General features: G+C 39.0%; 378 protein-coding genes, 13 tRNA genes, 1 other RNA gene, 2 pseudogenes and 1 CRISPR repeat array (2 of these 395 running past the window's edge). Of the genes and pseudogenes, 222 read left to right on the top strand and 172 right to left on the bottom strand.

Features of this window, described 5'->3' with window-relative positions:
* The 4 genes from cas9 to cas2 form a co-directional block, all read left to right on the top strand.
* Nucleotides 1–107 carry the 3' end of a type II CRISPR RNA-guided endonuclease Cas9 gene (gene cas9, locus ACFSKV_RS12010; RefSeq protein WP_380802941.1) on the top strand. It extends 4,021 nt beyond the left edge of the window, so only the last 107 of its 4,128 coding nucleotides appear in the window; the start codon falls outside the window, past its left edge; it ends in the stop codon at nucleotides 105–107.
* 197 nt (nucleotides 108–304) lie between these two features.
* Complete coding sequence (locus ACFSKV_RS12005; RefSeq protein WP_380802938.1) at nucleotides 305–889, top strand: transposase; 585 nt, start codon at nucleotides 305–307, stop codon at nucleotides 887–889.
* Between the two features lie 58 nt (nucleotides 890–947).
* A complete protein-coding gene (gene cas1, locus ACFSKV_RS12000; RefSeq protein WP_380802935.1) occupies nucleotides 948–1,844 on the top strand; it encodes a type II CRISPR-associated endonuclease Cas1 in 897 nt (298 codons plus the stop codon).
* Nucleotides 1,837–2,184, top strand: coding sequence for a CRISPR-associated endonuclease Cas2 (gene cas2 / locus ACFSKV_RS11995; protein ID WP_380802933.1), 348 nt, complete (start codon nucleotides 1,837–1,839; stop codon nucleotides 2,182–2,184). The genes cas1 and cas2 overlap by 8 nt, the downstream gene beginning before the upstream one ends.
* Nucleotides 2,185–2,313: 129 nt before the next feature.
* Nucleotides 2,314–4,255: direct repeats of the CRISPR family, unit length 46 nt; unit sequence GCTGTGATTCCCATAGGAAGATACCATTTTGAAAGCAATTCACAAC.
* Nucleotides 4,256–4,324: 69 nt separating this feature from the next.
* Here the strand turns inward: cas2 and ACFSKV_RS11985 are convergent.
* From ACFSKV_RS11985 to ACFSKV_RS11970, 4 genes and pseudogenes are all read right to left on the bottom strand, one after another.
* A pseudogene (locus tag ACFSKV_RS11985) lies at nucleotides 4,325–4,804 on the bottom strand (sugar O-acetyltransferase); the annotation flags it as partial.
* 117 nt (nucleotides 4,805–4,921) lie between these two features.
* Complete coding sequence (gene frr, locus ACFSKV_RS11980) at nucleotides 4,922–5,482, bottom strand: ribosome recycling factor (protein WP_380802925.1); 561 nt, start codon at nucleotides 5,480–5,482, stop codon at nucleotides 4,922–4,924.
* A 12-nt stretch (nucleotides 5,483–5,494) separates the two neighbouring features.
* Nucleotides 5,495–6,205 carry a UMP kinase gene (gene pyrH, locus ACFSKV_RS11975; protein ID WP_380802923.1) on the bottom strand — a complete coding sequence of 237 codons (711 nt, stop codon included), beginning with the start codon at nucleotides 6,203–6,205 and terminating at the stop codon, nucleotides 5,495–5,497.
* A gap of 100 nt (nucleotides 6,206–6,305) precedes the next feature.
* A complete protein-coding gene (locus ACFSKV_RS11970; RefSeq protein WP_380802921.1) occupies nucleotides 6,306–6,800 on the bottom strand; it encodes an acyl-CoA carboxylase biotin carboxyl carrier protein subunit in 495 nt (164 codons plus the stop codon).
* A gap of 50 nt (nucleotides 6,801–6,850) precedes the next feature.
* Between ACFSKV_RS11970 and ACFSKV_RS11965 the strand changes: the two genes are divergently transcribed.
* The 51 genes from ACFSKV_RS11965 to ACFSKV_RS11715 all read left to right on the top strand — a co-directional run bounded on the left by ACFSKV_RS11965 (nucleotide 6,851) and on the right by ACFSKV_RS11715 (nucleotide 47,000).
* Nucleotides 6,851–9,451, top strand: coding sequence for a M1 family aminopeptidase (locus ACFSKV_RS11965; protein ID WP_380802919.1), 2,601 nt, complete (start codon nucleotides 6,851–6,853; stop codon nucleotides 9,449–9,451).
* Between the two features lie 154 nt (nucleotides 9,452–9,605).
* A tRNA-Tyr gene (locus tag ACFSKV_RS11960) sits at nucleotides 9,606–9,688 on the top strand.
* Nucleotides 9,689–9,741: 53 nt separating this feature from the next.
* Nucleotides 9,742–9,814 (top strand) — tRNA-Gly (locus ACFSKV_RS11955).
* Between the two features lie 31 nt (nucleotides 9,815–9,845).
* Nucleotides 9,846–9,917, top strand: a tRNA-Thr gene (locus tag ACFSKV_RS11950).
* A 60-nt stretch (nucleotides 9,918–9,977) separates the two neighbouring features.
* Entirely contained in the window at nucleotides 9,978–11,165 is a 1,188-nt protein-coding gene (tuf, locus tag ACFSKV_RS11945) for an elongation factor Tu (RefSeq protein ID WP_380802916.1), read from the top strand.
* Nucleotides 11,166–11,276: 111 nt separating this feature from the next.
* A tRNA-Trp gene (locus ACFSKV_RS11940) sits at nucleotides 11,277–11,347 on the top strand.
* Between the two features lie 18 nt (nucleotides 11,348–11,365).
* Entirely contained in the window at nucleotides 11,366–11,554 is a 189-nt protein-coding gene (secE, locus tag ACFSKV_RS11935) for a preprotein translocase subunit SecE (RefSeq protein ID WP_380802914.1), read from the top strand.
* A gap of 17 nt (nucleotides 11,555–11,571) precedes the next feature.
* Nucleotides 11,572–12,129 carry a transcription termination/antitermination protein NusG gene (gene nusG / locus ACFSKV_RS11930; RefSeq protein WP_380802913.1) on the top strand — a complete coding sequence of 186 codons (558 nt, stop codon included), beginning with the start codon at nucleotides 11,572–11,574 and terminating at the stop codon, nucleotides 12,127–12,129.
* Nucleotides 12,130–12,132: 3 nt separating this feature from the next.
* Nucleotides 12,133–12,576, top strand: a complete 444-nt coding sequence (gene rplK / locus ACFSKV_RS11925) for a 50S ribosomal protein L11 (protein ID WP_130273879.1) — start codon at nucleotides 12,133–12,135, stop codon at nucleotides 12,574–12,576.
* Between the two features lie 10 nt (nucleotides 12,577–12,586).
* Nucleotides 12,587–13,285 carry a 50S ribosomal protein L1 gene (gene rplA, locus ACFSKV_RS11920; protein ID WP_380802910.1) on the top strand — a complete coding sequence of 233 codons (699 nt, stop codon included), beginning with the start codon at nucleotides 12,587–12,589 and terminating at the stop codon, nucleotides 13,283–13,285.
* A 2-nt stretch (nucleotides 13,286–13,287) separates the two neighbouring features.
* Nucleotides 13,288–13,824 (top strand): 50S ribosomal protein L10, encoded by a 537-nt coding sequence (rplJ, locus tag ACFSKV_RS11915; protein WP_380802908.1) that lies wholly within the window; start codon nucleotides 13,288–13,290, stop codon nucleotides 13,822–13,824.
* 48 nt (nucleotides 13,825–13,872) lie between these two features.
* Nucleotides 13,873–14,259, top strand: a complete 387-nt coding sequence (gene rplL / locus ACFSKV_RS11910) for a 50S ribosomal protein L7/L12 (protein WP_380802906.1) — start codon at nucleotides 13,873–13,875, stop codon at nucleotides 14,257–14,259.
* 158 nt (nucleotides 14,260–14,417) lie between these two features.
* Nucleotides 14,418–18,293, top strand: coding sequence for a DNA-directed RNA polymerase subunit beta (gene rpoB, locus ACFSKV_RS11905; protein ID WP_380802904.1), 3,876 nt, complete (start codon nucleotides 14,418–14,420; stop codon nucleotides 18,291–18,293).
* A gap of 48 nt (nucleotides 18,294–18,341) precedes the next feature.
* Entirely contained in the window at nucleotides 18,342–22,655 is a 4,314-nt protein-coding gene (rpoC, locus tag ACFSKV_RS11900) for a DNA-directed RNA polymerase subunit beta' (protein ID WP_380802901.1), read from the top strand.
* Between the two features lie 71 nt (nucleotides 22,656–22,726).
* Complete coding sequence (locus ACFSKV_RS11895) at nucleotides 22,727–23,056, top strand: DUF3467 domain-containing protein (RefSeq protein ID WP_380802900.1); 330 nt, start codon at nucleotides 22,727–22,729, stop codon at nucleotides 23,054–23,056.
* A gap of 103 nt (nucleotides 23,057–23,159) precedes the next feature.
* Nucleotides 23,160–23,564 carry a 30S ribosomal protein S12 gene (gene rpsL, locus ACFSKV_RS11890; RefSeq protein ID WP_123949897.1) on the top strand — a complete coding sequence of 135 codons (405 nt, stop codon included), beginning with the start codon at nucleotides 23,160–23,162 and terminating at the stop codon, nucleotides 23,562–23,564.
* Between the two features lie 19 nt (nucleotides 23,565–23,583).
* On the top strand, nucleotides 23,584–24,051 hold the full coding sequence (gene rpsG / locus ACFSKV_RS11885) for a 30S ribosomal protein S7 (protein ID WP_380802898.1): 468 nt from the start codon (nucleotides 23,584–23,586) through the stop codon (nucleotides 24,049–24,051).
* Between the two features lie 6 nt (nucleotides 24,052–24,057).
* Nucleotides 24,058–26,175: an elongation factor G gene (gene fusA / locus ACFSKV_RS11880; RefSeq protein ID WP_380802895.1), complete on the top strand. Its 2,118-nt coding sequence runs from the start codon at nucleotides 24,058–24,060 to the stop codon at nucleotides 26,173–26,175.
* 12 nt (nucleotides 26,176–26,187) lie between these two features.
* On the top strand, nucleotides 26,188–26,493 hold the full coding sequence (rpsJ, locus tag ACFSKV_RS11875) for a 30S ribosomal protein S10 (protein ID WP_009183381.1): 306 nt from the start codon (nucleotides 26,188–26,190) through the stop codon (nucleotides 26,491–26,493).
* 254 nt (nucleotides 26,494–26,747) lie between these two features.
* Complete coding sequence (gene rplC / locus ACFSKV_RS11870; RefSeq protein ID WP_380802892.1) at nucleotides 26,748–27,380, top strand: 50S ribosomal protein L3; 633 nt, start codon at nucleotides 26,748–26,750, stop codon at nucleotides 27,378–27,380.
* 4 nt (nucleotides 27,381–27,384) lie between these two features.
* On the top strand, nucleotides 27,385–28,014 hold the full coding sequence (gene rplD / locus ACFSKV_RS11865; RefSeq protein WP_380802890.1) for a 50S ribosomal protein L4: 630 nt from the start codon (nucleotides 27,385–27,387) through the stop codon (nucleotides 28,012–28,014).
* A 4-nt stretch (nucleotides 28,015–28,018) separates the two neighbouring features.
* Nucleotides 28,019–28,306 carry a 50S ribosomal protein L23 gene (rplW, locus tag ACFSKV_RS11860; protein WP_380802889.1) on the top strand — a complete coding sequence of 96 codons (288 nt, stop codon included), beginning with the start codon at nucleotides 28,019–28,021 and terminating at the stop codon, nucleotides 28,304–28,306.
* Between the two features lie 13 nt (nucleotides 28,307–28,319).
* On the top strand, nucleotides 28,320–29,144 hold the full coding sequence (gene rplB / locus ACFSKV_RS11855; protein WP_380802888.1) for a 50S ribosomal protein L2: 825 nt from the start codon (nucleotides 28,320–28,322) through the stop codon (nucleotides 29,142–29,144).
* Nucleotides 29,145–29,146: 2 nt separating this feature from the next.
* On the top strand, nucleotides 29,147–29,425 hold the full coding sequence (rpsS, locus tag ACFSKV_RS11850) for a 30S ribosomal protein S19 (protein ID WP_106566639.1): 279 nt from the start codon (nucleotides 29,147–29,149) through the stop codon (nucleotides 29,423–29,425).
* A 2-nt stretch (nucleotides 29,426–29,427) separates the two neighbouring features.
* Nucleotides 29,428–29,817, top strand: a complete 390-nt coding sequence (gene rplV / locus ACFSKV_RS11845) for a 50S ribosomal protein L22 (RefSeq protein ID WP_123949903.1) — start codon at nucleotides 29,428–29,430, stop codon at nucleotides 29,815–29,817.
* Nucleotides 29,818–29,826: 9 nt separating this feature from the next.
* Nucleotides 29,827–30,567: a 30S ribosomal protein S3 gene (rpsC, locus tag ACFSKV_RS11840; RefSeq protein ID WP_380802885.1), complete on the top strand. Its 741-nt coding sequence runs from the start codon at nucleotides 29,827–29,829 to the stop codon at nucleotides 30,565–30,567.
* Between the two features lie 23 nt (nucleotides 30,568–30,590).
* Complete coding sequence (rplP, locus tag ACFSKV_RS11835; RefSeq protein ID WP_123949905.1) at nucleotides 30,591–31,010, top strand: 50S ribosomal protein L16; 420 nt, start codon at nucleotides 30,591–30,593, stop codon at nucleotides 31,008–31,010.
* Nucleotides 31,011–31,018: 8 nt separating this feature from the next.
* Nucleotides 31,019–31,213 (top strand): 50S ribosomal protein L29, encoded by a 195-nt coding sequence (gene rpmC / locus ACFSKV_RS11830; RefSeq protein ID WP_380802883.1) that lies wholly within the window; start codon nucleotides 31,019–31,021, stop codon nucleotides 31,211–31,213.
* 8 nt (nucleotides 31,214–31,221) lie between these two features.
* Nucleotides 31,222–31,485 carry a 30S ribosomal protein S17 gene (gene rpsQ, locus ACFSKV_RS11825; RefSeq protein WP_123949907.1) on the top strand — a complete coding sequence of 88 codons (264 nt, stop codon included), beginning with the start codon at nucleotides 31,222–31,224 and terminating at the stop codon, nucleotides 31,483–31,485.
* Nucleotides 31,486–31,487: 2 nt separating this feature from the next.
* Nucleotides 31,488–31,856 (top strand): 50S ribosomal protein L14, encoded by a 369-nt coding sequence (gene rplN / locus ACFSKV_RS11820; RefSeq protein ID WP_009183371.1) that lies wholly within the window; start codon nucleotides 31,488–31,490, stop codon nucleotides 31,854–31,856.
* Between the two features lie 2 nt (nucleotides 31,857–31,858).
* Nucleotides 31,859–32,203 carry a 50S ribosomal protein L24 gene (rplX, locus tag ACFSKV_RS11815; protein ID WP_380802879.1) on the top strand — a complete coding sequence of 115 codons (345 nt, stop codon included), beginning with the start codon at nucleotides 31,859–31,861 and terminating at the stop codon, nucleotides 32,201–32,203.
* Nucleotides 32,196–32,750 (top strand): 50S ribosomal protein L5, encoded by a 555-nt coding sequence (gene rplE / locus ACFSKV_RS11810; RefSeq protein ID WP_380802876.1) that lies wholly within the window; start codon nucleotides 32,196–32,198, stop codon nucleotides 32,748–32,750. Before rplX ends, rplE begins: the two co-directional genes overlap by 8 nt.
* Nucleotides 32,751–32,758: 8 nt before the next feature.
* A complete protein-coding gene (gene rpsN, locus ACFSKV_RS11805) occupies nucleotides 32,759–33,028 on the top strand; it encodes a 30S ribosomal protein S14 (protein WP_380802874.1) in 270 nt (89 codons plus the stop codon).
* 85 nt (nucleotides 33,029–33,113) lie between these two features.
* Complete coding sequence (gene rpsH / locus ACFSKV_RS11800) at nucleotides 33,114–33,509, top strand: 30S ribosomal protein S8 (RefSeq protein ID WP_380802872.1); 396 nt, start codon at nucleotides 33,114–33,116, stop codon at nucleotides 33,507–33,509.
* A 9-nt stretch (nucleotides 33,510–33,518) separates the two neighbouring features.
* Nucleotides 33,519–34,076 carry a 50S ribosomal protein L6 gene (rplF, locus tag ACFSKV_RS11795; RefSeq protein ID WP_380802869.1) on the top strand — a complete coding sequence of 186 codons (558 nt, stop codon included), beginning with the start codon at nucleotides 33,519–33,521 and terminating at the stop codon, nucleotides 34,074–34,076.
* Between the two features lie 5 nt (nucleotides 34,077–34,081).
* On the top strand, nucleotides 34,082–34,432 hold the full coding sequence (gene rplR / locus ACFSKV_RS11790) for a 50S ribosomal protein L18 (protein WP_380802866.1): 351 nt from the start codon (nucleotides 34,082–34,084) through the stop codon (nucleotides 34,430–34,432).
* An 8-nt stretch (nucleotides 34,433–34,440) separates the two neighbouring features.
* The gene (rpsE, locus tag ACFSKV_RS11785; protein WP_380802864.1) at nucleotides 34,441–34,959 is read left to right on the top strand and encodes a 30S ribosomal protein S5; all 519 of its coding nucleotides are present in this window, start codon (nucleotides 34,441–34,443) and stop codon (nucleotides 34,957–34,959) included.
* A 4-nt stretch (nucleotides 34,960–34,963) separates the two neighbouring features.
* Entirely contained in the window at nucleotides 34,964–35,143 is a 180-nt protein-coding gene (gene rpmD / locus ACFSKV_RS11780; protein ID WP_009183363.1) for a 50S ribosomal protein L30, read from the top strand.
* Between the two features lie 2 nt (nucleotides 35,144–35,145).
* On the top strand, nucleotides 35,146–35,592 hold the full coding sequence (rplO, locus tag ACFSKV_RS11775) for a 50S ribosomal protein L15 (RefSeq protein WP_380802861.1): 447 nt from the start codon (nucleotides 35,146–35,148) through the stop codon (nucleotides 35,590–35,592).
* Between the two features lie 4 nt (nucleotides 35,593–35,596).
* On the top strand, nucleotides 35,597–36,919 hold the full coding sequence (secY, locus tag ACFSKV_RS11770) for a preprotein translocase subunit SecY (RefSeq protein ID WP_380802859.1): 1,323 nt from the start codon (nucleotides 35,597–35,599) through the stop codon (nucleotides 36,917–36,919).
* Nucleotides 36,916–37,689, top strand: a complete 774-nt coding sequence (map, locus tag ACFSKV_RS11765) for a type I methionyl aminopeptidase (protein ID WP_380802856.1) — start codon at nucleotides 36,916–36,918, stop codon at nucleotides 37,687–37,689. Before secY ends, map begins: the two co-directional genes overlap by 4 nt.
* A gap of 1 nt (nucleotide 37,690) precedes the next feature.
* The gene (infA, locus tag ACFSKV_RS11760) at nucleotides 37,691–37,909 is read left to right on the top strand and encodes a translation initiation factor IF-1 (protein ID WP_040480068.1); all 219 of its coding nucleotides are present in this window, start codon (nucleotides 37,691–37,693) and stop codon (nucleotides 37,907–37,909) included.
* 90 nt (nucleotides 37,910–37,999) lie between these two features.
* Nucleotides 38,000–38,116 (top strand): 50S ribosomal protein L36, encoded by a 117-nt coding sequence (gene rpmJ / locus ACFSKV_RS11755; protein ID WP_009034194.1) that lies wholly within the window; start codon nucleotides 38,000–38,002, stop codon nucleotides 38,114–38,116.
* Between the two features lie 5 nt (nucleotides 38,117–38,121).
* Nucleotides 38,122–38,499: a 30S ribosomal protein S13 gene (gene rpsM, locus ACFSKV_RS11750; protein WP_380802852.1), complete on the top strand. Its 378-nt coding sequence runs from the start codon at nucleotides 38,122–38,124 to the stop codon at nucleotides 38,497–38,499.
* 15 nt (nucleotides 38,500–38,514) lie between these two features.
* Nucleotides 38,515–38,913 carry a 30S ribosomal protein S11 gene (gene rpsK, locus ACFSKV_RS11745; protein ID WP_380802849.1) on the top strand — a complete coding sequence of 133 codons (399 nt, stop codon included), beginning with the start codon at nucleotides 38,515–38,517 and terminating at the stop codon, nucleotides 38,911–38,913.
* A 20-nt stretch (nucleotides 38,914–38,933) separates the two neighbouring features.
* Nucleotides 38,934–39,536, top strand: a complete 603-nt coding sequence (gene rpsD / locus ACFSKV_RS11740) for a 30S ribosomal protein S4 (RefSeq protein WP_380802847.1) — start codon at nucleotides 38,934–38,936, stop codon at nucleotides 39,534–39,536.
* Nucleotides 39,537–39,567: 31 nt separating this feature from the next.
* Nucleotides 39,568–40,557 (top strand): DNA-directed RNA polymerase subunit alpha, encoded by a 990-nt coding sequence (locus tag ACFSKV_RS11735; protein WP_380802845.1) that lies wholly within the window; start codon nucleotides 39,568–39,570, stop codon nucleotides 40,555–40,557.
* Between the two features lie 5 nt (nucleotides 40,558–40,562).
* On the top strand, nucleotides 40,563–41,081 hold the full coding sequence (gene rplQ / locus ACFSKV_RS11730) for a 50S ribosomal protein L17 (RefSeq protein WP_380802842.1): 519 nt from the start codon (nucleotides 40,563–40,565) through the stop codon (nucleotides 41,079–41,081).
* A 127-nt stretch (nucleotides 41,082–41,208) separates the two neighbouring features.
* The gene (gene carA, locus ACFSKV_RS11725) at nucleotides 41,209–42,306 is read left to right on the top strand and encodes a glutamine-hydrolyzing carbamoyl-phosphate synthase small subunit (protein WP_380802840.1); all 1,098 of its coding nucleotides are present in this window, start codon (nucleotides 41,209–41,211) and stop codon (nucleotides 42,304–42,306) included.
* 22 nt (nucleotides 42,307–42,328) lie between these two features.
* Nucleotides 42,329–43,606, top strand: a complete 1,278-nt coding sequence (gene eno, locus ACFSKV_RS11720; protein ID WP_380802838.1) for a phosphopyruvate hydratase — start codon at nucleotides 42,329–42,331, stop codon at nucleotides 43,604–43,606.
* Nucleotides 43,607–43,781: 175 nt separating this feature from the next.
* Entirely contained in the window at nucleotides 43,782–47,000 is a 3,219-nt protein-coding gene (locus ACFSKV_RS11715) for a S41 family peptidase (RefSeq protein WP_380802836.1), read from the top strand.
* A gap of 249 nt (nucleotides 47,001–47,249) precedes the next feature.
* Here the strand turns inward: ACFSKV_RS11715 and ACFSKV_RS11710 are convergent, their stop codons facing one another.
* The 4 genes from ACFSKV_RS11710 to ACFSKV_RS11695 all read right to left on the bottom strand — a co-directional run bounded on the left by ACFSKV_RS11710 (nucleotide 47,250) and on the right by ACFSKV_RS11695 (nucleotide 51,813).
* Complete coding sequence (locus ACFSKV_RS11710) at nucleotides 47,250–48,314, bottom strand: DUF6340 family protein (protein WP_380802834.1); 1,065 nt, start codon at nucleotides 48,312–48,314, stop codon at nucleotides 47,250–47,252.
* 162 nt (nucleotides 48,315–48,476) lie between these two features.
* Nucleotides 48,477–49,184, bottom strand: coding sequence for a gluconate 2-dehydrogenase subunit 3 family protein (locus ACFSKV_RS11705; RefSeq protein WP_380802832.1), 708 nt, complete (start codon nucleotides 49,182–49,184; stop codon nucleotides 48,477–48,479).
* An 11-nt stretch (nucleotides 49,185–49,195) separates the two neighbouring features.
* Nucleotides 49,196–50,938: a GMC oxidoreductase gene (locus ACFSKV_RS11700; RefSeq protein WP_380802829.1), complete on the bottom strand. Its 1,743-nt coding sequence runs from the start codon at nucleotides 50,936–50,938 to the stop codon at nucleotides 49,196–49,198.
* 206 nt (nucleotides 50,939–51,144) lie between these two features.
* Nucleotides 51,145–51,813 (bottom strand): arylesterase, encoded by a 669-nt coding sequence (locus ACFSKV_RS11695; protein ID WP_380802826.1) that lies wholly within the window; start codon nucleotides 51,811–51,813, stop codon nucleotides 51,145–51,147.
* A gap of 221 nt (nucleotides 51,814–52,034) precedes the next feature.
* On the opposite strand from ACFSKV_RS11695, the gene ACFSKV_RS11690 reads away from it, so the two are divergent.
* The 9 genes from ACFSKV_RS11690 (at nucleotide 52,035) to ACFSKV_RS11650 (ending at nucleotide 64,184) form a co-directional block, all read left to right on the top strand.
* On the top strand, nucleotides 52,035–52,712 hold the full coding sequence (locus ACFSKV_RS11690; protein ID WP_380802824.1) for an ABC transporter ATP-binding protein: 678 nt from the start codon (nucleotides 52,035–52,037) through the stop codon (nucleotides 52,710–52,712).
* Nucleotides 52,705–55,227 (top strand): ABC transporter permease, encoded by a 2,523-nt coding sequence (locus ACFSKV_RS11685; protein ID WP_380802822.1) that lies wholly within the window; start codon nucleotides 52,705–52,707, stop codon nucleotides 55,225–55,227. The genes ACFSKV_RS11690 and ACFSKV_RS11685 overlap by 8 nt, the downstream gene beginning before the upstream one ends.
* 368 nt (nucleotides 55,228–55,595) lie before the next feature.
* The gene (locus ACFSKV_RS11680; protein ID WP_380802819.1) at nucleotides 55,596–58,403 is read left to right on the top strand and encodes an alpha/beta hydrolase family protein; all 2,808 of its coding nucleotides are present in this window, start codon (nucleotides 55,596–55,598) and stop codon (nucleotides 58,401–58,403) included.
* 120 nt (nucleotides 58,404–58,523) lie between these two features.
* Nucleotides 58,524–60,119 carry an amidohydrolase family protein gene (locus ACFSKV_RS11675; protein ID WP_380802817.1) on the top strand — a complete coding sequence of 532 codons (1,596 nt, stop codon included), beginning with the start codon at nucleotides 58,524–58,526 and terminating at the stop codon, nucleotides 60,117–60,119.
* A gap of 433 nt (nucleotides 60,120–60,552) precedes the next feature.
* The gene (locus ACFSKV_RS11670) at nucleotides 60,553–61,353 is read left to right on the top strand and encodes an alpha/beta fold hydrolase (RefSeq protein ID WP_380802815.1); all 801 of its coding nucleotides are present in this window, start codon (nucleotides 60,553–60,555) and stop codon (nucleotides 61,351–61,353) included.
* 103 nt (nucleotides 61,354–61,456) lie between these two features.
* Nucleotides 61,457–61,906, top strand: coding sequence for a MarR family winged helix-turn-helix transcriptional regulator (locus ACFSKV_RS11665; protein WP_380802813.1), 450 nt, complete (start codon nucleotides 61,457–61,459; stop codon nucleotides 61,904–61,906).
* A gap of 87 nt (nucleotides 61,907–61,993) precedes the next feature.
* Nucleotides 61,994–62,521 (top strand): YceI family protein, encoded by a 528-nt coding sequence (locus tag ACFSKV_RS11660; protein ID WP_380803322.1) that lies wholly within the window; start codon nucleotides 61,994–61,996, stop codon nucleotides 62,519–62,521.
* Nucleotides 62,522–62,629: 108 nt separating this feature from the next.
* A complete protein-coding gene (locus ACFSKV_RS11655) occupies nucleotides 62,630–63,580 on the top strand; it encodes a ring-cleaving dioxygenase (protein WP_380802811.1) in 951 nt (316 codons plus the stop codon).
* Nucleotides 63,573–64,184, top strand: a complete 612-nt coding sequence (locus tag ACFSKV_RS11650; protein ID WP_380802810.1) for an alpha/beta hydrolase — start codon at nucleotides 63,573–63,575, stop codon at nucleotides 64,182–64,184. Before ACFSKV_RS11655 ends, ACFSKV_RS11650 begins: the two co-directional genes overlap by 8 nt.
* Before the next feature lie 129 nt (nucleotides 64,185–64,313).
* On the opposite strand, the gene ACFSKV_RS11645 is transcribed toward ACFSKV_RS11650, so the two are convergent.
* The 3 genes from ACFSKV_RS11645 to ACFSKV_RS11635 all read right to left on the bottom strand — a co-directional run bounded on the left by ACFSKV_RS11645 (nucleotide 64,314) and on the right by ACFSKV_RS11635 (nucleotide 70,645).
* Complete coding sequence (locus ACFSKV_RS11645; protein ID WP_380802808.1) at nucleotides 64,314–65,888, bottom strand: calcineurin-like phosphoesterase C-terminal domain-containing protein; 1,575 nt, start codon at nucleotides 65,886–65,888, stop codon at nucleotides 64,314–64,316.
* Between the two features lie 449 nt (nucleotides 65,889–66,337).
* Nucleotides 66,338–69,370, bottom strand: a complete 3,033-nt coding sequence (locus ACFSKV_RS11640) for an AAA family ATPase (protein WP_380802807.1) — start codon at nucleotides 69,368–69,370, stop codon at nucleotides 66,338–66,340.
* 57 nt (nucleotides 69,371–69,427) lie between these two features.
* Complete coding sequence (locus ACFSKV_RS11635) at nucleotides 69,428–70,645, bottom strand: metallophosphoesterase family protein (RefSeq protein WP_380802806.1); 1,218 nt, start codon at nucleotides 70,643–70,645, stop codon at nucleotides 69,428–69,430.
* 391 nt (nucleotides 70,646–71,036) lie between these two features.
* Here ACFSKV_RS11635 and ACFSKV_RS11630 point away from each other — a divergent pair, with 391 nt between their 5' ends.
* Complete coding sequence (locus ACFSKV_RS11630; RefSeq protein WP_380802805.1) at nucleotides 71,037–71,585, top strand: septal ring lytic transglycosylase RlpA family protein; 549 nt, start codon at nucleotides 71,037–71,039, stop codon at nucleotides 71,583–71,585.
* Between the two features lie 87 nt (nucleotides 71,586–71,672).
* On the opposite strand, the gene ACFSKV_RS11625 is transcribed toward ACFSKV_RS11630, so the two are convergent.
* Both ACFSKV_RS11625 and ACFSKV_RS11620 read right to left on the bottom strand, forming a co-directional pair.
* Nucleotides 71,673–72,122, bottom strand: a complete 450-nt coding sequence (locus ACFSKV_RS11625; RefSeq protein ID WP_380802803.1) for an outer membrane insertion C- signal — start codon at nucleotides 72,120–72,122, stop codon at nucleotides 71,673–71,675.
* Between the two features lie 233 nt (nucleotides 72,123–72,355).
* Nucleotides 72,356–73,057 (bottom strand): hypothetical protein, encoded by a 702-nt coding sequence (locus tag ACFSKV_RS11620; RefSeq protein WP_380802801.1) that lies wholly within the window; start codon nucleotides 73,055–73,057, stop codon nucleotides 72,356–72,358.
* Nucleotides 73,058–73,363: 306 nt separating this feature from the next.
* On the opposite strand from ACFSKV_RS11620, the gene rpsA reads away from it, so the two are divergent.
* Both rpsA and ACFSKV_RS11610 read left to right on the top strand, forming a co-directional pair.
* A complete protein-coding gene (gene rpsA / locus ACFSKV_RS11615; RefSeq protein WP_380802799.1) occupies nucleotides 73,364–75,136 on the top strand; it encodes a 30S ribosomal protein S1 in 1,773 nt (590 codons plus the stop codon).
* A 275-nt stretch (nucleotides 75,137–75,411) separates the two neighbouring features.
* Entirely contained in the window at nucleotides 75,412–76,020 is a 609-nt protein-coding gene (locus ACFSKV_RS11610; RefSeq protein WP_380802797.1) for an outer membrane beta-barrel protein, read from the top strand.
* A gap of 4 nt (nucleotides 76,021–76,024) precedes the next feature.
* On the opposite strand, the gene ACFSKV_RS11605 is transcribed toward ACFSKV_RS11610, so the two are convergent.
* From ACFSKV_RS11605 to ACFSKV_RS11595, 3 genes are all read right to left on the bottom strand, one after another.
* Nucleotides 76,025–78,253: a xanthine dehydrogenase family protein molybdopterin-binding subunit gene (locus ACFSKV_RS11605; protein ID WP_380802795.1), complete on the bottom strand. Its 2,229-nt coding sequence runs from the start codon at nucleotides 78,251–78,253 to the stop codon at nucleotides 76,025–76,027.
* A gap of 3 nt (nucleotides 78,254–78,256) precedes the next feature.
* Nucleotides 78,257–78,739, bottom strand: coding sequence for a (2Fe-2S)-binding protein (locus ACFSKV_RS11600; protein WP_380802793.1), 483 nt, complete (start codon nucleotides 78,737–78,739; stop codon nucleotides 78,257–78,259).
* Nucleotides 78,740–78,929: 190 nt separating this feature from the next.
* Nucleotides 78,930–79,000 (bottom strand) — tRNA-Cys (locus ACFSKV_RS11595).
* 372 nt (nucleotides 79,001–79,372) lie between these two features.
* Here ACFSKV_RS11595 and ACFSKV_RS11590 point away from each other — a divergent pair.
* The 18 genes from ACFSKV_RS11590 (at nucleotide 79,373) to ACFSKV_RS11505 (ending at nucleotide 103,161) form a co-directional block, all read left to right on the top strand.
* The gene (locus tag ACFSKV_RS11590; protein ID WP_380802791.1) at nucleotides 79,373–80,632 is read left to right on the top strand and encodes a c-type cytochrome; all 1,260 of its coding nucleotides are present in this window, start codon (nucleotides 79,373–79,375) and stop codon (nucleotides 80,630–80,632) included.
* Nucleotides 80,633–80,670: 38 nt separating this feature from the next.
* Complete coding sequence (locus ACFSKV_RS11585) at nucleotides 80,671–83,742, top strand: TAT-variant-translocated molybdopterin oxidoreductase (protein WP_380802789.1); 3,072 nt, start codon at nucleotides 80,671–80,673, stop codon at nucleotides 83,740–83,742.
* 18 nt (nucleotides 83,743–83,760) lie between these two features.
* Nucleotides 83,761–85,125: an NrfD/PsrC family molybdoenzyme membrane anchor subunit gene (nrfD, locus tag ACFSKV_RS11580; RefSeq protein ID WP_380802786.1), complete on the top strand. Its 1,365-nt coding sequence runs from the start codon at nucleotides 83,761–83,763 to the stop codon at nucleotides 85,123–85,125.
* A 4-nt stretch (nucleotides 85,126–85,129) separates the two neighbouring features.
* Nucleotides 85,130–85,660: a DUF3341 domain-containing protein gene (locus ACFSKV_RS11575; RefSeq protein ID WP_380802785.1), complete on the top strand. Its 531-nt coding sequence runs from the start codon at nucleotides 85,130–85,132 to the stop codon at nucleotides 85,658–85,660.
* Nucleotides 85,661–85,673: 13 nt separating this feature from the next.
* Entirely contained in the window at nucleotides 85,674–86,300 is a 627-nt protein-coding gene (locus tag ACFSKV_RS11570; protein ID WP_380802782.1) for a c-type cytochrome, read from the top strand.
* Nucleotides 86,301–86,302: 2 nt separating this feature from the next.
* Complete coding sequence (locus ACFSKV_RS11565) at nucleotides 86,303–87,595, top strand: quinol:cytochrome C oxidoreductase (RefSeq protein ID WP_380802781.1); 1,293 nt, start codon at nucleotides 86,303–86,305, stop codon at nucleotides 87,593–87,595.
* Between the two features lie 24 nt (nucleotides 87,596–87,619).
* A complete protein-coding gene (locus ACFSKV_RS11560) occupies nucleotides 87,620–88,654 on the top strand; it encodes a cytochrome c oxidase subunit II (RefSeq protein WP_380802779.1) in 1,035 nt (344 codons plus the stop codon).
* A gap of 16 nt (nucleotides 88,655–88,670) precedes the next feature.
* A complete protein-coding gene (locus tag ACFSKV_RS11555; protein ID WP_380802776.1) occupies nucleotides 88,671–90,560 on the top strand; it encodes a cytochrome c oxidase subunit I in 1,890 nt (629 codons plus the stop codon).
* Nucleotides 90,541–91,623: a COX15/CtaA family protein gene (locus tag ACFSKV_RS11550; RefSeq protein ID WP_380802774.1), complete on the top strand. Its 1,083-nt coding sequence runs from the start codon at nucleotides 90,541–90,543 to the stop codon at nucleotides 91,621–91,623. Before ACFSKV_RS11555 ends, ACFSKV_RS11550 begins: the two co-directional genes overlap by 20 nt.
* Nucleotides 91,620–92,522, top strand: coding sequence for a heme o synthase (cyoE, locus tag ACFSKV_RS11545; protein ID WP_380802771.1), 903 nt, complete (start codon nucleotides 91,620–91,622; stop codon nucleotides 92,520–92,522). The genes ACFSKV_RS11550 and cyoE overlap by 4 nt, the downstream gene beginning before the upstream one ends.
* Nucleotides 92,523–92,526: 4 nt before the next feature.
* Nucleotides 92,527–93,108, top strand: coding sequence for a cytochrome c oxidase subunit 3 (locus ACFSKV_RS11540; protein ID WP_380802768.1), 582 nt, complete (start codon nucleotides 92,527–92,529; stop codon nucleotides 93,106–93,108).
* A 23-nt stretch (nucleotides 93,109–93,131) separates the two neighbouring features.
* Nucleotides 93,132–93,908, top strand: coding sequence for a cytochrome c oxidase subunit 3 (locus ACFSKV_RS11535; protein ID WP_380802766.1), 777 nt, complete (start codon nucleotides 93,132–93,134; stop codon nucleotides 93,906–93,908).
* A gap of 19 nt (nucleotides 93,909–93,927) precedes the next feature.
* Entirely contained in the window at nucleotides 93,928–94,257 is a 330-nt protein-coding gene (locus ACFSKV_RS11530) for a cytochrome C oxidase subunit IV family protein (RefSeq protein WP_380802764.1), read from the top strand.
* Between the two features lie 77 nt (nucleotides 94,258–94,334).
* Entirely contained in the window at nucleotides 94,335–95,003 is a 669-nt protein-coding gene (locus ACFSKV_RS11525) for an SCO family protein (protein WP_380802762.1), read from the top strand.
* A complete protein-coding gene (locus tag ACFSKV_RS11520) occupies nucleotides 94,990–95,544 on the top strand; it encodes a DUF420 domain-containing protein (RefSeq protein ID WP_380802760.1) in 555 nt (184 codons plus the stop codon). The genes ACFSKV_RS11525 and ACFSKV_RS11520 overlap by 14 nt, the downstream gene beginning before the upstream one ends.
* A gap of 31 nt (nucleotides 95,545–95,575) precedes the next feature.
* Complete coding sequence (locus ACFSKV_RS11515) at nucleotides 95,576–95,839, top strand: hypothetical protein (RefSeq protein WP_380802757.1); 264 nt, start codon at nucleotides 95,576–95,578, stop codon at nucleotides 95,837–95,839.
* 54 nt (nucleotides 95,840–95,893) lie between these two features.
* Nucleotides 95,894–99,595 carry an ATP-binding protein gene (locus tag ACFSKV_RS11510; RefSeq protein WP_380802755.1) on the top strand — a complete coding sequence of 1,234 codons (3,702 nt, stop codon included), beginning with the start codon at nucleotides 95,894–95,896 and terminating at the stop codon, nucleotides 99,593–99,595.
* An 89-nt stretch (nucleotides 99,596–99,684) separates the two neighbouring features.
* Nucleotides 99,685–103,161, top strand: a complete 3,477-nt coding sequence (locus tag ACFSKV_RS11505) for a hypothetical protein (RefSeq protein WP_380802754.1) — start codon at nucleotides 99,685–99,687, stop codon at nucleotides 103,159–103,161.
* 199 nt (nucleotides 103,162–103,360) lie between these two features.
* Here ACFSKV_RS11505 and ACFSKV_RS11500 read toward each other — a convergent pair whose 3' ends face one another.
* Complete coding sequence (locus ACFSKV_RS11500) at nucleotides 103,361–104,029, bottom strand: 3-keto-disaccharide hydrolase (RefSeq protein ID WP_380802752.1); 669 nt, start codon at nucleotides 104,027–104,029, stop codon at nucleotides 103,361–103,363.
* A gap of 92 nt (nucleotides 104,030–104,121) precedes the next feature.
* Between ACFSKV_RS11500 and ACFSKV_RS11495 the strand changes: the two genes are divergently transcribed.
* On the top strand, nucleotides 104,122–105,405 hold the full coding sequence (locus tag ACFSKV_RS11495) for a M20/M25/M40 family metallo-hydrolase (RefSeq protein WP_380802750.1): 1,284 nt from the start codon (nucleotides 104,122–104,124) through the stop codon (nucleotides 105,403–105,405).
* A 331-nt stretch (nucleotides 105,406–105,736) separates the two neighbouring features.
* Here the strand turns inward: ACFSKV_RS11495 and ACFSKV_RS11490 are convergent, their stop codons facing one another.
* Complete coding sequence (locus ACFSKV_RS11490) at nucleotides 105,737–107,377, bottom strand: ABC-F family ATP-binding cassette domain-containing protein (RefSeq protein WP_380802748.1); 1,641 nt, start codon at nucleotides 107,375–107,377, stop codon at nucleotides 105,737–105,739.
* A gap of 542 nt (nucleotides 107,378–107,919) precedes the next feature.
* Between ACFSKV_RS11490 and ACFSKV_RS11485 the strand changes: the two genes are divergently transcribed.
* The gene (locus ACFSKV_RS11485) at nucleotides 107,920–108,339 is read left to right on the top strand and encodes a hypothetical protein (RefSeq protein ID WP_380802745.1); all 420 of its coding nucleotides are present in this window, start codon (nucleotides 107,920–107,922) and stop codon (nucleotides 108,337–108,339) included.
* Nucleotides 108,340–108,411: 72 nt separating this feature from the next.
* On the opposite strand, the gene sucD is transcribed toward ACFSKV_RS11485, so the two are convergent.
* Nucleotides 108,412–109,293: a succinate--CoA ligase subunit alpha gene (sucD, locus tag ACFSKV_RS11480; RefSeq protein ID WP_380802744.1), complete on the bottom strand. Its 882-nt coding sequence runs from the start codon at nucleotides 109,291–109,293 to the stop codon at nucleotides 108,412–108,414.
* Nucleotides 109,294–109,422: 129 nt separating this feature from the next.
* Between sucD and ACFSKV_RS11475 the strand changes: the two genes are divergently transcribed.
* The 5 genes from ACFSKV_RS11475 to ACFSKV_RS11455 are packed head-to-tail and all read left to right on the top strand — an operon-like array spanning nucleotide 109,423 to nucleotide 116,414.
* On the top strand, nucleotides 109,423–112,854 hold the full coding sequence (locus ACFSKV_RS11475; RefSeq protein WP_380802741.1) for a sensor histidine kinase: 3,432 nt from the start codon (nucleotides 109,423–109,425) through the stop codon (nucleotides 112,852–112,854).
* A gap of 51 nt (nucleotides 112,855–112,905) precedes the next feature.
* Complete coding sequence (locus ACFSKV_RS11470; RefSeq protein WP_380803319.1) at nucleotides 112,906–114,084, top strand: hybrid sensor histidine kinase/response regulator; 1,179 nt, start codon at nucleotides 112,906–112,908, stop codon at nucleotides 114,082–114,084.
* Nucleotides 114,085–114,086: 2 nt separating this feature from the next.
* Nucleotides 114,087–114,719 carry an ABC transporter ATP-binding protein gene (locus ACFSKV_RS11465; protein WP_380803316.1) on the top strand — a complete coding sequence of 211 codons (633 nt, stop codon included), beginning with the start codon at nucleotides 114,087–114,089 and terminating at the stop codon, nucleotides 114,717–114,719.
* Nucleotides 114,716–115,939: an ABC transporter permease gene (locus tag ACFSKV_RS11460; protein ID WP_380802739.1), complete on the top strand. Its 1,224-nt coding sequence runs from the start codon at nucleotides 114,716–114,718 to the stop codon at nucleotides 115,937–115,939. The genes ACFSKV_RS11465 and ACFSKV_RS11460 overlap by 4 nt, the downstream gene beginning before the upstream one ends.
* Nucleotides 115,940–115,973: 34 nt before the next feature.
* Nucleotides 115,974–116,414, top strand: a complete 441-nt coding sequence (locus ACFSKV_RS11455) for a hypothetical protein (protein WP_380802737.1) — start codon at nucleotides 115,974–115,976, stop codon at nucleotides 116,412–116,414.
* A 33-nt stretch (nucleotides 116,415–116,447) separates the two neighbouring features.
* On the opposite strand, the gene ACFSKV_RS11450 is transcribed toward ACFSKV_RS11455, so the two are convergent.
* A complete protein-coding gene (locus ACFSKV_RS11450; protein ID WP_380802735.1) occupies nucleotides 116,448–117,269 on the bottom strand; it encodes an aminotransferase class IV in 822 nt (273 codons plus the stop codon).
* 383 nt (nucleotides 117,270–117,652) lie between these two features.
* On the opposite strand from ACFSKV_RS11450, the gene ACFSKV_RS11445 reads away from it, so the two are divergent.
* Complete coding sequence (locus ACFSKV_RS11445) at nucleotides 117,653–118,081, top strand: hypothetical protein (RefSeq protein WP_380802732.1); 429 nt, start codon at nucleotides 117,653–117,655, stop codon at nucleotides 118,079–118,081.
* On the opposite strand, the gene ACFSKV_RS11440 is transcribed toward ACFSKV_RS11445, so the two are convergent.
* From ACFSKV_RS11440 to ACFSKV_RS11430, 3 genes are read right to left on the bottom strand one after another with little or no spacing between them, the layout of a single operon-like run.
* Nucleotides 118,078–118,524 carry a c-type cytochrome gene (locus ACFSKV_RS11440; protein ID WP_380802729.1) on the bottom strand — a complete coding sequence of 149 codons (447 nt, stop codon included), beginning with the start codon at nucleotides 118,522–118,524 and terminating at the stop codon, nucleotides 118,078–118,080. The two genes, ACFSKV_RS11445 and ACFSKV_RS11440, sit on opposite strands and share 4 nt — an antisense overlap.
* A 4-nt stretch (nucleotides 118,525–118,528) precedes the next feature.
* Nucleotides 118,529–119,185 (bottom strand): SCO family protein, encoded by a 657-nt coding sequence (locus ACFSKV_RS11435; protein ID WP_380802727.1) that lies wholly within the window; start codon nucleotides 119,183–119,185, stop codon nucleotides 118,529–118,531.
* Nucleotides 119,186–119,197: 12 nt separating this feature from the next.
* Nucleotides 119,198–119,743, bottom strand: coding sequence for a CopD family protein (locus ACFSKV_RS11430; RefSeq protein WP_380802725.1), 546 nt, complete (start codon nucleotides 119,741–119,743; stop codon nucleotides 119,198–119,200).
* 52 nt (nucleotides 119,744–119,795) lie between these two features.
* On the opposite strand from ACFSKV_RS11430, the gene ACFSKV_RS11425 reads away from it, so the two are divergent.
* Entirely contained in the window at nucleotides 119,796–120,203 is a 408-nt protein-coding gene (locus tag ACFSKV_RS11425; protein ID WP_380802723.1) for a hypothetical protein, read from the top strand.
* A 35-nt stretch (nucleotides 120,204–120,238) separates the two neighbouring features.
* Complete coding sequence (gene meaB / locus ACFSKV_RS11420; protein ID WP_380802722.1) at nucleotides 120,239–121,240, top strand: methylmalonyl Co-A mutase-associated GTPase MeaB; 1,002 nt, start codon at nucleotides 120,239–120,241, stop codon at nucleotides 121,238–121,240.
* A gap of 186 nt (nucleotides 121,241–121,426) precedes the next feature.
* On the opposite strand, the gene dnaA is transcribed toward meaB, so the two are convergent.
* Nucleotides 121,427–122,854, bottom strand: coding sequence for a chromosomal replication initiator protein DnaA (gene dnaA, locus ACFSKV_RS11415; protein ID WP_380802719.1), 1,428 nt, complete (start codon nucleotides 122,852–122,854; stop codon nucleotides 121,427–121,429).
* Between the two features lie 372 nt (nucleotides 122,855–123,226).
* Here dnaA and ACFSKV_RS11410 point away from each other — a divergent pair, with 372 nt between their 5' ends.
* Genes ACFSKV_RS11410 through ACFSKV_RS11400 form a run of 3 tightly spaced genes read left to right on the top strand, consistent with a single transcriptional unit; the run spans nucleotide 123,227 to nucleotide 128,689 of the window.
* Nucleotides 123,227–124,648 carry a methylmalonyl-CoA mutase family protein gene (locus ACFSKV_RS11410; protein WP_380802716.1) on the top strand — a complete coding sequence of 474 codons (1,422 nt, stop codon included), beginning with the start codon at nucleotides 123,227–123,229 and terminating at the stop codon, nucleotides 124,646–124,648.
* A complete protein-coding gene (gene scpA, locus ACFSKV_RS11405; RefSeq protein ID WP_380802714.1) occupies nucleotides 124,645–126,765 on the top strand; it encodes a methylmalonyl-CoA mutase in 2,121 nt (706 codons plus the stop codon). The genes ACFSKV_RS11410 and scpA overlap by 4 nt, the downstream gene beginning before the upstream one ends.
* Nucleotides 126,766–126,796: 31 nt before the next feature.
* A complete protein-coding gene (locus ACFSKV_RS11400; protein WP_380802710.1) occupies nucleotides 126,797–128,689 on the top strand; it encodes a DUF389 domain-containing protein in 1,893 nt (630 codons plus the stop codon).
* 184 nt (nucleotides 128,690–128,873) lie between these two features.
* On the opposite strand, the gene ACFSKV_RS11395 is transcribed toward ACFSKV_RS11400, so the two are convergent.
* From ACFSKV_RS11395 to ACFSKV_RS11380, 4 genes are all read right to left on the bottom strand, one after another.
* The gene (locus ACFSKV_RS11395; protein ID WP_380802708.1) at nucleotides 128,874–129,194 is read right to left on the bottom strand and encodes a 2Fe-2S iron-sulfur cluster-binding protein; all 321 of its coding nucleotides are present in this window, start codon (nucleotides 129,192–129,194) and stop codon (nucleotides 128,874–128,876) included.
* A gap of 15 nt (nucleotides 129,195–129,209) precedes the next feature.
* Nucleotides 129,210–130,214 carry an NAD(P)/FAD-dependent oxidoreductase gene (locus tag ACFSKV_RS11390; protein ID WP_380802706.1) on the bottom strand — a complete coding sequence of 335 codons (1,005 nt, stop codon included), beginning with the start codon at nucleotides 130,212–130,214 and terminating at the stop codon, nucleotides 129,210–129,212.
* Nucleotides 130,215–130,311: 97 nt separating this feature from the next.
* Nucleotides 130,312–130,743 (bottom strand): MarR family winged helix-turn-helix transcriptional regulator, encoded by a 432-nt coding sequence (locus tag ACFSKV_RS11385; protein WP_380802705.1) that lies wholly within the window; start codon nucleotides 130,741–130,743, stop codon nucleotides 130,312–130,314.
* Between the two features lie 79 nt (nucleotides 130,744–130,822).
* Nucleotides 130,823–131,683: a toxin-antitoxin system YwqK family antitoxin gene (locus tag ACFSKV_RS11380; RefSeq protein WP_380802703.1), complete on the bottom strand. Its 861-nt coding sequence runs from the start codon at nucleotides 131,681–131,683 to the stop codon at nucleotides 130,823–130,825.
* 132 nt (nucleotides 131,684–131,815) lie between these two features.
* On the opposite strand from ACFSKV_RS11380, the gene ACFSKV_RS11375 reads away from it, so the two are divergent.
* The 3 genes from ACFSKV_RS11375 to amaB all read left to right on the top strand — a co-directional run bounded on the left by ACFSKV_RS11375 (nucleotide 131,816) and on the right by amaB (nucleotide 136,316).
* On the top strand, nucleotides 131,816–133,018 hold the full coding sequence (locus tag ACFSKV_RS11375) for a pyridoxal phosphate-dependent aminotransferase (RefSeq protein ID WP_380802701.1): 1,203 nt from the start codon (nucleotides 131,816–131,818) through the stop codon (nucleotides 133,016–133,018).
* Between the two features lie 610 nt (nucleotides 133,019–133,628).
* Nucleotides 133,629–134,720, top strand: a complete 1,092-nt coding sequence (locus ACFSKV_RS11370; RefSeq protein ID WP_380802699.1) for a DUF4421 domain-containing protein — start codon at nucleotides 133,629–133,631, stop codon at nucleotides 134,718–134,720.
* A gap of 51 nt (nucleotides 134,721–134,771) precedes the next feature.
* Nucleotides 134,772–136,316 carry an L-piperidine-6-carboxylate dehydrogenase gene (gene amaB, locus ACFSKV_RS11365; RefSeq protein WP_380802697.1) on the top strand — a complete coding sequence of 515 codons (1,545 nt, stop codon included), beginning with the start codon at nucleotides 134,772–134,774 and terminating at the stop codon, nucleotides 136,314–136,316.
* Nucleotides 136,317–136,592: 276 nt separating this feature from the next.
* Here amaB and ACFSKV_RS11360 read toward each other — a convergent pair whose 3' ends face one another.
* The 7 genes from ACFSKV_RS11360 to ACFSKV_RS11330 form a co-directional block, all read right to left on the bottom strand.
* The gene (locus ACFSKV_RS11360) at nucleotides 136,593–137,960 is read right to left on the bottom strand and encodes a vanadium-dependent haloperoxidase (protein ID WP_380802694.1); all 1,368 of its coding nucleotides are present in this window, start codon (nucleotides 137,958–137,960) and stop codon (nucleotides 136,593–136,595) included.
* A gap of 168 nt (nucleotides 137,961–138,128) precedes the next feature.
* Nucleotides 138,129–138,956 (bottom strand): AraC family transcriptional regulator, encoded by an 828-nt coding sequence (locus tag ACFSKV_RS11355; RefSeq protein ID WP_380802693.1) that lies wholly within the window; start codon nucleotides 138,954–138,956, stop codon nucleotides 138,129–138,131.
* 177 nt (nucleotides 138,957–139,133) lie between these two features.
* Nucleotides 139,134–139,208: transfer RNA gene (locus ACFSKV_RS11350), tRNA-Val, on the bottom strand.
* Between the two features lie 27 nt (nucleotides 139,209–139,235).
* A tRNA-Val gene (locus tag ACFSKV_RS11345) sits at nucleotides 139,236–139,310 on the bottom strand.
* Between the two features lie 117 nt (nucleotides 139,311–139,427).
* Nucleotides 139,428–141,278 (bottom strand): TonB-dependent receptor plug domain-containing protein, encoded by a 1,851-nt coding sequence (locus ACFSKV_RS11340; RefSeq protein ID WP_380802690.1) that lies wholly within the window; start codon nucleotides 141,276–141,278, stop codon nucleotides 139,428–139,430.
* 655 nt (nucleotides 141,279–141,933) lie between these two features.
* Nucleotides 141,934–142,380 carry a VOC family protein gene (locus ACFSKV_RS11335; protein ID WP_380802688.1) on the bottom strand — a complete coding sequence of 149 codons (447 nt, stop codon included), beginning with the start codon at nucleotides 142,378–142,380 and terminating at the stop codon, nucleotides 141,934–141,936.
* A 128-nt stretch (nucleotides 142,381–142,508) separates the two neighbouring features.
* Entirely contained in the window at nucleotides 142,509–144,146 is a 1,638-nt protein-coding gene (locus ACFSKV_RS11330) for a S41 family peptidase (RefSeq protein ID WP_380802683.1), read from the bottom strand.
* Between the two features lie 158 nt (nucleotides 144,147–144,304).
* Here ACFSKV_RS11330 and ACFSKV_RS11325 point away from each other — a divergent pair, with 158 nt between their 5' ends.
* The 7 genes from ACFSKV_RS11325 (at nucleotide 144,305) to ACFSKV_RS11295 (ending at nucleotide 151,457) form a co-directional block, all read left to right on the top strand.
* Complete coding sequence (locus ACFSKV_RS11325) at nucleotides 144,305–145,066, top strand: hemerythrin HHE cation-binding protein (RefSeq protein WP_380802679.1); 762 nt, start codon at nucleotides 144,305–144,307, stop codon at nucleotides 145,064–145,066.
* A complete protein-coding gene (gene ruvX, locus ACFSKV_RS11320; RefSeq protein ID WP_380802676.1) occupies nucleotides 145,066–145,479 on the top strand; it encodes a Holliday junction resolvase RuvX in 414 nt (137 codons plus the stop codon). Before ACFSKV_RS11325 ends, ruvX begins: the two co-directional genes overlap by 1 nt.
* Entirely contained in the window at nucleotides 145,476–146,030 is a 555-nt protein-coding gene (gene def / locus ACFSKV_RS11315; RefSeq protein WP_380802673.1) for a peptide deformylase, read from the top strand. Before ruvX ends, def begins: the two co-directional genes overlap by 4 nt.
* 54 nt (nucleotides 146,031–146,084) lie before the next feature.
* Nucleotides 146,085–146,885: an amidohydrolase gene (locus ACFSKV_RS11310; protein ID WP_380802670.1), complete on the top strand. Its 801-nt coding sequence runs from the start codon at nucleotides 146,085–146,087 to the stop codon at nucleotides 146,883–146,885.
* Between the two features lie 202 nt (nucleotides 146,886–147,087).
* The gene (locus ACFSKV_RS11305) at nucleotides 147,088–149,316 is read left to right on the top strand and encodes an NADP-dependent isocitrate dehydrogenase (RefSeq protein WP_380802666.1); all 2,229 of its coding nucleotides are present in this window, start codon (nucleotides 147,088–147,090) and stop codon (nucleotides 149,314–149,316) included.
* Nucleotides 149,317–149,664: 348 nt separating this feature from the next.
* Complete coding sequence (gap, locus tag ACFSKV_RS11300; RefSeq protein ID WP_380802662.1) at nucleotides 149,665–150,672, top strand: type I glyceraldehyde-3-phosphate dehydrogenase; 1,008 nt, start codon at nucleotides 149,665–149,667, stop codon at nucleotides 150,670–150,672.
* A gap of 125 nt (nucleotides 150,673–150,797) precedes the next feature.
* On the top strand, nucleotides 150,798–151,457 hold the full coding sequence (locus ACFSKV_RS11295; RefSeq protein WP_380802659.1) for a hypothetical protein: 660 nt from the start codon (nucleotides 150,798–150,800) through the stop codon (nucleotides 151,455–151,457).
* Nucleotides 151,458–151,745: 288 nt separating this feature from the next.
* Here the strand turns inward: ACFSKV_RS11295 and ACFSKV_RS11290 are convergent, their stop codons facing one another.
* Complete coding sequence (locus ACFSKV_RS11290) at nucleotides 151,746–152,363, bottom strand: hypothetical protein (RefSeq protein WP_380802656.1); 618 nt, start codon at nucleotides 152,361–152,363, stop codon at nucleotides 151,746–151,748.
* A gap of 271 nt (nucleotides 152,364–152,634) precedes the next feature.
* Here ACFSKV_RS11290 and ACFSKV_RS11285 point away from each other — a divergent pair.
* From ACFSKV_RS11285 to ACFSKV_RS11270, 4 genes are all read left to right on the top strand, one after another.
* A tRNA-Lys gene (locus ACFSKV_RS11285) sits at nucleotides 152,635–152,707 on the top strand.
* A 41-nt stretch (nucleotides 152,708–152,748) separates the two neighbouring features.
* A tRNA-Pro gene (locus ACFSKV_RS11280) sits at nucleotides 152,749–152,822 on the top strand.
* Between the two features lie 12 nt (nucleotides 152,823–152,834).
* Nucleotides 152,835–152,908 (top strand) — tRNA-Arg (locus ACFSKV_RS11275).
* A 141-nt stretch (nucleotides 152,909–153,049) separates the two neighbouring features.
* A tRNA-Lys gene (locus tag ACFSKV_RS11270) sits at nucleotides 153,050–153,122 on the top strand.
* A gap of 30 nt (nucleotides 153,123–153,152) precedes the next feature.
* Here the strand turns inward: ACFSKV_RS11270 and ACFSKV_RS11265 are convergent.
* From ACFSKV_RS11265 to ACFSKV_RS11255, 3 genes are read right to left on the bottom strand one after another with little or no spacing between them, the layout of a single operon-like run.
* On the bottom strand, nucleotides 153,153–154,640 hold the full coding sequence (locus tag ACFSKV_RS11265; RefSeq protein ID WP_380802654.1) for a c-type cytochrome domain-containing protein: 1,488 nt from the start codon (nucleotides 154,638–154,640) through the stop codon (nucleotides 153,153–153,155).
* A gap of 18 nt (nucleotides 154,641–154,658) precedes the next feature.
* Complete coding sequence (locus ACFSKV_RS11260) at nucleotides 154,659–156,008, bottom strand: DUF1552 domain-containing protein (protein WP_380802652.1); 1,350 nt, start codon at nucleotides 156,006–156,008, stop codon at nucleotides 154,659–154,661.
* Nucleotides 156,009–156,043: 35 nt separating this feature from the next.
* Entirely contained in the window at nucleotides 156,044–158,020 is a 1,977-nt protein-coding gene (locus ACFSKV_RS11255; protein WP_380802650.1) for a DUF1592 domain-containing protein, read from the bottom strand.
* Nucleotides 158,021–158,303: 283 nt separating this feature from the next.
* On the opposite strand from ACFSKV_RS11255, the gene ACFSKV_RS11250 reads away from it, so the two are divergent.
* Complete coding sequence (locus ACFSKV_RS11250) at nucleotides 158,304–158,957, top strand: MCP four helix bundle domain-containing protein (protein WP_380802647.1); 654 nt, start codon at nucleotides 158,304–158,306, stop codon at nucleotides 158,955–158,957.
* A gap of 69 nt (nucleotides 158,958–159,026) precedes the next feature.
* Here ACFSKV_RS11250 and ACFSKV_RS11245 read toward each other — a convergent pair whose 3' ends face one another.
* From ACFSKV_RS11245 to ACFSKV_RS11230, 4 genes are all read right to left on the bottom strand, one after another.
* Nucleotides 159,027–159,929, bottom strand: a complete 903-nt coding sequence (locus ACFSKV_RS11245; protein WP_380802645.1) for a sugar phosphate isomerase/epimerase family protein — start codon at nucleotides 159,927–159,929, stop codon at nucleotides 159,027–159,029.
* Between the two features lie 55 nt (nucleotides 159,930–159,984).
* The gene (locus tag ACFSKV_RS11240) at nucleotides 159,985–160,554 is read right to left on the bottom strand and encodes a gluconate 2-dehydrogenase subunit 3 family protein (RefSeq protein ID WP_380802643.1); all 570 of its coding nucleotides are present in this window, start codon (nucleotides 160,552–160,554) and stop codon (nucleotides 159,985–159,987) included.
* Between the two features lie 19 nt (nucleotides 160,555–160,573).
* A complete protein-coding gene (locus tag ACFSKV_RS11235; protein ID WP_380802641.1) occupies nucleotides 160,574–162,253 on the bottom strand; it encodes a GMC oxidoreductase in 1,680 nt (559 codons plus the stop codon).
* A gap of 233 nt (nucleotides 162,254–162,486) precedes the next feature.
* Nucleotides 162,487–163,731: a nucleoside permease gene (locus tag ACFSKV_RS11230; RefSeq protein ID WP_380802639.1), complete on the bottom strand. Its 1,245-nt coding sequence runs from the start codon at nucleotides 163,729–163,731 to the stop codon at nucleotides 162,487–162,489.
* Nucleotides 163,732–164,003: 272 nt separating this feature from the next.
* Here ACFSKV_RS11230 and ACFSKV_RS11225 point away from each other — a divergent pair, with 272 nt between their 5' ends.
* From ACFSKV_RS11225 to ACFSKV_RS11200, 6 genes are all read left to right on the top strand, one after another.
* Nucleotides 164,004–165,173, top strand: coding sequence for a Gfo/Idh/MocA family protein (locus tag ACFSKV_RS11225; RefSeq protein ID WP_380802637.1), 1,170 nt, complete (start codon nucleotides 164,004–164,006; stop codon nucleotides 165,171–165,173).
* Nucleotides 165,174–165,242: 69 nt separating this feature from the next.
* Nucleotides 165,243–166,295 (top strand): sugar phosphate isomerase/epimerase family protein, encoded by a 1,053-nt coding sequence (locus tag ACFSKV_RS11220; protein WP_380802634.1) that lies wholly within the window; start codon nucleotides 165,243–165,245, stop codon nucleotides 166,293–166,295.
* Nucleotides 166,296–166,321: 26 nt separating this feature from the next.
* On the top strand, nucleotides 166,322–166,750 hold the full coding sequence (locus ACFSKV_RS11215; protein ID WP_380802630.1) for a c-type cytochrome: 429 nt from the start codon (nucleotides 166,322–166,324) through the stop codon (nucleotides 166,748–166,750).
* Nucleotide 166,751: 1 nt separating this feature from the next.
* Nucleotides 166,752–167,489, top strand: coding sequence for a 3-keto-disaccharide hydrolase (locus tag ACFSKV_RS11210; protein WP_380802626.1), 738 nt, complete (start codon nucleotides 166,752–166,754; stop codon nucleotides 167,487–167,489).
* Between the two features lie 176 nt (nucleotides 167,490–167,665).
* Nucleotides 167,666–168,223 (top strand): gluconate 2-dehydrogenase subunit 3 family protein, encoded by a 558-nt coding sequence (locus ACFSKV_RS11205; protein ID WP_380802624.1) that lies wholly within the window; start codon nucleotides 167,666–167,668, stop codon nucleotides 168,221–168,223.
* 11 nt (nucleotides 168,224–168,234) lie between these two features.
* Nucleotides 168,235–169,929 (top strand): GMC oxidoreductase, encoded by a 1,695-nt coding sequence (locus ACFSKV_RS11200; RefSeq protein ID WP_380802622.1) that lies wholly within the window; start codon nucleotides 168,235–168,237, stop codon nucleotides 169,927–169,929.
* 123 nt (nucleotides 169,930–170,052) lie between these two features.
* On the opposite strand, the gene ACFSKV_RS11195 is transcribed toward ACFSKV_RS11200, so the two are convergent.
* Nucleotides 170,053–170,481, bottom strand: coding sequence for a rhodanese-like domain-containing protein (locus ACFSKV_RS11195; protein WP_380802620.1), 429 nt, complete (start codon nucleotides 170,479–170,481; stop codon nucleotides 170,053–170,055).
* A 265-nt stretch (nucleotides 170,482–170,746) separates the two neighbouring features.
* On the opposite strand from ACFSKV_RS11195, the gene ACFSKV_RS11190 reads away from it, so the two are divergent.
* The gene (locus ACFSKV_RS11190; protein WP_380802618.1) at nucleotides 170,747–172,108 is read left to right on the top strand and encodes a transglutaminase-like domain-containing protein; all 1,362 of its coding nucleotides are present in this window, start codon (nucleotides 170,747–170,749) and stop codon (nucleotides 172,106–172,108) included.
* Between the two features lie 87 nt (nucleotides 172,109–172,195).
* Here ACFSKV_RS11190 and ACFSKV_RS11185 read toward each other — a convergent pair whose 3' ends face one another.
* The 6 genes from ACFSKV_RS11185 to ACFSKV_RS11160 all read right to left on the bottom strand — a co-directional run bounded on the left by ACFSKV_RS11185 (nucleotide 172,196) and on the right by ACFSKV_RS11160 (nucleotide 178,775).
* Nucleotides 172,196–172,417 carry a hypothetical protein gene (locus tag ACFSKV_RS11185; RefSeq protein ID WP_380802615.1) on the bottom strand — a complete coding sequence of 74 codons (222 nt, stop codon included), beginning with the start codon at nucleotides 172,415–172,417 and terminating at the stop codon, nucleotides 172,196–172,198.
* Between the two features lie 151 nt (nucleotides 172,418–172,568).
* On the bottom strand, nucleotides 172,569–173,297 hold the full coding sequence (locus tag ACFSKV_RS11180; protein WP_380802613.1) for a lysophospholipid acyltransferase family protein: 729 nt from the start codon (nucleotides 173,295–173,297) through the stop codon (nucleotides 172,569–172,571).
* 101 nt (nucleotides 173,298–173,398) lie between these two features.
* Nucleotides 173,399–175,399, bottom strand: coding sequence for an alpha-ketoacid dehydrogenase subunit alpha/beta (locus tag ACFSKV_RS11175; protein ID WP_380802611.1), 2,001 nt, complete (start codon nucleotides 175,397–175,399; stop codon nucleotides 173,399–173,401).
* Nucleotides 175,400–175,475: 76 nt separating this feature from the next.
* Nucleotides 175,476–176,339: a phytanoyl-CoA dioxygenase family protein gene (locus ACFSKV_RS11170; RefSeq protein ID WP_380802608.1), complete on the bottom strand. Its 864-nt coding sequence runs from the start codon at nucleotides 176,337–176,339 to the stop codon at nucleotides 175,476–175,478.
* 137 nt (nucleotides 176,340–176,476) lie between these two features.
* Complete coding sequence (locus ACFSKV_RS11165) at nucleotides 176,477–177,718, bottom strand: M48 family metallopeptidase (RefSeq protein ID WP_380802606.1); 1,242 nt, start codon at nucleotides 177,716–177,718, stop codon at nucleotides 176,477–176,479.
* 10 nt (nucleotides 177,719–177,728) lie between these two features.
* Entirely contained in the window at nucleotides 177,729–178,775 is a 1,047-nt protein-coding gene (locus ACFSKV_RS11160) for a PorP/SprF family type IX secretion system membrane protein (protein WP_380802604.1), read from the bottom strand.
* 82 nt (nucleotides 178,776–178,857) lie between these two features.
* On the opposite strand from ACFSKV_RS11160, the gene ACFSKV_RS11155 reads away from it, so the two are divergent.
* From ACFSKV_RS11155 to ACFSKV_RS11135, 5 genes are all read left to right on the top strand, one after another.
* Entirely contained in the window at nucleotides 178,858–184,389 is a 5,532-nt protein-coding gene (locus tag ACFSKV_RS11155) for a T9SS type B sorting domain-containing protein (protein ID WP_380802601.1), read from the top strand.
* A 3-nt stretch (nucleotides 184,390–184,392) separates the two neighbouring features.
* Nucleotides 184,393–185,142, top strand: coding sequence for a peroxide stress protein YaaA (gene yaaA, locus ACFSKV_RS11150; protein WP_380802598.1), 750 nt, complete (start codon nucleotides 184,393–184,395; stop codon nucleotides 185,140–185,142).
* 144 nt (nucleotides 185,143–185,286) lie between these two features.
* On the top strand, nucleotides 185,287–188,787 hold the full coding sequence (locus tag ACFSKV_RS11145) for a hypothetical protein (protein WP_380802596.1): 3,501 nt from the start codon (nucleotides 185,287–185,289) through the stop codon (nucleotides 188,785–188,787).
* A 172-nt stretch (nucleotides 188,788–188,959) separates the two neighbouring features.
* On the top strand, nucleotides 188,960–190,165 hold the full coding sequence (locus ACFSKV_RS11140; RefSeq protein ID WP_380802593.1) for an MFS transporter: 1,206 nt from the start codon (nucleotides 188,960–188,962) through the stop codon (nucleotides 190,163–190,165).
* 42 nt (nucleotides 190,166–190,207) lie between these two features.
* Nucleotides 190,208–191,566 (top strand): glycoside hydrolase family 140 protein, encoded by a 1,359-nt coding sequence (locus ACFSKV_RS11135; RefSeq protein ID WP_380802591.1) that lies wholly within the window; start codon nucleotides 190,208–190,210, stop codon nucleotides 191,564–191,566.
* Between the two features lie 47 nt (nucleotides 191,567–191,613).
* Here the strand turns inward: ACFSKV_RS11135 and ACFSKV_RS11130 are convergent, their stop codons facing one another.
* From ACFSKV_RS11130 to cysS, 5 genes are read right to left on the bottom strand one after another with little or no spacing between them, the layout of a single operon-like run.
* Nucleotides 191,614–192,768 (bottom strand): galactokinase, encoded by a 1,155-nt coding sequence (locus ACFSKV_RS11130; RefSeq protein ID WP_380802588.1) that lies wholly within the window; start codon nucleotides 192,766–192,768, stop codon nucleotides 191,614–191,616.
* Nucleotides 192,765–193,832, bottom strand: a complete 1,068-nt coding sequence (locus tag ACFSKV_RS11125) for an aldose epimerase family protein (protein ID WP_380802585.1) — start codon at nucleotides 193,830–193,832, stop codon at nucleotides 192,765–192,767. The genes ACFSKV_RS11130 and ACFSKV_RS11125 overlap by 4 nt, the downstream gene beginning before the upstream one ends.
* Nucleotides 193,833–193,849: 17 nt before the next feature.
* The gene (locus ACFSKV_RS11120) at nucleotides 193,850–194,887 is read right to left on the bottom strand and encodes a LacI family DNA-binding transcriptional regulator (RefSeq protein ID WP_380802578.1); all 1,038 of its coding nucleotides are present in this window, start codon (nucleotides 194,885–194,887) and stop codon (nucleotides 193,850–193,852) included.
* A gap of 29 nt (nucleotides 194,888–194,916) precedes the next feature.
* Nucleotides 194,917–195,897: a M28 family peptidase gene (locus tag ACFSKV_RS11115; RefSeq protein WP_380802572.1), complete on the bottom strand. Its 981-nt coding sequence runs from the start codon at nucleotides 195,895–195,897 to the stop codon at nucleotides 194,917–194,919.
* Nucleotides 195,887–197,380, bottom strand: a complete 1,494-nt coding sequence (cysS, locus tag ACFSKV_RS11110; RefSeq protein WP_380802570.1) for a cysteine--tRNA ligase — start codon at nucleotides 197,378–197,380, stop codon at nucleotides 195,887–195,889. The genes ACFSKV_RS11115 and cysS overlap by 11 nt, the downstream gene beginning before the upstream one ends.
* A gap of 495 nt (nucleotides 197,381–197,875) precedes the next feature.
* Between cysS and ACFSKV_RS11105 the strand changes: the two genes are divergently transcribed.
* Complete coding sequence (locus tag ACFSKV_RS11105) at nucleotides 197,876–198,088, top strand: hypothetical protein (RefSeq protein ID WP_380802567.1); 213 nt, start codon at nucleotides 197,876–197,878, stop codon at nucleotides 198,086–198,088.
* A gap of 107 nt (nucleotides 198,089–198,195) precedes the next feature.
* On the opposite strand, the gene purH is transcribed toward ACFSKV_RS11105, so the two are convergent.
* Both purH and purN read right to left on the bottom strand, forming a co-directional pair.
* Nucleotides 198,196–199,722 carry a bifunctional phosphoribosylaminoimidazolecarboxamide formyltransferase/IMP cyclohydrolase gene (gene purH, locus ACFSKV_RS11100; protein ID WP_380802566.1) on the bottom strand — a complete coding sequence of 509 codons (1,527 nt, stop codon included), beginning with the start codon at nucleotides 199,720–199,722 and terminating at the stop codon, nucleotides 198,196–198,198.
* A 109-nt stretch (nucleotides 199,723–199,831) separates the two neighbouring features.
* On the bottom strand, nucleotides 199,832–200,389 hold the full coding sequence (gene purN, locus ACFSKV_RS11095) for a phosphoribosylglycinamide formyltransferase (RefSeq protein WP_380802564.1): 558 nt from the start codon (nucleotides 200,387–200,389) through the stop codon (nucleotides 199,832–199,834).
* Between the two features lie 180 nt (nucleotides 200,390–200,569).
* Between purN and ACFSKV_RS11090 the strand changes: the two genes are divergently transcribed.
* The gene (locus tag ACFSKV_RS11090; protein ID WP_380802562.1) at nucleotides 200,570–202,171 is read left to right on the top strand and encodes an N-acyl-D-amino-acid deacylase family protein; all 1,602 of its coding nucleotides are present in this window, start codon (nucleotides 200,570–200,572) and stop codon (nucleotides 202,169–202,171) included.
* 60 nt (nucleotides 202,172–202,231) lie between these two features.
* Here ACFSKV_RS11090 and ACFSKV_RS11085 read toward each other — a convergent pair whose 3' ends face one another.
* The 8 genes from ACFSKV_RS11085 to ACFSKV_RS11050 form a co-directional block, all read right to left on the bottom strand.
* The gene (locus ACFSKV_RS11085; protein ID WP_380802559.1) at nucleotides 202,232–203,047 is read right to left on the bottom strand and encodes an enoyl-ACP reductase FabI; all 816 of its coding nucleotides are present in this window, start codon (nucleotides 203,045–203,047) and stop codon (nucleotides 202,232–202,234) included.
* 179 nt (nucleotides 203,048–203,226) lie between these two features.
* Nucleotides 203,227–204,879, bottom strand: coding sequence for a DNA repair protein RecN (gene recN / locus ACFSKV_RS11080; RefSeq protein WP_380802557.1), 1,653 nt, complete (start codon nucleotides 204,877–204,879; stop codon nucleotides 203,227–203,229).
* Nucleotides 204,880–204,922: 43 nt separating this feature from the next.
* Nucleotides 204,923–205,825, bottom strand: coding sequence for a type IX secretion system protein PorD (porD, locus tag ACFSKV_RS11075; protein WP_380802555.1), 903 nt, complete (start codon nucleotides 205,823–205,825; stop codon nucleotides 204,923–204,925).
* A 39-nt stretch (nucleotides 205,826–205,864) separates the two neighbouring features.
* A complete protein-coding gene (gene coaBC / locus ACFSKV_RS11070) occupies nucleotides 205,865–207,073 on the bottom strand; it encodes a bifunctional phosphopantothenoylcysteine decarboxylase/phosphopantothenate--cysteine ligase CoaBC (protein WP_380802553.1) in 1,209 nt (402 codons plus the stop codon).
* A 2-nt stretch (nucleotides 207,074–207,075) separates the two neighbouring features.
* Nucleotides 207,076–207,387, bottom strand: a complete 312-nt coding sequence (locus ACFSKV_RS11065; protein ID WP_380802550.1) for a DNA-directed RNA polymerase subunit omega — start codon at nucleotides 207,385–207,387, stop codon at nucleotides 207,076–207,078.
* 3 nt (nucleotides 207,388–207,390) lie between these two features.
* A complete protein-coding gene (locus ACFSKV_RS11060) occupies nucleotides 207,391–208,329 on the bottom strand; it encodes an outer membrane protein assembly factor BamD (protein WP_380802547.1) in 939 nt (312 codons plus the stop codon).
* 68 nt (nucleotides 208,330–208,397) lie between these two features.
* The gene (locus ACFSKV_RS11055) at nucleotides 208,398–209,105 is read right to left on the bottom strand and encodes a T9SS type A sorting domain-containing protein (RefSeq protein ID WP_380802545.1); all 708 of its coding nucleotides are present in this window, start codon (nucleotides 209,103–209,105) and stop codon (nucleotides 208,398–208,400) included.
* Between the two features lie 163 nt (nucleotides 209,106–209,268).
* Entirely contained in the window at nucleotides 209,269–210,912 is a 1,644-nt protein-coding gene (locus tag ACFSKV_RS11050; protein ID WP_380802542.1) for an OstA-like protein, read from the bottom strand.
* 49 nt (nucleotides 210,913–210,961) lie between these two features.
* On the opposite strand from ACFSKV_RS11050, the gene tilS reads away from it, so the two are divergent.
* From tilS to ACFSKV_RS11025, 5 genes are all read left to right on the top strand, one after another.
* On the top strand, nucleotides 210,962–212,284 hold the full coding sequence (tilS, locus tag ACFSKV_RS11045; RefSeq protein ID WP_380802539.1) for a tRNA lysidine(34) synthetase TilS: 1,323 nt from the start codon (nucleotides 210,962–210,964) through the stop codon (nucleotides 212,282–212,284).
* Complete coding sequence (locus ACFSKV_RS11040; RefSeq protein WP_380802533.1) at nucleotides 212,281–212,817, top strand: Crp/Fnr family transcriptional regulator; 537 nt, start codon at nucleotides 212,281–212,283, stop codon at nucleotides 212,815–212,817. The genes tilS and ACFSKV_RS11040 overlap by 4 nt, the downstream gene beginning before the upstream one ends.
* A 148-nt stretch (nucleotides 212,818–212,965) precedes the next feature.
* Complete coding sequence (gene mdh / locus ACFSKV_RS11035) at nucleotides 212,966–213,904, top strand: malate dehydrogenase (protein WP_380802531.1); 939 nt, start codon at nucleotides 212,966–212,968, stop codon at nucleotides 213,902–213,904.
* Nucleotides 213,905–214,159: 255 nt separating this feature from the next.
* A complete protein-coding gene (locus tag ACFSKV_RS11030) occupies nucleotides 214,160–216,727 on the top strand; it encodes a hypothetical protein (protein ID WP_380802529.1) in 2,568 nt (855 codons plus the stop codon).
* 88 nt (nucleotides 216,728–216,815) lie between these two features.
* The gene (locus tag ACFSKV_RS11025) at nucleotides 216,816–218,483 is read left to right on the top strand and encodes a mechanosensitive ion channel family protein (RefSeq protein WP_380802526.1); all 1,668 of its coding nucleotides are present in this window, start codon (nucleotides 216,816–216,818) and stop codon (nucleotides 218,481–218,483) included.
* 59 nt (nucleotides 218,484–218,542) lie between these two features.
* Here the strand turns inward: ACFSKV_RS11025 and ACFSKV_RS11020 are convergent, their stop codons facing one another.
* From ACFSKV_RS11020 to ACFSKV_RS11005, 4 genes are read right to left on the bottom strand one after another with little or no spacing between them, the layout of a single operon-like run.
* A complete protein-coding gene (locus ACFSKV_RS11020) occupies nucleotides 218,543–220,150 on the bottom strand; it encodes a hypothetical protein (protein ID WP_380802524.1) in 1,608 nt (535 codons plus the stop codon).
* 2 nt (nucleotides 220,151–220,152) lie between these two features.
* Nucleotides 220,153–221,304 carry a DUF4249 domain-containing protein gene (locus ACFSKV_RS11015; protein ID WP_380802519.1) on the bottom strand — a complete coding sequence of 384 codons (1,152 nt, stop codon included), beginning with the start codon at nucleotides 221,302–221,304 and terminating at the stop codon, nucleotides 220,153–220,155.
* Nucleotides 221,304–224,054 (bottom strand): TonB-dependent receptor, encoded by a 2,751-nt coding sequence (locus ACFSKV_RS11010; RefSeq protein WP_380802517.1) that lies wholly within the window; start codon nucleotides 224,052–224,054, stop codon nucleotides 221,304–221,306. Before ACFSKV_RS11010 ends, ACFSKV_RS11015 begins: the two co-directional genes overlap by 1 nt.
* Nucleotides 224,051–224,755: a hypothetical protein gene (locus ACFSKV_RS11005; protein WP_380802515.1), complete on the bottom strand. Its 705-nt coding sequence runs from the start codon at nucleotides 224,753–224,755 to the stop codon at nucleotides 224,051–224,053. The genes ACFSKV_RS11010 and ACFSKV_RS11005 overlap by 4 nt, the downstream gene beginning before the upstream one ends.
* A 166-nt stretch (nucleotides 224,756–224,921) precedes the next feature.
* On the opposite strand from ACFSKV_RS11005, the gene ACFSKV_RS11000 reads away from it, so the two are divergent.
* Nucleotides 224,922–225,842 carry a sugar phosphate isomerase/epimerase family protein gene (locus ACFSKV_RS11000; protein WP_380802512.1) on the top strand — a complete coding sequence of 307 codons (921 nt, stop codon included), beginning with the start codon at nucleotides 224,922–224,924 and terminating at the stop codon, nucleotides 225,840–225,842.
* Nucleotides 225,843–225,895: 53 nt separating this feature from the next.
* Here ACFSKV_RS11000 and ACFSKV_RS10995 read toward each other — a convergent pair whose 3' ends face one another.
* Nucleotides 225,896–227,317, bottom strand: coding sequence for an SLC13 family permease (locus ACFSKV_RS10995; protein WP_380802509.1), 1,422 nt, complete (start codon nucleotides 227,315–227,317; stop codon nucleotides 225,896–225,898).
* Between the two features lie 209 nt (nucleotides 227,318–227,526).
* Between ACFSKV_RS10995 and ACFSKV_RS10990 the strand changes: the two genes are divergently transcribed.
* Nucleotides 227,527–228,432 (top strand): alpha/beta hydrolase fold domain-containing protein, encoded by a 906-nt coding sequence (locus ACFSKV_RS10990; RefSeq protein WP_380802507.1) that lies wholly within the window; start codon nucleotides 227,527–227,529, stop codon nucleotides 228,430–228,432.
* Nucleotides 228,433–228,463: 31 nt separating this feature from the next.
* On the opposite strand, the gene ACFSKV_RS10985 is transcribed toward ACFSKV_RS10990, so the two are convergent.
* Complete coding sequence (locus ACFSKV_RS10985) at nucleotides 228,464–229,078, bottom strand: HdeD family acid-resistance protein (RefSeq protein WP_380802504.1); 615 nt, start codon at nucleotides 229,076–229,078, stop codon at nucleotides 228,464–228,466.
* 279 nt (nucleotides 229,079–229,357) lie between these two features.
* Here ACFSKV_RS10985 and ACFSKV_RS10980 point away from each other — a divergent pair, with 279 nt between their 5' ends.
* Nucleotides 229,358–229,702: a hypothetical protein gene (locus ACFSKV_RS10980; RefSeq protein ID WP_380802502.1), complete on the top strand. Its 345-nt coding sequence runs from the start codon at nucleotides 229,358–229,360 to the stop codon at nucleotides 229,700–229,702.
* Nucleotides 229,703–229,778: 76 nt separating this feature from the next.
* On the opposite strand, the gene ACFSKV_RS10975 is transcribed toward ACFSKV_RS10980, so the two are convergent.
* From ACFSKV_RS10975 to ACFSKV_RS10965, 3 genes are all read right to left on the bottom strand, one after another.
* Nucleotides 229,779–229,862: transfer RNA gene (locus tag ACFSKV_RS10975), tRNA-Leu, on the bottom strand.
* A 113-nt stretch (nucleotides 229,863–229,975) separates the two neighbouring features.
* A complete protein-coding gene (locus ACFSKV_RS10970) occupies nucleotides 229,976–230,272 on the bottom strand; it encodes a putative quinol monooxygenase (RefSeq protein WP_380802500.1) in 297 nt (98 codons plus the stop codon).
* The gene (locus tag ACFSKV_RS10965; protein ID WP_380803314.1) at nucleotides 230,272–231,048 is read right to left on the bottom strand and encodes an SAM hydrolase/SAM-dependent halogenase family protein; all 777 of its coding nucleotides are present in this window, start codon (nucleotides 231,046–231,048) and stop codon (nucleotides 230,272–230,274) included. The genes ACFSKV_RS10970 and ACFSKV_RS10965 overlap by 1 nt, the downstream gene beginning before the upstream one ends.
* Nucleotides 231,049–231,152: 104 nt before the next feature.
* Between ACFSKV_RS10965 and ACFSKV_RS10960 the strand changes: the two genes are divergently transcribed.
* From ACFSKV_RS10960 to ACFSKV_RS10895, 14 genes are all read left to right on the top strand, one after another.
* A complete protein-coding gene (locus tag ACFSKV_RS10960) occupies nucleotides 231,153–232,154 on the top strand; it encodes a PhoH family protein (protein ID WP_380802498.1) in 1,002 nt (333 codons plus the stop codon).
* A complete protein-coding gene (locus ACFSKV_RS10955) occupies nucleotides 232,114–232,548 on the top strand; it encodes a GNAT family N-acetyltransferase (RefSeq protein WP_380802495.1) in 435 nt (144 codons plus the stop codon). Before ACFSKV_RS10960 ends, ACFSKV_RS10955 begins: the two co-directional genes overlap by 41 nt.
* 34 nt (nucleotides 232,549–232,582) lie before the next feature.
* The gene (locus tag ACFSKV_RS10950; protein ID WP_380802492.1) at nucleotides 232,583–233,128 is read left to right on the top strand and encodes a DUF3575 domain-containing protein; all 546 of its coding nucleotides are present in this window, start codon (nucleotides 232,583–232,585) and stop codon (nucleotides 233,126–233,128) included.
* 87 nt (nucleotides 233,129–233,215) lie between these two features.
* Complete coding sequence (locus ACFSKV_RS10945) at nucleotides 233,216–235,177, top strand: ComEC/Rec2 family competence protein (protein WP_380802490.1); 1,962 nt, start codon at nucleotides 233,216–233,218, stop codon at nucleotides 235,175–235,177.
* A gap of 80 nt (nucleotides 235,178–235,257) precedes the next feature.
* Nucleotides 235,258–236,034 (top strand): enoyl-CoA hydratase/isomerase family protein, encoded by a 777-nt coding sequence (locus ACFSKV_RS10940; protein ID WP_380803312.1) that lies wholly within the window; start codon nucleotides 235,258–235,260, stop codon nucleotides 236,032–236,034.
* Nucleotide 236,035: 1 nt separating this feature from the next.
* A complete protein-coding gene (locus tag ACFSKV_RS10935) occupies nucleotides 236,036–237,946 on the top strand; it encodes a RecQ family ATP-dependent DNA helicase (RefSeq protein WP_380802487.1) in 1,911 nt (636 codons plus the stop codon).
* A complete protein-coding gene (locus ACFSKV_RS10930) occupies nucleotides 237,946–238,539 on the top strand; it encodes a hypothetical protein (protein WP_380802485.1) in 594 nt (197 codons plus the stop codon). Before ACFSKV_RS10935 ends, ACFSKV_RS10930 begins: the two co-directional genes overlap by 1 nt.
* 1 nt (nucleotide 238,540) lies before the next feature.
* The gene (locus tag ACFSKV_RS10925) at nucleotides 238,541–239,092 is read left to right on the top strand and encodes an NUDIX hydrolase (RefSeq protein WP_380802483.1); all 552 of its coding nucleotides are present in this window, start codon (nucleotides 238,541–238,543) and stop codon (nucleotides 239,090–239,092) included.
* A 16-nt stretch (nucleotides 239,093–239,108) separates the two neighbouring features.
* Nucleotides 239,109–239,549 (top strand): acyl-CoA thioesterase, encoded by a 441-nt coding sequence (locus ACFSKV_RS10920; protein WP_380802481.1) that lies wholly within the window; start codon nucleotides 239,109–239,111, stop codon nucleotides 239,547–239,549.
* Between the two features lie 35 nt (nucleotides 239,550–239,584).
* Entirely contained in the window at nucleotides 239,585–240,295 is a 711-nt protein-coding gene (locus ACFSKV_RS10915; protein ID WP_380802479.1) for a tetratricopeptide repeat protein, read from the top strand.
* Nucleotides 240,295–241,260 carry an L-threonylcarbamoyladenylate synthase gene (locus tag ACFSKV_RS10910; RefSeq protein WP_380803310.1) on the top strand — a complete coding sequence of 322 codons (966 nt, stop codon included), beginning with the start codon at nucleotides 240,295–240,297 and terminating at the stop codon, nucleotides 241,258–241,260. The genes ACFSKV_RS10915 and ACFSKV_RS10910 overlap by 1 nt, the downstream gene beginning before the upstream one ends.
* 127 nt (nucleotides 241,261–241,387) lie before the next feature.
* Entirely contained in the window at nucleotides 241,388–242,587 is a 1,200-nt protein-coding gene (locus ACFSKV_RS10905; RefSeq protein WP_380802475.1) for a phosphoglycerate kinase, read from the top strand.
* 202 nt (nucleotides 242,588–242,789) lie between these two features.
* Nucleotides 242,790–243,920, top strand: a complete 1,131-nt coding sequence (locus ACFSKV_RS10900) for an AAA family ATPase (protein WP_380802473.1) — start codon at nucleotides 242,790–242,792, stop codon at nucleotides 243,918–243,920.
* A 105-nt stretch (nucleotides 243,921–244,025) separates the two neighbouring features.
* The gene (locus ACFSKV_RS10895) at nucleotides 244,026–244,358 is read left to right on the top strand and encodes a hypothetical protein (RefSeq protein WP_380802470.1); all 333 of its coding nucleotides are present in this window, start codon (nucleotides 244,026–244,028) and stop codon (nucleotides 244,356–244,358) included.
* A 27-nt stretch (nucleotides 244,359–244,385) separates the two neighbouring features.
* Here the strand turns inward: ACFSKV_RS10895 and ACFSKV_RS10890 are convergent, their stop codons facing one another.
* On the bottom strand, nucleotides 244,386–246,722 hold the full coding sequence (locus ACFSKV_RS10890; RefSeq protein WP_380802468.1) for a glycoside hydrolase family 3 protein: 2,337 nt from the start codon (nucleotides 246,720–246,722) through the stop codon (nucleotides 244,386–244,388).
* A 194-nt stretch (nucleotides 246,723–246,916) separates the two neighbouring features.
* Between ACFSKV_RS10890 and ACFSKV_RS10885 the strand changes: the two genes are divergently transcribed.
* The gene (locus tag ACFSKV_RS10885) at nucleotides 246,917–250,360 is read left to right on the top strand and encodes a ThuA domain-containing protein (RefSeq protein ID WP_380802465.1); all 3,444 of its coding nucleotides are present in this window, start codon (nucleotides 246,917–246,919) and stop codon (nucleotides 250,358–250,360) included.
* Nucleotides 250,361–250,422: 62 nt separating this feature from the next.
* On the opposite strand, the gene ACFSKV_RS10880 is transcribed toward ACFSKV_RS10885, so the two are convergent.
* From ACFSKV_RS10880 to ACFSKV_RS10865, 4 genes are all read right to left on the bottom strand, one after another.
* Nucleotides 250,423–251,349 (bottom strand): aspartate carbamoyltransferase catalytic subunit, encoded by a 927-nt coding sequence (locus tag ACFSKV_RS10880; protein ID WP_380802460.1) that lies wholly within the window; start codon nucleotides 251,347–251,349, stop codon nucleotides 250,423–250,425.
* A gap of 8 nt (nucleotides 251,350–251,357) precedes the next feature.
* Nucleotides 251,358–251,900, bottom strand: a complete 543-nt coding sequence (pyrR, locus tag ACFSKV_RS10875) for a bifunctional pyr operon transcriptional regulator/uracil phosphoribosyltransferase PyrR (RefSeq protein WP_380802457.1) — start codon at nucleotides 251,898–251,900, stop codon at nucleotides 251,358–251,360.
* A 98-nt stretch (nucleotides 251,901–251,998) separates the two neighbouring features.
* Complete coding sequence (locus tag ACFSKV_RS10870) at nucleotides 251,999–253,636, bottom strand: transcriptional regulator (RefSeq protein ID WP_380802455.1); 1,638 nt, start codon at nucleotides 253,634–253,636, stop codon at nucleotides 251,999–252,001.
* Nucleotides 253,633–254,040, bottom strand: coding sequence for an EVE domain-containing protein (locus ACFSKV_RS10865; RefSeq protein WP_380802453.1), 408 nt, complete (start codon nucleotides 254,038–254,040; stop codon nucleotides 253,633–253,635). Before ACFSKV_RS10865 ends, ACFSKV_RS10870 begins: the two co-directional genes overlap by 4 nt.
* Before the next feature lie 66 nt (nucleotides 254,041–254,106).
* Between ACFSKV_RS10865 and polX the strand changes: the two genes are divergently transcribed.
* From polX to ACFSKV_RS10850, 3 genes are all read left to right on the top strand, one after another.
* Nucleotides 254,107–255,855 carry a DNA polymerase/3'-5' exonuclease PolX gene (polX, locus tag ACFSKV_RS10860; protein WP_380802451.1) on the top strand — a complete coding sequence of 583 codons (1,749 nt, stop codon included), beginning with the start codon at nucleotides 254,107–254,109 and terminating at the stop codon, nucleotides 255,853–255,855.
* Nucleotides 255,855–256,139, top strand: coding sequence for a hypothetical protein (locus ACFSKV_RS10855; RefSeq protein ID WP_380802448.1), 285 nt, complete (start codon nucleotides 255,855–255,857; stop codon nucleotides 256,137–256,139). The genes polX and ACFSKV_RS10855 overlap by 1 nt, the downstream gene beginning before the upstream one ends.
* 324 nt (nucleotides 256,140–256,463) lie before the next feature.
* A complete protein-coding gene (locus tag ACFSKV_RS10850; protein ID WP_380802447.1) occupies nucleotides 256,464–257,129 on the top strand; it encodes a hypothetical protein in 666 nt (221 codons plus the stop codon).
* Nucleotides 257,130–257,264: 135 nt separating this feature from the next.
* On the opposite strand, the gene ACFSKV_RS10845 is transcribed toward ACFSKV_RS10850, so the two are convergent.
* Nucleotides 257,265–258,155, bottom strand: coding sequence for a mechanosensitive ion channel family protein (locus tag ACFSKV_RS10845; protein ID WP_380802445.1), 891 nt, complete (start codon nucleotides 258,153–258,155; stop codon nucleotides 257,265–257,267).
* Between the two features lie 539 nt (nucleotides 258,156–258,694).
* Here ACFSKV_RS10845 and ACFSKV_RS10840 point away from each other — a divergent pair.
* Complete coding sequence (locus ACFSKV_RS10840) at nucleotides 258,695–261,643, top strand: DNA polymerase III subunit alpha (protein WP_380802443.1); 2,949 nt, start codon at nucleotides 258,695–258,697, stop codon at nucleotides 261,641–261,643.
* A 64-nt stretch (nucleotides 261,644–261,707) separates the two neighbouring features.
* Here the strand turns inward: ACFSKV_RS10840 and ACFSKV_RS10835 are convergent, their stop codons facing one another.
* The 3 genes from ACFSKV_RS10835 to ACFSKV_RS10825 all read right to left on the bottom strand — a co-directional run bounded on the left by ACFSKV_RS10835 (nucleotide 261,708) and on the right by ACFSKV_RS10825 (nucleotide 264,245).
* Nucleotides 261,708–261,908: a hypothetical protein gene (locus ACFSKV_RS10835; protein WP_380802442.1), complete on the bottom strand. Its 201-nt coding sequence runs from the start codon at nucleotides 261,906–261,908 to the stop codon at nucleotides 261,708–261,710.
* On the bottom strand, nucleotides 261,905–263,239 hold the full coding sequence (locus tag ACFSKV_RS10830; RefSeq protein ID WP_380802439.1) for a metal-dependent hydrolase family protein: 1,335 nt from the start codon (nucleotides 263,237–263,239) through the stop codon (nucleotides 261,905–261,907). Before ACFSKV_RS10830 ends, ACFSKV_RS10835 begins: the two co-directional genes overlap by 4 nt.
* A gap of 100 nt (nucleotides 263,240–263,339) precedes the next feature.
* Nucleotides 263,340–264,245, bottom strand: coding sequence for an alpha/beta hydrolase (locus ACFSKV_RS10825; protein WP_380802437.1), 906 nt, complete (start codon nucleotides 264,243–264,245; stop codon nucleotides 263,340–263,342).
* A gap of 67 nt (nucleotides 264,246–264,312) precedes the next feature.
* On the opposite strand from ACFSKV_RS10825, the gene ACFSKV_RS10820 reads away from it, so the two are divergent.
* The 4 genes from ACFSKV_RS10820 to ACFSKV_RS10805 all read left to right on the top strand — a co-directional run bounded on the left by ACFSKV_RS10820 (nucleotide 264,313) and on the right by ACFSKV_RS10805 (nucleotide 267,681).
* Nucleotides 264,313–265,068 carry a TspO/MBR family protein gene (locus ACFSKV_RS10820; protein WP_380802436.1) on the top strand — a complete coding sequence of 252 codons (756 nt, stop codon included), beginning with the start codon at nucleotides 264,313–264,315 and terminating at the stop codon, nucleotides 265,066–265,068.
* A 130-nt stretch (nucleotides 265,069–265,198) separates the two neighbouring features.
* Nucleotides 265,199–265,810, top strand: coding sequence for an NAD(P)-binding domain-containing protein (locus ACFSKV_RS10815; protein ID WP_380802433.1), 612 nt, complete (start codon nucleotides 265,199–265,201; stop codon nucleotides 265,808–265,810).
* Nucleotides 265,811–265,896: 86 nt separating this feature from the next.
* Nucleotides 265,897–267,009, top strand: a complete 1,113-nt coding sequence (locus tag ACFSKV_RS10810) for a DegT/DnrJ/EryC1/StrS family aminotransferase (RefSeq protein ID WP_380802431.1) — start codon at nucleotides 265,897–265,899, stop codon at nucleotides 267,007–267,009.
* An 81-nt stretch (nucleotides 267,010–267,090) separates the two neighbouring features.
* On the top strand, nucleotides 267,091–267,681 hold the full coding sequence (locus ACFSKV_RS10805; protein WP_380802430.1) for a sugar transferase: 591 nt from the start codon (nucleotides 267,091–267,093) through the stop codon (nucleotides 267,679–267,681).
* Here the strand turns inward: ACFSKV_RS10805 and ACFSKV_RS10800 are convergent.
* The 4 genes from ACFSKV_RS10800 to ACFSKV_RS10785 all read right to left on the bottom strand — a co-directional run bounded on the left by ACFSKV_RS10800 (nucleotide 267,678) and on the right by ACFSKV_RS10785 (nucleotide 271,395).
* Nucleotides 267,678–268,088: a group III truncated hemoglobin gene (locus ACFSKV_RS10800; RefSeq protein WP_380802426.1), complete on the bottom strand. Its 411-nt coding sequence runs from the start codon at nucleotides 268,086–268,088 to the stop codon at nucleotides 267,678–267,680. The genes ACFSKV_RS10805 and ACFSKV_RS10800 overlap by 4 nt on opposite strands.
* Nucleotides 268,088–269,344, bottom strand: a complete 1,257-nt coding sequence (locus ACFSKV_RS10795; RefSeq protein ID WP_380802424.1) for an alkaline phosphatase family protein — start codon at nucleotides 269,342–269,344, stop codon at nucleotides 268,088–268,090. The genes ACFSKV_RS10800 and ACFSKV_RS10795 overlap by 1 nt, the downstream gene beginning before the upstream one ends.
* Before the next feature lie 97 nt (nucleotides 269,345–269,441).
* Nucleotides 269,442–270,530 carry an agmatine deiminase family protein gene (locus ACFSKV_RS10790; protein WP_380802423.1) on the bottom strand — a complete coding sequence of 363 codons (1,089 nt, stop codon included), beginning with the start codon at nucleotides 270,528–270,530 and terminating at the stop codon, nucleotides 269,442–269,444.
* Nucleotides 270,520–271,395 carry a carbon-nitrogen hydrolase gene (locus tag ACFSKV_RS10785; RefSeq protein ID WP_380802420.1) on the bottom strand — a complete coding sequence of 292 codons (876 nt, stop codon included), beginning with the start codon at nucleotides 271,393–271,395 and terminating at the stop codon, nucleotides 270,520–270,522. The genes ACFSKV_RS10790 and ACFSKV_RS10785 overlap by 11 nt, the downstream gene beginning before the upstream one ends.
* 219 nt (nucleotides 271,396–271,614) lie before the next feature.
* Here ACFSKV_RS10785 and ACFSKV_RS10780 point away from each other — a divergent pair, with 219 nt between their 5' ends.
* Nucleotides 271,615–273,750: a M3 family metallopeptidase gene (locus ACFSKV_RS10780; RefSeq protein ID WP_380802418.1), complete on the top strand. Its 2,136-nt coding sequence runs from the start codon at nucleotides 271,615–271,617 to the stop codon at nucleotides 273,748–273,750.
* A 423-nt stretch (nucleotides 273,751–274,173) separates the two neighbouring features.
* Here the strand turns inward: ACFSKV_RS10780 and ACFSKV_RS10775 are convergent, their stop codons facing one another.
* The 10 genes from ACFSKV_RS10775 to ACFSKV_RS10730 all read right to left on the bottom strand — a co-directional run bounded on the left by ACFSKV_RS10775 (nucleotide 274,174) and on the right by ACFSKV_RS10730 (nucleotide 286,473).
* Nucleotides 274,174–274,479: a hypothetical protein gene (locus ACFSKV_RS10775; protein WP_380802417.1), complete on the bottom strand. Its 306-nt coding sequence runs from the start codon at nucleotides 274,477–274,479 to the stop codon at nucleotides 274,174–274,176.
* Between the two features lie 183 nt (nucleotides 274,480–274,662).
* Nucleotides 274,663–276,384: an SUMF1/EgtB/PvdO family nonheme iron enzyme gene (locus tag ACFSKV_RS10770; RefSeq protein ID WP_380802415.1), complete on the bottom strand. Its 1,722-nt coding sequence runs from the start codon at nucleotides 276,382–276,384 to the stop codon at nucleotides 274,663–274,665.
* A 115-nt stretch (nucleotides 276,385–276,499) separates the two neighbouring features.
* The gene (locus ACFSKV_RS10765; protein ID WP_380802412.1) at nucleotides 276,500–278,206 is read right to left on the bottom strand and encodes a formylglycine-generating enzyme family protein; all 1,707 of its coding nucleotides are present in this window, start codon (nucleotides 278,204–278,206) and stop codon (nucleotides 276,500–276,502) included.
* 69 nt (nucleotides 278,207–278,275) lie between these two features.
* Nucleotides 278,276–279,973: a formylglycine-generating enzyme family protein gene (locus tag ACFSKV_RS10760; RefSeq protein WP_380802410.1), complete on the bottom strand. Its 1,698-nt coding sequence runs from the start codon at nucleotides 279,971–279,973 to the stop codon at nucleotides 278,276–278,278.
* Between the two features lie 110 nt (nucleotides 279,974–280,083).
* Nucleotides 280,084–280,542: a hypothetical protein gene (locus ACFSKV_RS10755; RefSeq protein WP_380802408.1), complete on the bottom strand. Its 459-nt coding sequence runs from the start codon at nucleotides 280,540–280,542 to the stop codon at nucleotides 280,084–280,086.
* Nucleotides 280,543–280,545: 3 nt separating this feature from the next.
* Complete coding sequence (locus ACFSKV_RS10750; RefSeq protein ID WP_380802407.1) at nucleotides 280,546–281,655, bottom strand: formylglycine-generating enzyme family protein; 1,110 nt, start codon at nucleotides 281,653–281,655, stop codon at nucleotides 280,546–280,548.
* Between the two features lie 4 nt (nucleotides 281,656–281,659).
* Nucleotides 281,660–283,183, bottom strand: a complete 1,524-nt coding sequence (locus ACFSKV_RS10745; protein WP_380802405.1) for an Hsp70 family protein — start codon at nucleotides 283,181–283,183, stop codon at nucleotides 281,660–281,662.
* Between the two features lie 3 nt (nucleotides 283,184–283,186).
* Entirely contained in the window at nucleotides 283,187–284,860 is a 1,674-nt protein-coding gene (locus ACFSKV_RS10740; protein WP_380802403.1) for a hypothetical protein, read from the bottom strand.
* Nucleotides 284,861–285,078: 218 nt separating this feature from the next.
* On the bottom strand, nucleotides 285,079–286,140 hold the full coding sequence (locus tag ACFSKV_RS10735; RefSeq protein ID WP_380802401.1) for a coiled-coil domain-containing protein: 1,062 nt from the start codon (nucleotides 286,138–286,140) through the stop codon (nucleotides 285,079–285,081).
* 6 nt (nucleotides 286,141–286,146) lie between these two features.
* Nucleotides 286,147–286,473, bottom strand: a complete 327-nt coding sequence (locus ACFSKV_RS10730) for a hypothetical protein (protein WP_380802399.1) — start codon at nucleotides 286,471–286,473, stop codon at nucleotides 286,147–286,149.
* A 344-nt stretch (nucleotides 286,474–286,817) separates the two neighbouring features.
* Between ACFSKV_RS10730 and ACFSKV_RS10725 the strand changes: the two are divergent.
* Nucleotides 286,818–286,994 (top strand): annotated as a pseudogene (locus ACFSKV_RS10725) (M3 family metallopeptidase); the annotation flags it as partial.
* Nucleotides 286,995–287,196: 202 nt separating this feature from the next.
* Nucleotides 287,197–287,583, top strand: coding sequence for a hypothetical protein (locus ACFSKV_RS10720; RefSeq protein ID WP_380802396.1), 387 nt, complete (start codon nucleotides 287,197–287,199; stop codon nucleotides 287,581–287,583).
* Nucleotides 287,584–287,643: 60 nt separating this feature from the next.
* Here the strand turns inward: ACFSKV_RS10720 and ACFSKV_RS10715 are convergent, their stop codons facing one another.
* The 10 genes from ACFSKV_RS10715 to trxA all read right to left on the bottom strand — a co-directional run bounded on the left by ACFSKV_RS10715 (nucleotide 287,644) and on the right by trxA (nucleotide 297,299).
* Nucleotides 287,644–287,979, bottom strand: a complete 336-nt coding sequence (locus ACFSKV_RS10715) for a thioredoxin family protein (protein WP_380802394.1) — start codon at nucleotides 287,977–287,979, stop codon at nucleotides 287,644–287,646.
* Entirely contained in the window at nucleotides 287,970–289,346 is a 1,377-nt protein-coding gene (locus ACFSKV_RS10710; RefSeq protein WP_380802391.1) for a hypothetical protein, read from the bottom strand. Before ACFSKV_RS10710 ends, ACFSKV_RS10715 begins: the two co-directional genes overlap by 10 nt.
* A complete protein-coding gene (locus ACFSKV_RS10705; RefSeq protein ID WP_380802389.1) occupies nucleotides 289,343–290,413 on the bottom strand; it encodes a c-type cytochrome in 1,071 nt (356 codons plus the stop codon). Before ACFSKV_RS10705 ends, ACFSKV_RS10710 begins: the two co-directional genes overlap by 4 nt.
* Before the next feature lie 162 nt (nucleotides 290,414–290,575).
* Nucleotides 290,576–291,304 (bottom strand): acyl-[acyl-carrier-protein] thioesterase, encoded by a 729-nt coding sequence (locus ACFSKV_RS10700; protein WP_380802387.1) that lies wholly within the window; start codon nucleotides 291,302–291,304, stop codon nucleotides 290,576–290,578.
* On the bottom strand, nucleotides 291,301–292,455 hold the full coding sequence (locus ACFSKV_RS10695) for an MFS transporter (protein WP_380802385.1): 1,155 nt from the start codon (nucleotides 292,453–292,455) through the stop codon (nucleotides 291,301–291,303). Before ACFSKV_RS10695 ends, ACFSKV_RS10700 begins: the two co-directional genes overlap by 4 nt.
* A 348-nt stretch (nucleotides 292,456–292,803) precedes the next feature.
* Complete coding sequence (locus tag ACFSKV_RS10690) at nucleotides 292,804–293,214, bottom strand: DUF6691 family protein (protein ID WP_380803307.1); 411 nt, start codon at nucleotides 293,212–293,214, stop codon at nucleotides 292,804–292,806.
* Nucleotides 293,215–293,304: 90 nt separating this feature from the next.
* Nucleotides 293,305–293,886: a YeeE/YedE family protein gene (locus ACFSKV_RS10685; protein ID WP_380802383.1), complete on the bottom strand. Its 582-nt coding sequence runs from the start codon at nucleotides 293,884–293,886 to the stop codon at nucleotides 293,305–293,307.
* Nucleotides 293,887–293,951: 65 nt separating this feature from the next.
* Nucleotides 293,952–295,340, bottom strand: coding sequence for an OprD family outer membrane porin (locus ACFSKV_RS10680; protein WP_380802381.1), 1,389 nt, complete (start codon nucleotides 295,338–295,340; stop codon nucleotides 293,952–293,954).
* A 130-nt stretch (nucleotides 295,341–295,470) separates the two neighbouring features.
* The gene (locus tag ACFSKV_RS10675) at nucleotides 295,471–296,892 is read right to left on the bottom strand and encodes an MBL fold metallo-hydrolase (protein WP_380802378.1); all 1,422 of its coding nucleotides are present in this window, start codon (nucleotides 296,890–296,892) and stop codon (nucleotides 295,471–295,473) included.
* A gap of 86 nt (nucleotides 296,893–296,978) precedes the next feature.
* On the bottom strand, nucleotides 296,979–297,299 hold the full coding sequence (gene trxA, locus ACFSKV_RS10670; RefSeq protein ID WP_380802375.1) for a thioredoxin: 321 nt from the start codon (nucleotides 297,297–297,299) through the stop codon (nucleotides 296,979–296,981).
* Between the two features lie 146 nt (nucleotides 297,300–297,445).
* Here trxA and ACFSKV_RS10665 point away from each other — a divergent pair, with 146 nt between their 5' ends.
* The gene (locus tag ACFSKV_RS10665) at nucleotides 297,446–300,430 is read left to right on the top strand and encodes a glycosyltransferase family 117 protein (protein ID WP_380802374.1); all 2,985 of its coding nucleotides are present in this window, start codon (nucleotides 297,446–297,448) and stop codon (nucleotides 300,428–300,430) included.
* A gap of 259 nt (nucleotides 300,431–300,689) precedes the next feature.
* Here the strand turns inward: ACFSKV_RS10665 and ACFSKV_RS10660 are convergent, their stop codons facing one another.
* The gene (locus tag ACFSKV_RS10660) at nucleotides 300,690–301,466 is read right to left on the bottom strand and encodes a class I SAM-dependent methyltransferase (RefSeq protein WP_380802371.1); all 777 of its coding nucleotides are present in this window, start codon (nucleotides 301,464–301,466) and stop codon (nucleotides 300,690–300,692) included.
* A 49-nt stretch (nucleotides 301,467–301,515) separates the two neighbouring features.
* Between ACFSKV_RS10660 and ACFSKV_RS10655 the strand changes: the two genes are divergently transcribed.
* On the top strand, nucleotides 301,516–302,766 hold the full coding sequence (locus ACFSKV_RS10655; protein WP_380802368.1) for a GWxTD domain-containing protein: 1,251 nt from the start codon (nucleotides 301,516–301,518) through the stop codon (nucleotides 302,764–302,766).
* A complete protein-coding gene (gene rlmB / locus ACFSKV_RS10650; RefSeq protein ID WP_380802366.1) occupies nucleotides 302,739–303,512 on the top strand; it encodes a 23S rRNA (guanosine(2251)-2'-O)-methyltransferase RlmB in 774 nt (257 codons plus the stop codon). The genes ACFSKV_RS10655 and rlmB overlap by 28 nt, the downstream gene beginning before the upstream one ends.
* 71 nt (nucleotides 303,513–303,583) lie before the next feature.
* Here rlmB and ACFSKV_RS10645 read toward each other — a convergent pair whose 3' ends face one another.
* The gene (locus tag ACFSKV_RS10645; RefSeq protein ID WP_380802364.1) at nucleotides 303,584–305,941 is read right to left on the bottom strand and encodes a mechanosensitive ion channel family protein; all 2,358 of its coding nucleotides are present in this window, start codon (nucleotides 305,939–305,941) and stop codon (nucleotides 303,584–303,586) included.
* Nucleotides 305,942–306,272: 331 nt separating this feature from the next.
* Between ACFSKV_RS10645 and ACFSKV_RS10640 the strand changes: the two genes are divergently transcribed.
* Both ACFSKV_RS10640 and ACFSKV_RS10635 read left to right on the top strand, forming a co-directional pair.
* Nucleotides 306,273–306,701 carry an Hsp20/alpha crystallin family protein gene (locus tag ACFSKV_RS10640; protein WP_380802362.1) on the top strand — a complete coding sequence of 143 codons (429 nt, stop codon included), beginning with the start codon at nucleotides 306,273–306,275 and terminating at the stop codon, nucleotides 306,699–306,701.
* 180 nt (nucleotides 306,702–306,881) lie between these two features.
* Nucleotides 306,882–308,378 (top strand): trypsin-like peptidase domain-containing protein, encoded by a 1,497-nt coding sequence (locus ACFSKV_RS10635; RefSeq protein WP_380802359.1) that lies wholly within the window; start codon nucleotides 306,882–306,884, stop codon nucleotides 308,376–308,378.
* A 243-nt stretch (nucleotides 308,379–308,621) separates the two neighbouring features.
* Here the strand turns inward: ACFSKV_RS10635 and ACFSKV_RS10630 are convergent, their stop codons facing one another.
* Complete coding sequence (locus ACFSKV_RS10630) at nucleotides 308,622–310,403, bottom strand: glycoside hydrolase family 9 protein (RefSeq protein ID WP_380802357.1); 1,782 nt, start codon at nucleotides 310,401–310,403, stop codon at nucleotides 308,622–308,624.
* A 191-nt stretch (nucleotides 310,404–310,594) separates the two neighbouring features.
* Between ACFSKV_RS10630 and ACFSKV_RS10625 the strand changes: the two genes are divergently transcribed.
* From ACFSKV_RS10625 to ACFSKV_RS10615, 3 genes are read left to right on the top strand one after another with little or no spacing between them, the layout of a single operon-like run.
* Complete coding sequence (locus tag ACFSKV_RS10625) at nucleotides 310,595–311,542, top strand: nitrilase family protein (protein WP_380802355.1); 948 nt, start codon at nucleotides 310,595–310,597, stop codon at nucleotides 311,540–311,542.
* A gap of 53 nt (nucleotides 311,543–311,595) precedes the next feature.
* Entirely contained in the window at nucleotides 311,596–312,882 is a 1,287-nt protein-coding gene (locus ACFSKV_RS10620; RefSeq protein WP_380802353.1) for a serine hydrolase domain-containing protein, read from the top strand.
* Between the two features lie 43 nt (nucleotides 312,883–312,925).
* Nucleotides 312,926–313,309, top strand: a complete 384-nt coding sequence (locus ACFSKV_RS10615) for a 5-fold beta-flower protein (protein ID WP_380802350.1) — start codon at nucleotides 312,926–312,928, stop codon at nucleotides 313,307–313,309.
* A 164-nt stretch (nucleotides 313,310–313,473) separates the two neighbouring features.
* On the opposite strand, the gene ACFSKV_RS10610 is transcribed toward ACFSKV_RS10615, so the two are convergent.
* The 6 genes from ACFSKV_RS10610 to ACFSKV_RS10585 all read right to left on the bottom strand — a co-directional run bounded on the left by ACFSKV_RS10610 (nucleotide 313,474) and on the right by ACFSKV_RS10585 (nucleotide 321,714).
* Nucleotides 313,474–315,822, bottom strand: coding sequence for a TonB-dependent receptor (locus ACFSKV_RS10610; RefSeq protein ID WP_380803305.1), 2,349 nt, complete (start codon nucleotides 315,820–315,822; stop codon nucleotides 313,474–313,476).
* 194 nt (nucleotides 315,823–316,016) lie between these two features.
* Nucleotides 316,017–317,390 (bottom strand): FAD-binding protein, encoded by a 1,374-nt coding sequence (locus ACFSKV_RS10605; RefSeq protein WP_417774590.1) that lies wholly within the window; start codon nucleotides 317,388–317,390, stop codon nucleotides 316,017–316,019.
* Nucleotides 317,391–317,434: 44 nt separating this feature from the next.
* Nucleotides 317,435–318,979 (bottom strand): sulfatase, encoded by a 1,545-nt coding sequence (locus ACFSKV_RS10600; protein WP_380802345.1) that lies wholly within the window; start codon nucleotides 318,977–318,979, stop codon nucleotides 317,435–317,437.
* A gap of 134 nt (nucleotides 318,980–319,113) precedes the next feature.
* Entirely contained in the window at nucleotides 319,114–319,872 is a 759-nt protein-coding gene (gene madM / locus ACFSKV_RS10595) for a malonate transporter subunit MadM (protein ID WP_380802343.1), read from the bottom strand.
* Entirely contained in the window at nucleotides 319,856–320,233 is a 378-nt protein-coding gene (gene madL / locus ACFSKV_RS10590; RefSeq protein ID WP_380802340.1) for a malonate transporter subunit MadL, read from the bottom strand. Before madL ends, madM begins: the two co-directional genes overlap by 17 nt.
* 5 nt (nucleotides 320,234–320,238) lie before the next feature.
* Complete coding sequence (locus ACFSKV_RS10585; RefSeq protein ID WP_380802337.1) at nucleotides 320,239–321,714, bottom strand: acyl-CoA synthetase; 1,476 nt, start codon at nucleotides 321,712–321,714, stop codon at nucleotides 320,239–320,241.
* A gap of 203 nt (nucleotides 321,715–321,917) precedes the next feature.
* Between ACFSKV_RS10585 and ACFSKV_RS10580 the strand changes: the two genes are divergently transcribed.
* A complete protein-coding gene (locus tag ACFSKV_RS10580; protein WP_380802335.1) occupies nucleotides 321,918–322,895 on the top strand; it encodes a sugar phosphate isomerase/epimerase family protein in 978 nt (325 codons plus the stop codon).
* Between the two features lie 225 nt (nucleotides 322,896–323,120).
* Here ACFSKV_RS10580 and ACFSKV_RS10575 read toward each other — a convergent pair whose 3' ends face one another.
* Both ACFSKV_RS10575 and ACFSKV_RS10570 read right to left on the bottom strand, forming a co-directional pair.
* Nucleotides 323,121–325,067, bottom strand: a complete 1,947-nt coding sequence (locus ACFSKV_RS10575) for an amylosucrase (protein ID WP_380802333.1) — start codon at nucleotides 325,065–325,067, stop codon at nucleotides 323,121–323,123.
* A gap of 66 nt (nucleotides 325,068–325,133) precedes the next feature.
* Nucleotides 325,134–326,615, bottom strand: coding sequence for an MFS transporter (locus ACFSKV_RS10570; protein WP_380802330.1), 1,482 nt, complete (start codon nucleotides 326,613–326,615; stop codon nucleotides 325,134–325,136).
* A gap of 554 nt (nucleotides 326,616–327,169) precedes the next feature.
* On the opposite strand from ACFSKV_RS10570, the gene ACFSKV_RS10565 reads away from it, so the two are divergent.
* From ACFSKV_RS10565 to ACFSKV_RS10530, 8 genes are all read left to right on the top strand, one after another.
* The gene (locus ACFSKV_RS10565) at nucleotides 327,170–328,807 is read left to right on the top strand and encodes a hypothetical protein (protein WP_380802327.1); all 1,638 of its coding nucleotides are present in this window, start codon (nucleotides 327,170–327,172) and stop codon (nucleotides 328,805–328,807) included.
* 7 nt (nucleotides 328,808–328,814) lie between these two features.
* Nucleotides 328,815–330,023, top strand: coding sequence for a radical SAM protein (locus ACFSKV_RS10560; RefSeq protein WP_380802325.1), 1,209 nt, complete (start codon nucleotides 328,815–328,817; stop codon nucleotides 330,021–330,023).
* Complete coding sequence (locus tag ACFSKV_RS10555; RefSeq protein ID WP_380802322.1) at nucleotides 330,024–331,739, top strand: adenosylcobalamin-dependent ribonucleoside-diphosphate reductase; 1,716 nt, start codon at nucleotides 330,024–330,026, stop codon at nucleotides 331,737–331,739.
* Nucleotides 331,740–331,854: 115 nt separating this feature from the next.
* The gene (locus ACFSKV_RS10550) at nucleotides 331,855–333,150 is read left to right on the top strand and encodes a CitMHS family transporter (protein ID WP_380802319.1); all 1,296 of its coding nucleotides are present in this window, start codon (nucleotides 331,855–331,857) and stop codon (nucleotides 333,148–333,150) included.
* Nucleotides 333,151–333,160: 10 nt separating this feature from the next.
* Nucleotides 333,161–334,480 carry an acyclic terpene utilization AtuA family protein gene (locus ACFSKV_RS10545; protein WP_380802317.1) on the top strand — a complete coding sequence of 440 codons (1,320 nt, stop codon included), beginning with the start codon at nucleotides 333,161–333,163 and terminating at the stop codon, nucleotides 334,478–334,480.
* Nucleotides 334,480–334,791: an AtuA-related protein gene (locus tag ACFSKV_RS10540; RefSeq protein ID WP_380802315.1), complete on the top strand. Its 312-nt coding sequence runs from the start codon at nucleotides 334,480–334,482 to the stop codon at nucleotides 334,789–334,791. The genes ACFSKV_RS10545 and ACFSKV_RS10540 overlap by 1 nt, the downstream gene beginning before the upstream one ends.
* Before the next feature lie 322 nt (nucleotides 334,792–335,113).
* Nucleotides 335,114–336,706 carry a hypothetical protein gene (locus tag ACFSKV_RS10535; RefSeq protein WP_380802312.1) on the top strand — a complete coding sequence of 531 codons (1,593 nt, stop codon included), beginning with the start codon at nucleotides 335,114–335,116 and terminating at the stop codon, nucleotides 336,704–336,706.
* A 500-nt stretch (nucleotides 336,707–337,206) separates the two neighbouring features.
* Nucleotides 337,207–339,636 (top strand): TonB-dependent receptor domain-containing protein, encoded by a 2,430-nt coding sequence (locus ACFSKV_RS10530; protein WP_380802310.1) that lies wholly within the window; start codon nucleotides 337,207–337,209, stop codon nucleotides 339,634–339,636.
* A 122-nt stretch (nucleotides 339,637–339,758) separates the two neighbouring features.
* On the opposite strand, the gene ACFSKV_RS10525 is transcribed toward ACFSKV_RS10530, so the two are convergent.
* Entirely contained in the window at nucleotides 339,759–341,378 is a 1,620-nt protein-coding gene (locus ACFSKV_RS10525; protein ID WP_380802307.1) for a Gfo/Idh/MocA family protein, read from the bottom strand.
* A gap of 12 nt (nucleotides 341,379–341,390) precedes the next feature.
* A complete protein-coding gene (locus ACFSKV_RS10520; RefSeq protein WP_380802305.1) occupies nucleotides 341,391–341,879 on the bottom strand; it encodes a DoxX family membrane protein in 489 nt (162 codons plus the stop codon).
* A 303-nt stretch (nucleotides 341,880–342,182) separates the two neighbouring features.
* Between ACFSKV_RS10520 and ACFSKV_RS10515 the strand changes: the two genes are divergently transcribed.
* Together ACFSKV_RS10515 and ACFSKV_RS10510 are read left to right on the top strand one after the other, a co-directional pair.
* Nucleotides 342,183–345,218 carry a PVC-type heme-binding CxxCH protein gene (locus ACFSKV_RS10515; protein WP_380802302.1) on the top strand — a complete coding sequence of 1,012 codons (3,036 nt, stop codon included), beginning with the start codon at nucleotides 342,183–342,185 and terminating at the stop codon, nucleotides 345,216–345,218.
* A 181-nt stretch (nucleotides 345,219–345,399) separates the two neighbouring features.
* Complete coding sequence (locus ACFSKV_RS10510) at nucleotides 345,400–346,641, top strand: polysaccharide deacetylase family protein (protein ID WP_380802299.1); 1,242 nt, start codon at nucleotides 345,400–345,402, stop codon at nucleotides 346,639–346,641.
* 7 nt (nucleotides 346,642–346,648) lie between these two features.
* On the opposite strand, the gene ACFSKV_RS10505 is transcribed toward ACFSKV_RS10510, so the two are convergent.
* Nucleotides 346,649–347,830, bottom strand: a complete 1,182-nt coding sequence (locus ACFSKV_RS10505) for a sialidase family protein (RefSeq protein WP_380802298.1) — start codon at nucleotides 347,828–347,830, stop codon at nucleotides 346,649–346,651.
* Between the two features lie 151 nt (nucleotides 347,831–347,981).
* Between ACFSKV_RS10505 and ACFSKV_RS10500 the strand changes: the two genes are divergently transcribed.
* Nucleotides 347,982–348,671, top strand: coding sequence for a 6-phosphogluconolactonase (locus ACFSKV_RS10500; protein WP_380802297.1), 690 nt, complete (start codon nucleotides 347,982–347,984; stop codon nucleotides 348,669–348,671).
* Between the two features lie 99 nt (nucleotides 348,672–348,770).
* Here the strand turns inward: ACFSKV_RS10500 and ACFSKV_RS10495 are convergent, their stop codons facing one another.
* Nucleotides 348,771–349,652 (bottom strand): AraC family transcriptional regulator, encoded by an 882-nt coding sequence (locus ACFSKV_RS10495; protein ID WP_380802294.1) that lies wholly within the window; start codon nucleotides 349,650–349,652, stop codon nucleotides 348,771–348,773.
* Between the two features lie 124 nt (nucleotides 349,653–349,776).
* Here ACFSKV_RS10495 and ACFSKV_RS10490 point away from each other — a divergent pair, with 124 nt between their 5' ends.
* Nucleotides 349,777–350,580 carry a phytanoyl-CoA dioxygenase family protein gene (locus tag ACFSKV_RS10490; protein ID WP_380802291.1) on the top strand — a complete coding sequence of 268 codons (804 nt, stop codon included), beginning with the start codon at nucleotides 349,777–349,779 and terminating at the stop codon, nucleotides 350,578–350,580.
* A 492-nt stretch (nucleotides 350,581–351,072) separates the two neighbouring features.
* Here the strand turns inward: ACFSKV_RS10490 and ACFSKV_RS10485 are convergent, their stop codons facing one another.
* The 11 genes from ACFSKV_RS10485 to ACFSKV_RS10435 all read right to left on the bottom strand — a co-directional run bounded on the left by ACFSKV_RS10485 (nucleotide 351,073) and on the right by ACFSKV_RS10435 (nucleotide 362,851).
* A complete protein-coding gene (locus tag ACFSKV_RS10485; RefSeq protein ID WP_380802290.1) occupies nucleotides 351,073–351,720 on the bottom strand; it encodes a peroxiredoxin in 648 nt (215 codons plus the stop codon).
* Between the two features lie 192 nt (nucleotides 351,721–351,912).
* Nucleotides 351,913–353,241, bottom strand: a complete 1,329-nt coding sequence (locus tag ACFSKV_RS10480) for a hypothetical protein (protein WP_380802288.1) — start codon at nucleotides 353,239–353,241, stop codon at nucleotides 351,913–351,915.
* Nucleotides 353,242–353,254: 13 nt separating this feature from the next.
* Nucleotides 353,255–353,902: a hypothetical protein gene (locus ACFSKV_RS10475; protein WP_380802286.1), complete on the bottom strand. Its 648-nt coding sequence runs from the start codon at nucleotides 353,900–353,902 to the stop codon at nucleotides 353,255–353,257.
* A gap of 120 nt (nucleotides 353,903–354,022) precedes the next feature.
* Nucleotides 354,023–354,823: a 5'-methylthioadenosine/adenosylhomocysteine nucleosidase gene (locus ACFSKV_RS10470; RefSeq protein WP_380802283.1), complete on the bottom strand. Its 801-nt coding sequence runs from the start codon at nucleotides 354,821–354,823 to the stop codon at nucleotides 354,023–354,025.
* A gap of 62 nt (nucleotides 354,824–354,885) precedes the next feature.
* A complete protein-coding gene (locus tag ACFSKV_RS10465) occupies nucleotides 354,886–356,196 on the bottom strand; it encodes an NCS2 family permease (protein ID WP_380802281.1) in 1,311 nt (436 codons plus the stop codon).
* A gap of 373 nt (nucleotides 356,197–356,569) precedes the next feature.
* Nucleotides 356,570–357,340 (bottom strand): 3-ketoacyl-ACP reductase, encoded by a 771-nt coding sequence (locus tag ACFSKV_RS10460; RefSeq protein WP_380802278.1) that lies wholly within the window; start codon nucleotides 357,338–357,340, stop codon nucleotides 356,570–356,572.
* Entirely contained in the window at nucleotides 357,337–358,782 is a 1,446-nt protein-coding gene (locus tag ACFSKV_RS10455) for an oxidoreductase (protein ID WP_380802276.1), read from the bottom strand. Before ACFSKV_RS10455 ends, ACFSKV_RS10460 begins: the two co-directional genes overlap by 4 nt.
* Complete coding sequence (locus ACFSKV_RS10450) at nucleotides 358,779–360,158, bottom strand: glycosyl hydrolase (RefSeq protein WP_380802273.1); 1,380 nt, start codon at nucleotides 360,156–360,158, stop codon at nucleotides 358,779–358,781. The genes ACFSKV_RS10455 and ACFSKV_RS10450 overlap by 4 nt, the downstream gene beginning before the upstream one ends.
* Nucleotides 360,148–361,557: a sodium:solute symporter family protein gene (locus ACFSKV_RS10445; RefSeq protein ID WP_380802266.1), complete on the bottom strand. Its 1,410-nt coding sequence runs from the start codon at nucleotides 361,555–361,557 to the stop codon at nucleotides 360,148–360,150. Before ACFSKV_RS10445 ends, ACFSKV_RS10450 begins: the two co-directional genes overlap by 11 nt.
* A complete protein-coding gene (locus tag ACFSKV_RS10440) occupies nucleotides 361,554–361,766 on the bottom strand; it encodes a hypothetical protein (protein ID WP_380802264.1) in 213 nt (70 codons plus the stop codon). Before ACFSKV_RS10440 ends, ACFSKV_RS10445 begins: the two co-directional genes overlap by 4 nt.
* A 140-nt stretch (nucleotides 361,767–361,906) precedes the next feature.
* The gene (locus ACFSKV_RS10435) at nucleotides 361,907–362,851 is read right to left on the bottom strand and encodes a DMT family transporter (protein ID WP_380802261.1); all 945 of its coding nucleotides are present in this window, start codon (nucleotides 362,849–362,851) and stop codon (nucleotides 361,907–361,909) included.
* A 139-nt stretch (nucleotides 362,852–362,990) separates the two neighbouring features.
* Here ACFSKV_RS10435 and ACFSKV_RS10430 point away from each other — a divergent pair, with 139 nt between their 5' ends.
* Nucleotides 362,991–364,685, top strand: a complete 1,695-nt coding sequence (locus ACFSKV_RS10430) for a sulfatase family protein (protein ID WP_380802259.1) — start codon at nucleotides 362,991–362,993, stop codon at nucleotides 364,683–364,685.
* A 259-nt stretch (nucleotides 364,686–364,944) separates the two neighbouring features.
* On the opposite strand, the gene ACFSKV_RS10425 is transcribed toward ACFSKV_RS10430, so the two are convergent.
* From ACFSKV_RS10425 to ACFSKV_RS10375, 11 genes are all read right to left on the bottom strand, one after another.
* Entirely contained in the window at nucleotides 364,945–365,823 is an 879-nt protein-coding gene (locus ACFSKV_RS10425; RefSeq protein ID WP_380802256.1) for an alpha/beta hydrolase, read from the bottom strand.
* Nucleotides 365,824–365,902: 79 nt separating this feature from the next.
* On the bottom strand, nucleotides 365,903–368,710 hold the full coding sequence (locus ACFSKV_RS10420) for a PQQ-dependent sugar dehydrogenase (protein ID WP_380802253.1): 2,808 nt from the start codon (nucleotides 368,708–368,710) through the stop codon (nucleotides 365,903–365,905).
* A 28-nt stretch (nucleotides 368,711–368,738) separates the two neighbouring features.
* The gene (locus ACFSKV_RS10415) at nucleotides 368,739–369,767 is read right to left on the bottom strand and encodes a sugar phosphate isomerase/epimerase family protein (protein WP_380803302.1); all 1,029 of its coding nucleotides are present in this window, start codon (nucleotides 369,765–369,767) and stop codon (nucleotides 368,739–368,741) included.
* A 329-nt stretch (nucleotides 369,768–370,096) separates the two neighbouring features.
* Nucleotides 370,097–371,278 carry an MFS transporter gene (locus ACFSKV_RS10410; RefSeq protein WP_380802251.1) on the bottom strand — a complete coding sequence of 394 codons (1,182 nt, stop codon included), beginning with the start codon at nucleotides 371,276–371,278 and terminating at the stop codon, nucleotides 370,097–370,099.
* Nucleotides 371,279–371,493: 215 nt separating this feature from the next.
* Nucleotides 371,494–374,856, bottom strand: coding sequence for a tetratricopeptide repeat protein (locus tag ACFSKV_RS10405; RefSeq protein WP_380802248.1), 3,363 nt, complete (start codon nucleotides 374,854–374,856; stop codon nucleotides 371,494–371,496).
* A 48-nt stretch (nucleotides 374,857–374,904) separates the two neighbouring features.
* Nucleotides 374,905–375,993 (bottom strand): hypothetical protein, encoded by a 1,089-nt coding sequence (locus ACFSKV_RS10400; protein WP_380802245.1) that lies wholly within the window; start codon nucleotides 375,991–375,993, stop codon nucleotides 374,905–374,907.
* Between the two features lie 136 nt (nucleotides 375,994–376,129).
* On the bottom strand, nucleotides 376,130–377,296 hold the full coding sequence (locus ACFSKV_RS10395) for an alpha-amylase family protein (RefSeq protein WP_380802242.1): 1,167 nt from the start codon (nucleotides 377,294–377,296) through the stop codon (nucleotides 376,130–376,132).
* A gap of 60 nt (nucleotides 377,297–377,356) precedes the next feature.
* On the bottom strand, nucleotides 377,357–379,675 hold the full coding sequence (locus ACFSKV_RS10390) for a tetratricopeptide repeat protein (protein WP_380802238.1): 2,319 nt from the start codon (nucleotides 379,673–379,675) through the stop codon (nucleotides 377,357–377,359).
* 53 nt (nucleotides 379,676–379,728) lie between these two features.
* Nucleotides 379,729–380,472, bottom strand: coding sequence for a fibrobacter succinogenes major paralogous domain-containing protein (locus ACFSKV_RS10385; RefSeq protein WP_380802236.1), 744 nt, complete (start codon nucleotides 380,470–380,472; stop codon nucleotides 379,729–379,731).
* An 8-nt stretch (nucleotides 380,473–380,480) separates the two neighbouring features.
* Nucleotides 380,481–382,553 (bottom strand): tetratricopeptide repeat protein, encoded by a 2,073-nt coding sequence (locus tag ACFSKV_RS10380; RefSeq protein ID WP_380802233.1) that lies wholly within the window; start codon nucleotides 382,551–382,553, stop codon nucleotides 380,481–380,483.
* A gap of 682 nt (nucleotides 382,554–383,235) precedes the next feature.
* Nucleotides 383,236–384,312, bottom strand: coding sequence for a hypothetical protein (locus ACFSKV_RS10375; protein ID WP_380802231.1), 1,077 nt, complete (start codon nucleotides 384,310–384,312; stop codon nucleotides 383,236–383,238).
* Between the two features lie 218 nt (nucleotides 384,313–384,530).
* Here ACFSKV_RS10375 and ACFSKV_RS10370 point away from each other — a divergent pair, with 218 nt between their 5' ends.
* Nucleotides 384,531–385,109, top strand: coding sequence for a hypothetical protein (locus ACFSKV_RS10370; RefSeq protein ID WP_380802229.1), 579 nt, complete (start codon nucleotides 384,531–384,533; stop codon nucleotides 385,107–385,109).
* A 120-nt stretch (nucleotides 385,110–385,229) separates the two neighbouring features.
* Here ACFSKV_RS10370 and ACFSKV_RS10365 read toward each other — a convergent pair whose 3' ends face one another.
* On the bottom strand, nucleotides 385,230–386,681 hold the full coding sequence (locus tag ACFSKV_RS10365) for a hypothetical protein (RefSeq protein ID WP_380802226.1): 1,452 nt from the start codon (nucleotides 386,679–386,681) through the stop codon (nucleotides 385,230–385,232).
* A 165-nt stretch (nucleotides 386,682–386,846) separates the two neighbouring features.
* Here ACFSKV_RS10365 and ACFSKV_RS10360 point away from each other — a divergent pair, with 165 nt between their 5' ends.
* Both ACFSKV_RS10360 and ACFSKV_RS10355 read left to right on the top strand, forming a co-directional pair.
* Nucleotides 386,847–388,811 carry a tetratricopeptide repeat-containing sensor histidine kinase gene (locus tag ACFSKV_RS10360; RefSeq protein WP_380802224.1) on the top strand — a complete coding sequence of 655 codons (1,965 nt, stop codon included), beginning with the start codon at nucleotides 386,847–386,849 and terminating at the stop codon, nucleotides 388,809–388,811.
* A complete protein-coding gene (locus ACFSKV_RS10355) occupies nucleotides 388,808–389,425 on the top strand; it encodes a response regulator (protein WP_380802221.1) in 618 nt (205 codons plus the stop codon). Before ACFSKV_RS10360 ends, ACFSKV_RS10355 begins: the two co-directional genes overlap by 4 nt.
* A gap of 76 nt (nucleotides 389,426–389,501) precedes the next feature.
* Here ACFSKV_RS10355 and ACFSKV_RS10350 read toward each other — a convergent pair whose 3' ends face one another.
* Nucleotides 389,502–391,619 carry a beta-L-arabinofuranosidase domain-containing protein gene (locus ACFSKV_RS10350; RefSeq protein ID WP_380802218.1) on the bottom strand — a complete coding sequence of 706 codons (2,118 nt, stop codon included), beginning with the start codon at nucleotides 391,617–391,619 and terminating at the stop codon, nucleotides 389,502–389,504.
* 315 nt (nucleotides 391,620–391,934) lie between these two features.
* Entirely contained in the window at nucleotides 391,935–393,257 is a 1,323-nt protein-coding gene (locus ACFSKV_RS10345) for an aminotransferase class I/II-fold pyridoxal phosphate-dependent enzyme (protein WP_380802215.1), read from the bottom strand.
* A 169-nt stretch (nucleotides 393,258–393,426) separates the two neighbouring features.
* On the opposite strand from ACFSKV_RS10345, the gene ACFSKV_RS10340 reads away from it, so the two are divergent.
* From ACFSKV_RS10340 to ACFSKV_RS10325, 4 genes are all read left to right on the top strand, one after another.
* Complete coding sequence (locus ACFSKV_RS10340) at nucleotides 393,427–394,236, top strand: SprB repeat-containing protein (RefSeq protein ID WP_380802213.1); 810 nt, start codon at nucleotides 393,427–393,429, stop codon at nucleotides 394,234–394,236.
* A gap of 214 nt (nucleotides 394,237–394,450) precedes the next feature.
* The gene (locus ACFSKV_RS10335) at nucleotides 394,451–395,773 is read left to right on the top strand and encodes a prolyl oligopeptidase family serine peptidase (protein WP_380802211.1); all 1,323 of its coding nucleotides are present in this window, start codon (nucleotides 394,451–394,453) and stop codon (nucleotides 395,771–395,773) included.
* A gap of 419 nt (nucleotides 395,774–396,192) precedes the next feature.
* A complete protein-coding gene (gene katG / locus ACFSKV_RS10330; RefSeq protein WP_380802210.1) occupies nucleotides 396,193–398,463 on the top strand; it encodes a catalase/peroxidase HPI in 2,271 nt (756 codons plus the stop codon).
* Between the two features lie 134 nt (nucleotides 398,464–398,597).
* Nucleotides 398,598–399,476: an EamA family transporter gene (locus ACFSKV_RS10325; RefSeq protein WP_380802208.1), complete on the top strand. Its 879-nt coding sequence runs from the start codon at nucleotides 398,598–398,600 to the stop codon at nucleotides 399,474–399,476.
* 71 nt (nucleotides 399,477–399,547) lie between these two features.
* Here ACFSKV_RS10325 and ACFSKV_RS10320 read toward each other — a convergent pair whose 3' ends face one another.
* The gene (locus ACFSKV_RS10320) at nucleotides 399,548–402,547 is read right to left on the bottom strand and encodes a PVC-type heme-binding CxxCH protein (protein ID WP_380802205.1); all 3,000 of its coding nucleotides are present in this window, start codon (nucleotides 402,545–402,547) and stop codon (nucleotides 399,548–399,550) included.
* Nucleotides 402,548–402,728: 181 nt separating this feature from the next.
* Between ACFSKV_RS10320 and ACFSKV_RS10315 the strand changes: the two genes are divergently transcribed.
* The gene (locus tag ACFSKV_RS10315) at nucleotides 402,729–402,980 is read left to right on the top strand and encodes a hypothetical protein (protein WP_380802202.1); all 252 of its coding nucleotides are present in this window, start codon (nucleotides 402,729–402,731) and stop codon (nucleotides 402,978–402,980) included.
* Nucleotides 402,981–403,056: 76 nt separating this feature from the next.
* Here ACFSKV_RS10315 and ACFSKV_RS10310 read toward each other — a convergent pair whose 3' ends face one another.
* The 6 genes from ACFSKV_RS10310 to ACFSKV_RS10285 all read right to left on the bottom strand — a co-directional run bounded on the left by ACFSKV_RS10310 (nucleotide 403,057) and on the right by ACFSKV_RS10285 (nucleotide 410,041).
* Nucleotides 403,057–404,160: a serine hydrolase domain-containing protein gene (locus tag ACFSKV_RS10310; protein ID WP_380802199.1), complete on the bottom strand. Its 1,104-nt coding sequence runs from the start codon at nucleotides 404,158–404,160 to the stop codon at nucleotides 403,057–403,059.
* A 78-nt stretch (nucleotides 404,161–404,238) separates the two neighbouring features.
* Nucleotides 404,239–405,300, bottom strand: a complete 1,062-nt coding sequence (locus tag ACFSKV_RS10305; protein ID WP_380802196.1) for an alpha/beta fold hydrolase — start codon at nucleotides 405,298–405,300, stop codon at nucleotides 404,239–404,241.
* A 158-nt stretch (nucleotides 405,301–405,458) separates the two neighbouring features.
* Entirely contained in the window at nucleotides 405,459–406,574 is a 1,116-nt protein-coding gene (locus tag ACFSKV_RS10300) for a helix-turn-helix domain-containing protein (protein ID WP_380802193.1), read from the bottom strand.
* A gap of 141 nt (nucleotides 406,575–406,715) precedes the next feature.
* Nucleotides 406,716–407,504 (bottom strand): Fic family protein, encoded by a 789-nt coding sequence (locus ACFSKV_RS10295; RefSeq protein ID WP_380802190.1) that lies wholly within the window; start codon nucleotides 407,502–407,504, stop codon nucleotides 406,716–406,718.
* A 29-nt stretch (nucleotides 407,505–407,533) separates the two neighbouring features.
* On the bottom strand, nucleotides 407,534–408,574 hold the full coding sequence (locus ACFSKV_RS10290; RefSeq protein WP_380802187.1) for a Fic family protein: 1,041 nt from the start codon (nucleotides 408,572–408,574) through the stop codon (nucleotides 407,534–407,536).
* Nucleotides 408,575–409,216: 642 nt separating this feature from the next.
* Nucleotides 409,217–410,041, bottom strand: coding sequence for a helix-turn-helix domain-containing protein (locus ACFSKV_RS10285; RefSeq protein WP_380802184.1), 825 nt, complete (start codon nucleotides 410,039–410,041; stop codon nucleotides 409,217–409,219).
* A gap of 189 nt (nucleotides 410,042–410,230) precedes the next feature.
* Between ACFSKV_RS10285 and ACFSKV_RS10280 the strand changes: the two genes are divergently transcribed.
* From ACFSKV_RS10280 to ACFSKV_RS10240, 9 genes are all read left to right on the top strand, one after another.
* Nucleotides 410,231–410,716 carry a sugar O-acetyltransferase gene (locus tag ACFSKV_RS10280; RefSeq protein ID WP_380802181.1) on the top strand — a complete coding sequence of 162 codons (486 nt, stop codon included), beginning with the start codon at nucleotides 410,231–410,233 and terminating at the stop codon, nucleotides 410,714–410,716.
* A 12-nt stretch (nucleotides 410,717–410,728) separates the two neighbouring features.
* On the top strand, nucleotides 410,729–411,184 hold the full coding sequence (locus ACFSKV_RS10275; protein WP_380802179.1) for a nuclear transport factor 2 family protein: 456 nt from the start codon (nucleotides 410,729–410,731) through the stop codon (nucleotides 411,182–411,184).
* Between the two features lie 208 nt (nucleotides 411,185–411,392).
* Nucleotides 411,393–413,000, top strand: a complete 1,608-nt coding sequence (locus ACFSKV_RS10270; RefSeq protein WP_380802176.1) for a carboxylesterase/lipase family protein — start codon at nucleotides 411,393–411,395, stop codon at nucleotides 412,998–413,000.
* Between the two features lie 156 nt (nucleotides 413,001–413,156).
* Nucleotides 413,157–413,573, top strand: a complete 417-nt coding sequence (locus ACFSKV_RS10265) for a cupin domain-containing protein (RefSeq protein WP_380802174.1) — start codon at nucleotides 413,157–413,159, stop codon at nucleotides 413,571–413,573.
* Nucleotides 413,573–414,628: an alpha/beta hydrolase gene (locus ACFSKV_RS10260; protein WP_380802172.1), complete on the top strand. Its 1,056-nt coding sequence runs from the start codon at nucleotides 413,573–413,575 to the stop codon at nucleotides 414,626–414,628. The genes ACFSKV_RS10265 and ACFSKV_RS10260 overlap by 1 nt, the downstream gene beginning before the upstream one ends.
* A gap of 71 nt (nucleotides 414,629–414,699) precedes the next feature.
* Nucleotides 414,700–415,452, top strand: coding sequence for a hypothetical protein (locus ACFSKV_RS10255; RefSeq protein WP_380802169.1), 753 nt, complete (start codon nucleotides 414,700–414,702; stop codon nucleotides 415,450–415,452).
* Between the two features lie 605 nt (nucleotides 415,453–416,057).
* Complete coding sequence (locus ACFSKV_RS10250; protein ID WP_380802166.1) at nucleotides 416,058–416,513, top strand: helix-turn-helix domain-containing protein; 456 nt, start codon at nucleotides 416,058–416,060, stop codon at nucleotides 416,511–416,513.
* A complete protein-coding gene (locus ACFSKV_RS10245) occupies nucleotides 416,503–417,066 on the top strand; it encodes a PIN domain-containing protein (protein WP_380802163.1) in 564 nt (187 codons plus the stop codon). Before ACFSKV_RS10250 ends, ACFSKV_RS10245 begins: the two co-directional genes overlap by 11 nt.
* Before the next feature lie 153 nt (nucleotides 417,067–417,219).
* On the top strand, nucleotides 417,220–417,411 hold the full coding sequence (locus tag ACFSKV_RS10240) for a hypothetical protein (RefSeq protein ID WP_380802160.1): 192 nt from the start codon (nucleotides 417,220–417,222) through the stop codon (nucleotides 417,409–417,411).
* A 118-nt stretch (nucleotides 417,412–417,529) separates the two neighbouring features.
* On the opposite strand, the gene ACFSKV_RS10235 is transcribed toward ACFSKV_RS10240, so the two are convergent.
* Nucleotides 417,530–417,603 (bottom strand) — tRNA-Asn (locus ACFSKV_RS10235).
* 279 nt (nucleotides 417,604–417,882) lie between these two features.
* A complete protein-coding gene (locus ACFSKV_RS10230; protein WP_380802157.1) occupies nucleotides 417,883–418,746 on the bottom strand; it encodes a hypothetical protein in 864 nt (287 codons plus the stop codon).
* Between the two features lie 220 nt (nucleotides 418,747–418,966).
* Here ACFSKV_RS10230 and ACFSKV_RS10225 point away from each other — a divergent pair, with 220 nt between their 5' ends.
* Together ACFSKV_RS10225 and ACFSKV_RS10220 are read left to right on the top strand one after the other, a co-directional pair.
* The gene (locus tag ACFSKV_RS10225; RefSeq protein ID WP_380802154.1) at nucleotides 418,967–419,425 is read left to right on the top strand and encodes a (2Fe-2S)-binding protein; all 459 of its coding nucleotides are present in this window, start codon (nucleotides 418,967–418,969) and stop codon (nucleotides 419,423–419,425) included.
* Between the two features lie 25 nt (nucleotides 419,426–419,450).
* A complete protein-coding gene (locus ACFSKV_RS10220) occupies nucleotides 419,451–421,730 on the top strand; it encodes a xanthine dehydrogenase family protein molybdopterin-binding subunit (protein WP_380802151.1) in 2,280 nt (759 codons plus the stop codon).
* 220 nt (nucleotides 421,731–421,950) lie between these two features.
* Here ACFSKV_RS10220 and ACFSKV_RS10215 read toward each other — a convergent pair whose 3' ends face one another.
* Nucleotides 421,951–422,898, bottom strand: coding sequence for a ThuA domain-containing protein (locus tag ACFSKV_RS10215; RefSeq protein WP_380802149.1), 948 nt, complete (start codon nucleotides 422,896–422,898; stop codon nucleotides 421,951–421,953).
* 58 nt (nucleotides 422,899–422,956) lie between these two features.
* Between ACFSKV_RS10215 and ACFSKV_RS10210 the strand changes: the two genes are divergently transcribed.
* From ACFSKV_RS10210 to ACFSKV_RS10200, 3 genes are read left to right on the top strand one after another with little or no spacing between them, the layout of a single operon-like run.
* Complete coding sequence (locus tag ACFSKV_RS10210) at nucleotides 422,957–423,928, top strand: DUF6807 domain-containing protein (RefSeq protein ID WP_380802146.1); 972 nt, start codon at nucleotides 422,957–422,959, stop codon at nucleotides 423,926–423,928.
* A 22-nt stretch (nucleotides 423,929–423,950) separates the two neighbouring features.
* Nucleotides 423,951–425,321 (top strand): Gfo/Idh/MocA family protein, encoded by a 1,371-nt coding sequence (locus ACFSKV_RS10205; RefSeq protein WP_380802143.1) that lies wholly within the window; start codon nucleotides 423,951–423,953, stop codon nucleotides 425,319–425,321.
* Nucleotide 425,322: 1 nt separating this feature from the next.
* Entirely contained in the window at nucleotides 425,323–426,708 is a 1,386-nt protein-coding gene (locus tag ACFSKV_RS10200; RefSeq protein WP_380802141.1) for a putative oxidoreductase C-terminal domain-containing protein, read from the top strand.
* Nucleotides 426,709–427,087: 379 nt separating this feature from the next.
* Here the strand turns inward: ACFSKV_RS10200 and dinB are convergent, their stop codons facing one another.
* Entirely contained in the window at nucleotides 427,088–428,278 is a 1,191-nt protein-coding gene (gene dinB / locus ACFSKV_RS10195; RefSeq protein ID WP_380802138.1) for a DNA polymerase IV, read from the bottom strand.
* Between the two features lie 101 nt (nucleotides 428,279–428,379).
* On the opposite strand from dinB, the gene ACFSKV_RS10190 reads away from it, so the two are divergent.
* From ACFSKV_RS10190 to ACFSKV_RS10160, 7 genes are all read left to right on the top strand, one after another.
* Nucleotides 428,380–429,075, top strand: coding sequence for an XRE family transcriptional regulator (locus ACFSKV_RS10190; protein ID WP_380802137.1), 696 nt, complete (start codon nucleotides 428,380–428,382; stop codon nucleotides 429,073–429,075).
* Nucleotides 429,076–429,412: 337 nt separating this feature from the next.
* Nucleotides 429,413–429,898 carry a methylated-DNA--[protein]-cysteine S-methyltransferase gene (locus ACFSKV_RS10185; RefSeq protein WP_380802134.1) on the top strand — a complete coding sequence of 162 codons (486 nt, stop codon included), beginning with the start codon at nucleotides 429,413–429,415 and terminating at the stop codon, nucleotides 429,896–429,898.
* Between the two features lie 119 nt (nucleotides 429,899–430,017).
* On the top strand, nucleotides 430,018–431,418 hold the full coding sequence (lpdA, locus tag ACFSKV_RS10180) for a dihydrolipoyl dehydrogenase (protein WP_380802132.1): 1,401 nt from the start codon (nucleotides 430,018–430,020) through the stop codon (nucleotides 431,416–431,418).
* A 105-nt stretch (nucleotides 431,419–431,523) separates the two neighbouring features.
* The gene (locus ACFSKV_RS10175; protein ID WP_380802129.1) at nucleotides 431,524–431,976 is read left to right on the top strand and encodes a DUF2721 domain-containing protein; all 453 of its coding nucleotides are present in this window, start codon (nucleotides 431,524–431,526) and stop codon (nucleotides 431,974–431,976) included.
* Complete coding sequence (locus ACFSKV_RS10170) at nucleotides 431,969–432,910, top strand: glycerophosphodiester phosphodiesterase family protein (protein WP_380802126.1); 942 nt, start codon at nucleotides 431,969–431,971, stop codon at nucleotides 432,908–432,910. Before ACFSKV_RS10175 ends, ACFSKV_RS10170 begins: the two co-directional genes overlap by 8 nt.
* Nucleotides 432,911–433,227: 317 nt before the next feature.
* Entirely contained in the window at nucleotides 433,228–434,244 is a 1,017-nt protein-coding gene (locus tag ACFSKV_RS10165; RefSeq protein ID WP_380802123.1) for a threonine aldolase family protein, read from the top strand.
* Nucleotides 434,245–434,493: 249 nt separating this feature from the next.
* A complete protein-coding gene (locus ACFSKV_RS10160) occupies nucleotides 434,494–435,759 on the top strand; it encodes a replication-associated recombination protein A (RefSeq protein ID WP_380802121.1) in 1,266 nt (421 codons plus the stop codon).
* Nucleotides 435,760–435,814: 55 nt separating this feature from the next.
* Here ACFSKV_RS10160 and ACFSKV_RS10155 read toward each other — a convergent pair whose 3' ends face one another.
* Nucleotides 435,815–436,165, bottom strand: a complete 351-nt coding sequence (locus ACFSKV_RS10155; protein ID WP_380802119.1) for a four helix bundle protein — start codon at nucleotides 436,163–436,165, stop codon at nucleotides 435,815–435,817.
* A 149-nt stretch (nucleotides 436,166–436,314) separates the two neighbouring features.
* Nucleotides 436,315–437,046, bottom strand: coding sequence for a nitroreductase family protein (locus ACFSKV_RS10150; protein ID WP_380802116.1), 732 nt, complete (start codon nucleotides 437,044–437,046; stop codon nucleotides 436,315–436,317).
* A gap of 100 nt (nucleotides 437,047–437,146) precedes the next feature.
* Here ACFSKV_RS10150 and ACFSKV_RS10145 point away from each other — a divergent pair, with 100 nt between their 5' ends.
* The 3 genes from ACFSKV_RS10145 to ACFSKV_RS10135 all read left to right on the top strand — a co-directional run bounded on the left by ACFSKV_RS10145 (nucleotide 437,147) and on the right by ACFSKV_RS10135 (nucleotide 439,799).
* Entirely contained in the window at nucleotides 437,147–438,634 is a 1,488-nt protein-coding gene (locus ACFSKV_RS10145) for a DUF5687 family protein (protein WP_380802113.1), read from the top strand.
* Nucleotides 438,631–439,326 carry an ABC transporter ATP-binding protein gene (locus ACFSKV_RS10140; protein ID WP_380802110.1) on the top strand — a complete coding sequence of 232 codons (696 nt, stop codon included), beginning with the start codon at nucleotides 438,631–438,633 and terminating at the stop codon, nucleotides 439,324–439,326. Before ACFSKV_RS10145 ends, ACFSKV_RS10140 begins: the two co-directional genes overlap by 4 nt.
* Nucleotides 439,327–439,586: 260 nt before the next feature.
* Nucleotides 439,587–439,799, top strand: a complete 213-nt coding sequence (locus ACFSKV_RS10135; RefSeq protein WP_380802107.1) for a hypothetical protein — start codon at nucleotides 439,587–439,589, stop codon at nucleotides 439,797–439,799.
* Between the two features lie 26 nt (nucleotides 439,800–439,825).
* On the opposite strand, the gene ACFSKV_RS10130 is transcribed toward ACFSKV_RS10135, so the two are convergent.
* Together ACFSKV_RS10130 and ssrA are read right to left on the bottom strand one after the other, a co-directional pair.
* Nucleotides 439,826–442,492, bottom strand: a complete 2,667-nt coding sequence (locus ACFSKV_RS10130) for a hypothetical protein (RefSeq protein WP_380802104.1) — start codon at nucleotides 442,490–442,492, stop codon at nucleotides 439,826–439,828.
* 310 nt (nucleotides 442,493–442,802) lie between these two features.
* Nucleotides 442,803–443,205, bottom strand: a transfer-messenger RNA (tmRNA) gene (ssrA, locus tag ACFSKV_RS10125).
* 316 nt (nucleotides 443,206–443,521) lie between these two features.
* Between ssrA and ACFSKV_RS10120 the strand changes: the two genes are divergently transcribed.
* Together ACFSKV_RS10120 and ACFSKV_RS10115 are read left to right on the top strand one after the other, a co-directional pair.
* Nucleotides 443,522–444,667, top strand: a complete 1,146-nt coding sequence (locus ACFSKV_RS10120) for a DNA polymerase III subunit gamma/tau (RefSeq protein WP_380802101.1) — start codon at nucleotides 443,522–443,524, stop codon at nucleotides 444,665–444,667.
* Between the two features lie 164 nt (nucleotides 444,668–444,831).
* Nucleotides 444,832–445,260: a DNA polymerase III subunit gamma/tau gene (locus ACFSKV_RS10115; protein WP_380802098.1), complete on the top strand. Its 429-nt coding sequence runs from the start codon at nucleotides 444,832–444,834 to the stop codon at nucleotides 445,258–445,260.
* Here the strand turns inward: ACFSKV_RS10115 and ACFSKV_RS10110 are convergent.
* The 4 genes from ACFSKV_RS10110 to ACFSKV_RS10095 are packed head-to-tail and all read right to left on the bottom strand — an operon-like array spanning nucleotide 445,257 to nucleotide 449,767.
* Nucleotides 445,257–446,246: a DUF3078 domain-containing protein gene (locus tag ACFSKV_RS10110; RefSeq protein ID WP_380802095.1), complete on the bottom strand. Its 990-nt coding sequence runs from the start codon at nucleotides 446,244–446,246 to the stop codon at nucleotides 445,257–445,259. The genes ACFSKV_RS10115 and ACFSKV_RS10110 overlap by 4 nt on opposite strands.
* 23 nt (nucleotides 446,247–446,269) lie before the next feature.
* Nucleotides 446,270–447,892 carry a LysM peptidoglycan-binding domain-containing protein gene (locus ACFSKV_RS10105; protein ID WP_380802093.1) on the bottom strand — a complete coding sequence of 541 codons (1,623 nt, stop codon included), beginning with the start codon at nucleotides 447,890–447,892 and terminating at the stop codon, nucleotides 446,270–446,272.
* Nucleotides 447,889–448,533, bottom strand: a complete 645-nt coding sequence (locus ACFSKV_RS10100; protein ID WP_380802090.1) for an O-methyltransferase — start codon at nucleotides 448,531–448,533, stop codon at nucleotides 447,889–447,891. Before ACFSKV_RS10100 ends, ACFSKV_RS10105 begins: the two co-directional genes overlap by 4 nt.
* 4 nt (nucleotides 448,534–448,537) lie before the next feature.
* A complete protein-coding gene (locus ACFSKV_RS10095) occupies nucleotides 448,538–449,767 on the bottom strand; it encodes a M16 family metallopeptidase (protein ID WP_380802088.1) in 1,230 nt (409 codons plus the stop codon).
* Nucleotides 449,768–449,891: 124 nt separating this feature from the next.
* On the opposite strand from ACFSKV_RS10095, the gene ACFSKV_RS10090 reads away from it, so the two are divergent.
* A complete protein-coding gene (locus tag ACFSKV_RS10090) occupies nucleotides 449,892–451,184 on the top strand; it encodes an aminopeptidase P family protein (RefSeq protein WP_380802085.1) in 1,293 nt (430 codons plus the stop codon).
* A 76-nt stretch (nucleotides 451,185–451,260) separates the two neighbouring features.
* Here the strand turns inward: ACFSKV_RS10090 and ACFSKV_RS10085 are convergent, their stop codons facing one another.
* On the bottom strand, nucleotides 451,261–452,388 hold the full coding sequence (locus ACFSKV_RS10085; protein ID WP_380802083.1) for a PQQ-dependent sugar dehydrogenase: 1,128 nt from the start codon (nucleotides 452,386–452,388) through the stop codon (nucleotides 451,261–451,263).
* 127 nt (nucleotides 452,389–452,515) lie between these two features.
* Between ACFSKV_RS10085 and ACFSKV_RS10080 the strand changes: the two genes are divergently transcribed.
* Both ACFSKV_RS10080 and ACFSKV_RS10075 read left to right on the top strand, forming a co-directional pair.
* Entirely contained in the window at nucleotides 452,516–454,441 is a 1,926-nt protein-coding gene (locus tag ACFSKV_RS10080) for an ABC-F family ATP-binding cassette domain-containing protein (protein WP_380802081.1), read from the top strand.
* A gap of 42 nt (nucleotides 454,442–454,483) precedes the next feature.
* Entirely contained in the window at nucleotides 454,484–455,761 is a 1,278-nt protein-coding gene (locus ACFSKV_RS10075; RefSeq protein ID WP_465270313.1) for a type IX secretion system plug protein, read from the top strand.
* Between the two features lie 58 nt (nucleotides 455,762–455,819).
* On the opposite strand, the gene cas6 is transcribed toward ACFSKV_RS10075, so the two are convergent.
* The 5 genes from cas6 to ACFSKV_RS10050 form a co-directional block, all read right to left on the bottom strand.
* The gene (cas6, locus tag ACFSKV_RS10070; protein ID WP_380802075.1) at nucleotides 455,820–456,692 is read right to left on the bottom strand and encodes a CRISPR-associated endoribonuclease Cas6; all 873 of its coding nucleotides are present in this window, start codon (nucleotides 456,690–456,692) and stop codon (nucleotides 455,820–455,822) included.
* Nucleotides 456,693–456,792: 100 nt separating this feature from the next.
* Nucleotides 456,793–457,890: a redox-regulated ATPase YchF gene (ychF, locus tag ACFSKV_RS10065; protein WP_380802072.1), complete on the bottom strand. Its 1,098-nt coding sequence runs from the start codon at nucleotides 457,888–457,890 to the stop codon at nucleotides 456,793–456,795.
* Between the two features lie 17 nt (nucleotides 457,891–457,907).
* Entirely contained in the window at nucleotides 457,908–458,990 is a 1,083-nt protein-coding gene (locus ACFSKV_RS10060; RefSeq protein WP_380802070.1) for an AI-2E family transporter, read from the bottom strand.
* Nucleotides 458,991–459,114: 124 nt separating this feature from the next.
* A complete protein-coding gene (locus tag ACFSKV_RS10055; RefSeq protein ID WP_380802068.1) occupies nucleotides 459,115–459,444 on the bottom strand; it encodes a DUF3276 family protein in 330 nt (109 codons plus the stop codon).
* Between the two features lie 189 nt (nucleotides 459,445–459,633).
* On the bottom strand, nucleotides 459,634–459,981 hold the full coding sequence (locus ACFSKV_RS10050; RefSeq protein WP_380802066.1) for a 4Fe-4S binding protein: 348 nt from the start codon (nucleotides 459,979–459,981) through the stop codon (nucleotides 459,634–459,636).
* Nucleotides 459,982–460,128: 147 nt separating this feature from the next.
* Between ACFSKV_RS10050 and ACFSKV_RS10045 the strand changes: the two genes are divergently transcribed.
* Nucleotides 460,129–461,145, top strand: coding sequence for an aldehyde dehydrogenase family protein (locus ACFSKV_RS10045; RefSeq protein WP_380802064.1), 1,017 nt, complete (start codon nucleotides 460,129–460,131; stop codon nucleotides 461,143–461,145).
* A gap of 171 nt (nucleotides 461,146–461,316) precedes the next feature.
* Nucleotides 461,317–461,373: the start of a TIGR00366 family protein gene (locus ACFSKV_RS10040; protein ID WP_380802062.1), read on the top strand. Its footprint extends 1,242 nt past the window's final position; the window shows 57 of its 1,299 coding nt (coding positions 1–57); its start codon is at nucleotides 461,317–461,319; its stop codon lies off the right edge, out of view.

Raw genomic sequence — 461,373 nt, 5'->3', positions numbered from 1 at the left:
ATTTTATTGCTCCGAGATTACTACTGACTCCTTCAAATTATAATTTTGCAATAGAAGGGAAGGACTTTGTTTTTGGATTAGATGGCGAGATTAAATTAAAGTTTTAAATGCAATTAGGACAATCTTATGATATCTACAACCACGCCAACGGAACTGAGAATATTTTCAGGGCGGAGTAAAACTATAGATTCTTCCTTTAACAATATCAAAAGTACCTCGGTGAAGTGGTAGATACCTGTTATTACCTATTCCAAAGTTAAAAACTTTGGAAAAGGTTTTTACTAGATTAAACTAAAATAAAAGAATGGAACCAGGCCAATCCTACCATATCTACAACCACGCCAATGGAACTGAGAATATTTTCAGGGAGGAGGAAAACTATAGGTTCTTTCTTCAACAATATCAAAAGTACCTAGGAGAAGTGGTGGATACCTATGCCTTTTGCCTTATGCCGAATCATTTTCATTTGTTGGTAGGGGTTCGATCAGACCTGTCAGGTTTTGAAAACCTGACAGGTCTGATCAAGCATCCTTCAAATAATCCTGCAATTAAAGGATTTACGGACTTTTTCAATTCATACACCAAAGCCATTAATAAAAGGTATGAAAGAAAAGGGAATCTGTTTATCAGGGCCTTCAAAAGAACCCCTATCCTAGAAGAGCGCCAATGGCAGGAAACCTTCCTTTATATTCACCTCAATCCAGTCAAGCATGGTTTTGTCAAAAATTATCAATATTGGAAATGGTCGAGTTGGTATGCTTACCAAAATCCCAATAAACCTTCAAATCTTAATAGAACTTATTTAACTAATTTCTTTGACGGCTGGGAACATGTGCAACAAATGATGGAAATGAAAAAGGAATGGTTGATGAATAAAGATTTGGAGTAGGGCCTAGCTTAGACCTGACAGGTTTCAAAAACCTGTCAGGTCTTTAAACTTAAAAAACATGATCAAAAGAACCCTCTTCTTCGGTAATCCCGCCTACCTCAGCACCAAAAACGAGCAGTTGTATATCAGTTTCCCAGAGACAGATAAAGAAGACAGGACCGTTCCCATTGAAGATTTGGGGATGATCGTGTTGGAAAACCAGCAGATAACTATCACCAACGGACTTTTAGCAAAACTAACCGATAGGAAAGTAGCAATCGTTTCCTGCAATGCACAGCATCTACCTGAGGGCTTACTGCTACCCATGCAAGGCCATTCAGAACAAACTGAAAGGGTAAGGTATCAGCTAGAGGCTTCCCAGCCACTTAAAAAGAACCTTTGGCAGCAAACAGTTACTGCTAAGATCAAAAACCAATACACACTTTTACAGGAAAAGGGGAAGGTATCAAAAAGAATGGAATACCTCTATAAAAATGTTAATTCCGGAGATTCTGGTAATCATGAAGCCCAGGCAGCAGCTATTTACTGGCAGGAATTATTTGATATACCTGATTTTAATAGGACACAGGCAGGAATGCCTCCTAATAATTTACTCAATTACGGGTATGCGATATTAAGAGCTGTTATAGCAAGGGCGTTAGTTTCTTCAGGTATGCTTCCTGGTGTAGGGATTTGGCATAGGAATAAATACAATGCCTATTGTTTGGCAGATGATATTATGGAACCCTATCGCCCATATGTGGATTTGGTAGTTTCTCATATTGTTGAAACCCAAGATGATTATTCAGAGCTGACAACAGAACTGAAGAAAGAACTCTTGAGTATTCCTGCCTTGGATGTCAAAATTGATGGACAAAAGAGCCCTTTGATGGTAGCTGCTTCCCGGACAACAGCATCTTTGTTTGAATGCTTTGCCGGGATCAGTAGGAAAATTATTTACCCGGAATATGGATGAAAAATATTTTTCAAGACTTAACCAGTATAGGAGTTTGTGGGTCTTAGTTTTTTTTGACCTCCCCACCGAAACCCGCAAGGATAGAAAAATCGCCACTTCTTTCCGAAAAAAACTGTTGGACGATGGTTTTGCTATGTTTCAGTTTTCGATTTATATGCGTTTTTGTGCCAGTAGGGAAAATGCTGATGTTCATATCAAAAGAACTAAGAAAAATTTACCTCCCAAAGGAAAAGTTGGAATCATGGCAATAACTGATAAGCAGTTTGGGATGATGGAAATTTTTTATGGGACCAAGCCTCAGGAAACGGAGCCACCTACTCAGCAGTTGGAGTTGTTTTGAAATTTGTTCAGACCTGTCAGGTTTTCAAAACCTGACAGGTCTGAAATCTTACCACACAAATTTCCCCGATTTAAAATTTTCTATTTTATAACATAAAAAACAGCATACCAGCCACTTAGCGTGGGGTATGCTGTGATTCCCATAGGAAGATACCATTTTGAAAGCAATTCACAACCGGCATAGCTAAGAGCATCATGTTCGGCCTGCTGTGATTCCCATAGGAAGATACCATTTTGAAAGCAATTCACAACGGCGTGGCAATTAATAATCCGGCAATAACGGCTGTGATTCCCATAGGAAGATACCATTTTGAAAGCAATTCACAACATGTTTGCCAATCTTTGTGAATTCACACTTGCTGTGATTCCCATAGGAAGATACCATTTTGAAAGCAATTCACAACATTAAAACCCTTAGGAAAAATGAAACAAAAGCTGTGATTCCCATAGGAAGATACCATTTTGAAAGCAATTCACAACCTATCCTCTCTGATTACCATTGCTTAAATGGCTGTGATTCCCATAGGAAGATACCATTTTGAAAGCAATTCACAACTTGTGATTCCTCGAATATCTCACAATCTAGGCTGTGATTCCCATAGGAAGATACCATTTTGAAAGCAATTCACAACTTCAGCCCTCCATTTGCCGAATTATATGTTGCTGTGATTCCCATAGGAAGATACCATTTTGAAAGCAATTCACAACCAGGAGCAAAAGATTCTTGTAACTTCATCGCTGTGATTCCCATAGGAAGATACCATTTTGAAAGCAATTCACAACCATTAAATTGATTATTTTTTGGCTTTTTAAGCTGTGATTCCCATAGGAAGATACCATTTTGAAAGCAATTCACAACTGTTATTCCTATCAATAGGATGTTACGGTCGCTGTGATTCCCATAGGAAGATACCATTTTGAAAGCAATTCACAACTATTACACCATTCATTGCTATATTCATCAGCTGTGATTCCCATAGGAAGATACCATTTTGAAAGCAATTCACAACAATTCAATGTTTATCGTAAAAACAATAAATGCTGTGATTCCCATAGGAAGATACCATTTTGAAAGCAATTCACAACGCTCGTAAGACTCGCTTTTTACCTGACTGTGCTGTGATTCCCATAGGAAGATACCATTTTGAAAGCAATTCACAACGCACACCTTCCTTCAGCTACTGGTCAGCGGGCTGTGATTCCCATAGGAAGATACCATTTTGAAAGCAATTCACAACTACCATATCGTTTTTCAGGATTTCTTCCAGGCTGTGATTCCCATAGGAAGATACCATTTTGAAAGCAATTCACAACCAATTCAAAGAACTGGTGGCACTGTAATTAGCTGTGATTCCCATAGGAAGATACCATTTTGAAAGCAATTCACAACCCAAAAGTATTTTAATGGCTTTTACCATATGCTGTGATTCCCATAGGAAGATACCATTTTGAAAGCAATTCACAACTAACCAGAATTTAAAGTTTTATAAATGACAGCTGTGATTCCCATAGGAAGATACCATTTTGAAAGCAATTCACAACTTAGCCGTTCCTCCATAACCTTCAGGATTGGCTGTGATTCCCATAGGAAGATACCATTTTGAAAGCAATTCACAACATGCTTTTCCTCAGAAAGCAGATAATAAAAGCTGTGATTCCCATAGGAAGATACCATTTTGAAAGCAATTCACAACCCGCTACGGTGCAAAAAAAAACTTTCTGATGCTGTGATTCCCATAGGAAGATACCATTTTGAAAGCAATTCACAACTTGATCATTCTTAAGCAGTGGTCTATATAGCTGTGATTCCCATAGGAAGATACCATTTTGAAAGCAATTCACAACCACTTCTTAAAATTAATCCATTGACCATGGCTGTGATTCCCATAGGAAGATACCATTTTGAAAGCAATTCACAACTCCGTTGCATTGCCCAACTTATACCTCTTGGCTGTGATTCCCATAGGAAGATACCATTTTGAAAGCAATTCACAACTGAAGGTTGAAGTTGAAAAATAGATTGATAGCTGTGATTCCCATAGGAAGATACCATTTTGAAAGCAATTTCACTAAATCTCCCTCACCACCCTACAAGGATTCCCTATAGCCAGACTATTATCCGGAATGTCCTTGGTGACGATGGAACCCGCCCCTATGGTGACATTGCTCCCGATATTTACCCCTGGCATGATTAAGGTGTTGCCTCCTATCCAAACATTATCACCAATACTCACAGGTTTAGAAAGGGTCAGGTACCTCTCCTCCGGATCTGCAATGATTCTATCTTTGGCAGATAACGGATGTCCGGCAGTATAAATCTGCACATTTGGGCCAATTAGCGCATTTTTTCCTATGCTGATCAAATTGTCATCCAGCAAAAGACAATTAAAATTCAAAAAGGAGTTCTTCCCAATACGGATATTCTCCCCATAATCACAATAAAATGGTGCCTCGATCCAGACCCCTTCTCCCACCTCTCCCAAAAGGGATCCTAATATGGCTGATTTCCTTTCCAAATTCCTGGAATCCATATGATTGAACTCTAGAAGCAATTTTCTGGCAACATGATATCTCTCCAAAAGTTCCGGATCCCGGCTATTGTAAGGCTCTCCTGCCAACATTTTCTGTTTTTCTGACAATTGCATATTCAGCCTATTTTGTTGAATTGGAAGAGTTAAAAAAAATCCTTTCAAGATAAATTTCCTGAAAGGATCAATGGTTGAACTTTTTGTAGAGACTTAAACTGTCATGATCTCGGCTTCCTTCTTCACCAAAAGATCATCGACTTTTGAGGAATATTGATCGGTCAATTTTTGAACGGTATCCTCAGCCCTTTTGATTTCATCCTCAGAAGCACCTTCTTTTTGAAGTTTCCTGAGGGAGTCATTGGTGTCTTTTCTGATGGTCCTGATAGAAACTTTACCTGATTCACACTCCTGTTTGGCCTGTTTTACCAGATTTTTCCTTCTTTCTTCAGTCAAAGGTGGAATAGTCAATATGATCACCTCACCGTTGTTTTGTGGAGCAAGACCCAAATCTGAATTGATGATGGATCTTTCAATTTCAGAAATCAAATTTCTCTCCCAGGGTTTAATGGTCAGCGTCCTGGCATCAGGAGTAGTCACTGAAGCCACTTGCTGTAAGGGAGTGGGAGCTCCGTAATAGGCAACCATAATGCCATCCAATAAATTGGGCATGGCCTTTCCAGCCCTGATTTTGACCAGTTCTGAAGCAGTATGATTGACTGCTTTTTGCATCATCTCTTTCGCTTCGTCCAGGTATAATTGAATTTCCTCCATGATCTTTCTGGATTATTTTGAAGTAATTAAGGTTCCTATATCTTCTCCTGCTACGATTTTTTGCAGGTTGCCAGGTCTGTTCATGTCAAATACCACAATTGGTAAATTGTTTTCCTGGCAAAGTGTAAATGCCGTCATATCCATAATATTGAGGTTTTTTTCATAGGCCTCTTGGAATGACAACAAGCTGTATTTTGTGGCTGTTTTATCTTTTTCAGGATCTGCTGTGTACACTCCATCGACTCTCGTCCCCTTCAAAACCACATCTGCCTCGATTTCTATCGCTCTCAAACTTGCGGTAGAGTCAGTGGTAAAATAAGGATTCCCGATTCCTGCTCCGAATATTACTATTCTACCTTTTTCAAGGTGACGGATGGCCCTTCTTCGTATAAAGGGTTCGCATACACTTTCCACTTTTATACCGGACATCAGACGGGTATACATGCCATGTTGTTCTAGTGAGCTTTGCAGTGCCATAGCGTTGATAAGGGTGGCCAGCATACCCATGTAATCACCCTGAACCCTGTCAATTCCTGTTTTCTCGGCCTGTACACCCCTAAAAATATTACCTCCACCTATTACAATTGCGATCTCCACACCAAGGTCTTTCACTTTTTTGATTTCCTGCGCATATTGTTCCAGTCTGTTGGAATCAATTCCGTAATTCTTCTCACCCATCAATGCCTCTCCGCTCAGTTTAAGTAATATTCTGTTGTATTTCATTATAGGTACCGCTATTAGAAAAAGGGTTTGTTTTTGATTTTCTTGATTTTTAAATCCGACAAATATAAACCCTTCCCTATAAAAACTGAAAACCTTCAGTTTAAAATTGAATTAAAACTTGATTTTTTTCCACACTGTCCCCTTTTTTTATTTTGATGGTTTTGACCAGGCCATCCCCAGGGGATTTAAGGATGTTTTCCATTTTCATAGCTTCCAAAATCAGCACAGGATCTCCTTTTTTTACCTCATCTCCAACTTTTACTTTGATATCGAAAATCAAACCCGGCATTGGTGCTTTGATTTCTTTTGCTGCATGTTGCTGAGAGATATTCATGCCCAGCTTTTCAAGCAAAAGATCAAATTTGTCCTTCAGCTGGATGTCGCAGGGTTTATTGTTTAATTTCAGTTTGACTGTCTTGGCTTCGGCATCCACACTGACAACTTCCAGGTTCAAAGACTGTCCTTTATAAAGCACATGAAAATGTCGCTCGCTGATTTTAGAAAGGTTCCAATCCATTATTTCTCCATCGACCAGAGTCTTTTCTTTGGACTTTTCAACCTGAAAAACAGAATTTTTAATGTTTACTGAATACATTTCTTTTATTTTGCGCTAAGATATAGGATAAAAATTTAAAAACCATTTTCATGAGATTGGATAAACCCAAAGCCCTTTTGACATTTTTAGCCATCCTGTTATGGTCCTGTCAAAGCTCCAAAACTGTAATATCCGAAGTGGAAAGGGAAGACAGTGAGTTGCCTGAACAAACTCAGGAGGAAGTCAGTGAAAGACCGGAACTGATCCCTTTTTTGGAAGCGCAAATTTCAGGCTACCAAGAAACCAGGAGAAGAGATTTTGATCTGCTGCATACTGATCTTGAACTTTCTTTTGATTTCCAAAAGGAGCAGGTTGAGGGTCTTGCAAATCTTACCCTTAAGCCGTACTTCTTCCCCCAAAAAGAATTGATTCTAGATGCCAGGGATTTTGATATCCATGGTTTCTCTATAATTACAGGAGAGTCGGATACTCCCCTTAATTTCCGGTATGACGGAAAGAAGGTTACAGCATATTTGCCTAGGACTTATTTGTCAACTGATACTCTTCAGGTAAGGATAAAATATACTGCCAAGCCAAATGAAAATGTAAAACCCGGAAGCAAAGCAATTACGGATACAAAGGGATTATATTTTATCAACGCGAGTGGGGAAGAAAAATACAAACCTACCCAGATTTGGACACAAGGTGAGACCGAACACAACTCCAAGTGGTTTCCAACTATTGATTCCCCCAATGAAAGAGCAACACAGGAGATTAAATTAACCGTAGATGCCAAATATAGAACCATCAGTAACGGCTTGCTCAAATCCAGTAAGGAGAATGAAGATGGCTCAAGGACTGACCACTGGGTAATGGATTTGCCCCACGCCCCCTACCTGGCTGCAGTGGTAGTGGGGGAATATGTGGAGATTGAAGATGAATGGGATGGGATGCAGGTCAATTATTATGTAGAAAAGGAGTATGAGCAAGGGGCCAGGAAAGTTTTTCAAAACACACCTGAAATGATCAGCTTTTTCTCGGACCTCTTGGGCGTCAGGTATCCCTGGCAGAAATATGACCAAGTAGTAGTACGTGATTTTGTCTCAGGGGCAATGGAGAATACGACCATTTCAGTATTTATGGAAGAGTTGAACCTAAATGAAAGGGAGGCTATAGATTCTGAGTGGGATGGAATAATTGCCCATGAACTTTTTCATCAATGGTTTGGGAATCTGGTTACCAATGAATCTTGGTCAAACCTGACCTTGAACGAGGCATTTGCCAATTACTCAGAATATCTTTGGTATGAATACAAAGAAGGAAAAGACGAGGCGGACCTTCACCATGTGTCAGAAATGGAACAATACCTAGAGGAGGCCAAAGAAAAGCAAGTGGACCTGATCCGATTTTATTATGAGGAAGGGGAGGACATGTTTGATAGTCACTCTTACGCCAAGGGCGGTAGGATATTACATATGCTTAGAAGGCACATTGGTGATGAAGCATTTTTTGCATCGCTCAATCATTACCTGAAAAAGCATGCATTTCAAAGTGTGGAGGTCCATGATTTAAGGATAGCATTTGAGGAGGTGACGGGGTTGGACCTGAACTGGTATTTCAATCAATGGTTTTTGGCTTCGGGCCATCCTATTCTAGAATATGAAGTGGATTACAGCCAGCCGGATAATCTGTTGTTGACCGTTGCCCAAAGGCAGGATTTCACCACCACACCGTTATATAAGATTCCTTTTAAGGTCAGTTGGTATAGTGAAGGAAAGCGTTATGAGAAGGAGTTGGTCCTTGAAAAAGCATGGCAGCAATTTGCCATAGAAAATCAGCAGGTGGTATCTGAATTATATATGGATGAAGCTGTAGAACTTTTGGCTGTAAAAAGGTCTTTCAGGGGCAAAAATCATTTCATCAATCAATTCAGAACATCGGAGCTTGGAGTGGCAAGGTATGAGGCACTTGACAGTCTGGCAGCGATGTTTGCGGAGGATATTGATGTGGCTGCTTTGGTAGGTAAAGGGCTGGAGGATGAATTTTGGGCAATCAGGGAGTTGGCCTTAATGAATATAGCCAAAAATCCGGCTTGGTTATTGGCCATTGATGGTTTGGAAAGCACGTTATTTGAAATGGCGGAAAATGATCCCAAAAACTCTGTCCGATTGGGTGCTATCGAACTTTTGGCGCTAATTGATTCCGAAAAATATTCCCCTGCATTTTTGCGGTGGATGAACGATCCATCTTATTATGTTGCGGGTACGGCTTTAGCAGCTTATCTAGAGAATGATGAAAACCTCAATAAAGCGGAAATAGCCCAGCGATTTGAGTCTGAAAAAAACATAAGAATGGTGGTTGCATTGGCTGATTATTATATCAGGGATGAAATCGGAGGAAAGGGAGATTGGTTCAATGAGAAATTGGATATAATGTCAGGTCAATCTCTTTATTATTTTTTGGGATATTATGGGGACTATTTTGTTAAGATGCCGTCTGGGGGTGATGATGAAGCCATTGACAAACTGTACCGGATTGCCAGGGATCATAAGGCTAATTATGTGCGAATTGCCGCATTTATGGGATTGTTTGGTTTTATAGAAAAGGAAGGAGTATTGGAAAAAGCCAAGGAAATATGGAATCAAGAACAGGACGAAATGGCTAAGAGGTACCTGGAATTTTTCCTTTCTACCTATCTTGAAGAAAATTAAACACTTGATTTTTATGGAATTAATATGATGTCGTAAAAAATACTTTGAAAATTTTTGCCTTTATTTTGAATGTTTAGGAAAAGGGTATAATTTTGCCATCCGTTAAGGAATCAAAAAGGGGAAATTCTTCGAAAATCTTAACAAAAACTCAGTTGGGGGAATACCAAAGCGGCCAACTGGGACGGACTGTAAATCCGTTGACTTATGTCTTCACAGGTTCGAATCCTGTTTCCCCCACTAAAAATATATAGACGCAGGTTGATAATTATAATTTGCGTAAAGATTAAAAAGCGGGAGTAGCTCAGTTGGTAGAGCGGCAGCCTTCCAAGCTGCAGGTCGCGGGTTCGAGCCTCGTCTCCCGCTCTATGCTTTTTATGGCATAATAATGTTATCAGCCGACGTAGCTCAGGGGTAGAGTACTTCCTTGGTAAGGAAGGGGTCACGGGTTCAAATCCCGTCGTTGGCTCTGAAACATTGAAAAATTTAACTAATTCATATCTTTAACTAAAACAGAGGATTTTCACGCATGGCAAAAGCAACCTTTGACCGTTCCAAACCGCACGTAAACATCGGTACGATTGGTCACGTAGACCATGGAAAGACAACTTTGACTGCTGCCATTACTACAGTATTGGCCAAAAAAGGTCTTTCTGAATTAAGAGATTTCTCTTCTATCGACAACGCTCCAGAAGAAAAAGAAAGAGGTATCACTATCAACACTTCTCACGTAGAGTATCAGACTGAAAAGAGACACTACGCGCACGTAGACTGTCCAGGTCACGCTGACTATGTGAAGAACATGGTTACTGGTGCTGCTCAGATGGATGGCGCTATCCTAGTGGTGGCTGCTACTGACGGCCCAATGCCTCAAACCAGAGAGCACATCCTTCTTGCCCGTCAGGTTGGTGTACCTGCTCTGGTAGTATTTTTGAATAAAGTTGACATGGTCGACGATCCTGAGCTTCTTGAGCTTGTTGAAATGGAAGTAAGAGAATTGCTTTCTTTCTATGATTTCGACGGTGACAACATTCCAGTAATCGCTGGTTCCGCTCTTGGTGCACTTAACGGTGAAGCTAAGTGGGAAGCTACCGTAATGGAATTGATGAACGCTGTTGATGAGCATATTCCACTACCTGAGCGTCTGATCGACAAAGATTTCTTGATGCCAGTTGAAGACGTATTCTCTATCACAGGTCGTGGTACTGTTGCAACAGGTAGAATCGAAAGAGGTGTTATCAATTCAGGTGATCCTGTTGATATCATTGGTATGGGAGCTCAAGGCTTGAAATCAACAGTTACAGGTGTTGAGATGTTCCGTAAAATCCTTGACAGAGGTGAAGCAGGTGATAACGTTGGTTTGTTGTTGAGAGGTATTGAAAAATCTCAGATCAGAAGAGGTATGATTATCTGTAAGCCTGGATCTGTGAAGCCTCATGCTCACTTCAAAGCTGAAGTTTACGTTCTTTCAAAAGAAGAAGGTGGACGTCATACGCCATTCTTTAATAAGTATCGTCCTCAGTTCTATTTGAGAACTACTGACGTAACCGGTGAAATCAAACTTCCTGAGAATGTGGAAATGGTTATGCCAGGTGATAACGTTACTATCGAGGTGAACTTGTTGAATGCAGTTGCCCTTGAAAAAGGTCTACGTTTCGCTATCCGTGAAGGTGGTAGAACAGTAGGTGCCGGTCAGGTAACTGAAATTCTTGACTAATCATTGAGATTAATATAAACCAAGATGCGATCCTGAATAATTTTCAGGATCGCATTTGTTTCTTAATCCATTTCTAACTACTTTTGCGTTCCTTTTGGGATCCAAAATTCTACGGGCATAGTTCAATGGCAGAATAGCGGTCTCCAAAACCGTTGATGGGAGTTCGAATCTCTCTGCCCGTGCAAACATTGAAGTGAACCATGAATATTAAAAGTTTTGTCATCGAATCCATAGACGAAATGAAGAACAAGGTCACCTGGCCTTCATATTCGTTTTTACAAAACAGTGCTGTTTTGGTAATTGTGGCCTCTATTCTATTTGCTCTGTTAATCGGGGTAATTGATCTTGGATTCGAGAATTTAATGAAGTGGTTTTACGATCTATTCTAATTGAATTATAATTACTCATGGCTGAACATAAGTGGTACGTACTTAGGGTGGTAGCTGGACAAGAGAAGAAGGCCAAGTCTTACTTGGACAACGAAATTGTCAGAGCGAAACTTGAGGAATACATTCCTGAGGTTTTGATACCTTCCGAAAAAGTTTACGAAATGCGTAACGGCAAGAAAAGAGTGAGGGAAAGAAATTTCTTCCCTGGTTATGTTCTTGTTAATGCGGATTTGACCCACGGTGAAGCCAATCACGTAATTACAAGTATCCCGGGTGTTATCGGTTTCTTGGGTTCAAACCAGGGGGGAGCTTCCAAAACCCCTGAACCATTACGGCAATCAGAAGTCAACAGGATCTTAGGTCGTGTTGAGGAGATTGATGAGTTTGCAGAGAAACTTGATACGCCATTTATAGTTGGAGAGACCGTAAAAGTAATGGACGGTCCATTCAGTGGCTTCTCGGGGACTATAGAAGAGGTGTTTGAAGACAAGAAGAAATTGAATGTTATGGTCAAGATCTTCGGTCGGAATACGCCTGTTGAATTAAACTTTATACAAGTAGAAAAACAAGATTAAGAAATGGCTAAGGAAATCACTGGTTATGTGAAATTACAGGTGAAAGGTGGCCAGGCAAATCCATCACCTCCGGTTGGTCCGGCTCTTGGTTCCAAGGGTTTGAACATCATGGAGTTCTGTAAGCAGTTCAATGCCCGTACCCAAGATAAAATGGGCCAGGTATTGCCTGTCTTGATTACTGTTTTCTCTGATAAGTCTTTCGAGTTCGTAGTTAAAACACCTCCTGCTGCAAACATGTTGCTAGAGGCTGCGAAAGTAAAAGGCGGTTCAGCAGAACCTAACAGGAAAAAGGTCGGTTCTGTTACCTGGGATCAGGTAAGAGAAATTGCTCAGGTTAAAATGCCTGACTTAAACGCTTTCAAAGTGGAATCTGCCATGAAAATGATTGCAGGTACCGCTAGAAGTATGGGTATAACTGTTTCTGGTAAAGCTCCTTGGGAGGAATAATAAAAATACTATGGCTAAGTTAACAAAAAAGCAAAAAGAAGCTCTTTCTAAGTACGACCCAAGCCAGCAGTACTCCCTAGAGGAAGCTTCTTCTATCGTAAAAGAAATCACAAATACTAAATTTGATGCTTCTGTTGATATCGATGTCCGTTTGGGTGTTGATCCAAGAAAAGCTGATCAAATGGTAAGAGGTGTAGTAGCACTACCTCACGGTACCGGTAAGGACGTGAAAGTATTGGTACTTTGTACACCTGATAAAGTAGAGGAAGCTAAAGAAGCTGGTGCGGATTATGTAGGTCTAGACGATTATATTGCCAAAATTGAAGGTGGGTGGACTGACGTTGACGTCATCATCACTATGCCTAACGTTATGGCCAAAGTCGGTAGATTAGGTAGGGTTTTGGGACCAAGAGGCTTGATGCCAAACCCAAAATCAGGAACTGTAACTTTAGAAGTAGGAAAGGCAGTTAGAGAAGTGAAAGCCGGTAAAATCGATTTCAAAGTTGATAAATTCGGTATCATCCACGCAAGTGTTGGTAAAGTATCTTTTGAACCTGCAAAAATTCAGGATAACGTAAAAGAGTTGATCAATACTATCTCCAAATTGAAGCCCGCTTCTTCAAAAGGAACCTATTTCAAGAGCATTCACTTGTCAAGTACAATGTCTCCTGGAGTGAAAGTAGATAAAGGAAGTTTTCAAGGTATTTAATTATGACTAGAGAAGAAAAATTAGAAATAATCGAAGGTCTTACCGAGAAGTTTAAAGAAAATCCTTACTTCTACATCGCAGATGCTTCAGGATTTTCAGTAGCTCAGGTAAATGCTTTCAGACGTACATGTTTTGAAAAAGGAGTTGAGTATAAAGTGTATAAAAACACTTTGATCAAAAAGGCGCTTGAAAATCTTGACGCTGACCACTCTGCCCTTAATGTGGCCCTTAAAGGGTTTTCAGGAATTATCTTTTCAAAAGAAACAGGTAATCTTCCTGCAAACGTCATCCTCGATTTCAGAAAGAAATTAGGCAAAAAAGAAACAAGACCGGTATTCAAAGGTGCATCCATCGATTCAGATGTTTTCGTGGGTGAAAATAACCTTGAGATGCTGTCAACATTGAAATCTAAACAGGAACTGTTGGGCGAAGTGATTGGATTGCTCCAATCTCCAATGTCCAATTTGGTCTCTGCACTTCAAAGTGGCCAGAATACTATCGGTGGGCTTGTTAAAGCTCTTTCTGAAAGAGAACAATAATCATTATTTATTCAATAAGTTAAAAATCACAATTTAAATATTAAAAAAATGGCAGATCTTAAAACACTTGCTGATCAGTTGGTAAACTTAACTGTTAAAGAAGTAAAAGAATTGGCTGATATATTGAAAGACGAATACGGTATCGAACCTGCTGCTGCGGCTGTAGCTGTTGCTGCTCCTGGAGCTGGTGGTGCTGGTGCTGGTGCTGCTGAAGTTGAAGAAAAAACTTCTTTCGATGTAATCCTTAAAGCTGCTGGTGGTCAGAAGCTGGCTGTTGTGAAGCTTGTAAAAGAATTGACCGGTCTTGGCTTGAAAGAAGCAAAAGAACTTGTTGACGGAGCTCCTAAAGCAGTAAAAGAAGGTATCGCAAAAGACGAAGCTGATGCTTTGAAAAAGTCTTTGGAAGAAGCTGGTGCTGAAGTAGAAATTAAGTAATTTGAATAACCTTTCCTATTTATTAGGATAAGGTTATAGGTTTAGACCTGACTTTAAAGTCAGGTCTTTTCCTGTTTGTGCACAGGTATAAAATTGCACTATTCCAAGCGAAAATTGTCGCATTTCGTTATTTATTTTCACTAAAAACATATACTGCCTTGGCTATCCAGAATCAAACCGTAAGGAAAAGTTTCTCATCAATTAAGGTAGTCAAAGACTATCCAGATTTCTTAGATATCCAATTACAATCTTTCAAAGATTTCTTTCAATTGGATACCCCTGCTGAAAGAAGAAGACAGGATGGTCTGTTCAAGGTGTTCTCAGAAAATTTCCCTATTTCTGATTCCAGGGAAAATTTCACCCTTGAATTTATTGACTACACCGTAGATCCCCCAAAATACAGCGTTGAAGAATGTATTGACAGAGGTCTTACCTATTCAGTACCATTAAAGGCAAAACTTCGATTGCTTTGCCATGATGAGGATAATGAGGATTTCGAAACCATTGAACAGGAGGTATTTCTTGGAAATCTTCCCTACATGACAGAAAAGGGCTCCTTTGTGATCAATGGAGCGGAAAGGGTTATCGTATCACAATTACATAGGTCTCCAGGCGTATTCTTTGCCCAAAGTAAGCATACTAATGGTACTAAACTTTATTCAGCAAGAATTATCCCTTTCAAAGGAAGCTGGATCGAGTTTGCCACTGACATAAATAATGTCATGTATGCATATATCGACCGTAAGAAGAAGTTCCCTGTTACAACACTTCTTAGGGCTATTGGATTTGGTTCTGATAAAGAGATCCTGGATCTTTTCGGTCTTTCCGAAGAAATTGAGGCAACCAAAAATAACCTGAAAAAAATTACCGGTAGAAAATTGGCTGCCCGTGTATTGAGAACATGGGTTGAAGATTTCGTGGATGAGGATACAGGTGAAGTAGTTTCCATTGATAGAAATGAAGTGCTGTTGGAAAGAGATTCTATTCTGACAGATGAAGATATTGCATTGATTTTGGAATCCGGTACCAAAAACATTATCCTTCATAGAGAAGACGTGAATGTTGCCGATTATTCCATTATTTATAACACCCTACAAAAAGACAACTCCAACTCCGAGAAAGAAGCAGTTGAGGTTATTTACCGTCAGTTGAGAAATACTGAGGCACCAGATGAGGCCACTGCCCGTGAGGTTATCCATGGACTATTCTTCTCCGATAAGAGATATGATCTTGGTGAAGTAGGTAGATATAGGATCAATAAAAAACTTGGTCTTGACATCGATCCTGAAAAAATTGTATTGACTACTGAAGATATCATCAGTATCGTAAAATATTTGATCGGTTTGATCAATTCAAAAGCGGTAGTTGATGATATTGACCACTTAAGCAACAGAAGGGTAAGAACAGTTGGGGAGCAATTGTACAGCCAATTTGGGGTAGGTCTAGCCCGTATGGCAAGGACCATCAGAGAAAGAATGAATGTAAGGGACAATGAAGACTTTAAACCGGTTGATCTGATCAATGCGCGTACGCTTTCTTCTGTGATCAATTCCTTCTTTGGCACCAATCAGCTTTCTCAGTTTATGGATCAGACCAATCCATTGGCTGAACTTACCCATAAGAGAAGATTGTCTGCTTTAGGTCCAGGAGGTCTATCAAGAGAACGTGCAGGATTTGAAGTACGTGACGTTCACTACACACATTACGGCCGTCTTTGTACCATTGAAACTCCTGAAGGTCCAAATATCGGTCTGATATCTTCACTTTGCGTACATGCCAAAGTCAATTCCATGGGATTCCTGGAGACTCCTTACAGAAAGGTGAAGGAAGGTAAAGTGAGTATGGATGCAAAAGATATTGTTTTCCTGACTGCAGAAGAAGAGGATGACAATAACATTGCTCAGGCCAATGCCCCATTGGATGATAATGGTAACTTCATCAATGAGAAAGTAAAGGCAAGATTTGAAGGAGATTTCCCTGTACTTGATCCTAATGAAATCAGTTATATGGATGTTGCGCCTAACCAAATTGTGTCTGTAGCTGCTTCCTTGATTCCATTCTTGGAGCATGATGATGCTAACCGTGCGCTGATGGGTTCTAACATGCAGCGTCAGGCGGTTCCATTGTTGAAGCCTGAAGCACCAATAGTTGGTACCGGATTGGAAGCTAAAGCAGCGACTGATTCCCGTGCTTTGTTATTGGCTGAGGCTAATGGGGTAGTGGAATATGTGGATGCGAAGAAAATCACTATTAAATATGACCTTTCAGATGATGAACTTTTGGTCAATTTTAGTGATGAATATAAAACATACGACCTGATCAAGTTCAGAAGAACCAACCAGGACACCACCATCAACCTTACTCCTTTGGTTTTGAAAGGTCAAAAGGTCACAAAAGGTGAGGTATTGGTGGAAGGATATTCTACTAACAAAGGTGAATTGGCATTAGGTAAAAACCTAAGGGTTGCTTACATGCCTTGGCAGGGATACAACTTTGAGGATGCGATTGTAATTTCTGAAAGGGTTGTTAGAGAAGACATCTTTACATCTATCCATATAGAGGAATTCCAGCTTGAAGTAAGGGATACCAAAAGAGGTGAAGAAGAACTGACTTCTGAAATACCAAATGTTTCTGAAGAAGCAGTTAAAAATCTTGATGAAAACGGTATCATCAGAATCGGTGCGGAAGTAAAAGAAGGTGACATCATCATTGGTAAGATTACTCCGAAAGGAGAAACTGACCCGACTCCTGAAGAAAAACTCTTGAGAGCTATCTTTGGTGACAAGGCAGGTGATGTGAAAGATGCCTCTTTGAAAGCATCTCCTTCCCTAAACGGTGTGGTTATTGAAACCAAGTTGTTCTCCAGACCTAAGAAGGACAAAGATCTTAGGGCAAAATCAAAGGCCGAAGTGGAGAAACTTAAAGGTCAATATGCCAAAGATCTTCTTGGAATTCGTGCCAAAATGATCAACAAATTGGTTACTCTTTTGGACGGAAAGACCTCTCAGGGAGTAAAGCACAAGTTTGGTGATGAAATTATCAGCAAAGGAGTGAAATTCAATTTGAAGAATATCGAACAGAATCTGTTCCCTTCAAAGAACCCTTACAGAGACGAGTCCAATTATAATGTTCCCGAAGAGGCAAACCTTATTTCAGATATCATTCTAGATGACTGGACCGAAGATGCGCATACCAATAGCTTGGTTCAGCAGCTGGTTAAAAATTATGTCAATGCCAGAAACGAGATATCAGGAAGATTTAAAAGGGATAAATTTACTTTAGAAGTAGGCGATGAACTTCCTGCAGGAATTGTACAGCTAGCGAAAGTTTATATTGCGAAGAAGCGTAAACTGAAAGTAGGTGATAAGATGGCAGGCCGTCATGGTAACAAGGGTATTGTTGCCAGAATCGTAAGAGATGAAGATATGCCATTCCTAGAGGATGGAACACCTATGGATATCGTATTGAACCCACTAGGTGTACCTTCAAGGATGAATATCGGTCAGATTTATGAAACTGTTCTGGCTTGGGCAGGATATAAGTTAGGTAAAAAATATGCCACTCCTATTTTCGATGGTGCTACCATGGAGGAAGTTTCCACAGAACTGGAAGCTGCAGGATTGCCGGCATATGGTAGAACTTATTTATATGACGGTCTAAGCGGCAAGCGATTTGATCAGCCGGTTACTGTCGGGATTACTTACATGCTGAAACTGGGTCACTTGGTGGATGATAAAATGCACGCAAGATCCATTGGTCCTTACTCCTTGATTACCCAACAGCCTTTGGGTGGTAAAGCACAGTTTGGTGGTCAGCGCTTCGGTGAAATGGAAGTATGGGCATTGGAAGCCTTTGGTGCATCCCATGTTCTTCAGGAAATCCTTACCGTAAAGTCTGATGATGTGGTAGGCAGGGCCAAAGCTTATGAGGCAATTGTTAAAGGTGAAAATCTTCCGAAACCAAATATTCCGGAATCCTTCAACGTGTTGGTTCATGAATTAAGAGGTCTTGCTCTTGAAATTACCCTTGACTAATTTAAATCAAAACGGGCCGCAAGGCCCTTTACATACCCTTCGACAATTATGGCGTTCAGAAAAAACAAAAAACTAAACATCGACTTTTCCAGAGTCACTATTAGTTTGGCCTCTCCAGAATCCATTCTGGACAGTTCACATGGTGAAGTAACGCAGCCCGAAACAATCAACTATAGAACCTACAAACCAGAAATGGGAGGTTTGTTCTGTGAGAGAATTTTCGGTCCTGTGAAAGATTGGGAATGTCATTGTGGAAAATATAAACGCATAAGATATAAAGGCATCATCTGTGACCGATGTGGTGTTGAGGTTACTGAGAAGAAAGTAAGAAGAGAGCGCATGGGCCATATTGAATTGGTGGTTCCTGTAGCCCATATCTGGTACTTCAAGTCACTTCCTAATAAAATCGGTTATCTTTTGGGATTACCTACCAAGAAACTGGACCAGATTGTATATTATGAGAGATATGCGGTAATCCAGCCAGGGATTAAAGCTGAAGATGGTGTTCAATACCTTGACTTTTTAACCGAAGACGAGTATTTGGATATCATGGACAAGCTTCCCAAAGAGAACCATATGCTCGATGATGATGACCCGAACAAGTTCATCGCCAAGATGGGTGCTGAAGCAATTGAAATGCTTTTGGCCCGTTTAGATCTTGATGATCTTTCTTACAGTTTGAGACATCAGGCTGCTACAGATACTTCCCAACAGCGAAAGGCAGAAGCTTTGAAGCGTTTGAAAGTAGTGGAAGCTTTCAGAGATGCCAGAACAAGAATTGAAAACCGTCCGGAATGGATGGTTGTCAGAATGGTTCCTGTTATTCCACCGGAATTGAGACCATTGGTTCCTTTGGATGGGGGAAGATTTGCTACTTCAGATCTGAACGATCTATACAGAAGAGTCATTATCAGAAACAACCGTCTAAAGAGACTGATCGATATCAAAGCACCTGAGGTGATTTTGAGAAACGAAAAGAGGATGTTGCAAGAGGCTGTTGACTCTTTATTTGATAACTCAAGAAAAGTAAATGCAGTAAGATCGGATGGCAATAGGGCATTGAAATCACTTTCTGATATGTTGAAAGGAAAGCAAGGCCGATTCCGTCAAAACCTTTTGGGTAAGAGGGTGGATTACTCCGGTCGTTCTGTGATCGTGGTAGGTCCCGAACTTAAACTCCATGAGTGCGGTCTTCCTAAAAATATGGCGGCGGAACTTTTCAAACCATTCATCATCAGGAAACTGATTGAAAGAGGAATTGTGAAGACAGTGAAGTCTGCCAAGAAAATCGTTGACAGAAAAGATCCGGTAGTATGGGATATCCTGGAAAATGTATTGAAAGGACACCCTGTATTGCTCAACCGAGCCCCAACTTTGCACAGATTGGGTATACAGGCATTCCAGCCAAAACTGATTGAAGGTAAGGCGATTCAGTTGCATCCATTGGTATGTACCGCATTTAACGCTGACTTTGACGGTGACCAAATGGCGGTTCACGTTCCACTTGGACATGAGGCTATTTTGGAGGCATCCACCTTGATGTTGTCTTCCCATAATATCCTTAACCCTGCCAATGGTGCTCCTATCACTGTACCTTCTCAGGACATGGTACTTGGTTTGTATTATGTAACCAAAGGTAAAAAGTCTACTCCTGAAGAACCTGTTTTGGGTGAAGGAATGACTTTCTATGGTGAAGAAGAAGTGATCATTGCTTTGAATGAAGGATCCATTTCCCAACATGCCCATATCAAATGTAAAGTAAAGGTAAGGGAGGAAAATGGTGAATTGACAGAAAAGATCATTGACACCGTTGCAGGTAGATTGATCTTCAATCACTATGTGCCTGAAGAGGTAGGATATGTTAACGAATTGCTTACCAAGAAAAAACTTCAGCAGATCATTTCTGAGGTAGTGAAAATTTGCGGTGTAGCAAGAACAGCCCAGTTCCTGGATGATATCAAACAACTTGGATTCCAAATGGCTTATGCCGGTGGACTTTCTATGGGTTTGAATGATGTTATCATCCCTGAAGAAAAAGATCCATTGATCAGCAAAGCAAAAGATGAAGTGGATCAGGTATGGAACAACTACCTGATGGGGCTGATAACTGATAACGAGAGATATAACCAGGTAATTGATATCTGGACAAGAACAAACTCCCATTTGACCAATATCCTGATGAAGCAAATGGAAGAGGATAAGCAAGGTTTCAATGCCATCTACATGATGATGCACTCCGGAGCTAGAGGTTCAAGAGAGCAGATCCGTCAGTTAGGTGGTATGAGGGGTCTGATGGCAAAGCCGCAGAAAAACCTTCAAGGTTCTGTCGGTGAAATCATCGAAAACCCTATCCTTTCCAACTTTAAAGAAGGGCTTGACGTATTGGAGTACTTTATATCTACCCACGGTGCAAGAAAAGGTCTTGCGGACACAGCATTGAAAACTGCTGATGCCGGTTACCTGACGAGAAGACTGGTAGACGTAGCTCAGGATATGATTATTTCCGAAGAAGATTGTGGTACCTTGAGAGGTCTGGTAGTTCAGGCTTTGAAGGATAATGATGAAATCGTTGAACCACTTTCTGAAAGAATCCTTGGAAGGGTATCAGTCCATGATGTGTATGATCCTGTGACTGAACAACTGGTAATTCCTGCAGGAATTGAGATCACTGAAGAAATCGCCAAGTTCGTGGATGAGTCTGCCATTGAAGAGGTTGAAATCAGATCTGTATTGACCTGTGAAACAAGAAGAGGTGTGTGTGCCAAGTGTTATGGCCGTAACCTGGCAACAGGCAGAATGGTTCAGGCCGGTGAATCAGTCGGTGTTATTGCCGCACAGTCAATCGGTGAACCAGGTACTCAGTTGACATTGAGAACTTTCCACGTGGGTGGTACTGCTTCCAATATTTCTGTAGAAGCCAGCATCAATGCGAAGTTTGAAGGTATTGTTGAATTTGAAGAAGAATTGAGATGGATTGAAACTACCAATAAAGAGGGAGAATCAGTCTCCATCGTTATGGGAAGATCAGGTGAAATCAAAATCAATGATGCTAAATCAGGTAAGACATTGGTTTCTAACCACGTACCTTATGGTGCTATCCTGAACGTAAATGATGGACAAAAAATAGGTAAAGGCGAATCACTATGTACTTGGGATCCATATAATGCTGTCATCCTTTCCGAATTCGATGGCGAGGTTGAGTTCGAATCCATCATCGAAGGTATTACCTATAAAGAAGTGGCAGATGATCAGACAGGATATAGGGAAAAGGTAATTATCGATACAAAAGATAAGACCAAGAACCCTGCTGTTTTGGTGAACTATGGTGATGAGAGCAAGGCTTACAATATTCCAGTTGGAGCTCACCTTTCTGTTGAAGAAGGTGAAAAAGTGAAAGCTGGACAGATTTTGGTAAAAATCCCTAGATCTGTGGGTAAAACAAGAGATATTACAGGTGGTCTACCAAGAGTTACCGAACTGTTTGAAGCAAGAAACCCATCCAATCCGGCTGTTGTTTCTGAAATCGATGGTGTTGTAACTTATGGAGGCATTAAAAGAGGTAACCGTGAAATCTTCATTGAATCCAAAGATGGTGTGAAAAAGAGATACATGGTTTCTCTTTCCAAGCACATTCTTGTTCAGGAAAATGATTTTATCCGAGCTGGTGAAGCTCTTTCTGACGGTGCAATTACACCAAGTGATATCCTTTCCATCAAAGGACCAACTGCAGTACAGGAGTATCTTGTGAATGAAATCCAAGAAGTTTACCGACTTCAAGGTGTTAAAATCAATGATAAGCACATTGAGGTGATAGTAAGCCAAATGATGCAGAAAGTTGAAATCCTTGATGCAGGGGACACAGGATTCCTACAGGGACAAGTAGTTGATAAGTGGGCTTTCAGAGAAGAAAATGATAACATTTTGGACAAGAAAGTTGTCATGGATGCAGGTGATTCCTCTACCTTGAAGCCTGGTATGATTATTACTGCCAGAAGGTTGAGAGATGAAAATTCCAGTCTGAAGCGTAAGGATCTAAAACTTGTCCAAGTAAGGGATGCTGAAACAGCGGTTTCACAGCCTACGCTGCAAGGTATTACCGCCGCTTCTTTGGGAACTGAAAGCTTTATCTCAGCAGCTTCCTTCCAGGAAACAACCAAAGTCTTGAGTGAGGCTGCTATTAGAGGAAAGCGGGATGAGTTGTTAGGACTGAAAGAAAACGTGATTGTTGGTCACCTGATTCCTTCAGGAACTGGACAAAGGAAATTCAAAAGCATCATCGTTGGTTCTCAAGAGGATTATGACAGAATGAGCTCTGAGAAGGAGAGATCTGTGAAAAAATCCAAGGAAGAATTAGCGAGATAACATGAAGTATAAATCATAATTATAAAGGCCTGTAATTGATACAGGCCTTTTTTAATCAAAATCATCAGATTATGGAAGACGAAAAATTCCCAAAACAAAATCCGGATCAACAGATCAATGTTGAATTGTCCGAGGAAGTAGCTGAAGGAGTATATAGTAACCTGGCTATGATTGCACATTCCAATTCAGAGTTTGTAATTGATTTCATCAGGTTGATGCCAGGTGTTCCAAAAGCAAAAGTAAAATCAAGGATCATCATGACCCCTGACCATGCAAAAAGGTTACTTGCTGCTTTAAAGGATAATATAAGTAAATATGAACAGGCTTTCGGCAAGATTGAAACTGGTTCTGAGGGCCCAAATTTCCCTTTAAATTTCGGAGGAACCTTTGGTGAGGCCTAGCAAAAATATAACAGCTTAATTTTGTTTGTTTTACCTATTTACTTACCTTTGCAGTCCAAAATTTACATCAAGTTAAAAGGAAGTTAAATAAATCTATCAATTAATGCCTACTATACAACAGTTAGTAAGAAAAGGTAGAACCACTCTTGAGACTAAATCCAAGTCAAGGGCTTTGGATGCATGTCCTCAAAGAAGAGGTGTATGTACAAGAGTGTACACTACCACCCCAAAGAAGCCAAACTCAGCGATGAGGAAAGTGGCCAGGGTAAGATTGACAAATGGTAAAGAGGTGAATGCCTACATTCCAGGTGAAGGTCACAATTTGCAGGAGCACTCTATCGTATTGATCAGAGGAGGTCGTGTGAAGGACTTGCCAGGTGTGCGTTACCACATTATCAGAGGTGCATTGGACACTGCCGGAGTGAAAGACCGTAAGCAAGGTCGCTCCAAGTACGGTGCTAAAAGACCAAAAGCAGGTGCTGCTGCAGCTCCGGCTAAAAAGAAATAATTAAAAACATTACAAAAAAATGAGAAAAGCGAAACCAAAGAAGAGATATATTCTTCCTGACCCAAAATTTAACGATACTTTGGTTACCAAGTTCGTTAACTGTCTAATGGTAGATGGTAAGAAGAGTATTGCTTACAAAATCTTCTACGATGCAATCGAGAAGGTTGAAAGTAAAGTAGGTGAGAACGGTCTTGAGGTTTGGAAAAAAGCGCTTAACAATATAACTCCATCTGTAGAGGTGAAGAGTCGTAGAGTTGGTGGTGCTACATTCCAGGTTCCGATGGAAGTTAGGCCTGAAAGAAAACAGTCCCTTGGTATTAAGTGGATGATTACTTATGCTAGGAAAAGAGGTGAGAAGACCATGATGGACAGACTGGCAGGTGAAATCATCTCCGCATCCAAAGGAGAAGGTGCTGCTGTTAAGAAAAAGGATGATACCCACAGAATGGCTGAGGCAAACAAAGCATTCTCACACTTTAGATTTTAATTCATAATGGCAAGAGATTTAAGATTCACAAGGAACATTGGAATTGCCGCACATATTGATGCGGGAAAAACGACTACTACAGAACGTATTCTTTATTATGCCGGTAAATCTCACAAAATCGGTGAGGTTCACGAAGGTGGCGCAACCATGGACTGGATGGAGCAGGAACAGGAAAGAGGTATTACCATTACTTCCGCTGCTACTACAGTTTTTTGGAATTACAGAAACAACAAATACCAGATCAATATCATTGATACTCCTGGGCACGTGGATTTTACTGTTGAGGTAAACCGTTCCCTAAGGGTATTGGATGGATTGGTATTCCTTTTCAGTGCTGTGGACGGTGTAGAGCCTCAGTCTGAAACTAACTGGCGTTTGGCAGATAATTATAAAGTTGCCCGTATCGGTTTCGTTAACAAAATGGACCGTGCTGGCGCTAACTTCCTTGATGTTTGTAAGCAAGTAAAAGAAATGTTGGGAAGCTATGCGGTTCCATTGCAGCTCCCAATAGGTGCCGAAGATAAATTCAAAGGTGTTGTTGACCTGATCAACAACAGAGCTATCGTGTGGAATGAGCATGACCTGGGGATGACTTACGAAGTTGTGGCAATTCCTGAAGATATGGAAGAGGAAGTAGCCCAATGGAGAGAGCATCTTCTTGAAGCAGTCGCTGATTATGATGAATCTTTGATGGAAAAATTCTTCGATGATCCCGATTCCATCACTGAGGCAGAGATTCTTAAAGCTCTCCGTGCTGCAACAATAGACATGAAGATTGTGCCTATGGTTTGCGGATCTTCTTTTAAAAATAAAGGTGTTCAGACCATGTTGGACTTGGTGATGGAACTGTTGCCATCTCCTTTGGACAAAGACGATCTGTATGCTACCAAACTAGATTCTGAAGAGGAAGTTTTGATAAAGCCTGACTTTAAGGATCCATTCGTTGGTTTGGCTTTCAAAATCGCCACTGACCCATTTGTTGGACGTCTATGTTTTGTTAGGGCTTATTCAGGGGTATTAGAATCAGGTTCTTACATTTTCAATAGCCGTTCCGGTAACAAAGAGCGTATTTCGAGGGTTTTCCAGATGCATGCCAACAAGCAAAACCAAATCGAAAGGTTGGAAGCAGGTGATATCGGTGCTGTTGTAGGATTTAAGGATATCAAAACAGGTGATACCCTATGCGATGAAAAACGTAAAGTTGTTATGGAGTCCATGGTATTCCCTGAGCCTGTTATCGGTTATGCTATTGAGCCTAAAACTCAGGCCGACGTTGATAAACTAGGTATGGCGATTTCCAAACTGGTAGAGGAAGATCCAACCCTTCAGGTAAATACAGACCATGAAACCGGTCAGACAATCTTGAGAGGTATGGGTGAACTTCACCTTGAGATCATCATTGATCGTCTGAAACGTGAATTTAAGGTTGAAATCAACCAAGGTGCACCTCAAGTAGCCTATAAAGAAGCTTTGTTTGGAACAGTTGAACACAAAGAGGTTTATAAAAAACAAACAGGTGGTAAAGGTAAATTTGCAGATATTGTATTCGAACTTGGACCAAGAGATCCAGATCCAGAGACTGGAGAAATCAAGCAGGGTCTTGAATTCGTAAATGCGATCGTAGGTGGTGTGATTCCTAAAGAATTCATCCCTCCTGTGCAGAAAGGTTTCCAGGAAGCTATGAAAAACGGTCCATTGGCCGGTTATCCTGTTGAATCAATGAAAGTGAAGTTGTTCCACGGTTCATTCCACGATGTCGATTCTGATGCATTATCTTTCGAATTGGCTGCAAGAATCGGTTTCAAAGAAGCTGCTAAAAAATGTAAGCCTCAGTTGTTGGAGCCAATAATGTCCGTAGACGTAGTGACTCCAGATGAGTACACTGGCCCGATTACGGGTGATTTGAACAGAAGGAGAGGTTTGATGAAAGGTATGGATACCAAAGGAACCTCATCGGTAATCAAAGCAGCTGTGCCTTTGTCTGAGTTGTTTGGCTATATTACTGATCTTAGAACCATCTCATCCGGAAGAGCGACAGCATCATTGACTTTCTCTCACTATGAGCCTGTTCCTAACAATATAGCAGAAGCGGTTATCGCAAAAGTTAAAGGTGAAAAAGCCTAAATCCTAATCGAAATGAATCAAAAAATCAGAATAAAATTGAAATCATACGATCATAGCCTGGTGGATAAGTCATCAGAGAAGATCGTTAAAGCGGTGAAAGCTACCGGAGCCATTGTTGTTGGGCCAATTCCTTTGCCAACCAAAAAGGAAAAGTTCACTGTTTTGAAATCTCCACACGTAAACAAAAAGGCTAGAGACCAATATCAGCTTTGTACTTACAAAAGATTAGTGGATATCTATAGCAATAGTTCCAAAACTGTTGATGCTTTGATGAAGATTGAACTTCCAAGTGGAGTTGATGTTGAAATCAAAGTCTGACAGTAAAAAAAACTGATAATTGAAAAACCTGTTCGCCATGGCGAATAGGTTTTTTCTTTTGTTGGACCTGAAGTACAAGGGAAATCAATTGGTTTGGACAGGTTAATCCCATGTCTATCCAATTTATTTTTGTAAATAATTGAAAATATTAAAGTTGGGGTTTGTAAGGTGAAATTAAATTTCTAACTTTGCAGTCCTTAAAAAGGGCCCATGTGCTTAAGCACTTGGGTTTCAAGTTTATTATACAACAGAAGATGTCTGGAATAATAGGTAAAAAAGTAGGAATGACTAGCATTTTCAGTGCCGATGGGCGTAATGTCGCATGCACGCTAATAGAAGCTGGTCCTTGCGTAGTGACGCAAGTAAAAAATGTAGAAACAGACGGGTACAACGCTGTTCAGTTGGCATTTGGTGAGCGAAAAGAGAAGAATACTCCTAAGCCACTTATCGGTCATTTCAAAAAAGCCGGTACAACGCCAAAGCAGAAAGTTGTGGAATTCAGAGACTTCAGGGTCGAATTCGAAGGTCAGGTTGATCTTGGTAAATCAGTAAAAGCTGAGGAAGTGTTCGTTGAAGGTGACTTCGTTGATGCTATCGGAACTTCTAAAGGAAAGGGTTTCCAAGGTGTGGTAAAACGTCATGGTTTTGGTGGTGTGGGTGGACAAACCCATGGTCAGCACAACAGACAGAGACATCCAGGTTCTATTGGTGCTTGTTCCTGGCCATCCAGGGTATTCAAAGGAATGCGTATGGCAGGTAGAACTGGTGGTGACAGGGTTAAGGTGATCAATTTGAGGGTCCTCAAAATCTATCCTGAGAAGAACTTGTTATTGGTAAGTGGCTCTGTCCCTGGTCCAAAAAATTCTTTCGTTATTCTAGAGAAGTAAGAAAATGGAATTAGCAGTATTAAAACATAACGGTGAAGACACAGGTAGAAAGGTTAATCTTTCTGATGACATTTTCGCGATAGAGCCTAATGATCACGCTATATACCTGGATGTAAAGCAATATATGGCTAACCAAAGACAGGGAACCCATAAATCCAAAGAGAGAAATGAGGTTGCCGGTTCTACCAAAAAAATCAAGAAACAAAAAGGTACCGGGGGTGCCAGAGCTGGTTCTTTAAAATCACCTGTATTTAGAGGTGGAGGTAGAGTATTTGGTCCTAAGCCAAGAGATTACTCTTTCAAATTGAATAAAAAATTGAAGCAATTGGCAAGAAAGTCAGCTTTGACATATAAGGCTAAGGAAAACAGTTTAATGGTATTGGAAAATATTTCTTTTGAAACTCCTAAGACCAAAAACTACCTTGCTTTGTTGAACGGTCTTTCTTTATCAGATAAGAAAACGCTTTTGGTTCTTCCGGAAAATAACAAGAATGTCTATTTGTCCAGCAGAAATTTACCTAAGGCAAAGGTGATTACAGTTGACAGTGTGAATACTTACGAACTGTTGAATGCCGACAACTTGGTATTGTGTGAAGGTTCTGTAAGTAAGTTAGAAACCCTTTTATTGAAGTAAAAAGATGCAGATACTTAAGAAACCTTTGATTACGGAAAAGATTTCTGCGATGAATGAACAAGGAGTTTACGGATTCGTAGTTGAAAAAACTGCTTCTAAGCCAGAAATCAAAAGAGCCGTAGAAAAAATGTATGGTGTAAAAGTGGAGGATGTGCGTACTATGAGATATGCAGGTAAGCCAAAAACCAGATACACCAAAACAAAAATCGTATCAGGTTACAGCAATGCCTACAAGAAGGCAATTGTAAAAGTAGCCGAAGGTGAAATAATTGATTTTTACGGAGAAATTTAATTGAATCAAAATCATGGCAGTTAAGAAATTAAAGCCTGTTACCCCAGGGACCAGATTCAGAGTTGCTCCGGCATTTGATGAGATTACTTCATCAAAGCCTGAAAAATCTCTATTGGCCCCTAAGAAAAAGACAGGCGGTAGAAATAATGTAGGTAAAATGACCTCCAGATATATTGGAGGTGGCCACAAACAAAGACTTAGAATCATTGATTTTAAGAGAGAAAAGTTTGGCGTTCCGGCTGTAGTTAAGTCTATTGAGTACGATCCAAACAGGACTGCACGTATCGCATTGTTATACTATGTAGATGGTGCTAAGACCTACATTATCGCTCCGGAAGGTTTGCAAGTCGGACAAACAGTGATTTCCGGAGAAAGTGTTGCACCTGAAGTTGGCAACGCAATGAATCTGGTAAATATCCCTTTGGGTACAATAGTTCACAACATTGAACTGAAGCCTGGAAAAGGTGGAGCTATTGCCAGAAGTGCCGGTGGTTATGCTCAGGTAGTAGCCAGAGAAGGTAAATACGTGACAGTAAAATTGCCTTCAGGTGAAATGAGAATGGTGTTAGGTACCTGTATGGCTACCGTAGGTACGGTATCCAATGCCGATCACATGAATGTAGTATTAGGTAAAGCTGGTAGAAATCGTTGGTTGGGAAGAAGACCAAGAACCAGAGGTGTGGCTATGAACCCAGTTGATCACCCAATGGGTGGTGGTGAAGGCCGTTCTTCAGGAGGTCATCCAAGATCAAGAAAAGGTTTGCTTGCCAAAGGTAAGAAGACCAGATCACCTAAAAAGTATTCTAACAAATTCATTATCGGTAAAAGAACCAAATAATTATGGCACGTTCATTAAAAAAAGGTCCTTATATAGAACATCACTTGGCAAAAAAGGTGGATGCAATGAACGAATCCGGGAAAAAATCTGTGATCAAGACTTGGTCAAGAAGATCTATGATCTCTCCGGATTTCGTTGGCCATACCTTTGCTGTGCATAACGGGAACAAATTTATTCCGGTGTTTGTAACAGACAACATGGTAGGTCATAAGCTTGGAGAATTTGCACCTACAAGAAACTTTAGAGGTCATATTGCCAAAAAAGATAAAGGAAAGAGATAATCATGGAAGCAATAGCAAGATTAAAAAACGTTCCTACTTCTCCTCGCAAAATGCGATTGGTAGCTGACCTTGTAAGAGGTAAAAGAGTAGGGCAGGCATTGAGCATATTGAAGTTTACTCCCAATCATGGAGCTATTAAATTAGAAAAACTTCTTCTTTCTGCTGTGGCCAACTGGCAGGCAAAAAACCCTGACGAGAAATTGGAAGATGCTGATTTATACGTGAAAACCATCTTCGTTGATGGGGGACGTATGTTGAAGAGGTTGAGACCTGCTCCTCAAGGTAGAGCACATAGAATTCGTAAAAGATCAAATCATGTAACCCTCATTGTAGATTCATTCAATGCAGGAGTTACCGCTGATGAAGTAGAAACAACAGAAAAATCTAATTAAAATCAGACTATGGGACAAAAGATAAACCCAATTGGTTTTAGACTTGGAGTGATCAAAGGTTGGGATTCCAACTGGTATGGAGGCAAAGATTTTGCTGATAAGCTGTATGAAGACCAGCAGATCAGAAAATATGTCAACGCCAGAATTCCTAAGGGAGGTATCTCCAAAGTTATCATCGAAAGGACTTTGAAGAGAATCACCCTTACAATCCATACCGCACGTCCAGGGGTAGTCATTGGTAAAGGTGGTGCTGAAGTAGATAAGTTGAAAGAAGAATTGAAAAAATTGACCAACAAAGATGTTCAGATCAACATTTTTGAAATCAAGCGTCCTGAACTGGATGCTAAATTGGTCGGCGAATCAATTGCCCAACAACTTCAAGCCCGTATCTCTTTCAGAAGAGCCATGAAGCAATCTATTGCTGCGGCAATTAGAGTTGGAGCTGAAGGTATCAAAGTGAAACTTTCAGGAAGACTTGGCGGTGCTGAAATGGCAAGATCAGAAATGTACAAAGAAGGAAGAATTCCTTTGCATACATTGAGAGCCGACATCGACTATGCAGTTTCTGAAGCCAATACAGTGTATGGTATCATTGGTATCAAAGTTTGGATCTTCAAAGGTGAAGTTTATGGAAAGAGAGATCTTTCTCCAAATGTAGGAGCCGCAAGTGAGCCAAAAGCAGCTGCTGCTGGAGCCAGAGGCAAAAGAAGAGAAGGTGCAGGCCCAAAAAGAAGAAAGAGAAATAACTAATTTTCACCGTTAAGTGAGAAATCATGTTACAGCCGAAAAGAACGAAATTTAGAAAAATGCACAAGGGTAGAGTCAAAGGACTTGCTCAAAGAGGACATACGCTCTCTTTTGGCAACTTTGGAATAAAATCCCTTGAACCAGGATGGATAACCTCCCGTCAAATTGAGGCAGCCCGTATTGCCATGACGAGAGCAATGAAAAGAGAAGGCCAAGTTTGGATTAGGATTTTCCCTGATAAACCCATCACCAAAAAACCTGCAGAGGTTCGTATGGGTAAAGGAAAAGGTGCTCCTGAATATTGGGTAGCCGTAATCAAGCCAGGAACAATCCTCTTCGAAGCAACCGGCGTAAGCCTTGAAGTTGCACAGGAAGCATTGAGATTGGCACAACAGAAACTTCCAGTAAGTACAAGATTCGTAGTACGTAGAGATTACGTTGGATAATTAACACTATGAAAAACTCAGAAATCAGATCACTTTCAGAAAGTGAAATCGCAGAGCGATTAGCCGCTGAGCAGGAAAACTTGACCAAGTTAAGATTTGCCCATGCTATCTCTCCAATTGAGAATCCGAATAAAATTAAGGAATCAAGACGTGCAATCGCGAGATTGAAAACGATCTTGAAAGCAAAACAATTAGCTAAATAAGAAAAACAATGGCTACTACTGAGAGAAATCTTCGTAAAGAAAGAATAGGAAAAGTAGTCAGCAACAAAATGGATAAGTCCATTACAGTTGCCGTGGAAAGAAAGGTAAAACACTCTATCTACGGTAAATTTGTTGCGAAGACTACCAAATTTATGGTTCATGACGAGAAAAATGATGCGCATGAAGGCGATATCGTCAAGATAAGCGAAACTCGTCCGCTGAGTAAAAACAAGCGTTGGAGATTAGTAGAAATTATAGAAAGGGCTAAGTAATCATGATACAACAAGAATCCAGATTAGGCGTAGCGGATAATTCAGGCGCTAAAGAAGTCCTTGTGATCCGTGTATTGGGTGGAACCAAGAAGAGATATGCTTCCATCGGTGATAAAGTTGTGGTGACTGTTAAGTCTGCTCTCTCTTCCAGCAACATGAAAAAAGGTACCGTTTCAAAAGCGGTTATCGTAAGAACGAAGAAAGAAATCAGAAGAAAAGACGGTTCATATATCCGATTTGAGGATAATGCTGCAGTTCTTTTGAACAACAATGACGAGCCAAGAGGTACCCGTATATTCGGACCTGTTGCAAGAGAATTGAGAGAGAAGCAGTTTATGAAAATTGTGTCTTTAGCCCCAGAAGTATTGTAATCATGGAAAGAAAATTCAATAAGCAACCAAAATTGCATATAAAGACAGGTGATACTGTGAAAGTATTGTCTGGAGATGATAAAGGCAAGACAGGTAAAGTCCTTTCCGTAAATCTTCAAAAAAGAAGAGCTATTGTAGAAGGTTTGAACTTGGTTACCAAACATGTGAAACCAACTGCAGCCAACCCACAAGGTGGTATAGAGAAGAGAGAAGCTTCTATTCATGTAAGTAACCTGATGTTGGTAGATCCTAAAACAGGAGAAGCTACCAGGATTGGAAGAAAGCTTGGAGATAACGGTAAATTAGTTAGGTATTCTAAGAAAACAGGGGAGGTGATCAATGGCTAAGCCTAGAGTAAAAGAAAGATATAATGCTGAAATCGTTCCGGCTTTGAAGGAAAAATTCCAGTATAAATCAGTGATGGAGGTTCCTAAACTTTCCAAAATTGTGATCAACAAAGGTATAGGTGCTGCCGTGGCAGATAAGAAATTGGTTGACCATGGCGTTGAAGAACTTACCCTGATCGCAGGTCAAAAGGCTGTTGCAACCATAGCCAAAAATTCGGTTTCCAATTTCAAATTGAGAGAAGGAATGCCTATCGGCGCTAAAGTTACCCTAAGAGGTGACAAAATGTACGAATTTCTTGACAGGTTGATGACCGTGGCTCTTCCCCGTGTAAGAGATTTCAAAGGTATCAGTGACAAAGGCTTTGATGGAAGAGGGAATTATACCTTGGGTGTGACCGAACAGATCATTTTCCCGGAGATCAGTATTGAGAAAGTGAACAAAATTTCCGGCATGGACATCACTTTCGTTACTACAGCTAATACAGATGAAGAAAGCTATGCGCTTTTGAAAGCTTTCGGGATGCCTTTTGTTAACAAAAATAACTAAGAAAAATTATGGCAAGAGAGTCACTAAAAGCTCGCGAGAGAAAAAGAGAAAGACTTGTAGCAAAGTATGCTAAGAAAAGAGCAGAATTAAAAGCTGCAGGTGATTTCGAAGCTTTGGACAAATTACCTAAAAACTCTTCTCCTGTGAGATTGCACAATAGATGTAAACTCACTGGTCGTCCTAAAGGATACATGAGAAAGTTTGGTATCAATAGGGTTACCTTCAGGGAGATGGCTTCCGCCGGTAAAATCCCAGGTTTAACCAAGTCTAGCTGGTAAAAATCAAACAAGAGTTTTTATTCTAAAAATCATTGTGTAACTTTGCACGCCCGTAACGGGACAGTGCCGTTAGACTAATATAATTATGACTGATCCAATAGCTGATTATCTAACAAGATTGAGAAATGCCATTAAGGCTTCTCATAGAATCGTTGAGATACCTGCTTCTAATATTAAGAAGGAAATTACGAAGGTGCTTCATGATAAAGGATATATCCAAAACTATAAATTTGAGGAGAATGGTCCTCAGGGTACTATTAAAATAGCTTTGAAATATAATCCTGCCACCAAGCAGAATGCCATCGTTAGCCTGTCAAGAATTAGTAAGCCAGGTTTGAGAAAATATGTAAAACATGAAGATCTACCTAGAGTTATCAATGGCCTAGGTGTTGCCATCCTTTCCACTTCAAAAGGTGTTATGACCGATAAAGAAGCAAGAACAGAAGGAATTGGTGGAGAAGTACTTTGCTACGTATATTAAAAAACCGTCATGTCTAGAATAGGTAAAAAACCAATAAATTTACCTGCGGGTGTTACTGTAGACGTGTCAGCATATAATGTTGTCACTGTTAAAGGTCCCAAAGGTACGCTAGTGAGGGATGTGAATCCCGACATCGCTGTGAAGGTTGAAGGCAATTCAATTGTCCTGGAAAGACCCACAGACTCTAAAAGACATAAGTCTCTACACGGATTGTACCGTTCATTGGTCAACAACATGGTTGTTGGTGTATCTGATGGATTTAAAAAAGAACTTGAATTGGTCGGTGTAGGTTATAAGGCGTCTAACCAAGGTCAGGTTTTAGAACTAGCCTTAGGTTATTCTCACAACATTTTCTTTGCATTGCCTGAGTCCATTTCACTTAAGACAGATACCCCTAAAGGTAAAAATCCATTGGTGACTTTGGAAGGAATTGACAAAGAATTGATTGGCCAAGTTGCTGCAAAAATCAAATCGTTGCGTAAAGTTGAGCCTTATAAAGGCAAAGGTATACGTTTCGTTGGTGAAAATGTTAGACGTAAGGCTGGTAAAACTGCTGGTAAAAAATAATAAAAATGGCTTTTAATAAGAATCTAAGAAGACTAAGAATCAAAAAAAGTATCCGTAGAAAAATTTCCGGTACAGATTCTAGACCTCGTTTGTCAGTATTTAAAAGCAATACTGGTATATACGCTCAGTTAGTAGATGACCTTAAAGGTCATACCCTTGCGCATGCTTCTTCTAAAGAACTTGGTTCAGTATCCAATACCAATATATCTGTATCCAAAGAAGTGGGTAAGAAACTTGCTGAAAGAGCAGTAGCTAATGGAGTCACTGAAGTTGTTTTCGACAGAAGTGGATACATTTATCATGGTAATGTAAAAGCTCTTGCCGATGGTGCAAGGGAAGGAGGCCTTAAATTTTAATAGATATTATGTCTCAAGTAAGAAGAAAACCCATTAGGGCAACAGATACAGAATTAAAAGAGAAAGTAGTAGCTATCAACCGTGTTGCTAAAGTAGTAAAAGGTGGTAGAAGATTTTCTTTCTCTGCAATTGTGGTTGTAGGCGACGGAAACGGCGTTGTTGGTTATGGTCTTGGAAAAGCCAATGAGGTAACTGATGCAATCACTAAAGGAATCGAAGATGCTAAGAAAAATCTTGTAAGAGTTCCTGTTTTGAAAGGTACTATTCCTCATGAGCAGCTTGGTAAATTTGGTGGAGGCTTTGTGTTGATCAAGCCAGCAGCTGCAGGTACGGGTGTAATTGCCGGTGGTGCTATGCGTGCTGTTTTGGAAAGTGCCGGTGTTACGGACGTTTTGGCTAAATCCAAAGGTTCTTCTAACCCACACAATGTGGTAAAAGCAACTATTGATGCCCTGGTTCAGTTGAGAGACGCAATCGCTGTTTCCCAACAAAGAAGTGTTAAAATGTCAAAAGTTTTTAACGGGTAAGAAGATGGCTAAGATCAAAATAACTCAGGTTAAAAGTACAATTAAAAGACCAAAAGATCAGAAAGCAACTATAATTGCTTTAGGTCTTGGTAAAATCAACAGGACTGTAGAGGTTGAAAACAACCCTGCAATCGCTGGTATGGTAAGAAAAGTAAGTCACCTTGTAAAAGTGGAGGAAGCTTAATTATGAAATTACATACATTAAAACCTGCTGAAGGTTCAGTAAAATCCAGAAAAAGGATAGGTCGTGGAACCGGATCCGGTAGGGGTGGAACCTCTACAAGAGGTCATAAGGGTGCAAAATCCAGATCAGGTTACAAGTCTAAGCTCGGATTTGAAGGTGGTCAGATGCCTCTTCAGAGAAGAGTTCCTAAATTTGGATTCAATAGCCTAAATAAAGTAGTTTATAAACCTATCAATTTAAATGTGTTGCAAGAACTTGCTACACAGTACAATCTGGACACTATTTCCTTTGATTCATTAGTGGAGCATGGGTTGGTTTCCAAAAAAGATCTTGTAAAAGTGTTAGGTAGAGGCGAACTTACAGCCAAATTAAATGTAAGTGCTCACTCTTTCTCTGCTTCTGCTGTTGAAGCTATCGAAAAAGTAGGCGGAACAGTAAACAAGCTTTAATTAGATGAAAAAATTTATCTCAACAGTTAAGAATATCTTTTCTATTGAAGATTTAAGGATCCGTATTTTGAATACTATTGGATTTCTGGTAGTATTCAGACTGGGTTCTTTTATCGTATTGCCTGGTGTTGATCCATCCAAATTAGGTGATGCTCCTGAAGGTATCTTTGGACTGATTGATACCTTCCTTGGTGGTGCATTCAGTAATGCTTCCATCTTTGGATTGGGAATCATGCCATACATTTCTGCATCTATCGTGTTGCAGTTGTTAACTGTTGGAGTTCCATACTTTCAAAAGCTTCAGAAAGAAGGAGAATCCGGTAGAAAAAGAATCAATCAGATCACTAGGGTGCTGACCATCGCAATTACAGTTGCACAGGGTATTGGCTATATTACTGCTACTATTCTTCCAACAGGAGCTGTTATGGTAAGTACTTCTCTCTTTATGTTCAGTTCATTGGTATTGCTTTCTGCTGGAACAATGTTCTGTATGTGGTTGGGAGAGAAAATTACTGAAAAAGGTATTGGGAATGGTATTTCAATGCTGATTATGATCGGAATCATTTCCAGGTTCCCTGGCGCAATAATTGCTGAAGTCTTATCAAAAGGAACTTCAGGAATGTTGTTGCTGTTGATTGAAGCTGCTGTTCTATTCTTTGTGGTGTTGGGTGTTGTAGCCTTGACGGAAGCCACAAGAAGGATACCGGTGCAATATGCCAAGCAAGTAGTAGGAGGAAAAGTTTATGGTGGTCAAAGGCAATATATTCCTATCAAGGTAAATGCTTCTGGTGTAATGCCAATTATCTTTGCCCAGTCATTGATGTTCCTGCCTGCATTAATTGCACAGATTTGGTCAGCAGAAAGTGATATTGCAAATTATATTGGAAGTACCTTCAGTGATTTTACATCTTGGCAGTATAACCTTGTATTTGCGCTGATGATCATCCTCTTTACATTCTTTTACACTGCAATAACAGTTAATCCTGAGCAAATTGCAGAAGATTTGAAGCGTAATGGTGGTTTTGTTCCCGGTATAAAACCAGGTGCTCCTACAGCTGATTTCATTGATAATATCATTTCAAGAATTACTTTACCCGGCTCCATATTGTTATCTGTGGTGGCTGTTTTACCTGCCTTTGCGATAATTGCCGGTATAGGTGGAGAATTTGCCCAATTCTATGGGGGTACTTCTTTACTGATCATGGTAGGGGTAATCATGGATACCCTTAGACAAATTGAAAGTTACTTATTAATGAGACATTACGAAGGAATGATGAAAAGTGGAAACATGAAAAACAATCCTTCTAATTATGCAGCCGCAGTATGATTCATTATAAAACTTCCGAGGAAGTTCAGATAATCAAAGAAGGCGCTCAGATATTAGGTAAAGCTCACGGAGAAGTAGCAAAATATATTAAAGAAGGGGTAAAGACCTCTTTCCTGGATAAGATAGCAGAAGAGTACATCAGAGATAATCATGGTGTACCTTCATTTAAAGGTTACAATGGATTTCCTGCTTCCTTATGTATCTCTGTCAATGAGGTGGTGGTGCACGGTTTTCCTAGTAATTATGTTTTGAAAGATGGCGATATAATCTCAGTGGATTGTGGAGTCTTTCACCAAGGTTTTCATAGCGATTCCGCTTATACTTACCCTGTCGGTGAAGTTTCCCCCCAAGTATTGTCATTGCTAAAAGCAACTAAAGAGTCTCTCTATCTTGGTATTGAAAAGGCCGTTTTTGGTAATAGGATTGGAGATATAGGCCAGACTGTTCAAAAGTTCGTAGAAGCTAAAGGTTTTACTGTAGTGAGAGAACTGGTAGGGCATGGATTAGGTAGAAATCTCCATGAAGCTCCCGAAGTTCCAAATTATGGAAAAAAAGGGAGTGGACCGATACTTAAGGATGGTTTGGTCATTGCCATAGAACCTATGGTCAATCTGGGAACCAGGAATATTGTTCAGGAAAGAGATGGATGGACTATCAGGACTGCTGATAGGAAACCATCTGCACATTTTGAACATACAGTAGCAATCTTTGAGGACAGAACTGAAATATTGACTACACACCAGTATATAGAAGAAAATTTTAAATTCTAATATGGCAAAACAGACATCTATAGAACAAGATGGTACGATCATAGAAGCATTGTCAAACGCAATGTTTAAGGTGGAATTGGAAAATGGTCATCAATTGATTGCCCATATTTCCGGTAAAATGAGAATGAACTATATAAAGATCCTTCCAGGTGACAAAGTAAAATTGGAGTTGTCCCCTTATGATCTTTCAAAAGGCAGAATCGTTTATAGATACAAATAAAATGTCATGAAATGAGCCTATAGCATTTAATGGGTTGTTAAGTGTTTATAAGCGAATTCCATGTGGCAATTGAAAATAAATTTAATACACATGAAAGTTAAGGCATCAATTAAGAAGAGAAGTGTTGACTGTAAAGTAATCCGTAGAAAAGGAAAGCTTTATGTCATCAACAAAAAAAATCCTAAGTTTAAACAAAGACAAGGTTAATCATTATGGCAAGAATTGCAGGTGTTGACATACCAGACAACAAACGTGGTGAAATCGGCTTGACCTACATATTCGGTATCGGTAGGAGTTCAGCCAGAGCTATCCTGGAAAAAGCAGGAATTTCTTTTGACAAGAAAGCCGGTGAGTGGAATGATGAAGAATCAACCGCTATCAGAACTATAATCAATGAAGAATACAGAACTGAAGGTGCTCTTAAGTCTGAGATTCAATTGAACATCAAGAGATTGATGGATATCGGGTGTTACAGAGGTCTAAGACACAGAAAAGGACTTCCTGTCCGAGGTCAAAAAACCAAAAATAACGCAAGAACTAGAAAAGGTAAGAGAAAAACTGTTGCCAATAAGAAGAAGGCAACTAAATAAATCTTGAATTAGATCATGGCTCAGAAAAGAAACGATAAAGCTAAAGGTAAAAAAAGAGTAGTTAAAGTAGAAGCTGTTGGCCAAGCGCATATCAAAGCTTCCTTTAACAATATCATCATCTCTATTACCAATAATTCTGGTCAAGTGATTTCATGGGCTTCTGCCGGTAAAATGGGTTTCAGAGGTTCTAAGAAAAACACTCCATATGCAGCACAAATGGCAGCACAAAATTGTGGTCAGGCGGCATATGACTTAGGATTAAGAAAGATTGAGGTTTTTGTAAAAGGTCCGGGTGCAGGTCGTGAGTCTGCCATCAGAACTTTACAGAATGTTGGTTTAGATGTTACTACGATTATTGATGTGACTCCACTTCCTCACAATGGTTGTCGTCCTCCAAAACGTAGAAGAGTTTAATTTCTTAAAGAAAATATAGAATGGCAAGATATACAGGTCCAAAGGCAAAAATCGCCAGAAGATTCGGTGAGCCTATCGAAGGATACAGCAAAGCTCTCCAGAAGAAAAACTATCCTCCAGGACAACATGGAAGAGGTAGAAGAAAAAAGCAATCTGAATATGCAATCCAGCTTGCTGAAAAACAAAAGGCAAAATACATCTATGGCGTATTGGAAAGACAGTTCGCTAAAATGTTCGATATTGCTTCAAGAAAACAAGGTATCACAGGTGAAAACCTACTTCAATTATTGGAATCCCGATTAGATAATACTGTCTATAGGTTGGGTATTTCCCCAACTAGAAGAGGTGCAAGACAGCTTGTTTCACATAAGCATATTCTTGTTAATGGGGAAGTGGTGAATATACCTTCCTATACCCTTAGGCCAGGTGATGTGGTAAGTGTTAGAGAGCGTTCAAAATCTCTTGAGGCAATTACAAACAGCCTAGCCGGAAAAAGTAACCGTTATCCTTGGTTAGAGTGGGATAACACCTCCTTAGCAGGCAAGTTCGTGTCAATTCCTTCAAGAGATGATATTCCTGAGAATATCAAAGAACAATTGATCGTCGAACTTTACTCTAAATAATAAACTTTCAGACTTAAATAGAACTATTGATATGTCCATATTAGCATTTCAAATGCCCGAGAAAGTGGTGATGGAAAAAGCCGATGACTTCCACGGTTTGTTTACCTTCAAGCCACTAGAAAAGGGCTATGGGGTCACCATCGGTAATGCCTTGAGAAGGATTTTGTTATCTTCTCTGGAAGGTTATGCCATTACCTCCGTGAAGCTTCCAGGAGTGGTTCACGAATTTTCCACAATTGAGGGTGTTGTAGAAGATGTGACTGATATCATCCTTAACCTGAAGCAGGTAAGATTCAAAAAAGTCCATGATTCCATAGACGGAAAAATCACTGTAGAAGTTAAGAATCAGTCTGTTTTCACCGCTGGAGATATCGCCAAGTTCACCTCTTCTTTTGAGGTATTAAATTCTGATCTGGTCATTTGTCACCTGGATGAATCAAAAAGTTTTGAAATCGAATTGACAGTTGAAAAAGGTAGAGGTTACCTTCCTGCAGAAGAATCAAAACCTAAGGAACAGGTATTCGGTGTAATACCAATTGACGCCATCTTTACGCCCATCAAAAACGTAAAGTACAGTGTTGAAAATACCAGGGTTGAGCAAAAAACCGACTTTGAAAAGTTAATCCTTGAAGTGACAACAGATGGGTCTATACATCCAGAAAAGGCACTTCAGGAATCTGCCAAAATCCTGATCCAACATTTCATGTTGTTCTCTGACCAGACAATGGTATTGGATTCAACCGGGAAGTCTGAGCCAGAACCAATTGACGAAGAGTTCTTGCACATGAGAAAGCTTCTTAAAACGCCTCTTGGGGATTTGGATCTTTCTGTACGTGCTTTCAACTGTTTGAAAGCTGCTGATGTTAAGACTCTTGGGGACCTTGCGAAATTAGAGATTTCTGACATGATGAAATTTAGAAATTTCGGTAAGAAATCTTTGGCAGAGCTTGAGCAACTTATCCAGGAAAAAGGTCTGACCTTCGGTATGGATTTATCTAAGTATAAACTTGATGAAGAATAATTAAAATGAGACACGGTAAGAAATTCAACCACCTTGGCAGGACAGCAAGTCATAGGAAAGCCATGCTTTCCAATATGGCAAACTCCCTGATTCTTCACAAGCGTATTTCTACAACGCTTGCCAAGGCTAAGGAGCTAAAAAAATATGTAGAGCCTCTGATTACAAGAGCTAAAGAAGATACAACCCATAATAGAAGGGTAGCATTTTCCTACCTGCAAAGCAAAGAAGGCATCAAAGCTTTATTTGGTGAAGTAGTCGAAAAAATCGGCAATAGAGCAGGTGGATATACGAGAATTATCAAAACAGGATTCCGTCTTGGAGATAATGCTGAAATGTGTATCATTGAGTTGGTAGATTTCAATGAATTGATGTTGAAAGAAGCTAAACCTGCCAAGAAAACTACCAGAAGAAGTAGAAGAGGTTCAGGTAAGGCTGAATCTGCTGCTCCAGCTGCTAAAGCTGAAGCTACAAAGGCAGAAGAGCCAAAAGCTGAAGAAAACAATGAAGAAAAATCCGCTGAATAATTCATGTTGGATTTTCAAATATATAAGGGGATTGAACTTTGGTTCAATCCCTTTTTTTATTTCCATGTTATTTTCACAAGGCTAATACCCTAAAAATACTTAACTTTGGCAACCTTTAATTTATAAGATGAACAAACAAAAAGCTTCACTTCTTTTGGCGGATGGCACCCTCTTTAGTGGTACTTTAATTGGAAGTCCTGGTACTAATGGTGGTGAAATCTGTTTCAATACCGGAATGACCGGATATCAGGAAATATATACAGATCCTTCTTACACAGGTCAGATTATTGTGACCACGACATCCCATATTGGAAATTATGGGGTAATCGATTCAGAAGTGGAATCAGATCATCCCACAATTGCAGGGATTGTGGTAAACAGCTTTTCTGAAGTCTATAGTAGATTGGATGCCAGTGGTTCATTGCAGGATTATCTTGTTAAATATGGCATTACTGGAATTGCCGATATTGATACCCGAAAACTGGTAAGGCATATACGATCTAAGGGAGCAATGAATGCCATCATCAGTTCTGAGTTCGAAGATGATTTAGCAGGGCTAAAGGCCCAATTAAATCTAGTTCCGGATATGAACGGCTTGGAATTGTCTTCTAAAGTATGTACAAAGGAACCATTTTACTTTGGGGATAGAAACTCCCAGATCAGAGTAGCCTGTTTGGATTTTGGGATCAAATTAAATATCCTTAGAAACCTGGCGGACAGAGGGGTTTATTGTAAAGTGTTCCCTGCAAAAACAACACTTTCTGAAATGGAAAGCTGGAATCCAGACGGATATTTTCTTTCCAATGGACCCGGAGATCCTGCGGTGATGGATTATGCTGTCAAGACCACCAAAGAAATACTGGCAACCAACAAGCCTGTATTTGGAATTTGTTTAGGCCATCAGATCCTTGCAGAAGCTTGTGGCATTTCCACCTACAAAATGCACCATGGTCATAGAGGACTAAACCATCCAATCAAGAATCTTTTGACCGGTAAAAGTGAAATCACTTCACAAAACCATGGTTTTGTGGTCAAAAGGGAAGATGTGATAAAAAGCGATGAAGTGGAAATCACCCATGTACATTTGAATGACAATACAGTGGCTGGCATCAGGCTTATCAATAAACCTGCTTTTTCAGTTCAATACCATCCTGAATCCTCTCCAGGGCCTCATGATTCAAGGTATTTATTTGATGATTTTATATCTTTAATGCATAAAAATTAACAACTCTTAAACCTTTTACATTATGACATTGATTCAATCGATTCATGCTAGACAAATTTTAGACTCCAGAGGGAATCCAACTGTAGAAGTTGATGTGGTGACCGAAAATGGTGCTTTTGGAAGAGCAGCGGTTCCAAGTGGTGCTTCAACAGGTGTTAATGAAGCCGTTGAACTTAGAGACGGAGATAAATCAAAATATCTTGGAAAAGGAGTTCTCAAGGCAGTTTCAAATGTAAACGATGTAATAGCGCCTGAATTGGTAGGCTTAGATATATTTGAGCAAAACCTTATCGATAGGATCATGATTGATCTGGATGGAACTCCTAATAAGAGCAAACTTGGCGCAAATGCTATCCTTGGTGTTTCATTGGCTGTTGCCAAAGCAGCTGCTATGGAATCTGGCCAGCCTCTTTATCGCTATATAGGTGGTGTAAACGCCAATACACTCCCAGTTCCAATGATGAATATCATTAATGGTGGTTCCCACTCTGATGCTCCAATTGCTTTCCAGGAATTTATGGTAAGGCCTGTTGGTGCTTCCAGTTTTTCTGAAGCTATCAGAATGGGCTGTGAAATTTTCCATCACCTGAAAAAAATCCTTCATGATAAAGGCTTAAGTACAGCAGTGGGCGATGAAGGAGGTTTTGCGCCTAATTTCTCTGGCGGAACAGAAGAAGCCTTGGGATGTATTTTGGACGCTATCTCAAAAGCAGGATACAAAGCAGGTGATGATGTTACTATCGCTTTGGATTGTGCGGCATCTGAATTTTTCAAGGATGGAAAATATGATTACTCTAAGTTTGAAGGTCCTTCAGGAAAAATAAGAAGTAGGGAAGAGCAAGTCGCTTATCTTGCTGAACTTGCTGAGAAATATCCAATAGACTCTATAGAAGATGGTTGTGCTGAAGAAGATTGGGATGGTTGGGCTATGCTGACTGCAAAAATAGGAGACAAAATCCAACTTGTTGGAGATGATTTATTTGTGACTAATGTTAAATTCCTCAAAAGAGGTATTGAAGAAAAGTCAGCCAACTCAATTCTTGTTAAAGTAAATCAAATTGGAACATTAACCGAAACATTGGATGCCATTGCTCTTGCCCACAAAGCTGGTTTTACAGCAGTGATGTCGCATAGATCTGGAGAAACTGAAGATTCTACCATTGCTGATCTTGCAGTCGCGACCAATTGCGGTCAAATTAAAACAGGTTCGGCTTCAAGGTCTGATAGGATGGCTAAATATAACCAGCTGCTAAGAATAGAAGAGCAATTAGGTGAATCGGCCTATTTTCCCGGAAAATGAGCCAATAATTTTATAAGTGTTTGATATTTTATTTAAAAGACAGCCCCTGGGCTGTTTTTTTTATTTTAATGTTTAATAAGCCAGAAACTCAATCAAAATTTCCGATGAAAGTGAATTTTTAGGGTAATGGCCGTTTTTTTATTAGATTCAGACCGAAACTAAATCAATAACCAATATGAGAATAATTTATGCTGCCCTTGTATATTTGGGATTGACATTTACGTCATTTGCCCAAAGTAACCCTCTATGGTTGAGGTATCCGGCCATTTCCCCAGATGGAAAAGAAATTGTATTCGGTTACAAAGGAGACCTGTTTAAAGTTAAAACTGAAGGTGGAACTGCATTCCCCCTAACCCTTCATGAAGCTCATGATTTTATGCCAGTTTGGAGTCCCGATGGAAAGCAGATTGCTTTTTCGAGTGATCGTTATGGTAATTTTGATGTTTATGTGATTCCATCAAATGGGGGAGAGGCTAAAAGATTGACTTATCATTCTGGAAATGACTTTCCTTGGGATTTTAGCCCGGACGGAATGCATATCATTTTCAGTTCTCCGAGGAATGACTTGCAATCCTCAGTCCGTTTCCCAAACAAAGGCCTATTTGGAAAATTGTACAAAGTACCTGTAGCGGGGGGAAGAAATACTTTGATTTCAACTGCAGGGTTTCAATTTGCAAACTATGATGCCAATGGAGGTAAAATCATATTCCAAGATAGAAAAGGATATGAAGATGAATGGAGAAAACACCATACTTCATCTGTGACCAGAGATATTTGGGTTTATGATTTGGCAACCAAGAAATATACCCAGGTCAGTGATTTTGAAGGGGAGGACAGAGAACCTCTTTTTTCAGCAGATGGTAAATTTGCTTATTACTTGAGTGAGAAGAACGGATCACAGAATATATTTAAAAGAGAAATTGCCAATGGTCAAGAAATGCAATTGACCTATTTCGAAGACCATCCCGTCAGACATCTCAGCAGGTCAAATAATGATTTATTGACTTTTTCATGGAATGGTGAAATTTATACCCTTAAAGAGGGTGAACAGCCCAAAAAAGTGAACATTTCAATCTTTGCAGACTTTAGAGGGAACGAAGAAAAAATTGTTTCTGTCAACGGTGGGGCCACCGAAATGGCGCTATCCCCAAATGGAAAAGAAATTGCATTTGTATTCCGAGGAGAGATTTTTGTCACTGCTGCTGATAACAACCTGACCAAAAGGATCACCAATACCTCAGCACAGGAAAGAATGCTTAGTTGGTCTGAGGATGGAAGAACTCTTTATTATTCTACTGAAAGAGGAGATAGTTGGGATATTTTTAAAGCAAGTATTGTTAGAAGTGAAGAACCGTACTTTTTTGCAGCTACCCTGATCAAAGAAGAGCCAGTCATAGCTTCCGAAAAAGATGAGTTCCAACCAGTAGTATCTCCCGATGGCAAGGAGATAGCCTATCTGGAAGAACGAAATATATTAAAGGTATTTAATCTTGCGAATAAAACTGCCAGGACCATTATTCCTGAAGGACAGAATTTTTCTTACAGTGATGGAGACCAGGATTTCACCTGGAGTCCCGATAGTAAATGGATCATTGCAAAAAATGCTTTGGGTTATTTCGGTGCAAGCCACATGGTATTGTATGATGCTTCCAGAACCCAAGAAGGCATTAATTTGACCAATAGTGGATTCTCAGATGGAGGGGGGAAATTTGCTATGAAAGGAAAGGCCTTTATTTGGGTCAATGATAAAGACGGGAAAAAACCTTTGGCATACCAAGGCGCTAGAGAATTGGATATTTATGCTATGTTTTTTGATAAAGAAGCCTACGATAGATTCCGATTGAGTAAGGATGAATTTGATTTGGTCAAGGAAAAAGAAGATAAGGAAAAGGATAAGAATAAAGAAAACGGGAATAAAAAAGAGGATGGGCCTTTGGTCTTAGATGTAAAAGATATTGAAAACAGAAAGCTAAGATTAACTACCGGATCAGTCAATTTATCCTCTTTTGAGATGGCCCCGGATGGTGACAAGCTTTTCTTTATGGCCAGTTTCGAGGATAAATATGATGTCTGGTCTTTGGATACAAGAACAAAGGAATTGAAGTCTTTGGCAAAAACCAATTCAGGTCCAGGGACAATTAAATTGGATAAGGAAGGAAAAAACCTTTTTGTCTTGGCCAATGGCAAAATCTCTAAGGTCGAAACAGCAAGTGGTAAAATTTCCAATGTAGGAATCAGTGCCGAAATGGTTCTGAATACTGCAGGGGAAAGGGAGTACATTTTCCATCATGCTTGGAGGCAAGTAAAGAAGAAATTCTATGATCCTAAATTGCACGGCATTGATTGGAACATGTATAGGGAAAATTATGCAAGGTTTTTACCTCATATCAACAACAATTATGATTTCCAGGAATTACTAAGTGAAATTCTGGGAGAACTCAACGGATCTCATACAGGAGGAAGATATTCCCATAGACCTGAAAATGGTGACGAGACGGCATCTTTGGGGCTTTTTTACGATGAAATGGCTTCTGGAAACGGATTGAAAATTGAAGAAATCATTACAGGGGGACCTTTAGATAAAGCCCAAAGTAAAGTAAAGGCTGGGCATGTGATTGAAAAAATAGATGGGGTGGAAATCAATGATGCTATGGACTGGAATATTTTGCTCAATAGAAAAGCAGATAAAAATGTACTCTTAAGCATGTATGATCCGGTATCAAATAGCAGGTATGAAGAGACGGTGAAACCTATAGCCAATGGAGCAGAGAATGCTCTCCTTTACAAAAGATGGGTTGATTCTATGAGAAAAATGGTAGATAAGCTCAGTAACGGGAAAATCGGTTATGTGCATGTTCAAGGGATGAACGATGGTAGTTATAGGGTCGTGTTTGATGAGGTATTGGGTAGAAATGCAGACAAGGAAGCTTTGATTGTGGATACAAGATTCAATGGAGGAGGCTGGTTGCATGAAGACCTTTCCACTTTTCTGGATGGTAAACCTTATGCTACCTTTAGACCCTATGGATTTGTTTCCAAGGGAGGGGAACCAAGGGACAAATGGTCCAAACCAAGTGTAGTATTGATGAGTGAAAGTAACTACTCTGATGCCCATGCTTTTCCATATGCCTATAGGGCCAAAGGAATTGGTAAATTGATCGGTATGCCTGTTCCTGGAACCAGTACGGCCGTTTGGTGGGAAACACAAATTGATCCTACTATAGTATTCGGAATTCCAATGATCGCTTTCTACGGAATTGCGGAAGACCGTCCTTTGGAAAATCTTCAATTGGAGCCGGATATTAAAGTAGCAACCCCATTTGAAGAGATTCTTCATGGAAAAGATGCTCAGATTGAGGCAGCAGTGAAAGAGCTGTTAAAAGAAATCCAATAGTTCCTGTTTTGCCGCGAAAAAAGAGCTATCCAATATTAGGATAGCTCTTTTTTTATTTTTCTGCATCCAGCCTGATTAATTTCATTTTTTACAGGGAATTTTTGAAGAAAACCAAAATGATACTAGGGAATACCAACTTTCAAAAAAAGTTTTGAAGGTAGATAAAATACTAAATATCTCTTAGTTTTTTTCCATCCATTGTTTAATACGTCCCACTTAAAAACCTGAGTCAAAAAGAGTAGGGTAAAGTCAGTCTGAATATTCTTTGGCCAATTGTTCTCTTACAATCTCCTCTTGAAGAATTCTTTGGGATATTTCCTGAGAGTATGTTCTTCCTTTTTTGAATCCAAAATCGGTAAATGCTTTCCCAGCCCAAAATCTTGATGATTCCAAGTCACCCATTACTTCATGGCCCAAAGCAATATTATAACATAACCTCCCCGCCGTTTTATTATCAATATTTTGATTTAAGCCTTCTTTCCAAGTGTCTATAGCTTCTTCCCATTGACCTACCTGGGCCAATCGTGAACCCTTGGACAATTCAGGAAACGATTTGGGTTTTTCATAAAATGTACGGTTTATGGATACATTCATAGGCGCAATTCTATGAGCATAACTTGCCCCCGCCATCCTTCCAACATATTGGGTAGCCCGGACTTTATCAATGAGCATGGCTGTAGCCTGGGTTTTGGTTTCTGCCTCGGCAGACCAAAGGTTGGTTTTGTCATAATTCACCTGATCGAAAATATTCATGGTTTCTGGGTCATATAACCTGAATCCAGCGCTGACTGAAGCTACACCTTCCATGTAAACCCCTTCCACCTCGATTTCCCGTGCATCCCTACCTGTGCCTATAGTTTTTTTGACCATTTTCTTTTTGTCAGTGACTACAAAATCAGAAGAGAACTTTTCTAAAACCAATATGGCATCTGTTCCATATCTGCTGCAAAGCTCATCCACCTGTGCCCAGGTTAATGGACTTGGGAAGGTTTGACTGAATAATCCTCCCCTCAACCTTTCCCTTGCCCTGATGACTTCATATCTTGGTGAGGTGTTCAATTCTTGCTGGACAGCGGTCAAGGTTGCTTCAGCTGCATTTTTCACCTCAAATGGTACCTCTCCAGAAAAAATTCCTTCTATGATCGCTATTCCTTCATTTTGAGGGGCTGTTCTGTCGACCAGCAACAAACGTTGTACATAGGTCGAAACACTTATTTCTGCAGGAACCATACGGTTCAAAGTAACTGTTTTACTACAAGAAGTAAACAGAGTATTGGCTAATAGGAATATAATCAGGAATATTATTTGTCTCATAAAAATGAAAATTCAACAATGGAATGGATGAGGAAAATTTGATAAAGGTTGCAAAAACCAGAGAATAAATGAAAAATAATATGTATTTGTCTACCAAATTGTTTTTTATTTGATAGTAAACGAAAAAAGGTTTCTGCAATTGCAGAAACCTTAATATTAAAACTACCCTATTAGATTTCCATCATCATCCCATTGAGCGATCTGACCTCTTTCCTCAGGTTTGAGGTAAATCGACAGGTACTTCTCGGGATATTCAAAACCATGTTTTTTCAGGACTTCACCAGGTACACCGTCCCATGCATTGGGGGTATTCCCTTTATATCCTAAATATTTAAATCCTATTTCAGAGGTAAAATATCCCGTTGAAGTAAGGTTTCTAAGCATGTTGAAGAACATCACCCCTCCTTTCATGTCAGAGGTGGCTTTATCTGGCCAGGCAATCAAATCAATAACTTCCATGCGCTCTACTGATGAAAGATCCAGGAATTTTTTGCCATAAGTATCATCGCTGTAATTATCCAACCACATTAAGCCACCTCTCATGGGAGTTTGATAAGCCGGGTAATCCTTCATCATAAACTCTATGAAATCTGGTACACCGGCTTCTGTGGCACTTCCTGAATCTTCCCCAGCTGGCATAATGATGTCCACCAATACATCCAGTTTTTTTCTTTCTTCATCCGTAAAGAAAGTTTCTGAAAGTAGCTTTTGATCCCTTGAGATTTCTTCTGCAGTTCTACCTCCGGGAGTACCTCCGGTGATTTTTGGGGAATAATCCAATTCTTTATCTTTTGGACTGCAATGGGTCAGCAAAAACCCGGATGCCAAAGATCCGGTGAAAAGGAGTTTTAGGTTTTCTCTTCTATTCATGGCTCCGGTGTTTAAATGTTTTTCTTTTTCAACTGATCAACGATGTAATCGGAAGTTCTCCAAGCAAGCGCCAGAATGGTCCAGGTTGGATTTTTGTCAGCTTGGGAAACAAATGGTCCTGCATCCACCACAAAAAGGTTTTTACAATCATGGGCCTGACAATTGCTGTTCAATACAGAGGAAGAGGCATTGTTGCCCATTCTTGTAGTTCCCACCTCATGGATAATTCTTCCAGGAGCCGCCAATCCGTACATGGTATCCGGACCAGGTTTTTTACCCAGCAATACAGCACCTGCTTCCGTCAGTATTTCTTCGAAGGTGTCCTGCATGTGTTTTGCCTGCTTTATTTCCTGATCTGTCCATTTGTAATGGAATTTCAATACCGGAATACCGTACTTGTCTACCACATTATTGTCTATCTCACAATAGTTACTGTACTGTGGAATACTTTCACCACGGCCTGACATGCCTAAAGTACTTCCATATAATCTGCGGATATCTTTTTTCAAGCCTTCGCCATAGCCTCCATTAGGTGATGGGTTACCAAATTCATCTTTGAGGTATTTCCTCATGGTGTCCATGGAAAAGCCTATACCATAGGATGGCATTCCCATTCCTCCCCAGTATTCTATATGATAACCACGGGCAAAATCCAGTTTTTTATTATCCAGCCACCAAGGGGTGTATACATGCATTCCACCGACACCGTCTTCATTGTATCTTTCTCTATCTATCAAATCCGGCATAATCCCCATTCTGTCTGCCCCTGTGGAATCGTGGAGATATCTACCTACCATTCCACTGCTGTTACCTACTCCATTGGGATGGGTTTTGGATTTAGAGTTCATCATGATCCTTGCAGATTCACAGGCAGAAGCACCCAGAACGACCACTCTTGACCGGAGTTTATATTCTTTCATGTCCACTTTACTGATATAAGATACACCTGTGGCATTTCCGGAATCATCTGTGGTAACCGTTCTGACCATAGCCATGGTATATAAATCTACCTTACCTTTGGCCATTGCAGGTTTAATCAGACAAGTTCCAGAGGAGAAATCTGCATAAGCTTGACAGGCCCGGTTACATTGATTGCAAAAAAAGCATACCCCTCTTTCATTATTAATGGGTCGTGTCAGCATTGACAACCTTCCCGGTATAATAGGGATATTTACTTTTTGGGCTCCGCGCATGATATACATTTCATGAAGTCTGGGTTTTGGCGGAGGAAGGAAAAATCCGTCAGGCTCATTGTAAATGCCTTCTTTGGATCCAAAAACCCCAATGAGTTTATCTACTTTATCATAATAAGGCTTTAGATCATCATAACCAATCGGCCAGTCATCTCCCATTCCATCAATACTTCTTCTTTTGAAATCATTTGGCCCAAATCTAAGGGAAATTCTCCCCCAGTGATTTGTCCTTCCTCCCACCATTCTTGATCTGAACCAGTCAAAAGAGGTTCCTTCTCCTCTTGTGTAGGGCTCACCCTCAATATCCCATCCTCCAATAGCCTGGTCAAAATCTCCAAAAGGTCTGATTCTAGTTCCTCCTCCACGTCTTGGAGATTCCCATGGTGGTCTTAATTGGGTCCTGTCTTCGTCTTTGGCAGGGTCAAAATCTCCACCTGCTTCTAATACCGCAACAGACAAACCCGCTTCGGAAAGTATTTTAGAAGCCATTCCCCCACCAGCGCCAGAACCTACAATTATCACATCATAGGTCTCGCTGGATGTTTTGATTTCAAAACTCATGTTTTATAAAATTTTTGTATTTGTCTTACAAGTTTGCAAAAAAAATTAATAATTCAAATCAAAGTTTTTGAATTGATATCTAGTAAGTCTAATATTTCAAAATTTAATTTATGTAATTCAGAGGACTAGTTATAGATGAGCTTTTTTGGTTTGGGGACAGATTAAATAATTTTTATTTATTTTTTCGGGAAATTTTTAAAATGAAGTTACAATAAATCCTCCAAATATTTCCAGACGGTATCAAATACAATCAAATGGCCTTCCTCTGTTGGATGAATTCCATCAGGAAGATTGAGGTCTGGATTTCCAGCTACCCCTTCCAATAAAAATGGGATCAGTTCCACATTTTCTTCCAGTGCAACAGCAGGATAAATTTCTTGAAATTCCTTGATGTACTCCTGTCCCATATTGGGGGGGATCTGCATCCCTGCTAACAAAATGGTGGTTTCAGGATACTGTGTCCTAACGGTTTGGATAATGGCTTTGAGGTTTTTCTTTGTTTCTGACAAAGTAATCCCTCTTAAACCGTCATTGGCGCCCAATTCCAAAACAAAAATATCAGGCTCTTCCTCCAAGAACCATTCCAAACGGCTTAAGCCGCTTGCCGTAGTCTCACCACTAAGCCCGGCATTGATTACTCTGTAATCCATATCCAGGCTGTCAATCCTTTGGGCGACCAAGCCTACAAAAGAGTGTTCCAGTTCAATACCATATCCCGCGGTAAGGCTGTTGCCAAAAAACAAGATGACTTTTTTTTGGCTTTCCATTTCCTTTTCCTTATTTGGTTGATCCTTAGAAGCCTTTTCTTCTTTGGGAGAGGTACAGGAAAATATTACTATTGGGATAAATAGAATTGCAAATAATTTATTCAACATAGGGAGTAAGGGTTATTTGATTTTTTGATCATTCATTTGGATGAAATCACAAACTGGCATTTATTTGAAGGATTTTTTAAATTAAGGATATTTTCAAAATTACAATTTTGTTTGGATTTTCATTGAAGCTCACACTTTCCTAGTATCTTTATTTCCAACGGAGTAAACCTTTTCTACGTTACATATTGTTTATTCCCTAGTTAATTTATATAAAAAACTTCATGACCATATTAAAAGTTAAAAACGTTTCCAAAACATACCAAAGCGGCAGTAAAAAACTTACCGTATTAGATGAGATCAACTTTGATATTCAATCAGGTGAAAGTATAGCTATAGTTGGCCCTTCTGGAAGTGGGAAGACTACCTTATTGGGACTTTGCGCAGGTTTGGATTCTGCTACTACAGGTTCGGTAGTGCTTAATGGGAATGCTTTTGAAAAATTGAATGAAGATCAGAGAGCCGCAGTCAGGAACCAATATGTGGGGTTTATTTTTCAAAATTTCCAATTGCTTCCAACCTTAACGGCTCTGGAGAACGTAATGGTGCCTTTGGAATTGAAAAAAAGGAAAGATGCCAAGGAAAAGGCCACTATCCTGTTGGAAAAAGTGGGATTGGGAGATAGATTGACCCATTATCCTACTCAATTATCCGGTGGAGAGCAGCAAAGGGTATCCATCGCAAGGGCATTTGCAAATGAACCGAAGATCCTTTTTGCAGATGAGCCCACTGGAAATTTGGATACAGAAACCGGTGATATGATAGAAGATTTGATTTTTGATATGAATAAGGACCAGGGAACTACATTGATTTTGGTAACCCACGATCCTGAATTGGCCAAACGTACCAATAGGATCATTAACATTAAAGGGGGTAAAATTCAGGAGGCATCTTATGGCTGATTTTTCCTGGATCCTTAAAATGGCATTTCGGGATTTTAGGAAGAATTTTTCCCGTCTGCTTTTGTTTGTTTCCTCCATGGTGGTGGGTATTGCTGCTTTGGTGGCAATTAGTTCTTTTGGAGAAAACTTAAGAAATGATATAGACAGGCAATCAAAGGAATTGGTTGGTGCTGACCTTGTATTGGATAAGAGTAGCCCGATTGGGGTTCAGCCTACGGATTCGATAGCATTACAAGTTGCCAATGAAGTAAATTTTGCCAGCATGGTGGCCTTTCCGGCAACTGGTGAAAGTAGGTTAACCCAGGTTAGGGCACTAGAAGGGCAATTCCCCTTTTATGGAATATTAAAAACAATACCTGAGGAGGCAGAATTTACTTTTAGACAAGGAGGTAGAAAGGCTTTGGTTGAAAAAATTCTGATGGCCCAATTTAATGCGGTAGTGGGTGATAGTATTAAAGTTGGAGAACTGACTTTTGTCATTGAGGGTCAATTGGAAAAAGCTCCTGGTCAGACAGGAATTACAGCCACGGTAGCACCGGCAGTATACATACCCATGGAATATGTGGAAGCCACAGGCTTGATACAGTATGGTAGCCGATTAAAATACCAAAGGTATTATAAGTTTCAGGAAGAGGTAAATCCAGATGAACTCATCAAAGAATTTGAAGCTGCCTGGGAAGATGAAAAAATTGACGCCGATACAGTTGATGAAAGTAGAAGAAGAACAGGCCGTTCATTCGATAATCTTTCCAATTTTTTGAGTCTGGTTGCTTTTATTGCCTTATTATTAGGCTGCGTTGGGGTTGCTAGTGCAGTGAATGTATTTGTAAAAGAAAAATTGCCTTCTGTGGCCGTGCTCCGCTGTTTGGGAGTTTCAGCTTGGACTGCCATGAAGATATATTTGGTTCAAATTCTAATCATGGGCCTGGCAGGTTCTTTGGTCGGTGCTTTCTTCGGGTCAATACTTCAATTCGTGCTACCTGCTGTTTTTGAAGATTTTTTACCAGTTAAGGTAAATGTGGATGTTTCCTGGAGCAGTGTTGGATTTGGAGTTTTGACCGGATTATTGGTTTCTGTGCTGTTTGCCTTATTGCCCCTTTTAAAAATTAGGAAAGTGTCTCCGATGGCCACCCTTAGACCTGAAGAAGGTGAAATTAAATTAACAAAAGATGTAATAAGATGGATGGTTATTGGAGGGATTCTTCTTTTTGTATTTGGTTTTAGTTTTGCCCTTTTAAGAGGTTGGAAAGAAGCTCTCGGATTCACTGGTTTTGTGGTCTTTGCTTTTTTAATACTTTGGGCAGTTGCTTTGGGCATTATGTTGTTGATCAGGAAGTTTCTGCCGATTTCCCTGAGGTATACTATACGACAGTCATTGGCCAATCTATACAGGCCGAATAATCAGACAATTGCTTTAATCGCTACCATAGGATTGGGTACAGCCATGATCAGTACCCTCTTTTTCGTGCAAAATCAGTTATTGGATGAGGCAAAGTTTGCGGATAAGGAAGATCAACCCAATATGTTGCTTTTTGATATCCAAACCCATCAGGTAACTTCGGTAGTAGAAAAAGTCAAATCGAAGGGTTTGCCTGTATTGCAGGAGGTGCCAATTGTCACTATGGGACTTGAATCTATCAATGGCCTGACCAAAAAAGCCAATGAGGAATTACCGGAGGAAGAAAGAAGATCAAGATGGCTTTATAACAGAGAATTCAGGGTAACCTATAGGGACTCGCTGATTAGTTCTGAGCGATTGGTTAAAGGGGAACTCAGAAAGGTGGTCAACCCCGGTGATTCAGTTTTTATTTCAATGGATCAGGGATACGCTATGCGTTCGGGTATTGAAATCGGTGATGAAATCATTTTCAATGTGCAGGGGAGACCTATTAAAACCTTTGTGGGAAGTTTTAGGGATGTAAAGTTCAATCAGGTCTCCACCAATTTTCTAGTACTTTTTCCTGACAATGTCCTGAATAATGCACCAAAATTTCATGTGGTCATCACAAAAACAAAAAATGACAGACAAGCAGCGGATGTCCAATCGGAAATTGTCCGTGAATTCCCCAATGTTTCTGTTCTCAATTTAGGGGTTATCGTAGAAACACTTGAGGAAATTCTTGGTAAAATCAGTTTTGTTATTCAGTTTATGGCCCTGTTCAGCATAATTACCGGTATTTTGGTGTTGATCAGTTCCCTGATCATCAGTAAATACCAAAGGATGCGCGAAAGTATTCTCTTGAGGACGCTTGGTGCTGATAGTGGTACAGTCAGTATAATCAATACCTTGGAATATTTCTTTTTGGGTTCCTTGGCCTCTCTGAGCGGGATATTATTGTCTCTACTGGCAACTTTCCTTTTAAGTGAATTTGTTTTTGAATTGCCTTTCAGAGGAGCCTATAAAGAAGCACTCATTGTATATATAGCCATTACGATGCTAACAGTAGTTTTGGGTTGGTTGAATGGAAGAAAAATCATAAAGATGGCTCCAATGGAGATATTAAGGGGGAATTAAATTTTTACCAAAGTAAGATTTTAGTGATCAATCCATTTGTTTAGTTAATTAACTAAATTAATTCGATGAATGGTTTTACTAAGATTTTCTTTTTTCATTTTTGTATGCTTTTTTTTCTTCATCGGCAAAGTCCAGGCACAAAGCATGGGTAGTCCTATTCATGTAGGGATCTATCACTCAGGTATCACAGGGCAGATTGGAATCGGGACTGATATGAATAATTGGAATAATTTTAGGAAAAATTAAGAACTACATTAGGATTTCAACATTTTATTTGACCATAAAAACCGCCTAACTTCCGAAAAGGGATTGGCGTTTTTTTAATTTTTTTGAATGATCTATTTTCAGGTCGGAAAATTATGAATAGAATGAAAAATATAATCACAGCCTTAATTTTGGTGATCTTGGTTCTCCCAAGTTATGCCCAAAGAAGAGGAACTCCCCCACAAAAAATCAAAAGGCCTTTGACCCATGTAGCCTATGATGAGTGGAAAAGCATTACTTTCAGACAATTGACACCAGATGGGAAGCATGTGGCCTTTACCTTGAATCCGGAAGATTCAGATGGAAAAGTGATTTTTTACGATTTGGTAAAAAACACACAGTCTGCTGTAGATAGGGCTGCCAATATCCAGTTGACAGCGGACAGTAGACATGCAGTTTTTTTGATCAAAGCCCAGAAAGACAGCCTTACATATTTAAGGAGATTAAAAAAGAAAAAAGAAGAGATGCCAAAGGATTCTTTGGGGATATTTGATTTTTCCAGCAAAATTGCCAACAAAGTTCCCAATGTTAAATCCTATAAAATTCCAAAAAAATCCGGAGGCTGGTTGGCTTACCAAACCGAAAGACAAACCGAAGGAAATGGCAACGGGAAATCAAAGAAATTTTCTGATGACAATGGTTATCTCTTGGTTTTAAAAAACCTTACTAATGGGGCTGAAGAAAGATTTGAATATGTGAAGGATTATATTTTTTCCGAAAATGGTACAGGGCTTTTATTTCATAGTACTGGTAATGAGCAGGATATGATTGCTGGGATTTATTGGTATGATTTAATGTCAGGTTCAACTTCCCAAATTTTCAAAGGGCACAACAAACATAAATATAAGTACCTGAGCATTGATGAAGCCGGGGAGCAAATCGCTTTCATTGCTGACCTTGATACTACCAAGGCCCTGGTCCGTGAACCTAAGTTGATGTATTGGAAAAGGGGAAGTGGTTTGGCTTCTGTGCTTGCTGATGAAGAAACACCTGGAATTCCTGAATCTTGGCTGATTTCTGAAAATTATTATCCGAATTTTTCAAAAGATGGGAAAAGGCTTTTTATAGGAACCAATCCAGTACCTGTCCTTCAGGATACCACATTGCTTCCTGAAGAAATGGTTCAGGTAGAAGTCTGGCATTGGCAGGATGATTATATCTATCCGGAGCAAAACAGGAGACTTGATAGGGAAAAAAAGAAAAGTTATCTGGCAGTCATAGACCTTCAGACCAAGAATTTGGTACAGTTAGGGAGTCCTGAAATCCCAGAAATCAGAATTGACGAGGAAGGAAAAGCAGCGGTGGTTTTGGGACTTGATGACAGGGCCTACCGGGTCATGAGAACTTGGGATATCAGTGCATTTACTGATCTCTACCGCATAGATTTAAATTCAGGAAAGAGTCAATTGATCGCAAAAGAGATAAAAGGAAATGCAAGATTATCTCCCGATGCTAATTTTGTGTATTGGTACAGCAGTCCTGATACAGCCTGGTTTACCCATCATCTTGCAACAGGAAAAACCGTTAAACTTAACCATGGTCTATCGGTTTCCTTCGGGGAAGAGGACGTGGATGTTCCTGACTATCCCTCACCTTATGGCCTTGCGGGGTGGACCTTGAATGAGGAGTTTATACTGATCTATGACAGATTCGATATTTGGAAGTTTGACCCAAAAGGAGTTAGAAACCCCGAGAGGTTGACTAAGAATGGAAGGGAAAGCAACATAGTATATAGGTATCAAAAACTGGACCCTGAGGAAAGATTTGTCGATTTGGGTAAAAACCTACTGTTATCTGTTTTTGATGAAAATAGTAAGGAGGCGGGTTTTGCCAGATGGCAGTCAAATTTCGCCAACCCATCAATTCTTGTAAAAACTGCTCATAGGTACAACCTGATTGAAAAAGCCAAAGAGGAGGATTTGTTGCTTTTCACAAGAGAAAACTTTCAGGAATTTCCTGATTTGAGGGTAGCGGATCTTAGTTTTGGTAATTCTAGAAAAGTAAGTCAGGCCAATCCACAGCAATCAGATTATTTATGGGGAACTGCGGAAATAGTCAAGTGGAATTCTTTAGACAATATACCTTTAGAAGGGATTTTGTATAAGCCTGAAAATTTTGACCCCAAAAAGAAGTATCCCATGGTCGTGGTATATTATGAGAAATTTTCAAATACACTTCATCAGCACCACAAACCTGAACCGATCCGCTCTTTGGTACACAGGACCATGTATGTCAGTAATGATTACCTGATTTTTGTTCCGGATGTAGTTTATCAGACAGGATATCCAGGTGAGAGTGCTTTTAATTGTATCATTCCTGGGGTTAACTATCTGATAGAACAGGGTTTTGTTAACAAAGACAGGGTTGGTATTCAGGGTCATAGTTGGAGTGGCTATCAAACAGCCTATATCTTGACCAGAACAAGAATGTTCAGAGCAGCTGAGGCAGGAGCCATTGTGGCCAATATGACAAGTGCTTATGGAGGAATCCGCTGGGAATCAGGACTGGCCCGTATGTTCCAATATGAAAAAGCCCAATCCAGACTTGGGGTAAGTCTTTGGGAAAATCCATTGCCGTTTATTGAAAATTCTCCTTTGTTTTTTGCCAATAAAATAGAAACTCCTTTGCTTTTGATGCATAATGATGCCGATGGGGCAGTGCCTTGGTATCAGGGAATTGAAATGTATTTGGCGATGAGAAGACTCAATAAGCCAACCTGGATGTTGAATTACAATGGTGAACCCCATTGGCCGGTGAAGCGAGAAAACAGGATAGACTTCCAGACCCGTATGATGCAATTCTTTGACCATTACCTCAAGGATGCTCCAATGCCAATGTGGATGGAAAGAGGGGTTCCTGCTATAGAGAAAGGCATTCAACAAGGACTGGAACTTGTTCCGGCCCCTTACTGATTTAAGGTGTCCAAGTCTTGTTAAAAAAAACAATTTAAAACCGATTGTCACTAGAATTGACAATCGGTTTTTTTAATTGTGGGAAAAGGGCTATTTTGAGGCTAATAAGCACCTTGACAAATGAAAAATAATCTATTCCGGCTATTGTTGTTTGGCCTTTTGGTTTTTCCTTATAGTGCATTCTCCCAAGTAATGCCTTCTCCTGATAGGAAAGAAGGAGAAGGACCCTATGATAAACTGATTATCAGGGGTGTTACCCTGATTGATGGTACAGGAGCACCACCTATTGGACCAGTGGATATAGTAGTGGAAAAAAATAAAATAATTGAAGTTAATGTGGTGGGTTATCCAGGTGTTCCAATTAAAGATGAAAGAAGACCTAAAGCAGGCCCCAATGACAAAGTTATGGAGCTGGATGGGCATTATCTTCTACCCGGATTCATAGATATGCACGGACATATCGGAGGTTCAGGTCAGGGGACTCCTGCAGAATATGTTTTCAAACTTTGGATGTCCCATGGGATCACCACAGTAAGGGATCCTTCTGCAGGTAATGGATTGGATTGGGTCCTGGACCACAAACGTAAGTCTGCTGCCAATACTATAACGGCTCCTAGATTGCTGGCATATACTGTTTTTGGTCAAGGAGCAACCAGACCCATAACCAACGCAGAAGAAGCAAAAGCATGGGTCAATGAAAATGCAAGGAGAGGAGGGGATGGAGTCAAGTTTTTTGGAGCCAAACCTGAAGTCATGCAGGCCGCTTTGGAAGAAAATAAAAGAATTGGTCTCAGGTCAGCCATGCACCATGCCCAAATGGATGTGGCCAGATGGAATGTGCTACATTCAGCAAGAGCCGGTTTGACCACCATGGAACACTGGTATGGCCTTCCCGAGGCATTATTTGAAGATAGAACCATTCAGGATTATCGTTTGGATTACAACTATCAAAATGAACAGCATAGATTTGCAGAGGCAGGGAAATTGTGGAAGCAGGCGGCACCGCCTTATTCAGATCATTGGAATAAAGTGATGCAGGAATTATTGGACCTGGACTTTACCATTAACCCTACTTTCAATATTTATGAAGCCAATAGGGATCTGATGCGTGCCAGAAGGGCGGAGTGGCACGAAGAATATACTTTGCCCTCCTTATGGAGATTTTATAAACCAAGTAGGGAATCCCATGGTTCCTATTGGTTTGATTGGACCACAGAGGAGGAGTTACAATGGAAAGAAAATTACAGGATATGGATGACTTTTGTTAATGAATACAAAAACAGGGGGGGGAGAGTGACAACTGGTTCTGATTCAGGATTTATATATCAATTATATGGATTTGCTTACATCCGTGAAATGGAACTGTTGAGAGAGGCAGGATTCCATCCTTTGGAAGTAATTAGGGCTTCTACCATGCACGCAGCTGAGGCATTAGGTATGGACAAAGAAATCGGTACTGTTGAAGTGGGGAAATTGGCTGATTTTGTCATACTGGAAGAGAATCCTCTTCAAAACCTTAAAGTGCTCTATGGAACAGGAGCTATAAGGATTGGGGAGGATAATGAGCCTGTAAGGGTAGGAGGTGTAAAATATACAGTGAAAGATGGGATTGTATATGATGCCAAACAACTCCTGCAAGATGTTCGTACCATAGTAGAACAACACAAAGCTAGGGAAGAGTCCAGAAAATTGAAACAGCCTGGATTGGATTGGTGATTAAAGTTAGGTGGTTTTAGAAACAAGAAACAAGAGAAACTTGGATTTCGAAAGGCGGAGGTTGGACTTGAATCCATTCTTAACCTTGAGATGAGGAGCGAGCTTGTCTACCTTTAAGTGAGAGATTAAACCATAAAGAGGAGCTAAATCCTGGTGGGATTGAATTCACAAAGTGGTATTTCACCAATGTGAAACTTTGTGGTGAGGGAGAAAATCGTTGGATGGGATTTTAACCCAGAAGGTCCTTCATGGAGACAGGCTGGGTTGAAGTTAGAAGATTATAACGTTTTTATGTCAAGAAAAATCAGGGCGTGACAAGAAAATGGTGGCAAAACCTGAGAAGGGTGAATTGATTATAAACTTGTTAATCTCTAATTGGTTGAAGTGTAAAAATAAACAGAATCAATAAATAGGTGTATCGAAAAAAACAACTATGCCAAATATTCAACTTAACCATACCAAAATCTTTTATATAAAGGAAGGGGAAGGTCCGGAAACACTGGTTTTTGCACATGGACTATTGTGGAGCCATAAGATGTTTATGGACCAAATCCAATTTTTAAAGAAAAAGTATACAATTATCGCATATGACCATAGAGGTCAGGGACAATCTGAGATTCCTGATGGACCTATTGATATGGATTTGCTTGCTCAAGATGCGTTAGAAATAATTGAAAAAGTAGCTTGCAAACCGGTGCATTTTGTGGGCCTATCAATGGGAGGATTTGTTGGTATGCGGCTTGCCGCGAGGTATCCTGAAAAAATCAAAAGTCTGATATTGCTTGAGACCTCGGCCAATCCAGAGCCTGTTGAAAACCTTCCAAAATATAAATTTTTAAATGGTGTGGTAAAATGGCTGGGAATAATACCAACTGTGTCAAAACAGGTGATGAAAATAATGTTTGCACAAAGCTGGCTCGAGAATCCAAAAAATAAGGAGGCTTACCAAAAATGGGAAAAGGAATTAAGATCAAATAAAAAAACCATAACCAAATCTGTAGAAGCAGTAATTTATAGAAAAGGAGTAGAGGAGGAGATCAGAAATATTCAATGCCCTACCATGGTGGTTGTAGGAGATGAGGATGTGGCTACAAAGCCTGAAAAAGCAAAATTTATTCAAATGTCTATTCCTAATGCTAAGTTACACATGGTTCCCGGTGCAGGGCATAGCAGTTGCATTGAAAAGCCGGATGAAATCAATAAGCTTATCGGAGATTGGATGAAGCAATTTTAGACTATTTTAAGGTTTGTTAAAAAAAAAATTAAAAAAAAGCAATCATTTGAAACTTTTTAGTACTTTTGCATGTATATACATTAAATACTTAAACAAAAGATACATGCGGATTGAAGAGGCCATAAAGCAGAAGGAGTTTAAAGATCCTTACAATAAAGCGATCGTTAACTTACTTTACACGCAAAGCTTTATAGTTTCTAAACAAAGTAGCCTTTTCAAACCTTTTGGTCTTTCCCCAGAACAATACAACGTGTTAAGAATTCTAAGAGGGCAAAATGGCAATCCAATTACCGTTTCATCCATTCAGGAAAGGATGTTAAATAAAATGTCAAATGCATCCAGGTTGGTGGAAAAATTGAAACAAAAGGGTATGGTAGTCAGAGAGGAGTGTCCGACTGACCGTAGACAAGTTGATATTGTCATTACGGATAAAGGAATGAAAGTTTTAAGTCAGCTTGAGGAAGAGATTTATAACCTCAACAGACAGTTGGTACAACTTTCCGAAAATGAAGTAGATCATTTTAATATGCTTCTGGATAAACTTAGAGGGTAAAAAATTTTAAACAATTTGATGTATAGACAATTAATGTATATATATAATTTAATAAAAACTAAATCAATTAATAAAGCAAACAAAATTATGAACACTGCAACAGCAACAACAACAAAATGGGGTATTGACCCAACACACTCTGAAGTTTCTTTCAAAGTTAAACACTTGGTAATTTCCACAGTAACAGGTTATTTCAAGTCTTTTGAAGCGTCAGCTGAAACAGAATCTGATGATTTCAACGGTGCGAAAGTATCTTTCTCAGCTGTTATCAACAGTATTGATACCAATCAAAAAGATAGAGACAACCACTTGAAATCTGCCGATTTCTTTGATGCCGAAAAATTCCCTAAAATGACCTTTTCAGGAGTTTTGAATGGTGATAAATTGGTTGGTGACCTGACTATTAAAGATAACACAAAAACTATTGAATTGGATGTTGATTTCGGAGGCGTTGTCGAGGATCCATATGGAAACACCAAAGCGGGTTTTGAAATCGAAGGAAAAATCAGTAGAAAAGAATTTGGTTTGATGTGGAATGCTGTAACTGAAGCTGGAAGTGTAGTTGTAAGTGACCAAGTAAGGATTATCCTTGGAATTCAGCTTGTAAAGCAATAAAAATAGTTAATAGTTGAAAGTTATTGGTTGTTAGAAGTGTAAATTGTCTGATAACCAATAACTTAATCCAGTAATTATTTTATAATTTTAACTTAAATCAAAAAAATAATGAAACCCCTTATCACTGGTATTCATCATATTACAGCCATAGCCGGTAATCCGCAGAAGAACTTGGATTTTTACACGGGCATACTTGGGTTGAGAATGGTCAAAAAGACCATCAATTTTGATGCACCTGATGTCTATCATTTTTATTTTGGAGATGAATTAGGTACACCTGGAACGGTGTTTACTACTTTCCCATTTGATGGTGCAAGAAAAGGAACCAAAGGAACAGGGGAACTTACTTATACTGCCTTCTCAATACCAACTGCTTCTTTAAGTTTTTGGATGGATAGATTGAAAAAATTTAACATTCCCACTTCAACTCCCCTTACTAGGTTTGGTGAAAAATTGATCCGATTTGAAGATCATGATGGCATGGGGATAGAATTGATTGCCAACGACAACGACAGCAGAAAAGGTTGGACTTATGGAAATATTCCTTCTGAATTTGCCATAAGAGGTTTTTACGGTGCTACCCTAAATCTAAAAGCTAAAGAACTGACAGAAAAATTGCTTACCCAGTTTATGGACTACAAATTCATCGCTGAGGAGGATGGAAGATTTAGGTTTGGTACAAAAGGAGAGCCAGGCGATATCATTGATATTGTTTTGGATAAACAAGGACGGCAGGGAATTCAAAGTGCCGGAACTGTACACCATATTGCCTTTAGAACGGATAATGAATCCACACAATTGGAAATCCAACGGATTTTAATCGAGAATGGTTACCATGTTACGGAAGTGAAAGATAGAAATTACTTCAAGTCCATCTATTTCCGTGAACCAGGAGGTGTTCTGTTCGAAATAGCTACAGATGAACCAGGGTTTGCAATTGATGAAGATGAAGCACATTTAGGAGAATTGTTAAAATTACCAAATTGGGCAGAACCCAATAGGGAAAAAATTGAGTCTAATTTAGCAAAGGTTCAACTGAATTTGGAAGCTTATGCCTAACATGATATATGAAGGAAAAGCCCTGGATCAAGCCCAAAAAGTAGCCATTATGATTCATGGTAGAGGAGCAACAGCTTCAGGTATTTTGGGTTTAGCTGATCACCTGAATTTGTTGGATTTTGCCTTGATAGCGCCACAAGCACCTGGAAATACTTGGTATCCCTATAGCTTTATGGCTCCTGATGATAGCAATCAACCTTCATTTTCAATGTCCATGCAAACAGTTGATGGCATTGTCAAAGACCTGATCAAAAAGGGATTTTCGTCCGAACAGATTTATTTCATTGGCTTTTCACAAGGAGCCTGTTTGTCTTTGGAATATACAACCCAATATGCGCAAAGATATGGAGGAATAATTGCATTTACCGGTGGATTGATAGGAGAAAAGTTGAATCCCTCAAAATACCAGGGAGATTTTCGGGGTACACCGGTATTTATCGGCTCAAGTCATAGGGATATGCATGTGCCTTTATCCAGAATAGAAGAGTCTGTCAAGCAAATTGAAAAGATGGGTGCCGATGTAAAAACTATGATATTCCAGGACACCCAGCATACAATCAGACAGGAGGAGGTGGATTGGGTGAATAAAAATATGCTGGGGTGATAACTTTAGTTTTGGGTGAGAAAAAACCAGATCCATTAAATTTGAAGGATAAAATAAGATGAGAATAATCAAGCCCGAAACTAAATCAGTTTCGGGCTTTTCTTATTAAAATGATCAATTACTGAAATTTTATGGTTTAGGGATTACCTTGAAAGGGTGTTTGCCTGTGAATTTTGAACCAAAAATATCAGTTGCCTCTATCTCAATGACATATTCTCCCGCAGAAAGATTTCCAGGCATCGCAGCACGCCAAAGGTGATCTGTAAGCGCGGGATTAGATGGTCTTCTTCCTGGAATATATTCCTCAGTGGTATCCCATTCCAAAACTTTAATCAAATAGCTGGGATCATTGCCTTCAAAGGCATCCATTTTTTTCCATTCTCCATTATTGATTCGATATCTTACTTCATCTTTGGAGGAACCGGTAAAGAAATTGGCTATAATGGCTGAGGTTGTTCTTACACCTTCCACCAAAATCTTCGGGGCATGTATCTGAATCTGATAGTCTGAGGATTTCCCTGCTGCTTTATATCTTGTCCTGTACTCATTGCCATTGATTTCTAAAAACACATAACCTTTTGGAGAACCGTCCCTCATGGTGGATTCAGGGGTGCCATCTGCCTGGATTTTTCCGCTGTACCAGTCACCCGAAGGTGTGCCGATATTGTAGTGGTGGTGGGGTTTTGGCTGGTTATATCCGTCTTCTTTCCTAAAAAATGTCTGCTTCATATAGTGGGTATGGGCTGACATTGACAAGGTGTTAGGAAAAGGTGATAACAATTCAAGTATTTTTTCCCTGTCGGCATCCCTGAAACTATCTCCATTTTCTTCAAACAAGGGAATATGCATCAACAAAACTATCAATTTGTCCTTGGGAACCAGTTTGAGGTTGTTTTCCAAAAACTGCAATTGATCAGGCCTAAGCCCCCCCCAATATCCCTGTCCATCCCTTGGGTCAGGATAGAGGATGTCTTCCAGGACCACAAAATGAGCATCTCCATAATTAAAGGCATAAGTAGCAGGGCCAAAGTTGGCAGTGAAAGATTCATCACTATATTCATCTTTTTCTGCATCAAAGTTCATGTCATGGTTACCCATCACCTGAAACCATGGTACACCAATTTTGCCTACTGCCTCTGCATAGAGCGGGAAAAAATCAGGCCTGTCTCCGACCAAGTCTCCCAATGCTGCCCCAAAAGCAACGTTCTGTATATTTTCAACTTCCGAAACAATCCCTTTTTTGAAATACCCTATCTCATCCAAAGTATAGGGCTGAGGATCCCCAAAAATCAAAGCGGTGAACTTTTGGTTTCCATTGCCTTGTAATAGACCAAAATCCACTGACTTGGGTAGTTTTCCTGTGGGTGTAACCCCGGGATACTTTAGATTTGCAGGAGAACCATTGGGCTTATAGACATAGTAAAATTGGGGGATGTTGTTGGCATCGGTCGGCAGTTCATGGGATGCCGGCTTGATGAGGAAGATGGTTTGATCCTCAGCAAGGGGAAGCTCATACTTTCCGTTTTTATCGGTTTGGACTACTTGAATGCCATTGGATACTGAGACATTGGGCAGTCCTTTTTCCCTTCTTTCTTTTTTACCGTTGGTATTAAGGTCTTCATAAACGATTCCGCTTACTTTTTGCTGGGCAAATACCGAGCTAGCAAAAATCAGGGCAATAAGTAGTAGCTTAATTTTTTTCATGCGATTTAGTGAGTTTCGGATAAAATTAAGGGATTTTCTGGAATGCTGTGTTTAGAAAAGGTTATGCTAAGGTTAAGGATGAAGAGTGGTTTTGGGAATGGTTGGTTGGTAGGATGGTCCAAGACTTAGTCTTGGACCATATTGTATGGCAGTCTGAAGATTGCAAAGTGCTGGTCCAAGCCTGCGGTAGGTAGGTCTGAAGACTTGAACCAAAGAAAACTTGAATAATTGCCGTATTAATATCCATTAATTTCTAAATATGAATCTGTATCCACTTGTTCTAACACCAATGTTTGATTTTTTTATACCACTAATCCGCTTTATTTTATTTCACAAACCACTGATATTAAATTAAATATCTAAAAATTTTAATTTAAACAATGTATTTATCCAAACTTTGAAACCTCTTCAAATTAATTTCTCACTACTCCCCGTCTCCCATCTCCCTCTCAAAAAGAATACCCCACCAGACTTCCTTTTTCCGGGTCCAGCTCTACTTTTGCATAGACCCCTATTTCCTGTTGCAGTTCTTCCACATGGGAAATAATTCCTACAATCCGGTTTTCATGCTGCAGGGATTTGAGTGTTTCGAATACTACGCGAAGGGCATTTTTATCCAAGGCTCCAAAACCCTCGTCCAAAAAGAAGAAGGATTGGTCTGCCTGGTTCAGTGATTTCACTTTCTCGGCTAAAGCCAAAGCCAAGCAAAGAGAAGCCTGGAAGGTCTGCCCACCGGAAAGGGTTTTGAGCAGGCGTTTTTTGCCTCCGTTCAGGTAGTCAATCACCCAAAAAGTATTGTTGTCGTCTATGTCCAAGCTGAGGCTATTTTTGGTCAGCTTCATAAAGCGTTTATTAGCAGTATGGCAGAGTTCCTTGAGGTAAATTGCACTAACATACTTTACGAAGCCGCTGCCCTTAAACAGCCTTTCCAATTCCTTGAGATGGGACTCCCTGTTTTCCACTTTTGCAAATAGTGCCTTTAAGCCTTTTTTTTCCTTCAATTTAGATTGAATGGTCTTGATTTCCTGTTCCAAAAGTGCCTGGGATTTCTGGATTTGGTCAAAGTGTTCCCGGCTTTCCTTCAAGGTTTCCTTACTCTTGACAAAAGCCTCCTCACTGAATGTCGTCAGGCCTTCTACGCTTTCAAGTTCTTGCAGTTTGCTTTTCACAAGAAGTCTCCTGTCTTCAAATTGACGGATCTCGGCGTCTACCTTGTCCGCATCTAGGGAATGGTTGAAAAGAGAGATCAAAGCCTCATGGTCCGAAAATTCATGTTTCAGTTTGAGATTTTCAAAATCGGCCTCCAATTCTTTGATTTTACTTAGGTTCTCTTTTAGGTTTTTCTCGAAATTCTCAAGGTTAGCCTGGTTGGTGGCTTGTTTGTTCTTGGTTTCCTGGATCACCTTAAGTTTACCTTCCAGTTTGAAAGCAGTTTCCTTGATATCCCATTCAACCTTTTCTATGGCTTGCAGGATGCTTTCCTTGGTCTTTGGATAAAAGTCCTTACTGAATTCAGGATCCTTGATTTCCTCTTTTTTGGATAGGATTTTGCTACGAACTCCGACCACTTCAATTTCGGCAGCTCTCAGGCGGTTTTCCTCTTCTTCCATAAGTCCCCTCTCTTTTTCCCATTGGGATCTTAAGCCCTTGAGTTTTTCCAAACTTTCCTCCTTATATCGGATAGCGGTTTCGGTCTCAGAGATTTTTTGGGCCAGCTCCTCTTGGGAGGGGATACCTTGCAGGGTCAGCTGTTGTTTGAGCTGCTGAAGTTGGTTTTCCAAGTATTCCAACTCCTCGGCCAATTTGTCTTTTTGGCCCCTGAAGTTACTGAGATGAAGGCTGTATTCCCTGTGCTGCTGGGATTGGGTTTGCAGCTGTTCCAGCTGCTCCTTAAGGTTTTGGATTTGTTCCTGGAGTAGGGAAAGGGCCTGACTTTCTTTTTCCGCCTCCATTGGATAGGGGTGCGAATAGGAACCGCACAAAGGACAGGCTTTGCCTTCTTCCAAAAGATGCACATGGGTGGCAAGGCCTGCTTTTTTACCCAACAAATCTTTTTCCTTTTCCAGTTGCAGGAGTTGGTTTTTGGCAAAAACGATCGCCTTGTCAAAGCTGCCCTGTCCTTGTGGTAGATATTGCAGGAGCGTATGTTTTTTTTCTTCTAGAAGGCTGATTTCCTTTATTAGTGCATCCTGATCTTCCTTTTTTTTGTCTATATTAATGCCTACCTGAAGCCATTCTTTGGCTGCACTTTTCCAATCGGCAAGCTTGGCACTATCGGTTATACCGTTGCTTTCCAGTGCTTTTTCAAGGTATTGTATGTCCGAACTGATCTTTTGTAGGACCATTTTTCTAGCAACAAGGGCTGGCTGTAGATTGTCCATGGCCTGCTCCAATTGGGAAAGGTTTATTTCAAGGTCCTTTACCTCAATGACTTTTTGCAGGTCACGGATTTTGGCTTCGCGGGCCGATTTTTGCTCGGCTTTCTCCTTTAGTTCTTTCAGTTCTTTTTCATGTTCCTGAATTTCTTTGGCGTAGGAGTCCCTGAAGCGGCTACAATTGATGATGCTCACCCTATTTTTTTCTTGATCTACATATTGGCCTTGAAGCTGCTCCCAAACTGGCTTCAGGTAGGTTTTAGCCTTGAGGAAGTCTTTCCACTGGTTTTTCTTGGACTCGATTTCCGGTCTTTTTGCCTCAAGACTTTCCCATTCGCTTTGGAAGTTTTTCCAAATTTGGTTTTTTTCCTGCAGCAATTCCTGCTTTTTGAAAAATGCTTCTGCGGTGTCAAGGGCATTTTTTTGCTGAAGGATTTTCTCTTGATTGGCCTTCAGCAAGGTTTCTTTTTCTTTAAGAAGCTCATCGTGGATATCCTCCAAACCAAGCAACTGGGTTTCCAGTCTGATTTTTTCTTCTCTGGTAATCTTCAATAGCGAGCCCGTCTTTGCCGCGAGATCGAATCGCTCCAAACCAAACAATTCCTTCATCATCTCCGCCCTTGGACCTGGGGTCAGGTCTATAAATTCCCTGAATTTGCCCTGAGGAATGATTACTGTTTGCTTGAAATGTTCTTTTTTCATGCCCAAAATTTCCTCTGCCCGTTGAGAAATAGGTTCTAATTGGCTATTGTATTTTTTATAAAAAGTATGCTCAGCAGGTTTAACATCCTCAAAGTTTTTGGGATTCCTCTTTGCAGAATAACGGGCTAAATAAGTTTGGGAATTATTTAAACCTGAAAGGAATTCAAAACTGATCAACAGGGCCTCGCTTTGAAGGTTGACCATGCTATTTTTTTCCCCCCGGTCAGAAAGTCTTTCGGTACTACCATAAAGTGCCAATAATATAGCTTCCAAAATAGAAGATTTGCCACTGCCTACAGCTCCAAAAATACCGAAAAGTCCAGCAGCAGTAAGCTGGCCAAAGTCGATGACTTGTTTTTCCTTGTACGAATATAAACCTTCAATTTCGAGTTTAATAGGGATCATTTTATTGATTTTTGTTAAGTAAACCTTCCAAAGCATTCGAACTCTTGGTAGGTTTTTTTATTCCTGACTGATGATTTCTTTGAAGAGATCGACCAGTTCGGTATTGGGTTCCAGCCCTTTTTCACTTTGGTAATACATCTTGAAAAGGCTGAGCATGTCTTTTTCCAGGTCTTCGACTTTGAAGCTAAGGTTTTCCTGTCCAAGGGAATTTTTTATCTGGGGGATCAGGTTGACAATGCCGTCATGTGCCTTAAAAAGGGCCTTTCTGGTGGAGGCATCGATGGCATGTTCGGTGACATAGGTCAGCTCCACAAAGCAATAGGGATTATTCTCCAGCCATTCCAAAGCGCTTTCAAGATTTTGGAATGTTTTTCGGTAAAGTGGCCTGCCTTTTTTGAGCGCTATGGGACTATAATTGACGGCTTTACCTGGCACTGCCTCAATGAGTATTACTTGCTTTTCTTGGTCTGCTTCGCTAAAGGAGTAGGCAAGAGGAGAGGAGGAATAGACGATAGGACAGGGTTCTTTAGCTACGGCATGGTAGCGGTGGAGGTGGCCCAATGCCGCATATTGAATTTGAAAGGGGATGTTTTGGGTGTATAGGGCCTGGGTGCCCCCCACATGGAGGATGGGTCTTTCTGACTCCGGTTCAGCCTCGAGTGATTCACCCTCTTTGGCAAAAAAGAAATGCCCGACAAACAGGTTTACGCCCTTGTTATTGCAATATTTGTTGGCGAGCAATTCCCATCTTATAGCCATATGTTGCCGAAATTCCTGTTCCCGGTCCCCCTCTCCTAAATAGGTTTTGAGCAGGAGTTCATTGGCATAGGGTGCCAAAATAATTCTTACAGGGAACTCATGTTTTGGAATTTTTAGTTCCACAAATCCCGCCTCGCTTTGCAGGATTTGTATGCCATTGTCGAGTGATCCGGTTGGGATCAGGCTGTCGTATTTGCTATAAAAGAAAATTCCCATTTCTCTTGCCAAAGGATCCGGAGCCTCTATAAATTGGGTGGAATCATGATTTCCTGAAATGGCAATGATAGGCCTTTTGCCGTTATTGGAAAGCCTTTTGAGAGTTTTGTACAATAGCTCGACTGCTTCGTGATTAGGGTTGAAGCTGTCAAAAATATCCCCAGCCAGTAATATCAGATCTACCTGTTCCTTGTCTGCAATATCAATGATTTCCTGCAGTACTTTGTGTTGTTCTTCCAATCTGGAGTATTCCTGTAATCTTTTACCCAAGTGCCAGTCAGCTGTATGGAGTATTTTCATCTTTTAAAAATAGAATTCTTTTGAACAAGAAGCCACTTAGAATGGCAGGAACTTATAAAAAACACTTTTAATTCTTGTTTTACCCCTTCGGAAACTAATCTACCTAATAATTGATGTAAAGAAATTAAGGATAGAATAATGTGATTTTATTAAATTAAATCCTCTGTAGGTTCCCATTTCAAGAAGAGTAGTTAAATATTTAAATCAAAGCCCAATCCTTAAAATCCTAAACTTACTTAAGGTATGAACTGGTTATTTTTATCCTAACTATTTTTAAATCAACAATTTATTTTTATATTAGAAAATATTTTTCGATCAAATAGCCCGTTAAAGTTTGTTAATCCTTCCTTTTTTGAAGGGATTTGGTACATAAATTGTTAAGATGTGGCTTATGAAAAGTATATCACTTATCATCTTTCTCCTTTTTCAAATACCTGCCTGGGCCGGTAACAATGAACCTTCTGCCTCTTCTGAAGAGAGACTAAAGATTCAGGAAGGTATTGCAAGCTTTTATGGAAAGAGATTTCATTTGCGAAAAACAGCAAATGGAGAAATTTTCAATATGCAGGAGATGACAGCAGCCCATAAATATCTTCCTTTCGGGACCATGTTAAAAGTAACCAATCAAAAAAATGGAAAAGAAGTATGGGTAAGAATTAATGATAGGTTGCCTCAAACCTCAAAACGGATCATTGACCTTTCAAGAGGAGCTGCTCAGGAACTGGACATGATAAGAGATGGGATAGTGCCTGTCAAATTGGAAGTTTCCGATGAAGAGATCGTTTTTTCACTGATTGATCATTTTAAAGAAAATAAGCCTGAGGATCTGAGGTTAAGATATTACGAATCAGCTATTGAAATGGAAAAGCCTTCCATAATTGGACTTCCAGCTGAAATTTGTGTCATTGGAAATATGTTGGCTTCAACATTGAATAATTGAGTAAACTTATTGCTAAACAAATAAATTAATAAAAAATCCCGGACCAATATCGGTCCGGGATTTTTTTATCCTCACAGTTGGCAAAGCTTAATTTCTACCAAATACATACCTGATGTTGAAACCAAAAGGACCAGGTACAAAGTCTGTGGTTTCAACAATATTTACCCTCGGCCTCCAATCAAGAGATAGTGAAAGGGGTACTTCCCTAAAGGTATATTCCAGACCAATCTCACCACTCACCCCTAAAATAAATGGATCTCCTAATAATAAGGAAGGACCCACACCGGCATACCAATGAAATGCTTCCTGACCCAATGGACGGTATACGAAATTCCAAAGTGCTTCTATTCCTACACCCCTATCACCAAAAGACACGTCACCATGCACCCTACTGAATTCACCCAAGGAAAAAACCCCGTCAATGGCAACATTATTACCCAAAACATCACCGAACCTCAAACCTAATTCCTGAGCATTTGTCCGGTTCCAAAGCATCATTGTAGAAAAAACAAAGAATAGTAATATTACTTTTTTCATAACCTTTATTGTTTATTTTAACTTAAAATTGGATTGCAAAACTAGGAATATTAAGCGAAACTCTAGGGATCAAAACTAATAAATGGAAATAGTTAAATTTTTGAAAAAGCCGAAGGGATTACCCTCGGCTTAAAATATTTCGATAGTTGGTTTAGTTTTGAATAATTGGTTTCACAATTTCCATGCCACCAAAGGCATTTTTTTTTAAAATGATGGTAATTTTCATGGAATGCTTAGTAATCTGACGGATTCATGTAAAGGATTACACCAATACCTGGCTGAATCATTTTGATCTGGGAACTTATAGGGCTGTAAACAAATTCCCCATCCCCTTGGTCCGGTAGATATTGTGTATCATTTTTTCTCAAAAATTCAACCTTGCCACTTTCATGGTATAGGATCTTGAACTCAAAATAACCTGATTCAGCTTTTTTAAAGGGTATTTTAAGCCCTCCTCCAAATCTAAGTGCTGCAACCCAGTCTGAAAAATCTCTACCTTCTTCAATAGGATCATCAAATCTGCTTTCCCTGATTTTATATCTGGTATAAAAATAATTTGCCCCCGCCTGAATTTCAATAAATGGAAGTATAGCTGTCCTTTTAACCTCAGGGAAATACCGAAACATTCCCATAACCGTCAATAAGTTGTTATTTCGCCTCAATCTTAACTCATCATTATAACCAGGATAAAGATCTCTCCTTTTTTCAAGGGAGGTATTATACACTCCATAACCTACACTAAGTCCCACTTCAATAGGAATTGTGGTGAATTTGTAAATACCGAGTGTGTTAAATTCAGGAAATACCAAGCCACCAACTTCATCTCTTAGATCCAAAACAGGAATTCCAAGATTCGTTTGGAAGCCTAAGCCAAAAAATTGTGACTTTCCTGCAAGAGGAAGTAAAAAAAGGAGTATGGCAATTTTAATTCTCATAAGATAAATACTGTCCTTTGCCATTTATCTTTCTTGGGAAAGGTTATTTAAAAATACTGGTTTTTTATAATTATTCTAAATTTTACAAGGATCCGCTTCACTTTTAGAAGGAATTTGAATTTACATCATCTCAATTGAATAGGAATTTTAAAGGATTGGGTTTAATATTTTGCAAAAAATATCTACCTTTGCAGTCCGTTCGGGTGAACGGGGTTTCTGATGCTGATTTTCAGGGACTTTATCGAAAACTAAAAACCTCAACCCGATGACCCTAGGGTTGTTGAAAATCAGGGTTAATTAATTAATATGTCTAAGCAAAAAGAGTTTAACTGGGACGATTTCGATACCAAAGGATTTGGAGAAGGTTATTCCAAGGACAAAAGAGCTGAAATGGAGGCCCTATATGAAGGAACTCTAAATGAAATCACTGAGAAAGAAGTGATTAAGGGCACTGTAGTTGGTATCAACGATAAGGATGTGATTATCAATATCGGCTTTAAGTCTGATGGATTGGTGCCTGCTTCTGAATTCCGCGATCTTCCTGGACTTAAAATCGGTGATCAGGTAGATGTTTTTATCGAAGAGCAGGAAAATTCATTAGGTCAATTGGTGCTTTCCAGAAAGAAGGCGAGAATGGTACGTGCATGGAGTGATATCGAAGATGCCCTGGCAAATGATAGCGTAATTGAAGGCTTGGTGAAGAGAAGGACCAAAGGCGGTCTTATAGTAGATATTTATGGTGTAGAAGCTTTCTTGCCAGGTTCCCAGATTGATGTAAAACCTATCAGAGATTTTGATATCTATGTGGGTAAAAAGATGGAAGTGAAAGTGGTTAAAATCAACCATACTAACGATAACGTAGTAGTTTCTCACAAAGTATTGATCGAAAAAGATCTTGAGAAACAAAAAGCTGAAATCTTGAACAACCTTGAGAAAGGTCAGGTATTGGAAGGCGTAATCAAAAACATGACCAATTTCGGTGTGTTTATCGATTTAGGAGGTGTAGACGGATTACTTCACATTACTGATATCTCTTGGGGAAGAATCAACCATCCTGAAGAGGTGCTTCATCTGGATGATAAAGTTCAAGTAGTTGTTCTTGATTTTGATGATGATAAGAAGAGGATTTCTTTGGGTATGAAGCAATTGACTGCTCATCCTTGGGATGCGCTTTCAGCTGAACTTGAGGTTGGTTCCAGAGTTAAAGGCAAAATCGTTAACGTTGCTGACTACGGTGCATTCCTTGAATTGGCTCCTGGAGTTGAAGGCTTGATCCACGTTTCTGAAATGAGCTGGTCTCAGCACTTGAGAAACCCTGCTGATTTTGTGAAAGTAGGCGACGAAATCGAAGCAGTTGTCCTGACTTTGGACAAAGACGAAAGAAAAATGTCCTTAGGTATCAAACAACTGACCGAAGATCCTTGGACTAAAGGTGACATGGCAACTAAATATGCTGTTGGAACCAAGCATAAAGGTGTAGTAAGGAACTTGACAAATTTTGGTTTATTCCTTGAATTGGAAGAAGGCATAGATGGATTGGTTCACGTATCTGATCTTTCCTGGACCAAAAAAATCAAACATCCATCTGAATTTGTAAAAGTTGGAGACGAGTTAGAAGTTGCTGTTTTGGAACTTGATGTTGAAAACAGAAGACTTGCTTTGGGTCATAAACAATTGGAAGAGAACCCTTGGGATACATTTGAAACCGTATTCCCTGTAGGTTCAGAACACAAATGTACTGTAGTATCAAAAAATGATAAAGGTGCAGTACTTGAGCTTCCATATGGTCTGGAGGGTTTTGCAACTTCTAAAAATCTGGAAAAGGCCGATGGTTCTTCCGTAGAGGTTGGTGAGTCTCTTGAATTTAGAGTGACTGAGTTCTCTAAGGATGATAAAAGAATCGTCTTGTCTCATACCGCTACTTTCAAAGAAGAAGCTAAACCAGCCCCTGCCGCAAAGAAAGCAGCTAAGAAGGCTACTTCTGCTCCAGCGGAGACTCCTGCTGCAGAGAAATCAACTCTTGGTGATATCGATGCTTTGGCAGAGTTGAAAGAGAAAATGGAAGGCGGGAAGAAATAAGACGCAAGATATAAGACTCAAGATGAGTCTCATGTAAATAAATCAAAAAAGTGGCTGTCGTGAGGCAGTCACTTTTTTTTATCCTTTGAGGTTTTTTAAACTTCGAAGGATTTTTTAATTAGACAAATAGTCCTGTCGCATTTTTTGTATATAGTTACGTCTTAACTTTAAAATAATGATTGGATATGATTTATCAATAGTTGTCTCTATACTTAATTATCTAGTTAAGCTGATTGTTGGATTTAATTTAAGCCAAGAATAAAAATATTTTCATAATGAAAAACTCCTACCAACACAAGATTCTCTTTTTATTAGTTTCAATAGTATCAATTCTATCTTCAAGAACGTTTGCTCAAAATACATTTTATGGGAAAGTGTATTACGGAATTTCTGATGCAGCTTTTCTTGAAAAGGAGGAAATGATTGGAGTAATCAGTAAGGATGTAGATGGATTCAGAGAATTCGGTTTTTTGGTGGGAAAAAAAATCAGTAAGAAATGGGCAATTGAAACCGGATTGAATTCCGCTGTTGCAGATATCATTTTTAAACCTAACCCCAGTATGTTTCCTGTACAGGAATTGACCATTCTACCTTCTTCGGAAAGTTTCAAAATGTTCAGTTTTCCTGTGTTAATGCGTTATTCTATTTTCCCTTTTTTGTTTGTGAATGCAGGGCCCTTGCTCGACATACAGCGATCAGAAAACCCTTCCTATAAACAATCTGGATTTGGATACCTATTGGGAATCGGTGCCGAGCATTATTTCAAAAAGGTCGGGTTCTTTGTCCATCCTCATTTCAAAAGGCATTCAACAATTCCCTTTGTGTCTACCAACTACAATTTGACAGAATTTGGATTACAGTTTGGCTTGAGCTATAACTTCTAGCTTTTCACTTTTTCCCAATCCACTTTTCTGCCTTGATGGGTAATTCTCTTATTCTTGTCCCAGTCCCATCAAAAACAGCATTGGCGATTGCAGCGGCTACAGGCCCTTGGGCAGCTTCTCCAGCCCCCAAAGGCGGGAGTTCAGGCCGGTTGAGAATATATACATCGACTTCGGGTATATCTTTGGCCCTCAGGATAGGATAACTGTTCCAATCCTTACTTAATACTCCATTTTCATTAAACCTGACCGACTCCAACAATGTCCAACTAGCAGACTGTATCATTCCACCTTCTGTCTGGTTGATCAGTCCATCAGGATTGATGCATTGCCCGGCATCAATAACCCCGACTAATTTGTTCAATTTGAAATTCTTGGTTCCTATAACATTCTCCACTTCGGCCATCACTGCAAAGTAGGCAGCTGTGTTTTTGTATTTGGCAAAGGCAATTCCATACCCTTTGTTTCCTGTTCGCTCCAAGGTATTCCAATTGGTCTTTGATTGCAATTCCCTCAAAACAGCAATAGCCCTTTCATCTTTGAGGTTTTTGATCCGGAATGTGAATGGGTCAAAGCCAGAAGCATCAGCCAGTTCATCTATAAAGGATTCCAATGCAAAAATATTGGCGTAAGCCCCCAGACCCCTGAGTGCAGAGGATCTTAAGGGACCATCATAATTGAAAAGCTGAAGCCTGACATCCTTTATGTCATATAAAGGTGTGGCATTTCTGTATGCCCCACCTGAAAATCCTCCTTTTCTAAATGGGATAGCGTTTTCCAAATGCCGGGCAGATATGAAATGCCCTGCTTCACCCCTGGGTCGGGTACTGTGTGAATCAGACCAGATTTTGCTGTCCCATGCCTGAATAATCCCTTCTTTTGATACCCCGGCTTCCAGTTCCATAATCATCGCGGAACCATAAGGTTCCCATTGGTGCTCATCTTCCCTCATCCATTGTACTCGGACTGGCTTACCTGGATAATGCTTGGCTATAAGTGTTGCCTCAGCAGATACATCATCGGCTCCATTATGTCCATAACACCCAGATCCTGGTATTCCGATACATCTGATTTTTGAAGTAGCCAGTTGAAAAAGATCTGATAAAGTTGCCTGTAAGGGATAAACCCCTTGAGTAGGTGACCATACGGTTAGTTGGTCATTTTCCCATTTTGCTATAGCACAAGATGGACCTGCAGAGGCATGCATCTGATAGGGTCTATAATAACTTGCCTTAAGTTTAACCGATGATGAATTGATTTTTTCCATGATTCCGGGATTATCCTCAATTATTTCGGGTTTTTGCCCATTAATTTTCATGTCCTGAAATAGTTTTTCAGGAAGGGGATTGATCATGATTTCGTCCCATAAGCTCAACTCTTTCATTTTTCTTAAAGCTTTCACTGCCTGGTATTCTCTTTTGGTAATCACAGCTACAAAGCTGCCATCTACTATGGTCTTGATTACTCCATCCAAGGAGCTGATCGCATCTTGATCCAACTTTAGGAGCTTCGCATTATAAGAAGGTGGGTGAAGAATTCTGGCGTGCACCATCTCTGGGATTCGAAGATCATGTACAAAATGGGCTTTCCCCAAGACAAGATTTTTTATATCCTCTCTTGGTATTGGATTTCCGACATATTTGTGTTTTCTGAAGTCCAAAATGGGGGCCTCACCTGTGATTGTTTTTTCATAATATTTTCCATTTACCAATTCCCAATAACTGATGGATCTATTATCAGGTCCCTGAATTTGACCATCAATTATGGAAAGGCTAGACTTGTCTGTTTGCCATTTTTCAGCCGCCAATTCAATTAAAAATAATTTTGCCTCTGCTGCGGCTCTTCGTATTGCCATGCCACTTCCTTCAATTGAGTTACTTCCGGAAGTATACCCTTCATTAGCTGTCTGGCCAGTGTCACCATTAATAATATGGCATCTTTTGAATTCTACCTCCAATTCATCCGCCGCAATTTGCAGTAGAGCAGTTCTGATTCCCTGCCCCAGTTCTTTTTTGCCTGTAAGCACAGTGACATGTCCTGATGCGTCCATTCTTATCCAGGAATCTATCAAATCCCTCCCCATATGAGGTCTTTCCGGTATTCCTTGATATTCAGTAAAATTTTCTTTAGAGTCAAAGGTAGAAGAACACCGGATAAAGGGAAATAAAGTGAATCCGATCAACAAATGCCCAGAGGTTTTTAGAAATGCTCTTCTATCCGTTTTGGAAGGTATCATTGATTAAAATTTTGAATTGGACTGCGCGGCATTTTTCACAGCTTGGATAAACCGGGTGTGGGTGCCGCATCTGCATATGATTTTATGAAGACTGTTTCTTATTTCCAGTTCAGATGGGTTGGGATTGGCTCTTAATAATTCAAGAGCTGCCATCATCATTCCATTCAGACAATAGCCACATTGGGCTGCCTGTTGTTCATAAAAAGCTTTTTGTAAAGGATGAAGTTTATCCTCACTTTTATGTAAGCCTTCAATTGTTTCAATTTTTTTACCTTCAAAAGCAGAACAAGGCTGAATGCAGGTGTAACTTGCTTTTCCGTCCACCAAGACCATACAAGCACCGCATTGATGTAAACCGCATCCGAATTTTGGTCCGTTAAGTCCAAAATCTTCTCTTAAGACATATAAGAGAGGCTCTTCTTCATCAACCTCAATTTGTTGTTTTTTACCATTTACTTCTAGTTCTAGTTGGGTTTTTACAGCCATACCTTGTGAATTTCTGTGAAATATTAAAATAATCAATATTTGACTAAGTTCAAATTTATAGGGTCCCGGAAGGGAAAAGGTTAGCCTTAATTTGTGGTTTTCTTGTTAAAAAAGCAGGACTTACAAATACAATTTGTACCTGAATTTGCTTTAAATGAAAAAAGCATCTCTGATGGAGATGCTTTTGTTGAGGTCGCGAGCGGATTCGAACCGCTGTACAAGGTTTTGCAGACCTCTGCCTAGCCACTCGGCCACGCGACCCTTTTGAATCGGAATGCAAATGTATGGATTAATGGCTTTTTTGCAAAAACAAGTGTAAAATTTATCTGGATTTCATAAAGCTTATTTATGAAATCCATCAATATTTTTTTTACAAATCTTAGCACAAAATTCCTGCCTATCTTCCACTTTCGTAGAAAGACCAAATATTGTTTTATTTATAACGATTCTAAATTATAGATCAGGTCAATAAAATTTAAATAAATAATTGATAAACAAGTATTTACATTATGTATTTCTTAATTGAAACATTTTTTCAAGGTATTTGGATCAAGTTTGAAAAATAGAATTGGGGTAGTACATTTGCAGTGTTTATCAAAAAACGTGCACTAAACTGTTTAATAAGTAATAAATATGTCGATCAAGCGCTCATTAACAAGTGTTCCTTTGAGGTTAAGCACCCTTGCGATGCTGTTTTTCCTTATGATGGGAACACAGGTCTTTGCGGTTAATCCCGAAGTGTCTGACAGCGAAGAAGCAATTTCGGCCGGTAAGTCGATTTTCAATGCCAATTGCCGGACATGTCACAGACTTGACCAGAAAAATGTTGGACCAGCACTGAGGGGAGTGACTGACCGTCATTCTATTGACTGGACCAAAAGATTCATCCGTAATTCGCAGGTACTGATTGCATCCGGAGATGCTGAAGCAGTAGCGATTTTCACCGAGTTCAACCAATTGGTGATGCCAAACCATGAGTTTTTATCAGATGACGACCTGATGAACTTATTGGCATATATCGAATATGGGGACAAAGTAGACCCTGCAGCACAAGCGGCTGCGGGTGAAGGAGGTCAAGTTGCAGGTGGAGGAGCTGGAATTCCTTCGGAATATTTAACAATCATACTTGGCGTATTGGTTGTAGTTTTATTGCTTATCTTGATTGTCCTTGGTTTGATTATTTCAATTCTTACCAAATATCTAAGCAATCAAAAGCTGGATGAGGAAGATAAGGAGTTTCTTGAGCAAAAATTTGATTTCAAAAAAATCCTCCGTTCAGATGCTTTTGTCATTATCATCACAGCCTTAGTGATGGCTTTGGTGGTTAAAACTGCATTGGATGAGTTGTATACCATAGGAGTGCAACAAGGATATGCTCCAGCCCAGCCCATAGCATTTTCCCATCAACTCCATGCCGGACAGTATGAAGTACCGTGTCAATATTGCCATACCGGAGTAGAGATTGGAAAATCAGCAAATATTCCATCTGCCAACATTTGTATGAATTGTCATACCCATATTCAAAATGTGGGCGGTAAAGAGGGCATATCTCCTGAAATTGCCAAAATCTATGATGCCTATGACAACAATAAACCTATAGAGTGGGTGAGAGTCCACAATCTTCCTGATCTTTCCTATTTCAATCATGCCCAGCACGTGGCTGTTGGAGGTGTTGAATGTCAAACTTGCCATGGCCCGATTGAAGAGATGGAAGTGGTATATCAACATAGTGCCTTGACTATGGGATGGTGTATAGACTGTCACAGACAGACCAATATCCGTGCAAATGGAAATGAATATTACGATAAATTAGTGCAATTGCACAGCAATTCAAAAGATGCTCTTAAAGTGAAAGACATCGGTGGTTTGGAATGTGCTAAATGCCACTATTAATTTAAATCAATTCAGAACTTACTTTTCTTGAATATACAATGAAAGAAAATAAAAAGACCTATTGGAAAGGGTTAGAAGAACTGACAAACGATGAAACGTTTGTTAAGAATGCTGAAAGAGAGTTTCCTGAAGGCCCATCGAACCTCGATGGTTCATCCAGAAGAGACTTCCTTAAATTAATGGGCTTTAGCTTAGCTGCAGCTTCTTTGGCCGCCTGTGAGGCTCCTGTTAGAAAAGCAATCCCTTATGTCAACAAACCTGTTGACATAAATCCGTCAATACCCAATTACTATGCATCTACTTATTCCTCTGGTGGGGATTATGCATCAATTGTGGTAAAAACAAGGGAGGGACGACCTATAAAAATCGATGGCAATGAGCTTTCTCCAATTTCCAAAGGGGGAACAAGTGCTATCGTAGAGGCTTCAGTGCTTTCCCTTTATGACAAACAAAGATTAACAGGACCACATATTAACGGAGAAAAATCTGATTGGGCAACCATCGATGCTGAGGTTAAATCTAAACTGGCTTCAGCTGGATCTGTCAGAATTGTTACCAATACTGTACTTTCTCCTTCAACCCAAATGTCCCTAAATCAGTTAGCGGAATCCTTTGGGGCTGAAATTGTAACTTATGATCCTGTCTCAAATTATGGGATCTCAAGTGCCGCAAAAACAAGTTATGGGATAGAAGGTCTTCCTACCTATCATTTTGATAAAGCAAATGTAATTGTGAGTTTTGGTGCTGATTTCCTTGGGACTTGGATTTCTCCCATTGAGTTTGCAAAACAATATGCAAAAGGAAGAAAAATTACCAAGGAAAAGCCTCAAATGTCCCGTCATTTCCAGTTTGAGTCAAATCTTTCATTGACTGGAGCGAATGCTGATTACCGAACCCCAATCAAACCTTCTCAAGGCGGATTGGCTGTTTTGGCTTTATATAATGCAATAGCGAAACAAGCAGGTGCAGCTACTGTATCAGGTGCTAATGTTGATATAGCCCATTTAGACAAAGCTGCAAAAGAACTTTGGGCAAACAGAGGAAAATCCATAGTAGTTTCCGGTTCTAATGATCCAAATGTTCAGATTGTCATCAATGCCATCAATGATTTGCTTGAAAACAATGGTGTCACTGTTGATTTTTCAAAACCATCTTATTTCAGAAAAGGTGATGATGCCAAAATGAACCAGTTTGTGGCTGACCTTACTGCCGGAAGAGTTGGGGGTGTTGTATTCTACAATTGTAATCCGGTTTATGATTTCGCGAGAGGAGTAGAAATAGCAGAAGGTATTTCAAAAGCAAAAGTTTCGGTAGCAACAAATGGCACCATGGATGAGACAGCATCATTGGTTCAATACGTAGCTCCAGACCATCACTATTTGGAGTCTTGGAATGATTTCAACCCAAGGAATGGAGAATATAGTCTTTCACAACCAACTATTTCCCCACTTTTTGATACAAGACAGGCCCAGGAATCATTCCTGATTTGGGCAGGAAACAACACCAATTATTATGATTTCTTACAGGCCAATTGGAATACCTCTCTTTTTGGTACCCAAACTGAGATCAGCAATTTCCAGGAATTCTGGGATAGAAGTCTGTTCAATGGTGTTTATTCCCTAAATTCTGAATCCGCACCAGTCCAGAATGTTGCAGACATAAATGCTGCAGCTTCATCAGTTTCAAGTTCCTATAAGGCAGATAACACAGGGGTGGAATTGTCTGTTTATTCCAAAGTAGGCATAGGTAGTGGTGCTTCTGCGAACAACCCATGGCTACAGGAAATGTCTGATCCTATTTCCAAAGCCACTTGGGATAATTATTTGACAGTTTCTCAAAAATGGGCCAATGAAAATGGTCTGAAAATGACAGAGGGAGCTACAAGAAAAGCCAATATTACTGTAGGTGGTAAAACCTTGGTTGTGCCTGTTTTAGTTCAGCCAGGACAAGCTGATGGTACTGTGGGCTTAGCTTTAGGTTATGGCCGTACCAAAGCTGGAAGAGTTGCTAACGGTGTTGGTGTCAATGCCTATGAATTGTTGGATGCTTCAAAAGGCTTTGTAAATTATGATATTACGGATGGCGTAAGTATCGAACTTACCTCTGAAACATACAGAATTGCGCAAACCCAAACCCATCAGACTTATATGGGAAGAGAGTTTGTCATCCAGGAAGCTACTCTTGGAGAGTATAAGGAAAATGCTTCCGCAGGAAGGTATTTTCCAAAGATTTATAAGGAAGGTGAGTTTGTAAAACCTTCAAAAATTACTTTATGGAAAGGCCATCAATATAGCCAGCATCACTGGGGCTTGGCTATTGACATGAATTCCTGTATTGGATGTGGTGCATGTACCGTTGCCTGCCAGGTTGAAAATAACGTCTCTGTGGTCGGTAAGCAAGAAGTATTGAACAGGAGAGAGATGGCCTGGATCAGAATTGACCGTTACTACAGTTCACCAGAAGGAGCAAGTACCAACGAAGAGCTTGAATTAGCTGCAGACAACCCTGAAGTTACATTCCAGCCAATGATGTGTCAGCACTGTAATAATGCACCTTGTGAGACAGTTTGTCCAGTTGCAGCTACGACCCACTCATCTGAAGGTCTTAACCAAATGACTTACAACAGATGTATTGGTACCAGATATTGTGCCAATAACTGTCCTTATAAAGTAAGGAGATTCAACTGGTTTAAGTATCATGACAATAAGGATTTTGCTGCTGTAAATGTTGCCCAAAATGATGATTTGGGTAAAATGGTATTGAATCCGGACGTTACGGTCAGGGCAAGGGGGGTAATTGAAAAATGCTCCATGTGTGTGCAAAGGATTCAATCTGGTAAACTGACAGCAAAGAGAGAAGGAAGAAAAGTACAGGATGGAGACATCAATACCGCTTGTGCTACCGCATGTCCTACCAATGCCATTGTTTTCGGTGATATGAATGATCCAGAAAGCAAGATTACCAAAATGCTCAAAATCCAAGAAGATACTACTTCAGCAGTGAAGGAAGTGAATGAGGAAAGAGCATACCATGTATTGGAGGAAATCAACGTGAGTCCAAACGTTTGGTATTTCACCAAAATCAGAAATAAGGATAAATCAGAAGCGTAATTAATAATTTTATAAGATATGCAGGTTACTTCATCCGTACGCGAGCCGCTTATTACTGGCGGTAAAACCTTAAAAGACGTCACCCATGATATCTCCAGACAGGTAGAAGGTAAGCCAAGTATTGGTTGGCTTTTGGGTCTGTTGGTTGCGGTCGGTGCATTGGGCTTAGGTTTCATTGCACTCTGGTTAACTCTTTGGGAAGGTATCGGTATGTGGGGGCTCAACAAAACTGTTGGTTGGGCATGGGACATTACCAACTTCGTGTGGTGGGTCGGTATCGGTCACGCCGGTACTTTGATCTCTGCCGTACTTTTACTATTCAGACAGAAATGGAGAATGGCTATCAACAGGGCTGCGGAAGCGATGACTATTTTCGCCGTTATCTGTGCAGCGATGTTCCCAATTATTCACATGGGGCGCCCTTGGTTAGGTGCATATTGGGCACTGCCACTGCCAAACACCTTTGGTTCCTTGTGGGTTAACTTCAATTCTCCGCTTTTATGGGATGTTTTTGCGATCTCGACCTATTTCTCAGTTTCCTTGGTATTCTGGTATATAGGATTGATTCCTGATTTTGCCACCATCAGAGACAGGGCCACAGGCATCAGAAAGTCAGTGTACGGAGCTTTGGCATTTGGATGGGATGGAGCTGCAAAAACCTGGAGCAGGTATGAGTCAGTTGCTTTAATTTTGGCCGGTTTAGCTACCCCATTGGTACTTTCAGTTCACACAATTGTATCCTTTGACTTTGCGACTTCAGTTATTCCAGGATGGCATACTACAATCTTCCCTCCATACTTTGTAGCTGGAGCGATTTTCTCAGGGTTTGCCATGGTATTGACTTTGATGATTGTAACCAGAAAAGTTTTCAAGTTAGAAGATTACATTACTATAGGCCATATTGAATTGATGAACATAGTGATCATTATTACTGGTTCTATAGTCGGTATTGCATACATTACTGAATTCTTTATTGCCTGGTACTCAGGGGTTGCTGCAGAACAGTACGCCTTCATGAACAGGATGTTTGGACCTTATTGGTGGGCATACTGGTCCATGATGACCTGTAACGTGATTTCACCTCAGTTGTTTTGGTTCAAAAAAATCAGAACCTCTATTGTTCTGACATTCATTTTGTCCTTAGTGGTGAATATAGGAATGTGGTTTGAGCGGTTTGTTATTATTGTTACTTCTCTTCACAGGGACTTTCTTCCTTCTTCTTGGGCAATGTTTTATCCAACATTATATGATGTGGGAGTCTATTTGTTCACATTCGGTCTTTTCTTCACCTGTTTCTTGTTGTTTGCTAAATTCTTCCCGGTAATCAACATGGCTGAAGTAAAATCAATTATTAAATCTTCATCTGAAAAAGTAAATAAATAAGAGCATGGAAAGAGATAAAAATTTTATCCTCGGTGTTTATGACGATGAGGATGTATTGTTGGAAGCCATCACAAAAGTTAGAAAAAGTGGGGTCAAAATCCATGAAGTTTATTCCCCCTTCCCTGTTCATGGGATAGATGATGTTCTTGGCTATAAAAGAAGCAGATTACCAATAGCCGCTTTCCTTTTCGGAATGCTTGGAACAATTTTGGCCTTGACCATCCAGTTTTATATGATGAAATTCGATTGGCCGATGATCATTGGAGGAAAAGACCATGCGGCATTTCCTGCCTTCATTCCAGTAACATTTGAACTTACCGTTCTTCTGGCAGCTTTTGGGATGGTAGGTGTATTCATGGTATCCAGTAATCTAAAGCCTTGGGGTCAACCTAGGATTTTCGATGTTCGGATTACGGATGACAAACATGTCATGGCAATTGATCTAGCAACTAATGCTTCACTTGGCGAAAAAAATATTGCGGATGTGCTGAAAGATTCCGGCGCTGCAGAAGTCAATAAAAAAAGTTTTGAATAGGTAAATAGAGGTCATGAAAATAACACATTCTATATACACAATATTATTAGCAGGAGTAGCATTTGGCTTTGCTTCCTGTGGCGCTTCAGGAGATGATCCTGGATATGAATATGCTCCTCAAATGTATAACTCTGTCGCCTATGAACCTCTTACTCAGATTGTAAATGAAGATGAGGGATCTTGGCTTTCTTCAAGAGAAGATGGAAAAGGTGAGTTTTTTAACAGTAATGTAAACAATCCCTACAGAATGAATATGAGGGAACCTGTTGCAAACACTGTTCCAAGAACTAAAGATGGTTCATTACCTTACAGATTGAAGGCCTTTGAACTGGAAGAGGCTGCAAAAATCCAAAATCCAATCGAATTGAATGATCAGGTTTTGGCAGAAGGTAAAGCCTTATACCTTCAATATTGTGTGGCATGTCATGGTACTGGAGGGGAAGGCGATGGAAAAGCCGGAGAAGTAATCGGTGGTGTTGCCAACTTAAAAGGAGGTGCTTACATCAATCTTCCTGAAGGACATATTTTCCATGTCATCATGAAAGGTAAAGGAAGAATGGGAGCACATGGATCTCAAATTCCGCAAGACAGAATTTGGAAAATTGTTCACTATGTTAAACAAGAAATTCAGAAACAATAATCATGGCGCACAGTACTACAAACTATAATCTGGACCAAAAATTTGATTTTACAGCAGGACTGAAAAAATCAATTATGACTGTATTGGTAATCGGTGCAGTTGTCCTGGCCATCGGTATTATTACCAACATGATGGGCGGTGGTCATGATCATGCTGAAGAAGCAGGTGGACATGCTTTCCATTGGTATCAAAGATTATTTGCGAACCTTTGGATCAATAATGTTTATTTCACAGGAATTGCTATTATCGGTGTGTTCTTCTTTGCTTTACAATATGCTGCTCAGGCGGGATGGTCTACAGGTATTTTAAGAGTTCCTTTGTCTTTCGGTAATTGGCTTCCCATTGCTGCAGCGTTGATGATTGTGACATTTTTTATCGCAAATCATGATATTTTCCATTGGACTCACAGCTATCTTTTTGATAAAGACAGCCCACAATATGATAAGCTGATTGATGGTAAAGGAGGATTCTTTTATTGGCCCATGGCAAAAGGATCATTTCCTGTATTCTTTGTGGCAAGAATGGTCCTATTCTTTGGATTCTGGGTGTTCTTTTTTAATAAACTGAAAAGTCTAGCTTTCGAAGAGGATTTGAACGGAGGAACGCAATATTGGAGAAGATTAAGAACTTGGTCGGCTCTATTTATTATTTTCTTCGCCGTTTCTTCTTCAATTTCTGCTTGGGACTGGGTGATGTCAATTGATACACATTGGTTCTCAACTATGTTCGGTTGGTATGTATTTGCTTCATGGTTCGTAGCAGGTCTTTCTGCAATAACCCTTGTAGTAGTATTTCTGAGAGAAAAAGGTTATTTGGAAATGGTGAATGAAAACCATGTTCATGATCTTGGAAAATTTGTATTTGCTTTCTCAATTTTCTGGACTTATATCTGGTTTTCACAGTTCCTTTTGATCTATTATGCCAACATTCCAGAGGAGTCTGTCTACTTTGTAGAAAGGATGCAAAGTGATGTGTATAGCCCGTTCATTTTTGTAAATCTAGTTCTAAACTTCTTCCTTCCTTTCTTGGTTTTAATGACAAGGGATGCAAAAAGACATGCGATCTTCCTGAAAGTTGTTTGTTCTTTGATTATATTAGGTCATTGGTTTGATTTCTTCCTGATGGTTCAACCAGGTACATTGGGTCACAATGGAGGTTTTGGCTTGATGGAATTTGGAATGCTTTTGGTTTATGGAGCCTCTTTTGCCTTGGTTGTTCTTGGGGCTTTGGCAAAAAAACCATTGATTGCCAAGAATCACCCTATGTTGGAAGAAAGTTATCATCATCATATTTAATAATTATCCGAAAAAGTTATCGTTATGTACGGATTTCTAATAGCGGTTGGTATTCTGTTGTTATTGTCCATCATTTGGATGGTTTACAGAATACAAACATTAGTTTCAGTTGTAAAAGGCAGTGATAAAAAAATCGCCACCGGAAGCAACAAAGTAAATGCATTCATGTTTGTGCTTTTCCTCGTATTGGGTGGCTTCATCATGTTTTGGTATTCCATTAAAGAATTTGATAATTACAACTTACCTGTTGCCTCCGAACATGGTGTTGTAACGGATCAGTTATTCTGGGTTACTATGGCTGTAACAGGTATTGTCTTTATTATTACTCATATTTTATTATTCTGGTTTCCTTATAAATATCAATATAAAGAAGACAGAAAAGCTTCCTTTTACCCGGATAACAATAAACTTGAGGTAATCTGGACTACAGTGCCTGCTGTGGTTTTGGCGCTTTTGGTGATTGGTGGATGGAAGGCTTGGTCAGATATTACTGCCCCCGCTCCTGAAAAGTCCCATGTTGTAGAAATCATGGGTTATCAGTTTGCATGGGAAGTTAGGTACCCTGGATTGGATAATGTTTTAGGGGAACATGATTACCGTTTGATATCTGCCTCAAACGTATCTGGTGTTGACTTTACAGATAAAAATTCATTTGATGATTTTACATCTCCTGTTGTTGTAATCCCCAAAGGTGAACCAGTACTGTTCAAAATAAGGGCTAGAGATGTTTTGCATTCAGTTTTTGCGCCTCACATGCGTTTGAAAATGGATGCCGTACCAGGTATGCCTACAAGATTTTGGTTTACCGCTACCAAAACTACAGAGGAAATGAGAACAGAGCTTAATGACCCTGAGTTCGTTTACGAAATTGCCTGTACCGAAATTTGTGGTAGAGGTCATTTCTCTATGAAAAAAGAAATAAGGGTAGTAGAGCCTGAAGAATATAGAAAATGGTTATCAGATCAGAAGCCTTATATAGTAAATAATCCTTCTTTGGTTGCTGATTTACCTTTAGATCTTAAAGAATTAGCTGATATTACGATCAGTGAGTATAAGTAATTAAATTATCTTTAATATGGCAACAGCTAACGTAGCTACACACAGTGCTGAAGCGCATGACCATCACGATCATGAGCATCACGATAATTTTATAACCAAGTATATTTTCACTCAAGATCATAAAATGATCGGTAAACAATTTTTGATTACCGGGATTTTCTGGGCGATAATCGGTGGACTTTTATCTTTGGTTTTCAGACTTCAATTAGGTTTCCCTGATATGGAGTTGGAGTGGCTTAGACCTATACTTGGAGGTTGGATAACTCCTGAAGGTAAATTGGATCCGGAATTTTACCTTGCTCTTGTCACCATGCACGGAACAATCATGGTCTTCTTTGTGTTAACTGCTGGTCTAAGTGGTACATTTTCCAATTTCCTGATACCTCTTCAAATTGGAGCTAGAGACATGGCTTCTGGTTTTATGAATATGCTTTCTTACTGGTTTTTCTTTTTGTCCAGTGTAATCATGTTCATTTCCCTGTTTATTGAAACTGGACCTGCGTCCGGAGGTTGGGTAGTGTATCCTCCTCTTTCTGCTCTTGAGCAGGCCATGCCAGGATCAGGATTGGGGATGACGCTTTGGTTGGTAGCTATGACCTTCTTTATCGCTTCTTCACTTCTTGGTGGCATCAACTACATCACTACTGTAATTAACTTAAGAACCAAAGGAATGTCTTTCTCTAGGCTTCCACTTACTATTTGGGCCTTCTTCTTAACAGCTGTTATTGGTTTGTTATCTTTCCCTGTGTTGTTTTCAGCAGCATTGTTATTGGTATTTGACCGTAGTTTTGGCACCTCTTTCTACCTATCTGACATTTATATTGGCGGAGAAGCATTACCTAACACAGGCGGTAGTCCGGTTCTTTATCAACATTTGTTCTGGTTCTTAGGACATCCTGAAGTTTACATTGTATTGTTGCCAGCATTAGGTATAACTTCAGAGATCATTGCCACCAACTCTAGGAAGCCGATTTTTGGATACAAAGCCATGATTATTTCCATGTTGGGTATTACTATCCTTTCTTTCGTGGTTTGGGCCCACCATATGTTCGTTTCAGGAATGAATCCTTTCCTAGGATCAATATTCATGTTCCTGACTTTGATTATAGCCATCCCGTCAGCAGTGAAGGTATTCAATTACTTAACCACACTTTGGAGAGGTAACTTGATCTTTACACCTGGAATGCTATTCTCAATTGGACTTGTTTCTTTCTTTATTTCCGGGGGACTTACTGGTATTTTCTTAGGTAACTCAGCTATTGATATCCAACTACATGATACATATTTTGTGGTTGCCCACTTCCATTTGGTTATGGGTTCCGCCTCTTTCTTTGGTCTGATGGCAGGTGTGTACCACTGGTTCCCTAAGATGTTTGGTAGAATGATGGATGCAAGATTAGGATATATACATTTCTGGGCTACATTTATTGGAGTTTACTTGGTGTTCTTCCCGATGCATTACATTGGAATTGCAGGTTTCCCAAGAAGGTATTATTCTTGGACAGGTTTCGAATTCTCCAATATGTACACTGACCTGAACATGTTCGTTTCAGTTGCAGCAATCCTGACATTTGGAGCCCAACTTATATTCTTGTTCAATTTCTTTTACTCCATGTACAGGGGTAGGGTAGCTTCTTTGAATCCTTGGAGATCCAATACTTTAGAGTGGACCACTCCTTTGCATCCAGGTCATGGAAACTGGCCAGGAGAGATTCCTGCTGTTTACAGATGGCCTTATGATTATTCAAAGCCAGGAGCGCCAGAGGATTTCATTCCCCAGACAGTTCCATTATCTGCCACTCCTGAATCAAATCTTCCTCATGAGCAGGAATTGGTTAAATTGGAGAAACAAATCATTTCAGATGAAGAAGCTGATTTGGTAGCTCATGAATCAAAAGAATCTTAATCAGATAATCAGCTTTCGCAGGATCAGTTTGATTACTGTGATAGCTGTTTATTTTCTAATATTGGTCGGAGGGATTGTTAGAAGTACTGGTGCAGGTATGGGATGTCCCGACTGGCCGAAATGTTTTGGGAGCTGGGTTCCACCTACAAATGTGGATCAGCTCCCAAATAATTATCAGGAAATTTACTTAACCAAAAGGGTTGAGAAAAATGAGAGATTTGTAACTCAACTTGAAAGCTTTGGCTTTTCCAAAAAAGCAGATGAAATAAGAAATGATAAAAGTATTCTTATTGAAGAGGAATTCAATCCTGTAAAAACATGGATTGAATATGTCAACAGGTTGATTGGTGCTGTAATTGGTATTCTCGTATTGATCACGGTTATCCGTTCCCTTCGTTTGTGGACTTTGGATAAGGTTATACCAATATTGGCTATATTTAATCTAATTTTGGTTCTTTTCCAGGCTTGGATTGGTTCTTTGGTAGTTTCAACTAATTTACTTCCATGGATGATAACAGTTCATATGGTGTTGGCTTTGCTCATTGTTTGTTTATTGTTATATATTCATTACAGATCTTACAGATTAGTTTATCCTATTCAATTTAAAACCGAAGAACCTAAAAGCTTATTTAGGATAATGGTATTAGCCTGTGTGTTAATGCTGATACAAATAGTATTAGGAACTCAGGTAAGGGAAGAAATTGACGTTATTGCATTTCAGTTTGGGAATATGCTAAGGGGTGAATGGATAAGTCGTTTGGGTTTACCCTTTCTTATTCATAGGTCTTATTCTTTATTGCTTCTTGCAATTCACTTATTGTTTATTTACAAAATTTATAAATATTCACTAAGAAAAGTAAGTCTATTCCGTTGGTCTCAGGTGTTGTTGATTGTTATAATCCTAGAAATCGCTTCAGGTGTTGGTATGGCCTACTTTGCAATTCCTGCCTTCCTTCAGCCGTTTCACCTACTACTTGGTTCTTTGATCATTGGAATTCAGTTCATCATTTTATTGTTGCTGAATGACCAGAAAAAAGTAAAAATTGAAATACCCAGTTCATGAGAACTTTAAATATTACAGAAGATTCAGTCATAGATTTCTTGGCTTTAAGGGCCAAGGCATATTTTGAGTTGATAAAGTTTAGGCTTTCAGCCTTGGTTACTTTTTCGGCTGCTTTCGGATTCATCTTAGGTGATTCCGGTTATTTATTCTCCTGGGGCCAATTTTTGGCATTAATTCTTGGAGGATTTATGATTACAGGGGCATCTGGTGCAGCCAATGAAATATGGGAAAAGGATTATGATAAGTTGATGAAAAGGACTCAAAATCGTCCTTTACCCTTAAAGCAGATTTCTCTTTCTGAAGCTTATTGGTTTACTTCACTTCTTGCCTTTTTAGGGATTTCGATCCTTTGGGTTTTTACAAATCCGATTACTACGCTTCTTGGAATTTTGAGTATGGTATTGTACATATTTGTCTATACTCCGCTCAAAAGAGTAGGTCCAATAGCTGTTTTTGTGGGAGCGATTCCAGGTGCTATGCCTCCATTATTAGGTTGGACGGCAGCTACAGGTGTAATCAGTCATGAAGCCTTGATCTTATTTGGAATACAATTTATCTGGCAGTTCCCTCATTTCTGGGCAATAGCTTGGGTCAGTGATGAAGATTATAAAAAGGCCGGATTCAAATTACTTCCAAGTGGAGGGAAAAAGGATTTGAATACGGCAATACAAATCATGATTTATACCTTGTTTCTCCTCCCTTTGGGACTCCTTCCTACTTATTTTGGATTAACCGGTATTAATTCAGGTATTGTAGCTACGGTTTGTGGTGTGTTGTTTCTGGCCCAGACATTTTCACTTATGAAGGATTGTTCCAGAAAATCAGCGTTGAAAATCATGTTCGGTTCATTTCTTTATTTACCAATAGTTCAAATCGCTTATCTTTTAGATAAGGTATAAAATTATGGAAGAAAAAATTGCTTATGTAGAAGGAGCAGAACAGCCCATTTCCATGCATCCAAAGAAGTTTGCTCTTTGGCTCTTTATAGTGACCGTGGTAATGATTTTTGCTTCCTTGACCAGTGCATATATTGTCCGGCAGTCTGAAGGAAATTGGTTGGAATTTGATTTACCTACCATTTTCTATTATACTTCCGGAATTATTATTTTGAGTAGTTTCTCTCTTCATTATGCATACCTTTCAGCCAAAAAAGATGAATTAAATAGGTTAAGGATAGGAATGATTATAACCAGTATTCTTGGCGTCATTTTCCTTATAGGGCAATGGTATAGTTGGGTTGCTTTAGTAGATAGGGATGTCTATTTTGTAGGTAACCCGGCTGGTTCTTTTCTGTATGTTTTTACAGGATTACATGCAATCCACTTGATAAGCGGTGTGATATTTCTAATTATTGTATTAATTTCGTCCTTTAGATATAAAGTCCATTCCAAGAATATGGATGTGATGGAAATGTGTGTTACTTATTGGCATTTCTTAGGTGGACTTTGGCTATATCTCTTTATGTTCCTATTACTGAATCATTAAAAGTTTAAAATAAGTTAATCAATATGTCTACGACTGCAACTGCTGTGGGCGTCAGCCCTAAAAGAGGAATCTGGGGAGGTGGTAATGAACCACTCAAAGCCAGTTACGGAAAACTAATGATGTGGTTTTTCTTACTCTCCGATATCTTTACCTTTGCTGCCTTTTTGATTTCATATGCCGCGATCAGAGTCAGCTATCCAGGTTATGCTGGACCTGCTGAGTCATTTGTAGGTTCAAATGAATATTGGCCGATACCTGAATTGGTATTTGATGCTATGCCGTTTTTGCATGGCTACCATATTCCTTTGGCCTTTGTGGGTTTGATGACTTTTATTTTGATCATGAGTTCGGTGACGATGGTTTTGGCTGTGGAAGCAGGTCATAGGAATGACAAAAATGATGTAGTTAAATGGTTGCTTTGGACACTCCTTGGAGGGATTACATTCCTCAGCTGTCAAGCTTGGGAATGGACCCACTTTATCCATGGTACTGATGGAGGTTCGGTATTGACCTATGTCAATAAATTAGGTCAAGTTGTTACTGAAACTGTATATGGCGCTAACCTTACCGTAAATGAATATGGTCCTGCTGCATTTGCCCAATTATTTTTCTTTATTACAGGTTTTCACGGCTTCCACGTAACTATTGGTGTATTCCTTTTATTCCTTGCATTTTACCAATCAGCAGTGGGCATTTACGAAGGCAGAGGTCATTATGAAATGGTTGAAAAAATCGGATTATACTGGCACTTTGTAGACCTTGTATGGGTATTCGTGTTTACATTCTTCTATTTGATCTAAAGCTTTAAATAATAAAACAATGGCATTACAGGAAAATAAAACCACTTTGGAAGTAATTCCCAGAAATGAAGAAAAAATCAAAAAAATCTGGAAGACAGCTTTGATTCTTTTGATTTTGACCTCCATCGAATTCGTATTTGCGTTTACCCTTCCCAGAGGCATTCTCCTTTATGTGATATTTATTGGCTTGACCATTTGGAAAGCAAAGTATATCATGATGGAATTCATGCACCTTGGTGATGAAGTAAAACCCCTTTTCTATTCTATTATCGTACCTCTAATTTTCCTTGTATGGCTTGTTATCGCTTTGGTAAGAGAAGGTTCTGATATATTTATGTTGAGGTGGTAAAATAAATTAAACTAAAAAAAGGTAGGATGAGGTAGGAACTTCATCCTACTTTTTTTGTTTATATGTAAACGTTAAAGATGAGAAGTTTAAGGCTATTGCAAGGCTTAGTACTGCTTTGTATTCTGTTGGTTCCTGTGGCTATAATTGTGTTTCTGAAAACGTTTGGGAATAATAGATATGATATCCCCATTCTATTTGAAGATGGAGTAGAGAATCCTTTTATGGAATGTGATGTAGTGGAATCAGGACAACATTATATTCCTGAATTCACCCTTACCTCCCAAAATAATGAGCAAAAGGGCAGTAAGGATATGAGCGGGAAAATTACCATTGTTGACTTCTTCTTTACTTCCTGCCCAAGTATTTGCCCTGTGATGTCATCAGAAATGGAAAGAGTGGATGATGCTTTCAGAAATCAGGAAGATGTCCAGATTTTTTCTATTTCTATAGACCCAGAATATGATACACCGGAGGTTTTAAATGAATATGCCCAAAGGCATAATGCAACTCCAGGTAAATGGTTTTTTCTTACAGGGGACAAATCTCAGATTTACAATTTGGCAAGGTGTGGATTTATCCTTCCTACTTTGGATGGGGGGGGTGTACCCGATGATTTTGTACATAGTGATAAATTCATACTGGTGGACGAATTGGGGAGAATAAGGGGCTATTACAGTGGCACCAATAGGGATGAAGTGGATCGATTAATATTGGAAACAAAAATTCTTTTACATGGAAAAAACTAATACCATTCAGAACATCGATAATCAAGGAATCATTAAATGGATATCCTTTATTGCTATTATAGTACCCTTAGTTGTTGCCGTTCTTTTGTTTATGCCATCAAAAATTGAGATGGCAAGTAATTGGGTTTATTTTCTCCCCCATCTGAATGCTGTGATCAACTCTGCCGCTACTATTGCCCTTATTGCAGGTCTTATATTCATCAAAAAAAATAATATCCCATTACATAGGGCATCCATGACAACTGCTTTTGGATTGGGTGCAATATTCTTGGTTTCTTATGTCATTTATCATGCAACAGCAGAAAGTACTAGCTTTGGAGGGGAAGGTTTTATCAGATATGTTTATTATTTCATATTGATAACACATATCATTCTCGCAGCGATAGCTCTATTTCCAATCTTATTGGCATATTACTATGGATATACAGATCAGCGGGTAAAACACAGAAAAGTTGTTAAATTTGCATACCCGATTTGGTTATATGTAACCATAACCGGAGTTTTGGTTTACTTAATGATTAGTCCTTATTATAGCTCTTAAACTTCCTGCCTTCTATTCACGTTCTAATACTATGAAAATGCTTAAAAAGATATTTCTTTCCCTCTTTCTTTTTTTGTCTTTTAATTCATTTATTTTAGCCCAATGCGCTATGTGCAGGGCAAGTATTGAAAATAATGTGAGTAATGGTGAAACTACCATTGGAGCTGGATTGAATACCGGAATTTTATATTTGTTTTCCATGCCCTATCTTATTGCAGCAGTAATCGGATTTTTATGGTACAGGCATGCCAAAAAAAGGAAAAACAAGTTTGTATTCCAAGGAGATAAATTCTGATATAGAAAAGCAAAGTTTGATTATCAACTTTGCTTTTTTACTTTTATCTATATTATGCTTAATAGAAAAAGATTCATCCTTTTATTTGCAGTTCTAGGTGTTGGCTTACTTTTAGCCCTGAATTTTTTTATCAGTGGGAGAGAGAGTTCTGAAAAATTCCTTAAACCAATTTCGCATAAAATGCAGCAGACTTTGCAGGAATTTGATCATGATTTTATTGAGCTTTTGATGCAAAATAGACCAGATGATCCCTTATCATTTTCAAAATTAAGTTCCAATTCTGCCCATCCCTATTTTATTTTTGAAGAAGCCGGAAATCTTATTTATTGGTCAGATTTTACTTATATTCCTGATTTTGAAATTTTGAGGATGCAAACCAACCAATATCTTTTAGAAGATAATCGAGGGATTTATTTTTCAAAACAAAGGAGGTTTACCAGAAATGAAAAAGGATATTGGCTGGTTCAGGTATACCCTTTGTATTTCAAGCGTGAAATCCAAAATGAATTCCTTCAATCCGGTTTTAATAATGCAGTTTTTGGAAACGATTTTGTTTCAATTGCAGCTAGCCCACAGGAAGGCTTTTTGGATGTTACAAGTGATAATGGAGATTATTATTTTTCACTAAGGTTTGAGGAAGGATATCAGCCGATTGAACAAACCAATAATCTCACCCTACTGGTTTTCTTTTTTTCTCTTTTACTCCTTGTGCTAATTACAGGATTTGGTTTCATTAAATCCATATGGGGAAAAGGTAAAGGCTTACAGGCTGTCCTATATACTTTTTTAATTCTCTTTTCCATCAGGGGATTCATGTTATTCTTTGGTTTTCCCCATAATTATTTTGATTATGATTTATTCGATTCAAGTAAATATGCTTCCTCTTTGCTTAATCCAAGTTTGGGGGATTTATTATTGAACGTTATATGTTTAGCAGTCATTTTTTCGATGCTTTTGGGACTAATGAGGGGCGATAAATTCATAAGAAAATTTAATGCTCTCAAAAGAAGATTCAGTAAGTGGATGTTTTATGTCATGGTTTATACTGTTTCTCTCTTACTTTTAGTGATTTTTTACGGTCTGTATATCAATATTCTAAGTAATTCCCAATGGGAGCTTAACATCCTAAGTCTTCCATCTTTAGACTATTTTAAAGTTATCAGTTTGTTTATAATTTTTATCGGAGCATCTGGTTATATCCTTTTTTCAATTTTGGGATTGAGTTTACTTTTAGAAGAGAATCCCGAAGAAAAAGCCTATGCCTTAAAGATTTTGGTTATATTTTCAACCCCTATTGTAGCATTTTTGGCATTCTTTAATTGGATTCATTTATTAGCTTTTTTGGCACACCTGATTTTTTTGATTTCAATAGCTAGTTTTAATCTGCACCGAAATATTTTTAAGTTAGGTCTAAATACATTTCTTACTTTTTTCTTTGCCTGCTTGGTAGCAGCAATCATTACAGGGATCGCGGCCCATGATGTTTTTCTGAAAAATCAGATGCAGTCAAAATTAAGATTTGGAAGGCAACAATTGATTGAAAATGATGTAATGGCTGAATTTTTTCTTTCTGATATCATGAACCGTATCAGTGAGGATTTATTTATCAAAAACTCATTGGTTGACCCTTTCCAATCCAAAGAACCCATTGAAAGAAAGATCAGAAGGATCCATATGACGAATTATTTTGACCAATATGCACTGAGGATTAAAGTCTTTAATGCATCGGGTGATAATGTATTGGTCAGAACTGATGAAGAAACACTTGAGTCTTTACGCTTCAGTTATGTGAAAAGTGACTTTGCCACTTCTGTGCGTGACCTTTACTTTATCAAAGGAAACGAAGAAAATGTGAGCAATCAATATTTTGCCTTTGTACCACTTTATAGGGATGATGTTTTTATTGGGACTGTGTTTTTGGAGTTAAAGCAGCTTAGGGTTTTACCTGGAGCTGTTTTCCCGAAATTATTAATGGACAGAAATTACATATCAACCTTCAATGACAATGAATATAATTATGCAGTTTATCAGGATGGTGATCTGCTGTACACTGTAGGGGTATTCAATTACCGGGCATCTGGTTTTAAAGATTTTTTGAATAATTCTGCACTATATTCCACAGGAATTTATCGGAAAAAATACCATCACTTTGGCGTAAGAAACGAAAATAGGGAAATAGTTATATCATCTCCAATTTACCCTGTCTATTATATATTGGCAGATATTTCCCTTTTCTTTCTGGCTTTTATTCTTTTGACACTAATCAGCGTAGTGATCTATGCTTTATTAAGAGGCTTAAAGACATTTGATTTTAATTATGCTACTAAATTGCAGATGTACCTTAATTTTGCTTTCTTTTTTCCAATCTTGATTATTTCTGCTATTATTTTAGGTCTTTTGGCAAATTCATACCAAGAAGAACTTCACCGACAATATTTCCAAAAAGCAACTTTGATAAAAGACAACCTTTCTACTATCACGGAAAAACAACAGGCAGGGGTGGTTGAAAGGGAGGAGTTTAATGAAGAAATAAACCGTCTTTCCGGAACCACCAATTTGGAAATTAATGTATATGATGACAAAGGATATTTGCTCATCAGTTCTCAACCCAACATCTTCGATAAAAAAATTCTGACCAAATACATCAACCCCACTGCAATTGTTGAGGTCGTAGAAGGTCAGAATAACTTGGTCCTTCTTCAGGAAAAGGTAGGTAGGCTTAATTATAAGGCCGTTTATTCAGCCATTCGCTCTTCTGATGGACAGAATATTCAGGCCATCATAGCCATTCCTTTTTTTGAGTCTGAATCGGAATTGGATATACTTATAGCAGATGTGCTGAGCAATATCCTGAATATATTTGTTCTAGTGTTTATCTTGTTTTTGTTTGTTTCTTATTTCGTTTCAAAAAATCTAACCTTCCCGTTTAAACTTCTGACCCAAAAACTTAAGACAACAGAGCTGGAAAACAATGAACCCATGTATTGGCCTGTAAAAGATGAAATTGGTCTTTTGGTCAATGAGTACAATAATATGTTGTTCAAGCTGGAAGCGAGTAAAAATATTTTGGCCAGTACGGAAAAGGAATCTGCATGGAGGGAAATGGCAAAGCAAGTTGCACATGAAATAAAAAACCCCCTGACACCTATGAAACTTACCCTTCAGCATTTACTGAGACTCCAGGCTGAAGGGAAGTTAGAGGATCCTCAAATGCTCAAAAAACCTTTGAAAACCTTAATTCTTCAAGTGGATACACTCAGCGATATCGCAACCTCATTCTCAACATTCGCCAAAATGCCCCTTCCTAAAAATGAAATCATGGATTTCAGAAAGGTAGTGCAAGATACCCTGGAATTATTTAAAAACAGGGAAAAAGGAGTAATCAGTTTTGAAGATAGGAGTAAATCAGAATTATTGTCAGTTATGGGAGATGACCAACTTTTTGGAAGAGTTATTTCTAACTTGATTATCAATGGAATACAGTCGGTAGAAGAAGGTATAGGTCCTGCTATCAAAGTCAAGCTTTCAGAAAATAATGGTATTGTTATTCTTGAAATTAAGGATAATGGCAAAGGAATACCGGATGAACTAAAGGATAAAATTTTTCTTCCAAATTTCAGCACCAAATCTGAAGGTTCAGGTTTAGGTTTGGCTATAGCAAAAAGGGGGGTTGAAACAGCGGGGGGAAACATATGGTTTGAAACTGAAATGGGTAAAGGAAGCTCCTTCTTTTTAAGTTTTAATCTTGTGAAATAATAGGTAAAAGTTTCATTTTCTTTTAAACGATTAGCTTTTTTTATTCTGAAGACTTAAAATATTACCTTAGTAAGGACTTTGTGTGTAATATGCTTAAGGTTGTATATTTTCTTTTTATTCTCTTTTTGGTAATAGGTTATCATTTAGATGCGAAGGCACAGGTGGAAACCTGTAAGAGAATCCCTAGCTCAATGGCCGAAGAACCCTTTATTTTGGATTCGCTTAGCGTTCTGGAGGAAAGTATCCGGGTTACTGATGGGAAAGATATTTCCTATGCATTTTCATATCATCTTAATTCCGGGAAATTAAAGATCGATCCTGGAGAGAGGGGATTCCCAGATACTTTGTTGGTTTGTTACCAAACATTTCCCTATTCGTTTCACCAAAGAATTTCAAAACGGACATTATTGACGGATTATGATTCTATGGCCACATTCAAAGACAATAGGGTACAGGCTTTACCAGCCTTTGATTTTAAAGAAGAACTTTTTCCTTCCACCAATCTTAATAAATCAGGAAATTTAACCCGTGGTATTTCTTTTGGAAATACGCAAAATTTATTTGTCAATTCTTCTCTAAATCTTCAGATGAACGGGCAATTATCGGATAATCTGAATATCCGGGCAAGTATTACAGATCAGAATGTACCCTTTCAGCCCGAAGGTAATACCCAACAAATACAGGATTTTGATAATGTTCTTGTTGAATTATACAACGACCGTTTTAACCTGGCCGCTGGAGATGTGGTATTGCAGCAGAGGCAATCTGAGTTTTTAAGATACTATAAAAACGTACAAGGAGCGCAGTTGACAACTAATTATAAAATTGGGGATAAGTGGAGGGCATCCACTCAAGGGGCAGCTTCGGTTGCAAAAGGTAAATTTGCATCCATTTTCCTGGAAGTTTCAGAAGGAACATTGGGTCCCTACAGAATTCCTGGTCCAAATAATGAAAGGTTTTTGATTATTCTGGCAAATTCGGAAAGGGTGTTTTTAGACGGTAAGCAGCTTCAAAGAGGTTTTAATTATGACTATATTATTGATTATAACCAGGGAGAAATTACTTTTACACCTAATGTATTGATCACCCAATATACCCGGATAAGAATAGACTTTGAATTTGCTGAAAGGAATTTTACAAGATCTATTATAACTGCAAACCATATTCAGGAAAACGATAAAGTTTCCTTTTATATGAATTTTTACAGGGAACAGGACAATAGAAACAGACCTTTGTTTTTTGAATTTACCGATGAGGATAAAATGCTTTTGGCTTCCGTTGGAAATGATCTGGAATCTGCCACTGTTCCGAGGGTGGACAGTGTTGCATTTGATCCTAATAGGATTCTTTATAAGAAAATTGTAGACGTGAATGATCTTGGCCAACCAATAGAGTATTATGAATATTCTACTGATCCGGAATTGGCTCATTTTGCAGTTTCTTTTAGTCAAGTGGGTCAGGGAAACGGAGATTATATTAGAGACATACAACTTACCAATGGCCCTGTTTTTAAATATGTCCCAACAGTAAATGGAATTTCCCAAGGGGATTATTCCATTCTTTCCCAATTGCCTGCGCCTAATAAGAAGCAGATGTTTACAGCAGGTACTAAAGTTAAATTAAGCAGGTATGAAAAAGTATATACCGAAGTGGCACTTTCTAACGCAGACCAAAACCTTTTTTCACAAATAGACAACGAATTAAATAGGGGGATGGGGATTAAATCAGGAATTCTTTCAGAAAACAGAGTGTTTGAGGGGTTTAAAAATTATAGATTCAATGCCTTTACAGAATTTGAATACAACTCAACCTACTTCACTTTTATTGACCGGTTGAGGTATATTGAATTTGATCGGGATTGGAGCTTATCTGCTGAGGACATGCAGGAAGCTGGTCATGAGAGGATTTTCAATACCCAATTTGAATTTAACAAGGATGTGCATAATCTATTCAGTTACAGGTTTAATTTTAGGAATAAGGGCGGAATTTTATCCGGTACCCAACATTTGGCTAAATTAAATCATCAATTTGGAAAGAGGATTTACCTGAAAAATGATTTTTTCATGCTTAATTCAGATGTTAGAAATTTGAATTCCAAATGGTTGCGGTATACAGGGGATCTGCAATACCGTTCAAAAGTGCTTGTACCTGGGTATCGTTTGATGTTGGACAGGAACACCGTAAACAATGCGGAGAGGGATTCTGTAGTCAGTACGGCAATGAATTTTTTGGAACATTTGGTGTATCTAAATTCTAATGATTCGCTGAAGTACTCGTTTTTCCTAAATGCGTCTGTCAGAGAAGACCAATTTCCTGTAGAGGGGGTTATGCTTCCGGACACAGAGGCTTTCCAAACCATGTTTGGATTGAAAAGAAGATTTAAAGATCATGATCTGAGTGCTAATTTCACGTACAGAGAACTGGAATTTCTTAGACTAAATGAAGAAAGAGAAACTACCGTACTGGGTAAAGTGGATTATTTGGGAACACTTGCGAAGGGTATTGTGAGAAATGAATTAAGTTATGCTTTAGGAAACGGGCGTGAATTTAGAAGGGAATATGTTTTTTTACAGGTTCCTACCGGTGAAGGTACCCATGCTTGGAGGGATGATAATGGAGATGGAATCCAACAGCTGAATGAATTTTATATCGCGATAAATCCAGAAGAAAAGAATTTTATCAAAGTTTTTGTTCCAACTACTGATTTTGTTCAGGCGTATACCACTATTTTTAATTACAGGTTAAATGCAAGATTCCCGGATTCTTGGAGAACTGAAAGCGGGATCAAAAAATTTCTTCAGAAGTTTTCAAATACCACTAGTCTAAGTATTGAAAAGAAAATTACATCCAGTGATTTTTGGGATAGAATCAATCCCTTTATTGGAGGGTTTGCTGATGAAGACTTGATTTCGGTCAGACAGGTAATCAGAACTTCCTTTTTCTTTAACCGATCTTCTGCCAAATATGGATTTGACCTTTCTTTATTCGATAGTCAGAACAAACAGCTTTTGGCGGGAGGATTTGATGATTTGGTCCAAAAGGATTGGAGGCTGAATACCCGGTACAATTTTAGTCCAATGGTTAACCTTAGGATATTAGGTCAAACTGGAACTAGGATTGCAAATTCAGATTTTTTAGATAACAGGGTTTATTCTATTGAGCAATATGGCATCGGGCCTGAATTGGCTTACCAACCAAGCAGTATCTTCAGGACTACGGTCATGTATCAGTACACTGATAAAGTGAACCTTGCCAATGTGGAATTCAATGAAAGGGCAACATTACACCAAGGTGGTCTTGACCTCCGATATGCAAAAGCTATCAAAACCACGATCAATGCAAATTTTAAATACACCTTTATAGATTACAACGGGCAAGTTAATTCTCCTACAGGGTATGAAATGCTTCAGGCCCTTACCCCTGGCAGCAACTTTACCTGGACTTTCAACTGGCTCCAAAAAATTGGAGAAGGTTTACAAATGAATATGGTGTATGAAGGAAGAAATTCTGAAGGATTGGGAAGGCTGGTGCACATCGGAAGGATGCAGGTAACAGCATTATTCTGAGAAAAGTTATTTCATTTTACTAAGTGTCCGCTGTGGTAATAGTTGCCTTCGACGTGAGAACTTAATTTTTTCATGGTATTATTCTGAATCACAAAACTGAAAAAAGACAAAAAAGGAAGGTGTGAAGATTTTTTGAAGGCTCCAAAGGCTCAAAGATATCAAAGTGCTTTCTTTCAAAATCAGGTGCTTTCGTGTCATTTCAAAGTTTTGTCAGGTCCAACTTTCTGAACTCAACCTCAGCTCCTTCTGCTTGAATGGCGATTTTGCCATGGGATGCTGTGGCACCATAACCGTGATTGACCATGTCACCATTTACCCAAACTTTGACCTCATTTCCTTTGCATTCTATGACCATATGGTTCCATTCTCTCAAAGGCTTTTCTGAGCCATCTGTTAAGTTTAGGATGCGCCTGCCTTTGCCTTCTGTTACTCCCCAATTATCTTTTGGCCCTCTTCTGGCTTCCATATCCAGGACTTGAATATCTTCACCTATTACCCAAAAATCACCTGCATTTTCATGCATCATCTGTACTTCAATGGATTTGGGGAACATGTCATACAGAAACCTATGGGAAGATGCATGTACCAAAACGCCACAATTTCCAGGTTCCCCTGGGAATCGGTATTCTACTTCCAAAAGGTAATTTTCAAATTCTTTTTCAGTAATTAAGTGGCCAAGTGGTGTTCCAAGACTTACCAGCATACCCTCCCGCACGAGGAAGGGTTTTCTTAAAGTTGAATCTTTGTCCAACTCAGGCACATCCATGTACCAACCGCTGAGGTCTTTGCCATTAAAGAGATTTTGAGCCTGGCTTTCGATTGTCAAAAAGAAAATCAAAAGTAGTAGGAATAGGGGGGTGTTTTTCATAAAGGTAATATACCGAAAGGTGGAATTATTGACAAACGGTATTGTTTGAAATATAAATTTTGGACTATTTCAGATCCTCAAATGAGACTCCTATGAAAATCAAATTTCTTGCTTTAAGTGCTTTTATTTTCCTGCTTTCTATTTCTGTTCAAGCTCAGGTGATTCAGCAATCATACAAAGACCATGTGGAAACTTTGGTTCAAGATCCTACCCTAAAAAAGGCTTTTGACTATATCCTGAGTATTGATGAACAGACAGTTCAGGATATGATCACTCTGACAGAAATTCCTTCTCCTTCTCATCATGAAGAAGAAAAAGGGAAAGTATTTGCTCAAATGCTGAAAAATGCCGGAGCGGATTCAGTATGGAAAGATGAAGTGGGTAATGTGATTGCATTAAGAAAGGGCACAAAATCCAGGAAAACCTTTTTGGTGGAGGGCCATTTGGATACTGTTTTTCCTTATGGTACCGATGTGACCGTCAAGCAAAGAGGAGATACTTTGTTTGCGCCAGGGATTACAGATGCCAATAGATCTTTGGCTGTTGTGGTGGCTTTGCTGAAAACTATGAACCATGAAAATATCCGTACGGAGGATGATATCTGGTTTGCAGGAACTGTAGGTGAGGAAGGTTTGGGAGACCTAAAGGGCATGAAGCACCTGTTTAGGGAAGGTGCACATCCATTGGCTGCCCATATTGCCATTGACGGAGGGGGTCTCGAGGATATCGTTAATGGAGGTATTGGTTCGTTAAGATATAAAGTCACTTTCAAGGGCTCTGGAGGGCATTCTTATGGAGCTTTTGGTATTGGTAATCCCCACAATGCTTTGGCACAGGCGGTGGTGGCTTTTGTGCCTAAGGCAGATGCTTTTACCAAAGATGGTCCCAAAACCACCTATAGTATTTCAGTTCTAGGAGGGGGTACCTCGGTGAATTCCATTCCTTATGAATCCTGGATGTTGGTAGATATGCGTTCAGAAAGTCAGGAAAAGTTGAAGGTCATTAATGAGTTGTTTCTGTCCTCTGTTAAGGAAGGACTGGAAAAGGAAAATGCCATTATCAGAAGTGGTAATTCCTTGACAGTAGATATTGAAAAAGTAGGTGACAGGCCCAGTGGTGTAGCAAATCCGGATTCTCCTTTGATTCAAAGTACCATGGCCATAGCAAAATACCTTTCAGGAAATGACCCAGTCCTGAGTTCCGGTTCTACAAATAGCAATATTGCCTTTTCCTTAGGTATTCCGGCTGTGACTATTGGCCGTGGAGGAGAAGGTGGGGGTGCCCACAGCCTGGATGAATGGTGGGTCAATAAGAATGGGCATTTGGCTATTCAACAGGCACTTTTGTTGATTTTGATGCAGGGGGACTGGCCGTAAAGGAAAAGTCCCTTAGGACATTTTTAGGCCAGGGCCGGGTAGTAGGGAAGGAAGCTTCTATCAATAATTTTGGAAAATGGAAGTCGGATTTCGGATTGAACCATAAAGGATTTAAGGGGTTAAGGGATTCATTAAGAAAAGGGAAGTTGGAAGGCGTATGTTGGAGAGTTTGGATACAAGAAGCAAGAGTCTGGAAATAAGAATGATTCCAGATTTTGGAATGGTTAAGGTTATCCATCAATATCGCAACGCAAATATCCCTCAATATCCACTATAATATCTCAACAACATTTCACGAAGTATATTTCAATTTTATTTCGCGAAGCAAATATCATTTTGAACTCCTTTCCACTTCCCTCAGATTCTCTAATTTCTTATTCCTCAGGAAACCGTTGATGTCTTCAAAGTGCTCTTTCACACGTTTGTTGCCAAATTCAAATACTTTGGTGGCCAGGCCATCCAGGAAGTCCCTGTCGTGGGAAACCAAGATCAAGGTGCCGTCAAAATCCTTTAAAGCATCCTTGATGATGTCCTTGGTGCGCATATCGAGGTGGTTGGTGGGTTCGTCAAGGATCAACAGGTTTACTGGTTCCAACAAAAGTTTGATCATGGCCAGTCTGGTCTTTTCTCCTCCGGAAAGCACCTTTACTTTTTTATTGATATCATCTCCAGAAAACATAAATGCGCCTAACAAATCTTTGATTTTAGAGCGTATTTCACCAACGGCAATCTGATCTATGGTTTCAAAGATGGTCAAGCTTTCATCTAAAAGGGAAGCTTGGTTTTGGGCGAAATAACCGATCTGGGCATTGTGACCCAATTCACATCTCCCTTCAAAGTCAATTTCTCCCATGATGGCTTTGATCATGGTGGATTTACCTTCTCCGTTTTTACCTACGAAGGCCACTTTTTGACCTCTTTCTATGGTCATGGAGGCATTTTTGAATACCACATGATCTCCATAGGATTTGGACAGGTCTTCTACAATCACCGGATACTTTCCTGATCTAGGGGAAGGAGGAAAACGCAAGCGTAAGGCTGATGTATCCACCTCATCCACTTCCACCACTTCCAATTTCTCCAGCATTTTTACCCTGGATTGTACCTGAAGGGTTTTGGAATAGGTGCCTTTGAAGCGCTCGATGAATTCCTTGGTCTCTGCGATCATCTTCTGCTGCTCTTCGTACTGTTTCTGTTGCTGTTCCCTGCGCTCTTTTCTCAATTCAAGGTAATGGCTGTACTTGGCTTTGTAATCGTAAATACGGCCCATAGTCACCTCAATGGTACGGTTGGTGATATTGTCTACAAATGCCCGGTCATGGGAGATGACTACCACGGCTTTGGCTTTTTCTGTCAGAAATTCCTCCAGCCACTGAATGGATTCTATGTCCAGGTGGTTGGTAGGCTCATCCAGCAGGATCAGATCAGGTTTCTGTAAAAGTATCTTGGCCAGTTCAATCCGCATCCTCCAGCCACCGGAAAACTCTGAGGTAGGTCTTTGGAAGTCTGCTCTTTCAAATCCAAGGCCCAGTAATACTTTTTCCACTTCTTCCTCGTAATTAACCTCTTCAATGGAATAGAACTTTTCTGATACCTCAGAAACCCGCTCTATGATTTTATAATATTCTTCTGAATCATAATCCGTCCTTACGGTCAATTCCTCATTCAATCGGTCAATTTCGGCTTTCAGTCCCAAGTAAGAAGCAAATGCCTTGGCAGTTTCCTCGAAAACAGAGCAGTCATCCGCCGTGAGCAAATGCTGAGGTAAATAGGCTATCACCGCATCTTTAGGAGCAGAAACGCCTCCCTTTGATGGTTTGGTTACCCCTGCTATGATTTTAAGCATAGTAGATTTTCCCGCCCCATTTTTCCCCATGAGTGCGATTTTATCATTGGGGTTGATGGAGAAAGATACGTCACTGAATAAGGCATGTCCGCCGTGGATAACGGCTATATTGTCAACTGAGATCATGGTATTTGGAATTCAAGGGGCAAAGGTAGTTTATTCTTGAAAAATACTCTGCCAAAACAGACAGGTTCGTGAAATAAATTGAAATAAAGGGAAAGACATTGATGTTTATTTTTAGATATAAATTGATTTTGGGTTAGAAATAGGTAGAAAAGTAATTAGTGGATATTGAGATAGGGTTGAAATAAAGGGGAAATATATTTCTTTACTATGTATCAAGTACCAAGTAAAATGTACCAAGAGTAAATTCAAATCAATTCTGACCAGGGAGACCTGTCTAACAGAAGGCTGGGTTTAGCTCCTTCAAAGTGACTGCTTTAATGTTTGATATATTGAATAAATTATATTGAATTTTCTTCCAATCGATCATGATCTTTATTGGAGGATTAATTAAAATGGTTATAAGTCATTCAGGCCTCATTTGCGAATTCTGCAGAAAAAAAATTTTGTTTTAGTAAAAATTGCGTTTTTTAATAACCTAAAAGATTGTATTTCAAATTGTTAGTGAATAATTTCATTTTTCTTGAACTTTATCCTTCCTTACTATGAAAAAGTATCTTTTTGTAATGCTCTGTTTTTTTTGTTTGTCATGTGTGTCTTATAAGAATGTTGCAGAAATTCAAGGTTTGCAGGAACCTGTTGATTTTCGAAAAATTGATAAAAAAGATACTTTCTTGGAGGATAAATTTTATCGGATAAGCCTTAAAGATGAAAGAAAGTTTATCTTCAAATACATGGACAATGACGAGGAAGGTATTTTAGGTTACAGAAAAGATAATATGACCAAAAAAAATCTTGGAGAGCAATATTACATGAGAATACCTTATGAAAATATAGAGAAAGCTGAACTTAGAAAATTCAGTGCAGCGAAAACTATTGTGTTGGTGGCAAGCCCTTTCGCTATTTATGGTCTACTTTATATTATCGCAATTGGATTAAATCCCGATTTCATGGATTTTTCATAATAGTTTAAAAAAACCGCCCAGATTTCTCTGAGCGGCTTGACTATATTTTATTTACTTAATAGCTTTTCTTCACTAAGCTTCCACACCAAGCACTCTGGCCATCACCGCACCAATTTCAGCTGGTGATTCTACTACATGGATACCGTTTTCGGCCATGATTCGCATTTTGGCAGCTGCTGTATCATCAGCTCCACCGATGATGGCACCGGCATGGCCCATTCTACGTCCCGGAGGTGCAGTTTGTCCAGCGATAAAACCAACTACTGGCTTTTTGTTGCCATTTTCTCTGATCCACTTGGCAGCTTCTGCTTCATAGTTACCACCAATTTCACCAATCATCACGATGGCATCTGTTTCAGGATCTTCCATCAACATCTGTACAGCTTCTTTGGTTGAAGTGCCTATTATCGGATCACCTCCGATACCGATGGCAGTGGACACACCCAAGCTTGCTTTTGCAACCTGGTCAGCTGCTTCGTAAGTCAAAGTACCGGATTTGGATACGATACCGATTCTTCCTGATTTGAATACAAAACCAGGCATAATTCCAACTTTTGCTTCACCGGGAGTGATTACGCCCGGACAGTTAGGCCCAATTAAAACAGCCCCTCTTTCTTTGATATATGGTTTGGCTTTCATCATATCAGCCACAGGAATTCCTTCAGTGATGGCAATAATTACCTTGATACCTGCATCGGCAGCTTCCATAATGGCATCAGCTGCAAAAGCCGGTGGAACAAAGATTATGGATGTGTTAGCTCCTGTCGCTAAAACTGCTTCTTCTACAGAATTGTAAACAGGTTTTTCCAAATGTTTGGTGCCGCCTTTACCAGGAGTTACTCCCCCGACAACATTTGTCCCGTATTCTATCATTTGTTGTGCATGAAATGACCCTTCCGAACCTGTAAAGCCTTGCACAATCACTTTTGAATCTTTATTGACTAAAACACTCATATTGCGATTTTTAAAGTTTGGACAAAAATAAGACATTAAGCCTGTTGACAAAAAGAAATGGGAAACATTATCTGATTAATTTATACTCTAATTATCTTTTTATAATTTTGGTGGCGGGATAACATGGATATGAAAAATATTTTAGCTCTATTTCTTTCTTTTTTTTGGTCCCAAGTAATTTATGCGCAAACCTTTCCTATCAATCGACAGATCAAGGGCATTGAACTACCCTCAGATATTGTTTATAACGTGGTGCAGGACCCCGAAGGAAAGATTTGGTTTAATACCGCCTTAGGAATATTCTATTCTGATAGTTTTTTCACCTATCCAATTCCTGATTCCATCCAAAATAACCTTTCAAAAAAAGTTCGTCTTTTTACGGACAAGAATGGAGTCCTTTGGTTATACAACAGAGTTGGGGATCCAAAAGTGTACAATTACTTTAATGGACATTGGTCAGAGTTGACCTTGCCAAAAGAATTAGAAGGAAAATCCCAGATTTATTTTGAATTTGATGTTGTAAACAAAAAAGAAGGAGATTTTAATTTTTTGGTTTTAGAAAATGAGATGTTTTTTTCAAATAAGGATGGGGTTTGGCAGCGTTTAGACATCAAACATAAGGATTTTGGACCCTATCAGTCATTTTTTGATACTGGGGAAAAGGTCATACTTTTATTTGATAAAAAAAGTCTTGAATTCAATGGGACAGATTTTTATCCATTCGAAATGTCAGGGATAGAAACCCCAAACCAAGTAGTCCAAATTTCTTTTGATCCAAATTCGGAAAGGTATTTTTTTCTTGGAAACGATTTTTTTGCTTCAGGAATTAATGTTGATGAAATAGAAAAAATCCATTTTAGAGATTTTATTAAAAGTTCCTATATCCTTGAGACCTATAACGGTTTGCATATTTTTCAGGGAAAGGTATTTTTTTATTATGATTCTCAATTGTACCAATATAGTGTTGAAGAGGATAAAGTTATTGAAATCAGCTCTTATGATGAATTAAGATCCCACAATATCTATTGTACATTGATTGACAATGAAGGTATCCTTTGGATAGGGACTCATAGAGGATTGGTCAATATTAATTCATTGAAATTTCTCAAATATGGTTCCCCAATGCTTTTGGATGATGAGGTCACTGCAATCATAAGGATTGCTTCTGAAGAATATCTCCTAGGCTTCAATAATGGACTGCAGTTATGGTCAAAAGGTAAGGTTCGGACTTTGTATTCAGATGAGTCTTTGAAAGGTTTACCTGAATACAGGATTACAAATTTTGTTCAGGATAAAAATGGAGTTGTTTGGTTTTCTGCAAATACTTTGGGAATAGGTAGGTACGAACCTAAAAATAATTCACTGGTGCTTACCAAAAACCCCAATGAGAAGTTTGTAAATTCAGTCCATATAAGTGGAGATAGCCTTTTTATAGTAAGTAGTGTTAAACTTTATCTTTCCTCTATAAAGAATACCGGATTAGACCATTTTAAAAATGAAATTTCTTCTGAAATTTTCGGCAAAGTAGGTCAAAGGTCAGTTTTTATAAGAAAAATAGGGAAGCTATCGGATAATAGAATGGTTTTTATGCAGGGAGGGAATCCGGTGGCGGATAAAGATAAAGTATTGGAAACCGAAGATTTTATTTTGGTAATTGGGTATGATTTTTTGGAAACTGAGGATCATTTGCTTTTTGCAACTGAAACGGGTTTGAAATCCTATAATAGCGGGCGAATGGATTTCTTTCATATTGGTGGAGAAATAATCCAAAGACCCGTTTTTGGTTTACTAAAAGATTCCTCGGGAATTATTTGGGCAGGCACTGATAAAGGTGTTTATAAAATTGACCAGGGAAATAACAGACAGTATGATGTAAGCAGTGGACTTTCCGGTTCAGAGACAAACAGGGCAGCACTATTGGAGGCCGAAAATGGAAATATTTTTATTGGAACCTCAAAAGGTTTATCTGTTTTCAACCCTAGGGAAGAATATAATTTGACCAGACTGCCAAAAACTGATATAGGCAGAATTCGTCTTGTCGATTTTCCTAATAGAAAAATAGATATAAGGAAAATACCTTTTAGCAATAATAGTGTTGAAATAGACTATAAGGCCATTACATTTTTGCAGGATGCCAAATTGAAGGTTTACTATAAACTGCAGGGCCTACATAATGATTGGCAGGTGATTGACAACCCTAGATCAAATTCATTGACATTTAATAACCTTAGACCTGGAAAATATAAACTTTTACTGAAAGCCACTATTGATGGGGTTACTGAAACCGAGGAAATAAGTTCTGATGAATTCAAAGTATTGAAGCCTATTTACCTGCAATTTTGGTTTTTGACTTTGTTTTCCCTTTCCTTGTTTGGTATAGGGTTTTTGATCAAGAGTTTGACTGCCCAAACCAAAAGAGCCGGATTTTTGAGAATCCAGATAGATGAAAAAACAAAAGAAGCACAAAGTTCAGAAGATCAGTTCCGAAATGTTTGGGAAAGTTCAAGTGAAGGATTGATGCTTGCAACTGATGAAGGAAAGATTATAACCGTGAATGAGGCATTTTCCAAATTAGTTGGGATTCCTGTTCAAGAACTTGAATCAAATAATGTAACCTACCTGTTTTCTGATCCTGATTTTTTTCAATATGAAAAGGAACGACTAGAAGAATTATATAAGGATGGGAAAGTTCAAAATATAAATCTTGAGATCCGAATGCCCTTTAAGTCAGGATTAAAGGAAATTGATTATTATGCCAGTGAACTAAAGTCCAAGATTGAGGGTAAAACTGTTTATCTTTCTGTTTTTAGAGATAATTCGGAAAAGAAGAAATATGAGGCTGGCCTAAAGGCTGCAAAGGAAAAGGCTGAGGAAGCAAACAGGATGAAAACGAGTTTTTTGTCAAATATGAGTCATGAAATCCGTACACCTTTAAACGGTATTTTGGGTACTACTGAAAATATTATGCAACAAAGACCAAATGATAAGGAGCTTATTTCGCAATTGGAAATTATTCAGGAATCAGGAGAAAGGCTGTTGCATACCATAAACAGTATTCTGGATATTTCAAAAATTGAGGCCAATAAGATGGAGGTGAAATTATCGGAAGTAAATATCAATGATTTTATGGCGAAGATTATTTTACCTCTGAAATCTTTGGCGATTAAAAAGGGGGTTTTAATTTCAGTAAAATACCATACCCATCCATTTATCGGCTATCTTGATGAAAGGTATTTCGAAATGATTGTAAACAATATTGTGGGGAATGCTATAAAGTATACCAATAAGGGATTAGTAACCATAAAAATCGGTAAAAATAATCAAAAACTTGAATTGGAGGTAATAGACCAGGGAATAGGGATGAGTCAGGAGTTTCTGGAAAAAATATTTAACCCCTTCGAACAGGAAAGTCATGGTTATGGTAGAAATTATGAAGGAACGGGGTTAGGTTTAGCCATTACCAAAAATCTTGTCACTATCATGAAAGGTGAGATAATGGTGGAAAGTGAAAAGGATAAAGGTACCAGGGTTGTTATAAATTTACCTTTGGGTAAAAATTGATTTTTCAAATTCAATTAAACTTGTAATTTGCACATTACTGTGAATACGCCTATGTTTCCATTAAGGATTTTAATTACAGAAGATGACCATGTGTCAGCGCTTCTGCTGAAAAAAGCGCTCGAAAAAAACAACCATAGAATAATTGGGATATCTGATTCAGGTGAAAGGGCTCTTGAAATTTTAGAAACAAATCACGCAGACATTGTGATGATGGATATCAATCTTGCCGGAGAGCTAGATGGTATCCGTACTACCGAAATTATTAATGAAAAATATGACATCCCGGTAGTTTACCTTAGTGCAAGTTCTGACGCCGAAACTTTAACAAAAGTAGTGGGAACCAACCCTTCTGCCTATGTGATTAAGCCATTCAATATCAGGGAATTGAACATGGTAATTGAATTGGCGATTTTTAAGGATAGAAAAGAAAAAGAACTTCAAAAACTTAACAATGAGCTTGAGGAAAAGGTACGTCAACGTACCAAAGATCTTGCTGAGGCGAATAAGGAACTGACCAGAGCGCTAGAAAAAGAAAGGGAAATTGGTGAGCTTAAATCACGTATTGTGCTAAACGTGTCACATGGATTTAAAACGCCATTGACTTCAATTTTAAGTTCTGCCCAATTGCTTCAAAAATATGCTGAAAAGGAACATCCTTTTAAAGCTAAAATCATGAAGCATGCTGAAAAAATTGAGAACTCAGTAAGAAATCTAAACAGTTTGCTTACCTCAGTTTTGTTTTTTGGGAAAGCAGATGCCAATAAAATTGATTACAAGCCTAAAAAGCTATTTCTTAATGCATTAATCACTGAGGTGGTGGATGTTGTTAAAGCAGGAAGTGAAAATGATGTCAAAATCAATGTCAAATTGGGGAAAATACCGAAGACAATAACTTCGGACTCGGACTTGCTTTACCAGATTTTTGAAAATTTACTTTCCAATGCGGTAAAATATTCAAAGGATGGTCAGTCTGTTGAATTCGAAATCACCGAAGAGGATGATAATTTATTGGTTAAAGTAAGTGACCATGGAATCGGTATTCCCAAAAAAGAACATGATCAGATGTTCGATCGCTTTTTTAGAGCCAAAAATGTGGGAATCATTGAAGGTTCTGGTTTGGGTCTTTCTATTGTCAAAAAATGTGTGGATGTCCTGGAGGGAGAAATTACTTTTGAAAGTGAACAAAACGTTGGGACCACATTTTTTGTTAAAATACCAATAAACAAATAATGATGCTGGAAGCAAAAAACATTGAATTCCATTATAGCCCTCAACAGAAATTCAATATCCCTGATATTCTTCTTTCGCAAGGTGAACAACTCTTGATACTGGGGAAATCAGGCAGTGGTAAAACTACTATCTTAAATATGTTGGGTGGCTTACTCAAGCCATTAAAAGGAGAGATTAAAATTGATGGAACCTCTTTGTACAGTTTGAAAGGTGCTTCTTTGGACAAATTCAGAGGTAAGAATATTGGGATCATATTTCAAAAGCCCCATATTTTAGATCCTTTGACAGTTTTGGAGAACCTCAAACTTGCCAATTATTTTTCAGGAGCAAAAGGAGATAAAAACGAAACTCTTTTGAAAGAATTGGGGATTTTTGAAAAACGGGATGCGAAAGTCTATACTCTTTCAGAAGGTGAAGCACAAAGACTTTCCATTGCCAGAGCCCTGGCAAATTCCCCCAAGGTCATATTGGCAGATGAGCCAACTGCCAGTTTGGATGATGTAAATGCAGCTACGGTGGTTAAATTACTCAAAGAGCAAGCAGAAAAATTTAATGCGGTTTTGATTATAGTCACCCATGACCAAAGGGTAAAGGATCATATTTCCAATCAGATAACGATAGGAGGGGAATCATGAATATGTTAAAATTGAGTTGGAAATATCTTATTTCCAAACCTTTAAGTACTGGATTGAACATCCTTCTTTTGGCCCTTGGTCTAGCCATTATCACAGTTTTGATTCTGATTCAGGATCAATTTGAAAATAAAATGACCAAGGATGCTGAGGGAATAGATTTGGTGGTGGGAGCAAAGGGAAGTCCACTGCAATTGATTCTGTCTAGTATCTATCATATTGATTTTCCAACTGGGAATATTGAAATGAACGATGCAATGGCTCTTTCCAAAAACAGATTAATTAAAAATATTATTCCTTTGGGGTTGGGCGATAATTACCAAGGGTATAGAATTGTGGGCACCAATCATGATTATTTGGAACTTTACAGTGCCAAAATGGGAACTGGAAGTCCATGGGATAAGCCTTTTGATGTTGTTTTGGGAAGTGAAGTGGCCAATAAACTCAATTTAAAAGTTGGAGATCAATTTGTAGGTTCTCATGGGATAGGAAGCAGTAGCCATGAACATGATGAACATCCTTATACAATAACAGGAATTTTGGCGCCGATGGGAAATGTGTTGGACAAATTGATATTGACCAGTATTGAGTCAGTATGGTATACCCATGATGAAGACCATGATCATGAAAAATTTGAGGCTTCTGTTGCAAAGACGGGTTTTCCAGAAACAGATGAAGACAGGGAAGTGACTTCCTTATTAATCCAGTATAGGAACCCCATGGCGGCAGTTCAATTGCCAAGGTTTATCAATAGCAAGAGTGCCTTACAGGCAGCATCTCCTTCTTTTGAAATTTCGCGATTATTTGAATTATTAGGAGTAGGGGTGAAGTTGGTCCAAGGGCTGGCTATTGTCATTATCGTTATTGCAGGATTAGGGATTTTTATAGCATTATATAATTCGCTAAAAGAAAGAAAATATGATTTGGCTGTTATGCGGACTTTAGGTGCGTCTAGTGGACAATTATTCATTCATATTTTGCTTGAAGGAATTATTTTAACGCTCTTAGGGGCAATTGTTGGCATAGCAATTGGGCATCTTTTTTTATCAGTCCTCGTTATGCAAAATGAACAAGGTGCTATTAGCGGTTTGTCTGCGGCAGTTTTCCTAAAGGAAGAGATTTGGATAATAGTTTATGCCATAATTGTGGGTATTGTAGCCTCTCTTATCCCGGCATGGAATGCCTATCAAACAGATATTGCCAAACAGTTGACTAAAGCCTAAATTTGTAATCAATAATTTAAAGCAAAACTATTCCATGATCATTAAAAGAATTACCATATTACTGTTATTCATTTTAACTACTTCACTAGTGTATGCGCAATCCGCACCTAGTGTATGGAAAGACCTTTCCGATGTAACTTATAAAATTGGTCAAGATGAGTTCGGTGAATTATACATTCCTGTTTTCAGTGATAATATTAAGAAATTGGAAGGAAAAGTAGTGGAGGCTGATGGTTACATCATTCCGTTTGAGGGAATGTTTAAACCTGAGCATATCATTTTATCTTCCCTACCTTTGGCTGAATGTTTCTTTTGCGGTTCAGGAGGCCCCGAAACGGTAATGGAGGTCATGCTTAAAAATCCAATAAAATATACTTCAAAAAGGGTCAAAGTAAGGGGGAAATTGACATTGAATGATAAAGACCCCGAAAAGTTAATGTATATACTCAAAGAAGCAGAATTGCTGACCAATTGATTCCCATCAAATTCTTGAAAACAAAAAATCTCCTTAAACGGAGATTTTTTGTTCCAATTCAGTAAATTCTTCTAATAATTTTTTTGTGATGGGGCCAGGATGTCCGTTTCCGATTTTCAATTCATCGATTTGAGTGACAGGCAACACTTTTTTAGTGGTGCTTGTCATGAAAACCTCATCAGCGTTAAGTGCTTCCTTTAAAGTAATGTTTCGGATCTGAGTTTGCGGTGCTAATTCAAGTAGACGTTTTCTGGTGATGCCGTGTAAAATATGATTGGCAGGTGTTGAGATTTTTCCGTCTTTTACAATAAATATATTTGATCTTGAACTTTCTGAAACCTGTCCGTTCATGTGGTAAATCACATCCTCAGCTCCTTCTTTTTTCCAAATTTTACTATGCCAAACAGGAAATGCATAATTGGTGGTTTTAATATCTGCTATTGACCGGATATGTTCTAAAGCAAGTAACTTAACACCCTTCTCATACTTGTCTTTAGAAGGAAAATCCAGGTCTTCACAAAATATAAAAAATGAACCTTTGGTAGGGGAAAAATGATTTTCAGAAACACCTCCACTTAAAAACATCCGGATTCCTCCATTTTTCAAATCATTTTTTTCAATCAGTTCATGAATTACCTGAGATAATTCTTCCTTTCCAAAGTCTAAAGCCAAAAAGGTTTTTTCTGCGGATCTTATAAACCTGTCCAGGTAGTCGTTTAAAAAAACAGGGCTGTAATTGGAAGTTCGGAAAAAGTCAAAAATCCCATAACCCCGGATCAAACCGATATCCATAGGGTGAATTTTTGCTTTTTCTGATTCTATGATTTGGGAATTCGCAAAACAAAAGGTTTTCATATGCGTTTTGAAGATTTTCTATTCTCAAAAATACGTAATGGAATCAAATGAAGATTAAAAATTTTAATATATAAAAATGAGAACCTTCATTTTTTCTGAGAGGATCCATTTTGTCATGATTTAGTTAAAATTTCGAGTTTGAAAAAAATGGATGCCCATCTATCATATTTCCAATATCCCTTTTTACCAAGAGAAAAAACCTAAAATATCCTCTAGTGAAATTTAAAGAAACCTAAGGAGAGAGTTACATTTTAAACTCTAGCAGTTAAATAATTATTTTAATCTAAAAATGAATATTTTTAAGTTCAATTGATTTTTATTAGATTGTATCTATTTAAATTAATCAATTTATTATTAAATTTGATATCTAAATCAGCCACGACATGAAATGTATATTAATGTCCACCCGGATATTTTTTTTATTAGTACTTTTTTCCTGTAACTCAGAACGTCCTGATGAGATAAGTAATTTAAAGGATGAGGTTATTGGAATACATGATGAAGTTATGCCCTTCATGGGCGAACTAAAATCGCTTAAAAAAGAAGTCGAAATCAAATCTAAAAGCCTTCACGAAGAGGATTCTATTCAATACCAGGGGAAAATTGAAGAGTTGGATTCATTGGCTAACCAATTGGATTCAGCCTTTGAAGGAATGTTTATATGGATGAGACAATACAAATCACCTGAGGAGGATGCCGATAAAAATGAGGCAAAAAAATACTTGCTGGAGCAAAAAGAAAAAGTTGAGGTTGTAAATCAGGATATTAAAAACGCCTTGGCTTTGGCCAGAAAAGAATTAGGCAAAGATTAATTTTGGGATTTTAGATAGGATTCTACGGTATTTGCATCAATAACGCCTTCATTATTGCCCCAAATGTTATAAATGTAGGTCATTATTCTTGCAATATCCATATTGGTAAGTTGCGTGTTGCCAGGCATTTTTTCATTGTATATTTGCCCGTTAACAATAATTTCCCCACTTTGACCAAATTTGATGATCTTTGCAGTCCTTCCAATATCTTCAATCATATAGTCAGACTTATATAGAGGAGGGATCAATTTTCCTAAGCCTGTACCATCTTTTTGATGGCAATTGGCGCAATAATTTTCATATAACACCTTCCCCTCAATTGCATATTGCAATACCTTGGTATCTTTGATGGAGGCCAAATTATTTTCATTTTTTGATTCTTTGGACTGGCATGCTGGTAATAACAAAATGAGCATCCCTAAAAGCAAAAAAGAATTTTTCATTGAATTATTTAAGAAGTTTAGGGATATCCTTCATCAGTTTATTTACTTGATCCTCTTTGGTCCCATCATATACCCCTCTGATCCTTCCTTCTTTATCTACCAGCACGAAAGCTCCTGAATGAAGAATACCTCCTGGTTCATTTTTATCTGACATAGCAGTAGTCAGATAACTGGTCTGTCCAATTTCAAAAATCTTCTCTTGATCACCGGTTAAAAATTGCCAGGTTTTATCATCTTCTACCCCAATTTTTGCTGCGTATTCTTTCAGTAATTCTGCAGTATCATGCTCGGGGTCCAAAGTATGGCTCAGAATCAAAAAATCCGGCTCATCTTTGAATTGCTCATAAACACGCAGCATCTGTGTTTTCATGATGGGGCAAATGGTAGGACAAGTTGTAAAAAAGAAATCAGCAACATATACTTTTCCATTTGTGGTGGCATTACTTATTTCTTTCCCTTCTTGATTGATGAATGTGAAACCGGAGATCTTATGATATATGGTGTCCTTAACAATCTTTCCCTCCATTTCAAATTCATTTATATGCCAATTTCCTAAGATGGGTAAAGATTGATTTTTTTCCTGTGTACTTTTTTCTGAACATGACCAATTGAAGAAAATGGAGGCAATTACCAATACTGTATAAGTGAATAATTTTTTCATCTTTTGAATAACTTATTTAATAGTTTCTTTTTCCCTGACCTTTTTGTACCATTTTATTCCCAACATCATCAATAGACTCAGTCCAATTAATCCCACAATCCCCCAAACTACGCTGATCAGACTTTTTAGGACAATTAGAAATATGATTGCAAATAATAGTACAGTTGCAACTTCATTCCACATCCTTAACTGCGAAGATGTCCATTTTGCTTTTCCGTTTTGCAAATCTTTAAAGATTTTATGACAGATAAAGTGATAAATGTATAATAGGAGCACAAATCCCAATTTCGCTTGCATGAAACCCAATTGCATATATCCCCATCGGAAATAAAGGACCCAAAAGCCAAAAATTAAAGTCAGAATAGCAGAAGGCCAGGTAATGATATACCATAATCTTCTGGCCATCAAATTGAGATAGGGTGATAAAATAATTCTTTCTGATTCAGGTTTTTCCAGAGCCTCAACCTGATAAATGAATAATCTGACTATATAAAATAAGCCTGCAAACCAGGTGACTATAAAAATGATATGCAGTGCTTTAAGATATTCGAAAGCCATCTTGGAATTTTTCCCCTAAATTAAGGCTTTAAATCTAAACTATCTCATCAATATGTCTTCCCGTTTTGTATTTTATGCGCTCATCTTAGTCGTGGTGGTAATTTTGATCTGGATAATTTCAGACACTTTTACCCAACCGGGTGTTTCAGATCTTGAGGGGGATTTTGAAGAATTGGTTTTTTTCAGAAATGAAAACAATACAGGTCCAATAATCAGATTATATGTGGTTTATTCCCCGGATACCATTTGGGAAAGTATGAAAGCCTATGGGGGATTTATGCCTCATACTAAATATGGTAATACAAAGGTGTTCTTTTTCAATTCAAGAGAGAATGCACCTACAAAGATTAATCCGGTTGGGCCCTATTTTGATGAAAAATATTCACCTTACTGTACTGGTTTTTATGAAAAATCAAGCATGGGGCAGGAGAAGTTTTTGAAATTTCCCTTTGAAAAATAACGTAAATTGGTCAATTAATACATACAAAGGAAAAATTGAAAAAGAATAGGCTTTCGGAGGAGGAATATGTAAATGGAATCCTCCATGGCGATAGGGTGACCTTAAGCCGTGCTATTACTTTGGTTGAAAGTTCGCTTCCATCTGATCAGCAGTTAGCAGAAAAAGTTATGGAAAGGGTTTTGCCTTTTTCAGGAAAATCTATCAGAATTGGAGTTACAGGAGTCCCCGGCGTTGGAAAAAGTACCTTTATTGAAAGTTTTGGAAAACTACTTGTTGAAAAGGGCTTTAAATTGGCCGTTCTGGCCATAGATCCCAGTAGCCAAAAATCTCAAGGAAGTATTCTAGGTGATAAGACCAGAATGGAAAATCTTGCATCGGATAAAAGAGCCTATATCAGGCCCAGTCCTGCAGGGGCCGCCTTAGGAGGTGTCAGTGCTAAAACTAGAGAAGCCATGTTGCTATGTGAAGCAGCTGGGTTTAATGTTATTTTGATCGAAACTGTTGGAGTTGGACAGTCAGAAATTGCAGTTAAAGGGATGGTGGATTTTTTTCTGTTATTGATGTTGGCAGGAGCTGGAGATGAACTCCAGGGGATAAAGAAAGGGATAATAGAAATGTGCGATGCTTTGGTGATCAATAAAGCTGATCAAGAGAATGTTGAGGCTGCAAAAAGAGCAAAAAAGGAATACTCCAATGCACTCCATCTCTTTCAAGCCAAAGAAAACGGGTGGTTCCCAAAAGTGATGATCTGTTCAGGTCTTATGAATATAGGTTTGGAGGAAATATGGGAAATGATAGAGCAGTATGTGTTAAAAATGAAAGACAATGGTTTTTTTGAGAGAAACAGACAAGAACAAAGGATCAATTGGATGCATGAACATATTCGTTTTCTATTGGAAAGTAAGATCTATCAGAGCGAAACAATAAAAAAGAAAATCCAAGATATTTTACCTGAAATAAAAAACGGTAACTATTCTGCCATAGCGAAAGCAAGAGAATTGGTTGATTTGTTTTTGCAAAAACAAAAAGGAGAGTGAATTATCAAGAAGTATCAGTAGATATTTTTAATTGATATGTTTTTTTATGAATTGTTCTCCTAAAGGAGAGGAAAAGTCCGAAAATTTGGATTTCCAGCAAGAGGAATTCAAAAAGGAAGTTTGTGTTGGTGGTCTTTGCTCAACTGTTCATGTCAGTTTATTGATTTCAAAGATTAAAATAACACTTTAATAAGAGCGCATTTTAAATTTCTTTTTCAGATCATTTACCGAATTCCTAAAAGCAGTATCTGTTTCCATAAGGTCATTTACCGTTTGAATAGCATGTATGACCGTACTATGGTCCCTACCTCCGAAATGATATCCTATTGACTTTAAAGAGTGATTGGTAAACTCTTTTGAAAAATACATGGCCACCTGCCTTGCAGTTACAATCTCCTTTTTTCTGGTTTTTGCCTTTAAATCGTCTATTTTAATTTCAAAATAATCAGAAACTGTCTTCTGAATGAAATCAATTCCCACCTCAGTTTCAATATCCTTGACTATGTTTTTCATAATAGTCTTGGCCAAGGATAGATCAATATCAACCCTGTTAAGGGAGGCATGAGCAATCAAGGATATCATGACCCCTTCCAGTTCTCTAACATTTGTATCCACAGTATAGGCCAAATACTCAATCACATCATCAGGGATAAATATTCCTTCTGATTGCATTTTCCTTTTGATAATAGCCACCCTTGTTTCAAAATCCGGCATTTGAAGATCTGCTGTCAAACCCCATTTAAATCTGGATAAGAGCCTTTCCTCCAAACCTTTGAGGTCTTTTGGCGGGCAATCAGAGGTCATTATTATTTGTTTTTTGTTCTGATGGAGGTGGTTAAATATATGAAAAAACATTTCCTGCGTTCTATCCTTTCCTGCCAAAAACTGGATATCGTCAATAATCAGGACGTCCACCTGCATGTAAAAATTGGTAAAGCTTTTTACGTTTCCATCTTTAATGGAGTCCATAAATTGGTTTACAAATTTTTCTGAGGACACATAAAGCACAAACTTGTCATCCGGACCATTCTTTATCTCATTTCCTATCGCTTGTACTAAATGGGTTTTTCCAAGTCCAACACCACCATAAACCATGAGTGGGTTAAATGAGGTTATTCCTGGCTTGGTGGCGACCGCAAAACCGGCCGACCTTGCTAATCTGTTGCAATCACCTTCAATATAGGTGTTGAAAGTATAATTTGGGTTGAGATTGGACTGTAACAGCATTTCACTGTTTAAAGTCTGCATGTCAAAGGGGCTTTTACTTTCAGTTTCTGTTGCAGTATGTTTCTTTGGATTTGCTGTCCCTGAGTTTCCTTGCGGAAAGCTTACCACATACGGCTGATTCTGGGAATTTCCTCTGTCTACTACTACTGCATATTCCAGTCTTCCATTTGGTCCCAAAGTGGATTTGATGGCTAGTTTTAAGACTTGGACGTAATTGTCTTCAAGCCATTCGTAAAAGAATTGACTTGGAACTTGAATAGTTAGGCTTGTTCCTTCAAGCCTTACAGGATTAATAGGTTTGAACCAAGTTGAAAAACTCTGCTCATTGACGTGTTGTTCAATTACACGTAAGCATTCACTCCAAACTGCATTAGCCTCTGAACTCATTTAGTACTCAAGTATATATCCAAGCGAAAAGATTTTTAGACACCAACCCTGCCTTTTCGGGGGGCAACAAATTTGCGGAAAATAAATTTAAATAAAAAATCAAATAGCACTTGACTTTTCTATTTAATTGCCAAAAATATTTAACACCCATGATTTATTTTGTAGTTTCTATAAAAGTCAAAATAGACCTTCGAAAAACAAAAGAATCCTAAATTAATTGGGCAAAGAATGTTGATTTTAATATTGTTATCATGCTAGGTTTAATGGTATAACCTCTTATTTTTGGTCAATAAAGCACTATATTTAATTGTTAGACACAACTAAGAAGGACCATGGTCCAGACACCTTTCAAAACTGAAATATAGACCCAAAATGGAATTTAATCTTTTTGAAGACTTTCCAACTGTTTCCAAAAAAGATTGGATACAACTGGCAACCAAAGATTTAAAAGGCAAGGATTTTGAACAAACCCTTGTTTCAGAAACCTTGGACGGTATCAAAATATTTCCTTTTTACACAAAGGAAGATTTGAACTTTACTGCAGGATTATTACCATATCAACATCAAATAAACCCCAATCCAGGCATTCCTGGAATTTCCAGAAGATACTGGTCAAATATTATCTCAGCTAATGGTAAAGAAGAAAAATTGATCAATAAGGAATTGATAATGGCCCTGCAACAGGGAGCAGATGCAATTTATCTTCAAATGGAGGGCAATGAAAATCTGGATCTATTGCTCAAAGATATAGTTCTTCCCTACATCAAAATCTACATAGGACCAAAAAGTAATAAGCCATATGAAATTATAAGGAAATTTATCGAGTGGGTAAAGATCCAAAATATTGCGACAGAAGAATTGCATGGAGGAATCATTTGGGATGGCATAGGAGCATGTCTGATTGAAAAAAATGATCTCTTAAATATTGCGGTTGAAGTAAAAGGTTTAATGGACTTACTAAGTCCTTTTCCAAATTTTTGTGCCATTTCAATAGGTTCAAGTCAATACCATGATGCAGGGGCAACAATGGTCCAGGAATTGGCTTATTCTTTGGCAGGGTATATTGAATTATTGGAAAGACTTTACGACATGGGCATTGAATGGGAGAGCATATTCAAAAAAACCTTGCTTCATGCTTCAGCAGGCTCGCAGTTTTTTGAGGAGCTATGTAAATTAAGGGCTTTTAAGATTCTCTTTCATCAATTGGCCCAGCTTTATAATGTTAAGCTTGATCCTGAAAAAATCCCTCTTTTTACTGAAACAAGCAGATGGACAAAATCAAGGTGGGATATCCATACTAATATGTTGAGGAATACTTCAGAAGCCATGTCTGCTTTATTGGGAGGGAGTCATGCTTTATGGGTAAGGCCACATATTGAACCGCTAGGTATAGGGAATGATTTTTCCAAAAGAATGGCATTGAATATCTCAAATATTCTCAAAGAAGAAAGTTATTTGGATAAAGTGCTCGACCCGGTCGCAGGAAGTTTCTTTTTAGAGAATCTGACTTTGTCGATTTTTGAAAAAGTAAAATCAGAACTTGAGCAAATAGAGTTACAGGGAGGCTGGTGGAAACTTTATGTTTCAAATATCATTCAGGAAAAGGTTAAGGATTCACGGTTAATCAGACAGAATAAGGTTTTAAGGGGAGAAACAACAAAGATAGGTGTAAATAAATTTCCGGGTGATACAGAAGAAATAAGGTCCCCAGAAAAGGTAATTGAAGAATCTTGGCAACTGCTTCCTAGTTGGGAAACATTTTTATTTGAAAAAGAAAATTCAAAAAAATCATGAGGCCAGATATAAAAAACATGAAATTGGATGCTGATTTTTCTTCAAAAAGAGAACTTTTAGAACATTGGCAGACAGGGGAAGGGATTCCTGTTCCTTCTATTGTCTCGGAGAATATGACCAGAAATCTTTCACATGGTGGCTTTGTAGCAGGAATCCCCCCGTATTTAAGGGGACCTTACAGTACAATGTATATCATGAAGCCTTGGACAATCAGGCAATACGCCGGTTTTTCCACTGCAGAGGAGTCCAATGGGTTTTACAGAAGGAATCTAGCGGCTGGCCAAAAAGGACTTTCTGTTGCTTTTGACCTGGCCACCCATAGAGGATATGATTCAGATCATCCAAGAGTTGTGGGTGACGTTGGGAAAGCAGGAGTGGCGATAGATTCCGTATTGGATATGAAAATTCTATTCGATGGCATTCCGCTGGAAAAGATGTCTGTCTCTATGACTATGAATGGGGCAGTAATTCCCATTTTAGCATTTTTTATTGTGGCAGCAGAAGAGCAAGGGGTTGACAAAGAACTGTTAAGCGGGACTATTCAAAATGATATTCTTAAAGAGTTTATGGTCAGGAATACCTATATATATCCTCCTGGTCCTTCCATGAGAATCATTGCAGATATTTTTGATTATACCTCCAAATACATGCCCAGGTTTAACTCCATTTCCATTTCCGGTTACCATATGCAAGAAGCTGGTGCTACCGCTGAGTTGGAATTGGCCTATACTTTGTCAGATGGTCTGGAGTATTTGAGGACAGGAGTAGCAGCAGGATTGGAAATTGATGATTTTGCACCGAGGATCTCATTTTTCTGGGCGATAGGGATGAACCATTTTATGGAAGTTGCAAAGATGAGGGCCGGTCGTCTCTTATGGTCAAAAATTGTGAAGCAATTTGGTCCAAAAGATCCGAAATCTTTGGCATTAAGAACCCATTGTCAGACTTCTGGCTGGTCTTTGACAGCCCAGGATCCATTCAACAATGTTACTAGAACTGCAATAGAGGCAATGGCGGCAGCTTTTGGGCATACCCAATCTCTACATACGAATTCTTTTGATGAAGCCATTGCTTTGCCTACAGATTTTTCTGCTAGGATTGCTAGGAATACGCAGTTGTATTTACAGGAAGAAACTGGAATCACAAAAGTAGTGGATCCATGGGGAGGGTCTTATTATGTAGAATACCTGACCGATCAATTGGCCGAGAAGTCATGGGAATTAATTCAAGAGGTGGAGGAAGTCGGGGGAATGGCGAAAGCCATTGAAGCCGGAATTCCCAAAATGCGGATTGAAGAAGCAGCTGCGAGAAAACAGGCAAGGATTGACAGTGGTAAGGATATTATTGTCGGGGTGAATAGGTATCAAACAGAGGAAGAAGTTCAGTTTGACACCTTAGAAGTGGATAACAATGCGGTAAGAATAGCTCAAATTGACCGTTTAAGAAAACTTAAGGCTGAGAGGAATCAAGCAGAAGTTGATTCTGCCCTAGATTTAATTACAGAAGCAGCAAGAAGTGGAAAAGGTAATTTGTTGGCATTGGCAGTGGAGGCTGCCCGAAAAAGAGCTACTTTAGGGGAAATTTCTTATGCCATGGAGAAAGAATTTGGCAGGCATAAGGCCACTATTAAATCTGTGTCGGGAGTTTATTCAAAAGAGGCAATGGATGATACCAATTTTAAAGAAGCAAAAGCCTTGGCGGATAAGTTTGCAACCTTGGAAGGCAGAAGACCAAGGATTATGGTGGCAAAAATGGGACAGGACGGTCATGACCGGGGAGCCAAGGTCATTGCCACCGGATTTGCTGACTTAGGATTTGATGTAGACATTGGACCTTTATTTCAGACACCCGAAGAAGTAGCGATGCAGGCTGTAGAGAATGATGTTCATATTGTGGGAGCTTCATCTTTGGCAGCAGGACATAAGACACTCATTCCTGCTTTAATTTCGGAGTTGAAAAAACTTGGCAGGGAGGATATTATGGTCATTGCAGGAGGAGTGATTCCTCCTAAGGACTATGATTTTCTTTATAAATCCGGGGTTTCAGCGGTTTTTGGGCCAGGAACTGTATTATCCAAAGCGGCAATTGAAATACTCAACAAATTAATGGAGATGTAATTTGCCTCCATTATTTTTTTAAATTAAAGAAATGAAATCTATTACTTTAATTTTTGATGATGAATTGACTGAAGAAGTCAATAAAAAGATTATTCCCCTTTTCGAGAATAACCTGAAACTTGCAATTCCGTTTTCTAAGTGTAAAGATTTTGCCTACGGAGAAAAGGAATTTTTGGTATTTTATATATCTGATTATCAATTTAGAGATCTTATTGAAAAAGCTATACAAAAACATTTTAAAATGGGTTTTCTTCCACACCCAAAGTTTGAGGAAGTAGCGCAGGGTTTTGGGGTTTCTTCCAATATTGAGTTAGCAGTTGAGCATATTTTGAGGACGGATGAAACCGTAGAAATGGATGTTTTGTATGCAAATGGGCAGCCGGTGTTCAATTCTATGGCCATTGGTAGTACCTTCAGTTTACTACATGTGGGTGATTTAGGAAAAAAGGGATTTTTAAAATATTTCTTCCATTTAAAAATTCTGATTTCTTCATTAAAAAAATTAAGGCTTAATGATCTAAAATTGAATTGGTCTACCGAGTCTTCAGAGAAAAGGGAGCGGGACCTTGAGACGGCTATTTTAGGAATGGTGGTAGTGCAACACGGGAAAAGTTCCATACTGTCAAGAAGGGTGCTGGAAGATTCAGATCCTAATGACGGAATGATGAATTGCCTTATTTTGGCACCCCAAAGTATTTGGGAAGTCCTGAAATTTGGGCTTTATAATATTTTTAAGCCTGCCAAAAGTCAAAAATTGCCCAATTATGTGGCTCATTTAAAAACAGATAAGGTCTATATTTCCAGCAAGCAGAATATTGATTTTGCAATTGATAATATTTTGATCAGTTCAAAGGAAATAGTACTAGAGGTTATGCCCAAGCAAATCAATATTGTTCCAGGGAAATTTTTACAAACCAAAAAAGAAGTTGACACCAAAAGAATTGTCAAAATCCAGAACCTTCCACAAGGAGAATTGAGATTTGAACTTTTACAAAGAAGTCTTCCGTTCACCAATCATGCCACTTCAGAAGAGTTTAAATGGTTATTCACTATACTCAGGGAGAATTCACGGCTAAAATCCAGTTATTTGGTGCTCATGGCCTTGTCTACCATAATTGCAACTTTTGGTCTTTTTGGCAATTCCACACCTGTTATTATTGGAGCGATGATATTGGCACCCTTAATGGCCCCTATTATTTCTTTGGCTATGGGAGTCCTAAGACAAGATCAAAATCTTCTCAAATATAGTTTTATGACTATAGGAGTAGGCATGGCATTGGGTTTTGGATTTGCTATCTTAATTACTTGGTTAACCCCGTTAAACTCCTTGAACAGTGAAATTTTGGCCAGGATTAGGCCTAATCTGTTGGATTTAGGAATTGCAGCGGCATCTGGAATGGCCGGGGCCTATGCGCATGCTAAAAAAGAAATTACCAAAACGCTGGCCGGTGTAGCAATAGCAGTTGCCTTGGTGCCTCCTTTGGCAGTTTCAGGAATAGGCTTTGGTTGGGGAGATTGGTCTGTTTTTTGGGGTGCGCTTCTTTTATTAGGGACCAATTTGGCAGGGATGGTGATGGCAGCAGCTTTGACATTTTTATTCTTAGGATTCAGCCCTTTTAGGCTTGCGCAAAAAGGTCTTTTAGTTTCCTTGTTTTTTGTTATCCTGATCAGCGCCCCATTAGCATTGGGGTTTAATGAAATGGTAAAGGAAAATAAGTTAATTCAACAGTTGTCAGTTCAGGGAATCAAAAAAGGGAAATTGCGGGATATTCAGGTACTTCAAATGAATCCAATGAGGCTTTCCATGACGGTAGTTTCGGAATCACCCTTGGATATCCAAGAGTTGGAAGAAATAAAAAAGGAGATCGAATCAATTGTTGGGGAAGAAACAGAAATAGAGTTATCCGTCGCTATCAAATTCTAAAATATAATAATTTGGAAACATCGATTATACTTTATGAAAAACAAACCTTTTACTTTTGATTTTTCCCCAAATTCTTCAATTCGATAAATTCAGGGGTTGAAATAAGTTTTTAAGTTTTTCGGGAAAGCACAAAAAAGTCCACTTGAAAGGCAAATGGACTTATTGATTTTTTTACTTAAGCAGATTAATTGTCTTCTCCTCTTAATTTTATTACTGCTCCCTCTAAAAGCGGGCTTATTCTAATCTGGCAGGCTAACCTGCTGGTCGGAAAATATTCAGGGAGGTTCTCTAATTGGTCCAGTTCCACATCTGTAGCATTACCTAATTCTTTATCCCCTTCCAATACCTCTACATGGCATGTAGCGCAAAGTGCCATTCCACCACATGTTGCCAAAATAGGATATTCGTAAGCTTTTAATGTTTCCATTAAACTTAAGCCCATATCGTCAGGAGCTTCAATATTTTGACGGTTGCCGTCATGATCTTCTACTGTAAACGTTACCATTTTGCAAAAATAGAATTAAAAGGAATTCACACCATTAACAGTAGTGTATTTAAAACTTAATTTTTGATCAGGATAGACATATTTAAATGCAGAATGCATCATAATTGCCGCCTCATGAAAACCACAAAGAATAAGTTTTAACTTACCTGGATAGGTATTGATATCCCCTATGGCAAAAATTCTCTCCACACCGGTTGAATAATCTCTTGTGTCCACTTCAATGGCACTTTTGTCTATATTCAGCCCCCAGTCTGCAATTGGACCAAGCTTTGGACTTAAGCCAAATAAAGGGATCAAATAATCGGCATCAATGACTATCTCTTCTTTATTCTTTCCTTCCAATTTCACATTATGAAGCTTTCCATTACCTCCCAGCTCAATTAGGTTTGCAGAAAGTATCAGATCAATTTTTCCATTGTTTGCCAAGTCGAAAACTTTTGCAGCTGAATCAGGAGCACCTCGGAAGGTTTCATTTCTATGGACAAGAGTAACTCGATCTGCCAGATTGGCAAGATAAATTGTCCAGTCTAATGCCGAGTCACCACCACCTGCGAGCACAACTTTTTTATCCCTGAAAGTTTCAGGATTTTTTACCATATATGTTACCCCTTTTCCCTCAAATTTCTCAAGGTTCTCCAAAACAGGCTTTCTAGGTTCGAAAACACCAAGGCCACCAGCGATGACAATTACCTGCGCATGTACTTTAGTGTTGTCATTTGTTGTGACGATATAGGAACCATCATCCTGCTTGGCCAAATGGTCTACTCTTTCCCCTAAAGTAAAAGTAGGCTTGAAAGGTTTAATCTGCTTCATCAAATTATCTACTAACTCTTGGGCCTTGATTTCAGGATATCCAGGGATATCATAAATAGGTTTCTGAGGGTAGATTTCAGAAAGCTGACCTCCCACTTGGGGAAGATAATCAATAAGATGACACCGCATTTTCAGCAATCCTGCTTCAAACACCGCAAATAAACCTACCGGTCCAGCTCCAATGATACAAATGTCAGTAGTAATCATGATATGTTTTATTTATTGGTAAAACCAATCTTTTAAATAATTGTTCGTGCAAATATAATTAGTATGACAAGTATTTTAAAATTTATGCTAATTCTATCTATTCAAGATTAAAATAAATGGTATTGAGTATTCTTTTAAATTCTTCGAAATCTTTTTCATTTAAATTCTCCCAGGCTTTTTCACGTATGGAAGCCACCTTGGGCTTTAATTCATTTACCTTTATTGTTCCGGATTCAGTAAGATGTAATTGAAAACTTCTACGATCCATTGGATGGGGAACTCTTTCTACATAACCTTTTTTTGTCAAGAGATCAATGATCCTTGTAAGCGTCGGCTGATCTTTAAATACTAGCTGAGCAAGCTCTGATTGGCTTAAAAGTTCATTTTCAGAAAGATTCTTTAACACCAGCCATTGATCTACAGTCAAATCGAAATCACCCAATTTAAATTTCCTTTGGGCGTATTGTTTGACACGCCTCGCTGTGCGGTCCAATAGAAAAGAATACTTATAAAACTGTTCCTGTGTCATACAAATAATTAGCATGACAAATATAAAAAGAAATATGAAATAAAACCGATTCCCTATAAAAATTATAGATTATATAGAATTAATTTCTTGCCCTTTCCTCATTTCGGTAGAGAAGGTTTCCTTCTTTGTCCCATTCCGCTCTGATAAATGGGCGAAAATCTTTTGTAAAGGGTTGTTCCTGATATTGGATTTCTCTTTTTCTGACTACTTTGCTTTTGTTGTTCCAATATTCAGTCCATAAACCTACTTTTTCTCCAAAGTGGTATTCGCCTGTAACGGCTATCTGTCCATCTTCATAAAAATGGAAGAAATTGCCTTCTTGTAATTCATATTCAATGGGTGTAAGCTTTTCTATCTGATTGGTTGCTTTGTTATAATAAGAAACCCTGGAATCTTTTGGCCAACCTTCAGAAAAATGGAGTTTATCCAAAAGGACGCTTTTATTGTCGTAAGTCAGCCAAATGCCATGCCTTGTTCCAAAGAAGAAACTTCCTTCTTCCACGACCGTGGTGTCAAAGGATTTTGTGTAGGGTCCGTGGAGGAGATATCCTCTTGAAGGATCAAAATCTTTGGTACGGATAACATTGTCTTTTTTGTCATACCAATAAATATCTCTTATATAGGGGTCCACCACCTTTTTATCAAGGGTATAAAAGAAATTTTGGAATTGGGTCTGGCTTCTAAAAGTTTGTCTGATTCTTCCCCTTTTAGTTTTTTGGCCGTAATAGATGTTTTTGTTTTTGCTTTTCTTATCCTTTTTCTTTTTTTCTTTTCTTTCTTTATCATCAAAGAGTAAAAGAGGCAGGGCAGTGGGCATCAATTTGTCGCTGACCACTCCTGAAGAATCAGGATCTACTTCCTTTTCTTTTTTTCTTTTTTGGGCAAAAGCAAAGGTGCTAATTTGGGTAAGAATCAAAATGAGGACAATTTTCCTAATCATGTTAGATAAACGTGGATCAATATGGGATTATTTTGGAATAAAAGTACAAATACAAAATCAATTCTACTCTTTAGCTTCGAATTAAAGATTCTTATCTGTAATTTTGGCGGAATTTATTAAACCTACCATAAAATGACATCTATTCTATCCGACCGCATTAATCAAATGGAAGAATCGGCCACACTGGCCATGGCAAAAAAAGCAAGAGAGCTTAAAATGCAGGGAATTGACATTATAAGTCTAAGTTTAGGAGAGCCTGATTTTAAAACACCAAAACATATTCAGGAAGCCGCAAAAGCAGCGATTGATGAGGGGAAATACTTTTCTTATCCTCCAGTAGCCGGCTATCAGGATTTAAGGGAAGCCATTGCTAAAAAACTCAGAGAAGAAAACAAAATAACTGATGCAAAAGCTGAAAATATTGTTGTTTCCACAGGAGCCAAACACAGTATTGCAAATGTTTTTATGTGCTTGATCAATGAAGGGGATGAAGTTGTGATTTTTTCTCCCTATTGGGTATCTTATGCGGAAATCATCAAATTGGCAGGAGGTGTTCCGGTATTGATTGAAGGTAGTCTGGAAAACAACTTTAAGGCTACAGCAGCCCAACTGGAGTCTGCCCTTACTGATAAAACAAAGGCAATTATTTATTCTTCTCCCTGTAACCCAACCGGTTCAGTTTTCAGCAAAGAAGAATTGGAAGCCGTTGCAGAGGTGGTAAAAAAGAGGGAAAATCTTTTTGTCATTGCTGATGAGATCTACGAACTGATTAATTTTACTGGCAAACATGCAAGTATTGCCTCCTTCCCTGGAATGTTTGAAAGAACTATAACTGTCAATGGATTTTCAAAAGGGTATGCCATGACCGGATGGAGAGTAGGTTATATTTGTGCACCTGTATTTATTGCCAAAGCCTGTGAAAAAATGCAGGGCCAATTTACATCCGGTGGGACTGGAATCGCGCAGAGAGCGGCACTGGCTGCAATTTCAGGAGACCAAGGGCCTTCGAAGGAGATGGAAAAAGCCTATCTGAAAAGAAGGGATTTGGTCTTGGGTCTGATAAAAGATGTACCGGGATTAAAAACACATATACCTGAAGGCGCCTTTTATTTCTTCCCTGATGTTACTTATTTCTTTGGAAAGTCAGCTGATGGCTTTAAAGTGAACAATGCTGATGATTTCTGTTTGTATCTTTTGGAAAAGGCCAATGTATCGCTGGTAACCGGTGAAGCATTTGGAGCTCCAAACTGTGTAAGAATTTCATATGCTGCTTCTGAAGAGGAACTGAAAGAAGCGATGAAAAGAATTAAATTGGCCTGTTCTAAATTAGTTTAGACTTTTCATCAAAACCTTGTTTTTAAAAAGCTTTCTCTTTGCCGAGGGAGCTTTTTTTTGCTTTGGAATTTAATTAGAACAGAATTGTAGAAAATTGTATTATTTCAATAAAAATTTTATTATGATGGTTTTGGTAAATTGATTGAGCGAATTCTGAATCCCAAACCAATTTATTTCAACTGAAGAAACTGAAAAAGTCAAATTAGTTTCGAAAGGAAAATAATAATATTTAAAAAGCAAAAATAAATATTTAAAAATAATTTATAGGAAACTTTAGTAAATTCCTTTAATGAGGTTTGAAAACTAAAAAATGCTCTTTTTTCTATTTCAGTTCGTTTATTTGTATATATAAAAAGTTCTTAAAAATTTTTTTATGAATTTATTGCTAAAAAAATAAAAAATTCCAAGTCATTTTATTTGCTTTTAATTTATAAAGTTATTTATATTTGTCTCGGGTGATTAAGCAACTTTTTCTGCTCATGGTTTTTGACTGATTATGGGTGGAGGTTATTTGGATTATCATTTTTTCTGACCTTCATTTAAAAAAATAAGATCCGCAGCAATGCGGATTTTTTTTGTTAGTTTGAGGTAATAAAATATTACTTAATTTATGAAGTTTAAGTACGCGGGAATTGCAATTCGTGAGGTGAATGAGATCGCTGTGTCTCTAACACTTATAGTGTTGTTGACGGTGTTTATTCCAAGTAAGGTTTTCTCCCAAGAAGATACCACTTATTTTGTTTCCTATGAGAAAATGCTGACTACGCGCCTTTACACTTCAAGGAAGTATACTTCATTTTTGGTAAAAGATAATTTGTTTGATAATAAATTCAGGTTTGAGCCAAATTCAAATCTTAATCTTGGTATCGGTGCCACCTACAATAACTTAACACTCAATATTGGTATAGGATTTGATTTTATGAATCCGGAAAGGGGAAGAGGAGAGACAAAATTTTTGGATTTGCAATCCCATATATATGGGAAAAAAATGGTGATTGACCTTTTTGGCCAGTTTTATAATGGATATTTCCTTCAAAAGATAAATGGGGCTTATTTGGACCGTTCCGAAATTGTAGTTTATCCTGATATGCGTATTAGAAAATTTGGAGGTAGTGCGCAATACTTATTTAATGGTGAAAAAATTTCTTTAAAGGCAGCATTTCACCAATCAGCTTGGCAGAAAAAATCAGCCGGTTCATTTTTTACCGGAATGGAAGTTTATGGTGGCTGGGTCATGAACGAGGGTAATTTTATTCCTGAATCATTTCAAGGTTCTAACAATAGAGGATTTCAAAGATTGGGCTTTTTTCAAATTGGGCCTAATGCCGGCTATGTACATACTTTTGTTTTCTGGAAACATTTTTTTATTACAGGTATGTTTTCAGGAAATATAGGGATTGGAAATACGAATATGAATTTGATGGAGGGTGAATCAAGAAAATGGGGAGTAAACTTCAATACGTTTCTAAGAGGATTTATAGGTTATAATGGACCTGTTTGGTCTATTAATGCCAATTATATAAACAATAATGTAAGGCTGGCTAATAACAGTGATTTTGCAACCAGTGTAATGACCGGTAATTATAGAATTAATTTTGTTTACCGATTTAAAGTTGGACCGAAGCTCCGGCCTTTTATGGATTTCTTTGATTTGAAACGTTTATTTCCAGCTAAGTCAAGATTAACTGAAGTAGAAGAATAAATTTAGGAATTTTATAGTTTTGTAGAAGTTACACAATAAAACCAAAATATAATGTCAGATCAATTTGGGATAAGGGCAGCCTTAAATAACCTCGGAGTATTAAGTGAAAATTTAGGTACTTCTACTGGAAATGAATGGATAAACAGCGGACAAGATTATATTGAATCTGTGTCTCCTGTGGATGGGGTCTTAATAGGTAAAATCCAGACCACCGATAAAAAATCCTATGAACAAATAATTTTAAAGGCTCAGGAGGCTTTTAAATTCTGGAGAAAAGTTCCTGCACCGCAAAGGGGGGAAATAATCCGTCAAATTGGTGATGCCCTTAGGGTTGCAAAAATGGATTTAGGAAAGCTGGTATCCTATGAAATGGGGAAATCCTATCAAGAAGGTTTGGGCGAAGTCCAGGAAATGATTGATATCTGTGATTTTGCAGTTGGTCTTTCCAGACAATTGTATGGATTGACCATGCATTCAGAAAGGCCGGGACACAGAATGTATGAACAATGGCATCCTTTGGGAATTGTTGGGATTATTTCAGCTTTCAATTTTCCTGTAGCGGTTTGGTCTTGGAACAGCATGATAGCATGGGTTTGTGGGGATGTTTGTATTTGGAAACCATCTGAAAAAGCGCCGTTATCAGGGGTAGCATGTCAGCATATTGTAGCTAAAATTTTTAAAGAAAATGGATTGCCGGATGGAATTTCCTCCTTAATTGTGGGAGATTACAAAGTAGGGGAATTCATGACCCATGACAAAAGAGTTCCTTTGATTTCTGCCACTGGCTCTACAAGGATGGGCAAAGTGGTTGGTATGGCTGTAGCTTCGAGGTTAGGTAGGTCGTTACTTGAGCTTGGTGGTAATAACGGGATCATTATTACCGAGAATGCAGATATGGATATTGCAATCAGAGGGGCATTGTTTGGAGCTGTTGGTACGGCGGGCCAAAGATGTACTACTACTAGGAGACTAATAATTCATGAATCGGTTTATGAAAAAGTAAAGGAAAGATTGATTTCGGCTTACAGCAAATTGGTTATTGGTAATCCTTTGGATGAAAAAAATCATGTGGGACCTCTAATCGATAAAGATGCAGTCCGGAAATATTTGGAAGCCCTGAAAAAAGTTAAGGAAGAAGGCGGTATAGAGGTGGTTGCTGGAGGTGTTATCGAGGGTAAAGGATTTGAGTCCGGATGTTATGTTAAACCTTGTGTAATAGAAGCCCAAAACCATTTTGAAATGGTTCAGGAAGAGACTTTTGCCCCAATTCTATATATTATGAAATATAAAACGATAGAAGAGGCAATTGCTATGCATAATGGGGTTCCACAAGGCTTGTCTTCGGCAATAATGACACTCAATATGAGAGAAGCAGAAGCTTTTCTTTCAACATCAGGTTCTGACTGCGGTATCGCCAATGTCAATATCGGAACATCAGGAGCAGAAATTGGTGGAGCATTTGGTGGAGAAAAAGAGACAGGTGGAGGTAGAGAATCAGGTTCGGATTCATGGAAAGCCTATATGCGAAGACAGACCAATACCATCAATTACAGTACTGCTTTGCCATTGGCCCAAGGGATAAAATTTGATATCTAATTGCTCAGGTCAAACACACAAAGTTATCGGAATTCAAAAAGGGGACTTTCAAGTCCCCTTTTTTGTAGTGAAAAAAATTAATCAAAAATAAAAGTTTGACTAATCAAATAATATCTGAATTTATAGGTAGTTGAGTGAAATATACTTGTCTAAATCAATTAAGCTCTGATTTTTTCCAAGAGCTTACCTGCTTAAACCCATTGCTGGGTAGTCATGTAATTTGAATTAATTTGGCCAAATATTATACTTAATGCCTGGCCAGGCTACTTCTCTATTCTATTTTTTTCTAGGCAGGCCATTTTCAAAAACATAATCCGCAATATCATAGCCTTTCTCTTCACCCACATCCACAGCTTTTCGGAAATGATACCCTATATAAATTCTTGATAGGGAATTTTCGCTTACTGCATCCATAATGTTGTTGAATGATCTGGGGTTTGGCATGTAACCACTGTCTGTGGTGAAAGGAATATTGGCCGTTCCAAAAAAGCGGATTAATACTCCCCCTGCGGCAGAACCAGAAATAGCATGTGCAGAAGGATATTCCCCTACAGGTGGAGTTGGGATAGTTGAATTCCAATTTATGTCCCCAACAGTATCATCATTTCCATCAGAATCACCATTTCGGATGGCAGTGATGGGCCTCCAATAGTTGAAGTGGATTTTTGAATCAAATACCGCAATGTAGGAATCAGCAATTGCCATGTGGACCAATGCAAAAAGCCTTGCAGTTTCCCATATATTGTAATATTTGTTGCGCTGTAATAAGACTTCCCTGGCGATTCGATTCCAACCCCTTGAGGAATTCTCTGCCCAAAACAGTCCCAAATATCGCTGATCATCCGTAACTTCTGTACTATTTATTTTTCCTAGATCTTTAACCTCATTATAATCAGCAGTGTATTGTGGGCTATTAATTGCATAGGGGGCTTCCGGACGAAATTGATCGGCACTGGCTATAATCCAGGTTTTTTGGAGGTGAAAGCCTGCCAAGGCATAGTTTAAGGGAGGTATATACTGAAATACTCCCGGTTCGGTTCCTGAAGCCGGTGTGGGATTAAATCCCATCAATGCTAGGTATGGGGCATCCGCAGCACGTTTGTCTAATATTGATTGAGCAACTGATTTTCCTAAAGCAATTCCTCTTTCTTTTTTATCTCCATCTTTTATATCACCCATGGTGGCAGTATAAAGGCTGTCAATAGAAGATTTGTGCGGATCAGTAGTAGGGCCAATACTTCCCAAAACCTCATAGACTGCCTGAATTAGAGTAGCATTTGGATCGGCTTTTTTATCTTCGACCTGAGAGGCGTATGTCTGGTATTTGGGATCCACTGAATTTAAGGCGTCATGCATAGCTACATGATATATTGCAAAAAGCCTCGAAACAAGAGGAGGAGATATCCCCACACCAATAGGGTAAGTGTAAGCTTTTTCAATTTGATGGCTCCACTTGAGCATGACTGTTGGTGAATCCTTCAGGTTCTTCCCTTGATCCCATGTCATATTGGTTCTTACAGGTTCAGTTTGGAATTCAGGATAGCAACCCGGTACACAAAAAATAAGCGTAAGACTCAAAACAAGTCCCCCAATTCTCATCCAACCCTTTGTAAGGTTGAATAAGTGACCAATTCCCTTTTTCATAGTTTTGTTGTTTAAAGTGACACATTATTTATTCTACCAGTGATAAAAATTGGCCATGTGTCCTCAAAAATTCATTGGACAGATGGGGTTAACCAGTGGAATTAAATAAAGGTAACTCCGCCTAAAAAAAATTAAGTGGTAAAAAAACGACAAAAATCAACTATATCCTCATCTCAATCCGAGAACCCTGTCAGGGGCATTTTTGTCTGCTGCCCAAAGCTGAGTGGGTGTCACTCCTGCAAAATCCCGATAATCTTTGGCCATATGTTGGTAATCCTCATACCCGCAATCTATTGCGACATCAAACCAGGTCAATTCGGGATGTCTGGATTTATGAATAAAGCTCCAGGTAAAGCGATTAATCCTAATCATTGTCTTGGGGCCAACTCCAAAATACCTTTTGGAAAGCCTTTCCAATTGCCTGGTAGAAAGGCATGCTTGACTAGCCAAAAAGTCAACATTTGTGCTTCCTTCAGTTGAAGAAAATAAAGGTAATGCCCTTTCAAAGTAATGGATCTCCTGTTGCACGTTTTTTCTAAAAAGCTCCACCAAAAAACGGTCAACGATTTCAATCATTTCGGGATAACATTGAGCTTCTGACAGCCGTTGCTCTACCTCTCTGGTTTCTTGGGGAAAAACAAGTTCAAAATCCAAACTTTTGTCTTTCAATTCATAGAACGGAATCTTGGTTAGCCTGTATAAAGCTCCGGGATAAAAAGGTACTTGAATCAATAAAAATTGAGGGGACACCATACGGTGGATCATTTGAGTGGACTGCCCTATAAGTATGGTTTTATTTCTGAATACAGTTTGTCTGTCTCTTTGAAGGTATACCTGTTCGGAACCTTTTACATAGAAAACCAAATATTGCTCATCCCTAGGTGGAAATGGTTTATAAGGAATCTTTGCATGTGCGGGAAATTCAAAATGACGGAGATGGTAAGTTTTCACCAATCCGTTCAATTCTGGGGAAGGAGAAAAATTCTTAAATATCATAGGATGTAAGGGGTTATAGGTAAACTAAAAACTCTAAAAATCAGGCAGTTGAATTTAATATTTTTCTTTAAAAATTCCAAAATCGAATTCTTGAATTTCTTACTGAATTCTTGAAAAAGTTCAATGTTTAAAAAATGCAGTCCATAAAAGAAAAAAGCCTCAAATGAGGCTTGACTGTGGGAGTTGAGGGATTCGAACCCCCGACCCTCTGCTTGTAAGGCAGATGCTCTGAACCAGCTGAGCTAAACTCCCAATTTGGGGAAATAAGATAATTTAAAGTGGGAGTTGAGGGATTCGAACCCCCGACCCTCTGCTTGTAAGGCAGATGCTCTGAACCAACTGAGCTAAACTCCCATATCCATTCACTTTCAGAATGGAGTGCAAATGTAAAATTAATTTAATATGTAGACAAAAATTGAGTTTTATTTTTCTGAATTCAGTACTAATCCATTGATATTGAATCGATAAAATTTAATTGGTCCTTTCAATATTCACCATGATCCCTGCTTTAAACCACCTTCCCGGCATCTGAACAAATCCGGCCTCTACATATTCTGTATTTGTCATGTTAGAAATTTCAATGAATAAGCCGATTTTTTTCAATCTATTGTAATCTATTCTTGCATCTAATAAAAAGTATGGCGACAAGTCCATTCTTTCCAAATATCTCGCTTTAACATTGACTTCTGCTTTCCTGAAAAACTCAGACCGAATTCCTCCAATTACTTGATTTCTAAGAGAATTTAAAGCATACCTTGACTCAACACCTTCTGCCTGTATCAGATCGGCATGAATGAAATTATAACTTAATGATAATTCTGAGATTTTTGCGTTTTCATTCCCCCAATTGACCAAGTATTGAATTGATGTTTCAATTCCACTAAATGTAACTTGACTGATGTTATCAGGTGTCCATGGATTTGGATTTGGCTGGGAATTACTTGGCCCACGGGTATAATCAATTAAATTTTCAGTTTTTCTGTAAAAATAAACCAATTCCCCCCTTAAATATTTTTTATTGATTTTCCAGCCAAATTCATAATTCCAGGCTTCCTCCGGCAAAAGATTTGGATTGCTGGAATTGCTTGGGTCTTGATAATATAATTCAGTGTAGGATGGAATTCTGTAGCTTGCCCCAAAATTAGTATATAATCTCGAACTTGAATTGAGCTGATATCCTAATTCCGCACCTGGAAAATGTTTCCAATTGTACTCATTATAATAGTTGGAATAAATTCCAGCTCTTAAATCAAACTTTTCAAGAAATTCAATACGGTGCTCTGCAAATACTCCCAAAAAACTCCTGTCCCTGTTTCCCAAATTAGAGCTTTCTATCATTTCCTTTCTACCTTCAAATCCAAGTCCTGTTGTCCCAATTTTGGAGGTATAGGTTCCATTTATTTCCAATGCCAAAACATCCGAAATATGATTGTTGGTAAAAAACTCAGGCTCATTTCGCCTTAACCTGAATTCATCGATATTTCTTCTCCAATATCCTCTGGTCTGAATAAAAAGGTCTTTGTTGCTGTAACTATGGCTAAGGGAGCCCAAATATGTCTGAATGCTTTCCCATTGGTCCGGAAAACGATCAGTGTAAAAACCATTGGCACCAAAATTTCGATCAGCAAGACCTAGCATCAAATTCAATTTATTCTTTTCATTTATTTCATATCCGGACTCATAAAAAAGATTATTCACTTTGAAATCTGAATTATACCAATGACCCTCCGAAGCATCATGTGAAAGAGAAATTGTCTGCTTATATTTCCCAATGGGTAAAGATGAAATAATATGCCCTCCTCTCATTCCGAAATCTCCTCCAAAGGCTTGGATATTTAGGCTTTTGGTTTCAGGCAATTCTGTTATGATATTAATTGCGCCGGCATAGGCGTTTTGGCCGTAAATTCTGGATCCTGGCCCCTTTAGAATATCTATTCTTTGAATGGCCTGAAAAGGTACCGGAATATTCATTAAGTGGTGACCGGTTTGTGGGTCCGTAAGCTTGATTCCATTAAGTAAAATCAAAGTTTGCTCAAAACTGCCTCCCCTTATGCCCACATTTGCCTGAACTCCGCTTACTCCTCTTTGCCTTACATCCACACCAGGTGTAAAAGCCAATATTTCCTGAATGCTTCTGGCCGGTGTTGTTTCAATATCCTTTCTGTTTATGACACTGATATTTCTTGAAACTTTGCTAAAAGGAATTTCCATCCGGTTTTCCGTGATGATGATCTCTCCCAGATCCAGGGTGGTACTATCCTGATTCCCAATTGCCATTCCAATAGTTAAGGACAATAGGGCTACAGATAAAATCAATTTCATGTTAATTGTGGTTTGAAGGGGCAAATAACTGATCAATTTAGGCTATTTACAAATTGCGTAGACCATTATAATGTTTTACCTTAAAGGATAATATTGATATAAAATGGATTTTTTCTTCTTATATCTTTTTCAATTAAAGCCTCATGATTTAAATAATTAGAATATTTGAATAGAACATTTGCTATAAATTTTTTTATTCTGCTCCTATTTTCGACAATATCCAACAATGCATTTAGGTAAATACAAATTTCAGAAAATAAGGTTGGTGAACTTATTGAATTTGGAAGGACGGGTCTTATATAAATTCAAATATTGATTTGGCAATCAAGAGGTTTTATCCTAATAGAAATAACTATCTCTTGAGCTATTTTAACCACGATGAAAGTTCAATTTATTTAAAATTCACCTTTGAAGTTGGACAAAAAGAGCGGAGGGGACTACGGGTAGAAATATGGTCCAAAAGGTATCAATGGAACTATCTTTTGAAAGTTAGCAAAAAAGTGATTGCTGTTGAAATTGACCCTGACAAAGTAATTACGGATATTAATTCCGGAAATAAAAAATGGTCAACTCCTTTCTAAAAAAGATTAGATAATTCAATTACTTTAAAAAATAAGCGCTTAGACCATCAAGCGCTTATTTTTTCATTAAAAATTTAATATTCATCGTTGATTTCTATCCAATACCCATCAGGGTCCTGGATATATATTTGTTGGACACCGTCAGGTCTTATATTTATTTTTCCTTTATTTCCAGGCCAATCACTATACTCAATTTTCAATTTATCCAGGTTAGCAATAAAGGTATCCATGTCCGGAACACTGAAACAGATGTGGTTATTTTTGTTGATAGAGACAGGTTCCCATGGAGCTTGGATAATGTGCATGGATAGGTTATTTCCTATGTCAAGCCAAACATGCAGGCCATCCTTAAATGGCTCTTCTATTTCTTTGAAATCGAAAACCTTGGTATAAAACTCGCTGCTTCTTTTGATTTCTTTAACATATACCGCTAAATGGGTTATTTTGGCTTGTGCAATTACTGTTTGATTCATGATGCCTAAGCTGATGATTGTCAAAATGGAAAATATCGTTTTCTTCATAGGATTTTGGGTTTGCTAATTAAATTTAGCTCATTTATTTGGTAGAATCCCCGATTTACCCAATTTTAAAATGAGTTGACAAAAAAATAAGCCCATTTTGGGCTTATTTCTAATAAGTATTTGTCGTTTTATTTTTCAAGTTTTTCACTTAAGGCTAATTTTTCAGCCTCATCAAATAAGTTTATAGCGTGCAAATAGATTTCGTTGATATCATTGATTACTTTGTAAAAAGCGTTATCATCATAAATATTACGCCCCATATGAGCTTTCAATAGTATTTTTAGGTATTCTTTAGATTTTTTATAATCTTTTTCGTCAAACTTCACTTTATTTTTTTCACCTACCTTAATCAATCCCTGCAGCATTTCTTCTGAGATTTGATATTTATTATAATAATCTTCAAAACTCATTCCTTCAAATTTCTTCTTGTTTTTATCAAGATAATCCAAAATAAATTCTCTTGAGGAATCAGAATTGAAGAGTCTGTTGACATACATGCTGCTCATAGTTGTGTCTAGGGGTACAAAGAAGTCAGGCATAATTCCTCCTCCTCCATATACAGACCTGCCAGACTTGGTCTCATACCTCAAACTGTCATTAAACTTAATGCTATCTGCAGTAAAGAATTCTCCGTGCTCGAATCTATTGCTCCAATCATTGGAATAGTCCTCATCATCTCCATATGGTTTTTGAATAGATCTTCCGGAAGGGGTATAATATCTTGCAATAGTCAATCTCAACTCCGCTCCATCGGAAAGATCAATTGGCATCTGAACAAGACCTTTTCCAAAAGATCTTCTTCCTACAATCAACCCTCGGTCATTGTCCTGAATGGCTCCTGCTACAATTTCGGAGGCAGAAGCACTGCCTTCATTGATAAGAATAATGACTGTTCCGTCCTCAAATAATCCTGGTTTTATGGCATATGCTTTTTGGTTATACCTGTTCAATTTGCCTTGTTGCGAGACAATCAGGGCATTTTCATTCAAAATTTCATCCGCAATATTTATGGCGGCACCCATATACCCACCTGGATTGCTCTGAAGGTCGAGGACAAGTTTTTTCATTCCCTGTTGTTTCAATTCAGAAACCGCTTTTTTAAACTCTTCATGAGTGGTTGCGGCAAATCTGGTTACTTTGATATACCCGATTTCTTCATTGATCATATAGGTGGCATTGATAGAATACTGTGGGATTTTATCCCTGGTAATTTCATAAGGAATTAGTTCTTTTTGATTCTTTCTTTTGATATCAACTTTCACTATTGAACCCCTAGGTCCCCTCAGTAAATCAAATACATCTCTATTGGTAATTCCGGTACCCGCGACAGTTTTTCCATCCACATTAATAATCTGGTCACCGGATTGGATGCCTAATTTTTCCGAAGGTCCGCCACTTAAAGGTGCGACCACATAAATTGTATCTCTTATTATCCCAAATTCGACCCCAATTCCGTCAAATTCACCATCCAGTTGGGATTTGGCAAGAGATGCATCTTTGGCGGGAATATAAGAAGAATGGGGATCTAACTTTTCCAACATACTCTGGATACCGAATTCTACCAATTCATTGGTATTGACACTATCAACATAATCTCTGTTGATATAAGTAATGATCTCCTGCAATTTATAAATGGCAGCTTTCAGGTCGTTTCTTTCGGTTTTGGGCTCAGCAAAAGTTGCTCCAATCCATATTCCTGCAGAAATGGAAAGGGCAAGTATCAAAGGTAATCTGATTTGCTGTTTCGTGTTTTTAATTTCGCTCACGTTGTCCTTCGTTATTTGAATTAATGTAATTGGTCTTTATCCGTGACCAATATAGTATTAAACTGAAATTTCATCTAATTCGTTTTTATAAACGAAATAAATTCGATTTTGATAGGGCTTTTGCCTGAATTTAGCTAAAATCGGTTAATTTTGTCAATATGATTGATTTCGAAAATATACAAAAAAGTCCAATTAAAGACATTGTATCGGAGAATTACGTCTTTGCAGCGATTTTACATTATTTTGGAATCAGTTTTTTTCAATATGAGCAAAATTCCCTGAAGGAGGTTTGTAAAAAATTTAAGTTAAATCCTCAGCAATTAATCGATGAATTAGAGGATTGGGCTAAAAGGAAAGAGCCAAATCCTGAAGATTTGTTTCTTCATCCCATTGAGGTGTTGGTTTCCTACCTGAAAAGGAAGCATTATTTTTTTGTCAGACAGGAACTTCCTTTTCTTTCTAATATGATTTCCGGAATCCAATCAGAAATTCCTGAATATCGAAACGTTCTTAATGATCTCAGGATGATGTTTCCCCTTTTTGTGGAAGATTTTATCCATCATATACATGAAGAAGAAAGCAGACTCTTTACCAGAATACAACTTCTTCATGAAATCGAAAATGATGAATTTGAACTCCCGCTTGCTCTTCATATTTTGGAGAAAGACCCTGTGGCTCTTTTGGCAGAATCCCATGAAGTCCATGATGATGAGATGCAGGGAATCCGTCATCTGACCAAAAATTATTTTCTGCCCAATCATGCACCCATAAGCATCAAAGTGCTGTATCATGAATTGGAAAATTTTGAAAAAGAACTGACCATCCATGCCCAAATTGAAGACCAGTTATTGTTTCCCAAAGCTGTTGAACTAGAAAAGGAAGTTCTCAGAAAGATCAGAAAAAAAATCATTAATAATTGATGGCCAGAATAATTGCGATTGATTTGGGAACCAAAAGGACAGGTATTGCCGTTACTGATACATTGAAAATAGTTGCGAACCCACTCCAGACAATAGAAACAAACAATCTGATAGAATTTCTCCAATCTTACTTCCAAAAAGAAGAAGTTGAAACAATTGTTTTGGGGTTTCCGAAACAATTAGATGGAAAACCAAATGAAATGACGCCAAGAGTAATTAGCCTAAAGGACAGGCTGACAAAATTATTCCCTGACAAAAAGTTGGTTTTGGTAGACGAAAGGTTCACTTCCAAAATGGCTATGCAAAGCATGATCACTATGGGGAGTAAAAAAAAGGACAGGAAAGAGAAAACAGGAAATTTGGATAAGGTAAGTGCTGCTATAATCTTACAATCTTACTTGGAACAAATATGATTTACCCGATAGTAGCTTATGGAAATCCCATTTTGAAAAAGGAAGCTGAAGAGATCAGAGAAGGAGAAAACCTTCAGGAAATCATTCAGGATATGTTTTCAACTATGGATAATGCCAATGGGGTAGGTCTGGCAGCCCCACAGATAAACAAAGGTATTCGATTGTTTGTCATTGACAGTTCTTTAATGCTGGATGAGCAGGATGATGAAATTGGGGTAAGGAGAGCTTTTATAAATCCTATCATTTTAGATGAATATGGAGACAATTATGGATTTGAAGAAGGATGTTTAAGTATTCCTGAAATCAGGGCTGAAATTATAAGGCCAGAAAAGCTTACCATTGAGTATTATGATGAAAATTGGAATCTTAAAGAGGAAGAATTTTCTGGAATGACCGCTAGGGTAATTCAGCATGAATATGACCATTTAGAAGGGATTTTATTTATTGATTACCTTAAAGGACTTAAAAAGAGATTGGTACAGGGAAAATTGGTAGATATCAGTAAAGGAAAAATTCCAACAGATTATAGAATGATTTATCCATTGAAATAACTACAAAACCAACTGGGATCTCTTGTTGGTTTTTTTATTCCCAATTTATTTATCATGCAGGAAATTGCCCCCATTATAAAAATTGCATTGGTTCAAACCAATTTGTTCTGGAAAGATAAGACAGCCAATTTGGCTATGCTTGAGGAAAAGTTAATGAACTTTGAGGGGGAAACAGACCTGATCATTCTTCCTGAAATGTTTCCTACAGGATTTACAATGGAGGTGGAGGAAGTATCCGAGCCAATGAATTTTACCACAACAAGGTGGATGAAGCAAATAGCAAAACAAAAGAAATCAGTTGTAACAGGAAGTGTTGTCATTAGAGAACATAATAAATATTTTAATAGGCTTTTGTGGGTAGATAAGTTTGGAAATGTAGATTGGTATGATAAAAGGCATTTATTTAGAATGGCTGAGGAAGATGCCTATTATGCAATGGGAACTGAAAGAAAAGTATTCGATATTAAAGGTTGGAAAATACTGCCTCAGGTATGTTACGATTTACGTTTTCCTGTTTGGAGCAGAAATAGGGTAGAGGGTGATAAAATGGAATACGATATTGCCCTGTATGTTGCAAGTTGGCCAAGTCCAAGGATTTCTGCCTGGGATATTTTGTTACAAGCCAGGGCAGTAGAAAATCTCTGTTATGCTATAGGGGTGAATAGAATTGGTCAGGATGGGAATTCAATACCCTATTCAGGTCATTCGGGAGCATATAATTTTAAAGGTGAAAAATTGGCATTTTCTTCGGATGAAGAGGTTATTCTCCCAATTTCTTTAGATTATGCTTCTTTAGTGGAATTTAGAGAAAAATTTCCTGCCTGGAAGGATGCAGATGAATTTCAATTGAAATAAGCAGTTTAATATTATTTTTTAGTTTCTGAATAAACCCGTTCTTCTTGATGTAAACTCCCTTTGAAACTAGTATAATTTGTTTAATTTTGGCGCAATTTTGAAATAGTCCCTTCAAGGTGGATCAGTTTTTCCTTGCCTGATTTAATTTATTGTTTGTGGGCTTTTTCCATAAATTAGTTTAAACATTCTGAATAGATTAATAATGACCACGAAAACCGCAAAGATTCTATATACGCTGACTGATGAGGCTCCAGCGCTTGCTACCTATTCATTGCTTCCCATTGTCAAGGCCTTTACAGAATCTGCCGGAATTACAGTAGAGACGAGGGATATTTCCCTGTCCGGAAGAATCATTTCCCAATTTCCGGAACGATTGAAGCCGGAACAAAGAATAAATGATGATTTATCTGAATTGGGGGAAATAGCCAATACACCTGAAGCTAACATTGTCAAACTGCCTAATATTTCAGCATCTATTCCTCAGCTGAAGGCTGCAATTAGGGAACTTCAGGCGAAGGGATATGCTTTGCCCGATTATCCCGATGATCCTAAAAATGAGGAAGAAAAGTCCATTAAGGCAAAATATGATAGAGTTAAGGGGAGTGCGGTAAACCCTGTTTTGCGTGAAGGAAATTCAGATAGACGAGCCCCACTTGCTGTAAAACAATATGCAAAAAATAATCCCCATAGTATGGGCAAGTGGTCATCGGATTCCAAATCCCACGTTGCAAGTATGAGCAAGGGGGATTTCTATGGAAGCGAAAAATCAATTACCCTAGATCATGAGGATAAAGTACGGATAGAATTAGTGGGAGACGATGGATCAGTGATTGTATTAAAGGATAGTTTGGCTTTGAAAGTAGGAGAAGTGGTTGATGCATCAGTAATGAGCGTCAATGAATTGAAAAAATTCCTGAAAGAACAAATCGAAGATGCGAAAAAAACAGGCGTCCTGTATTCTTTGCATATGAAGGCCACCATGATGAAAGTTTCAGACCCTATCATTTTTGGACATGCAGTCAGGGTTTTCTTTGCTCCTGTATTTGATAAATATGGGGATTTGTTTAAAGAATTGGGAGTGGATGTCAATAATGGTTTTGGGGATCTACTGGCAAAAATTGCTGAGCTTCCAGAATCAAAAAGAAAGGAAATTGAATCGGATATAGCGAAATGCATGGCAGACGCACCCGATTTGGCAATGGTAAATTCTGACAAAGGTATTACCAATTTACATGTGCCAAGTGATGTTATCATTGATGCTTCCATGCCTGCAATGATCAGGACATCAGGTCAGATGTGGAATAAGGAAGGGAAACCTCAGGACACCAAAGCAGTCATACCAGATAGGTCTTATGCAGGTGTTTATCAAGAAACCATCGATTTTTGCAAAAAAAATGGCGCATTTGACCCTTCTACCATGGGTTCAGTACCAAATGTGGGTCTGATGGCCCAAAAGGCAGAAGAATACGGTTCCCATGATAAGACTTTTGAAATCCATTCAGATGGAGTTGTGAATGTTGTTTCCTCCTCAGGAGAGGTATTGATCCAACATGAAGTCAAAAAAGGGGATATTTGGAGAATGTGTCAGACAAAAGATGCTCCTATTCAAGATTGGGTGAAACTCGCTGTAAAAAGGGCAAAGGCAACAGAGGTTCCCGCTGTATTCTGGTTGGATAAAAAGAGGGCCCATGATGCTGAATTGATAAAAAAAGTTAATAAATACCTTCAGGATCATAATACTATCGGTCTTGAAATCCATATCATGTCTCCGGAGGAAGCCACACGATTTACGCTAGAGAGATTAAAAGCAGGCAAAGACACTATTTCTGTGACAGGAAATGTGCTAAGAGATTACCTTACAGATTTATTCCCGATCCTGGAACTCGGAACTAGTGCTAAAATGCTTTCAATAGTTCCATTAATGAATGGAGGAGGTTTGTTTGAAACAGGGGCCGGTGGTTCTGCACCTAAACATGTTGAACAGTTTTTGGAAGAAAACCATCTTCGATGGGATTCATTGGGAGAATTCCTTGCGTTGGCAGTTTCTTTAGAACATTTAGGGGAGACCTTTTCCAATGCCAGGGCAAAAGTTTTGGCAGAAACCCTTGATCAGGCAACAGGGAAATTTCTTCAGGAAGATAAATCCCCATCCAGAAAAGTAAAAGAACTGGATAATAGGGGAAGTCATTTTTACCTTGCCTTGTACTGGGCTGAAGCTTTAGCCAATCAGGATAAAGATAAAGGGTTGAAAACAGTTTTTACTCCAATAGCCCAAGAATTAAAGGAAAATGAAGGAAGAATTGTAGGAGAACTTAATAATTGTCAGGGAGATAAAGTTGATATAGGAGGGTATTATAAACCTGATATTGTAAAAGCAACAAGAGCGATGAGACCGAGTGAAACCTTTAATAATATCCTTTCCAAAATTTAATTTGAAAAAAGCGGTTTTTGCCGCTTTTTTTCTTTTTGGTTATCCAAGCCAACTTGAATCATTTGTACCAAGAAGTTGATTAAAAATTATTTAATAAATTTGGGCTAGTGGATAAAAAAAATATTCTCCTGATTATCAATATCTTGTTTAATTTAAAAGTATTCCGCAATCGATTGTATTTTATTCCTTAATTAAACACTTCATTTTCAATCTCTTAAATATTTTGGGGAGCAAGATTTATTTGGTAAATTTAAACCATAAAAGAGATAAGAATTATCAAAATTAAGATTTAATACAGTACCAAATTATTTTTAAAGTTTTCGCAACACTACAATAAATAAAATAACTATGAGCAAAATCAAAGTAGGAATCAATGGATTCGGAAGAATCGGAAGACTGGTTTTTAGAGCAGCACAATCCAGATCTGATGTTCAGGTGGTTGGTATCAATGACCTGATAGATGTGGATTATATTGCCTATATGCTAAAATATGATTCCACCCATGGAAGATTTGATGGAACAGTTGAAGTTAAGGATGGTAAATTAATTGTTAATGGTAACCAAATCAGAGTAACTTCTGAGAAAAGTCCTGCCAATCTAAAATGGGGAGAGATCGGAGCTGATTATGTGGTTGAATCTACTGGGATTTTCCTGACCAAAGAGACTGCTCAGGGACATATTGATGCCGGAGCAAAAAAAGTAATCATGTCTGCACCTTCAAAAGATGATACTCCAATGTTTGTGATGGGAGTAAATGAAAACAAATATACTTCTGACATGAATTTTGTTTCCAACGCCTCCTGTACCACAAATTGTCTTGCACCCATTGCTAAGGTTCTGAATGATAATTGGGGAATTGAAGAAGGGTTGATGACAACTGTTCATGCTACTACAGCTACCCAAAAGACAGTTGATGGTCCTTCGGCTAAAGACTGGAGAGGTGGACGAGGAGCTGCTCAGAACATTATCCCTTCATCAACAGGAGCGGCCAAGGCAGTTGGAAAAGTAATTCCGGAATTGAACGGCAAATTGACAGGAATGGCTTTCAGGGTACCAACACCAAATGTTTCAGTGGTTGATTTGACTGTCAGACTTAAAAAACCGGCCACTTATAAAGAGATTTGTGCCAAAATGAAAGAAGCATCAGAGACCCACCTCAAGGGAATATTGGGATATACTGAGGATGCTGTGGTTTCTACAGATTTCAATGGGGATCCAAGAACTTCCATTTTTGATGCAGATGCAGGGATACAACTTAGCGAGACTTTTGTGAAGGTTGTATCCTGGTATGATAATGAATGGGGTTATTCCAATAAGGTGGTAGATCTATTGGCCTACATTGCCGGAAAATCTTAATATTTAACTGATATTATATCCAACAAAAGGGGGGCAATTTTGTCTCCCCTTTTTGTTTGCATGGATAATTTTGGAAGAGTGTTCTTTTTTTGCTATTATGTAGGATATTAAAATATTACAGTTTCATGCGCTTATTATTAATTTGGATTTTTCTTATGGGAAATCCAGGAATGTTGTTGACAGTAACCAATTTCATTGCTTCCCTCCCCGAAAATGATAATCACCAAGTATTAATTACCTACCAGAATAAAACAATCCCAGAAGAGATTTTTGATCCAGTAAAAAAGGCTTTGGAATTTTTTCCGGAATTGAAAGGTGTTCATATCACATTTGAATTAAAGGATAAAATTTCCGGATCTGTAATGCAGGCACAGCCCAAAGTTTTTTCCCTCTTTGTTGATGGAAAAGAAAACAGAAAGTACCGAATAAAAATAACAAGAAAACTTGATTTTGGAGACCAAATAGTTCCTATTGAAAACATACCTAAAGACGCCCTTATCGGGTGGATTGGGCATGAATTGGGGCATATCATGGATTATTTGAATAGATCATCAGTCAATATGATGCATTTTGGAGCAAAATACTTTTTATCAAAACAAAAAGTGATTGAAGCTGAACTAACTGCTGATGGCTTTGCCATTGGGTGTGGAATGGGGCGTCATATCCTTGCAAATAAAAACTATATCTTAAATAATGACGGCTTTACGGAGGAATACAAATACAAAATCAGGAATTTGTATATGTCTCCTGAACAAATTTTAACTATGCTGGAGGAAATTGATTAATTGTTCCAATTGCTTCGTCAGAATTGGTAATTCCAGACACTTATTTCCATTTGCTTAACCAATATTTATTGACTTAAACAAAAAGGACTTTAAAATCTAACTTGTTGTTGCAAAGTAAAAGGTTACAGGTGATCTCCCTTAAATTGTTTGACTTTCTATAAGAATTTCTTACTCGTCATATTTTTGTACTCCATGACATACAGCTGATCAATGATATTAAATACAAAGAAAGAAAAGAATCAAAATTAACGGGTATTATAAAAACCTTAAGCCCTTAAATTTCTGAGTCTATAATTTTGTAATGTTTTCTTTTTTAATAAAAACTTTTTTTCCTCCCCAATTTACTTCATACCAGATATCTTTTGATGATTTGATCACCACTCTATGACCCGGATCAACTACCGAAAGTAATTTACCTCCTGCCGTGGGTTTTTCCATAACCAAAGTAGGACTTCCTGTTACTATTCCTGTCGTGGCCTGAAATAGAAAGTTGTTGGATATGAAAGTAAGGATTAAAAAAAAGATAGTAGGAAAATAGTATTTTGGTTGATCTACCCTTTTCCTATAGGCGACCAATAAGATTAAGGATAGAATAAGCAAAATAGAAAAAATAGAAGTGAGTTCTTCCTGAAGGTCTGTTAAGAATTTTAAAAACCTATCAGAATCATCCAATTCATACCCAATTAAATTGCTTTGTTCGGTCAATGCCTTAATTTTTGTAATAACCCTTGGATTTGGATTTTGATCATAATATTTAGCCAGATAAAAGCTAGCTTTGGAATAATCGCCGGTTCCCTCAGCTACAAAGGCCATTTTTAAAAGCATTGCAGGGGAAAAAATCTCATCATTGATCAGTAAGTCTTCATAAATTGAAAATGCTTCCTGATAGTTTTGGGCTGCAAACAAAGAATCTGCTAAAGAAAGCTTTGTTGTATTAGCTTGACAATTAAAGCTTTGTAAAAAAGCGATAAAAAATATTATAAATTTTGTCAGAAAGATTCGGTCTAGGTTTTGCATTTTAAATCCAGTAGCTTAAATTTGCAGTCCAATTACGGTAATGATTTACGAAAAAACAAGTCAAAACCACAAGGATTAGCCATCTCGAAAGTAATCGGTAAGGTGGAGAACAAAAATGATTCTGTTTCCCGATAGTTATCGGGATGGTAGAGCATAACTTGATTCCGTAGCTCAGCTGGTAGAGCATAACACTTTTAATGTTAGGGTCCTGGGTTCGAGCCCCAGCGGGATCACAATAAAAACCAACGGGTTTTTAGGGTATATTGAGTAAGTTCGGGGTGTAGCGTAGCCCGGTATCGCGCCACATTTGGGATGTGGAGGTCGTAGGTTCGAATCCTGCCACCCCGACTATTTTATCAAGGTCCTGTAGCTCAACTGGATAGAGCAACTGCCTTCTAAGCAGTAGGTTTCAGGTTCGAGTCCTGACAGGATCACTTAGGTGAGCATCCATCAAAGGATGCTCTATTTATTATATAGGTTTCAGGATTTAGTACTCTCTAATTACCAATCAAGATTGTAAAGTATAAAACTTGATTCCGTATCCCGATATTTATCAGGATGGAAGAACAAAACTCGATTCCGTAGCTCAGCTGGTAGAGCATAACACTTTTAATGTTAGGGTCCTGGGTTCGAGCCCCAGCGGGATCACAAACCTCCAAAAATTGGAGGTTTTTGTTTTTAAAATAATTTACCTCTTTCCAAATGTATTTTTAGGTTTGTACGATTGACTTGAATCGCTTCGATGATTTCCTTTGATATATTTGTTTCATTGAGATAAACTTCTTTCAATGAAGGAATGCGTATAATATGCAAAATATTGCCGTCAGTAATGTTGGTTTTTGAAAGATCCAGAATTTCTAAATTCTCCAAACTGGATAAATAGGCGAGCCCCTCTCCATTCATTTGGGTTTGCTGAAGATATAGCTCTTTCAATGAGCTCATTTGACCAATATAGTAAAAACCATCGTCAGTAATATCACTTCCAATGAATGAAGCTTTTGTTATCATTTCGAACAAAGGCTGAAGCTCAATCAAATCATTGTCCCTAAATTTTGATGGAGGAAATGTCATGGATAGGAAAATGGATTTCTCTTCGTATGGATCTATGCTAAGTTCATAATTATTTGAGTGCCCTAAAGATTGTATAAGACTTTCAGTGCTGATTTTTTGGTTAAATCTTCTTTGCTGTTCTTTTTCAAGTTCTGATAGGTAAACCGATATGATGGGTTCGATGTCGGGATTTGAAGAGGCTTCAGTTAATCTGATTTTTGGGTCTGCACCATTATCTATCCACCATTTCAACAGTAAAACCTCGTTGGTGTTCAGTGGTGTTTTCCCATCAGGTGGCATATAGTCATTGTCATTAGTCGGTAGGGTTACTCTTCGGTAAAGATCGCTCTCGGCTGATGAATTAAGGACCAATGTAGCATGTTCTCCTTTTCCTCCCTTTAACAAGTCCTCGTATGTTGTCAAAATAAGCCCCCCTTTTGATTTGTTTTCATTGTGGCAGCTCATGCACTTATTTTCCATGAAGGCAACTATTACATCATCATACACCAACATTTCTTCTATGGGCTTTGGCTCCCAATTGGGTTGAGGCTGATTTTTACCCGGAAGAAACTGGGTCAGATATTCTTCTCCATGCGTAAGAGAACCACCTTGATGGCTGGTGTAAAACAAAACTAGGTTTGCCACAAAAAGTGTGATAAAATAAGCCCAATAATATGGTTCTCGCTTGAATTTAGCATAGGTCAAAAATAAGAATAAGCCGAGAGCCGTCAAAGCTGTCAAGCACACTCCACCCCATAGATGCCGATTCATTATCTCCCCTGTGTATTCCCCCGTATAAAAAAGTAAAAAACCAAAAATCAAAGAACCCAAACAGCCTAAAATCCCAATTCCCAGTATAAAACCAATGAGTGTCGCCTGGACTTTTATAATGTTGACTTTTTTTAATATCTCAAAAATCAAGGCCAGAAATATTAAAACTATCGGAAAATGAACGACCAATGGGTGAAACCTACCAAGGAAAATAGTTATATCCGAAGGGGCTTCTCCGGGATTTATTAGGGGAATGAATAGAATTCCCACACTAAGTAATAGAAATAAATGCCTGAACTTTATAAAGATGTTCTTTTTGTTGGTCAAAAGAGGGTGAGAATTCATCCAATAAAAAGTCTAAAACTATACATGAATTTCACATAATTCCCCTGTGCTGTCTGCAAAGCATTCAAGTGGCATGTCCAAAACATGTGCCATGGAGAGATATAAGTTTGCCAATGGGGTATCCTTTTCAAATTCCAAATTTTGACCTGGTTTCAATCCACCACCACCTTTTCCACCGACCAAAACGGGGAGGTTGTATGGGGAATGGGCATTGCCGTCTCTTAATCCCGAACAAAACATAATCATTGAATTGTCCAATAGATTCCCATCCCCATCTGGAAGTGATTTTAATTTTTCAAGGAAGTAGGCATATTGGGCCACATGCCATTCATTTATAATCCGGTATTGTTCAAGTTGATCTTCAAGGTTTTGGTGATGGGATAATTGGTGGTGGCTTCCCTGCACTCCGGGAAGAAAAGAAAAATTCCTGTTACTAACTGAATTCCCAAACATAAAAGTACCGACCCGTGTAGCATCAGTCCAAAATGCCAAAGCCATGATATCTAACATTTGCCGTGTCTTTTCTGTAATATCCACGCCGACAAAAGTTTCATTGAATTCATCAATACGCAAGTTGAGACCCACCAACTCTTTCTGAATTTCCGGTGTTATTTGATTTTCAAATGTTTTGATTTTTTCTTCATTATCAATCCGCTTTTCTATGGATCGGATCGATTCTAAATATTCTTCCAATTTATCTTGATCTGCCCTTCCAAGTTTCCTTTGAAGAGCATCGGCATCTTCTTTTACAAGGTCAAGAACACTTTTTTTCCATCTGTCATTTTCCGGTTTGGAATCAGGTAAGCTACCCCTAAACAATCTGTCAAATGCCATTCTTGGCTCAATTTCCCTTGAACATGGTTGGGTTGGAGTCTTCCAAGAAATGACAGATCCATAAAGTCTGGTGAATCCAACAGCTCCGTCAATTCCTGAGTTTATTCTTTCCATTCCATATTGGACAGAGTCAAGTAAAGTGTCCTGACCATAGTGCTTGGCTATTAGTTGGTCAAATGAAATGCCCCCGCTGTGTAAATTATCACCTACTGTTTGGTAAATGGGCAAACCGGTTAATAGATTGGCCGTTTTGGCATAATGTCCGTCTGCTCCAGGGAAAATTGACCCTTTATTCATTAAATTATTCAAGATAAGAATGTCATTTTTAACCTTGGCAAGAGGTCTTAATGTAGATGTAAGTTCAAAATCCCTCCCAAATTTTTCAGGAGTCCAATGGAATTTGTTTACCCCGTTTGGCATAAAGAGGCAGGCAAAGCGAATTGGCTTTTTTTCCATATTGTAAATACTCATCCCGGGTGGGACCATAGCCTGTAAGAAGGGGAGTGCGATAGTGGCCCCTAATCCTTTTAACATGCGTCGACGCGAGATATGCCAATTACCCATGATTTTTAATTTTTTGCCAACATTTTAAATTTTTCAGCTCCATCATTTACCTTATACCTGAATGGATAACTATTAACAAGAGCAATTATGAATTCTTCTGTATTAAAGTTGTTGTCCATTAAGTTCTTAACAAGTGCCTGAATATAGAGCTCGTCCTTAAATTCCACATTTCTACCAATTGCATAGGTGAATGTTTTTTCAGCAATAGTTCTGGCAAACAAATCCTTTTTATTGGCAAGAATCTTCTTTAATTCACTCGGTCCATTAAATATTTCACCACTTGGTAAGGTATCCCAGGCAACAATTTTGTCCTGTCCATAACTTTCTCTCCAACGCCCAATTGCATCATAGTTTTCTAAACCAAATCCGATGGGATCCATCTTTTGGTGGCAGGAAATACAAGCAGGTTTCGACCGGTGAATAGTCAAAAGGTCACGGATACTTGCATTAGGGTCTGTTGCTGCTTCCTCGGGAAGATCGCCCACATCCGGCGGTGGTGGGGGAGCAGGCGTCCCAAGTATTTCTTCAAGGACCCATTTCCCTCTTAAAACCGGACTGGTCCGTATGGGAAGAGAAGTGGAAGTTAAGATACTGGCCATGCCAAGTATTCCTCCCCTTGGGCTGTTGTAAAGGTTAACTTTTTGAAAATCTGATCCTTGGACACCTTCAATGCCATAGTGATTGGCCAGTTCTTCATTCAGGAAAGTATAATCACTATCTATCAAGTCCAGGAAATTTTTACTGCCAGTAAGCACGTAATGAAAAAATTCTACCAATTCCTGGTACATCGCTGCCCTTAAAGATGATGTCATCTCGGGATATCTTTCCGGATCAGATGTGTTTTCTTCCCTGAACCTACTTATTCCAAACCACTGTGTCGCAAAACTTTCCGAGAAATGTTTGGCTTTTTCGTCCTTCAGCATTCTTTGAACCTGTTTTTTTAAAACTTTTGGGTCATGAAGGTCTTCCCTATATGCTACCTCAAAAAGTTCTTTGTCAGGGAAAGTAGACCATAGAAAGAACGAAATTCTGCTGGCCAATTCAAAATTGCTAAGAGGATAAGCATGATCAACTGGCTGTTCCTCCTCATAACGGTATAAAAAATTAGGAGAAACCAGAACAGCTTTTAGGGTTTCTTTGATCGCCAAGTTAAATTTTTCTTTCCCTTTTGTTCCTTCATATACTTCGTCAAAAAGAGATAAATAAGTTTGTTTTTCTTCTGGGGTTAGGAACCTTCTGAAAGCATTACTTGTAAAGGGAACGATTACTTCCTCTGCAGCAATCAAATGTTTTCTTACATAACTTTTAGGAGCAAAAATACGGACAATCCAATTGTAAATGCGTTTGAATAAATTTTCTCTGTAGGGTTTGGGGACAATTTTTTTCCAAATTTCAGGATTGGTATATGCCAAGTCCAAAATTTCTTCAGCAGCCTCGTAATATCTCTCCATTTTTAATGGGGTGATAAAAAGGGTACTTGGAAAATTATCAAATCCTGCTCCACCGGATCCATCGCTTGGGAACCTTGATCTGGCATCAAACTTCACACCTACTAAATTATAGATTGAATACTCGTATTCAGTATGGCTCAATCTTCTGATAACAACCCTGCCCGGATCGTTTGAAGATAAAGACTTTAGCAAAATAGCATTAACAGAATTGATAAAAGACTCCCTCTCGGCATGAGTCATATGAGGTTCGCCGGCTGGAGGCATTTCTCCAGATTTGACAGTTTGTATAATATTTGTCCAAACTTTTCCACCTCTTACAATTCTACTTTCAAAGTCATTGATGCCCATGAAATAGCTTTTGATGCTAAGACCTCCTGATCTTTTGGTGTCATGATGGCAAGAAAAGCAATGCTTCTCTGCCAAAGGCATTAAAGTTTCAATATGGTCAACATCAGATTCTTTCACTTCCTCAGCAATGACTGTATTGAAAACCATAAAAAATAATATGATCTGAATAAAGGAGGATTTCATAGCATTTGAATATACAAAAAAAATAATATTTCAAATAGTGCTACTTATTCTCTTATTTGTATGGTATTCCTACAGTGTGAGTGTCTTAAAAATAAGGGATGAATGAAATTTCAGATCCTTATTTTGGGAAGTATCATTAATGGGTGAAAATTGTAATTTTTATTATTTTCTGCTTTTCTTAGGTTATTTCCAAACAAAAATCTTAATTGGTTGAATAATCCGAAAAAGAAAAGTTAATGTTGAAACTGTCTTGAGTTAGGAGGTAAAAATCTGAATTTAATCTATGACAAGAAGTAAAAACCAAAATCGAAAGATCAAAGTTGCCATGGTTCTGACCATCCTTATTGCGATGATATTTGGAAAGAATCTTTTAGAAAGGAAAAACTTCAATCAATTGGGGGATAGCTTCATCTCTTTTTATGAGGACCGATTGGTGGTAGAGAGTTATATTTTTTCAATTTCTGAAAAACTTTTTAGGATCAAATTGTTGGTCAATCATTGTGAGTTTGAAAGTGATTACAGCCATGTCATTGATGAAATCATTCAATATGAGGAAGGTATTTTAACCTTGGTACATGAATTTGAAAACACCAAACTTACCATTACTGAAGAAGGATTTTTGACCGATTTCAAAAAAATCATTCAGGAGAATTTAAGAATTGCAGATTATGCTTCACTGTATTCTGATTCTTCCGGAATCAATTCGGTAAAAGTTAAGGAGTATAATTCTTATATTGAACGTGCCATAACAGATTTGGAAAAGCTTTCTCAAATCCAGCTGGAAGAAGGGAAAATTTTAGCCATGAATTCTGATAAAGTCGTAAACAGGTCCAAAATTTGGGCTCAATTTGAAGTAGCAGCATTGGTAATTCTTTTGGTCATTATTTACCTGCTCATCTATACCTCCCGATCAATTAGAAATGGAATTGTGGACTAGACTAAACAAATCTTTGAATAAAAAGCCCCAAGATAAACTTTAGTGCCTTGGGGCTTTTTCATCTGGATTTCAGAAAACCAAACTTTTCATAAATCCTGCATTTAATTCAGCAGCTTCCATGGGGTTGGTTCCGTCAAACCTTTCTTGCTCCACGATAAAATATTTCATACCGTTGTCCATTCCAGCTCTTAAAATTTGAGGGAAATCCATGATTCCTTTCCCGATTAAGGTAGACCCATTAGGTTCCTCAAAATTCAACTCACCAGATTTGTCCTTAACATGTCCCAAGGTAAATCTTCCAGGATAGCGTTTAATATAATCAATTGGGTCTTTTCCTGCAGTATACACCCAATAGGTATCCATCTCATAGTCTACCAAAGCTGGATCTGTATTTTCCATTAAATAATCCTGGGGAATTTGGCCTTCCAATTCTACGAAAGTATAACCATGATTATGGTATGCGAATCTTAAACCATGTTTTTGGCAGATTTCTCCCTGCTTATTAAAATCTTCGGCTAGTCTTTTGAAATCATCCATGGATTTTTGAGGCCCTACCCAAGGACAGATTAAATATTTCATTCCAATAGCACTAGCTTGTTCTGCCTGGAGTTCGAGATTTTCAAAGGTATTGGCATGAGAGGCTATGAAATCCAAACCAAGGTCATCCATGAGTGTCTTGAATTCGGTATTTTTCATTCCCCAAAATATTCCTTTCCCTCCATCAAAACCCTCAATTTGGGTATACCCATAAGATGCCAAAGCCCTTATGGTGGCAACGGCATCCTCTGCCATATTTTCTTTTACAGAATAAAGCTGAATTCCAAAGTCATCTAAAATCCCTTTTGCAGCGCCTAAAATTAGTTCATTGGAAGTACTTTCTTCTTTTTTTGGAGGTGTACAAAACTGTAGAGGCAAAAAGGCACCTGCTCCAAGAACAGTACTCATTTGAATAAATTTTCTTCTATTTTTCATACTGGGTTAGAAATAAAAGAGACTGTTTCAACAACAGCCTCTAGGTGAATATTTATTAAATTGCATATGCACGTTCTCCTGGAGTATAATCAATGCAGGGATCATACCTTCCTGGTACCTCAAAATATCTCAATTGCTGGGTGGCACCGATTTCTGAAGTAAAATATCCCAAAACTGTCAGGTCTTTCAACATGCCCAAAATCTGTCCTACTAACGCAGGATCTGATTCAATTGTAGCTTTACCATTTGCCTGCAACTCATTTAAATAGTTTGTCCTTTCCTCAACACTTACCTCCATGAAATCTTTGCCTTTTGCTTTTTTAAAATCCTTTTGGATTAAATTCAGCCCTTCTACAAATTTGGTTTGTTGTTCGGCATTATAGGTGTCTTTGACCATCATTTGCATAAATTCGCCTATTTTTGTGGCCTTTGCTCCAGGAGTATCTGTAGAAGGTATAATAGCTTCCCCGATTTCATCCAAAAAAGCAATATCTTTTGGTGAAAATTCCAGACCTACAATTTGATCTTCAGGCGCACAACCAGTCAGGATGGCATTTGCTCCTACCATTGCCCCACCCATCATTAGGGCGACACTTTTTATAGCATCTCTTCTATTCATTGCCATGGTTCGATTTTTTTAAAGTTTAAAGATTCCCTTTTTTGAGTTCATTTACCGCAAAATCAGCAGCCCTAGCTGTCAAAGCCATATAGGTAAGTGATGGGTTTTGAGCTGCGGCGGAAGTCATACAAGCTCCATCTGTCACAAATACATTTTTAGCATCCCATACCTGATTATTTCCGTTAAGTACGGAGGTCTTTGGATCTCTTCCCATTCTGGCAGTGCCCATTTCGTGGATTCCCTGACCAAAGGTATACCCTGCATCAAAAGTGTTTACATTCTTTAGACCTGCGGCTTCTAACATTTCTGCAGCATCATTCATCATGTCCACTCTCATTTTTTTCTCATTTTCTTTGATCTCAGCATCCATTTCCAATACAGGAATTCCCCATTTATCGACTACGTCCTTGCTCAGTTTGATTTGGTTTTCATGGTAAGGAAGAATTTCTCCGAAAGCGGTCATTCCCATACTCCATGGGCCCGGTTCGCTCAATGCTTCCTTCAATGGTGCGCCAAAGTTTATTTCAGCCACATTTCTGCTCCATCCTGAACGGCTGGCCCCACCCTGGTAACCGAATCCTCTTATATAATCCCTCTTATCACCATTGACATTCCTAAATCTCGGAATATATATTCCGTTTGGTCTTCTTCCAAAGTAATATTTGTCCTCGTATCCTTCTGCAATCCCATTTGCCCCCAACCTGAAATGGTGATCCATTAAATTGTGTCCCAATTCTCCTGAACTGCTCCCCAATCCTTCCGGCCATATATCTGTTGCAGAACGCATCAAAATAGCTGTTGAATTTAAGGCAGAGGCGCATAGAAAGATAATCTTAGCATTATAAACATAAGTCTGATTATTCTCCCCATCAATTATTTCTACCCCAGTTGCTTTTTTTGTATCCTTATCATAAATAAGTTTAGTTACAATTGACCAAGGTCTTAGGGTTAGGTTCCCAGTTTTTTCAGCAGCTGGTAAAGTGGAAGCCTGAGTACTGAAATATCCACCAAAGGGACAGCCTAGGGAACATTTATTTCTAAACTGGCATTGGGTTCTGCCTTCCAATGGCTGGGTCAGGTTTGCAACTCGGCCAATAGTGATCAATCTCGTGCCATTAAAGGCTTTTTTAACCCTTTCAGCTACATCTTTCTCTACACAATTAAGAGGCATCGGTGGCTGAAATTCTCCATCAGGAAGTTGAGGAAGGCCATCCTTGTTTCCCGAGATTCCGGCAAATTTTTCCACATAACTATACCATGGTGCCAAATCCTTGTACCGTATCGGCCAGTCAATGGCAATTCCCTCTTTTAGGTTTGCTTCAAAATCAATATCTCCAAGCCTATAACTTTGTCTTCCCCAAAGTAGGGATCTACCCCCTACCTGATATCCCCTAAACCAGGTAAATGGTTTTTTTTCTATATAAGGAGAATCGGATTCATGGGCCCACCAATCAAGGTTCAATTCATTCAAAACATAATCTCTCCTTAGATTAGGATGGTTTTCTAACATCTGTATGGTTCTTCTTCCGCGATGAGGTACTTCCCAAGGAGCTTTTGTTGCCGATTTGTAATCTGTCCGGTGTTTTACCATTGGACCTCTCTCAAGCATGAGCACTTTAAGGCCTTTTTCGGTTAATTCTTTCGCTGCCCAACCACCACTTATACCTGATCCGACAACAATTGCGTCAAACGTTTGTTCTGCCATAATTTTACTTTTTCAAAATACTTCTTATCGTTCAAAGGGTTTATTCCCCGATTTTTTTCTTATTTAGCTACTGTTAAAGGTTCAATTCAATCCAGGCCTTACAATTATTTTTTCAATATTACAGGGTTAACTTTTATTGAAAAGGATTTTCAACTCTAACTACACCATGTAATAATTTCCAAGATATCCTTGTTAAAAGGTATTTTGAAAATTTCAAGCATGTAATATCAATTCTACATTGTTTCGGCTATGCTTTTAATTTTTTTTGATTCATCTCTGAAAAGGATCAGAAAGAAAAGGACCACTAATATAGCAATACCTGACGGAATCATCCAGATTGATTGCCAATCATGTGTACCATCAGAATTTAAATATAAATCAGTGACATAACCTGCAATACCAAATCCTATGAGCATACCTAAACCATAGGTAGCCAAAGTGATTAATCCCTGAGCGGAAGACTGGAACTTTGGGCCTGCTTTAGAGTCAGTATAAATCTGACCTGATACGAAAAAGAAATCATAACAGATCCCATGAAGGGCTATTCCTATAATTAAGAGCCAAAGACCCCCTCCTGCATCCCCAATTGCAAATAATGCATACCGGATTACCCAGGCCACCATACCTACAAGAAGGGTTGCCTTAAAGCCATATCTTTTAAAAAAGAAGGGAAGTAAAAGAAGAAAAAAAGCTTCTGAAATTTGTCCTATTGTCATTTTGCCTGTAGGATCAGACACACCGATTTCAGCTAAAAAAGGATTGGCATTTTGATAGTAAAAGGCAAGAGGTATGCAGATCAGTACAGAAGCCAAAAAAAAGATCGCATAATTTCGGTCTTTAAGCAGCTTTATCGCATCAAATCCCAATAGGTCCGAAATCTTAACTTTGTCATTTTTATCTGCTCTGGGAGGTGTTTTTGGTAGGGTAAAACTAAAAATGCCCAATATCAATGAAGAAATGGAAGCCATTAAGAAAGTGTTTTTTAATAAGCCATTGGCCATGCTGTCAACAGAGTCCCAATAGAATAGATAACTGATCGCCAAACCTGAGGCAATCCAGCCTATAGTACCCCAAACTCTTATCGGCGCAAATTCTTTAGCAGTATCTTTCATCTGTCTAAAAGAAACTGAATTGACCAAAGCCAATGTGGGCATGTACAGAACCATGTACATGAATATAAAAGGATAAAACGATGCAAATGAAGAGGAACTATAACATAAGTACAAAAGTACTGCTCCGATCAGATGTAGAATTCCTAAAATTTTTTCTGCATTAAAATACCTGTCTGCGATAAGGCCAATGATAAAGGGGGCGATAATAGCGCCAAAAGACTGGGTGGAAAAAGCAGCTCCTATCTGTGTTCCTGTGGCTCCTAGGTTTGCACCTAAGAAAGTTCCCATTGTCACATACCATGATCCCCAAACAAAAAATTCGAGAAACATCATAAAAGATAATCTTGATCTTAATGCAAAGGTCATTTCAGGCAAATATTTGGTGGAACGTAATATTTTTAAAACGTAAACTATAAATTTTCTATTTAATATTCAGGTTTTTTGATTTAAATTTAATTCCAGCCATTTGTAAATCTTATGAAGTAGATACCTTGTCGAAATCTTTACCACTCATAACATCTTACTGCAATTTGTCACTTATTTTATTTCAAATTTAAGTGGGAAAAAATGAAAAACTAAATTACAGGAAATTTTATCTGCAAAAGTAAAAGACAATTAAACTTTAAACCTGAATAAAAATGACAGCTCAGAAGAAACTGAAAATGGGAATGGTCGGCGGTGGTCCAGGTGCATTTATTGGAGCAATCCATCGTAATGCTGCTTTAATGGACGGATTGATTGAGTTAACTGCCGGATCTTTTAGTAGCAATCCACAAAAATCCCGTCAGGCCGGCGAGGATCTTATGCTAGATCCATCAAGAGTTTATTCTTCATATGATGAAATGATTGAAAAGGAATTGGCCTTACCAGAATCAGAACGAATTGACATTATCAGTATAGTAACCCCTAACAATGTACATTTTGATCCCACCAAAAAGGCACTTGAAAATGGTTTTCATGTGGTTTTGGATAAGCCTATGACTTTGACCTATGATGAGGCTAAAGAGTTGTACAAGATCATTAAAAAGAGTGATAAGCTTTTTTGTTTGACCCACACCTATACCGGGTACCCTATGATTAAGCAAATGAAACAAATGATATCCAACGGGTTGATTGGAGAAATCAGAAAAGTTTATGTGGAATATCCTCAAGGGTGGCTTTACAAATTATTGGAACACGAAAATAATAAACAAGCGGAATGGAGAACAGATCCTGCCCGAAATGGTAAAGCCGGGTGCTTCGGGGATATTGGTACGCATGCTTTTAATTTGGCAGAATACGTGACGGGAATCAAAGTGGCCAAGATCTGTGCTGATCTTGATATCAAGGTGGAAGGACGTCCTATTGATGATGATGGAGCTGTTTTGATGAGATTTGAAAATAATGCCTCTGGCATTCTAACTGCTTCCCAAATTGATGCAGGCTGTGAAAATAACCTTAAAATCAGGGTTTATGGTGAAAAAGGCGGGCTTGAATGGCAACAGGAGGACAATAATACACTTCTTGCTAAATGGCCAGGTAAACCTGCTGAAATATATAGAGCCGGAACAGGATACCTTGGTTCCTTAGCCAATGAAAACACTAGGACCCCAGCAGGGCATCCAGAGGGCTATATAGAAGCATTTGCGAATATTTATAGAAATTTCGCCAGGTGTATTTACGCCTTAAGGAAAGGAGAGGAACCTAAACCAGAATGGTGGGATTTCCCAGGTGCAGAAGATGGTATCAGGGGTATGGCTTTTATTGAGAATGTGTTAAAAAGTTCTGCTTCAGAGCAGAAATGGACACCATTTACTGTTGAGTATTAGTTTTTACCGATTTCAGTCTTTACGTTATTATCTTTAAATTTAAATTAGTTTCAATTAAAAATAAAACCTATGAAAACCATAAAAGGACCAGCAATATTTCTTGCACAATTCGCCGATGATGTAGCCCCTTTCAACAACTTGAAAAATATTTGTGAATGGATGGCAAGTGCAGGATATAAGGGAGTCCAGATACCCTCTTGGGACGGGAGGATGATTGACCTCCAAAAAGCAGCGGAAAGTAAAACCTATGCGGATGAAATAAAAGGTGTGGTGAATGATGCTGGATTGGAAATAACCGAACTTTCCACCCATCTTCAAGGTCAATTGGTAGCAGTTCATCCAGCATATAATGAATTGTTCGATGCTTTTGCTCCAGCTAACCTTGCAGGTAATCTTAAAGGGAAATCGGAGTGGGCAACCCAACAATTAAAGTATGCAGCTAAAGCTTCTCATAATTTGGGTTTAAAAGCACATGCTACCTTTTCTGGGGCTTTGATGTGGCATACAGTTTATCCATGGCCTCAAAGGCCAGCTGGATTGGTCAATACGGGATTTACAGAGCTGGCAAAAAGATGGCTTCCAATTTTGGATACTTTTGAGGAATATGGTGTCGATGTTTGTTATGAATTACATCCAGGAGAAGACCTTCATGATGGGATTACGTTTGAAATGTTCCTGGAAAAAGTAAATAATCACAAAAGGGCCAATATCCTTTATGATCCGAGTCACTTTGTTCTTCAATGTTTGGATTATCTTCAATTTATAGATTTTTATCATGAAAGGATTAAAATGTTCCATGTTAAAGATGCGGAATTCAATCCAACAGGAAAGCAAGGGGTATATGGAGGTTTTCAAGGCTGGGTGGATAGAGCAGGAAGATTCCGTTCTTTAGGGGATGGACAAGTGGATTTTGGTGGTATATTTAGCAAACTTTCCCAATATAATTATTCAGGTTGGGCGGTTTTGGAATGGGAATGTGCCATAAAGCATCCAGAACAAGGGGCGATTGAAGGAGCGCCATTTATTGCAGATCATATCATCAGAGTAACAGAAAAGGCTTTTGATGATTTTGCAGCTGCAGGAGCTGATGAAGCTTTCAACAAGAAAATCTTAGGAATTTAAACGACTATCAACCTATATTTTAAATTATGAAAATTATAAAATCTTTATCAATTGGTATTATTACCCTATCTTCATTTGCATATTCATGTGGGGGTGGAGGAACTCAATCAACCGATTCGGGAACAACAACACCCCCTGCCCCTGCCGCTACACAGGCAAAAGTCAGTTTGGAAGATAAATACAAAGACGACCCCATATTTATTACAGGGTCTGCCAAAGCAAAAGAAATTGGCTGTACTGCCTGCCATATGGTAGAAAGAAAAATTGTTGGCCCTTCCTATGCTGATGTAGCTGCCAAATATGAAAACACTCCTGAAAATGTTGAATTGTTAACCACTCATGTTATCAATGGAAATGTGGGAAATTGGGGCGAAGTTCCTATGCCTGCTCATCCTCACCTTGCAAAAGAGGATGTTGAAGCAGTTGTAAAATATGTCCTGTTATTAAAGAAATAAGATGAAGCATTCAATTTTTGCCTTGTTAATAGGTTCCATTTTTGTCTTTTCTTGTGGCGGTGGAAAAGAAGATCAGGTTGAAGAAGAAATAAAAATTATTGAGGCAATCGAAAGTGATTGGATAGACCTATTTGATGGTCAAACATTCAATGGTTGGTCTAAATATGGAGGTGGAGATGTAGGAGCCGCTTGGAAAATTCAGGACGGAGCTATTTATTTAGATGCCACTAATAAAGACAATTGGAAACCAGGGGATGCCGGGGACATCGCTACAATTGATGAATTTGATAATTTTCATTTTCAGGTTGAATGGAAAATTGCAAAAAACGGTAATTCAGGCATTATCTTTTTTGTCCATGAAGCTCCTGAATATTCCTATCCATGGATGACAGGGCCTGAAATGCAGGTTTTGGATAATGATGGGCATCCAGATGCTAAAATCCGTACCCACCAGGCAGGAGACCTGTATGACCTGATTGAATCAAGTGAGGAAACAGTAAAACCTTTAGGGGAATGGAATCTTGCTGAAATAATTTCTAAGGATGGAAATCTTGAACTTCACCTGAATGGAGTAATGGTGGTTTCTACTACCATGTGGACGCCAGAATGGGATGAAATGGTTGCCAATTCCAAATTCAAAGACATGCCAGGTTTTGGGAAATTTAAGAAAGGTAAAATAGCCCTTCAGGATCATGGAGATGAAGTCTGGTTTAGAAATATCCGCATCAAGAAATTGTAAAGATCAAATAATCAAAATAAAATCCGGGCTTTGGCCCGGATTTTTTATTTATGGATGTATTCAATTGTTCCATTCAGCACCATAATTTTCCATTGGAAGAAATACCAATTTTGAAGGATATTTTTTACAAGTAATCTTTTAATTTAAGTGATCGGTTTCACCCTTATAATAATAAGATGGACAGAAGAAAATCACTTAAAATCATTGGTGGTTCTGCATTAGGAATTGCAGGTTTAGTGCTTGCTGACTGGAAATGGCAACTTGTGGACCAATTGACCCATAAAGGTTTTTTTACTTTTAAAGAAGAAAATCTCATTTCATCTATAGTGGATACATTTATTCCTGAGGGATTGCCTCCTAAAGTTCCCAGTCTGGATGCTAAACCTATTGGTGGTTTGAGTACTGGAACTGATAAGTTTCTTTTCCGTCTTTTTGAACATTGTTATGAAAAAGAAACCCAGGATTTAATAAAACAACAATTGGTAAACCTGGATAAAAAGGCAAAAGAAGAGTTGGGTAAATCATTTATCCTTCTACCTCAGGAAGACAGAGAAAAACTGATTCTTTCTTTGGAAAATTCTGAGAAAGAAAATGAAAATGAATTCTTCAAACTCATGAAATCACAAACTATCACGGGGTTTACTACTGTCCGGGAAGTGATGGAAGACTATAGGGGGTACCAGGTCGCTCCCGGGTATTTCAAGGGGTGTGTTGACATGCCTTCTCAGGTCTAAATAATAAGATTATGTTACAAGATTCAAAAGAAAAGCGCACCTATGATGCCATTGTTATCGGTTCAGGGGCCAGTGGGGGCTGGGCAGCAAAGGAACTATGTGATCATGGATTGAAGACATTAGTTCTGGATAGAGGTAAAATGGTCCGACATGTGGAAGACTATCCATCAGCCTCCAAAGCTCCTTGGGAATTTGAATTCAGGGGAGTTGTACCCTTAGAAAAAAGATCAGGCTTGGCGGCTTCTAGATGGGTCAGGGAAGAAACCTTACATTGGGCAATGGCAGAAGACGAACAACCCATTATTGAGGAAAAACCTTTCAGATGGTTCAGAGGCTATCATGTAGGAGGAAAGTCTTTATTGTGGGCACGGGCAACCCAAAGGTGGTCTGATTATGATTTTGAAGGGCCTGCAAGAGACGGATTTGCTGTAGATTGGCCGATAAGGTATAAGGATTTGGAACCATGGTTCAATCATGTAGAATCTTTTGCCGGTATTGCAGGAAGCAGGGATGGATTGGCAGAACTTCCTGATTCCATTGTAATGCCAGGTTTTGAATTAAGTTGTATTGAAAATTATTACAAGGAACAGTTAAGCAAGAACTACAATAATCGATATCTAATTCAGGGAAGGTGTGCCCATTTGACAGACCCTCAGGAAATCCATTTAAAGCAAGGAAGGTATAAATGTCAAAATCAGAACATGTGCAACAGGGGCTGTGTTTACGGTGGGTACTTTAGCGCTAATTCCTCGACCTTACCTTGGGCTGAAAAGACAGGAAACCTTACTGTGAGACCAGATGCAGTAGTTGAATCCATCATTTATGATGAGGAAAAGGGACGTGCTACAGGTGTCAGGATCATTGATCGAAATACTAAAGAATCCATGGAGTTTTATTCCAAAATCATTTTTGTGAATGCTTCGACCATTGCCAGTAATGCTATTTTGTTAAATTCTAAATCATCTAGGTTCCCAAATGGCATTGGAAATGACAATGGATTAATGGGTAAATTTTTGGCCTGCCATAACTACAGGGGTAAAGGCAGCGCTACCTTTGAGGGATTTTTAGATAAAATCACGGAAGGAAAGCACGCTGGGCATGCCTATGTGCCAAGGTTTCGAAATGTCTTTAGGCAGGAAACTGATTTTCTTAGAGGCTATTCCATTGGAATGGCAGGGAATAGAGGTTTGGGTTCGGATACCAATGTCATTGGGCATCAATTGAGGGATAATCTTTTGAATCAAAAGTATGGCAACTGGCATATGTCAGCTTGGATGCAAGGTGAAACTATCCCAATTGAAAGTAACCATATTCGTTTGAGTACAGAACAGAAAGACAAATATGGTACTCCTCAAATTATACTTTCAGTTGAATGGACCGAAAATGATGATAAAATGACTGCAGATTTCTTGCAACAGCAGACTGAAATGTTTGAAAAGGCAGGTTTTACCAATATAAAGGTTGAAGATACCAAGGCCCCTCCAGGATCAGATATCCATGAAATGGGTGGGGTTAGGATGGGTAGAGATCCCAAAACTTCTTTATTGAATGAATGGAACCAGCTTCATGCCTGTAAAAATGTTTTTGTTACTGATGGTGCCTGCATGACCAGTACCAGTACCCAAAACCCTACCTTGATGTTTATGACATTGACCGCAAGGGCGGCAAACTATGCTGTCGATGAATTGAACAGGAGAAACTTGTAAATAATTAATCGATAATAGGAGTATAAAGAAATTGGAAATCAAAGGTTTATTTACCTCGAATTTGAACCATGCAATAAAGCCCACCTCAATGTGTGGGTTTTATTTTTATTTTGGATTAAATTCTTATTTTTCAATTGGATAGCCATTTCGTGTCCAATCAATGATGCCACCCTTCAAGTTATAGACTTTTTTGAATCCATTATCCAAAAGAATCTTTGCTGCCTGAGAACTTCTCGCACCAACTGTACAATACACATATACTTCCTTGTCTCTTGGGAGTTGTTGGATTTTTTCCATAAAGTCCCTTTGATAAATATCAGCAACATGAGCATTCGGAATATGTCCTTGGGCCACTTCCCCAATCGTTCTTACATCCAGCACAATTCCCTGACCTGAATCAACAAGGTTTTTAAAAGTTGCTGCATCCACATTTTTAATAAATGATTCTGAATTTGATGGATCTTTTGTCTTATGGTTTTCAATTTTGTTTTGGCTGCAGCCAAAAAATAAGAAAGGGACCCAAAAAAAGATAAATGCGTGTTTAAAGCTCATAGTTTAAATTAAATGTTTATTTCTTGGTAAATTAATAATAAGTATTTGAATTGATATGTGTATAAAATCACCTAGAAAGTTTTTTAAATTTCTCCTCTCTTAAAAGAGTAAGGCAAAAAATAATGCAAATTAAACCTTCTGAATTATTTTGGTCGAAATTAGATTTAATCTGGCATTTTGTGAAAATTTGATTTTTATTAATTAAGATTGTTCTATAATGATCCTAATATATTTCCTAAAAGAAATTTGATTGAAAATCAAACACATGTTCAGATTGAAACAGAATATCCCCATAATTTTATTATTATTAGCCAGTTTGGTCCAGGCCTGCAATTCCACCTCAGATAAAGAGAAAAATGAAGGGGAACAAGATCTTTTAACCTCAACAAAGAAAGTTTCAATAGCAGAGATTGAAGAGGGTATAAAAACCTATATAGACTCAGAAACTCAGTTAAATGATGGGTACTTTTTAGTCCGAGAGGAAAAAAAGGAGCTAAAACTTAAATTAGTAAGGGTCCATACAGAATATCTCTCAAATTTAGGCCCTTCAAAACATTTTGCCTGCGTGGATTTGGCAGATGAAAAAGGGGATGTATATGATGTGGATTTTTTTCTTGAAGGTGAGCCTGGAAATATGAAAGTAACAGAAACCTCCCTTCATAAGCTTAACGGAAAACCTTATTACACTTGGAAGCAATTGGTAGATAAAACCTGGAGGCGTGTTCCTGTTGAAACTGCTTCAAATGATCTTTTGGGTGTAGTGGAGGGTAAAGACAGTTTTAAATTCCATTATAAGGCCACTTTCCCGAAAATTGAAAAAGAAGCAAAAGTATGGATTCCTATACCAAAGTCTGACAATTACCAAAAGATAAAAATTATAACCTTGAACGCGCCCGGGAAGCAGAAAGAAATTGAAGATAGGGATTTTAATAATAAGGTATTGTTTTTAGAATTAGGCCCTGAACATAGTGGGGATAATTTGGAAATAGTTTATGAAGTTGAAAGATTGGAAAAAGGTCCTTACGAGGATTCTGGTCCAATATCAGAAGAATATTTAAAACCAAATCTATTGATGCCAATTGGGGGGCAATTTGAAGAGATTGCCCTTCAGGCTATAAAAGGTAAGGAAAATGACAGTAAATTGGTACAGGCAAGGGCTTTATATGATTATATCATTGATAATATGCGATACATGAAATTTGGAAAGTATGGGAGGGGAGATTCTGTATACGCATGTGATTCCAAAACAGGGAATTGTACCGAATTTCATTCTTTTTTCATTTCCTTGGCGAGGTCTATAGGAATTCCTGCCCGTTTTTCAATTGGTGCATCCATCCCTTCGGAAAGAAATGAAGGAGGAATAGACGGGTATCACTGTTGGGCGGAATTCTACGCAGAGGGGAAATGGTGGCCGGTAGATATTAGCGAAGGAAATAAATATACTGCATTGGCCACCTATTATTTTGGAAGGCATCCTGCCAATAGGATTGAATTTAGTCAGGGCCGTGATCTCATTGTAAGCCCATTACCTAAATCAGGTCCAATAAATTTTCTCGCATATCCCCTAATGGAGATAGGCGGAGAAACAGCATATCCATTAACAGAATTTACCTTTATCCGTAATTAGTTTTTTTGGAATTGGGAAATTTATAAAAAAGCAAAAAGGGGATGTGAATCCCCTTTTTGCTTTTGATTTAAATCAATTTTTTAGTCATTAATTAGATGGGTGTTCGCCTCCCCCGCTAGGATGTTCGGTGCTGTCGGAAGGATGTTCAGCATTGTCAGAAGGATGTTCAGCTTCGTCACTTGGATGTTCAGATTGTTCGGTTTGTTCTTCTGTTTTCTTATTCCCACAAGAACTTACAGTCGTGGCAAAAAGGAATCCGAATAAAATCAGAAGGACTGAGAAAGATTTAAATTTTTTTAAAATTAACATAATTATGAGAGGTTTAGGTGATTTTTAATTTAGAGCAATTTAATTCATAAAAAATCAAAATAAAAAATAGCATGAATGATTTAATACTATCACAACCAATTTAATCCAAAATTTTTTTTGTGAAAAAATTGTTGTCAGATAATTGATTGAACTATTCATGTGTCAATACCATTGCCTCCAATCTGTTATAACATTTGTCGCAAAGATCCAGGAATCCATCTTCATATTGGTAAGGTTTCGGATCAATAGGAGAGGAAAAATATACCCTTATTATTCCGGGTTTAAGCAAAATTGAGCCCCTTTTCATTATCTTATCTGCGCCTATAACTGCCATTGGCAGTATAGGTATCCCTGTTTCCACGGCAATCCTAAATGCACCTTTTTGAAAAGGCAAGAGGGTTTGGGTAGTATTATTTCTTGTTCCCTCAGGAGCAACAACAATAGAAATTCCTTTTTTTAGTATTGTCAAAAGTCTTTCAACCGATGCTTTTCTGGATTCAGTATCTTTCCTATCTACCCATACCGCAACCCGTGAAGTAATAAATCCGAATACAAGGATCTTGGAAAGTTCTTTTTTTCCTATAGCCCGTACCTCTTGTTGGATTGCCATGGGAATAACAGGGGCATCAATAAAAGACCTGTGGTTAAAAATATAAATATAGGGTTGGTTGATATCTACAAATTCCCTTCCATTTATTTCATACCTGATACCTGAAAGAAAAGACCAAATTGACGCCCAAAGACGGATGAAAATAAAAGAAATCTTACCACCTTTTTGACTGACCAAAAGAGGAATGACTATGAATATTCCAAAAACCAGCATAAGGGCAATAAAAAGTAGCCCAGAATACAGGGTATAAATCCATAGGATAATTTTCATATACCAACGACTTTGGTTAATTTTGGGTAATTAATAACAATTTACTAACTCTTTGCTTGCAAACAACCCCTGAAAGTCTATTTCAGGGGTTTCGTTTTTTATCAAAACTCCAGCAATTGCTTCAATTTAATTTTGAATCTTTCCACAGGTAAGAAGTTTTTTTCAAGACTGGCAGCGAATGGGACTGGTGTATCTAAACTGCCTTCTCTCATTATAGGAGCATCCAAGAATTCAAAGCAGTTCTCTGCAATCCAGGCAACTATTTCTGCCCCTATTCCTCCTGTCAGGCAATCTTCCTGGAGAAAAATTACTTTCCCCGTTTTTTTAACTGTCTTTTTCACTGCTTCTTTATCCCAAGGCAATAAAGTCCTTAAGTCCAAAATATCTGCAGAAATGGCCATTTCCTGAATAATGGTTTTGGCCCAATGGACTCCCATGCCATAAGTAATGACGCTTATATTTTCACCTTCTTCCACTAATTTGGCTTTTCCTATTTCCAGGGTATAATAGTCCTCAGGGATTTCTTCAGCAATTGAACGATACATTGCCTTATGTTCAAAATAAAGATAGGGATTAGGGTCTTCAATAGCTGCATTCAATAAGCCTTTCGCATCAAATGGATTTGAAGGATACACTATCTTTAATCCTGGCGTATGGAAAAACCATGCTTCATTGGACTGCGAGTGAAATGGTCCTGCGGATACTCCTGCACCTGTTGGCATTCTAATTACCACATCGGCTTCCTGTCCCCACCGATAATGGATTTTAGCCAAATTGTTCACGATTTGGTTGAATCCGCAGGTAACAAAGTCTGCAAACTGCATTTCTACCATTGCTTTATAGCCCTTAATGGAAAGGCCAAGCGCAGTACCTACAATGGCACTTTCACAAAGAGGGGTATTCCTAACACGTTCAGATCCAAACCGGTCTTTAAAACCCTCTGTGATTTTAAAAACTCCCCCATAAGTTCCAATATCCTGTCCCATCAAAACAAGATTGGGATATTTTTCCATGGATTGTTTCAAACCATCTGATATGGCATCTATAAATCTTTTTTCACTCTTTTGATTGGAGACAGGGTGAATAATTTCTTGATTGTAGGGGTAATAAATGTCAGTTAACTCTTCATTACTATTTGGAATGACTTTTTCCTCGCCAAAGGCAATATCCAGTCCTTTATTAATGGCAGTTTTAATTTTTTTGTTAATACTCTCTTTTACCTCACTTGAGAGGATGCCCATTTCTTCCAGGAATCTTTCATAATTTTGAACCGGGTCTTTAAGTGCCCATTTTTCCATGAGTTCTTTGGGCACATATTTGGTGCCTGAAGCCTCTTCATGGCCCCTCATTCGAAATGTGATTGCTTCAACCAAAACGGGTCTCGGATTTTTTCTAATATCCTCAGCTATATTTTTAATCGTATCATAAACTTCCAATACATTATTTCCATTAATCCGAATGGCTTCCATACCATAGCCAGGTCCTTTTTCTGTAAAATACCTAAAAGCAAATTGTTCTTCACTGGGCGTAGAAAGCCCATAGCCATTATGTTCCACAACAAAAATTACAGGAAGTTTCCAGACAGCTGCCACATTTAATCCTTCATGAAAATCTCCTTCTGAACTGGCTCCATCACCCGTAAATACCAAGGTGACTTTTTGTTCTTTAGAAAGTTTATGTGCAAGCCCTATTCCGTCAGCAATAGCCATCTGAGGTCCTAAATGCGAAATCATACCGACAAGATGATGTTCTTTGGAACCAAAATGAAATGACCTGTCCCGTCCCTTTGTAAAACCTGATTTTTTTCCTTGAAATTGAGCAAAAAGTCTTTCCAAAGGGAGTTTTCTTCCTGTAAATATTCCCAGGTTTCTATGCATGGGAAGGATATATTCATCTGGTGCCATTGCATTAACCGCCCCTATGGAAATTGCTTCCTGTCCCCAACCACTGAACCATTTGGAAATTTTCCCCTGACGAAGAAGAATCAGCATTTTTTCCTCTATTCTGCGGGGCATTAAAATGGATTCATAAAGGTCCAAAAGGACCCGATCACTATAATTTTTTCTATCAAAAATAATGGCGGTTGTTTCTTCCTGTAGCATAGAAATTTGGGTTCATTTTTCTGCCAAATTAGGTGAAAAATACAAGGGAAAAAATTCTAAATTTAATTTTACTTAATCAATTCAATAGAGGGAAAAATTGACCCTCCATCTTTTTTCCTTTATTTATAATCGGAACCCCATGCAATAATTCCTCATCTGTATTTGAAATTGTACCGTCGGCAAAAACATTCAGCACAAATGCTCTTCTACTTCGTTCTGATCTGTTTTCATAACTTCCGTGGACCAACAGAGGATGGTGAAAAGTGGCATAACCTGCTTTAAGTTCAATTGGAATCGGTTTAAATTCTGCTTTCTGCTCTTCAGTAATATATGCCATCAAACCATTCATATCACCCGCCAAGGCTGGTTTATCCAATAAACCCCATTTGTGACTTTTTGGAACGTAATAGATACATCCATTTTCAGTGGTGGCATCATCGAGGCCACACCAACAGGTTAAATGTTGCATTTCTACTGTTCGGGTCCAATAGGAATAATCCTGATGCCAGGCAACTACACCTCCATGATGCGCAGGTTTGCAAAAAAGCTGGTCATGCCAAAACCTTACTTTTTTATTTCCCAATAGTTGGCTTGCCGCCATTACAAAAGCCGGGTTCCAAATGACATCATGAAAAGCTTTTGATATTCGCCAATGCCCTAAAGAATGAAATAAAACAGTATTAGGATCAGAAGATTCATTGCTGTGAAACTCATGGAATAAATGATGCAATGGATGTTTTGGATCTGCCACCTCATCCAATTCTTTTTTAAGCACTTCAATTTGATGCGGTTCCAATAGTTTTATTCCACTCAAGTAACCCTGCTCTTTAAAGAACTCAACTTGTTCATTTTTTAGCCTGTATGGTTCCCATTCTTTTTCTGTTTTTGGCCAAGGAAAAAGGTCAGTTATGGGATGATGGTATTGGGAAAGATCCTGCATAGGTTTTTGGGTTTTATTGCTTTTCAATTTACAGTGCATCCACCTAATTTGAAATAGAATATAGTAAAATCTACCTTGACCAGTGGGAAACAGTAATTAAAATAGGTAATTAAATTTTCATTTAAACATGGAGGCTCTTAATAAATTTTAGACTCCAATTTTTCCAATCTTTCTAATAAAGGAGGATGGGAATAATTGACAAAAACGTACCATTGGTGGGGATTGATATTACTTAGTGAATTGACGGATAAGGTTTTTAGGGCTTCTGCTAAGGGTTGACCTGAATAAGTTTCTTTTGCAAAAGCATCTGCTTCGAATTCATTCTTCCTGCTCATCATGTTCATCCCTATTCCTAAAACCATTGAAATTGGAGAAAATAGCATTGTGAAACCAATAATATTTAAATGTATTGCCATGGATGTTCCTCCTAAAGCCAAACTCATTTTTTCACTGAAAATAAACTGTGATAGTATAAAAAGTAGAATCCCAACCTGAAGGATTGATAATATCATACTCCAAATGATATGTTTTTTCTTGTAATGACCTATTTCGTGGGCCAAAACTGCTACCAATTCATCTGGGGTATGTTGTTCTATCAAAGTATCATATAAGACCACTTTTTTTCTTTTTCCGAATCCTGAAAAAAATGCATTGGCTTTAGAGGACCTTTTGCTTCCATCTATGACAAAAATATTTTCCAAAGGAAATTTCACTGAATAGGCATATTGAACTATTCTATCTTTAAGTTCACCATTTTCCAAAGGCGTTAACTTATTAAATAAAGGAAGAATTAAGGCAGTGTAGAAAAGGTTGACAAATACCATAAAAACGGCAGAAACAACCCAGAATTGCCACCAAAAACCTCTGCCCATTTGGTGGATTAACCAAAGTAAAATGGCTAAAAGACCACCCCCGATGACTATAGATAGGAAATATCCTTTGATTTTATCTACAAAATATGTCTTAACTGTACTCTTGTTAAACCCAAATTTCTCTTCAATCACAAAAGTTTGAAAATAATCAAAAGGTAATGATAGTAAATCAGAACCTATAAAAATGATACCAAAAAAGACCAAAGAAAGAATGATGGGTTCTTCTATCCATGTTTTTAACCAAGAATCTACCAAGCCAAAAAAACCGAAGTAAATAAATCCAAAGGTTAAGCAAAAAGACACCAGGCCAGTAACTAATGCAAACCGAAAATTTGTTTTTTGATAATCCTTAGATCTGATCAGTTTTTCTTTGTTTACATATTCCTTAAGAGTTTCTGGTACTTCAGGAACTTCTCGGATTATGTTTAAATAACTAAGTAATTTTTCAAAAATAAAACCTATCGTCAATACGCTTAATAAGAGGTATTTAACCCATTCCGCATCCATTCAATTAATTTTAAAATTTAGGGCATGGTAAAATAGTATCCCTTCCTCTAACGGTATTTCTGTTTTTGTCCCCCAATAGAAACGATAGACTAATCTCGTGGGCTCCCCCTGACTGCATTCCCAGTTTTGAGACAGTATAATCAAAACTATATCCAATACTCACACCACTAACTAGGTTGACTCCTGCCATGAAAACTAAGGCATCTCGGTTACTTTGCTGTTCAACAGGTCGATAGGGTAATCCTCTGTACCAAAGGCCTAAAATCAAAGGTTCTAAATATAAATAAGCACCAAGGTCCAATTGCTCAAAAGGCCCTTGTCTTTTATAATTTAAAGTGGGGACAATATAACGTTGTTTGTACTGATGTGTAAAATCATTTCTGTAACCACCAGTCCCCAAAGAAATTCTATAACCGGTGTGTATGGATAATTTATAAGGCAGAGGACTCACTCCCTCCAAAAATGATTGATTGGGTTGATTTAGATGATCTGCCGCAACTCCAAACCAAAATTTGTCAGTGAAAAAAAGTCCCCCAGCAGATAATGAAAGCATATTAACTGGTTCTCCAAGTCCAGGAATATCACTCCCAGGGGCAACAGGACCAAAAGGATTGGTGGGATCAATTTGATTGGCAAAAATCAGATTTTCATAAAAGCCAATGTCTCTTCTGATATAACTTGCTCTGAAACCAGGTCTGAAATAGGATTTGTCTCCTAACCTTAGTTCGTAGGAATAAAGTGCTGCAATAGTCAAAGACCGTAAATTAGCAGCACCTTCCGTATCATTCATAACTAATAGGCCAATTCCACTGTTATAATCTGGTAAGTAAGTATCAATATACGCAGAGAAAGTTGTGAACTGTGCCTCTAAACCTGGCCATTGATTCCTATAATTGAAACCAACCCTGGGAACTAACTCAGATCCGGCAAATGCGGGATTGAGATATAAGGGGGCCGCATAATATTGACTATATTGCGGATCTTGCCCAAATGATTTGGTAAAAATAAAAATACCAACGAACAAGAAAAAAAGACGATATAGATTAGACCTTTGCAAGTTTTTATTCGTTAATTGGAAAACTCAATTCATCAAATCAAACGCTGGATTGTGTCCTTTGTTTTATTACAAGGTGTAAAATATGAAAAGCCGAATTAATAACATAAATATAAAATTAATTTTTACTGTAATTGCCCTAATATTCGGTATTTGGCCAATTAAAAGTGGCTATTCCCAAGGATTTAATAATAACGAATGGATTTTTGGTTATTGTGGAGCTACTGAGGAAAATAGTTATTTATCCTTTGGAAAAGGCCAGGACCCTATTGTTAGGACCTTGCCCGGCTCGGTAATTGTTGGCGAAAATAACAATGCAATTGCAATAGATCCGATTACAGGAAATATAATTTTTTACACCAATGGGGAATTGGTTTACAACGGAAATAATGATCCCTTGGAAGGTATGGCTCCAGGAATTAACGGGAATTATTCCGGAAGGCAACAGGTGTCCATAGGTACTTTAGAATTTGACCCGGAAGGAGAAAAACTATACTACATTTTTTACCTTAGCCCTACCGGACAACTCCAGTACTCTGTGGTGGATATGAATGCCCCGGGCCAGGCCGTCGGAAACCAACCTCCTTTGGGTGAAGTTACAGATAAGGATATTTTAATAACAAATGGAGCAACCGGAGCCATTACTGTTATAAAAACTTCAAGTTCCCCTTCTTATCTGGTCAGTTTTGAAGGAGGCAACTTAATCTCACGAAGAGTTGAGAATACCCAAGGTGATTTTACCATAACTGACTCCAGTCCGATTGGAATTACACCTAAAGCGATGTTGTTTGATGAGGAAAGAGGTCAGATAATAATTTTGCCTGAAAATGACGGAGAGGATATTGTAATTATTGATTATGATACCTCTAATGGAACCTTTGGAAATACTGTATCGGTAGATCTATCAGGAGGTACCGAATCCATTGATGGAGCAGCTTTTTCACCAGATGGCCAATATTTGTATTTTTCGCGGGGAGATGAATTACTCAGAGTTCCTGTTAATGATTTAAACGCTGATCCCGAGTTAATCCCTTTTGAAAATGATGTATTCAATGTTTATGACATTAAGGTGGGACCTGACGGAAGGCTTTATTACATCTATGAAGAGGTTGATGGGGGGCCGCAATTGATAGGTAGGATAAATAATCCAAATGAGACCCTATTAGCAGATTTGGATTTGGAAGAAGATCCTTTTAATGGAACAGATTTTTGTGGTACTATATTTCCTCAGTTTGCCCCAAATCAGGATTTTAGTCCAACTTTAGATTTTATTTGGGAGCCTGACACGCCATGTAGTAATAATCCAGTCCAATTAACAAGTATCATTACCCCTGAGAATTATAGTCCGGTCAGCTTTGAATGGGCTTTTAATCCGCCTTTGACTGATGAAGAAGGAAATCCCGTGGATATTGATTTTACACAAGAACATTTATTGATTCCGGAAGAAGCGACAGCAAATCAAAGTGTGGATGTAACTCTTACTGTTACTTTTGCTGACGGGACCACACAAACGGTTAGGAAAACAATTGATCTAGTTGAAAATGACCTACAAGCCAACTTCAGTGCTCAGGATACCACAGTATGTGAGGGGGCCTGCGTGGATATTGGTTCTCTTCTCGAAGTACAGCAAGGAGGAGGACAAGGTGGTGAAACACCTGGCGTTGGTGGAGGACAGGGAGTGAATTATGAATATTTTTGGTCAAATTATCGGGATGAAGGTTGGAGTACTAGAACGGACAATTGTGTGGAACAGCCTGGCTTATATTGGGTATTGGTAAGGGAACCAGGGTCTGAGTGTTATGCTTATGCAGAAGTGAGGGTAAGGATTTGGGATTTACCTGACCAAAGCAATAATATATGGTATTTTGGTGATGGGGCCGGGTTGGATTTCAATCCTGATCCGGACAATCCTGATGGGCCACTTCCAAGACCGGTTGGTCATAATAGGGATATCCCTGCAGGAACTACAACCATTTCTGATGAAACAGGCCAGGTATTGTTTTTCACTGACGGCCAATCGGTATGGGACCTCAATGGTGATCTGATGGAAAATGGGGATGATATTGGAGGGGATAATACTGCCTCTGAAAGTGTAATTGCTGTGCCGATTCCCCAAAACCAAACGGTATTTTATGTGTTTACCACCCAATCCTCAGCGAATGGAAGCAACCAGGTAAAGTATTCAGTAGTTGATATCAAAACCGAAAATCCAACTGGAGTAGGAAGTGTGGTTACAAAGGATAACTTTCTATTCAGTCCAAGTACAGAACATAGTGCTGCTTTGGCCTCGGGGGATACAACTTGGGTAATGTTCCATGAGTTGGGGAATAATACTTTTAGGGCATATCCTGTATCTCAGTTTGGAATTGGGCAACCTGTTTTTTCATCTGTAGGCTCTAACCATAACTTCAACACTGGTGTGGGAAGTATGAAGTTCAGTCCTGACGGAAGTCAGCTTGCCATTACCATCCAAGAAGGGAATTGTTCAAGGTTGGAAATATTTGATTTCAATCAACAAACTGGGCGTATGACAGAATATGCTTTATTGGACTTGGGTTGTGGAGATGAAATTTATGGGCTTGAGTTTTCTCAGGATGCTTCCCGAATATTTGTCAGCTATTCCAATGGAAGTGGTAGGATTGAAGAATTTTTGATCAAAACACCACTAGAACAAAGAGAGGAAGATGGACCTGATCCTGATTTATCTTGTGGATCTTGTTTTGAAAATGCTTCAACCAGAGCGGCAAGGGAAAACTGTATTTTAAGTTCCTCAATCAGAAATAACCTCACCACAGCAGGTCCGTTTGGATCTTTACAAATAGGACCTGATGGGCAGATATATGTGTCACGGCCAGGTCAGGGTACCATAACCAGGATTCAACCAGGAGCAAACTGTGATGACAGCTTTTATGACGAGCAGGGGGTGAATTTGGAAGGGGGTACTATGAATTTGGGATTGCCGGCCTTTGTCCAACAATCAGGGAGTAGTATACCTGAACCAGCCCTTGCCGTACCCGAAAGGCTTTGTTTGGATCCTGAACTTGGTGCATTGGGATTATTGGAAGGAGGGGGGGAGCCTGATATAGATAGTTATTTTTGGACTATTGTTCATGAGGATGGGGAAGAAATAATTTCTGAATTTGGTGGACCTGGCGAAGAATTCCAATCTTTGGAACAATCATTCCCAAGACCAGGAATTTATACGGTTACATTAAGAGTTGATAGATGCGGGGATCCAAATTATTATGAAGAAAGCCTTCCGATTGAAATAGTAGCTGCCCCTGAACTTACTTTGCCGGATGAATTTACACTTTGTGCCGGCTCACCTGTGGAATTGACAGCCATTGATGGATACGATCCAGCAGATGGGTTATATGATTTTGAATGGAGGAATGCTGCCGGTCAATTGATTGGTGATGAAAACAGCAATACTATAGAAGTTACAGAGGAAAGTATTTATACTGTTACTGTTAGATTTAGATTACCGGATGGTGTAAGTCCTGAGGAATTTGATGTCTGTCCTGCCACCAAGTCTGTATTTGTTGGTCCAGCATTTGATTTTGACCTCACCCAAAGTGCTGAGGAGGTTTGTTATGATGAATCTTTGGTGGTTTTTGCCCCTACCACTCCAATTCTAGGCGAATGGTTCTATCAACAGGTTGGATCACCTGATAGGGTATCTTTAGGTGAGTTTTTTGAATTGGAGTTGGCTCCATTTACTTTGCCTTCCCCGGGTGAATATGAGATTTTCTTTTTGGCTGAAGATCCTCTTGTTGAAGACTGTTTCATTGAAAAAAGAGCTTCATTGATTGTTTATCCATTACCTCAAGTAGAAATTGTCATATTGACAGATGCAGATGATTGTACCGTGCCAAATGGGAGTTTTGAAATTACGGCACTTACAGATATTGAGACTTTGGAAATTTCAGAGCTTGGTCTGTCATTCGGTCCTTTAGTTGCTGGAGAAGTTCTTCCTGTTTTTGCAGATTTGGAACCAGGTATTTACACTATCCGTATGACTACAGATTTTGGATGTCAGTTTGTTCAAACGGCAGTTATACAGAATCTTAACCCACCTCAAGGTATTGAAGGATATCAAGTTGATAGCATTCCTGAAATTTGCGCATCCTTAGGTATTGAATTCGGGCAGATCATAATTCGCTTTTTAGATGGGCCGGTTAATGGATCCTACCAGATTATCAGGGAAGGTGATGGCAGTGAATTTACCGGTACAATCGTTGGTGAGGAAACAATTTCAGTTAGTGTTCCGGCAGGATTTTATTCCATAATAATCACAGATAACAATGATTGTGCGATTCCTTTTGATGGGCTTATAGAGGTTTTGGAAGTTCTACAGGTGGATTTTGATATGGCAACCGATGTAGTCGCATGTGGCCAATACACTTTTACCCCTCAATCTTCCGAAGAATTAATTTTTACAGTTATTGATGCCAATGGAGATATTATTTTGCCTGAAACTGATGGAAGTTTTACTATCCTTAATCAAGGAGTTTACACTGTAAGAGCGGAAGACCCTGATGGGATAGACTGTCCAAGAGAAAGGACCTTAAATGTGGTTTTCACAGATCCTCCTGCTTTTTCACTAGAAGGACCAAGGGTAGATTGTGATCTTGGGGTATTTTATGAAGTGATTCTCGGACCGAATGTAGCCCCGGAAGATGTTTTTATATTCTGGCTTGACCAATCAGGGCAGATTATTAGCCGAAACCCTCAATTTTTCCCAACAGCAATTGGAACCTACTTTGTGGAAGTACAACCAAGGAATGGGACGTTATGCGAAATCGATCCTTTACAATTTGTGGTTGATAATTTATCTGAAGAAATTGAGGTTTCTCTGGAGGTTTTGCCATTCTGTGCAGATGATCCATTTACAATTATAACAGTGATAGCGGACTTGTCTGATATTACTGTAATTGAATGGTATTCTATTCAAAATGGCGTTAGGACACCCATTGATAGTTTTTTTGGTATGGATAGGGTGGTAATTCAACAAAACGGGTTGTATGAGGTTGTCTTAACTAATAGTTCGGATTGCGAAGTAGGTTCGGCCCAAGCTGAGATCATTCAATCAACAATAGGCCCTCCGGTTATTGAAGCACTTTATGTTATTTGCGCAGAGGAAGGTGAAACACCGGTTATTGATCCGGGAGAATATGATAATTATTCATGGCAGATAAATGGGGAGGAAGTTGCGAATACACCTACGTTTTCTCCTGTAGAAGGAGGTGAATACACCTTGATTGTGGGAGATGATTTGGGGTGTTTTTATGAAGCCAGATTTGATGTTCAGGTGGATTGCGAATTAAAAGTTATCTTCCCTAATGCAATGATTTTAAACGATCCTTCCAAAAACTTTGTTGTATACACAAGTGACTTCGTGGATGAACTTGAAGTATATATTTACAATAGATGGGGACAATTAATATTTTATTGTGAAAGCATGGGGAATAATGCTGATACTCCTCTCTGTTCTTGGGATGGTACTGTCGGAGGAAAATTCGTTCCTGTAGGCACTTATCCAGTTGTAGTAAAATACGGAAGTTCAGCACAGAGCGTTAGAAAATCAATCACAAAACCAATTTTAGTTTTAGAGTAAAAAATGATTACAGTTATTTCTCCAGCAAAAACATTAGACTTAAGCACCACAGATTTTAATTTAGCCAGTCAACCCGAGTTTAAAGCTAATACTATGGAATTGGTTTCCATTATGAAGAAGAAGAGTACATCTGATTTGATGCACTTGATGGATATCAGTGAAAATCTCGCTCAATTAAATAGGGAGCGCTACAAGAATTTCAAAAAAACATTTGAACTTGGAAATTCCAAACAAGCATTATTGGCCTTTAAGGGAGATGTTTACACCAAAATGGATGTTGATAACTATAGTTTGGAAGAATTTGAATTTGCACAAAAACATTTGAGGATATTATCCGGGCTTTATGGTCTATTGAAACCGTTAGATCTTATTCAGCCTTACAGATTGGAAATGGGTATCAGATTGGAAAACAAAAGAGGCAAAAATTTATATGAGTTTTGGGGTTCGAGAATAGCAAAGGCAATCAATGAAGCCGCTAAAGGTGACCCTGTAATCAACCTTGCATCTCAGGAATATTTCAAATCTGTTGAGGTAGATAAATTAAAATCCAAAGTGATCACACCTGTTTTTAAAGAGTTTAAAAATGGGAAATACCAAGTGATTGGCCTATTTGCTAAGCAAGCCAGAGGAATGATGACAGATTTTATTATCAAAAACAGAATTGATGATCCTGAAGAATTAAAGGTATTTAATTCAGGAAAGTATGAGTTTAAGGAGGATATGGGAAATGGAGAATGGTTATTTGTAAGGTAGTTTTTGCAGATGTTTTTTGTTTTAAATACAATAAAAAATTTTTCACATATAAATAATTGTTTTTTATAATGTGATTTATTTTTTAATTCAAACTATTTTATTTAAGTTTGACTTTCGATATATTGAAATCAAATAGCCGATTTTGTGAGAAAATTATTTTCATATTTTCTAATTGTTCTGTTTTCGATGACTTCGGTAATTTTTACTGCCGGACTAAATTTTGAAAATTGGAATAACTACCTAATTGAGGACTCTTTAGAATATCAAAATGAAGGGGAGTTTGTACTTGAGGGCCCGGATGTGCTTTGCCTTTATTATGGGGGTATAATCGGTGATTTTTTTGGAGGGGGACTGCCTACCGATGTATTTTCTTGGAGAATTTTAGCCGAAGATGGTAGCATTGTTGTTGAAAGAGAGGGTTCTTTTCAGACTTTTAGTCATACTTTTTCAGCAGTAGGGGTCTATACCGTTGAGCTTAATATTAGAAGAGGTACTAACCAGGTATTTTCATCATCTAAAAGTGTTACTATAAACCCAGGTGTTGATTTGGTGATTCAAAACTCCTATTTGATTTGTAATGGAGAGAGCACCGAATTAACTTTAATTGACCCAAATAGTCCGGATGTTGCTGATTTTGTTATAGAGTGGAGGGACGCCAATGGACAAATTATAGGTAATGGCAATACTATTTCTGTAAATCAACCTGGATCATATACTGCAGATTTTTTCACTACCAATGATCAGGGGGAAGTTATTTGTCCTTATTCTGTAAGTACAAACGTAAGGATTCCTTCAGACTTTACAGCTCAGATAACCAATAGGCCAACGGGAGAAGTCTGTGAGGGCTTTAACAGTATTAATTTGACAGCTGGACCTGGAATACTAGGCGAATGGTTTTTCACTAAGGATGGTGGGGAAAGAGTGTTTTTAGGGGAGGGAAGTAATTTTTCAATTAACTCAAATCAGTTACAAGGGGAAGGGGAATACAATTTTATTTTTGTTGTCAATGATTTTGACAATAGGTATTGTATAGATGAAGATAGTGTTCCTTTGACAGTTACCCCTCAAGGTAATTACGTAATAGAAACAGTGGTTGATTCTGATGGATGTGGGATCGACAATGGGTCCATTACCATAAGGGCGCTTACTGATTTGGATAGGTTAAGGTTATTAAAAGCAGGAGGAAATCCGGAAGAAAGATTAAATATCAGTGCTGGAGACTTGATTACTTTTGACAACCTTGGTTCAGGTATTTATACGTTTACCTCATTTTTAGGAGCATGTTCAAGATGGACAACCCGGGTCATAAATTCATTAAATGATCCAGAAGAGTTTTTTTTCGATATCGAAACAATAGATGAGTCCTGCAGTGAAACAGGAATTATTGAAGGGAAAATAATTGTTAAAATGCTGAATCAGCCCTTTACCGGAGAATATCAACTTTTTAATAATCTAGGTTTAATAATTGACGATAAAAGAGGGTTAGTTGATAATGAGCTTGAGTTTGAAATTCCTGTTGCAAGAGGGAATTATATGATCGAATTATACGATGAAAATGGTTGTACTTACACTTACAAGTTTGAAGAAGGAGTAAGTGACGGGATAATCAGAGTGAGGTCTGTAGACCAGGTTTCATATACAATTCCAAACCTTTTAAACATCTGCCAATCCTTTGAATTTATTCCTGAAACAAGCCAAAATTTAAAATTCAGGTTAACATATCCTGATGGTTCGGTCGAGGAAAGAAACTTTGATCAAACATTTTTATTAGACCAACAGGGTGAGTATACCATTTTAGGGTCATTGATTGATGAATCGGAAGGACTTTGTCCAAGAGAAAGAACCTTCTTTGTGAATATAACTGATCCTGTTCCCTATGATCCTGTTCTGGTTTTTGAGGATTGTTTGGGCAATAAGGAATTTGTGGCAGAATTATTTGGAGCAAACCCAAGCACTGTTACTATCAGGTGGTATAATGAAAATGATGAAGTTGTAGCAACTGGTGTAAGGTTTTTTCCAACTTCTTTTGGAGTATTTAAGCTAGATGTTCAACCCATTAACAGTGAAGCTTGCCCCATTCCTCCAAAAGAATTTGAAGTTCGCAGACCGGACTTGCAATTGGAGATCGATTTTGACGCTACCATTTTCTGTCCATTTGACCCAGTTTCCACAATTACAATATCTACTGATTTCAATGAAGTCGATTCAATCGCATGGATTTTTTATGATGGGAATACCATCATTGGACTTCCACAATTCAATGGGTTGAGCGAAATTGAAGTGACTCAAACAGGTCCATACGAAGTAATTCTTTTTAGTGAGCTTGGTTGTGAAATAGGAAGAAAGTTAATAGAAATTGAGGAAAGCGAAAATCTAGCAGATTTTGAAATTCCGGACCAACTTAGTATTTGTCAGTTTTATGATTTGGTTCCTGAGACTGAACTGGATTTGATTTTTACTGTTACAGCACCAAATGGAGAAGAATCACAATTGATAAAAGGAGAGTCTTTTACTTTTGACCAAGATGGGGAATATATTTTTGAAGCACGCGGTGTAGATGAAGAGGCTGGTTTATGTAGAATTATTAAAACAATACAAATTGACCTAAACCAGCCTATTTCTTTTGAACCTGAACTTTTCAGTGAAGATTGTGATGGAAACCTTATTTATATAGCAAATATTTACGAGGAAGATCCTGCTCAATTTGAATTTTATTGGATTGACCCAAGTGGAGAATTAGTTGGTGAAGATCAGTTTTTCCAGCCCACAAGTTATGGTGAATTCCAATTAGAAGTGAGACCTAAAGGAAGTTTGCCTTGTCCTGATCCTGTTAAATCATTTACTATCGTTCAGCCAATTACAGTTGTTGAAGCTACTTTGGAAGCTACTCCACTGTGTCCTGATTCTGAATTTGGAGTGATTTCACTATTTGCTGAATTGGAGAATGTTGAAAAAATCCAATGGTATTTTATTGATATCAATGGCCAAAAGGAAATTTTACCGGATTTTGAAAACGAAACGGATATTGCAGTATCCCAAGAAGGAACTTATGAAGTAGAACTTATCAACCATATAGGTTGTGTTCTTGGTTCGGATCTTGTTTTATTAATTAGGAGCACTGATGAAATTAGACCGGTTACAGAAGAAGAATATGTCATTTGTCCATTTATTGGAGCAGGAGAAGAAATTAACCCTGGGGAATTTGAAGAGTATGCTTGGTATCTTAATAATGATTTGATTTCAACAGAACCAACCCTACTTCCAACTGCTGTTGGTAACTATACTGTTGAGGTTACCAGCAGAGAAGGTTGCTCATATTCAACATCTTTTACAGTCAAAGAAAATTGTGAATTCCAACTTGTTTATCCGAACGCTGTCCAACCTTCGAATCCTGAAAAGGGCTTTATGATTTATTCAAATTACCTGGTTGATGAATTGAGTGTGTGGATATTTAATAAATGGGGCCAATTGATGTTTTACTGTAATGATCCTGAAATAAGTGAAAACAAGCCTTCTTGTGTATGGGACGGGTCTTTCGAAGGAGATTTTCTGCCACCTGGTTCTTACGTATTGAAAATCCAGTATAAAAATAAAAATGAGGAAGGCTTCAAAAATATAATTGATAGTATTATGGTAATAGATTGATATTTTAGTCTTATCTGCCAGTTAATATCTTTTATTTTTTATGGTCAAAGAAGCCTTTTTTAAAATTTTTACAAATGGCAAAAATGTAATTCAATATTTTTTTTATATTTTCCGAATGATTTAATTAATCATCCAAACTAATAGTCAACTTCAACCTTTAAACCCAATTAATATGAACGAAAACATTAACAAATCGGCACTCTTTAATGCCAGTTGTTTTGCCCTCATTACTACTGCTTTTACATTTGCCATAAGGGCTGGAATATTGCCCGAATTGGGTGAAAATTTTGGCCTTTCAGCGGAGCAACTTGGATTTATTAACTCCATGTGGTTTTTGGGATTTCCTATTTCCATGATTTTGGGCGGACTTTTCTACCATAAGATCGGTCCCAAACTCATCATGCAAATCGCTTTTGTAGCTCATACTTTGGGTATAGTTTTGACAATTTATGCTGGTGGTTATACAGGCTTATTGATTTCTACCTTGTTTATTGGCTTTGGCAATGGTTGTACGGAAGCCGCTTGTAATCCTATGATTGCTGATATGTACTCCGGAGATACTATGAATAAAATGCTCAACAGATTCCATATGTGGTTTCCAGGAGGCATTGTAATTGGTAGTTTGATTTCCAAATTCATGACTGATTTCGGAATGGGTTGGCAAATGCAGATGTGGGTATTGATGGTTCCTACTGTTATTTATGCAGGACTTTTCTTTGGAAAAGCATTTCCAAAGCCAACTGTGGAAGGAGTTACCTCCATTTCTAGCAATATCAAGGCATTGTTCTCTCCAGTATTTATCTTCCTTTTCTTCTGTATGGCATTGACCGCTATTACTGAATTTGGTCCTCAACAATGGGTGAATGTGGTAATGAGCGAAAGTGGGGCAAGTGGAATGCTTATTTTGGCTTTGACTACAGGTATTATGGCAGTGGGGAGGTTTTTTGCAGGACCAGTTGTTAAATCCTTAGGCCAAACCGGAGTACTTTTAGGTGGCGCTATTTTTGCAACTCTTGGTATTTATATGTTCAGTACAGTTACAGGTCCAATGGCTTATTTAGCTGCTGTTGTCTTTGCAATAGGTGTATGTTATTTCTGGCCGGTGATGGTAGGTGCAGTAGCACAAAGAGTGCCGTTAAGCGGTGCATTGGGCATGTCAATAATTGGAGGTGTTGGGATGTTCTCAACTGCAATTTTCCAACCAATCATAGGGAAATGGATTGATGATGCCAGATTAATGTATGATACAGATTTGCTGGCAGGACAGGCTACCTTAGCCAAAATGGCCGCCTTCCCAGGAATATTGATTGTTTTGTTCATTATTTTCTTTTTTTGGCAGAAGAATGCCAAATCTCCAGAAGTTATAGCCGCGCATTAATTTAAATCAAAAGCAGCCCTTTTGGGCTGCTTTTTTCTTTTTATGAGAAATTTTCTTTTTATCATTCTCATCCTATTTTCAGTTGATCGAGCAATAGGTCAAATCAATGGTCCGATAAAAATTTCTGAAAATAGGAGGTTCTTATCCCAACATGACGGTAGTCCTTTTTTTTGGATGGCAGATACAGCATGGGAATTGTTTCATAGAACCACAAGAGAAGAAGCAAATTTCTATTTGACAACTAGGGCAGCTCAAGGTTTTAATGTAGTACAAGCCGTAGCTCTTGCAGAAATTGATGGAATTAATTCACCTAATTCTTATGGCGAAGTACCTTTCCATACAATTGACCCATTGGTGATGAATGAAAGCTATTGGGAACATGTCGATTATATAATTCAATTGGCTGAGACAAAGGAAATTCACATAGCATTACTGCCTACCTGGGGCGATAAAGTGTTTAAGAATTCTTGGGGAGAAGGGCCGGAAATCTTCAACGAGGAAAATGCTTATGAATATGGACAATGGATTGGGGCACGTTACGCAGACAGAAAAAACCTAATTTGGGTTTTAGGAGGTGATCGTAACCCTAGAAATGATTCAAAGGATATGGAAATTTGGAAGAAGATGGCAGAGGGAATTGAGGCTTCTGCCTTACCAGGTAACCCAATTCTTAAAACATTTCATCCCCAACCCAATAAACCAGGGGGCTCATCAACATGGTTTCATGAATCAGACTGGTTGGATTTCAACATGCATCAAACAGGTCATTGCCCCAATCAAGCTACCTACAGAATAATTTCCCATGATTACAATTTATCACCTGTAAAACCCACTTTGGATGGAGAGCCCCTATACGAAGAGCATCCTAATTGCTTTAACGCAAAAGAACTTGGGTATAGCAACCCGGATGATATTAGAAGAATCATGTTTTGGAATGTTTTTGCAGGAGGGGCCGGGCAAACATATGGTTGCCATTCCGTATGGCAGATGTATACTTTGGACCGACAGCCCATCAATGGACCGTTGAAGCCATGGAAAATATCTTTAGAACTCCCTATGGCCAACCAAATGAAGCATTTGAAGCAACTTATGCTGTCCAAACCTTATTTTTCAAGAATTCCAGATTTTGAAATGGTGGTGTCAAATCAAGTTGATGATGAAAATTTCGTTATTGCTACTAGAGATATTGAGGGAAGTTTTGCAATGATCTATTTTCCAACAGGTAAAACCGTGGAGGTTGATTTTTCGGCTTTAAACAATGCGGAATTTAAAGCCAATTGGTATGATCCAAGGACAGGGGTGATTTTTCCTTATTTAGGATTAGTTTTATCGAAAGGGAAAAATATCATACAAGCGCCTTCAAGTGGGAAAGGTCAGGATTGGGTATTGATAGTGGATTAGGTAGTATTATTAACAATATGATGAATTTTCATTCAGTTTTTAAATGTTTAGGTTTTGACCAATCCAGTCCCATCCTCCAAACTTATTTCATAAAATTTGGGAGATTTTCCAAAATGGGAATTGAATGAGGATTCAATACTTTCTTTAAAATTTTTGATTTTCTCTTTTTCAATAATATTGATCGTGCAACCGCCAAATCCTCCTCCCATCATTCTACTTCCTAATACATAGTCTAAAGGCTTAGTCTGATCCACTAAAAAATCGAGCTCGGGACAGCTTACATTATATTTATTACTCAATCCTTCATGGGAGGCATACATTAGGGTACCAAGTTTTTCCAGATTTCCATCTTTTAATGCTTTTGAGGCTTCTAAGACCCTTTCATTTTCTTCAATGATATATTCCCCTCTACCCAGAACTTCTTTGTCAATGTATGGTTTGATTTCATCAAGATCCTTAAGCCTCAAATCCCTTAAAGATGTTACTCCAACTTGGTTTTGTTGAGCCATCAAAACTACTTCTGTACATTCATGTCTTCTACGGTTGTACGCTGTATTTGCCAAAGAATGCTTTACTTGGGTATCCACTAATAGGATTTGATAATCCCCTAAATCAAGTGGAAAATATTCATAGGATAAATCCCTACAGTCTAGACGTATCACATGACCCTTTTTTCCCAATACCGAAGCAAATTGATCCATAATGCCACATTGAACTCCAGCAAAAACATGTTCTGCTTTTTGTGCATATTGAATTAAGGACCGTTTTGGAATTTTGAAATCAAAGATTTCACTAATGGCATAGCCGACTGCACATTCCAATGCCGCCGAAGAAGATAAACCTGCACCCACAGGTATATCCCCCCCAAAAACTATATCAAAACCCTTCACCTGATAACCTGCCTGTTGCAACTGAGAGGTAACTCCCATGATATAGTTACTCCAATGTCCTTTTTTAGGCCCAAAAGCCTGAAGATCAAAAGCGAATTCTTCCTGAAAATCCAAAGAATAAATCCTTGCCTGCGAAAATCCATTTGCAGCTATTCCGACAAACATTTTTTTATCAATTGCTGCAGGCATGACAAAGCCTTCATTGTAATCCGTATGCTCTCCAATCAGGTTTATCCTCCCTGGCGAATAAACTAATAGTGGATCTACGTCAAATAACTCAATGAATTTTTTTTGAATTTCTTCTATTATCATCCTACTGAAAATTCAAAGATGGTTCTGGAATTAAAAACTTCAGCAGGAAGTAAAATTATAGTAGGGAAATTTTTATGGGTACATGAGTCTGGGAAATGTTGCGTCTCTAAACAGATTGCCGCTCTTTTTCCATAGGCAATTCCCCCTTTTCCTTTGAATGATTTGTTAAGGTAGTTGCTGGTATAAACCTGGATGCCTGGTTCTGTTGTTGTCAAAGTTAACTTTCTTCCTGAAACTGGATCATAAAGAACAGCGCAGTTTTCTTCTTGATTAATAACAAAACAATGATCAATCCCACCGGCCAATTTAATTTGTGGATTATCCTCCTGGATTTTTTCCTTTATCAAGGTAGATTTTCTAAAATCAAATGGAGTACCTGCAACATGAATGATCTCACCAGTTGGAAGACTATTTTCATTCATTGGGAGGAAATGATCTGCATCAACCATAAACATGTGACCTTCTATATCTTTGGAAAAATCCCCATTTAAGTTAAAATAAGAATGATTTGTAGGGTTGATTATGGTTTTTTTGTCTGAAATAGCTTTATAATTTATTTCTAATTTCCCTGTCTCATCCAAGGTATAAGTCACCCAGATTTCTATTGTGCCCGGATAATTTTCTTCTCCATCCTGACTTTGATAATAAAAAGTTACTCCCACAGAGTTTTCAGTCTCAAACGGTTCAGAAACCCATATTTTTTTATCCCATCCTTCTTTTCCGCCATGAAGATGAACTTTACCCTGATTTGCTGGTAATTGAATGGTTTTATTATCAAGAATAAATTGATTATCTGTACATCTACCTGCTACTCTCCCTATTGTTGATCCCAGATAACAATAATTGTCCAAGTAATCTTTTTGTAAATAGCCCTCCAATGTATCGAATCCCAATACTACATCTTCCATATTTCCATCCCTGTCAGGAATGAATAAATGGGTTAAAGTTGCCCCATAATTCATGACTGATATTTCAATTTTCCTATCTAAACACAGTGTAAATAAATCAATTTCTTCTCCACTGGGTAAAACCCCGAATTTTTTGGATGTTATTTTTAGAGCCATAGGTCAGTTTGGGAAGGTTAGTCTGAGATCATTTTAGTTTTTTTGGATGAATCACGAACAACCAAGGTGGTAAGCAGTACAAAGGATTGTGGGTCGTCTGAAACGATTTCATCCAACTGATCCAATAAATGATTTGTTGCAATTTGCCCCATTTCATAACCTGGTTGTGACACTGTTGTCAGAGAAGGTTCAACTACAGCTGCTGTTGGATTATTGGTAAAACCGACTAGTGCAATATCTTCAGGTATTTTAATGCCCTTTTCCTTTAAGACCATCATCACATCAACAGCTAGAGGATCAATCATAGCAAAAATTGCGTCAGGAAGTTCCTTTTCCTCAAGCATTTTTAAAGTGATTTGTCTATTCATTTCAGGTGTAAGATCTGTAATATAAATCTGACTGTCTTTTTCAGAAAGGCCAAACTCTCTTAATGCATCCAAATATCCCTCTTTTCTTTTCTTGCTGATGTACAAATCTTCCGGACCAGAGAAATAAGCGATTTTTCTACAACCTTGTTCCAATAAATGATGGACAGCTAAAAATGCCCCATGGGCGTCATCCACTGTGACCTTAGAAACAGGGATTTCCTCAGTTACCCTGTCAAACATGATGAAGGGAATTTCCCTGTCATAAAGCTCCTGAAGATGCCCATAATTTTTGGTTTCCCTACTTAGAGAAATCAACAAACCATCAACTTGTGAGGATACCAAAGTCCTGATATTTGCTTTCTCCTGTTCAAAAGATTCGTTGGATTGGCAAATCATAATATTATACCCTCTTTTGTAAGCAGTGTCCTGAATTCCGCTGATATTACTTGAGAAAAAATGTGAAGTCAATTCAGGTACAATAACTCCCAATACTTTACTTCGGCTTATCCTTAGACTTTGTGCAAGCAAGTTGTATTGGTAATTCATACTCTTAGCCATTTCCACGATACGCTTTTTGGTATCTGGATGGAGTTCCGGAGAGTCTTTCAATGCCCTGGAAACAGTAGAAACAGAGACACCAAGTTTTTTGGCAATCTCTTTCATAGTAACCTGATGGCCTTTTTTCATTGTTGTGAGTTGAGGTTTAAATAGGAATATTATTCCTGATATATTGTAAATAGCACTGTTTGGCCTACGGCTTTTAATGTTCTTTTGTCTATCAAATCCATATTGTCAGCATGGGTATGATGGTAATGTCCAAACCCATAATCAGGTGAGAACTCCACGATATTTATCATTGGAATCCCTGCATCCTTATTTACAAATACATGATCATCGATAATTTCGGGAGAATCTCTATTGATAAAGAAGTCTGAATATCCTAATTCCGAAGCAAAATTCCATACTTTATGAACAATGTTTTTACCATATCTCATGGAATAACCCTCTCTGTAAAATCTTGCTCCTTTTGCGCCGACCAAATCCACAAGTATTCCATAAAATGCGGAATAGCCAGGAAGATGCGGGTTTTTGGACCAATGTTGAGAACCCAAACACCACCAAATTTGAGAATTGTTTCTAAGGTTGGTATGTTCTGGCTCCCCGTCATCTTCTCCATCAAAAAAGATGAAATCTATGCCTATTTCAGGTTTGATTTCTGAAATTGAAATTATTCTTGCAACTTCCAATAACACACCAACTCCAGAGCCCCCATCATTAGCCCCATCAATAGGTTCATTTATTCTTTCGGTATCTTTGTCTGCCATCCTTCTGGTATCCCAATGGGCTGCCAAAAGCACTCTTTTCTTTACTGATGGATTATAAGAGGCTATAATATTACTCAAATTCCAGGTTTGGTTATCATAGGTTTTTGCTGGGAAATCCTGGGTTTGAACTTCCAATCCAAAACCATTTAATTTTTCTATCAACCATGCCTTCGTTTTTTTATGTCCTTCTGTATTGGGAACCCTCGGACCAAAATCCACTTGCTTTTGAATATAAAAATAAGCTGAATCGGCCAGGAACTCCGGAACATCCCTATATACGACTGGTTCTTGCAGCGTGTCAGAAGTTTTATCTCCACTACAGGACCAAATCAAGCATAATAAGGTCAAAAGAATGAATAACCTATTCTTCATATGCCCAGTCAATTTTATCCTTCATATCTTTAACCACAATTCCAATTTCCTTTAAAGCCAATCGAATTTCATCCACCTTAAAATAATCCCGAGCAGTTTTTGCTTCTTCGTACAGTTTAAGCAAAATCTCAAGCAAGGCTTGCTGATTATCAGATTTTTCTTCTTTTAGTCCTAAGATCTTTTCCACAAATACAACATAGGTTTGTATCATTCTTTTGAAAATTTCTTCTCCCAGTTGTGCACAATTGAGCTGACCGGTATAAATTGAATTGATTTTTTTCAGCAAGTTGAATAGGTGTCCAATAGCCTGTGCGGTATTGAAATCATCATCCATTGCGCGGTAGGTATTGGTAATTATCTGTTCAACTTGTTTGATTTGTAGCTCATCCAAAAAAACATTCTCATCGTTTGAAAATGTTAATTTTTTAGCTGTTTTAAGACCATTTATTATTTTCTTATACCCCTTTTGAGCTGCTTTCAGAGCCTCATTGGAAAAATCCAAGGTGGAACGATAATGAGCAGTCAAAATAAAATATCTGATAGTCATTGGACTATAAGCCTGATCCAAGAGTTGATGTTTTCCTGTGAAAAGCTCCTGAAGGGTAATAAAATTCCCAAGGGATTTCCCCATCTTTTGACCATTGATGGTAATCATGTTATTGTGCATCCAATATTTGGCAGGATCCTTATGGTTGCAGGCATTTCCCTGTGCTATTTCACATTCATGGTGAGGAAACATAAGATCCATCCCGCCACCATGAATGTCAAATTGCTTGCCTAAATACTTGGAAGACATTGCTGTACATTCTAGGTGCCATCCTGGAAAACCTACGCCCCAAGGAGAGTCCCATTTCATTAAGTGCTCAGGTGCAGCATTTTTCCAAAGCGCAAAATCAACAGGATTTTTTTTCTCACCTTGTCCATCCAAATCCCTACTTCCACTCATCAATTCTTCCAATACCCTACCTGATAGTTTCCCGTACCGTTCTATTTCATTGTATTTGAGTACATCAAAATAGACTGAACCATTGACAATATAGGCCAAACCTTCATCCAATATAGCTTGGACCAAAGCAATTTGTTCAGGAATATGGCCAGTTGCTCTTGGCTCGATACTTGGTTTGATTGTGTTGAGGGCTTCCATATCCCGATGATAAGTGTCAGTATATTGTTGGGCTACTTCCATGGGCTCTAACTGCTCCAATTTGGCTTTTTTAGCTATTTTATCCTCCCCCTCATCAGAATCTCCCTGTAAATGTCCCACATCTGTAATATTACGGACATATCTTACTTTATACCCTAAATGGGTGAGATACCTATTGACAGTATCAAAAGTAATGGCAGGTCTGGCATGTCCTAAATGGGCATCACCATAAACCGTTGGCCCACAAACATACATTCCGATAAAAGGTGGGTTGATAGGTTCAAAATTTTCTTTCTTTCTCGAAAGAGTATTGTAGATTTTGAGTTGGTGTTGTTTCATTATAGTTGAGTACAGAGTACATAGGGAAAACCAGGTAACTTTTGAACTAAAAGCTCAAAAATCAGGTCCTAGGTATTTCCATAATCCAAACTGCAAAATAGCAGATTGAATTCGGTAAATAAAAAAATTGTGAGGGTATTAGATTATTGAATTTCTGATTCATTCTTTTTAAACCCATTTGGGTCCTTTATATCTTATTTTATTTCCAATATACTTACGTTAATTCTTTTTCGTTCTTTTAATGTTATTCAACTTGCGGCCATTACTGTGGCATTTGGCTTGATGGTTTTTTTAAAACAAATATCCTATGACAGGGTTTATTCAATCTCATTTTAAGAATATTATTAAACTTGTTTTGACTGTTACTTTTTTAATTTTCTTATCTCACATAATGAAGCTTTGGGAAATGGTGGAAATCCTGCCCAAGCAGGGACACCTGGTGGGGGCAGTGGTGGTGCCATATATAATGACGGCAATACTATGACATAGACCTTATTGGGAACCAAAGTGGAGGAAAACAAAGTCAATGCTTATGGTTCCGGAATTTTCTTTGTGAGCAATAATAAAACAGGGAATATCCGGATAGACCGTTCCTCGGTAAGCAATAATATTGGCGGAGGTTGGTATACCAAGTTCCGGGGGATTTCAGCACACTTCGAAACCCCCATTGAAGTCACCAATTCCCAAATGGAACCCGTTGGCAATTGAGGAAGATGTTCCGTAATGAAAAAAAAGCCTCTCATTTTTTGTCAAATGAGGGGCTTTTTATCATCTACCTTTTTTGGGTAACTTGAATATATTCCGGTTTGAAACTCTTAGTGCTTGAAGTGTCTTACACCGGTCATTACCATGCTCATGCCATGGGCGTCACAGAAATCGATAGAGTCTTGATCTTTAATTGAACCTCCAGGTTGTACAACCGCTGTGATGCCTGCTTCATGAGCGATTTCCACACAATCCGGGAATGGGAAAAAGGCATCAGATGCCATCACTGCACCCTTTAGATCAAATCCAAATGATCTGGCTTTTTCGATTGCTTGTCTCAGAGCATCAACCCTGGAAGTCTGCCCTACACCTGAGGCAAACAACTGATTACTGTTGCTCAATACAATAGTATTGGATTTAGTGTGTTTGCAAACTTTTGCTGCAAATACCAAGGCCTCTTTTTCCGCTTCAGTAGGCACTACTTTGGTTACAATTTTGAAATCAACCTTGGTTTCTGTTTTGAGATCCTTGTCCTGCTCGATGATGCCATTGAGCAAGGTTTTGATCTTTTTGGTGCCAGGAACATCGATTTTTTGAAGTAATAAAATCCTGTTTTTCTTGCTTTTCAATAGTTCCAAAGCATCTTCATCATAGGAAGGAGCAATGAGCACTTCAAAAAACAGGCTGTTCATTTCTTCTGCAGCAGCCAAATCTAAATTCTGGTTGGTGACCAAAACTCCTCCAAAAGCAGAGGTAGTGTCGGCTTCAAAAGCTTTTTTGTAGGCTTCTTTTACTGTAGAAGCTGTTGCACAGCCACAGGCATTGGTATGTTTAAGAATAGCAAAAGCTGTTTCGCCATTAAATTCAGCAATCAGAGCTACCGCAGCATCAATATCCACAAGATTATTGTAAGAAAGCTCTTTACCGTTTAGCTGATCAAACATTTCGCTCAAATCCCCATAAAAATGTGAAGATTGATGAGGATTTTCTCCATAACGAAGTGATTTGGATCTGTTTTCGGAAATTTTTAGGGCAGGAATACCTTCAGTTTGGTTGAAATAATTGAAAATATGGGTATCATAATTGGAAGATACCTGGAAAGCCTGTGCTGCAAAATATCTTCTGTCCTCAAGAGTAGTTGTACCATCTTGATTTCCCAATCTTTGCTCTAATTCTCCATATTGGGCTTTAGATGCAATGATGACGACATCTTTGAAGTTTTTGGCAGCAGCCCTGATCAGGGAAATACCTCCAATATCGATTTTCTCTATGATATCTGCCTCAGATGCGCCGGAGGCTACGGTTTCTTCAAATGGATAAAGATCCACGATCACCAGATCAATGGCAGGAATGTCATACTCCGCAGCTTGAGACACATCGTCTTTGTTGTCTCTTCTGTGAAGAATGCCTCCAAAAATTTTGGGATGAAGGGTTTTTACCCTACCTCCAAAGATAGAAGGATATCCGGTTAGTTTTTCGACAGGAATTACTTCTGCACCCTGTGATTCAATAAAACTCTGAGTTCCTCCGGTTGAATAGATTTTAACACCATGTTCCTTCAAGAGGGAAATGATAGGTTCAAGGTTGTCTTTGTAATAGACTGAAATTAAAGCAGATTGGATCTTTTTGGTAGCCATGATTTTTGATGACCACAAAGGCGCTAAGACACAAAGGAATTGGACGGGACTTTGTGGCTATATTTTGGTGAATAATTTTTCAAGTTGCAAAGGTAGGAAAATCAGGTAATTAAAGCAGACTTTCTATCACATTTGGAAAGTATTTGTATTCCAGTTGATGGACTTTTTGAGCGATATCCTCAGGGCTGTCTGAAGGTTCGATTTGGACTGCAGCCTGAAAGATAATTTTTCCCTCATCATATTGTTCATTGACCAAGTGAATGGTAATACCTGATTCCTTATCTCCTGAAGTCTTAACTGCCTCATGGACTTTCATTCCATACATTCCTTTTCCTCCGTATTTGGGCAATAGAGCCGGGTGAATATTAATTATTCTATTACTAAAAGCATGAATCAAATCATCAGGGATCTTAAGAAGAAAACCGGCCAATACAACAAAATCTACTCCCTCCTCTAAGAGTTTCCGGCTAAGATTTCCAGCTTCCATCTCAGTTTTATTGAAGGTGAAACTGGGAACATTAAATTTTTTTGCTCTTTCCAAAACATACGCATCTTTCTTATTGGAGCCGATAAGTATGACTTTTCCCTTTTTGGAATGTTGGAAGTATTTTATGATTTCTTCGGCGTTGCTACCACTACCTGAAGCTAAAATTGCTATTTTTTTCAAAATAAGCTTGTTTGTTTGATAGTCCAAAAATAGGTATATAGCCTGAACAGTCCAAAGCATTTAAAGAGGCAATGGCACTGATTGATTCTAAATTATTTCCATTCAACACAATCTAGTCCTTCATTTTCTAAATAAGAATTAATTTCCTTTTCCAAAACATATTGAAGAGAAATGATCCGCATGCCAATCTCAATCGCTTCTTATGGAAATTTCATTAACTATCTTTTCTGGTTTAAAATATCAGTAGTAATTGTCTTTTTTGTGTCCTGTAAGGACAAATCTCCAGAAATAGATTATTTGATCACCAATGCTATGGTTTATAGTGGTGAACTTGTAGATCCTTCTTTGTTGGATATCGGTATTTCGGGAGAGTATATAGTTTTTTTTGGTGATTCAAAATCCACTGGAATTAATGCCAAAAATATCATTGATGCTTCCGGATTGTTTTTATGTCCAGGTTTTATTGATCCACATACCCATTTGGACCGGGATCTTTCCGGTCCTGATTATAAATCCAATCTTTCTTCCTTAAGGCAAGGAGTAACTACCGTTTTTGCAGGAAATGACGGAAATAGCCCTCTTCCAATAGCACGGAAACTTGAAGAATGGGAAAGAAACGGCATTGGAACTAATGCAGGGCTATTTGTTGGACACGGCGCAATTAGAAGAATGGTGTTAGGCTTAGGAGCAAAACAACCCAATGTAGAGGAATTGGAAGAAATGATGAATTTGGTAGCAAAATCTATGGAAGAAGGTGCTTTTGGTTTATCTACAGGATTATTTTATGCACCAGGTAGCTATGCAAAAGAGGAGGAAGTTGAGGTGCTTGCCAAAGTTGCAGCAAGCTATGGAGGTATTTATGATTCTCATATCCGTGATGAAAGTTCCTATTCCATCGGTTTGATTTCTTCTATTCAAGAAGCCATCAATATCGGTAGAAAAACAGGTATTCCAGTCCATATTTCCCATATTAAAGCTTTAGGAACTGATGTTTGGGGAAAAAGCAAAGAAGTAATTGAACTTATTGAATCGGCCCAAAAAGAAGGAATTGACGTCACAGCAAACCAATACCCATATTTAGCTTCCAAAACCAGTTTTCGAGCCACTGTAATTCCAAGATGGGCTGAAGATGGCGGGAATGATGCGATGTTGGAGCGATTTAAAAATAATGAAGTGAAATCACGTCTGCTCAATGAAATTAAAGAGAATATAAGGAAAAGGGGAGGGGCAGAGGCATTGGTATTTTCGGAAGCAGAAAATAAACTATACGATGGAATTAGTCTAAAGAAATTTGCGGAATTAAGAAAACTTCCTGAGGCAGAAGCAGCCATTTCAATTTTAGCAGAAGAGCCCAATCTTGGCGTGATTTCCTATAATATGATTGAGGAAGACCTGAAAAATTTTATGCTTAAAGATTGGGTGGTAACAGGTTCTGACGGAGGATCAGGCCATCCCAGAAAATACGGATCATTTGCCAGGAAAATTGGAAATTATGCGTTAAAAGAAAAATTGATTAGCCTTCCTTTTGCCGTACACCAATCAACAGCAAAAACAGCAGATTTATTGGGATTGGAAAAAAGGGGTCTGATAAAAGAAGGATATTATGCTGATATTGTTATTTTTGATCCTAAAAAGTACATTGACAAAGCAACTTTTGAATCACCTTATGAAGAAGCAGAAGGTGTTGAATATGTATTTGTGAATGGTGCTATGGCTATTGATAAGGGGCATTATAAAGGGATATTGGCAGGGAAGGCCCTTCGCATAAATGATTTTGAATGATTAAAAAAAACAGAGGGTTCCGGCCCTCTGTTTTCCTATCAATACTATTAAATGTATTTACTAAATATCCTTAAACTGATCCATCAACTCTTCCGAAATACCGGTAGTAGAATAACCTCCATCATGGAAGAGGTTTTGCATGGTCACATACCGGGTAAGATCTGAGAACATGGTGACGATATAATCCGCACAGGCTTCAGCAGGGGCATTTCCAAGAGGAGACATTTTATCTGCAAAATTGTAAAATGCATCAAAACCACCGATTCCTGTACCAGCCGTGGTTTTAGTTGGTGATTGGGATATGGTATTTACCCGTATTTTTTTCATTTTCCCAAGCCTGTAACCATAACCTCTTGCTATGCTTTCCAACAATGCTTTGGCATCTGCCATATCTGTATAAAAAGGATAAACCCTTTGAGCTGCAATATAAGAAAGCGCCATTATTGATCCCCATTCATTCATAATGTCCATTTTCTCCGCCACATGCATCATCTTATGGAAAGAAATGGCTGATACATCATAGGATTTATTCATCCAATCATAATTCAGATCCCCATAAGAGCGACCTTTTCTGATGTTGGGTGACATGCCTATAGAATGTAGTAAAAAATCGAAGTTACCGCCAAGATATTCCTTGGCTTCTGCATATAGCTTTTCAATATCTTCGAGGGAAGTTGCATCAGCAGGGATGATTATAGTATTGCATTGTTCGGCCAGTTCCTTGATAGCTCCCATTCTCATAGCAATTGGAGCATTTGTCAAAACAAATTTTGCACCATGTTCATGGGCTTTTAACGCAGTTTTCCACGCAATGGAATTTTCATCCAGTGCTCCTGTGATAATGCCTAACTTTCCTTTCAATAAATTCTCTGCCATTTTATTAGATTTAGGTTGGTTCATACTTGAATCGGTAAAATTAAGGAAATTTTTAGGATATGGGATTCAGATTGAAGGATTTCGAAAGGCTGCTATTCGGAAAAATCTTAACTATTATCAGGTTATAAATTGGATCAAGCACAGTTAAATTAAAGAGTCAGTATTTTTTCATTTAAAAATTAATTTTTCAAAAGTGCTTTGGCACTTTCAAAAGCAGACATTGGAGGATTTGCCCCTGCAATCATTTTGGCAATTTCCATCACCCTTTCCTCAGGATCTAATAATTTTATTTTACTGATTGTTTTGTCTGAACTATTATCTTTATACACAAAGTAATGCAAATCTCCTTTTGCAGCTACTTGCGGCAAATGGGAGATGCAGATAATCTGATGATTTTTTGATATTTCCTGCATCATCCGGACCATCTGCAAGGCTACCTCTCCCGATACCCCGGTATCAATCTCATCAAAAATTAAGGTTGGTAATGCCATTTTATCCGCCATAATGTATTTGATGGCAAAGATAAGTCTTGAAAATTCACCCCCTGAAGCAACCTGTTTCAAAGGCTGCGGACTGATTCCTTTATTGGAAGAGAAAAGTAAGTCTATCTGGTCCTGCCCCTCATAATTAGGAGTAATGGTCTGATGGGAAAAAGTGATTTTTGCATTCTCCATGCCGAGCTGCTGAAGTAGTTTTTCCAATTGACTGGCAAATGGTTCAAATGATGATTTTCTTTTTTCGGTCAAAACCTTCGCTTTGGCCAGCATTTCTTTTTCTGCCAAGCTAAGCTCATGTTTTAGGTTTTCTATTTCCTCATCCAAATTATCAACCAAAAAGACTTTTTCTGCCAATTCCTGTTCCAAAGTGATCAAACTTTCCACAGAATCCAAACCATGTTTTTTCTGTAGATGATAGATCTTGCTCAACCTTTCCCTCACCGTTTCCAGTTTTTCAAAATCCACCTCAATAATTGAATCTTCATCCTCCAATCCTGCAGCAATGTCCTTTAATTCAATCAGCATACTTTTGAACCTTTCGCTGTAAGATTCAAATTTATGGGCATATCTGGTCAACTGTTGAATACCCTGATTTGCCAAGGAAAGCATACGGAAAGCTCCAACTTGTTCATCTTGAAGCTGCGCAAGGATTTCCTGAATCTTGCTTTTTATTTCCTCTGCATTTTCCAATAGCTCTTGTTGACTCTCCAGTTCACTTTGCTCCCCTTCCTGCAATTTTAATTGAGAAAGCTCTTCCAGCTGGAATTTATTGAAGTCAGCTTCTTTTTTCAATTCCTGGGCTTCAATAGTTCTTTTCTCCAAGTTTTTCTTGGCTGTTGAAAAATGTTTAAATGCTTTTTTAAATTCGGATTTTTCGTTTTTCGACTTTGAAAAAGCATCTACTAATGCCATTTGATAGAGTCCATCACCTAACATTATGGATTCATGTTGGGAATGGATATCCATTAAAAATTTTCCAAGTTCTTTTAGTGTTTCCAGCCGAACGGGGGTGTCATTAATAAAAGCCCTTGATTTTCCGTTGGGGCTGATTTCCCTTCTGATGATGCATTCAGATTCAAAATCAAGGTTTTCTTCTTCAAAAAAAATTTCTAAACTATAATCCTGGATATCGAAGGTACCTTCAACCACACATTTTTTGTCAACATCAAAAAGGGTTTTGGTATCGGCTCTATTCCCTAAAAGTAAGCCTACAGCCCCCAACATGATGGATTTTCCCGCACCTGTCTCCCCAGTAATCATGCTTAGGGAATGGCTTGGACTCATGGTAAGTTCCTGTATTAAAGCATAGTTTAAAATGCTGAGTGATTTGAGCATTATTGTTCAAAAATTAGCCAGTAACAAAACTAATAAAAACTGATCAACCTTTTAGAATATCATTATACCTTCTGGCGTTATTTGGATCAATTTTCATCAAATAACCCACTGCCTCGGTTCTAAATTCCATGGGTGCTCTTTTTAATATTTTGCTGACCTCATCTCCTTTAGCATCTATAAAAGCTATGGTAAAAATCCCATTAGGTTGTTGGGTGTTAACTTCTGCTACTATTTTTAGGGCTTCAACAATATTCTTGTAGGCTTCTTCCGGATTGGAGGTCAGAAGGTCCAATCCCTGTCTGTGGTATAAATAGATGGCATCTCGAATTGGAGCAAATACAGAAGATGTATAGATGTCATTGATAAGCCAATACCTGTTTCTTCTGTCATTAGGATTAGGCTGCCATCCAGGTCTGGGGGACTGTTGCGCATTGTTTACAATATTATTGGCAATTTCAAAAAAATTATCCCCTCCTCTCAAAGAAAAACTATCGTAATCAAAGCCGAGAGCAATGTATGCATAATATGCTAAGAGTGAACTTATATTGTTAAGGAAGGAGAAACGGTTGAATTCCAAAGGCTGGGATTGCAAAAACTCAAATGACCAGTTCCTATCAATAAAATTGAGCACCATACTTTCATAATTTGTGCCATAGACTGGTCTGACAGTCTGTATTTGGACAGTGGCATTGTAAAATCCGACCTGGGGCATGTCGCTGATAGTGATTAACATATTGCCTTTAATCCTCTCCAAAGCCTGGAATTGATCAGTAGTCCATGAGCGGCCATTTAAAAACTGCTCGAAATTGATTTTCATATCTTCAAAAATGGCCGTTTCCTGTGTCCTTGCCCTATCACTATTGATAATAACAGTGATATTGAGCTCCTGCGCTGAAATATGTCCGGAGAAAAACAAGAAAATGAGAAGTAATAACCAATTCCTCATATATGAAAGTCCATTTTAAGGATAACGATTCTTTCTCAGTTAGATTTTAACGGGTAATTTTTTTATTCCTTGTAAAATCAATTTTGCTATTTCCTCCTTGGGTAATACCTCGGATTGAATGGAAGATCCATCTTCAAAAAACAAGCTTACTTTATTGGTATCAAGCTGAAAGCCAGCGCCTTTTTCTCTCATGGAATTGAGCACAATGAGATCGAAATTTTTCTTTTCCAATTTTTGCTTCGCATGGAAGACTTCATTTTCAGTTTCCAAAGCAAAGCCTACATGTATTTGGTGAAACTGCTTCTCCTTTCCCAAGGTATAGGCAATATCAATACTTTTGGCCAATTCAATGGTCATTCCTTCGCCTCCTTTCTTGATTTTTTCAGGTGCTACCTCTTTTGGTGCGTAATCAGCAACTGCAGCAGCAAAGACACAAATATCCATACTTTTATGAAGTTTTGCTGAGGCTTGGTACATTTCATTGGCACTTTTCACCGGATAAATTTTTATTCCATGATGTTTTGGTTTTTTGGCTCCCTGGCCCAAAACTACATGTACTTCAGCACCGCTAAATGCAAAAGCATCTGCAATTGCAGCACCCATTTTACCACTTGAATGGTTACTTATAAATCGCACTGGATCTATAGCTTCTTGGGTAGGTCCAGAGGTGATTAGGACTTTTTTTCCCGCAAAACTTTGATCGGAATTGAAATGCTTGATTACAAAATCCAGAATATTTTCCGGCTCCATTAATCTTCCCTGACCGGAAAGTCCACTTGCAAGTTCTCCGCTTTCTGCATCTAAAATAATATTGCCAAATGATGCAACTTTTGAGAGGTTATTTCTCACGGATGGGTGTTGATACATATCCAAATCCATAGCAGGAGCGATCATGACAGGGCATCTTGCGGAAAGGTAAGTGGCTAGCAGGAGGTTATCACAAATTCCATTGGCCAATTTGCCTAAGGTATTTGCACTGATAGGGGCGATTAGAAATAAATCAGCCCATAATCCTAAATCTACATGATTTGTCCAAGTCCCGGTTTTCGGTTCAAAAAAGTCGTGGTGAACAGGATTTTTTGACAAAGTTGCCAAAGTAAGAGGTGTAATAAAATCAAGAGCAGAAGTACTCATGATGATTTGTACTTCTGCTCCTTCTTTTATAAATAATCTTGTTAGGTGGGCGGCTTTATAAGCGGCTATACTGCCTGTGACCCCTAATAAAATTTTTTTACCTTTTAAATTCATTTTTATTCGGTAGTTTCATCTGGATACCGGTGGTATAATTTACCCTCCATAAACTCTTCCATTGCTAATGTACTAGGTTTTGGCATCCTTTCATAAAACTTTGAAATTTCAATTTGCTCTTTATTTTCAAAAACTTCCTCAAGGTTATCTACTGTTGAGGCAAATTCTGAAAGCTTATTGTTAAGTTCTTCTTTCATGGTCGAAGAAATTTGTTTCGCTCTTTGACCAATGATATGGATCGATTCATAGAGATTTCCAGTCTGTTCTGAAATCTTGTCCAAGTCTCTTGTGATAATTGAAGGATTGATTGCCATATTTTAATTGTTATTAATGTCAGGTATATTTTCGTTAGGCTTTGGCTCTACTTTGGCGTGGTTTTCATTTTCCTCTTCTTCCCTAGCTTTTGCCAAAGACTCTTCATATTCTTTCTTGAGTTTTTGATGAGCTATGAGTTCAGTTTCTGCCTTTTTGAGGATAGGATCTACTGAACTGAAATATTTGCTCTCTGGATATTTTCTTTTGAATTGCTCCCCAAATTTGAAAACATCATTGAGTCTTTCTTCTTTTTTATCAAAGACACTTCTTTCTCCATATGCTAAAGATACTTCTACTAATCTGAAACCAAGCTCTTCGTTATATTTGCTGTCAGGATAATCCTTTGCGAAATTCTGAAAATTAATGATGCATGCTCTATAAAAATCTCCAGGGTATAAGCCATTTGTCAACCTTAAATAAAGCATGGATTCCTGATAAGCTTTTTCCTCAAATCTTTTCTGTAAATCCTCAATCATAGTAGTAGCCCTTTCATATGAATCGGATTGTGGAAACCTACTTATAAATAGTTGAATTGCATTTACAGCATCTCTACTGCTTTTCTGATCAAGATTGTAATCCGGAGAGTCAAGATATAATGAGTAAGCATTCATAAACAAAGCTTCTTCTGCTAATGGACTTCGGTTGTAAGTCTGGTAGAAAGTGTTGAAATATCCTGCAGCTTCAATATATCTTTTCATCCTAAAATGGCTGTATGCATAATTGAAGTCCGCTAATTCTGCCTTTTCACTCCCCCTAATTACAGGAAGAACTTTATCATATAAAATTATGGCTTTACTGTATTCCCCTTGATTGTAATAGTTATTGGCTGCTTCATACAACTCTTCCCAGTTTGTGCTTTTTTCTAGTTTGTAGAATTGCCCACATGATGTGAACAAGGCTAAAAGAAGAAGAGAAATGATATTTGAGATTTTAATTTTCATCTTTTGGAGGCGCAAATATAAGGGATTAATCATTGTTTTCAAATTAATCCTTTGAGGCTAGATTGAAGTTATTTTTTAACAACGAGTTTTTTGGTGACAATATTTTTATTATCAACAAATAAGGTGTAAAAATATACCCCGGGATGTAGATCAGCTACATTGATTACAAGGGTATTTTGACTTGGATCCAATTCAAACTCTGCGACAGGATTCCCGATGAAACTATTGATGGATATTTTTGCACTTGCATTGGGATTCTTAAATTCATAATCAATCTGTGCTATTCTATTGCTAGGGTTTGGATATACGCTTCCCAAAGAAATGTCTTTATGATTGGTTTCTTCCTCTGAAGGATTGAAAACCTCATAGATGGCTTCGACCATAAAAACGTCTCTCACATTGTTGGGGTTTGCAAAGTGGAGATCAAAGCTACCTTTCAACTCACTGATGCCTAAATCAAACTCTAAATATAAATCAGTAAATATTTCATTGGGCTTTAGTGTGATCTTTACCTTTGAAAGGTCTTTTTTGGGGTCATAGCATCTTTCTCCAATGCAAATCTTAACACTTTGGGAGGAACCGATGTTCCCCCTAAGGTATTTTAAAGAGTATTCTTTGGTTTGATTGCTTTCATTTTGAATGATGAGGGATTTTCTTTGTGCGGTGCCAATTTTACCGCTAAATTCAATATTCTCGGAAAGGACCTGCACCTGAGCCTCCAATGTTAGAGGTAACATCAACGCAATGCATGTAAAAAATAAAAGAATACTTTTCATGTAGAATTTCACCTATAAGCCCTCATTCTTAATTAATTGACAAATTCTTATACGTATAAATTTACCAAATTGGTTTGAACTTTTTATCACTTTTGGGTTAAATTTTGTTAACCTTCATGAAATTTTTTTTAAAAAAATTCGTTTCGAAATTTTTTTAATCTTTTCAATTCTCTTCGTTTTTTCTTTTCTCTTTGGATTTTACTTTTTCATCCAATAATTTTTGTATTTCCTCATCTGAAGGAAATGGAATAACTACGTTTGGCCTATCAAAAAGATTTTCTTCATTTTCTTCTCTTTTTTTCGGAGTTCGCCAGGAATTAAATAGTATCATGCTCGGTTTTTCTTCTTCACGCCAAACAAAACCTTCCAATTTCATATCCTCCTCTTTAATGATATGGGGAGGATTAAAAGACCCTTCTGGTTTTACTAGCCAATTGACTTTCTTAATTTTGCCATCTTCAAAATACATCATAATATTGGCACATAACATTTTATTCATACCCCGTAAAACCGAATCACCTATAATATCAAAATAGATAGACTCTCCGTTACCTTCCACATGGAATCTGCTTATTTTGCTTTCTTTGAAATAACCTGTCATTTTTCGGCCTTTAATCTGATTGAAGTTGCCTAAGGTGTCTTTTGTAATGTTGAATGCTCTCCTATTCAATAAAGCCCTTTCAATTTCTTCATTGGCTATCTTTAATGTAATGCTGTCTGCCGTAATCTGACTTTTCTCATTCCAAAGGACAGGGTCTTTGAAAAAATATAAAGTGGAATCTGCGGTAAGGTAAACCAATGAATCAGCAATACCCGAAATATCTGATTTGATCATTTTAGCATTATGAAATGCCAAAAGATATCTTTCCTCCGGAATTTCGCTGTCTTGTGAAACCAAGGTGTCAGCTATCATAAAAAGTGTGTCTTTCTCGTTATACTTTCTGACTAAAGCATTTCCCACAATAATGCTGTATTTTCTTTCCTCCCAATATTTCCCTTCCTCCCCAAAAATCTCAATTTCCCGCTCTTTATTGAAAAGACTGACATTGGTTAAGCCTTCATAGTATTTTTTAAATTCATCATAAAATAATACCTCAGCATAAACTTTACTGGTTTCAGTTTCCACATCACCATCATAAAACCTGAACTGCTTTCTTTCGGTATCATAGAAGCTGCCTTTACGCGCATTAAGTTTATCACCTTCTGAGGATATAATATTAGTCAGTCCAAGGGTCTGTACAGTTTTTGGCACTGTAAGATATATCAGATGATTTGTCTTCAATGTATAATCAGGATTGACCAGAATTACTTCATCGGTAAATGTTATCCTTTCTATTTGGATTTCATATGTGGCATTGATACTGGTAAGTACATTCGTTGAGTCCACCACTTTTCCATTATTGAAATAATTAGCAACTCCATTGGCTCTGTTATAATCCAAAAAATCAGTGAAAAGCGTTGTCCCCTCATTTTTCAAAACAACATTATTCCTTAGCTTGGCGATTTTGGTAAAACCATCATATTCAGCATATCTACTGGTGGTCTGCACTGGATCCTTGGTGTCTACAATCCTTACATTCCCGTAAAGTTTAGCTTTGTTTTCTGCACGGAAAAAATGGGCAGAATCACAATAAATGATAGAATTCTGGTGTTTCATTCTGACATTGTTGATCAATCTTTCAAAACCACTGGCACCCTGCAACAAATCAGCCTGTTGGATTTCCAACATATTACTTTCTTGGGCAAAGGTTTTTGTTGCCAAAAAGAATGTGAAGGAGAGTACAATGAAAAACTGCTTTTTAATCATTTGAGAGATGGTCAGCGACAAAATTAGCTAAAAATGATATTTTTGGGTTATGGTAAATGATTTTATCAAACATATACGTGAAAAAAATATTTTGGATGAAAGTTCTAAATATTTGTTGGCTCTAAGTGGTGGCCTGGATAGTGTGACTTTAGGTCATCTACTCATTGAATCCGGTATCGATTTTGAAATAGCACATGTCAACTATGGGCTAAGGGCAGAAGAAAGTGACGGTGACGAGGACTTTGTAAGAAATCAGGCAATTGTCTGGGGAAAGCAAATTCATATCAAAAGAGTACCCAAATCTGCCTTTCAACAAGAACCTGGTTCGATACAGATGATTGCCAGGAAAATAAGGTATGATTGGTTCGAAGAATTGTTGTTACAGGAAAACCTTAAGGGGGTTATTGTGGCACATAATTTTGAAGATCAGGTAGAGACCATTTTGCTAAATTTACTTAGAGGTACAGGAATTGAAGGCGTATATGGTATGTCTGAAAAAAGAGGGTACATAATCCGGCCTCTCTTGCCCTTTCACCGTCGTCAGATCAAATCATATCTTGAATCAAAGGGAATTAATTGGCGGGAAGACAGCAGTAATGAGAAAATTGATTATAAGAGGAATTTTTTGAGAAATGAAATCCTCCCTCTATTGGAAGAGAAGTTTCCTGGAGGGGTTACAGTGATGGACCAAAGTTTCAAAAGAATCAAAGACTCAGGGAAATTACTATTCAGTTTCTTCACAGATTGGAAAAAAAAACACTTAAAAATTGAACAAGATTACCAATCTTTAAAAATCCAGGATTTCATCAATCTTCCAGGTAAACACTCACTTATCTATTATTGGCTAAGGGATTTTGGATTTAAGTTTTCTGATGTAGGAGATATCATTAATTCTTTGGAAAGCATAAATTCCGGGAAAGTTTTTTTATCCGGTAAATATATACTCAACATTGACCGGGAAGATCTTATTTTGGGCAAAATCGAGTTGGATTGGAGCCCTGTAACCATTAATAAAGGTGATATTCAAATAAGCTTTCCACACGGCAAATTTGATATCCTACATGTCAAAGATGAATTTTCATTGGATAGGAATCCCGAAAATGCCATGCTGGATATGGATAAACTTAGCTTCCCCCTATTGCTCAGGAAATGGGAAGAAGGGGATAGAATAATTCCATTGGGAATGAAGAATGAGAAAAAAATTTCAGATTTATTGATAGATTTGAAAATACCCCTGATACAAAAGAAAAAAACGGCTTTACTTATCTCTGGTGATCAGGTGGTATGGGTATTGGGGCATAGGATTAGTGAAAAGTTTAAGTGTGATTCTAATACCCGGAATGTTTATTATCTTAAAAAAAATATGTCATGATCAATCCATTTTCGAGAACTTTCAGTGTTGCTGAATTGGAGATTTTTCAGTTTTTATCCCAGGTTATGCTTTTCAGTAAACTTAAAAATATTGAAATGGCAAGGTTTTTACCGGCATTGCATTACCGGAAATACAGGAGGGGTGAAGTGGTTTTTTTCAGTGGTGATCCAAGTCAAGCTTTATATGTATTGAAAAGCGGTAGAATACATCTTACAATTGACATTAAAGGCAATTTTGAAATAATCCAAGAGGTAAACAAAGCGGAAGCCTTTGGTGAAAATTCCTTATTGGAAAACGTCAATAGGATATATACCGCGGTGGTTGCCTCTGAAGAATCCGAACTGATTGTATTCCCGCATTTTTCAATTCAGGAAGTGTTTGATAGTCATCCCAAAATAAAGGCAAAAATGATGACCTCCCTTGCAGAATTTTATAATCAGAATAATAAAAGACTTTTCAAATCCTACAAAAATTCCTTCGGCTTTTTTAATCTTCAGGAAATGTTTGACAGAAACAATGAAGAAACCAGGTAATCATTTCTCTTGATTTCTATATTATTTAGCAACTCTTTCAATTCAATTGATAAGTTATCAAAAGGATTGTTTTATTAAATGTTCTTTGTTTAATAACTTAGCGACACTTTTGAAAAAATTGTTAAAAACTTAAAATAAATCCATTATCATGACAAAAGTAACTGTAGTAGGTGCCGGTAATGTTGGGGCCACCTGTGCTGATGTATTGGCTTACCGAGAAATTGCTGAGCAAATAGTATTGGTAGATATCAAAGAAGGAGTTGCTGAAGGTAAAGCCTTGGATATTTGGCAAAAAGCACCCATTAACCAATATGATAGTAGAACTGTAGGCAGTACCAATGACTATAGTAAAACGGCCAACTCTGATGTGGTTGTAATCACTTCAGGATTACCAAGAAAACCAGGGATGACCAGGGATGATTTGATCGAGACCAATGCAGGAATCGTTAAATCTGTGACAGAAAATGTGATCAAATACTCTCCCAATGCGATTATAATAGTGGTATCCAATCCTTTGGATGTCATGACCTATCAGGCTCATATCACCTCCAAGCTACCAAGAAACAAAGTTATTGGAATGGCAGGTATTTTGGATACTGCCAGATATAGAGCTTTTATCGCTGACGAACTGAATATTTCTTCAAAGGAAATCCAGGCAATATTGATGGGGGGCCACGGAGATACTATGGTGCCACTTCCTAGATATACAACTGTAGCTGGTATACCTGTTACTGAAATGATAGCAAAAGATAAATTGGACGCCATCATTGAAAGAACAAAATTTGGTGGAGGAGAATTAGTCAAACTGATGGGTACTTCCGCATGGTATGCACCAGGTTCAGCTGCAGCCCAGATGGTAGAGTCCATTTTGAAAAACCAAAGAAGGGTATTTCCTGTATGTATCAAACTTGATGGAGAGTATGGTATCGATGATTGCTACCTAGGTGTTCCTGTAATCCTTGGCAAAAATGGTGTCGAAAAAGTAATTGAACTTGACTTAAACGAGGGAGAAAAAGCTTTGCTGGAAGTGTCCAGAGGTCATGTGAAAGAAGTTATGAACGTTTTGGATAAATTATCCTCCAAATAATTGAATTTTCTTAAAATAAGGGAATCCCGACTTTGAAGTCGGGATTTTTTTATTTATTTACGTGTTAATTGAACAGTTTCAAAAAGGAGAAAAATAGTGGGCATAAAAAAGTTAATTTTAGTTCTACTCATTATTGGTGTCGTTTCAGGTAGTTTATTTTATCTTTTTAAAAGTGGGTTTTTCCGTTCCTCAAAAAATGGGTTAGACCTTGTTTCTTCTGAGGCTATCCTTGTATTTGAAACCACCGAGCCTGTGATGGCTTGGAATCAATTGGTAAGCCAACCAATATGGGAAAGGCTGGTAAATCTTCCTTCTTTAAATCAGGCCCAAAACCAGATTATGGCATTGGACAGCATTTTGGGAAGAAGTGGAAAATTGGAAAAAGCATTAAAAGGAAACCAATTTGTGGTTTCAGTTCACCCAATTGGTAGAGAAGAATTTGATTTTTTGTTTACAATTTCTTTGGAATCTTTATCCGATATAGGCTTTTTGTCAGATCTGGAAAAAAACCTTCCACCACTTTCCCAGATTAATAAGAGAAGCTATAGCAACGTTACTATTAAGGAATTTCAAAGCCTTGATCTGGAGAGAAATCTAAACTATACTATTGTCAATAATGTGTTTGTGGCAAGTTACACTTCCTTTTTGGTAGAAGAGGCAATCCGTCATTCACAAAATGACAATCTTCCGAATTTTAGATCAGTTTACAATCACTTAGTTGATGAATTGCCCTCTTCCAAGGGTTTGGGGATATTCAGATTTTCAAGCGAAGGTTTTGGGAAATTGATTACAGGTATTTCAAGGCAAGCGGATCTTACCCTGGTCAACAGTTTTGCAAGAACTGGGATTTCAGCAAACTTGGAATTGAAATTTGCGGATGAAAAAATCCTTTTGGATGGGATGGTCTATTTTAAAGATGGAAAAGAAATTGATTTTAAAGTCAACCCACAAGGCGATATTAAAACCTTTGAGAACTTTATAAGCAACAGAACCTCAGTATTGTATCAATATAATTTAGCCCATTTAGACCAACTTACAAAAGTTGAAGACCCCGGTTTTCAATCAAATAGTACTTTAAGTGGAGATATTGAAAAAGTTCTTATTCAAAAGGGTTTTCTGAATAATCTAAAAGGAAACATAGCCTATTTACTTTTTGAAGTTATCAATAACGAACCCCAGGATCAAGTCCTATTGTTACAGACTGATCAGATTGCTGAGCAGATAAATATTCTGAAAGAATTTGATATGGGTCCGGATGAAACAGTTTCTCAAGTCCTTCCTGTAGATTTTTATTCCCAGAATGAAATTTTCATGATTTCATCAGAGGAATTTCCAGGGCATATTTTTGGAGGAAGATTCCTTGGTTTTCCCGACACTTATATAACCTCAATAGGAGGATTTCTAGTGTTTGCAAATAGTAGTAAAGCAATGAAACTTTTTATAGATGATATAAATAATGACAACACCTGGGGGAAATCATTGCAGCAAAAAAAACTCCTGGAGGGAATTTCGCCTGATGCGGGCTATAATTTCCTGATCAATATTCCAAGATTCTGGAACTCTATTAACCAGATCAGTTCTCCGAATTGGCAGGGATTTTTTCAAAAATATGCCCCACAGTTAAAATCAATTGATCAGATTTCTTTACAGGTCAAGGAATCTGAAAACAAACATCTGGTTTCTGTTGAACTTGCCTACAATCTTAGCCCAATTATAAACGTACAGGATGTACTTCTGAATGAAAATAAATATGTTCAATTTGAGAACAGGTTGATATATGGACCGGTAAGTGTCCAAAATTTTGTTGACAGGAGTTTTGAATTTGTGGTTCAGGATGAAAATAATTTTGTTCATTTATTTACCTCTGAAGGGGAACTCGTGTTTGCTTATCAAGTGGACAGTCCTTTAGTCAGTAATATTTTTCAGGTTGATTATTATAAAAACGGAAAACTCCAGCTGCTTTTTGCGACGGAGAATCAGATCTATATTATAGATCGATTGGGAAATTTGATTCCTGGTTATCCGGTGAGCTTCCCTGGGGAAATTATCACACATTTGAACTTGGTAGATTATAGCAATTCCAAGGATTATAGGTTTTTTGTTGGAACAGAAAATGGGAATCTGATTTTGTTGGATAAAAACGGAAAAGCACTGGAAGGTTGGGACCCCAAAAAGATTAATGGGCCTTTGGCCATAAAGCCGGCCCACCATAGAATTGCCGGGGTGGGAGACAGGATGGTTGCTTTGTCAGCCAAGGGTGAGCTATATTTTTTCAACAGGAGGGGTGAACCTGAATTGGGATCGCCTATCCGGCTTGGTGAAGGTCTGAATTCAGATTATATCCTATTAGAAAGGGGAAGCGCAAAAGCAAGCAGGTTGGTTACTGTTACCAAAGAGGGAGAGGTAGTGCAGGTAAACCTACAAGGTGAATTGACCTATAGAAACCAACTATTGAGACCAGATAGAGAAAGTAAATTTTATCTTATCAAAGATCAAAAAGAGGACCGATACCTATTTGTTGTTCATGAATACAACAAAATTACAGTGATGGATACCGAGTATAAAACCTTGTTTGCTATAGATATTTTTTCTGAATCACTTGATTTTCAGTTTTTCTCCTATGGATCAGATAAAAATATTTTCGTGATTGTAGATAAGGACCAAGAATTTATTTACCTGTATAATCTTGAAGGAAATTTATTGAATACGAGACCTGTTAACGGTAGTCAAAAGATTGACATTAAATATTCTGGAAGTCAAAATGAATATACTGTAAATGTCATATCAGGAAATCGTTTTTCGGAATATAAACTTCCTTTATAAGGAATAGCTTTCATTCAAAAGGAAGTGCAATTTTTTGTTGCAGCTTTTGGTGAGATGTTTACTTTTGTCCCAAAAGAAATTGTTGGATATGGCCAAGTTTAGGATAATGTTTATGATTTTGCTTTTGTTATTGCTGCAAGGTGAAACAAATGCCCAGGTTATTTTGGATGAAAATTTAATTCCTTTGAACGAGAAAGATTTTCATAATTTTAAAACTCCTCATAATACCACTCTTTCCTTTTTTTATCACCTTAGAGAAGATAATTATGATTTAAAAGCTGCTTCTGAGGCTTTGACATTGAATGAAACCAACAGAAAGGATGCTGAAAAACTAAGTGCAAAGTTGAAGCAGGTTTTTGATGGGAATGGCGTTGTTGTTAGGTTTTCGGAAATCCCAAATGTTGCGGATTACATTGACACATTGTACAGTAACCAAGCAAAGTTTTTTTTCGATACTAAGAAGCTTCCATTGGTATATTTGGAAAAAGTGGGAGGGGAGTGGAAGTTCAGTGCTTTTACGGTATCCCAAATCGATGAAATGCATAAGGAAACTTATCCTTATGGGACAGATAGATTGTTGAATATACTCCCAAAAATGGGCAATCAGGTTTATTTGGGATTACATTTTTGGCAGCTAGCCGGTCTGCTTTTATTGATTCTTTCCCTCTTTGTTGCTCACAAATTAATCACCTTTTTATTAGACAAGGTCTTTCTTTATGTTTTGTCAAAATTGGGATATGGTTATGTCGGTGAAAAATACCTTTTGCCAGTAGCAAGGATCACCAGCATCTATCTTATAGTTGTATTATCATCCCTATTTATTAAGCTGCTTCAACTTCCTGTAGAAGTAGTAGCTTCATTGATTAAGGTTCTCAATGCGCTTAAGCCATTGATCATAACTATTGTATTTTATAAAATAGTCGATATTGTTTCCCTTTATTTTGCCAAACTGGCAGAAAAGACCCAATCAACTTTGGATGATCAGCTGGTCCCTTTGATCAGGAAAACGCTTAAGGCTTTTGTGGTCATCTTAGGTACTTTATTCGTACTTAAAGAAGGGCTGGAAGTTGATATAGTGCCATTCCTTACTGGCCTTTCTATCGGTGGTTTGGCATTTGCGCTCGCAGCCCAAGATACCATTAAGAATTTTTTTGGATCAATTATGATTTTTATTGATAAACCTTTTCAGGTAGGGGATTGGATCACCTCGGGGGATGTAGATGGTACAGTGGAAGAAGTGGGTTTTAGGTCCACACGGGTACGTACTTTCAGAAATTCTGTCATGTATATTCCCAATGGGAAAATAGCGGATGCCACAATTGATAACCATGGCCTTAGACAATACCGAAGGTTCTATACTACACTGACTATCACCTACGATACGCCGCCTGAATTGGTTGAAGCTTTTGTTCTTGGCTTAAGAAAAATTGTTGAAAATCACCCTTCTACCAGAAAGGACGTTTTTAATGTCTATTTCAATAACCTTTCGGCTTATAGCCAGGATATTATGTTTTATATATTCTTTCAGGTAGCCACTTGGCAGGAAGAATTAAAATGCAGGCATGAAATCCTAGTACAAATTGTTAAACTGGCAAATACTTTAGGAGTAAGATTTGCTTTTCCTACCCAGACTTTGCATATGGAGTCATTTCCTGACAAAAAATCTTTGGTTCCTGCTTATGAAAAGGAAGCGGCGGTTTATTCCAAAAAATTGCAAGAGTTTATGAATAAGGAGTTACTGAAGAAAGATGACTGATAATCAATAGAAATTAACAATGTTTAATTGACCAATTCCAATTGTAAATTTAAGTAAGTTCAATTTTCAACTTTGAACACTGCCCTATTGAATGAGGTTTCACCACCTTCTGTAGTGTAAGATATAAGGAGTTCGTATTTGCCTTTTATTTCAGAACTGATTATTTTCATTTTGTCACCTGTAACTGAAGTGTCCCAAAATAAGTTGGTTCTAAAATCAGGATAATTTGTTTTGCCTATATTGGGGTTAATATTGGCTGAAATTAATTTTTTTGGAGAGATAATTGTCCAGTAATCAAGATAAAGAGCATTGGTCGGGAGTTCAAATTTTCCAAAATCGTTTTCGAAGGATGTGAAACTTATCACTCCGGCAAACTTATCCTGGTTAAAGGAAAATTCTCTGGTCAATACTTCTAGTTTCATGATGCCTTTTGGGTCAAATCTTGCCAAGGCATCGGTGTCAAATACCGGCATGGCATCAATCAATATCAAAGGATTTTCCTGAAAAATAGCGTTAAGTGGAGAATTTAGGACTTTATATAGGGTTTTTTTGGATTGTTTTCGGACCATTACCTCAGGAACATATTCCCGTAAGGTAGTTTCCATGTCTTCAAAACGGGTATAATCATCCAGTAGGTAGGTCCTATCGGCAACAAAACCAGTGATTATAGGAATGCTTACCAAATCCTCTTGACCATAGAAATAGGTGTTTACCTGAGCAGATATGATTAGGTCTTCAATAAATTCCCTGTCATTTTCATTTAAAATCAATTCCGGAAACACAAAATCCTCTTTGAACTCTAGTGGGAGGAATGGGGATTGGGGAGAGAAATTAAGCTGCTTTTCAGATTCCAATGACTGGGCAATCAAGAATTTATACTCCTTTAAAGGTCCAAGTTCGAAATACATATCTCCTTGTAGGTTAGGCTTGGAGGAGTTTAAAACGGATTGTTTGCCATGGGCAGATAGAAAGAAAGTTTCAGTGGTGTCAATTTCAGGATTTAGATTTTTCGCATGCACAATGTGTCCGTACAATTCAGGAATGACCAAAGAATTTTCACTTAGTTTTTGGTAAATCTCCTGCCCGGCAAAGCCATAAAAACTTTCCGGTAAAAATGGATTGATAATGGAAACTGAAACAGTCGCTTTTTCCTTTATCAAGGGGATTTCTATTTCTGAATTTGTTGTTAGCCCTTTTTCGGAAGATAACATAGGATAGTCTCCGGGTTTTTTGAAGGCATATTTTGAGACCTTTTGGGTCAAACTGTTTTGTATAGGTGGTTTTTTGGGGTTGATGATGGTGATAAATTTACTGAACACCCCCTGACCATTCTTGTTGATTAAGGGACTTATTCGGGTATAAAATCTTAGAATGTAGTGATCAGATTCCAAGTGGTTTGGAATATCCATATGGCCCTCAGCCTTACCCTCCTGCAACGGAATGATGATTTGATGGACTGCCTGATTATTCCTGTCAACTAATTCACAATATGCAAATTTTGAAAGAGGAACGAGTTCATCCTGAATAAGATAAATCTGAAACCAGACAGTTTCATTGACCAGTGTAATATTTTTGGACACATGAACGAAAACATTTTCTTCCTGCATTTTCTGCCCAAATGAGGTCAGGCTGATTAAAAGAAAAATTGTATTCAGTACCTTTCCCATATTCAATCCTCCCAAAAATCAGGTTTAACATTTGTTCCCCTCAAGGTACAATCTGTACATCGGGATTCAGCTGCAAGATAGCCGATAAGGCCCCCCATTTGGTTATATAATGCTCTTGCCGGCGTCCTATCTCCTAAGCTAAAGGCACTGGTTATTAAATCTGAAGAAGGAGGAATGGTATCTTGTAATACCTGGCAAAATTCATATTCCGGAATAAATACTGGCCATGGTATGACCTCCTCTATTGAAATAAAAAGTCTTTTACTCGCGGATTTCCCCATACTGATAAAACCGATAACCGGTTCATTATTATCGTTGATATTTTTGATATTACTTCTGATCAATGAGGGAAGCGGACTGAATATTCCACCTATATCATCTGAATTTTTTCTCAAAATTTCCCAAAAATCAAAAGACTCTTGGTTAATAGCTCTTTGTGTAACCAGTATGCTGTACTTTTGGGTTAGTTTTTCAGATAGATTTGGGATTCTGACCAATTCTCTTTGCAGAATTGTATTGTCTTCAAATCTGGAGGAATTTTGGAGAACAATTTTAGGAAATAAATTTTTTCCCCAACATCTATCAATCCTCTCTTCTTCTTTTCTGCTTCTTACAAGGCCCGAATCGTAAATCAGGTAAGTAATCACACCTGGTCTGAAAATCCAATGTTCCTCATAACTCCATAAAAAATATTGGGCTTCATCATTTCCCTTGGTGCTAACAAATATTTCAACTCCTTCCTCATCTCTCAAATATCCTAATTCTTCTATTTCTGGCGTAATAATCGGTTTTAAAGCCTCAGACATATACTGCTGTCCATTTGAAAGCCAAATCCCAAGCTGGTAATCTTGACTGGGATCAAAATTCCCCGTCAAGGTATATGTTCCTGCTTCCCTTTCCTGAAATTCCCAGGTTTCTTTCTCTTCATTTGTTAGGAAAACTCTTGCCCCGATTTCAATCTCGAGTTCATCAGTACTTCTTACTTGAGTGGATCTACTGAGTTTTATTTTGGATTCTCCCTCAACCTCAATAAAGCCTTCAACAATCAGAAAATTTAGATTGGTTTCCCTTAATTCCGGTTCAAAAGGGTCACGACAGGATTGAATAAAGACTGTCAACAACACCAATACAATATATACAATCCTAATTTTCATCAGATTTTGAAATTATAAGTGATAAAAGGAATTGGCTGAGCAAAAATCGATAGTTGATACCCTTCCAATATTCCGTTGACGGGGGTAAAATAAACTGAATAGGGGTTTCTCCTTCCCAATAGATTGTAAACACCTATTGACCAGGAGGAATGTGCTAATTTTCTTACTTTATGATTTCCTTCAATATTTACAGAAAGATCAATTCTAAAATAGTCAGGTATTCTATAGGCATTTCTGTCAGAAAAATAGACCCGCTCTGAACCCCCATAATTGAATTTGGCGACAGGATAAGTTATTGGCCTTCCAGTGTTATAGTTAGCGTTGATAGAGGTGCTGAACCTTTTGCTTAGGGCATAATTGCCTACGAGGACAACATTGTGAGGTTGGTCAAAATTATTGGGGTACCAGTCTCCATTGTTGATTTTTTCAGCAGTTTCTTCAGAAGATGTTCTCAACAGGGATCTGGAATAAGTATAACTCACCCACCCATTGAGTTTGCCGGTGTTTTTCCGCAATAAGATTTCTGCGCCATATGCCTTGCCGTCACTTCTCAGGACAGCTTGCTCAACTCTATTATTCAAAATCAATGTTGCCCCTGACCTAAAATCAATCAGATTCTTCATATTCCTATGGTAAGCCTCAATGGAGAATTCAAATTTGTCGACTTTGAGGTTTCTGTAATATCCCAAGGATATTTGGTCACCCCATTGTGGCCGGATATTGGGGTCGCTCAGTTTCCAGATATCAGTTGGCGCAATGGCCGCATTGTTTGTAATTAAATGGATGAACTGTCTTCCAGTGTTATAGCCTGCTTTTAAGGAAGAAACATTATTCAGGATATACCTTCCTGACAATCTAAATTCAGGGCCGTGGTAAGTTTGAATGGTTTCCCCCTGGCCGAATGACTCTTCTCTGATGAGATTTGGGGGTGTAACAGGTAACCCTTCCCGGTAGAATCTTGCTGTATTAGGTCCTAAGAATTGGTATAAAACATATCTAGCCCCATAATTTACTGATAAGCGTTCATTTATATCAAAATTATCTCCGAGGTAAAATGCAGTTTCCAAGGCCTGTTCTTGGTTGACTTCTTCAGGTACAACAATGGATTCAAGGCCTGAAGGTTTTATCGATCCCGGTCTTAATTCATACCTAATAGTGCTTGCTCCAAAATTTAACTTATGCCTGAAATCAAATTCATAATTGAAATTTATTTTGATAAAATCCTGCTTGATTTGGTATCCGAAATCATAAGAATTGCTCGGGTTGTCCCTTCCTTCAATGCCGAATTCATAATTATCTCTACCCACGATCAGCTCCCCTTCCATTTTTTCATTGAAGTAATGGGTCCATCCTAAATTGAAGTTAAGATTATTGTACCTGAAAGTTGTGTCCCGGTCAAACTGGAAGTTATCCTTACTGGTATAAGAATTGAATTTGATGATATTCTTGTCATTGATCTGATGGGAAAAATTGAAGTTGAGGTCGTAGAATGCTGCCTTGCTTCCTTCCAACTCAGTATTTTCCTCTAATAGATTCAAAAGCCAGTCAGAATAAGTCGAGCGGCCCCCAATAATAAAACTTGTTTTTTCACCAATTGGGCCCTCAACAGTCAATCTTCCTGTCAAAAGACCAATACCTCCGGTAACCCTAATCTTTTCCTTATCCCCATATTTGGCTTTTACATCCAGGACTGAAGAAAGCCTTCCGCCATATTGTACAGGAATTCCTGCCTTATACAATTCCACGGATTCCACCATATCAGGATTGAAAGCTGAAAAAAGCCCAAAAAGATGGGATGGATTGTATATAGTGGAATGATTGAAAAGAATCAGGTTTTGATCAGCTGCCCCTCCCCGTACATTGAACCCTACTGAAGCTTCTCCCACAGTTTGAACTCCAGGTAAGGTCAGAATACTTCTGATAATATCCACTTCACCCAATACAGCCGGTATTCTTTTCATTTCCTGCATATTGAGTTTTTGAACGCCCATTTCCGGCCTTGAAATATTCGACATCCTTTCCGAATTAACTGTTACCTCAGAAAGGGATATAATATTTTCCTCAATGGCTATGTCCAAAATCCCATCTCCTTGAATACTGACCTGCCTTTGCTCTACAAACCCTCCAAGATTTTGGATAAATAAGGTATGTCTTCCTACTGGAAGTTTAATTTCATATACGCCTTCTTCATTGGAAATGCCCCTGGTATAATTTATACGTTCAAAAATGACGGCACCAAATACTGGTTGGCCTGTCTCCAATCCGGTTATCTTACCACTTAAGACTGCTTCATTTTGATTACTTGCAGTACCAATCACATATAACTTATTTCTAGAATAGGCCCTTTCAATATCCATCTGTCTTTGTAGGCTGTCCTGAATATTTGAAGAAAAGGATTTGGTAAAAAAATCCGTCGGAAGTTCCAGGTTAAGTTTGTTTTGTTTGGTTATAAACACCCTTTTTTGATCATCTATACTAAATTTCAGCTCTGTTGCTTCAAATATAGAGCTCAGTATTTGGCTTAATGTATTGTCTTTGGCGCTGATGTTGACCTGAACATCCTTAATATCTTCTTGGGAAAAATAAAAGCGGTAAGCAGTACCTGATTCAATGAGTTGGGAAAATCTTGAAAAAGTGATTCCGGGATAAAGTCCTGTTATTTTTTCTTCTCCTGTTTTTAAATCCTGCGCAAATCCTGCGTTACTGAAAATCAGGACAAGCCATAATAAAAAAGTGAATTTTAACTTCATAGACTTTCCTGGTTAAATACTGTAGTTAAATAGGATAAGAATGATCTCTTATCTCTTCTGAAGTCAAGGCCTCTTTGCCTAATCGGATTTCTTAATTTCTTTTTATCCAATTGCAGAAATTCAAAAGCCTGTTTTTTAGAGGTGATTTGGATTATTTTTTTTTCTTTCTCAATAAAAAAATCAGCTTGTTCATAAAATTCATCACTGAATTTGCTGATTTCTCTTTTTGATTTGGTCTGTTTTCTGTGTTTGATCAGCAAGTTTGCCTTTCCTTTTATTACCAATTCATAAATACCATTTCCATGATTAGAATATCCGGGATTTTCAGTTAAGCGGATAAAATTTGTAGGCGTGTTAAAAAAGATAGTAAAACCATCAATTTTATCCGCCCTGATCAAAATTTTCTGCTTATGGATGGGTTGAAAAGTAAGAACTTCATCTTTCCAGATATTGTAGAGTAAAGGCACTTCACTATAAGTCAATCCATTAATTGTGATTTGACCTGATTCAAAGTTTTTGGTTTCAAAATAAGGGTGACCTTCAAATTCTTTAGGAGGGTCTACAAAATAGCCCCCGCTCACAATTTCCTGATCAAAAGGAATATTGCTCCTATATTTTTTTTCCAGTGTGTTATCGGATTGACCTTGGGAAGACAATGATAAACAAAAAGAAAAAAGACATAAAAAAATTAAAAATCGCATAGGTTTGATTTGGCTATTTTACCAAGTGACAATTTAATAATTTAAACTATCCAAATTGATGTAGGTATAATTAATTATATAGATGGTTGATGGGACATGTTATTAAAAAGTTATTTTTAGCTTCAAGAAGCCTTATCTCAATTAAACCTAAAATTTTTGAACATTTATGACTTCCAGAAGAAATGCGATTAAAGCACTTGGTTTAGGTGCAGGTCTTATTGCTGCCCCATCCACATTACATGCTCAATTCAATAAGGAGGAAATACAATTCAGCTTTTGCCTTAATACTAGTACAATTATGGGGCAAAAACCAGGATTGAAAGGATATTTGGATATTGCGGCAAGGGCGGGTTATGACGGAGTGGAACTTTGGGTTAGGGATTTGCAGGAATATATCGGATTGGGGAACTCAGTATCCAGTTTGAAAAAGCTGATAACCGATCATGGATTGAAATTTGAAAATGCCATTGGGTTTGCACCTTGGTTGGTGGATGATGAAGCGAAAAGAAAGACGGGTTTTGAACAGATGGAGAAAGAAATGAATCTTCTTGCAGATCTGGGTTGCATAAGGGTGGCTGCTCCGGCTGCAGGCGTAGATGCTCCTTTGGACCTGTTCAAAGCAGGGGAAAGGTACGGGGATTTGCTGGATTTGGGAAGGAAAACAGGTGTGATGCCCCAATTGGAATTTTGGGGAGCCTTTCCTTTTTTCCATCATCTGGGACAGGTGCTAATGGTTGCAGCTGTAGCCAATGATAAAGATGCGAGGATTTTGCCTGATGTTTACCATCTTTTCCGAGGAGGATCGGGCTATGAAGGTTTGAAAATGTTAAGTGGGGACCTGATTGAAGTGTTCCATATGAATGATTTTGTAGACAATATTCCAAGGGAAAAGCAAGAAGATAAAGACCGTGTTTATCCAGGTGATGGAGCTGCACCCATGGGCCAAATTATTTCCGAACTAAAGCGGATGGGAGGAAAAAAGGTGCTTTCCCTTGAACTTTTCAATCAGGAATATTGGAAACAGGACGCATTTAAAGTAGCGAAAACAGGCCTTGAAAAAATGAAGGCTTTGGTGGATAAGGCATGATATAAAATCGGATTATCTTTTCCGAATTTACAGACAGAAAGGATGTTACACCCTTAATGGAAGAGAAGGGAGTATAGGAGAACAGTTATAAACGCCAATACGGGTCCCAATACAATCATTAGCAATCCTCCTGGCCTGAAACTTTTTTGCTCGACCATGCCAGTTGAAAAAGAGATTGCATTTGATGGTGTGGAAACAGGTAATAGCAAAGCTGAAGAGCAGCTTAAAGCCACAATCAATGGTACAGCAATTCCCCAAATACCAGGAAGGGAAAGTCCAAGGGGAACCAGTATAGAAGCTGCTGCTGTATTGCTCATAATATTTGAGATAAGTACCGCAATGATGGCAAAGACAATAGCTACCCCAACCATGGGAATGGGTAATTTCGAAATTTTTTCCATGATAATATCTGTCAGTCCCACATCCACCATCGCAATTCCCAATGCAAGCCCACCGGCCACTAACATCAGGGTATCCCAGGGTAGACGGCGGACATCTTCGGCTTTGATAACCTGAAATAAGGTCAATAGGACAATAGGAATAGCAGAAGTGGCGGCTATAGGAATTCCATGAAATGGTTCTGATAGCCACATGCTTACCGTTACAAATAGGGTGAAAAGGACTGCATTTCTCTCGAATACATTTATGTTGGTAGGTTTGAATCCGAATTCTGACAGGTCTAGTCGGATTTGTCCCAATCCTAGTTTTTTGGTAAGGAATTTCCAAAAAAGGAAAATTGAAATCAATGCCGTAGGCAAACCAAAGACCATCCAATCAACAAAGGTGATATAGATGCCTTTTTCCTGAAGTGCTCCTACGGCTATTGCATTAGGGGTGCTCCCAATAATGGTACCCATTCCGCCCAAAGTGGCAGCTGCAGGTATCCCTACTAACAGGGCTTTGGTATATTCAGAATCCTTTCCCATAAGCCTTGCCAATGGTAGGATGGAGGAAATCATCATGGCGGTGGTAGCTGTATTGGACATTACCATACTTCCCACAGCTGTTGTAAGCATTAATCCCAATAATAATTTATTTGGATCCGGTCCGAATTTGTCAAGTGTAAATTTAAAAAGCGATCGGTCGAGGGAGGCAATACTCATACCTTCTGCAAGGAAAAATCCGCCCAATAAAAGCCAAATGACATTACTGGTCCAGGTTCCTAAGTACATTTCAACGGGAGTCTTATGGTCCTGAAGAATAAAATCAGTTCCAAATCCCAGAAGGAGACCGGCAATGATAAAAATCCCAACAGCAAAAGGAGGAATAGCTTCTGTTACCCAGAGCCCAATGGCAAGAACAGCCAGGAAAAAAACAAAATTGGCATCATCTTCATACCCGAGATTGTTGAATAAAGAAGCTATGAAGAGGGCTAATATGAAGTTGCCAAGGAAAGTAGAGGTAGCCCAGATCCAACCATACTTTAATTTTTTATACAATCGAATAGCTGCACGTCGGGAATCGTTGTAAGCCATAAAAATTGATTTCTGATGAAAACCTTAGGTAAAGTTAAGGAAAACTGATGTGGTTTGACAGGTCATCAGCAATTTTAACTGAAATTAATTTAGACAATATGTGTCAAAAATTTTAATTCAAAAATTAATTAGATTAGTTTTATACAGTATTCAAAAGGATCATTAATAAAATTTCGCCTTACTTTGACAGACCTTTGTAAATTGATGCTATGAAATATAAGCACACTTTAACTCCCAGCTTTTTGTCCAAACTTTTGCAGTTCATCATGCTCATTACAGGTAGAAGATCCAAATTGGAGAAAGCCATCAGGATACAAAGATTTAACGAACATGCAGCACCTGTTCCTAATCATATCAAGAGAAATTGTATTGTAGAAAAGAGGGAAATAGCTGGCAGGGTGGTTTGGTTTTTGGAACCAAAGCAAAAATTAAGTGGGAAAGTACTGCTTTATCTTCATGGCGGGGCTTATGTCAACAATATGGTGAGTTTTCATTGGGATTTGATTGGAACAATAGGAAAAGAAATAGGTGCTTTAATCGTAGTAGCAGATTATCCCTTAGCGCCTAAAGCCAATTATTTGGATACCTATGCTTTTATGGATGTGCTTTATTCGGACTTGCTCCGGAAGTATAATGCAGAAGAATTGGTTTTGATGGGCGATTCTGCGGGAGGAGGTTTGGCATTGGGTTATGCACAAAAACTGGTTCAGGAAAAAAAGGCTTTGCCCTCACAATTGGTCTTGCTTTCACCTTGGTTGGATGTGACTATGAGTAATCCTGAAATTCAGGAAGTGCAGCCTAAAGATAAGATGTTGGAAATAGATGGTCTTATTCTGTGCGGGAAAGCTTATGCGGGGGATGCGGATACAAGTTATCTTTGGATCAGCCCCATCTATGGATCAATGGACGGTTTGCCCAGGATTTCCATGTTTATGGGAACGCATGATTTGCTCTGGCCGGATGGAAAAAAATTATGTCATCTATTGGAAAAGAAAGGAGTGGAGTTTGACTATTTTGAATATCCCGAAATGTTCCACGTTTGGATGGTTATAACGAAATTGCCCGAATCCAAAGCAGTTGTCCACCAGATTGGAAAAATGCTCCGCAAAGATTAGCCATGGAATATCTCATTAACTTTCGGAAAGGCTATTCTCCTGAAACACTCTTTTTTATATCTCCGATTATTTCTTTTAAATCTCCGGCTCTTTCTTTCAGTTTTTTCAGAGAAAATGCCAAAATAATATTGAAAAAGCCCAAAGAGAAAAAGGCAAATGCAGTAAAGACCACAATGGTCAAACCTCCCAAAGTGGGATTGAAAATGATCATAATGGCAAAAACAGTAGATAGGATACCGCTAAAAACCAGCCAGCCCCAACCTTTGTCTCCATACTTCCTCATATCTGCTGCAAAACCGAAGGTGGCAAAGCCTTTGAAAAGAAAGTAAAATGCTACCATAAAAGGTAATACTGCCATGGTAACTGCAGGATGAAAAAATAATATGGCCCCGACAACAAAATCAAAGACAGATCCTGCCAAATGCCATCCCCAGTCATCGATTTCTTTTCTGTTGGTAATGGAAAAAACTAAAGAGAAAATCCCGGAAACAAACATGAAACTAGCAAAAATAATAGCCAGGCTCACATAGCTGCTCTGGGGAGTATTAATGGTCCAGGCACCGGCCAGAATAAACAAAGTACCGACTACCAAAAGCAGCCACCAGTTTTTGATCATGAATTTGCTTTTTTGGATTGCTGCTTTCATAGTTGTTGTGTTTGATTTTGAAAAAAACTATAGTCCTATACAATGTAAGAATTATTTAGGTTGAAAGTTTTTTTATTAGAAAGAATTTTTTAATTTTTATCACTTGATTGAAAAGTGATAAATACCTAGTTTTTTAATAATATCTGTTTTAGTTTATTTCTTGTCCAATTTTTAAATAAAATCTCTATGGAAAATTACATTAGACACCTTTTGGAGGATATCAGATTTTCCCAAAGGAAAAGAAATTCTGGTTTTCAAAGTGGTGATGACTTTGAAAGTATGTTTGAAGAAGTAGAATGTTTTACCAAAAAAAATCAAAATCAGGTTGAGTTTGGAAAATTTTGTGGGTTAGATAAAGAGAGCTTTCCTCCAAGTGACCAAATTCCTGAGAAGGAATTAAAGAAGCTTGTGTCCGCCATGGTCAAAATGTATGAAAGCTGGAATATTTTAGTACATCTACCTGATGATCTACCGCCAAAAATGGGATATGAATTATCAATTGGGTTGTTAAGTAGGAATATGCCAGTGATGAGCCATGGTTTTTTTGGGATGGATTTTTGCACAGGAAACCCTGAAGGATGCGATTTTAAGGAGTATTGTCCTTGTTTACAATATTATCGATAAACTTCACCAAAGTTCACCATTCTAGAAAAATATCTTCTTTAATAAAAAAAGGCTCACAATTCTGTGAGCCTTTAAGTACCCAGGGCCGGAGTCGAACCGGCACGAGTGTAACCTCATTGGTGTTTGAGACCAACGCGTCTACCAATTCCGCCACCTGGGCAGGTCTACCATCCCGATAGCTTTCGGACAAGCCATTTGGGAAATTCAATTTTCCACGTCCCTTGCTGAACGGGATGCAAATATGATTACTATTTTTTTTCCTTGCAAGAAGACTCATGGCAGTTCCTCAATTTTTTTTGCGGAAAATGCCATGGGTTTATCAGCAAAAAGACTCTTGGTATAAGACCAGACAGATTTAAACAGCTCGGAATCACGGTATTGTTCCAAGGCTTCCTCGGAATCCCAATAACTATAGGTCATAAATATATTTTCGAAGTTTTTGTCCTGCCAAAGTTCCAAATGACTACATCCTGGGAAATTTCTAATCATTTCTTTGTGGGAATTGAAATTTTCAAGGAAATCATTCACTGAATCCTTCTTAAAAGTCATCTTAACTACCCGTACCAACATCAGTTTTCAGTTTCAAAATTTATAAAAACTGGGCTGTCCAGTTTCAGACCCAATAAATCTGATCCATGTCCGTAATTGATTCCAATTTCCAATAATCCCAAACTATTAAAAAAGGCAAAGCAATCCCCTGACTCTACTTGGTCATAATTGGTATACAATTTTGTCAATGATTCCCTTCCGAACTCAATATTGTATTTCCCGGGATTAAGGGTGTCGAAAACTTCCTTAGTAATATTCGTAATAAGATTTCCATAATTATCCACCCGGATAACATGTCCCAAAATCTGTTTTTTGGTGGCCTTGAAGTTCCTTGGGATCATTTTCTTCATTTGTGTCACCGGCTCACCCAGCTGTTTCAACTCATTACCTAAGGCCAATTTTGCCGCAATTGGAGCCAAAATATCTTTTACGGGGAAGCTGCTTTGGATATTCTTAGTGTAATTAAACTTTACAATTTGGTCAGGGTCATATTCTGACAAGAGGCTTAATACACCATTGTTTGGTCCAAGGAAAATATGTTCCTTCAAATAAATTCCTATATAGCCATCTGTTGCACTGCTGGTACTGTTCATGGCCAATAGGTGCACGGTTCCTTTTGGAAATTCAGGATAAACAGACTTTAACGTGAACGCAGCATGGGCGACATCGTAATTTTCCACTTTATGGGTGATGTCTATTATCTTAAGATCTTGGTTGATAGATAACATCTTTGCTTTCACTGCAGGTACATAATAGTCACTGTCTCCAAAATCCGAGGTGAATGTTATCAATGCCATATAAGCAAGTCCGTTAATTTTTTCTATTTTTGTACAGGAAGTGAACAAAAATAGAAATTTATTCATTACACTTTAGTAACAAATATTAATTCAACTATATCGGCTTGGTAGAGAAAGTAATTACTTTAGAAAATATTCCACTACTCGACTTTTTGGGAACGGGAAATGAAAACATCAGGCAAATAGCAGCGGCCTTTCCTCAAAGTAAAATTGTTTCCCGGGGCAATGAAATTCGGATCCAGGGGAGAGCTCCTGAAATCCTCCGTATCAATGATGTGCTGAATATGTTATTACAGCATTTTCACAGGTTTGGGCATATTACACCTGAAAATATAAGGGAATATATAGCACTTGAAGGCGCCCCTTTTGAGGAGAATCAAAAAAATGATGTCATCATTTATGGCAATAAGGGTTTGGTTGTAAAACCCAAGTCACCCAATCAGAGAAAGTTGGTCGAGTCAGCTTTCAAAAATGATCTGGTTTTCGCTTTGGGACCTGCAGGAACAGGAAAGACCTATATCGCAGTGGCTCTGGCGGTAAGAGCACTGAAAAACAGAGAGGTCAAAAGAATTATTATCACAAGACCTGCTGTGGAAGCAGGGGAAAATTTGGGTTTTCTTCCAGGAGATCTTCAGGAAAAGTTGGATCCCTATTTAAGACCTATATATGACGCATTAAGTGATATGGTCCCCTCCGAAAAATTAAAATTTTATCAGGAAACAAGAGTGATTGAAATTGCACCTTTGGCTTACATGAGGGGAAGAACGCTTCATGATGCCTTTGTGCTTTTAGATGAAGCCCAAAATACCACAAGTGAACAGATAAAAATGTTTTTGACCAGAATGGGGCCAAACTCCAAAGTGATTATCACCGGGGATCAGACACAGGTGGATTTACCAAAAAGACAGAAATCAGGGTTAAATGAGGCTTTAAGAATACTTAAGGATGTTAAAGGAATTGGTTTTGTACACCTTAGCGGAAAAGATGTAATCCGCCATAAATTGGTCAAATCCATCATAGAGGCTTACGATAAAAATGAATCACAAAAAGACATAAGAAAGGAAGATGATCAGCGTGGAAAAGGTGCTGTCGAAGGAACAGCTTGATACCGTTTTTAAAATCAGAGAGGAAGTTTTTGTTGTCGAACAGGAAGTAGATCCGTCAGAGGAATATGACGAATTTGAGGATATTTCCACTCATTTTTTGGCTAAGGTAAATGGTCATCCTGCTGGGACTGCCAGATGGAGGTTTACGGAAAAAGGGATCAAAATGGAAAGATTTGCAGTTTTGAAACCTATGAGAGGGATAGGAGTTGGTCAGTCGTTAGTAAAAACAGTTCTGGAAGACATTGCTGCCAATCCCCAAGCAAAAGGAAAAAAATTATATATGCATGCCCAATTGGATGCCATGCCCTTATATGCCAAGTTTGGTTTTAAAAAAGTTGGGGATATGTTTGAAGAATGTAATATCCAACATTTTAAAATGGAACTATATTTGTGATATTTTATATTCAATTGTTTTTAAAGACTAAAAAATGAAAAAATTAATTGTTATCGTTTTTCTTCTTGTAGGAAGTGTTGCTCATTCTCAAACCCAAACAAAAGGTAGATTGGAAGATCCTACCGGAGAGGTAAGGCTTAATTTTCTTAATACTATCCTATTAGGATCTATTGAATTGGGTTATGAACATTTTATTAAAAATGACCAGTCAATAGCCGTGGAATTTCATTTTAATGATAGGTTCAGTTACCAATCTTCAAAAAACGGGGTTGACTTTAATGCCACCGCAGTTTTACTTTCTTATAACTTCTATTTTGCCGAAAATGAGACTGGAAGTATGTATATCTCTCCATTCTTTAAATACCGCTTTGGTGATGTAACAGAAGATATCGATAATGTGGTGACTACAACAAATCTAAACAGTGGATATCTTGGTTTGATTGCAGGATATAGATGGAATTATAACAATTTTGCATTTGGTCCATTTGGTTCTATAGCAAGAGGATTTTCAGATGTGGTAGCTGAAAAATATTCTCCGGTTGAATTTAAGGCCGGTTTCAATGTAGGTTATAGATTTTAGTAAATTATCCGTTTAATTTCACCTAAAGGGGCTTATTTAAGCCCCTTTTTTTTGGTTTTTTTGTAAATTGAGTCAAATTTTTTCAATATGCGTTTCGCTGAATTTCCATTTTTAAGGTATTCCGTATTCTTTATTTCTGGAATTCTGGCTTACCCCAAGGTAAGCCAATTCCCTTTATTTTACTTCTTTTTACCACTTTTGGTCTTTTTTATCCTGTATTTATTAATCCTTCTTGTCAATTCCTATAAGGATCAATTCCGTTTTAAATCCTTTATACCCATTTTGGCCTATTTTCAACTTTTTATATTGGGCCTTCTTGCCTGTTTTCAAAAGGATATTAGTCAAAATTCCAAACAATTGATCAATTGCGAAGAACAAATAGAATCCTATTTGGCTTTGGTCCTGGAATATGATGAGCCCAAACCAAATTCATCCGCAAATAGGGTGAGTATAAAGAAAACTTTCAATGGTTTGGGTTGGCAACAAACTGAAGGAGAGGTTTTGCTTTACCACCGTTATGGTAAAAAATTAACCCCTGGAGATTTGGTTTGGATTGGGGATTCCCCTCAGAGAATTCATCCTGTGACAAATCCATTTGAATTTGATTATGCAGCTTTCCTTCTGAACCAACAGATTTCTCACCAACACTTTGTTAAGGATCATATTGAACGGATAGGAAGTTTAAATGAATTCCCCATTGAAAGTTTCTTTATGGATCTGAGGGCTCGAATTATGGCTGAGATTGATAAAACCTTTGATGATCCTAAATCCAATCAAATCGCCAAAGCTTTACTCTTGGGCCAGAAAAAGAATATGGATAAAGAAATCAGTGAAGCTTACGCCACAGCTGGAGCTATGCATGTTCTGGCAGTTTCAGGTTTGCATGTCGGTATTATTTATGGCTTTTTCTTTTTGTTTTTAAAGCCACAAAGACTTTCCCGTCCCAAGCGGGTTTTTTACCTGTCCTTATTGATTGTTTTGATTTGGTCCTATGCCTTGTTTACAGGGATGTCTCCTTCGGTCATGCGTGCTGCCACCATGTTTTCCTTGATGGCTTTGGCCCAAATGAGTTCACGGAATCCATCCATTTTTAATGCTATAGCCCTATCGGCTATCATAATTTTATTATTTAATCCTTTCTTAGTGTATTCCGTTGGATTCCAATTGTCCTACTCAGCGCTTATAGGGATTGTCTTAATTCAGCCTTTATTGGTTAATTTGTGGCTTCCTAAGTTAAGGGTGCTGGAATATGTTTGGCAGATCACAACTGTTGGACTTGCAGCCCAAATAGCAACATTTCCTATTTCGGCATATTACTTCCACAGCTTTCCAGTCTATTTCCTTATTTCCAACCTGGTAGCTATTCCAGGGGCATTTCTAATCATGTCCTTTGGAATTCCTTTCATGTTATTTCACTCAGTTCACTTTTTAGGCCAAGGTTTAGCCTGGATTACCGAAAAATTTATTTCTTACATCAATTATTTTATCTTCCTGATAAATGAATTGCCATTTTCCAAAATTTCCGAAATTTACCTTTCACCTTTGCATATAGCCCTATATTTTGTCTCTGTAATACTTCTCTTTATTTTATGGCATTCTCCCGGCAGGAAACTACTTTATTCAGTGATTATTGTCCTTTTGGCAATTGGATTGTTGCGAATACATTCAAAATTTGAAGGAATGTCCAAGAAGGAAATAGTTTGGTATGGTTTGGAGAATGGGATTGCCTTAGACATTTTTTTTGATGGAGATATTTATTCATTTCAGGATTTGTCGGATAAAGACCTGAGCTTTAAAGTCCAACCGAACAGGGATTATGCCAATCCAAATTCCCAAAGGGAATTGGTAGCTTTTCAATCCGGAAAAAAAATCCACGTTTTTCTACCAGGAAACCTTGGATCTTTGATTTTGGAACCCGGGCAACTTGATATTTCCAATCTGACAGAAGGATACAAGTTGTTCCTCTGGGAGAAAGGGAAATGGGAGGTTGAGCCCAAAGAAAAATTAGTTAAAATGAAGAACTGTGCTCAAAAAATAGTATTAAACTGAAGCTATTTTTGGAAGACCAAGACATCTGGTCTATCTTTCATTCTCTTATTGTTACCATACCTTAATCTGATTATTACGTGATGAACCAACCAGTGAATTTGTATAAAACAGAGCGTGTTGGATACATAGAACTCAACCGCCCGGAAAAAAGAAATGCCCTGAATGCAGAAATGGTAGAAGCCATCAAAGAAGCATTGGATAAAATGGAAATAGATAAAGATGTCAAAATAGTTGTTATCAAAGCGGCAGGAAAAGTATTCTGTTCAGGAGCTGATCTGGCTTATTTACAATCCATGCAAAAAAATTCCTTTGAGGAAAATCTGGCCGATAGCCAAAATCTTAAGGATTTGTTTCAAAGAATCTATTCATTCCCAAAAGTAGTAATTGCCCAAATTCAAGGTCATGCACTTGCCGGTGGTTGTGGATTGGCAACTATCTGTGATTTTTCTTTTGCAGTCCCTGAGGCAAAATTTGCATATACGGAAGTAAAACTGGGCTTTATTCCAGCCCTGGTGATGGTGTTTTTAATTAAAAAAATCGGTGCAGGAAAAGCAAAACACCTTTTGTTGGATGGTGATCTCATATCTGCTGGGGAAGCCAGGGAAATAGGCTTGATCAACTGGGTTGTAGAAGAAGAAGTTTTGGAAGAAATTGTCTTCAAGTATGCCCAGAAATTGGCAATTGGAAATTCGGGGCAATCCATGGGTAAAATAAAGGAAATGATTGCTGAACTGGAAGGCAAAAGTCTGGAAGAAGGTTTGGAATATGCTTCCCTTATGAATGCTTATGCGCGGAATTCCAAAGATTGTCAAAAAGGGATTGCTTCATTTTTGAACAAGCAAAATATTACCTGGTAAATTGAAAGAAAAGGCCTATCATATTCTTAAGACTGTTTTTGGTTACAGCGAATTCAGGCCAATTCAACTGGATATTGTCCTCTCTGTGCTTGAGGGTAAAGATGCTTTGGCACTGCTCCCTACAGGAGGAGGAAAATCTATTTGTTTCCAGGTTCCTGCTTTAGCGATGGAAGGCATTTGTATAGTAATCAGCCCTTTGATTGCGCTCATGAAAGATCAGGTGGATAATCTGAGAAAAAAAGGGGTTCTGGCTGCAGCCATTTATTCAGGAATGGGCAATAGGGAAATTGATACGGTTCTGGATAATTGTATTTACGGCAATTATAAATTTTTGTATGTCTCTCCGGAAAGATTGAAGACTGAGATTTTTATTGAGCGATTCAAAAAGATGAGGGTTAATCTTTTAGCAGTTGATGAGGCTCATTGTATTTCTCAATGGGGTTATGACTTTCGCCCACCTTATCTGGAAATTGCTGCCATCAGGCAATATCACCCGGATATTCCTTGCCTAGCTCTTACAGCCTCTGCGACCATACAAGTCAGGGAAGATATTGTTGAGAAACTAAAGCTAAAAAAGTCGAAGATTTTTGTGAAATCCTTTTCTAGGAAAAACCTGAGTTATAGTGTAAGGTTGGTGGAGAATAAATTGGAAAAAGCGATTGAAATATTAAATAAAATTTCCGGATCGGCAATAGTTTATTTACGCAATAGAAAAGGCACAAAAGAAGTGGCTTCCGTATTTAACAAATTAGGTATTCCTTCTACATTTTACCATGCGGGTCTGGATAATTTAACCAGAGAAAAAAGGCAATTGGAGTGGAAATCCAACCGGATAAGGGTCATGGTCGCTACCAATGCCTTTGGAATGGGTATAGATAAGCCGGATGTGCGTTTAGTTGTCCACTTGGATTTACCTGAAAATCTTGAGAATTATTACCAGGAAGCAGGTAGGGCAGGAAGGGATGAAAAAAGGGCCTATGCGGTTTTACTTTCCAATGAACAGGATATGTTAGCTTTGGAGGAAAGGGCCAGTCATGCATATCCATCAATTGATTTTTTAAAAAAAGTTTATCAGAGTCTGGCCAATTATTATAGAATGGCAGTAGGAAGCGGCTATTTGTCCAGTTTTGATTTTGAAATTTCCATTTTTGCCAATACCTATAATTTGGAGGTCCTCCTAACATACAATGCTATCAAAGTTCTACAAGAAGAAGGTCTAATTGAGCTTAACGAAAGCTTTTTTAACCCTTCTTCCATAAGATTTTTGGTCAATCAATCCAAATTGTATGAATTTCAGATTGCCAATGCTAAACTTGATCCTTTGATCAAACTGTTGTTAAGGTCATTTGGAGGGGAATTGTTTGTGGAGTTTTTAAAGATTCAGGAAGCCAAATTGGCCAAATCGCTGAATATTCCCGAAAAATATTTGGTACAAATGTTAGAGCAACTCGATAATTTGGGAATACTTTCCTATAATAAAAGAAAAGATAAGCCCCAAATTACTTTTCTTACTGAGCGATTTGATGCAGGAAAATTACCTTTGGATCAAAAAAGAATAGAATTGAGAAGGCAAAACACCATGCATAAAGCTTCGGCTATGATAGCTTATTTGAAAAATACAGGTTTGTGTAGGGCTAACCAGATTTCATCTTATTTTGGAGAAAGATCGGATGATTTATGCGGTATTTGTGATGTTTGTCTTGAAAGAATGAAGATCAAAAGCCTTCATCCTAATCAGGTAAGAGAAAAAATTATTCAAACTTTACGAGTGGGGAAAGTGTTTTCCTTATTAAATATCCATGAAATTACCGGATTGGAAAATGACCAAGATACTATCGCTATTGTACGGGAGCTAGAAGAAGAGGGGCTGATTGTGCTTGATTCAAACGGTGTTTATAAACTTAAAAATTAATGGCTTCATTTATTGACGATGTCTTAGGTAAACTATTCCCCAAAAAGACGAATCCTATTCAGGTAAAGGAAAATTTTAAACAAACAGAAATAGAACAGGAAGCAGTTGATTCTTGGATGGTTTCAAAAGATGGTTTGTCTTTATTAGCCTTGGTGGCCAAGAATTATCACTTCAAAAAATCAGGAATAAACAGTCATCCTGAGGTACACATCCTCAATTCCCCCTATGCAAATGGTTTTGCTGTTTCCTACGATATACCCTTCGATGAAAAAACTTTTTCCCATATTTTCTTTGCTTTTGGCCGACGAATGTTAGATTTGGGTTATCGTCGGGTCAGTTTGGACAGAAAAATTGAAGAGATCAATGAAGATGTCAAAACTACTGAAAAGCAATATTTCAAGCCTCCTTTGAGCAATGCGGGCTTTTCTCAAAAAATTGACCAGCTTTTTGGGAATGTAAGTATTGAAAAAGTGAGTATCAACGATAAGCCCAGTTTTATCAAGGTCCTGGTAACTGTTTATTCAGATCATATGTATCAAAAGGCCTTGAATTTCGACCAGTTTATCGAAGAGTTATTTGAAAAAAAGCATTAGTATGAATAGACAATTACTAAGGACAAGTCTTCAAAATTATAGGACCCCATTTGAGGAAGAATCTACTTTTATCAAAGATTTCGTTGACCTTACTTATGATGATCTGGCTTTTGTTAGAGAAAGATTAGAGGGTCATTTTACAGGTTCTGCATGGATCGTAAACAAAAGGCGTACCCACACCTTGTTGACTTTGCACCGGAAATTAAATAGATGGCTTCAACTGGGGGGACATGCTGATGGGAATGAAAATCTATTAGAAGTGGCCATGATGGAAGCAAAAGAAGAAAGTGGATTGACCTCTTTGAGATTTGTAGATGCAGGGATATTTGATCTTGATAGACATTTGATTCCTGAAAAAGCGGATGTTCCTGAACATTTTCATTATGATGTTAGGTTCCTGATAGAAGCCGAGATGAATGAGCCCTTGGTTTTATCAGAGGAAAGTAAAGATTTGGCATGGATTCCTTATGACTCTGTGGCAGACCTTGTGGGACACAATCAGTCAATTCTCAGAATGTTAGAAAAGACCAGTAAATCAGAGATATTGCTTTGATAGAAATAAAAAACAAATGATGAAGTTAATTCCGGAGGATGTCATGTCCTCCTTTTCTTTTTCCGTTCAGGTACAGATCAGATTCTCAGATATAGATGGCTATATGCACGTGAACAATGGTGTTTATTTCAGCTACCTTGAACATGCCAGGGCCCATTACCTGTACAAAGTCTGTGATTGGGATATTATGGAGACAGGAACCGTTGTGGCCAATATTTCAATTGATTACCGTACCCCTATCCATGTGAAGGATAAAATTGAGGTTTTTGTGAGGTGTAATCATGTTGGAAACACTTCATTTGTTCTGGAACAGGTAATTATGGGTGAAAAAGAATCAGGTGAAGTCAAGATTTTTGCACAAGCTTCCACAACAATGGTTTCAGTGGATATGGTAAATATGAGACCTGTACCTGTTCCTGAAGTGTATGCTTCAAAAATGAGAGGATTCAGCTCTTAATAAATTGTTTATCTTTGCCTGAAAATTTACCAAAAGTGAAAAAGAATTTGTTTTGGATAGCCATTTTGGCTTTTGTTTGGTCATGTAGTCCATCTGAACAGGAATTATTTGATGAAGGTCTAAGGTTAATGGAGGCTGAAGAATATCAAAAGGCAATTGAATATTTTGATAGGGTTCTGGAAAAAAATCCGGAAAATACTTCGGCATATAATGCTAAAGGGGTTGCGCTGTTTCAGCAAACCAAATATGACGCAGCAATAAGTTCCTTTACAAAATCCATTGAAAAAGACTCATCTTCTTATAAACCTTTTTTTAACCGGGGGAATGCTTATTTGGAGAAAAAGGCATTTCGGGAAGCTGTCCTTGATTATAATACAGCTAATGGCCTGGATCAAAGTCAAATAGATATCTATTACAACAGAGGTTTGGCTTTGCTGGGATTGGAGCAATATGAAGATGCAATCTTTGATTTCGATGTGGTCCTTCAGGGCAATCCCGACAACTCCCTGGCCCAATTCAATAAGGCAAAAGCCCAATTGGGCAATAATGATCCTGTAGGAGCCGTAGAATCCCTTTTCAACACAGTAATTTTGGATAAGAGAAACGGTGCAGCTTACTACTTGCTTGGAGTTACTCAAATGAGTGCCTTTGGTCAAAAGGAAGATGGTTGCGCCAATCTTAAAATGGCATTGAATCTTGGTTTTAGAGAGGCCAAAAGCTGGGTTGATGATTTTTGTCAGGAATAATGGCGGATATTGGAAAAGACATTTATAAGGCAAAATCCTTTTTAGAGCAGGGGGATTTGGTGGGGATCCCCACAGAAACTGTTTATGGATTGGCTGGAAATGCCCTAAACCCGGATGCAGTTGCAAGGATTTTTGCGGTAAAAAACCGACCTAGTTTTGACCCATTAATCCTTCATACCTATGATCTTGAAAGGGTTGAAAACTTTACTTTGGATATACCTGAACAACTTTTGCCATTAGCTGAAAAATACTGGCCTGGGCCTTTGACGCTTTTGCTGCCAAAAAAGGAAATTGTTCCCGATTTGGTGACCAGTGGATTGGATAAGGTAGCGGTGAGGATTCCCAATCATCCCTTGACAAGAGAACTTTTGGCTATCTTAGATTTCCCCTTGGCTGCGCCAAGTGCCAATCCTTTTGGATATATCAGTCCAACAAATGCGAATCATGTAAACGATCAACTGGGAGATAAAATCCCCTACATTCTAGATGGGGGTATCTGCAACGTTGGATTGGAAAGCACAATTGTTGGAATTGAAGATGGAAAAGTAACGGTTTACAGATTAGGGGGATTGGAATTAGATAAAATAGAGGCAGTGGTGGGAAATGTTCAACTTATGGCCCATTCAAGCAGCAACCCCAAATCTCCAGGAATGCTAAAAAGCCATTATTCACCAAAAAAGCCTTTCATTGTAGGTGATTTGTCCGAACTGGTTAAATTCTATACCTCAAAGGGAGTGGATTTTGCCGTTTTATCTTTTGACAAGGAGATTGAGGAAATACCAAAATTCCGTCAGATCCAATTAAGCAGGAATAAAGACTTATCCGAAGCAGCAAAAAATCTTTTTGCTTCCATGAGAGCTTTGGATAGCTTGGATGTTTCCGTAATTTTATCAGAACTTTTGCCAGAGGAAGGATTGGGAAGAGCCATAAACGATAGGTTGAGGAGAGCCTCGGTGGGTGAGTAGTATGAAACATTTAAATTTTACTTAATTTCAATGTTTGGTGAATTTAAGAGCAGTAACTTTGGATGGGTAAGACGTTCCAATATTGACATGTGATTTTGATAATCAAATCTTTTAAACAAATTAAACCATGAGCAACAGAATCAAAAGTGTAGACAACCTCGATTTTAAGGGTAAAAAGGCCTTGATAAGAGTGGATTTTAATGTCCCTTTAGATGAGCATCAAAATGTTTCTGATGATACAAGAATCAAAGCTGCAATACCTACCATCGAAAAAATCCTTAAAGATGGTGGATCTGTGATTTTGATGTCCCATTTGGGAAGACCAAAAGATGGGCCCACTGAGAAATATTCTCTAAGGCATGTGGTAGGAAGCCTACAGAAATTATTGGGTAAACCTGTCAAATTTGCACCGGACTGTATTGGTGATGAAGCAAAAAACCTAGCTCTAGGGCTTCAGCCAGATGAGGTTTTACTTTTGGAAAACCTTCGTTTTTACAAAGAAGAGGAAAAAGGAGATGAAGCTTTTGCAGAGAAACTGTCCAAATTAGGAGATATTTATGTAAATGATGCCTTTGGCACAGCCCACAGGGCACATGCCTCTACTGCTGTAATTGCTAAGTTTTTTAATACAAAAGCAACGGGTTATTTAATGCTTTCTGAACTTGAGAATGCAGATAAAGTTCTGGAAAAACCGGAAAGGCCATATACTGCCATCATGGGTGGGGCTAAGATATCAGATAAAATTCTGATAATTGAAAGATTGTTGGACAAAGTAGACAATTTGATAATCGGAGGGGGCATGTCATATACTTTTTCTAAAGCCCAAGGCGGTAAAATCGGAAATTCCCTTTGCGAAGAAGATAAACTTGATTATGTATTGGAATTGATGAAAAAGGCTGATGAAAAAGGCGTAAAACTTTTTCTTCCGGTAGACACAGTGACTTCCAAAGAATTTTCAAATGAGGCGGAACAGGGTTTGGCCAAAGCAGGAGAAATTCCAGATGGCTGGATGGGATTGGATATTGGTCCTGAGACCAGGAAATTATTTGCAGATGTTATTAAGAGTTCTAAAACTATTCTATGGAATGGTCCAATGGGAGTTTTTGAAATGAGTAGTTTTTTGAATGGAACAGTAGCTGTGGCAGAAGCAATTGCTGAAGCAACCGAAAACGGGGCCTTCTCCCTTATTGGAGGAGGGGATTCAGCTGCTGCTGTAAATAAGTTTGGTTTTGGAGATAAAGTATCCTATGTTTCTACAGGTGGAGGTGCATTATTGGAACACATGGAAGGGAAAGTCCTTCCAGGAGTGGCTGCATTGATGCCCTAATTCATGGGAGTATAGATCATAAAAAAGGCCAAGGAATTGGCCTTTTTTTATGATAATCACCCAGGTTTGGAAAACATTTCTATCGCTTTGACCCATTCCTATCTTAGGAATTTTTTTCTAAGGGATTAATTTTATATAAACATTAGTAACAAAATATTACTAACATTTTGTTACTAATGTTTTGTTACTTAATTTTAGCAAAATGAAATCCGAAACTCCATTTCCAACAACGGGATATACAGGACCTGACAATTTTTGTGATAGGAAAAGAGAAACCCTGAAAATCCGTCAATTTCTACAAGGTGGGCAATCAGTTACCTTGGTATCAATAAGACGGATGGGAAAAACTGCATTAATTAGGCATATAGAGTTTGAATTGGGAAAAACTTGGTTAACGATTTATTTGGATATTTTTAAAACTTCCAATTTTAACGAACTATTAAATGAATTGGCTACTGCCATACTCCAAGCGGTTGAACAAAACAGTTCTTTAGGGAAAAAGGTCTGGGGCTTTATGAAGACTATTCGGCCAACTATTCAATTCAATGAACTTTCAGGTTTGTCAGCTGTCAGTTTTGATGTGCAGCCAGAAATTGCGAAAAATAACATAAGGGTTATTTTTGAGATGTTGGAATCCCAAAAAGTTCCTGTATTAATTTCAATTGACGAATTCCAGCAGATTACCCAATATCCCGAAAAGCATGTGGATGCTTGGATAAGGTCTGTGATCCAGGAATTAAAAAATGTGGTTTTTATCTTTTCAGGAAGTCAGCATCATGTGATGACAGAACTTTTCACCCATCCCAATCTACCTTTTTTCAGTAGTACAAGCTTTATGAAATTGGACAAAATCCCAAAAGAAGAATATGCAGATTTTATCAAACAAAAGTTTGAACATGCAAAATGGAAGGTGGACATGGAAGGTATTGAGGAATTATTGGATTGGACCGATTTACATACTTATTATGTCCAATTGATCTGTAATAGGATGTACCACGCAGGTTACAAGAAAAATATTCCTTTGGCCTGGAAGGTAGAAGCACTGAAAGCAATGGAAGAGATGCAGCATACTTTTTTCAATATTAGAAATCTTTTGACCAAAGGCCAATGGCGGCTTTTGGCTGCCATAGCTAAAGAAGAAAAAGTATTTTTTCCTACTGCGGGGGATTTTATAAAAAAATATGATTTAACGAGTTCTGCTGCTGTAATCAGGGCCTTGGAAGCTTTAGTGGAAAAGGAAATCATTTATTATGATTATAATCAAAATGGAGAAAAATTTTATAAACTTGTTGATTTGTTGATGATGCGATGGTTTCAGAATTTCGCGTATTAACAAAACAATGATATCTTTGGGTATAATTTTGATCAATAATTTCGTTAAATTTTATCAAGACTGCAGAATAAAGGTTTTGATAGGGACCCTTTGCAACTTTTATATATGATGAGAAAAGAATTATTATTGTTCCTTTTTTTTGCCGGGATAACTTCATCCTGTATGGACATTGAGGAAATCAGCAGTACCTGCGAAGTTTATGTTGTTATGGAGGATGGATCGGTCCGCTTTTATGAAATGTTTGAGGATATCCGAAGAAATAAAGCTACTGGGGTTTTTACCTATCGTGATGAAAATGGAAGGCTATGGTCTATCAACCAAGGAGAAGATGGACAATGGTATTCCAAAAGCCAGGATGGGACTCCCAAAGTAGTGGAAAAGGTGGTTTGTGGATCGGATGTGTTTTTTGAAGAAGAGAAAGAAGAAACCGGTCCATAACTAAGCCGATCTCTTTCATTGCCTATTTCATTTTTTATACTTTTTAGTTCTTTCATCTTCAATGACTCCGCTCCAGTTTAATCCATAAGCAAAATCATAAGAATTGCCCTGTTCATCTTTATGACATTCCATATCATGGGGAACATCTTCAAACTGCTCTTCCACAATTTTCATATTTGCCGGCATTTGAATGGGCAATAATGCCGAAGGTTCTGATTTGCCAATAAGTATATCGAGGATGGCTTGGTCCTGAACACCAAAGTGTAAAAGTATTCCATTTACCTCTCTTTCAAATTCATGGAAAATCATAGGATTAGAAGCATTGATAACCGATATAACCGGCTTCCCTTTCATTGATTTTGTGGTTTCCTGAATAAGTTGTAATTCTTTGAAATTGGCTGCCGTTATTGATTTGTTCTTATAAGATCTGTTTGTCACATCCGGGGCTATGATAGGATCACCTGCTGCGATGCTTTGCTCTCTGGAAAATTCTGCTTTATAGGGGCCATACTGTAAACTAATAGGTACATATCCATTCCCTCCTTTTTCCCTGTCTTCGGGGTCATAACCAGTACCTGATTCAGGATTGCTGACAAATACCAAGGCATAATCTGCCTCTTCAGGTGTTTCAGCCAGATCAAAGTATTTTTTAGCAATTTCAAGATTAATGGCATCCACCCATTTTTCTTCTGATTTTACACCCCACCAATTGGTAGTAGAAGGGATGAATTTTTTAGGTATATAAACTTTACTTTTTTGTGCCAATGGAAGTATGTTTTCCTTATTTTTCAATAAGACGATGGACTTTAATTGGGCCTGGTAGCCCTCGTCCATGAAAACTGGGTTTCCAACTGTCTCCTTGGTAAGTTTTGGATCTAAATAAGGATTTTCAAACAGGCCGGTTTGGAAAATATTTCGTAAGAGCCTTACAGCAGATTGTTCAAATCTAGCCCTCATCCATTCCTCACCATGTTCTATTGCACCCATTTGATAGGCTTCCAATACAGGCCTGATATCATTATTTCCTCCAAATTGATCGGCTCCGGCCATCAACACCCTGTAATGTCTTTCTGCAATGGTTTTGTCTTCCATACCCCAGGGTTTTCCCATAAATATTTCAGGCTTTGGACCTTCATTGCCGGTGACACCCCAATCCGTACATACCACTCCTTCATACCCGTATTTCTCCCTTAACAAATCATGGATCAGGTACTTATTGTAGGCATTGGCAACATTATCTTTATCCTTGACGTCCTGTTCGTATGAAATAGTGTAATAAGGCATAACTGCAGAAGCGTATTTAGTTCGTCCTTTAAGTTTGAAAGCCCCTTCTGTAAAAGGAATCAAATGATCTTTGAAATTATCTCCAGGGTAAACCGCAAACTTCCCATAAGCAAAATGGGCGTCTCTCCCTCCTTCCTCTGGTCCTCCCCCCGGCCAATGTTTCACCATGGCATTCACACTTTGAAATCCCCATCCATTCGCTAATTCATTGGATATATCCGAACTTTGAAAGCCATCGACATATGCCCTTGCCATGTCAGCTGATAGGTTTGGGTCTTCTCCAAAAGTTCCTTTCAACCTATTCCAACGTGGTTCTGTACCAAGGTCAATTTGCGGAGAAAGCGCTGTAGTCAGGCCCAATGCTCTATATTCTATGGATCCGACTTCTCCAAAACGTTGGACCAAGGAAGGATCAAAGGTTGCTGCCAATCCAAGAGATTCCGGCCACATGGATATATTTCCACCAGAACCTGCATTATATTCTGTACTAGCCACAGGTCCATGTCTAGGGTCCGAACTGTTGTTGGCAGGAATTCCTAGCCCCAAGCCCTCCACAAATTCTTGGGCATTGTTGTTCCAGATAGCTGCTATTTCAGGGCTCTCAACTCTTGTAATCAGAACATGTCTTAGGTTGTCCTCAGAAAGGAATTTCTTTTGCTGATCAGATAAGACGGAAGCAGGTAGGCCGCTTTCAGGAAATGGCTTCCCTTCATAAGTTCCTGCACCAAAACCTCCAGCTGCAGCTGGGATTGATTGGTGCGAGCTGTAAAGCATCATTCCGGCAATTTGCTCAACAGACATTTTCGAGGCTAGGTCTTTTGCTCTTTCATCAGTTGAAAGTCTCCAGTCCTCGTATTTGTCTAATTTGCCATTTTTATTCAGATCTTTAAACTTGAGTCCTTTTTCATCCAAAATAGATACCTCTGATCCCAATGAATAACCAAGGACCGGGCCATTGGATTGGGAAATGATTTTTATTGACTCGCCGATCGATGATTCTTTTACTTCGTTTTCATTACATGAAAAGAAAAATACTGCAGTAACGACAAACAGGAAAATTTGATGATTTTTGTTTTTCATAGTATTTGATTTGAACAAATATACTTCATAATGTAAAAATCACATAATGAATAGCGCTGATATTGATAAATTTATGTTATTTTTCGCTCTTAAATCAATATGGCCTACCAATCTTAAAGGATAGGTACCATTTGTATGAATACCTTCGAGGCCTTCAAAAAATCATGCTATATTTCCAAGCAAATCAATAACCTATGTTAACCAAAAAAGTACTAAAACAAAGCGTAATTCTTGCTGTAATGGCTTTGGTGTTTTTTAGCTCCTGCAATAAAAGGAGTGGGAGTCCTAAAGTCTTGGTATTCAGTAAAACTGCAGGTTTTTATCATGAATCAATTCCGGATGGTATAGCAGCACTTCAAAAACTCGGTGCTGAAAATGGATTTGATGTGGATACGACCACCAATGCAGAACTCATCAATGAGGAAAATCTAAACCAATATTCGGCTGTAATCTGGTTGAGTACCACTGGAGATGTACTTAATCATTATCAGGAAGCTGATTTCGAAAGATACATTCAAGCAGGTGGAGGTTATGTTGGAATTCATGCTGCCACAGACACTGAAAACCATTGGGGATGGTATAACCGTCTAGCAGGTGCTTATTTTTCGTATCACCCAGGTATCGGAGACTCTTTTTCGAATGTTCAGGATGGCAAATTAAATGTGACAGACAGGAAGCATCCGAGTACCCGGTTTTTGCCAGAAATATGGAATAGAAGAGATGAATGGTATCATTTTGAAAAAATGAACCCTGATGTGAATGTCTTAATGGATATTGATGAAGAAAGTTACCAGCAAACACGACCTATGGGTTACCATCCCATGGCCTGGTATCATGAGTACGATGGAGGAAGGGCCTGGTACACTGCAGGGGGGCATACCAGTGAGTCTTTTACAGAGGAACTCTTCATAAAGCATGTTTTGGAAGGGATAAAATATGCAATTGGTGACAATAAAAAATTGGATTATTCTAAAGCAAAAACCCAGAGAGTGCCCGAAGAAAACAGGTTTGAGAAAAAAATGTTGGTGCTTGGGGAATTCACTGAACCAACAGAAATGACCATTCTTCCAAACCTGGATATTCTTATTGCCCAAAGAAGAGGAGAGATTCTTTTATATAAAAATGGGGATTCCACGGTAAGGGAAGTGGCTAAATTGGATGTCTACTGGAAAACAGATGTACCTGGTGTGAATGCAGAAGAAGGGGTTATGGGTATTCAAAAAGACCCAAATTTCGCTAAGAATGGTTATGTTTTTGTCTTTTACAGTCCAACAGGAGATAACGAAATTAACAGGCTTTCAAGGTTTAAGTTTAAAAATGACCAATGGGATATGGCTTCTGAAAAAGTTATTCTGGAATTGTATTCCCAGAGAAATATTTGTTGCCATACGGGAGGGTCCATTGCTTTTGACAAAAACGGTTTATTGTATCTTTCCACGGGAGATAATTCAACCCCATTTAACCAGCAAAACAGCAAGTATGTCAATCGTGGATTTGCTCCGTTAGATGATAGGCCAGGTTTCGAGCAGTTTGATGCCAGAAGGAGTTCAGGAAATTCTAATGACCTACGCGGAAAAATTCTAAGAATCAAGGTCAATGAAGATGGAAGCTATGATATTCCTGAAGGAAATCTGTATCCAAAAGGAACAGAAGGGACCCGTCCTGAAATCTATGTACAGGGTAACAGAAATCCTTACAGAATATCCATTGATCAGAAAACAGGATTCCTGTATTGGGGTGAGGTCGGTCCTGATGCGAATGCTGATAGTTTAGATACCAGAGGGCCAAGAGGTTATGATGAAGTCAATCAGGCAAGAAAAGCAGGAAATTTCGGTTGGCCTTATTTTGTAGGAAATAATTATGCCTATGTGGAATATGACTATGCGACCGGAAAATCAGGAATTACCTTTGATCAATCCAAGCCTTTAAACAATTCAAGAAACAATACAGGGATAAGGGAATTACCTCCGGTGGCACCGGCATTTATTTGGTATCCTTATGCTGTTTCTACGGATTTTCCTCAATTGGGTACGGGTGGAAGGAATGCGATGGCCGGGCCGGTTTATTATTCAGATATGTTTCCAAAAGAAACCCGTTATCCTTCATATTATGATGGTAAGCTGTTTATTTATGACTGGGTAAGAGGATGGGTTAAAGCGGTAACCATGCGTCCAAATGGTGATTTTGATAAGATGGAGCCATTTATGGCAGGAACAAAATTCAATGCGTTGATGGATATGGAAGTAGGGCCCGATGGGAAGCTATATATTCTTGAATATGGAAATGGCTGGTTTACAAAGAATCCCGATGCAGGTTTGTCAAGAATTGATTTCAACGCAGGAAACAGAACCCCAGTGGTAGAATCCATCACTGTAGATAAAACTTCCGGATCAATTCCTTTCACAACAACTTTTACAGTTAGTGCAAAAGATCCTGAAAATGATCCATTGACGTATAATTGGGATTTGGGTAACGGGGAAATTATAACAACCAATGAACCTAAGCTTACCTACACATTCAAGGAAATCGGAGATTATGATGTTCAAGTGGAAGTAAGTGATCCTGGCAAATTAAAATCGAAAAGCACAATAACCTCAGTATATGCAGGAAATATCGCTCCTGAGGTACAAATTGAGCTAAAAGGAAACCAAACTTTCTATTTCCCAGGTATTCAAGTGCAATATGAAGTGAAAGTTTCAGACCCTGATGATGCAGAGGCTGGTAAAGACCTTTCTACGCTTTTTGTATCTGCGGACTATATTTCAGGTCTTGACCAAGCAGAAGCTTCTAAGGGACATTTGATCATGACTGAGGCCATGGTCGGAAAAAGTTTGATCAGTTCACTGACCTGTAAAACCTGTCATAAGGAGGATGAGGAATCCATTGGACCTGCCTATGTGGAAGTGGCAAGGAAATATAGAAGAAACCCAAATGCTGTTTCTTATTTGATCAATAAAATCCAAAAAGGTGGAGGAGGTGTCTGGGGAGAAACAGCCATGCCTGCCAATCCAGATCTCAAATATGATGATGCCAGCAAAGTTGTCGCTTACATATTGTCCTTGGGAAGAAGGGCAGAGGAAAAACCATCACTTCCAGCTGTTGGATCAGTAGATCCAACTACGGGAAAGACATTGACTGAAAATGGTGTATTTGTTCTTTCGGCAAGTTTCACCGATAGAGGAGGAGAAAATATCAAACCATTGATAGGAAATTCTTCAGTTGTTTTGAGGAATCCGGTGATCAGTACATCAGAAGCCAAAGATTTGGTGGGATTCACTACCATGAGTTTTGGAGGCCGGACATTTTTGATCATGCCATCAGATGAAGCTTCTTTTGCAATCCGTGGTGTAGACTTGACTGATATAGGAAGTATTGTCCTTTCAGGTGGGGGCCAAAGGGCCTCTGTCAAGGGATATAGCGTAGAGTTAAGATTGGGCAGTACTACAGGAACAAAAATTGGCGAAGGAACTTTCAAAGTTGGAGGTCAGGGGCCAGGGGGAATGATGTTTGGCGTAAGCCCTATAAATATCCAGGCTGTCACAGATGGTCAAAAACATGATCTTTATGTCGTGACCAAACCTCTTGAAGGAGATGAAGAATCTGCCGCACTAATCAATGTAGAATTCAAGAAAAAATAAGAATAACTCTAATAAAAAAGGCTATTCCGGAGAGGAATAGCCTTTTTTATTTTTAAACTTTTTTATGCGCGGGCTCCGGCAAGCAAGTATAATACTGCCATTCTGATGGCCACACCATTTTCGACCTGTTGCAAAATAATAGAATGCTCACTGTCTGCAACATCTGAATTCAGTTCAACTCCCCGGTTGATTGGGCCTGGATGCATGATGACAATTTCTTTTTCTAATCTGTCCAGCATCTTTCTATTGACGCCAAAATACAATGAATATTCACGAAGGGACGGAAAATACTTAATCTGTTGTCTTTCCAGCTGTATTCTTAATACATTGGCAACATCGCACCATGCAAGGGCTTTCTGGACATCATGTTCCACTTTAACGCCCAGCGTCGAAATGTATTTTGGAATTAAAGTAACGGGGCCACATACCATTACTTCAGCTCCCAGCTTTTGCAGACAGAATATATTAGACAATGCAACCCGTGAATGAAGAATATCCCCAATTATGGCAACTTTCTTACCATAAACATCTCCTAATTTTTCCCGGATTGAAAAAGCATCGAGAAGAGCTTGGGTCGGGTGTTCGTGGGTGCCATCTCCTGCATTGACAATATTCGCGGAAATATTTCTGGAAAGAAAGTGCGGTGCTCCAGGACTACTGTGCCTCATTACCACCATATCCACCTTCATCGAAAGGATATTATTGACCGTATCAATCAAGGTTTCGCCTTTTTTTACAGAACTGTTACTCGAGGAGAAATTGATTACATCGGCTGATAACCTTTTTTCTGCTAATTCGAAAGAAAGACGGGTTCTCGTAGAATTTTCAAAAAAAATGTTAGCAATGGTAATGTCTCTCAGCGAAGGAACTTTTTTAATGGGCCTGTTGAGCACCTCTTTGAAATTGTCAGCAGTTTCGAAAATAAGTTGTATATCTTCTGAGGTGATTTCTTTAATTCCTAAAAGGTGTCTGGTGCTGAGTTGTGACATGTTATGCGTTAAGCTTTTTCTGTAATCCAAATAGCGTCTTTTTCAAATCCTTTTTCGATCCATTCCACCGAAACATATTGACTTTCCAGGGTATTTACTTTTACGCCGCAATAATCTGGCATAATCGGATAATCCCTGGTATATTTTCTATCTACCAAAACCATCAATTCTACTTTTTTGGGCCTTCCAAAAGCAATCATGGCATCCAATGCCGCTCTGACAGACCGGCCTTTATAAAGAACGTCGTCAATGAGCACTACTTCCTTTCCTTCTATCAGAAAGTCTATTTTAGTCTCATTTGCCTTAAGAGGGAAATCCCTTCGCCTGAAATCGTCCCGGTGGAAAGTAGCATCCAAATAACCTTTCTGTACTTTTTGGCCAGAAATATCTTCCAGCGTTTTTGCAATCTTATCCAAAACAATAGGACCCCTTGGCTGTAATCCCAATAGGACCGTATTTTCAAAAGTGTCGTGATTTTCTATCAATTGATGGCAAAAGCGTTTAAGAATTATGGCGATTTGCTGTTGGTCAAGGACAAGTCTTTTTTGCATGGCTTTTACTTTGCGTGCAAATATAAAAATAAAAGATAAAGATGTAAGAAGAGATGATGGGCAGTTTTTTAAATGTTACTATAAACTGACCCAAAGACTCACTGGATTGAATCCTCAGGAGCCCAAAGATCCCCATCTACCTTTATTTTTGTGATAAAAAACACCTGCTTGGTTTCTTCTTTTCCCGATTCTCCCAGAAATCTAATCATTTGTTTTCCACTTAGAATATAATAGTTGTCATACCACCACGAGAAGTTTAGACTATATTCCTGTGTTTCCCGGATTCTTTCATTTTCATTGATCAATTCAATGGGAAAAGATTGATTTTCAAAAATCACTTCACCTTCCTTGATATAACTCATGTAAATATTTATACCATCTAGGTATAAATAATGGAGCTTATTTCCATCAAAACTTAATTCTCCAAATTTACCAGGAATTCCGGTGATTTTGTTAGATAGGTTGAAGGTGTTGTCCCAAATCACCTGCCCTTCTTTATCAATATATATAAAATAGGCAGAAATGAATTTGTATTCTCCTTCCACTTGCCAATTATAGGGACTGTTTCGAATGGTATTGAATAATTGCGAACCATAGGCAGGACCATAATTTGTTCCATCAAAGTACATCCTGTTGGGATTAAACCTGTAGGCATCATTGGCATAAACACCATCCCTAGGAATATATCTCGGGTTTGTAGCGTTAAAATTGTCACTATAAATCAGGAAACCACGGTCTGTGGTTATCACTTCTCTTGTAGAAAAAACCGGTTTGATGGAAGGATTTACCCCTTTTTTAAATGATTTTTCCAAGTCATTCCATTTTTTTTCCCTTTGTTTTTCATTCAGATAATTGAAAAAATTCGGGAAATCTTCCAAGGTATAATATTTTAATTTGTATTCCCCAAACTCATTGATGTCTGCAATATAAATTCCCTGATAGGCCTCTCTTCTTCTTTGGCCAAAAGATCCGATCAATGATTGTTGGTATTCCTGTATGGGGGTAAGTAAACCTTCTACAATTTCAAGATTGTTGTCATTTAGCCCGTCAATAGTGACTTCCCTGATCTTGGTTCCAATTTCATCAAAGGAAAGAATTGAAACCTGTTTTGTTTTGAATTTATCACGACGGCTTACTAACACATCTATGATTCCCAATTCACTGTCTTTTCTAAGTTGAAGTATCAATGTTTCTTTCGAATATATTCCCTGCACAGTATAGACATTATTGGCTTCAATATCATAAATCTGCACAATAGGTCTTGTATCTGCTGTTCCTAGAAAAACAGCATTTCTATTGAGTACAAAAAATTCCTTTAATTCCATTGGGTAGACATTATCCAAAGAAATTTCTGTTGCCTCCTCTGTTTCCAGATTGATTTCAATCAGATATTTTTCAGAAACAGCAGTGGTTCCTTTTTGCATCAGGGCATAGAAAAAGTTTCCTTCAAGGTCGTAGGCTTCCAGGTCAAAATTATCCTTGATTCTGATTTCTTTGAATACGTCTGACTTCAAATTATGGTCGGCCAAAAAATATTGAAATCTGTTTCTTAAGTTAAATCCCTTTTCCGGTTGTGACCTAAATGCCATAATGCCTCCAGGTCTTTTAATGATCATGAAATCATTCTCCTGAAATTTGGATTCCAATTCAAATCTTTCCACGAAGGAAAGCTGACCATAAGTTGTATGGCTTAAAATAGTCCATGCGAATAAAAATAAGTAAAATATGGGTCTCATGAAGTTAATTTTACAATATGATCGAATTGCGGTTTTTCAACGGGCATTACTGAAAGCCGGGATTGTTTTAGAAGGAGTAAATTACTCAATTGTCCGTCGTTTTTTATCTTTTCAAGTGTAAGAGGATTTTTTATGGATATTTTAGGTTTGATCCGTATGGAAACCCAACCTTTTTGTTCACTATCTGCCTGGTCAGGAAAAGCTTCTTCAGTCACCTCTGCTATTCCTATGATTTCTTTTGTCTTACCACTATGGTAAAAAAGCACCAAATCCCCGGTTTTCATTTCCCTGAGATAATTTCTGGCTTGAAAATTCCTGATGCCATCCCAAATTTCTTCACCGTTTTTTAGGAGATCTTCCCAGCTATATTCGCTTGGTTCTGACTTGACTAACCAATAGTTCATATTAATGTTGGTTTAATTGTTGGCTTTAATATAGTTTTTTAACATTTTAATTTAAAACAATTATTGATGACATTTGTCCTATACAGTAACGAAATTGAAAAGGTTTTGGATCCAAAAAACATTCTTCGCCAACTTAAGCTGATCATTAAGCTGATGGAGCTTCATGATGAAAATTCCTTTAAAATCAGAAGCTATCAATCAGCTGTGAATACAATTGACAGGGGAGAAGTGTCAATTGAAGGAAAATCCATGCAAGAATTGCAGTCACTCAATGGCATAGGAAAAAGTATTGCCGAGGTAATTTACTCCCTTTCTTCTTCCGGAACGCATCCTTATTTGGAAAAATTGCTGAAAAAAACACCATCCGGTATTTTAGAGATTCTGGAAATTAAAGGTCTTGGCCCCAAAAAGGTGAAGGCCTTATGGGAGGAACTGAATATTACTTCAACCCATGAACTTTTAGAAGCATGCCAGTCTGGAATTGTGGCTAAAACCAAGGGATTTGGAGAAAAAACACAGGAAAGTATCATTCAAGCATTGGAATTTCGTGCTGCAAACAGAGGTAAATGGCTTTATGCAGATATCCTGCACCCAATGGAATCGCTCAAGGAAGAAATCAAAAAAATTGATAAGGTGGAGGATTTTATTGAAGTAGGAGAGTATGCGAGGAAGATTGAAATTATTGAAATAGTAGAATGGTTGGTCAGTACAACAAGCCCAAAATCTGTAATGGAAAAGCTTTCATCGCTCAACATATTGGAGCATGACAAAAAAATGTCAAGCCCATTTAAATGGAGAGGTAAACTGAAAGAACCTGAAGTCAATTTGTTGATCCATTTTTCTTCACCTGAAAAATTCATTACAGAAAAAATTTTAAGAACTGGCAGTAAAGCACATTTACTTTATCCTTTGGAACATAATAAAACATTGGTTGAGGTTCTGAGAGCAGAGGAAAGTTATGGGTCTGAAAAGGCATTTTATGAAAAGGCGGGATTGCCTTGGATTCCCGAAGAATTGAGAGAGGGGTTTATAGAATTTGATTTGACAAAGGAGGGAAAGATGGAGAAGCTACTGAAATGTGAAAATTTAAAGGGGATTCTCCATAATCATTCTACTTACAGTGATGGGAAACACAGCCTTCGCCAAATGGCTGAGTACTGCAAATCATTGGGATACGAATACTTTGGAATTTCTGACCACAGTAGGTCTGCATTTTATGCAGGGGGATTGGAAATTGAAATGGTCCAAAAACAGCATGTTGAGATAGAAGAACTCAACAAAGAGCTGGCTCCATTTAAAATTTTTAAGGGTATTGAAAGTGATATTCTTGTGGATGGAAGTTTGGATTACCCCGATGATGTATTGTACAGTTTTGATTTCATAGTGTCTTCTATTCATTCAAGCTTAAATATGGATAGAAAAAAGGCAACCATGAGATTGTTAAAGGCAATTGAAAATCCCTATACGACTATTTTGGGCCATCCCACCGGTAGACTACTATTGAGGAGGGAAGGATATCCGATTGACCATAAAGCAATTATTGATGCATGTGCCAAAAATAACGTGGTTATTGAAATCAATGCAAATCCTTGGAGATTGGATCTGGATTGGCGATGGGTAAATTATGCCATGGAAAAAGGCGTTAAATTATCGATCAATCCCGATGCACATGAAATGGAAGGATTTGATGATATGAGGTTTGGAGTGTTGGTAGGAAGAAAAGGTGGGTTGACCCAAAGCATGACTTTCAACGCCATGTCCTGTCAAGAAATCCAGGATTATTTTGAAAAAAGGAAAAATAAAATTAAGAAATAATGAGTTGGGAGCAAAAAAATGAGGATATACTGTTAAAACGTTCTTTCCTTTTTGGAATTACAGGGATAGTGATATGTCTCATACCTTTGTTCAATAACTATTTTAACTGGTTGGAAATTCCCATGACCCCAGTCAATGGTATTGGGATTGTACTTCAATTTTTTGCGCTAAGTATCGCAATCATGGTTTTGAGAAAGAGAAAAATTACCGAAGAAACCAAGGATAAGGCAAAAAAGATGATTTTAGTTTTAGGAGTGTCATTGATTTTTTTCTTCTTATTATAAAACTAAATTAAGATTGAATAAATCTCAATAAACGGTAATTTTTGATAATGAAATCCCAAATCACCCAAATGGGTGATGTTATTTTCAATTTTCCGATTCAATTTTACAAAAGGATCCTATGATTTAGCCATCGACTAAATTTTAGATTCCAAAAAGAGGCCTTCTGAAATTATTATGCCCGTTGAGAAATAAGAGATGGGTTTAAGACAATGTTTATCGAATGAGTTAAGTCCTAGGATTATTTTATTTCGATAAGGTTCCCCATATAGTTTGGAGGAAAATTCAGATTTATTGACAAAATTTTAACCTATTAATGAAGTACAAATGAAGAAAATAAATAATGTAAGCAGGATTGCTTTCAATTTGCTGTTCATGCTTTCAATTACGGTATTCAGTTCCTGTATGAATGAGAGTAATGACATGTTTGATCCAGTTCAGGATATTACGATTGAAGATGAATTGGCATTATCCCAATTTGATCTAATTGATGATGAAGTCGGAGCATATTTAAGGATGAATCCATCAGTTCAAAATCAATTGCTGGCCAGTATCAGAAGTGCAACAGCCAAGTACCATAGGCTTGAGGTAGCGGAGTCAGATGAATACGTTCTGGATCCACATTGTGTGGCAGTACCAGGAGTAGGAGGGATGGGGCATCATGCTGTAAATGGAGAAAAAATTGGCCCATTTGTCATTCCAACAGAACCAGGAGTTTTGGTGTATGAACCAGGAAATAACGGAAATTACCATCTGGTAGCTGTTGAATATTTAGTTCCGGCTGAGCCTTGGGATTTGGTTAATGACGGACCTCCAATGTTAGGAAATGTTTCTTTTGATGACCATCGAGAAATGATAGAAATCGAACCCGGTGTTTTTGTAAATGCCAAGGGAGGACCTCCATTTCCGCATTACCAACTCCATGTCTGGATATGGAAAAACAATCCGGATGGAATATATAAAGCTTTTAATCCAAACGTAAGCTGTAATTAGGAATATTGGTGGTAAAGAATTGAACCAATTTTGAGCGTATCATTCAATTTAAAGGTCGGGATCAATTTCTCGACGGGCCCCTTGGAGCTGAACTCCGGGGGCTTTTTTAATATCCGCTTGGATCTGAAATTCGGATTATGAGCCATTTTCCAAAAATACAGTTGTAATGGGGTAAACAATTCTGATCTCTTTTTCTGTCCTTAACCTATCCAATATTGCTTCTGTAATCTGATGTTCGTATACCCGTCTTTTTCTGGGATGGCATAAATAACGTAAAGAAAGCTGAATCCCCCGTTCCTGGATTTTTGCGTAGACAGTTGGGGTAAATTGTCCAAAATGGATGAAATGCTCCTTATGGGCTTTCATAATCGCTCTCTCAATATTTTTAAAGCTATCCTGCATCAGTTCTGTCATGATTTCTTTTAGGATATGCTGGGCTTTTTTGTAGTCTGAATCCAAACTCAGGTAAACCTGTTGTTCATTCCAGATGTACTCAAATCCCTGACTGTAGTTTGCCTGAGGGTCGGAAAATACCTTTCCATTGGGGACATGGACTATCCTGCCTGTACTTTGTTCTGCATCTACCCAATTTCCCACTTCCAATAGTGAAAACTGGAAAAGCCTGAGATCTACCACATCTCCTTTATATTCCCCAATTTGAATCCTGTCTCCCACATCAAAGGGCTTTCTCCAATAAATGAATATCCATCCTGCGATATTGACAAAAATATCCTTTAAGGCAATGGCAATACCTGCCGACAATAAACCTAAAAATGTGGTGATGGATTGGAAATTACTGATCCAGATATTTCCGATCAAAAGTAAACCAATAAAAGCAAGGGTATATTGCACGGTCTTTCTCCAGTGATACACCCGCTTCATTGCGTCATCTGTTCTTACCCCGATGATTTTGTATGCTGCTTTTTTGATCAGCCAAAGGGCTAATAGAATAATGATAGTCTTGTAGATATTCCACCTGACCTCATATTCTATGATATCGTTGAGATAGTCTATCCAGTTTTCCATAGCCAAAAAGTAAAGCTAAGCTTAGTTTTGGTTTTTCACAAGAAACCGAAAAATTCCATGTAATTCTTTGGCTATGACCTAAGAAATACATGAAAATCTTCAATTTGGATTTTGGGACTAACTTGAAGAAATGAAATCTTCCAATTTTCTATCTCAATTCCTGACAACTTTCGCTCGAAAACTTGACTTTTAGAGAGCTTAATGTTTAAATTATAAACATGTAAATGTTAATAAAATTAACATTTTGATATAAATTAGATATTTATCCCACAAAGTGGGATGATATAAACTGGATATAACATGCAACATCTAGCGGTTTATTTATGAGGGTTGAGTCACTTAATTGTATATCAGATCCAGATAGCTCCATGTATCTCTTCCATCATGTCGGGTATCTAGTTATATCACAGCCCAAAGGGCTGTATATATCCATGTATATCGCTTAGCTTATATCACGAAGTATATATCAACTTATATCGCGAAGCTTATATCTACTATATCGCCAACCGCAGGGAGGCTTATATCACAAGTATATTTTCATGTATATCAACTGCCATTCCTACTATAGTTTCAAATACGGCACCCTGTCCATCGAGTCACTGGTTGCCGAAGCCAAGAGCAAAAAGCTCGATGCGCTTGCCCTGACGGACATCAACTCCGTGGCAGGTGTATTCCCTTTTATCCGGGAGGCGCAGCAAAAGGGCATCCATCCCGTGATCGGCATTGATTTCCGCAACGGTATCAAACAGCAATACATAGGACTGGCCAAAAATCAGGAAGGCTTCTACGAACTCAACCGCCATCTTTCCCATCGCCGGATCAAAGGATTGGCTTTTGAGGACAAAGCCCCGGCTTTTCAACATAGTTTTATCGTGTATCCTTTCCGGGAGAAGACCTTTCCCCTGCGGGAAAATGAATTTGTCGGCATCCATCCTTACCAACTCAACCGCTTAGTGAAGTCACCTTGGTACCGCTACAAGGACAAGCTGGTACTGCTGCAGTCTGTCAGCTTTTCGTCCAAACTGGAATTCAATGCCCACCGACTCCTGAGGGCAGTGGATAAAAATACCCTGCTCAGCAAACTCGAACCCGAGGAACAGGGAGATATCAGCGATCAGTTTTATTCCTATGCCGATATGGTGGCCCGCTGCGAGGGACATAGTTACCTGTTGTACAACTCCCAGCGCTTGCTCGAAGCTTGTCAGTTTTCCTTCTACTTCCAGGCAGTCAAAAACAAACGGGATATTCTGGGCTCGGATTGGGAGGATTTCGATTACCTACGACAGGAGACCTTCAAAGGTGCCATCCGACGTTATCCTGATCTAACTCCTGAAATCAGCAAGCGCCTCGAAAAGGAACTGGAACTGATCCAGCAGAAGGGCTTTGTGTCTTACTTCCTGATCAATTACGACATTGTCAATTTTGCCCAGAAGAGAAACTTCTACCACGTGGGACGGGGCAGTGGTGCCAATAGCATTGTAGCTTACTGTCTAGGGATTACCGACGTCGATCCCATTGAGCTGGATTTGTACTTTGAGCGCTTTATCAATCTGTACCGGGAAAATCCCCCTGATTTTGACATTGACTTCAGTTGGACCGATAGAGATGAGGTGACAAAATATATTTTCGGGAAATACAACAAAGGGGAACAGGAGCATGTGGCCTTATTGGGTTCTTACAGTACCTTTCAGGCCAATTCCATGCTTAGGGAACTCGGAAAGGTCTTTGGCCTGCCCAAAACTGAGATCGAGTCCCTGATCTACCATGCCGAAAAGCCTGACCATATTCCCGATCAGTATGGAAAGCTGATTCTCAAGTACAGTCAGGTACTGCACGGCATGCCCTCACACCTGACCATTCATGCCTGCGGGATATTGATTTCCCACAAGCCCATCCATTATTATACAGCGACTGAAATGCCTCCCAAAGGATTTCCTTTGGCACATATCGACATGCATACCGCAGAAGATATTGGGCTGCACAAGTTTGACATCCTCTCCCAGCGGGGCCTGGGCCATATCAAAAGCAGTCTGGAACTCATCTACCAAAACCAAGGTGTCCAAGTGGATATCCGTGAAGTGGAGAAATTCAAGAAAGACCCCAAAATCAAAGAACTGCTGCGGACAGGACATACCATTGGGGCATTTTATGTGGAATCGCCTGCCATGCGCATGTTGCTGGCTAAGATGAAGGCGGACGAGTACCTCGAACTCGTGGCAGCGAGCTCTATTATCCGTCCTGGCGTAGCCCGCTCGGGCATGATGCGGGAATATATACTGCGGCATGTGGATCCCGAAAGGCGCAAGCAGGCCCATCCCGTGATGATGGACATCATGCCAGAAACCTACGGCATCATGGTCTATCAGGAAGATGTGATCAAGGTGGCGCATTATTTTGCAGAACTTTCGCTGGCCGAAGCGGATGTGCTCCGGCGCGGCATGAGCGGGAAGTCCCGCTCCAAGGATGAATTCCAAAGGGTGAAGGATCAGTTTTTCCGCAATTGTGAAAAATTGGGACGAGATCCCAAGATCACTACCGAAGTCTGGCATCAGATCGAGAGTTTTGCGGGCTATTCTTTTGCCAAGGGACATTCGGCTTCCTTTGCGGTGGAGAGTTATCAGAGTTTGTACCTGAAGGCTTACTTTCCTCTGGAATTTATGGTGGGGGTGATCAATAACTTCGGGGGCTTTTACCATACCGAATTCTACATCCACGAACTCCGCATGAACGGGGCCGATATCCAAGCCCCCCATATCAATGAAAGCGACCACCTGACCAATATCAAAGGAAAAACTGTGTATCTAGGCTTGATCCATCTCAAGTATCTGGAGAAAGCCACTGTAGAAAAAATTCTCGGTGAGCGAAGGGCCAATGGACTTTTTGCAGGTTTGTCTGACTTTATCGCCCGGGTGGATATCAGCCTGGAGCAGGCTTTGATCCTCATCCGTATCGGTTGCTTTCGCTATACGGGCAAGAGCAAGCAGGAATTGCTATGGGAGGCACATTTTATTCTCAACAAACGCAAAGCGGTGGCTACCGGCAATGAGCTATTTCGGCAGGCGGGATTTCGGGAATTACAGGTTCCTACACTTGAGGAGGCTGACCTGCGGCAGGAGATTGTGGACCAGATTGATATTTTGGAGTTTCCCCTTGACTCTCCTTTTCACCTGGTCAAGGATCAGACTGTTCCGAGTATCAAAGCAAGGGATTTGAAGCAGTACTTGGGCAAGCAGGTGCAGATTATTGGTTACCTCGTTACCATTAAATATACGCGGACGGTAAAGGGTGATGTCATGAACTTCGGCACCTTTATAGATAGGGAAGGTGACTGGATCGATACCGTCCACTTCCCTCCTGTGGTTAAAAAACACCCATTTAAAGGCCGTGGCATCTACCTGATCAAAGGCAAGGTGACACAGGAATTTGAGTTTTACAGCATAGAGGTGGAAAGTTGCGAAAGGATGGCGTATTGGAATGCGGCTGATTGATGGCGGCTGGTTCAAGACTTAGTCTTGAACCAAAATCGCTGTAAAAGGTCATCCTCTTATCTCCCTACTTTTCAATCAAACCAAGGTTGACACCATTTTTCAGGTCCCGGCTTGCCGTTGCTGGGGATAAATCCGGGAAAAAATTCAAATAATCTTTGCAAGTGAATTCTCCTTTGAAATTCAGTAAAAATGCTTTCAACCTTTCCGTTTTCTTGAGTTTTTGGGTTGGTGTGGCCAAAAGTTCTTCCAATGAAAGTAGAATCACTCCACCATATTCTTATATACCTTTCCGTTCTTCATGATCACCACAAACTTCTCTGCGGGATTGGCAATCAGTGAAAGGTCAGCCAAAGGGTCGCCATCCACCAAAATCAAATCTGCCAAAGCACCTTCTTCTACCACGCCCAATTTTCCGGGATAGGGACTTCTTAGGCCTGAAAGCTGCAGCAATTCGGCATTGTCATGGGTGACCATTTTCAGGATTTCGGCATTGGTAAACCATTGCTGTAATCGGAGTATATAGGCATTCTGCTGTTCGTTCAATTCCGGTTCGAAAAGGAAATCCGTTCCCCAGGCAATCTTCAGTTTCATCTTTTTGGCCATTGGCCATAGCTTGGCCTGCCCTTCGATTACCGGTTTACGCTTTTCTACCCTTTGCGGATCCATATCGGGAGTGCTCTCTACCAGGTTTTGGGTACTTAGCCAGATATCTTTTCTTTTCATCAATCGTAGGGTCTTTTCATCCAGCATCTGTCCGTGTTCCACGCATTTGACACCAGCTTTGATGGCCCTTTGCACTGCTCTTGGGGTATAGGCATGAACCATTACATAAGTTCCCCAATCTTCGGCAGCTTCCACCGCAGCCCGCATTTCATCGAAAGTATATTGGGTGACATCCACGGGGTCATAGGCAGAAGAGGTTCCGCCTCCTGCCATCAACTTGATCTGGCTTGCGCCAAAACGCAGGTTTTCCCTCACCGCAGTCAATACTTCATCCCTGCCATCGGCAATAAAAGTGGCATTGAATCTTTCTGCCCTTGAGGGTTCTCCAAAAAATCTTCTGGATTTTTCATCAGGAGTGCGGAAATCGCCATGTCCTGCTGTCTGTGAAATGGTGGCTCCAGATGGCCAAATTCTTGGACCATTTACTTTTCCAGCATCAATGCCCATTTTTAATGGAAATATGGGGCCTCCAGCATCTCTTACCGAAGTGAATCCCCGCATCAACATCTTTTCAGCGCCGACTCCGACTTTTTCCATGATCAATCCTTCAGAAAGCATGGGCGACATCATTTCCCGCATGGTCAATGCTCCGAATGCCATATGCACATGGACATCAATCAGGCCTGGCATCAGGGTTTTCCCATTTCCCTGAATTTTGGTCATCCCATCTTTTGATGGCATTGGAGTAGTACTAATACTCCTGATTTTATTTCCTTCTATCAAGACATTTACCGTTCCTGATAGATTATTGGATTTTCCATCAAATACCCGGACGTTTTCGAAGAGGATGTTTCCCCATTCCTGGGCTTGAGCAAAGAGGGGCAGAAAAATGTAAATAAAAATTAAGGTAGTAATGGGTCTAAGTAAAAACATAAAAGAAGAAATTTTTCCATACCCAAAGTAAGGAAATGAACTTAATTATCCTCTTTATAGCCTAAATTCTTCTAATCTAATTGGATCAAGATCACAAAATCTATTGGGACATAAATTCCAAAATCCAATCGTATACCTTATTGCGGGTATTGATAAATTGGACAATCATGGGTTTGTGTTTTTTACCTTTTTGAACATGGAAATCTGGCTCTGGAACGATTTCCCTGTACTTCTCTAAAAATCGCTCTGTGGTTAACTTAATCCCCGGAAGTGTTTTCTCTCCCATTAAAATCAAAATAGGGGGATCATTTTCGTCTAAAAAGTAAATAGGGGACGTGTCTTTCCATACCTCAGGACTATCTGTAAATGTCACTAAATATTCTGTACCTGGTTCATAATTCATCTGCTCCAGAAACCATTTCATATCTAAGCCTGCCGCATCAATCAATACAGCACCTTTGATAGGATTATTGTATTGGAGGGTATCAAAGTATTCATCCCTGACGGAGATCAAACTGGCCAGATGCCCTCCCGCAGAATGCCCTGAAAGGAATATTTTGCCCGGATTACCCCCATATTTAGAAATGTTCTGGTCGGTCCATTTTACCGCTTGAGCCGAAGCCAATGCCATATCATGTACCTGATATTCTGGGCTTAGCGGGTAGTCGATGATGACAGTAACTACTCCCTTCCTTGCAAATCTTTTTCCCAAAAAATTATAAGTTTCCTTTTTCCCCGAATTCCAACTTCCACCATGGATAAAAATCAATACATCATTATCCCCATTAGATTTTTTTGGGGCGAAAATATTGAGTTTTTTTTCGGGAAGCTTTTCCAAAAGTTGGTCCTCTATAAAAGTAATATTTTTGTATCGGTTCACTCCCTTAAATGAACATGAGGTAAATGCCAAAAAGATCAAAACAAGAAATAATGTATTTTTCACAGGTCTTAAATGGTACTGATGGTTGATTTTAATAAATCTCAAGAGGACAAATAAAGTTTTCAAAAGATCGGTTTTTTTATTAGATTTTGGAATAAGCACCTGCTTGATTCCTAATGTAAAATTGACCGACATGAAAAATTTCCTTCTTTTGATTTTTAATACCCTTACTTTTTTTGGGACTCTTTTTCTGAATTATTTGTATGGATCCGGGGCAGGTGGCAGAAAGTCGGTAGGGGAAATCAGCAACCAATACAACACCTTGATTACTCCTTCAGGTTATGCCTTTTCAATTTGGGGTTTGATTTATTTATTGTTAATAGGTTTTATCCTTTTTCAATGGATCAGTTTTTTCAAAAAAGAATTTGAAAAATCCATTAACCCAACTGGTATTTGGCTAGGTTTGTCGAATCTTCTCAATGCACTTTGGATCATTGTCTGGACCAAAGAACATCTGACTGTATCAGTTATTGTAATTTTTGCGCTTTTGGCCTCATTGGTGAAATTGATATTTTCCCTCCGTATCGGGGAAAGGAATATTAAACCTTATGCATTTATTGGGCTACCCATTGGAATCTATACAGGCTGGATCATTGTTGCCTCAGTAGTCAATCTTTCAGTTTGGATTTTTTCAAAAGGCTGGCTCCAAGCCCATGATGTTTTTTGGACTAATTTGGTGCTTCTGGTTGCAACAGGAATTTATATATTGATTCAGTTAAAAAGAGATCTTTTCAGCCCAACTTTTGTTGGTGTTTGGGCATTTATTGCTATAGCCGTCAAACAATGGAACGCAGAGCCTTTTGTCTCCTATTTTTCATTGGCCATGGTTTTGGTTTTATTATTATCCGTTTTTTTTAATATAAAGAACAAAAAATGGCATTTGAATTAAATTATTTTATTTTATTTTATTTTTTGCTTTAATATATGTACTTTCAGATGTTTATTTTGATGTTTTAAAATAAGCCAGGTCTTTATAAAACCAGATTTAATTATTAGCAAATATCTTCGCAGGAATAGTTATGGTAGGAATATTAGGAGGTACCAGATTAGCGCTCACTTTAGGGAAATCTCTTTCGGCAAGGTCGGTAGAAATTGCCTATGGAGTAAGGAAAGGTTTTGTACCCAATGATATTGAGTGGAAAATCTTAAATATGTCCTCTAATCCTTTGAAAACTTTCAAAGAAGTTATTGATTGTTCAGAAGTGATCTTAATTTGTTGTGAAAACAGTTATCTAGAACAAGTTTTTGATGAACTATCCAATTCTGACTTATCGGATAAAATTGTTATCGATTGCACCAATAGTGATGATCCCAAAGTTTTTGCCTGTAATACTGATTTTATAAAAAGTATATTGGGAACCCCCAAGATTTTCAAGGCATTCAATAATTTGGGATTAGATTATCCAAATTCAGACCCTATGGGTTTAGTAAAAGAAACCTACTATTGTGGGCCTGACATTCCTGAGAAATTAATCGTAAAGCAATTGATTGCAAAAATCGGATTTAAAGCCATAGATGCAGGACAATTGGAAAATGCCCCTTTGTTAGAAGCAATGTTTCATCTTCGTAAGGCTATCAGCAATACGAAAAATGCATGTAATGATTACCATTTCAAATTGATTTCAGTGTAAAATCTCCCCTTTTTATTTTTTAAGGTCTAACTTTATACTTGGGGTTTTGGCTTCTTATTTTTACGGTTTTCAACTATATTACTTCCATGATTAAGTTTTCAGATCTCCAAAAAATCAACGGACAGTATAAGGAGGATCTCCAACGTGTCTCGGCAGAAGTAATTGATTCCGGTTGGTATCTGTTTGGAGAGAGATTAGCTGTTTTCGAAAAATCACTTCAAAGCTACATAGGAACTGGCCATGTTATCGGCGTAGGCAATGGCTATGATGCTTTATTTTTAATCTTGAAGGGATATATTGAAATGGGTTTCCTTAAACCCGGGGATGAAGTCATTGCTCCTGCAAATACGTATATAGCTACTCTCCTGAGCATTTCAGCAGCAGATTTAGTGCCCGTACTGGTCGAACCTGAAATTTCAACCTATAATTTGGATATTTCCAAAATAGAAGAACTTATCAGTCCAAAAACCAAGGCTATAGTTGTAGTGCACTTGTACGGTAGAGCTTGTTGGTCTCCGGATTTGGATTTTTTGGCAAAAAAGTATGGTTTAAAAATTATCGAGGACAATGCCCAAGCTATAGGTGCCTTATGGAACGGAACTAAAACCGGTGCTTTGGGAGATGCAGCAGCTTTCAGCTTTTACCCTACAAAAAACCTTGGAGCATTGGGAGATGCGGGAGCTGTTACCACAGAAGATGAAGAATTGGCCAAAATGATTAGAACCCTTTCAAATTATGGAAGCAATGAGAAGTACAGGAATGATTATAGGGGAGTGAATAGTAGAATGGACGAGATTCAGGCGGCATTCCTTAAGGTCAAACTCAACTATCTAGATAATGAAAACAAAATCAAAAGAGGTCTGGCCAATTATTATATTCAAAATATAAATAATCCCGATATTCAATTGCCACTCATTGATCAGCCTTTGAAAAATGCATCCCATGTCTGGCATCTTTTTGTAATCAGAATACCATATAGAGAAATCCTGAAAAAGTATTTGGAAGAAAATGGTGTCCAGACTCTGGTACATTATCCGGTTCCTCCACATCAACAAAATGCATATAGGGAGTTAAAACACTTGTCATTTCCGATAACCGAAAAAATTCACCAAGAGGCCTTAAGTTTACCATTGACACCTGTTCATACTTTTAAAGAGTTGCAATTTATTTGTGACTTGCTCAACAATTTTTCCCTATAGATTTCAAAAATTGAAGTGAAATTTTGTTTATTGAAAAAAATATTTCTCCAAGCTATTGAATGGATCAACCCTTGTTAAAACATGATTAAAAGAATTTTTGATTTCCTGGTTTCTTTTTTAGCCCTTTTGGTACTTTCTCCGGTTTTATTGATCCTATCTGTTTTAGTTGCGTTAAATTTCGGATGGCCAGTTTTTTTTACCCAAATCCGTCCAGGATATAAAGGAAGGCCCTTTAAAATTGTCAAATTCAGGACTATGACCAATGAGAAGGACGAACATGGAGAATTGCTTTCAGAGGAATCAAGAATTACAGCTTTTGGTTCCTGGCTTCGATCTACAAGTTTGGATGAATTGCCGGAGTTGGTGAATGTGTTGAAAGGGGAAATGTCTTTGGTGGGTCCCAGGCCTTTATTGATGGAATACCTACCCCTTTATAATGAATTTCAAAAACGCCGAATGGATCTTAAACCAGGAATTACAGGTTGGGCACAGGTAAACGGCAGAAATGCCATAGCCTGGCCAGAAAAATTCAAAATGGATATTTGGTATATTGATAACCAGTCATTCTTGCTGGATTTAAAAATAATTTTCCTTACCCTAAGGAAAGTAATCAGTAGAGAAGGTATCAGCCATGAAAACGAGGTGTCAATGCCAAAATTCAAGGGCAATTAATTACCTACTTGATTCTTTGTCCGCCCTTCCCTGATTTTGAAAAGTAAAATATAGGCCATCTTCTGGGCATGTGATTTTGCATAATCTGCTACTTCACCCTTGAAATGTTGATCAAGTGTTTCAAACCAAAGCTCCAGCCAATTATTAAAGTGAAACTCTGAGATTTGATTTTGAGATTGATTGTCCACTTCTCTATGCACAGGTATGGGGTTGAATTTACCAGCTCCAGGTCCGCTTTGAAGCAACACCATCTCCCAAAAATCAGTTAGATGTTCTAAATGGACTTCCCAATCGTTCACCACAGTATTAAACACAGGACCTAGGACTTCATGTAACCTAACTTTTGAATAGAAAGTCCTCACCAATGTTGAAATGTCCTTCCGCTTTTCAATTTCCTTTCTTTCCATTATTTATCATCTCTTAATACCGGTTTTAGAACATGTACATCTCCGTCAATATCATCAGGAATAGGCAAGCCCAATATTTCACAGATCAAAGGATAAACATGAATGTTCTGAAAAGAGCTGATTATTTGACCTTCTTTTATTTTTGGCCCATTGGCATAGAATATCCCATGCATATCCTTGAATGCAGGAGAATATCCATGCTCGCCAAAGATCTCTGTCTTGAACATGGCAGCTCTATTTTGATATCCTACCATTCCTACAGTTGTTGCCAAATAAAAACCTAAATCGGGGATAATAAGGATATCTCCTAATCTGTTTGGGTGAATTTGTATATTCTTGTAAAACTCCCTATCCTTGACCTTCACTGCTTTATAAGGCCCCTCCTGAGAATTTAATTTTAAATAAACATCTTCAAGCTCCAAAGGATTGTTCAAATACACATGTGCCAGAGCTCCGTTATTGATTACTTTGGCATCTATTCCCTCTGTGATGTGATCAAGATTGAGAAGGTTCTCTTTGGGGACATTGGTCATCCCATGGTCGGATACTATAAATATATTGATGTCCAGGTCAAAGCTTTTCAAACCTTCAAATAATGCTCCGAGCTCTCTGTCAAGTTTCTCAAGTTTTCCTCCTATTTCCTTCTCATTATCAGGTCCAAACCGGTGCCCAATATCATCCATGTCTGAAAAATAAAGGGTGATCAAGCGTGGTCTTTCATCCTCAGGAAGTTCAAGCCATTCAAAAACTTTGGAAATTCTGGTGAGATTGGACACCTTGGCATCATAATTATAATAATAATTGGGTTGTATTCCCTTTACCGGGGCTTCTGTGCCAACAAAGAAGTAACTTGCAGCTTTTAGACCATGTTGCTGTGCTAAAACCCACAGAGGAGTGCCTCCATACCAATAACCATCTTGTACAATCTCTCTGTTATTGATCACATAAACCTGGTCTTTTTCCGGTTCAAAAAAAGCATTATCTATCAATCCATGTTTTTCTGGTTTCATTCCAGTGGCTATAGTATAATGATTGGGAAAAGTTTTAGAAGGGAAAGATGGGATTAAAGATTTCGCTGCTGTCCCCTTTTCAATAAATCGATTCAGATTTTCAGGTTGAAATCTTTCAGTATAATCATACCGATAACCATCCAGTGAAATCAGAATGACATATTGGTCTTTTTCCTGTGAACTGGAGGTGCTGAATTTCAAACAAAAAATAAAAAATAATACAAATAGACGGATTGATACTTTCATTTGATCTGGTTTTTTTCCCAGCCACAAATGTAAGCCAAGCCAATTGGAGTGACAAGATTTAAATACTGTTCCTATCCCAAAGTGCCCATCCTTAGTTTTAAAGCGGTTCTTGTTGACTGAGGCAATGGAAACTTCCCAATCCCCAAATCAGGTCCCAGGAATCAATTCCTATAACCTTTCTATCAGGAAAGCTGGAAGAAAGAATATCAATTGCCCGATCATCATTTTTATCTCTAAATGTTGGCACAATCACTGCATGATTGGATATATAAAAGTTGGCATAAGAAGCCGGTAGACGCATGTCCTCAAAAATCAATTTTCCGGGCATAGGAAGTTCAATGATGTTCATCTGCTTTCCATTTTCCAACCTTAAATTTTGGAGCAGATTTAAGTTTTCTTTCAATGGTGCGTAATTTTCATCCTTTTTATCATGCTCTACCATGGTCACTACAGTATCCTCATTTACAAATCTGGTCAGGTCATCGATATGGCCATCTGTATCATCTCCCAGGATGCCATCTTTTAGCCAAAGGATGTTATTGACACCATAATATCCCTGTAGGTATTCTTCAATCTGATCCTTTGAAAGATGGGGGTTCCTGTTAGGGTTCAACAAACATGCCTCAGAGGTGAGTAATGTCCCTTTACCATTAAATTCCACTGAGCCTCCTTCCATCACAATCCCAGGCCTGAAACAGGGTATTCCTCTATATTCTGCGATGCTGACAGGAATTTGATTATCCAGATCATAAGGAGGATACTTATCTCCCCAGGCATTATAATTCCACTTAACTAATACTTTTTTTACTGATGCTTCTTTGTTAACCAGGAAGGCCGGACCATGATCTCTGCACCAGGCATCATTGGTTGGGAAAAAGTGAAAGAAAATATTTTCAAGTTTTGCCCCAGCATCTGTTAAATGACCAATGGCAAATTGTTTCATCTTTTCATCAGCCACATTGATATGAACTTCCTCCCCAAAAGCAACTTGCTTGATAAATTCGGCATAAGCAGGAAAAATAGTATGGATTTTACCTGGCCATGATGCCTCTTTATGCGGCCAGCTTAACCATGTGGCTAAATGGGCTTCAAATTCTGCAGGAAAAGTATACCCCAATTCTGCGGGGGACAAATTCCCCAATTTGGCAATTTCAAAAATATCTTTCACCTGAATATCAGTCTTCATCTATAAAACGCTTGAGGATAGGAGAATAAGTTTCGATTCTTCTGTCCCTTAAAAAAGGCCAATGAGTCCTATAACGGTCGGAATTTTCCATGTCCAATTCATGGACATAAATCTCCTCCTTACTATGGTCTGCCTGATATAAAACCCGGCCAAATGCGTTGGTGAGAAATGATCCGCCCCAAAACTTCATGTCCCCTTCCATACCCACTCTATTGACTGAAACTACTGGAACTCCATTGGCAACTGCATGGGATCTCTGAATGGTCTGCCAAGCCTGATATTGTTCCGAATTGGTGTCCAAATCCTGATCCTTATGCCAGCCGATTGCAGTTGGATAAAATAAAATCTCAGCCCCCATAAGAGAGGTTATCCGTGCTGCCTCAGGATACCATTGATCCCAACAGATCAACACCCCTACAGTGGCAAATTTTGTCTTAAAAACTTTGTAACCCAAATCGCCTGGCGTGAAATAAAACTTTTCATAATAACCTGGATCATCAGGGATATGCATTTTGCGGTATTTGCCCAAATAGCTGCCGTCGGCATCCAATACCGCTGTGGTGTTGTGGTATAATCCTTCTGCCCTTTTTTCAAATAAAGAAGCAATAATGACTACCCCCAGTTCTTTTGCAAGTTTCGAAAAAAAATCAGTAGAAGGTCCGGGTATGCTTTCGGCCAACTTAAAGTTGTCATGATCCTCTACATCACAAAAATATAAGGATTTGAAAAGTTCCTGTAAACAAATAATCTGAGCTCCTTTAGCTGCAGCTTCCCGGATACCTTTTTCGGCTTTTGATAAGTTGGAAGCCAGATCTTTGGAACAGGAATTCTGTACCAAACCCACTTTTACGGTTCTTTTTGACACTGTTATTTGTTTTTTTTATTTAATCATTAAAATATTAGCGTCAAAAATACACCATTTCTGACAATTCTTAATTTGATTTTTGAAAATCCTGACCTGAGAGACCTTATTTTCCAAAATAAGAGTTAAAAAATATTTTGAAACCCCAATTTTGGGCTTTATTTATGATTTATCAAAGAAGCAAAACTTTTTATATTTGCACCCAAAACCCAAATAAATAGTATGAGAAATACCTTGTTGACTTTGACGATTTCTGGAATCGTTCTCATTTCCTGCAGTCAGAATAATGAAAAAAATGACACCATGAATCCATTCTTTGAACCCTATAATACGCCTTTTGAGGTTCCTCCATTTGACAAAATCAGGAATGAACATTTTGCACCTGCTTTAAGGGAAGGGATCAGGCAGCAACAGGAAGAAATTGATGCGATAATTAACAATCCGGATGCCCCTACTTTTGAAAATACCATCGAAGCTATGGAATATTCAGGCGATTTGTTGAGCAGAACCAATACTGTTTTTTCCAATTTAAACAGTGCCAATACCAATGATGAAATTCAGGCCATTGCAAAAGAAATGGCACCTGAACTCTCGAACCATTACGATAATATCAACCTTAACGAAAAGCTTTTTGAAAGGGTGAAGGCTATTTGGGATAAAAAAGATGAGCTGGGTTTAAATCAGGAACAGCATAAGCTATTGGAAAAAAGATACAAGTCCTTTGTAAGAAATGGAGCAAATCTGAGTGAGGCTGACAAAGCAAAAATGAGAGAAATCAATAGCAAGCTCTCCACCTTAAGTCTGCAGTTTGGCCAGAATTTACTTGCGGAAACAAATGCATATAAGCTTTTTATTGATTCAGAAAAAGATTTAGCAGGTTTACCTCAGGAATTGAGGGATGCTGCTTATCAGGAAGCTGAAGCTGCAGGAGAAGAAGATAAATGGCTATTTACTTTACAAAACCCAAGTGTTATGCCCTTTTTGCAATATGCAGAAAACAGGGATTTGAGAAGACAAATCTGGGAAGCCTATCAGAGCCGTTCCAATCAGGGCAATGATAAAGACAATAAGGGAATTCTATTGGAAATCTCCAATTTGAGAGGGGAGAAAGCCAAATTGCTCGGTTACAAAAACCATGCTGATTACGCCCTGGAAGAAACGATGGCTAAAAATTCAGAAAATGTATATACCCTATTAAACCAATTATGGACTCCTGCCTTGGCCAAGGCCAAGGTTGAAGCTTCCGAAATGCAGGGCATGATAAAGTCAGAAGGAGGAGATTTTGAACTTGCTCCTTGGGATTGGAGATATTATGAAGAAAAGCTCCGTAAACAGAAATTTGATCTAGATGAACAGGAAATCAAGCCTTATTTTCCATTGGATAAAGTTCAGGAAGGGGTATTTATGGTGGTCAACAAATTATGGGGCTTGACCTTTCATGAAATCAAAGAAATTCCCGTCTATCATCCGGATGCAAAAGCATTTGAAGTGAAAGAGGCCAATGGTTCGCATGTCGGTGTGTTATATATGGACTTTTTCCCCAGAGCATCTAAAAGGGGAGGGGCATGGATGACTTCCTATAGGCCACAAAAAATGGAAAATGGAGTCAGGAAGGCACCTGTGATTTCAATAGTCTGTAATTTCTCCAAACCTGTTGGAGATGCTCCTGCATTACTGACTTTTGATGAAGTGACCACATTCTTCCATGAATTTGGTCATGCCTTACATGGATTGTTATCCAATGTACAGTACAAGAGTCTGGCAGGTACGTCTGTTCCCAGGGATTTTGTAGAACTTCCTTCACAGATTATGGAGAATTGGGCAACAGACCCTACGGTCTTGAAGCAATATGCCATTCATTACAAAACAGGGGAAGCCATTCCTGATGATTTGATTGAAAAACTTCAGAGGAGCGGCACCTTCGGTCAAGGGTTTGCGACAACGGAATATCTGGCGGCATCTTTATTGGATTTGGATTACCATACCCAAGCAAGCCCGATTACAGCCAATGCCAACGATTTTGAAAAAGCTTCTATGTCCAAAATAGGATTGATCGGGGAAATCATTCCGAGGTATAGAAGCACTTATTTTCAGCATATTTTCTCGGGAGGATATTCTGCAGGTTATTATAGTTACATCTGGTCAGGAGTTTTAGATACTGATGCCTTCCAGGCATTTAAAGAAACCGAGCTTTTCAACCAAGAAAAAGCACAGGCTTTTAGAAAGGAAATTTTGGAAAGAGGCGGTACAGATGAGCCGATGACCATGTATGTCAATTTCCGTGGAGCTGAGCCCAAGATCGATGCCTTGTTGAAAAAGAGGGGATTGGATCAGGTGAAAGTGGATAGGACGAAGTGATTAAAATATTAATTAATCCTACTTTGTCATATTTCATCAAAGGTTTCGTGTCTCGAATATTAACTTGACAAAGCAGGATTAATGAAAAAAACGGAGCTGAAAGGCTCCGTTTTTTTATTAGCTGAATTTATTTCAGATGAACAAAAATGACATGAATATTGATTTAGTGTATTTTTATTCATGCAATTTTCTTAATAAATCTGCCCAATTCTCAGGTATTATTCTACTCTGATATCATAAGCATGGCAGCATCCTTCGCTGCAATCTCCTTAGATCAAACTGAAGGAGGTAATATTTTCAGGCATTTTTTCAAATATCAACACCAGATTCATTGCCTGTTCCTATATTATTGACCAATCTTTCAAATTTGACGTACTTGACATTAGGGGAAACATGGAAAATATGGTAGCTATGGGTTTCAGTTTAGCCGCAACCATCACAAGTATTGATCCAGTAATAAGTGGCATTATTTCTATTTTCCTGGTAATGGTCCACGAACTGGTACTCACTGCCCCTTGTAGATCGGTAAGTAACATACTTTTCGCTGTCTTCATCCCAGGTATATTGGGTGAGGCCTTCTCCATTGATTTCGCAAATTAAAGAAGATCGACTGTTTTCGCCCAAGTAAAACCAAGCTCCTTCAAAATTTGATTGTGCAAAAGCATAAGGCAGGTTGATTGCCAAAATTAGAGCAGTCACAATGAACTGTAATTGAGGTTTATTTTTCATTGGTGATTAATTTATAAACCCCAAATTATAATTTACAGTAATTAAATTTGCAATAGGTAAGTTTTTAAAATCCCTGTTATTCAGAAATATATTTCGTCAATGACTTTATGTTGGATTTAAGTGATCTGGATGTGATCATCAAAACCAAACCAAATCTAAATATTCCTCGAAGTGATACTTTGATTAAAGTGCAAGTCGGAAACCCACAGTACCAACACGATTTCCCGGATTAACATCAAACCGATCCGAAACTCTATTATAGTATCCTACATCATCCCAACTACCGCCTCGACGGACACGCGTGGAGCCATTTGATGGTCCTTTAGGATTTTGTTCAGGGCTGTTTGCATAATATTTCTTCTCATACCAATCATTACACCATTCATGAACATTTCCACTCATGTCATAAAGGCCAAGTTCATTTGGATTTTTCTGGCCTACCTGATGTGTTTTGTTCCCACTGTTACCGGAATTCCAAGCTACATCGTTTAATTTGTTGCCTCCACTGTAAATATTTCCTTGGCTTTGATTGCCACCCCGCGCGGCATATTCCCATTCGGCTTCAGATGGAAGTCGGTAATTCTTCCCGGTTATTTTGTTGAGATTACTGATGAATTCCTGAATGTCATGCCAACTTATATTCTCTACGGGGCAATTGTCACATCCTTTGAACTTGCTGGGATTACTTCTCATAACAGATACCCATTGAGATTGGGTTACTTCATATTTTCCTAATCTAAAACTGTCCATGGTTAATCTATGAGTAGGTTTTTCATCTTCATCGCAATCTGTACTTTGTTCAGGTGTACAGCCCATTGTAAATATACCACCCTGGATAAAAACCATATTTCTTTCTAACTCCTGAAGAACATTTGGAAGGGGAATATTATTTGGTGTTTTGGCAGTAGTTTCCTGCGGTACTTTTAATGTATTTACAGAAGCTTTATTTCTTAAATCGGTTTCCAACTCCTTAATTTTTTGTTCAGCCAAGGCAGTAAAAGTCCCCGATGGATATTTCTTAATAAAATTTAGATATCCAGTAGTGCTATTTGTTTTCTGCGTTGCTGCCCAATCTTTGGCCTCGGTTTCTTTTTGAGTCGAAGATGCCACTAAGGCAAGTCGTTTTTCCATGCTTTTGATGCTGTCACTGACTTGTGTATCAGCTAACAAAGCATAAGCCTCCTGGTATTTTTCCAAAGCCTGATTCCAGTCTTGCTGTTCGGCTAAAAGGTCTGCCTGACTTTTGGCCTTGATAAATTCATCTCTTAGCTCCTGAGAGATTTCATCTTGTTCTTCTCCTTTTGGCGTGAAGAACCAAATTCCAGCAATAATGATAATAAGCACAGGGATGGACCAAATAAGAGGAGATGCCTTTTTATTTGGAGAAGATTGTTTGACAGTTTCTACTTTGGGTGGAGGTGAGGAAACCAAAGTTTCCAATAAGCTAAAAGCATTTTCGAGATCATCCAAAGATTTTTGAAAGGCAGTCTTTATTTGATTATTAGGAGCTACTTTTAGTCCCTTTTCAAAATCCTCTTTTTTACCTTTATAAGCATCTAATAGTCTCCCTTTTGAAAAAGGCTTGCTAAGTCCGAGTATCTCCAAAGCTGCTGATTCACTGACGCGCTGTGGCTTGGAAGCTTGGACTTTTCCTTCTGGAAGATGCTCCACCGGTCCCATGCTGGGCAGTTCGCTGAGGTCTTCTTCGCTTTCCCCTCCGAAAAAGATATAGGCATCTTCCACGGCGGCAAGGCGCTTGCGGTAGAGTTCCTTTTGGTGCTCGGTAGGGGCATTGGTCAGGCGTATCTGCAGTTCGTTGTAGATTACCTGATAGGCCCTGCGGATCTCGGAGGCAGTGGCACCGGGTTCAAGGTCGAGGAGTTCTAAGGCTTTTTGTTCGGTCATAGAGTTCTAAATTTAGGATTAAAATCCTTGGTAATGCGTTTCGGAATTGGAGATTTCTAAGAGCAGGGTTTTAACAGGTTTATTAGGGAAGCTCTAGTGAGATATTCTGCGAATTTCACAGGTCCTGGACTACCCGAAAACCGTTAGTGGTGTTAAAGTTGCTGTCAGGGGAGCGTGATGTGCGATAAGCCACTGTGCAGTTATCGAAATCGTAGTTCCAACAGCCACCGCGTAAAATGCGCTTAGAGCCTTCAATCGTTGATGTCCATTCCAATACACTCCCACTCATGTCGTATAAGCCATAACCATTCGGTTTTTTTCCTTTAACCGCTTGCGTGGTATTACCGCTGTTGCCATGATGCCATGCCACCTCATTGCTGTCATTGCTACCTGAATACTCGTAGTTTTCACCTCCTTTGGCTGCATATTCCCATTCTTGCTCTGTGGGTAAGCGCACACCAGCCCAATTGCAATACGCCACTGCATCGTGCCAGCTCAAATGTATCACCGGATGGTTTGGTGGTTGACTACCGCCGCCGCTGACATTGTTGCGCCAGGTAACCCCATTTAGCTCTTTCCAATTACTCTCCGTCAACACATAACTCGAACCTACTATTTCAGACGTGGTATTATAGCCCGTGGCATTCACAAAGGCTTCAAACTGTTCTCGTGTCACCTCCGTTTCCCCCATATAATAATTAGTGCCTGGTATCTTGATTAATTTCATGCCTCGGACAGTACGCGTATCGCTAGAGGTACTTGCAGATGGATTACTTATAGGCGTATCTGTTGTTTTACTTGCCTGTGTATCGCGATTCGGAGGGGAGCTTGCCGGGCTTTGGTTTTTCAGTTCTGCCCCCAATTCCTGAATCTTCTGCCTGGCCTGCGCGGTATAGGTGCCCGAAGGGTACTTCTTAATAAAATCCAGGTACCCTGCTGTACTATTGGCCTTTTGTGCAGCTGCCCAATCTTTGGCCTCGGATTCCGCCTGTTCATGGGCCTTGGCATCTAATGCTATAGCTTCCAAGCGCTGCCCTATGCTCGCTATGCTGTCACTGACTTCGGTATCTGCCATCAAAGCATAAGCCTCCTTATATTTCTCTAATGCATGAGACCAATCTTGCTTTTCAACTAAGAGGTCTGCCTGACTTTTGACTTTGATAAATTCATCTGTTAGCACCTGAGAAATTTCATCTGTTTTTTCTCCTTGTGGCAGGAAGAGCCAGAGACCTGCTGCCAAAAGCAAAACGGCAGGAATCGCCCAAAGTAAAGGGGATGTTTTTTTCTTTTCAGGCTGAGGCTTTGGTGCTTCGGGCCTGGGAGGGACTGGAGCCGGACTTTCGGCTAAGGGTTCCAGAATAGAAAATGACTGCTCAAGTTGATCTAGGGAATGTTGGAACGCTTGTTTCAGGACATCATTAGGAGCACTTTTCAACCCCTTTTCAAAATCCTCTTTCTTCCCTTTGTAGGCATCTACTAATTTTCCTCTGTAAAATGGTTTACTCAATCCTAAAAGCTCCAAAGCAGCTGCCTGAGACATGGGCTGTGGCTTGGAAGCTTGGATTTTCTCTTCCGAAGTAGTTTCTACCGGGCCCAGGCTTGGGAGTTCGCTGAGGTCTTCTTCGCTTTCCCCACCCAGAAAGAGGTAGGCCTCTTCCACGGCGGTAAGGCGCTTGCGGTTGAGTTCCTTTTGGTGCTCGGTTGGGGCATTGGTCAGGCGTATCTGCAGTTCGTTATAGATTTCCTGATAGGCCCTGCGGATCTCAGAGGAAGAGGCTCCGGGTTCAAGGTCTAGAAGTTCTAAGGCTTTTTGTTCGGTCATTATCTTTTAATTTTAGGATTAGAAATCCAGGTGTCGCGCTTCTGGATTCCAGATTCCGAATAGCAGGATCTATACTGGTAAAACTAATCGAAAGCCACACAAATAATAGTTACGATTTTTGGGGTCCAATGAGTCTCTATATGAGTTACGACTATTTTTAGGAGTGTCAGGATAACGCCCTCCTCGATTTATTCTCCATTCAGAAGTGCCGATAGCTTGAGGATTTGTTTTTGATTGCTCAGTGTATTTTTCATATGTATCATTGCACCATTCACACATGTTACCTGTCATGTCATGGATGCCCAATTCATTAGCTTGTTTAAGTCCGACCGGATGAGGCTTATAGTTACTATTCCCCTCATACCAAGCTACAAGATTGATATCATTACTTCCACTGTATTTGTAACCTTTACTTTTATTACCTCCTCTTGCAGCAAATTCCCATTCTGCTTCAGTTGGTAATCGAAAACGCTTTCCGGTCAATTGGTTTAATCTCTTAATAAATTCAGGTATTTCAGGCCAGCTTACACCATCAACTGGACATTTATCACATTTCCAATTTTTGTAATAATCTGAATAATACCCCATTATTGCATACCATTGTTCATGGGTTATTTCATATTTGCCAATATAATAATTGCTTAAGGTGATTGAATGTGAAGGGAACTCAAAGTCATAGCAATCATCGCCCTGTTCTGGGGTACACCCCATAATGAAAGTGCCTCCTTCGACAAAAACCATATTTTTAACTAAATCTTGGATAACTTTTTCATTTTTTTGCTTTTGCTGAGAATCGAGTTTCTCCAAATCCCTGATCTTCTGCTCAGCTTGCGCTTTATAGGTGCCTGAAGGGTACTTTTTGATGAAATCCAGGTACCCAGCTGCGCTGTTGGACCTTTGGGCAGCTGCCCAGTCTTTGGCTTCGGCTTCCGCTTGTTCTTTGTCCTGGGTATCTTTTGCTAAAGCCGCAAGTCGCTGCTCCATGCTTTTGATGCTGTCATTTACTTCTTTATCGGGTATTAAAGCATAAACCTCCTGATATTTTTCCAAAGCCTGATACCAGTCTTGCTGTTCGGCCAAGAGGTCTGCCTGGCCTTTGATACGGATAAATTCTACTTTAAGCTCCTGAGAGATTTCATCTTGTTTTTCTCCTTTTGGCAAAAAGAACCAGATACCTGCTGCCAAAAGCAAAATGACAGGAATGGCCCAAAGCAAAGAGGATGTTTTTTTCTTTTCAGGCTGAGGCTTTGGTGTTTCGGTTTTGGGAGGGACAGGAGCCGGACTTTCGGCTATGGGCTCTAATAACAGAAAAGCTTCCTCTAGCTCTTTTAATGAATGAATAAATCCTTGTTTTACCAGTTCATTAGGAGCACTTTTCAACCCCTTTTCAAAATCCTCTTTCTTCCCTTTGTACGCATCTACTAATCTCCCCCTGTAAAATGGCTTACTCAATCCTAAAAGCTCCAAAGCAGCGGCCTCAGTGATGGGCTGAGGCTTTGTAGCTTGGACTTTTTCTTCCGAAGTATTTTCCACCGGCCCCATGCTGGGCAGTTCGCTGAGGTCTTCTTCCCTTTCCCCGCCGAGAAAAAGATAGGCCTCTTCCACTGCAGCAAGCCGCTTGCGGTAGAGTTCCTTTTGGTGCTCGGTAGGGGCATTGGTCAGACGGATCTGCAGTTCGTTATAGATTTCCTGATAGGCCCTACGGATCTCGGAGGAAGAGGCGCTGGGTTCAAGGTCGAGGAGTTCCAAGGCTTTTTGTTCGTTCATAGTCTTCTAATTATGGATTAGAAACCCTTAATGTCGCGCTTCGGGATTACAGATTCCTAAGCGGATGGGAATGATATTTTTAATTTTCTTTAGTTGCTTGCTTAATTGGTTCAAATAATCGGAATCTTCTTTTTCAAGAGGGCTATCTGTTTGAGCAGGGCCTCTCGGTTTTTGGCGGATTGCATCCATTTGGGAAGTTTTTCGAGCATGGTAAAAAACTGCCTGTCTTTGTTTTCCCTTAGATCGGCAGCAATGTATTTTTCCAGATATTCGAGATGGGCAGCATTGCAGGCAAAAAGATGCTGGCCTTTAAAATCAGCTGACAGCCATGGGCTCGCATTAAAGTAACTATTTGCTGCTACCTGCAAACTTGCCTTTTGATCCATCATGGTACTTTTTTGTTGGCTATGGCCACAATGCCTGCAAACCAGTCTGGCTGATTTTTTTTCGAAGTCCACCGTAGCGATGGCCATCTGGGAGCATTTGGGACATACCACCCATACTTCCTGATAAAAATCGGATAGCTTCATTTGCTTATCCTGGAATCTTTTTTGGTTTTTGTCACCCATGGATTATCTGCTGAATGTAATGGCCAATCTGAATCCTACTTCTTCTGAGTGTTGGTTTTTGTCCAAACAGTTTCTGCTGGAAACCCGCATGCTGTTTTCTTTCGATTTAAAACTGCCACCCCTGATTACTTTACAGCTGGCAGCGGATTGCCCCTGAGGGTTGGCTTTTGGACTGTTTTTGTAATAGTTGGCGTCAAAACCATCCTGGCACCATTCCCAGACATTACCGCTCATATTGAAAAGCTGCTTTTCATTTGCGGCTAGGCTTCCCACAGGATAGGGCGCATTGGCCAACCTTGCTACCTGATTGAATTGATTGGATCCTGCAAATATGGTGTTTCGGGATTCATTTCCACCTCTGGAAGCATATTCCCATTCCGCTTCGGTTGGTAACCTAAAACTCTGACCGGTCATTTTATTAAGTTTTTGCAAAAAAAGATGAACCTCCTCCCAGCTTACCTGAACAATGGGGCAATTAGTCTGATTACAGGGACTGCCGGCTTTGGGATAATATTTCATCACTGCATACCACTGCGCTCTGGTCACTTCAAATTTTCCTATCTGAAAACTTGATAGAGTTACCGCATGGCCGGGGAGTTCATTGTCGGCACATTTTCCCCTTTGTTCCCGGGTACAGCCCATCTCAAAAGTGCCGCCTGAGATATATTCCATCTGAGCCATCAATTCCTTGACAGGTGCGGGAATGGCAAAAATAATTTTCCATGCAATAAAAATCCCCAATCCTATCAATGCCGCTGCAGCGATGGGCTTCCAAGGCATCTCACTCAAACCTTTCTTTTTCTCAGGTTTAGGTTCTGATTGAAAGAATTGACCTGATTTTCCTGTCATTTTCATTTCAGGAGTTGATTTTTTTGACATTTCTTCTCCTGAAAACTTAGAAACATATTCTGGCTTTCCTATGTCCACCAAGGAAGCATAGGCCTGCCAGTATTGGCTCATTCTTTTCCTATAAAGCTGTTTTTGGTTTTCAAGGGGTGCATGTTCCAAACGCTGTTTGGTTGCTTCGTACAAGCTTTCAAATGATCTTTTGATTTCCTCTGCGGAGGCATGTTCAGGGACTTGAAGTAGGACAAAAGCTTCTTTTTTATCCATGGCTTTACATGATCATGTTGATGTAAGTTGACTGAACGATGGCTTTTTGCCTTGGGAGTTTGGAAATTCCCTCTATTTCATCCCCAAAAAGTTTTTCGATTTCTATTCCTGTTTTGGGATCAAAGGCAGAAAACCACACGGTGCCATCTGTTCTGCTTTCTATTTTCACTTCAATGGGATAGTTTGCTTCAAAGGAGGGTAGGGGGCCTATGACCAATGAACCCAGACTTGCTTCTTTTTCCCCCTTATCCAAGAACTGGATAATTTCAAGTTTCATTTTTTTCTGTTCAGGATTAGAAGTATAATATGTCTTGCTGTTGTTAAAAGGAAGCGGCATGTTTTTTTTGACCAGGTTATCGATGACGATTCTCCCTGTTTTGGGATTAATAGCCCTTACCCCTAAGTTGTAGCCCGTGACTCCTTTAAGTTCTGGTGGTAGCTCAAAATCCATTTTCTGTCCGGATAGCTGTATGGCATGCAGTGCTGCCCCGTAGGCAACGGCCCGCATGGGTTCGTGGGTCAGGATCTCCTGGCTTTCTTTGGTGAAAATTTTCTGAAGGCGCTTTTTGATATAAGGAACCATGGATGAGCCCCCTACCAGCAATAAGGTGTCCACATCCTCAAAATCCAAACTCGCACTTTTCAGACACCGGTTGAGGATTTCTTCACAGGTAATCAGATAGGGTTCTATGGCCTGCTCAAATTCTTTTCTGGACACATGAACTTCCAAAGACTGATTGCCTAATATACATACCTGATCGACAAACTGAGTCCCTGGCATACAAAGTTCTACCTTCAGCATTTCGGAAAATCTCCTTAGATGAAGCGAGTTTCTGGCATCCAACACCGGCTCCATTCCATAAGCTTCCTTGAATTGCTGTAGAATGATTTCGCCTATTTTTTCATCAAATTCCTTTCCTCCGATTTCTGTATGCCCATCTTTGGCGATGACATAGATGCCTTTTTCATCCATGGTCATGATGGTGACGTCAAAAGTGCCTCCACCCAAATCATAGACCATGATGGTTTTATTATATTTTTTGTTGATCAGTCCGTAATGAATAGCGGCTGCGATGGGCTCTTCCAATAGGTTCAGCACGGGCAAATCAATCAGCGCTGCAGCATTCAGTACGGCTTTTCTTTGATTGTCATTGAAGTGTGCCGGCACAGTAATTACTGCTCCTTCTATTTTTTCGGCTGTATAAGCTTCTGCATCTATTTTGAGCTTTTTCAGTAAAAGTGCAGCCAAACTTTCCGGATACCAAGGGGTGTCATCTTTATCAATGTATAAAGGCTTTTTGTCACCGAAATGCCGCTTAAAAAACTTGATCAGATCAAGCCCCGGATTTCTTTCTAATTTCGTCTCCAAAAACTCTCCTAAATACGCGGTATCCCCATCAATATGGATGATGGAAGGAGTGGTGAAAACACTGTTTTTATGATTGTCCGGGATCAAAACCGGTATCCCGTTTTTTCCTACCCTGGATATCAGGGAATAAGTAGTACCTAAGTCAATTCCTACCAACATTTCTTACTGCGTCAATTTATGGAATTCGAGTTTTGTTTCTGCCATCAGGTTATTGAGCTTATTATCAAAATTCTGCTTTTCCCTAAGACCATTCTGAAATTGTTTTTCCTGATTATTGATGTTGAGCATTTTTCTTTGGGTGAGCAGGTTTTTATCATTGATCTCCTGGGAGGTTCTCTGACTGTAATTTTTAAGTTCGGTTTCGCAATTGTCGATAATATCGCGGATTTGTTTCTTCAGGAAATCATTGTAAGGTTGTTTCCATTCTCTTTCCACTGTAGACAGGATTCTTTTCACTTCTGTAGATAGGTGCTGTTTGGCTTTTTTTGTCTCCTCTGTCATTTTCCTTCTTTTTTCAGTGGAAATATTGCGAAAGGCCTGGTAGATGCCAAAACCCAGCAAAGCAATAATCAAAATGGGAAAGTTAGCTTTAATGAACTGTACCTGCTGGTTAAAACCGGCAAAGCCTGCAATCATTAAAATCGACATGACCATGAAAACAGGTTGCCTGATGGCGCTGAACAGGCTATTAAAGTTTTTGCTCACTCCTTTGGCTTCAAAATCCTTTTCCATACGGATACTATGGTCTAACAGGGGCTGGATTTTACTTTTGTCATAATACTCAGTCTGGATATTTGCAGCCTGCACACCGGTTTTTTCAAAAAGTTCTTTGACCTCTTCAATGGAAGCTGACAAGAAATCATTCATAGAAATGACATCATTGCTTAGGTGGTCTTTTAGCTGTTGTTCCATCCATCCGAAAAGTTTATTGACTGATTTTGGGAGTCTAAGCATAATTTCACCATCCACTTCTACTTCTTCCAATTCTTTGAGTAAGGCTATTTCCTGTTCTACCGTATAAAATAAAGAGCCATCCTGTATTTTGGTGATTTTTCCGAAACGCTCCCCGATTCCCTTTTCAAATTCTGAGGCACTTTTGCTGAGGTTATTTTTAATTTGTTGAAACACCTCCTGACCTGATTTGGAATTGGCAGATTTTTTATTGGTTTCCAGTTCCTTACTTACAGCAATTTTTTTGGCATCTAGATCCTTCTGCTCATTTTGCATTTGTATTTCCAGGAATTCAGATAATTTTTTCAGACCAAAAACACCACTGATGAATGCCGAAACTTTCTTGTAAGGCTCTGGAAGGGTTTTGGTAAAGGAGGATATATTTTTGAATTCTTCCGGTGATAGGCGTTGGATCTTCCAGATTTTTTCCAAACTGAATTCCTGAGGGTTTATTTTTCCAATTTTGGTACCCAAAACGAAATATAGAAAAGCGGTATTTTTTGAAAACCTATCTACGAAATAGGTTAATTCTTCCTTTTCAATGTCAGGATCATTCAAATAAATTACTTTGATGACTGGCTGTAGCTCATCTATCTTAACCATCGGAAATTTGGAAGGGCCAAAAATACGGATAGAAAATGGGCCTTCTGACAATTCCACCATTTGCTTTTCTTGCCAAGGGCTTCGGAATTCCGGAGGAAGTATTATTTCCAAATCTTCTTCCTGACCAAGAAAAAGGAGATCCATCTTGATGATTTCCGACGAAATATCTCTTTCAATTTTTTTCAGTGATTCAGACAAGTGGACCAAAGCTCCAGGCTCAAGGGAAAATTCAGCTATTCTTTCAAGATCCTTGAGTGCATTTTTAATTTTGGAAACATGCATATGGTATAGACTCTAGCTAATATTTTACCATTTTAATTATTCGCGTAAGATGATCCATTTTTAGTTCAGTTTGGGCGATTAAAGGAATGATGCAAAATATTAAAATACCCCTTTCGGCACCAAATCCGAATAAGGGTATTTTTTAATGATAATTTATAAAAGGAAGCATTATCCAAAATAAGTCGTTGTGAAGGCATTCATTTTGGATAAGCTCTCAATTACCAGGAACTGAGTCCACCTCCGGAAGAGTTTGCCCTTGAAGCGGCAGCTTCTGCATCACTGGCTGCACTTTCTGCTCTGCTTGCTGCACTTTCTGCCTGACTGGCCGCACTATCAGCTGTACTTTCTGCACGCTCTGCATTACTCATGGCACTTTCTGCTTTAGAAGCATGTTCTTCCGTCTGCCTTAAAGCATCGGCGGCACTACTTTCATGTTCTTTGGTGGTGTTGAGTGCTTCGCTGGCATTGTTTTCATGCTCTTTGGTCGTATTCAAAGATTCCAAAGCACTGTTTTCGTGTTCTTTGGTTGTATTCAGCGATTCCAATGCGACATTTTCATGTTCTTTTGTTGTATTCAAAGACTCTAATGCGCCGATTTCATGCTCTTTCGTCGTATTAAGTGATGTCAGTGCATTGTTTTCATGTTCCCTTGTTGTATTCAATGATTCCAAAGCACTGTTTTCATGTTCCTTAGTTGTGTTGAGAGATTCCAGGGCAGCATTTTCATGCTCTCTCGTCGTGTTCAAGGACTCCATGGCATTGTTTTCATGCTCCTTGGTAATATTTAAAGACTCTAAAGCATTGGCCTCATGTTCTTTGGTAATATTGAGGGTTTCCAGGGTATTTGCTTCATGTTCCTTGGCCAAGTTAAGAGATTCCAATGCATTGTTTTCATGTTCTTTGGTCATATTCAGAGATTCCAAGGTGTTGGCTTCATGTTCTCTAGTTAAGCCTAAGGATTCGAGTGCGTTATTCTGATGTTCGGTTGTCATTTCCAGCTGTTCCTGAGCCTGCTCCCTGAACCCTTCGATTTCTGCTCTCATCGATTCACTTTCATTATGGAAAGTTTCAGTCTGGTTTCGGAATTCAGCAATTTCATTTTTCAAAGAGACCACTTCGTCTCTGTAGCCATTCAATTCTTCGGTTAAAGCAAGAATTTGTTGTTTGTTAGTTTCAATTTCTTGATACAAGGATTGAATTTCAAACACTTTTGAGTTAAGTGTGGTCAAAGCACTATCGAGCTCTGCTGCGATAGCTAAAAGTTCCTGAGGTGATTCCATAATTGATTATAAATTTTGTATAGTTGTGTTAAGAATGCTTGCTTTTTGTAAGACTGAGGTCATATAGGATCCTAAATCAATGTTTTGATTTTTGGATTCCACTATTGTAAACGGTGTGCCTGTTGTGATTTCTACTTGATTATCAGTGTTTTGAGGTAATATTTCTTCTTCTAATATGCTGCCTTCAGTTCCGTCGCCTGACATATCATTGCCAAAAAGTTTGTTGGATACAGCAGTGGCTGCACCACCTACTATTGCGGCTCCTGCAGCTGTTGCTAGGTTCTCTTTTTTTAAAGCTCCTTTGGTCTTTTTCTCATTTATTTTGTTGTCCATTGCAAGAAGGATTTGGTGATTATTTGAAAAGAACTTTTCAATTTTCGTTTATTTTAGGTAATCCATGATTATTATCTGATAAATAGCGAGTAAAATATAAATTTTATTGATTATGTACCAAATTAAATTTTATGTATTGGCTGTTTCAGCTTCGGTATGTTATAATCATATGAAAGTCCAGCGATAAGGTTTTAGCCTAATTGATGTGAATATTTGATATGTATTTTGTTTGGATTAATGCAATTAAAAAAATAATTATTTAAATATAATCCATTTAAAGTGAAATTTAATTTCGTTCAATGCCAATTTTTATATACTAAATTTTTGTTTTATAATGGTGTTAAGAAACCGAGCTTTTCAACCAAGAAAAAGCACAGGCTTTTAGAAAGGAAATTTTGGAAAGAGGCGGTACAGATGAACCGATGACCATGTATGTCAATTTCCGTGGAGCTGAGCCCAAGATCGATGCCTTGTTGAAAAAGAGGGGATTGGATCAGGTTGCGGTTGACAGGTCAAAATAAGTAAAATTAAGGTTTGAAATTTATCTCCCCATCTCTCTAAAAATCAGATAGATGGGGATTTTTTTTGCAAAAATTTTTCTAAATTTCAATAAATGAAACAGGAACTTGCATTATGAAAACGTTGATAATTGCCTTGATGTTTTGTTGTTGGATATGTCAGGAGGTTTTTTCACAACAAACCGAGACAAAACCAGTATCCCAAATGAAAAAAAATGATTTTTTGGACATGGCCAATGAATCAGATTCATTGAAAGCTTTGGTAAATATGTTTTTCAGAAAAAGGAAAAATGCTCGAACAGGGTTTATTGTGACAGGTGGCTTGACTGTGGTTACCTTAGCAATTGCCGGGGCGGTTGCTACAAATGAAGCTGTTTTTAAACCAATTTCTGGACAAGCACCCAGCGAAAGTAATATATCAGCAGCAGGAACTGCAGTTTTTGTAACATTTTTTGGAGGGACTATACTTTCGTCGATTAACCTAATCAAATATCCTAAGGCCAAACTAAATGAAATATTAGAGCGATATCCGGATACCCGACAAATACCTGAAAAGTATAGGGTAAAAATTGAACAAAGGGATTTTTATTGAAATCTAATAATTAATATTAACTGTTGATGAGCACTGAATTTAGAGCTTCAATAACCGGTTTCACCTGTACATCAAAGAATAATACCTTCCTATTTTATTTTTAAGTTCCCCTAAACTCAAAAGGCCGTTAGCTCTGAAATATTCTTTTCCTTCAAAATATACCAATATTCCAGGTACAGCCAACATCCTTAGCTGAGCTGCCAGTTCACGGTTTTGCTCAGCTTCCAAAACCAATAATTCCATTTCGGGGAATTCATTTTCCACAAGATCTTTCACTTTAGGAAAAAGTGTTTTGCAGACTCCACATTTGTCCTGATATAAATAAACAAGGATGGAAGAATGCTCCTCAAGTAATTTTTTGAATTGGGAAATACTTATAGTTTGATTTAATTCCATTGGATGGTATAATTGACAATAAAGTTTACATGGATCATATTCACTTTGTTATAAATCCACTGGGGTTTGATTTCTCCTGATTTGATATTGACTTTGCTCATGAAAATGGCATGAAAATCCAGCCCTTTTCCCCAATTTTTCGGGGAATACTTTCCTCCAAGATTGGCTTGTGCATAAGAAGGGAAAGCATATTTGTTCAGTTCAGGTTTGGATGGATCCGGCAAAAAGTGGAGCCCTGCAAATCCATAAAACTGTAAACCCTTTTCAGGGATATTTCTTTGATAATAGGTAGTAAATGCATCTACTTGATTATATCCTTCATTCCTCTCCCGTGGAATAAAGGTGAAGAAGGGATCCCTTCCCCACTCTCTGGGATTCAGGAAGCGTCCTTTTCCATCAATTCGGGTATAGTTCAACCACCAGATAGACCTTGGATTCTTCAATCCAATTCTTCCGCCAACGACTATGTTTAAGTCCTCAGGATTTTTAAAACGCTTCTCTGGATCCGTATTTCCGCCTTCTCCTATCCCATTTTGAAGGGAAAACTGAAGCCCTGTAATGAATTTATTTTTGCTTTTGGAAAGATTCCAATCTTTAATGGCCTGAGTAAAGACCGTGCTTGAAATATTGTCCACATAAGTATGGTTCACCTGCAGTTGAATTCCGGAATTCATGGAGTGCTGCCAATCCAAAACGGTGAAGAAATTACTATTTGTATTATTCTGATATTTAGAAGGCTGTCCGAATTCACTTTGTCCTACCGGATAAATTCCAATTGTCTCACCAATATCAAACCATCCGGAAGTTGACCTTGGACTCATTCTACCTATCACATCCACTGAAAATTTGTTTTTATTATCAGGATTATAGTTCAATCTTAATCCTTCCACATAGGTTGGTGACAAGCGGCCATCTTGGGGATTGATGAATGGTGTATTGATATCCATCCTTCCCATGATTGCACTGAATTTTTCAGTTCGGTAGCGTAACTGGAATTCCTCAAGTTTACCGAAAAATTTATCTTCAGGATTGATTACATCAAAAAGCCCCACTTCATACCTATTGAAATTTTTGGTAACTGGATCTCTTTCCAATAAATCTGAGCTCCAAACATTACCAAAAACGGTATAGCGTCCAACCACGGAAAAGCCTTTAAATTCTTTGGTCCGGAGTTGTAAATACGCACTTTGTCCTAAAGCAAAATCATTCTTGAAATCTTCCCAATAATTAGTAGACATCCAAAAAGTTCTCAAGCCAATTTTACCTTTTACCAAAGAATCTGCAGCCCTTTGTTTTTTTTCATCATTTTGGGCAAAACTATTCAGAGCGACTCCTAGAAAAAGTGCAACTATAAATACAAATCTCATTTTGCGGCTTGTTGTCTGGCCTCCTTGATGGGTTTGAATGGTCCAAACTTATGCTGCTCCTCAGGGAATTCATCGGAAAAAGGCCCAAAGGGATGGTCAATAGGTTTTTTGGAAATGTCCGGCCAATCTTTGGTAATGTCTTTTTTAGGCCTTGGCAGTGAATTGATATAAGCAGCTACGTCCCAGGCCTGTTCATCTGTTAGCAAAGGTCTTTCAAACGTAGCACCCAAAGGCATATTTGTTTTTACATATCCTGCAAACCTTGACATTCTAAAGAGGCCGGCACCATCATTATAACTATGGTCTCCCCAAAGTGGAGGATAAACATACCCTGTTTTATCAGGCTTCATCATTCCCTGCCCATCTTCCATATGACAGCTTTGACACTGTTGTGCATAAACTGATTTTCCTTTTATAGGGTCAGCAGCTCTTTCCATAAAGGGAAGCTCATAAATGCCCACACCTTTTGGTGTTTCCCCTTTGGGAACATCCTTGCCCAACCACTCCATATATGCCACCATGGCAACCATTTCTTTGCTATTTACCTCCAGGGCTTTGCCATTCAAACTCCTTTCAAAGCAATCATTGATCCTTTTTGGAATGTCTTCGGATTGGCCAGATCTGGCCCTGACCTTAGGATATGTAGAAGCGACAGCACCGTAGTTATTTCCCAGAGGAGCCGTACCCGCATTTAAATGGCAGTTTTGGCAGTTCATTCCATTGGATAATTTCTTAACCTTACCATTAGGCCCAAGGTATTCAGAGGTATTCGCGATGAGTTCTCTTCCATATTTAATTGCATCTGCATTCGGTTCCTGATCCACCGTATTCCAGGCAGGTGCAATCCACATACCTTCCTTCGGGACTACCCCCCTGTAGGTGTCAACAACCGCTGTTGATGTACTGAGAGTAGTAGCAACAGGCTTTTCTCCTAATGGAGGGAGGGATCCCCCACTGGAAACCACAATGACTATCCCAATAACCAAAGCGGTGAGCAAAGTTATAGAAACCAACAAACCCACCATGAGGGTCAATAATTTAACAAAAGGCTGGAATATATCTTTCATTTTCTCTGAAGATTCAATAAGGTACAAATATCCTTAGTTTTAAAGATATATAGCTGTGATTAACATCACAAATCAAGAGCCCCTTACCTTCAGGAGAAAAATTTAAGTCCCGATGTTATTGTGATCTTGATTTAGGAGACTAATTTGGTGAATTCACTATATTTACTTTTGTTTAATCTTTGCTAAAAATATCTGTCCATGATTGCATTGTCCAGACAATATGGTTTCTTTTTCACCTTGATTGAAATAAATTTCAATTTCCTCTCCAATTAGTGCTTCAGCAATATAATTAATCAACATTTCGTCTAAATAAATACCTTTTTCAAAACAAAAATCTTCAATCCATCTGATATAGCTAACATTATTGACATGGTTGTTCATGTCCAAATCGGAATAATTAACTGAAAATGATTTGCCAATAGTAGTTTCAACATCAAGATTAATCTTGTTAGGAAGCAGATTTTCATCAGGATTGTCATCAAAAAGTTCCGAAGGTAAAACCTGTCTGGGTCTTTGGGGCCTTTTGCTTTTGATATCCAATAGCAACCAGGCTGACATGGCTTTAGCTATAACCTGACCACTTTCGCTGATTACTTCAAATTCCCGTAGCGCAAAAAGCTTATTGATGCCCCTGCCTGCTGTCTTAATTTTTATTTGCTGTCCCCAGGTTGGCATTTCAAAAACTTTGATATGAAATCTGGAAAGAACCCACATAAAGCCTTTATCGAAGAGCTGTTTACCAAAGTCTCTGCTATCAGCATGCTTCCAGGCCACCTCTTGTAACAAATCTGCCAATGAAGACCATCTTAAGCTTCCATGAGGGTCAATTTGGAAGGATAGGATTTCAAACTCCTTTTCAAATTGAAAATTTCCTGTAATGTTTACATTCATTGTATTTTTTCATTTGTAAAAACCCTCAGTCGGACTGAAGACAATATAGCAATTCCCAAACCGGTAATGGCAATAAGGGTAAAGGAAACTTTCAAGTCAAAAAGTTCAGCTATATATCCAATCAGTGGTGGTCCTAAAAGAAAACCAAAGAAGGAAATGGTAGAAACCATAGCAAGCGCAACCCCAGGGGAGTATAGTTTGGACCTTCCGGCAGTACTGTATGCGATAGGGATGATTGAGGCTACCCCAAATCCTACCATCAAGAAACCAATTGTAGCCGCAACCGGAAGAGGAAAAATAACCGAAAGAGTTAGGCCTAGGAAAATCAAGGTTCCACTGAAACGAAGCATTTTAATCTTCCCTATTTTATTGATAATACGGTCAGTGACAAACCTTCCACTGGCCATAGCCCCCATGAAAGTTACATAGCCTAATGCAACAAGACCAGGTTCTATTTCTACAACTTTTTTGAAATAGACGCCACTCCAATCAAACATACAGCCTTCTGCCAACATGCCCAAAAAGGCAATCATTCCTATCCGCAAAAGTAGGTCATCTGGTTTCCTCAGAACTAATCCACCTCCGCCTCCTGTTCTTGATTCATTGATCAAGAATGTTTTGGAAGTAAGGATGGTTAAAGCTACGATCAATGCAATGAACAGATAATGAAACTTGGGTAAAATGTCAAAGTAAATCATGCCTGCGCCTATTCCAGCGCCTGTAAATCCTGCCAAACTCCATAAACCATGAAAAGAAGCCAGGATACTTCTACCATAACTATCTTCAAGAGCGAGAGCCTGGGTATTTAGTGAAATATTCATCATGTTACCTATCATGCCGAAAACCATAATGACAGGTACCAGCATGAGGATAGAAGTACTAAAACCAATAAGAGGTAAAAAAGTCATATACCCTATGCTACTGACCAGGATGACTGTCCTGCTTCCGAACTTGTGGACAGCCCATCCTGCCAAAGGAAGTGCAACTAGTGAACCAACAGGTAATCCTAACAATAAAGTCCCCAACTGGGCTTCCGATAAGTTGAATTTGACCTGAATATCAGGAATTCTCGATGCCCAAGATGCAAAACAAAGCCCTGCTATGAAAAAGAGGCTGCCAAGAGCAATCCTCCTTTTTTGAAGTAGTGTCATCAAATAGAATAGGTTTAGGTTCGAATTGCAAAGCTAACTCCAATTCAACAAATTAGGAAAACAAAGTGAATAGCAACTTGCTTTCAAGTCAAATGAACATATTTTGAAATTTGGTGTTCTTAAAAATAAAAAACCATGGAATTTATTATAGCAGGATCTGTTGTTCTAGTGGCCATTCTTATGATCAGGGCAGTGATCAAAAGAGTTTTCGGAAATTAATTAAAGGTGTTCATGGTTTAAGTGAAGGCCGAAAAAGTTGACTATATGATTTTTTTAGCAGCCTTACCAAATAAAAAGAGGCTGTCCCTATTAGCGGGACTGCCTCTTCAAATTTAGCTTACATTTATTTTAGTTTGGAAGTTTGTCAGAAAATTTTCCATAAACCCATGTTCCTGCTATTGCAGAGAGCAGGGTAACTAAGATAACTGTAAAACCACTTCCGATCTGAGCGAACAATGGTCCAGGACAAGCGCCTGTTAAAGCCCAGCCCAATCCGAATATAAATCCACCAATGATCTGGCCTTTCCGAAACTCCTTATTGTTAATAATGATTTTTTCTCCTTTAAATGTTTTAATATTAAACCATTTTATTATTTGAATCGAAAGGGCACCAACCACAATTGCCGAACCGATTACTCCGTACATAAAGAATGATTGTAGCCTGAACATTTCCTGGATTCTAAACCAGGACACAATCTCAGCTTTTACGAAAATCACTCCAAAACCTACACCTATGATCAGATACAATAATAATTCCATTGGTGTATCGCGTTTTGGGGCATTGGCAATTGCACCGCTTGAATTGGTTTGTTCAACTTTTTTTATTGCTGTTTTCATTTTTCTCAATATTTAAAAACCGACTAATTTCATCAATGGACCTAAGAACACATGTGTCATCAAAAATCCTCCAAGCATAAAGAAAATTGTAGCTATTACAGATGGCCATTGTAAAGAACTGATTCCCATAATCGCATGGCCTGAAGTACAGCCTCCAGCGTATCTTGTACCAAATCCCACCAAGAATCCTCCAAAAACAAAGAATAATAAACCCTTAGCTGTAAATAAATTCTCCCAATTAAAGATTTCATGTGGCATTATACTTCTGTAGTCAGTGATACCAAGTGCAGCCAAATCTCTCTGAGTTGACTCCGCAACTTCAATTAACTCTGGATTTGCTAAGATAAAGTGGCCGACAAAACCACCAATGCCTACTCCGATTACAAATGCAATGTTCCACAATTCTTTTTTCCAATCGTAGGTAAAGAAAGGTATTTTTGCTGGCACACACATGGCACAAACATGTCTCAAGGAAGATGATATTCCAAAAGACCTATTTCCTACCACCAATAGTGTAGGTACAATGAGGCCTATCATAGGTCCTGCTACCCACCAAGGCCAAGGTTGTTTAATCAATTCGATGAATTGTTCCATATTAAATTGTTTTATTTTGTTTTAATTTTAAATCAATGATGGTTTTAATTTTCAATATTTTTTAATCAGAACCTATAATCCATGACAAGGTTCAAATTCCACATATCAACTCTGTTAATTTTAAGTTGATCAGGCAAATCGTTATTCTTTGCTTTTTTATTGATAACCAATAACTGAAGATTTAAGCCCTCCAGAAAATCCTTGAATTTGAAATCCAACATTCCTGAAAATTGATAATAGGATGGAATCCCATATTTATTGGTTTTAAAGGTATTCATATCTGAATGGTGGACTGATCCTGCTCCAAATTGCGCAAAAAGTCCATCTAAAGGAGTTATCAGATCGTATTTAAGAACCCAGGCCTGCATATCACCACTTCCCTCATATCTTTCCCTTGAGAGACTGGCATAAAATGTTTCCCTGCCCCATTCTCTAGGAAAAAGTAATCTTCCTTTGTCACTGATTCCCAGAAAATTGAGATAAACATAATGCCGGCCTGAGAATATTCCAACTTTAGATCCCCCACCAAATCCTTTTTCTTCTGGTAAAATATATGTTTTTGTCCGATCAGGATTTCCTCCATCATTTATCGCGAACTGATAAAATCCCTGTACACCAAAATGAAGGTTTGTGCTTCCCCCAATATTAAAGGAATAGTCTGACTGAGCAAAACTCATATTAAACACATTGTCTGCATGGTAATTCCATGCTTGTGCTGTCAGCCCACTTTTATGATATTGGAATCCAAACATTCCTATGCCCTTGGAACTTATATTATCCTTATAGCCTGAAGGTTCACCAAAAGGATTTCTCCCAAAAGGATAGACACCATAGGAATCTTCAATGCTATACCAATCCACTGTCCCTCTTATGGTTACAGAATTGATCCACATCGCAGTGACTTTATAATTGAAACCGGAATAAATGGCAGAAAGCCCTCCAAATACATTTGGTCTCATTCTATTATCCTGTTCATTCAGAAGAGGAGTTATAATTTTTTGTCTTCCCAAAGTAAATTTTAACCTATTTTTCCGATAGGCAATATATAACTCTTCCAGTCTGTCCAATCTGTTGGTATTACTGAGATCGTTCATGTCATATAACAAGATCTCGTACCTGTTACCTGCGCCCGTTGTTGGATCTGCTATCCGGATGTTATTTTCAAAAACCTGAAATGTGAAGAATCCACTAAATCTAGCTTCAAATCCTTTCCATTCTGGACTGGTATATCCTATTCCTGCACCAGCAGCCAAAGTAGCGTAATCCAGAAGCTCACCCTTGTTGATAGTTGACATGAAGAATGATCTGATATGAAAATCCACTTTTCCACTTTTAAGTTCTTCTCCCAGGCTTTTCTTTTGAAGTAGAAGAGAATCATTTTCAATTAAGTAAATCTCACCAGCAAAAGCAGTGAAGCTAGAACCAAATAAAATGACAATAATCAATAAGCGCATTTCCGTCAAAATTGGCCAATCATTATGAACTTTAAAGTGATATTTATCACCTTGGCATTTTCTAAATTAAAAATGGCAAGATTCCTAGTCTTGCCATTTATTGAATTTAACAATTATTTTTTGTTACCTGTTATAACAATGTAGTAGGACATACGTAATCACTGACTTTGAATAGACCTGAATCTTTTATAGCATCAAATCCACCTTTTATATCAATCAGGTTGTCATAACCCCTTGCCTTCAAAATTGAGTTGAAAACCATTGATCTATATCCGCCTGCACAATGCACATAATATGTCTTATCCTTGTTGACCTTGGTCATACTGTCGTTAATATAATCCAAAGGCGCATTTTCAGCATCAATTACATGCTCACTCAAATATTCAGAATTTTTTCTAATATCCAGGATGTTGACTTGACCTTCTTTTTCAATGATATTGGCTAACTCCTCTGTAGTGACTGAGGTAATGGTGTCAATTTCTCTTCCATCTTGTTTCCAGGATTCAAAACCACCTTTTAGGTAACCAATACAGTAATCATATCCTACCCTTGCCAATCTTGTAATCACTTCCTCTTCTCTTCCTTCATCCGCAACAATGAGAATTTCCTGCTTCAAATCCGGAACCAAGGCACCAACCCAAACAGCAAAGCTTCCATCTATTCCGATATTAATTGAGTTTGGAATAAAACCTTTGGCAAAGGTTTGGGCATCTCTGGTGTCTATGACCACTGCACCTGTTTCATTGGCAGCCGCTTCGAATGCAGCAGGACTCAACGGATTGAAACCTCTGTTCAATACCTCATCAATAGAATCATATCCCTGGATATTCATCATGACGTTTTGAGGGAAATAGGCAGGAGGAGGTGTTAAACCTGTAGTTACTTCTTTTATAAACTCTTCTTTGGTCATTTCCTGAAGAGCATAGTTCGTTTTTTTCTGATTGCCTAAGGTATCCGTTGTTTCCTTGCTCATATTTTTACCGCAGGCACTTCCGGCACCATGAGCAGGGTAAACGATGATATCATCTGCCAAAGGCATGATTTTATTTCTCAATGAATCATACAAATGACCTGCCAGTTTATCTTGAGTCAAATCGGCAATTACTTTTTGTGCTAGGTCAGGACGACCAACATCACCAATAAACAAAGTATCACCAGTAAATAATGCCTCTTCTTTCCCTTCTTCGTTTATCAAAAGAAAGCAAGAGCTTTCCATAGTATGACCTGGGGTATGAATTACTTTAATTTTAGCTTTTCCTAATTCGAATATTTGTCCATCCTGTGCGACAATGGCATCAAATCCCATTTTCAAACCGGTAGGCCCGAACACAATTGGAGCACCGGTTTTGGCAGAAAGATCTTTATGACCGGATACGAAATCTGCATGGAAGTGGGTCTCAAATACGTACTTGATTTTTGATCCTCTTTTCTCGGCTTTTTCAATATAAGGCTGTACTTCTCTTAATGGGTCAATGATAGCTGCTTCTCCATCTGACTCAATGTAATAAGCTCCTTGAGCCAAACACCCGGTGTATATTTGTTCGATTAACATATGATTATTTTGTTTTTTCGGTTAATGTATTTGTAAATTTATTCGCTACCACAATTATTTAAAATGACTTTTGTCACATTTTCAAATTATACTTTTTCCTGAATATTTTCGGAAATAATTTTTACCAATTGGTGTGCAGGTACCACGCCGGACTGTCTCCAAATGGCTTTGCCTTTATGAAAAAGAATTAAGGTAGGTACACCTCTAACTTGAAATTTACTCGCAGCTAGAGGGTTTCTATCTACATCCACTTTGATTATCTTGACCAAATCCCCTAATTGACGTGCAGTATCTTCTAATATCGGTTGCATCATTTTACAAGGACCACACCATGTAGCAAAAAAATCTACCAAGATGGGAGTGTCTCCTTCTATAAGCTCACTGAAAGTTTTAGGCTGTGTATTCATGGTTTATCATTTTAATTATTAACACAAAAGTAATGGTGTCTGAATCGTTATACAGTAATTTTTATCACAATTCCTTAAATGCTGTTAAAAAGCAGTAGCTTTTAGATTTATTGATTATTTTCGCCCTTCACAACTATTTCTAAACAATGATTGATTACAAAAAGGTCAATAACCTGATTGGTTGGTTAGTATTTATAGTGTCCACTTTGGCGTATGTACTTACCGTGGAACAGACTGCCAGCTTTTGGGATCCCGGAGAGTTTATTGCAGTTTCCTATAAACTTCAGGTTCCTCATCCTCCCGGCGCTCCGTTTTTTCTGCTGATTTACCGAATGTTTGCCTTTTTTGCATTTGGGGATGTATTATCAGTGGCTTATTGGATGAATGTGGGCAGCGCAGTATTTTCAGGATTGACAATTTTATTCCTTTTCTGGTCAATTACTCTGTTCGGCAGGAAGCTATTTAGCATAAAAAATGGAGAAGAGAGTAAAGGACAGACCATTACTTTAATGGGAGCAGGAATTGTAGGTTCTTTGGCATATGCTTTTACAGACAGCTTTTGGTTTTCAGCTGTGGAGGCGGAAGTTTATGCCATGTCCAGTTTTTTCACGGCCATTGTTATTTGGGCATTTTTAAAGTGGGATGTTATAGAAGATTCCAAAGATGAAAATAGGTGGATGATCTTTATTGCCTATTTGGTAGGCTTATCCATTGGTGTTCACTTGTTGAACCTGGTTACCCTACCGGCGCTTGCACTGGTTTACTATTTTAAAAAATACCCCAATCCCAACCTTAAAGGAGGAATCATTGCATTGGCTTTGGGAGGAGTGGCATTGATTATCATCAATAACATCATTATTCCTGGATTACCCAGTCTTGCGGGATCTATGGAGATTTTCTTTGTCAATAGTATTGGATTACCCTTTGGGTCGGGTATAATCGTTTTTTCAGCTTTATTTCTTGGATCTCTTATTTATGGAATTCTTTATTCCATTAAAAAGCAAAAAGTCGTTCTCAATACTATTTTACTTTCGCTGACATTTGTGCTTATGGGATATGGGTCTTATGCCCTTATTGTTATCAGGGCCAATCAGGATCCCGTAATCAACGAGAATGCGCCGAAAGACATCATCAGTTATGTTTCCTACCTCAAAAGAGAACAGTACGGATACAGACCTTTATTGCACGGTCAATATTTTGATGCTGAGCTCATTGACCAAAAAGAAGGGGCTCCTATTTACTTGAAAGGGAAAGATAAATATGAAATAGTAGATTATTCCACAGTGAATGAATATGATCCAGAGCGATCTACAATTCTTCCTCGAATATACTCTACCCAAGAACGTCACAAGCAGATTTACAGGTCAAAACTAGGGTTGAGGGAAGGTGAAAAACCCACATTCAGTGATAACATCTATTTCATGTTTTCACACCAGTTGAACCATATGTACTGGAGATATTTCATGTGGAATTTTTCCGGTAGAGAAAGTGATTTCTCAGATGCGCCTTGGTTGGGTATTTCTGATTTCTTTTCGGAAAAATTTCCGGATTACATTAAGGAAAACAAAGCTCATAATAACTATTTAATGTTGCCTTTGATTTTGGGATTGATAGGTTTCTTGTTTCAGGCAAAGGTTGACCCAAAGTCCTTTTATATCACCGTCATGTTGTTTCTGATGATGGGGGTTGTATTGGTGCTTTATCTGAATTCCCCTCCCATTGAACCCAGAGAAAGAGATTATATATACGTAGGTTCGTTTTATGCATTTGCCATTTGGATAGGAATCGGGGTCATGGCTTTGGCACATCTGATTGGCAAATTAAGTAAGAACTTGGCAATAGCTGGTATTGTGGCGACCTTGCTTGCATTTCCGGTCCCTATTATATTGGCCTCCCAAAACTGGGATGACCACAATAGACAGGGCAGGTATTTCTCAGTCGATTCTGCCCGGAATTTTTTAGCTTCCTGCGCCCCAAATGCCATTTTATTCACAGGTGGGGATAATGACACCTTCCCGCTTTGGTATGTTCAGGAAGTGGAGGGTTTCAGAACAGATGTCAGGGTGGTGGTTTTGAGTTACTTTGACACTGATTGGTACGTGGAGCAAATGGCCAGACCGGTCAATGAGTCTGAGCCACTTCCTTTTTCTTTGGAATACCGAAATTACAGGAAAGGTACCAATGACGTACTCTATGTAATGGATAGACAGAATTTGGAAGCGATTTCTGCTTCAGAATACCTTAAGTTATTGAAAAATGAAAGTGACTTGCTCAAATTGACAACTGGGGGTAAGTCTACTTACAATATGGTGCCTTCCAGAAATCTGATTTTGGATGTTGATCTGGAAAAAGTTTATAATCAAGGTCTTATTCCCGAAGGAATGGAAGACTTAATGGTAGAGCAGATGAATTTAAAGGTCAAAGGAAATTATCTGACCAAAGGCAATCTGATGTTGATCGATCTCATTGTAAGTAACAATTGGGAAAGGCCGATATATTTTAATAATACCTCTATGGCCACTATTAGTTTGGATATTGAAAAATATGTGGTGATGGAGGGATTGACATACAGATTATTGCCGGTTCAAAAGCCACAAAATATGCGCTCTGAATTGGTGCATACGGATGTTGCCTATAAAAACATCATGGAAGATTTTGCCTTCAGAGGAATGGATAACCCTAATAATTATTTTGATGATGAATTCCGAAGATTCACGTCCAACCACCGTTCGGCAATCAATGCGGTCGCTATTGCCTTATTGGATGAATATGATATGGAAAGGGCGGCCAATATCCTAAAATATAGTCTTGAGGTGATGCCTGACAAAGCCGTGCCCTATGATCTGGCAAGTGGTCAAATGGTACCCTTACTTTTTGAAATCGGCGAAGATGACCTTGCCTTGGATATCGTGGATAAAATTTCCAATAAATCCGTCCAAATGTTGGAATTCTATACCCAAGAAGATAGGGATTTTGACAGGGAAGCAATGATATCTATTGAAATGTTAAAGTTCTTTGTACCATTGTTGGAAGAAAGAGGTTACACAGAGCTATCTGAAAAACTTAAAAATGGACTGAGAAATATTTTAGGTCCAGGTTATCAAGGTGGAAGTCTATTGGATAGAATGTGATTGGAATAATGGGAGAATAGAGATTAGAGGCGAGAAACAAGAAACAAGAAGCAAGTACCAAGAAGAAACAGGAATCAAGAGACAAGAGATAATGAAGAATTAAGAGTGAAGAATGGGGTTTCGGATTTCGAAAGGCGGATGTGAGGATTGGAAAAATTATAACCTAAAAAAAGTGCTGCCTCCGGAGAAGCAGAACTTTTTTGTTTTTAGGATTCAAACAATCCATTGAAGTGATTTGGTCAATCTGATGGAAAATAGATTATTTTTTCTCCAAAATGAAAAACAAATCCAGCCCCTTTTCCGGACTGTTTTCGAGGATGTAATCCTCATGGGAAATATCCGTGACGGCTTTCCCTTTTTGATGGTGAAGTTTGTCGCGGTTCATCCGGTTCAGGATTTCATAGGGCCATCGCAGCAATATGGAGGGGAGTTTATACTGAAGGTTGAAAATGTCCCATCGCATGATTTTATTGACGGATTGTCTGTTTGCCTCGTGATAATCCCAGATTTTGGCATTGCCTCCAATTCCCATAGTTTCCACTCTGTGAAATATGGATTTGCAAAGATCTTCCAATTGCTGGGCAGTATATTCCCGGATATGCCAAGGATTCCGTGAAAGTGTATGTCGGATATTTGGCGTTGAAATTATGGCCTTACCTCCCGGTTTCAATACCCTATGAATTTCTTCCAGGAAAAGGCGGTCGTCTTTGATATGCTCAATAACCTGAAAACTGACCACTGAATCAAAAAAATCATCTTCGATGCCCGAGAAAGGGGGTATAATTGCCTGACGGAATTTTGCTTCCGGGTATTTTTTTTTCAGGATATCGATTACTTCCTGAATTTTATCCAAACCCAAATATTCCTCAACAAGAGGCATTAAAATTTCCACTCCCCTTCCTTCACCGCAGCCTACTTCTAACAATTTCCCTTTTACAAATGGCTTGGCGGCAATATAGGCCTTCAACAACCTTTGGTGAATGGGATTGTCACTGACCAACTTATCTGAAGCAATTTCCGTTGTATAGGTAGCCATTTAAAATTTCATTAATTTGTGCAAAATTAAGCTTAATTTTTAAAAGCCGATGACCAGATATAAAATCTACCTTAAAACATTTAGTTTCTTATCATTCATTATTGCATGGTTGACATATCCATTGAATTCATTTTCCCAAGAATCCCTGGAAACATTGAATCAAGCTTTAAGGTATTCCCGATATTCCAGGTTGGCCTTAAAGATTATTCCAATTCAGGAAAGAGAAAGGGCTTTTCTTTTACAGATGCCGATTGAAAAAATTGAGGCAAATATTGATTTTGACAATTACCAGTTTTCATACGCTGTGCTTTCCGGTTTTCAAGAACCCATTACCTCAGAAAATTTGTTTGCCCTAACAAAACAAGATTTGATCAGGGAAACAGATTATCACTATTATTTTGAAAAGCGTGTAGTTATACCAGAATCACAGGAAACAGCCATTGCATTATTAAAAGTAGTAGATACAAGGCAAGGAGATGAATATTATTATCATATGGACCTGATCAGCCCATTTATCTTCGGACACCCTAACTTTTGGGCCTATTATGGTGATAATATTCCGTTTGACCAGAATTTTATTCTCAAAGATCAGCCGGTGGAATTTAGGGGAAGAGGGTCTGCAACACTTTTTTCCTTTAATTATCCATCCAAATTTGATTCTCCTTTACCACCTATGGAAATACGGCCTGCCCCTGTTCCCAGGGAAGTCCAGGTGGATTTCGAAGGGGATTTTTTGTTGAATACCCTAAAATCATTCACCAAAGATGGTTACTATTTTATTCAATCCGATACAAATTCTACCCAAGGAATGTTGGTCAAAGCTGTTCATGAAGCATTTCCAAAAGTAATAGATTATAATGAAATGGTGGAAATGGTAGCCTATATTTCTACCCGGAATGAACACGAAACTCTTAAATCTGCCGAGGATAAAAAAATAGCTTTGGACCAATATTGGTATGGGATGTTGAAGGATGAGGAAGCTGCCAGAAAAGTAATCAGGGAGTATTTCAAACAAATCGAATTTGCCAATATTCTCTTTACTGATTTCAAGGAAGGATGGAAAACCGATAGAGGGATGGTGTATACCGTCATGGGGCCTCCCAATGAAGTCTTCTTCAGAGCCAATGGGGAAGTTTGGTCTTACCTGACAGCCAATTCAAATTCAAAAATAACCTTTACCTTTGCACGGGTCAAAAATATTTTGACTCCTAATTATTATATACTTAACCGTTCCAGGGCCTTACAGCCTGATTGGTTCAAAAGCATAACAGCATGGAGAAACGGACAGATGGTTTTCTGATCAATAAAGGCGAACATGACAAGGATTTTATTTTTGGTACAAGGGCGGTAATGGAAGCCATACATGCCCATAAGGAAATTGACAAGATTTTGGTTGACAAAGAAGTCAACAATGAACTGATTAAAGAACTATTGACGCTGGCTAAACAGGAAAGAATTAATGTCATTAGGGTACCGGATGCAAAATTAAACAGGATTACCAGAAAGAATCATCAGGGCGTGATTGCCTATATGTCAGCCATTCAATATGCCTCACTGGACCATGTTATTGAAGAATGTTATTCCAAGGGAGTTGCTCCTCTTATTTTGGTTTTGGATAGGATTACCGATGTGAGAAATTTTGGGGCAATGGCAAGAACTGCTGAATGTGCGGGAGTACATGCTATTGTCATTCCTGAAAAAGGAAGTGCCCAAATTAATTCTGATGCAGTCAAAACGTCCGCCGGAGCTTTAAACCACCTTCCGGTATGCAGGGTCAAGAACCTGTATTACACAGTAAAAGATCTCAAGAAGATGGGACTAAATGTGGTCGCAGTAACTGAAAAAACAGATCGGCTTTTATACACTGCAGACTTCACTTTGCCCACAGCTTTGATTATGGGTTCTGAGGAAGACGGAATATCCCAGGAATTGATCGGAATTTCCGATGAATTCATTAAGATCCCCATGGCAGGAAATATTGAAAGTTTAAATGTGTCTGTTTCAGCTGGAGTGGTTATTTATGAGGCCATAAGACAAAGAAACTAGGAGGTAAAGTCAAAGAAAAGAGACATTGGGCAATATATCAGCATGAAAATTGCCCAATTTATTCAAGCGGATTATTTTAATTCTTCACCCGGTTTAAATAATTTTTCAGCAACCAAGCCGGGAAAACTTTTAATATGGAGATCCCGCTGTGGAAAGGGTATTTCAACCTGGTTTTCCTTAAAAGCTTTAAAAATACCGCGCATCACCTGATCACGTATAGAAACCCAAACATCTATATCTTCCACCCAGAACAATACCCTGAAATTAACGGAATTATCTGCAAAACCCTGAAGAAAAACCCTGGAAGGTGGGGCATTGAGGATACCTTCTGCTTTAAGTTCATCCTGTATCAATTTTGTTACCAGATCCATGTCAGCATTATAACTAACTCCAATTATCAATTCTACTCTCCTTTGCTTGTCAGAAAGCGTCCAGTTGGTGAGGTGTTGGGCCAACAAGTCACCATTGGGAATAATGACTTCAGCCCCATCCCAGTTTTTGATTTTACTGGCCCTTATGCCAATATCTTTCACAATACCTTCAATAGTTCCTACCTGAACAGTATCACCGATTTGTACTGGCTTTTCAAAGGCAAGGATTATTCCTGAAACAAGGTTATTGACTATGGTTTGTAAACCAAAACCAATTCCCACTGATAATGCTCCAAGTACTATGGCTATTTTGTCTAAAGGTATTCCTGATGCCGCTATGGCTATTAAGAAGCCAACAATAAGGATAGATAATCGGATTAAAAGGATAGATGATCCAAGTTTCTTATTTCTGATTGCCGTGGTGTTTTGCTCATCTTTTATGGAAGCAATATAGGAAATGGTGTTGGCCAAAAAGGTTGCTATATAAATGATCAGAACGAATACTGCAATTTGGGCAAATGTGAATGTGGCATTTAAAATATTCCGCTGTGCTGTTAAGAACGCACCGATTTCACTTAAAACACTCTCCAATATCCCCAAACTTTCCAAAAAATAATATCCCCATATAGCAATAGCCAAGTAGGAAAATAAAGAGGTGATGCGCTTTTGTATATCGTAGAAGTCAATAACTGAGGTGAATTCGGCTTCATTTTTTCTACTGACCTCAATTAGGACATAAATGATTTCTTTAATAATGATGATAAAAACAATTAAAGATATGGCATGCATCAAACTTAAGGTTCCCGTAACACCGATCATTTTGGCTAAAGAAAACCTACCGAGAATGTTTGCAAATAAGGATAAGGAACAAGAAAAGATGTAAATCCTTGCAAGAATTTTAATGTAAGGTGGCAAATCCTCTTCTTCAATTTGTCTAAGCTTTAAAATCTTCCATCCTACGTAAATTCCAAATAAATTTAAAAACAACAAATGCCAACGTTCCTGGTATGCCACCTCCCAATAAAGGTTACTGGCAAGGCTGATCAAAAAGATAAAGTACAATAAAAGCCAGATTTTAAAGGAATTTTTTCCAATTCTGGTTTTAATAAATATGCCGGTAATGCTGACCAAAATGATTAATATCAGTGCGAAAAATGAAATTGGGGGGTTGGTATAAAAAAATGGAGCAATCGCCAATACAACCAAAAGAGAAGCCAATAAAGGATAATTATGGATATATCTCAACCTTCCTAAAATCAAACTAGCAAACTCTTTTTGACTTCGGATTTTTTTTAGATTGCTGGCAATCCAATAATATAAACCTAAAACAACCACCAAAAGGAAAATTGTCAGCCCAATATGGCGGTTGATGTAATTCCTAATGATACTGACATTAAATTTAAATGAATCACTGAATATAAAAATCAACCGCTCAGTTTTCGGAAAATCTCTCGGTTCCCAAATAAAATTGGTCTCCTTTTGAAATAAAGCTTTCTCCAAAGCTCTTTTTTGAACGTGCATTCTTTCTTCAATTTCATTTATTTTAACCAAAATATTAAAGGTTCTCGATTGGTAATTGGCTGCTTCTAACCTTTGGTGGTTCAGCACACTGTCGGTTTTGTTGACATTATTTTTTAAGCTACTGATAGTTCTCTGATATTCTGGAAGCAAGGTTGTGTCCCTTAAATTGACTCTCATGAGACTGTGCTGCATGATCGAATCGAGCTTCATCCTAACAGCAAATAGTTGGTCTACCCTATTTGAAATTTGTTTTTCCCCATTCGTTGTATTGAGCTTGATTGACTCCAACCAATTTTCGAGGGCATTGATGTATCTTAGATTCATTTTCACTTCCTGGTTTTCCAATCGGTCCCCTACAATTGTAATAAACCTTTCCGCGTTTGGTAAAATCCGCTCAAGTTCTGTGGTATCCAAGGCATCATTGACAACCTGATTGATACCATTTAGTTGGGAAGTAAAATCCTGGGCTTTTTTAATATTGTCTTCCAGGGTTACCCTTTCTGTTAATGGTGCTGCTTGCTCTTCGGAAAATTCCAATAGACTATCAATCTGCGAAATCGATAAAATAGGGGATACTTGTGAAAAAGAGTTGAATTGAAAACTAATCAATCCAATTAATAGAAAAGGGGATGTATATAAAAAGCGCACGGAATTTTTATTATAAATGTAATCAGAATTTGATTTCCTTTCCAATGACCTTAAAATCCAATCAATATTTTTTATGAATATCAAACAAATTACGCTTTTTCAAGCCATAATGACTGTTTTTTTGTAATTATTTGAATTATAAATGACAAATTGACGCCTTTTTCCTCATGGCATATTTTTTATTCATTTTAGGTATAGATGAAAATTAAACAATACAACCATGAAACTAGCAAGATACAACCAATTTGAACCAAGCTATCCGACTTCTTTTAGCAGTGTTTTGGATAAGTTCTTCAATGATTCTTTTGCGCAGTCAGCAAAGCAATTCACACCCGCTGTTGACATTGCAGAAGATGAAAACCAATATGAAATTCATGTTTCAGTACCTGGTATGAAGAAAACCGATTTCAATTTGGATTTGACAGATGGACGTTTGACTATCTCCGGAGAAAGAAAAATGGAGGAGAAAAAAGAAGGGAAAAATTTCCATACTGTTGAAACCCACTATGGTTCCTTCAGTAGGTCATTTTATGTTCCAGAAACCGTAGATGCTGAAAAAATAGAAGCCAGCTATCAGGATGGGCTGCTTAAAGTCCTGCTTCCAAAGACGGAGAAGAAAACAAATAAATCAAAGATTGAAGTAAAATAATGGAGAGTGGGTAAACCCACTCCCATATTTTTTGTTTATCTTTTACAAGGGTTATGTTTTTTAAGCATAACCTGTTAAACCTTGTTAAATACCCATCTCAGTAACGAAAACTTGCTTGGTTTTTGCAAACGTTGCATCATAAATTACGTCTATAAAGTCATCACTCAAAAGCATTAAAAAATGAATAAAAGGCAATTTTTCTTCGGTATTATCTTAGCTTCATTGATTGGTGGAGTAGTTGCTTTGGCAGGGGCAAATTACCTGTCAAAACAAAATTCAGCAACCAATTTCACAGATAAGCAAGATACCAGTTTAGTCAATTGGCTTTCCAATGAAAAATTCAATATCCCGGATGGGATTAACTTTGTAGCAGCAGCTGGATTGGTTACTCCAGCCGTTGTCCATGTCAAAAGTACTGTCACCATTAGTCAAGGACAGGGAAGACCTGATCCTTTTGAGGAGTTTTTTGGTTTTAGATCTCCAGATCGAGGTGGAGTGCCAAGAGAGGGTAGAAGTTCCGGTTCCGGGGTAATCATCTCCGAGGATGGTTATATAGTGACCAATAACCACGTAATTGAGAACGCCTCTAGAATTGATATTTCCCTTGAAGACAATACCCGTTACTCAGCTAGGGTGATTGGAACTGACCCTACCACAGATCTAGCACTACTGAAAATTGAAGCAAATGGACTTCCTTATGTAAGATTCGGCGATTCTGATAAAGTTCAAGTAGGTGAATGGGTCTTGGCTGTAGGTAATCCATTTGATTTAACCTCTACAGTAACTGCAGGGATTATCAGTGCCAAAGCGAGGAATATCGGGATTTTAAGGGATTTAGAAAATAATCTTCAGATTGAATCCTTCCTGCAGACCGATGCGGTGGTAAATCCTGGAAACTCAGGTGGTGCCCTGGTCAATCTTGCCGGTGAATTGATTGGAATCAATACTGCCATTGCATCAAGAACAGGAACATTCAACGGTTATGCATTTGCAGTTCCAACTTCTATTGTTAAAAAAGTAATGGATGATTTGTTAGAGTTTGGGGCTGTTCAAAGAGGTCTCCTGGGTGTTCAGATCAGGGATGTAAGTCCTGAATTGGAGGAGTATATAGGAGAAACCCTTGGTGTCAACCGTGGGGTGTACATTATGGAGGTAAATGAAGGAAGCGGGGGAGAAGCAGCAGGTTTGAAGAAGGGAGATATCATCGTCGGGGTTGATGGAGTGGAAACCTTTAATGTAGCCAAGCTTCAGGAAATGGTGGCCAGAAAGCGTCCCGGTGATAAAGTGGATGTGAAATTCCTCAGAAACGGCAAAGAAATGAATGCAACTGCCACTTTGAAAAATATTTCAGGTGATACCAAAATTGTGAGAAAGGAAATGCCGAAAAGAACCACCATTCAGGGTGTTACTTTCGAAGATGTCAGCCAGGATATCAAGAACAGATTGAAATTGCAGGGCGGAGCATCAATAATTGCTATCGAAAATGAAACCTGGAAGAATGCAGGTGCCAAGGTGGGTTTTATTGTCACTTCTGTAATTGGAGCTGACGGCAGATACAGAATAACCAATGCTGAGGATATGAACAATATTCTTCAGGGTAATGTTGGTGAAGAAATAGTGGTTTTGGGTGTTTACCCAAGTGGTCAGGAATATTATTTTGAATTGAAGGTTGAGTAAAAAATAAGTTGTTTTGTGTTTGATAAAGAAAAGGCCGGTCTATTTTAGATCGGCCTTTTTAATTACTAATTTTCAATTACAAATATCCAATTTACAAGGGTCAGACCTTAACCTTATCTCCAATATCATGGTGTTATGTGTATAGAGATTCTATGAATAATTAATGAAATTGTTACTTGCTAATTTATGAATTTCAAGGGTTTGGGCTGGAATTTGTAATTTGGACTTTGTAATTTATAATTTTTACCTACTAAAATGCGTCATCATTAATATAGATCCAGCTGTACCATCCATAGTAGGTTCATTGGTGCTGTAATCACCCACATCATCATGATAGACCACATGCTCATTTTGAAAGGCAGCAAATTTATCCGGTTTGAGCAAGGTCAACCCCAACAGGTTATTGTAGATAGAGGTAAAGACAGGACCATCCACCAAGCCGCCGGGTACCTCCATATCAAGCAAAACAAAGGGTGCAGTATGGACTTCCACCGGATACTCCCCACCTTCTGGTATGCCCGTAACCATGGAAGTTCCCCATGGATTTCTACCGAATAACCAATCCCTTTGAGCAGCCATAAAGGGTTCAAATTGCTTATCGCCGGTCATTTTTTCATAAAGGATTACCTGGGTGACCAAACTGGTGAGGAGGTTGTTGCTGCACCAAATAAAAGGGATACCAATATGAAAAGGATTTTTATTTGCCCTGTTTAAGGTGTATTGAATACCTTCCAAATAGTAGCCCTCCAAGGTTTTTTTGAAATCAGCATCCGCTACTTCGTGCAGTGAATAATGTCCCATATTGATAAATGGATACAATTGGTAATGGGCAGCAGAATCCCTCACCGTCCAACTATCCGCTGTATTGGTTTTCAAAGCATAGGTTTTGGCCTGTTCCAGGTAGCTGTTTTCTTTGGTCAGTTTGTACAGTTCGGCAGCAGCCCATTCCATATCATCTGCCCATGTTTCTTCATTGTAGCGGTATGGGGCTCCGAAGGAATTACCTTGCTGATAACCTTCTTTCTCCCTACCCAATTGATAGAGTGAAATCGCAGCTCTTTTACACTTTTCGGCAAATGCAGGGTCTTTGAGATCCTTTTCCCAAATCCTGGCGGCCAAGGCCATGGCTGCAGCACTTCTTCCTGCAAGGTTAGCAACCCCTGTAGCTTCACTTTGGTATTTCATCAGACCTTGGGGTTTTCCAGTAGCAAAATAGGCTGCCCGGTATTGGTTTGCCCCCCATCCATAATCGGCGTTGTCTTTATTAGGGATTTTGAATCCTCTATGATCCCTGTCATCTGCCACCTGATGGAAAAGCTGATCCGGTGCAGGATGCATTTTATGTATCCAATCCAGTCCCCATTTGGCTTCATCCAACACATCGGGAATCCCATTGGGCCAAGGTTGCCCCAGGGCATTGACCTTATCCTCAAAACGGTCAGGATATATCTCATAGGCCATTAGCATATGGGCAGTGGCATAACTGGAAGTAATGAGGTATTTCAATTGATCTCCGGCATCATGCCATCCCCCACTTAAATCAACATAGGTACTATCAGGCATTGGTCCGTAGAAAGTTCTCCCGTCTTTCTCATGGCAGACCATATCCAAAGTGGGATTGTATCCACAGCGCTGCTGCCGCATGAATTCCAACAAAGTTTCCTGATGATTTCCAAAGGCATCACTTCCTATTCTGAAAACACTGGATTCTGCCCCTGATTTTTTTCCCCTGATGAAGAAATGTCCCGTTTCTTTTACCTGGCTAAAATCTACCTCACTATATTTAAAACCTCCCCATTCATTTTTTTTCAAGGGAGTGGCTTTAATTTCCTGGCTGACTTTTCCGGTTTCCTTATTGACCAACTGAAAGTTTTCCCGAATGGGTGTTTTGCTGAATACAATCGCCACCTTCGAATCTTCTGTGAGGTATCCGAGTTGATTGATGCGTATTTGGATGTCTGTTTCTTCTTGATTTTGGAAGGATCCTGATATAAATAAAATCAGAATGCACAATTTGGTAAACATAGGCTGGATGAATTGAGGGTTACTTTTAGAATTTCCTGAATTTAATCAAAAATAAGGTTTATCTATTCCAAAAAATGACAGAATAGCATCCTTTATTAAGATTGGTCAATGTTGGATTTTCACCATTGCCTTCATTTCCACTTTTCTTCCTCCCTCTCTTTCCATATCTTGGAAATAATAAACTTTCACCTATGCAACCCATCAAAGTTTCTACTGCACAGTTCGAAAATAAAAGCGGAGACAAAGGTTACAACCTATCGGTCATTGAGAAGTTAGCTGCCCAAGCTGCCGCAGAAGGATCTCAGGTAATCGCCTTTCATGAGTGTTCCATTACGGGCTATACTTTTGCCAGGAAACTGTCCCGAGAAGAATTACTGGCCATTTCTGAACCCATTCCTGATGGGGAAAGCATCCAAAGATTGATCGCCATATCCAGGAAATATGACATAGTCATTCTTGCAGGTTTGTTTGAAAAAGATGAGGCAGACCAAATTTTTAAAGCCTATGTCTGTGTAGGTAAAGACGGTCTGATAGCCAAATACAGAAAACTCCATCCTTTTATCAATCCCAATATTCTACCCGGCAATGCCTATTGTTTATTTGAGCTTTTTGGATGGAAATGTGGGATTTTAATATGCTACGATAACAATATCATTGAAAATGTCCGTGCCACCAAACTCCTTGGAGCCGACATCATTTTTATGCCCCATGTGACCATGTGCACACCTTCAAGTAGACCTGGGGCGGGTTTTGTGGATCCCAAACTTTGGGAAAACAGAGATCAGGATCCAACCTCCCTTCGTCTGGAGTTTGATGGCATGAAAGGAAGGGATTGGTTGATAAAATGGCTGCCAGCCAGGGCTTATGACAATGCCATTTATGCTATATTTTCAAATCCAATCGGCATGGATGATGACCAGCTCAAAAACGGCTGTTCCATGATCATTGATCCTTTTGGAGATATTCTGGCGGAGTGCAGAAGTTTTGATGATTCTTTTGTGACAAGCACTCTTTATCCTTCCAAGCTTGCCGATGCCGGAGGAAGCCGTTATATCAAAGCAAGACGGCCGGATTTGTATAAGGACATTATTGGAGAGCCGCATCAATCGGAACAAAAAGTTGCTTGGCTGAAAGGATGAAATAATTTATTAAATCTTATGAAAATTAAATAAATTCAAACAAAAAGGCCCTTATGAAAAAAATCCTCATTATTTTCTTCATTTTTACGGCAAATTTAGGATTTGCCCAAACACCCTCCCTCAAGAAATCCCCTCCTCTTTCAGAAGGGCAACCACAAAGTGTGGGAATATCACCGGATAGGTTGAAAAAGCTGGATGCCATGTTGGAAGAGTCCATAAAAAATGGGGAAAACCCAGGTTTGGTGGCCTTGGTGGCCAGAAACGGGAAAATCGTTTACCATACTGCCAAAGGTTCTGCTGATGCATCCTCGGGAAAAGCCATGGATAAAGATGCCATTTTCCGGATTGCTTCACAAACCAAAGCCATAACTTCCACTGCTGTTATGATGCTATGGGAAGAAGGGAAATTCAGATTGGATGATCCCATTTCGAAGTATATTCCTGAATTCAAAAATCCACAGGTACTTCAGAATTTCAGGTATGCTGACACATCTTATACTACCATTTCTGCAAACAAAGAAATTACCATCAGGCATTTGTTGACCCATACTTCGGGATTGGGCTATGGTGTTATTGACGGGGATGAAAAGATGAAGATGATCTACCAAAAGGCAGGCATTATTGATCTCTATACTACGGAAAATATCAGCATAGGAGACAATATTAAAAAACTGGCCAAATTACCTTTGCATCACCATCCAGGAGAAAAATATACCTATTCTGAAGGATTGGATGTGTTGGGGTATTTGATAGAAATCGTGTCGGGGATGCCTTTTGACCAATTTCTAAGGACTAGATTTTTTGATCCCTTAGGTATGAATGATACCTGGTTTTACCTTCCTGATGACAAATCCAGTAGATTGGTAAAAGTCCAGCGAAAAGTGGATGGAAAATGGGAAAATTTCCCGGTCACTTTCTATGACCCTCAATATCCCATTACAGGAGCCAAAAGATTCTTTTCCGGAGGGGCAGGTCTATCCAGTACAGCAAAAGATTATGCCACTTTCCTGCAGATGTACCTGAATGGCGGAGAACTGAACGGGGTACGGATACTGAGTCGCAGCACGATTGAAACCATGATGAAAAACCAGGTCGGGGATCTTTGGAATGGAGCCAAACATTATGGATTGGCCTTTGGGGTAGTGACCGAAAATGGTGTTGCCGAAGGAGGAATTGGCAGCGAAGGAACCTTTGATTGGGGAGGCTATTTCAATACGCAGTATTTCGCGGATCCAAAAGAAAAGATTATTGGCATCCTGATGAAACAAACCAGTCAAACCTCAGGTGATCAAACAGGTTGGAAATTCAGACAGATGGTATTTACCCTATTGGACGATTAAAGGAATAACTTTAATCGTCCCCTAAGTAAAAGTACCCATGAAAATGTATTTATTAATTTTTCTAATTCTTTTTTCCATATCTGCATATCCCCAAAGGTTAATGGATGGATCGAGGAGAACAATAGGCTATATCGAAAAAGGAAGGGTTCTTAATGGGTCTAGAGCAACGATTGGTTTTATTGACAACAATAGAATCATGGATGGCTCAAGAAGGACGATAGGATTTTTGGAGGATAGAAGGGTCATGGATGCTTCTAGGAGAACAATCGGGTTTATCGAAGATGGCCGTATAATGGATGGATCCAGAAAAACCATCGGTTTTGTGGAGGATGGAAGGATTATGGACGGAACAAGAAGAACTATTGGATATGCTGAGGGCATGAAAATCTCTGATGCTGCACTGTTCTTCTTTTTCTTTTTTAAATGATTATTTGCAACTCTTCCAATCCAGCTCGATATTGAAAAATTGAATTTTTCTAATCCGTGATTTGGAAAGAAAAATATCGATATATATCCATTATCCATAAATATCCGCATAGTTTAACAAATAGGCTTAATTTCAATCATATCAGCAATCTGGAAAAAAATAGATTACTGCTTAATCCTATAGTTCAAACTCAAATTGATCTGTCGTCTTACATTCTGAAAATCCCCATAGGTGATAAATCCTTCCCCTTCCAGAATATACCTGTCCCATCTGGAGTTGAAGATATCGGTGATGTTCAATACTAGAGTTCCTCTCTTTTTTAAAATATCCTTACTGGCTGAGAGATCCATAAAAAATATTCCCTTTCGGACACCTTGGGCGATTTGTTGCCTGGCCTGATAATTGGCCCTGACTTGGGCAATTATTCCATTTCCAAAAGAAAAACGGGAGTTCTGTCTCGCATTCCAGGAATAGGTGGTAGCAGTGAAATCGGTTTGAATATTACTTCCATCAATATTGGCATAAAAAAAGTTGAGGTTGACGTCAATTTTCCACCAAGGGAAAAGGACATAATCTGTGGTAAACTCAAGCCCAAAGGATTGTTCCCCATTCAGGTTTTCCGGTAGGGTCGTGGCATTTCCTTCATTGTCCACCGTTCTGATCCTTTCGATTTTGTCCACTGTATTTCTGTAGAATACTGTAGAAAACAGGGTGCCTTTTTCAAAATATTTTATATGACCCAATTCGAATGCGTCAGTGAATTCGGGTTCAAGATCCGGGTTGCCGCTGAAAAAATTTCTTGCATCTGAGAAAGTTACAAATGGACTTAAATCATTGTAAAAAGGCCTTCTTACCCTTTTGCTATAACTGAGCTGCAGACCATTTTCCTCTGTGAAATTATAAGTTACATGAGCACTTGGGAATAGGTTGACATAATTTCTTGGGTTTTCTTCGTTGGTTTTCACCAAAGTGGTTTTGATATCTGTCCATTCTGTTCTCAATCCACCCTGATAGCTCAGTTTCTTGGTTTTGTTTCCCAAAATGCCATAGAGCGCATGGATGTTTTCCCTGTATAGGAAAATGTTGTCCAATCCTGGAATGGGTTCAAAATCGCCCTGTTCGTTTTGTTCTTCCACAATGAAATCATTTTCCATATCCCGGAAGCTGCTTCGGATCCCCGTTTCCAATTTTCCTTCGTTCCCAATGGGTTTGGTATAGTCTATCTGGAACAGGTATTGCTTTTCAAATTCATCATTGATGGAGGTTTGCACCAATGACCGTGAGGGAATCAATACCCCTTCCGGTGAATAAGTAGATTCAGTAAATAACTGATCAGAGTTTTCCCAGTAATCCAAATAGGTCAAAACCGTGGTAAGTTCATGTCCTTTTTGATCAAAGGTCCGTTTATAGGTAAGTAGGATTTCTGAATTGGGTTCTTTTTCAGTTTCATCCTGCCTTCGCAAAGAATAACTCTGCATGTTGTCCATGTTAAAAATAAAATCATCGTACCTGATGTCGGTAATCCTATGGGCATCACTTCTTCTCAGGGAATAAGAGCCGGTCAGAATGCTGTTTTCATTGAAAAAATAATCCAAACCTGCCCTGACATTATTATCAATTGAATTGACAACCCCTTCTGTGGATTGGTCAGAAATAAAAAGGGTGTCACCTCCAAATGCCTCTTGGTATAAAGTGCCAATCCTAGGAACCTTTCTTTTGGCAATGCCATAGTTAATGAACCAGTTTATTTTTTTATGTCTATAGTTCAGATTGGCCGCCAACCCAAGGTTGGTAGGTGTTCCGGCAATAACTTCAAAGGAACCGTTAAATCCGCTATTGTTTTCCTTTTTTAGGATGATATTGATCACACCGGCCATACCTTCCGCCTCATACCTTGCAGATGGATTGGTGATGATCTCTACCCGCTCTACCATGCTTGCAGGCAATTGCTGTAAACCTCTGCTACCTTTAAAGCTAACAAGGCCCGAAGGTTTCCCATCCACTAAAATCCTGACATTATCAGATCCCCTTAGCCGGACATTCCCTTGGGTATCCACAGTTACTGAGGGGAGGTTCATCAAAAGGTCAGAAGTAGTCCGGCCGGCATTGGCCAGGTCTTCACCTACATTAAATACCCTTTTATCCAGGGCAAGTTCCATCAAGGGTTTTTCTCCCTGTACAATTACTTCCTCCAAATTGTCAAAACTTGGGCTCAGCAATATGTTTTCAAATATATGTCTAGGATTTTCTCTTGAAATTGAAAAAATTGGACTCTTATAAGGTTCGAAACCCATAAATTCAACCAAAAGGTAATAATCTCCAAACGGCACACTCAGGTTGAAAGCCCCATTTTCATCCGTGATGCTTCCTTCAACCAAGTTGTTTTGATTATCATAAACGGCCACTGTGGCGAAATTCAGGGCGGATGAGGAACTTTGCTCCACTACCTTTCCAACAATACTTCCCTTTCCTACTTGTTGGGCTACAAGTTGGCCATTGCTAAAAACCATCATGGCAAATAAACCCAAGACCAGAAGTGGTCTTCGGTAATTTCTGGAGATTGAAAAAAGAAGCAATTTTACTGGGTTTAAATAGGTTGAATCAATTGTATGAACAATTTGTCCAACAATCCTTCCTGAAAGATAGGTTTTAAAAATATAAGACTGTAATGGATTTTGATGGATGGAACGAATCTTCTTTTACCTACTTATACAGATTTTAACCCATAAATATTTTTGTTGATGAAATCATTTCGGAATTTTCCATTTGGATCATGTACCTCCAATAATCCTTTAAAATCATCCATCCTTGAGTACCTTTCATTCAAAGTTTCATATGGAATTGTAAATAGCTTCCCCCAATGAGGTTTGGGGTTGAAAGGGGCTAATTTCTGTTCCATTTTAGGTAATAATGCCATCACTTCCGGGATTTCCTGTTTCCAGGTAGTATGGATGGCTACTGAGTCTTGTTGGTAACATGTACTCATCCATAAATTATCCCCTTTTATGGCTCTTATTTCTGAAATAAACAAATGGGGACTAATCTGATCAGCAATCTCATTCACAGCCATCAGGGCTTCATAAGCTTTTGCGAATGGGATAAAGTATTCGGATTGCAGCTCTTTGCCGGCACTGGGCTGAAATTCCATTTTGAAATGGGGCAACCTATCATACCATGGCCCAGGAATTCCCAGTTGTTCGGTACAACTTTCCGCCGATATGGATTCTACCGGATGTACATTTTCAGAGGCCATAGGGGCACCAAAAAGTTCTTTTGGGAAGTCAGGGGTTTCTCCTTTCTGCAATTTTTTCTTGACCCAGACCTCATTGATGAGATTGGTCTTCCAATCCAAAAACAGACTGACACTGTACCCCATAGACATGATGGCGTTGAAATTATCCTTCAATGCTTCCATTGGTAAGTTCCTGTAAACTACTTGGGCCACCTCAAAAGTAGGTACAAGATCCAAGGTAACTTTTGTGACAAGACCTAAGGCCCCCAGTCCAACTACAGCGCCATTGAATACATCCCCATCTTCTCTGGACAATTGGATCAGTTCCCCTTTCGCATTGATAAATTCAATTCCCGAAACGCTGCTTGCCAAATTTCCATTTTCCACACCGGATCCATGGGTTGCCGTGGAAATAGAGCCCGCTATGGAAATATGGGGCAAAGAAGCGAGATTATGTAAAGCAAAGCCGTTTTCATGAAGGTATTCACAAAGTTCTCCGTATTTCATACCTCCTTCCACGGTTACTGTTGATTGCTCCTTATCCAAGGCTACAATTTTATTCAGTTTTTGGGTGGAGATTAGATTTTGATCATTGTCAGCAATGGAATTGAAAGAATGTCTTGATCCCAATGCTTTCATTTTGGAAAGTTTTTTGATCAGTTGCTGTACTTCTTCTACAGTTTCCGGATAATGTACATTGGTAGTATTGTATTGCAGGTTTTCGGCCCAGTTTTTAAGGAATATCGGATCCATTGAATCAGGTTTTTTTGGTGAACAGGAAGTCCAAGAGTTAAGTAGAGTTCCTCCAATCAGTAATGAAGAGTTTTTTAGAAATGTTCTTTTATCCATGATGTAAGATTCAAGTGACGGAATTGTATTAATTTATTAATTATTCAATTGAAACCTTCATCCGGCCAAGGGCAAGGTTCTCCTGTGAGCAAAAATTTAGGCCGGTCTGCATTCACACTTCTTAAATATTGGCCCAAAGCAGTTGCCATTTCTTTAACTTTTTGGGGATGAGCTGAGGCAAGGTTGTGGCTTTCACCAATATCATCTGCTAAATTGAATAATTCCAACTCCCCGGTTTTGTACCAGTAAACCAATTTCCAATCCCCCATTCTGATAGTGCTCGTTGCCCCGATGCCGGGACCTTCAGGCCCCCACTTATTGGGATAGTGCCACACCAAAGCCCTTTCATCTGAAGAATTCAGCTTTTTCCCCTTTAATATCGGTACAAAACTAACGCCGTCTACTTCCTGAATTGTTTGGAAGTTTTGCACATTGGCCATTTCCAAAATGGATGGAAAGAAATCATCAATGATTACATACTCGCTTGAAATACGGGGTCCTTCGACTACTCCGGGCCATTTTACAATCATGGGGACTCTAATCCCACCTTCATAAGCTGAACCTTTACCACTATTTAAGGGACTATTATGGGTATGGGGTCTACCTCCTCGGGCTTCGGCACTTAACCCTCCATTGTCCGACATAAACAAAATAATGGTGTTTTTATCGAGGTCGTTGTTTTTTAGATAATTCATGATATTTCCCAAACTTTTGTCCATTCCTTCAACCATAGATGCATACCTGGCCTCGGGCTCTTCCATACCCATTTCCTTATATTTTTTGAAAAAACGGTGGTCAGGTTCCAAAGGAATATGGACTGTATAGTGGGATAGATAAAGATAAAATGGTTTTTCTACTTCTTTTGCCCTTTCAAGGGCCAATATGGCTTCCTTGGTAAGAACGTCAGTGAGATTTACTGTGTCCCCATGGTATTTTTCCAAACCTGGAACACCCCAGGGTTTGGTGTGTGTTCCAGGTTCCTTGTTGCCGAAATTTTTCTCTCCCAGGAAGCTTCCAAGTCCTCCTGCAGCATGCCCGGCAATATTTATATCAAAACCCAAATTCAATGGGTCTTCTCCCGGAGTTCCCATTGCCCCCCAATGGGCCTTTCCGACATGAATGGTATGGTAACCATTTTCTTGAAGGAGCTTTGGCAAACTGGTTGCGCTAACGGAATGATTGATGCTATCCACAGGTTGAAGTCCGTTAATATTCCAATCTGGGAATTCGAGGATTTCATCTGAATGATCCTGGGAAACATCTTTTAGCAAGGTCCAATTGGTCACTTTATGCCTGGCTGGATTCATGCCGGTCATCAAACTGGTTCTTGAAGGAGAACATACCGCATGGGCATATGCTTGTGTAAATTTGACACCCTCTGCTGCAAGCCTTTCCATATTTGGGGTATAGTATAACTTATTCTTCTCGGTAGTGTTGGACCAGAAAGGCACGGAGCTGTCCTGCCAACCCATATCATCAACTATGAAGACAATAATATTTGGCTTGACCAAAGCATCCTCTTTCGGGAAACAGGAGAATGTCAATAGGAGGATATTCAATATTAGAAGGCAATAATAATTTTTCTCCATACTGAGAGTATATTCAAAGTCAAGATAAGCCACTAATCCTTTTGGATTTCAGGTACAAAATACAAAACAGAACTACAAAGCAAAAGGAACTGAGCAAGTCATGCCTTAGGAAGTTTCCGCTATGGTAAATAGCTTTAGAAAATCATGGATAAAATGATGTAAAATACTGAAGGACAAAGCAGGCACCCCAATCCGGTATAAAAAGTTGCAGTCACTGCACCATAAGGGACGAGTTTGGGATCGGTGGCAGCTAATCCTGCAGCCACTCCACTGGAAGTACCCATCAGTCCCCCATAGGCCATGGCCGCTTCCGGGCTGTTCAAATGTATTTTTTTGGCAACAATGGGGGTAAATATGGTCACTACAATTGTTTTCACAACACCGGTAGCAATGCTTAGGGCTATCACCTCCGAAGAAGCGCCTATTGCTGCACCTGTAACCGGACCCACAATATACGTGCAGGCCCCAGCCCCTATGGTACATATGCTGGCAACATCAGTATAGCCCCAAGCAAGAGCAAGGAGAACACCTATAAAAAAAAATAAAACTATCCCTGATAATAAGGAAACCATACCTAGAAATCCTGCTCTTTTGACCAGAAAAAAACTTGCCCCCATTGCAGTGGCCACAATAGTGAAGTCCCGGAACATGGCCCCACCAAAGAATCCTACACCTTTGAAAATCGAAATATCCGAAATACCTTTTTCTCCTCCAGTGAATGCCCCTCCCAAATAGCCCAATACCAAACCCAGAAAAATAGCAATGGCAGACCCGGGAATTCTCCCTTTAAATATTCTTTTGGAAAGGATATCTGAAAAAAGAACCAGAAGTCCTATGACCAAAAAGCCAAAGACCAAACCGTTTTTTTCAATCAGGTCAAGAAGGATTTCCATTGGATTTTGGGCTGAAATTTTTGACTAGGATGGGAAAAACAAGAAAACAAACTAAAACAGGAATAGAACCTGCTGCAAGGGCCAAGGTTCCTGCAGAAACAGCAGACTTTACGTTCAGACTGGCTGCCATGGCGATGACAACAGGTATATAGAGTTTACTCCAAAAGTCCATTCCTGACTCCATTTCGTGGGTCAGACGATTGTTTTTGATAAACCATTCTTTCAGCAGCATCAGGATCATCATGGCGAAACCCACTCCGCCCACATTGGCATTAATTCCAATAAAATAGCCCAGTGCCTCACCTAGCCATTGGCCGAGCAAGTAGGAAAGAGCCAGTAAAGCAACTCCATAAATGTTCATATATGTTAAAAGAGTTTTTTCAATTCATTTTTAGTCACTTTTCCCATGGCATTTCTGGGAAGGTCATGGACCGATAAATATTTTCTGGGTGTTTTATAGGCAGGCAATCTTTCTCTCATCCAATGATTTAGTTTTTCCAGATCAAGATGCTCATAGGGGATTACCGCTGCAGCAACAATTTCACCCCATTCCTCATTGGGAATTCCAATTACCCCACAGTCTTTTACACTTGGATGTGTTCTCAATATTTCCTCAATTTCCAAAGCTGAAATTTTATAACCTCCGGATTTGATAATATCGACTGAATCACGTCCTAAAATTTTGAAATAACCATTCTCCATTACCGCAATATCTCCAGTTTTGAACCAACCGTCTTTGGTGAATGCTTTTTGGGTGGCCTCCTGTTTTCCCCAGTATTCTTTAAAAACGTTAGAACCCTTAACCTGAATTTCACCAGCTTGGTCAAAAGGGATGACTTCATCAGATTCATTGCAAATCCTGATGTCCACACCAGGTAAAGGCTGACCGATATGGCCTGCCCTTCTCTCTCCTTCATAAGGATTGCTGATGGCCATTCCAATTTCTGTCATTCCATATCGCTCCAATAAGTAATGACCGGATATTTGGTGCCATTTTTCCATGACCGATACAGGTAATGCCGCAGAGCCTGAAACCATCAACCTGAATTTTTCAAGAATTTGGGTAATCTCCTTTTGTTCAATCAGAGATAATGTTTCGAAATACGCAATCAGCTTGAAATAAACAGTTGGAACTGCCATAAAAACATTGACATTTCCCTTTTTGAAAATTTCAAAAACTCCGGTTGCGTCAAACTGGGGTAAAAATTCCACTGTAGCGCCTGACCAAAGTGCGCAGGAATTTACATTGATGATGCCATGAACGTGATGTAGCGGTAAGATGGATAAGGTATAATCCTGTTGACTCCATTGCCATGCCTCTACCAAAGTGCTGACCTGTGCTTCAATATTTGCATGGGTGGTCAGTACTCCTTTAGGTAAGCTCGTGGTCCCACTGGTATACAGGATCATCGCGCCTCTGTCTTTGCTTACTTTAGGAAGTTCAAATGATCCATATTCCGGAAAGTTTCCGATTTTTATAAATCGGATTCCACTTGTCGAAAAATAGGGTGAAAGGATTTCTTCATATTCAGGACTTGCAATGATGATTGTAGCCCCTGTGTCCTCAATGACATATTTCAGGGAGGGAAAAGGATAGGTAATGCATAAAGGCGCTGCAATTCCACCGGCCAACCAAATGCCCCATTGCACAGTGATATAATCAAAACCTGGTGAAACCATAAAAGCAACCCTATTTTGGTTTAAATCAGTTTCTCCATCCAAAAGAAAAGATGCCACAGCCTTGCTCTTTGTCAACAGGGTTTGATATGAATAGGATTTATCTTTATCAACAATGGCTATTTTATCGGGTAGGTTCTCTGCTGTTTCAAAAATTTTAAGCATAAGGGAGAAAGGTATTTTGGGTTGAAATTGGTTTTAATATTATGAATTAAAACCAAATATTCAGCATCTTATTTTTTCTTAGGAATAAAAAATTATTTAAAAAAGTGTCGGTTTTGAGGCCCGGATTTTGTTTTTTCTTGGTAATGCCAAATACTATAGCAAAATTTAAAGTCCATATCATGTATTCACCTAATCCTTCAAACATGAATTCAAATCAAACCAGAAGAGTTTTTGTCAAAAACCTTGGTGTTCTAGGTTTTGGAGCTTCAATCAGTCCAATTATATTGCAAAGTTGTGGTGGAACAAACACCCAAACAGTAGTGGAAGAAGCCACAAAAGAAATGTTTTTTAAAATTTCCCTGGCCCAATGGTCATTGCATAAAGCCCTATTTGCCAAAGAATTGGATAATTTGGATTTCGCCGCTTTCGCAAAAAACGAATTTGGAATCGATGCAGTGGAATACGTCAATGCTTTTTTCATGGATAAGGCAAAGGATATGGATTACTTGGGCCAAATGAAACAAAGATGTGAGGATAATGGCGTAAAAAGTGTTTTAATCATGGTAGACGGTGAAGGATATTTAGGAGACGTGGACGCTAAGTCAAGAATGGAATCTGTTGAAAAACATAAAAAATGGGTGGAAGCCGCCAAGTTTTTGGGTTGCCATTCCATCCGTGTCAATGCCTTTGGCAGGGGAACTGCCGAAGAGGTTGGTACAGCGGCCATTGACGGTTTGAGGAACTTATGTGAATTTGCCAAACCATTCGACATCAATGTGATTGTGGAAAATCATGGCAGCTATTCTTCCAATGGTAAATGGCTGGCCAATGTCATCCAAAGTACTGGAATGGACAATTGTGGAACTTTACCGGATTTCGCCAACTTCTGTATCAAAAGGTCTGATGGATCTGAGTGGGGTGGAGAATGTATTGAGGAGTATGACAGGTATATCGGTACTGCTGAAATGATGCCTTTTGCCAAAGGGGTTAGCGCCAAGACCTATGACTTTGATGAGAATGGCAATTGTATTGAAACTGACTATGAAAAAATCCTGAAAATTGTCAAAGATGCCGGATATAGGGGATATATAGGGATTGAATATGAAGGAAGTAACCTTTCTGAGGTGGAAGGCATTAGAGCTACCAAAGCCTTGTTGGAGAGGGTAGGACCTATCGTGTAACCTGAACTGGGGAAATTAAAAAAAATAAAGTGTATAGAATACAGATTTTGCGCCTCTTTAAGATTTTAAAAAAATAACGAACCACAATAGTAAACAAAGTTCACAATAGAAATCCCTTACTTGAGCTTACCATTTGGGAATTAAACAAGGTTTTAATCTCTTCCTTTTGTGTTTCTTTTGTTTCTATTGTGGTTCAAAAAGCTTCCTTCATTTTTCATTAATTGTTTATTCCAAGACTTCCAACAAATAGAATTGGTACGGTTGAAATTCAAGGAATTCATTGTCTGGGCCTACTTCAAATTCCTGACCTGACCAATGATCCAACAACCTTTTGGGAGCTAGGGTATGTTCTTTGAATGCAAACCAGGTCAAATGGGTTTGGAATTTACTGTAATTGAATGCCCCAAAAAAACGCTCATCTCCCTTGTCCCTCATAAATACCGCCACATGCTTATTTTGTGGGGAGGACCAGGTGAGATTCTTCAAATCAGCAATGACCGGCAATTTCTTCCTGATTTGAATTAATTTTTGGGTTTGTGTGAAAATCCTGTTTTCTATGGTTCCTGTTTTATCGGACAGCTTAATTTTTTTCCAATCGATAATCGGTCTATGCATCCACCGGTTATCATAACTCTTGCCGGGATCTTCTTCATAACTGTAATCATTGGTGTATCCCACTTCGTCACCATAATACAAAATGGGGAGTCCGCCAATGAATAAGGAATTGGCCTGCATCAGAATAATTTTGTGGATAGATTCTTCGATATGGTCAGGATTATTTACTTTGATAGCTTTTTCAAGACCGCATAATGAAGCTAAGGTGCCACTGATACGGGCATCACCGGTCTTTGGGTTGGAGGAAAATAACTTACCCATAGCAGGACTTTCCGGATATTTCCCTGAATAATAGTCCATTAAATATTTCCTGTGTTTATAAGGCTCTTTTCCGGCAGCTTTGATGGTATGGTTTTCGTAGCCAAGCCCAATATCATCATGGCATCGGGTATAGGTAATCCAGGATGTACCAAACGGTTTTTTCAAAATTTCATGCTGGGCAGCCATCATCACATCCGTTTCTCCTGTTGCTAACATGTCCCATTGGAGCGCCATTTGTACCGCGTTATAGGCAAAATCACATTCCTGAGCAGTAAATTCTCCTGTGCCGAAGTACTTAATGATTTCTTTGGGAGCCACAATGGCTTCTCCCAATAAGGCCATGCCAGGACTTGCCACCATTACACATTGCTTGATCAGCCGCAACAAGGTATGGACTTGGGGAAGGTTTTGACAAGTTGTTCCGGTTTGTTTCCAAATAAAAGCAGGTGCATCTACCCGTAACACATCTACTCCTAAATTGGCATAAAATAAGATGTTATCCATCATTTCCCTAAGTACCATGGGATTCATGTAGTTGAGGTCCCATTGGTATTCATGGAACACGGTCATCACCCATTTTTGGCAAGCTTCTGACCATGTGAAATTCCCTGGGGAAGATTCAGGAAATATTTCCGGCATATGTTCCTCATATTGGTTGGGAATCCAACGGTTTTCATACATATAATAAAAATCCTGATAATAAGCATCTCCGGCTTTTGCTTTTTCGGCCCATTCATGACGGTGAGAGGTATGATTGAGGACAATGTCCAACATAAGGTATATGTCCTTCTTTTGCATGTTTTCAATCAGTCCCTTCAAGTCTTCTATTGTGCCGAATCGTTCATCAATTTTTCTGAAATCAGAAACTGCATATCCTCCATCACTTTCACCTTCAGGACTTTGAAACAGTGGCATGAGGTGTAGAAAATTCACCCCAAGCTTGGACAGGTAGTTTAATTTTGAAGGCATCTTTTTAAGACCTCCTGAAAATCTGTCCACATAAAGACTCATACCCACTATTTCATTGCTTAAGAACCAATGTCCTTTCTTCGCCTTTTGCTCATCCCTTTTTTTCAGGCCATTGCTTCTTTCATTATTGGCGCGGAATAGTGTGACCACCAATTTTTCAAACATTTCATCTTTATGGGGATGGGTGCTATAAATCTGATAATATAACTGACTGATAGTTGACAGTTTTTCTCTAAGCCTTTCCAAAAAGGCAGGATCATAGGATCGAATTTGATGTTTTTCAATGATATGAAAGATAAAATCTGAAAGGGAATGGTCCTTTACCATATTGTTATTAGCGTGTAGGTTTTAGGTTTTCAATAGGATTGGGAGAAATTTTATTTGCAATGGTGGTTAATGCCCTCCTCCCGTTGGAATGTTTTGGGTACTTACATCGTGTGTTTCCTTGATTCTAAGTACAGCAGCTGCGGCGATAAGTAGTAAAACACCAGCAAATAGAATGGCTATACCAGGGTCATTGTTTAGAAAATATTTGGAAATGAATCCAAAGCTGATCGTTTGTAAAATCATGGGTACTACAATCATCATATTGATAATCCCCATATAGACCCCATATCTTTCTTTTGGTATCTCATTTACCACCAGCAAATAGGGTATTCCCATCATGCTGGCCCAGGCTATCCCAAAACCAGTCATTGGGGCAAAAAGAAGGTATTTGTTTTCAATAAATGGGAAAATCAGCAAGCCTGTTCCGGCAAGTAAAAGACATACAAAATGGACTTTTCTTGGGCCGTATTTCTTGGCAACACCCACCAGACCAAAGGCGGTTAAGAAGGTTACTACATTGTACCAGCCATTAACCAGACCTGTCCAGCCTACTGCTTCTTCAAATAGCTTCATATCTGCGGTTGGGGAAGTTTTCCATACAGATTGGGCGATACTCTTCGCGGCATTTTGCCAATAGACAAATAAAGCGTACCACTGGAAAAGATAAACCAAAGCCAATTTCCACATCACCAGGGGCATATCAAATACTGCATTGATTATCTCCACATTCTGCCCGAAAATCATACTCAGCTTCTGGTTTTCTTCAATGGCTCTAATATTCCTTCTGATCAGTCCCTTTCTGAAAATCGCTGGAATCAACAGCAATACAAAGTAAATGTATATGACCAAGGCGGATATAAGGGAGAGGAAAAACTGAATGACCAAAGGTGGCTTCCCTTCATTTTCTGACCTAATTTTGAGCAACTCTTCATCGGTGGGAGGAATTTCCGGGGTTTTATAGATACTCCAGCCCACTGAAGTGATCGAACATATGGTTCCCAAAAAGAAAGAAGCATAAACCCAAACAGGTAATGAACCTGCAGTTCCTGGAATGTAGAGTTGGAAAACGAAGAGCGAGAGATTGGCTAAAGTAATCCCTAAGCCAGTAAAAAAGCTTTGAGTAAGAAAACCCTTGGCATATTGTTCAGAAGGAAGTTTATCTGCAATCAGGGCCCGGTAAGGTTCCATTGCCGTATTATTAGCAGCATCCAATATCCAAAGCAATCCTGCAGCCATCCATAAACTGCTGCTAAAGGGATATAAAAACAAAGAGATACTACAGAAAAGCGCACCGATGAAAAAATAAGGTCTTCTTCTCCCAAATTTGGGATGCCAGGTCCTGTCACTCAATGCCCCTATGATAGGTTGGATCAAAAGTCCTGTCATAGGCCCGGCAAGGTTTAGAATAGGAATTTCATGAGGCTGTGCACCGAGCATATCGTATATAGGGTTGACAGCACTTTGTTGCAAGCCGAAACTATACTGAATACCAAAGAAACCAACGTTCATGTTGATGATCTGGCTAAAGGAAAGACGGGGTTTATTCATCCTTTGGGATTATAATGGGTTAATAAGTGCCTAAATTCTTTTTGAATTAAAAAAGACTGCATTAGGCAAACTAAAATAGAAAAATATTCTTTCTTTATTTTTAGTAAACAAAAAATTTGTAATGGAAATATTTGGTTTTTTTGACCCAATTCAGATTTTTATTCGATAAAAACCCGCTTTTTGATATATTTAAAACGATTGCGGTTCAAAGCAAAAAAATCAGTTATTTTTTTTTAAAAAACCATAATCCCTTTTCGAAATAAGGAGGGATGCTTTTTAAATCAGTTTTGGTCTTTTTCCAAAATATACTGATCAATATCATTTAAATCACTGATTTATAGTCATTAAACTCTGGGTTTAATTCGTTAAATTAACTACATATCTAGCGTAGGAATCTTAAAAATTTCTTAAAAAAAATTACCGGAAAATGAAGGTTTTTTCCCAACTCAAAAAGCCCGGAGGATTTTCCAATTATAGTATGAGCCGGTATTTGGAAGTTATCGAGTAGCCTTTATTTCAAAGCAAATGAACAGTTTAATAAAATTTTCAAAATCATGAAAGAGAACCTGATCAAAACATTTACTTCCCTGCTATTGCTGGTAATATTTATTAATTCCTGTAATTTTTATAAACCGGTGACAAAGCCTTTGACAGGGACAACTTCTGATAAAGTATCCATGATAGATTCCCTATCTAACCGGACCATTATTCTTCACTCTAATCAAGGGGTTTTTCTGATAAAGAATTTCATTGTGAATGAAGAAAGCGAATCAATTTTAGGTTTTTTAGCTGAAGTACCTGAAGACAATCAGAGATATTTACAGGCTAAGGGCAAGAAATATAATTATAAAAACTCCGAGCCTGAGGTTCTTCGGGAAGCGCATATATATACGGGTGTTGATTTAAATAATCTACCTGTAAATATTGGTGACCAGGTCAATATTCCCCTAAACAGCATCAATAAATTGGAAGTCATTGAAAGGGATAAAAAAAGAAGTTCAGAAAATACTGTTTTTACAGTTTTAGGTGTTACTGCCGGTGCTTTGGTAGTTGCTGGAACAATTACAGTTTTGACATCCTGTCCTTTCATCAGCGCTTATGATGGGCAGGAATTTGTTCTGCAAGGCGAATCCTTTGGCGGTGCAGTTTACCCTTCACTTGCCAGGGAAGATTTTATTCCATTACCTGCTTTGGACGTAGGCAGGGAAATGAAAGTTATGATACACAATGAATTAAAAGAACGGCAATACAACGATTTTGCGGACTTGATAATGGTTAGTCATTTGCCCGGTGAACAGGTGGTTGTTGATCCAAATGGAAACTTAAAAATTGTAAAGCAGAAAATAGGTCCTTCTATCGCAAGTCTAAACCAAGATAAAGATGTTTTGCCAAGGCTTACGGAATCAGACAATTTTCTTACTAATTTTAATGAACTGGAAGATGAATCTGCTATCAATCAAATTCTTGTAGGGTTTGATTATCCAAGAAGTGAGTATAAGCCAACTTTATACCTGAATTTACGAAATACCTATTGGTTGGATCACCTATTTGGTGAATTTACCAGCAAATTTGGAAGTAAGCATGTGACCTGGCAGGAAAAGCAAAGAGAAAGACCAGCAGAGGAACTTTTAGCATGGCAGGAATCACAGTACATGCCCTTGGCCATTTCAGTGAAAACCAAGGGGGGTTGGAAAGAAGTACAAAAACTCAAAACAATAGGCCCTTTGATCAACCGGGAGGTAGCCATTTCATTAGAGGGTTTTGAAATAGAAGGGCCGACTGTTGAAATAGCTTTAACTACGGGCTTTATGTTTTGGGAAATAGATCAGGTAGCTTTGGTTTTGGTGGAGGAAGTGTCTCCGAATTCAATCAAATTGCTTAAACCAAATCTAGTTTTGGATGAAAACGGAAATGATGTGATTAAGCCATTACTTGAAAAAGATGGTGTTTATCTTGAACAACTTGAAATGGGAAATAGGGCATATATCTCCTATTATTTTGATGCATTTAACCCAAATAAGCACTATACTGCGTTCCTTCATACCAGTGGATATTATGAACCTATCCGTGATTTCAAAGGTAAGCCTGATAGGAAATTTCTGACAAAATTCAAAAAACCAGGAACCCTTCCTAAATACAGCAGATTTAAATATCTTGAGTTGACTGGAGATACTTATCTGGGAGCAAAATAAGGTAGTCATGTTACTGAAAGAAAATATTCCATATGAAACTGAGCAGGTCAACATAGATGTTCTTTTCGAAGGAGCGCCTAAAAGAATGCTGCTATCTAAAAGGAAGGAAAGATTCATTCAGCTTTGGCTTAAAATCCATGTTTTCTTCCTGACTTTGTTCCATTATAGAAGCTTTAAAAAGACTTTTGAGGTACTTGCAATTTTTCAGGATTTCAAGAAAAAAGCATTTGGTAAAAATGGGAAAAGAAAGTTTTCCATGAAAAACGGAAAGTATTGGTTTGGTATTCATCTTCCACCTTTTCCCTCCAAGAGTTTCAATAAGTATATTCTGACTGAATTGCATCGGTATGTGCCCCACAAAAGCCCAATAAACGCCTTTCAGCAAGTAAATTTTGCGGTTACAACTAAGTGCCCTATGCGATGTGAACATTGCTTTGAATGGGATAATCTGAACCTGCATGAAACTTTCGCTTTCAATCAACTTCAGGAAATAACCAGAGTTTTTCAAAACCAGGGACTCGGGCACATCTCTCTAAGTGGAGGGGAACCTATGATCCGATTTGAAGAAATTGTTAAATTGATTGGTGAAGGCGATAAAAGCACCCAATGGTGGATGATTACTTCTGGATTTAATCTGATTGAAGAGAAGGCAAAAAGGCTAAAAGAGGCTGGTGCAACAGGGATAATCGTGAGTATCGATCATTTCAATCCTTTGGCTCATAATAGGTTCAGAGGTCATCAAGATGCTTTTTCCCATGGGATTAGGGCAGTTATTTCAGCAGGGAAAGCCAAATTGCTTGTTGCTACTTCGGTTTGTGTCACCAAAGAAAATGCAAATAAAGAGTTTTTGATAAAATACATGGTAATGGCTAAAAATCTGGGGGTAGATTTCGTGCAATGGTTGGAGCCAAAAGCAGAGGGACATTATAGAAATAGAGATGTGGAATTGAACAAGGACCAGATCCAAATCATGGAAGAAGTTTTTGAAGAACTTAGCCATAATCCTGAATTACGTGATTTTCCACCTGTTATGTATTATGGATATTACCAAAGGAGAGTAGGTTGTTTTTCCGGAGGCAAATCCAGTTTCTATGTGGATGCAGTAGGAATGGTGCATTCATGCCCCTTCTGCCATTCCGCTGATTTTAAAATTACTGATTGGTTGGAAATGCCTTCCATAGGTAGGGAAGAAGTTTCAAAATGTGAGTTGTATTAAATGGGAAATCTCAGTGAAAATGCCCTTCGGATACTTCAGGAAAGGTATCTTTTAAAAGACAAGAATGGAGGATTGAAAGAAAGTCCGAAGGAAATGTTTCACAGAGTGGCCAGATCTGTGGCAAAGGCTGAATCGAAATGGGCAGGAATTGAGAGTCAGACCAAATGGGAGAAAAAATTCTTCGATTTGATGAGTAATTTGATCTTCCTGCCCAATTCCCCCACTTTGATGAATGCAGGTACTCCTTATTCCCAGCTGAGTGCCTGCTTTGTCCTTCCAGTTAAAGACAGCTTATCAGGAATTTTTGAGACCTTAAAAACTGCGGCCTTGGTGCATCAGAAGGGAGGAGGAACAGGATTTAATTTTTCTCATCTAAGACCGGCTGGCGATAGGTTAAGTCATCATGGTGGATCCGCCTCTGGTCCTGTTTCCTTTATCAAACTGTTTGATTTTGCTACCGAGCAGGTCAAACAGGGAGGAAAACGTAGGGGAGCCAATATGGGGATTTTAAATGTAAACCATCCTGATATTTTGGAATTTGTAAGGCTACGGGTAAATGGGAAACCACTTCAGAATTTCAACCTTTCCGTTGGTATTACACATGCATTTATGGAGGCAGTGGAAAAGGATGCTGATTGGGAACTGATTCATCCAAATTCAGGAAGTGCCATCAGGAAATTAAAAGCAAGATTGATTTGGGATGCTATCGTTCAAGGAGCCTGGGAAAGCGGTAATCCGGGAATTGTTTTCCTTGACACCATCAATGAGTCAAACCCTATGATCTCAATGGGGGCGATAGAAGCAACCAACCCTTGTGGTGAGGTACCTCTTCTGGATTTTGAGGCCTGTAACTTAGGCTCGATCAATCTTTCCAAGTTTGTTAAAGGAACATCATTAGATTGGGATTTTCTAAGGGAAACCGTCCATACTGCCGTAAGATTTCTGGATAATGTAATCGAAGTAAATAAATATCCGGATATTAAAATAAAGAAGGCAACCATAGCAAATAGGAAAATTGGACTTGGAGTGATGGGTTGGGCTGAAATGCTAATACAATTGAGCATTCCTTATGATTCAGAAGAAGCGGTGGAATTGGCCAAAAAGGTCATGGGATTCGTTCAGGAAGAAAGTTCCTTGGCATCTTCCAGACTTGGAGAAGAAAGGGGTAATTTTGAGAATTGGGAAAGTAGTATTTATTCCCCGAATCAGGTTATGCGGAATGCAACCAGGATCAGCATTGCTCCAACTGGGACCATTTCTATCCTAGCTGATACCTCTTCTTCCATAGAGCCTTTATTTGCACTTGCATATCAGAGGAGAAAAGTATTGGATGGTCAAAATTTGACCAGTATCAATGAACTTTTCATCAAAAAATTAAAGGAAGAGGGTTTATTTTCCCAAGAAATTCTCGATCAGACAATGACCAATGGTTCATGTAGCAAAGTTGAAAACTTACCCGAGAAGTTCCGGTCAATTTTTAAAACAGCTCTAGAGATAGATCCGATATGGCATCTCAAGCACCAGATAGCCTTTCAGCAGTTTACCGACAATGCCGTATCCAAAACAGTCAATTTACCCAACTCAGCAAGACCTGAGGATATTGCTGAAATTTATCAACTGGCCTGGAAATGGAAAGCCAAGGGAATAACAGTTTTTAGAAATGATACCAGAAGGGAGCAGGTCCTGTATAAGGGAATTAAGGCGATTTGTAAATAGTGCGATTTCCTTTTTTGAATCCTAAGAAAATCTTCCTTTCTTCATAAGATTATTATTAATTCCCATTGCTTATAACTCCCACATTTCTTTTCAAAATGGAACTAAGTTTATATTCATGTTGGCCTTTTTAGGATTACTGACCATCGTACTCTTGCTTTTATTGGTGATTAGCAAAAAGGCCTCACCCGTTGTTGCACTGATCCTGGTTCCTGTTCTAACCGGATTGCTTGCAGGGTTTAGGGGAGAACTGGCAGAGATGATGGGAGAGGGGCTTAAAAGCATTGCTCCAACAGGGGTGATGTTTGTTTTTGCCATATTGTTTTTTGGGGTATTGATGGATGCCGGAACTTTCAAACCCATTATTTCACGTTTACTGAGATTTGCAGGAAATGACCCGGTGAAAATTGCAATTGCGACAGCCATACTGGCCATGTTGATCCATTTGGATGGCTCAGGTGCGGTTACCTTTTTGGTGGTGATTCCTGCCATGGTACCCATTTATGACCAATTGGGAATGAGGAGGATTACATTGGCAAGCATAGTGGCATTGTCGGCAGGAACGATGAACATTTTGCCTTGGGGAGGACCTACCATCAGGGCAGCTACAGCCCTTAATGTTCCTGTTACCGATTTGTTCAATCCCATTATCATCCCTGTTTTAGGTGGTTTAGTAGCAGTATTATTTATATCAGCTTATTTTGGGAAAAAAGAAAAAAGACTTTTGAATTCCCAGGATATTGAATCCTATACCATAGAAAGCCCAAGAGCTGATGAGTTTGATGAATTGGCCAGGCCAAAACTATTTTATGTGAATGTCTTACTGATTATCTTGGCTATAGTGGCTTTGATTGCTGGTTGGGCACCGCCCTATGTGATTTTCATGCTAGGATTTGTGATTGCCATCACTATCAATTATCCAAAGGTAGAAGAACAGAAAAAAAGAATTGATGCCCATGCCAAAGAAGCCATGCTGATGGCATCAATCTTATTTGCAGCGGGTTGTTTTACCGGAATTCTAAAGGGCACCGGGATGATTGATGCCATGGCTTTGACAGTGGAACAGATCTTACCGGTACAGGTTGGCCGACAATTACCTTTGTTAACGGGTTTGGTTTCGATGCCGGCCAGTTTACTTTTTGATCCGGATTCTTTCTATTTTGGGATATTGCCATTGCTGGCATCTACCGCTGAAACTTTTCAGGTTTCCGGTATAGAAGTGGGACAGGCGGCCATTATGGGGCAGATGACTACAGGGTTTGCTGTAAGTCCATTGACAGGATCTACCTTTTTATTGATCGGACTGGCTGGAGTGGATTTGGGGGAACATCAGTTAAAAACCATCCCATGGGCTTTTTTGGTCACACTCATTATTTTGGTTTTGGCCATATTGATGGGTATTATTTCCATTTAATCGGTTTACTATGAAAGAAAAGATTAGAATTGGTTGTGGGGCAGGTTTTTCCGGAGATAGAATTGAGCCTGCTTTGATTTTGACTGAAAAGGGTAATTTGGATTACCTGGTATTGGAGTGTTTGGCGGAAAGGACGATTGCCTTGGCACAGAAAAGGAAACAGCATGACCCTAGCCTAGGTTATGACCCCCTATTGGAAAGAAGGATGGAGGGACTTTTGCCTTTGTTAGTAAAGAATAAAACCCGTCTGATCACCAATATGGGAGCCGCAAATCCAATGGCCGCTGCTGTTAAAATCCAGGACATTGCCAAAAAGAAAAATATCCAAATCAAGGTTGCTGTTGTGTTGGGAGATGATGTTTTTGACCAACTACATGGAGAGGAGATCAGTTTGGAAGGAGGGAAACCTATTAAAAGTTATGGTAATCTGATATCAGCCAATGCTTATTTAGGCATTCATGCTTTGATGCCTGCTCTTCAAAGTGATGCGCAAGTGATTATTACAGGTAGGGTAGCTGATCCTTCTTTGTTTCTTGCTCCCATGGTATATGAATTGGGCTGGGATCCACAGGATTTTGATTTGCTAGGAAAGGGTACAGTAATAGGACATTTGTTGGAATGCGCGGGTCAGATTACAGGAGGCTATTTTGCAGATCCTGTTACTAAACCTGTGAATGGGATGGAAAACCTTGGCCATCCCTATGTGGATGTTTTTCAGGATGGATCCGGAATTATCAGTAAAGTAGAGGGAACAGGGGGGCAGGTTACTATAAGGACGGCCAAAGAGCAATTATTATATGAGGTCATCGATCCCCAAAAATATTTTACACCGGATGTGGTCGCTAATTTTAGTACCGTGAGATTTGAACAAGTGGGCACCGATAAGGTAAAAGTTAGTGGAGGAGGTGGTCTGGCCCGACCTGATGCTTTCAAAGTGAGTGTGGGGTATCAGGCTGGTTATATTGGAGAAGGAGAAATTTCCTACGCTGGGGCCCACGCCAAGGAAAGGGCTATGTTGGCTGGAGAGATCATTCAGAAGAGGATTAGACATTTATATGATGAATTTAGGATTGATTATATAGGGCTGACTGCTCTTCATGGCCCGCAATTTTCTGCAAAGAGTAATCCCTATGAAGTCAGATTAAGGGTGGCAGGGAGGACGGGTGACAAAGAAAAAGCCCCATGGGTAGGGGAAGAAGTAGAAGCCCTGTATACCAATGGGCCTGCAGGAGGTGGGGGAGCCAGGAAAAATGTTCAGGAAGTAGTTGGTGTCATATCCATTTTGATGGACAGGGATAATTTAAAACCGGAAATTCAAATACTTGGATAATGAAAAAATTGGCAAAAATAGCACATAGTAGGGCAGGGGATAAAGGTAATACATTGATTCTTTCCCTTATTCCTTTTGAGGAAAAAGATTATCCGGTTTTGTTGAAGGAAGTCACCGCCGAAAGGGTTAAAAAACATTTGGCTTTCCATGTAAAAGGAGAGGTAATCAGGCATGAAATTCCCTTATTGAAGGCCTTGTTGTTTACTTGCCATGAGGCCCTGACAAGTGGGGTTACCACTTCTTTGGCATTGGACGCTCATGGAAAGTCCTTAAGTTTTGCTTTATTGGAAATGGAAATCGATTCAGAATAAACAAATGTAAAAAACCTTCCCATCTTCATTTTTTGATTACTATTCATCCAAAATTCAAACTAAAAAAGCTGATCAAAATCACCTATGTAATTGATAAATAGTTCCGAAACTCCATTTTTTATTCAGTAAATATTCTTGTATTCCATAAGAAGATGAGGATAATTTCTAAACAGAAATTACTGAAAAATATAGTTCTCCTAACTTAATAATTACGAAAATGAAAGACCAGCAAATTAATCGGCTTTCCATTTTGATCTTGGCACTGGGTTTAATTTTTGTGGCTTCTTGTAACTATTACAAGCCAATAACAAAATCTTCCTCCATGTCATCAAGTGCCAAATCTAAGGAAATAGCATCAATGAGCCAGAAGACATTTATCATTCGTAGCAATCAGGGTGATTTTTTGCTAAAAAATGCTAATGTCATATTGGAGAAAGAGGTTTTGGTAGGCGTCTTGGAAGCCGTACCAAAAGACCATCAGGTCTATATAAAGGATGATAAAGGCAGGTATTCCTATGATTCAAAAACAAAATCTGTATTACAGGAAATCGACATTTATACACCACTTGACCCAACTTCAACAATTGGATCATCTGTGTCCATTCCCATTTCAGATATTTCAAAAATGGAATTGATTGAAAAGGATCAATCAAAAAGCACAACCAATACACTTTTATTGGCTGCAGGTGTTACACTGGGAGTCGCTACGATTGTGTATGTAGCTACGGTTAGTTCAATGAATTTGAATCTTTCACCAACACCTACAACTCCAACAAACCCAAATGAACCACCTGGAATGTCCTGTCCTTTTGTAAGTGTATATGATGGGACGGAGTTTGTGTTTCAAGGGGAAACATTTGGAGGAGCACTGTTCCATTCCGTGGCCAGACAGGATTATTTGCCTTTGCCTTCTTTGAAACCCAGTTCTGAGGTTCAACTCATGATCAGTAATGAAAGGCTGGAGGCCCAATTTACAGATATGGCGGATTTGATTTTGGTAGAACATGATCCTGGAGAAAAGATTTTAGCTGATCCAAATGGATCTTTATTTCTTGTCCATGACTTGGATAAAGCTAAGGTAGCCAAATTGAATGGTTCCAAAGAGATGTTGGATAGGATTGCTGAATCTGATAATATTTACTGCTCATTCAATGATTTAAAGCATGATGATCCTCTCAATGAATTGATTGTTAAATTTGATCATCCTGGAAAAGGAAAAGATTTGGCTTTGTATTTAAGTCTGAGGGATTCACCATGGCTCGAACACATATTTGAATCTTATATGAGTATGTACGGAGAGGAATCAAAAGCATTTATGGAAACGATGAATACCAAGTCTGCTGAAGAATTGTATCAGTGGCAGGAAATGAATTTGGTACCACTTATTGTTTCTGTCAAAACGCCAGAGGGATGGAAAGAGATTAGACAAACCCGGTTTGTGGGACCAGTGATGAACAGAGAAATAGCCATTTCTCTGGAAGGATTGGATTTAAGTGGACCTACTGTTGAAGTATCTTTCAAAACAGGTTTCTTGTATTGGGAAATTGACCGGATTTCCTTGGCCAGCGTCAGTAGGATTTCTTCTGATAACATCCATATTTTGAAGCCATCAAGTGCCATAGATGAGGAAGGCAAGGACCAATTAGCTTCAATTTATAAGATGGATGATAAGTTCCTTGAGCAAACTGAGACGGGAAATAAGGTTTATTTAACATATAATTTTGAAGAATTTTCTGAAGGTAAATCGTATTCAGCTGTCTTGCATACCAGTGGATATTATCATAGCATTAGGGAAATAGAAGGACCAATTAATAGGGAGTTCTTAACCAAATATGATAAACCGGGGGGCTTGGCAAATTTCAGTAGGGATCGGTTTAAAGAAGTATACAAATTTCAAACCAATGCATCTAAATAATATTGGAAAGAGTTGATTTTTGCTATTGCTTGATGGGTATAAATATCGTTTTAAAATAATAAAGTTTGTTTTTGATGGGTTGGGATTTGTTTGAGAAAAAAAGGGATACTTTTTTGGTATCCCTTTTTCATTCAAGACTTACCAATTTTTGAATTATTATTCGATGTTAAAAAATTTAACTATGTTTAAATAATTGGTTATGAGTGATTTGTGAAAATAATGGAAAAATCATTTTCTAGGTTTTGGTTTATCTGTTGTATTAACTTAAGAGTTAAAATGAAATTAAATTTTTCAAATAGGACTGCAGGTATAGGAAAAGCTAACCATAACTGTAGTATTTTTTCTGTCTCAAAACTCCCTCAGAAATGAAGTATTGAAACCATTTTTTATAATGCTTAATTTTATTTAGAAAAAATCTAAATAAAAATTGACTTATATCTTTTTAGGAGCTAAGTTTGTCCCGGTAATTTTAAATCAATCTAAATAAATACTTTCCCGTGATGAGAATATTTTACCTGTTGATCGTAATTTTCATTTTATCCCTTCCGAGTGCAATTGCCCAAAAAAACATATTGAAGGGTACAATTTTGGATGAAAACCAATCACCTGTTGTGGGTGCCTCCGTTTATTTGGAAGGCACGGTCAGAGGGGTACAGACTGATTTGACCGGTAATTATATTCTCAAAGATTTTTCAAAAGGTAATTATGTCCTTAAAGTAAATATGATAGGTTTTAAGGATGCTTCCATTCCATTCAGTATCAATGATAAGGAATCCAAGGAACTTAATATTGTATTGGAGGAAAACCTTCTTTTACTGGATGCTTTTGAATTTTCAGTAAGTAGGGGCATTATGGGACAGGAAAAACTTCCAGAAGTGGATAATTTCCGTATCAATGCAGCACGAAAAAATGAGGTTATCCGTGTTGGTGAGATCAATGCCAACCTTGCCATGAACAACAGCAGGCAGATTTTTGGAAGGACGCCTGGTATTTCAATTTGGGAAAATGATGGTTCCGGGATTCAGCTGGGAGTTGCCTCCAGAGGATTAAGCCCTAACCGCTCCTGGGAGTTCAATGTGAGAATGAACGGTTATGATATTACACCGGATCCAATGGGTTATCCGGAAGCATATTTTACCCCTCCTATGGAAGTGGTCGAACAGATAGAGATCGTAAGAGGTGCTTCTTCCCTACAATATGGCCCACAATTCGGAGGGCTCATGAATTTTGTCATGAGGAAGCCCGACAAGTCCAAAAGATTTAGCTTTGAAACACTCAATACAGTTGGTAATAACGGATTGTTCAGTACATTTAATTATCTGGGAGGTACTGAAGGGAAATGGAATTATACCGCATATTACCAAAAAAGGATCGGAAATGGCTGGAGAGAGAACGGTTATTTCAACACTGACCATGCCCATGTGGAAGTCAATTATGCAGCAAGCAATAAGCTTAAACTGGGATTGGAGATGACCTATATGACTACCGAAAGCCAACAACCGGGTGGGCTTACTGATGAACAGTTTAAACAGGATGCAAGGCAAAGTACGAGAAGTAGAAACTGGTTCAGTACGCCATGGTTTGTACCTGCCCTTACCGCAGAGTATATTGTATCAGAGAATACCAAATTGAGCTGGAAGACTTTCGGTACTTTTGCGGAGAGGAATTCTGTTGGATTTATGAGGCCAATCAACCTGGAAGATGATATGGGTAACCGTCAGCTGGATAGGGACTTTTATACCACCTATGGTAGTGAACTCAGAATGATTTCTGATTACCGAATTTTGGGTAAAGAGCAGACTTTGGCAACCGGGGTAAGATATTTTAATGGTTTTATTGACCGTAAACAGCAAGGGGAAGGTGATGCCGGGAGCAACATGAATTTTGATCTTGTCGATGGTGGAGTTTACAGAAGAGATCTGGACTTTTCAAACATCAACTATGCTGCATTTGCAGAAAACATTTTCCGGTTTTCTGATAAATTTTTGGCCACTGCAGGTGTCCGATTGGAAAGTATTCAATCCAATATGGAAGGAAGGTTTAATATCATCAACGGTCAGGAAATTCCTTTAAATCCTCAAAACAGAACCAGAAATTTTCTTCTCTTCGGACTTGGATCGGAATACCGTTTGACACCCAACACTGAATTTTATACCAATTTCTCTCAAGCCTATAGGCCTGTTCTGATTTCTGATTTGACACCTCCTGCTACTACTGATGTCATTGATCAAAACCTTCAGGATTCCAGAGGTTATAATTTCGATTTCGGATATAGAGGTGGTTTGGGAACTTACCTTAAATTTGACATGAGCTATTTCTACCTCAATTATGCAGATAGGATTGGAACCATTGCCCAAGTTGATCCTAATGGGACAATTTATCAGTACAGAACCAATCTGGGCAATTCTGTCAGTCAGGGATTTGAAGGATATGTGGAGTTTGATCCTGTTACTGCATTCTTTAAGAGTTCCAGATATGGTTATGTTCACTTCTTTGCTTCTATTGCTTTTATAGATGCGGTATATGGTGACTTGGCCACTACTATTGTCAGCAACGGTGAAATTATACCGGGAAACCTGAAAGGTAACAGAGTGGAAAATGCACCAAGAAAAATCAACCGTTATGGGGTCACTTATCAGGTCAAAAACTATTCCGTTACCTGGCAATTGAGTGATATCGGAGATGCTTTCTCAGATGCTTCCAATACATTGGAACCTAATGCTGCAGCTACCGTAGGTCTCATTCCGGCTTATCAGGTACAGGACCTTTCGGGAAGTGCTACCTTTGCAAAAAAGTACATCCTCAAAGCCGGAGTCAATAACCTAACCAATACAATGTACTTTACCAGAAGAGCTGGAGGTTATCCCGGACCTGGTATCATGCCGGCAGACGGAAGAACATTTTATATAACCCTAGGATTGAAACTCTAAAAATTGAATCCAGGTAATTGGGGAAATTGTTTTTGGATAATTCGCCATTGGATGATATCATAAAAAAAAGCGGGAAAACCTAAATGGTTCTTCCCGCTTTTATCCTTAACAAATAATAGCTCTTAAGTTATATCATTATTTAGGAGAATGGCATCTAAATCTTCTCCAGGTAGGGCGATGATACGTTCATTTTCTTCATCCCATTCTATTCTTCTTCCGATTTTGTAGGATAAACCTCCCATATGGGCAGTAATGGCTTCCTCGAATCCCTCAACTATTCCACAACTTGGTTCCCCGCCATTTCTTATACAGCTCAACCATTCTCTGATATGGAGGAATGTGGAATCCACTCTCTTTCCATCTCTGTAAGTCCATAAAAGACCTTTATTGGCGAAATATTTAGCGGTGGCTGAAGTTACGGCATCCACCCCATTGGCACTTGGATCATATTGATAAATCGGAACCATTGGGTCGATCCTTTTTTCTTTGATCAAATCTGCATATTTGGTTGATCTTGGATCTGCATGAATGGTCAGCATATTACCGAGCTCCATGGTCGCATCATGGCCCATCAGTAAGGTTCCCCTTTCAAACTGATTGCCCAAGGTTGCGCTATACACCAATGTCATGCCTTTTTCTTTTCCTGCTTCCTGGCTGGTTCCTGTACTAAAATCCGGGAAATCCATGTTGATCTGCATGACATCAGGTACATTTCTACCGTCCCTATGAGTGTAAACACCTCCCGATGCTGTTACATATTTTGGTATTCCCATTTTTAATACACAGTTTATCCGGTCATAGTCATGGGTCAATAAATCACCGGAAAGTCCTGAACCATATGCCCACCATTTTCTCCATCTGAAGAAATGCTCTGCATTGAAAGGAATCTGGGGCGCTGTTCCCAAAAATGCATTCCAATCAATTGTCTGGGTTGATGCATCAGGGTGAATGTCATACTGCCAGGCACCATTGTCGTCATTTCTATTCGTGGTGGTAACCACAAGGGATACATGCCCAAGGGTGTTTTTTGCAATGGCATCCTGTGCTGTTAGAAAACTTTGGGTTTGTCTGTGCTGATGACCGACAGCTAACTTGATAGATGGATTTTTTCTACAAACATCTCTCAGGTCATAGGTCTCCTGTATGGTATGTGTCATGGGTTTTTCCAGATACACATGTAAGCCAGCATTGATAGCATCCATAGCCATAGGAGCATGCCAATGGTCAGGAGTAGCGATAATCACCGCATCCACTTCTCCACTGTTGATCAGGTCTAGATGAGTTCTATATCTTTTACAGGTGTTTCCGTTTTTATTGAAAGAGGCCAATGCTTTCTCAGCCCTTACATCAAAAATATCGCAGATGGCGGTCAGTTTTACATTCAGGTTCTCCTGGGCTTTGAAATCTTCCAATCTTTTATCATTAGGGTTTTCTGCGCTGGATTTTGCCATTTGTTCTAACCATTCGTCTGTTGCAAATCCCAAAGAACGCATCAATTGCTCTCCTCTGATGCCAAAACCAATTAGACCTATTCTTAAAGGATCCCCGCTCATAGGTCCGGTAGCAGGAGGTGCGCTTGCTTTAATATTTAGGGTCTCCAGAAGAAGATTGCGCTCCCTTTTTGCCTTTGCACTAAAATTTGCTCCAGCTGACCATATTACACCAAAAAGAGGTATTCCACCTAAGGTTTTGAGTAAATCCCTTCTGGAAAGCCCTTTGAATAATTTATTATCAGTCGCCATAATTTTTGAATTTTAAGGATTAGGGGTTACTTGTTGGGATTTTGAAAATAGCCTTTCCAAACCATATGAAGTTTCTGTAGGAAACAAATAAAGAACCAGTAAAGCCGCAGCTTCAATCAGGTTTTTATTGACTATCCAATAGCTGCCCTCACTTGGTCCTTGGGGGTATCCCGGAAAGGCGGGGTGGGCCAAATAATACAAGAGCAACAAGGCGATTCCAAGAATGCTTGCCCATCTGCTTTTAAAGCCAACAATCAAACCAAAACCAATCAATAAGAGCGCTCCTATATTCAGTGTATCTACTATGGATATCATAGATTCACTTGCCAACCAACGGAAAAATGATTCCATATAGGTGGCGCTGAGCAAATATCCTTTGGCAGACCAGGACGGACTATAAACCTTTATGACCCCTTCATATAGAAAGTGCCAACCGATCAATATGCGCAACAAAACAAGACTGAATGTTTGCGCTGAGGAAAATTGAATAGTTTTTGACATCAGATTTTTCTTTTTTGATAGGCGATATTACATTCTTTTGTCCTGAAAAAGCATGACAAAAATCAGTTAAACAATTGATTTATAATTTGATTTAGAAAGGTTGTATGGATTTTTTAAGATTAAAAAATTGGGTCTTTTATTCCAATAAAGGATAAACTGAAAATACTCGTATAAAAATATTTCATAATCAGATTTTATTATTTTTAATTTCTTGTAATTTGAAAAAAACGGGAACTTTAATTTAACCTTTCCTCCCTTTTCCAAATATTTATTTGTAATTAATAAAAGAAACTTCATTAAGCTTTGATTCAGGTAAAATCTTTAGGATATAATTTAATTGCTGGCCTTATTGCCACTTTTATAACGCTTTCTGCATGTCAAAAAAAACAGAAAGGCGACGTTGAGAGAAGTTTGGAAAATGCGCTTTCTACCTTTGAATTGGAAGAAGGTTTTCAGATAGAACTCATCGCGGGTGAACCCTTGATTGCGGATCCCGTAGACATGGAAATCGATGAGTTTGGAAGGATGTATGTAGTTGAAATGCACGGCTATCCTTTAGATTTAAGTGGGAGTGGTAAGATTAGATTATTGTCCGATAGTGATGGTGATGGGATTATGGATAAGAGCATTGTTTTTGCCGAAGGATTGATGCTTCCCACTGGAATCATGAGATGGAAAAATGGAATTCTTGTTACAGATCCGCCCAATGTTCTGTATTTGGAGGACACAGATGGAGATGGAAAGGCTGACAATAAAGAAATAATCCTAACAGGATTTGCACTCTCCAATCCCCAGCACAATGTCAATAGTCCAAGATTAGGTTTGGATAACTGGATATATTTAGGACATGAACCCGCTGTTTCCACTTCCCAATATGAAGAGGAATTTGGGGATAGGGGAACTGAGATTTTTTATCCAGGTAAGCCCGATGGAACAAGCTTGTCCCAAAATGCGGGAGGCAGAAGTGTCAGATTCAGGCCTGATAAATTTCAATTGGAAGTTTTGGCCAGCAGGACCCAATTTGGACATACTTTTGATCCTTGGGGCCGGCGTTTTGTGGTCAACAACAATAACCATATAATCCATGATGTCATTGCCGCCAGATATTTGAATCGAAATCCATTCCTGGTCGTTCCTGCTAGTACTGAATCAATTTCAGACCATGGCAATGCTGCTGAGGTTTTCCCTATTACCATTAACCCTCAGCATCAATTGCTTACAGATGTGGGTGTTATGACGTCTGCCTGTGGGATCACTGCCTACCTTGGTTCTGCTTTTCCTCATGAATATGACCATGCGGTATTCGTTGCCGAACCTGTCAGCAATATTCTTCATATTGATTTTATTTCAGAAAATAAAACAGGTTTTGTTGCCAGCCGACAACATCAGGACAAAGAGTTCCTGGCTTCTACAGATTCCTGGTTCAGACCGGTAAATATGTATATAGGCCCAGATGGGGCTTTGTATGTAGTGGATTACTACCGGCAGATCATTGAGCATCCTGAATGGATGGCAGAAGATGTGGTCAAATCGGGTGCGCTTTATAATGGAACTGATCAAGGAAGGATCTACCGTATTTCAACAAAGGGCACAAAACCATTGGACTGGTCAAACAACATTCAACTGGGTGATTTTACCGATGAGGAATTGGTCCAAAAACTTGAAGATCCGAATATTTGGTGGAGGAGAAATGCCCAAAGATTACTCTTGGACAGGAATCCTTCAAAAGTTCCGGAAGTTTTGCTGAAAATGGCAGAAAATACAGATTCTCCAATCGGCAGGGTGCATGCCCTTTGGACTTTGGAAGGCATGGGGAAAACCAACCTGGATTTGGTTGTGAAGGCACTTTCTGACCCAGAGCCAGGTGTAAGAGAAAATGCTGTTAAAATTGCCGAACTTCATTTGGATGAATCTCCACAAATAGTGAATGAATTAGTCAAACTTAAATCTGATGGGCATCCCAAAGTAAGGTTTCAGTTATTGTGTACCTTGGGTTATTTCGATAGTCCCCTGGCCAACCAGGCCAAAAATGAATTACTTTTTGCCAATTTGGATGATCCTTGGATGCAGGTTGCAGCCCTTTCTGCTCCATTTGAAGAAAATCAAAAGCTGATAAAGGAGCTTTTGGCCAACTATGATAGCCAGAATCCAAATTATGGGACTTTGTTGCAACGCCTGAGTACAATGGTAGGTGCTGGTCAGGATTTGGAATATATCAAGTCTTTGGTCACAAAAGCCACTATTTCAGCCCAGACCGGCCAAAATTCCTGGCAAGCACCATTGCTTAGGGGCCTAGCATTGGGCTTGAGAAGTAAAAACATCAACAGGTACTCGTTTACAATTTTAGAAGGTCCACTTTCAAATGCCTGCATGAACCATCCTTCTTTTGAAGTTAAAGAAGCATCATTCCAACTTTTGCAGGTCATAGGTTTGTCCGAAACCCCAGGTGCTAAGGAATTGATCCAGCATGCTAAAAGTATTGCACCGGATAAAAATTACCCCAAAGAAGAAAGAGTATTGGCTATCCATATTTTATCTCTTCAAGATCCAGCTCCTATTGGCGATTTGCTCAAAGATTTGATCAATCCATCAGAACCAAATGAAATCCAGGTTGCAGCGATTAGGACCCATAACAAAATTTCCGGTATCGGAACTGCTGAATTTATTGTTGCGAAATGGCCCAATTTGACTCCTGAAATAAGAGACGAGGGTTTAAAGGCTATGATGACCAACGACGACAGGATTACCGTACTTTTGGATGCGATGGATCAGGGAAAAATCCAGCCCAGCTCTTTAGGATGGGAAAGAAGTGTAAGATTGATGAACCATTCTGATGAGAATTTACGAAACCGTTCAAGGAGTCTTATCAATAAAAACGAAAAAATAGGAAAAGAGGCACTTCAGCAATATCAGGAAGCCCTTGCCTTAAATGGATCCCCTTTGAATGGCAAATCAGTTTACCAAAGTAATTGTGCCATCTGTCATCAAATGGGACAGGATCTGGGAATGGCATTTGGGCCTGATCTGGCTACCTTGAGAAACAGACGTCCTGAAAACATATTAAGTGATATTATTTTACCAGGTCTGTCAATTGCAGATGGATATGACCTTTGGTTGGCGGAACTGAATAATGGGGAAAAGATTCAGGGAATTGTAGCTTCTGAAACTCCAAATGCGGTTTTATTCCGGCCGGCAGGTGGTCGGGAAATAAGTGTTTCAAGGCAGGATATTAAATCTTTGCAGGTTTTGGATTATTCTGCCATGCCCACTGGTTTGGAAAATAATATCAATCAACAGGAAATGGCTGATTTAATTGCATTCATAAAAAATTGGAAATAATTAAATCAAATATGTATACCCACTATTTTGCCAATAACAAAATATTCTCAGGTTATTGTAGGACCTTATATTTGTTGATATTGGATATTAATGGATATTTATTCGGAAGCAATGCCTTATCTTCTCTTGATATTCCTTATGGGAAGATTGCGGTTAATCATAAAATCTAAAAATGCAAAAGATGAAAAAAAGTTTTCAATCGATCATTTTGGCAGGATGGCTAGCCTTTGCATTCATGCCTTCATTATGGGGTCAAACTCCGGCATTTCCATGGCCTGAGGGTAAAAAAATGGCACTAAGCTTGAGCTTTGATGACGCCAGAAAAAGTAATGTTGATTTGGGAATACCTTTACTGGACCAATATGGAATTAAGGCTACTTTTTTTGTTTTACCTGCTGCAGTAGAATCCAATCTGACTGCCTGGAAAAAGGCGATTGCTGTAGGTCATGAAATTGGAAATCATACTATGATTCATCCCTGTAGCGGGAATTTTATTTGGGCAAGGGAAAGGGCTTTGGAAAATTATACCATGGACAGGATGCAGAAAGAGTTAATCAGGGCCAATGAAGAGATTCAGTCATTATTGGGAATAACCCCAATGGTTTTCGCTTATCCATGCGGGCAAACTTTTATCGGAAAAGGTGTCCATACCCAAAGCTTGGTTCCTTTGGTATCTGAAATGTTTCTGGCAGGTCGGGGATGGATGGGAGAGGCCCCTTCAGATCCCCATTATGCAGACCTGGCACAACTCACCGGTATGGAGATGGATGGGAAGAGTTTTCAGGAAATTCTGCCATTAATTGAATCTGCATCGAAAAATGGACAATGGTTGGTTTTGGCGGGACATGATACCCAAGATTCTGGGAATCAAAGTACTTATTTAAGTTTTTTGAGAGATCTTTCGGAGTATGTGAATGATCCGGACAATGGCATTTGGGTTGCTCCTATAGGAACAATTGCCCAATATGTGAATGAGACCAGGATGGCCATAGCAGATACTACCAATATTCCTGAACTCGTAAGGGCTGATTTGGGCAATCAACTCATATTGACAGCTGAAAAAGGGAGAGGGATTGGTCCGGATATCAAATATATGCCGGATTGGAAGGCTTTTGGTTGGTTTACTTCCAAGGATAAAGTGGTTTGGGATGTAGCAATACCATCTGATGGGGAATATGAAGCATGGCTTGAATGGTCCGTCTCAGATGAAGAAGCAGGAAAAGAATTTTTGTTTCAGGCAGGAAATGAAAGCATCCGGGGAACTGTAGAAAAATCAGGGTCCTGGGAAACATTTAAGAAGAAATCCATAGGAAAAATGACATTGAGGGCAGGCTATGTCCAAATGGAATTTAAACCTGCTGTCGAATTCGAAGAAGAGGCCTTATTGGACCTGAAGGAGATCATTTTGAAAAAAGTGGATTAGGAGTTGGCTAATCTTTATTCCAATCAATTGATTTGAAGATAATTTCCGAATAATTGTCCCTTTCATATATAATGCCGATTGTGGAAGTGTTGATTATTACCAGATCACTGTAGGCTGTCCAGGGAAGTTTTTTGGGGTCATCAGTCCTGTCCACAACTATGGATTTATCCCAGGTCTTTCCCTCATCAAAGCTGATTTTGATGGTCAGATTATTTCTGTGATTTGGGTCAGATGCATTGGAATGTGCGAGTACTATTTTTCCATTCACTTTTCCAAGAGACAAAATGGATCCCTGGCAAACTGGGTCCGGAAGGGATTCCTCAAAATAAGCTTCATCCCAGGTGTCACCTCCATCACTTGAAAATGCCAAAATCCTGCTTCGGATATCGCCCCTTTGATTTCTGATGCTCATGATCATCCGGTTTTCAGATAATTCAGCGGCAATGGATTCATTGGAACCTGGGAAAATAATGGATTTTGAAAGATGAAAGGTTTTTCCATGGTCATCCGAGTAAAAGCCATGGGCCTGGTATTCTTCGAAATTATCCTTGGGATGTCCTACAGAATGATTGGCCGCCACGAAAATCCTTCCTTTGAATTTTCCTTCCTGAAATTGAAAGGCATGTCCAGGAGTATTGGCATAGTGCCTCCAATCTTCCTTGAATGTATAATCAGGGTTGAATTTTGAGTTGTTGGGTTTATGGGTTTGCAAAGTGATGTTTACCGGTGCCTCCCAAGTATGCCCCAAATCAAATGATTTCATCATCCAGACCTCCCTTACCCCAAGGTTCATCCGAACCTCATATTCATGGTTGTTGCCTGTGTTGAAAAAGAGGTAAATAACGCCTTGTGGATGCTCAGGATCATGAAGGTCTACCACCGGCGCCGGGTTTCCTGCCTGAAGGGAGTCATAATCTACCAGCATATGTAAGGATGACCAGGATTTTCCATGGTCAGTACTTCTTTTCATCACCAGGTTGATGTCTCCGAAATCATCAGTGCCATGGACCCTTCCTTCCGCAAAAGCTATCAGATCCCCGTTTGGCATGGAAATTATGGCAGGGATTCTGTAGACGGCATGACCTTCAGAACCGCCTTTAAAAACCATTGTTTCCTGAGCAGCCATTTTGGATGATGAAAAAAATAAGCATAGGCATAAAACAAGGAAAGGTTTTGAATTAGAAGACATAGCAATAAGGTTTGGTTTAAAGTTAAGCCTTGTTTTGATTTTTTCCTTGCGTGCCCCTTTTTATCCTTAGTTATCCCAAAGTTTTTTTCATAAGCAAATAAATACCTAACTTTTGCAGTAGACATGATTACTCGAATTCAAAAAGCCCAAAATGAAAATAACCTATTGCAAAGATTACCAAAATATGAGCCAAAAGGCGGCCCAAATCATTTTTGATGAAGTTATGCACAAAAAAGACCTACTTTTTTGTGCAGCTACCGGAAACTCGCCAACAGGTATGTATGCTGAAATGGCAAAAAATAAAGCTGCATTCAGCGAAATGAGGGTTGTAAAAATGGATGAATGGGGAATTATCCCTCTTTCCTATCCGGATTCCTGTGAAAGTTATTTAGAAAAACACCTTTTAGGTCCTTTGGAAATTCCTTCAGATCGATATACGAGTTTTGATACGGCATCTGAAAAGGTGCAAGAGGAATGCATTAGAATGCAAAAATTCATCCAAGAAAGCGGTCCATTTGATATCTGTATTTTGGGCCTTGGAAAGAACGGACATATCGCATTCAATGAGCCGGCAGATTCCTTGGAGCCGGATTTCCACAAAGCCATTTTGGCACCTTCCACCATCCAACATGATCCCGCGCTTTCTCAAGGAGAGGAGCCGGCCTATGGATTATGTGTTGGGATGAGGGATATTCTCCAGTCCAAAAAAATCATTTTTTTGGTAACTGGAAAAGGTAAAGAAGCGGCAATTCGGCAAATTATGGAAGGTAAAATCACCACCCAGTGTCCTGCATCCTTCCTTTGGCTCCACCCGAATACAGATTGTCTGATTGTGGAATAAAAACCTCCTTCTGGATGGGATTTTAACTTTAATTTTCCAACTAATTCCCTAACTCTTTCTTCCATATAATTTTGTAGTTTGTAAAAATTAAAAAAATACTCAAATAAAATGGCCTGGAATATGTTCAGTTTGGTATGTTTTTTTATTTATCTGTGATCTGTACCCTAAAGGAGATACTTTTTTTTCTTTTTTGAATACCCTATTGAAATGAATAACATGTTGAAATCCTGTTTTATATGCAATTTCCGAAACATCCCAATCAGTACTTATCAGCCATCGGCAAGCCTGCTCTATCCTTAATTTATTTAAATAGGTGATGAAAGTATGTCCTATTGCCCGTTTAAACCAACGGCAAAAATAAGTTGGGCTCATGTGCATCAATTCTGAAATTTTGGCCAATTCTATTTGTTCCTGGAAATTATTGTGTAAGTAATTTTTTACCCTGTCAATTTTCTTTTGTTCTTTTTCGATAAAGTGAAGACTGCTGTTATTTGAATTTGAAATTTCTGTTTTTGGTGAATTTTCGAGTCTTGCAATCAGATCAATCAGCGATAGAAGCTGAGATGTGGGATTTAAATTGCCAAAATTGGAAATGGTCTCAATTATTTCACGGGAGGGATGGTTAAAGAGAAACCCATTTTTTGCCTGATGGAGAAATGAAACCAAGTGGGATAATTCAGGGAATTGTTGGAGAAGGCCAATAGGAAACTGAAAAACATACGCGCTTTGTATTTCATTTACCTGCTCTCCCTGAGTAACCCAGGTATGGGGCAGGTTTTCTCCCAAAAGGACCAGATCTCCCTCTTCAAATAAGCTGATATTGTCCCCTACATATCTTATGCCCCTACCTTTTTCAATGAAGGTGAGTTCGATTTCGGGATGGTAATGCCAGAAATGAGGGAAAGCGGGTAATTCCAATCTCCGATATTGGAAAGATCGGGAAGAGTGTGTTTTTGAAATCTGTTCAAGGAATGGTCTCATATCCCTATATTAACCTAATTTTTAACAAAAAGCATATTATGAGTGCAAAATATGTTAAGTATTGAATAAAATAGGAAAAATAATTTTAGGATTGATTGGATAATTTTGAGGAAAAATCACAATTATGAAACACCAAATTCTCCAGGAATCTTATCAGGTTTCCAATGAAGCCAAAGGTTTTTATCATGAAAATAAATACATCAAATTGAAAGATGTATTAAGTCCTGATGTAATCCATTATTATAATAGCATCATTTCAGAAGAAGTGGATAAGCTAAATTCAGTTACACTGCCCATGGAATCCAGGGATACTTATGGTAAGGCATTCCTGCAGATTTTCAATTTATGGAGGGAAAATGAGGAGATAAAAGCGCTTGTTTTAAGCAAACGGTTGGCCGGAATAGCTTCTGAATTAATGGGATGCGAAAAAGTGAGAATTTATCATGATCAGGCTTTGTTCAAAGAGCCTGGGGGAGGTATCACACCTTGGCATGCGGATCAATATTATTGGCCAATTGATACAGATAAGACCATTACGGCTTGGATTCCATTACAGGAAACCCCATTAGCTATGGGGCCTTTGGAATTTTCTGCCAAAAGCCATCAGCTTGTTGTTGGAAGAGATTTGGGAATCGGGGATGAATCTGAAGTAGAGATAAAGAAAAACCTGCGTATCAATAACTTTGAGCACGTGATAGAGCCCTTTGATTTGGGGGAAGTGAGTTTTCACTCCGGATGGGTTTTCCATAGGGCCGGAGCCAATCAAACTGATCAAATGAGAAAGGTTATGACTATTATTTATATGGACGCCAATGCAAGGTTAAAACAACCGGAAAACCCAAACCAAGAGAAAGATTGGCATACCTGGTGTCCGGGAGCGGTGATTGGGGAGGAAATTAACACACCATTGAATCCGGTAATTGAATGATAATTTTGTAAATAGCTCATTTTAAAAACAAAATGTGGATAAAATGTGGAATTTAAAGGTTTTATGTGTGGATAAATTGTTTAAAAATAAAATAAAATTTTATTGCAAAATTTGAATTCCTATACTAACTTTGATAATATCAAGTGAGAGATAAAAGGTTTGAAAGTAAAATTTCAGGCAATGGTTTCGGACTTAAAATTAAGGATGAAGGGGCTGTAACCTCCAGGTATACAGTCTGAGAAGGGAAACCGCAGAAATCCAAAAATTAGGAGACTTTATCGAAAGATGGATGTTTCAAAGTTAGAAAACCTAAAGTCATGAACCTGGGCAACTGGGGGAAAAGTCACAATAACTGTAGCTTGGCATGGTTTGAGGGCTAAGGCGTTCAAGTCATGAAGCGGGAAAAATCTGAGAAGGTTTTTCCCGCTTTTGTTTTTTTAGGTTATTGAATTCTGGCTTTCAGGAATTGGTTTATTTACCATTACATTTAAATTAGATGTTCTTTTTTGCCAAATAAAAGTCTACCATTTCATAATCACTGGCCTCTCTTTCCTGCATCTCGGCAACGGTTTTTGGTGGAGGTACGATCACTTTTTCTCCAGGAGTCCAGTTCAAAGGCATGGCCACTTTGTGTTTATCAGCTGTTTGCAATGCAATCAAGGCTCTTTTTATTTCATCCATGTTTCTTCCCACATTCAGTGGATAGTACATGATCAGCCTGATTTTACCATTGGGATCAATGAAAAATACTGCCCTAACGGCCGCGGTCTCACTTTCACCGGGCTGTAACATACCGTATAGCTTGGACACTTTCATGTCAATATCCGCTACAATTGGGAACTCAAATAGCACCCCTGTATTTTTCTTCACATTATTTACCCAAGCAATGTGGGAATGGATAGAGTCGATACTCAATCCTACCAATTTGGTATTGTGCTCGTCGAAGAACTTTTGGTCTAATGCAAAACCGCTCATTTCGGTGGTACATACCGGCGTAAAGTCAGCAGGGTGGGAAAAGAAGATAGTCCAGCTTCCCTTGATGTATTCAGAAAACTGCATAGGACCGGTAGTGGTCATCGCTTTGAAATCAGGAGCCTGGTCACCGATTCTTGGCATGGAGATAATTTCTTGGTCATTCATAATATATCTTTTTTAAGGTTATCTTTTTTTGACAATTCAAATTTCGATATAACCCATTATACAATATGAGACCAAAGTCACCATGAAACCATTATTCCAATAGGAAAAATCTATCGGAGATAAAAAAGGCTTGAAAAATTTTGATTGGATAGCTCTATTAGATAGATAGTATTTGAAGTGAAAATCTTCAGCTTATTTTTCAAATTCCACTTCATACAGGGACATATATTTCCCCAGGTCTGAAAATTTGAAAAAAAGGCGTGCTTTTTTTCCCAATCTCAAACTGGTATATTTATTCTCTATATCGGTAGTTGAATTCATAGGTTGTAAAGAAGGATACCATAATACATGCCCAGCCTTTTGAACCAAAAGCTGAGGTTTTGTCCAGGCTTGGGAATTATCACCAACTCCCAATTCCTTATGGGGGTTGAATGAAATGTACAATTTATCTCCTATCCATGATTGTCCTTCTACATAGCCCATCATCATTACCCAACATTCCAGATAGTCATTCCAACTGACTGAGGGACCCCAATGAAAGCCGCCTTGTGGGGATGATGCAGGTCCACCCCCTTCTGAAACAGGTACCTGTAAAGAAGCAACTGGCTTTCCAACCCCATCCCAAGGGGCATTGAAGCCAGTACCATCCCACCGCTTGGCTTTTCCCTGGGGATCATCCAAATCCGTAATCTTGATTCTCGCAATGCTGATGCATTGTCCGCCTGCTTCTACCAAAGGATCATAGGTCGCAGCATCAAATACACCAGGGTACCCATATTCTCCATAGAACAGGTACAGGTATTCGCCTACAGCCACTGCAGATGGATCCCCAACACCTCCCGCAAAAGTTTTGGAAATATTGTTAGGCTTCAATATCATCCTGGGTTGTTTGTCTTCCAAAAACAAACCTTTATTTTCCCATGACCAGCCACCGTCTGTTGACTTCATCACCCCAATCCTGCAAACTGCGGCCGGAGTGATCCTTTCGGTCAGACCTAATGGCCAATCTTTATCGATATATCCTTCCCCCGTTTCGGGATTGTAAGGGAGGGTTTCCGGATAATTTTCATTATGGTAAATGGCAAACAAAGTTTTTCCGCTTGGATCTCTTTCATCCTGGTAAACTGTCTCAAACCAAACGGCCCCATGAAGTCCTGGTTCACCTATTGTGGCATTTTTTGGTAATTTTGGAGCTATATAAGAAGATGCCGGAGAAGAAAAAACCTCATCTGCATTAAAACCGGATGCAAATTTTAGGTCTTCTGCAAATCCCCAAACCGGGTCTTCGCCATATTTTCCCGGAAAAATCCTAAGTGTATCCCCGATCCATACCTCTGCCATATTACAGTCCACGAAATTGTTGAAATGGAATGTGTCCGTTTCTATCAGACGGAATTTAGGGATCTTAAAGTCCATAGATTCCTGGTTGTTTGCTTCAGGGGTAGATTCCTTTTTGCAGGAAAATATTGTCACCATACCAAGAAGGAAGAGTAAGGCGGGGAATTGGATAGACCATTTCATAGTTTATGAAGGTTTAAGGCTGTTTAATACCATAATTTTCCCAACGTGGAAGCATCATTTCTTGCACAATTAAATTTTTGATACCTGTAATATTGGCGAACTCTTTCTCATGTTTGGCAAAAAAAGCCGACAGATTCGACAAGTTGCCGATGACCCTATCCAGTTCAGGGTCTGAAATTCCCAATTGAATTAAAGCTCTTTTCTGCTCAAGCATTAAGGAAATAAGGCTCCTGTTTGCATATTCCGGATAGAGATTTTCAGGATCATCTGATTTGATACTTTCCATTCCCAATACCAAAGCCTGAACTTCTTCAATTTTCACTTCCAAATTATCCACACTAATTGATTGGCTTTCAGAAACTATCAAATCCAAAGCCCAAAAAAATTTGATAAATTTATGGCTTATTTCGAGGTCAAGTTTTTCAACGATTTCTTTGTTCTTGGCCTCATGTAAGTTTTTTGTTTTATAATCTTCATAGGCCTTAAGTCCTCCGGAGGCAAAAATCACTGACAATATCCAGATACCAATTTTTGAATTGAAAAATGAAAGAACTTTGAAAATGGTACTTTTTGCTCCCTTTTTATTAAGGATTTCTTCCATGGCTTCCATCCTGTAGGTTTCCAAAGCCTTAATTTTTTCCTTTTCAATATCTGACAGCATAGTTGTCCCAAAATGAATTAGTAAATAGATTTATCCTAAGTGCCAAGTTAAAGATTTTAGTACATTTTAGAGGAATAGTATTAAGATTTATCTCTAAATTCTTCCCCTATGAAAAATATATTACCAATCTTCCAAAATCGACAAAACCAATCTTGATGAATTGATGGAAGCCGGGCCAACAAACTGTTCAAAGTTTACCCTTGCATCATGGTTGGCATTATCACTGCAACTTCTAATCACTACGAAAGGAATATCCAAAGTCCTGCAAATATGCCCCACTGCAGCCCCTTCCATTTCGGCTGCCAGAGCCCCATATTCTCCAAATAACCATTGGGCTTTTTCAGGACTGCTTACAAACATATCCCCTGTAGCAATCAACCCGGTGAATACATTTGGGTTTCTTCCTGATAAGGCATTGAATGCAACCTGTTGGGCGGCCTGTTTGCTTTTGAATACCAAAATGGAATCTGATGGGATAAAAAGATCCGTTTGGTGGGCTCCGGTAAGTTCCCTATAGGTGGTTACTTCAAATCCTTCCTGATCGAATTTTCCAAAATCATGCTGGAATAAACGATCCCCGATTATGATATCCCCCGGTAAAGATTCAGGATGTAAGCCTCCGGCTACTCCTGTGAAAATCAGCGCATCTATTCCAAAATTCTGGGTAAGGACTGCAGTACTGTAGGAGGCATTCACTTTTCCAACTCCGGCTTTTAAGACGACTACTTTTTTCCCATTGATTTTCCCTTTGTAAAAGTCTATTCCCCCGATTTGGATTTTTTTCTGTTTTTCCATTTCACCTAATAATAGGTCAATCTCCTGTTCAAGAGCGCCCATCACGGCGATATATTGGGCCTCAACCTTAAAGCTACTTGAAAAGAACAGGATTAAAAGCAGGTAAAAAGCAAAATATTTTTTCATAATCTGGTAAAATAGGAAACTTTACAAAGGTACATTTCAATTATAAATTCCCTTAAGGGAATTTATTGCCAAAGAAAAAAAAAGGAAAACAATGATATAATCCATAAAATAGGATGAATTTCCTTTTGCTTACCACTGAAAAATTTAATCAGCGTCCAGCTTACAAATCCAAAGGAAATTCCTGTGGATAAGGAATAGGTAAATGGTATCAAGACAATGGTGAAAAAACTGGGAATGGCCTCATCAGCAATTTTCCAGTTGATTTTTGTAACAGGGGTAAGCATAAAAGAACCCACCAAAACCAAGGCAATGGAACTGGCAATACCTGGAATGAGGGACAATAAGGGAGAGAAAAACATAAATGGCAAGAAAAGAAGACCTGCGGTCACCGCCGTAGCGCCGGTTCTTCCCCCTTCCTCAATTCCCACAGCAGATTCTATAAAGGCAGTTCCTGAACTGCTTCCCACCAATCCTGCAAAAAGCGTAGTGGTGGCATCAGTCAAAAGGGATCTTTTCATATTCCTTGGGTTGCCATCAGGGTCTTTTAGACCGGAGGCTTCTGAAAGCCCAACAAATGTTGAAATGCCATCGAACAGAATGGTGAACGTGAACACAAAAATCACTGACAAGTAACTGAATTGAAGAGATCCTAAAATATCTGCCTTAAATAATAGACTGAAATCAGGCATGGAAATCAGTCCCGAATAGTTTACTAAGGTGGGAATCCCATAATTGACCGCTGAAGCATCCCCCCAACACCTGCCCAAGGGCCAGGCCAATATTGTTGTAAAAATGATGCCGTAAATGATGGCTCCTGATACTTTTCTGCTGATCAAAACTCCCGTAAACAATAAGCCCAATAAAAATGTAAGGTTAATCGGGTCTTTGAAGGAGGCCATGCTGACCAGGGAATCGGGATTGTCAACAATAAAATGGGCATTTTGGAAACCGATAAAACATATAAATAAACCTATCCCGGAAGCCACCGCATGCCGTAATGCCACTGGAATTGCTGCTATAATTTTTTCTCTTGTATTAAAAAAAGACAAAAAAAGGAAGATAACCCCGGACCAAAACACAGCACCCAAGGCCTCTTGATAGCTTAAGCCATAACCTTTCACCGCAGTGTAAGCAAAGAAAGCATTAATTCCCATTCCGGGAGCTACTACTATGGGGTTTTTGGCATAAAGCCCCATCATTAAGCTCCCAAAACAGGATACCAAAACTGTTGCGGTCAAAACTCCTGAAAAAGGCATTTCCGCTGCCGATAGAATCGCAGGATTGACGATGATGATGTAAAAGGAAGCCAGAAAGGTACTGATACCCGCAAGGATTTCTGTTTTCAGAGAGTTTGGAGGGGTCGTTATTTTCATAGAATGAATTTGGTATCAATAAATTATTTGTTGACTATTAATAATTCATAAATTTTAAGGGGGGATTCTACATGAAGCTTTATTATTGGCTATAAATTAGTCTCAAAGTGATGTTTGTATCATCTAACTTTTTCACCCACGTTGCACGTGGGACTCCGCCTCGGCGGACAAGTTATTCAAAGTTTAACCTTGCCTCGCCGGAAGGAAGGCCCGCCTGATCGGACGGGCAGGCACTTCGTGGTTATATAACTTTTGTTAATTCTTCAATAATCATTCTTCATTCCCACCGCCATACTACATCCCACATCAGACTCCAGACTTCCTTTCTCTTGGTTCTTGTCTCTTGAATCTTTTTCCTTGTTTTCATATCTTCTCACAACCTTTCCACTGTCATCCCCCCATCAATAGTAATCACTTGACCAGTGGCATAGGATATATCCCCTTTGGCCAATACAGCAACAGCCTTACCGATATCCTCAGGTTGCCCCATACGTTTTTCCAGAGTCAGCCCTGTTTGTATTCTTTCCTGGTAAATCTCTTTCACTTTTGCTATCATATCGGTTTCAACTACCCCAGGGCGGACCTCATAAACGGGGATGCCTTCTTCCGCCATTCTCATGGCGAAAACTTTGCTCATCATAGATAAACTTGCCTTGGACATACAGTATACGGCTCTATTGGTTGATCCTAAAATTGCGGAAACTGAAGTAATATTGATAATGGTATAAGATTCAAAAGGCTGTTCTTGTTTTTGTTTCAACATCCACTGGGCAACAGATTGGGTTAGGAAAAATGTGCCACGAAGGTTGATATCCATCACTTCATCGAAATCCTCAGGGGACACTTCAAGAACATCCGCTCTTACCCTTGGAGCCACTCCTGCATTGTTAACCAATATATTCAATTTACCAAAATGAGTATTTACTTTCTCAATGATTCTCTGATGGTCTTCCAGCAATGCGATATTGCCCTGTGCATAAATTACTTCTTTTCCCAAAGCCCTGAGTTCCTCCATAACAGGAATAACATCTTTTTCCTCCCGAATTCCATTCAATGCCAAATCAAAACCATTGAGGGCAAGTTGCCGGGCAATGCCCAATCCAATACCTCTGGTTCCCCCGGTAATCAATGCAACCTGTTTCATGTCTCTTTGATCTTTTTAAGTTTTTCGTGAATTTCCATTTCTTTGTAGTAGGGATCCAAGGGAAAACAACCTGAAATCAATCCATTTCTTGGAGCAGTGGTACAGTCGGAAAATGTTCTACATAATTTCTGTCTTTTCAATCCCTTCCCGCCCAATACATCTGCAGGCAATTCCGGATAACTCAGGACCATCCTTCCCAACCCAATCGAATCCGCCATACCCCTAAGGAGCACCTCCTGAGCCACCATAGGGAGCCATTCCTGAAGGTAGGAATAAGCAGAACCCACAATATAAAAATCGGAAAATGCTTTTTTGATTTTGGAGGTGGAATTTATTTGTCTTGCTACTCCATGCAATGGGTCTTCTGGTGGAAGATAACCATCCGATGGTGGAAATAAAGCAGGCCTTTGGATATGGGGATTATAATAAGGGCTTCCAGCTGTAGTACAAACCAATTCTATATCCAGTTTTTGTATTACTTTCAAAAAGTCATAAGGTTCCAGAAGATTGATATTGATACCGCTTGAATCAGAACCAAATGCCAAATGGTAAGGGGAGGTCATGGCAGGAACACCGATTCCATCGTCACCTTTATGAAAAGGCATCCAGTCAAAAACACTTACCCGCACACCTATCTCAAGTCCAGGAGCTTCTGACCTTATTCCTGCCACCACTTCTTTGAGGAATCGGCTTCTGTTATCCATGCTGTTCCCATAATCACCCTCCCTTCCTATGGCACTCAACAATTCATGACCAAGGTATCCGTGGCAATGTTTGATGTCAACAAAATGAAAACCGGCTTTTTGGGCCAAAACAGCTGCCTTGACAAAATCATCCACCAATTCCCTTATTTCAGCATCTGTCATCACCGGATAATTATTTGCTAGTCCAAATTTTTGATTTAAATAGGGGTGGGGGTAGAGGATTTTGGGCTCCATTTTATTCTGATGGTTGGGTTTGGAGAATCTACCGGAATGGGTCAACTGAAGCCCTACCAAAAAATCATCCGTCCTTCCAAAGTTTTCCTGATGCTCCTGAATAAGCATTCGGTAGAGTTCTTCAAAGTCCCGGAGGTTTTCTTCCTTTAAAAGTAATTGATTTGGATTTGCCCTTCCATCATGCCTCACAGCTACCGCCTCACAGCCCCAAAGTAGTTTTGCTCCACTTTTAGCAAAATTTCTCCACCTTCTTTTGGTATGTTCTGACGGCCTGCCTTCTTTGGTGCCATCCCAACCTTCCATAGGAAGAATGCTGAAAGAATTCCCTATCAATCTTCCAGATCTTAGTCTATGTCCTTTGGCAAGAGGTGTTTGTGGGCCTGATAATGGCTCTTCAGGCAAGGGTAAGGGAATACCTTCTTTTTCCAAATAATTCCGGAACTGCTCCAAGGTTTTCAATTGGGCAACTCGGGGAAATTTGGGTTTGTATTTTCCTTCACTCATCGCTCAATGGAATTAATAAAACTGTAATATTTTTCTCCCTGTATGTTTCTTTGGATCAATAAAGCCAATTCCCTTGCATGGTAATCTCCCCACATACTGGATTCTCCATAAGGGACTTTTTCTTTTTCAGGAGAATAATCCCAACCATTTGGCCTGTGGTAAATTGAATGTAAAATCAATCCCTGGTGCTGAGGATCTGTAGAAAGATAAGGTTCCTGAAACAGTACTTTGGCTATTTGATAACCTGCATTCAAATATTTTTGGGACTTTTCAGGATTGGAAGTACTGAGCCAATTGCCTATTCTGAGGAATCCCTGTGCAGCGATACTTGCTGCCGAGCTGTCCACTGGCTCAAATGCATTAAATGGATCGGCAGGAAGGTTTAAGTAATCCCCCAAACGATACAAATTTGGTGCTCCCGTGTCCCAATAAGGAATGCCGTCAATTGGGGTATGATCAAGATAAAATTCAACAGTAGCCAAAGCTGCTTTTTCAAGAATCTGGGTTAGCTTCTCTTTCGAAATCACATCAGCATAATCTGCTTCAGGGAGCAGGTCCAAAATCTCCAACGTTTCCCCCAATCCACAAATTGCCCAAGCCAATCCCCGGGTCCAGGTACTGAAACCAGTATAGCCCTGTTGGGAGTTGGGACATCTATATTTTCCATCATTCGTATTGAAAATGATCTCGTGTGCTGTTCTTCCTAGAAGGTCATATTGATCTCTTCCTTCCCCATAAAAGATAGAATACCGAACAGTACTGAGCAAATGGTGTATAGCTCTTTGCAGTAGATTAATCTTTTTATCATTTTCCCCTTGGAGGACATGGCCCAGCAAATGGGACAAAATAACTGCCCTACAAGTTCTGATCGTATCTACAAAAAGCGAATGGGGCCCGTTAAAGGAATAAATAAATCCTCCGTCTGGAATAGAAGTCCATCTTAATGCCTGGATGGCACCACTTACTTTAATGGCCAGTCTGTAAAATTCTTTCTCCCATAAAGATGCTTCAATTTTTCCTTCAACGATCAACCTAAGCAGATTGCCATAAGTACTGACATTGTTGAACCCATGGTCATGCACCCCTGTATGGGTAAGATGTGGGGCCATTTTATGCAAGGTGTTTTCTCTTCCCAATTTCAGGAACTCTTTCTCTCCAGTAGCATCAAACTGGAGCAAAGCCGATCCAAACTGAAAACCCTGTGTCCATTCGGTCCAGCCCCTGGTAACATATTTACCTTTTTCTGTAAATACAGGAGCACCCATAGAAGTATCAAAAGCCTGTTCAATTTGCAGGATTTTCTGACCAGAAAACTTCCAGAATTGGTCAAGATTCAAGGATTCTATTGATTTATCAACTTTGGGCTCAAGTCTCATTTTTATTTTCTTTCATTTGGTGGCTGACCATGATGATCAGAGTTAAAACAAACAATATACAATATAGCAGAAAATCCAGGTTCATGTTTCCATACTTGGAGGAGACCAGACCCAAAAGGGATAAGATAAAATAGACCAAAGCCAATGAAGACAATAACAACAGTGATTTGGGTGGATTTTTAAAAATTACCGCCCCCAGAATAGCAGGTGCAACCATAGAAGTCCCTGTAAAACTTACCCTGGCCAACAACACCAATTCATCACTCATGAAGGTAGAGAACACCAGGACGATCATTGAAAAAATAAACACCGAAATCTTGGTAATCAGCATGACAGTTCGGTCAGAACCTGAAAGCAAAGACCGGAGTTCTGTCCCCAAAGCAAATATCTGTGCATTGGTAGTGGACAAACATGCAGCGAATAAGCCCACAACAGCCAACGCGGCAACCGGGACAGCCTGATCAAACAGCAAAGCTTGGGAAAGAAAATCCGCAGTAGTAGCATCGGGATACTTCACCGCTCCATAAAGTCCTATAGAAGCCGTAGGGAGAATTACAAGTATAGCAAAAATACCCACTGCATAAGCCATCTTATGGACAGCCTTTAAGTCTTTCATGACAACCAACCTGGTGGTGAACTGTGGTTGGGAAACCGGGATCAGGATTATGGCTATGGTGGAGGCAATTAGAAACTGACTGCTGAATAAACCTTTTGGGCCGGGTAGGGTAGTGAGTCCCGGATTGGTAATAGCAACTTGCTCCATGGCATTTTGAAGTCCGCCGCTCATCTGAAGACAGGTTGCCCCAATGATCCAGATGACGGTCAATAAGATGATTCCCTGAATCGCATCGCTGTACATAATGGCTTTTAATCCCCCTATTGCTGCATAGGCCAGCATGATACCAACCATAATTGCAGACCAGGACCAATCCGGAAGAAAATTGGGAAAGGCAGCATTTAGAAAAATAGAAATGCCCCGGATCTGAATGGCCACATAGGGAATTAGGAAAATGAACGCGCTGGCAAAGATCAGATAGCCGGCAAAGTTGCTGCCATAGCAGGTTTTTATCAATCCGGCAACTCCTTTATAGCCCCTTATACTGGCCCTTTTCCTCAGTTGATATCCAAACCAAAGCAAAAAGAATACCATCAGAGCGTCGGAAAGACCTAGAAAAATCCATGCACCTACCCCATGTGTTCTGAAAAAATCAGGCATACCCATAAAAGTAAAAGCGCTGAATAAGGCTGCTGAAAAAGTCAGAAAACCTAGAATGGCCCCAATGTTGGATCCTGCCAGTATGAACTCATCAGAGCTCCGGTTTTTCCTGTATGATTTGTAGGAAGCATAGGCCAAAGAAGCAAGGAATATCGAGAAGAAGAAAATCAGCCAACCTGTCATTTTTTCTCAGATTCTTTATAGGGGAAAAACTTTGAACCTAAAAACGTCGCAATTACTACAAAAACTGATACTGTAAAACTACTCCAGAAAATAAAAGGTATATTCCACAAATCGGGTCCAATTTGATTTTCCTTGAAAATAAAGGCATAAGCCCCAATGGTCAAACACAATACAGTCAATACGAGAAACTTCCAGATGTTGGATTTCATAGATTGGGTTTATGGGTTGATGGAAATGATAATCCTATAAATTAGGATTTATCAAGTCATTACAATCTAATAAATATCCCTGGGAAAATTAATTCCAATCCAATGAAAGTTGAAAAGAAGTATTTAAGAGGTTACAATTCCTAAATGATTTTGGATTTTTGATCTGTCGTTACGCCTCTTTTTGGTTTTTTTGAAAGGGTCAACAATCCTACAGTTATCAGGATAATGAAGGTGCCCAGCCAGTCCATACCGGTAAAAGTAACCCCTAACCAGGCTACTGCCACCAATGCTGCGGAAAGTGGTTCCACGGAACATAATAAACTGGCGGTTTGTGCACCTATATAATTTAAAGAGCCTAGGAAAATAGAAAAAGAAATCACGGTACCAAAAAGGATAATGTACGTAAATGCCGCCCAGGTACCCATATCCCATACTCCTGAACTTTCCCAAGGACTCGTGTAAAGGGAAAAAGAAAGTCCACCGATCAACATTCCCCAGCCGGTTACTGTAGCTGCAGAATACTTTTTCAACAATTGTACAGGTTGTATGGTGTAAAAAGCCAAAGCAATTGCTGACAAAATTCCCCAGAAAACAGCCGCTTCTGAAATAACCAATTCTGAAAAGCTACCGTGGGTAACCAGTAGAAAGGTGCCAGTCAAGGCCATGATTAAAGCGGTATATTCGAGGACTGAGGGCCATCTTCGGTTTTTAATGGCATAGAAACCTACCACAAAGACAGGTCCTATGTATTGAATTACGGTTGCTGTAGCTGCATTGGAAAGGCTGATGCTGTAAAAGTAAGTGAATTGGACAGCTACCATGCCCAGAATAGCAAACAACAAAAGCTGGATACCGTCATGAGGCTTAAGCCAAACTTTCCATACGTCTGAATTTTTTCTGGCAATGGCAAAGGTTACCAAGATACTACCTGCAATCATCATCCTCCAGGATACCAACCATGCAGGGTCCATATTCCTCTGTTCAAATAAAAACTGGGCACAGGTACCGGAAATGCCCCAAAATATAGCAGCTAATAGGGCTTTAATAAAGCCATGAATGATTTGACGGTCGGTAACTCCGGACATAGGTTAGGTTTGAGAAAGATTACGCAAATAAAAGTCATTTTCGGAAATAAAATAGATTTTCTTTCGGTGGATTCATGTCCCCAAAGAATAAGTAGATTATTTTCTTTATTTTTAATGAATATCATTCAACTTAAATGCTATGAAGTCTTTCTTTTATTTGGTTTTGCTATTTTGTTTTCCATTCACAGTGATATCCTGTAATCCCAAATCACCTGAAAAAGTAAATCAAAAGCGCCCAAATATTATCTTTATCATGTCCGATGACCATGCTTATCAGGCGATTTCTGCTTATGACAACCGTTTGATCCAAACGCCTAACATAGACAGATTGGCGCAAATGGGGATGTTGTTTACCAATGCTAGTGTAACCAATTCCATTTGTGCTCCAAGCAGGGCTACTATACTGACAGGGAAACATTCACACCTTAATGGGAAAGTAGATAACCATTTTCATTTTGATACCACCAACGTGACTTTTCCTCAGATTTTACAGAAAGAAGGGTATCAAACGGCCATGTTTGGCAAATTACATTTTGGTAACAATCCCAAAGGTTTTGACCAGTTTAAAATTTTACCTGGGCAAGGAGCTTATTATAACCCAGAGTTTATCACCAAATATGAGGGTAACATTACAGTAGATGGCTATGTAACTGATATTGTGACGGACTTGACCTTGGATTGGTTGGAAAATGAGCGAAATGAAAAGCAGCCTTTCTTACTGATGTACCTGCACAAAGCCCCACACCGATCATGGTTGATGGCTGAAAGGCATTTGGAAGAATTTACCAATAGGACTTTTCCTGAGCCCGCGACCTTGTTTGATGACTATACAGGGAGGACTTCTCCTGCAGGAGAAGCAGAGATGAATATCCTTCATCATATGAGTTGGGCCGGTGATCATAAGGTTTTCCCAGAACTGATGGATGAATTGGGTATTGCGGAAATCGGGTTTGATAAGCCAAGGTATGCCTATGAATACAGTCGCTTTAATGATTCCCAAAGGGAAAATTTTATGACTGCTTATGGAAAGGTGAATGATGCTTTTTCGAAAACCTACCCCAGCATGAATGAAGAGGATAAAATGAGATGGAAATATCAGCGGTACATGCAGGATTATTTGGGTACCATTCAGGCGGTGGACGAGAATATCGGAAGGTTGTTGGATTATTTGGAAGCCAATGATTTAATGGAAAACACCATCATTGTTTATACTTCAGATCAAGGGTTTTATTTAGGAGAACATGGTTGGTATGATAAGCGTTTTATCTATGACGAATCCTTCAAGACACCACTTCTGATTTCCTGGCCCGGAAAAGTAAAACCTGGATCAAAATCAGATGAATTGGTGCAAAACCTTGATTTTGCACAGACTTTTCTGGAAGCTGCAGGAATAGAAGCCCCTTCCGATATGCAGGGAGAAAGTCTCATTCCAATTCTAACCGGACAAGAAGATAAATGGACACGAGATGCAGTATATTACCATTACTATGAATATCCTGCTGAGCATATGGTCAATAGACATTATGCCATAGTCACCAAAGATTACAAACTGGTCCATTACTACTATGTGGAGGACCAATGGGAATTGTTGGACAGGAAAAAAGATCCTAAAGAACTTAAGAATTTCTATAATGATCCTGAATATGTAACAATCAGGGCCGACCTGCATAGACAATTGGATGAATTAAGGATAAAATACAAAGACAATTCGGATATCAGTCAGCGCTATATTGATGAGTTTATGAAAGATGCTTTGGATGGGAAAGTTTTTGGGGTGAGTAAGGAAAAGGCTAATGAAATTATCGGTAGAAGGGAGAGGGTCCTTAAAAATTGAAAATGAAAAAGGTGGATTTCGGAAGGTAGATGCCGGAAAAAAGTGTCAAGTAAAATGAAGACGTGGCACGCCTTTAGATTCTGTTTAACCGATAAGGCCTGAAAGGCCGTTCTGTAGAAGCCTGGGTTTTAGTCCCGGGAAAATGGCATGACATTTTTCCCCTTATGTCTGAAGGACCGAACTTTTATTTTTCCAATATTCCGTCAATGATATATAGGTGAAATCAAGCTAGGTAAAGCCCAATCTTTCTCATTTCATTTTATTGCCTGTCAATAAGCCCTCTAATATACAGCCAATGCTCAAAATCTTTGGTCCATTGGTCCGAGCTGGTGCCTTTTTTGGCAAAGCCAAATCCATGCCCTCCATTTTCATACACATGTAATTCTGAGGGATGGCCTGCCGCAAACCAATCCTGATAAAGGGAAACACTATGGGGCATAAATTCCAGTTCATCATCAGAAGCGACAGCCACGAAAATAGGTGTCTTTTTCAGAGGCATTTGTACGCCCAAGACCGCTTTTCTGTAAAGGTAAATCGGTGCCAAAAAATCAGGTTTCCATTCCTCAGAAGCACTTAAAGCTACAGACATGGTGACAGTGCCACCTGCTGAGAATCCCATAAACCCAATTTTATTGGGATCAATTCCAAGTTCTTTTGCATTGGATCTGACATATTTCATGGCTTCAATGCCATCATTTTTCGCCATTTCCACGACAGGTGCATTGATGGAGTCCAACTTGTCTTTGTCCTGCATCAAGGGTATAAGGGTTTCAAATGGGTTGTCTGTTTGGCTTTTTACTAAGCGGTATTTTAGCACGAAAGCCGAAATACCTAATTCGTTCAACCATTCCGCAACCCTGATGCCCTCATTGTCAAGGGATAAAATATGAAAAGCACCTCCGGGGGCTACTATGATGGAAGTGCCATTGGATTTTTCTTTTGACGCTGGAAAATGCAATAATTCAGGTTCAGATACATCATAAAGGATGCGGTTGCCCGGAGATGGGGTAATCACCTTTTCAGTCCAAGTCCATTCCTCAGAACCAAGGGCTTTGCCTTGATACAGTTTGATACTGTTCTGAGCCTGTATCTGAAAAGTGGTGAATAGTAGCAAGAAAAGGACTAAGATTTGTTTCATATTTTTTTGTGGGAAACCTAAAATTAAACCCCGGCCAATGATGACAAAAGCCGGGGTATAAGGGTTAAACTAAAGATAATCATTCTTTAGTTATTGTATTAGAAAACTGGATTTCAGAAATACTCATCAGGATGTCCTCCTTGCCGGCATCAGGGTTTCTGAAGATGAAGAATACATCCTGTAAACCACTGGTTTTATTTATTTTAATCTCGGCTTTTGGCGTATTTTCCCTTCTCCACTGAATGATGTTAACCCCAGCAGGCGGTCTTCTGAATCCTTGGTTCAAAGGTTCCATTTTTTGGGATTGACCGATGATTTCCCCCTCAGGACTTCCCAGTCTTGCCTCTATATAACCTCCCATAGCCCCATTTCTTTTGCTGACATTGACAAAGAGGTTGATGGCTTCCACTCCTGACAGGTCAATGGATTTGAAACCAATATGGGATTGATCCCCCACCATAAAGAAATTGATGCTTGGGGTAGTCAAAAGGTTGACTCCTCTTCTGATTTCAGCGGATTGAGGGTCAACAAATGGATTTTTAAGTGCCACAAAGTCCACGCCACTCATGGAAGCAATCTGACCGGCGCCTTTGTCTGTGTAGGAAGCCCTTAGCAGGAATCCACCCTGTCCATCTTCTCCCTCAGGAATTTTAGGTTTGATGCTGCCACTTAGCGGCAAAGGGGTAACTGTAGGTTTCACCTCATTCATGCTCAGAATAAAGTCCACCATTCTTTTGGCATCAGACTCACTAAGTTCGGGATGGGCACTCATGCCATGGTCACCCCATACGCCACTACCGCCATTTAGGATTTTGTCTACCAGGTAATCGATATTGCTGACTGTTTTAGAATATCTTTCCGCTACGGCTGCATAGCTTGGGCCTATTGACGATTTGTCGTACTGGTGACAGGATTTGCAATCACTGCCTTCGATCAGGTTTTTACCAATATTCAATACAGCCATGGTTTCGGCCCCGCTTTGTTTGGAAGCTATCTCTATGGGGTCAAAGCCGGAAGGTACATAATCAAAAGTGATGGCTACTTCTTCTGCTTTGATTTTTCCATCTTGGGTAGATCCGTCTTCCTTGTCTGAAACCGATACGGCATATTGAATTGCAGGTTGGCCAAAATAGAATGTCCTGTTTCCTGAAAATTCAATTTTAACCTGTGGAGGTTCGTTACCTGCAAAGATCTGGAATCCGGCACTGTTTTGCTCTCCCTTGGTGTCTGTCACTGTCAAAGTTACCTGATAGGTTCCTGCTTCCTGGAAATCAAAGGATGGATTTTCTTCTTTCAAAAGCGTTTGCACGCCATTATCTGAAACTATCTTCCATTCATATTCTAATTTTCCTTGGTCATAGGAATCATAGTCTAAGGTGCCATCAGAAGAAAGATTGGCGGTAAATGGTACAGCCCCGGCTTTTTTGTCTGCAGTGGCCTGGATAATAGGTTTGCGGTTGCCTCCATTGTATTCAATTTTGACAATTCTGGAATTTGGGTTGCCACGGAACCAGGCAGATCCATATTCCAAAATATAAAGCGCTCCATCCGGTCCGAAATCCATGTCAATTGCCGAACTGAAGGTTTCATTCGGCAGGAAACGCTCCATAGAGACATAATCTCCCTTATCATCCATGGTCACGGCCATGATCCAGCCCCGCATAAAGTCCACAATCAGCCATTTGCCTTCATAATAAGCAGGGAATACATGAGGAGCGTCTTTTTTGAAATCTGCTTTTCTAAATACAGGCCCTCCTGTGGCTGAACGGCCCGAACTTCCCAACATGGGAAATTCTTCAGAGACGCCATATGGATACCAAATCATGGCAGGGATAGGAGGGGGGAGTTCTCTCAATCCGGTATTGTTTACAGATTCGTTTACAGGATTATTGACATCATATGGTTCCCCATAGGTATTGGTCTCATGGTCATGCCTGGTATAAGCTTGGTTATCCCCGATGAAATAAGGCCAACCAAAGAACCCCGGACCTTTCGCCTGATTGAATTCATCATAGCCTTTTGGACCCCAAATGGAATCTGTAACTGCATCCGGCCCCACTTCTCCCCAATAGAGATACCCTGTTTTACTGTCCAAAGTAGGTCTCCAAGGGTTTCTATGTCCCATGGTGTAGATTTCAGGCCTGATTTTTTCCGTACCAACAGGGAATAAATTTCCCTTTGGAATGCTGTAAGTACCATCAGGCTCAGGTTTGATCCTAAGGATTTTTCCACGAAGGTCATTGGTATTGCTGGGAGCCCTTTGGTCGTCTGAGTTTTCATGTCCTGGCCTTTCATCCAAATTGGAGGTGCCTTCCCTTGGATTGACAGTGTTGTTGCCTGTAGTCAGGAAAAGGTTTCCATCTTTGTCAAAAACCATTCCTCCGCCTGTATGACAGCACTCTTCCCTTTGGGTAGGGACTTCCAGAAGAATTTTCTTGGACGCATCGATCAGTTCATTCCCCTTCAGTTCCCATCTTGCCAAAACATGCTTGGGGACATCAGGATCTGCATAATACATGTAAATCCAATTGTTTTTCTCGTAGTTGGGGTCTGCAATCACGCCCATCAATCCTTCTTCCGCTTCTCTGACCACTCCTTCTTTGTTGGTGTATTTGGTGTTGACAGGAACAAAGCCCACCTGGATCATTTCTCCGGAGTTTTCATCAAATACTTTGACCGCTCCTTTTCTTTCTACAAAAAGAATCCTTCTTCCAGGGAGGAAGGTCATTTCCATGGGTTCATCCATTCCTTCTGTCAGGACAACCTTAGTAAAGCGGTTGTCGTCGGGTTTGACACTGGGATCATCCTGTTGCTTTTTACAGGAAAAAAGCAATACAGAAAAGAAGGAGAAAATCAGGCATAGCCTGATAGTGAATTGTTTTATCATAGGTTTCATGGTATTCGTTTCCGTAGGATTATCCCAAAGCCTTTCTGCAGAATTCCAGACATTTCTGAACTTCTTTTACTGCATCAGAATTTTGGGGCACTTGGTATTCCAGTTCAATAGTTGCCGGGAATTTATATTTATTGTCCCTCATCATCCGCAGAATCTCCCCAACAGGTGTATCACCGGTGCCCCAAGGCAAATTGCCTTTTCCGTTGGTTGGGGTTTGGCGGTCTTTGATGTGCATGCTCCAGATTCTAGCATGTTGTTTTTGGATGAGGTCCATCATATCTGTATGGCCTGCTGCCACATAGTGGCCTATGTCGAAGTTCAGTCCATTGCTTTTGCTCTGATCTAAGGCTGTGTCCCAAAATGTAAATGTTTGCTGCTCGTGCCCATGGTAACCCACTTTCATTTTATGGCTGTCTCCCAATCTGCCCAAACGAAGGGTTTGTGCATCATCGGATGGATGTTCTAAGGTAATATGGCTGGCACCAAGAATTTTGGCAGCTTTCATTCCATAAGCCACTTCTGTGTCTGAATTATTCACCCCAAAAGCATTGGGCTTGAATGCATAGACCTCAATTCCGGCATCTTTAAACATTTTTGCCGCTTTTTCAAATCCCTTGAAATCTGTCTTATTTCTCCATTCTGCTACCACCTTGGCATATGCTTCTGATTGGGAGCGGACATCCGCTAATTCTTCTTTTTCACTTGCAGTCAATTCTTCACCCCTTCTTTGTTTGCCACCTAATTGGAAAGCCCTCATCCTATTAAAGGTTGGTACAGGCATCCCCGCAAAATATTCCACCGGTTCTCCCATCATTTCCACGGCACTGATTCCTGATTCCTTGATATACCGGATATTTGCTTCAAGACTTTGGTCCTGCATGGAGCGGTAGGAATAGGTGATGCAACCTATCTGCACCCCGTTGATTTTGGAGTTGGGTTTGTTGTAGGATTTGATGATGGCTGGAGCCCCTTCAAGCCACATAGGTGCCAAGGACAATCCAGCTGCACCCTGTAGGGAAGTCTTCAAAAATTCTCTTCTGTTTTTCATCATGAATGGGGGTTTTTGAGTTTAAGCAAATTAGGGTAATTTTAATGCTATATGTACTAATAACATAATGGAAATCGAACGAATGAGAAATCAGCCATTTAACTGGTAAATATCAGGTTTGGACGAAAGATGGAATTAAACCCGAAATATCCATTAGAATTTCTATTACGAGATCAAAACACTTTATAATCAATCGCTTCGCTGCATTTAGCTCATTCACCATAGAGATGACTATGATTCATTCGCTAAATACTTGATTATTTTGTGTTTTGACCTCTTCCCGATATCCATCGGGACAGGCTACTACGAATCCTAATGCATAATTCGGGTTAGAAATTTTTGACTTTGATTTTTAGGTTTTTTATAAGGAAGAAATAAAAAAAGGCTAATAGAATTGCCTGTACTAAGAATGAAAGCGGAATGATTTCCCAGCCAAACGGATCTGTTAGAAAACCTGAAACAGCCGGAAGGATAGCTCCTCCAATCATGGCGGCAGAAATCTGGAAGCCAATGATATTCGCAGCAAACTTTTCCCCAAAAAGGTCCGGTACCAGCGCTATCATGGAGGGAAAAACCGGAGCACATGAAAAACCGATCAGAAAAACACCTATAAAGCTAATCAAATTAGAAAAATCTATCAGGAATGCAGCTGCCCCCAAGATAATCCCAACCATTACCAAATGCAATACCTTAACGGTACTGGACCTTTTTAGAATGAATCCGAACAAAATCCTGCCCAGGGTAAGACTGCCCCAAAATGTACTTACCCATAAACCTGCCGATTCTTCCAATATACTCCTGGATTGGGTGATTAGGGTAAATAACCATTGTCCGACACTTACCTCCAAACCAGTGTAAACGAAAAAAATCAAGATACTTAACCAAACCATGGGTTTTTGTAGTGTCAAGCGATAAGAAATATTCTCCTGTTTGACTTCTGTTTTGTCCTCTTTTACAGCCCACATTTTGGAGGTAAGTAAAAACAGGATGCCAAGGGAAATTTGGATAGATCCCACAAAGAAATAGCCCGATTGCCAGGTATGTCCCATAGTAAACAACCAGGTCAGGATCAAGGGGCCTGAGGTGGCACCTATTCCATAAAAAGCATGCAGCCAATTGACCACACTGGGACTGAATTTTGCAGATGCAAAAATATTGAGGGAGGTATCTATGGCTCCACCTCCGGATCCCAGAAAGTAGGATGACAAAATCAGAAAAATCCATTGATTGGAAACTGCGAATCCAAAAAGGCTTGCCCCAGTAAAAAAGCAGCTGAATGCAAGTAGCCATCCCAAGGTTATCTTGGACATAATTTTACTGTTGGTCAAACTGGAACTTAAATATCCAGCAACAAAGAACATCAATAAAACCCCTAAATTATCGAGCGGAATATCCAACTTCTCGCTTATAAAAGGCCATGCAATTCCCAATAATCCATCTGGAAGTCCCAGGCTTATAAAGGCAATAAAGGATATCAAAATAAGGAATCGGAGTCTGAGGGATGTATTCATAAGTAGAAAAGTAAACATTTTTGGTGTTTACTTGAAATAAATAGCATTGATCAGTAGGAAAAAATTAACATGCCTAAATTAAATTTTATAAAATATTGGTCATTCGGTTCAGTGTTTTTTTTCTGATCTTTTTTTTCCCAATCTACCCTCAATGTAATATTATTCCCATGAGACTTTCCCAAAGTTTTAAACTTTTGGAAAGTTCTTCAAAAAACTTAATTGGAAAGCGCCAGATCAATCATTTTAGGGATACTCCCATCAGAAGTGATTCCAGAGCGAATACCCATACTTGTTTCCGCAAGTTTGACCTCAAGCCCATAGGGGCCTAGTTCACCACTCATGGTGGCTTCAGTCTTAAGCCCTGCATCCGCCTTCCTGAAGTTCCATTCCAGTGTTTTTGGATCTTTAGATAGTTTGGCAAAAAGCTTTGTGCTTAAGCCTGTACTGATCATTCCTTTCCCTTTCCAACCCACATCCAAACTGACACCTACTCCTCCTCCCACACTTACTTCCTCCACTGTATCCCAATCTCTATTGAGTTTGAGTTCACCTTCAAATTGTAAAAATTCACCTCCGCTCAAAGAGAATGTATTACAATTTATTCCTCCCTTGACAGGCCCCATGCCTATGGTAAACTTAACCGGGCAATATTGATCTTCCCACACCAAAATTTTTCCTGGCATAAAATCCTCTTCTTCCTCCTCTTCCCCAAAAAGCTCACAATCCATCGGCAACTCAGTAGGATACAGCTTCAAAAGCTCCCGCATTTCCCGTAGGTAATTGATTTGAGTCCCAGGAAAATCAGCAGCCTCCTGCGATTGCAGCCAAATCGGCGCCCAATAGGCCACCGTGCTGTGATGATCCCGACTGATCAGTTCGAGTCTGACCACCGCTTGGTTGATCAAGGGTGCTGTTTCTTTGTAATATGAATCCAGAGCGAGATTCAACTCTTTACACTTAGCTCGCTGAAGTTCTGCAAGCTTCTTTTCCCCTTCCCAATCTTCTCCCCCTTCGATCTTGGCCATTTCAGCATTGTACCTTCTGTTGATCTCCCCTGCCTTGGCGTTGTAGGTTTTTCTCGTTTCCTGAAGTTTTGCAACAAATCGGTTTTTCGCCCAAGTATATTCCTCCTGATACTCCTGCATACTTTTGAAGTACATGTGCTGCCCAAGCATTTGCATCAGCGGAAATCCTCCTCTTGTCATGACCTGCTGGATATTTTTCTGGGTAGCGGCTTGTAAACTGGAATCAGTGGAAACCCTGGGTATCGCAGCAATCGTCATACCTATCGATCCCAAAACTTCATCAATGACAAGCGATTGGTTTGGTGCATCACTGATTCCTTGGATGGCTTCAGGCATTCTGAATTTATCCAGCAATTGAGGCGTAAATGGACTTTTTCTACCGGCGTAGATGGTTTTGCCCACTTCAGCCTCATTGTCCATTTCTTGAAGAATGGCTACCAGTTCTTCATCGTAGCTCGTCTCTAAGCTCCGTTCCGCAGCTTTTTTTGCAGGGGCTTTCTGACCATTTCGCCTGTGGACAAAAGCCAAAATCTTATTAGCATTTGGATGCAAAGAATCTTGCTCCACCGTTTTTTTGGCTAACTCAAATGCTCCGTCCACATCTCCCAGGTAGTATCTCGCCGTGGCGGCATTACCCATCAACAAGGAATTATCAGGGAATTCCTTTAGCCAATAATTTAAAATCGGCAAAGACCTGTCGGGATTACCGGATTTAAGCAAGTGGACTGCCAGGTTATTGGCGGCAAGTCCGCTTTCAGGAAATCGCTTCACCGCTTCCAAATCCAGGTAAATCGAAGCATACGGATTGGAATTAATCCAAGCCAACATGGATAATTGTGTGAATTCTTCTTCGGTCTTTAGGTCATATTCCTTGATCCATTGGTCGAAGTTTCGCTTCTGATCTGCTGAGAGTTGGGTAAGAAATCTGCCTTTAAGCTCATCTAGGTAGTTTTCATAGACTGCAGAACTTGATAGCACCGCTAGTTTGGACAAATCAGAAGTCCGCTCCGGAAACCTGATTTGTATCGGGGGTGCATTGAATCCCGGTCCTCCCAAATTGAAGGTTGGATTACGAGATGCCTGTGTCTCGGCTGCTCCAAACGGGAATGGTTCCAGATTATCTAACTTTTCCAAGTAGCGGGCAGGGCTTTTGGCTGTCATTTTAACGGGTTCATCGGCTGGTGCTGCTGCCATACTAACATCCGGGATTAAGGCCTGAAGTGCTTTGAAGTCTAATTTCTGATTGATTTTATCAACCACCTCGTTGAGATGACTATGTACTCCATCCAAATTAAAAAACTCAACAGCAATCAATTGAGGCACGTCTGGACTTAGCTTGGAATCAAAATAATCCGGATTGATGTACCCTATCATTTTGTCCTGTCCCCAATCGTCAATCGTAAGCTCCCTATCAAAATCCTCTTGAATCTTCCTCAAGACGTCCTCTCCAATATTGATTGGAAAGTATTCTCTGACTGGCTTTGCCAATACTGATGCCGGCTGATTTGCTAGATAATTCTGAATCAAGTCCACAGCGGCTTGGTAATCTCGATTTAGGTTAGAAAGAGCATTTTCAATTTTTCCAGCCTCCTCTTCTTTTTGAATTCGACTATTTCTAATGGCAAGCTGAATCCTGTTTTCTAGATTCTCTTTAGAATATCCCCACACCCCTTGTTCTGTAAACCTTTTAATTTCGGCAATCCGCTCTTCCAACTGCTTATCAATTTCTTCTGCTGAGAGGACCTGAGTGTATTCCAATATCACCCTTTTCATTTCTTTGTAAGATCCCTCTAAATCAATGAGTTGAGATTCAAGAATTTCTTTCCGGGTAAAAGGAAGAAATAGTGGCTTATCATTTTTACGAAGGATAAACACATCTAAAAAATCCCAATTAGAATACTTGGAAGTACTAGGAGGAGGAGGTCCTGGGTACTGGTAATAATCTATATTCCCCTTAGTCCATTTGATATTCGGAATTTCAAAAGCTGGTTTTCCATTGATTTGGAAAGGGATAGAATTTCCGTTTTCATCTGCTGATTGCCCACGTAAGGGTCGGATTAAATAATTCAGCTCATTAAAGGTAATATCAATCCGGGCTGGTCCATCATATTCAGAAAGTCTTCCGTTGCTGCAATAAGTTTTCCTACTGTAAACACGAAGATTATATGAGCCTAGTCTATTGGTTGCTAAGAACCAAGGGTTGGTTCGCAGTGATTCTTCAATTGTAAATCCCTTATCATAAGAATATCTATACTCAGCAAAACGAGCCCCCTTAATTCCTTCAAAATATCCTTTGATCCATGAAAGTGCAACCTCCAACTTTGGAGTCATTTTTTTGGAGTCAAAGTTTGCGGTTAGATATGCCCTCGGGCCGGGATCATAATTAGGGCCATAATAGGGGCGCGAATCTTCCAGTCTGGCCCAGACTGGAATAAGCTGGGATACGTCACAAGGCGTTTGTGAAAATGAATAAAACGAACTAGTTACCGCCAAACTAAAAGAAATCATAAATTTCGTTCCTGATATTTTCAAAAATCGAAGGTCAAAATTCATAGTTCGTAAGTTTTTAGGGAAGAAAATTTATTCATCTGGATTTCCAGATTATTTAAACAGATTGACATCCGTAAATCTCTTATCGAAATACCAAGCGTTGGGAAAAGTAGTATTGGAACTGAAATTCCCATCCCGCTGGGTGGGCCTATCGGCCTGCAAGACTAGATTCAATTGCCCGATTCCTTCGAAATAGTGAAACTGATAGCGATAGGCCACTTTTTCGAGAGTCCTGCTTTTTTTCTCCTTAAGATTTCCCAACTCATCTACTCCATTCTTTTTACCATACCGCTCCACTTGGCTTTCTATAGGAGTGACGGTCAGGACTCCACCAACTGCTGAATATTGCCCGCTTTCCCTAACCAAAATGATGTCTTCGTAGGCATACCCGAAATTCCGCTCCGTGTACTGATAGGTTCCATCCCCGAAAAACTCATACCGGCAAGTCGTATAGCCTGAGCTGCCCCAAGCTGCGGAATTGGCAAAAAAGGAAGAAACTGAAGCGGACCTATTCCATTTTCCCAAGATTTGCTGGTCGACCACTACTTGCATAGAGGAGGATTTAGAAATAGGTTTTTCGCTCGAAGAAATCACAGTTGGATGGGAAAAAGAAGGTAGTTCCAAGGAACTCCCAAAATCCTCCAATTCCTTTTCATAGGCAGTCGTATTGCTCAAAAAAGCATAACTGATTTTTTGTTTGCGATTGGATAATGTTACCAAAACCACTGCCTGATTTTGATTTTGGTACACGTAAGGAGCTACACCTATGATTGCATTCCATTCAGAATTGAAGGAAGTTTTAGTAAAATCTGAGAGCTCTTTGGGTTGGTAATTTACCTCAATCAGTGATTGCCAGTCTTCTTTAAAATCCACATCCAATGACCCTGAAGATTTTTCTTCCTGGTAGAGAATGATCCTGCCAAATTCGCCGGATTCTGGATTGGTTTTTGTAAAAGCCAGGTAACCATCGCCTGAATTTCTGGACCATTGGGCTGGAGGAACAAAGCCCACCTGTCCATTTTTTTCCAATTGTTGCCCATTACTTTCCATATCTATTCCAAGAAAAAGGATAATCAAGGATATGGATATTGCCAATTTTCTGGAAATTGGCGCTATATGAAAACCATTGACTTGTGCCATAAGTATGCTAGTTGATTAAATGAAATTTAGCCTTTGGCAAAAGTCTAATCCATCCCTTTTTTAGGGGATTTTTTCTGATTGGTTGATAAAAAAATATAGCATTGTATTATTGCTCAAATGCCTGTTGATACCTGAATCATTTAAGCAGCATATTGTGTATTTCCTTAAAGTCCAAGCCTTCCATCATTTTCTGCCTAAAATTGTATTTCCAGGCATATCTTCCGGTTTTATCTTGCACAGGAGCAGAAAGTTCCACTATGACAAATTGGGCAATATGGTGCGGTAATTTCTTATCCATATAATCCTCATTGACAAATACCATGTGAAACCGGTCCTTGCGGAAATTTATTTCAGTTTCATTTTCCATGATGAAATTTCCATGGAAGAATAACTCCGAAACCTGCTTATTGAGCTCTTCCTCACTACTGTTTTGTAAATAGTTATCCACCCGCTTGACCGCATTTTCTGTCTGAATCTTAAACTCCCCAAGGCTCTCGTAAACCTGCGAATAACTCTCTGGAAACTTTTTGTAGCCCTCTTCAATACTTTCGACGTATATGTCTCTGTAAGTAAAGAGTTCTTCCCTGAACTGGGTGAGGTATTCCTTACGGGTAACATACCTGAACAAGGGGACATTTTCTTTTCTGATGACAAACCACTGCTGTCTTGGTTCTCTGCCACCGTAGATTTCTTCGGTATAATGATCCATCCAACCATTGCTACTGACAAAATTCTCGTGGATAAGAAATACCCTTTGTCCATTGATACCATAATCTGATTCAGAACCTTTGACGACCCCGATTCGGTAATCGGTTCCGAAAACTTCCCGGGCTGTAATGGGAGATACGAATGGCTCATAATTGTTTATCTGAAAAGAAAGATAAACTCCTGTTTCATAAGTTTCAGTAACCTTGTCCCCCACCGTACAGACAAATCCCGGATGGCCTATGTAAAGCCGGTAACCGAAAGGCAAGTAGTCATATACATTGGAGAAGTCCAGGTACTTGTTGTAATTGACATTGCCGCCCATAGGTTGGGGATAGGCTTTTTTGGCAAGATTCAGGAGTTTTTCAAGATTGGCATTTGCTACGCTCTTATCGTAGCTTCCGGGTTTTGCCTTTATGTGTCCTGGCGCTGAATATAAATCGAGCTGTTTCCAAGCACCAGGATAATTGCTTAAGTTATCGGTGGGACAGGGTGAAGCAGTTTGTGCTGCTGACGAAAACACCTGAAAAGTCAAAACAAATACACAAATGATGCTGGAATGAAATCTGCTATTAAACTGACTAAAATGCTTTTTCATATTTAAAGGTCATTTGTTGTACTAGATATAATCAGTGAATTTCTCTTACTTGGGTATCCCTTACTGTTTGCTAAAAATATCTCCTACTGTTGAAATTTTTGGGGAATTACCTCTAAAACCTGTTAGAAGGGATAATTCATACTCGTTCGACACACCAATTGATGTTAAATCTCTAATATCCAATCCACTATCATTTGGATCGCTTGACTTGGGAACACTCATTCCCAATTCTGCCCCAATTGATGCCTTTACGATGATATCTTTAAGATTCCAGTTGCCGTCAAATTTCATAGTGTATACTGCACCTACACCTAACTTTGATTCAAGAGCTTTTCCTACTGCCATTGGAATGTCTCCGATTTTTCCTCCAATGTAGACAGAGTGTTCAACGGTTTCTAATGTAGATGGGTCATATTTTTGTCCTCCTCCAAATTCAATATCATAGAGTTTACCCTCTATAGTTGCCTCCTTACAGGTGAACTTACTTTTTACAAAGTAGAAATTCAGGTCCCAGTAGGTCAAGCAATGGGTATCCTCCCATACTGACATCTTTCCTTTGGGGGTAACTGATTCACTGACCTGCAATTTGCAACCTTCTTCAGGATAAATGATCACCGGATAAGGATAGTATTTCTGAAGTTGGGATAAAGTACTCAGGTATTCACCATACAGTGCGTAGGCAAAGTCTGTTGGATCCTGAGGAAGAAAATACAGCGTGTACCAATAGGTATATTCCTGCAATCGTTGAAATGCTAGTGATTCCATTTGTTGGACAAAAGCATTATTGATAGGTGCAGTTTTCTCTATTCTTGTTTTGTCCAAAATCTTCCTCATCTCGCAGAGTTGTTTTATCAAGGCATCAATCTCCGATCCCGACCCGTCACCATCTTCCAGGACTGCGATGCGTTTGGAGATTTCGTTCATTTTTCGAATGTCAGGAGCAAAGGATTCCTCCAACGATTTCATCTGAGAATCTCTGGCTTCCTGCAACTTAGCTATCCTTTTGTTGAAACTGCTGGCATAGGAATCGTCCAATTCTGTCATCAAGACTTCCTGCGCCTGAATTTTGAATGGATTCCAGACTTGTGCAGCAAGACTGTATTGCTTTTGCACGTCTTCGAGACTTTTCATGTCCCGGTTATTGACTGCCATTTGAGTGGTGATTTTTTGATAGCTGTTGAATAACTTATCCGTTCCGGAGGGATATTTTGTGTGCAATGCACTTGCAGTGAGGGAGAGTCCATGAAAAAAATCAGCGATTTCCTGTTCCCGACTCAATGCCCTCTCATTTGACTCCGGCACTACCGGCATAGTAAATCTTTTGGTTACCGCAATTTCCCGGTAATTCCTTTTATGATCCAACTTCAAAATTTCCATCCTATCTTCTTTTCCATTGGGTTCCAAATCCCTCAGCTCAAAATAGGCATCCTGGGAGAAGCCTCCTTTGAGCGCATTTTTCAGGTAGGATTTAGCCATGGCATTGTTGTTTTCTTTCATTGCAATGCGTGCCAGACTACGGTTGGCTTCAGGGTGTTGCTCGTATTCACTGACTGCCTGTTCGAGAAAGGGTTTGGCTTTTGCTACCTGACCTAGGCTGAGCCATGCCTGGCCCAGGTTGTTGTTGACGATACTGCTTTGGGGATTCTTTTGGTGCAGGTATTCAAGGATGGGAATGCTATTTTCCGCATAGCCTGCCATGGTGATGACCGAAGCGAGGTTGCTGAGCAAAAGCTCATCCTTTGGATCAGCTATAGACGCTTTCAACATCAGATAAGCGGCGGGTTCCTGCTTGCCTGCCAACCAAAACATATACCCGACCTCTTTTGTCTGCTGCCCTTTGTTCAAATGCGGAGAAACGTCCTTTTTTGCTTCAGGACTCAAAGCCAAATCTGCCCCAGTTTCAAAATCCTTAAGATAACTGAGTAGCTCAGCTTCATTTCCTGGGGCAGCTTCAATACTTGCGATAGCATTTTCATCCGGATTGGGAATGGCTTTAGGATCAGCGTCTGCCCCCTCTTCACTCATTTTTCTTTTTACATCTTCCGGGTCATGGCCAAATTGCCGGATCATTTTTTCCATCATTTTATCCGGGTCATCCTCATCTTCGTCAAATTTTTCCTCATCTGGATCCAGTTCCCCTCCTTTGGACTCTCCCTCATTTGCTTCGGCCGTTTCAACCTGGGGAGGGGTTCCTTTTTCTTTGGATGACTTCCCTCCAAGTCCAGCGGGGACTGCCTTTTCTTTCAACTTTGAACCCAAGCCTTTCAAGGGCGATTGTTTCTCCCCTTTATCCTGTCCCTGCGTTTGAAGCGTGACTAGAAACAAGGACAAAAGGATTAAAAACATCTTCACGGAATGTGAAATCATGTAAGTTTTCATATGGGCGTTCAATTAATAGTTCTTATCATATTTTTCTAAGGATCCAATTCCTTTCACTTTTCCTTTTGGTCTTTGATGCATCGGCAGGAATAACCGTTTGTTGCAAGCGTGTAAATTCTGCCCACGGCATCTGTATTGTAATGCAGGTGGTGGTTCCAGAGGTAAAGCAGCCCATAGCGGTCATCATAGACGGTAGAAGTCCAAAAATTTCCGTATTGACCAAGTGTGACAAACTCTCCATTGTCTTTTCGGGCACCTGCTGGAGCAATAGCTAGGCCACTGGAATTATCACCGGAGAATTCAGAGGGATTCCAACCGGAAGTATTTTTCAGCTTGGGAGCAATATTTCCCCTATCACCCGTCTGTTCCAATTCAGTAGCCGGCAAGCCAAGAAAACGCTCCAGTTCGATCCATTCTTTGTCTGTGGGAATATGCCAGCCCTCAGGACAGAGTCTCCCTGTAGCCACAGCATAACCATTGTATAGATATCCGTACTTCTTAATATTCTTAGTGTCATTGTCGAAGAAAACATAAGCCCCGCTTTTGCTTTGGGACCATTCAGTAGCATCCTGACGGTTTGGGATTTTCACTGTGTCCCGATAATAGGTCGTTCTGAGATTCTCCTTGAACCAATACTGATTACCGATTTTGATCACCTCGTAGCGGTTGCTGTCGATGTCGTATACCGGTAAAAGATTGAGGTCAAGACTGTCTGCTTTGGGTTTTTGAATGGTCTGATGCTGGGCAAATGCCAAGTTTATAGCAAATAGAAAAAAGAGAGTGAGTGTTGTTTTCATTACTATTTTTATTTGATAGTCAATCCCTGAAGTATTCCTTTTCCCTCTATAGAAGGTCCACTGTTCCATCCCCAACGGGCTTCCGCACCCATAAAAGTTCCAGATTTGTCATCAGCAAAGCCTAATGAGGCATTTGTGTCTTTTTTGCTGACCACATTTGATCCGAATGTGGCTTTCGCTCCTGCCTTCACTCCTACATCGGTTATTCCTTCCCCGTTGAATTCAATAAAGCCTGATAGTTCGCCCTTTAGTTCTGCTTTTACCGGGCCGAGTTCAGAGGCTTCTGCCAAGTCTACATCAAAGCCAATTTCCACTGAACCTTGGATAATCTCATTGGTATCCATATTCTCCTTAATTTTGAATTTCAAAAATTTGGAGTCCAGCTCAGTGGTCATTTTATTGCATTCTAGCGTAATGGATCCTACCACCAAGTAAAGTGTACTTTTCTCTTTACAATTCAAGTCATAAAAATCAGCCAATTTTCCGGAGGTTCGTCCCGGCACTGCATTGTACTTGCAAAACTTATTTGGGCCTGTAAATTCAACTTCCTGTCCTCCTATTATCCCCAGCCAAAATGCTTTGGAAGTGAGTGTTGTTATTTCATACTCTTCAGGCAGAAGGGTAAACTGATTGTAATTCATCTCCCTGCTGAGTTTCTTTCTATGGTAGTCGATCCATTTGGCATTTCCCTCTTCCAAATAAGTATTGACTTTTCTCAGATAGGCACTTTGAATTTCGTTCCATGCCTCACAATATGCCTGCCTGTCTGCATCACTGGATCCTTCCCCGATCTTTCCTTTAAATCTTTCGTCCAATTCTGTGATTTGTTTTTCTACCTCCTGTTCCATGTAATACAGCTTTTCGGGCCGGGCATTGATCTCCTCTACCAACTCTTCATACTTCTGATTTTCAAATCTTTCATCATTCTCCTCATAATACCTTCTCAAAGCCTGTGCTTTAGGGGCAAAAACCAACTGTGTAATCGGACCTCCACCGTCCATCCTGCCTCCGGTCAATCTGGCCAAGGGGTCATTCATGGAAGATTCCAAAAAACTCTCTTTGAGTTCCTCATTTCTTTGGCTGATCGATTCAGCTTGGGCATTGATCTCTGAACTGTAAGCCTCCCATTCCTTTTCCAAGGCTTCGCTTTCAAAGACATTTTGGGGATATTTTGGCCAGTTCATGTGGACCAGACCAAGCGGATCTTCATTCAGGGGAGGTTGCCATGTCAGGTCATTTGGAGTTACTTTATGCCCCAATTCACTGATCTTGTCTTCTTTGTCAGGATTATAACCTGATTTGAGACTCTTTTTAAATGCCTCTGCTGCGGCGGTTCTGTTTCCTTTTTTTTCCTCAATGATTCCCTTGGTGAGATTTGCCTGACTGTGATAGGCATAGAATCGGATGGCACTGTCAAGATAAGCTTCTGCCGTTGGAAGGTCTCCAAGACCGAACCAGGCCTGTGCTAGGTTATTGAGCACTGTGCTGTTTTTCGGGTAGCGTGAATTGAGATACCTCAGAATAGGAAGTGCTGCTTCCTCTGCTCCCGCCATGGTGAGAAAAGCTGCATAGTTGTTCAAGTAGTCGGGGTTTTGTGGAGCAGTTTGGACCGCATTTCCCAAAACCAAAATGGCATAATCCGGCATGCCAAACATCCAAAGCCCATTGGCCAGATGGGCCTTTTCACCAACATTGGGAGTGTTGGCCATCATTTCATTTGCAGAGGAGGTTCTAGCGGCACCTAGTTTAGCTGCAATTGAGCTATGGACATTTTTAAGGTAAGCCGGTAATTCGGCCTGATTCAGGGAGACCTTTTTTGCCCTTAAGATTCTGGATTCATCCCTGGAGGGGATTTGCCATTTGGCTTCATCGGAATCATCGAAGTCCCCGGACATCATGGACATATCCGGAAACTTGATGCCCATTTTTTTCATCATCTCTATTTCTTCAGGGTCTAATTCCTCCATCATTTTTTCAAGCTCAGTTTTATTGGTGGGTTTTTTCTGGGCTAAAACTTCATAAGGCCTAAGGAATAATACCCAAGACAAAAGCATCGCGGAGACTAATAAAAGGCGCTTCATGGTTTTGAAAATTGGTATGGGTTGAATAGTCATTTCTAGATTTTAAAATTTGACATTTACAAAGTAGGAAATGACATCTTGTGTACCGCTTCATACTGAGACGAAGCCTGCGGAGTCGAATGCCTGCCTCGCAGTATTGCGGGTGATCTCCCATATAATAGGAGACTCTTCGCTTCACTCAGAGTGACGTACATTTCTGTCATTGGCAGGAAAGCTAGCGGATTTCAAAACCATTCGACATCCTGTAAAAAGGGGATTTTATAAATTGGGGGAGAGTTTTTAAGTGAATTTTGTTAAATGGGATTGATTTATAGTTTTCCAGGCAAGAAGTGGCCAATAAGGCACTAGATAAGACCCAAAAACAAGTTACCCTGAGATTTTAAAATTTGGCATTTACAGAAAGGCAATGACATATTTTTACTACGTCATTCTGAGGCGCAGCCTGCGGAGGTGAAAACCTGCCCTGTAGTATTGCGGGTGATCTCCCATATAATAGGAGACTCTTCGCTTCACTCAGAGTGACGTACATTTCTGTCATTGGCAGGAAAGCTAGCGGATTTCATCTCCAGTGGAAATCCTGTAAAAAGGGGATATTTAAAAATGAATTAGGGGGAAAGAAGTTGCTTACTTTTATATCTAGTAATTTTTACGGTACGACTAACAATGTAAATCAAATGGATTATTATCTAAATGTAAACTGCGATTGATCGGCAAGCAGCGCTTTGAATTCATTGATATTTTCTTCAATAGCCTTTGAAATCGTGCTGTAGACATGCTCAAATACCGGGTCGCCATGACTGACAGTGAGGACAATGCTGAACATCTGTGGGGCAGAAAGTGGGAGTTTGGTATTGTAATAAGACAAATCAGGTTTGATTAGAATATCTGAATATTGCTTTCCTATTTCCACAAAATCAGAAAGCGGGAAACCATCACCCCTACTTGTTATAATAGCTGGTTCTGAGAGCTCCTCTTCACTTAGGTTGTTCAGCATATTGTTGATTTCATCTATCGGTTTTTGAAACCAAGCCCTTGTAGAAGCATGACTTTCAGTATAATATCGCATGTCTTCTGCTGGAAAGTTTTTGGTTTTAACTAAAGCATAGTTTTTGTCTGCCTCCTCAATCTTGGTATTAAAAATGTCCAACATGTTCAGCAGGTATTCCTTTTTGGTGACATTCCGATATGGCAACTTGTTGTCATAGGTAAAGAGCCAGGTGTATGTTTTGATATTATCGTTGTAATCCACATCTTCTTTAAAAAAATAGTACCCTTCTTTATTTTCCGGCAGACTTCGAAACCTAAAAAACTTCTCTTCTTCATCATCGGGAATTTCAGCCGCCTTTACCCAATGAAACTCATTAAAATTCACATACAGGGAAGTTGGGGTAGCCACGTCCACATAATGTTGACCCGGTTTTTGTTTATCGCATAAATAACGAAGGAAATAAGCGCCAAGTCCAAAAGGATTTGCCGCCCAGTCTTTAGCTACAGCAGGATTGTAACCATAAACTCCTGACCATGACACTTCACAACCCATGGGCTGGTAATGCTCTTTTATGATATTGAATACTTTTGCTACAATTTCTTTTTCTTTTGCCAAGTCGACTGCTGTGACTCCACTTGTTGAGCCTTGAAGGCCAGACTTCCACACCCCCTGTTTTACTGTGAGTTCTTCCTGGGAACAGGTCTGAGCCTTGGCATCTGAACCTATTAATACTCCTACTATAAGCATAATGAAGATGATCTTTTTTTCCATGATTTTTTGGGAAATTTTTTATTTAAATAGAGTTCATTTAGCCTTAATTACTTTTTTAAAAATATTACATTTCTTGGAGGTTCAGCCTCCTGTAAAAAGGGGATTTTTCTTACAATGTTTCAGATCCTAAGGAAGGGAATGACACAAAATCCCTGTTTTAGGGGATTTCATCCTAAGGGATAATTGGGAATACTTGCTCAAATAAAAATCTAAACACTATGAAAAATCTAATCTTAACCATTCTGTTGATAGGATTTTCAGGAATCCTTGCTGCCCAATCCAAGTTTGGAGCAATCAGCTACCAAATGCCGGATAATTGGGAAGCCATGCCGGTCGGAGACAACCAGTTAATTTTCATTCCATCAGATCCGGATTGTAGATGCGCATTTTTTCCCACTTTACCTTATCCTATTCAGTCAGAGCAGGAATTTATTTCCTTAAGGGAGCAAAAAATCAACGACTTGGGATTTCTGAGGAATTATCACAACCCAACTGAAATCTCTACCATGGAAGGATGGAATTATTTCGGAAGTTTTGCTGAAATAAACAGTCTCCTTGATAAATTTGGAATGATCCATGTTTTTTCAGCTTCCAATTTGAGTACCGGATTTATGTATGAGACAAGCAATACAGTTTGTAAAGATCAAATTTTTCAAATTATGTCCACCATAGGAATTGATACACCTACAACTCAAAGCCCAGAAACTCAGAATTCCAAAAATACAAAACCCAAACCCATCAAGGATCTCAGAGGCATAGCTGACCCCAATAAAGGGAAGGGGAAAGGGAAAAATTAAAGGCAAAAACACGATTAATTCCTGTCCTGGTTTTCAGGACAGGAATTTTTCTTGGCTGTTCAAATTCTAGTTAATATCAACTTTTTTCGTTGGAAGCTTATTATTGAATTTTAACTAACATTATTTAATCTTTACCAGCAGGTATTCTTCCCCTGTCTGATTGTTGAGGTAGAGTAATCTTCCACCTTTAACTGTTTGGAAATGTGCGTTAAAATCATGGGTTTTACCTTCAAAGCGATTAGTCATAGAAATATTCCATTCTTTTATTTTTGTTGCCCCTTTAAATTCTTGTTGAAAAGTATTCATTGCTCCAATAAAACCAGTTGCTCCATTGTGGATCCTAGTGTATGTGTTCCCTGAAAAATTAAATGTGGCAATGGTGGCTGCGACAGTAGCACCTGCATATGCCCCGGTAACTTCATTGTACCACTGGGTCATTTGACTGCCCCCGCTTTGCCAGGTACCGTTTAGGTCATTAGGCCCAATAGCAAATTTGTTGTATCTGCTCATAGCTGCCAGATCGGAAGTCCAGCGGTCGGCTGCTATTGGAAATTGTTGTCTCAAGCCATTTTCATCCAAAGTGCTTGCCATAGTAAGCATTACAGCATTAGGAGAGACGGTCAAATACATTCCAAAAAATCTCCGCTCCCCGGTCTGAGGATCTTGACCCCATCCTTCCACGTATTTTGGTTTGAAAGAACTGATAAATTCTCCTGCATCTTGATAGGATTTAGAAGTTGTTTTGAAAATCGGTGCCACATGGTTGTCCCAATAAAAATCCCTATCCATCACCCCCGTACCATCAAAAATTTCACTTTGGTAGGGCAAAACAAAAAACAAATAAACTTTCGTTTCACCCTTTTGAACTAAGACCCAATCTGGATGGATGGTGGAAACCCAACCGTCATCAAAATTGCTTGTGGTAAATTGAAATCCTGTGAATGGTGCTACCGGAGTCTTTGGAACAGATGAATTAGAGGGAGGATTCTGAGATGGGGAATGGGATTTGGCCGGAGGATTTGGAGCGGGAACTTGCTGACTCATCGGAGGCGAAGTTTTTGACCTTGATGGAGGTAAAGGAGGAATGTAGGCTGGAATCGTGGAATGAGTAACATTAGAGGGAGCCTGACCAGTGGAAGGAGTTTGTGCTGTTTTTGGAATTTTGTTGGACCTACCGATGTAAAAATTGGTTTCATCATTATCCATCGAAATAAAAATCAAGAAAGCATTTTGGCCTTTAACCAGCCAGGCGATCCGATTGTCATTTGTTGGAAGAATTTCAAAACCCGATTTTTCCAGTTCCCCAACTAAAACTTCGGCATCAAATCCCGATTGCGTTGTGGGCGGCAGCGTATACACTTCCACTTCGGAAATGCTGACAGAGGGATCATTTACTTCGGTTTCGAGTAATGAAGCCGCCGCCACAGTGGATAAAAAACGCTTATCCTGCTTACTCCCATTAGGAAGCTTAAGATTCAAAGCAGTAATCTGATTGGCTGGTATGACATTTTTCTGGGCATACGCAATCAGAGGAATAAAAAACGATAAAAGCATCAGTAAACAGGATTTCATAGTGATTGGTATTTGGGATGAATAAACGTAGGGGTAGTTTTCCCTAATCGAAATCCTGTAAAAGAAGGATATTTTATTCCTATTAAAATCCTGTAAAAAGGGGAGGTGTTTGGATACAAATAATTTCTTAATTTGTATTGTTTACCTCCTCATATGCTCCGAAGAATGAAAAAAATTCTGTTCCTCCTAGTCATTTTCTTTCTGAGCCAAAATTTAGCCGCACAAAAATACTTGGCCGATAGCATCATGTTGACCCTACAACAGAACCTTCCTGATAGTTCAAGGGCCTACAATCTGATAATGCTGGCCATGTACACTGAGCCAATTGATTTGGCAAAGGCGCATGAAATCTATAAGCAGGCCGTTGATTTTTCCGTTGAAAAAAACCTGGGATACTATGCTGGGCTTGCATTGTTCTACGAATCAACTCCCTATGAACTCAACGGCAAATACCAAAAACAGAAAGAAAACCTAGATCGTGCAGCGCTATTTTTCCGACAATCCCCCCACCCCAAGGCGAAAAGAGAGGAAGCGAGGGTGTTCGGAGGTTTGTCCAATTATTACCGACACTCCGATATGCTCGATTCTGCTGTGGAAGCATCGCTCATTTCAATCAAGCTGCTCGAAGGTTTGAAAGAGTATCCAAGACTTTCGACCCATTGCGTGAATTTAGCTATGATATTCCAGCAGCTTAGTCTGCCCGAAAAACAGAAAGAGTATGTAGACAAAGGGTTGGATTTTGCGAAAAAGGCCAACCATCCCAGTAACCTGCTGCTTGGTTATTTGCAGCAGGCCAATTACTTCACGGAAATTCGCGATTTTCAGAAAGCAAAACTTTACGCTGATTCTGCATCGCCCTATTACAGCGATAGTTATGATTTTTCTAGAAAACAGAATTATTTTTTGATAAAAGCAGGTACTTTCCAGAATATCAGCAAATTCGACAGTGCCATCCATTATTTCGAGAAAGCGTACGAAAATGGCAAAGCGGTAAGTTCCCGCTGGAACATGACCGAGCCCCTAATGCAAATAGGGTACATTTACTTTAAACAGAAAAATTATCCCGAGGCGGAAAAATATGTAAAAATGGGACTCGAGATTGCTGAAACCGATTCGATTCTCGTCTTTATGAAGGAAGGTTACGGTACCCTTAGTGATATTTATGCAGCAAGTGCGAAATTTAAGGATGCATATAATTTTTTAACTCAGCACAATACCATCAAAGACAGTTTGCAAAATGAAGAAAGAAAAAGGTTTGCACTTGATTTGGAAAAAAAATATGAATCTGAGAAACAGCGCAACCAAATCCTCAAACTGGAAGCACAAAATGCCAAGCAATTTGCAGAAAACCAGAAGAGGCAGCTTACCATTTGGATTTTGCTCATTTTGGCAGTGTCGTTAGGTACAATTGTTCTGCTTGTAATCAGAAAAAATCAACACAAGCAGAAGCTTCAACTTCAAAAAATCAAAGAACTCGAAACTGAAAAACAACTTGCTGCCACTGAAGCAGTTCTCAAAGGAGAAGAAAAAGAGCGAAGCCGCCTAGCCAAAGACCTTCATGATGGCTTGGGAGGATTGCTTTCCGGAATAAAATTCTCATTTCAAACTATGAAAGGAAACTTGATATTAACCCCAGAAAATGCACGGCTTTTTGAAAGAAGTCTGGACATGTTGGACACTTCTATTATGGAGATGAGAAGAGTCGCTCATAACTTGATGCCTGAAAATCTGATCAAATTTGGTTTGGATGTGGCTTTGAGAGATTTCTGCGAAGACATCAATCAGAGTGGGGTCATCGAACTCAGGTACCTTTCCTTTGGTCTGCAGGGAGAGGAAATTGATCAGACCTCTTCAATCTCTATTTACAGAATTGTACAGGAACTCGTCCATAACATCCTCAAACATGCCGAAGCCAGAAATGGCCTGGTGCAGATCACGAAAACAGGAAAACAGGTTTTTCTGGATGTGGAAGATGATGGCAAAGGTTTTGAGCATTCCAAAATGCTGCTCAGTTCAGGTATTGGCTGGTCCAATATCAAAAGCCGTTTGGAATACCTGAATGCTAAATTTACACTGGACTCCGCTCCTGGTAAGGGAAGCAGTATCCATATCGAAATTGAATTGCCATGAAAACCAGGCTTTTTATAGTAGATGACCACTATCTTGTCATAGAGGGAATTCGTTCCTTACTTCAGCAGGAGAAGTCCATTGAGTGGATGGGGCATGCCACCAATGGGGAATCCTGTTTGGCTTTTCTCGAAAAGAATGAACCTGAAGTAATCCTTATGGATATCAGCATGCCGGGAATTTCCGGAATTGAGCTTTGTAAGGTGGTGAAAAGCCGGTATCCCGGTGTCCGGATTTTAGGTCTTAGTACCTTCAACCAGCGAAGTTTTGTGGAAAAAATGATAGAAAGTGGAGCCAATGGATATGTCCTTAAAAATGCCAGTAAGGAAGAATTACTGAAAGCTATTGAGGCAGCCAAAACCTTTAAATCCTATCTGAGTTTTGAAGCCTCACAAGCTTTAAAAAGAAACTCGGAAAAAGAAGCACCTGTTTTAACCCGAAGGGAAAAAGAAGTGTTGGAACAAATTGCCGAAGGTCTCACCAATCAGGAGATTGCTGATAAACTTTTTATAAGCGCTACCACAGTGGACACCCACCGCAAAAACCTGATGGTCAAATTTGAAGCAAAAAATGTGGCTGCTTTGATACATCTTGCAGGCAAAAGCGGATATTTGTAAACTAAAGGCAAGCTTTAGCTGCCAAAGAATAGACCATTAGCGCTTTAAACAATTTTAATTTTTTGGCCAAATTTACCTACTCCACCCTCACCACAGGAAATTCTGTAATCCTTAGCGTTGTGCAGCCATAAGGCGCAAGGGTAATTTCCCGTCTCCTTCCTGCTAGTTCGGCAGCTGAAATGAGCTGGGGGATATCCTCGGAAAGTTCAGGGGCGCTCTTTACAGTCCTCCACTCAGGAAGGTGGACACCTAGTAATTTCAACTCCAGGGGTGCATTTTCCAGGTTCCAGGGATAGTCACCGTTCCACTCCCGTTCTATCAGTTGCACATTTTCGGCCAGATTTGATAGCATGTTTTCCTCCAGAGCAAAGTTCCAATCACTTTTTGGAAACACTTCCCAAAACGCACGGAAGCGGTCTTTCCTATCCTTTTGCCGTTCTTCAGAGTCGACCTTTAAACTGAAAACTAAGGGTCCTCGTTCGATCGAAACCATTCCTTTGTACCAAGTCGAGCTTTTCAATTCCATGGATAAATTCAATATGACTCTGTCCCCGCTTTTCCAGGTTCTATTAAGAATGACTACCTGATTGCTGGTTTCAAAATTTACCTGTTGCCCATTGATGGTAATCTTTGGATTTTTCGCCCAAGCAGGAATCCTTATATGGAAGGGGAATTCAGCATCCTCAGATAGTACCAATTCAAAATCAATGGTCTCCCGAAACGGAAAACCTGTTGTCTCAACAATCTTAAGATCGACGCCATCTGCTACTTTCATATGCACTGTGCTTGGGGCATACAACAAGGCAGCGACACCACCATCAGGTGTGGCATAGAAAAGGTTCTGGACAAATTTGGGCCAGGATTGGTGCATGTTGGTGGTACAGCAGGGATATCCAGAGAGCACGCCAAAGACAAAGTCTGTCCCCTCGTGATTGGTTTTTTCAAAGGAAGTTTCCAGTTGGTCTGTCAATTCCACTTGGTTGGCAGCCTGGAAATATTGTCTGGTTTGGTAATCGTCGGATGCCTGCGTCGGAAGGGCATTGTAGGTAATTTTTTCCAAGAGATCCGCAAATTCCATATCTCCGGTTATTTTGAGAATGGTTTCCAAGGAAAACATTTCTTCAGCGATAGAGCACAATTCAACGCCTTGAATTGGATTGTTGCCGTGCAAGGGTTCATCCCCTCCATACATCCCTGTGGGCTGGCCGTGAAATTTATTGAGGTCATTGAGGGCTTTTTTAACTGCTGGAAGGGCTTCAGAATCTTTACTTTTTTGGAAATAAATCAAAGGCTGTTTCAATCCTTGGGCCACATTGACCGTGTGTAGACCTGGTACTTTTGACAAAGTCAACACAGACATTTCTGCCGAATCAAAAGGATAGCGCTTGAGTTTGTTATAAAACCAAGTGTCGTCAAACTGGAATGGATTTTCTTCATTGATGTATATTTTTTGCCATGGGAAAGTCTGTTCCTGGATCAGATCCCCAAGTTCAAGCAAAAATGCATCTCCTGTGATGTTATACAGCCAATACACCACCATCAGGTTATCGCCCGCCCTTCGGTTGGCCCATAGGGAAAGGTGATCCAAGGGCTTTTGGGGAAGAGTCTTCAGTTGGTATTGGAAATATTTGGTCAGGGCATTTATGATGCGCTCATCTCCAGTAGCTTGATAATATTGTTGCAAGACTTTTAGCATCACCATCTTGGGCCACCAGTCTTCTCTTGGGCCTTTTTGAATGCCCCGTTCTGGTTCAGGTTCGACCTCAAAAGGAATAGGCCCCAAATACCCGGATTCGGCTTGGTTGACTAGTGTCCATTCGATCCAAGGTTGTGCTTTTTGCTTCAAGCGCTCATCGTCGAGGATATACGCCAGCGGAATAAGGCCATCGATCCAATAAGGTCCCCGTTCCCAGACATCACCATCTCCTCCCAACCAGCCGTTTCTCGGGCCCACAACTTCTGGATAGATCTCATCCAAGTGTCCTGTCAATCCATTGGCCATCCGTTGAAGTTGATCTTCAAGCCAGCCTTTGGCTTTGATACTTCCCAAAGGAAGTTCTAAGTAAGCTGTGGGCTCCAAAGGTGTCCTATTGGTCAGGTAATGGGCTTTTATCGGAATTTGTTCTGAGGTGCTGGAAGGGGAACAGGATATTAATAAAACGCATAAGGCCAGTATAGGGGTAAGTTTATTCATAGCAGCTTGGGTTTTCTTTCTGTCAATCCCATAAATTACTTCAAATTGGGTTAATAATAAAAAAACGCCAGTATTTATAAATGCCAATTACAAATCTTTAAAGTCACCCTGAGATTTTAACATTTTGGAAAAAGTACAGGAAGGGTAATGACAATATTTCGGGTTATGCTGATCCCAAGAAATTAGGAAGAAGCATCTCCTCAATTTTAAGAGACCCTTCTCTCGAACTATCGGGATCAGGGTGACGGCAAAGTAATTTGCCTATGGTGGTGATAAGGTATCCTGTTCCAACGATTTCAAGTTATTTCTAAATATTTAGGTATTTCTCCTTTTTGTTATATAAGCACTAAATCTTTCCATGGCAACCTCTAAAGCTTGATGGTCAACACTTGAAATTACAAGCCTGAAAAGACCCTTTTTCTGATGACCAAAGCCAGCTCCTGGAGTGAATAAAATTCCTGAATGTTGGTAAATATCTAACCATAAATCATGTTGGCCTTTATCAGAATTTTCCAACAGAAATTCAGATAGATCAGCCCAAACAAAAAGACTTCCATAGGAGGGGTTGAATGGTATTTCTGATTTTTTTAGACAACGGACTACCATTAAATAGGATGTTGTCAGCGCTTTTTGGTTTGTTTCAATATAGGCATCCAAAAAAATTCTGTCTTTCAAGACCTCAGTCAGGATCCACTGGGTATAATTTGAAACCGAATGGGAAAGACCTGCATTTCGGTAACCTCCGATCAAATCTTCATTGTAAGAATGTAGCAAACCAACCCTGAAGCCTGAAATACCAAAATCTTTGGAAAAGGAATACCAAAAATGCAAATATGGATTTCTTCTTTCAGCCATCAATTGTGCGAAGGAAACAAAATGAATAGGGTTTGGGTAATCTTCCTTAATTTCCGGATTACTGGTATCAATCCTGGATAGTCCATAAATCTCATTGACTATTAAGTGTATTTCATTTTTTATGCACCAGTCAGCTAAATGATTGAGTTGATCTTCGGAATAAATAGAACCAGTAGGATTGTCAGGAGTGGTCAGAATCAACATTCTGAAATTACTTCCTGATGATTCAATCTCTAATTTGGATTTTTCAAGAAGCTCTATTGATAGAGGAATGCCATTCTTGATTTCTTCTATTTCATGATGGGTCTGAAGATTATATCTTTTTATGCCTGGAATTACCCCGATATCGGCTGAGTATACCGGATAACTGGGTGCTGGAATCACAGCGGTATCCCCATGGTCTGCCAATAAAAAAGAAGTGAGTTCTATTACTGAGGTAGCCCCGGATGAAAAGGCCAAGGTCTCTGGAGGGATTGGGACATGGGTTAGATAACCTGATAAAAAATGAGCTGATGCTTCCCTTAAGGATAATACTCCTGCCGGATCTCCATAGCTGGATACCCAATCAGGTATTTCTTGGCTTTTAGTAATGGCCTGGATTTTTTCTTTAAGCGCATCCCAACAGAGTTGGTTTTCTGCTACATTCATTGGGAATTTTCCTTCAGGATTAGTGTAGTGATGGTATCTGTCTTCCATCGCTTGAAAGTAAATATCCATATCCACCCTCAGGGGTTTTTCTGCTGCCTTAAGTCCTCTTTTAGAGAGATGGTGATTGCTTTTCATGATATATGATTATGCATTGCCTAAATTAATGAATGTTAATCTTTTTTTTGACTCTCTCCCATAACCTATTTAAGATAAGCGTAATCAGGTATACCTGTATATAAATCGGCTTGAAAAATGATTCAAACATTAATAGCAAAAATCGGTTACCATTAAAACCCCCAACACGATGAAGCACAAAAGTTTAGAAAGGCTTGTTTATATTGCCTTGATCAGTAGTATTTTATTTTTTTTCCAAAATTGTTCGGAAGCAGAAAATCCTACTGAGTTTGATTGTGAATTTTCAGATCTGAGAATAGAGTTTAATTCAAATAACCCTAACAATTGCAGTTCAAAAGACGGTTCTATTATCCCTGTGGTGACTGGAGGTAAAGGACCCTATCAATTTAGCTTGGATTCAAGCCCTTTTCAGACTGGTGCAAGATTTGAAAATTTAGGTGCAGGAACCTACCAATTGAATGTTAAGGATCAAAATGGTTGTATCAAATCTGTTTCAGTAAACCTTCAGTCACCTGAATCTGACCTTACAGCAAGCATAGAGACAACGGACAGCGGTTGTAATCTAAATAACGGAACAATCATCATTGAGCCTTTAGGAGGTGTAGAACCATATACATATCGGTTAAACAATGGATCTTTGAGTGCAACAAATGCTTTTTTTGAACTTCAATCCGGAAATTATAAGGTTGAAATCATTAATAATACCGGATGTTCTACAACCCAAACCGTCAAAGTGTTAAATGGCGTGAAATTTAATGAAACAATTTGGCCAATATTGGAAACTAACTGTGCCATAACTGGATGTCATTTAGAACAGGGAAACATAACTTTTACAAAATTTGAGAATATCCAGGTTAGGACAACAGATATATTAGCCAGAATCCAAAGTGGAAATATGCCAAAAAACAGACCTAGGTTGAATCAAAATGATATAGATGCAATAATATGTTGGGTGAACGACGGTGCTCTGGAGAATTAGATTTTCAAGTTATATTATGTAAAGGAAACTGTTTGAATGCTATTTTGGACGGTTTGATCATTTAGTTGAATGCTACGGCTTAATTATTAAAATAAAAGGGCTTTATGTAATTTTCTTAAAGGAGAATTACAAAAAGTCCCCATTCCTGTAATTATTCTATATATGGCCGTTTATTTCCATTAATTTTTGCTCCTGAATTATTGCTAATCTACCCATGAACAGAATAACTTATTTATTTATCGTGTTGGCTTTCTTTTTAAGCCAAACTTCCTTTGGAGGTATTGCTTTTTCCCAATTTGGAGATCATTCAAACCCTGCAAATACTCAGGGAGACTACCGATGGGTGGTAGAAGGGTTTGATTGGGGACCTGCAGTCAATAAAGTCATTTTATCCTTAGCAGAAAACACTAAGGAAGCCCAAGCTGCCCATTATCAGGTATACGCCAACCGATTCTTGGATGGAGTTGAAATCCCTGCTGAGAATGCTTCAGGAATGCGTTCTGTGGTCTATGCTTATATATCTGATGAAAAAGGAAATCGACTTGAAGAGGGAAAAAATATTACCCTGGTACTTGGAGTAAGTCCTGCCATGCCATTAGGTTCACCCTTCCAATATACCAGAATCAACAACAGGGGACGGAATTATTGGGTGGATTATAGATTGACTATCATTCACACCAAAACCGGTCAGGTCTGGAACAATCCAGTTGGGAAAATCATGCCTTTAGTGGATGATTTTGACCTAACAGGAAAATTTAGTTACGGCAACAATCAATACATGTCCTATGCAACTTACACTCCAGCTAACATTAAAGGAAAAGTGCCCTTAATTATCTGGCTTCATGGTGGGGGAGAAGGTGGATACGATCCTACGGTGGCCTTGCTTGGTAACAGGGCAGCTAATTATGCTTCTCCAGAAATCCAAATTCTATTTGGAGGTGCCTATGTCTTGGTCCCTCAAGCTCCAACCTTTTGGATGCAAGGTCCAGAAGGGATGACCAGAGGAAAAGATAATGATGTGTACAACGAGGCCCTTTTTGCTTTGGTTCAAGAGTTTGTGTCAAAAAACCCCAATATCGACCCCAAGCGGATTTATGTCGGAGGTTGTTCAAACGGGGGCTATATGTCTCTCAAACTGATATTGGAACATCCAGACTATTTTGCAGCAGGGTACATCAGTGCGCTTGCATATCACAATGAGTTCATTACCGATGCACAAATCCAAAAAATCAAGAGTGTTCCTATGTGGTTTATCCATGCCAAAGAGGATCCAACAACTATCGCTGATCAAACAGTTGTTCCTTTGTACCATAGACTTAAAGCTGCAGGTGCCAAAAATGCACATTTCTCCTTCTACGACCATGTTACCGACATCACAGGGTTTTATGGGGGAGATAATTACAGGTACAATGCCCACTGGTCCTGGATCTATAGTCACTCAAATTTAGCCAGAACCGACTTTGATGGTTCACCGGTCATGCTCAATGGAAGACCGGTAACGATTATGGAATGGTTGGCAGCGCAACGGAAGAAGTAAGGGGAGAAAACTTGGATTTCGAAAGGCAGATTTCGGAGATGGACTCAAAATGTTGAATTTTGGCTCAGAAAAAGAAAATTGATTCCTTGATTTATTGAATTTGAAATTTTACAATCTAAGTATACCCAACTCTGTAGGTAAAAAAATTTAGTTTGGGCCAATATCAATATCCCTTGCTCTTCATTTTCTTCTTTTTTATTCAGAATAGGTAGGAAAACGATTTGTTTTTTTATGATTTTTATCAGGTTTATTTTAAGGGAATTCTATCAATAGCCTAAATTATAGGTTTTTGCTATGTTATTTGTTTAGTTATTGATTTTCTCAATATCTATATCGAGAAAATCAATTTCCCTTAGCCATATTGAAGCTTTAATTTTGTTAAATTAATAGTGTATTTATTGATCATAACTGATAAAAAAATGAAAAAATTTATTGTATTTCTCTGGCTATTTGGAGCTACGGTCTCGATGGCTATGGCCCAGGAAAAAAGCCATGATGCTTCCAAAGTTGATGGCTGGTCCGGTGCCACGAAGAAGAGTAGTACTGCTATGAGGGCAACAGGAAATGCTGAATGGTGGCCTAATCAGTTGAATTTGGGTATACTTCGCCAGAATTCTTCCCTGTCGAACCCTATGGGGGAGGACTTTGATTACATTAAAGAATTTCAAAGTTTGGATTATGAAGCCCTAAAGGGTGACTTGCGAATTCTGATGTCTGAATCCCAGGACTGGTGGCCCGCTGACCATGGATATTACGGTGGTCTGATGATCCGTATGGCCTGGCATAGTGCCGGTACTTACCGTACTGGCGATGGTCGTGGAGGTTCACGTGCAGGACAGCAGCGTTTTGCGCCTTTGAACAGCTGGCCTGATAATGCCAACCTGGACAAAGCCAGAAGATTACTTTGGCCAATCAAGCAGAAGTATGGGAATAAAATATCCTGGGCTGACCTGATGATCCTTGCCGGTAACGTGGCTTTGGAAGCAGCAGGGTTTGAAACATACGGATTTGCAGGGGGTAGAGAGGATGTATGGGAACCTGAGATTGATGTTTATTGGGGTGCTGAAGGCGAGTGGCTGAGTGATGCCAAGCGTTATTCTGGAGATAGAGAACTGGAAAATCCTTTGGCCGCTGTTCAAATGGGCTTAATTTATGTGAATCCAGAAGGGCCAAATGGCAATCCTGATCCTGTATTGGCAGCACATGATATCCGTGAGACTTTTGGAAGAATGGGAATGAATGATGAAGAGACCGTAGCTTTGATCGCTGGTGGTCATACCTTGGGTAAAACCCATGGAGCGGGTCCAGCTAGTCATGTAGGCCCAGAGCCTGAGGCGGCTCCGATTGAAGAGCAGGGTTTTGGATGGAAGAGTTCTTACAAATCAGGTAAGGGAGCCGATGCCATTACTTCAGGTTTGGAAGTAATCTGGACACTGACACCCAATGAGTGGAGTCAAGGTTATTTCAAAAGCTTGTTTGAAAACGAATGGGAATTGACAAAAAGCCCTGCAGGTGCCCACCAATGGGTTGCAAAAGATCCTAAGGTTTTGTATCCTGATGCTTTTGATCCCAATGTGAAACACAAGCCAACGATGTTGACCACAGACCTTTCTATGAGGTTTGATCCTGAATATGAAAAGATTTCAAGGAGGTTTTATGAAAATCCAGAGGAGTTCAACAAAGTCTTTGCGAAAGCATGGTTTAAATTGACCCACAGAGATATGGGTCCAAAGACCACTTACTTAGGTCCTGAAGCGCCTAAAGAAGATCTGATCTGGCAAGATCCTATCCCTGCGGTAAACCATGATTTGGTGAATGCACAGGATATCACAGCTTTGAAAACCCAACTTTTGAATTCCGGTCTTTCTCTTTCAGAAATGGTTTCCACAGCTTGGGCATCTGCTTCTACTTACAGAGGATCTGACAGAAGAGGAGGAGCCAATGGTGCGAGAATCATGTTGGCTCCTCAAAGAAACTGGGAGGTAAACAATCCTGCACAATTGAACAAAGTATTGGCTGCATATGAAAAAATCCAAAAAGATTTCAATGCTAAAAGTGGAAGTAAAAAAGTTTCTATGGCTGACCTGATTGTATTGGGTGGTACTGCAGCAGTAGAAAAAGCTGCAGCCAATGCTGGTTATAAGGTTACGGTTCCTTTTACTCCTGGTAGAATGGATGCCAAGCAAGAACAGACAGATGTGGCTTCATTTGCATTGCTTGAGCCAATGGCTGATGGTTTCCGCAATTACCTGAAGAAGCAATATTCTGTTTCCACAGAGGAACTATTGGTTGACAAGGCACAGTTGCTGACCTTAACCGCTCCTGAAATGACTGTTTTAGTAGGCGGTATGAGGGCTTTAAATGCCAACTATGATGGTTCTAAGCATGGTGTCTTCACTGACAAGAATGACATGCTGACCAATGACTTCTTTGTGAATTTGTTGGATATGGGTACAGAGTGGAAACCTGCTGACGATACCAAAGAGAAATTTGAAGGAAGGGATAGGAAAACCGGGGCCTTAAAATATACAGCTACCAGAGCTGACCTGATATTCGGGTCACATTCTGAATTGAGAGCTTTGGCTGAAGTATATGCCCAGGAAGACAACAAAGAGAAGTTTGTAAAAGACTTCGCAGCAGCCTGGACCAAAGTGATGAACTTGGACAGATTTGATCTGATCTATAAGTAAAGCCTAGATTACAGCTTTCTATTAAAGCACAGTGCCTTTGCATTCTTCTGGCTACATAGCTATAAGGAAGCAAAGGCGCTTTTTATTTTTTACTACCTTAAAAAAATTCTTATTGTTTCTAAATTTGGAAGTATATGGGAGCAGGCAGTCTTTTGATAATTGCAATTTTGGCGCGCATTTTTTCGAATCCCTTGTCCAACGTGATCCAAAAGCAATTGACTATCAGGCAGCATCCATTTTTTGTCAACTTTATTTCCTATTCGGTTCTGGCACTGATTAGCATATTTTTGATTTATGATTTTCCAATGTTGGATTTGCCTTCCGGGTTTTGGTTCTATTCGATATTGGGAGGGATTTGTGGAGCTTTTGGAAATGGATTTTTGGTCAAGGCATTAGAATTGGGACAATTGTCTGTTTTGGGTCCTATCAATGCTTACAAATCGGTGGTGGGAATAATAATTGCATTTTTTCTTCTTGGTGAGATTCCCAATGCTTTTGGCTTTCTGGGAGTTACCCTAATCATTGTAGGTAGTTATATTGTGTTGAACAATGAGGGTGGAGGTTCTTCCTTAAAAATATTTAGAGAGGAGGCAATCCTTTATCGCCTATTGGCTTTGATTCTGACAGGTACCCAGGCCGTTTTTGATAAGCAGGTTATATTGCATTCCAACCTTACCTTGGCTTTTGCCAGTTGGTGTTTTTTCGGAGCTCTGTTTTCCTTGCCTATATTATTCCTGTTTAAGGTCAAATTCAGAAATGAATTCAGAAAAATCGATCTATCATCTTTAATAAAATATTTCTTGCTTTCAGTTTCAGTGGCCATTATGGTCATTTCTACCAATTATACCTTTAGTCAGATGCAGGTAGGCCCTGCCCTTGCCCTTTTTCAGGTTTCCATCTTGATCTCCGTGTTTTTTGGATACCGCTTTTTTCAGGAAACCCACCTGCTCAAAAAGATCATCGGTTCATTGATCATGATTGCAGGCTCGGTTTTGATTATTTTGTTAAATTGACACACCAATCCAAAGGAAGTATTGGGTTGATGAGGATATATTGGTTTAGATATCCAAATTTCGAAAACCAATTACTTCAGACTTTCCATATAGGAAACCAAATCAACCAATTCCTCTTCGCTCAACGGGAATGCCGGCATTAAAGATTCTCTCAGCTGGGAAACAGAGGCAATGTCAGCCAATTTGTAAAGGGTCTGTTCTCCGCTACCTACCAGTTTAACAATCAGGTCATTTTCTGTTTTGGAATTGACTATACAACGGATTTCTCTGCCATCCTTAAATTTCACCAATTGGGTTTCATAGCCAAATCCCATTCCTTCAGAAGGGTAGATAATGGAATTGATCAGGGCTTCCCGGCTGAGTTTGGCCCCAATCTGTGTCAGGCCAGGCCCAAAATCTATCCCTTCATTTCCAATTTTGTGGCAGGCAAGACAATAGGAACTGGCGATGGTTTTTCCTTTTTCAACATTTCCCTTGGAAGACATCATTTTGACTAGGTCATAGCCCTGATTGATGCTTTCCCCGTATTTTTCAACTGCCAATTGGCGTATATTGGAGTTCCAGGACCCCATCAGGATTTTTTGAGCTATGGGTAGAAGATCTGCGGGGATCTGATCTGCTTTGGCAAATTCCCATAAGACAGCCTCTGACTGATAGCCTTTGGCTTCTTCCATGGCTGCGGTTCGGATGGTATTTGAAGCCTTGTCATTCTTCCAGAATTTGCTAAGGAGAAAGGCAATTTCCGGGCTGTCCACTGTACCGAATTTCCGGATGGCCAGTATGGCCTTGGCCTCGTCTGGGTTACCCATAGCCTTTTCGATTTCGGTAACTCCGAAAAGCTCTGTGAAAATTCTTGCGGAAGTATTGGCCAAATTCCTGTTTTCTTCCTGATATATAAGGGTAAGCAGCCTTTCTTTTTGGTCTTTGATTTGGTATTTTTTAATTACCTCCAAAAAATCCCAATCATCATTTATCTCACCAGCTTTTGATTTTGCAAGATTTAGAAGTTGGGCATCCGGTTTCTTTTCATCAATTACTGCCTGACGGAGAATGATCACCTGATCTTCATTTGGACCTTTGGCCAGTAGATTTTTCAGTGTCTGATTTTTTTGGAAAGTATTTTGGAAATCCAGACTACGGTAGTATTTGTGATCTTCTGGACTATTTTCAGCTAAAATCAATTGCTCTAAAAGTTCAGGAGTAGCTTCTGAGCGTGACCTCCAAACAAGATCCCTGGCTTCGGGTAGGGACATCCAGTCTGACCCTTTTATTTCTAAATAGGCAGCCAAGTACTTGTCCCAATGGTATTCACCAGCTATCCCCAATGCTTCGAGGTACCAACGATCACCTGATGTGTAGCCATCGGTTAGCTTCAACCAAATGTCAGGGACATCCAGAAAACGTATGGCCAATGCCACCTCCCTTCGGATTTGCGGTGAAGGATCAGCAGCCATTTGTAGCAAAAAGGCAGTATCATCCATTCCTTTGATCCGATAAGCCCTCACCGATGCCACACGGATATTTTCATCTTTATCCTGGGAAGCCTTTTTTATGTATTCAATTCCATCAGGAAGATGAATCAAAAGCCAAAAGGCACGGGCTTTCATCCGTGAATCGTTTGAGGAGTAAAGTTTTTCCAGTGCTGATCTGGCTTCCTCGTTTCCTTTAAGAGCCATAAATGCATTGAAATGAATGGCTCTATTGGGGTTTTGTAAAAGTTGGATTAAGGATTCAATGCTGGAATAATCAGGTGAGGTAACCTTATACTTGGATTTTTTAGGGGCCAATCGGTAAATCCTGCCTTTTTCCAGGTCTCCAACCGCATGTCCCCCCACACCCGGATCATACCAGTCTGAGACAAAAATTGAGCCATCAGGGGCAACGGTAACATCAGAAGGTCGAAACCAATTGTCTCTTTTGTTCCCATCAAGAATTGTAACAGCCTCACCTGTAAAGCCTGCTCCTGAAGTTTTTACTGGATACATACGGATCACGTTTGGTCCCGCATCTGCATGAATGACCTGATTTTGGTAATCTGATGGGAGGAGTTTTCCCTCGGAGACCAGGATTCCGGTAGGGGATCCTGCATAAGTTTGGACCAAATTTGGAATAACCCCAGGATCATTGAGATGCCAATGTTGTTGCCAGACTGAATCTTCCATATTGATTCTTCTGGTTCTCCAATCTGCTTTGGTCATTTCATCTTTAAAACCATAATTCCCAAAATCCATGACATAGTTTATCCGTGTAGAACGGTTTCCATCATCATCATTGTCACTTTGCCACATCCTTCCATAACTGTCTACGGCAACTTCATAATTATTCCTGAAATTCCAGGCAAGGATTTCAGGGTTGCTTCCATCGGGATCACACCTAAACACCATGCCTTCCTGATAGGGAGCTGTTCCAGAATTCACAGGCCTGCCCATGGGATCCAAAATGGGAGTTCCATCGGCGAAATGAAGTCCTTTTCCTTCGTTACCATAATTGAAATAGAGCTTTCCATCGGGCCCAAAAGTGAAAGCATGCATACCATGATCGTGTTGTACACCACCTATACCTGTAAAAAGAATTTCCTTTTTGTCTGGTGAATCGTCTCCATTTTCATCTGTGAAAACAAAAACGTTGGGACTTACTGACACAAATACCTTATTTCCAAAAACAGCGATCCCCAAAGCTGCATTGATATCTGTCCCCTGGTAAAATACAGTGGATTTATCTGCTTTTCCATCTCCATTGGTGTCTTCTAGAATCAAAATCCTATCTCCTTCTGACTTCACAGGATTTTTGGGGTTTAATTGGTTTCTGTAATTATATGCTTCTGTGATCCAGACCCTTCCACGGTCATCAATGTCCATATTGGTAGGGTTAGTTAGCATGGGTTCTGACGCGAAGAGGGTAAGTTCAAGCCGATTATCTAATACTTCAATTCCATCCAAGGCAAATTCCACCGAGCGTTTTTGTTCATCATTCAGTGATTCGTATTCTTTTTGGGTGAGTTGGGATTTTGGCTTTTCACAGGAAAAAATCATTACTGAAGCAATTGCTAGTCCAAAAGGAAGGTATTTCATTGGTTTATAGGTTATTTGAATTGAAGGTAACTGTAATCATCCTGAAAATAAAATAAAAGAGATTGGAATCAAAATTAGAATTTATTCCCTTGTCCAAGGATATAAAATATGTCAAAACATTTTGAAAATAAGAAGCTGTATTCTTTTTTTAGGCAAATATCAAAAAGATAACTATTAAAGTATGTTCGAAGGACCGGATTACCCACATTCCTTATCAGAATCTCTTTTTGACGCATGGCTGGAACAGGGTCGGTCTTCCAGGATTCCTTATTCTTATTTGTTGATTGTTTGGGATGATCTTGAAGGAAAATATATTCCGATATTTGTAGAAACGCGTGCTGAAATCAAGGACTATCCCAGATATGGAGATTCTCCCGAAAACCAATTGCTGGTAGCAGCTTACGATCTGTATTCAGAAGGTAGGGTGTTGTGAGCTAAAAAATGAAATCAACTGCTTTATTTTATTTTTTCTTTTTAAAGTAAGTTAAGCCTTTTTTCAAAAGTCTATTTTAAGGTTTCTCCATGATAGCCTTCAGAGCCTCTCCGAAAATAGGAGAGACTTTGCCTTTCCAGATTTGGCTGTAGTTGGTGGCCATTGCCAAATCCAATTCGGGTAAGTATATAACCTGAGTACCCCAAAATCCAGCATGGGAATAAGCTTCTAAACCATTGACCTCAAGGAGGTAAATTCCTATCCGATAGTCTAGCATAGGAGGTTCAGGGTAAGTTATTTTTTGAAGCATTTTTTCAAGTGTTGAGGGATTTTTGAATACTTTTCCATTGAACAAAGCAAGAAAAAATATGCACAAATCTTCAGTGGTGGAAAGCAGTCCCCCTCCGCCGAAGTAATCCATACTGGGATGGAAGGAATAGGTGTCCTGCCCATTGAAATACTGATGGATCCGTCCTTGATCCACTTCCTGATTCAGCCCTTCAAAGGCCGTTTTTTCAATCCCTAACTTTTCAAAATCAAGGATTTCTGGAATAGCAAGCCCTAAGGGTTTTCCTTGTAAATTTTCAATTATTTCTCCTAAAATAATGTATCCGGTATCGGAATAACTGAATTTTTCCCCAGGGAGACCGACCGGGCTTCCTGAATCCACACAAAGCTCCAATTGCTCGGTTCTAGTCCATTCATAACCTCCTGGTTGGAATACTTTTTCAAAAAAAGATGGTGCATAGGTATGGTCATAAAATCCAGCATTATGTCTTAATACCTGGATAATGCTTATATTTTCCAAGTCATAATCTTCACCTAATATTTTTGCATGTTGTGCTGATAGGTAAAATGCAATCGGATCTTCAAGCTTGAGCTTACTATCTTCCCACAACCTTAGAATGGAAGCTGCAATAAAAGTTTTGGTCACACTGGCAATCCTAAAAGTCTGGTCGGGAATAAGCTTTGTGCCGCTTTCTATTTCAGCAACTCCTGCCGATCCTCCCCATTTGATTTCCCCATTTCCAGACTGTACATGAAACAGAATGCCAGGGTTTTCCTGATTGACTTGGGCTTCCAGGAGGCTTTGTAGGATCTTTTTTCCGGAATTATCTTGGGCAAAAAGCCCTGAAAATCCAATAAAAATAATAAGGAGGACTGAGGCGATTTTTTTCATGTAGAAAGATAAATGAAAATCTTTCTATAAATCCAAGTAATATGAAATTTCACAGGCTTTTATGAATGCATTTATTCCTCAATTATTCGCCTTAAAAATCCTCCTGATCTCATCATTGAATTTCTCTGGCTCCTCAAACACCGGGCTATGTCCGGATTTTTCGAATAATATAAATTCCTTATGAGGTGCAGTCATATGTTCTACGTATTCTTTTACCAACTCCCATGGTGTGTTATAATCATATGCTCCTGAAATGAAGTACACAGGAACTTCAACTGTCGGAATTTCTTTAAAAAAGTCAATGTCGTTAAATTTTTCATCCAAGATGATATTGCCAGCGGAAAAAGCAGACCCCTTTCCATACTTGATCAAATCCGCAAATGAATATTCCCTGGAAAACCAAATAGAGAGAATCCAATCTGTGTAGTTCGTTTTTTGATACCGTTCACCTCCTAATTTCAATAACCAGTGTTTTTGTCTCACAACACCCCAAAAACCTGTCGCATACATGTCTTTATATTGCCCACTTTGAGGAGGTCCCATTTCTTCTAATTCTTTGAGGGCCTTTTTATGCCCCATTTCTTCAGCCTTTTCTAAGGTGTATTGATAAGATAAAAGCTCTCCTCTGTAAGCATGCAATTCCTGTCCAATGCCAACGAAGGCGGTATAATTTTCAGGATTTCTCTGTATGGCGTACATGCCAAGTCTGGAACCCCAGGAGTGTCCAACCAGAAAGACTTTTTCCTTTTCAAACCGGGTTTTTAAATAGCCTACAAGCCACTCCAAGTCCTGAATGTAATTTTCTACGGTTATTTCTTCTTTGGTAATATGCTTTGAGAAAGACTTGCCCGAACCCCTTTGGTCCCAATAAACCACAGTGAAATCATCTTCCAGTTCATGGTTGAATTTCCGTAATAATGCCGTAGCGGATGCTCCAGGGCCACCGTGCAGAAAAAGTAGTATTGGGTTATTGATGTCTTTCCCTCTAATCAACACATATTGCTTTCTTTCATTTATTTCTAAATAGTTGATTTCTGAAATACCGGAAGAAGTTTTTATTTTTTTAGTAGAGGTACAAGCTGAAAATACCATGCCGATTATTAAAGCTTGTATGAAGGTTTTTAATACTGTCTGTTTCATATAGTTCATGAATGGTTTTATTATTGTTCTATTTGATTTCATGCCTGTCTAGCTTACTTTTTGATTCATTATTTATGCTTTTTAGGGCACAAATATTTAGAGAACACCATTCACAAGCGTTGCAATGGATAGGATGAAACCCATTTTGCACAAAAATTTTATGGATTTGATTTGGTGTTTAGCACTTTGAGGTATTCTGAAGGAGTCTGTCCAGTGTATTTTTTAAAAAACCGATTGAAGGTCGCTTTAGAGTTAAAGCCAGCCTCTAGCGCAATTCCCAAAAGTGTGGTGGTTTTGTGATGACCATTTGCTAGCCTATTTTTGACCGCTTCAATTCTGTAAGAATTGATGTATTCATAAAAATTCTTTTTGTAAAACTGATTGATGACTTGGGAAAGTTGATTTGTGCTAAGGTTAAGTTCAGTTGCCAATTTGGATAGGTTCAATTCCGGGTCTATATATGGTTTTTTTTCAGACATTAATTTCTCCAAGAGGTTTGCATACTGTTTGACCAAGGCATCATCCAAAGATGAATGATGATATTTTTCCATCATAACTTCTTGTTCACTTTCGGCCTGTTTAGCCCATGTGGATATGGACCCCCCCAGAAAAACTGGAGCCTGTCTAAAACCGTAATAACCCATATAAATCACTAAGACACTTACTGCGATGTTAATGAATAAGTCTTCATTAGCTAGATCCAGTTCAAAAAGGTCTGTGATCACTGCGAGCTGGCTTAAGAAGCCAATCAACCATAAAAGGAGCACAGTTTTTAAAGCCATTTTTAACCATGCTAAATGCTGACTCTCGACGTTTGAAAAATTATCCTCTGCAAATTTCAGGGTTTTGTTGATCGTATGGATTGACCAAAGACAGTAAATCAATATACTCCCAAGTTTTGCCCAAGCAAGAATAGTACGTGTAAAATCAGAAAAAGGAGCCAGCGTATTTTGAAGCGCATAGGGAGCAATGATGGCCAAGTTTATAACGAATGGCAAAAAGTGAACTACTTCTTTCCATGAAATTCTTTTTTCGAATAAACTCCTTGTATAAAGCCATAAAACCGGACCATTGAGAAACACGACAGCGCTGCTGAGTTCCAATGAGAAGGAGAAGCGGTTGTTGGCAGATAAGTAAAATACAAAAACATGGAACAGGATGATGGAAAACCAACAAATTAAAAACCAATCATATATGGCTTTATCTCTTTTGCTTAACAAAAGGATAATAAAAAAGGTGGTAATGGAGCCACTGAAAAAGAAGAGGTTTTCCATATCGAAGAATACTATTTTGAAAATACAATTACCCGAAGTTAGCGAAAGCGATTTTAAATAGAATGTAATTTGTTGGTTTAGAAAATTTGGTTTCGACCTGAAAATGTTTTTTTAGCCGATTATCGAAGAACTTCCGTTTTTCTATCCATTTAAAACAGAACATGGAAGCATCAGCAAAAAAGGAAGCGCTTTATTATAATCCAAGGTAGGGTATTCAAAGCCTAAAAGTCTGATGTTTGAGTAGTAGGTTTGATGTTGGTTGTAATACATTTTTTCACTTTGTATAAACCAGGCCTTATAGCCTAATTTTTCTGCTAAAAACCATTTTTCATATAATCTGGCACTTCTGCCGTTTCCATCATTCCAAGGATGTATTTTAACAAAAACCAAATGAATCATTGAGGCATAAAAAAAAGCTTCCTCAATTGACATTTCTGTTTTGAGTAGTAGCGTCAAATCGGTATAAAACTTTTCCATTTCTGCCTCTAATTCAAAAGGTGAAGCCGCTACATATTCAATACGGCCATCAGGGGTGGAGACATACATGTTTTGTAAGCGGTATTTTCCCTGCCTATTTTTAGTAAGGATATTTTTGCTGAGCAACGAATGTGCTTGTGCGATGGTTTCATTATTGAGCTCATTGACCTTTGCAAAGCTGTAGGCATCGTAAAGGTCATCTATTTTTCTGGTGTAATCTGGTGAAAATTCAATTCCGAATTTTTTGTGTTTGATGTAACTATCCAATTCGATGGCTTCCCCTTCTATTTTGCTGCTATATACTGAGGATACAGAGGTGTAAAAACTGAAGCTGTCTGTTGAGATTTCGGCGTCTTTCAATGCTTCAAAAGCATGATTTAAACCTTTCGGTACTTTTTTCAAGTACTCTGAAAGTAAATCGTTGGATATAATATGTAATGTATTGTTCATCATTTATATTGACCCTGTTATTTTTAACTTATCTATTTTATCGTGTAACTCACACTTCGGCCTCTACCTTGTTTTTCTATTAGCTCTTTATTAATTAAATCTGATAATAAGCGCTTTACGGTAGGTAATGGAATAGCCAATTTTTCGGAAATTTCTCCTGATTTGATGTTGGGGCGACTTTGTATAATCAAATAGATTGATTTTTCCTTAGGTGAAAGTTTAGTTTCTACACTTTTCGTATTCAATTTCATTAAAAGTTGAGATTGAATATTGGATAAGCAGCTCAAAAAGAATTGCATCCAAACAGTAACGTTTTCCTTAGGACGCTGAGCCTGACAACTTCTCAGAACCTGATAATACTCATTTTTTCGGTTTTCAATTTCATGTTCAAAACTCACATATTCTATCCATTTATATCCGTTTTTGAGTAATAATAGCGTTGAAATTAATCGACTTAATCTTCCATTTCCATCTTGGAAAGGATGGACACTCAAAAAATCATAGACTAATGCTGCTATTCTGATTAAGGGGTGTATTATTTTTTCTGAATTGTACCAATTGAGCAGCTCTCTTATGGAATCTTCCGTTGCAAACCCTGGATCGGTTGTTTGAAAAATAATTTGCCTAGTTCCGTCTATAAATGAAGCTTCAACTGCATTGCTGTGTTTCTTATAGTTTCCTTTGTGCCATTGGTCTTTAGCACTATATTTCATTAAACTATTGTGTAAACTTTTGATATTGCTTTCGGTAAGATCGATGTTTTCGTATGATTCCGAAATCAAATCCAAGACTTCGAAATAACCGACTACTTCCTGTGAATCTCTGTCAGTTAGTTTTGTTATATCAATTTTTTGAAGTAAAACGTCTACCTCTTCATCGGTCATTTTATTACCTTCAATCCGGTTGGACGCACCAACACTTCGCACCGTAGCAATACTTTTCAATTCTTTGAGGCTTTGTCCTTCTTTTCGTTCAATTGCTGTCCAATTTGCATCAAAACGGTCTATTTCACTGATTAAGTTAATCAATGTCCAATCAATCGTTACTTTAAAATTATATACTTCGTTATTCATTTTGATACGTTTTGATACGTAAATATACGATAGTGATCTGAAATCTCCATCACTTGATGATACGTTTTGATACGATTATATTTGAATGCGATACGAAAACTTAAAAATTTCTAATTGTCTTTCAATCGAGTACCATACACTTTCTGCTAAGGGTTGAATCAGGAGGATTGATAGATTTTCAACAGGTAGACCTGATAACTATAGCACTGTTCTTTTTCGTTATACTCCTGCCAAAAAAGCTGCAGCCGTAAAAAAAACCTTGTTTAAATGAAACTGGAGGGGATAAAAAGAAAAAAGAGGTCGATTTTGACCTCTTTTTTAAATTGGCTCCCCCTCTTGACAAAAGCTGCAGCTGATAAATGATAATTTTGACTTGAAATTCATGGAAAATTTCCATTATCCCCTCAGGTACCACTAACTTCCTTATATTTTGTAAGGAAGTTCACAATGTCACCTATCGTATTATTACGATTTATTCTACCCAGTTATTTCTTTCATCCCCTCAGGTATCACTTACTTTCTAGTGAATTGATGAGAAATTGAAGTCTTATCACTTTTCGGAAATCTACGATTTGACTCCGATCGATTGTAATTCCCTTGAAAGAGTTAAGTTTATAGATGGGAATCATATACTTTAATCTTTTATCTCAATCGGTTCCTGTATTCACTCGGAGTAACACCTAAGACTTTCTTTACATATCGAGTGAAAAATGACCGGCTAGAAAACCCCATATTATCGGCTATTTCAGCTATGTTTAATTGCGTGTTTTGGAGCAGGAGCTCCAGGCGTTCACGGACATACCGTTGGATCCATTCAGAAGCGGTAATGCCGGAAGTAGTCTTGCAAATATAATTCAGATACTTGGGGGTAATGTGCAATTGCTGTGCATAAAACCGTACTTCCCGTTCTTTCTTACAATGCTCCTGGACCAATTGGACAAACCGCTCGTAAAGCGTTCCGCTTTGCACCGTGCGCTTTCTATGTTCAATTTCATTGGCGAATATGTCCCACATTTCCAGAATGAATAAGCGCATTTGAAATTTCAGCACTTCATTATAAAAGAGGTGCTTTTTCTGTTGCGATTTATCGTACAGAAGTTGAAAGTTTGACAGGATCCGATGCTTGTCCTTTTTATCATTCAAATGCAATACAGGGTATTCCTTAGAATGTAAAGTGGCATCAATACCTCTGCTCTGGTCGGGAATATTTTCAAACAGAAACTCCTTTTCCACTAATAATACGGTTGATTTAAAATTTTTTGAATATGTTAAATCTGCCAGCTTGCTATCTGCAAACCAAAAGACAAATTCTCCTGCTTTGCATACATAAGGTTTATTATTAAAAACAAATGCCATACTTCCGCTGTGACAGTAGAGGTGTGTATGATATCGACCCAAAAAAACTTCAGGAAACCGTACTTTTCCCTTTGATTCAATCAAGATCACACTTTCCTTCTCTCTATCCATTTTTGCCCTATTACTTTTTCGCAAATATACGTAATATATGACATTATTGACGAAATGCGTGTAAAAAAAGGAATATAAAGAACACTTACCTTTGCTATATAAAACTTTCTAAAGATGGAATCAACTGATATTTTCAATAGGTTAAGAAATGGCGAAACGATCTCGCCAAACGATCCACAGGCTTATAAAATGCGTGAGGCTTCCTATGCTACCAAAGAGTTGCTGGTACAGATGAACAATTCATCCGATCCCACAGAAATAAGGGATTTGTTGAGTCGGATTACAGCTTCGGAAATTGACGAAAGCGTAGCTGTGTTTACTCCCTTGTATATCAATTATGGAAAACATACCCGGATCGGGAAGAACGTATTTATAAATTACGATTGTGTATTCCTCGATTTAGGTGGGATCACCATCGAAGACAATGTCCTGTTAGCACCGAAAGTCAGCTTGCTCTCTGAAGCACATCCCATTTCACCCGAAGAACGGCATTCTCTTGTACCCAAACCGATTCATATCAAAAGGAACGCCTGGATTGGCGCCAATGCCACCATTTTACAGGGGGTCACAATTGGCGAAAACTCAGTGGTCGCAGCAGGGTCGGTCGTTTCCAAAGATGTTCCTGATAACACCATTGTTGGAGGTACACCAGCAAAAATTATCAAAACAATTTAAAATAAATAAACTATGAAATTTAATTTAATAATCCTTGTTGCAGCTTATGTATTTCTTACAGGTTGCGATGAAAAAAAGTCAACTATGGAAAATAAAAATGACGCTGAGCGAGAAGTATTAGCTGCTCATGAGAAACGGAGGATTGCCACACTAAGTGGCGACGCTAATGCAGTTGCCTCTATGATGACCGAAGACCTTACGTTCACTCACGCTAATGCGGTTGTAGAGAGTAAAGCACAATTCATTGAAGCATTGGAAACACGCAGGCTACAATATCAAGCCATTACTGACGAAGAAGATATTACAGTTAGGGTTCATGGCGGTACTGGTGTTGTTTCAGGTATATGTCGCATTTTGGTGGATGCTTCAGGGACGATGATTGACATACGCGTAGAATTTACTGAATTGTGGGTTAGAGAGCAGGATACCTGGAAAATGATGCTCTGGCATGCCACCGAAGTAAAGTAGTTCGGCTTGCTGTAGTGCATCTTCTCATCACAGAAGACGGCTAATATTTGCCCCTTAAAAGAATATCCGAAGGAAATAATTCAGAAAAACAACATTGTAGGTAGTCGCGACGGGATCGGTCGTTTCCAAAGATGTTCCTGACAATACTATCGAAGGAGGAATTCCAGCCAAGAAATTAAGAAGTTGAATTAGAGATAAGCACTAAAAAATGAAAATAAAAAGCAAACTTAAAATAGTTGTTAGCCTTGCAATTGTTCTGCTCTCTTTAACTGCAAATGCAGGCGATACTGTAAAAATTAAACAGGGTACTTTAAGGGGGCAAACAACAAAAGGTATTACCTCTTTTCTAGGTATTCCATATGCGAAACCGCCAGTGGGAGACTTACGTTGGCGTACCCCGCAGGAACCTGAATCCTGGACAGGAATCAGGCTGGCAAATTCATTTTGTTCTGACTGCATGCAGGGGATCAGACCCGGTCTATTTGAAGGAAGAAAGGAACCTTCAGAAGACTGTTTGTACCTGAATGTTTGGCGCCCTGAAAAGAAGTCTGATGAACCGCTACCAGTAATGGTATGGATATACGGCGGTGCTTGGTTGGGTGGTGGAAGTTCGTTTCCAGAATACAATGGACGTGCAATTGCCGGCAAGGATATTGTTTTTGTAAGTTTTAATTACAGAGTTGGACGACTTGGATTTTTTGCACACCCGGCACTTTCCGAAGAATTTCCTGATGAGCCAAAAGGAAACTATGGCCTGATGGATCAAATTGCTGCTTTAAAATGGGTTCAGGAAAACATTTCAGCATTTGGTGGTGACCCTGAAAATGTGACCATTTTCGGGGAATCAGCTGGTGGGGGTTCGGTTGAAGCACTGCTTCAATCTCCAATGGCTTCTGGACTTTTTCACAAGGCAATTTCCCAGTCGAGCGGACCAACCGGAGTTCAAACTGCACGTTTGATCGATGAAGATCAACCCGGACGACCTTCTGCCGAATCATTTGGATTGGCCTTTGCCAAAGTAAAAGGGATTGAAGGAAATAATGCTAACGCATTAAAAAAACTCAGGGCTTTACCAGCAGACCAGCTAATTGATTACACAGAAGGATTGCCGGAAAAGACAGATATTACCAATGTGAGATGGGGAGGCCCAATGATTGACGGCAAGGTGTTAACTCGACAGGAATATAAATCTTATACGGAAGGAAGTTTCAATAAAGTGCCATTAATGACTGGAGCGACACGTGGAGATTTGCCGGGGCCAATTGTGGCAGGCCGGGTGGCTGGCGTTGGTACAACCATGGAATCAGCTTTGGCTCGATTTGCTCCATATCAACAAGACGTTTTGCGTGCTTTTAATCCTGACAATAAAATGAGTGTTGACGAACTCGCCTACAAAACAGGTTCTGCGTGGTTTATGATTGAACCTGCCCGTTTTGTGGCTTCTATGTTTGCTGCGCAGGATTTACCGGTTTATCATTACCGTTTTTCCTATATCAAAGAATCGATGAAAGACCGCTGGCAGTACGGAACCCCTCATTTTGCAGAGGTACATTTTTTATTTAACACGCTTGAATCCCGATATGGAACGGATGTCACCGCTGAAGATCAGAACGTAGCCGATATGATGCTGTCGTATTGGACGAATTTTGCAAAAACCGGCAATCCCAATGGTGATGGATTGGCTACCTGGCCAAGGTATTCAAAAACGACCGATTTAATTCTAGATTTTCTTCCTGACGGTAGTATTTATTCCGGTCCCGACCCAATGAAAGAAAAATTGGATGCTGTAGGTAAAGCTGCAGAAGGAAGGAAATAAGCAGATGTAGGTGGCGTTCCAGATAAAATTAAACCATTGAGTTGGAATAATAAATTAACAGATATGTACAAGGGCATCAAAATGATTGCAATACTTACAGGAAGTCTGTTCCTGATAACAGCTTGCAACTCAAACACAGAAAAAAAACAAGAAATTATGAAAACAGACAAAAATGAATTGGAAGCTATTTTTCCGAAAGGAGAAAAAGGTTCAGCAGATTATTTTACAGGAAACGCCTACAATATTGGATTGGTTGATGTTGATTCCGTTTTTACCACAGCAGTGGGCAATGTATATTTTGAACCCGGCGCAAGGAGTAATTGGCACTCTCACCCTGCCGGTCAGATATTGATTATCACAGACGGAGTGGGTTATCATCAAATTGAAGGACAACCTATCGAAACGATCAAAAGAGGAGATGTAGTTAAGTGCCCACCCAATGTAAGGCACTGGCACGGCGCAAGTCCAGAGGTAGGTTTACAACAACTTTATATTGTTCCCAATACAGAAAAAGGGATTGTTGATTGGCAGGAAGCCGTGACCGATGAACAATATTTTAAAAATAAAAAGTGATGAGAAAGTTAAGCATTATTATGATGGCCCTGTTCATTGGTGGACAGGCATTAAGTCAAAATGACCAAAATAATTTAGAAATGAGAAAGAAAGATGAATACACTTTTCAGTTGAGTGATAAAGTTACTCGTCAAAAAGTAACCTTCAAAAACCGGTACGGAATTGAACTAACCGGCGATTTATATCTTCCTAAAAACGGCGGAAGTAATTTACCTGCATTGGCTATCAGCGGTCCTTTTGGTGCGGTAAAAGAACAGTCTTCGGGTTTGTACGCAAATCAAATGGCAGAACGTGGCTTTGTGACCTTGGCATTTGACCCGTCCTACACAGGCGAAAGCGGTGGCAAACCCCGCAACGTGGCATCACCCGACATCAACACCGAAGATTTCAGTGCTGCAATTGACTTTCTTGGCTTGCAGGACAATATTGACAGAAACAAATTGGGCATTATCGGGATTTGTGGTTTTGGCGGTTTTGCCTTAAACGCTACCGCGGTTGATAAACGTGTGAAAGCGGTGGCCACTACCAGCATGTATGATATGTCACGAGTTAACGCTGAGGGATATTTCGGCTCTACGACACCAGAGCAGCGCACTAAAATGTTAGAAGAAATGAGCTTGCAACGTTGGGAAGATGCACAAAACGGAACACCCAAATATCCTGAAAATGGATTGGGACAAACCAGCAATGAATCACCCCAATTTGTTAAAGAATATTATGATTACTACAAGACTAAAAGAGGTTTTCACGAACGTTCATTAAATTCCAATGGTGCCTGGACAGCAACAAACTCTTTGTCTTTCATGAATATGCCAATCCTCACCTACATCCGGGAAATATCACCAAGACCGATGCTTTTAATCGCAGGGGAAAATGCACACTCCAAATACTTTAGTGAAGATGCATTCAACGTAGCAGCCGAACCTAAAGAATTGATGATTATTCCAGAAGGAGTTCATACCGATTTATATGACCAAATGGATAAAATTCCTTTCGACAAACTGGAAAGATTCTTTAAAGAAAGTCTGAGGTCAAGCATTGTGCAATCGAAATAAATATTTACGATGATCATCATCGCAGTGTCTGTATAATTCAATGGATTGAATCCGGAAATTATGTTTCCTTCATGAAAAATACTGTTCTCCTAATCTGTATTCTTTTATATGCTTTAAATGTTTTTTCGCAAACGGAGCAAAGCAATAAAACACAAATCGCTGGTAAAGCCGGTATTACCAATAACGGTATTTCATTCATTCCAAACTTTTCGCTGGAACAGCCCGCGGCTATCTTTAATCTGTCATTGGAAAAAGGGCGATTTAGCTTTGAGCCGGAATTAACTTTTTCCTTGGAAGAAGGCCGGCCCTGGTACCAGGTATACTGGTTGCGATATAAAATTATCGAAGGGGAAAAGTTTAAGCTGCGTGCTGGTGGGCATCTTGGTCTGAACTTTGCCAATATACTGGATTCCGCTCATAATGAAATAATCAAAACAGAACGTTATTTAGTTGGGGAACTGGTCCCTTCGTATCAAATTTCTGATAAGATCATGGTCGGAATGCAATATATGATTGCGAAAGGCTACGACATTGGTACGAATGAGCTTCAGCACTTTTTAGCGCTTACCGCTAATTTCCGTCAAATCAAATTATCCAAATCGATGGAACTTGAGGTATCACCACAGGCTTTTTATCTCTCCTCCTTTGATTTTGGAGAAGGGTACTATGTTGCATCAGCATTTAAGCTTTCCAGAAGTAATTTCCCCTTGTCACTTTCTTCCGTTATGAACAAGAAGGTCTCAAGCAGTATTGCTGGAAAAGACTTTTTATGGAACGTGATCCTTACCTATTCCTTTGGTAATGGTATCATTTCTAAACCCTAATGATTGATAAAATTCAGTAAATCATCGGATAAGTAGCCTATTTTAACTTCAGCTTTATGAAAGTATCAATTATGTCATGACAGCTCTGGTTAATGAAGCATTTGGGTATAAATAATCTTACAAGTGTTGCCCCGATAGAGTGCGCATCTCATACCAGCTTGTGTACGGGTCTAGTATATTGTGGTTCACAGGATCGTGGGTTGCCACAAATAGCGGAGATTTCAACCTATCAACTACCTTTCCAAACTCAGAGTCTAAAACTTTTATTGATTTTCATTAAGTTAGAATTATCAGCTATAACTTAATACTTTTTCTCAATATGAACTCATAAAAAAGCTGCAGCCGTCCAAAAACCTTGTTTAAATTAAACTGGAAGGGTTAAAAACAAAAAAAAAGGTCAAAATGACCTCTTTTTTAAATTAGCTCCCCCTATCAACGATAGTTGCAACCGAATCAGCTTATTTAGGTCATTGGAAGAAATCCATGGACAAGCTTTTAAAGTTGAAAACAGAATTAAGCTTCTTTAAAATGAACTGAAAATTCAACTTTTATTTCGTTTGTTTCGTTTATTTCGATTATATTTGAAGAGTATTTAAATCAAACCCATGGAAACCCTAAGTCTTAGTAAAAGACCGAGTAAATCGGAGCAACGGATTGCTGAAAAATCTCATGAAGCCCTATCACAGATACTTGAGCGTGTTCACTCCACAATGACTGAAATTGAGATCGAGGAGACAAAGGAAAAACTTCAAATCCCATCAAGAGCATTGGAGTTACTCAATGAGATCTTAAGGGCGATGAGTCAGGGCAAACCAATTTCGATTGTACCTGTCGCTACAGAAGTAACTACTCAAAAGGCTGCCGAAATCTTGGGTTGTTCACGTCCACATTTGGTCAAACTTCTTGAAAATGGAGAATTGGATTTCATCAAAGTTGGAAGGCATCGCAGGATCAAATTTGAAGACGTAGTCAGCTACAAACAGAAAATGAAGGCAAAACAGAAAAGTCTACTGATTGAAATGATGAATAGCGATGAAGAGTTAGGAGGATATGATTCATAGTGTTCGTTTTAAAGCTGTTTTAGATACCAATGTTATCTATCCATTGATCTCAAGGGATTTACTTTTTTGGTTTGCATACTATGATTTATATACTCCAAAGTGGAGCAAGCATATTTTTGATGAATGGAAAGAAGTGATGATGCGAAAAGGATTGAATCAAGATGATGCAGAGAAAAGAATTGCCATGGCCAATTCTGCATTTCCTGACGCCTTGGTTAAGAACTATGAAAATTTGATACCTACATTAAACTTGCCGGATCAAAAGGACAGACATGTTGTTGCCGCTGCGATTAAATCTAATTCCAACTGCATAGTAACCAACAACCTGAAAGACTTTCCAAAAAATATCTTAGACAATTTTGAAATAGCAGTGATTTCAGCTGATGATTTCTTGGTCGATATTATTGACTTAAATCATGAACAAGCAACTTCTGCTTTCAAGGAGATGGTTTTGAATAGAAAAAATCCCAAAATGGATGAGTTCGAAATTTTAAACCAATTCAGAAAATGTGGATTAACAAAAACAGCAGATTTTTTACACAGTCTGATTTGATAAGTACTTGGAAGGGATGTACTTTGATATATTGGAAATTAATAAGTTGCAACCTCAAAAACCTTGTTTAAATGGAATTGCAAAAGGAATCTCTCCTTTCCAACTAGAGAAAGCTGGTATTGAAGCGGGAAGATACATGCTGAAAAGAATATTATGGAGACTAAAGACCAATTAAAAGAGGAAAGAGACAAAATAGTCAAGGGACTAGAGGAAGCTTATCGCAAGCTAGTCGAATTTAAAAAGGCCAAGAATAGTCCATTGGTTGTCGTGAGGAATGGAAAAATCGTAGAGATTGACCCATATGATGTACCACCAACTATTTTATACAAACGTGGCCAAGGCTAATTCCTTAAATTATATTTCACGTTTTTAAAAAAATTGCAACCGAAAAAAACTTCCTCAAATTAAAAGAAAGGGGTATAAAAAGAAAAAAGAGGTCGATTTGACCTCTTTTTTCATTTCGCTCCCCCTCTAGGGCTTGAACCTAGGACCCCATGATTAACAGTCATGTGCTCTAACCAACTGAGCTAAGGAGGAATTTAATTTATTAATAATTTTAAACCCTTTGGTCTAAGGTGATGCAAACTTAGTGGGTTGATCCTTTTTTTCCAAATACACCAAATAAAAAAAAATGTTTTTTGTAGGTGTATTCAAACTTTCTTCTAAAAATCAGGGACTTATTTTTATTCCAGTAGCCACAATTAATCAAAACGCCCGAAGCAATAAATCCGTTCCATACCCTCCAACCATATCTTTAATATCCACTAATATCCATCAATATCTTTAGCCCCTTAATTTTCCAATCTGATATCAATTCTACGTTTCCACTTTCAAAACCTCACTTTGCTTTAAAAGTAACTTATTGTAAATATAGGTAACTCCTAACACCATCAAACCTGCTATCACAGCCAATAAAACATTGTAATATGCAGGGGCAGATAAGGTCAACCTCAAAAAAATAGTTGCCAGGGCAAAGGAGGAATACCTGAACAGGTTGTAATATTTTGTTGTGTAACGAAGGGAAAATAAGAGAATAAATACATCTGTGAAAATCAAAAGTGTATAAAATAATTTGATGCTGTAAATAAAGGCATGGTTTTGATAAGCAGAGACGATATCATAAATGCCCAAACCAATAAAGGATAAGGTGAGATAGATGGAGATCAACTTCTTGATATCGATAAAACCCCGCTGTTCTTCATGACTTCCTGTTATTCGGATGTGTTTCTGTGCCCTGTAGAATAAACCTGTAATCAGGAAAATCAAGATGGCCCCAAATGCATCGGACACTATGGGCAAAAGCTCCATTAAAAAACTGATTTCCCAATTGACTTCGCCCAGATAATGACCGAATTCCTTGAATGCATCCCTCAACAAAACAAGAGAAATGATTTCAAATTGCTTTCCTACAGAATCAGCTACTGATTTTGGAATCAGGAAAATCAATCCCAATACCTCAAATATCAAAAGAACGTTAAATGCCAGTTCGATCGCAAAGAAGGCAGTAAAATTGCTTCCCAAATCCAGAATGCTAAGATAGGAAAGTAAACCGATCACCAAACCGGCCATAAAAAAGGTCACTACAATATTGCTGATCCATTTGGAAACCCTGGCCCCTTCCCAACGCTCATCGAGATAATCAAAAACCCTTATTTGCAATTGAAAAAACTTCCTGACCATAAATACACATCTGTTTTTGATTTGATGAATTCAAATTTGGGATAAAACACTAAAATAAAAAGTCTATATTGTTTTTTAAGGGACAAAAATCACATTAAATTAAACATTCGAAAATCACCTTACCTGTACAGCAAAACTTTATTATTGGAACCTAATTGGTGCATAAGAAAAAATATTGATTAATTTTAATTCACAAGATCTTTGAAAAACCAATCTCCTTATGGAAAAATACACCCTTGTAGTAAACGGAAAAAAACATCAGGTTGAAGCCGAAAGTGATATGCCATTGCTTTGGGTTTTAAGAGATATACTATCCATGAAAGGAACCAAATTCGGATGCGGGCAAGCACTTTGCGGTGCCTGTACTGTTCTGTTGGATGATGAAGCCATCAGGTCATGTTCCTTTCCCATTTCAGAAGTTGGTGACCAAAAGGTTACAACCATTGAGGGCTTATCCAAAGATGGAAACCATCCTCTACAATTAGCCTGGGTGGACCATGTGGTGCCCCAGTGCGGTTATTGCCAGACCGGACAGATTATGAATGCAGCTGCCTTACTCAAAAGGAATTCCAGTCCTTCAGAATCTGAAATAGAATCGGCCATGGCGGGTAATATCTGTCGTTGTGGAACGTACAACCGAATTAAAGAGGCTATTATCACCGCTTCCAAATCCTATTAATTTCTTACCTTAAATACTTTCAGCCATGATGCCGAAATTTCCTTTCTTAAAAACAAAAGACCCCGAAAATAAAAGTAAAGTATTTATACCCTCCAGGAGGGATTTCCTAAAAATAAGTTCTCTGGCTACAGGAGGCTTTATTCTTGGTGTTAATTTTCAATGTAGTGGGCCTAAGGGTGAACTCATTACCTTTGCTCCAAACGTGTTTATTACTTTAGACTCAGAAAACTTGGTCACCATTATTGCCCATCGGTCTGAAATGGGAACAGGCATCCGGACTTCACTGCCTATGATTGTTGCGGATGAACTGGGTGCAGAATGGAGCAAAGTTAAAATTGTACAGGCAGAGGGGGATGAGGAGAAATACGGGGACCAGAATACTGATGGATCTTACTCTGTAAGAATGTTTTATGAGCCCATGAGAAAAGCTGGCGCTACTGCCAGACATATGTTGATTGCTGCCGCTGCCGCTAAGTGGGGAGTGGATGCTTCAGAGTGCAATACAGAGGATGGGCAGGTTGTTTCAACAGGCGGAAAGAAAATCAAGTTTGGAGATTTGGTAGAGCAGCTCAAAACCATGGAGATGCCTGATCCTGAAACAGTGACTTTGAAAGAATTTTCCAATTATAAATTAATCGGAAAAGATGTTGCCATCTATGATGCAAAAGACATTGCAACTGGTGAAGCGAAGTTTGGGGCAGATATTGATTTACCGGGAATGCAAATTGCTGTCATCAGAAGATGTCCTGTAGTTGGCGGGAAGGTCAAATCATATAATGATCAAAAGGCACTGGCAGTTCCTGGTGTAAACCGAGTAGTTAAAATTGAAGGTGCTGGAATACCTCCCGGACTGGATAAGCCACTTGAAGGTGTTGCAGTGATTGCTGATAATACCTGGGCTGCTATAAAAGGTAGGGATGCCTTGGAGATAGAGTGGGATTTGGGGGAAAACCAAAATTATTCTTCAGCCAAACAACTGGAAGAAATGTTGAAGAGCACATCAGGAAACGGTATGGTTAGAAGAGAAAGAGGGAATTTTAATGCTGCAAGACAGGCTTCCGGACAAATAATAGAAAGAACTTACCTGGCACCGTTTTATGCCCATGCCACAATGGAGCCACCCGCTGCCATTGCCAATGTTCAGGGTGATGGAACCTGCGAAATCTGGGCACCAACCCAACACCCTCAATGGGCAAGGCAGGCAGTAGCCCAGGCTCTGGGGACTGAATATCAAGGAGTTAAAATGAATATCACCCTGCTGGGTGGAGGATTTGGAAGAAAATCCAAGCCTGATTTTGTAGTGGAAGCTGCCCTACTTTCCAAAGCAGCCAAAGCACCGGTCCGTGTGCAATGGACCAGAGAGGATGATATTCACCACGATTTTTATCATGCTCAAAGCGCCCAGCGTATAAGGGCGGTGTTGGATAAAAATGGAAACTTAAGTGGTTGGAACCATCATACTGTTTTCCCGGCTATCGGGGCAACAGGAAATGCAGATGAATTGCATCCTTCTGATGGAGAACTGGGATTGGGTTGTATTGATTTTCCATTCGAAGTCCCTAATATCAGAATAGAAACCCATGAATCTAAAGCACACACCCGTATTGGTTGGTTACGGTCTGTGAGTAACATACACCATTCCTTTGCCATCAATTGTATGTTGGATGAAATAGCAGAAGCCAAAGGAGTGGATCCTGTGGATTTTGTTCACGGTTTATTGGCGGAGGACAAGGATCTTGATTTTGCTGGGGAACTCAAAGGGGATTTTGGGAACTATGGAGAACCTTTGGAGAAATTTCCATGGAATACCAGAAGATTACGTGGAGTTATTGAAAGGGTAGCTAAAGAAGCCAATTGGAAAAATGCTCTAGCAGAAGGAAAAGCAGTTGGTTTTGCAGCCCATAAGAGTTTCCTAACCTATGTGGCCTGTATAGTACAGGTTGAAAAAGGGAATAATGGACAGATTATTATCCCGGAAGTCCACTATGCTGTGGATTGCGGGATAGGGGTTAACACAGACCGTATCCGCTCACAATTTGAAGGAGGTGCCCAATTTGCTACCAGTTTGGTTATGACCTCTGCCATTACCTTTGAAAATGGAAGGGTTCAACAAAATAATTATGATGGGTATGAGGTAATCCGTATGCCACAGTCACCAAAGAAAATTCATGTACATATGGTGGAAAGTATGGAAAAACCCACCGGAGTTGGGGAACCGCCAGTTCCACCATTCATTCCTGCTTTGTGTAATGCCATTTATAAACTGACCGGGGAAAGGATTTACCAATTGCCATATAAAAGTTAAAGATTTAATTTAAGGTGAATTGATCCCACAAAGACCACGGAGGATCACAAAGGATTAAAATCTTAAATACTTTGTGATTTTTGGAGGACTTGGTGGGATTTTATTGTAAACCTTCTAGTATGCCGCGGCGCACTCAAAGGTTACTTTAGACCTTTGTGGTTTCCAAATAACCCGAAGGTCTTTCTTAGAATAAAATATTAGAGTTGTAAAACCTTCGAGGTCAGAAAGACCTCAAAGGTTTGTCGTTACAATCCACATCCCCTACCACATATTGTAATCCATTGAGGTAAAATTTCAATAAATCCGGATTTTCAAAACTTTGGGCATTATGGGAAGGGGAACAGTACATCACTTTGCCTTTACCTTCTGACCTGATCCAGGCTAAATAGGTTTTTCCTGTTTTGGCAGGCTGCCTTTGATCGGTGATTTCTTCATTATTGAAGTATAATAAAGGTCTAAAATCCAGATCCTGATAGGCATTGCTGTAGAAATAGGGCTCGTCAACATGGTTAAAACCATCTTTGGGAAAAACCTGAACTAAGGGATGTTTTGGGTCTTCCAATCTGACCTGAATGGGTTGTTGAGGGGGGTGATAATCAAAACTTGCTCCAACCAGTTTACTGAAAGCCCTGGATTTATTTTGTGTGGTGATACCGCCATGGACTACCATCAGACCTCCTCCATTTTTCACATAATCCAAAAGATTGTTTTCCAATTCCATAGCCTTTACCATCAAAAGAACACTGTCAGCATCAAATTCTGCCCTCAATTTATCCCAAAATAAGTTCCTGTGATCAGGTTTGGAACAGGTGTTGTTTAAAACAATAGCGTCATAATTTTTTAGGTTTGCCGGTTCAAAAATGCCGATATCCTTACTTCCTGTCACTTCGAATGCGCCAGATTTGAGTGAAATGATCTTGATCATTTCTTCTGTATGGGGGATCACCCAATGATCAAACCCGGTGTGAAGGGAGAAAACCAAAATCTTTTTCTTTTCCGTAAAAGGAAAGTTAGCTTTTTCAGGTGCGAGGGAGTGAATTTTACTTTTCCAGGCATCATCGAATTTCACGATAGGAAGATCTTGTCCGAAGGAGAACGATGCATAACAAAAAAGCCAAAGCATCAATCCAAATTTTCTTCCGGATATCTTAAAAAGGCAAGTCTGCATGGGATGTTATATTATTTTTAATAAATTGTCTTTATCAAACCAAATAACCTAAAAACCCATGATTATCAAAAGACTTTTATGTTTAAGTATGATCTTTTTGTGCCTTCAGGGAATAGTTTTTTGTCAACAAATAACCATAGAGCAGACAGCACAAGCAATTGATTTCAAATCAGAGGAAAAGGTTTTACTGAGTTATAGGACTGCTATGACCGAAGTGCCGGAGGGAGTAAGCCCAGCTTTTAAAAAATCCGGATTTATCCATCCCCTCAATTCTCCATCAGGACAAGAACTGACCAGGATACAGCCCCCGGATCACTACCATCATTACGGCATTTGGGGACCCTGGACCAGGACATTGGTGGAAGGAAGGGGAGTAGATTTCTGGAATTTGGGGGATGGACAGGGTAGGGTGGATTTTGATCATTTGATTTCCCAGAAAGAACATACCGAATATGCAGAAATTATCGCTCGGCAAAATCATATCGATTTATTAGCTCCCAAGGGTGCACAGGTAGCCATTGAAGAGGATTTGGCAATAAGGGTTTGGAATAAAGAGAATGACAGGTATATGGTGGATTATAACACTTCCATATCAACGCCATTGAAATCCGTGGTCGTTTTGGATGCCTATCGTTATGGAGGAGGAATTGGTTTTAGGGCAACAGCCAAATGGGGGACGGATAATAGTTATATAATTACCTCGGAAGGCAATGACAGAAAAACAGCGGATGGAAGTTTCGCTAAATGGGTGATGGTATTTGGAGAATCTGATGATCCTTCTGGACAAAGTGGAATTCTTTTTCTTAGCCATTCAAGCAATAGAGCACATCCTGAGCCATTGAGGGTATGGCCAGAAGAGGATTATGATGGTATAGGAAATGTATTTGTAGAATTCTGCCCTATTCGGCACGAGGCTTGGGAAATTTTGCCCAATAAGAAAAATGTGCTGAAATACAGGATGGTTGTTTTTGACGGGAAAATGACCGTTCAGGAGGCTGAAGAATATTGGAAACAATTCGCAGAATTATAGAATTATTAACCCTACTTGATCTATGAAAAGAAGAAACTTTATCAAAAATACAGCAATCGCAGGATCGGTCCTTGGTTTCCCAACTATTGTGCCGTCTTCAGTTTTTGGGAAGAATGCTCCCAGTAATAAAATCAATATCGGACAGATAGGATGCGGTAGAATTGCCCGCTATCATGACCTTCCCGGTACATGGGAACATGATGTGGCGCGTATAGTGGCTGTTTCGGATGTAGACAGTAAGCGCATGAAAGAAGGTAAGGAACTGGTCGAAGCATATTATACCCAGAAAATGGGAACACCCTACATTGATGTCAAGCAATATGGTGACTACAGAGAGATGTTATTGGATAAAGACATCGATGCAGTAATTATCAGTACCCCTGACCATTGGCATTCCCAGCCTGCAATGGAGGCGGCTTTGGCCGGGAAACATGTTTATTTACAAAAACCAACCTCCCTGACCATCAAAGAAGGACGCCAATTGGTAGAAGTGGTGAAGAAAACAGGCGTTGTGCTACAGTTGGGAACACAACAACGGTCCAGCGAGCAGTTCAGAATTGCAGCAGAATTGGTCAGGAACGGGAGAATTGGGAAGCTACATACCGTGCGAATAGGTTTGCCGGGAGATCCATCAGGGCCTGAGGCCCCTGAAATGCCAATTCCCAAAAACCTCAATTTTGATATGTGGTTAGGATCCACACCCACCATACCTTACACGGAAATAGGAGTGCATCCACAGGAAGGGTATGACAGGCCAGGTTGGTTGAGGCATGAAAACTATGGGGCAGGAATGATTACAGGCTGGGGCCAACATCACTTTGATTCGGCAGCCTGGGGCATGGATACCGAACTGACAGGGCCAAGATATGTTGAGGCAGTAGCTGAATTTCCAAGATCTGGATTTTGGAATGTACATGGGGATTTTATGGTCAAGGCAGAATATGATAATGGCATCGTCATGTTTACCAGTGGAGGATACCCCAATGGGATCCGTTATGAAGGCACAGAGGGTTGGATCTGGGTTTCCAGGGGAGATTATGTGGCATCCGCCAGTGACCCGGTTACCCAAGGAGAAAGTGCCAAAGCGCTGGATGCTTCTGACCCGAAAATCCTTCAATCACTTATAGGGCCGGATGAAATCCAATTGCAGCGAAGCAGTAGCCATCACGGAAATTGGTTGGAAGGAATCCAAAACGGTTCACAAATATTGTCTCCGGTTGAAATAGGGCACCGGGCATGTTCCGTTTGTTTGATCAGTCATGTTGCCATGAAGATCGGTAGGAAATTAGAATGGGACCCGAAAACAGAAAGATTTGTAAAAGATGAGGAGGCCAACTCCTATTTGAGCAGACCTCAAAGAGCACCCTATGGAACGGATTATGTTAAAATTTAAAATGCAAAACAGACTTGAAGTAATTTTATTGGCTACGATCTTGGTCATTGTTGCCCAATCCTGTACTAATCCCCAAAAGACAGAAATGGAAGAAAAGGAAAGAGGAAAAGTTGTTTTGATGAGTCTTGATCCTGGGCACTTCCATGCTGGATTGATCCATAAATCAATGTATCCCAATGTAGATTCTACTGTTTATGTATTTGCTCCTGAGGGAGAGGAACTCAATGATTATCTGCGTAGACTGGAGGGGTATAATACTAGAAATGACCAACCAACTTCTTGGAAAGTGGAAGTTTACAAAGGAACGGATTATCTGGATGAGATGATCAACAGGAAGTCGGGTAATGTCATGGTAGTGGCGGGGAAAAATGACCAAAAAATCGATTATATCTCAGCAGCGATTCAGAACGGGATCCATGTATATGCAGATAAACCATTGGTAATCGATAAAGTGGGATTTGAAAAATTGCAGCAAGCATTCGATTTGGCAAAACAAAAGGATCTTTTGCTCTACGATATCATGACGGAGCGATTTGAAATTACTTCCATTTTGCAGAAAGAATTATCCATGATTCCCGAGGTTTTTGGGAAATTGGAAAATGGTACATTGGAAGAACCGGCAATAACCAAAGAAAGTGTACATCATTTTTTCAAATATGTTTCCGGCCAGGCTTTGATCAGACCGGATTGGTTTTTTGACGTTGAAAAACAGGGTGAAGGTTTGGTGGATGTGACTACCCATCTGGTGGATTTGATCCAATGGGCGGCATTTCCTGAACAGGTACTGACACTGGATGATGTGGACATGCTGACTTCCACAAGGTGGTCTACTCCACTTAATTTGGAAGAATTTAGAAAAGTGACGGGTAAGCAGGAGTTTCCTGATTTTTTGGATAAGGATATCCAAGAAGGAAAGCTGCAGGTATTTTGTAATGGAGAGATGAATTATACCCTAAAAGGAGTTCATGCCAAAGTCAGTGTTATCTGGAATTTTCAGGCGCCTGAAGGTGCAGGCGACACTCATTATAGCGTTATGCGGGGAACCGGGGCAAACTTGATCATCCGTCAGGGTGAGGAAGAGGGATATAAACCAACCCTTTATATTGCCTTATTGAAAGGTCAGGATGTAGCACTTCAACAAGCCATCCGTTCAACCCTTCAGGGCAAATATCCCGGAATTGACCTGGAACAACTCCCAAACGGGGAATATCGTGTCCATATTCCTGAAAGCTACCATGTGGGCCATGAGGCTCATTTTGCACAGGTAACCGAAAAATTTTTAGAGTACTACCATAAAGGGAAAATGCCGGAATGGGAAGTGCCCAATATGCTGGTGAAGTATTTTACCACCACTAAGGCTTTGGAAATGGCGAGGGAAAATCCATGAAAGGGCCGGTACTGTAACCGTGAAGGATTTTTTCGAACCACAATAGATACAAAAGGAACACAAAAGTTGGAGCTAAATACGCCTTACTGTAAACAACAAATCCTTTTAACTCCCTCTTTTGTTGACTTTGTGCACTATTGTGGTTCGTAACCAGCCTTGTTGGTTTTTGGTAAGCTGATAATGAAATCTTAGCTTTTTATTATCTTAGTTGTATTGGATTTGCAGGATGTGTTTGGGGAGGCTTAAAGGTTGTCGATACGATTCTGCGAAATGATGAGAAAATTTCACGCAGCGATTGCTGCGTATTCGCTGCGTCTACTGCGGGAAACCAAGAGTTATTTCCCTTCTGTTAATCAAAGATTTCATAACCCATATCCTTTCACAGCGCCATCCCATTAAACGGGTTAAACCTCCTTCTTCCCACCCGCAGGCCGATGGCACGGCACACAGTTTTGTCTCCATATTTGGTATTGAGCCTGTCCAATGCCTGATAGAGACGGATCTGCTCCTCTGTATCCTCGAAAAGGTTGATCTGGTAATTGCCGTAGACCAAATGGCTGAAGCGAATACCTATAAGCCGTATAAGAAGCCGGCGGTTGTAGAGCTTTCTGAACAGTTCTTTGACCACTCCGATCAGTATATGGTCTGCAGAAGTGTAGGGGATACGTTGCTGGACGGTATGTGTGTCAAAGTCCGAATAGCGGATTTTGACACTCACACAGGCTGTCAGCTGTTGTTTTTGGCGTAGCTTGGTTCCCAGTTGCTCCGTCATAGCGATCAGGTTGGCTTCCAGCATCTTTACATCAATTGTATCCTGTTCGAAGGTGTTTTCGGAAGATATTGATTTGGCTTCCGAGTAGGGAGTGACCATGGACCGGTCTATGCCATTGGCTTTTTCCCAGATCATACGGCCGTTTTTTCCGAAGGTGGCTTCCAACAATTCCGCAGGCATGACCTGAAGGGTATGTACTTTTTTTACCCCCATGCTGTACAGTGTCAGGGAGGTCTTTTCTCCGATCATGGGGATTTTGCGAACGGAAAGAGGTGCCAGAAAAGGCTTTTCAAGCCCCCTAGGAATCTCTTTGGCATTATTGGGTTTGGCTTCTCCTGTAGCTACTTTGGAGACGGTCTTGTTTTCCGAAAGGCCCAGAGAAATGGGGAGGCCACTTTCTTTGATGATCCTTTGCCGCAATTCCTGAGCCATCTTGAAGCAACCGAAAAATCTGTCCATACCGGTATAGTCTATATAGAATTCATCAATGGAAGACTTTTCAAACAATGGCACTTCTTCACGGATGATTTCTGTGATCTCATGGGATTTCTGGCTGTATTTTTCAAAATCCCCCCGGATAATCAGCGCCTCCGGACAGAGTTGCCTGGCTGTACGCATGGGCATGGCCGAATGTATCCCGAACTTTCTTGCTTCATAACTGCAGGAAGCCACCACCCCCCGGTCTCCTGAGCCACCGATCAGGATAGGTTTGCCGTTCAGTCTGCTATCGTACAGCCGTTCCACCGACACAAAAAACGAATCCAAATCCATGTGCGCTATGCTTCTCCCTTTTTCCATAATGTCAACAATTTTAACATTTTATTGTCTATAAATTAAACAATTTTTATATATTTGAAAATAAAAATCAGAAGCAGGACAAAAGTTGACGCAGTTTGTATATGTATATTCACTCCAACATCAAATTTTTACGCAAACAAAAATCCCTGACCCAGGAAACCATGGCCAATGCTATAGGGATAAGCCGTTCCAAGTTGGCAGGGTATGAACTCAACATCAATCCTCCCCTTGAAGCTTTATTGGTAATTTCGGATTATTTGGGTGTGTCCATAGATGTCCTTTTGAAAAAGGACCTGGCCTCACTCTCTGAATATAAGTTGCGGCAGTTGCTGGAAACAGATCAGTTTCTTCGGGGGCGGAACCTGCGTATTTTGACCACCACCGTGGATGCAGAAGGAAGGGAACTGATCGAAGTGGTTTCCCAAAAAGCCAAGGCTTCTTATCTGGCGGGATTTTCTGATCCGGATTTTATAGAAGAGCTGCCGCGCTTTTCATTACCATTTTTACCTCAGGATAAAAAACACAGGGTATTTCAAGTGGACGGAGATTCCATGTTGCCCATTCCTGAGGGAGCCTGGATTGTCTGCGAGTATGTGGATGATTGGTTTTCCATCCGGGATGGGGAAAAGTACGTGGTAGTGACTGAACAGGATGGGGTGACTTTTAAGATTGCCTATAATCAGATCAAAGATCAGGAAAGGCTGCTCTTGTGTTCCGGTAATCCCATTTATAAACCTTTCTATGTTATGATCGCGGATGTTAGGGAAGTATGGAGGTATAGGTTGATGATGGTGTGAGAGTGAGGTGCTAATTTCGGAAGTGGGAAGGCGGATTTAGGAAGTGATTCGTAAAGAGTTGAGAAGCTAGAAGCGAGAGTTTAGACTCAAAAAACAAGATCCAAGTATTAAAGAAATCCGCAAGTAACAAATGTACTCAGCGTAAATCAGGAAGCATTTTGTCCTGAAAAGAAATAAAAGTCAATTTAAAAGACAAAATCCATTTAAATCCGTTATACCTTGTGACACGCTTGCGTTTTAACCATAATTATGTATTAGGGTTCGTAATAGAAATTCTTATGCATATTTCGGGTTTAATTGACATATTAAATTATCCTCACCCTAAAAGAGTATTAGCATGAAAGAATTTGCAGTGATGGAAACTCCCTTGGGTAATATCCGGGCAGAGGCCTGGGATGGATACCTGGTAAGCTTAAAGTTTACAGATGAGCCGGAAACAGAAACCTTTTTGGATGGTGTCCTGATGGATGTCAGGATTCAATTAGGGCTGTATTTTCAGGGAAAGCAAAAAACATTTGATATACCGGTTGCCTTTGGTGGAACAGATTTTCAGCATAAAGTTTGGATGGAAGTCAATAAGATCCCTTTTGGAGAAACCAGTACTTATGAAAAAATTGCCTCCAATTTAGGAAATCCCAATGCGGTAAGGGCAGTTGGTACTGCAATTGGGGCTAATCCCATTTTAATCATGTTACCTTGCCATCGTATCGTCGGAAAATATGGACAGTTGACAGGTTATGCAGGAGGCCTGTGGCGTAAATCCAAACTATTGGAATTGGAGCAAAAAGAAAAAGTTGGCAAACAGGTGAAATTTGAGTTTTGACCTCTTTTGTTCTTTTTTATTCAGGGAAAGTAAAGTCATTTAACATCCTGTTTTCATTTTTTTCTCTGCCCAAAAGCCTTATTTTTGCGTAGCTTATTTGAAAATTAAACTTTAAAAATATGTCTTCAACAAAATATGATGTGATTGTTGTAGGGTCAGGACCTGGTGGATATGTAGCGGCCATCCGTGCCTCTCAACTGGGTCTTAAAGCTGCAGTAGTAGAGGCTGCTGAATTAGGCGGTATCTGTTTAAACTGGGGTTGTATCCCTACCAAAGCATTGATTAAGAGTGCACAGGTTTTTGAATATATCAACCATTCGGAAGACTATGGCATCAAAGTAAAAGGTGCCGAAGTCGATTTCAGTGGCATGATCAAAAGGAGCCGGGATGTGGCCGCAGGTATGTCCAAAGGTGTTCAGTTCCTTTTTAAGAAAAATAAAATCGATCAATTATTGGGCTGGGGCAAAGTTCAGCCAGGTAAAAAAGTAGAAGTTGAAGATAAAGAGGGGAAAAAGACAGTTTACTCTGCAGACCATATCATCATCGCCACTGGTGGCAGAGCCAGAGAACTTCCTGCGCTGAAAATCGACAATGAGAAAATCATCGGCTACCGTAAGGCGATGGTTCTGGAGAAAAAACCTTCTAAAATGGTAGTGGTAGGTTCGGGCGCCATAGGAGTCGAATTTGCTTACGTGTATAGCTCCATTGGCACAGAAGTTACCATCGTGGAATTTATGGACAGAATTGTACCGAATGAAGATGAGGAAGTATCCAAAGCCCTTGAAAGAATCTATAAGAAAAACGGAATCAATATCATGACAAGTACTGAGGTCACTGCAGTGGATACCAAAGGAAAAGGATGCAAAGTGACCGTAAAGGATAAGAAAGGAAATGAATCCGTTATCGAATGTGATGTAGTGCTTTCTGCCGTAGGGGTGGTTTCCAATGTGGAAAACATCGGTTTGGAAGATGTAGGTATTCTGGTTGAAAAAGGAAAAATCAAAGTGGATGAGTTCTACAAAACCAATATGCCAGGTTACTATGCCATCGGCGATGTGACCACAGGACCGGCTTTAGCACACGTAGCTTCTGCAGAAGGCATCATTTGCGTGGAAAAAATCGCTGGACATCATCCTGAAATCTTGGATTACAACAATATTCCAGGCTGTACTTACTGCGTGCCGGAAATTGCTTCTGTAGGTTATACCGAGGCTAAGGCCAAGGAAGCCGGATATGAAGTAAAAGTGGGCAAGTTCCCTTTCTCTGCTTCCGGGAAAGCCTCTGCTGCCGGTGCAAAAGACGGTTTTGTGAAATTGATATTTGACGCCAAATATGGGGAGCTTTTAGGTGCCCATATGATCGGTGCCAATGTGACTGAGATGATCGCCGAAATTGTAGCCATCCGTAAATTGGAGACTACAGGACATGAGTTGATCAAGACCGTTCACCCTCACCCTACCATGTCTGAAGCAGTAATGGAAGCTGCTGCAGCTGCCTATGGTGAAGTGATTCATATTTAAAAATAGTTCTTCTCTCAAATCTTTAACACAAGATCAAGTAATTGGTCTTGTGTTTTTTATTTATCCCTTTTATTCCCCAAATTGAAGCCCAATCCTTTTGCATTGATGGAACTCCAACTTTCTACTCCGGCTCTCCTTTTTTCTGCCATTACATTGATGATGCTGGCCTATACCAACAGATTTTTGGCCACGGCAAGCTTAATCCGGGGACTGCATAAGAATTTTCTCAAAAATCCGGATGAGGGCATGATTGTAGGGCAGATATCCAACCTCAAACTTCGCCTTAGCATGATCAAATACATGCAATTATGCGGAGTGTTAAGTTTTTTGCTCTGTGTTATTTGCATGTATCTTATTTTTATGGAAATTCAACCCGCTGCAAATTATGTCTTTGTCAGCAGTATGCTGGCCTTGTTAATTTCATTGGGGATCTCTCTGATTGAAATTCTAATTTCCACCAAAGCATTAAATCTTGAAATCAAAGACATGGAAGGACACCTTGAAAAAAGGTCTTTGGGTCTGGATTTCTGGTTCAAAAAAGATAAAAAAGATGAATAAGTACTTATTGGCCCTCATGGGCTTTCTCCTTTTTTCATGTAATCAGCAAACTTCTAAAACTGTAGGGGCAAATGCAGACTCTGATGGACTTCTTAAAATTGTCATCCATTCCCTTGAAGATACCAGGCATTTTTTTACTTGGTCCGACGACAGGACGCCCATGGTTTCTGCTCATAGAGGTGGGCCTTATCCCGGATATCCCGAAAATTCTCTGGAAGCCTTTGAAAACACCCTCAAATACACCCATTCCATTATTGAATTTGACGTGGCTTTGACCAAAGACTCAGTGCTTGTCTTGATGCATGACAATACTTTGGACAGGACTACAACAGCTAAGGGAAACGTCATCGATTGGACTTTTGATGAGTTGAAAGATGTATTCCTCGTTGATGCAAATGGTAATACCACGGATTACAGAATTCCAACTTTGGATGAAGCATTGGCCTGGGGGAAAGGGAAAACCTTATTTACAGTGGATATTAAAAGGGAAGTTCCTTTTGAGATGGTGGTCGAGGCGATCAAAAAGCATCAGGCAGAACCCTATGCGGCAGTAATTACCTATAGTGTGGAGGCTGCAAAAAAGCTGCATAGGTTACACCCGGATCTGATGTTGTCCGTGACAATCAGAAATGAGGAAGAACTCCAGCGTTTTGAAGGATCTGGGATTCCTGTTAACCGGTGGATTGCATTTATCGGAACGGCTGAGCGCCCTAAAGAATTCAATGAAATGCTTCATGAAAAGGGTGTTTTCACTATTTTGGGAGTATTGGGCAACCTGGACAGAAGTGCTGTTGCCAGAGGAGACCAAATCTATGCGGAGTTTGTTGAAAATGGAGCGGATATTCTTGCTACAGATAGACCCATTGAAACTGCAGAAGCAATTAAAGGCCTGGTTCCTGAAGGGAGTAGTAAGGGGAAGTATTTTAAGAATTAGGTCAAGAGTTTTGATTTCTTTTGTACCATGTACCAAGTACGAAGTACCAAGATTTGAAATTGAGATTCTATAGGTAATTGTTTTCGGATGAATGAAGGTTTGGAATGCCTTTATTGTTGTCTAACTTTAAAGAAAAGTCTTTGAAAAATCCTATACAATAACATACTTTTGGGTTATTGCGGACACTTTAGCTTCTGATTCTCTTCCTTGCTTGAAGTTGGCAAGTCTAAATTCTCGCTCCTGTCTGCAGCCAGGCAGGTCTCGTCTCTCAATGAAAATCTCTTGTTTCTTGCATCTTGACTCTTGTTTCTAAAAATATGATAATCGATTTACGTTCTGATACCGTGACCAAGCCTACCAAAGGTATGTTAGAGGCCATGTGGTCGGCCCAAGTGGGAGATGATGTTTTTGGTGAAGATCCTACCGTCAATGCCCTCGAAAAAAAACTGGCAGATATGTTTGGGATGGAAGCCGGGCTTTTCTGCCCATCCGGTACCATGACCAATCAGATAGCTGTCAAGCTGCATACCGGACCACAAATGGAAGTGATCTGCCATAAGTATTCCCATATTTATCTTTATGAAGCGGGTGGCATCATGGCCAATGCCCATGCTTCTGTCAAACTTTTGGAAGGGACTTACGGAAAAATCACTTCCAAAGATATTGCCGAGAACATCAGTGTGGATGATGTTCATGCCTGTGAGACTACGCTTGTCTCTCTGGAAAATACCATGAACAAAGGAGGTGGTAGCATTTACACTTTGGATGAAGTGAAGCCCATCAAAACCCTCTGTGTTAAACATGGGATCAAACTCCACCTGGATGGTGCCCGACTGTTCAATGCCTTAGTGACAAGCGGTGAAAGCCCCAAAGACTGGGGTGCCCAATTTGAAACCATCTCCATCTGTCTGAGCAAAGGTTTGGGTTGCCCGATAGGATCAGTGCTATTAGGATCCAAAGCCGATATCAAGAGGGCGAGGAAAATCAGGAAGTCCTTTGGTGGAGGAATGAGGCAAGCAGGTTATTTAGCTGCAGCAGCCATCTATGCCCTTGATCATCATGTTGATCGATTGGCTAAAGACCATGCTAGAGCGAAGACCATTGGTCAAATCTTGGAAAAACATCCCCTCGTGTCAGAGGTTTTTCCTGTCGTGACCAATATCGTGATCGCGAGATTGCAGGGCATCAGTCCTGAGGACTTCCTATCTAAACTATTTGAAAATGGAATCAAAGCCGTGAAGTTCGGCAAAGACCAGGTCCGTTTTGTGACGCATCTGGATTTTAATGACATGATGCTAGAGGCTTTTGAAGATAGAATTAAGGAGATTAGGTAGAGATAAGCTTCGCGAAATAAATTAAAATATGTTCTATGAAATAATGAGGAAATACGCTTCGCGAAATATAATTGAAATCGACCTTTGGCGATATATAGTTGATATCCGTAGATATTAATTTCATGATATTGGATACTTGGCCCAAACTCAATTTCTATTCATATCCAATATATAGCAATATCTTTCCGAATTGGTTGATTGCATTTAGTCTAAATTATTTCATCTTTCTATTTAAAATCGTCAAGAAAAATGATCGACAGCACCCCCTTGGCAGAACGCATGCGGCCTTCCCGCTTGGAAGAGCTAATTGGACAAGAGCATTTGACAGCCCCAACCGCATTTTTGTACAAAGCCATCAAATCAGGCAATGTGCCTTCTTTGATTCTTTGGGGGCCTCCTGGGGTAGGAAAGACCACCATTGCCAATATTATTGCCAATGAGATCAAGGCTCCATTTTATACCCTAAGTGCGATCAGTTCAGGAGTAAAGGATATCCGTGAGGTAATCGATAAATCCAAATTTCAAAGGGGAGCTGTACTTTTTATCGATGAAATCCATCGATTCAATAAATCCCAGCAGGATGCCCTTCTTGGGGCTGTGGAAAAAGGGATTATCCGACTTATCGGTGCCACCACCGAAAACCCGTCCTTTGAAGTCAATGCTGCGTTGCTGTCCAGGTGCCAGGTTTTTACACTCAATTCCCTCGGGAAGCATGAGTTGGAAGCCATGCTGAAACAGGCTATTGACAATGACGTTGACCTAAAAAAGAAAAACATTGAATTAAAAGAAACCGAGGCTTTGCTACGCTTATCGGGAGGGGATGGGAGAAAATTGTTGAACTTACTCGAGATTGTTGTTGATGGGATTAACGAAGACCCTTGTCTGGTGACCAATGAGAAGGTGACTGAAATAGCCCAGCAAAAAATCGCACTTTATGATAAATCAGGGGAACAGCATTATGACATCATTTCTGCTTTTATCAAATCTATCAGAGGATCTGATCCGAATGCTGCTGTATATTGGTTGGCCAGGATGATAGAAGGAGGGGAGGATGTGAAATTCATCGCCAGGAGATTGGTGATTTTGGCATCGGAAGACATTGGCAATGCCAATCCCAATGCCCTTTTGTTGGCTACCAACTGTTTTGAAGCAGTGAAAATGATAGGTTATCCGGAGTCAAGGATTATCCTTTCCCAGTGTGTGACCTATCTGGCTTCTTCCCCAAAGAGCAATGCAGCTTATATGGCCATCAATAGGGCACAGGCTCTGGTAAGGGAAAAAGGAGATCTTCCTGTGCCCCTGCACCTTAGGAATGCACCAACCAAATTAATGAAAGACCTGAATTATGGCAAAGAATACAAATACGCCCATGATTATGAGGGGAATTTTGTTGCTTTGGAATTCCTTCCTGACGAAATCAAAAATACAAAGCTCTATGAACCCGGTAATAATGCCAGGGAAAATGAGTTGAGGAAGTTTTTGAAGGACAGGTGGAAGGGGAAGTATAATTATTAAAAGTTGGATTTAGGAAGTCAGATTTCGAAATACAAAAAATGAGGTCTACAATTTGTTACTTTTTGGATTTTGCTGTTTTTCCCATGGAAGTAAAAATTGCTGTTAACTGATTGGCTTCATCTAATAATGGATGAATTACTTCTTGTTCGATAATCTTACTTTCTTCTAGTAACTCAAGCCAATAAACAGTTTCATCTGCTTCCTCTTCCACTATTCCAATTTTTGAAATAAATTCAGCTTTAGAACGGCCCCTTAGTGCAGATCGATAATTGGCACCAATTGAGGTTGATGACTTGATAATCTGTCCTTGTATTACGCGGCCAGCGGTATGGTTTGGAATCAAAGCCGTCATTTCTATTATAGCAAGTGCAAAACTTTTGGTTCTCTGTTTTAAATTCTCCTTCATAAAAATTCTAAAAAAATCACGACATGTAAAATTAGAAAATCATGAAGAAATAAGTTTAGTCACTTTTTAACTTATCCGGATAAATTATAATAAACAAAGGATTAACTTTTCATTAATTCCAAAATCCGCTTTTCGAAATCCCACTTTCATTATTTTTTAAATATAACCTGTTCACTCGGAACCCTAAATCTTCTCCCATAAACCCCTTCCGGAAGACCTTTACCGCAACCAATAATCATATTAATTTCGGCGTCTTTGGGTAGGTTCAGGAGTTTTTTGACCTTTTTGGAATCGAATCCTTCCATAGGACAGGTATCATATCCTTCTGCTTTCATCCCATACATGAAAGTCATGGCAGCCAAAGCTGCACTTTTGTGTAAGGATATCCTGACATCACAGCTTGAAACCTGCCTTACCATTGGTCTTTTTAGACCCACAAACCAGGCAATAATTTGTTTGATTATGGACCAAAAGGGATATTTGGAATAAAACTTTGGTACCAGGTTTTTATAATAAGCCATAGCCCGTTTGAGTTTTTTAGGATCTGCATCTCTGTAGCATTCCCTGATGTATTCTAAATTGGCCTTTGCCCGGGATTTCCAAAGCTTTCTTCTTACCACAATCACCACAAGCTCCCTCGCGGTGGTACCCGCTTTTTGTCCCATACATAGCTTAGATAAAGGTATTTTTAATAAGGAAGTTTCGGGAACCCGGTAAAATTCCCAAAGCTGCATATTGCTGCTGTTTGGAGCCAACATCGCAGTTTCGAGACATTTTTGGACCACTTGATGATCAAAAGGGGATTCCTGGTCAAATATCCGAACTGACCTTCTTTCATTAACAATCTCGAAAAATCCTATTTCATCAGTAATTTCCTTCATTTGGTCAATTTTTGTTTTTTTTGGATAATTAGCTTATTAGTTTTACCTATATTCAAATCCAAAATTACATTTTAATTCCATCAACCTATATTCTTTGCCTATGGTTTTACAGTTGATCAAATTGGAACTGCTCAAAACAATGAGATCTACCTCATTTGCCAAATCGGCTCTGGTAGCTATATTTCTTGGATTCTTGGCCGTTGTGCTTCTTTCCTATGTACTTCTTTTGGGTATTTTTTTAAAAGAAATTATTGAAAAGGGATTTGACAGCACGGATGCTTATGCAACACTTAGTGGGGTATTAATTTATTTTTACCTGTTCGAGTTTATGTACAGGTATTTCGTTCAGAAACTTCCTGTCATGGAACTGGAGCGGTTTTTACATTTGCCCATCAAGAAAAGCCACATCATTCATTTCCTTTTAGGCCGATCTTTTATTTCCCCTTTAACATTGCTTTTCCCCCTATTGTTTCTGCCCTTTGCATTTAAGGAAATTGGGCCGAGGTTTGGGGATTTAGCAGCCTGGTCCTGGTTGGGCTGTGTGGTCTTGAGCAGTTGGTCCCTGCATTGGCTGATGTTATGGTTCAAGCAAAAATTTGAGGACAGTTTCATTGGATTAGGAGTAGTTTTTGCTGTCCTTCTATTGGGTGCAGGTTCCAGTTATTATGGTTGGTTTAATTTAGGGGATTTGGTCAAGCCAATTTTCGATTGGTCTCTAGTGTCAGTTATTCCAGTAATTTTATTATTCCTGCTTTTTATTGCCCTGCATAGATTGGCATTCAGTTTTTATTATAAAAATGCCTACTTGGAAGATTTGGCCGAAGAGGAAAATCTTCGCTTTGTCAATCAGGACTTAGGGATTTTCAACCGCTTTGGTCTGGCGGGACAGTTGGCCAATTTGGAGTGGAAATTAATTATTCGCCATAAAAAGAGCAGAACCTACTTAATGCTTGCCGGATTTTTCCTATTATATGGTTTAATATTTTACACAAACCCCCAATATGAAACAGAAGAAGGTTTTAACCATATGTTTATTTTTGTGGGAACCTTTATCACAAGCATTTTTATGTTGCAGTACGGGCAATTGTTCTTAAGTTGGAATTCCTCCAATTTTGATTTTTATCTCAACCAAAAAAATGGGATTGAATCATTGGTGAAAGGCAAATACCTACTTTTTGTTGTCACCTCTGTTTTTTGCTTGTTGGTCTCCGTTCCATATGTGTATTTCGGTTGGGATATCCTTTTAATTCATATAGCTACATTTATTTTCAATATGGGGGTAATTATCCATTTGGTCATTTACATGTCATTGTGGAAACCCAAACCCATGGATTTAAACAAGGGTGCCATGTTTAATTATGAAGGGGTGGGAATTGCCCAGTTTTTGATGATGATCCCCATATTTATCGGTCCCTACATTATTTATTTCCCATTTGCCCTTTTAATCAATCAATACGCCGGGTTGGTGGCCCTTGGAATTGTGGGAATGCTTGGGATTATAGCTTTTCCATACCTTTCCAATATTGCCGTAGAAAAAGTGATAAAAAATAGATACGAAATTTCATCTTCATTTAGACAAGAATTATGATAACCATAGATCAGCTCAAAAAACAATACAAAGAGGCAGTAGTATTAGATGTCGAATCCCTTTATATTCCTAAATCTGAGTGCTTCGGTCTGGTTGGGAACAATGGGGCAGGTAAAACCACTTTATTCAGGATCATTCTAGACCTGGTGCGTGCTACTACAGGTCATGTTCTTTTGGATGGAATTGATGTAAGCAAAAATGAAAATTGGAAAGGGAGGGTAGGAGCCTATTTGGATGAACATATGTTGTTGTCTTATTTGACTCCGGATGAATATTTTGAAGCACTTAGGAAAATCCATCAGTTGTCTGAGGAAGATCTAAAATTGCATCTGCAAAAATTTGAGGAATTGTTCAATGATGAAATCATAGGCAAAAAGAAGTATATCAGAGACCTGTCAAAAGGAAACCTCAAAAAGGTGGGAATTGCGGCAGCTATGATTGGTAATCCGGAAGTGGTGATGTTGGATGAGCCTTTTGAAAACCTGGATCCAAGTTCCCAGGTGAGATTGAAAAAACTTATCCTCCAGGAAAAAGAACGTTCACAGGTTACTTTCCTCATTTCAAGCCATGACCTTAACCATGTTACCGAAATATGTGATAGAATAGTCCTTTTGGAAAAGGGGAAAATCATCAAAGACCTGAATGAGAAATCCAAAATGGTTGAAGAATTGAATACTTATTTTGGAACATAACCTATAATTTCCGGTTTGATTTAAACGGTAAACTTCACTTTCCTTTACTTTTAAATCAGGCCTTATATAGCTTTTTCCGGCGTTTTATCTGGTTTTTTAAAAAATTATGGTAATTTTTTGTTAAAAATTTGTTTTTTAAATATAAAAAAATGTAATTTGCATAAACAAAATTGTTGAATATGTTTTGATGTATGGTGCAGCCCTAGGCTGGTTTGATCAGTTCAATTCATTTTAAGTGTCATTCTTTTAAATTCATTGGTATGGCAAATTATTTTATCACAATTGAAATCAACGGTATAGAATTTAAAATTCAAACCGACGCAGTTTCTGAAAGGGATGCCAGAGATATGGCCTGGGGAATTATCCGGGATAGGACTTCCATTATTTCCATCGTCAAAGAGGACAGGAAAAATCCTGGAGATACATTTTATAAAAAACTGGCAACAGGCATTAAAAGTGTCTTGTTGCTATAATTCCATCATTTTTAGGATGTGAATTTTCAGTCCAAAACCACCAGTTTTGAGGTGAATTTACGGTCCAGTTCAAATCTGTTGCTCACAATGTTTAAGACAACGGTATAAGTTCCCGGGGGAATCCGCCTGCCCTTAGAGGTACCATCCCAATGGCAAAAAGCCACACGGGATTGGATATTTTGTCCTTCACAGAAATGAATCAGTTCACCTTGGCGGTTATAAATCCAAAGTTTTGCTTCTTCTACAGCATCATTCACATATAGTTCAAATAGCTTTTCATTGGATTTTAATTCCATGCCCGTTGGAAAGATATATTGAAATGTACAGTCCTCAAAAGTGGAAAAAGTGGATTCGAAAGAACACCCATCTTCGTTGGTAACAACCAATCTATAATTTCCTGCCCTCTTCAAAGCCAACTTTGAATCATTGCCTATAAATTCCCCTTGGAAATACCATTCATAAGAGGCAAATATTCCAGGATCTACCACTTCACCATAATTTGAAGTTTCACAAACTGAATAAAAAGGATTTATGTTCGGTCTTTCATTGTTTGGGCTTTCAAAAACCATTATCATATTCCTGCCAATCTCACAATTGGCTTCATTGAAAACCACTGCTTCATAGGTTCCGGGAGAATCCGCCATAATCTCCCTTTCATTTTCAAGTTGGCTTAGTATGTTTTGTGTCCCATCGTCTGCGATATAGATCCATTCGATTCTGAAAACTTCCTCAAAATCCGTGATAAGATTGATGGACCCAGGCTGTTCGGGACATATCAAACTTCCTTCTAAAGTTACGTCAACTTCAAATACAGGTTCCCTGACTACTAGTGGTTTTGGGTTAAAGGCACAAGGGCTGGAACCTCTGGGCTGTACATCTAAATAAAATGTCCCATATCCTGTAGGATACCAGATTTCATTTCTGCCTACAATATTAAAATCAGCATCATACCAACGGATCACATATTGAAATGACTGTTCTCCATACAATTCAGCCCTATATAATCTGTTTCCAAAACAATCAGCACTGGCCAATACTGGATCAAATTCAGGGGCATCTACCCGAATTACCCTAAATTCCCTTGTAAAATCACAACCTACAGAAGGATTACTGTTACTTCTTCCGGTAATGGTATAATTTCCTTCCAAAGTAAGATTAAAAGGGTCTCCGGAATTTCGTATATGAGTTTGACCGGAAGGATCAATTAAAGTGAAATTAAGATTTTGATTGGTTTCAGGGATAAAGTCAAAGGAATCGCAGATGATCATTTCAAAAGGTACTGAAAAGGAAACCGGGCTTTCTTCATAAATTTCAACCATTCTGTTTTCGGGAAGTACACAGGAGTCAGAAGAAACAATCTCCAGGGCATAAAATCCTCCGGGAAGAGAAATTTCGAAGTTATTTTCATTGGAGATTGTCCCTGAAGCGAAATTTTCACCTAAAGAATTAACCACCCTATAGGTACCTGAAAAGGATCCGTTCAAGAAATTTATCAAAACTGATCCATTTTCTCTCCCTGATGCAGTACAGGTTTCTCCTGTTTCTATCAATTCAAATTGAATAGGAGCGGGAGGATTTGCATTGGGAACAATGATCACCCGATTTTGGTCGCAGGAATTGGCCCTGATTTCTACATTATAGATGCCTGGCAATAAATTTTCAAAAACCAGTATTTCTCCTATTCCAATATTTGAATATTGAAGTGAAAGCTCACGTACACTTAAAAAATCAATTGGTGAATTCGATTGAAAAATAAACTGTCCATTGGGCGTTGTACAATCCGAAGCAGCGACTATATCCCTGATTTCGAAATCCGGCCCGGGATTAACTTCAAAGGCGATTTCCCTTATTGAAACGCAATTTGGATAGCGATCAGAATTAACCTTGAATACAGCAGTATATTGTCCAGGGCCCATAAGTTCTTCCCCGGTATTAATAGACAAAGAATAGGCTTTTCCAAAATTAATCCAATCAGACTCTCCCTCCTTTTGAATTTCCCACTCTCCAATTAAAGGAGTGTCGACTGTAATTTCAATTATTTCACTTTCACAAGAGGTTGTATTTGAAATATTCAACTGAAAGTCTATTGGTTGCCCGACATAGGTGGTACCATTGACGAGGCAGGATTGGGCCCCGGTTTGATTAGCCAAAGAAATCGTCACAAAATAAAATCCCTCATCCAAAACTGAAATTTCATTGCTTGAAGCTATTACCTCATTGGCCATATTTCTCCATTCGAAAGCATAGTTCGAAAGATTTGGATTATCCGGGTTTACAGCCGTAAGTGTGGCAGGGGTAAAATCACAAAGCAAATAATCAGGCTGTAGAGCCAATTCAGGGCCTTGGATAACTTGGAGCGTTTTTGAACCAGAGTAAATGATATCATTCCCTCTTCTGACACTAAGATTAACTGTATATACTCCAACTTCAGAAAACTGAACTGAAATTGTCTGGAAAGTTGCTCCACCGCTTCTTGAAAAATGCTCAGATCCGTTTGGATTCAAGATGGTCCAATTGTAGACGTCCGTAGCTGGATTACCTCCACCCGAAAAATCAGCTAAAACACTTCCGAAAATCACACAAACCTGGTCTGGTCCGGTCAGTTCTGGTTGAAACAACAATTGATCCGCAAAACTTCCATTGCTGTTGGTTTCTGCCAAAGAAATAACCGCTGAAAACAAACCTACAAGCAATATTATTATGCTTTTTGATCCTGAACAAAAATACGTACTAGGGCTATACATCTAACAAAATAAAATGGGTAATTCAAATCAGAATCTTCTTATCAAAAAAAGTACCAATAAAATCAATTAATTTATTAGTTTTTTAAATAAGAAAGCCAGTCCTAGCTCTAAAATCAGGCTTATTGAAGGATTATGTTTTAAAATGCGGTTTTTCAAATTTCAAGTCCAAAATTATGCTTGAAATTGAAAAAACCCATAAAGCACATTTGAAAAAAAATACAAAAAAAATCCCTGATTTTTTTAGAGCAGGGATTTTTTGTGGTGGAGCTGGCGGGATTCGAACCCGCGTCCAGATAGGGAAACACCGTACCGTCTACATGCTTAGTCACCTGTTGGGTTTTCGACTGTTGTTTGCTGGGTGACACACCGGACAACAGCTTAGCCACTTGTCTTAGCCCTGCTTAGTAGCCTCACAGGGAGCATCACTGTCAAGTCGACACCCCAATTCCATCCGGACAGCGCAACAGATGGCGGGATGTGGCCGGGGAGTCACTCTTGTAACTCAACCCTTTAAGCGATATCTATCCCCTTAGGGTTAGATTAGGCAGCCATGGCGTAACGAGTTTCGCCAATTATGTTCGTATGAATCATTTAAGGCCGTACATACTCCAGCCTGCATGCGAGCCCGATCTTCACACCTACTGTCAAAACCGGTCAGCCCCTTCTCATTTGGATGACAAATATAAACTAAATTTGGTTCAATGGCTGGAGATTTTTTAAGGATATGAGCTTTGAGAAGTTAGAAGAAAGAGACAAGAATCAAGAATCAAGAAATAAGATTCAATACGCAAAATTTGAGAGCAAGTGGATTTTATTTGAAAAAAACTTCAGAGCGCATTGTTGAATCTATATTTGCTTTCCGGACTGGAAATTCTTTCGATTTTTAATCTCTCTAAAAATGAATTACTTAACAAAAAAACTTTATGCCTTTGACAAATCTTCAAAGTCAGTTTTACAATAATTTTATATCTTGCGGTGATGGAGAATTTTGTTGTTTCAGCGAGAAAATATAGACCTTCCAATTTTAAAAGTGTAGTGGGCCAAGGTCACATCACTACTACTTTAAAAAATGCCATTAAAAATAACCACCTGGCTCAGGCTTTTCTTTTTTGCGGACCTAGGGGTGTGGGTAAAACTACTTGCGCAAGAATTCTTGCCAAAACCATTAACTGTGAAAAACTTACAGCAGATTTCGAAGCCTGTAACCAATGCGATTCCTGTAAAGCTTTTAACAATAATGCATCTTTCAATGTCCATGAATTGGATGCAGCTTCCAACAATTCAGTGGATGATATCAGAAACCTTGTTGACCAGGTCAGGTATGCCCCACAACAGGGACAATATAAAGTGTACATCATTGATGAAGTCCACATGCTTTCCAATCAGGCTTTTAATGCCTTTTTGAAAACGTTGGAAGAACCCCCCAAGTATGCAATTTTTATCCTTGCAACTACTGAAAAGCATAAAATTATTCCGACTATCCTATCAAGGTGCCAGATTTTTGATTTTAACAGGATTCAGATCAATGACATTGCAGATCATTTAAAATACATTGCAAAGGAAGAAAAAATTGATGCAGAGGAAGAAGCATTAAGACTTATAGCGACCAAAGCAGACGGGGCTTTAAGAGATGCTTTATCTATTTTTGACCTGATAGTCACCTATTCCGCTGGTAATAAACTTACCTATCAGGAGACCATCAGCAATCTCCATATTTTGGATTACGATTATTATTTCAAGGTGGTGGATGCGTTGTTGGCAGGAAATATTTCCAGTGTCCTTTTAATCTTCAATGAAATCCTTAAAAATGGGTTCGACGGTTATAATTTCATCAGTGGTTTATCTGAACACCTTCGGGATTTGATGGTTTGTAAAGATGCAGCTACTATAGATCTGATACAGGTTTCTGATTCGATCAAAGAAAGATATTTGGACCAATCAAAAGAATGCAGCCTTTCATTTTTACTATCTGCCCTCAACCTTTGCAATCAATGTGAGATTTATTATAAAGCCAGCAAAAATCAAAGGTTGCATGTGGAACTCGCTTTGATGAAAATGGCCAAACTTCCCCAGGCAATAAGTCTGGCGGCCCTGGCACAGGAGGAATCAAAAAAAAAAGTCTGATTGATACCACGACTTATTCAACTTCAAATAATTCCTCAGCGCCCTCACTTTTCAAAGAAGTTAATCCATTTGCTGCAAAGAAAACACCTGTTCAGAAAACCGTTGCCATTCCCAATAGCCTGTTAGCAGCAAAAAAAATAATACAGGAAAATCCGAAACAACTTGTGGAAACAAGGGTAAGTAACCACCATGAATCTGTTTCACCACCTGTTCCTCAATTGGCTGAAGTGTTTGATTTAGAGAAACTACAATCTGTTATTGCTGAGGTCATAGAGGATTATAGGTCTCATCACAAAAATCTGGAAGTTACTGTCCTCAAACAACCTGTTACTTTAGAAAATGAAACCATAACATTTCATCTCAATGGGGAAATCCAGCAGGAAATATTCAATAAAATCAAACCTGATGTGCTCAGTATTTTGAGGAGAAAACTCAACAATTACAGTATACATGTAGACCAGGAAATCAAAGAAGAGGATTTTAGTGAAAAAAGAAAATTGTATACCAGTACTGATAAACTTAAATATTTAATTGAGAAATCTCCGGCATTGGTCGAATTGCAAAAAAGGTTTGGCCTGGAAACAGACTTTTAAAAGTCCAGACCCAAGCCAAAGTTGATCATATTTTGAAACTGAACCGCTTGTTTTGGAGGTCCTTCAGCCTGCTGGATAAATACCCTTTCATCATAAATTAAGATGGTCTCAATACGGGTGGTGATGTATTTATTTACACGCATGGAAATAACGGAGTTGAAGTTTACTACGAAATTCCCTAGTTTTTCAAAATTGGTAAAGAGGTTGAGATCCGCTCTCCAACGGACATTTTCAATTAATTGGATATCTGTAGACGAACCAAATGACAATCCGGCCTCAGCCCTGACTACCTCACCTGGAATTACCCCAAAAGCGCCTGCATTGCTCAGTGAGTCATCCAGTACAATGGTAAAACGACCGGTAAAAGGAGAAGCAATTAAGGAAATCCTGTCTTTATTTTCATACTGAACTCTATAATTCAGACCAGTGGAAGACTGTAAATATGCAGGGGCCAATAGATCTGAAATTTTATTTCTTGCATCCTGTTCTGCTCCGGCCGGTCGGAAATATCTATAACCTGCCAATAACTGCGTCCTTGCATCAATCTGAGTTGACAAATACCACTTTTCTGTCAGTTCCCGTCCATATTTACTGATAAAGATAAAATTATCATTGGTTTTTCTTGTTTTGTAATTACGGTCGGCCTGACGGTTAAATCCCAAGTTGATATTCAGTTTGCTGTCCCATATGATCTTGTCTTTTTTGTAATTTCCATAATACATCAGACCGGTATTGAGGGCCATATTACTTACCCCACCTGCATTCCAGTTGACAAGGTTTACATGTTGTATACTTAAATTGAAATTACCTCCTTTTTCCCAGTAGACAGGCTTGACTTTTTCCTTGATAATGATGGAGTCACCCAACATAATAATAGTGTCACCTGCAATCAAAAGTGTATCAGCCAAAAGCAGCTTGTCCTGGGCTTTGCTGACACCGAGAAGACCTATAACAATAAAAAAAGAAAGCAGTAATTTTTTGAACATGATTAACCCGCAAAAATTGAAGATTAAGGTTTAAATATTGTTATTATTTGACCGATCTTGATGTTGTTATCCGGCAAATTATTCCATTTTTTTATGTCATCTACACTTACTCCGTAGGTTTGACTTAGTCGATAGAGGGTTTCTCCCTGGATTACCGTATGGGTTAACCTGGATGGGTTAACCTTTTGGGCAGGGGGCTGTGGTGAGGATTGTGAAGACGGGGCTGGCTCGTATCTTACTTGTTCCCTTTCCTGTTGCGTATTTTGGGAAGCTGTTGTTTGAACAGCCGGAGAATTACTGGCTTCAACAATTTTTCTATATTCAGAACCTGGAACCATCGGTATACTTTCACCTCTTTTTCGATGTTCCTGAAGATTAAGTACCATTCCTGTTTTCAAATCTCTATCTGACCTTATTCTATTCTTAGCTTTCAGTGATGAAAGGGTGATCCCATACTTTTGGGAAATTGACCAAAGGGTTTCTCCCGGTAAGACTACGTGTTTTTCAACATCAGCATGAGACTTTTTTTTCTCTACGTAGTAATACTTTCCTGATTCTACCCTTGCCCCTTTTTCAAGGTCATTGATCTTTCGGAATTTTTTCTCCTTGATACCGATTTTTTGTGAAAAATTACTTTGGGTTGTAGTACTCGCAGCCATTACCCCATTTATATTATTTACCTTGATTTGGTTCGGACGGGTGGCATTCTGTTGGTTCCCTGTTATTTTGGGATAGCTGGAATTATTGGAATAGGAGGTGTTTTCAACACCGCTTGGCCTTGAATTGACCTGAGCAGTAATTGGGGTCGTTGGGGGCATTCCCTGGTTCACATAGATTACAGAATACACCTTATCTCCAGGAATATTTCCATTTGAAGCCCATTTATTATATTCTTTCAGATGGTTTTCTGAAACCCCTAATCTGGGAGCTAAAGCTTTTAAAGAAGTAGGTCCTTGGATCCGGACTTCTTCCAAATACCCTGAGTTGCTGACCAGCATCTTGTTTTGACCTTCGAAAGCCACCTTATGGGCAAGGAATTTTTTAAAATACCAATGGGAATTTCTGTCCAGGTCAATGACTTTTTTACCGCTATATTGGTTGCCAAAATAGGATTTTGCTCCTCCCAGTCCCATTTGGTAAGAAACCAAAGCGCACATCCAATTGTCCAACTGTGAATTATGTTTTCTTAAATATAAAGCAGCCCCCCTGGTGGAAGACACAATGTTTTTTCTTTCGTCCACCTGATTGTCTACTCTTAGAAAAACCTCTTCGGCAGTCCCTTGTTTGAATTGCCAGAAACCCACCGCATTGGACGTTGAAACGGCATCAGCAATCAACCCTGACTCTTGTATGACCAAATATTTTATGTCTTCAGGCACCCCGATTTCCCTTAATTCCCTTTCTATCAAAGGCATATATAAATTGGCCCTGTCAACCTTAACCTTGAAATAATTTTGGTTCCTGTGTAGAGCGTCCACATCTAATTGAATTTCCCTTCTCGCCTGTTCATTGATCCTAATGGTCAGGTCTGCGAAATACATTTCTCTGGGAACCTGGGGAATTTGTGCCAAAGTCCCGATGGGATCAAGAAATAGTAGGCTCAAAAAAATTACTCCTTTAAATAAATTGTTGGTTAAATTTTTCATAGTTTTCTAGCGAGCATTAATCCATCTCTAATGGGCAGCAATATATTTTCTACTCTTGGGTCTTCTTGGATCATTTGGTTGAAATCCAAGATTATCTGGGTGTCTTTGTCAATTTTCTTCCCTTCTTCTGCCAAAACTTTTCCGGACCATAATACATTATCTGCCAAGATCACACCACCCTGATTGACCCTGTCAACGATCAAGTTATAGTAATTGATATAGTTAGCTTTATCAGCATCAATAAAGACTAAATCAAAGTTGTCCGGTAAAGTAGGTATGATATCCAACGCATTCCCGATCTGATACTCAATTTTATGCATCAGACCTGATTTTTCAAAAAATCCCCTTACCATGGTTTCAAGCTCATCATTGATGTCCAAAGTTATCAATTTACCTTGGTCTCCCAAACCTCTGGCCATACAGATTCCTGAATACCCAGTATAAGTTCCGATTTCCAGAATGGTCTTGGGATTTAACAACTTCACCAACATTTCCAAGGTCTTTCCCTGAAGGTGTCCGGAAAGCATTCTTGGCATAAGCACTTTGGAATAGGTCTCTCTTTGTATATACTTTAAAAGAGGGTCTTCTTCTGTTGTATGATTTTCACAGTAATCCAGAAGTTCCTTGGCAATGAATTCCATTTTATTATGCAGGTAAATAGGTAAGATAACTCAATTGGTCCGGATCAAATACCTCATTGGCAATTTCCATGAGTTCCTCTGCCGTGGTTTCTCTAATAATATCAAATATAGTATCGAGTGAGTCAATTTTCCCTTTATCCAAAAGATTTTTGCCAAAAACCAGCATCAAGGCGGCATAATTCTCCTCCGCCATGGCCATTTGGCCAATGGCCTGTTCTTTTGCCATATGCAATTGTAAAGTCCCCAATTTTCTGTTTCTTAATTTTTCAATCTCCCTGAGAACAATTTTTTTTGCTTTGTTGGCTGTCTTTTGTTCTGTGGCAAAATAAATACCCACAAATCCAGTGTCCGAATAGGTGGAATAATTTGATTCTATACTGTACACATAGCCATATTTTTCCCTCAGAGAAAGGTTCAATCTGGAATTCATACTTGGTCCTCCAAGGATGTTGTTCAACAGATACAGTTTAAATCTCCTGGGATCATACATAGAATAGGCGGGTTTACCAATGGCGCAGTGGGATTGGGTGATTTCTTTTTCCAAGACCTTAACTTTTGGACGGTAAGTGGAAAATCCACTTCGTACATAAAGACTCCTTTTCAGTGGTATTTCAGACAAGGGCCCTTCAATTTTTTGCAGGACTTTCTGAAAAGAAATATTCCCAATTACAGAAAAAACGATCTGGGTTGTATCAAAACGGGTAGAAATGAAATCAAAAAAATCCTCCTGACTAAAATTGCCCACAGTCTCTTCATTACCTAGAATATTTCTTCCCAGTGCATGACCTTCAAATACCAGTTCATCAAAATCATCCTGAATAGAGTCATCCGGAGAATCCCGGTACATGGCCATTTCCTCCAAAATGACCTGCCTTTCTTTTTCTATTTGCTTTTTAGGGAAGGTGGAGTTGAAGGTGATATCACATAGTAGTTCTGCGGCTTTTCCAAAATGTTCTTTGAGGATGCTGGAGTAAAAGCAGATTTTCTCCTTAGTAGTGTATGCATTCAATTCCCCTCCAAGGGATTCCAGCCGGTTAATAATGTGGAAAGCCTTTCTCTTTTTGGTTCCCTTAAAAGCCATATGTTCCCAAAAATGGGCTAAACCCTCTTCTTCCTTCGATTCATCTCTACTACCAATATTGAGTACAAAGCCACAATGGACCATTCTGGTGTGGGTTATTTCCTGATGGACAATTCTGATGCCATTGCCCAACTGCTTGAGGTTATATTGCATGTATAATTAATTCCTTGCCTTAATGTACAAAAATAAAAGACTTTAAAGACAGTTTTTTTACCCAATGGATAAATGGTATTTTTGGTTCAATTTTGTTTTACCATTTAAATTAAGAATCTGTTCCATGAAATACAATCCGCTACCCAAAAGCCTTTATATTAAAAACAGACAAAAATTAAAAGACCGGCTTCCTGCCAAATCGCTAGCCGTATTCCATTCCAATGATATCATGCCTACCAATGCAGATGGGACCATGCGTTTTAGGCAAAACAATGATCTGTTTTACCTGACAGGAATTGACCAGGAAGAGACAATTTTGGTTCTCTGTCCGGATTTTCCTGATCCAAATATGAGAGAAATCCTCTTTTTAAGGGAAACCAATGAGCATATTGCAGTATGGGAAGGACATAAATACACCAAAGATGAAGCATTCGAAACTTCCGGGATAAACAATATCCAATCGGTTTCGGGTTTTGACCAGGTGCTCAATACCCTTATGGCCCTGAGCCAGCATGTACTTCTGAATACCAATGAGCATTTAAGGGCAGACGTACAGGTAGAATCCCGGGATGCCAGGTTCATTAAGAAATGTAAGGAAAAATATCCCCTGCATCATTATCACAGGGTAGCTCCGATGATGCACCAATTAAGAGCAGTAAAAGAAAGGGAAGAGATTGATCAGATGCAGATTGCCTGTGATATTACTGAAAAGGCTTTTCGCAGGATTCTCTCCTTTGTGAAACCCGGGGTGATGGAATTTGAAATTGAGGCGGAATACATCCATGAATTTATTCGTAGCAGGAGCAAAGGCTTTGCTTATGAGCCAATTATTGCGGCAGGGGGAAATGCCTGTGTTCTGCATTATATTGAAAACAAAGCCACCTGTAAGGACGGAGACTTGATACTCATGGATGTAGGTGCGGAATATGGGAATTACAATGCTGATATGACCCGAACCATCCCTGTCAATGGCAGGTTTACCAAAAGGCAAAGGGATGTTTATGATGCGGTTTTACGCGTGAAAAACCAAGCTTCAAACATGTTAAGACCAGGGATAACTATACAGGATTACCATAAAGAGGTAGGACTGATTATGCAGTCAGAGTTGCTTGGATTGGGTTTGATAGACCAAACGGACATCAAAAACCAGGATCCCAAATGGCCGGCCTATAAAAAATACTTTATGCATGGCACCTCCCACCACCTTGGTTTGGATGTACATGACGTTGGAACCATGCATGAGCCCATTACTCCTGGAATGGTATTTACAGTTGAACCAGGGATTTATATTCCCGCTGAAGGAATTGGGGTACGATTGGAGAATAATATTGTCATTCAGGAAGAAGGGTTTTTTGACCTGATGCGCAACATCCCCATAGAAGCAGAAGAAATCGAAGATTTAATGAATCAAAAATAGGGAAAAGGCATAAGGTTAAAGGTAAAAGGTTAGTCTTCACACCTTACCTTTAACCTTTAACCTTTCTCCTTTTACCTTATTTCTTATAGCTGATTTTATAGATACAATTAGCCATATCATCAGAAACCAAAAGACTTCCGTTAGGCAGCTGAAGCACATCAACCGGTCTGCCCCATACATCTTGGGTATCATGATTGAGCCAACCTTCGGCAAATATTTCCTCTTTGACTACTTTTTGATTGGAATCTAAGACTACATTGGTGAGTTGGTATCCGATTTTTTTACTACGGTTCCAAGATCCATGCTTTGCAATGAAAATATTGTTTTTATACTTGGCAGGAAATTGATTTCCAGTATAGAATCTCATGCCCAAAGGTGCTGTATGGGGTCCAAGTTTCAAGGCAGGAGGGGCATAGGCACTTTTTTCTTTGCCTTTATTTCCAAATTCAGGGTCTTTTACATCTCCTGCATGCCAATAGGGATATCCAAAGTGCATGCCTTTGTTTGGGGCATGATTCAGTTCACAATCTGGTATGTCATCTCCCATCATATCTCTGCCATTATCGGTAAACCATAAGTTTTTGGTTTCGGGATGCCAAGCAAATCCCACAGTGTTTCTGACACCTTTGGCGAAAATTTCAGGTTTGATATTTGGGGAATTTATATCAATTCGGGTAATAGAGGCAAAAATCTCTTCTGGATCACAGATGTTACAAGGGGCACCAACAGGGACATAAAGCAAACCATCAGGGCCAAATGCTATGAATTTCCATCCATGATGGGCCTTGTCAGGATATTGGTCATAGACTACTTCATAACTTGGTTTTTCCAGGTTTTTCTCTATGTTTCTAAAACGGAGTATTCTGCTTACCTCAGCCACATAAAGGTCTCCGTTTTTGAATGCTACCCCGTTTGGCATTCTAAGACCCTGGGCTAAAGTATACTTTTTATCTGCTTTTCCATCACCATTGGTATCCTTCAGGGCATAGACATTTTTTCCTTGTCTATTTCCCACAAAAATAAGGCTTCCGTCTTCATTCATGGCCAAGGAACGGGCATCCGGTACATCCTCAGCCCAAACAGAAATACTGAATCCTTCAGGAAGTTTGAGGCTTTCCAATTGTATATAATTATTGCTTTTACCCTGACCATTGCAGGAAACTGTGATAAAGAAAAGTAGGAAAATACCAAAGGACCTAAGCATGTGAATTTGATTATGATTGTTTCAAGCGATTTTAATGAAGGCTTAAGTTAGGGCAATTTTTTTTCTGTTTCAAAGTAATATTCCATTTAGGCCCCATATTAAAATATAGTTTACTTATTTTTGCGCCATGATATCCATCAATAATCTTTCCTATTACATAGGAGGTAGAGCTTTGTATGAAAACGCCTCCCTGCACATCAAACCAAAGGATAAAATCGGACTGGTAGGTCTTAACGGTACCGGTAAGTCAACTTTATTGAAAATTATCCACGGGGATTATCAACCAAGTTCCGGAGAACTTCAGAAGGCAAAAGATTGTAGTATTGGATTTTTGAATCAGGATTTGCTTTCCTACCAATCCGAGGAAAGTATCCTGGATGTTGCCCTGGAGGCATTTAAGGAAACTTTGAAACTTCAGGAGGAAATTGATGCTGTGCTTAAACAGATGGAAACTGATCATTCAGATGAGATCATCCATAAATTGGCCAAACTCCAGGACCAGTTTGAAGCTAATGAAGGATATACAATTAAGGCCAAAGCGGAAGAGGTTTTGGAAGGGATAGGTTTTTCTACTTCTGATCTTTCAAGACCGCTAAAGACATTTTCAGGCGGATGGAGGATGCGGGTAATGTTGGCCAAATTGCTTTTGGAAAAGCCCTCCCTGTTGATGTTGGATGAGCCTACCAACCACTTGGACCTTCCTTCTATCCAATGGGTGGAAAACTACCTCAAAACCTATGAAGGGGCAGTGATCGTAGTTTCTCACGATCAGGAATTTTTAGACAACTGTGTAAACAGCATTGTAGAGGTATCCAACGGGAACTTGACCCTTTATTCAGGCAATTATTCTTTCTACCAAAAAGAAAAGAAAGAAAGGATGGAAATCCAACAGAATGCCTATGAAAACCAACAGCAAATGATCAAACAGACGGAGCGTTTTATTGAACGCTTCAGGGCCAAAGCTACCAAATCCAATCAAGTCCAGTCCCGTATAAAAGCATTGGACAGAATGGAAAGGGTGGCTGAGGTAGTGGATGATAATATTGCTGTTAATTTCAAATTTCGGTTTACCCAAAAGTCTGGGAGAGATGTGGTGGTTCTGGACCACGTGTCCAAGGCTTATGGGGATCTGACCATCTTAAAAGATACTTCAGCAAGAATTGAAAGAGGGGATAAAATAGCACTGATCGGAGCTAATGGTAAAGGTAAATCCACATTGCTCCGCATCATTGACGGTACGGAAAAAATAAATGGAAAGAGACATCAGGGCCATAATGTTATCAAATCTTTTTATGCACAACATCAATTGGAAGCCCTTAATGTGGACAATGAAATTCTCCAGGAATTGCAGCAGGCAGGATCCGGAAAAACGGATACCGAATTGAGAAATGTTCTGGGGTGCTTTCTCTTTACCAATGATGATGTCTTTAAGAAAATCAAGGTATTGTCAGGGGGTGAAAAATCAAGGGTAGCCTTGGCCAAAACCCTGATATCGGAAGCAAATTTTCTTTTGTTGGACGAACCGACCAACCATCTTGATATGCAATCTGTCAACATCTTGATTCAGGCTTTACAACAGTATGAAGGAACATTCATTACGGTTTCCCATGATAGACATTTCATTAGGGGAGTGGCAAATAAAATTTGGTACATAGAAAACCATCAGATTAAAGAATATCCCGGAACGTACGAGGAATATGTGTTTTGGAAGGAACAACAGACTGTCAATACGCAGCAATCGGATAATCAAAGTAAATCAAAATCTGAAAATAAGAAAAAAGTATTCAGTGAATCTGAAATCAATCTGGCAAGGAAAGAACTGAAAAAGAAAGAGCAGGAATTGAGTCAGATTGAGGAGAAAATAATGATTTTGGAAACAAAAAAAGCTGATTTGGAAAAGGACATGGCAAATCCAGAGGTTTTTTCCGACAATTCTAAAATTGAAATCCTTAATAAGGATTATCAAAATCTTAAATTTCAGGAGGAGGAATTGAATGCGAAATGGGAAAGACTGGTAGAGGAAATCGGGGAATTACAGGAAAGCGCAGGATAAGAATGAGAATTTGGTATTATTTTTTGTATAATGCTTAAAAAAATGCTTATGCGATTGCTGATTTTATTTCTAATATTTTTTTCCTTCTCCAATTTCAGGCTTTTGGCCCAACAGGTTTATCATGATAGGATATATGAGGAAAATATCCAGTCTGTTCGCTTGTTTCTAAATACGGGTGAATTTGAGGCCCAAATGAATTCTCCGGTCATGGAACTGAATGGAAACAGGCCAATTATGCTTACATTTGATGATTTGGCCTATGATCCGGATATGTATTCGGCAAAGATTATCCATTGCAATGTGGATTGGACTCCCTCGGATCTGAAAGACGCAGAATATTTGAATGAATACAATGAATTCAATATTCTGGATTACGAGAGATCAATAGATACCAGAATTCCCTATATCCATTATAACTTTGTCATTCCGAGAGTTACCAAAACAGGGAATTATATTATCAAAGTATACCGGGGAAGGGATCAAAACCAGATTATCCTGACCAAAAGGTTTATGGTTTTCCAAAACAGCATCAACCTTGCCGCAAAGATTGTTCCTCCAAGCCAAACAGAAATCAGAAGGAAGGTGCAACAGATAAATGTCAACCTGAATTACAAATCCAGAGAACTTTTTGACCCGAGGTCCAATTTAAAAGTGATTATCCGACAGAACCAAAGATGGGATAATATGAAAGTGCTGACTAAGCCTACCATGATCAGGGAGGATATTAAGATGATAGAATACAATCTTTTTGACGGCAGTAATACTTTTTGGGCAGGAAATGAATTCCGTTTTGTAGATCTAAGATTTGTCAGGGCGAAGGGAGTCAATGTAAGTTCCGTTAGAATGGAAAAGGATGTAGTTTATGCTGAAGCAGGAGTGGACAAGGTCAGGCCCCCTTATGGAGTATATTCACAATATCTGGATCTCAATGGCCAATATGCGGTAATGAATCTGGAGAGGAGCAATTATGAAATTGAAAGTGAATATATGGTTATGACTTTTTATCTGGATCCTGAAGAGGTGACAGAGCAGCCTTATATCATAGGATCATTGACCCAATGGGGTTTAAGTCCGGATGCGAAGATGACCTTGAATAAAAATACCAGAAGGTATGAAAGTACCTTGATTTTAAAGCAGGGATGGTATGATTACCAATATGCCTACAAAAGTGATGAAGGCTGGAACACGGTTCCCATTGAGGGTAGTTTCTTTGAGACCGAAAATGAATATGAAGTTTTTATCTATTACAGGGAAATGGGTTCAAGATATGATGAACTTATCAGTTATTTCAATTTGAATCCAAATAAGAGGAGACTTTAAATTTAATCCAAAACTTAAAATGGAGAATTAAAAAAGCCGGTCAAACGACCGGCTTTTTTTATAATTCTTCTTGTCCTTCACCCGAATCCGAAGATTTTTCTTTCTCTTGTTGGGCTTTGTAAGGGATGAAACCCTCTCTCTTGAATTTATATGGTTCTGTCCTTTGACTAGGTAAGTGGTTTGCCAGGTCAAGCATCCCAAAACCTTTATGTGTAAAGGCTCCCAAACCACATTTAAAGACAAAATCCTGTACTTCGGTGGCAGCATATAAAGTGAAAGGAAGTGTATATCCCCTGACTTCATATTTGACATCCATGTCGTAGACAGAATAAATTCTTGCAAATTTCTTTTGCTGTTCTCTAAGCTTGTTTACGTAATTCATATCCGGTACAACCTGGAATTTGTAGAACGATTCCATTTGTTCCTGGGAATACCATCCTGATCTCTCCATCCTTGTCAGGGTTGATTCATACAATAGATCAGAAAATTCATCTGTATCCGGGTTGATGAAACGTTTGCCTGACTCATCATTGAAAGTAGGGGTGATAAGAACCAATGGTGATATACAAACAAACTTGTTTGATGCTTCCAAAGTCGGTTCAAATTCCTGTTCGGTGTACTCAGGGGAAAGAATGAGGTTTCCTAACTCAATTTTCGGAGTTTCAAATACCTGCTCCAGCAAATAGTCCATAAAATCTTCATTGGGTGATGAAAGCACTAGTGTGACTAAACTGGAATAGTAGTGTAATCCGCTTCTACTTACCTTGGTCTGACCTTTTAGACCGGAAAAGTTGAAGTAATTGTAGTTAAAAAACTCTTCACGCCCACCTTTTACGATGAGGCCCTTGAGGAACTGTGCCAGAATATACTGGTGGTGAAAGGGTAAATAAGCTCCTTTGTTTTTTAGGGAAAATATTAGTCTTATTCTCACGGTTTTAAAAATAAAATTTAAACAATTATTAAATTCAAGTCATTAAGGGATGTAATTTGTTTTGTTTCTTGCAAAAGTACAAATTTTTTTCAAAGAATCGTCAAACATTGAACCTAAAATGCATAATATCTCCGTCCTGAACCTCGTATTGTTTGCCTTCAATGGCTATTTTACCATTTTCCCTGCATGCAGCCTCTGTTTTATACTTTTCATAGTCTGAAAGTTTGATTACTTCCGCTTTGATAAAGCCTCTTTCAAAGTCAGTATGGATTACTCCGGCTGCCTGTGGGGCTTTCCAGCCTCTTTTGATGGTCCATGCACGGACCTCCTGTACACCAGCCGTGAAGTAGGTAATCAGGTCCAGTAACTTATAGGCAGCATTGATCAGACGGTTTAATCCGCTTTCATCCAGGCCATATTCACTCAAAAAAACAGATTTTTCTTCCGGATCTTCAAATTCTGCAATCTGGGATTCAATGGCAGCACATAATACAATGACTTCAGCGTTTTCATCCTTCACATTTTCCTTTAATTGTTCTACAAATTGATTTCCTGAAATGATACTTGCTTCGTCCACATTGGCAACATATAGGACAGGTTTAATAGTCAGTAGGTGAAGGTCTCTTACTGCTTCCAAATCTTCCTTTTCCACCTGTACAGCCCGGGCATTTTTACCTTCCTCCAAACCTTTTTTGAATGCCTGTAATATTTCAAGGTCTTTTTTTGCTTTTGCATCTCCCGATTTGGCAATTTTCTCAATTCTGGCAATCTTTTTTTCTACCGATTCCAGGTCTTTTAACTGGAGTTCGGTATCGATGACCTCTTTGTCAAAAACCGGATCAACACTTCCGGCAACATGGACGATATTATCATCCTGGAAGCAACGGATGACATGGATAATGGCATCAACTTCCCTGATGTTTGCCAGGAATTTATTGCCTAAACCTTCACCTTTACTTGCACCTTTTACCAGACCTGCTATATCCACAAATTCTATCACTGTTGGGACAACCCTGTTGGGGTTGACCAAGGATTCCAAAATCTGAAGCCTTTTGTCCGGAACGGTAACCACGCCCACATTTGGTTCGATAGTGCAAAAAGGGAAATTTGCAGCCTCAGCTTTTGCACTTGATAAAGCATTGAATAAAGTAGATTTTCCAACGTTGGGAAGCCCAACGATACCACATTGTAAAGCCATTGATGATTTTTTTCTATTTACAGTTTAAATATTCTGTACTCCCTGTAACCTTTGAAGAACTCCAAAAAGGATACCCTAAAGATGGTGTAAACAGGAATCGCAAAGATCATCCCAAGGATGCCTGCGATTTTTGCACCGGCAAAGATAACAACAAAAATTTCAAGAGGATGCGCTTTTACAGATTTGGAGAAAATTAATGGCTGAAGAAGTACATTATCTGTCAACTGGACCACTGAAAAAACAGACAATATTTTAATTACCATAAAAACAATTTCATTGGAAGATTCAAATGTTCCGGTAGACAATCCTACGATGGTTCCAAAAGCGGCTCCTAAAATGGGGCCTGCATATGGAATTAAATTGGCTACAGCCGCAAACATCGCAATGGTAAGGGCATACTCAATACCCATTAAGGTAAGACCAATGGCTGCCAATGAAAAAATACAGGTCAATTGAATCAAAAGGCCTACTAGGTAATTGGAAAGCAATCTTTCAACTTTGTTGAAAGTGGAAACCGCTAATTCAAAATAAGCATTGGGTACAAGGCTCATGATGTTTCGCCGAAGTAAACCATTTTCAAGAAGGAGGAAAAAGGTTATAAAACCAATCGCCATAATTCCTAACAGTATCGAACTGGTCGTATTTAAAACGGTGTTGATGACCCCCTGAAAATCAATACCGCTGAAACTGGTTACCAGATTCTCTCTGACCTGTTTAATCAAAAAACCAGGTTCACTTTTCACAATCTCATATTGGATCAATATATCCTCTACTTTTCCGACCGGATTTTGGATCTGCTCATAAATATAATCCAGGTCATAGGTAGAGATAATTTGGATTTGGGCACTGATAAGCGGAACAAACAGGGCGCCGATTAGAAAAACTATAATCCCTACTACGGTATAGGAGAAAAAAATTGCCAACCATCTTGGTAAATGTGCCCCTAAAACATGAAAAGAATTGATCCTGTTGGTTAAAGGACGGAGAATTGCAGCAAATACCAGGGAAAAGACAAAGTAAAGTGTAATGTTTGAAAAATACCATCCTGCTATAAAAAGCAGCATTAAAATTAAAATAAGGTATAGTACCGGCTTTTTCATTATTGAATAAAAAAAGAAAAGAAAGAAGCTCTTATCACAACTTAAATTATCTTATAAGTTGCATAAAGACAAATAAGATTTGTCTTAAAAGCTCCTTTCTTTGAATTAAATTAAAGGGGGTATATTAATCCCACCTTAATTCATCATCCATTTCGTTTTCTGACTCTTCTCTTTCAAACTGAGAAAAATCGTAATCGGCCATTAAATCATTTTTAACATGATCTACGGTATCCTGAAGAGCCTCTAGAAACTTTGCAAAATCTTCTTTGTATAGGAAAATCTTGTGCTTCTCAAAAGTGAAGGAATCATCCCTCATCTTCCTTTTACTTTCAGTAATTGTTAAGTAATAATCATTTGATTTTGTAGCCTTAACGTCAAAAAAATATGTTCTTTTTCCTGCTTTTACTCTCTTGGAGAAGATCTCTTCTCTGTCATTTCCTCTGTTATCTTCCACTTTTAAAAGAATTAAGTTGTTTGTGTTTGGAATAATTTGGCACCAAGATAAACGAATTCATAAAATATATTCAAGGGATTTATCAGTTTTTTTTATTTCAAGGCCCAGAACAAGAAGTAAAAGGTTAAAAACCAATATTTTTTATAAGAATTGTATGGATTGAAAAAATAAAAGGGCTAAAACGCCCTTTCATTCTCCGTGCATGAATATCTTTTTCGCCATGAGTTCTTCCTCGGATTCTCTGTGGTCAGGATCATCGACACAGCAATCCACCGGACAAACTGCAGCACATTGTGGCTCTTCGTGAAATCCCGTGCATTCCGTACACTTTTCTGTTACGATGTAATAAAATTCGTCAGAAACCGGCGTTTGTTTTTCATTTGCATCTATAACTGTACCGTCAGGCAAGGTTACTTCCTTCAATTTGGTTCCTCCTGCCCAGGTCCACTCAATCCCTCCTTCATATATTGCAGTATTCGGGCACTCTGGTTCGCATGCACCACAATTGATGCATTCGTCTGTTATCATTATTGCCATAATATGTTCGGTTTAAATAGAATCCAAAATTAATAAGTAATTAACATTTTATGCAAAAAAAAGTTGTCATACTAACTAATTTATATTCATTCTGTCAAAAAAATATTTTTACTGAAATCAATATCTTTGCATCAGAATTCAGAAAAAATGACCTTAGAAGAAAGAATACAGGCTTTTAGTTTGCTGGGAAAAGTAATCAAAGAATTAACAGAGGAAGAGTTTGAAAGTCTGGCCTTAAAAATTGAAAATAACAATAACTGGTTTACCCAAGATCAAACCCGTGCTGCATTTCTGGCAATAGCTGATTTTTTGGAAAAAGATAAATTGAAGGAGTGGTTGGCTCCGTATCATTTGGAAAATCCTATTAAGCCCAAAACAATTGGGATTATGATGGCAGGCAACATCCCTGCTGTTGGGTTCCATGACTTACTTTCTGTTTTAATTTCAGGAAACAGGGCTGCGATAAAATTGAGTTCCGGAGACGCTGTGTCGATACGGTGGCTGGTAGAAAAACTGATTGCGATTGAACCTAGATTTGAAGGTAGCGTAACCTTTGAAGAAATGTTGAAGGGTAAAGATGCCTACATAGCCACCGGAAGTGATAATTCTGCCCGTTATTTTGATTATTATTTTGGAAAATATGACCATATAATCAGGAAAAACCGAACTTCTATTGCGGTGCTCAGAGGTGATGAATCACAGGAAGAACTCAGGGAACTTGGCAAGGATATTTTTCAATATTTTGGTCTGGGCTGTAGAAATGTTTCCAAGATTTACATCAAGGAAGAAAAAAGCCTGCTGGATTTATTGGAAAGTATAAGCGGGTTTCATTTTTTGACCAGTCACCATAAGTACCTCAATAATTACGATTACAATAAATCTATTTATTTGGTCAATAAGGATGCCCATCTGGATAATGGTTTTCTTTTGTTGAAAGAAAGCCAGGAGTTAGTTTCACCAATTGCGGTGCTTTATTATGAATATTATAAAGACCTACCGGATTTGGAAAGTAAAATCGGGGGGATTCAGGACAAAATCCAATGTGTGGTAAGCAAAGACGCCTGGTTCCCTAAAAGTCTGAAATTCGGGGAAGCCCAATGCCCTAAATTGGATGATTATGCTGACGGGGTAGACACCATTGCCTTCCTTCATCAGTTAAAATAATGATTATTGGAATATCCTCAACCAGGGTACAACTTTCCCTTGATATTGGATATGCTTTAAATACTTATATCTGTCAGAATTGGAATCAAGACTGAAAGTTTCATCCATGGACTAAGTTTCATAACTTGGTCTTTCACTATTTAGGCGGTGCCCAGAAAAGTTAAAGCAGTTATGGAAAAACGTTTTCGGTTCCCTACGACTTTTGAAATAGCCTTACTTTTAAGTCTG

The organism is Shivajiella indica (genome assembly GCF_042683085.1).
Taxonomy (GTDB): domain Bacteria; phylum Bacteroidota; class Bacteroidia; order Cytophagales; family Cyclobacteriaceae; genus Shivajiella; species Shivajiella indica.
The sequence above is the reverse complement of the archived record's forward strand: the minus strand, read 5'-3'. Positions and strand labels throughout refer to the sequence as shown.

Coding starts and splice junctions, on each gene's coding strand:
- ACFSKV_RS12005 (WP_380802938.1), top strand. CDS start 305: ATGGAACCAGGCCAATCCTACCATATCTACAACCACGCCAATGGAACT.
- cas1 (WP_380802935.1), top strand. CDS start 948: ATGATCAAAAGAACCCTCTTCTTCGGTAATCCCGCCTACCTCAGCACC.
- cas2 (WP_380802933.1), top strand. CDS start 1,837: ATGGATGAAAAATATTTTTCAAGACTTAACCAGTATAGGAGTTTGTGG.
- frr (WP_380802925.1), bottom strand. CDS start 5,482: ATGGAGGAAATTCAATTATACCTGGACGAAGCGAAAGAGATGATGCAA.
- pyrH (WP_380802923.1), bottom strand. CDS start 6,205: ATGAAATACAACAGAATATTACTTAAACTGAGCGGAGAGGCATTGATG.
- ACFSKV_RS11970 (WP_380802921.1), bottom strand. CDS start 6,800: ATGTATTCAGTAAACATTAAAAATTCTGTTTTTCAGGTTGAAAAGTCC.
- ACFSKV_RS11965 (WP_380802919.1), top strand. CDS start 6,851: ATGAGATTGGATAAACCCAAAGCCCTTTTGACATTTTTAGCCATCCTG.
- tuf (WP_380802916.1), top strand. CDS start 9,978: ATGGCAAAAGCAACCTTTGACCGTTCCAAACCGCACGTAAACATCGGT.
- secE (WP_380802914.1), top strand. CDS start 11,366: ATGAATATTAAAAGTTTTGTCATCGAATCCATAGACGAAATGAAGAAC.
- nusG (WP_380802913.1), top strand. CDS start 11,572: ATGGCTGAACATAAGTGGTACGTACTTAGGGTGGTAGCTGGACAAGAG.
- rplK (WP_130273879.1), top strand. CDS start 12,133: ATGGCTAAGGAAATCACTGGTTATGTGAAATTACAGGTGAAAGGTGGC.
- rplA (WP_380802910.1), top strand. CDS start 12,587: ATGGCTAAGTTAACAAAAAAGCAAAAAGAAGCTCTTTCTAAGTACGAC.
- rplJ (WP_380802908.1), top strand. CDS start 13,288: ATGACTAGAGAAGAAAAATTAGAAATAATCGAAGGTCTTACCGAGAAG.
- rplL (WP_380802906.1), top strand. CDS start 13,873: ATGGCAGATCTTAAAACACTTGCTGATCAGTTGGTAAACTTAACTGTT.
- rpoC (WP_380802901.1), top strand. CDS start 18,342: ATGGCGTTCAGAAAAAACAAAAAACTAAACATCGACTTTTCCAGAGTC.
- ACFSKV_RS11895 (WP_380802900.1), top strand. CDS start 22,727: ATGGAAGACGAAAAATTCCCAAAACAAAATCCGGATCAACAGATCAAT.
- rpsL (WP_123949897.1), top strand. CDS start 23,160: ATGCCTACTATACAACAGTTAGTAAGAAAAGGTAGAACCACTCTTGAG.
- rpsG (WP_380802898.1), top strand. CDS start 23,584: ATGAGAAAAGCGAAACCAAAGAAGAGATATATTCTTCCTGACCCAAAA.
- fusA (WP_380802895.1), top strand. CDS start 24,058: ATGGCAAGAGATTTAAGATTCACAAGGAACATTGGAATTGCCGCACAT.
- rpsJ (WP_009183381.1), top strand. CDS start 26,188: ATGAATCAAAAAATCAGAATAAAATTGAAATCATACGATCATAGCCTG.
- rplC (WP_380802892.1), top strand. CDS start 26,748: ATGTCTGGAATAATAGGTAAAAAAGTAGGAATGACTAGCATTTTCAGT.
- rplD (WP_380802890.1), top strand. CDS start 27,385: ATGGAATTAGCAGTATTAAAACATAACGGTGAAGACACAGGTAGAAAG.
- rplW (WP_380802889.1), top strand. CDS start 28,019: ATGCAGATACTTAAGAAACCTTTGATTACGGAAAAGATTTCTGCGATG.
- rplB (WP_380802888.1), top strand. CDS start 28,320: ATGGCAGTTAAGAAATTAAAGCCTGTTACCCCAGGGACCAGATTCAGA.
- rpsS (WP_106566639.1), top strand. CDS start 29,147: ATGGCACGTTCATTAAAAAAAGGTCCTTATATAGAACATCACTTGGCA.
- rplV (WP_123949903.1), top strand. CDS start 29,428: ATGGAAGCAATAGCAAGATTAAAAAACGTTCCTACTTCTCCTCGCAAA.
- rpsC (WP_380802885.1), top strand. CDS start 29,827: ATGGGACAAAAGATAAACCCAATTGGTTTTAGACTTGGAGTGATCAAA.
- rplP (WP_123949905.1), top strand. CDS start 30,591: ATGTTACAGCCGAAAAGAACGAAATTTAGAAAAATGCACAAGGGTAGA.
- rpmC (WP_380802883.1), top strand. CDS start 31,019: ATGAAAAACTCAGAAATCAGATCACTTTCAGAAAGTGAAATCGCAGAG.
- rpsQ (WP_123949907.1), top strand. CDS start 31,222: ATGGCTACTACTGAGAGAAATCTTCGTAAAGAAAGAATAGGAAAAGTA.
- rplN (WP_009183371.1), top strand. CDS start 31,488: ATGATACAACAAGAATCCAGATTAGGCGTAGCGGATAATTCAGGCGCT.
- rplX (WP_380802879.1), top strand. CDS start 31,859: ATGGAAAGAAAATTCAATAAGCAACCAAAATTGCATATAAAGACAGGT.
- rplE (WP_380802876.1), top strand. CDS start 32,196: ATGGCTAAGCCTAGAGTAAAAGAAAGATATAATGCTGAAATCGTTCCG.
- rpsN (WP_380802874.1), top strand. CDS start 32,759: ATGGCAAGAGAGTCACTAAAAGCTCGCGAGAGAAAAAGAGAAAGACTT.
- rpsH (WP_380802872.1), top strand. CDS start 33,114: ATGACTGATCCAATAGCTGATTATCTAACAAGATTGAGAAATGCCATT.
- rplF (WP_380802869.1), top strand. CDS start 33,519: ATGTCTAGAATAGGTAAAAAACCAATAAATTTACCTGCGGGTGTTACT.
- rplR (WP_380802866.1), top strand. CDS start 34,082: ATGGCTTTTAATAAGAATCTAAGAAGACTAAGAATCAAAAAAAGTATC.
- rpsE (WP_380802864.1), top strand. CDS start 34,441: ATGTCTCAAGTAAGAAGAAAACCCATTAGGGCAACAGATACAGAATTA.
- rpmD (WP_009183363.1), top strand. CDS start 34,964: ATGGCTAAGATCAAAATAACTCAGGTTAAAAGTACAATTAAAAGACCA.
- rplO (WP_380802861.1), top strand. CDS start 35,146: ATGAAATTACATACATTAAAACCTGCTGAAGGTTCAGTAAAATCCAGA.
- secY (WP_380802859.1), top strand. CDS start 35,597: ATGAAAAAATTTATCTCAACAGTTAAGAATATCTTTTCTATTGAAGAT.
- map (WP_380802856.1), top strand. CDS start 36,916: ATGATTCATTATAAAACTTCCGAGGAAGTTCAGATAATCAAAGAAGGC.
- infA (WP_040480068.1), top strand. CDS start 37,691: ATGGCAAAACAGACATCTATAGAACAAGATGGTACGATCATAGAAGCA.
- rpmJ (WP_009034194.1), top strand. CDS start 38,000: ATGAAAGTTAAGGCATCAATTAAGAAGAGAAGTGTTGACTGTAAAGTA.
- rpsM (WP_380802852.1), top strand. CDS start 38,122: ATGGCAAGAATTGCAGGTGTTGACATACCAGACAACAAACGTGGTGAA.
- rpsK (WP_380802849.1), top strand. CDS start 38,515: ATGGCTCAGAAAAGAAACGATAAAGCTAAAGGTAAAAAAAGAGTAGTT.
- rpsD (WP_380802847.1), top strand. CDS start 38,934: ATGGCAAGATATACAGGTCCAAAGGCAAAAATCGCCAGAAGATTCGGT.
- ACFSKV_RS11735 (WP_380802845.1), top strand. CDS start 39,568: ATGTCCATATTAGCATTTCAAATGCCCGAGAAAGTGGTGATGGAAAAA.
- rplQ (WP_380802842.1), top strand. CDS start 40,563: ATGAGACACGGTAAGAAATTCAACCACCTTGGCAGGACAGCAAGTCAT.
- carA (WP_380802840.1), top strand. CDS start 41,209: ATGAACAAACAAAAAGCTTCACTTCTTTTGGCGGATGGCACCCTCTTT.
- eno (WP_380802838.1), top strand. CDS start 42,329: ATGACATTGATTCAATCGATTCATGCTAGACAAATTTTAGACTCCAGA.
- ACFSKV_RS11715 (WP_380802836.1), top strand. CDS start 43,782: ATGAGAATAATTTATGCTGCCCTTGTATATTTGGGATTGACATTTACG.
- ACFSKV_RS11710 (WP_380802834.1), bottom strand. CDS start 48,314: ATGAGACAAATAATATTCCTGATTATATTCCTATTAGCCAATACTCTG.
- ACFSKV_RS11705 (WP_380802832.1), bottom strand. CDS start 49,184: ATGAATAGAAGAGAAAACCTAAAACTCCTTTTCACCGGATCTTTGGCA.
- ACFSKV_RS11700 (WP_380802829.1), bottom strand. CDS start 50,938: ATGAGTTTTGAAATCAAAACATCCAGCGAGACCTATGATGTGATAATT.
- ACFSKV_RS11695 (WP_380802826.1), bottom strand. CDS start 51,813: ATGTTGAATAAATTATTTGCAATTCTATTTATCCCAATAGTAATATTT.
- ACFSKV_RS11690 (WP_380802824.1), top strand. CDS start 52,035: ATGACCATATTAAAAGTTAAAAACGTTTCCAAAACATACCAAAGCGGC.
- ACFSKV_RS11685 (WP_380802822.1), top strand. CDS start 52,705: ATGGCTGATTTTTCCTGGATCCTTAAAATGGCATTTCGGGATTTTAGG.
- ACFSKV_RS11680 (WP_380802819.1), top strand. CDS start 55,596: ATGAAAAATATAATCACAGCCTTAATTTTGGTGATCTTGGTTCTCCCA.
- ACFSKV_RS11675 (WP_380802817.1), top strand. CDS start 58,524: ATGAAAAATAATCTATTCCGGCTATTGTTGTTTGGCCTTTTGGTTTTT.
- ACFSKV_RS11670 (WP_380802815.1), top strand. CDS start 60,553: ATGCCAAATATTCAACTTAACCATACCAAAATCTTTTATATAAAGGAA.
- ACFSKV_RS11665 (WP_380802813.1), top strand. CDS start 61,457: ATGCGGATTGAAGAGGCCATAAAGCAGAAGGAGTTTAAAGATCCTTAC.
- ACFSKV_RS11660 (WP_380803322.1), top strand. CDS start 61,994: ATGAACACTGCAACAGCAACAACAACAAAATGGGGTATTGACCCAACA.
- ACFSKV_RS11655 (WP_380802811.1), top strand. CDS start 62,630: ATGAAACCCCTTATCACTGGTATTCATCATATTACAGCCATAGCCGGT.
- ACFSKV_RS11650 (WP_380802810.1), top strand. CDS start 63,573: ATGCCTAACATGATATATGAAGGAAAAGCCCTGGATCAAGCCCAAAAA.
- ACFSKV_RS11645 (WP_380802808.1), bottom strand. CDS start 65,888: ATGAAAAAAATTAAGCTACTACTTATTGCCCTGATTTTTGCTAGCTCG.
- ACFSKV_RS11640 (WP_380802807.1), bottom strand. CDS start 69,370: ATGATCCCTATTAAACTCGAAATTGAAGGTTTATATTCGTACAAGGAA.
- ACFSKV_RS11635 (WP_380802806.1), bottom strand. CDS start 70,645: ATGAAAATACTCCATACAGCTGACTGGCACTTGGGTAAAAGATTACAG.
- ACFSKV_RS11630 (WP_380802805.1), top strand. CDS start 71,037: ATGAAAAGTATATCACTTATCATCTTTCTCCTTTTTCAAATACCTGCC.
- ACFSKV_RS11625 (WP_380802803.1), bottom strand. CDS start 72,122: ATGAAAAAAGTAATATTACTATTCTTTGTTTTTTCTACAATGATGCTT.
- ACFSKV_RS11620 (WP_380802801.1), bottom strand. CDS start 73,057: ATGAGAATTAAAATTGCCATACTCCTTTTTTTACTTCCTCTTGCAGGA.
- rpsA (WP_380802799.1), top strand. CDS start 73,364: ATGTCTAAGCAAAAAGAGTTTAACTGGGACGATTTCGATACCAAAGGA.
- ACFSKV_RS11610 (WP_380802797.1), top strand. CDS start 75,412: ATGAAAAACTCCTACCAACACAAGATTCTCTTTTTATTAGTTTCAATA.
- ACFSKV_RS11605 (WP_380802795.1), bottom strand. CDS start 78,253: ATGATACCTTCCAAAACGGATAGAAGAGCATTTCTAAAAACCTCTGGG.
- ACFSKV_RS11600 (WP_380802793.1), bottom strand. CDS start 78,739: ATGGCTGTAAAAACCCAACTAGAACTAGAAGTAAATGGTAAAAAACAA.
- ACFSKV_RS11590 (WP_380802791.1), top strand. CDS start 79,373: ATGTCGATCAAGCGCTCATTAACAAGTGTTCCTTTGAGGTTAAGCACC.
- ACFSKV_RS11585 (WP_380802789.1), top strand. CDS start 80,671: ATGAAAGAAAATAAAAAGACCTATTGGAAAGGGTTAGAAGAACTGACA.
- nrfD (WP_380802786.1), top strand. CDS start 83,761: ATGCAGGTTACTTCATCCGTACGCGAGCCGCTTATTACTGGCGGTAAA.
- ACFSKV_RS11575 (WP_380802785.1), top strand. CDS start 85,130: ATGGAAAGAGATAAAAATTTTATCCTCGGTGTTTATGACGATGAGGAT.
- ACFSKV_RS11570 (WP_380802782.1), top strand. CDS start 85,674: ATGAAAATAACACATTCTATATACACAATATTATTAGCAGGAGTAGCA.
- ACFSKV_RS11565 (WP_380802781.1), top strand. CDS start 86,303: ATGGCGCACAGTACTACAAACTATAATCTGGACCAAAAATTTGATTTT.
- ACFSKV_RS11560 (WP_380802779.1), top strand. CDS start 87,620: ATGTACGGATTTCTAATAGCGGTTGGTATTCTGTTGTTATTGTCCATC.
- ACFSKV_RS11555 (WP_380802776.1), top strand. CDS start 88,671: ATGGCAACAGCTAACGTAGCTACACACAGTGCTGAAGCGCATGACCAT.
- ACFSKV_RS11550 (WP_380802774.1), top strand. CDS start 90,541: ATGAATCAAAAGAATCTTAATCAGATAATCAGCTTTCGCAGGATCAGT.
- cyoE (WP_380802771.1), top strand. CDS start 91,620: ATGAGAACTTTAAATATTACAGAAGATTCAGTCATAGATTTCTTGGCT.
- ACFSKV_RS11540 (WP_380802768.1), top strand. CDS start 92,527: ATGGAAGAAAAAATTGCTTATGTAGAAGGAGCAGAACAGCCCATTTCC.
- ACFSKV_RS11535 (WP_380802766.1), top strand. CDS start 93,132: ATGTCTACGACTGCAACTGCTGTGGGCGTCAGCCCTAAAAGAGGAATC.
- ACFSKV_RS11530 (WP_380802764.1), top strand. CDS start 93,928: ATGGCATTACAGGAAAATAAAACCACTTTGGAAGTAATTCCCAGAAAT.
- ACFSKV_RS11525 (WP_380802762.1), top strand. CDS start 94,335: ATGAGAAGTTTAAGGCTATTGCAAGGCTTAGTACTGCTTTGTATTCTG.
- ACFSKV_RS11520 (WP_380802760.1), top strand. CDS start 94,990: ATGGAAAAAACTAATACCATTCAGAACATCGATAATCAAGGAATCATT.
- ACFSKV_RS11515 (WP_380802757.1), top strand. CDS start 95,576: ATGAAAATGCTTAAAAAGATATTTCTTTCCCTCTTTCTTTTTTTGTCT.
- ACFSKV_RS11510 (WP_380802755.1), top strand. CDS start 95,894: ATGCTTAATAGAAAAAGATTCATCCTTTTATTTGCAGTTCTAGGTGTT.
- ACFSKV_RS11505 (WP_380802754.1), top strand. CDS start 99,685: ATGCTTAAGGTTGTATATTTTCTTTTTATTCTCTTTTTGGTAATAGGT.
- ACFSKV_RS11500 (WP_380802752.1), bottom strand. CDS start 104,029: ATGAAAAACACCCCCCTATTCCTACTACTTTTGATTTTCTTTTTGACA.
- ACFSKV_RS11495 (WP_380802750.1), top strand. CDS start 104,122: ATGAAAATCAAATTTCTTGCTTTAAGTGCTTTTATTTTCCTGCTTTCT.
- ACFSKV_RS11490 (WP_380802748.1), bottom strand. CDS start 107,377: ATGATCTCAGTTGACAATATAGCCGTTATCCACGGCGGACATGCCTTA.
- ACFSKV_RS11485 (WP_380802745.1), top strand. CDS start 107,920: ATGAAAAAGTATCTTTTTGTAATGCTCTGTTTTTTTTGTTTGTCATGT.
- sucD (WP_380802744.1), bottom strand. CDS start 109,293: ATGAGTGTTTTAGTCAATAAAGATTCAAAAGTGATTGTGCAAGGCTTT.
- ACFSKV_RS11475 (WP_380802741.1), top strand. CDS start 109,423: ATGAAAAATATTTTAGCTCTATTTCTTTCTTTTTTTTGGTCCCAAGTA.
- ACFSKV_RS11470 (WP_380803319.1), top strand. CDS start 112,906: ATGTTTCCATTAAGGATTTTAATTACAGAAGATGACCATGTGTCAGCG.
- ACFSKV_RS11465 (WP_380803316.1), top strand. CDS start 114,087: ATGCTGGAAGCAAAAAACATTGAATTCCATTATAGCCCTCAACAGAAA.
- ACFSKV_RS11460 (WP_380802739.1), top strand. CDS start 114,716: ATGAATATGTTAAAATTGAGTTGGAAATATCTTATTTCCAAACCTTTA.
- ACFSKV_RS11455 (WP_380802737.1), top strand. CDS start 115,974: ATGATCATTAAAAGAATTACCATATTACTGTTATTCATTTTAACTACT.
- ACFSKV_RS11450 (WP_380802735.1), bottom strand. CDS start 117,269: ATGAAAACCTTTTGTTTTGCGAATTCCCAAATCATAGAATCAGAAAAA.
- ACFSKV_RS11445 (WP_380802732.1), top strand. CDS start 117,653: ATGAAATGTATATTAATGTCCACCCGGATATTTTTTTTATTAGTACTT.
- ACFSKV_RS11440 (WP_380802729.1), bottom strand. CDS start 118,524: ATGAAAAATTCTTTTTTGCTTTTAGGGATGCTCATTTTGTTATTACCA.
- ACFSKV_RS11435 (WP_380802727.1), bottom strand. CDS start 119,185: ATGAAAAAATTATTCACTTATACAGTATTGGTAATTGCCTCCATTTTC.
- ACFSKV_RS11430 (WP_380802725.1), bottom strand. CDS start 119,743: ATGGCTTTCGAATATCTTAAAGCACTGCATATCATTTTTATAGTCACC.
- ACFSKV_RS11425 (WP_380802723.1), top strand. CDS start 119,796: ATGTCTTCCCGTTTTGTATTTTATGCGCTCATCTTAGTCGTGGTGGTA.
- dnaA (WP_380802719.1), bottom strand. CDS start 122,854: ATGAGTTCAGAGGCTAATGCAGTTTGGAGTGAATGCTTACGTGTAATT.
- ACFSKV_RS11410 (WP_380802716.1), top strand. CDS start 123,227: ATGGAATTTAATCTTTTTGAAGACTTTCCAACTGTTTCCAAAAAAGAT.
- scpA (WP_380802714.1), top strand. CDS start 124,645: ATGAGGCCAGATATAAAAAACATGAAATTGGATGCTGATTTTTCTTCA.
- ACFSKV_RS11400 (WP_380802710.1), top strand. CDS start 126,797: ATGAAATCTATTACTTTAATTTTTGATGATGAATTGACTGAAGAAGTC.
- ACFSKV_RS11395 (WP_380802708.1), bottom strand. CDS start 129,194: ATGGTAACGTTTACAGTAGAAGATCATGACGGCAACCGTCAAAATATT.
- ACFSKV_RS11390 (WP_380802706.1), bottom strand. CDS start 130,214: ATGATTACTACTGACATTTGTATCATTGGAGCTGGACCGGTAGGTTTA.
- ACFSKV_RS11385 (WP_380802705.1), bottom strand. CDS start 130,743: ATGACACAGGAACAGTTTTATAAGTATTCTTTTCTATTGGACCGCACA.
- ACFSKV_RS11380 (WP_380802703.1), bottom strand. CDS start 131,683: ATGATTAGGAAAATTGTCCTCATTTTGATTCTTACCCAAATTAGCACC.
- ACFSKV_RS11375 (WP_380802701.1), top strand. CDS start 131,816: ATGACATCTATTCTATCCGACCGCATTAATCAAATGGAAGAATCGGCC.
- ACFSKV_RS11370 (WP_380802699.1), top strand. CDS start 133,629: ATGAAGTTTAAGTACGCGGGAATTGCAATTCGTGAGGTGAATGAGATC.
- amaB (WP_380802697.1), top strand. CDS start 134,772: ATGTCAGATCAATTTGGGATAAGGGCAGCCTTAAATAACCTCGGAGTA.
- ACFSKV_RS11360 (WP_380802694.1), bottom strand. CDS start 137,960: ATGAAAAAGGGAATTGGTCACTTATTCAACCTTACAAAGGGTTGGATG.
- ACFSKV_RS11355 (WP_380802693.1), bottom strand. CDS start 138,956: ATGATATTTAAGAATTTTTCTCCTTCCCCAGAATTGAACGGATTGGTG.
- ACFSKV_RS11340 (WP_380802690.1), bottom strand. CDS start 141,278: ATGAAATTGATTTTATCTGTAGCCCTATTGTCCTTAACTATTGGAATG.
- ACFSKV_RS11335 (WP_380802688.1), bottom strand. CDS start 142,380: ATGAAGAAAACGATATTTTCCATTTTGACAATCATCAGCTTAGGCATC.
- ACFSKV_RS11325 (WP_380802679.1), top strand. CDS start 144,305: ATGATTGATTTCGAAAATATACAAAAAAGTCCAATTAAAGACATTGTA.
- ruvX (WP_380802676.1), top strand. CDS start 145,066: ATGGCCAGAATAATTGCGATTGATTTGGGAACCAAAAGGACAGGTATT.
- def (WP_380802673.1), top strand. CDS start 145,476: ATGATTTACCCGATAGTAGCTTATGGAAATCCCATTTTGAAAAAGGAA.
- ACFSKV_RS11310 (WP_380802670.1), top strand. CDS start 146,085: ATGCAGGAAATTGCCCCCATTATAAAAATTGCATTGGTTCAAACCAAT.
- ACFSKV_RS11305 (WP_380802666.1), top strand. CDS start 147,088: ATGACCACGAAAACCGCAAAGATTCTATATACGCTGACTGATGAGGCT.
- gap (WP_380802662.1), top strand. CDS start 149,665: ATGAGCAAAATCAAAGTAGGAATCAATGGATTCGGAAGAATCGGAAGA.
- ACFSKV_RS11295 (WP_380802659.1), top strand. CDS start 150,798: ATGCGCTTATTATTAATTTGGATTTTTCTTATGGGAAATCCAGGAATG.
- ACFSKV_RS11265 (WP_380802654.1), bottom strand. CDS start 154,640: ATGAATTCTCACCCTCTTTTGACCAACAAAAAGAACATCTTTATAAAG.
- ACFSKV_RS11260 (WP_380802652.1), bottom strand. CDS start 156,008: ATGTTAAAAGGATTAGGGGCCACTATCGCACTCCCCTTCTTACAGGCT.
- ACFSKV_RS11255 (WP_380802650.1), bottom strand. CDS start 158,020: ATGAAATCCTCCTTTATTCAGATCATATTATTTTTTATGGTTTTCAAT.
- ACFSKV_RS11250 (WP_380802647.1), top strand. CDS start 158,304: ATGACAAGAAGTAAAAACCAAAATCGAAAGATCAAAGTTGCCATGGTT.
- ACFSKV_RS11245 (WP_380802645.1), bottom strand. CDS start 159,929: ATGAAAAATAGAAGAAAATTTATTCAAATGAGTACTGTTCTTGGAGCA.
- ACFSKV_RS11240 (WP_380802643.1), bottom strand. CDS start 160,554: ATGGCAATGAATAGAAGAGATGCTATAAAAAGTGTCGCCCTAATGATG.
- ACFSKV_RS11235 (WP_380802641.1), bottom strand. CDS start 162,253: ATGGCAGAACAAACGTTTGACGCAATTGTTGTCGGATCAGGTATAAGT.
- ACFSKV_RS11230 (WP_380802639.1), bottom strand. CDS start 163,731: ATGACCTTTGCATTAAGATCAAGATTATCTTTTATGATGTTTCTCGAA.
- ACFSKV_RS11225 (WP_380802637.1), top strand. CDS start 164,004: ATGACAGCTCAGAAGAAACTGAAAATGGGAATGGTCGGCGGTGGTCCA.
- ACFSKV_RS11220 (WP_380802634.1), top strand. CDS start 165,243: ATGAAAACCATAAAAGGACCAGCAATATTTCTTGCACAATTCGCCGAT.
- ACFSKV_RS11215 (WP_380802630.1), top strand. CDS start 166,322: ATGAAAATTATAAAATCTTTATCAATTGGTATTATTACCCTATCTTCA.
- ACFSKV_RS11210 (WP_380802626.1), top strand. CDS start 166,752: ATGAAGCATTCAATTTTTGCCTTGTTAATAGGTTCCATTTTTGTCTTT.
- ACFSKV_RS11205 (WP_380802624.1), top strand. CDS start 167,666: ATGGACAGAAGAAAATCACTTAAAATCATTGGTGGTTCTGCATTAGGA.
- ACFSKV_RS11200 (WP_380802622.1), top strand. CDS start 168,235: ATGTTACAAGATTCAAAAGAAAAGCGCACCTATGATGCCATTGTTATC.
- ACFSKV_RS11195 (WP_380802620.1), bottom strand. CDS start 170,481: ATGAGCTTTAAACACGCATTTATCTTTTTTTGGGTCCCTTTCTTATTT.
- ACFSKV_RS11190 (WP_380802618.1), top strand. CDS start 170,747: ATGTTCAGATTGAAACAGAATATCCCCATAATTTTATTATTATTAGCC.
- ACFSKV_RS11185 (WP_380802615.1), bottom strand. CDS start 172,417: ATGTTAATTTTAAAAAAATTTAAATCTTTCTCAGTCCTTCTGATTTTA.
- ACFSKV_RS11180 (WP_380802613.1), bottom strand. CDS start 173,297: ATGAAAATTATCCTATGGATTTATACCCTGTATTCTGGGCTACTTTTT.
- ACFSKV_RS11175 (WP_380802611.1), bottom strand. CDS start 175,399: ATGCTACAGGAAGAAACAACCGCCATTATTTTTGATAGAAAAAATTAT.
- ACFSKV_RS11170 (WP_380802608.1), bottom strand. CDS start 176,339: ATGCAGGATCTTTCCCAATACCATCATCCCATAACTGACCTTTTTCCT.
- ACFSKV_RS11165 (WP_380802606.1), bottom strand. CDS start 177,718: ATGGATGCGGAATGGGTTAAATACCTCTTATTAAGCGTATTGACGATA.
- ACFSKV_RS11155 (WP_380802601.1), top strand. CDS start 178,858: ATGAAAAGCCGAATTAATAACATAAATATAAAATTAATTTTTACTGTA.
- yaaA (WP_380802598.1), top strand. CDS start 184,393: ATGATTACAGTTATTTCTCCAGCAAAAACATTAGACTTAAGCACCACA.
- ACFSKV_RS11140 (WP_380802593.1), top strand. CDS start 188,960: ATGAACGAAAACATTAACAAATCGGCACTCTTTAATGCCAGTTGTTTT.
- ACFSKV_RS11135 (WP_380802591.1), top strand. CDS start 190,208: ATGAGAAATTTTCTTTTTATCATTCTCATCCTATTTTCAGTTGATCGA.
- ACFSKV_RS11130 (WP_380802588.1), bottom strand. CDS start 192,768: ATGATAATAGAAGAAATTCAAAAAAAATTCATTGAGTTATTTGACGTA.
- ACFSKV_RS11125 (WP_380802585.1), bottom strand. CDS start 193,832: ATGGCTCTAAAAATAACATCCAAAAAATTCGGGGTTTTACCCAGTGGA.
- ACFSKV_RS11120 (WP_380802578.1), bottom strand. CDS start 194,887: ATGAAAAAAGGCCATCAGGTTACTATGAAAGAGATTGCCAAAAAACTT.
- ACFSKV_RS11115 (WP_380802572.1), bottom strand. CDS start 195,897: ATGAAGAATAGGTTATTCATTCTTTTGACCTTATTATGCTTGATTTGG.
- cysS (WP_380802570.1), bottom strand. CDS start 197,380: ATGAAACAACACCAACTCAAAATCTACAATACTCTTTCGAGAAAGAAA.
- purH (WP_380802566.1), bottom strand. CDS start 199,722: ATGGCTACCAAAAAGATCCAATCTGCTTTAATTTCAGTCTATTACAAA.
- ACFSKV_RS11090 (WP_380802562.1), top strand. CDS start 200,570: ATGCCAATCTCAATCGCTTCTTATGGAAATTTCATTAACTATCTTTTC.
- ACFSKV_RS11085 (WP_380802559.1), bottom strand. CDS start 203,047: ATGGCAGAGAATTTATTGAAAGGAAAGTTAGGCATTATCACAGGAGCA.
- recN (WP_380802557.1), bottom strand. CDS start 204,879: ATGCTCAAATCACTCAGCATTTTAAACTATGCTTTAATACAGGAACTT.
- porD (WP_380802555.1), bottom strand. CDS start 205,825: ATGAGGAATTGGTTATTACTTCTCATTTTCTTGTTTTTCTCCGGACAT.
- coaBC (WP_380802553.1), bottom strand. CDS start 207,073: ATGAATTTAAAAGGTAAAAAAATTTTATTAGGGGTCACAGGCAGTATA.
- ACFSKV_RS11065 (WP_380802550.1), bottom strand. CDS start 207,387: ATGGCAATCAATCCTTCAATTATCACAAGAGACTTGGACAAGATTTCA.
- ACFSKV_RS11060 (WP_380802547.1), bottom strand. CDS start 208,329: ATGAAAATTAAAATCTCAAATATCATTTCTCTTCTTCTTTTAGCCTTG.
- ACFSKV_RS11055 (WP_380802545.1), bottom strand. CDS start 209,105: ATGAAAAGTATTCTTTTATTTTTTACATGCATTGCGTTGATGTTACCT.
- ACFSKV_RS11050 (WP_380802542.1), bottom strand. CDS start 210,912: ATGATTAAAAAGCAGTTTTTCATTGTACTCTCCTTCACATTCTTTTTG.
- tilS (WP_380802539.1), top strand. CDS start 210,962: ATGGTAAATGATTTTATCAAACATATACGTGAAAAAAATATTTTGGAT.
- ACFSKV_RS11040 (WP_380802533.1), top strand. CDS start 212,281: ATGATCAATCCATTTTCGAGAACTTTCAGTGTTGCTGAATTGGAGATT.
- mdh (WP_380802531.1), top strand. CDS start 212,966: ATGACAAAAGTAACTGTAGTAGGTGCCGGTAATGTTGGGGCCACCTGT.
- ACFSKV_RS11030 (WP_380802529.1), top strand. CDS start 214,160: ATGGCTTGGAATCAATTGGTAAGCCAACCAATATGGGAAAGGCTGGTA.
- ACFSKV_RS11025 (WP_380802526.1), top strand. CDS start 216,816: ATGGCCAAGTTTAGGATAATGTTTATGATTTTGCTTTTGTTATTGCTG.
- ACFSKV_RS11020 (WP_380802524.1), bottom strand. CDS start 220,150: ATGGGAAAGGTACTGAATACAATTTTTCTTTTAATCAGCCTGACCTCA.
- ACFSKV_RS11015 (WP_380802519.1), bottom strand. CDS start 221,304: ATGAAAATTAGGATTGTATATATTGTATTGGTGTTGTTGACAGTCTTT.
- ACFSKV_RS11010 (WP_380802517.1), bottom strand. CDS start 224,054: ATGAAGTTAAAATTCACTTTTTTATTATGGCTTGTCCTGATTTTCAGT.
- ACFSKV_RS11005 (WP_380802515.1), bottom strand. CDS start 224,755: ATGCGATTTTTAATTTTTTTATGTCTTTTTTCTTTTTGTTTATCATTG.
- ACFSKV_RS11000 (WP_380802512.1), top strand. CDS start 224,922: ATGACTTCCAGAAGAAATGCGATTAAAGCACTTGGTTTAGGTGCAGGT.
- ACFSKV_RS10995 (WP_380802509.1), bottom strand. CDS start 227,317: ATGGCTTACAACGATTCCCGACGTGCAGCTATTCGATTGTATAAAAAA.
- ACFSKV_RS10990 (WP_380802507.1), top strand. CDS start 227,527: ATGAAATATAAGCACACTTTAACTCCCAGCTTTTTGTCCAAACTTTTG.
- ACFSKV_RS10985 (WP_380802504.1), bottom strand. CDS start 229,078: ATGAAAGCAGCAATCCAAAAAAGCAAATTCATGATCAAAAACTGGTGG.
- ACFSKV_RS10980 (WP_380802502.1), top strand. CDS start 229,358: ATGTTTGAAGAAGTAGAATGTTTTACCAAAAAAAATCAAAATCAGGTT.
- ACFSKV_RS10970 (WP_380802500.1), bottom strand. CDS start 230,272: ATGTTGGTACGGGTAGTTAAGATGACTTTTAAGAAGGATTCAGTGAAT.
- ACFSKV_RS10965 (WP_380803314.1), bottom strand. CDS start 231,048: ATGGCATTGATAACATTCACCTCGGATTTTGGAGACAGTGACTATTAT.
- ACFSKV_RS10955 (WP_380802495.1), top strand. CDS start 232,114: ATGATCAGCGTGGAAAAGGTGCTGTCGAAGGAACAGCTTGATACCGTT.
- ACFSKV_RS10950 (WP_380802492.1), top strand. CDS start 232,583: ATGAAAAAATTAATTGTTATCGTTTTTCTTCTTGTAGGAAGTGTTGCT.
- ACFSKV_RS10945 (WP_380802490.1), top strand. CDS start 233,216: ATGCGTTTCGCTGAATTTCCATTTTTAAGGTATTCCGTATTCTTTATT.
- ACFSKV_RS10940 (WP_380803312.1), top strand. CDS start 235,258: ATGAACCAACCAGTGAATTTGTATAAAACAGAGCGTGTTGGATACATA.
- ACFSKV_RS10930 (WP_380802485.1), top strand. CDS start 237,946: ATGGCTTCATTTATTGACGATGTCTTAGGTAAACTATTCCCCAAAAAG.
- ACFSKV_RS10925 (WP_380802483.1), top strand. CDS start 238,541: ATGAATAGACAATTACTAAGGACAAGTCTTCAAAATTATAGGACCCCA.
- ACFSKV_RS10920 (WP_380802481.1), top strand. CDS start 239,109: ATGATGAAGTTAATTCCGGAGGATGTCATGTCCTCCTTTTCTTTTTCC.
- ACFSKV_RS10910 (WP_380803310.1), top strand. CDS start 240,295: ATGGCGGATATTGGAAAAGACATTTATAAGGCAAAATCCTTTTTAGAG.
- ACFSKV_RS10905 (WP_380802475.1), top strand. CDS start 241,388: ATGAGCAACAGAATCAAAAGTGTAGACAACCTCGATTTTAAGGGTAAA.
- ACFSKV_RS10900 (WP_380802473.1), top strand. CDS start 242,790: ATGAAATCCGAAACTCCATTTCCAACAACGGGATATACAGGACCTGAC.
- ACFSKV_RS10895 (WP_380802470.1), top strand. CDS start 244,026: ATGATGAGAAAAGAATTATTATTGTTCCTTTTTTTTGCCGGGATAACT.
- ACFSKV_RS10890 (WP_380802468.1), bottom strand. CDS start 246,722: ATGAAAAACAAAAATCATCAAATTTTCCTGTTTGTCGTTACTGCAGTA.
- ACFSKV_RS10885 (WP_380802465.1), top strand. CDS start 246,917: ATGTTAACCAAAAAAGTACTAAAACAAAGCGTAATTCTTGCTGTAATG.
- ACFSKV_RS10880 (WP_380802460.1), bottom strand. CDS start 251,349: ATGTCACAACTCAGCACCAGACACCTTTTAGGAATTAAAGAAATCACC.
- pyrR (WP_380802457.1), bottom strand. CDS start 251,900: ATGCAAAAAAGACTTGTCCTTGACCAACAGCAAATCGCCATAATTCTT.
- ACFSKV_RS10870 (WP_380802455.1), bottom strand. CDS start 253,636: ATGAGACCCATATTTTACTTATTTTTATTCGCATGGACTATTTTAAGC.
- ACFSKV_RS10865 (WP_380802453.1), bottom strand. CDS start 254,040: ATGAACTATTGGTTAGTCAAGTCAGAACCAAGCGAATATAGCTGGGAA.
- polX (WP_380802451.1), top strand. CDS start 254,107: ATGACATTTGTCCTATACAGTAACGAAATTGAAAAGGTTTTGGATCCA.
- ACFSKV_RS10855 (WP_380802448.1), top strand. CDS start 255,855: ATGAGTTGGGAGCAAAAAAATGAGGATATACTGTTAAAACGTTCTTTC.
- ACFSKV_RS10850 (WP_380802447.1), top strand. CDS start 256,464: ATGAAGAAAATAAATAATGTAAGCAGGATTGCTTTCAATTTGCTGTTC.
- ACFSKV_RS10845 (WP_380802445.1), bottom strand. CDS start 258,155: ATGGAAAACTGGATAGACTATCTCAACGATATCATAGAATATGAGGTC.
- ACFSKV_RS10840 (WP_380802443.1), top strand. CDS start 258,695: ATGTATATCAACTGCCATTCCTACTATAGTTTCAAATACGGCACCCTG.
- ACFSKV_RS10830 (WP_380802439.1), bottom strand. CDS start 263,239: ATGTTTTTACTTAGACCCATTACTACCTTAATTTTTATTTACATTTTT.
- ACFSKV_RS10820 (WP_380802436.1), top strand. CDS start 264,313: ATGAAAAATTTCCTTCTTTTGATTTTTAATACCCTTACTTTTTTTGGG.
- ACFSKV_RS10815 (WP_380802433.1), top strand. CDS start 265,199: ATGGTAGGAATATTAGGAGGTACCAGATTAGCGCTCACTTTAGGGAAA.
- ACFSKV_RS10810 (WP_380802431.1), top strand. CDS start 265,897: ATGATTAAGTTTTCAGATCTCCAAAAAATCAACGGACAGTATAAGGAG.
- ACFSKV_RS10805 (WP_380802430.1), top strand. CDS start 267,091: ATGATTAAAAGAATTTTTGATTTCCTGGTTTCTTTTTTAGCCCTTTTG.
- ACFSKV_RS10800 (WP_380802426.1), bottom strand. CDS start 268,088: ATGGAAAGAAAGGAAATTGAAAAGCGGAAGGACATTTCAACATTGGTG.
- ACFSKV_RS10795 (WP_380802424.1), bottom strand. CDS start 269,344: ATGAAAGTATCAATCCGTCTATTTGTATTATTTTTTATTTTTTGTTTG.
- ACFSKV_RS10790 (WP_380802423.1), bottom strand. CDS start 270,530: ATGAAGACTGATATTCAGGTGAAAGATATTTTTGAAATTGCCAAATTG.
- ACFSKV_RS10780 (WP_380802418.1), top strand. CDS start 271,615: ATGAGAAATACCTTGTTGACTTTGACGATTTCTGGAATCGTTCTCATT.
- ACFSKV_RS10775 (WP_380802417.1), bottom strand. CDS start 274,479: ATGAAAAATAAACCTCAATTACAGTTCATTGTGACTGCTCTAATTTTG.
- ACFSKV_RS10770 (WP_380802415.1), bottom strand. CDS start 276,384: ATGACCGAACAAAAAGCCTTAGAACTCCTCGACCTTGAACCCGGTGCC.
- ACFSKV_RS10765 (WP_380802412.1), bottom strand. CDS start 278,206: ATGACCGAACAAAAAGCCTTAGAACTTCTAGACCTTGAACCCGGAGCC.
- ACFSKV_RS10760 (WP_380802410.1), bottom strand. CDS start 279,973: ATGAACGAACAAAAAGCCTTGGAACTCCTCGACCTTGAACCCAGCGCC.
- ACFSKV_RS10755 (WP_380802408.1), bottom strand. CDS start 280,542: ATGGGTGACAAAAACCAAAAAAGATTCCAGGATAAGCAAATGAAGCTA.
- ACFSKV_RS10750 (WP_380802407.1), bottom strand. CDS start 281,655: ATGGATAAAAAAGAAGCTTTTGTCCTACTTCAAGTCCCTGAACATGCC.
- ACFSKV_RS10745 (WP_380802405.1), bottom strand. CDS start 283,183: ATGTTGGTAGGAATTGACTTAGGTACTACTTATTCCCTGATATCCAGG.
- ACFSKV_RS10740 (WP_380802403.1), bottom strand. CDS start 284,860: ATGCATGTTTCCAAAATTAAAAATGCACTCAAGGATCTTGAAAGAATA.
- ACFSKV_RS10735 (WP_380802401.1), bottom strand. CDS start 286,140: ATGGAATCACCTCAGGAACTTTTAGCTATCGCAGCAGAGCTCGATAGT.
- ACFSKV_RS10730 (WP_380802399.1), bottom strand. CDS start 286,473: ATGGACAACAAAATAAATGAGAAAAAGACCAAAGGAGCTTTAAAAAAA.
- ACFSKV_RS10720 (WP_380802396.1), top strand. CDS start 287,197: ATGAAAAAAAATGATTTTTTGGACATGGCCAATGAATCAGATTCATTG.
- ACFSKV_RS10715 (WP_380802394.1), bottom strand. CDS start 287,979: ATGGAATTAAATCAAACTATAAGTATTTCCCAATTCAAAAAATTACTT.
- ACFSKV_RS10710 (WP_380802391.1), bottom strand. CDS start 289,346: ATGAGATTTGTATTTATAGTTGCACTTTTTCTAGGAGTCGCTCTGAAT.
- ACFSKV_RS10705 (WP_380802389.1), bottom strand. CDS start 290,413: ATGAAAGATATATTCCAGCCTTTTGTTAAATTATTGACCCTCATGGTG.
- ACFSKV_RS10700 (WP_380802387.1), bottom strand. CDS start 291,304: ATGAATGTAAACATTACAGGAAATTTTCAATTTGAAAAGGAGTTTGAA.
- ACFSKV_RS10695 (WP_380802385.1), bottom strand. CDS start 292,455: ATGACACTACTTCAAAAAAGGAGGATTGCTCTTGGCAGCCTCTTTTTC.
- ACFSKV_RS10690 (WP_380803307.1), bottom strand. CDS start 293,214: ATGGAATTATTATTGTATCTGATCATAGGTGTAGGTTTTGGAGTGATT.
- ACFSKV_RS10685 (WP_380802383.1), bottom strand. CDS start 293,886: ATGGAACAATTCATCGAATTGATTAAACAACCTTGGCCTTGGTGGGTA.
- ACFSKV_RS10680 (WP_380802381.1), bottom strand. CDS start 295,340: ATGCGCTTATTGATTATTGTCATTTTATTTGGTTCTAGCTTCACTGCT.
- ACFSKV_RS10675 (WP_380802378.1), bottom strand. CDS start 296,892: ATGTTAATCGAACAAATATACACCGGGTGTTTGGCTCAAGGAGCTTAT.
- trxA (WP_380802375.1), bottom strand. CDS start 297,299: ATGAATACACAGCCTAAAACTTTCAGTGAGCTTATAGAAGGAGACACT.
- ACFSKV_RS10665 (WP_380802374.1), top strand. CDS start 297,446: ATGATTGATTACAAAAAGGTCAATAACCTGATTGGTTGGTTAGTATTT.
- ACFSKV_RS10660 (WP_380802371.1), bottom strand. CDS start 301,466: ATGGCTACCTATACAACGGAAATTGCTTCAGATAAGTTGGTCAGTGAC.
- ACFSKV_RS10655 (WP_380802368.1), top strand. CDS start 301,516: ATGACCAGATATAAAATCTACCTTAAAACATTTAGTTTCTTATCATTC.
- rlmB (WP_380802366.1), top strand. CDS start 302,739: ATGGAGAAACGGACAGATGGTTTTCTGATCAATAAAGGCGAACATGAC.
- ACFSKV_RS10640 (WP_380802362.1), top strand. CDS start 306,273: ATGAAACTAGCAAGATACAACCAATTTGAACCAAGCTATCCGACTTCT.
- ACFSKV_RS10635 (WP_380802359.1), top strand. CDS start 306,882: ATGAATAAAAGGCAATTTTTCTTCGGTATTATCTTAGCTTCATTGATT.
- ACFSKV_RS10630 (WP_380802357.1), bottom strand. CDS start 310,403: ATGTTTACCAAATTGTGCATTCTGATTTTATTTATATCAGGATCCTTC.
- ACFSKV_RS10625 (WP_380802355.1), top strand. CDS start 310,595: ATGCAACCCATCAAAGTTTCTACTGCACAGTTCGAAAATAAAAGCGGA.
- ACFSKV_RS10620 (WP_380802353.1), top strand. CDS start 311,596: ATGAAAAAAATCCTCATTATTTTCTTCATTTTTACGGCAAATTTAGGA.
- ACFSKV_RS10615 (WP_380802350.1), top strand. CDS start 312,926: ATGTATTTATTAATTTTTCTAATTCTTTTTTCCATATCTGCATATCCC.
- ACFSKV_RS10610 (WP_380803305.1), bottom strand. CDS start 315,822: ATGATGGTTTTTAGCAATGGCCAACTTGTAGCCCAACAAGTAGGAAAG.
- ACFSKV_RS10605 (WP_417774590.1), bottom strand. CDS start 317,390: ATGGATAAAAGAACATTTCTAAAAAACTCTTCATTACTGATTGGAGGA.
- ACFSKV_RS10600 (WP_380802345.1), bottom strand. CDS start 318,979: ATGGAGAAAAATTATTATTGCCTTCTAATATTGAATATCCTCCTATTG.
- madM (WP_380802343.1), bottom strand. CDS start 319,872: ATGGAAATCCTTCTTGACCTGATTGAAAAAAACGGTTTGGTCTTTGGC.
- madL (WP_380802340.1), bottom strand. CDS start 320,233: ATGAACATTTATGGAGTTGCTTTACTGGCTCTTTCCTACTTGCTCGGC.
- ACFSKV_RS10585 (WP_380802337.1), bottom strand. CDS start 321,714: ATGCTTAAAATTTTTGAAACAGCAGAGAACCTACCCGATAAAATAGCC.
- ACFSKV_RS10580 (WP_380802335.1), top strand. CDS start 321,918: ATGAATTCAAATCAAACCAGAAGAGTTTTTGTCAAAAACCTTGGTGTT.
- ACFSKV_RS10575 (WP_380802333.1), bottom strand. CDS start 325,067: ATGGTAAAGGACCATTCCCTTTCAGATTTTATCTTTCATATCATTGAA.
- ACFSKV_RS10570 (WP_380802330.1), bottom strand. CDS start 326,615: ATGAATAAACCCCGTCTTTCCTTTAGCCAGATCATCAACATGAACGTT.
- ACFSKV_RS10565 (WP_380802327.1), top strand. CDS start 327,170: ATGAAAGAGAACCTGATCAAAACATTTACTTCCCTGCTATTGCTGGTA.
- ACFSKV_RS10560 (WP_380802325.1), top strand. CDS start 328,815: ATGTTACTGAAAGAAAATATTCCATATGAAACTGAGCAGGTCAACATA.
- ACFSKV_RS10555 (WP_380802322.1), top strand. CDS start 330,024: ATGGGAAATCTCAGTGAAAATGCCCTTCGGATACTTCAGGAAAGGTAT.
- ACFSKV_RS10550 (WP_380802319.1), top strand. CDS start 331,855: ATGTTGGCCTTTTTAGGATTACTGACCATCGTACTCTTGCTTTTATTG.
- ACFSKV_RS10545 (WP_380802317.1), top strand. CDS start 333,161: ATGAAAGAAAAGATTAGAATTGGTTGTGGGGCAGGTTTTTCCGGAGAT.
- ACFSKV_RS10540 (WP_380802315.1), top strand. CDS start 334,480: ATGAAAAAATTGGCAAAAATAGCACATAGTAGGGCAGGGGATAAAGGT.
- ACFSKV_RS10535 (WP_380802312.1), top strand. CDS start 335,114: ATGTCATCAAGTGCCAAATCTAAGGAAATAGCATCAATGAGCCAGAAG.
- ACFSKV_RS10530 (WP_380802310.1), top strand. CDS start 337,207: ATGAGAATATTTTACCTGTTGATCGTAATTTTCATTTTATCCCTTCCG.
- ACFSKV_RS10525 (WP_380802307.1), bottom strand. CDS start 341,378: ATGGCGACTGATAATAAATTATTCAAAGGGCTTTCCAGAAGGGATTTA.
- ACFSKV_RS10520 (WP_380802305.1), bottom strand. CDS start 341,879: ATGTCAAAAACTATTCAATTTTCCTCAGCGCAAACATTCAGTCTTGTT.
- ACFSKV_RS10510 (WP_380802299.1), top strand. CDS start 345,400: ATGAAAAAAAGTTTTCAATCGATCATTTTGGCAGGATGGCTAGCCTTT.
- ACFSKV_RS10505 (WP_380802298.1), bottom strand. CDS start 347,830: ATGTCTTCTAATTCAAAACCTTTCCTTGTTTTATGCCTATGCTTATTT.
- ACFSKV_RS10500 (WP_380802297.1), top strand. CDS start 347,982: ATGAAAATAACCTATTGCAAAGATTACCAAAATATGAGCCAAAAGGCG.
- ACFSKV_RS10495 (WP_380802294.1), bottom strand. CDS start 349,652: ATGAGACCATTCCTTGAACAGATTTCAAAAACACACTCTTCCCGATCT.
- ACFSKV_RS10490 (WP_380802291.1), top strand. CDS start 349,777: ATGAAACACCAAATTCTCCAGGAATCTTATCAGGTTTCCAATGAAGCC.
- ACFSKV_RS10485 (WP_380802290.1), bottom strand. CDS start 351,720: ATGAATGACCAAGAAATTATCTCCATGCCAAGAATCGGTGACCAGGCT.
- ACFSKV_RS10480 (WP_380802288.1), bottom strand. CDS start 353,241: ATGAAATGGTCTATCCAATTCCCCGCCTTACTCTTCCTTCTTGGTATG.
- ACFSKV_RS10475 (WP_380802286.1), bottom strand. CDS start 353,902: ATGCTGTCAGATATTGAAAAGGAAAAAATTAAGGCTTTGGAAACCTAC.
- ACFSKV_RS10470 (WP_380802283.1), bottom strand. CDS start 354,823: ATGAAAAAATATTTTGCTTTTTACCTGCTTTTAATCCTGTTCTTTTCA.
- ACFSKV_RS10465 (WP_380802281.1), bottom strand. CDS start 356,196: ATGAAAATAACGACCCCTCCAAACTCTCTGAAAACAGAAATCCTTGCG.
- ACFSKV_RS10460 (WP_380802278.1), bottom strand. CDS start 357,340: ATGAAACAGGTTGCATTGATTACCGGGGGAACCAGAGGTATTGGATTG.
- ACFSKV_RS10455 (WP_380802276.1), bottom strand. CDS start 358,782: ATGAGTGAAGGAAAATACAAACCCAAATTTCCCCGAGTTGCCCAATTG.
- ACFSKV_RS10450 (WP_380802273.1), bottom strand. CDS start 360,158: ATGAGACTTGAGCCCAAAGTTGATAAATCAATAGAATCCTTGAATCTT.
- ACFSKV_RS10445 (WP_380802266.1), bottom strand. CDS start 361,557: ATGACAGGTTGGCTGATTTTCTTCTTCTCGATATTCCTTGCTTCTTTG.
- ACFSKV_RS10440 (WP_380802264.1), bottom strand. CDS start 361,766: ATGAAATCCAACATCTGGAAGTTTCTCGTATTGACTGTATTGTGTTTG.
- ACFSKV_RS10435 (WP_380802261.1), bottom strand. CDS start 362,851: ATGTCCGGAGTTACCGACCGTCAAATCATTCATGGCTTTATTAAAGCC.
- ACFSKV_RS10430 (WP_380802259.1), top strand. CDS start 362,991: ATGAAGTCTTTCTTTTATTTGGTTTTGCTATTTTGTTTTCCATTCACA.
- ACFSKV_RS10425 (WP_380802256.1), bottom strand. CDS start 365,823: ATGAAACAAATCTTAGTCCTTTTCTTGCTACTATTCACCACTTTTCAG.
- ACFSKV_RS10420 (WP_380802253.1), bottom strand. CDS start 368,710: ATGATAAAACAATTCACTATCAGGCTATGCCTGATTTTCTCCTTCTTT.
- ACFSKV_RS10415 (WP_380803302.1), bottom strand. CDS start 369,767: ATGAAAAACAGAAGAGAATTTTTGAAGACTTCCCTACAGGGTGCAGCT.
- ACFSKV_RS10410 (WP_380802251.1), bottom strand. CDS start 371,278: ATGAATACATCCCTCAGACTCCGATTCCTTATTTTGATATCCTTTATT.
- ACFSKV_RS10405 (WP_380802248.1), bottom strand. CDS start 374,856: ATGAATTTTGACCTTCGATTTTTGAAAATATCAGGAACGAAATTTATG.
- ACFSKV_RS10400 (WP_380802245.1), bottom strand. CDS start 375,993: ATGGCACAAGTCAATGGTTTTCATATAGCGCCAATTTCCAGAAAATTG.
- ACFSKV_RS10395 (WP_380802242.1), bottom strand. CDS start 377,296: ATGAAAAAGCATTTTAGTCAGTTTAATAGCAGATTTCATTCCAGCATC.
- ACFSKV_RS10390 (WP_380802238.1), bottom strand. CDS start 379,675: ATGAAAACTTACATGATTTCACATTCCGTGAAGATGTTTTTAATCCTT.
- ACFSKV_RS10385 (WP_380802236.1), bottom strand. CDS start 380,472: ATGAAAACAACACTCACTCTCTTTTTTCTATTTGCTATAAACTTGGCA.
- ACFSKV_RS10380 (WP_380802233.1), bottom strand. CDS start 382,553: ATGAAGCGCCTTTTATTAGTCTCCGCGATGCTTTTGTCTTGGGTATTA.
- ACFSKV_RS10375 (WP_380802231.1), bottom strand. CDS start 384,312: ATGGAAAAAAAGATCATCTTCATTATGCTTATAGTAGGAGTATTAATA.
- ACFSKV_RS10370 (WP_380802229.1), top strand. CDS start 384,531: ATGAAAAATCTAATCTTAACCATTCTGTTGATAGGATTTTCAGGAATC.
- ACFSKV_RS10365 (WP_380802226.1), bottom strand. CDS start 386,681: ATGAAATCCTGTTTACTGATGCTTTTATCGTTTTTTATTCCTCTGATT.
- ACFSKV_RS10360 (WP_380802224.1), top strand. CDS start 386,847: ATGAAAAAAATTCTGTTCCTCCTAGTCATTTTCTTTCTGAGCCAAAAT.
- ACFSKV_RS10355 (WP_380802221.1), top strand. CDS start 388,808: ATGAAAACCAGGCTTTTTATAGTAGATGACCACTATCTTGTCATAGAG.
- ACFSKV_RS10350 (WP_380802218.1), bottom strand. CDS start 391,619: ATGAATAAACTTACCCCTATACTGGCCTTATGCGTTTTATTAATATCC.
- ACFSKV_RS10345 (WP_380802215.1), bottom strand. CDS start 393,257: ATGAAAAGCAATCACCATCTCTCTAAAAGAGGACTTAAGGCAGCAGAA.
- ACFSKV_RS10340 (WP_380802213.1), top strand. CDS start 393,427: ATGAAGCACAAAAGTTTAGAAAGGCTTGTTTATATTGCCTTGATCAGT.
- ACFSKV_RS10335 (WP_380802211.1), top strand. CDS start 394,451: ATGAACAGAATAACTTATTTATTTATCGTGTTGGCTTTCTTTTTAAGC.
- katG (WP_380802210.1), top strand. CDS start 396,193: ATGAAAAAATTTATTGTATTTCTCTGGCTATTTGGAGCTACGGTCTCG.
- ACFSKV_RS10325 (WP_380802208.1), top strand. CDS start 398,598: ATGGGAGCAGGCAGTCTTTTGATAATTGCAATTTTGGCGCGCATTTTT.
- ACFSKV_RS10320 (WP_380802205.1), bottom strand. CDS start 402,547: ATGAAATACCTTCCTTTTGGACTAGCAATTGCTTCAGTAATGATTTTT.
- ACFSKV_RS10315 (WP_380802202.1), top strand. CDS start 402,729: ATGTTCGAAGGACCGGATTACCCACATTCCTTATCAGAATCTCTTTTT.
- ACFSKV_RS10310 (WP_380802199.1), bottom strand. CDS start 404,160: ATGAAAAAAATCGCCTCAGTCCTCCTTATTATTTTTATTGGATTTTCA.
- ACFSKV_RS10305 (WP_380802196.1), bottom strand. CDS start 405,300: ATGAAACAGACAGTATTAAAAACCTTCATACAAGCTTTAATAATCGGC.
- ACFSKV_RS10300 (WP_380802193.1), bottom strand. CDS start 406,574: ATGGAAAACCTCTTCTTTTTCAGTGGCTCCATTACCACCTTTTTTATT.
- ACFSKV_RS10295 (WP_380802190.1), bottom strand. CDS start 407,504: ATGATGAACAATACATTACATATTATATCCAACGATTTACTTTCAGAG.
- ACFSKV_RS10290 (WP_380802187.1), bottom strand. CDS start 408,574: ATGAATAACGAAGTATATAATTTTAAAGTAACGATTGATTGGACATTG.
- ACFSKV_RS10285 (WP_380802184.1), bottom strand. CDS start 410,041: ATGGATAGAGAGAAGGAAAGTGTGATCTTGATTGAATCAAAGGGAAAA.
- ACFSKV_RS10280 (WP_380802181.1), top strand. CDS start 410,231: ATGCGTGAGGCTTCCTATGCTACCAAAGAGTTGCTGGTACAGATGAAC.
- ACFSKV_RS10275 (WP_380802179.1), top strand. CDS start 410,729: ATGAAATTTAATTTAATAATCCTTGTTGCAGCTTATGTATTTCTTACA.
- ACFSKV_RS10270 (WP_380802176.1), top strand. CDS start 411,393: ATGAAAATAAAAAGCAAACTTAAAATAGTTGTTAGCCTTGCAATTGTT.
- ACFSKV_RS10265 (WP_380802174.1), top strand. CDS start 413,157: ATGAAAACAGACAAAAATGAATTGGAAGCTATTTTTCCGAAAGGAGAA.
- ACFSKV_RS10260 (WP_380802172.1), top strand. CDS start 413,573: ATGAGAAAGTTAAGCATTATTATGATGGCCCTGTTCATTGGTGGACAG.
- ACFSKV_RS10255 (WP_380802169.1), top strand. CDS start 414,700: ATGAAAAATACTGTTCTCCTAATCTGTATTCTTTTATATGCTTTAAAT.
- ACFSKV_RS10250 (WP_380802166.1), top strand. CDS start 416,058: ATGGAAACCCTAAGTCTTAGTAAAAGACCGAGTAAATCGGAGCAACGG.
- ACFSKV_RS10245 (WP_380802163.1), top strand. CDS start 416,503: ATGATTCATAGTGTTCGTTTTAAAGCTGTTTTAGATACCAATGTTATC.
- ACFSKV_RS10240 (WP_380802160.1), top strand. CDS start 417,220: ATGGAGACTAAAGACCAATTAAAAGAGGAAAGAGACAAAATAGTCAAG.
- ACFSKV_RS10230 (WP_380802157.1), bottom strand. CDS start 418,746: ATGGTCAGGAAGTTTTTTCAATTGCAAATAAGGGTTTTTGATTATCTC.
- ACFSKV_RS10225 (WP_380802154.1), top strand. CDS start 418,967: ATGGAAAAATACACCCTTGTAGTAAACGGAAAAAAACATCAGGTTGAA.
- ACFSKV_RS10220 (WP_380802151.1), top strand. CDS start 419,451: ATGATGCCGAAATTTCCTTTCTTAAAAACAAAAGACCCCGAAAATAAA.
- ACFSKV_RS10215 (WP_380802149.1), bottom strand. CDS start 422,898: ATGCAGACTTGCCTTTTTAAGATATCCGGAAGAAAATTTGGATTGATG.
- ACFSKV_RS10210 (WP_380802146.1), top strand. CDS start 422,957: ATGATTATCAAAAGACTTTTATGTTTAAGTATGATCTTTTTGTGCCTT.
- ACFSKV_RS10205 (WP_380802143.1), top strand. CDS start 423,951: ATGAAAAGAAGAAACTTTATCAAAAATACAGCAATCGCAGGATCGGTC.
- ACFSKV_RS10200 (WP_380802141.1), top strand. CDS start 425,323: ATGCAAAACAGACTTGAAGTAATTTTATTGGCTACGATCTTGGTCATT.
- dinB (WP_380802138.1), bottom strand. CDS start 428,278: ATGGAAAAAGGGAGAAGCATAGCGCACATGGATTTGGATTCGTTTTTT.
- ACFSKV_RS10190 (WP_380802137.1), top strand. CDS start 428,380: ATGTATATTCACTCCAACATCAAATTTTTACGCAAACAAAAATCCCTG.
- ACFSKV_RS10185 (WP_380802134.1), top strand. CDS start 429,413: ATGAAAGAATTTGCAGTGATGGAAACTCCCTTGGGTAATATCCGGGCA.
- lpdA (WP_380802132.1), top strand. CDS start 430,018: ATGTCTTCAACAAAATATGATGTGATTGTTGTAGGGTCAGGACCTGGT.
- ACFSKV_RS10175 (WP_380802129.1), top strand. CDS start 431,524: ATGGAACTCCAACTTTCTACTCCGGCTCTCCTTTTTTCTGCCATTACA.
- ACFSKV_RS10170 (WP_380802126.1), top strand. CDS start 431,969: ATGAATAAGTACTTATTGGCCCTCATGGGCTTTCTCCTTTTTTCATGT.
- ACFSKV_RS10165 (WP_380802123.1), top strand. CDS start 433,228: ATGATAATCGATTTACGTTCTGATACCGTGACCAAGCCTACCAAAGGT.
- ACFSKV_RS10160 (WP_380802121.1), top strand. CDS start 434,494: ATGATCGACAGCACCCCCTTGGCAGAACGCATGCGGCCTTCCCGCTTG.
- ACFSKV_RS10155 (WP_380802119.1), bottom strand. CDS start 436,165: ATGAAGGAGAATTTAAAACAGAGAACCAAAAGTTTTGCACTTGCTATA.
- ACFSKV_RS10150 (WP_380802116.1), bottom strand. CDS start 437,046: ATGAAGGAAATTACTGATGAAATAGGATTTTTCGAGATTGTTAATGAA.
- ACFSKV_RS10145 (WP_380802113.1), top strand. CDS start 437,147: ATGGTTTTACAGTTGATCAAATTGGAACTGCTCAAAACAATGAGATCT.
- ACFSKV_RS10140 (WP_380802110.1), top strand. CDS start 438,631: ATGATAACCATAGATCAGCTCAAAAAACAATACAAAGAGGCAGTAGTA.
- ACFSKV_RS10135 (WP_380802107.1), top strand. CDS start 439,587: ATGGCAAATTATTTTATCACAATTGAAATCAACGGTATAGAATTTAAA.
- ACFSKV_RS10120 (WP_380802101.1), top strand. CDS start 443,522: ATGGAGAATTTTGTTGTTTCAGCGAGAAAATATAGACCTTCCAATTTT.
- ACFSKV_RS10110 (WP_380802095.1), bottom strand. CDS start 446,246: ATGTTCAAAAAATTACTGCTTTCTTTTTTTATTGTTATAGGTCTTCTC.
- ACFSKV_RS10105 (WP_380802093.1), bottom strand. CDS start 447,892: ATGAAAAATTTAACCAACAATTTATTTAAAGGAGTAATTTTTTTGAGC.
- ACFSKV_RS10100 (WP_380802090.1), bottom strand. CDS start 448,533: ATGGAATTCATTGCCAAGGAACTTCTGGATTACTGTGAAAATCATACA.
- ACFSKV_RS10095 (WP_380802088.1), bottom strand. CDS start 449,767: ATGCAATATAACCTCAAGCAGTTGGGCAATGGCATCAGAATTGTCCAT.
- ACFSKV_RS10090 (WP_380802085.1), top strand. CDS start 449,892: ATGAAATACAATCCGCTACCCAAAAGCCTTTATATTAAAAACAGACAA.
- ACFSKV_RS10085 (WP_380802083.1), bottom strand. CDS start 452,388: ATGCTTAGGTCCTTTGGTATTTTCCTACTTTTCTTTATCACAGTTTCC.
- ACFSKV_RS10080 (WP_380802081.1), top strand. CDS start 452,516: ATGATATCCATCAATAATCTTTCCTATTACATAGGAGGTAGAGCTTTG.
- ACFSKV_RS10075 (WP_465270313.1), top strand. CDS start 454,484: ATGCTTATGCGATTGCTGATTTTATTTCTAATATTTTTTTCCTTCTCC.
- ychF (WP_380802072.1), bottom strand. CDS start 457,890: ATGGCTTTACAATGTGGTATCGTTGGGCTTCCCAACGTTGGAAAATCT.
- ACFSKV_RS10060 (WP_380802070.1), bottom strand. CDS start 458,990: ATGAAAAAGCCGGTACTATACCTTATTTTAATTTTAATGCTGCTTTTT.
- ACFSKV_RS10050 (WP_380802066.1), bottom strand. CDS start 459,981: ATGGCAATAATGATAACAGACGAATGCATCAATTGTGGTGCATGCGAA.
- ACFSKV_RS10045 (WP_380802064.1), top strand. CDS start 460,129: ATGACCTTAGAAGAAAGAATACAGGCTTTTAGTTTGCTGGGAAAAGTA.